We start from the raw sequence: 460046 nt of genomic DNA on the forward strand, positions 1-460046 counted from the left end.
CTGTCGTTCTGCCGCAAAGATAGACACTCAGACTGTCGATCGTCCACCCTTTGTCGTAGCCTTTTCGCATGTCACGTTCCGGCGCCGACCTCGCGCTGCTGCTCCTTGGCGGCTTCCGTACGCTCGTCGACTCCGCGATCGCAGAGCTCGCCGCGAGCGGTTACGAGGACGTCCGCCCGGTCCACGATTTCGCCATGCGAGCCATCGCGGCGGGGGCCGACACCGCCTCGGAACTGGGGCGGCGACTGTCGGTGACCAAGCAGTCGGCGGCCCGCACGATCGCGGTGCTGCAGGAGCGCGGCTGGGTGACCACCGCACCCGACCCGCGCGACGCCCGCCGCAAGCGCCTGGAGGTCACCCCGCTGGGCTTCGAGGTCATGCGCACCGGCGAGGCCGTCTTTGACCGGCTGCGCGAGGAGTGGGCAGCCAAGATCGGGGCGACCGAGCTGGCGACGCTGGAAAAGCACCTCACCACGCTGGTCGGCCCCCAGCCCGTACGTTTCGACTCACCCGGCTGGATGGCCCACGACCTCGGCGAGTGACGCCAGGGCAGGGGGTGGGGCGTGGAAGGGCAGGTGCGGGCGAACCAAGCAGGTGCTCGTGGGTGTTTAAGGTCGCTTTAAGGGTGCGCTTCCGAGGATGGGCCGGTCCGCTACTACGGAGGCCAGTGCCACGATGCGCCACAAACGAACGATGCGTCACAAGCGAAAGCTCATCCTCTCGACGGTCGTCGCAGCCGTCGTCGGGATTACCACCTGGATCGCGCTGCCTGCTTCGGCTGCCGCGCCCACTGTCACGGTGCGTACGGTCTCGGACTGGGGTTCGGGGTGGCAGGACGAGGTGACCATCAAGAACACCGGTGGCGGCATGACGTCGTGGAAGGTCGAGTTCGACCTGCCGGCCGGCGCGCGGATCGGCAGCTTCTGGGACGCCGACCTGGCCGTCAGCGGCAACCACCTGACGTTCACCAACCGGCCCTGGAACGGCGCGGTGCCGGCGGGGGCGAGCGTTACCTTCGGCTTCGTCGGCTCGGGTGGCCAGCCGAGCAACTGCAAGCTCAACGGCGCCGCCTGCGCGGGCGGAGATAGCTCCATAAATCCGGATAAAACGGGTGACGGGTTCGAGGTGCCGGGCAGCGGGCCGGGCAATGCGCCGGGCAGCGCGTCGGGCAATGCGCCGGGCAGCGGGCCGGGCAACACCTCGACGAACCCGCCGACACAAACCCCGACGACGGCGCCCGCCAAGCCGGAGGAGGCGACGAGCGTCCCACCCGCCGGCAGCATCCTCCCGGTGAAGGTCAGCAACGAGACCGGCCGCGGCGAGAACGTCTTCCTCTACCTGCTCGGCACGAATCTGACGACCGGCAAGCTCGGCTACGTCGACGCGAACGGCACGTTCACCGCCTGGACCGGTGGCGGCCCGGTGCCCGTACCGGCCCCGGACGTCTCGATTCCCGGCCCGGCCAACGGCTCCAGCGTCACGGTCAAGATGCCGAAGAACCTCTCCGGCCGCCTCTACATGTCGTTCGGGCAGAAGCTCGACTTCCGGCTGACCACCGACGGCCTGGTGCAGCCCGCGCCGTGGGCCGGCGGCGACCCCAACCGTGACATCCTGTTCGACTGGAGCGAGTTCACGCTCAACGACTCCGGGCTGTTCATCAACAGCTCGCAGGTGGACATGTTCGCGGTGCCGCACGCGATCAGCGTGACCGGCGGCGACGGCAAGACTCTCAAGACCGGCGAGGTCAAGCCGGACGGCCGTCAGCGGGTCATCGACGCCATCAAGGCCGCGCCCGACTTCGCCCGGAGCGTGGTGACCCGGGCCGACGGCACGGTGCTGCGGGTGCTGGCCCCGGGCAAGGCGGCCGACGCCGGTCTGATGAGCCCGACCTACCTCGACGCGTACATCACCAAGTCGTGGAACACGTACACCGGCAGGAACCTGACCGTGGCGCCGTTCAGCGACCGGCCGGACACGAAGTTCTTCGGCCGCACCTCGGGCAACGTCATGAACTTCACCGACACCAGCGGCAGGACGGTGGCCTCGTTCACCAAGCCGTCGACCGCGAACGTGTGGGGTTGCGACGGGGCTCTCGGCGCGCCGAACGACCTGGTCGTGGGCCCGATCGCCCGTACGCTGTGTGCCGCGCTGACCCGGAACACGCTGGACCGGTTCGATGTGCAGCCCAGCGGCACGGCGGCCGACTTCTACAAGGGCGAGACGCCCAACGTGTACGGCAAGGTCATCCACGACAACATGGTCGACGGCCGGGCGTACGCGTTCGCCTTCGACGACGTGCAGGCCCAGGAGTCGCTCGTGCACAGCGGCGACCCGCGCCTGGCGGGGATCACATTGACCCGCTTCTAGGGCGGCATCGACCGGCCTTCCAACCGAACTCGCCGGTAACAAACGCGTCCGCGATTGGATACAGTGCGCGGATGCCTGATACGGGAGCGCCGGCCGGGCCGCAGCGGGAGGGGACCGCGCGGTGGCCGGCGTTCCTCGTCCACGGCGTGCTCGCGACCGCCGTTCTGGCCTGTCTGGGCACGGCCGCCGTGCAGGTCTTCGGCGGCGACACGTCGTCCGGCCCGGTCGGGAGCTTCGTCCCGGTCCAGCCGAGCGCGTCGGCTCAGCCCGGCAAGACCCCCAAGGCAAGTTCCCTGCCCGTACGGGGTTCCGACGATCTCGGCCGAGTGTGTGAGGGCTGGTTCTATCCCGATTCGCCCCGCTACTCCGGCCGGGGCCCGCATCGGATCGCCATCGGCGTACGGGGTCAGGAGCCGTTCTATCGCGTTAAGGCGGCCGTCGACGTCCCCCACACCGTGAAGCGCGCGGTCCGCGAGGCCTGGATGCCCGATGACGCCACCGAGGCCGAGCTGGTCGCGTGCGTGACCTTGGCCCGTACGGGGGCTCAGGTCACGACGTGCGGCAAGGCCGCCCTCAAGCGTGGCGTCTACGTGCTCGCGCTCCACGAGGTCGCCACCGGCCGCAGACTGCTGCGGCGCGAGGTGAACGGCGATGTGCTCCGGTGCCCGAACGTGATCCCGCTGGGCGCCGGAGACACGATCCCCACGACAGTCTCCGACGGCTTCCTTTATTCGGTGCTGGACAGGTACGTCACCAGGAAGTTGACCGTCTCGCGCAGGTAGTCGGCCCGCGACGAGCGGTTGAGCAGCTCGTGCCCCTCGCCGGGGAACAGCAGGTAGCGGTGGGGGAGGCCACGCCCGGCCAGGGCGGCGACCACTTGTTCGGCCTCGATGACGGGCACGTTGCTGTCGTTCTCGCCGTGCACGATCATCAGCGGGGTCCGCAGGCGGTCGATCCGGGTGATCGGGGAGAGGTCGGCCAGCAGCTCGCTGTCGGTCACCGGGTCGCCGTACTTGCTGACCGCGGCGGCGGCGATCCACGGCTCGGTGTGCTCGTAGAACGTGGCGAAGTTGGACATCCCGCAGACGTCGATGCCGACCGCGAACATGTCCGGGAAGGTGGTCAGGGCGGCCAGCGTGAGGTAACCCCCGTACGACCGACCCATGATGCCCAATCGCGAAATATCGGAAATGTTCGAGCCGGTCAGGTGGCGAACGCACGAGCGCACGTCCTCGATCGCGGCATACCGCAGCGCCAGGTTGTCGGCGTTGACGAACGAGCGGCCGAACCCGGAGGACCCCCGTACGTTGGGCGCGAAAACGGCGATGCCCCGGTCCACCAGCGACTGGAAGAGCGGCCCGTGCCCCGGCCTCTCCTGCGCCTCCGGCCCGCCGTGGAACCACAGCACGGTCGGGAAAGGCCCCTCCCCGTCCGGGCGGAACAGCCAGCCGGTCAGCTCCAGCCCGTCGTGCGCCGGGAACGTCTCCAGCGTGGGCTGCACCGCGCCGGGCGCCGGCGGCTCGGCCGACACCGGCACCACCCCGGCCTCCGCCGACGACACCCACACCCCGTGCGGCTGCCCCGGCCCCTCGGCCGTGAAACCGAGCGTCGACCCGTCGAAGGACCAGGCCGGCCCGCTGATCACCAGGCCCGGCTGCGGGCTCAGCGGACGCCGGGCCCCCGTGTCGAGGTCGAGCAGCGAGACCGACGAGAGCCCGCCGCGCACGTTCCACAACACCGCCGCCGTACGCCCGTCCGCCGTGATCGTGAACGACTCGACCTCGTCGGTCCCGGAGGAGGCCAGCACCTCGACGCCGCCCTTGGCCACCCGGATCAGCACCGGCAGCTCGCCCGACTCGCTGCGGGCGTACACGGTCTCGCCGTCGGGCCCGAAGACCGCCTGCTCGCCCGCCGTGACGAACTCGTCGACGCCGGTCAGCAGGTCGCGCACCACGATGTGCCGGTCGCCGCGCGGGCCGATCCGCAGCAGAGCCCGGGTGCGGTCGGGCGAGACGTCGAGCAGCGAGATCAGCGTGCCCGTGGCCACGACCGACCGGGTGTTGCCGACCGGATCGATCAGCAGCGCCGTGGTCAGGTTCTCGGTCAGCGCGAGCAGCGACCGGCCGGGCAGCCAGCGCGGGTTGTCGGCCGTGTCGGCGCCGAAGCCGGCCACCTGGTGCAGTTCGGAGCCGTCCGGGCGGACCAGCCACATCTCGTGGCGCGGGGCGCCGCCCGGAGCGACCAGGCAGGCCAGCCAGCCGCCGCCGGTCGACCACTGCACGCTCGCGACCGGGGCCTCGCCGGTGTCGACGAGGAACGTCAGGTCGCTGCCGACCGGCTGAACCCACACCTGCGGCCTGCCGCTGCGGTCGGAGACGTACGCCATGTGCCGTCCGTCCGGTGACAGCGCCGGCGACCAGCTGCCCGAGACCTCGGAGGGAAAGGAGCCCGTCGCTATGTTCGTCCAGCCGATCGGCAGAACGGTGACGTCGACTCGGTTGAGCTGACCGGTCATACGGGTCCTCCCTCGGTTGTCTAGATTCCCTTGTCCTGCAACCACATCTCCAGCAGGGCGAGCTGCCACAGCTGATTGGCGCCGAGCGTGGTGCGCGGCGTGTTCGGGTCGGCCAGCAGGGCCTCGACGTACTCCTGCCGGAACAACCCGCGGTCTCGCGCGGCCTGAGCGCCGAGCGCGTCGCGGACCTTGTCGAGCATGGCCCCTTCCAGATGCCGGATACCCGGAACCGGGAAGTAACCCTTGGTGCGATCGATCACCTCATCGGGCACGACCCCGCGGGCCGCCTCCTTGAGAACCCCCTTGCCCCCGTGCGCCAGTTTCAGAGCCGGCGGGCAGGCCGCGGCCAGTTCCACCAACTCGTGATCGAGGAACGGTACGCGAGCCTCGAGGCCCCACGCCATAGTCATGTTGTCGACCCGCTTGACCGGATCGTCGACCAGCATGACCTGGGAGTCGAGCCGCAATGCCGCGTCCACAGCGGTCTCGGCGCCGGGCCGGCCGAAGCTCGCGGCGACGAATTCCCGGCTCACGTCCGCCTCGACCAGCCACTCGGGGTTGAGCTGCTGGGCCAGGCGGCTGTGCGGGCGGTCGAAGAACTCCTTCGCGTACGCGTCCACGGCCTCGGCAAGGGGCACGTGCTCGAGTGGCGGGTACCAGCTGTAGCCGGCCAGGATCTCGTCCGCGCCCTGCCCCGATTGTACGACCTTGACCGACTTGGACACGTCCTCGCTGAGAAGGTTGAACGCGATGCAGTCGTGCGACACCATCGGCTCGCTCATCGCCGCCACCGTACGGTCGACGGCCGGGAGGAACCTGTCCCGGCCGATCCGGATCTGGCGGTGCGTGGTGTCGAACTGTTTGGCCACGATGTCCGAATAGGCGAACTCGTCGCCCTGTTCCCCGCCGCCCGCTTCGAACCCGATGCTGAACGTGGTGAGCCCGCGCTGCCCCTGCTCGGCCAGCAACGCCACGATGTAGCTGGAGTCGATGCCGCCCGAGAGCAGCACGCCCACCGGCACGTCGGCCACCATGCGCCGCTCGACCGCGAGCGCGAGCTTCTCGTGGATCAGCGCGGGCCACTCGGCGTCCGGGATGTCGGGCCGGCGGGTGTGCGACGCCTCCCAGTACGTACGCTCGGTCGACGTGCCGTCGGTGCGGATGATCCGTACGGTCGCCGGCGGCAGTTTCCGGACGCCGGTCAGGATCGTCCGCGGGGCGGGCACGACGGAGTGGAACGTCATGTAGTGCTGCAGCGCGACCTTGTCGATCGACGTGTCGACGTCCCCGGCGTCCAGCAGCGCGGGCAGCGTCGAGGCGAAGCGCAGGCGGCCCGGCGTCTCGGCCAGATAGAGCGGCTTGATGCCGAGGCGGTCCCGGGCCAGCATGACCGTGCCGGTGCCGTGCTCGACGATCACGAACGCGAACATGCCGAGGAAGCGCTGCACGCAGTCGGCGCCCCAGCGGTGGTACGCCTTCAGGATGACCTCGGTGTCGGAGGTGGAGAAGAACGTGTAGCCGTGCCCCCGCAACTCCTCGCGCAGCTGCTTGTAGTTGTAGATGCAGCCGTTGAACACCAGGGAGAGGCCCAGCTGCTCGTCGGTCATCGGCTGCTGGCCGGCCTCCGACAAGTCGATGATCTTGAGGCGCCGGTGGCCGAGCGCAACCGGGCCCCGCGCCCAGAGGCCCTCACCGTCCGGACCGCGCGACTCGAGGCACGGCAACATCCGGCGCACGGCTTCGGAATCCGCCAGCTGTCCGTCGTACCGCAGTTCGCCCGCGATTCCGCACATAGTTGATGAACCTCCCTGTCGTCGGTTTCGAACGGGTGACGGCGTCGTAACGCCGCGATCACCCCAGCAACCAGGTGTCCTTCGAGCCACCGCCCCGCGACGAGTTGACGATCATCGAGCCGGCCGGGGCGACCCGGGTCAGCGCGGCCGGGGCCACCACCGACTCGGCGCCGGTGAAGACGAAGGCGCGCAGGTCGACGTGCCGGGGCGCGAGCTGGTGACCGTCGAAGACCGGGTGCGTCGAGAGCTGCACCACCTCCTGCGCGACCCACCGGTGCGGGGCGGTGCGGATCTGCCGGCGTACGGCGGAAAGGTCCTCCTCGGTCGCATGGGGGCCGATCACGATGCGGTCGCCCCCGTAGCCGTCGACCGGCTTGCACACCAGCTGGTCGAGCCGGTCGAGCACCTCGGCGCGCTGGTCGGGCAGGCCGCACAGGTACGTCGGCACATCGGCCAGCAGCGGCTTCTCGCCCAGGTAGTACTCGATCAGCTTGGGCACGTACGCGTACACGGCCTTGTCGTCGCCGATCCCGTTGCCCAGCGCGTTGGCCAGCACCACCGTGTCGGCGTGCAGCGCGTTGATCAGGCTGGGGCCGAGCGGCATACCGTCCGCGCCGGGGGAGTGCACCAGGCTGTCCTCGCCCATCCGCAAATAGATCACGTCGACCGGGTGGCGCTTGCCGTCGCGCAGCCGGAACACCCGGGCGTCGTCGACGAAGAGCTCGGTGCTGCGGACGACGGGCACCCCCATCTCCTCGGCCAGCATCCGGTGCTCGAACCAGGCCGAGTCGTCCGGGCCCTGGCTCAGCACCACGATCCGCGGGTCGTCGCCGGCCGACGGGCGCGCCGACTCGGTGAGCGCGCGCAGCAGCATCTCGGGCGTGCGCTCGACCGAGATCAGGTTGTCCGGCAGCGGCAGCTCGGGCAGCACCGCGTGGGTCAGGCGGCGGTTCTGCATGGCGTACGCGATCCCGGACGGCACCCGCAGGTTGTCCTCGAGCACACACCACTTGCCGTCGGCGTTGCGCACCAGGTCGACCCCGGCCACCTGTGCCCGCACACCCGCATGCTCGACCAGGGCGCCGCTGGGCCGCAGCTCGGGCGAGCCGTCGATCACCCACTCGGGCATGATCCCGTCCTGGACCACCTGCCGCTCGCCGTAGACGTCCTGGATGAACAGGTCGAGCGCACGCACCCGCTGCACCAGGCCGACCCGCAGGCCCGCCCAGTCCGAGGCCGGCACCAGACGCGGCACCAGGTCGAACGGGAACAGGCGGGTGGCGGCCTCGCCGGCCACGCTGAACGTGATGCCCCGCTGGCGCTGCTCGTCGTCCCGGGCGTCCTCGCGACGCCGCAGACCGGCCGAGCCCAGCGCCGTCAGGACATTCAAGATTCCCGCGTACGCCGCGTCGACGTCACCGCCGGGGAAAGCCTCGTCGCCCGTGCGTGCGTACGGGAAAAGCCCCGCCGGGACCGACTGGCCCTCGGGCCCGATCCCGGTCGCGCCGCCCCGCGTGTCCGCCACCAGCAGGTCGACCACATCGGAGATCCGCCCCCGGCGGGACAGGGCCCGGCGCTGCCGCATGGCCGAACTGCCCCGGCTGAGGGCCCGCACCGACAGGTCGAACACCTGTTCCCAGTCGCCCAGCTCCTCCAGCTGCGGGCGCAGATCGCCGACCAGCCGCTCGACAGCGACCGGAGCGGGTACCGGCCCGGGCTCGCGGCGCACCAGGTCGAGCAGCTCCCCCTCGAGCCCCGACCGCGCGGCCCGCCACATCGCGGCGCGGTGCAGCGGCGGCTTCGTCGGCGTGAAGGGGCGCCCGGCGCGGTAGTCCTGCTGGGCGCGGAGCACGAGACCCCGGAACAGACCGGCCAGCAGCACCACCGTGTCGACGTCCGCGCTGGAGTCGGTGACGCGCAGCTCCACCGTGGGCACATGAGCCGACGGGCGTACGTCGAAATAGACCATCTTCGGGTCGGTGATGGTGCCCGAGGCCAGCAGGTCGGCCACCAGCTCGTCGTAGTCGGCGGCGCTGTTCAGCACACCCGGGTCACCCGAGGTCGGCCATCGCATCCACACCAGCGAACGGACGCTGGCATACCCCGAGTCCTCACCCATCCAGTACGGGGAACTCGTGCTCAGCGCGAGCAGGGTGGGCAGCGCCGACGCGACCCGCTGCGTGACGGCGACCGCCTCGTCCCGGTCGGGGACGCCGACGTGCACCTGCGCGCCACAGATCAGCTGTTCGCGGGCGAGCAGCTGATAGTCGTCGAGCATCCGCCGGTAGCGCGAGGTGGGCGTCACAGGGAGTGACTCCAGGTCGACCAGCGGGACGGTGCCCGCGGCGACCAGGCCCAGGCCCAGCGACTCGGCGACGGTGATGGCCGTACGCCGCCGCTCGACGATCGCGTCGCGCAGCCCGTCCAGCGTGGTGGCGACCGGGGTGTTGGTCTCGACCACCGAGCGGTGCAGCTCGGCCGAGAAGTGCTCGGGGTTGAGCTGGTCCAGGACGTCCTGCGCGCGAGGGACAAGTTCCCTGGTCACGAGGTCGACGACGTGCAGCTCCTCCTCGACGCCGAGGTCCAGCGCCTGGCCCTCGACGTCGTTTTCAGGCGTGACGCTCAGGGACTCCGTCATGGGACCGCCTCTCCTATGGCCCGAACTGTTGCCTGGTCGGAGCCTTGCCATCACATGTGCCGATCCTGTTCCGTGCCCGTTTCCAGCTCGCGGCATGCATGACCGGGCCTTATTCACGATCGCCTCGGCCCGCCGCGCCGCTCGCCCGGGGCGTCCCGGCGGGCCGTCGCCCTCAGCTTCGCGCACACCCTGTAACCTCGGGCCGGACTCTCACCGGAGGTAGTTTGATGAGCAATGTCGTCGTGGTGACCGGATCCGCCGGCCTGATCGGCTCCGAGTCGGTGAGGCACTTCGCCGGCCTCGGCATGGACGTCGTCGGCATCGACAATGACATGCGCAGCTACTTCTTCGGCAAGGACGGCTCCACCCGGTGGAACCTGGACCGCCTCACCAAGGAGGTCGGCGACCGGTACACCCACCACGAGATCGACATCCGCGACCGGGACGGCCTGGCCGCCCTGTTCGCCAAGCTCGGCAAGAACATCGGCCTGGTCATCCATGCCGCGGCCCAGCCCTCGCACGACTGGGCGGCCAAGGAGCCGTTCACCGACTTCGACGTCAACGCGGTCGGCACGCTCAACATGCTCGAGGCGGCGCGCGCCCACTCGCCCAGCGCCCCGTTCATCTTCACGTCGACCAACAAGGTGTACGGCGACACCCCCAACCGGCTCCCGCTGATCGAGCACGAGACGCGGTACGAGCTGCCCGCCGACCACCAGTGGTACGCCGGGATCGACGAGGAGATGTCGATCGACCAGACCCTGCACTCGGTGTTCGGCGCCTCCAAGGTCGCCGCCGACGTGCTGGTGCAGGAGTACGGCCGCTACTTCGACATGCCCACGGCCGTGTTCCGCGGCGGCACGCTGACCGGCCCCGGCCACTCGGCCGCCGAACTGCACGGCTTCCTGGCGTACGTGATGCGCTGCGTCATGGAACAGCGGCTTTACCACATTTACGGCTACAAGGGCAAAATGGTGCGCGACGCCATTCACTCGCACGACCTGGTGTCGGCGTTCGAGGCCTTCTACCGCGCCCCCCGCATCGCCGAGGTCTACAACATGGGCGGCGGCCGCTTCTCCAACTGCAGCCACATCGAGGCCTTCCAGATCGCCTCCGAGATCACCGGCCTCGAAGCCCGCACCGACTACGTGGACCAGGCCCGCACCGGCGACCACCAGTGGTGGATCAGCAGCACGGCCCGTTTCGAGCAGCACTACCCGGACTGGAAACTGACCTACGACGTCCCCGCCATCCTGCGCGAGATGTACGAGGCCAACCAGGACGTCTGGAAGCCCTGATGACCCGGTCTGGCCCACTGCGGCTCATCGGCTGGCACTCTGGTCCTATGGCGGGAGTGGGTCAAGCCTCCGCACCCGCGGAGGCAGCTTCGACGGTCTGACGGCCGAACAACGAGCCTTGTGCCGCGACCACCCGCAAGGGATCCGCCGAGGGCGATGACGATCAACGCCCGGGCCCGGGCCCGGACCCGGATCGGTTGGGTGGTGTTTCAGCCTGCCCAACTTTCACGCGCCTTGGCCCTTGCCGGGTCGGCTGGGAGTGGGCGGTTAGTTGGCTGTGGCTTGGCTGAGGGCGGTGGCGTCGTAACAGCCGGTTAACCCACCCTCGGTAGATTTCCGGCATGTCCGTCTTTAAGGCTTTGAGGCATGACGTTCCGGCGTCGATCGTGGTGTTCTTGATCGCGATCCCGCTCTCGCTCGGCATCGCCGCGGCTTCGGGGGCGCCGCTGATGGCGGGGCTCATGGCGGCGGTCGTCGGGGGCGTGGTCGTGGGACTGCTGGGTGGCGCGCCGCTGCAGGTCAGCGGGCCGGCGGCGGGCCTCACGGTGATCGTGGCCGGCACCATCCACGCGTACGGGTTCGCCGCCACCGCCGCCATCGTGGCGCTCGCCGGGGGTGTGCAGATCCTGCTGGGGCTGGCCCGCCTCGGCCGCGCCGCGCTTGCCCTGTCGCCCGCGGTGGTGCACGGCATGCTCGCCGGCATCGGGCTTGTCATCGCGCTCAGCCAGGTGCACGTGCTGCTCGGCGGCGACGCCCAGAGCGAGGCCTGGAAGAACCTGCGTGACCTGCCCGCCCAGATGGCCGGCCAGCACAGCCACTCGACGCTGCTCGGGGTGCTGACCATCGGCGTACTGCTGCTCTGGCCCCGCCTGGTGAAGACCTCGCTGCTGCCCGCCGCCCTGGCCGCGGTCGTGATCGCCACCGCCACGGCCGCTGTGCTCGGGTCGGACGCGAAACGGGTCGACCTGCCCGAGGCGCCGCTGGCCGAGCTCACCTTCCCGCAGTGGCCGGACGCCGGACCGGGCCGGATCGCCCTCGCGGTGCTGGCCATCGCCCTGGTCGCCAGCATCGAGTCGCTGCTCTCCGCGGTGGCCGTCGACCGCCTGCACGACGGACCCCGCGCCGACCTCAACCGGGAACTGGTCGCCCAGGGCGCGGCGAACACGACCTCGGGCCTGCTCGGTGGCCTGCCGATCACCGGTGTCATCGTCCGCAGCTCGACCAACGTGGCCGCGGGAGCCCGTACGCGAATGTCGACGATCTTGCATGGCGTGTGGATCGCGCTGTTCGTGCTGGCGTGCGCGCCGCTGCTCGAGATGATCCCGATGGCGGCCCTCGCGGCGGTGCTGGTCGTGGTCGGGTTGCGGCTGATCAGCCTGGCTCAGATCCGCACGTACGCACGGCATCGCGAACTTCCCACGTACGTGATCACAGCCTTGGGGGTTGTGGCGACCGATCTGCTGACCGGGGTCGGGGTGGGGCTGGCCGCGGCCGTGCTGATGATGCTGTGGCGGCTGGTCCGGTGCGACATCCGGGTGGAGCGCGCGGAGGAGACCCGCGTGACGATCAGCGGCACGCTCGCCTTCGTGGGTTCGGGGCGGGTGGCGCGGGTGCTGGCGGCGCTCCCGGTGGGCGAGAGGGTGACCGTCGAGCTCAACCTCGACTACCTGGACCATGGGGCCTTCCAGGCGATCGAGGACTGGCGGGAGGCGTACGAGAAATCGGGTGGGACCGTCACCGTGCACGAGACACACGGCGGGTGGTTCCAGCGCGCGACGGACGGACGGCTGGGCGAGGGCAAGACCGCGCCGCCGCGCCGGTTCGGGTCGTGGACGCAGTGGCAGCACCTCGACCGCCAGCGGCGCGACGCCATGGAAGCGGGCATCCGGGAGTTCGAGCGCAGCGTGGCGCCCCTGGTGCGGCCGCATCTGGCCGGGCTGGCGCGCGACGGTCAGCAGCCCGAGCAGCTGTTCATCACGTGCGCCGACTCCCGGCTGGTGCCCAACCTGATCACCACCAGTGGGCCCGGGGACCTTTTCTGCGTACGCAACGTCGGCAACATCGTTCCCCCGTACGGCTCGGGCGACGACTCGGTCGGGGCGAGCATCGAGTTCGCGGTCAACGTGCTGAAGGTCCGCACGATCACGGTCTGCGGCCACTCCGGCTGCGGCGCGGTGCAGGCGTTGCGCAACGGCGCCGCCGGCGGTTCGCTGGGCGCGTGGCTCCGGCAGTCGGGCGCCGACTTCTCCGACTGCGCCGACGAGGAACACTGCGTCACCGCCAACGTCGCCCAGCAGCTGCTCAACCTGCGGACGTACCCCGTGGTACGCGACGCCGAGGCCGCCGGGCGGCTGACGCTGACCGGGCTCTACTTCGACCTGACCGAGGCCCGCATGTACGCCGTCTGCCCGGACCGCCGGGTGCGGGAGCCGGTGACCTAAGACCGCCTCGCCAGCAGGTCGGCCAGTGAGGTGGCCGGGTGGCCGGTCAGGTCTTCGACGGCGGTGCTGACGTGGGCCAGTTCCCCGGCGGCGATCGCGGTGTAGGTGCTGACCCACGCCTCGACCTGCCAGTCCGGAGCTCCGTAGGACGACCGGGACGCGTACGCCTCGGGGACGCTCTCGTTGTGGAAGCGCACCGGCCGCCCGGTGGACGTGCTGATCGTCTCGGCCACCTCGGCCAGGGTCAGCGCCGCCGGCCCGGTCAGGTCGTACGTGCGGCCCGCATGGGCCTCGGGTGCTTGGAGCACGGCCGTGATCGCGTCGGCGATGTCGTCCTGAGCCACTACGGCGGCGCGTCCGTCGCCGACCGGGCCGCGGATCACGCCGTCGTCCCCGACCAGGAACGGCAGAAAGTCGGCGTACAGGTTGTCGCGCAGGAAGGTGAACGCCGGCCCGCTGTCGCGAACGTGCTGCTCGGTCGCCCAGTGATCGCGGGCGAGGGTGAACGTGGCGTCGGGCGAGGCGCCCACGAACGACGTGTAGACGAGGTGCCCGACCCCCGCGGCCACCGCCGCGTCAACGAAGCCGCGATGCACGTCGACCCGGTCCGGGCTCTCGGACGCCGAAACCATGAGCACGGTGTCGGCCCCCTCCAGCGCCCGCGCGACAGCGTCGGTGTCCCGATAGTCCGCCACGGCAAGCTCGGCCCCTCCGATGTCGGGCGCCCGTCCCGCATCCCGCACCAGCAGGCGCATCGGCCCGGTCATTCGCCGCGCCACCCGTCCGCCGAGGTGCCCGGTCGCCCCCGAAATCACGATCAAACCCATTTCCCCTTTGTACGCCACCCCGCCCGCCCCCGATCCGGCGAGTGTCGTTCCTGGCCTGTCCGAGCCGCGCGTGTATCACCACCCCGCCCGTCCCCGGTCCCCACGAATGCCGTCACACCTCACCCCGAAGTCCGGCGAGTCTCGCGACCCTCCGTTTCGTCGTCGGGCTTGGCGGCCCTCACCCGGGAGATCGGCGAGTTTCGCAACCCCTGTCTTGTCGCCGGGCGTGCCACCCCGATCGCTGTCGTCCGATTGGCCGAACGTTCCCGGCAAGCAGCGGACGCGCGGGCATTGCCGACTCACCGCCCGTCGGGAAGCCACATACTCCATGTGTCGGATTTGTCGTCCAAAGTCGGTATGAGGGCCCCGATGCTGTCGGGGCAGGTTGAAGGGTGGAGATGAGCGTCTTTCGCCACTGTCTGTTCGTGGTCCTGTCGTTGACGGCCGTTGCCGCTGGGGTTTCTCCGCCCGCCGTCCACTCGGCGGCCGCAAAGCCGAAGGACACGATCCCCGGGTCGGGCACCTATCTCGTGGGCAAGGACTTCAACGCCGGTGTCTACCGGTCGGTCGGCAACAGCTCGTGTTACTGGGAACGGGCATCCGACGCCGGCGGCTCGTTGAACAGCATCATCGCCAACGACATCGGCAGCGGCCAGCGGCTGGTCTACGTGAAGCCGGCCGACAAGGTCTTCAAATCCAGCGGCTGCACCACCTGGAAGCGGGTCACCGCCGCGGCCATGAGCGCCACCTCGGCGAAGACCACGATCCCCGGCAGCGGCGTCTATTTCGTCGGCTCCGACTTCCGGCCGGGCACCTACCGTTCCACCGGCAACACCGACTACTGCTATTGGGAGCGGGCCCGCTCGGCCGACGGCCAGTCCGCCAGCACCATCAGCAACGAATTCGCCAAGGGCCAGCTGGTTGTCACCATTACGCCCGGCGGCATCTTCCAGAGCAGCGGCTGCCAACCCTGGAACCGCGTCAGCTGACCGGCGGCGAGCCCATCTCCGTGCGTACCGTGTAAAGCTCGGGAGACTCAGATGTTCGCGAGTGATCCGTCGGTGAGGATCGGCCCCCAGTACGCCCACCGCCCGTCATCGCGTACGAACCGGCTCCTTTCCACCAGGTCGCCGGGCTTGCCGTGATCGCGGTAGTGCGCGCGGAACTCGACGACGCCCTCGGTGTCGAACAAACCTCCACCTGTCGACTCGATGATCTCGAGCCCCACCCAGCGCAGCTGCGGGTCGGGTTCGATCCGCGCGGGCCTGGTCTTCGGATGCCAGCTGCTGAGCACGTACGCGTCGTCATCGAGCGCGAAGGCCGAATAGCGCGACCGCATCAACGCCTCAGCCGTCGCCGGCGGCTCCCCGTGGTGGGCCGGCCCGCAACATTCCTCGTACGCCAGCCCACGCCCACAGGGACAGTTCTTGGTCTTCTGCGCCATGCGTCCCATGGTGTCAGCCCGTCCCTAGCTCGTTGACGATCGCCTCCCACGATCGCACGTCCTCCCGCCCCGGTTGAGCCAGTTGCGGGTCGTCGTCATCGGCCGGCTGCCGCGCGGCCCGTGCCGCCTCGGCCCAGGCCTCGATGTGCGTGGGGCTTCGCATGGCCTCGACAACGTCGTTCGTAACGTGCCCGCTCGCGATTCGGCAGGCTCCCGAGACCGAGCGATCGTCACGTTCCTTCGTTCGGTGCTTCGGCTTCGGCGAGATGAAGCGCGATGCAAGCCGATGTTCGGCGGTTCTCAGCGCACAGCGACGGCTTACTCGGTTCAGTGCCGGCTTGACGTGTACGGGGCGCAACATTCTGGAAATGCGAGGCCGTCAGGATGACGTACGGGATGACAGAGGCTGCAAGCGTCAACGTGCCGGACGGGGCTGGGCTGCAAGTGGCGGTTCGAAATTTGCAAGATTCTGCTCTAGGATTGCTGGGTGACTAAGCGTCTGGCCGAGGTGGCCAAGAAAGCCGGCGTCAGCGAGGCGACCGTCAGCCGCGTGCTCAACGGGCGCAGCGGCGTCAGCGAGGCGACCCGCGCCTCGGTGCTGACCGCGCTCGATGTGCTGGGCTATGAACGGCCGACCAAGCTGCGCGGGGAACGCGGCCGGCTCGTCGGGCTCGTCCTGCCCGAGCTGCAAAATCCGATCTTCCCGGCGCTGGCCGAGGTGGTGACCGCCTCGCTCGCGCAGCGGGGGTTCACGCCTCTGCTCGCCGCGCGCACGATCGGCGGGGTGCCCGAGCGTGACTACATCGAGATGCTGCTCGACCATCAGGTCTCGGGGGTCGTGTTCGCCGGCGGGTCCTATGCGCTGGCCGACGCCGAGCACGGGCATTACCGGGCGCTGACCGATCGTCGCATGCCGGTTGTCATGGTCAATGCGGGCGTCGCTGACCTGGGGTTTCCGCACATCTCGACAGATGACGCGGTGGCTGTCGAGCAGGCGTACGGGCATCTGCGGTCGCTCGGGCACGAACGCGTCGGCATGGTCATGGGGCCGGAGGATCACGTGCCGTCGCGGCGCAAACTGGCCGCTCTGGAGGGCAAGGATTTCCTGGTCGAGCGCACGAACTTCTCGATGGAGAGCGCCCGGCTGGCCGCCGCGAAGCTGATCGAGCGCGGGGTGACCGGCATGATCTGCGCGTCCGATGTGCTCGCGCTGGGGTCGATCCGGGCCGCGCGCCGGCTGGGGCTCGACGTCCCGTCCGACATCTCGGTGGTCGGCTTCGACGACTCGGCGCTGATGACCTGCACCGACCCGCCGCTGACGACGGTGCGGCAGCCGATCGAGATGATGGGTCAGGCCGCCGTCGACCTTCTCGTCAACCAGATCGAGGGCGGTGGCGTCGAGCCGGACGAACTTCTTTTCGAGCCGGAGCTGGTGGTGCGCGGGTCGACCGCGCCGGCCCCGCAGCGGGGCTGACCAGGAAGTTTCTTTACTGAAGGGCGGGCCTGCGGGCCCGCCCTTTGCCGTGCTCGGGTCAAGAGCGGGAAGTCGAGTTTTTTCTTCCTTCAGTCGTCTTCTTGCGGAGAGTCGTTGGACTTTGTATCGTCACCTCCACGAAACATGACGAGAGACCCACGTCACAAAACACGCAATTCCAGCGATGGCCATGGATAGAACCGATCCCGAAGGGATGGACAGATGTCCGTACCGCAGTACCGCAGGGCGGCGGCGCTTGCGCTCGCGGCCGGCCTGGGGATCAGCCTGGCGGCGTGCTCCACCAAGAGCAGCGACGACTCCGGGACTGACGCCAGTGGCAAGGTCACCATCACCGTCGACTGCCAGCCGGTCGGCGCGCAGAAGGAACTGCTCGCGAACTGGAACGCCGATGTCGCGGAGTTCGAGAAGCAGAACCCCGACATCACCATCAAGAGCGTCAGCGTCGGCGAGCAGTGCAACAACCCGCCCGACTTCACCGCCCGGCTGGCCGGCGGCACGATGACCGACGTCTTCTACGGCTACATGACCGACCTGCAGCAGGTGCTCGACTCCGGTCAGGCGGCCGACATCACCGCGGCGGTCAGCAAGGACACCATCCCGACCTGGGACAGCGTAGACCCGGCGCTCAAGGAGGTCTTCACCGACGAGGGCAAGCTGTACGCCATCCCGGTCAAGAACTACTCGATGGGCCTGGTCTACAACAAGGCCCTGTTCTCCAAGGCGGGCCTGGACGCGGAGAACCCGCCCAAGACCTGGGCCGAGGTCCGTACGGCGGCCAAGAAGATCGCCGGGCTGGGCGGTGGCGTCGCCGGATTCTCCGAGTACAGCGCGGGCAACACCGGCGGCTGGCACTTCACCGCCGAGCTCTACTCGCAGGGCGGCCGGGTCCTCAGCGAGGACGGCAAGAAGGCCGCCTTCAACGACGCCGCCGGCAAGCAGGTGCTGCAGAACCTCAAGGACATGCGGTACGGCGACAACAGCATGGGCAGCCGCCAGCTGTTGCAGTGGGGCGACCTGCTGACCAACGCCGGTGCGGGCAAGGTCGGCATGTTCATCGGCGCGCCCGACGCCACCCAGGCGATCGTCAGCCAGTTCCAGGGCAAGTACTCCGACTGGGCGATGGGCCCGATGCCCGGTCAGGACGGCCCGGCCAAGGGCACGCTCGGCGGCGGCGAGGGCTACTTCTTCAAGAAGGGCCTGTCCGACGCCCAGATCAAGGCCGGCCTGAAGTGGATCGCCTACCAGAAGCTCACGCCGGGCAAGGGCCAGCTCGACTACGTACGGGCCAAGCCGCAGAACTACCCGGTCGGCCTGCCGCAGCCGCTGCTGTTCGCCAACGGCACCGAGGCGCAGAAGCAGGAGCTCGAGCTGCGCAAGGCCAACGCGAACGTGGACACGGCCAACTTCAAGGTGTTCGAGGACAACCCGGTGCAGATCGTCGGGGAGCCGCGCAACGCCCAGGCCATCTACGCGGTGCTCGACTCGGCGATGTCGGGGGTGCTGACCAACCCCGACGCGAACATCGACGCGCTGCTCAAGACGGCCGAGGAGAAGGTCAACCAGCTCCAGGCCGCCGGTAGCTGACCCGTAGGGCGCGGGAGCCGGACGTCCGGCTCCCGCGCTGTCAGAAGGAGTTCGTTTTGGCGATCATGACCGCCTCGGGTGTCACCAGGACGGCGCCGCCGGCCCCGGTGAAAGCCAGAGGCAAGGCCGCTCGTCGATGGAAGGACAACCTCACCGGGCACGCGTTCCTGATCGGGGCGGTCCTCTGCTTCGCCCTGTTCATGTGGTTCCCGATGATCCGCGGCATCGTGATGAGCTTCCAGCGCACGCGGCGCGGCGAGACCACCTGGGTCGGCTGGGACAACTACACCCGGATCGTCGCCGACCCCAGCTTCTGGATCGCCTGGAAGAACACGTTCCTCTTCACGATCCTGGCGCTCGTGCTGGGGTACGCGTTGCCGTTCTTCGTGGCGATCCTGCTCAACGAGTTCCGGCACGCCAAGGGCTACCTGCGGGTACTGGTCTACCTGCCGGTGATGCTGCCGCCGGCCTCGGCGCTGTTCCTCTTCAAGTACTACGCGTACGACCCCAGCGAGGCCGGCCTGTTCAACGCGATCCTCAAGGCGTTGCACCTGCCCACGTCGGAGTGGATGCAGTCGCCGACCATGACCATCCCGGCCATGGTGATCGCCTCGACCTGGATGAACATGGGCAGCGCGGTGCTGATCTATCTGGCGTCGCTGCAGAACATCCCGGGCGAGTTGTACGAGGCGGCCGAGCTGGACGGCGCGGGAGTGTGGCGCCGGATCTGGAACGTGACGATCCCGCAGACCCGGCTCATCCTCGCGTTGCTGGCCATGCTGCAGATCGTCGCGACCATGCAGCTGTTCATCGAGCCGCTCATCCTGGCCAACGGCGCCGGTACGCAGGACTCGGCAACCTCGGTGGCCTACCTCATCTATCAGCACGGCTTCTTCCAGAATGACCTGAACGGCGCCGCCGCGCTGGGCGTGATCATGCTCGTCGTGCTGGCCGCGTTCTCCGCCGTCTACGTGCGACTGACGACGAAACAGGACTGAGACGATGACCCGAACCCTGATCTCACAGGCGCAACTCCGCCGGGGCCGCAGCCGGTTCCTTTACTGGTCCCTGCTCGGCGTCGTGGTGGCCGGGTTCACGCTCGTGTTCCTCGGGCCGCTCTACTGGATGGTCACCGGGGCGCTCAAGAGCGGGCAGGAGATCGCGCAGACCCCGCCGACGCTGTGGCCGCACGACCCGCAGCTGCAGAACTACGCCGACGCCTGGAACAACCTGGACCTGGCCAAGCTGATGTTCAACACGTTCTACTACGCGGCCGGCGCGGTCTTCTTCCAGCTCGTGTTCGACACCGCGGCGGCGTACGCGCTCTCGAAGCTGCGGCCCGTGTTCGGCAACGTGATCCTCGGGCTGATGCTGGCCACCCTGATGATCCCGGCCATGGTGCTGATCGTGCCGCAGTACGTGACGGCCATCGACCTGCCGATCGTGCACGTCAATTTGCTCGACTCGCCGTGGGCGATCTGGCTGCCGCTGGTGGCCAACGCGTTCAACATCTTCCTGCTCAAGCGGTTCTTCGACTCGATCCCGGAGGACCTGATCGCGGCGGCCCAGGTGGACGGCGCCTCGCCGCTGCGCACCCTGTGGTCGATCATTCTGCCGATGTCCCGGCCGATCCTCGGCGTGGTCTCGATCTTTGCGGTGACCGCGGTCTGGAAGGACTTCCTCTGGCCGAAGCTGGTGATGCCGTCACCGGAGACGCGCACGCTCAGTGTCGGCATCTACGCGTTCTCGGGCGGCACCCCGCAGAACGTCGTCATCGCGGCCTCGGTCATCGCCGCGATCCCCACGGTGATCATCTTTCTGCTCTTCCAGCGCAACATCATGTCCGGCCTGACGACCGGCAGCCTCAAGGGCTGACCAACCACACCATCCGGGCGGCGTTTCCCAGCGTCGTCAGACCCACTGTGCACAGAAAGCGGGTTTCCAGTGTCCGAAAAAGACTCCCAGTGGTGGCGCGACGCGGTGATCTACCAGGTCTATCCGCGCAGCTACGCCGACGCGAACGGCGACGGCGTGGGCGACATCGCGGGCATCCGGGCCCGGCTGGGACACCTGCGGGACCTGGGCGTCGACGCGATCTGGATGAGCCCGTGGTATCCGTCGCCGATGGCCGACGCCGGGTACGACGTGGCCGACTTCCGCGACATCGACCCTGTGTTCGGCTCGCTGGCCGAGGCCGAGGCGCTGATCGAGGAGGCGCACGCGGCGGGCATCCGGATGATCGTCGACATCGTCCCCAACCACATCTCCAGCGAGCACCCGTGGTTCAAAGCGGCGCTGGCCGGTCCCGACGCGCCCGAACGGGACTACTTCTGGTTCCGGCCGGGGCGCGGCGAGAACGGCGACGAGATGCCGACGGACTGGCGAGGGGAGTTCGGCGGCACCACCTGGACCCGTACGGGGGACGGGTCTTGGTATTTGCATTTGTTCACGCCCGAGCAGCCCGACCTGAACTGGGAACACCCTGACGTGCGGGCCGAGTTCGAGAGCATTCTGCGGTTCTGGTTCGACCGGGGGGTCGACGGCATCCGGATCGACTCGGCCGCGCTGCTGCTCAAGGACCCCGCGCTGCCCGAGGTGACCGAGGGCGAGCCCCATCCGTTCCACGACCTCGACGGCGTGCACGAGGTCTATCGGTCGTGGCGGCGAGTGGCCGACTCGTACGGGGGTGACCGCGCCCTGATCGGCGAGGTGTGGATGCCCGAGGTGGAGCGGTTCGCCAACTACCTGCGCCCCGACGAGCTGCACGCGGCGTTCAACTTCGACTTCCTCGGCTGCGCGTGGGACCCGCGGCTGATGCGTGAGTGCGTCGACCGTACGTTGCACGCGCACGCGGCCGTGGGAGCGCCGGCCACCTGGGTGCTGTCCAACCACGACGTCACCCGGCACGTCACGCGTTACGGCCGCGCGGACACCACGTTCAGCTTCGACAACAACCTCGACGGCACCCCGGTCGACCTCGAACTGGGCACCCGCCGGGCCCGCGCGGCCGCCCTGCTCTCGTTGTCGCTGCCCGGCGCCACCTACATCTATCAGGGCGAGGAGCTGGGGCTGTGGGAGAACGAGAACATCCCGCCCGAGCAGTTCCAGGACCCGATGTGGGGCCGGCGTGGGCACAGTCGCGACGGCTGCCGGGTGCCGCTGCCGTGGACCGGTGACGAGGCGCCGTTCGGCTTCACCACCGCCACCCCCTGGCTGCCCCAGCCCGCCGAGTGGAAGGACCGCACCGCCCAGGCCCAGACCGGCGACCCCAACTCGATGCTCGAGCTCTATCGGTCGGCGATCGCTTTACGCCGTACGGAATCTCTGGCCGGCTTCTCGTGGCTCGAGCTCGGCCGGGACGTGCTCGGATTCTGCCGCGGCCAGAGTTTCGCCTGCGTCGTCAACATGTCGGGCGCCCCCATCGCCCTGCCCGCCCACCGATCCGTGCTGCTCGCCAGTGGCCCCCTCGACGGTGACCGCCTCCCCGCGGACACCGCCGTCTGGTTGCGCATGCCCTCCTGAACTCTCACCACCTTTGTGAGCTCCCCGCTCCGTCCCCGAAGAAAGGTGCGTCCCCCATGTCCAGATGGAGAAGATCGCTAGCGGTCGCCGTGGCCGCCGGTGTCGTCGCCGCCCTCGTGCACGCCCCGGCGGCCCAAGCAGCCGGTCCGAACCTGGCCGCCGGCAAGACCTTCAGCGCCAGCAGCCACACCGACGTCTACCCGGCCGGCAACGCGGGTGACGGCAACGCCAGCACGTACTGGGAGAGCAGCAACAACGCGTTCCCGCAGTGGATCCAGGTCGACCTCGGCACCGCCCAGCAGGTCAACCAGGTCGTCCTCAAGCTGCCGCCGGCCACCGCCTGGGCCACCCGCACCCAGACGCTCAGCATTCAGGGCAGCACCGACGGCGGCTCGTACGCGACGCTCAAGGCGAGCGCGGGCTACCAGTTCAACCCGGCGAGCGGGAACACCGTGACCGTGGACTTCACCGCGGCCGGCGCCCGGTTCGTCAGGGTGAACATCACCGGCAACACGGGCTGGCCGGCCGGGCAGCTCTCCGAGGTCGAGGTCTACGGCCCCGTCTCGGGCGGCGACACGCAGGCGCCCAGCGTGCCCGGCAACCTGGCCCTCACCCAGCCGGGCGCCGACCAGATCCGGCTCACCTGGTCGGCGTCGACCGACAACGTCGGGGTCACCGGTTACGACGTCTTCGCCGACGGCGTGCTGCGGACCAGCGTCGCCGGGAACGTGCTGACGTACACCGACACCCAGCCGGCCACCGCAACCGTCACGTACCAGGTGCGGGCCAAGGACGCCGCCGGCAACACCTCGGCGCTGAGCAACGCGGTCACCCGTACGGGCACCGGGCAGCCCGGCAGCAATCTGGCGCTGGGCAAGCCGATCGAGGCGTCCTCGGTGGTGCACACGTTCGTGGCCACCAACGCGAACGACAACAACACCGCCACGTACTGGGAAGGCAGTGCCTACCCGGCGACGCTGACGGTGAAGCTGGGCGCCAACGCGGCGGTCTCGTCGGTCGTGGTCAAGCTCAACCCGGACAGCGCGTGGGGCCCGCGGCAGCAGACGTTCGCGATCCTCGGCCGTGACCAGGGCGCCACCGCCTACACCACGATCACCGGCCCGGCCTCGTACAGCTTCAGCCCGGCCACCGGCAACACGGTGACCATCCCGGTCAGCGCGACCACCGCCGACGTACGGCTTTCCTTCACCGCGAACACCGGCGCGCCGAGCGGGCAGGTGGCCGAGCTGCAGGTGATCGGCACCCCGGCCCCCAACCCGGACCTGACAGTCACCGGCACGACCGTTTCGCCGGCCGCCCCGGTCGAGACCGACACGATCACCCTCTCGGCCACCGTCCGTAACGCCGGCGGTCTGGCCAGCCCCGCGTCCGACGTCAACTTCTATCTGGGTACGACGAAGGTGGGCACCGCGAACGTGGCGGCGCTCGCGGCGGGCGCGTCGGCGACCGTCTCGGCGGGCATCGGCGCTCGCGACGCGGGCTCGTACTCCGTAGTGGCCAAGGTCGACGAGGCCGGCACGGTCATCGAGTCCAACGAGGCCAACAACTCGTTCACGTCGTCCCTGACCGTGACGCCGGTCAGCAGCTCCGATCTGGTCGCCTCGGCGGTCAGCTGGTCGCCGGGGAACCCGACGGCGGGCAACACGGTCACGTTCTCGGTGACGCTCAAGAACCAGGGCTCGGCCGCCTCGGCCGGAGGCGGGCACGGCGTCACGCTCACTGTGCTCAACGGCTCGTCGGTCGTGCGTACGCTGACCGGGTCGTGGACCGGCACGCTGGCCGCGGGCGCGTCCTCGCCGGCGATCACACTGGGCACCTGGACGGCGGCCAACGGGCGTTACACCGTACGGACGGTCATTGCCGGCGACGCCAACGAGCTGTCCGTGAAGCAGGCCAACAACACCAGCGAGAGGCCCTTCTTCGTCGGCCGTGGCGCGAACATGCCGTACGACATGTACGAGGCCGAGGACGGCACGATCGGCGGCGGCGCGGCGGTCGTCGGGCCCAACCGCACGATCGGCGACCTCGCCGGCGAGGCCTCGGGGCGCCGCGCGGTGACGCTCGACCAGACCGGGGCGTACGTGCAATGGACCACCCGGGCGGCGACCAACACGGTGGTGGCGCGGTTCTCCATCCCCGACGGCACCACCAGCTCGATCAACGTGTACGTCAACGGCACCCTCAACAAGACGCTGCCGCTGACCTCGAAGTACGCCTGGCTCTACGGCAACGAGGCGGCGCCGCAGAACTCGGGCACCGGGCCGCGGCACATCTACGACGAGTCTCATACCCTTCTCACCGGCTCTTTCCCGGCCGGTAGTGTCGTCAAGTTGCAGAAGGATTCCGGTAATTCGGGCAATATAGCGATCGACTTCATCAACACCGAGCAGGTTGCTCCGAAGGCCAATCCGGATGTTTCACGTTATGTCGTACCTTCCGGGTTCGACCAGCAGGCCGTGCAGGCCGCGCTGGACAGCGCCCGCCAGGACACGTCGAAGCTCGGCGTGTACCTGCCCGCCGGTGACTACCAGACGTCGTCGAAGTTCCAGGTGTACGGCAAGTCGGTGCGCGTCGTCGGGGCCGGCCCCTGGTACACCCGGTTCTTCACGCCGACGACGCAGACCGAGACGGACGCCGGGTTCCGGGCCGACAGCACCGCCAACGGCTCGACGTTCGCCGACTTCGCCTTCTTCGGCAACTACACGATCCGCATCGACGGGCCCGGCAAGGTGTTCGACCTTGCCAACGTCTCCGGGATCACGATCGACAACATCTGGACCGAGCACGTCGTGTGCCTCTACTGGGGCGCCAACACCGACAACATGGTGATCAAGAACAGCCGGATCCGGAACACGTTCGCCGACGGGGTCAACATGACCAACGGCAGCACCGGCAACCTCGTCGACAACAACGACGCCCGAGCCACCGGCGACGACAGCTTCGCGCTGTTCTCGGCGATCGACGCGGGCGGGGCCGACGAGATCAACAACGTCTACTCCAACCTGACCTCCACGCTGACCTGGCGGGCCGCGGGCATCGCCGTCTACGGCGGGTACGCCAACACGTTCAAGAACATCTACATCGCCGACACCCTCGTCTACTCGGGCATCACGATCAGCTCGCTGGACTTCGGCTACCCGATGAACGGGTTCGGCGCCGACCCGCCGACGGTCTTCGACAACATCTCGATCGTGCGGGCCGGCGGCCACTTCTGGGGCGCGCAGACCTTCCCCGCGATCTGGATGTTCAGCGCGTCGAAGGTGTTCCAGGGAATCCGGGTCTCGAACGTCGACATCATCGACCCGACCTACTCCGGAATCATGTTCCAGACGCAGTACGACGCCGGCGGCCGGCCGGTGAACCCGATCACTGACAGCGTGTTCACCAACGTCACCATCAGCGGGGCCCGCAAGAGCGGCGACCAGTTCGACGCCAAGAGCGGCTTCGGCATCTGGGCCAACCCGATGCCCGAGGCCGGGCAGGGACCCGCGGTCGGGTCGGCGACCTTCACCAACCTGCAGTTCAGCAACAACTTCAGGGACATCGAGAACACGACGTCCACCTTCACGATCATCAGGAACTAGGTTTTCCGGGGCCCGCGTCACGTACGCGGGCCCCTTCCTGGTGGCGTTCGCGTAGATTCCCCCTGTGGAACGCATTGTCCTGCCCGACGGCCGCATCCTCGAATACCTGGTCGAGGGACCGCCCGGTGGCCTCCCGCTGGTGCTGCACCACGGCACCCCCTCCGGCGCGGTCCGGTTCGCGCCGATCGCCGAGTCGGCCCTGCGGCACGGTCTGCGCCTGGTGCTGGCCAGCCGCCCCGGTTACGGCGGGTCCTCGCCGCACCCCGGCCGACGGGTCTCCGACGTCGCCGCCGACACGGCCGCGCTGCTCGACGGGCTCGAAGCGGCCCACTTCGTGACGGTCGGCTGGTCGGGCGGCGGGCCACACGCGCTGGCCTGCGCCGCCCAGCTGCCCGGACGCTGCGTCGGGGCCGCCACCATCGCCGGCGTGGCGCCGTACAACCCGCCCGGGCTGGACTGGCTCGACGGCATGGGCGAGGAGAACGTCGCCGAGTTCGAGGCCGCGGCCAATGGCGTGCAGGCGCTGAACACCTTCCTGACCGGCATGGCCGACGACTTGGCCCGGGTCACCTCGGACGACGTGATCGAGGCCTTCGGCGACCTGCTGTCCGAGGTGGACAAGAAGGCCCTGACCGGAGGGTTCGCGGACTATCTGGCTGAGTCGACCCGGTATTCGGTGTCGGCCGGGATCGCGGGGTGGCGGGAGGACGACCTGGCCATCCTGTCCGACTGGGGGTTCCGGCTGGCCGACATCCGCGTGCCGGTCGCCGTCTGGCAGGGCGAACAGGACAGGATGGTGCCGCCCGCGCACGGACACTGGCTGGCCGCCCACCTGGCCGGGGCCGAGGTGCATCTGCTGCCGTCGGAGGGACATCTGTCGCTGATCGCCGGCATCGACGAGGTGATCGACAACCTGCTGGCTCACGTGACTGTGTAGCGATTTTCGCGTACGCACCGGGACCGCCTCTGCTCGCATGCGCCCCGGGGTAACGTCTTCCCCGCCCGACCCGCCTCACGCGCGGGCCCGCCTCACGCCCGGCCTGCCTGACGCCCGGTCTGGCCCGCGCCCGGCCTGCCTGACGCCCGGCCTGCCTCACGCCCGGTCTGGCCCGCGCCCGGCCCGTTTCAGGCCCGGCCCGTTTCAGGCCCGGTCTGTCCCGCGCCAGGCGTCTCACGCCCGGCCCGCCAGGTGTAGTTCGCGGGCGATGTCGGCGATGGCGCCGCCGTCGCGGGCGGCGCGCAGCACCCCCCGGCCCCTAGAGTCGGACCACCTGGCCGCTGCGGGCGCTCTCGCGGGCGGCGTCGAGCACTGTCATGTTGCGGACGATGTCGGAGGGCTCGACCGGCAGCGGGCCCTCCCCGCGTACGGCGGCCGCGAAAGCCGGGTAGTAGAGATCCCACCGGCCGCGTTCGCTGCGGACGCGGGCGCCCTCGTCGCCGCGGTAGATGCGGCCCCACGTCTCCTCCGGCTCGGCACCCCACTCGTCGCCCAGCTCGGCGGGGGAGCGGCCGGCCTTGAGCGCGGCCTCCTGCCCGTCGATGCCCGCGATCACGAATGTGCCGGTCGTGCCCGCCACCCGATAGCGCGGACCCGGGGCGCCCTGACGCCAGCTGCCCGACAGGTGCGACTCGACGCCGTTGACGTGGTGCAGCGCGAGGAAGAAATCGTCGTCGAGCTCGCCGCTGCCCCGCACTTCCGCGTACGCCCGGACGGCCGGGCCGTTGAGCAGCAGCGCCTGATCGACCAGGTGGGAGCCGAAGTCGAGCAGCGTGCCCCCGCCGGCCGCGCCCGGTTTGCGTTCCGGCGCCCAGCGCTCGAAGCGGGACTCGAAGCGCCGCACGGTGCCGAACTGGCCGTCGTCGATGAGGCGCCGCAGCGTCCGGAAGTCGGAGTCGTAGCGCCGGTTCTGATAGGCGCTGAGCAGCACACCCCGAGCCTTGGCGGCGGCCACGACCGCACGGGCGCGCTCGGCGTCGAGCGTGAACGGCTTGTCGACCACCACGTGCAGCCCGTACTCGATCGCCTCGAGCGCCAGCTCGGCGTGGGTGCTGACCGGCGTGGAGATCGAAACGGCCTCGGCGCCGGCTTGTTTGAGCGCCCCGATCGAGTCGAACGCGGCCTGCTTCGGCAGATTGGCCGCCAGCTCCTTGCGCCGTTCCTCGTTCGTGGTGACGACGCCGAGGAACTCGATGTTCGCCGCGGAGGCGATCAGTGGGGCATGGAAGATGCGCCCACCCGAGCCGTAGCCGGCCAGCCCGAACTTCACCGAGTCACTCATGCCGGAAAGCCTGCCACACCCCGACCACCGCGGACCCATCGGATCGCTCGCCCTGTGGACAACTCCCGGCCTGTGGACAACCGGCTGGTGCCCTGCCCGCTGCGGTAACGTCGGGCCGCACTCGCCGCCCCGGCAGCGAGCGGAGAGGGTGGAGGCCCCCTTGGTTGGGGTGGGTTGGGCAGGTTGGGCACTTTGGGCGCGAAGCGGAACCGGGCCTTGCAGGCGGGCGGCGACGCGAAATCCGGCCCGGTCGCCCGGCGCGTACGGTGATCTGGCGCTGTCGGATGGGTGACCGGCGCCGTGGGCCGGGGCTTCTGATGCGTCAACATTTGCCGCATGAAGCAGCACGCGCAGATGGAGCGCACCCCGTTCGCCGACCTTGATCGGCAGCCCCGTGAGATGACCGCGATGCTGCTGGCCGCGCTCGAGACGATGGGGCGGCACCCGGAGATCCGGCGGGTCCGGCGTACGGGCATGGATGCTTTCCGCCCCGCCCCGGGCTGGCGGGTTCTCGACGCGGGTTCGGGCGCCGGCGACGTGGCCCGGTGGATCGCCGGTGAGGTCGGCCCGGACGGCGAGGTGGTCGCCCTCGACTATTCGGCCGCCACCATCGCCGCCGCGATCGAGCGGCATGACGGCAGCAATGTGCGTTACACCACGGGTGACGTCTCGGCCATCGACCTGCCCGCGGACAGTGTCGACGGGGTCTGGTGCGAGCGGGTGCTGCAGCACGTCGACGACGCCGACCTGGCGATCGCCGAGCTGGTGCGGGTGACCCGGCCGGGCGGGCGGATCTGCCTGATCGACACCGACTGGAGTTCGCTGGCCTTCGACGGGGTGCCGCCGCGTCTGGCCCGCACGGTGGTGGCCGACATGCACGGCCGGCTCACCCCGCGGCAGGTCGACATGGGCCGTACGCTGCGGCGGCGGCTGGTCGGCAAGGGCCTGCGCGACGTCAGCGCGACCCCGGTGACCTGCCTGTTCGCCGACCCGGCGTCGGCCGCGGTGGTGCTGCCGATGGTGAATCCCCGGGTGCCTGAGGAAGCTTGGATGACGGCCCCGGGCGTACGGGGGAAATGGTTCTCCCACGTCGAGGAGGCGGGCGCTCGCGGCGACTTCCTGGCGGTGCTGACGATCTGGGCGGTGACCGGCACGGTCGGCTAGGAGCCCACCGGCCGCCAGTACTGCTTCTTCTTGTCGTCGCGCACCACGAACCCCAGTCGGCCCAGCTCTTCCCGGAGTTCCCGGACATCCTCGTCGTCGCCCGAGTTCAGGGCTTTCTGCCGGGCCGCGAACACGGCGTTGGCCGCGCCGGACACTTCGGGCAGGTTCGGAACCCAGCGCCGGTACGCCTCCAGGTACGGATCCTGTTCGGCCCAGGCCACGCCGCGCGACCCGAACGCCTGGCTGAGCCGCTTCTTCGGCAGGTGGGACGGCTCGCGGGCCAGTTCCTGCCCGGTGCGCCCGAGCAGCACGAGCTGGTCGCGGTCGGGGAAGGCCACCGCGATCTCGCCCTTGGGCACCGCGCGCCGGTGTCCGGGCCGGGTCAGCACGACCTCCGTCGGCGAGATCAGCACGGTCAGCGACTCGGCGTCGACCAGGCCCGCGAGGATCAGCCCGATGACGAACCCGACGCCGAGCCCGACCACCAGATCCCACGGCTCGGGCAGTTCCCGTACGAGGTTGAGCGGCCCGCCGAACGGCAACCAGTCGATCAACAGCAGCACACCCCACAGCAGCGCCGCACCGGCCAGGGGGAGGCAGAGCCACACGAGAACCCGGGACCACATCGGGGTGGGCACGGTTGTTTCCTGTTCCAGCACGGTGTCGAGTCTGTCCCGGCGGGGGGCCCGGCGATACCGACCCGGGTCGACCCGGCATAGACCAAAGTCGACTGCGCGCCCGCGTACGCCGCCGGTAGCGTCGAGCCCATGAGGAGATGGCTGCTGGACGGGGCAGTGGCCCTGGCGGCCGTGGCGGTCGGCGTCTTCTTCCTGACCAATTCGCTGTCGGACGAGGGCGGCGCGCCGCTCCCGCTCGAGGTGACGCTGGGCGTGCTGTCGGCGGCCGGTCTGGTCCTGTTCCGGCGCACCCGTCCGGTTCTGCTCGTCCTGCTCCTGTTGCCGCTGGCCGTCCTGTTCGCGATGCCGATGGGCGCCTTGCCGTTCGCGCTGTTCAGCCTGGCCGTGTATCGCCGCGCCTGGCTGCCCGTGACGCTGCTGGGGTTGCACGCGACGGTGATCGCCGTGGTCTACCGGGTCGCGCTCGGGGCAACCCAGCTCTACTACGAGAGCGTCGTCTTCGTCGTGCTGGTGCACGTCATCGCGGTCGCGCTCGGCATGCTGACCCGTTCGCACCGGCAGCTGGTCGCGTCGTGGGCGGCCCGGGCGCGGGAGGCCGAGGAGGGTCAGCGGTTGCGGGTCGAGCAGGCCCGCCTGGCCGAGCGGGAGCGGCTGGCCCGCGAGATGCACGACGTGCTGGCTCACCGCATCTCGCTGCTCGCCGTGCACGCGGGGGCTTTGGAGGTACGCCGGGAGGCCTCCCGCGAGGAACAGCGTGCGGCCGGCGTGATCCGCGAATGCGCGCACGACGCGCTGGAGGATCTGCGCTCGGTGATCCACGTGTTGCGGGCTCCCGCCGAGGACCAGCCGCAGCCGACCCTGGGTGACGTCCCAGCGCTGGTCGAGCAGTCCCGGGTCGCAGGGGCCGAGGTGGGGCTGGTGCTCGACGGCGAGCGGGACGTGCCCGAGAACGTGGGCCGGCACGCCTACCGCATCGTGCAGGAGGCCCTGACCAACGCGCGCAAACACGCACCGGGCGCCCCGGTCGAGGTGGCCATCACCAGCGGCGCCTCCAGCGGCACGGAGGTGGCCGTGCGCAACGCCCTGACGGCGCCGGGGCCGCTGTTGCCGGGCGCCGGGGCCGGGCTCACCGGACTGCGGGAACGTGTGGCGCTGGCCGGCGGGCGCATCGAGCACGGCCCGACCCCGAGCGGCGAGTTCCGTGTGAAAGCCTGGCTCCCGTGGTGAAAGTCCTGCTCGTCGACGACGACGCCCTCGTACGGGCCGGTCTTGCCATGATGCTCGGGGCGTTCGACGACCTCGAGGTGGTCGGCGCGGTCTCCGACGGCAGCGAGGTGGCCTCGGCCGTCAACTCGCACCGGCCCGACGTCGTGCTGATGGACATCCGGATGCCGGGGCTCGACGGGCTCACCGCGACCGAGACGCTGCGCGCGCGCAAGGACGCGCCCGAGGTCATCGTGCTGACGACGTTCGACACCGACGAGCACGTGCTGCGGGCGCTGCGGGCCGGTGCGGGCGGCTTCCTGCTCAAGCACACCCCGCCGCGCGAGATCGCCGACGCCGTACGCCGGGTCGCGGCGGGGGAGCCGATGATGTCGCCCGAGGTGCTGCGCAAGATGATCGGCCTGGTCTCCGGTGTCGGCGTCGACCCGGGCCGCGACCGGGCCCGTGCGGCCCTCGAACGGCTCAGCCCGAGCGAACAGGACGTCGCGCGGCTGATCGCCGAGGGCCGCACGAACTCCGAGATCGCGGCCGAGCTGCTGATGAGCGTCGCGACCGTGAAGGCGTACGTGTCGAGGATCTTTACGAAGCTGTCGCTGACGAACCGGGTGCAGATCGCCCTGCTGGTGCACGACGCCCGCTGACCTTGCGGCCGCGCGGCGCCATGCGGGCCAGCAGCGCGTCCAGCGGCATGCTGGCGAACCCGATCCGCACGTCGCTGGCCCCGTACGGGACCCAGAAGCGCCCGTCGTGCACGAGCCCGCCGCACGAGTAGAGCACGTTGGGCACGTACCCCTCACGCTCGATCTCGTCCGGGTCGATCAGGCCCTCGGGCAGGTCGGCGATCACCTTGGCCGGGTCTTCCAGGTCGAGCAGCATGGCGCCGATCGCGTACCGCCGCATCGGGCCGACGCCGTGGGTGAGCACCAGCCAACCGGCCTCGGTTTCGATCGGCGAGCCGCAGTTGCCGACCTGGATCAGGTCCCACCCGCGGTGCGGCGTCAGCAGCGGCACCGACGGCTGCCACCGGTGCTGGTCGTCGCGCACGGACAGGCCGAGGGTCTCGCCGTCGGAGCGGCAGAGCGCCATCTTCTGGCCGTTGATGTAGCGCGGGAACAACGCCATGCCCTTGTTGGCCGCGGCCGGCCCGCTGAGCCGGGTCACCTCGAAGTGCCGCAGGTCGCGCGAGAAGATCACCCGGCCGGAGATGTGCCGCCCGTCGTACGCGGTGTAGGTGGCCTGATAGACGTGGCGTCCGTCGGGGTCGGTCACCCGTACGAACCGGGCGTCCTCCATGCCGTTGCTCTCCGTCTGGGTGGCGGGCCACATGACCCGCTGGTGCAGCGGCACCGCGCAGGGGAACTGCAGCGCGTAGTCCTCGGACACGAAGTGCCGGATCCGGTCGATCGTGTGCTGCGCGAACGGCCGGCCCAGCAGCTCGCCCGGCACGTGCGCGATGACGTCCTCGAACTCGACGTCGATGAACCGTTCGGGCAGCGCCGACAGCACGTACGAGGACGCCTCGTTGTCGATCTCGGCGTCGATCAGCGCCGCGGCCAGCTGGTGCCGCCAGTGTGTGGCGCCGACCCGCTGGCCGATGGTGAGCGGCCCGTCGCGGTTCTCCAGGAGCAGCTGGTCGCCGGGACCGAGCACGGCCGAACAGAACCCGATCGACGAGATGTGCCCCTCGCCGATCTGCCGCAGACTGATCGCGACCCGCAGCTGACCCGGGTCGAGGCCGGTCTGGTCGGGGTGCTCGACCATCGACGGGTTGCACAGGGCGGCCGCCTCGACGGAGTACTCGTGGCTGAAGTACGCGCCGATCAGGCTCCGCGCGGCCGGCGACAGGTCGATCTCGGGCGGCACCCGGTGCTGCACCAGCTCGTAGTGGTGGGCGAAGGTGCCGAGCAGGTCGTGGTGCCGGCCGCCGAAGCGGGTCAGCACGTCGTCGAGCAGCCGGCCGATCTCCTCCTCGTCGAGCTGCAGGATGCGTTCGATCAAGCGGCCGGCCCGGTTCTTGACGGTCTGGCCGTCCTCGCCGGGCACGAACAGCTTGATCACGACGCGCCGGCCGTCGGGCTGCATGACGACGTCGTGCCGGGTGAGCATGTCTGAAGTATTCACGGTTGCGGTCACGCTAGGCCGCCTGACGGTCGGGTCGCGCTCCGGCTCGCCAGCGTGCGGGCATGCTGCAGCGTGGAGACGAGCGCGAGGGTGGATTCGGCTCCTTGATTCACATTAGGGCCATTAACCGTCAGTCCGTCATAACATCCACCGGTTAGGGGGTCGTACATCGGTTGTTTGCCGTCGTTGTCGCCGAGGAACCAGGCGACCGCACGGAACAACTGTTCGTCCCAGCGGTCGTCGCCGGTGACGGCGGCCGCGGTGGCGCAGGCGTCGGCGGTTGCGGCGGCCTCGATCGGCTGCTGGTCGAAGCGGTGCTTGGGCACCCCGGGCCGCCACCCGCCGACCGGCACGACCGACAGGTGCCCGTCCTGGTCCTGCTCGCGGCAGAGCCAGGCCAGCATCCGCAACCCGCCCCGCAGCAGCTGCTCGTCGCCGAGCAGATCGCCCGCCGCGATCAGCACCTCGGCCAGGGCCGGGTTGGAGTAGGTGAGCTCGGGCTCGGGCCAGACCCAGTCGGCCTGACCCGGGGGCAGGCCGATCACCGTCGCCGCGTCGGTCAGCAGCTGGGCGGCCTCGGCGGCGCGCGGGTCGGTACGCAGCACCTCGGCCGCGCCCAGCCCGGCGAACGCCATCGCGCGGGGCCAGGACGAGCGGGCCCGGCAGCCGATCAGGAAAGCGTTCAGCGCCTCGCGCCTGATCCACGGCACTGTCGAGCGCCCGGCGGCGGTGCCGAGTCCCCACAGCGCCCGGCCCCACCAGTCACCTGTCGACGGGTCGTCCTCCCACGTCCGCCCGTACGAGAAACGGTTGCGGAAGCCGCCGTCCGCGCTGCCCGCGTGGGTCAGAAACGCCAGGTAGCGCTCGGCCAGCCCGACGAGTTGCACGGTCGGGCGGGGTTCACGGCAGATCAGCAGCAGGCCGCGGGAGACGTCGTCGACGCAGTAGCCGTGCTCGCGGCGGACGGTCGCGTTGCGCGCGTGCTCGAGCAGGCCGGTGTCGTCGGAGAGCCGGATCACGTGCGACCAGTCGGGCTGCGGAGCGTCGGCGAGCTGGATGGGTGGCGGGACCAGGCGGAGCCCATTGGGGGCCTTGGACGTGGTCACGCCGGGACCGAGGCGGCCAGGGGCGTACGGGTGAGCAGGCGCGCGGCGAGCGACTGGTAGCGCGCGGCCACGGCCGGCCAGCGCAGGGTCGGCCCGCCGGTCAGCCCGGTGAGGCCGACCGACAGGCTGGGCTCGGCGAGCGCGTGCCGGATCGCCGAGGCCATCGCCTCCGGGTCCTGATGCGGCACCAGCAGGCCGGGGCCGTCGGCCAGCAACTCCACCGCGTGCGGGAACTCGGTCGCCACGACCGGGATCCCGGCGCCGACGGCCTCGATGAGCACCCCGGAGGTGACCTGCTCGGTGGAGTCGTACGGCAGCACCACCACGTCGGCCGAGCGGATCAGCCGGGACAGCTCGTCCTCCTCCAGGTACGCGTCCTCCCAGCGCACGGAGCCGGTCACCCCGAGCGAGGCGGCCAGCTCCTTGAGCGAGTCCCGGTACACGTCGCCGAACTGCTCGAGCACCTTGGGATGGGTGCGCCCGGCCACCGTGTAGACCGGCGCCGGATCCAGGTCGCCGAGCAGCGCCAGGGCCCGGATCGCCCACTCGATGCCCTTGCCCGGCCCGAGCAGCCCCCAGGTCAGCAGGGTGGGGCGGTCGTGGTCCTCGCGGGGGCCGGTGCCCCGGCTGGCCGCGCCGTGCGGGATGACGGAGATCTTGCGCGGGTCGACGTCGTAGCCGTCGGTGAGCCGCCGGCGCGCGGTGTCGGTCATCGTGACGACCGCGTCGGCCGCCTCGGCGATCTGTTCGAGCACCTGCCGCTGCAGCGGATCGGGCGAGCTGAGCACGGTGTGCAGCACGACGATCGACGGCACGGTCAGGGCGCGCAGCAGGGGCAGCACCTCGTTGCCGGCGTCGCCGGGATAGATCCCGTACTCGTGCTGGATGATCACGACGTCGTAGCGGTTGAGCATCTCGGCCGCGGTCCGCCACCCGCCCGGGGTGTCGGTGTGCCAGGTGTGCACGGTTCGCGGCGCGGCCCGGTCCAGCTCGATCCCGCCCGAGACGCTGTCCTTGGACAGCAGCCGGACAACTCCCGAGGAGCCGCCATTGCTCAGGTGGGAGGCGAGTGCCGCATTGAAGGTCGCCAAACCGCATTGGGTCGGCGGGTAGGTGCTCAGAAAACCGTACGTCGCGGGCATGACAAAGCCTTTCTCGTGCTGGGCTGCCTGTCCGCAAGCACGGCTCAGCGCGCGCGGGCAGGCCGTTGGCGGCCGCGCACAACGCCATTGCGGAGCTTCGGGAAATTGCCCGGTTCAACGCGCAATTCGCAATGTGACGTTAACAACCGAGTCTATTCAGCTGATGATTTTTCGGTAAATCTCCAGGTAGTTCTCCACCATCCGGTCACGGGAGAACCTTTCCCGGGCCCGTCGCGCGCAGCCCGCCCGGTCGATCCGGCGCACCTTTTCCAGGGCCGCGACCGCCTCGTCCACGTCCTCGACCAGATGCCCGGTTACGCCCTCGTCGACCACTTCCGGCATCGACCCTTTCCGGTACGCGACCACCGGTGTCCCGCAGGCCATCGACTCCACCACCGACAGCCCGAACGGTTCGGCGAACCGGATCGGGTGCAGCAGCGCGAGTCCGGAGCCGAGGATCGCGCCGCGCTGGTCCGGCCCGACCGAACCCAGATGGACGACCCGGTCCCCGTCGATCCGGGGCTCGATCAGCTCCTCGAAGTACGCCCGGTCCTGCACGATCCCGCACATCACCAGCCGCCGGCCGGCCCGCCGCGCGATCTCGATCGCCAGGTCGGTGCCCTTGTCGGGGTGGATGCGGCCGAACAGGATCAGGTCGTCGCCCGCGGTCTCCCGTACGGGCAACCCGCCCAGGTCGATGCCGTGGTGCACGGTTCCGAGGTATTCCAGGTCGGGGGAGCGGTCGCTGTCCGAGATCGACACGTACGCGGACCGGCCGCGGCGGTAGGCGGGCAGGATGTTCGAGCCCGAGAAGCCGTGGATCGTGGTCACCATCGGCGCCCGGCACAGCTGTGAGAAGGCCAGCGGCAGCCAGTCCAGGTGGTTGTGCACGAGATCGAACTCGCCCGAGCGGGCCAGCGCGTGCCCGACGTGCAGCGCCTCCCAGACCCGGCCGTCCAGCTCGTCGCTCTCCTCGTACCCGGTCGGCGCGACCCCGTCCAGGCCGGCCTTGGTGATCGAGTCGAGCGTGGCGAACAGCGTCACGTCGATGCCGCGTTCCACCAGTCCTTCGGTGATCAGGCTGGTCACGAGCTCCCAAGGGCCGTAGTGCAACGGCGGGGTGCGCCACGCGATCGGGCCGAGCATGGCCACCCTCACGACAAATGCCTCATTCTGGTAGTTACCACGTGGTTAGTATGCCCACCGGTTTGACCGGGCGTTCTCGTGTTAGAGAAGACCCATGACGGATCTCTGGTGGAAGAGCGCGGTCGTTTACCAGATCTACCCGCGGAGCTTCGCGGACGCCGACGGCGACGGCATGGGCGACCTGCGAGGAATCATCGCGCACCTCGACCACCTGGCCGAACTGGGTGTCGACGTCATCTGGCTGTCCCCGGTCTATCCGTCGCCGCAGGACGACAACGGCTACGACATCACCGACTACCAGGACATCGAGCCGGTCTTCGGCACCCTCGAGATCTTCGACGAGCTGCTGGCCGGGGTGCACGCCCGCGGCATGAAGCTGGTCATGGACCTGGTCGTCAACCACTCCTCCGACGAGCACCCCTGGTTCGTCGAGAGCCGGTCGAGCAAGGACAACCCGAAGCGCGACTGGTATTGGTGGGCGCCCGCCCGCGAGGGTTTCGAGCCGGGTACGCCCGGGGCCGAGCCGACCAACTGGGGCTCGGTGTTCGGCGGGCCGGCGTGGGAGCTCGACGAGAAGACCGGCGAGTACTACCTGCACCTGTTCTCGAAGAAGCAGCCCGACCTCAACTGGGAGAACCCGGAGGTCCGCGAGGCCGTCTACGACATGATGAACTGGTGGCTCGACCGGGGCATCGACGGCTTCCGGATGGACGTCATCAACATGATCTCGAAGGTGCTGCCGCTGCCCGACGGCCGCGTCACGGCGGGATCCCTGTACGGGGACGGCTCGGCCGGTTTCATCAACGGCCCCCGGCTGCACGAGTTCCTGCAGGAGATGCACGCCAAGGTCTTCGCCGGCCGCGACGCGATGCTGACCGTGGGCGAGATGCCCGGCGTGACGGTGGACGAGGCGATCCTGTTCACCGACCCCGAGCGGCACGAGGTCGACATGGTCTTCCAGTTCGACCACGTCTGGGCCGACCGCGGCGCCGACCCGTGGCTGCTGGTCCCGCTGAAGCTGACCAACCTCAAGGCCATCTTCAACCGCTGGCAGGTGGGGCTGGCCGGCGTCGGCTGGAACAGCCTCTACTGGAACAACCACGACCAGCCGCGCGCCGTGTCGCGGTACGGCGACGACTCGGACGCGTACCGGGTGGCCTCGGCCAAGATGCTCGGCACGGTGCTGCACCTGCATCGCGGCACGCCCTACATCTATCAGGGCGAAGAGCTGGGAATGACGAACTTTCCCTTCCGTACGATCGACGAGTTCCGCGACATCGAGGCGCTCGGCCAGTACGCGCAGGCGGTCGACCTGGAGGGCCGCTCACCCGAAGAGGTGCTGACCGTGCTGCGCGCCCGCGGCCGGGACAACGCCCGTACGCCCATGCAGTGGACCGCCGCCGAGCACGCCGGGTTCACCACCGGCACGCCGTGGCTGGCCGTCAACCCGAACTATCCCGAGGTCAACGCCGAGGCCGCGCGCAACGACCCGGACTCGGTCTTCCACTACTACCGCAAGCTGATCGAGCTGCGGCACACCGAGCCCGCGGTCGTCGACGGCGACTTCACCATGCTGCTGCCCGGCCACGAGCAGCTGTACGCGTTCACCCGCCGCCTCGGCAGCACCGAGCTGCTCGTGATCGGCAACTTCTCGGGCGACACGGTGACGGCGGACCTGGACGACGACTGGTCGGGCGCCGAGCTGCTGCTGACCAACCTGCCGACGGCCCCGAAAGACCTCACGCTGGAGCCGTGGCAGGCCGTCATCTACAGGCGAACGGTGTGATCACTCAGGCCGTCCGTCGGGGTCGAGGCCCCAGGTGCCGTCGTAGAAACCGAGTAAGAACGTGTCACCGGTGGGATACACCGTCACGGTGACCTTCTTGCTCACACTGCGCCGGTGCGGCACGCCGGCCTTCAGCATGCGCACGCTCGCGCTGTAGGTCAGGTTGATCTTCAGCCACTTGGTCTCGTCGTCGAGGTAGACAACCGGCTGGCCGATCCTCTCGTCGACCACGTAGGGGCCGGTCGGCGCGAAGGTGAAGCCGTGGTCGCCCAGGTTCCACAGGGCCACCATCTTCAGCTCGCCGGCCGCCTCCTTGTCGCCCTTGAGGGCCTTGGCGAGCTCTTGACGCCAGGCCTTACGGACGTGCGGGCTCATCGGCTTCTCGACCGAGGCGAAGTCGGCGCGGGTGTATTTCGCCTTGGGCCGGAGCCGGTCCAGCTTCCAGCTCTCGGCCCGCAGATAGGCGACCACCGCGTCGTACGTCCGGTTGGTTCGTTTCTCTCCGTACTTGGCTAGGACCGCCTTGCCGATCACCGGTCGCTCGATCACCGGCGTGGTCGAGTAGGCGGCGAGCTTTTGGTCGAGGTAGGAAGGCCGGAGCGCCGTAGGCGCCGGGCTGGGCGCGGACGGCGACGGGGCCGGGGATGCGGATGCGGCGGCCGACGGGCTCACTGGAGCCGCGGTCGTCCCCTGAGCGGCCGAGCACGCCGTGAGGCTCGCGACGAGCAGGGCGGCCAGAGCGGGTCCGAAGCGGACAGGTCTCATGGGTGGATCTTTCTCGCGATTGAGGGTGCTCAATGAGAGCACAACCTTCAACCGCGAGTCGGGACGGGTCAGGCCGTGGTCAGCTCCAGCGTGGAACCGGGCTTGATCGAGGTCTCGGCCGGCACGAGGCGGGTGGCCCAGCCGGGCGGCTCCCCCGTGCCGTAGTTGCGCAGGAAGCGCGGATGCGCGCCGCCGCTCACCTGGATCCGTACGCGATGACCGGGCCGGAAGACGTGAGCCGTGTGACCCAGGTCGACGGTGACGTGGCCGTCGGCTGTCATGCGGGTCAGGCCGTCGCAGACGTTGAGCGACAGGCCGGACGGGTCGACGTCGCAGAGCCGGACGAAGAGGTCGCCGCTGGCCGCCGTGGTCGACGCGTCAAGTTCCGCCCGTACGGGTCCCATCAGCGTCAACGGCGTCTCGAGCGGCTCGCCGGTGAACAACAGCACGTCGGCCCGGCGTTCCAGGGGCGCGTTGTCGACCTGGCCCTGGGTCGGTGACTGCAGCGCCCCGCCGATCGAGGGCGTCGGATCGGCCGGGTCGTAGCGGAACGACCACCCGCGCTCGGCCCGCAGCCGGTCGAGCGGCAGGGTCAGCGGGTGTGCCTCGGGCGGCGGCCACTCGGGCAGGTCGCGCCACTCGCCGATGCCGCCGACGTGCACGCGTACCCGGTAGGCCGGCGGCTCACCGCGAAGACGGCGCAGGGCCTGCGCGAACGCCTCGGGCCAGTCGCGCTCCAAGTAGTTCGTGTGTGTCCACGGGCCGATCAGCAGGTCGACGTCGCGGCCGGCCGCACGCATCCGGGTGTACTGCTCGATGACCTGCCCCGGCGACAGGTCCCACCAGCCGGTGAGCAGGCTGGTCGGCACCTCCATGGCCCCGGCCACCGCAGCCAGGTCGATCTCGCGCCAGAACTCGGGCTCGGGATGGGTCAGCCACTCCTCGAGCGCCGGCCGCCGGCCCCCGATCGCCGACGGATAGACGTCGAGGAGCGGCACGCCGTGGGTCGCCTTACGCAGCCGGAACTTCAGGCGCAGGGCGCCGCGCAGCATGTCCCACGACGTGACCCGGCCCTGCCGCAGGGCGAGGCCGCCGACCAGCGCGCGTTCCAGCCCGAACGCGCCGGTCGACCAGAAGAAGTCGTACGGGTCGGTGTGGCCCACCTGCATCACGGCGCCGCGCCACTCGGGCGGCGGGTCGACAGCCAGGGCCGCCTGCGTGAACGCCATGTAGCTGGCGCCCAGCGTGAACAGGTCGCCGGTGAACCAGTCCTGCTTGCGCAGCCACTCGACGGTGGCGCGACCGTCGGCGACCTCGTTGCTCCAGGCGTGGAACGTGCCGCCCGACCCGCCGGTGCCGCGGCTGCTCTGCAGCACGACGTGGAAGCCCTGCTCGGCGACGCGTACTCCGAAGAACAGATTCCAGGGGAAACCGCCCCGCACGTACGGGGCCCGGATGAGCACGGTCGGGCAGGGCTCGCCGGTGGCCGGGGCGTAGTGGTCGGTCAGCAGCGGGCTGCCGTCGGCCGCGGGAACGGGCAGCGCGGTCTCACGGCGTACGGCGTAGGGGGCTTTCGGGCCCCGGCGGGCAAGGAGTCGGAGGGACAGTGGCAGTCTTCGCATGGCTACCCCCGCATTTCTCGTACGTTGTACCGAAAATACTAGCAGGAGGTTTCGATGCCCCGCGGACGCCCGCCCGCGCACACCCGGGAACAGGTCGTCGACGCCGCGATCCGGATCGCCGACGTCGAGGGACTGGCCGCGGTCACCATGCGCCGGATCGCCCAGGAGCTCGGCGCGGGCGCGATGTCGCTCTACACGTACGTGCCCGACAAGGACAGGCTGATCGACCTGATGGTGGATCGGGTCAGCGAGCCGTCCGGGCTTCCCGGGGTCACGGGCGACTGGCGTACGGACCTGATCGCCCTGGCCAAGGCTCAGCGCACGCTCATGCTGGCGCACCCGTGGCTGCCCTCGGCCCTGCCGAACCGGCGGCTGACCGGGCGCAACATGCTGGCGTACCTGGAAAGGGGTTTGGCCTGTCTCGCGCCGACCGGGCTGGACGGGCCGGCGAAACTGGAGATCATCGCGTTGACGACCGCGTTCGTGGCGTCGTTCGTGACGGCCGAGCACGCCGGCGCGACCCCGCCCGAGGAGAACGTCGCGCTGATCGCCGAGGCCGTCGCCGGTGGCGAGTTCCCCGAGCTGGCCGCGGCGCTGGCCGACGGGGGCCGGGAGCACGACCCCCGGCCCGGCTTCGACCGCCTCGCCGACTGGATGATCACCGGTCTGGTGACGCAGGCGCTGGCGGCTACTTGAGGTAGACCAGTCCGTCCAGCGCGACTCCCGGGCGGCCCGGCGTTCCCTCGACCACCACCCGTACGGTGTGCTCGCCGCTGCCCGCCCACGAGCGTGACCACACCACCTGGCGCGGCGCCGGGCTCGCCGAGCGCAGGTCGACCATGCCCTGCGGCCGCCCGTCGACGAACACCCCGACCCGGCCCGCGTTCGGTCCCCGGCTGAGGACCAGCGCCGCCGAGGCGCCTGTGAACGTCCAGCTCGCGCTCGCTCCGCGCACGCTGCCGCCGGCCGCCGTGCCGCCGAGATAGGCCTTGTTGCGCAGCGCGCGCCAGGTTCCACGGCGCTCGGCGGACACTTCCGAGATCACCCACGGCGTACGGGTGATGGTGGCGCTCGTGGCGTTGCCGGCCCGGTCGACCGCCCGCACCGTGAACGGCGTGGCCCGGTTCGGCGGCGCCGCCACGTCCCGGCTGCGCGTGGTCGTGCCCAGGTTCACCGGCAGCGGACGGGTCAAGCCGACCGAGCCCAGCGCGACACCGTCGCCGACGTCCCAGCGCAGCCGCAACGGCACCGCCCCGGCGTTGACCGTGCCCGCCCGCAGCGCGAGGGCCGGTTTGGCCGCGAACACCGGCGCGTCCGCGTCGACGACGACCCGGCTGCTCACAGCGGTCGAGCGGCCCGACAGGTGCAGGGCCCGTACGGTCAAGGTGTGGCTGCCCGGCGTGAGGCTCAGCCGGGTCGTCCGGTGCCCGGCCGGCGCCGCGACGCGCAACACTCCGTCGACCCACACCTCGAACCGGTTGATCAGCCCGCTCGGGGTGCTGGTCGTCCAGACCGGCTGGATCAGGCCCTTGGTGAAGTAGCGCCGGGCCGACAACGCGGTGCCGCCGATGCGCAGCACGTGCACGTCGGCCGGGGCGGCCCCGGCGATCGCGCGGATCGCCGGCAGTTGCGCGTACAGGGCGTTGCCCGGGCAGGCGGTGAGGCCGGCGTCCCGGTGCCCGGCGATGCGCCACAGGGTGGCCCGCTGCCCCTTCGGGAAACGGGGGCCACCGCCGGAGGTGAGCGTGACCCGGCCGTTCGGCGCGTTCCCGTACGCCCCCAGCTTGTACGCGGCCACGGCGGCGATCACGGTGCGGACCCTCGGCGTGACCCCGCGCCCACGGTAGTCACCGATCACGGCGATCGAGCTGGCGTCGGCGTTGAAACCCGCGGTGTGCGCGCCCAGCACGGTGCGGCCGGCCCCGCCGCGGCGGCCCTCGAAAACCGTGCCGCACTTGTCGACCAGGAAGTTGTAGCCGACATCGTCCCAGCCGCGGCTACGGACCTGATACGTCTGAATGCCCCGGACGATGCCCGCCGACTGCGCGCAGGTGTAGCCGTTGCCGGTGGCCGTGTGATGCACGAAGAAGACCTGGGTGGGGCCGGTGTATTCCGCTTCGCCCTTGACGATGGTCTCGTCGGCCCGCCACCCCGCCCGGCTGACCATCCGCGGAACCGGGCGCGCCGGCAGCGGAACGGCCGATTTGCGCCGTCCCAGCTCCAGCCGGGGCGCTTCCTGGTTCCAAGCCGTGCTGTCGGCGGCTTGTTGGCGGGCCTTCTCGTGCTGTGCCGTCTGGTCTGCGGCCTGTTTGCCGGTCTTCTCCTGCCGTTTCCTATGGTTTTCGGCTTGTTCGCGCGCTGATTCCGGTCTCGCGGGGCTCTCCGGTGCGTCGGGGTTGACCAGGTCGAGGCGCAGGCCCCGGGGGAGGGCGCGACGGCCGCCGATGACCCGCGCTTCGACCGCGTTCGAGGGGCCCACCCACAGCGGGTCGGACGACCCCCGTACGTCGGCGGGAGCGCGACCATCGGTCTCGAGAGTCCGCCAGTGGCTCCACCGGGCCGAACCGATCGCCCGCGTGCGGACCTGCACGACCCCGTCGACGGTTGCGCGCGGATCCGCCCAGGTCACGCCGACCATGCTGAACGGCGTGACCACCGCCGCCGACCGCCCGCCGAAATCAACCGTCTGCAGGACCTCGGCGGCGACCCGGTCCGGCCGCTGCTGCGACTGCGGATGCCGCTGCCGCTCTACCGCTCGTGCCGGGACGCTGCCGGTGCTCGCGATCATCGCAAGCAGTCCCGAGGCAGCCAGAAGCTTCGTCCGATTCCGGTGCACGTGTCCCCCCGTGGTGCTGGTTCATCGGCCAAGTGACACCTTCGCCGCTACCAGCACCGCCCGTCCCGGAAATCCGAAACTATCCCGGGTATCCCCGACGAAATGCCCGAACGCCTGTGGACAAGCCCAAGAGCCTCCACACGGCCTGTGGACAACCCGAATCGATGATCGCCGAAAAGGCGTAGCGTCGTCTGTAGGGTGGCGGCCCCCTGGACGGGGTGGGTATGGCTGGGAGTAGTACCAGGAGGCGCGGTCAAATCCCCGGCGTGCTGCCCGTCGACGGGTCATGTGCCCCGGCATGCTGCCCGTTGACGCCTGAGACCCCGGCTCACTCGGCATGAGGTAGCTCAGCCGGCAGAAGGCGGCCGGCGAAAGCACCCCGCACGAAACCCGCCATCTCGTACGGCGTGCCGTACTTAGGCCGGCCCCCTCAGGGTTGAGTGATCAGCACGACTTTGCCGTGGCTGTGGCGGGATTCGACGGCCCGGTGCGCCTCAACCACCTCGGCGAGCGCAAACGCGTGCACCGGCATCCGCACGACACCCCGGGCGGCCAGTTCGGCCACGTGCGCGAGTCGTTTCGGGTCGCGGCCGGCGCGCACCACCCGGGTGCCGTGTGAGGCCGCCGCTTGATCGTCCACGATTGTGCCGATCCGGTCGAGCGGTATGCCAAGTTCCACGGATTGAGCGATCGCCTCCGCCCCGGCCCCGTCGAGCGCCACGGTCGGCTGCAGCCCCAGCGCCCGCACCGCACCGACGAGGCCGGGGCCGTACGGCACCGGAGCAGCCCCCTGACGCCGTACGCGGTCGTGGTTCTGCGGACTGGCCGAGCCGATCACCGTGGCCCCGGCGTGCCGCGCGAGCTGGGTCGCGACGGTGCCGACACTGCCCGCCGCCGCGTGCACGAGCAGGGTGTCCCCTTCGCCGACGCCCAGTTCGAGCAGCGCGCCGCTCGCCGTCTGGGCCGCGGCGACCAGGGCGGCGGCGGTCGGGAAGTCGAGCGCCGGCGGCTTGCGCACCACGGTTGCGGCCGCCACGACCACCAGTTCCGCGTTGCCGTTGAGCATGGTCGATCCGAGCACGGGGTCACCCACGGCCAGATCCTGTACGCCCTCACCCAGCGCGTCGATCACGCCGGCGTACTCCTGGCCGATCGTCTGGGGGAACGCCACCTCGGCCCACGGCATCTCCCCCTGCCGCACGGCGACGTCGAAGGGCTGGACCCCGGCGGCCAGCACCCGTACGCGCACCTCGCCGGGGCCGGGCTGCGGGTCGGGAATGTGCACCACGTGCAGCACGTCGGGCGGGCCGAAGCGGTCGAACACGGCAGCTCTCATGCCGCCGAGCGTGCAAGCTGAACCACGGTTGAGGTCAAGCCGCCGGACAGGTCGGCTTTGGTGGACGGGTGGTCACGATCGGAGCGGCCGCCGCCACCGCCGGGCGCGGCGTCGCTACCGTTAGCCCGTGTCTAACGTCCCGTGGTGGGGGCTCCCCCTCATCGCCGCGCTGTTCGCCCTTGCCGGAGCGGCGGCGGTGCAGCTCCTGTCGGCCCGTAACGATTACCTGCTCAGCCGCCGCCGGCGCACCAGGAGGTGGTACGAGGAACGCAAGGCGGCGTATGTGGCGCTGCTCTCCGTCTTCGAGCGTGACACCTTCCGTCTGCGCGCGGCGTTCGACGCGGGCGAGAAGCCGGTACCCGCGCTGGTCTACCTCGACGAGGTCGGCCCGGCCCTGATGAATGTGCGGCTGCTCGCCTCGGGCCCGGTGCGCAGCGCCGCTCTCGCCGTGCATCTGCTGTTGCAGAAGTTGCACGGCGAGATGAACCCGGCCTCGGTGATCGGGGTGCAACCCGAGATCCATTTCCGCGAGTTGCTGACGCAGGTGCCGCTGGTCATGCAGCAGTTCGAGGCGGCCATCCGCGACGAGCTGGGCATCGATGCCACCCCGCCCGCCCCGCCCGCGGCGCCGAACGGGCGGTCCCGGGGACTGCTGAGACGCCCCGCACGTGACGAGCCTCTGGAGGGTTTGGCCGAGATCGGGCAGGATCGCAAGGTGTGACCGATGACAGCGTTCCCCTCGACGCCGTGTCCGCCGCCGTGGTCGACAGCGGGATTGTCGCGATCCTGCGTGCCCCCACGGCCGACTATTTCGCCGCCGTCGCCGAGGTGCTGGCCGACAACGGCATCACCGCGATGGAGGTGACCCTCACGTCGCGCGGTGCCCTCGAGGCGCTGGCCGGTCTGCGCCGTCAGCTGCCCGCCTCGGTGGCGATCGGCGCCGGCACGGTGCTCACCGCCGACGACGCGAAGGCCTCGGCCGACGCGGGCGCCGAGTTCCTGGTGTCCCCGGTGCTCGACGTCGATCTCGTACGCGGCGCCGGGCTGCCGGTTTATCCGGGCACGTACACGCCGACCGAGCTGTACGCGGCCCATCGTGCCGGCGCCCCGCTGGTCAAGGTGTTCCCGGCGTCGAGCCTCGGCCCGCGCTGGCTGAGCGACGTGCGCGGCCCGTTGCCCCAGGTCAACGTCATGCCGACCGGCGGCGTCAAGATCGAGGACATCGCCGACTGGCTGTTCGCCGGGGCCAAGGCGGTCGGTCTCGGCGGCCCGCTGGTCGGCGACGCCGTCACCGGGGGCAGCCTGGCCGCCCTGGCCAACCGGGCCCGGCACGCGGTGAGCGCGGTCCAGTTCGCGCGGTCATGAGCGGGCTTTTCACCTTCGGCGAGACGATGGGCCTGGTCGCCGCCGACGGCATCGGCCCGCTCGGGCACGCCAAGAGTTTTTCGTTCGGCATCGGCGGCGCTGAGAGCAACGTCGCGATGGGCGTGGCCCGGCTGGGCGGCGAGGCGACGTGGCTGGGCCGGGTCGGGCCGGACGCGACGGGCGAGCTGATCGCCTCGCGGACAGCCGCGGCCGGCGTACGCACCCTGGCCGTCACCGACGAGGCTTTCACCGGCCTGATGGTGCGGCATCGGCGTTCCGGGGAGTTCGCCCAGGTCGACTATCACCGGGCGGGCAGCGCGGGCTCGCGACTCTCCCCGGCCGACGTCCCCGCTCACGAGCTGCGGGGCGCGTCGATCGTGCACGTCACCGGCATCACGCCGGCGCTGAGCGAGACGGCCCGGGCGGCCGTCTTCCAGTCGGTCGAGACGGCGAAGGCGGCCGGGGTCGCCGTGTCGCTCGACGTGAACTTCCGGGCCAAGCTGTGGAGCCGGTTCGACGCCGCGCCCGTGCTGCGTGACCTGGTCAAGCGGGCCGACATCGTCTTCGCCTCGCCCGGGGAGGCGGCGTTGTTCGTCGACACGGACGACGTGCCGGGAAATCTCGCCGCGCTCGGGCCGGCCGAGGTGATCGTGAAGGACGGCGGAAAGGGTTGCACGGCCCTGATCGACGGCGTGCGGCTGAGCCGGGCGGCGCTGCCGGTGACGGTGGTCGACCCGGTCGGCGCGGGGGACGCGTTCGTGGCGGGCTACCTGGCCGACAGGCTGGCCGGGGCCTCACCCGAGGAGCGGCTGGCCACGGCCATCGCCACCGGGGCGTTCGCGGTCACCGTGCCCGGCGACTGCGAGGGCGCACCCACGCGGGCCGAGTTGGCGGCGTTGCAGGGCGACGACGTACGGCGTTAGGAGGTCAGAGCCGGGCCTGACGCTTACGTTCGCGCTGCTCACGGGTGTAACGCTTGCGGTTTTCGAGGTCGCGCTTCCACTGCTCGCGGGCGCCCGCGTCGCAGCCCTGCACGGCGCCCTTGGTCTGGGCCGGGCCGATCAGCGACCGGAACCACCAGTCGTCGAACGTCTCGCGGAACCACTGGCGGAGCCTCATGTCAGTGCCCTCCATTCGATGCCGTGCCAATAATTTGTACCCCAACTATCGGCGCCGCATCAAACGGATGTGAGCGTTTCCACGGCCGCCGCGGCCTTGTCCGTCCGCGTACACCTGCGACTCGGCGTGCGCCTCGGAGAACGGCGGCTGGAACCCGACCCCCTCCCGGTCGTAGCCTCGACCCCACCAGGAGCGTGGAAAGGGGAACGGTGGACGCGGAGGTGGAGGCCGGGGTGCGCGAGCACCTGCAGGCGGGCGAGGCGGTGCGCTCCGCCGTGTGGGTGAGCCGCGCTGACGGGCGTACGGAGGCCGGGCTGAGCCGGGCCGAGCTGTCGCCGTTCCGGTTCCGCCGGATCCGGCCCGACCGCCCCGGCGACCGGCGTGGCCTGCACGGGGTTCCGGCCAGCCTGGCCGTCGGCCTCGACGAGCACATCCGCACCGTTAACGACCCGCGGGTGCTGGCCCTGACCGGCCAGCGCTTGCTCCTGCTGGCCAAGCGGGGCCTGTTCCGCCGGTCCGCCCGGGAGCTGCGCCTGCTCTGGCAATCCCCCCGTACGGCGTTGAGAACAGCCACCGATCAGGGCAACGGGCGCCTCCGGCTCGACTTCACCGACGGTTCCGCCGTCGTCCTGCTCACTCCGGTTGCGGGTCTGCCCGCCTTCCTCGACGCCTGATCGTCTCCGCCCGCGCGGCGAGAAAGTCACGCTCGGTCTCGTTGGCCGTCAGAACCAGGGCTTCCCCGTACGCGGTGATCGCCTCCCCGGTGCGGCCCAGGCGGCTGAGGAAGTCGGCCCGAGCCGCCGCCAGGTACGGATAGGTGGCCAGCGCGGGCTCGGCGGTCAGCGGCTCCAACGCCGCCAGTCCCGCCGCGGGCCCGTCGCGGAAGCCGATCGCCACCGCCCGGTTCAGGGCCACCACCGGCGAGTTGCCGGTGAGCCGCAGCAGGACCGTGTAGAGGCCGACGATCTCCGCCCAGTCGGTCTGCTCCCACGTCGGGGCCTCGGCGTGCACGGCGGCGATCGCGGCCTCGACCGAGAACCGGGACGGTGGGTGGTGGCGCAGCGAGTCGGTCAGCAGTGCCACACCCTCGGCTATCCGCTCGCGGTTCCAGAGCGTGCGGTCCTGGTCGGGCAGTAGCAACAGACGGCCGTCGGCGCCGACCCGGGCCGCCGAGCGGGCGTCGGTCACCAGCATCAGCGCCAGCAGAGCGGTCACCGGCGCCGAGCGGGGCATGAGCAGGTGCAGCGTGCGGGCCAGCTGCACGGCGCTCGCGGTCAGGTCGGCCCGGATCAGCGACGGGCCGGTCGGCGCCGTGTGGCCGGTGGTGAACAGCAGGTGCACGACCTCGAGCACAGGTTCGAGCCGCTCGGCCAAAGCCTCCGGCGGTGGGACCGCGTACGGGATCCGTGCCGTCGCGATCTTCTTCTTGGCCCTGGTCAGGCGGGCGGCCAGGGTCGGCTCGGAGACCAGGAAGGCGCGCGCCACGTCGGCCGTCGAGAGGCCGCAGACCAGGCGAGCCGTCAACGCCACCTGGTGTTCGCGCGACAGGGCCGGGTGACAGCACGTGAAGATGAGCCGGAGCCGGTCGTCACCCGGTGTCGTGCCGGGCGACACCAGCAGCGGCAGGCGACGCCGGAGCGCCTCCTCCCGCCGCAGCACGTCGAGCGCCCGGTTGCGGGCCACCCGGGTGAGCCAGGCGCCGGGCCGCTCCGGGATGCCGTCGCGCTCCCACGTCCGCAGGGCCTGGGCGTACGCGTCCTGGGTGCACTCCTCGGCCAGGTCCAGATCCCGCGTGACCTGCACGGTGGTGGCCAGCACCTGGGCCCAGTCGCGGCGGTGCGCCTGGGCCAGGGCGTCGGCGACCGAGGTCATCCGTGGTCGACGACGGGCCGGATCTCGACCCCGCTGTGCCCGGCCCGCACCTCGGGCAGCAGCTTGGCCAGCACCAGCACCTCGTCCAGGTCGTGCGCCTCGAGCAGGTAGAACCCGCCCAGCGCCTCCTTGGTCTCCAGGAACGGCCCGTCCGAGGTGGTGAACCCGCGCAGGGTCGTGGCCGTCGACGCCGACTCCAGTTCCTGCCCGCCGATGACCCGGTCGCCCGCCGCCGCGCGGAACTCCTCGTGCGCGACGTCGTGCGCGCGGCGCTGCTCGGGGGTCATCGCCTCCCACTGGGCCGGGTCGCCGTAGATGAGCAGCGTGTACTTCGCCATGATCAGTTCCTTCCGTCGTGGCCGGTTCTACCCTGCCGACGAACGGCGCGGCCCCGGAATCGACAGCTCTAGGAAACTGCCGGCTCGATCGTCAGCGTCCCGGCGTCGGCGTCCAGCATCGCCGGCGTGCCGACCGGAATTGCCCCTTGACCGATCGGCAGACCGCCGAGGATCGGCACGCCCAGTGGCGCCAGCCGGTCACGCAACACGTCGAGCACATTGCCCGGCCCGCACTCCAGGTAACGACCGACGGCCACCGCCCGTACGCCCTTGAGCCGCCCCGTGCGATGCAGCATGGTGAGCTGCCGGTCGATCTGGTCGGGCCGCAACCCGTACGCCTCCAGCAGCAGGATCGCCCCGTGCAGGCTGGGCAGGACCCACCCGGCGGCGGTGGCGATCTGCTCCTGGTCGCCGCCGAGCAGCACCCCCGTCGCCCGGCCGCTCGTGGTCAGCTCGGCCGTGTGCGAGTCGGGAACGCTGCGCACCACCACCGGCTCGGTGCCGAAGGCGGCCGCCACGAACGACTGGTCCGGCACGCCGTAGATGCCGGCCAGCCCCGCCCGTTCCCAGAAGGCCAGGTGCAGGATCGTGCACTCGCGGAACCCGACGAGCAGCGTCGGCAGGTGGGCCGCCGTGGCGAAGTCCAGGTCGTCGGCGATCCGGTGGGCCTCGGCGCCCGTGCCGACCGCGACGATCGCCTTGATCGTCAGGTCGCGCAGGGCGCGGTCGATGTCCTGGACCCGTTCCCCGTCGTCCACCGCGTCCAGCGCGTGCGTGCCCACCGAGACCTCGAGGCCCTGGTTCTTGAGCCACTGGGCGGTGCGCTCGACCTCGGCCCGGTCGGGGGTGCCCGTCGGCGCCACTACTCGGACGTGGTCGCCGGCCCGCAGCCGGGGCGGCCGGACCACATCGACATACTCGTATGCACTCTGCACTTCCGCATTATCGCGAGACTTTTCGCCCGCCGCCTCCGGCATGTGACCGGATCGTTCCGGCTCCGGACGCGATGGTGTCTTTCCCGGCCCCCGGCGCCAGGCGCAGGCTGGTCGGCATGACAACCGCGCTTCTCGTCATCGACGTCCAGGAATCGTTCCGGCAGCGCCCGCTCTGGCGCACCCTCCACAATCCCGCGTTGATCGCCAACGTGGGCCGCCTGGTCGAGGCCGCCCGGGCCGCCGGCGACCTCGTCGTGTGGGTGCTGCACGCCGAGCCCGGCACCGGGAACCTCTTCGACCCCGAGAGCGGGCACGTCCGGGTCGTCGACGAGCTCAAACCCGCCCCCGGCGAGCACGTCGTCGTCAAGACCTCGCACAACGCCTTCACCACGACCAACCTGCAGCAGCTCCTGACCGCGGCCGGGGTCACCGCCGTGACGACCTGCGGCCTGCGCACCGAGCAGTGCGTCGAGACCACCACCCGGGTCGCGTCCGATTTCGGGTACGCGGTCACCTTCGTCACCGACGCAACCGGCACGTTCCCGATCCCGCACCGGACGGCTCCGGCCGAGCAGACCGTCGAGGAGCTGCTGGCCGACCCGCGTACGCTGTCGGCCGCAGACGTGGTGTCCCGCACCGAATACGCGCTGGCCGGCCGCTTCGCCGGCGTGCGCACCGTGGACGACTACCTGGGGGAGTGACCGGATCGTGCGGCGTGTGGTGTTCGTCCTGACCCCGCGGCTGCACCTGCTCGACCTGGCCGGCCCGGCCCAGGTGTTCTCGACAGCGCCCGGCTACCGGCTCGACTACGTGGCCGAGACCCCATCCGTGCCGTCCTGGCAGGGGGTGACGCTGCAGGCCGCGGTCCGATGGCCTGCGCTGACCGCCGACGACCTGGTGCTGGTGCCCGGCTGGCGCGACGGCTACGAACCGGTCGGCCCGGCCATGCTGCGGCGGATAGCGGCCCACCACGCCGCCGGGGGTACGGTGGCCAGCGTCTGCTCGGGCGCCGAGGCGCTGGCGCGGGCCGGGCTGCTCGACGGGCGGCGCTGCACCACCCACCACGACCTGCAGGATCGGCTGGCCCGGCAGTTCCCGCGCGCCACCGTCGTACGGGATGTGTTGTTCGTCAGCGACGGCCGGGTGGTGACGTCGGCCGGGATCGCCAGCGGCATCGACCTCGCCCTGCACCTGGTCGCGCAGCGCCATGGCCCCGCGGTGGCCGCCCGGGTGGCCCGCGAGATGGTCGTCTACGCCCGCCGCAACGGCGACGAGCAGCAGGCGTCGGCCATGCTGCGCCATCGCGCCCACCTCAGCGACGTCGTGCACCGCGTCCAGGACAGGATCGACGCCCAGTTCACCGCCGCGCTGCCGCTGGGCGAGCTGGCCTCCGGCGCGGGCGTCAGCGAACGCACCCTGACCCGCCTGTTCGAGTCGGCCACGGGCCGCACCCCGCTGCGCTACCAGCAACAACTCCGCCTCGAACGGGCCGAGTACCTGATCGGCCACGGCGCCACCGTCGAGTCCGCGGCCCGAGCCGTCGGCTTCAGCGACGCCCGCATGCTCCGCCGCCTCCGCTCCCGCACCTGACCCCCCGCCCCTGTCTTGGCCCGCCCGCGCCTACGCTCGGAACGTGCTGCCGCCGCGCCGCTCGATCTCGACGACACGCTCATCGACCATCGTGAGGCGGTGAGCGCGCCGCTCGATCGGTGGCTGCCCGAGCTCGGCGTCGCGTCGGCCCCGGAGACCTTGGTGCCCTGGAACGAGGCTCAGGAGCGGCATCTGGTGGCCTGGCGCGAGCACCTCGACCGGCACGAGGCGGGGCCGCACGACGAGCCCGACCGCCTGACCACGTCGGCCGCCCTGCCCGCGGGGCCGGCCGGCTAGAGCGCGTTGATGCAGGCGACCTCGCGGTCCAGGGGGTCTTGGGCGCCGAGGTTGCGGCTCTTGATGACCAGTTCGCCGTCGTGTCCGGGGCCGCACAACGGCTTGGTCAGCCTCGCCACCTTGTGGGTCGGTTTGGTCTCGCCCTTGCCGTCGCAGCGCGCCTCCCCGGCGAACTGCTGATTCACGACCCGTACGCAGTCGCCGACCACCAGTCCCGGCCCGCCTCCGCCGCCGGGGTCGCCCGGGTGCGGCGGCTTGAGGTTGCGGACGCAGACGTGGGTGAACGCGGTCGTGCCCCGGTACTGACCGCTCATGTCGGATGTCTGGAACGCGTTGTCGGTGCCGTCGGGGCAGTCCACGTCGGCGGTGGCGCCGGCGACCGCGTTCCCGGCCCAATAGGCTGTGAGCACCTCGACCGTCGCGGCCGGGTCGTCGCAGGCGACCTTGTGCCAGCCCTCGGTCCGGGCCAGGCAGTCGCCCCGATCGAGGTCGTCGTCGAAAGTGGACGTGGCCGGGGCCGCGCCCGGCTCGGAGGAGGAGTCGCTGCAGCCGGTCAGGCCGATCAGCATGGCGCACACGATAAGCAGTCCCGGACGGCCGCGCATGGACGACACGCTATACGTCGCACGCCGGACCGCGTACGGGTTGCGATCTTCTTAGTAGGGTTCCGGGCCATGAAGGTGAGCGAGGAAGACGTTCGGATCCCGGGCGCGGGTCACGAGATCCGGGCCAAGGTGCTGGCGCCGGTCGGCGGCGGGAACTGGCCGGGACTGCTGCTCTACTCCGACATCTTCCAGCTGACCGAGTCGACGCTGCGGACGTGCCGGCGCCTGGCCGCGTACGGGCTGATCGTGTGTGTGCCCGAGATCTATCCGCGGGGTGAGCTGGCCGGGGTGGCGCTCGAGTTCGACGACGCCGGCAAGCGGGCCGGGCTGGCCGGTGCGGCCTCGATGACGACGGCCGAGTTCGACGAGGACAGGGTGAGCGTCCTCGACCACCTCGCGGGGCGTCCCGACGTCACCACCGTGCACGCCGCGGGCTACTGCTTGGGCGGGCACCTGGCTTTCCGGGCCGCGTTCGACGATCGGGTCGCCTCGACCGTCTGCTTCTATCCGACCGGCCTGCACAACGGCGCGCTCGGGGCCGACCAAGCCGACTCGCTGTCCCGCGCGGCCGGCATCACTGGCCAGCTGATGATCATCTTTGGGTCCCGTGACCCGCATGTGCCGGCCGCCGCGCGGGCCCAGATCGTCTCGGCGCTCTACGAGGCCGGCCACGAGGACCTGGAGCTGCACGTCTACGCCGGTGGCGAGCACGCGTTCATGCGCGACGCCGGCCCCCGCTACGACCCCGAGCTCACCGACCGCGGGCTCGACGAGGCCGTCTCGTTCCTGCGCGGCCGCTCGATCCCGTAGCCGGCCTCTCCACCCGGGCCGGATTTCCCCGTACGAGGTCGTCGTGCACCCGCCACCGCGCGACGGCAGCTTCCTTCTCCAGACGCCGTACGAGCTCAGCCGGCACCCAGTCGCACTCCCGGGGCCCGCGCCCGGCCGAGATCAGCAGGCGCACGCTCACGAACGGTCCCGCGTCTTGTAGGTGATCAGCGGGACGGTGACCGCGACCGGCGTGGCCAGCTCGTGCGCCACCAGGTCGCCGATCACCTGCTCGATGCGCTTGTAGGCCGTCGGCGCCTCCTCGAACAGCAGCTGCCGATCGCCGCACACGACCAAGGACCCCACCGCCGTACGCCGGAGCTCGGCCACCGTGTGTTTGGCCTTGTTGCGCCGCAGCGCGTCGGCGCGGGACATCTTGCGGCCGGCCCCGTGGGCGACCGAGAAGTTCGCCTCGGCGCCCGCATGCCCGGCGACCAGATAGGACGGGGTACCCCGGGTGCCCGCGATCAGCACGTCCCTGCCGTCGCCGGCGGCCGCGCCCTTGCGGTGCAGGTAGAGCCCGTCGCGGACCTCGACGAAGTTGTGGCACTCGTCGACGATCGGCTCGGCCGGTGCGGCCCCGAGCGCGTGCGCCACGCGAGCGGCCATGAGGCGGCGGTTCAGCGACCCCCACCGTACGGCGTCGTCGTGGGCCTGAAGATAGGCGGCGGGATCGGGGGCGGGGGCCGCGCCGTGCACCTCGGTGTGCGCCCGCAGGATGCTTTCGCCCAGCCCGCGCGAGCCGCTGTGCACGATGAGAACCAGGTCGCCCTTGCTCACCCGCCCCGCCTGCGGCACCGAGTCGACGCGGGCCAGCTCGACGAAGTGGTTGCCGCGGCCCACGGTGGCCAGGCCCTGGGTGTGACCGGCCGGGATGTCGTGCGGCCACTGTTCGTCGCCGGGGGTGAGCGCCCGGTCGAGGTCGGGGAAACGGGCGGCCAGCCGTTCGAGGTTGGGCCGCTTGAGCTTGATCGGGAAGACGGCGATGCCGCAGCCGATGTCCGAGCCCACCAGGAACGGGTGGAGCACCGACGACAGCATGGCGGCGCCGATGGGTGCGCCCTTGCCGGGGTGCAGGTCGGGCATGCCGGCGACGTGGCGCATGCCGTCGAGGGCGGCGACGCGGTGGCACTGGTCGACGGCGTCGGACTCGATCCAGCTGCCGGGAGAGCAGAATACCCGTACGGTGGCGGGTTTTTCGTTCATTTCGAACAAAACGGAAACTCCGGGTATGACGAAGTGGCGAAGGGCGCTCGGGCGGTTCGTCAGCACGTCATGAGCTGATCTTGTCGCGGCCCGTCCCGGGTGGCAATCGAATTACCGGGACGCCTCGATAGGCTGCCCGGATGCGTCGAGTAGTGGTGATCGGGGCGACCGGGCACACCGGCAGCTACCTCGTGCCCCGGCTGGTGCGGGCGGGCCACGAGGTCATCGCGGTGAGCCGCGGCGAGCGCACACCCCACCAGGACAGGCCCGAGTGGGAAGCCGTGCAACAGGTCGTCGCCGACCGTCGCGCCGAGGACGCCGAGGGCACGTTCGGCGAGCGGATCGCGGCCCTGCGCCCCGACGCCGTGATCGACATGATCTGCTTCACGCCCGACTCGGCCCGGCAGCTCGTCGAGGCCTTGCGCCCGACCCGGCCGCTGCTGGTGCACTGCGGCAGCATCTGGGTGCACGGCCCCGCCCAGCGCGTGCCGATCACCGAGGACGAGCCACGCACGCCGTACGGGGATTACGGCCTCGGAAAAGCAGCGATCGAGGAGCTGCTGCACCGCGAGACCCTGGCCGGCGGCGTCCCCAGCGTCGTGCTGCACCCCGGACACATCAGCGGCCCCGGCCGCCGCGCCATCACCCCGGCCGGCAACATGGACCCCGACGTGTGGCGCCGCCTGGCCGTGGGCGAGCCGGTGGCCCTGCCCGCGCTCGGCATGGGCATCCTCAACCACGTGCACGCCGACGACGTGGCCCAGGCCTTCGAACGGGCGCTGACCCGTCCCGCCGCCGCTGGCTCCAGCTTCCACGTCGTCGCCGAGCAGGCCATGACGTCCCGGGGACTGGCGACCGGGGTGGCCGCCTGGTTCGGCCGCACCCCCGTGCTGGAGTTCGTCGACTGGCCCGAGTTCGTCGACCGGGTGGGCGAGGAACACGCCGCCGTCACCCGCGAACACATCGAGCGTGGCATAGCGGCCGACATCACCCGGGCCCGCGACGTTCTCGGCTACGCCCCGCGTTACTCCTCGTTGGAGGCCATGCAGGGTTCGCTGCGCTGGATGGTCGCCCACAACCAGGCCGACGTGGGCGGTCAGTTCTTCTGAGCGCCACGACATCTTTTCCAGCGCCACGACGTTTTTCTCGAGCGCCCCGTCTTTACGAGCACCCTGTCTTTTACGAGCGCCCCGTCTTTACGAGCGCCACGACGTTCTTACTTGCGCCACGACGTTCTTACTTGCGCCGCGACTCTACGAGCGCCACGACGGCTTCTGAGCCCGTCACGACGTCGGACCCGCTTCGGCGTACGGGCGAAATGTCTTTTGCGCTTTCTTGTGGATCACGGTGGGGATCGTCGCGGCCGGCCGGACTAGTGTCGATCTATGGCGTGGGTGACGGCCGGGGTGGTGCTCGCCGCGGGGGCGGGCCGGCGCTACGGCATGCCCAAGGCCCTGATCCCGTACCCGGATCGGCTGCTGGTCGAACGCGCGGCGGACACCCTGCGTGAAGCCGGCGCCTCACCGGTCGTGGTGGTGCTCGGAGCCGACGCGCGGCGGGTGATCGAGGCCGCGCCCGGACTGCCGCAGACCGTGATCAACCCCGAGTGGGAGACCGGCATGGGCTCCTCGCTGCGGGCCGGGCTGCGGGCGCTGGACGGCTCACCGGCCGACGCGGCCGTGATCCTGCTGGTCGACATGCCGGGCATCACGGCCGGGGCGGTGCGGCGGGTGATCGCGTACTCGGGGCCGGACGCGCTGGTCATGGGCGGCTACGGCGGGCGGCGCGGGCATCCGGTGCTGCTCGGGCGCGAACACTGGGCCGGCGTCGTCGCGTCCGCGGTCGGCGATCAGGGCGCCAGGGGCTATCTCAAGGCCCACCCCGTACGGGTGGTGCCCGTCGACGATGTGGCCGACGACCTCGACCTCGACGTTCCGGAGCTGAACCCTCATGCGTGACGTGCTGGACAGGCTGCTGGGCTGGTGGGAGGCGGGCGAGCCGGTCGGGCTGGCCACGGTGACGGCGACCTGGTCGAGCGCGCCCCGCCAACCGGGCGCGGCCCTGGTCGTCGGCCCCGGCGGCGAGGTGGTGGGCAGTGTGTCCGGCGGGTGCGTCGAGGGCGCGGTCTACGAGCAGTGCCTCGAGGTGGTCGAGAGCGGCCAGGCCCGTACGCTGCGCTACGGCATCAGCGACGACGACGCGTACGAGGTCGGCCTGACCTGCGGCGGAATCATCGAGCTGCTGGTCGAACGGGTCGACCGGGAGTCGTTCCCGCAGTTGCCCGAGCTGGCCGCGGCGATCGGGCAGTCGCGACCGGTGGCGCTGGCGACCCGGCTCGACGACGCGCGCCACCTGCTGATAACGCCCGACGAGCGCACCGGCACGCTCGGCGCCGACCGTGTCGACGACGCCGTGACCGACGACGGTCGCGGGCAACTGGCCGCGGGACGTACGGGTGTACTCCACTACGGACCGTCCGGCGAGCGCCGCGGTGAAGGACTCTCCGTGCTGGTCGCCTCGTTCGCGCCCCCGGCCCGGATGCTCGTCTTCGGCGCCACCGACCACGCCGCCGCGACCGCCCGCATCGGGTCGTTCCTCGGCTATCACGTGACCGTCTGCGACGCGCGGCCCGTGTTCGCCACCGCCCGCCGTTTCCCCTCAGCCGGCCAGGTGGTGGTCGACTGGCCGCACCGCTATCTCAACGCCGAGGCCGAGGCGGGCCGGATCGACGAGCGGACCGTCCTGTGCGTGCTGACCCACGACCCCAAGTTCGACGTCCCGGTGCTCGAGGTAGCGCTGCGCCTGCCGGTCGCGTACGTGGGGGCGATGGGTTCCCGCCGCACCCACGACGACCGCACCAAACGCCTGCAGGAGGCCGGCCTGTCCGACGCCGACCTGTCCCGGCTTGCCTCCCCGGTCGGCCTCGACCTGGGCGCGCGCACCCCGGAGGAGACCGCGGTCAGCATCGCCGCCGAGATCGTGGCCCTGCGCTGGGGCGGCACCGGCGCCCGCCTGACCACGACCGACGGCCGCATCCACGCCGAGTAGGCGCCGTCCCCGGGTGACCGGTCACGAAGCGCGCAGGCGACGTTCGTTGATCTCCCACGTCATCACGTACAGCCGGATCATCTGGGCCAGGCTCTCGCCGGTGTCGAAGGTGAGCACGACGTGCCGGCCCGGGTCGCCGTGCGGGGCCTCGCGCACCGTGAGGATCGTCCCGGCCACCTCGACCTCGCCCGCGGCGCCGAGGGAGACGGCGGCGTTCAGCTCGTCGCCCGGGGCCAAGACGGCCGGTTCGTCGATCCAGCAGCGCAGGCCGCCCTCGCTGATGTCGAGCAGGGCGCCCACGAGGTGGGTCTCGGCGCCGGCGGCCGTGAGCCGGACGGGGACGCCGCCCCCGCCACGGACGTACTCACGGCGGTTGCTCTGACGCGGGGCCTCGACGGGAGCGAGCCGCCAGCGGAACGGCGGCTCGTCGGAAAGGTCGACCAGGCGGCTGGGGAGCACGATGCGCGTACGCGGTGTCGCCCAGAAGACGTCGAACTGCTGGCCGGGCCTGAACCCGGCCGGGCCGGCCGTCTCGAGCGGCGCGGCGACCGTGAAGGTCTCGCCGTCGACCGATTCGAGACGCGACCGGAAGTTCACTCCCTCGCCGAGCACGAGAAACATGGGCGAGCCGACGGCGGGAAGCTCGATGGCGGTGGCAGGGGAAACCACAACAGTCATGGGAAGGTGCACCTCGCGGCAGGGGATCCGGTCGAGGCTCCTGATCGGCCGCGGGCGCCGGGACGTGAGTGTTTCGCCGAGCGAAGAGGGCTCAGGTCACCGGGACGTGACCAGACCCCGCACGGCGGCCAGGCCCAGCGCCGTACGGGGGCGGTAGGCGGTGGTCCAGAGCCCGCCGTGGGCCGCCGACACTGCCTCGTCCTGCCACGCGGCAGGGGCGGCCGGGCGGGGCTTGCGGAGCTGGTGCACCAGCAGCAGGGCCATCAGGCGGTTCGCGGTGGCCGGCTCGAAGATCTCGACGTCGAAGAGGTGGGCGCCCGCGTACGCGGCGGCCAGCAGGCGGTTGCTGGTGACCGACCGGGTGCGGGTCGGCGGCGCCACGGCGAAGCTGACCACGCCCTCACGCCGGGTCACCGACGCCCGCCAGCGCTGGATGCGTTTGGCCAGCGCGTAGTTCGGGCCCTGCTGCGGCACCAGGCTGTCGTTGATCGCCTCGCCGGCGTAGTTGGGTTGCAGCAGCCGCCCGCCCGAGAGCGCGCCGGTCACCCGGGCCCGGCGCGAACGCGACTCGAAACGCGACCTCGACAGAGCAACCGCACCCGGCGGCACCGCGAAGACATCCGTCGGTGTGGCCAGAAAGGCGAGGGCCACATCGTCGCGGCGTTCGCGCAGGCGCACAGCTAGAGCGTCGACGGCCACCGAGAGCTTCGCGTACGCCGGCCCGGGCGCGTACACGTAGTTGCCCAGCACCAGCCGCCCCTCGATGCCTTCGAGCCAGTGCGCGACGGCGCCCAGCTCGGCCAGCAGGTCGGCGCCCGGCGCGCGACCGGGCCGCACGGGGGCGATCAGGCGGCCCGCGCCCGGCACGGCCGCGACCCGCTCCCACACCCGCGGCAGGTCAACCGCGACGACCGTGCCGCCCCACGCCAGCACGGCGGGCAGCGGGCCCATCTCGGCGCCCGCGCCCAGCATGACGAGCCGCTGGTCGGAAAGGTCAAGCCAGTCCGGGTTGGCGGCGACCTCCCGTACGGCGTCGGCGCACGACTGCTCGATCACACCCGCGGCCGTCCACGCCTCCAGCCGCCGCAGCAACTCCGCGCCGCGCAGCGCCTGCCCCCGATACGGCAGCACCACCTCGGTCTCGCGAGGCGCGTCACCGTCGACCGTGATCGTCTCGAACGGCTGCGACGGCGGTGCGATCTCGACCGGCATGCGCGAGCGCACCGACGCCAGGCCGGCCGCCGCGATGTCGTACCCGTCGGGCAGGCCCGCCGACATCAACGCCCGGAACGGCCCCAGGTAGCCGCGCCGCCAGTCCGTCACGGCGAGCGTGGCGTCGGCGGCGGCGGGATCGGCCACCCGCAGGGCGTCGGCGACCACGTGCCGGCCGAAGGAAGCGCTGCTGCGACGGCCGGACTCGTCCACGGGGAAGTCGATCACGGCGAGACAGTACCCGGGTTTCTGCCTCAGCCCTCCTGCCCCGGTCTCCTGCGTTGGGTCTCCTACCCAAGGAGGATGCGGCCTCCCACCGCCGGTCGCCGGTGGGGCCCGCGGGCGGGCGATCAGGCCCCCTGACCACGCGACGCTGCGGTCATGAGATGGCACCGACCGCTCCTGGTCCTCACCGCCGCCATGGCCGCGCTGACCCTGATCACCGTCGTCGGGATCGTCGCCGACGACCGCACCCTGCTCGGCGCCCCCGTCTGGCTCAAACCGTTCAAGTTCGCGATCTCGTTCGCCGTCTACGCCCTCACGCTGGCGTGGATGCTGGCCGTGCTGCCCCGCCGCAACCGCTTCGCCGACTGGTCAGCCACCGTCATCGTCGGCGTCTCGGTCATCGAGGTCGCCATCATCACCTTCCAGGCCGCGCGCGCCCACCGCAGCCACTTCAACGACTCCAACCCGTTCGACGAGCGTCTCTGGTCGATCATGGGCACTTCGATCCTGGTGCTGTTCCTCGCGCACCTCGCCATCGGAGTGGTAGCCCTGATCCAGCGCATCCCCAACCCCGTAGCCGCGTACGCGATCCGCCTCGGACTGCTGCTGTCGCTGCTCGGCATGCTGGCCGCGGTGCCGATGGTGACCCCGCTGCAGAACCCGGGAATCGAGGGCATCTCGGGCGCCCACGCTGTCGGGGTGCCCGACGGCGGCCCCGGCCTGCCCGTCACCGGCTGGAGCACCACCGGCGGCGACCTGCGCATCGGGCACTTCGTGGGCATGCACGGCCTGCAGTTCCTGCCCCTGCTGGCGATCCTGCTGACCCGGCGAACCCGCCTGCACGAACGGGCCCGCGCCCGCCTCATCCTGGTGGCCGGCGCCGCGTACGCGGGAATGGTGGTGCTCCTGACCTGGCAGGCGTTGCGCGGTCAGCCCCTGCTGCGCCCGGACGCCCTGACCCTGCTCGCGCTGGCCGCCCTGGTCCTGCTCACGGCCGCCGCCACCCTCACCGTCCTCAACACAAACCAATCGGCAAGCGCTCCCACCGTTCTCGGCTCGAGCCAATCCGTGGGTGCTCCTGCCGCGCCCCCGCGCGCCCCGCAACCGGTCGTTCTCGGCTCGTCTGTGGGTGCTCCCGCCGTTCTCGGCTCGTCCGTGGGCGCTCCCACCGTCCTCAGCTCGGACCGGTCCGCCGACGCCCAAACCGTGATCGGGTCGCCCCCAACCGCAGACGACGTCCGGTGGAGCCCAACCGCGGCCGACGCCCAGGCGGACCCGACCGCAGCCGGCGCTCAGACCATGGTCCAGCCGAACCGGACCGCCGTCGGCGACACAGTGATCGAGCCGAACCGGACCGCCGTCGGCGACACAGTGATCGAGTCGAACCGCAGCGCCGCCCCGGCACCCCACACCGCGACCGCCTCAGACCCTGCCACCGCCGCCCCGGCCACCCGCACCGTGATCAACTCAAACCGGAGTGAACAGAGTCCCACCCACCCGGGGGGCCACCTCCCCGCTGAGGATTCTGCCGGAGAACACCGATCTCTGCCGACCTCCGACGGCGACCTGTGGACAACTCCGCGCCTGTGGACAACGCGGAAGTGATCCTGGCCGAACCGCCTAGGCTCACCGTCATGGGCTGGCTCGGACGTCTCTTCGACAAGCGGGACACCTGGGCGCGCATGATCCTGCTCGACCTCACCGGGGTGAGCTACCTGCTCTTCAACCCGGACGAGCGTTATGCGCCCACGGTGACCCAATGGGTGCTCGCCGTGCTGGCGTTTGTCCTGCTCCCGCTGCTGGGGCGCCGGCCGTTCGCCAACCTGCTCGTGCAGACCGTTCTGCTCGTCATCGCGTACGTGCTGATCGACGACATCACGATCAACCAGGTCGGCAGCAGTTGGGCGCTGGGCGAGCTGGTGGTCTGGGCCGGCCGCACCCGCACCTTCGTGGCCGGCGCCGCGCTGCTCACCGTCGTGCACGTCGCTTTCGACGTGCTGCCCGGCGACGAACGGCTCAACGACGCCATCTTCAGCCTGGTCATCCCGATCGGGCTGCCGGTCCTGCTGGGCCTGGTGGTGCGCACCTCGCGTGAGCTCAGCCGCCAGGCCGAACACCGGGCCGCCATGGAGAGCCGCGCCGCCCGGGCGGACGAGCGCAGCGCGATCGCCCGCGAGCTGCACGACGTCGTCGCCCATCACGTGGCGTCGATGGTGCTGCGGGTCGGTGTGGCGCGGCACGTGATTCCCGACATCGATCCACGGGTCGGTGAGGTGCTCGACGACGTGCACGGCACCGGCACGACCGCGCTGGCCGACCTCCGGCGGCTGGTCGCGCTGCTGCGGGACGACGGCCAGGTGCAGGACGCGACGGCCACCGCGATCGAACCGGGTTCGTTGCCTGCCGCGCTGGGCTCGGCCGTGGACACCGCGCGGCGTGCCGGGATCACTGTCGAGGCCGATGTCGACGATGCGGTGGGGGCGATTGATTCCGTACGTGGTCTGGCAGTGCTCCGCCTCACCCAGGAAGCACTCACCAATGTGGCCAAACATGCCGGACCGTCCGCGCACGCGCGCCTGCGGGTCGCCGTCGATGCGGGTGACGTGATCTGGGAAGTGTCCGACGACGGTGGTCAGGGCCCCGGGCCGAAGCCTCCAGGGGGTGGCCACGGTCTGGTGGGGATGCGCGAGCGCGTCGAGGTGCTGGGCGGTGAGCTGACCGCGGGGGCGTCGGGGCCGGGCTGGCGGGTCGCGACCGTGCTGCCCGCCCACACGGAAGCGACGGCGTGACGTGGCGGGGGTTGTGCGCGGGGAGGACGGCGTGATGCGGCGGGGTGGTTGTGCGCGGGGAGGACGGCGTGATGCGGCGGGGTGGTTGTGCGCGGGGAGGACGGCGTGACGTGGTGGAGTGCTTGTGCGCGCCGAGGACGGCGTGACGCGGTGGGGCGGTTGCGCGCGGGCACATTTGGCGTAGGGCGGCGGCTTTGTTGCGGGAACACGGCGCGATGGAGCCTGAGCGGCGTGGGTTGTGGGGCTGAACACGGCGTGTGGGGTTGCGGCGTGGGTTGTGGGCTGAGCGCGCTGTGTGGGGTTGTGGGCTGAGTGCGGCGTGGGTTGTGGGCTGAGCGTTTGGTGTGGGGGTGTGGCGTGATCAGGGTGCTGCTGGTCGATGATCAGCAACTCATCCGGGCGGGGCTGCGGATGTTGTGCGACGCGGAGCCCGACATCGAGGTGGTGGGCGAGGCCGGCAACGGGCGGGAGGCGATCACCCTGGCCGGGCGGCTGGCGCCCGACGTCATCGTGATGGATCTGCGGATGCCGGGCGTCGACGGGATCAGCGCCACCAGCCGGGTGCTGGCCGAGCGTCCGGCTACCCGGGTTCTGGTGCTGACCACGTTCGGGGACGACGACCATCTCTATCCGGCGCTCAACGCGGGGGCCTGCGGGTTCCTGCTCAAGGACGCGCCGCCGGCCGAGCTGCTCAACGGGATCCGGCGGGCTGCGGCGGGGGACAGTCCGTTCAGCCGGGACGTGCTTCAGCGGCTGGTGCGGCGGGCCACCGACGCGGGGGCCGAGCGGCCGTCGCGGGTCGAGGGGTTGACCGCGCGGGAGCAGGACGTGCTCCGGCTGGTGGGGGAGGGGCTGTCGAACACGGAGATCGCCGAGCGGCTGCACATCGGGATCACCACCGTCAAGACGCACATCACCGCGCTGATGACCAAGACCGGCAGTCCCAACCGCGTACGGCTGGCTCTTGTCGCACACCGCGTGTAGGCGCCGGCGGCTCCGGGCGTGGAAAAGCCGGAGCCCCGTGGCGGCGGGACTCCGGCTTTGTCCTCGTTACATTATCGCGGCTCACCCACTGGCGTCCCGCGATCGGGCGTGTCAGCCTTGGCGGCCGTTCCAGCGCGGGTTCTTCCGGTTGATCACGACCTGGCGGCCGCGACGACGGGTCACCACACTGCCGGGCTTGGCCTTCAGCGAGCGCAGCGAGTTCCGGACCTTCATGACGGGTTCCTCTCTTGAAGCCGTACCGGTCAACGCTCGGGGCACGGCCGGTATTTCCGTGTGCGAGCCGGGTCTTTTCCTCACCTGACCAGGGCGAACGCCGATCAGGCGGCCATGCGAATGCGCACCCTTGCCGCCGCGGCCGCCGCAGCCGTCGTCATCGTCTCCGGCACCGCCCTGCCGGCGCAGGCCGCCGTGCCCGAGGGCAGCGTCGCCGGCGCGGGTCTGCCGGGTGCGATCCCGGGCCGCTACATCGTGACGCTGAACTCGCCGGCACCCGGCACGGCGTCGGCAATGTCGGCTCTGGGCGTGGCGTCGGCTTCAGGTGGGGCGTCGGCAATGTCGGCTCTGGACGTGGCGCCGGCACCCGGCACGGCGTCGGCAATGACGGCTCTGGGCGCGGCGTCGGCTTCAGCTGGGGCGTCGGCAGTGGCGGCTCTTGGTGCGGCGTCGGCGATGTCGGTCGACGGTGGCACGACCTTTGTCGCCGAGATGAACGCAACACAGGCCCGCCGCCTGGCCGCCGACCCGGGCGTGCGCTACGTCGAGCAGGATCGGATCCTCACCGTCCAGGGGACGCAGAAGAACCCGCCGTGGGGACTTGACCGCATCGACCAGCGGGCCGTGAAGGGCACGAAATCGTTCACGCCGACCGCGGACGGCAGCGCGGTGCACGCGTACGTGCTCGACACCGGCATCCGGATCACGCACGCCGACTTCGGTGGCCGGGCCTCATACGGCTACGACGCGATCACCGGCGCCTCGGCCGCGGGCGACTGCAACGGGCACGGGACCCATGTGGCCGGCACCATCGGGGGCCAGGTCTTCGGCGTGGCCAAGAAGGTGCGGCTGGTTTCGGTACGGGTGCTCAACTGCAAGGGCGAGGGCACGCTGTCACAGGTGATCAGCGGCGTGAACTGGGTGACCGCGCACGCCGTGAAGCCGGCCGTGGCCAACATGAGCGTGGGCGGCTCGTACAGCGCCTCGCTCAACGCGGCCGTGCAGCGCTCGATCAACTCCGGGGTCACGTACGTCGTGGCAGCCGGCAACGAGAACGTCAGCGCCGGCAAGATGAGTCCGGCCGGGTTGCGCGCGGCGATCACCGTTGGCGCCGGCGACGCGTCCGACCGCCGGGCCGTGTTCTCCAACTTCGGCCCGGTGCTCGACCTGTTCGCGCCCGGCGTCAACATTCGTTCCGACTTCTACGGCAGCAACACCATGACGGCCGTGGCCAGCGGCACCTCGATGGCCTCGCCGCATGTGGCCGGCGCCGCCGCCCTGGCCCTGGACGCGTCCCCGGCCATGACCCCGGCTCAGGTTTCCGCCTACCTGGTCAAGAACGCCACCCCCGGGAAGATCAAGGACGTCAAGGGCTCGCCCAACAAGCTCCTGTTCGTGGGGGCGCCGCCGGCCAAGCCTGTGATCACGAGTTCCGCGCTCACCGTGACCGCGGGGCAGGCGTACTCGGGCAAGCTCACGCTCAAGGCAGCCCGCAACGGCGCCTGGACTGTCACGGCGGGCCGCCTGCCTACGGGCCTGACGCTGTGGCCGAGCGGCAGAATCACCGGCAAGCCGGTCGCGCCGGGCACGGCCACTGTGACGGTTCGTTTCACCGACTACGTCCCGCAGTCGGTCAGCCGCACGCTCACCGTGTCGGTCCGCAGGACCGCGCCGGTGATCTCGACGGGGTGGCTGCCGGACGGTTCGCCCGGCGACCACTACTCGCAGATGCTGACCGTCGCGGACGGACGGCCGGGCACCTGGTCGGTCGTGGGCGGGCAGTTGCCGTCCGGGTTGTCGCTGGCCGCGAACGGCTTGATCTCGGGGTCGCCGGAGGGATCGTCGAGCTTCACGGTCGCCTTCACCGACGGCTGGGGCACGCGAGCAACCGCCACCCTGACGATCAACGTCGCGTGAACACCGGCCCTGGTGTATGAGTGCGGGCGTTCCTGACGGCGGCGGAACGGGTTCGGCCCGCTCGGTGGCCGGGGGCAGGGCGCCGCCGAGCGGGACGAGCCGTCTTGTGCGTTTGTTGCCGTCCGGGCCGGCCCGGGGCGGTAGGGCCAAGATCGGACAGGCGAAAGCTACGCACGGTGGCTGTCAGCGCGCTGTCACGACCCTGTGGGGGAGCTGAAAGTGGCGGCGTACTTCTCCGCGAGGGCCGCCGTCTCCGCCAGCTCGGCCTCCACGACCGGCAGGCCGGGGGCGACGTCGGCGCCGAGTTCGGTGAGCAGTTGCCGTAGCAGGGCCTCGGCCGCGGCGGCCTGCGGGGCGACACCGGCCGTGACCACCGGTACGGCCCGTTTGCCGGCCAGCGCCTGGGCGGGCAGTTGGTCGAGCAGCACCTTGAGCACACCGGTGTAGCTGCCCTTGTACGTCGGGGTCGCGACCACCAGCACGTCGGCCTCGCGGAGCGCGGTCACGGCCTCCGCGGTCGCTGCGTCGCCGGGGGTGAGCAGGCCGGGGCCCAGGTCGCCGACCTCGATGACGGTCGGTTGGGACGAGCCGGCCAGGGCGTTCCCGACGGCGACGGCCAGCGTGGAGGTTCGGGAGCCGGGACGGGGGTTGCCGGACACGACGACGTACTGAGTCATGACTCTCCTTAGGGCAAGCGCGAGAACAAAATCCTAGTTCACCTACGGGATATGGCAAGAAATAGTGCTGACGGGCGCGGGGTGGGGCAGGTGACGAGCGTGCGGATCGAGCGGTTCGGCGGGCCGGTTCCACCCGTTCGGGCGTACGACGCGCCGGTCGGGTCTTAACCTACCTTGCACATAGGAGATATATTATTCGGGCCGCTACCGGAGGGAGAACCCCATGTCCGCGCTCGCCGTTGCCCACCCAGCCGTTCCGCGCCGCCGTCTCCGCCCCGTGCCCGACCTCGTCCCCGAGGCCGCCACGGACTCGCCCGTCACCGTGACCATCAACATCTCCGGCGCCGGGGCCGGGCGTGACCGGGTCGTCGCCGCGCTGCGTGACCTCGTGGACGCCGTGGGCCAGGCGGCGCAGGTGACCCTCTCGGATCCCGGCGGGGCGGACGGGCTGAGACTCGATCCCGGCGCCCGTACCGCGATTCGGGACGGCAAGGCGCTCGACCTCAGCCGCCTGGAGTACGACCTGCTGCTGTTCCTCGCCCGGCACCCGCGGCAGGTGTTCAGCCGCAGTCAGTTGCTCGCGCAGGTGTGGGGGCACACGCACACCACCAACCGCACCGTCGACGTGCACGTCAGCCGGCTGCGCACCAAGCTCGCCGACCCCGAGGTGGTCACCACCGTCTACGGCCTGGGCTACCGGTTGGCCGACGACTGTGGCGTGACGGTGGTCGAGCCGTGACGACGGTCGCCGTCGTGGGGGGTGGTTGTGCCGGCGTGCTGGCCACCCGCGAGCTGCTGAGCAACACCGACAGCCGGGTGGTGCTGATCGAGCCGGACGAGCCGGGGGGTGGGCTGGCCTACGGGGCGGCTCGGCCCTGGCACCTGCTCAACTCGCGAGCGGGGGCGATGAGCGCTGACCCCCGCGATCCCGGCCATTTCGCCCGTTGGGCAGAATGCTCGGCCGACGACTTCCGGCCACGGCTGGAGTATGGCCGGTACCTCAGAGCCGTCTTTTCCGACATCTCCGGTAGATCGGGAACGCGGCTCACCGTGCGCCGGTCACGTGCGGCGGGGCTGTCGGCCACCGGCGTCGTGCTGGCGGACGGCAGGGAAGTCAGGGCCGATCACGTCGTCGCGGCAACCGGCAACCCCGCCCCGGCTCAGCCCGCGGCCTGCCCCGACCACCCCGACTACGTCGCCGACCCGTGGGCCAAGGGCGCGATCGAGGCGATCCCGTCGGACGTGCCGGTGCTGCTGATCGGGGCGGGGCTGACCGCGATCGACGTGGCGCTCACGCTCACCGAGGGCGACCGGGACGCGCCGATCACCGCGGTGAGCCGCCGGGGCCAGTTGCCGCTGACCCACACGGCGGTGGCCGCCCCGCCGGTCGGTCCGGTGCTCGACGACTGCATGACGCTGCGTGACGTCGTACGGGCGGTGCGGGCCGAGGCGGCGCGGGCCGGGGACTGGCGTGCCGTGGTGGACGGCCTGCGCCCGTACCTGGACGAACTGTGGACTGCCTTCACGCCCGACGAGCAGGACGCGTTCCTGCGGCATCTGGCCCGTCCCTGGGAATGTCACCGTCACCGGATGGCGCCCTCGGTCGGGGCGCGCGTGGCCACGCTGCGTGAGGAGGGGCGCCTCGAGGTTCGCGCCGGGGGCGTCCGCTCGATGAGCGCTCCGCCCGCCGGTGGCCTGCTGGTCGAGCTCGAGGCTGGGGTGCAGTGGTTCGGCGCGGTCGTCAACTGCGCCGGTCCCGGCCGGCTGCCCGGCGCGGCCGGGTCGTTCGTCGGCGGCCTGCTCGACGCCGGGCAGGCCCGGGTCGGCCCGCACGGGCTGGGACTCGACATCGACGCGTCCGGACGGCTCGTTGCGGCCGACGGGCGGGTGCAGGGTGATCGCTGGCTGATCGGGCCGCTGCGCCGCGGGGCCAAGTGGGAGACGACCGCGGTGCCCGAGATCCGGGCGCAGGCCCATAACCTCACCATCCCGGTTGGATAATACGATTCGTGCTATGTGGGGGTGTTTGAGCAGCTCAGGGCGGTTGTGAACGAGCTTGTGGCAACCATTGCCGACTCTTGAACGTGCATAGAGAAGTGTCAATACTCCGAGGGCAAGTGGTACGCCGGATCCGGTGTACCCCCACCCCCCCTGGGAGGAACCCCGTGCTCAACCGGAAGCTGCGCCGGCCGATCGTCGGCCTTGCTGCCTGCATGCTCGTCGGCACCGGACTTGCCGCGTCACCCGCCTCGGCGGCCCCTGCCGGAGACCCCTCGTTCGCCCCCTCGGCCCTCGCCGCCAAGATCGACGCCCAGTTCGGCGTCAACGTGGCCGGCTCGTTCATCGACGACGCCGGCAAGGTGGTTGTCAACGTCACCGACGCCGCCACCGCCAAGTCGGTGAAGGCCGCCGGCGCCACCCCGCGCTTCGTGACCCGTACGGGCGCCCAGCTGGCCGCCGCGGACAACGCCCTGAAGAGCTCGCTCAAGACCCCCGGCACGGCGTTCGCCGTCGACCCGGTCAGCAACCAGGTCGTCGTCGAGGTGGACAGCACGGTCACCGGCGCCTCCCTGGCCGCCGTCGAGGCCACCGTGGCCAAGCTCGGCGACAGCGCCCGCATCGTCCGGACCGAGGGCGCGCTGAGCACGAACATCAGCGGCGGCGACGCCATCTACGCCGGTGGCGGCCGGTGCTCCCTCGGCTTCAACGTGCGCTCCGGCAGCACGTACTACTTCCTGACCGCGGGCCACTGCACCAACATCGGCTCGACCTGGACGAACGGCTCGACGACCCTCGGCACCCGCGCGGGCAGCAGCTTCCCGGGCAACGACTACGGCATCGTCCGCTACACCAACACCTCGATCGCCAAGGACGGTACGGTCGCCTCGCAGGACATCACCTCGGCCGGCACCCCGGCCGTCGGAGCCACGGTCTACCGGCGCGGTTCCACCACCGGCACCCGCTCGGGCCGGGTCACCGCCCTCAACAGCACCGTGAACTACGCCGAGGGTTCCGTCTCGGGCCTGATCCGCACCACGGTCTGCGCCCAGCCCGGCGACAGCGGCGGCCCGCTCTACTCCGGCACCACGGCCCTGGGCCTGACCTCCGGCGGCAGCGGCAACTGCTCCACCGGCGGCACCACGTACTTCCAGCCGGTCGTCGAGGCCCTGAACGTCTACGGCGTCCAGGTCTACTGACCATCGCGTGAAAAGGGGCCCCACCGGGGCCCCTTTTTCGTGCCCACCGAATCTTCAGCTGGGCCGGTCTTCAGCCGATCTTGCGGGTTACCTGAGCGGCGTATGGTCGCTCCCACCCGCGAGGAGCTTTGGTGCTGCGTTCGAGCAAGCGAGCGGCGGCCGAGCAGGCCCATGTCGATCTGGCGGAGGCCCGAGCCGACGTCCAGGCGGTCACGGCGATCATGAGCGCGATGGAAAAGGCCACGACTCCGGAGCAAGCCGTCGGCGAAGCACTGAACCTGGTTCGCGGCTTGCTCGGCTGGGCCTACGGCTCCTACTGGCAGCTCGACGCGCCCGACAAGGTGCTGCGTTTCGCCCAGGAGAGCGGCCAGGTCAACGAGGATTTCCGCCGGGTCACGCTCGAGGCTTCCTTCGCCGAGGGCGTAGGGCTGTCGGGCCGCGCCTGGCGCAGCCGGGACCTGGTCTTCGTCACCAACATCGCCGACGTCACCGACTGCGTCCGTGCGCCGGTCGCCGCCCGTTCCGGGGTGCACAGTGGTGTCTGCTTCCCGCTGATCGAGGATGACAAGGTCGTCGGGACGATGGACTTCTTCGCCACGGAGGAGCTGCATCTCTCCGAGGCCCGGCTGTCGGTGCTGCGGGCCGTCGGGCAGCTCGTGTCGGGCGCCCTGGCTCGGCTGCACGAACAGGTCCGGCAGGAGAAGGCCGCCCAGGACGTCGAGGCTGTGTCCGAGGTGATCCGCGAGCTGACCGCGTCGACCAGCCGCGACGCCGCCCTGCGGTCCGCCCTCGAGATCATCCGCAGGGACTTCGACTGGCAGTACGGCTCGTTCTGGCAGCTCGACGAGGACGAGGGCGTGCTGCGATTCGCGCTGGAGTCGGGTGACGCCGGAGCCGAGTTCCGTCGTGTGACCATGTCCGCCTCCTTCGCCAAGGGCGTCGGCCTGTCCGGCCGGACCTGGGCCCGCGGCGACCTGGTCTTCGTGGAGGACCTGGGCGAGCTGACCGACTGCGTCCGCCGGCCCGCCGCCCAGGCTGCCGGCGTCAAGTCGGGCGTCTGTCTGCCGATCAGGGTGGGCGGAAAGATCATCGGCACCATGGACTTCTTCGCGACCCGGACACTGATCATGTATCCGGGCCGCGAGAGCGCGCTCCGCAACACCGCGTTCCTCGTCGGGCAGGCGCTGGAGCGTTTCACCTCGGCCGAGCAGCTGCAAGGCGCCGGCCGCGAGCTGCTCGACTCGATCGCGGAGGTCGAGCGCAACGTCACCTCCGCGGCGGCCGTGGCCGAGCAGGGGGAGAAGCTGACGGTCGAGGCCAACCAGCAGGTCGCCGCGCTCGGCGATGCCAGCGCCGAGATCAACGCCGTGGTGCGGAGCATCCAGTCGATCGCGGCCCAGACCAAGCTGCTCGCGCTCAACGCGACCATCGAGGCGGCCCGCGCGGGCGAGTCGGGCAAGGGCTTCGCGGTCGTCGCGGGCGAGGTCAAGGAGCTCTCGACCGAGACCGAGCGGGCCACTGACGAGGTCAGCGCGAAAGTCAACGCCATTCAAGCCCGCGTCGACGCGGTCACAGCGTCCCTGGCCGAGATCCACACCGCCGTCGGGGAGATCAACCAGACCCAGCGTCTCATCAGCAGTGTTCTCACCGAACAGGTCGCCACGACCGGTGCCATCCTCAACTGAACCCGGAGCCCCCACGATGTTCACTGACCAACGCCCCGCCTGGGACCGGCTGCTCGAAGGCAACCGACGGTGGATCGAGGACCGCAGCACGGCCGCCGGTGACCGCGGCGCCTCCCGCCGCGCCCAGCTCAGCCAGTCACAGGCGCCGTTCGCCCTCGTCGTCGGGTGCGCCGACTCGCGCGTACCGGCCGAAATCCTGTTCGACCAGGGCCTCGGCGATCTCTTCGTGGTCCGCACAGCCGGTCACGTCGTCGACTCGGCCACCCTCGGGTCGGTCGAATACGCCGTTGGCATGCTCGGCGTGTCCCTCATCGTCGTACTCGGCCACGAGGGATGCGGCGCCGTTGCCGCTGCCACCGGTGTCGTCGACAACGCGGCCGTTCCGGCCGGTTACGTCCGCGACATCGCCGAGCGCATCACCCCCGATGTGCTGCGGGCCCGGTACGACGGCGCCAAGACGGCGGGTGAGATCGGTGCGCTGCACTCGCTCTACACGCTCGACCTGCTACGCGAGCGTTCGACGGTCGTCGACCGGGCAATCGGCAGCGGCGCTCTCCAGGCCGTGGCTGCCCAGTACTGCCTGTCCACCGGCGCGGTCACCGAGGTCCGCAACTCGGCCCGGCTGCTCACCGCGGTCTGACCTCAACTGACCGGCCGTCCCGGTGCCCCGCCCGGGACGGCCGGTCAGCGTGTTTCCTCGATGCGTTCCTCCCCGCGGCGGCGCAGCATTTTGAGGCCGGGCAGGCCGGCGATGGCCAGGTGCAGGTCCTCGGTCACTTCGAGCAGCTTGTGCAGGTCGGGGCCGACCTGGTCGAGCTTGCCCAGCAGCGGCATGACGTCGTCGATCAGGTGGGCCCGCAGCGCCGGGAGTTGGTCGATCATCCGGATGGCCGCGGTGACCTCCTCGGGCGAGAGTTCGTCCACGAAACGCTGAGCGATCGGGGCGCCTTTCAGAAGCGTTCCCGCGTACGCCTCCAGCAGCGCACCGGCTTCGCGGGCCGCTGCCTCGGCCTGGTCGACGACGCCCTCGGCGCGCGTGCTGACCTCGGTGGCCCGGCCCACCACGCCCGCGGCCGCATCCGACACGCCGACCGCCCGCAGCACCACCGTGTCGGCCCGCTCGCTGATCTTCTCAGCGCTGTCCACGACGACCCCGGCCCGTGAGCTGATCTCTTCGGCGCTGCCCACGACGACCCCGGCCCGCTCGCTGACCTTCTCAGCGCTGCCGACGACGACCCCGGCCCGTGAGCTGATCTCTTCGGCGGTGGTCACGACACGATCGGCCCGTGAGCTGATGGCGACCGCCTGCCCCACCACGTCGGAGGCGGCCGCCGCGATCGTGCGGGCCTCGGTGACCGTCGACTCGGCCGCCTCGACGACCGCGGACACCCGCCGGATCAAGGTCTCGGCCTCGTCGGCGAGCATCGTCACCCGGCTCACCAGCAGCTCCGTCTGGCCGAGCAGGCCGACCACCCGTACGGGAACGGTGGCCACCGCGGCCGCGGTCTCGACCACCTGGCCCACGGCGTAACGGGTGATCTCGGCCAGGGCAGACGGTGACACCAACGGGAAGCGCATCCCTCCATCATGAGGCAGAACGTCACATCCGGCCGGTAGTCACCCGTGGTGAGCGCGCGTCACCCGTACGTCGATAGTCTTTGTCAATCTCGTATGTGACGCACGCTAGGACGCACATGGGTTGGCGCGACACGGCACTATGGCAGGCGTGCGACGTACGCGAAATTGGATCGTGGCCATCGCGGTGGCCGGGGTCCTCGGCGGTGCGGGGTTGGTCGGTTTGGGCATGATGCGCGACGACTCCGACGGCAGGCCTGTCGGGACCTTCAGCGACGCGGCCAATGCGACAAACCAGACACAAGTGCCGAGGGCGCGCGCTCAGGCGGCGCCGGTCCCCACTCAGGCCGCGGAACGCGCCAAGCGGGTGAAGGCCCTCGACGCCGCGCTCAAGAAGTACGCCGCCACGGCCCCCGAGTTCTCGGTCGCCGTACTCGACCGCCGCACCGGGCAGCGCTACTCCTACCGGGGCCGCGAAAAGTACGAGACCGCGAGCGTCGTGAAGGTGCAGGTGCTCGCGTGTCTGCTGCTCAAGGCGCAGGACGCCGGCCGCGACCTCACGGAGACCGAGTTGTCGCTGGCCAAGCGCATGATCCGGCTCAGCGACAACGACGCCACCACGTCGCTGTTCGCCAAGCTGGGCCGGGCGAGCGGCCTCAGCGCCTGCAACAAGCGGCTCGGGCTGACCGAAACGAAGGTCAACAGCGCCTGGGGCCTGACCCGGACGACCGTGAACGACCAGGTCAAGCTGCTGTCGGAGCTGGTCGACACGTCCGGCCCGCTGGACGCCGGCTCGCGCAAGCTGGCCTACACGCTGATGAGCACGGTCGACGACAGCCAGGACTGGGGCGTGCCGGCCGCCGCCCGCGGCACAGAGAAGTTCACCGTGAAGAACGGCTGGCTGGCCCGCTCGACAGAGAACTACCGCTGGATCATCAACTCGGTCGGCCGGATCACCGGTCCGGGCACCGACGTCTCGATCGCCGTGCTGTCCCACGACAACGCGACCATGTCCAGCGGCATCGCCTCGGTGCAGAAGGTCGCCAAGCTCACCCGCCAGCACCTGAAGTACTGACGCGGGCCTCGCGGCGCTTGCTGATCCACGAGACCGCCTGGTTGACGATGAGGATGAGCACGACGGCGGCGACCACACCCTCCCACGGCTCGGGAAAGATCGACCCGCCCGCGACCCCGATGCCGGCGTAGACGCTCGACCACAGGGCGCACGCCGGGATGTTGGCCACCACGAACGTGCGCCACGATATGCCGAGGAAGGCCGCCGCCAGCAGCACCGGCACCCGCCCGCCGGGAATCAGGCGCGAGACCAGCAGCACCGGGATCTGGCTCTTCTGCAGGCGCTCCTTGACCGATGCGAGGTGCTCCTCGTCGCGCAGCCAGCGCAGGCGCCGGGCCAGCTGCTCGCCGCCGAGCCGGCACATCGCGTACATGACCAGGTCGCCCACGTACGCCCCGGCGGCGCCGGCCGCGATCACGAAGACGATGGTCAGCGGGTGATGCTCGTGGAAGGCCAGCGCGGCCGCGCCGCTGACGGCCGCGCCGGTCGGCACGACGGGCAGGATGGCGCCGAACGCCACCACCGCGAACAACCAGGCCAGCGCGCCGAGGGTCGCGGTCACGCGGCGGGGCCGATCGTCAGGGTCTCGCCGGGCGTCAGCACGCGCACCCGCGAGTCGGGGGCGGCCCGCTCGGCCCGGCGGGCGAAGTTCTCACCGGGGTCGCGGAACATGTGCGAACGGACGCGGGCCAGACCCATCGGCCACAGCGTGCCGTAGTGCACCGGCACCGCCCAGGCCGCCTTCGCGCGGCGCAGGGCCTCGGCGCCCGCCTCCGCGTCGAGGTGCCCGTGCGAGCCGAGCGTGGGACCCCAGCCGCCGACCGGGATCAGGGCCAGGTCGAGCGGGGCGAGGTCGCTCATCTCGTCGAACAGGCCGGTGTCACCCGCATACCACGTACGGGAGGCGCCCTCGACGACGAAACCGATGGCGATCGCGCGCTCGCGTGACCAGGGACCGCGGCCGCCGTCGTGGCGGGCGGGCACGGCCCTGACCCGTACGGAATTGACGGTGGTTTCCTCGCCGGGGGCCAGCTCGACCGTACGGGAAACCGCCTCTGAACCCAGGCAGCGGGCCACGAACGCCGCGGCGCCGCGCGGGACGATCAGCAGCGGGCTGCCGCCGAGCTTGCGCAGCGAGGCGACGTGGAAATGGTCGGCGTGCAGGTGGGACAGGAGCACGGCGTCGGGCGCCCCGGTCAGCGCGGGCGTGGGACCGGTCATGCGTCTGAGGTGGGCGACCCGATCGGTGAGCACCGGATCGGTGAGCAGGGTGGTGCCGGAGTCCTCCAGCCACACCGTGCTGTGCCCCCACCAGGTGACCGCAGTCATGCTCACGAACCAACGGTACAGAGGCGTGGGGGAGTTTCAGCCGCCACCTCTGCCGGGCACACTGTCCGCGTGACGGGACCCCGCAGCGCAGTCGTCGTGAACCCCACCAAAGTGCCCGATATGGACGCCCTTCGCCGCCTGGTCGAGGAGGGTGTCGACCGCGTCGGATGGCCCAGGCCGTCCTGGTACGAGACGACGCCCGACGATCCGGGTCAGGGGCAGGCCCGGCAGGCGATCGAGGAGGGCGCCGAGCTGGTGTTCGCCTGCGGCGGCGACGGCACGGTGATGGCCGTGGTGAGCGCGCTGGCCGGCACCGACGTGACCATGGCCGTGCTCCCGGCCGGCACCGGCAACCTGCTGGCGGCCAACCTGGGCCTGGGCGCCGACGCCGCCACCGGTGTGGAGGTGGCGATCGAGGGCGGGCGGCGGCGCATCGACGTGGGCGTGTGTGACGGCAAGTGCTTCGTGGTGATGGCCGGCATGGGTTTCGACGCCCAGATGCTGGAGGGCACGAGCGAGCAGGCCAAGAAGCGGATCGGCTGGCTCGCGTACGTGGGCGGGGCGGTCAAGCACCTGCGGGACAGGCCGATGCGGGCCCGGATCGTCCTGGACGACCGGCCGCCGATGCCGCGCCGCCCCCGTACGGTGATCGTGGGCAACGTCGGCCGTCTGCAGGGCGGGGTGCGGCTGCTGACCGAGGCCGACCCGGCCGACGGGCAGCTCGACGTCGCGATCCTGAGCCCCAACAACCTGGCCCACTGGGCGTCGCTGGCCTGGGGTGTGATCCGCCGCTCCGAGCGGGTGCCGCTGATGGAGACGTACACGGCCTCCAAGGTCGAGATCCATTCCCGCGGTACGCAACCCCGGCAGCTCGACGGCGACCTGATCGAACCGGGCCGCCATCTCAAGATCTCCGTACGGCCCCGGGCCCTGCTGCTCAGTGTCCCGCAGCCCGACGGCGACCCCGACCTCGCGTACGACGTCAGCACCGCGGCCGAGGCGGCCGAGGAACTGCGTGAGGCGGCTCGTGAGTAGCACGCAGCCGGTCCCCGAGACGCGGGACATGCGGGGGGAGGAGCTGTCGGCCGACGACGCCGTGCACGCGCTCTGGCACTACGGGCGCTGGCCGCTGCTGCGCGACGCGTTCGTGCGGTTCCGCTACGGCGACGGGTTCAGCCATGCCCGCGCCTTCGCGTTCCAGCTCTGCCTGGCCATCGTGCCGTTCCTCATCGCGCTGGCGGGGCTCGCCGCCGACCTGGGGGCCGAGGACGGTGGCCGGGTGGTCGCCGAGACCATCCTGGAACTGACCCCGGGCGCCAGCGACCCCCTCGTGCAGGAGCTGCTCGAGGACAGCGAGAGCAGCAGCGACGCGGGCGAGGTGGCGCTGACCCTGGGTCTGATCACCGGCCTGGCCGCGCTGATGACCGCGATGGCCCAGATCGAGCGGGGCGCGAACCGCATCTACGGCGTCGAGCGGGACCGGCCGGCGCTGTTCAAGTACATCCGGGCCGGGCTGCTCGCCGTGTTCGCCGGGATTCCCGCGCTGGTCGGGTTCCTGCTGCTGGTGGGCGGCCGGCCGTTCGGCGACGCGGCGGCCCGCCACTACGAGTGGGCGGCGGACCTGCGGGTGGCCTGGGATTTCGTCCGCTGGCCGCTGAGCCTGCTGCTGATCGTGGTCGCGGTCGGCCTGCTGTTCAAGTATTCGCCGCGCCGGCACCAGCCCGGTTACTCCTGGCTGCTGTTCGGGGCCGTGGTCGCGACCGCGCTGTGGTGGCTGGCCAGCCTGGCGCTGGCGGGGTACGTGCGCTTCGGCAGCAACTTCGGCGCCACGTACGGGCCGCTGACCGCGATGATGGCGTTGCTGCTCTGGGCCAACCTCACCGGCATCGCGCTGTTCCTCGGCATCGCTTTCGCGGCCCAGCTCGAGGCGGCCCGCGTCGGGGTCCCCCGGCCCGCGCTCACCGACAGGTGGGAGCCCTCTGCCAAAGGGCCCAAGCCGGCGGGAAACGGACGCGGTGTACGCGCGAAGCGCTCCGGGTAAAGGCCTGTCCGTGACGGACGACAAGCATGTGGTGGAACGCGCCGGCTGGGCGCCGGTCAGGCATTTCGCCGAGCGCAGCATCGCCGGTCTGATCGCCGTGGTGCTGGCCGGTCTCGGCTTCGGGTTGCTGGCGTTGCTCGTGCGCGGCAACTGGAGTCCCCTGCGCCGGCTCGACCAGGGGATCGCCGATGGCATGAACAGCCTGGTGGCGCCGCACGAGGCGGCCGTAAAAGTGATCACCACGATCACCTCGCTGGGCGGCCGCGGGGTGCTGGTCCCGCTGGTCGCCATGGCGGTGCTGTGGCTGTTGATCCGCCGCCGCCCTCGCCTGGCGATCTATCTGGCGGTCACCGGGCTCGGCGCGGCGGTGCTCGACCCCTCGCTCAAGGCCCTGGTCGGGCGGGTCCGCCCGGTGGTTGCCGACCCGGTCGCGTTCGGCGGCGGCAACAGCTTCCCGAGCGGGCACACGCTGGGCGCGACGATCGTCTGGGGCTCGCTGGCCCTCGTGCTGCTCTCCGCCACGCGCGGGCGCCGGAAGGGCTGGATCCTGACCGTGGCCGCCCTGATCATCGTGGCCGTCGGGCTGAGCCGTATCGCCCTGAGCGTGCACTTCCTCTCCGACGTGCTGGCCGGCTGGCTGATCGGCCTGGCCTGGATCAGCGTCACGGCGTACGCGTTCCGGGTGTGGCGCCGCGAGGCCGGTCGTCGCGTCCCGTCCGTCACCGAAGGCCTGGAACCGGAGGCCGCGGGGGACCTGGCGCCCGCGCCGGCCGAGGAGAGGGTGCTGCCCCACCCGTGGGCCAAGGGGGCCGAGATCCTGGTCGGCTGGGTGTTCACCTTCGGCGTCCTTTACTTCGTCGGGTACGCCCTGACGAAGTGGACGCCCGGCACCGGGTTCGGCGCGTGGGACGAGGGAGTGAACCGGTGGCTGCAGACCTTCCGCACCGAACGGCTCGACCACCTGAGCTGGCTCGCCTCCAAGGCCGGCGACACCCACGCGATCCTGATGGTCTGCCTGGTCTTCTGCCCGCTGGCGCTGGCCCTGTGGCGGCAGTGGCGGCCGGTCGTGTTCATCGTGCTGACCATGGCGGGGGAGCTGACCCTGTTCCTGAGCAGCTCCGCCGCCGTCGGGCGCCCGCGTCCGCCGGTCGAGCAGCTGGACGGCCAGATGCCGACCTCGTCGTTCCCGTCGGGGCACATCGCGGCCACCATGTGCCTGTGGGTCGCCATCGCGGTCGTCGTGATGCCCCGCGTACGGCAGTGGTGGCGCTACGCCTTCCTGGCCCTCGCGGTGCTCATGCCGGCGATCGTGGCGCTGTCCCGGATGTATCGCGGCATGCACCACCCGACCGACGTGCTCGGGGCGACGCTGCTGACGGCCTGCTGGGTCGGAGCCCTGTATCTGATCCTGCGGCCCGCTGAACGGGCCGAGACCGTCAGCGAGGCCGCCGAACATGCGCAGGCCGTGCATCATGAGCAGCACCGGCCGGTCGCAGCCTGAACCCGGACGGTTTCCCCGCCATCGACCGGGAGCGAGTCATGACCCTGCGTTTCATGACGTGGAACATCAAGACCGGCGGGAAGGGACGCCTCGACGCGATCGCCACGGTGATCCGCCGGGAACGTCCCGACCTGCTCGCCCTGCAGGAACTGCGCGGCTTCGAGCGCGACGACGGCCGGGTGATGAGCGAGCTGGCCGACACCGTCGGCATGATGCCGCACCTGGCCCGCTCGTTCCTCGGGCAGCCGGTCGCCGTCCTCGTCCGGCCACCCCTGCGGATCACCGGCCGGGCGGTGGTGCGGTTCCGGCTGCATCACGCGGCGGCGGTGGCCACGGTCGCGACCCCGGACGGCCCGCTGCGCGTGGTCAGTGCTCACCTGAACCCGTTCTCGCCGTACCGCCGCATGCGTGAGGCGGTGTGGCTGGCCGCGCGTTACCGGCCCGACGAGATGCCCACGATCGTGGCCGGCGACCTGAACGGCCTCGACCCTGGCACCGACCACACCGCGACCCTCGCCCCGCAACCCGGCTTTCTGCGGGCGCGTCACCTGGCCGCGGACGGCACGGCCGACACCCGGGCGCTGGCCGCGTTCCTCGACGCCGGATACGCCGACCTGTGGAAAGTGGCCGGTTCGGGCTCGCCGCTGACCGTGCCGACCACCCGCGGCGGCGGTCGCGAGTTCTCCCGGATGCGCCTCGACTACGTGCTGGCCGGTCCCGGGATCGCCGCCGGGGCGACCGGCATGACCGTGATCCGCGGTGACGAGACCGAGTTCGCCTCAGATCATTACCCCGTACGCGTCGATTTGCCGTAGATGATCGATTTGATTGGGGCGCGCTGATCGCTATCATCAGCGACGGCCGCACTCGGAAGCATTTCAGTGAGGGAGTGCGCGAAACCGGAGGCGTTCGATGGCAGATCAGCGCTTCGCGGTGATTGTGGGGGTCAATGACACCCGCACCCGCCTGCGCTTCGCCGAACGAGACGCCGAGGCCGTCCACGAGCTGCTCGAGCTCGAGGGCTTCGACGCGCGGCTGTTCACAGGCCAGCATGTCACTGCGAGTGATGTCAAGGCTGCGCTGCGCCAGATCGCGACGCGCGCCGACAAAACGGATCTCCTTGTTGTCTATTTCGCCGGGCGCGCGATCACTCCTACGTGGAGTCGGGGCGCGGAAACCTATTTGGTCACTCCCGATCTGGACGAATCCGCCCTTTCCGTCAATCCCGATTCGGGGCTGCGGATGGCGTTTCTCGAGCGGGACGTGCTCGAGTTCTTCGCCGGCACGGCGATGCTCGTGGCCGACGCCGCCGGCCCCTCCGGGTTCCTGGGGCCGCAGAGCCACCGGTACGCCGCCCTGGTCTCCTGCGCGGAGGACGCCGCGGAACGGGAGACCCCCGTCGTCGGGCACGGCGTGCTCACCGCCCACCTGCTCGCCACGCTGCGCCGGCAGCCGCACATCACGTTCGGCGAGCTGACCCGAGCCGTACGGGCGCAGGGTCTGTCCCCGCTGGTCACGGGGCCGTCATGGGCCGAGGACGTGGTGCTGGTCGGCGCCGCCGGCGCCCCCGCCCCGGCTGTGCTGCCGCTGGCCAACCCGCTCGACGCCGCGACCGGCGAGATCGGGCAGCTGATCCGGCGGCTCTCGCAGCACGCCCGCATGCCCCGGCACGCCGCCCCGCGTTCGACCGGCACCCGTGCCGACGCCGGGGTCGCCGCGCCCTCCCGGGTCGAGTACGTGCGCGCGGCCACCAAGGCCCACTCGACGGCCCTGCTCGAATACACCTCCGGCGGGTTCCAGCCGATCGACTCGAGCAAACGGTTCGACCTCGAAGCGATCCGCCCGATGCTGCGGTTCCCGCCCGGCGCCGACTGGTTCGGGCACACCGCCCACGACGACCACCGCACGGTGCTGTGCGTGCCGCTGCGCCACGCCGAGGGCCGTTCGCTGCTGCTGGCCCTGGTCGACCCCGCGCCCGAGCTGCTGGGACTCGGCCAGCCCCTGGCCAAAATCCTCGAAACCGTCTGGCGTACGGACTTCGCGGCAGCCCCCGACGAGGCCGAGATCGAAGTGCTGACCGCGCTGCGCGCGGCGTTCGGCCGGCTGCCCCGCGCGCTGTTCGAGGACTGCTTCGAGCTGTACCGCCGGGTGCTGGAGTCGTACAGCGTGGTCTTCCAGCCGGTGATCACGCTCGGCAAGACCGCCCGGCGGATCGAGGTGCACAGCTACGAAGCGCTGGCCCGGCGCTCGGCCTCCGACTCCCGGGCCCCGGTCGCGATGCTGCGGCTGGCCGAGGTGTGGGGCGACCGGTTCGTGGTCGAACGCGACAAGGTGATCCTGCGGATGGCCCTGCACACGTACGCCCGCGCGCACGCCGAGGGCCCGTGGGCCCAGCCCAAACCCCTGTCGATCAACGTCGCCGTGCGCTCGCTGCTCAGCGACGCGTACGTCGAGGTGCTGCGCACGGCGATCGCCGAGCTGGGATTGGAACCGGCGGCGATCACCTTGGAGATCTCGGAGCAGGACCCGATCGAGCCCCGCCGCGGCGAGCAGTGGGCCGAGGCGCCGCACGCGTACTTCCACAAGCGACTGGCCGCGATCGCCCGCGACGTCGGGGTGGCGTTCGCCGTCGACGACTTCGGCGAGGGGTACGCGTCGCTGTCGCGGATGGCCGAACTGCCGCTCACCCAGATCAAGGTGGACCGGGCCATCCTGCACCACCCACTGGCCGCCAAGGAGCTGTCACTGGTGATGGACACCGCCCGGCACGCCAGCCACGCGCCGCGGGTCGTCATCGTCGAAGGCGTCGACGACGAGTCCCCGCTGACGCTGCGTGAGATCTACGAGCAGCGGATCCGGCACGTGCAGGGCTACATCACCCAGCAGCCGGCCCGGCCCGGCCTGAGCCGGCTCGAACCCGAGGTGTGCGAGCGCATCGCCGCCCTCGTACGCGGGGACGACGAGCATCGCGGCACCCTCATGACCAGGCCCCGGGCAGCCGGTGACCTACCGATGCAACGCGGCGCCTGACACCCCGGCGGCTTCCACCGCGCGGACCCGTCCCGGACGCGGCGTAGGCTGTAGGCCGTTCGCCGGGCACCCTCCGGTCCGTGACGTCGTCACCAGAGCCCGCGAACTACCGCGACAGCGGGGATGGGAACACGGGTGCGGATAACACCAGCCGACATACACAACCGGGTCTTCGGGAAGTCGCCGCTCGGCAAACGCGGCTACGACGAGGAAGAGGTCGACGGCCTCCTCGACGAGGTCACCCAAGAAATGATCCGTCTGCTGGAGGAGAACGAGCGGCTGCGGCAGCAGTCCGGCCGCGAGCCCGCCCCCCAGCCCGGACCAGACCTGCGTGGCGAACTCGCGGCGGCCGGCGAACGGCTCGACCGGGCCCGCCGGGCCTACGACGGGGCGGAACGCCGCGCCCGCGAGACGCAGCAGCAGCTCGCCGCGGCCCGGCGCGCCGCCGCCGAGGCACCCGCGCTCGCCGCCCCCAGCGGCTCCGACGTCCAACGCGTGCTGGCCATGGCCCAGCGCACCGCCGACGACCACATGCGCGACGCCGAGCGGGAGTCGGCGACACTGCTGGCCGAAAGCCGGGAACGCTCCGACCAGGTGATCCGCGAGTCGATCGCCAAGGCGGAAGCGCTCGAATCGGACGCGCGCCGCGACTACGACCGGTCGATCGCCGGCGTCGAAGCCGACCGCCGCCGGGCCCTGGCCGACATCGAAGGCCTGACCACCCTGGCCGGGCAGTACAGGGCCGGCCTGATCGAGCACATGGCCCGTCAGCGATCCTTCATCGACAGCGCCGGCCCGGACGCCTAACGGTTGAACCGTTCGCGGCGCACGGTGGGCTTCTTGCCGCGGATGGTGCTCTTCTGCAGCGACCGGATCACCCTGTCGGCCTCGGCCTCGGGCACCTCGACCAGCGCGAACCGGTCGGTGATCTGGATGGCGCCGACGTCGCGGGCGGGCAGCCCCGACTCGTTGGTGATGGCGCCGACCAGGTCCTGCGGCCGCAGACCGGCCCGGCGTCCCAGCCCGACGAACACCCGGGTCAGGTCGTCGCTCGACGACCGGGACCGGCGCTCGTTCGGGTAGCGGGCACCCGTGACCGGCTTGCCCCGGTCGCGTTCCCGGGGCGGCATCGCCGTCGGGATCTCGGGCTCGTCGACGTCACCGCCGTTCGCGTCGTGCAGCAGCTTCAACCCGGCCAGCGCCACCTGCTCGAGGTCGGCCTCGTCGGTGAGCAGATCCAGGATCGGGCGGAACCGCTCCAGATCCTCGTCCTCGTCGGCCAGGGTCTCGCGCACGGTCGTGCGAAGCAGCTCGAGGCGCCGGGCCCGCAGGTCGGTCACGGTGGGCAGTTTCTCGGGGGTGATCCGCTGCCCGGTGAGGCGTTCGATGGCCTTGAGCATCCGCTGCTCACGCGGCTCGGCCAGGGTGATCGCGGCGCCCTCGCGCCCGGCCCGGCCCACCCGGCCGATGCGGTGCACGTAGGCCTCGGGCGCGGCCGGGACGTTGTAGTTGATGACGTGCGTCAGCAGGTCCACGTCGAGGCCGCGGGCGGCGACGTCGGTGGCCACCAGCAGCTCGGTGCTGCCGCCTCGAAGCCGGCCCATGACCCGGTCACGCTGGTCCTGGCTCATGCCGCCGTGCAGCGCCTCGGCCCGGTAACCCCGGCCGTTGAGGCTCTGGGTGACCTCGTCGACCTCTTCCCTGGTGCGGCAGAAGACGATGGCCGCCTGCGGCGCCTCGACGTCGAGCACACGGCCCAGGGCGGCCGTCTTGTGCGCCCGCGCGATCAGGAACGCGCTCTGGCGCACGCGGGGCAGCGCGTCGGCCTGCGTGGTGTCGCGGCCCATCCGGATCCGCAACGGCTCCCGCAGGTGCCGGCGGGCGATGGCGTCGATCCGCGGCGGCATCGTGGCCGAGAACAAGACCGTCTGCCGGGTCTCGGGCGTCTCGGCCAGGATCGCCTCGATGTCCTCGGCGAAACCCATGTCGAGCATCTCGTCGGCCTCGTCGAGCACGACGGCCCGCACCTCACCGAGCTGCAGCGTGCCCCGCTCGATGTGGTCGAGCACCCGGCCCGGCGTGCCGACCACGATGTCGACGCCGCGCTTCAGCACCTGCAGCTGCCGGCTGATCGGCTGCCCGCCGTACACCGGGAGGACCCGGACACCCAGTTCGCGCCCGTAGCGGTGCACCGCCTGCGAGACCTGCTCGGCGAGCTCGCGGGTCGGCACCAGCACCAGCGAGGCCGGCCCGCTCCGCGCCCCCGGCTCGAGCGTCCGCGGTGCCGGTCCGCTCTGCGCTTCTGGTCCGCTCTGCGCTTCTGGTCCGCTCTGCGCTTCTGGTCCGCTCTGCGCTTCCGGCCCGAACCTCTGCAGCAGCGGCAGCGCGAAGGCGGCGGTCTTGCCCGTGCCGGTGGCGGCCTGCCCCACGAGGTCATGCCCCGCGATCAGCGGCCGGATCGCCTCGCGCTGGATCGGGGTGGGTTCCTCGTACCCCAGACCACTCAGCGCGCGAAGCAGTTCCGGCCGCAGTCCGAGCGCGGCGAAGTCCGCAACAGCATCCAACTGGTCCTCATCCATCCCCACAGGATACGAAGCCCGCCCCGCCGGGGTGACGATGACCTGCCTCGCCGCCGTCAGCCCGCCCCGAACACGTTCGATGCCCACCGCGATCGCCACGACGACAACCCCACTTCGCACCTCCGGGCGGGTGCCGTCCGAGGCTCAGCGCGACAGGAGAAACGGGGCCAGGACCTCACGGACCCGGACGTCGACGGCGCTGGTGTCAGCGCCCCCGGTCGAGTTGCTCCACGTCCACCACGCTGCGGGAGAAGGCCTAGTCGAGCTTGGTGCCCGCGTCGAAGGCGAAGGCGGTCACTGGCAGCCGCTGAAGCCCCGAGACACCGTCGTTGACCAGACCCGAGGACAGCCCCGACAGGATCACCACCAGAACCGCGACAAGGGCGACGACGCTCCCTATGAGCGTGAACCGTCGGCGCGCGAAGCGAAGCTCGCGCAATGCCAGGAACGTCGATCCTCCTCCCGGGTTATGACTCGATTGGCTGACCGCGACGGCCACTGCAATGCTGTTGTCGTAGCGCAGTCGGCGGCGGCATCGCGGCGAGCGATCACCCATGCCCCGCACCCCGACCGTCACTTGCCATCCGGCGAGGTGGCATTCGACCTCTTCGGAAGCACTCCGACGCTGAGCTCGCGTCTCACCGACTTCGGTGCAGTCAGTCGGCAAATTCATGCGCCGGCGCAAAGCAAGGGCGGACAAAAGCGCCCACGCAAAAGTCTGGTGGGCGCAGGCGCCCACCAGACTAGAATCGACGCGACACAAGTGAACAAAAACCAGGTTCTTGATCTCTAACCCCGCAGTTCAAGAAGCCTGCTCCCCGCGCACGCGGGGATGATCCCCATAATTCGCGCCTCAGGTACACATTTAAGGGCTGCTCCCCGCGCACGCGGGGATGATCCGGCCGAGCAGCGCGTCCGGGTCGCCAGGCTGGCCTGCTCCCCGCGCACGCGGGGATGATCCCGGCATCGTGTGGTACTACCGGGACAACGCAGCCTGCTCCCCGCGCACGCGGGGATGATCCCCATCGGGTGATCGCCCCGGTTGAGGCGATGGGCTGCTCCCCGCGCACGCGGGGATGATCCGACATCGGACCCGTCTGATGAGCTCCTGGGAAACTGCTCCCCGCGCACGCGGGGATGATCCCTCGGGGCTGGAGACAGGTTGGTTCACGGTGCGCTGCTCCCCGCGCACGCGGGGATGATCCGTGCTGCTCGACAGCAGCGTCGGGTCGATCGCCCTGCTCCCCGCGCACGCGGGGATGATCCGGAGTACCCCGACCTGCCGTGGATGGAGCCGCGCTGCTCCCCGCGCACGCGGGGATGATCCCGAGCGCGGCCAGCAGCCCCCGCGACTTGTTCACTGCTCCCCGCGCACGCGGGGATGATCCGTAGTGCGTCAGGAACTCGTCCAGGGGAATGGACTGCTCCCCGCGCACGCGGGGATGATCCGCCTTCATCTACCTACCCCCGACCAGCCCCATCCTGCTCCCCGCGCACGCGGGGATGATCCGTCGCCGCCCAGCGGACAACTCCGTCGGACTCCTGCTCCCCGCGCACGCGGGGATGATCCCTCGGCAACCGCGACGACGAGATGGCCCGCCACCCTGCTCCCCGCGCACGCGGGGATGATCCGACTGGGGCCTCTACCTGGGCGGCTGGGGCCTCCTGCTCCCCGCGCACGCGGGGATGATCCGTACGGGCCGTTGCCGGGGTGGGCATGGATGGCCTGCTCCCCGCGCACGCGGGGATGATCCGTGACCACCGCCCCCGCGACCCCCAGCCGGTTCCTGCTCCCCGCGCACGCGGGGATGATCCCGGCGGCGGCATCACGGCCGCGCAGTCGACGACCTGCTCCCCGCGCACGCGGGGATGATCCCTGCGGCTGCTCGATGACCCGATGTACGCGATGCTGCTCCCCGCGCACGCGGGGATGATCCTGACCATGGCCATGCAGGATTACGAGCTGGACGCTGCTCCCCGCGCACGCGGGGATGATCCCGTGACCTGCGCGAGCCTGCTCACCCTCACCGACTGCTCCCCGCGCACGCGGGGATGATCCCGTGCCGGCCATGAACGGCTCGCCGGACTCGGCCTGCTCCCCGCGCACGCGGGGATGATCCGTCTCGATCGCGCCTACGGTCCCGTACATCTGCCTGCTCCCCGCGCACGCGGGGATGATCCCGGGAACAACTACATGCAGGGCGCCCACCTGTGCTGCTCCCCGCGCACGCGGGGATGATCCCGTGCCGGACCGCGGGTACAACGACGTGCCGCACTGCTCCCCGCGCACGCGGGGATGATCCGGAAAAGGACCTTAAGGTTGCCCTTGCGATCAACTGCTCCCCGCGCACGCGGGGATGATCCGGCGTCGAGGGCGCCGGCGACGACGGTTTGGATCTGCTCCCCGCGCACGCGGGGACTTTGAACCCGAACCGCGTACGCCGGGGATTTCGTCCGCGCGGGCCGCTCATACCGGTCCGTTTTGTTTCGCTCGGGTGAGGGCGCAAGCTAGCCCTTGCTTTCCTGCCTGGAGGGCGGCGGACGTGACCGTTCCGGCACAGGCAGTCGTTGCGACACATGAGCAGGTTGAATGCCGGCGGTGATGGACCTGGCCGAACCCGACCACCATCCCGGCGCTTTCGTGCGTCCCCGCCGAACAACACGACGCCTGGCAAGTACGGCTATATGCCGCGGAGGTCGAGTTCGCCGCACGGGAGTACGGTCTTGAGCTGCAGGGCCGCGTGGGCGGCGGGAGGCGCGTACGACGTTCACCGTGGGTCTCAGGGCACGACGATGACCGTCCGTCCCGCGGCGTGGCCGGCGGCGTTGTGTTCCTGCGCGGCGGACGCGGCGGCCAGCGGGAACGTGTGCTGGACAGGGATTCGCAGGATGCCCTTGGTGTACAGGGCAGCGGCCTCGCGGAGCGCGCCCAGCATGTCGGTGGCCTGGTAGGACACTTGGGCCCCGTGTTGCCCAGCGGTGAAGTCCGCGATGGACAGCACCTTGGCCGGGTTGCCGGTGAGTTCGATGCAGGCGGGGATGACGCCGGCGCCCGAGATGTCCAGGGCGGCGTGGACACCGTCGGGCGCCAGCTCGCGGATCCGGGCGACAAGCCTTTCCCCGTACGTGGTGGGCACCGCCCCCAGGCCACGCAGGTACTCCTGGTTGGCCGTTCCGGCCGTGCCGATGACGGTGATGCCCCGGTTCGCCGCGATCTGGACGACGGCCGTGCCGACCCCGCCGGAGGCGCCGCTGACCAGCAACGTCTGGCCCGGTTGGACACCCACCTGGTCGAGGACGCGCAACGCCGTCTCGACGGGGATCGGGTAGCCGGCCGCCTCCTCGAACGACATGCCGTCCGGCATCGGCGCCCAGACGTCCAGCAAGGCGTGCTCGGCCAGCACTCCCTGACCGATCCCGAACACCGCGTCGCCGGGCCGGACGTCGGTCACTCCCGCGCCGACCTCGTCGACGATGCCGGACGCGTCGGTGCCGGTGCCGCTGGGCAACGCCACGTCGAACATCTGGCGCAGATGACCGGCGCGGATCTTGCTGTCGAGGCCGTTGACGCCGACCGCCCGTACGGCAATGCGAATTTGACCTTCCCCGGGGTGTGGCTCGTCGACGTCGTCGAGCGTGAGGACCTCCGGCGGGCCGTACCGGTGGAATCGGATCGCCTTCATGATGTGCCTTTCCGGGTGATGAGGAGGTCGTGGTCCGCGCCGGCGGCGGCCCACTGCTGGAGTACGGCGAGGTATCCGAGGGGTCCACGGCCGTACTGGCCGCTCATGACGGTCGGCCTCGGGGCGTCGAGTTTGCCCTCGTTGTTGTAGTAGCTCGGGGTGCATTCGGCCTCGTAGCGCGAGCGGTCGACGTGCACCCGGGCCAGCTCGCCGGCCCAACGCTGCTCTGCCTCGGGCGTGACCTCGGCGACCGTGACGCCGTCGCGCAACAGCCGGGCGATCAGAGCCGCGACGTGTTCGGCCTGGCGGGAGGTGACGTGCGGGATGTTGGTCGAGATGGCGGCCTGCTCGACCCCGCCGAGCAGGTAGAGGTTGGGGAAGCGGCTGGTCATCATGCCGTGCAGGCTGCGCATCCCGTGCTGCCAGTGCTCGGCCAGCGACACCCCGTCCCGCCCGGTCAGGTCGTAGCCGCCGGCCTCGTAGGTGTAGGCGTTGGTGTCGAACCCGGTGGAGTAGATGATCAGGTCGACCTCGTACTCGACGCCGCCGGCGACGACCCCGTCCTCGGTGAGGTGATCCACCCCGCGGCCGTCGGTGTCGACCAGCGTGACGTTGGCGTTGTTGAACGCCGGGTAGTAATCGTCGCTGAACAGCGGCCGCTTGCAGAAGTAGTCGTACCAGGGCTGCAGCGACGTGGCGGTGGCCGGGTCGTCGACGATGTCGGCCACCCGCTGCCGGATCTCTTCCATCTTCGCGAAGTCGACGGCCTGGATCGCGGCGAGGTCGGGGGCGGCCGCCGCCACCCGCCGGCCCATCCGGGTGGCCTCGTCGTCGATGAGGTCGGCCTCGACCGGCAGGCCGGACATGAGCTCGACGAAATGGTCCATGCGCTTGCGCTGCCAGCCGGGCTCGAGGCCGCGGAACCAGTCAGCGTCGGTCGGCCGGTTGTTGCGGGCGTTGACGATGGCCGGGGTGCGCTGGAAGACGTACACCTGCCGCGCGCTGCCGGCCAGGGCCGGCAGGATCTGGATGCTGCTGGCGCCGGTGCCGATCACCGCGACCCGCTTGCCGGCCAGCTTGTCCAGGTTGCCGCCCCACCCGCCGCCGGTGATCCGATAGTCCCACCGGCTGGAGTGGAAGGCCTGCCCCCGGAAATTCTCGATCCCCTTGATTCCCGGCAGTTTGGGCCGGTTCAGCGGGCCGGTCCCGATCGTCACGAACCGTGCGTGCAGCACATCCCCGCGATCGGTGGACACCACCCACCGGGACAGCTCGTCGTTCCAGGCGACCTGGGTGACCGTCGTCCCGAGCAGGGCCCGCGAATAGAGGTCGTAGTGCCGTCCGATCGCGCGGGCGTGTTCCAGCATCTCCGGGCCGCCGGCGTATTTCTCCGTCGGCATCGTTCCGACCTCTTCGAGCATCGGCATGTAGATGTACGACTCCATGTCGCAGCGCACGCCCGGATACCGGTTCCAGTACCAGACCCCGCCGAAGTCGCCGGCCTGGTCGACGATCAGGAAGTCGCGCACCCCGGCCTCGTCGAGCCGGGCCGCCATCGTCAGCCCGGCCCAGCCTCCACCGAGGACGAGCACGTCCACGTCGGCGAACCGGGCCTCGCGCGGCCGGCCGCCGGGACTGGACTCCAGGTAGGGATCGGCCGCGAAGTCCGCGTAGTCACCGCTCACGTCCAGGTATTGCGTGTTGCCGTCGGGTCGCAGGCGCTTGTCCCGCTCCTGCCGGTACTTCTGCCGCAGCCGTACGGGGTCGAACTCCATGACGCCCCTCCTGTGTTGTCTCGGCGTGACATCAAACTACACATGATGTCCCGACGCGACATCATGTTAGGCTGATGTCGCGACGTGACATACGACACCCGTACGAGGAAAGGCCGGTCAGCCCATGAGCAAGGCCCAGCGAGCGCAGGTCGACGCGATCCTGCGACAGCCCAGGCCCGCACCGCGGAATGTGGAAGAGATGCGTGCCGGGTTCGCCGCGGCGCAGGCCCGCAACCCGGTGCCGGACGGAATCCGTACGTCCGAGGCCACGCTCGGCGACCGCCGTGTCCTCGTGGTGGAGCCGATCGGCGAGCAGCGGCCGGGAACGATCCTGTACTTCCACGGGGGCGCCTGGATTCTTGGCGCACCGGAGACGGCGCTGCCGCTGACCGGCGCTCTCGTGGCGCGGACGGGTATGCGGGCGATGAGTGTGGACTATCGCCGGGCGCCGGAGAACCCGTACCCGGCGGCGGTGGACGACGGCGTGAACGCGTACCACGAACTGCTCCAGAGTCAGGATCCCGCGCGTATCGCCCTGGTCGGGGACTCGGCCGGGGGTTCGCTGGCCGTCACGACCGCGCTGCGGGCACAGGAGTCCGGGCTGCCCGCCCCCGCGGCCGTTGTCGCCTTCTCCGGCGCCTTCGACCTGACCCTCAGCGGCGAGAGCATGACCACCAAGGCGGGCCTCGACCCGACCTTCACGCGTGAGATGCTGACACCGCTGACCGGCATGTACTGTGGCGGCCAGGATCTGCGGGACCCGCACCTGAGCCCGGCCCTGTCGGCGGACCTCACCGGGTTCCCGTCGATGCTGCTGCAGGCGGGCACGAACGAGGTTCTGCTCGACGACTCGGTGCGCCTGGCCGCCCGGGCAATCGCCGCCGGCGTGGACACCGTCCTCGACGTCACCGCCGAGGTTCCGCACGTCTTCCAGGCCTTCGCGGGCATCCTCGACGAGGCCGCGCACGCCCTCGACCGCGCGGCCCTGTTCCTGGCCCAGCGTCTGCGCTGAGCCGCGCCCGGCGTTGTCACGACGAGTCATCAAGGCAGGTACCCTGACGCCATGCCCCGGTGGGAACACGGCAGTGAAGAGCGGATGAAGCAGGCCGCCATGGAGCTGTTCGAGGAACAGGGTTTCGAGGCCACCAGCGCGGTGCAGATCGCGCAGCGCGCCCGCGTCACGACCCGTACGTTCTTCCGCTACTTCCCCGACAAGGAAGAGATCCTTTTCGCCGACGCGAACGCCCTCAACGAGGCGCTCGTGCGGGAGCTGCTGCAGATTCCCGACCTCACGCAGCCGCTCGAGGCGGTGGCTCGGACCCTGGCCGGTTACGACTGGGAGAAGCTCGGCTCGCGAGAGGTGCTGCGCCGGCGGGCCGAGATGATCGCGTCGAACCCCCGGCTGCTGGAACGCGACCTGATCAAGCAGCATCAGATGGCCGACGGGTTCCGCCGGGTGCTGTGCGACCGCGGGGTCGAACCCGACGTCGCCGAGCTCGCCGCCGCCACGGGCAGCCAGATCTTCCGTACGGCCTATCGCAAGTGGCTGGAAGGCGCCGGCGACGCCGACCTGGCGACGGTCACCGAAACCGTGATGGCGCTGCTCGTCGCCATCGTGCCCCAGGCCCCGGCCACCCGGCGACGCTGATCCCCGCCGGCCCGCAGGCCGGCGCCCTTCACACCTTCGCGGGCCGGAGTCTGCCCGGATGACCTTCGCCTCACTGCGGGCGGGTTGACGTCGCGTCGTGACATCACTTAGTCTGATGTCACGACGCGACATCGGCGTCGTTCTCTCCTCGCCCCATTTTCCAGCAAGGGAGGAAACGGTGCCGGAACACAATCTCAGGAACTTCCCGTGGGGGAAGGTGCTCATTTCCCTCTCCGCGGCGGGAACGGGCATCGGTGTTTTCATCGCGGACTGGAACGAGTCACACATCTACAACCCGGCCTGGCCGCCGCACGCGAAATTCCACAACGCGCAAACCATGAGCATGGGTGTCGCGCTCGCGCTGGTGGTCCTCTATTACCTGTGGAAGCCGGCCCAGTCGCGGGCAACCCTGGCCACCGGCGCGGTGGTCGCGAGCATCTACGGCCTGACCCAGCTGTCCGTCGCTTTCTATCCGGGCGTCTCCAGCGTCGACCCGCCCGGCGAGAACACCTGGCCACAGCTGCTGACCACCCTGCCCAGTCTCGGATTCGTCCTCGGCGGCTATCTGCTGGAACGCCGCCGCCTCCACACCCTCCCGTACGCCCACTCCACCTCGCGCAAGGAGCAATGACCATGATCCTCGAAATCGCCCAGATATTCGTGCAGCCCGGTCGTGAGAAGGAATTCACCGAGGCGCACGTCACCGCCATTGAGGCCGTCGGGCCGCCCCCGGGAACGCTTTCCGTCCGCCTCACCCAGGGGGTCGAGACCCCGACGAACTTCATCCTCCTCGCCGAATGGACCGACCTCGCGGCGCACGAGCGTTACCGCGAGACCGAGCAGTTCGCGCAATGGCGGGCGGCGATCGCTCCGTACGTCGCCGGCCCCGCGGCCGTCCAGCACGTGCACGTCGTCGCCTGATTCCCTATCGAGGATTTGTTGTCAAGCGTGGGTTGGCTTGACGGTCCGTGACTGGGCCGTGGAGGATTCGTGTGGGGAAGGTCGCCTCGTTCGTACGCCTTGAGCGTCTTTTCGATCATGTCCCGTGAGGGCTTGTTGAGGGGCCTTCCCCGCCCTGCTGTTCTTGTTGCTGCGCCGCCGTCGGCGGATCTGTTCGGTCACGGTCCATTGCTCGGCGATGAGTTGTTTCGCCTGTTGTCCGGTGACCGGGGTGCCGTCGACGTCGCAGATGACGTAGGGCATCCGGCGGCGCATCACGGTCCAGAGCCGTTCGGCGAGCCTGCCGGCGACCACACAGCTGGCTTTGAGGTGTTCGGCGCCGCGTTCGACCATCTGCTGGTGGTAGACCTGCGCCAGCTGCGGATCCTGCTTGCGGGCCCAGTCCGCGGCCCGGATCAGCGTGGCCCGGGCCAGGCGGGAGCCGGCCTTGGACATCGGCTGGCCCTTGCGGTCGGTGTCGCCGGTCTCCGACGCCCGCGGCGCCAGCCCGAGGTAGGACTTGAAGTGCGCCGCGGTCGGGAACCGGGCGGCGTCACCGATCACCGCGGTCATCGCCGGGCCGCCGACCTCGGCCAGGCCGGGCAGGCTGCGGGCCAGCTGCATCGGGTCCACCCACCGGTAGCAGGACTCCCGCTCGGCAGCATGCGCGGCCAGTTCGGCGTCGATGGCACGCAGCAACCGGACCTCGGTGGCGATCTCGTCGGCCAGGTCGGTGAACGCCACGGCCGGATGATCGCCGTAGAGCTCGACCGCCGCCCGCGCCGCGGCCAGCCACTGCTCGGCCCGGGCCTGGCCTTGATGGTTCTTCGACTCGGTGACGATCAACGCGGTCAGCCCGTCACGGCCGAGCCGCAGCAGGGCACGCGGGTCGGCGTACTGTTCCAGCACCGCCAGATCCGTCTTGCCCAGGTCCCCGGTCAGCGGGGTGCACGGCATCACCTGCCGGACCAGGTCCTTGATCCGCACCTTGTGCTCCGAGGCGGCCATCGTCAGCCGGTCACACGCCCGTACCCGCCGGTCCAGCGCCGCCGCGGCCGCGTCCGGCAACTCCAGCGGCCGCAACCCGTCCGGATCGATCAACGGCAACCGCGCCAGGGTGTCAGCGTCGATACCGTTGGACTTGGCATGCCGCTTCAGGAACCGGCGCAGGTCCGCCGCTTTCGCGCTCGACACCCGGAACACCAGATGCCCACGGGCGGTGAAGAACACCGCGATCGGCAACCACGCCGGCCCGGTCGGCTCCATCACCACCTCCAACCGGGTGCCCGGCACCGCCCCGGCCAGAGCAGCCTGCTCAATGACGGTCAGGCTGTCCACCGTCGGCATACACCGCCGCCGGCACACCTCCCGCCCGGCCTCGTCACGCACCCGCACCGTGTGCGCCGACGCGATCCCCAGATCGATCCCGACCAGCCTGCGCTGCACCAACCGAACCTCCCCACACCACAGCCAGTAGTAACGGCTCCGGCCCGCCCGCGCAGGTCACACCGCACGACAGCCACGGTCCCAAGGAGGCAGAGCAATCTGACGACGGCTCCCACTCATGTGCTGCAACCGGGCCCGGCCTCTGACTGGACCGGCCCACTTCCCTCATCCGGGGCATCCGTGGCCAGACCAGCGGTGGCAATCAGTCGTACGAGGCTCTCCCTCAGACCCCAACTCGTCGCCTCCCCACCGGACCAACCGGGATGCTCATGCAACCCCAGGACACCGGACTGATCAAGTACCGGAGTTCCTTACATGACCCGAGTGGACCGGCCGCCCCGCGGAACCGGGCCTGTGAAGGAGCCGAACATGTCCGATCGATTCACCGACCGCGTCGCCGTCATCACCGGCGGCGCCTCCGGAATAGGCCTCGCCGTGGCAACGCAGATCGCGGCCGAGGGCGGCCGGGTCGCGCTGTGGGACCTCAACGCCGGCAACCTGGAGACCGCCCGCAGCAAAAGCGGCGCCACCTACACGCACACGGTCGACGTCACCGACCCGGCAGGTGTCGCCGAGGCCCACGCCGCCACCGTCGAGCGGATGGGACAGGTCGACATCCTGGTCACGTCCGCGGGCATCATCGGGCCCATGCGGCCGGTCAGCGAGCTGCCGTACGAGATCTGGCGGCACATCAGCGCCGTGAACCTGGACGGAACGTTCCTGTGCTGCCAGGCGGTCGTGCCGGCCATGCGCGACCGCGGCTACGGGCGCATCGCGACGGTGGCCTCGATCGCCGGAAAGGAAGGCGTTCCCGGCGGGGCGGCGTACGGGGCATCGAAAGCCGGCGTCATCAGCCTCACCAAGACACTCAGCAGAGAGCTGGCCCCGGCCGGCGTCATCGTCAACACGGTCACGCCCGGCCCGACGGAAACGCCCATGGCCAACGACGTGCCACCCGAGGCGGTGGCCATGATGAAGCGGCTGGTCCCCCTGGGCCGATTCGCGGCCGCGCAGGAGATCGCCGACGTCATCTGCTTCATGGTTAGCGAGTCGTGCAGTTTCACGACGGGTTCGGTGTTCGACGCCTCGGGCGGCCGCGCCGATTATTGACGAAGCCGTACATCGATACGTGGGTGCAGAGCATCCATGGTCACGTGGCGCTCGCCGAGGGAAGCCCGGGATGCGGAGGAGCGAATGGACACCCCGGCTTTACTGAGGTGGTGGCTGGAAACACCCGTTACTGCTCGCATGCGCGGGGAGCAGACCGTGGAGCCAACACTCCACAGGTCAGCGAAGACGTCCCCGCGGGGAACAGTCGAGCTTGTTTCCGTTCACCGGCTGCAATTCCGGAGCACCCCCGCATGCGCGGGGAAGAGGCCACCCCGTAGAACTTGCCGTTCGTCGCGTCCGGGGCACCCCGCGTGCGAGGGGAAACAGTGATGCAGGTCGGTCAGCGTGGTGTGCAGCCGCGGAGCATCCCCTCGTGCGCAGGGAGCAGGTAGCGAGGGCGACGGGGATGCTGACTGTCAAGGACGCCCGAAAACTGGTTCTGGCCCTCATCTCGTGATCGCAACTGACCCCAGGCCGTCTGATCAGCGGCTGAGCAGAACGCGCTTCCGGAGCAGAGCGAACCCGGCTCGCCCATACATCTGCCTTTTGAGCATCTTGATCCGATTCACGTTGCCCTCGACCGCGCCGGAGCTGTGTTCCAGGGTCAGGCCGTTGCGGACGGCGTCGTAGTCCTGCTGCAGGCCGGTGGCGAAGGAGTGCAGGTGGGGAAGGTCGTCGGCGCGGACCGCGGCGAGCCAGTCATCGAGGTTCTGGCCCTGGCGCCGGATCAGCATGGTCGCGAATGAGGTGACGTGGGTGGCGAGCCGGTCCAGGTGCGGGCAGTCGGCGCGGACCTGGGCGAACATGGCGTGCTCGTCGGCGGTGAGCGCGTCCGGGTGCCGCAGGATCCACGAGTTGACCTGCCGGTTCTTGAGCGGTTTCGGGGTATCCGGCGGCGGTGGCATGTGGTGCCGCCAGGAGTGCAGTTGGTCGCGGAGGGTGCTGTAGCCGCCGGTGTAGCCCAGTGCTCGGATCTCCTGGTGCAGGATGGTGATCGTGGTGCAGCCTTCGTTCCAGCGTTTGCGCAGGTGATCGACCCAGGGATCGATCTTGCTGGGGCGGGAGCCGGTGGATGACTGGGTGAGCAGGTCGTCTACCTGCGCGGCGCGTAGGTAGCGGCGGACGGTTTCGCGGGCCAGGCCGAGTTCCCGCACGATCGCTTTGATGCTCTTGCCGGCGGCGTGCAGGTCGTGGACCTGCTGGTGGCGCAGCCGGATTCGGGCGGCCAGGCGCCCGTCGGTCGGTGCCGGTGGTGGTGTGGCTGCCGGTTCCTCGGGTGTCGGTTCGGTTGTGGGCGTCGGGTCGGTGTGCCTGGTGGTGAGGCAGCGGAAGTGGTTGGCGACGGTCTTCTCGACGTAGCCGGCCAGGTTGTGCAGCAGGTGCCAGCGGTCCGCGACCTGGATGGCGGCGGGGGCGTGGGTGCGGGCTGCTTCGGCGTAGGCGCCGGCCCGGTCGCGGCAGACGATTTCGACACCGGGATGTTGCTGCAGCCAGGCGCCGACGGTGTCGGCGTCACGGGCGGGTAGCAGGTCGATCGGGCGGCGGGTGGCCATGTCGATCAGGACGGTGCCGTAGCGGTGCCCGCGGCGCAGCGCGAAGTCGTCGATGCCCAGGACGGTGACTGGCGTGCTCGCCGGGTCGGGGATGCGGCGGATGACGCGCAGCATCGTGGTCCGCCCGGCCCGCAGGCCGAGCCGGTCGGCGAGCCGGGCGCCGGCCCGGCCGGCCAGAGCGAGCCCGATGTCTTGCAGGGCCTGCGAGGCGTGCTGGCTGCGCCGGGCATACCGGCTGGTCAGTCCGGGAACCTGCTCGACGAACGTCACCGTCGGGCAGCCCGGGGCGAGGCAGAAGAAGCGGCGGACCAGCAGTTTCAGGACCATCCGGCGGGCGCCGACCACCGCATCGGCGACTCGGCGGGTGTACCGGCTGTGAATCCGGGCGCTGGGCTTACCGCAGGCCGGGCAGTCTGCGTCGGTGGTGCGAATGTGGGCTTCGAGCAGCACGGATGTGGGTTGAGCTTGGACCCGGTCGATCGCCAGGCGTGCCAGGTGAGGGAAGACCATTCCAAGATCAGAATCGACGCACCGTCGGAACTGTACACAGTGGATCTAGCTCATCAGGCAGCGGTGCGGCGCATCGCTCCGGCGCGGTCGAGGGCAACGTGAATCGGATCAAGATGCTCAAAAGGCAGATGTATGGGCGAGCCGGGTTCGCTCTGCTCCGGAAGCGCGTTCTGCTCAGCCGCTGATCAGACGGCCTGGGGTCAGTTGCGATCACGAGATGAGGGCCAGAACCAGAACCAGTTTTCAGCCGCCGTCGACACTGACTTCCGGCGGAGCACCCCCGCGTGTGCGGGGAGCAGACCTGGCAGGTGCAAGAGAACACGGCCCACCCGGGAGCACCCCCGCGTGCGCGGGAACAGAAGACGCTCCGGGGCATGAAGTGCCAGTTGTCAGGAGCACCCCCGCGTGCGCGGGGAACAGGAGCGGGTCGCAGCAGCGTTGGTGTTCGCCCAGGGAGCACCCCCGCGTGCGCGGGGAACAGCGCTCATGACCTCAGCCCTCCGCCTGTGATCGAGGGAGCACCCCCGCGTGCGCGGGGAACAGTGCACCCCGACGGAAGGCGGCCGCCGTGCCCGAGGAGCACCCCCGCGTGCGCGGGGAACAGGTTACCCTTCTTCCGCCGGTTGCTGGCGGACTGGGAGCACCCCCGCGTGCGCGGGGAACAGTCCCGCGACGGCGCCCTTCGGCGTCTCGCCGTCGGAGCACCCCCGCGTGCGCGGGGAACAGGGCCGGGTGTGGCCGGTTTGCTCATGGCTGACCGGAGCACCCCCGCGTGCGCGGGGAACAGATGACCGAGGCGCAGCGCGCCCCCGCCGCCCAGGGAGCACCCCCGCGTGCGCGGGGAACAGTTGATGCTGGCGGTGAGCGGCACGGTGGCCTCCGGAGCACCCCCGCGTGCGCGGGGAACAGTACGTGGACGTCGACCCGCAGCACGTCAAGCAGGGAGCACCCCCGCGTGCGCGGGGAACAGCTCGGGACCCGCGCCAGCAACCGCACCGGCGTGGGAGCACCCCCGCGTGCGCGGGGAACAGGCGAACGCGGACACCCTGGCGCAGACGGCGGCGGGAGCACCCCCGCGTGCGCGGGGAACAGGCGGCGCGGCCCCGACCGTGCACATCCTCAGCGGGAGCACCCCCGCGTGCGCGGGGAACAGGCCATCGCGTCGACCATGTCCCACTGCGACTGCGGAGCACCCCCGCGTGCGCGGGGAACAGGACCCGCGGGGGGTTGTGCAGATGGAGCAAAACGGAGCACCCCCGCGTGCGCGGGGAACAGCTCCGCAAGGGCTACAGCGGGTCGTTCGAGCAGGGAGCACCCCCGCGTGCGCGGGGAACAGGCTTGATGAACTGGGATCCTGAAGATCAACTGTCTGGTTTTTGTTCAGTCGGGTTGCTGGAGTGGGTTCTTGTCTCGGTGCCGCGGCGTCCGAATCTGCGACGTTTGGCCGCTTTGCTCCAGCCGGAAGGCAAGGCCGGGTTGAAAGGCGATTCCCCAGGCCGACGGATCAGCATCACGCCGTCCAAGTCGACTGGCTCCCAATGGTGGTCGTGCACGGCGAAAGAGAGCCTTTGCTCACTGTGCTTCTGATACACGAGAAGCGCCCGGCCAGGGCCGGCCATGTCGACTACCCGGGCCCATAGGCGGTCACGAATGCGGGTGTTGACGTGTCCGACGTACACGCCGGCGGAGATTTCGAGCAGCCACTGTGTCAGGTGGCCACGAAGGCCAGGCGGGCAAGACGTGAGGACGATGACGATCATCAGAAGTCCACGTCACCGGTGTCGGCGTAGTTGCGACCGGCGGCGACCTCAAGGCCTTCGTCGTCCCAGAGCCGGACGGCGTCCTCGTCTTCCTCGACGGGGCCGCCGAGCTCGGGCTTGAGCAGGAGCATGCGAATGTCCCTGACGCATCGTTCCAGCAAGGCCCCGTCGTGTACGCGATCACGCACTCGGCGACGTGTGTCGGCGCTGATGTCGGTGGAGCCTTCCGCAACCAGGTCGAAGGCGATCGGAATGGTGATCTCGGCTTTGTACAGGTCCGCGATGTCGTAGACGAACGCTCGCTCGTGACCGGTGTGGATGAAGCCGAGACCGGGTGCGGCTCCGAGCGTCACGATGACGGCGTGCACGATCCCGTACAAGCAGGTGTGCGCGGCTGACAGCGCCTGGTTGATCGGGTCGCCGCCGGCGAAGTCGGCCTTGTCGTATTCTCGTTGGTTCCACGTCACACCGGTTCGCTTGGCGTTCTCGCGGTAGATGCGCCGTACTCGAGCGCCCTCTTTGCCTCGTAGTTGTTGCATCGAGAGGTTTCCGGTGTCTTCGCCGGGAAAACGCATCGCGTACATGGTGCGGGCCACGGCCAGCCGCTTGTTGCGGTGGCTGACCGCGGCGGCCTGGGCGACCAGCAACCGGCTGGAGGCCGCCAGAGAACGTCCGTGGGCGTAGTAGCGCACGCCGCGTTCGCCTACCCACACGGCAGTCCCGCCGTGGTCGGCCAGCAACATGATCGCTTGGTGGGTGATGCTGGTGCCGGGCCCGAGCAGTAGCACACTGATGGTGGCGGCCGGGATGTGTATGACGCCGCGGTCATCGGTAGCGGTGATCGCGTTGCTGTCACGGTGGATGACGCTGCGTTCGAGGTAGAGGAAGCTGATGCGGTCCTCGGCTCGGGTGAGGTCGGCGAGTTCGGCCGGTGGCACGCCTGGCGGCTTCATCGTCCGGCCGTTGCGCCCTCAGCCGCCGCGAGGGTGAGCAAACCGCAGCCGTAGGCTTTGGCGTGCCCTATGCCGCCGGTCAGGGTCGCACGGAAGGCCTCGCCATCCGTCACCTCGAGGATGCCGTCGTACGTCACCGTGGTCAGCGTGACCGGGTATGCCCCGCGGCTGAAACTCAGGGTTCTCCGATGGTGCAGACGCAGGTTCGGCCGGCCGTCCCGCTGCGTTGCCACGGCGAACCCGAGCCGGGTAGCGCGACGAAGCAGCCATTGCTCTTGTTCGCTTTCCCGGACGTAGCCGAAGCGCTGAGTTTCTTTCGCCTCAGCCGTTTTTCGCCCGCTGTGGGCCGGGTTGGCCGTGAGCCGAAAAGCCCAGCGTTGGCCGGGCTGCAACGTGCCGAGCAGCGGGTCGTACTCACGGGTGTCCCAGGTTGCGGTCGTCGGCCAGCCGGCCTGTTCGACCAGGTGGGTAAGGTCCGGACGGCCGGGGCTGGTTATGTAGAGGTAAACCGTCGCGGTGGCCGGTGTGTCGAGGCGCCACAGGGTCCGGCTGCCCGGCCGCTCGTAGTCATCGGACGCGGGGAAGGCGGCCCGGACCGCCGCGTGCATTGCCTGCGGGGAGGACAGGAGTTTCCGGGCTCCGCGACGGGCCGGGTTGATCTGGAACCGGGTGAGGAACATGGTCAGCCTCCCAGCAGGCTCAGCGGATCGTGGTCGATGACGCCGGACGACTCCGCGAGGTCGTTCGTGACGGGGACGTGGCGGCGTAGCACCGAGCGCCACGTGTGCTGCCGGTGGGCGGGGTCGAAACTGACCGGCTCGTCGGGATGAGTCTCGGTATCCTGGTCGCCCGGCCTGGCATCGCGGATCACTTCAAGCTGGACGATGCGAGGAGCGCCGCGGCGGTATCGGTCTGTGGCCTGCCAGGGCCAAGTCTTCAAGGCGTCGTCGAGGCCAATGTCTTCTACACCCAGGCTGACCGGACCGGCCGGTGGGCAGGAACGCCGGCCGAGATAGAGCGGATAGCAGGGCCGTTTCAGAGCCCCGGCCAAGTCGTGGATCAGAGCTGCGTCACCCTGGACAGCGGCGAGGAAAATCGCATCGGAAAGGTAGAAGCGGTAGGTCAGCGGGGCGCTGTGCCGCCCGTCGAGGGAGCGGGCGGTCTGGAAGTCGCGAAGGATCTGGCCCGGCTGGTCAAGCCGGACCCCGAATTCCAGGCCGAGAAGGTCGGTGAGTGGCTCGGTACGCCGAATGCCTTTCGCTGCGGCGAGCATGCCGATGACACCGCTCTTGGTGGGCGCGATTTCGGTCCCGCGCCGGGCAAAACGGCTGGACGAGCCCCAGGCCTGCAGCGGGCCGGCGAGTTTGAGCAGCAGAACTGTCATGCCGGTTGTCCGAGCGTCAGGCTGATCCGCTCTCCTACCTCGTTGACCAGCTCGTCGAGAGTGACAGCCTTGCCGAGATCCGCCAGCGCTGAGGTCTGGTCACCGACCCGGGTGACCCAGCTTGCCACCGGCTGTTCGCCGTAAGCGTTCTCGACCGCCGCGGTGTGTTCGGCGAGGGCAGCTGCGGCCAGCTTTATCCGCCCGGATTCCTCGGTCTCACGGATGGGTGTCTCGAAGGCGCCGACCAGGTTGATCGGCTGTGTGTCGCGCATTCGCACGATGATCGCGTCAGGCAGCGTCCGGTGGGCGAAGGTGTTCTGTTTGCCGGTGGGCATGCTGCGGGCGAAGGCGGTCAGAAACGCCTTGACCGCGGCTTGGGTGGCTGCCGCTGAACCCAGAGTTTCGTGCAGGGCGTTCACGTCGACCGTTGCGTACCGGAAAAGGGTGGAGGAGTTGAACTCGATGGTGCCGATCATCCCCGCGCCGCTCTCGGCGACGTCTTGCTTCCGGTCGTCGACCGCGGTGAAGTAGTCGAACTCGTTGTCCACCCCGTGCACGCTGATGGCGTGAGCCACCTGACAGGCCGCGTCGACATTGATGTCGGTCATGTCGGCGACCATCCGGCCGAACATGGCGATGTCCACTGAGTGGTCGCTCTTCACGAGGGCCTTGAATTTGTTCTTGTCCAACGGGCTGCCGTTGCGTGCGGCTTCCAGCGCCGCGGCTGCCAGGTTGTCCAGTTGCCGGTGGCTGAGGAACAGCAGGTAGCCGGACTCGACGTTGGCCGCCTCGGGCTTTTTCTTGTCGGCCTTGACAAGGCCGCCGGCGACAAACACCTCTGTGGCCAGGCTGGAGGCCTGTTCCTGGGTGAGAGTCGGGTCGAGGGCTTTGATGCGTTCCGCCAGGGACTCGCCGACCCGCTTCGTCCGTTCGCCGAGCTGAGAGCGGTCGAGCAAATCCTTGAAAGCCAATCGCATGGCCCGCTTCCATGCCTGACTCGACACCCTGGCTCGCCGGACACCGCCGTAGACGGCAGTCTTGGGTGAGCCTGTGTCGTCGCGGTTGACGTTGCTCGGCGGAACGGTCTGCAGGGCGTAGACGTCAATGATGGCGCGGTTCATGCCGAGGTCCCCTCTGAGGTTTCGATCGAGTTGTCGGAGTCGGTCGTGGCGTGTGGTCGGCTGCGGAAGAACTCACGTCCCCAGACGGCTTGCACCCGTTGACGGCCGCCGGGAAGGCGCAGGGTGCGAAGGTCCTCGGCGAGCAGGCCGTAGTCGAGTGGGATCTGGTGGCCGCGCAGCATGGTGATCAGTCCGCGCAGGTGGTGGATGCTCTCCTGGTAGGTGCTGGCGGTGCCGAGTGCGGAGAAGCGGCGCCGTACGCCGTCCGGCCCGGACGATGCCCGGACGAGCTCCGCCATGGCCCGACCGAGGCCGCTGCCATCGACGTGCATCTTCTCCGCCCGTGACTGCTGATGCAGGGCATACAAGCTCACCGCGTCGTGAACGGCGTACTCCACGTCCGTGGCGGACTCAAGCTGTCGCGTATTGAGGAGTTCGTCAGGTACGTACAGGTAATCCTCGAGGGTGTAATCGAAGCCGGGATCACGACCGATCGCGCGGCGGAGGCGGGCCAAGGCGCTCACGGCCTGTGGCAGCGGGTTGTCCCGCAGATACAGGGCCTGCAGGCGGCCGACCGTACGCGCGACGTGGTCGCCGACCTCAGTGCGGCGCTTCCTCACCCACGTTCTGCGTGCTGGGGCATGCGCTTCAGCTGTCGTCATGCTGGCATCTCCTGCTTCTGATCGGTAGTGATCGTCATCGGTAGAGCCTTGGCCAGGTCGCGCCGGAACCATGTCTCCGCCTGGTAGCTGGAGTAGTGGATCTCCCGGCCGTTGCGGTCGAGCTTGGTCCGGCCGACCCAAGCCACCGGGCCGGCTGCCTCCACGAGTTCGCGACCGATGAGGTCTACGGCCCGCCACACTCGTTGCTGCCAATCGGCACGTTCGGCTGTCGGGTCGCTGTCGGGGCCGAGGCCGGCCAGCCAGTTGCGGAAAACCTGATCCAGTACGGCGTAAGCCCGCTCGGCAGCCCGGTCAGCGGCGCCGTTGTCGTCGGGGCCGCCTGCGGCACGGACGAGGTTGGTGGCGAGACCCCGCAAGGCACGGACCGCGGACTCGGCATCACCGGTCGCATCGATGGCTGTGGCGCGCAGTGCCGAGTCCTCAACCAGCAACAGCACGTTCATGGTCAGTGAGTCGGAGAAGACCTCGTCGATGACCGCTTGCTGGGTTCCGTAAGCGACGCTCACGGCGTGCGGCCGTACCTGGAAGTCCCGGCTCACCACGCCGTCGCGGGTGAGTCGCGCGAGCCATTGCAGCACCGTCGCCGACAGTCTCTGGGGCGGTTCGCTGGCGGCGGGCACGGGCGGGGGCAGCAGGGTCTGCAACCCCCGCCACAGTGCCCTGGTGTGGTCGTGTGGTCGCGGCAGATAGATCGGAACCCGTTTCTGTTCACGTTCCCGCGGAGCGCTTCGTCCCCAGACGCTCATCGGTTCGAGCAACTGGCGGTCTTGCCGGTCCAGCCGATCGCCGATGGCGATCATTGCACCGGTGATGCCGCCGGCATCGCCGAAGAGCCTGATGCGGCGGGACTGCCAGGTGTAGAGGCTGAGAAGCCCGTACGGACCGCGGGTAGCGCCGGGTTCCTCAGCGGCGCTTTGCGGCTCGCGTTCCCAGACGGGTACGTCACGCTCGTCGGCTGGTTGCCGGAGCGGGCCGATCGGCACGAGGTTGAGCAGAAGTGTCTCGAGCAGCGTGGCGCCGTCCAGATACACACCGCCGAGGTTGCCGAGAGCACCGACACCGATCGAGTAACCCTTGCCCTTTTTCACCCGCGGGTCACCGAGCGCCCCGGTCTTGATGCCGGCCGGGTCGTAGGCCTGGCAGTGCACCAGCCACCGTGCCGCCTCGGCAGGAGGAATCGATTCCATGCCGGGTCCGGCGCGGCTGGTCAGGAACGGCATGCCGTTGGGCACGTCAGCGATGAGCCGTTCCAGCCCGTACGCGTTGTCTTTCTCGGCCCGCAGGCCGGCCACCTGGTAGAACGGGTGCCGCGGATGCAGCAGATCGAACCGGTCACGGAACTCGTCGAGGTAGTCGGCCAGGTCGCTCAACGGCAACCGCCGACCTCGCCAGAGGGCCCGCCAGGACGCCTCGCTCGGGGGGCCGTCCGCGCTGCGATGCAGGACTGCCAGCGCCAGCCGCAGGATCGCGAACGTCTGCGTCGGCAACTCGCACGCGATCATCCGAATCTCATCGGCCTGTTCGAACAGCCCGCGTAGCGACACCTCCCGATGGCGGCCTTCAAGGTCCAATACCGGGATCCACGCATCATCGATCAAAGTGAAGCCTTGAGAATTACTCCGAGCAGCCAATCTGCTGCCTCCGTCCTGTTCTCCGGGTAGCCCGCATCAGCTGTCTCGCGTGGCCCGGAGGCCCTCGTGAGAGTCGTAATGGAGGTTGAAAGTGCCGACTCGCGCGTGGCCGTCCCTGTCGATGTCCAGGACCAGCTCGCCGGAGAGCCACGGGCTGTCCTGCCAGGCGCTGAGATCGACCCGGCCCTCCAGCTCATCGATGACGCCGTCGATGACGTCGGCGGCTGTCATTGACCGGGGGAGGGGCAAGGTGCAGCGGGCGACCTGCCGGGCCAGCCGTCGGTCGGGTTCACCGGCGGTGGGCACGAGTGCCCCACCCGCGTCGATCCATGGTGGAATCATCAGACCTTCGGGGGTGCGGACGAGCAAGAGGACCTCGAGCGTCTCCCCGTCGGTGTCACGAACGTGCCCTCTCGCCGTCTGTTCGTCCGCGTCGCCGACGCTCCCCGAAAGCCAGCCGATCAGCGGTGTTCCGGCGTCGGCGACGCCGGCCAGCCGGAAGCCGTCTGCCTTCAGTTCCTTTGCGGTGAAGGCCTCCCGCTGTCTCGCCTCGGCCTCGCCGAGCGCCGTCTGCCACGCCTCCGGTCCCACTTCGGTCGGGCCGTATGCGGCCTGGGTGAGGGTCGCGATGTCGGCCGGCAGCCGAAGTGGCACGCCGTCCAGGTGCGGCAGCAACACGGCGGCGCTGCGCAGCAGCATGGCGGGCTGGTAGACCCGTCGCGACCCGGTAACTGGCTCGGGCGGCTCCTGGGTCCAATCGGCGCCCGCGAGCCAACAGGTGGGTGTGCTCAGCCCTGCCGGTCGGTCGTTACGTGGGTGGCGATGCAACCGGCCGATCCGTTGCAGCACCAGGTCGACGGGTGCGAGGTCGGTGACGAGCAGGTCGAAGTCGATGTCGAGGGACTGCTCGGCGACCTGGCTGGCCACCACGACGTGCCGGTACGGCCGCCGCCCGTTGCCCGGTGGTCCGAAAGTGTCGCTGAGCCATCGGTCCTTCGCGGCGCGATCCACGGCCATGAAGCGCGAATGCGCGACCGATATGGGCGTGTCCGCGTCGAGCGCCGCGCGTAGGTGCTCCGCCGTCTCTTGGACCCGGGCGACGGTGTTGCGGATGACCAGGGCACATCCGCCGTGGCGCAACGTCTCGCGCAGGAGGGCAGCCAGTGTCTCCGGATCGTCGTCGAGACGGCAGAGCCGGACCTCGCTGCTGCGACCGGAGTCGGTGCAACTGGCCGTGACGCCGCCGCGACCCGCGGCCGACGTGGTGATCAACGGATAGCGCCTGTCGGCACGTACTGCCTCGTACGGATCGACCTTGGGCTTGTGGCGGTCGCGCCACGTGAGCGGCGGTGGCGAACCGAGCCGTCCGTTGTCGTAAGCCGCCAGCAGTTCCGCGCGCCTCTGCGCCGGCAGGGTCGCCGAGAGCACAACAACCGGCACGCCGTACGCGGCAAGCCACTCCAGGGCGCGGTCCAGGAATCGGCCCATGTAGACGTCGTAGGCGTGTGCTTCGTCGATGACGACGACTTTTCCGGCAAGGCCGAGATGACGGAGAACCAGGTGTTTGCCCCGCAGGGCGGCGAGAAGCAGTTGATCGATGGTGCCGACCACAAAGCTGGACAGCAGGGACCGTTTCGACCCGGCCAGCCAGGTATGAACCCCGATCTCGGCACCGCCGACGTCCTGCCCGACAGCGCTCGGCAGTGAGCTGAAACGCAGCCGGTCGTACTCGGCGTTGAGCGCCGCCTTGCCATGGGCGAGCCGCACGTCGCGTGCTCCTCGTCCGATCCGGGCGTCTGGTAGCCGACGGAGCCAGGACAGCATCCGGAGGAACATGGCGTCGCTGGTGGCCCGGGTCGGTAACGCGAGGAAACATCCTGAGGCCCCGGTGCGCCGGGCAAGGATCTCCACCGCCGCAAGAGCCGCCTCGGTCTTCCCCTCACCCATCGCTGCCTCGACGATGAGCATGCCGGGCACCGGCATTCTGGTGGCCAGTTCCACCACGGTTTGCTGCACCGGGCGCGGCACTGCACCGGAGGGCAGGGCGAAACGGGTGGCGAACAACTCGGCCGGGTCGGTCGGTAGGGGCTGGGCCGGCAGCCACGGGACGGGAAGGTCGACTTCCTCCCAGCCGAATCGGAGCCGATCTTCGTCGGAAGCGTCGAGCACGTACGGGAAGAACTTCTCGTTGCTGGCGATCCAGTCGGCGACGATGACCAGTCCGGTGAGGGCCGCCTGGGCAGGCTGCGACAGCGGGGTGCCTGCCCAGTCCGGCAGCCGTTCACGAGCGCCGGACCGGGCAGTCATCCAGGCGAGCAGCTCGCTCTGAACCTGTTGCCAGGCCTCGTCCCCGAGCAGGTATCTCCGAAGCAGGATGCCGTCCAGCTGCTCGTCGGTGGGTGGTGTGCCGTGGTGGCCGCCGACGACCACCGCGTACGTGTGCGGGTCGGCCCAGCCCTGCTGCCGCAGCCATTCGGCGAGCACGATATGCCCAGCAGCGTCGTGGCGAGCCCGTTTTCGCTCGGTGCAAACCTCCTCCCGGTCGTAGCCGAGCCCCTGGTCGCGCATCCGGTTCACCAATCCGGCGGTGTGGTCGCGGAAGGATGCCTGCACGGCGAACGCCGGTGTCGCTTTGCCGATGTCGTGCACGCCGGCGAGCCAGGCCGCGAGCGTACGGCCGTCGCTGTCGCCGCCTGGCAATTCGCCTGCGATGCGGCGCCTTACGGCGGGGCTGAGCCAGTGTTCCCATAAGCGACCGGCAACGTCGGCCGAGTCCGCGAGGTGCCGCCACAGCGGTAGCCAGCCGACCGCCGACAGGCCCGTACGGTCGGTCTTTCCCCACGCCGAGCGGGCAGCTGAGCTCAGTCCCGCTGCGCCTTGTCCCATGGTGCTCACGTCAGCGCCGGCAGCAGGTTGGTCGGCTTGCCGCTGTGCGACAGATAGAGCACGTCACGGGCCCTGGTGAGTGCCACGAACAGGAGGCAGCGTTCCCGCTGCAAGTCCTGCCGGTAGGCGAGTGGGTCGTCGGCCGCCGAGGTTACGGCGTTGGCCGCCGGAAGAGCCCCTGCGTCCAGCCCCACCACGGCGAGGCATCGAAACTCGAGCCCCTTCATTCCGTGCATGGTGGTGACCCGTACGCCGTCGGTGCCCTGGTTGTCGTCGGCAACCGGGATGTACGCGCCGGCGAGGGTTGTCCTGATGGCCTTGACAAGCTTTCCCGTACGGGCGGCGACGCCGATCGCATGCGGCTCGACGCCCTGATCCAACCATGTTCCGACTCGTTCGATGAGACTCTCGAGTTCGTCGTTCTGATCGCGGTGGGTGCTCAGCTCCGGCCTGCTGCCCCGGGTGATCGATCGGTAACCGGTCAGGGAGTCCGGAGCGTCGTCGAGGCCGACTACTGCATGGGGGTCCAGAACCTTCACCGACAGGTCGAGGATTTCGTGGGTGGTGCGGTAGTTCACCGTCAGCCGACGGGTTCGGCCGCGTACGGGAATTCCGAGGCGGGCAAGCGACACCTGGCTGTCATAGATGCGCTGGTGGGGGTCGGCGAGCAGGAACATGTCGTTGTTCCCGGCGGGCACGAGCGCACGCAACAGCCGCCACTGCGCAGGGTGAAGATCCTGTCCCTCATCCACGACGATGTGCCGGTAGGGGGCCGGTGCGCCTGCGGCGAGGGCAGCAGCCTCGTCAGCGAGTTGGGTGTGGGTTTGCATGCGCATCGAGGCCAGTTTGTCCACCACGCCGGAGATGGCGGCCCAAACCTGGTCACGTTGCGCCGCACGCAGACCTGCGCCTCGGCCCTTTCGTGGAGTGTCGCGGTAGGCCTCTGCCGTGGTCAGCTGCTGAGCCAGAATCACCTGCTCCCACTCGCGTTTGAGGAAGGCGGGGCTGACCCGGCTGACTACACCGGCACGATTCACCTGCGAGGGAGCGGTGCGGGCGGCCTCTTCCCAGAGCGGTTCCACGATCGAGTCGGTCGCGACGGTGATCCTCTTCCGGCGCTGCGCGACGATCTGGTGCGCGAGTTTGTCGACGCCGACGACCTCGATGCGCCGCAGGACCGCAGGATCGGAGCTCAGCAGACGCAGTTGCTTGCCCAGGGCGTCGGCAAGGGAACGCGTGTAGGTGGTCAGTAGCACCTTCGACTCGTCGTCGGGTAGCCGTCGGGCGAGGAACACGGCCCGGTGCAGGCCGGTGACGGTCTTGCCGGTGCCCGCGCTGCCAGTGATCAAGGCGGGCCCGGTGTAGGTCACGCGGTAGGCGACGTCGCGCTGGGCAGAGTGCAGGAAGGTACGCCACACGTCGAAGGGGTGGGCGAGAATGGCGGCCAGTTCGACCGGGCCGGAGACGAAGGCGATCCGGTCGGGAGTGCGCTGAGCGGCGGTGAGCAGGTCGTCGGGGTTCACGTCGTCAACGATCCGTTCGGCCATCTCTTCCCACACTTCCGGGACGGACATGCCGCTGGCCAAGCCGGTCAGGACGTCGTACTGGACCTGGGGGAGCAGGGTGCTCAGGCCCTCCAGCTCCTTGTCCGTGCTGATCCGCCGAAGCAGCGGCACAAGTTCCTTGTCGATGCCGAGCCGTTCGAAGTTGGCCGCCGAGACGTCGTCGAACAGTCCGGTCGTCGGCGACGGCTCGGTGGATGCAGTGAACTCGTCGAGGCCGGCCTGATCCCGTACCTCCAGGACGCCGAGCACCTGGTTGACGGTGAACCGCCGTCTCGTCGCGAACGTGTTGGCGTCGTCGTGCGGCAGCACGTTGAGCAACGCGTAACGCTCTGCGCCGAGGGCGAGGACGACGCCACGGTAGAACTGGTCGATGCGGATCGTGCGAACGTGGGGATCCCTTGCGCCGCTCAGTTTCTCGAGGTGAATACCGGCATGAGTGTGCGCGGAGAACTTGTCGATCGCGGTCAGGACCGCATGTTGCACCGGCCGCTGCAGTTTGGCGTACGCGGGTAGGAACCCGCGGTCGATGGCCAACTCGGCCATACTCACTCCCCTGTTCGGTCCACTCAGCCGACCAGCACGCCATAACAAGCGACCGCAAAGCCAGCCTGGTTCTCACAAACCGTTCGGCAAGCTGTCACCGTCGGCTGTGGACCTCACCCTGGCACGGTGGCCAACCCGTCCGCAAGTTGTGAACGGTATTTCCAAGAATTGGCACGGCTGTTCGCCCGTAGGCTGTTAAGGTCAGGCTCGTGGAGGCAGGCATTCGCCTAAAGGGCCGATACCGGCTAGACCGTTTTCCCCTGGCCCACCACGGAATGGCCGAGGTGTGGCCCGCGCATGACACCGTGCTCAACCGCCCGGTGATCGTTAAGGCTGTCCCGGCATCCACGATGGATGTCGACCTGGCGAAACGGTTCCAGCGTGAGGCGCTGCTGACCGCGCGGCTTGTCCACCCAGGTGTGCCCGCCGTTTACGACTTCGGCCAGCACGACGGCCGCTTCTATCTGGTCATGCAGCGAATCCGGGGGATAGCCCTGTCCGACCTGATCGCGGAGTACCACCCTCTGCCGATCGCCTGGGTGGCCGCCATCGGTGCACAGGTCAGCAGTGTCCTGATTGCGGCACGGCAGATCGGCCTGATTCACCGCGACATCAAACCGAGCAACGCCATGCTGGAGACCAGCGGAGCCGTGAAGGTGCTCGACTTCGGGTTGGCGGCGATATACGGAGACGACCGCTACTCCAGAATCACCCAGAGCGGTGACAGTCTCGGCACCCTCGGCTACATGGCCCCGGAACAGGTTGAGGGCAACCCCACCGATCATCGCACCGACCTCTACGGGCTCGGAGCCACCCTCTTCGACCTCCTCGCCGGGCGCGCGCCCTTCGACGGATCCACCACGACAAGCACCGTGCAGCGCCAATTGCGAGCCTCACCGCCCCGCCCGGCGACACTCCGTACGGACATCCCGGCCCCTATTGACGGCCTGGTTCACAGGCTGATGGCCCGCAACCCGGAGCACCGTCCCGCCAGTGCAGCCGAGGTGTACTCGGAGCTGATCCCCTTCATTGGGGATCTGCCGCCGATTCCCAGGGTCGTCAACAGTCAACCCGACGCCGTCAGGGCCTATGCGGCCGTCGTCGGCCAGGTGCATGTTCCTGCTGGAACTCGGGCCCAGGACAACACACCACAACTGGATATGGACCCAGGACTCTCCAGGAAGAGGGGCGAAGAGCAGGCCGAGTCGCTGGCTGCCGCCGGGAACCTTCGAGCCGCAGTCCAGCAGTGGCGGCGGCTCGCTGAGCATCAAGCCTTCGAGCATGGCGCCGACGCCCCGACAGCCGTCGAGTACCACCTTCGGGCCATTCGCCTGCTCAGCGAGCTCGGCGAGAACGGGCGAGCCCTGCGTCAGCTCCGGTCGTTGCTGAACGACCTGACATGCCTCGTCGACCCCGAGCATTCGTCCGTCTCGGCCGTGCAGCAGGAGATCGCACGGATCAGCGAGACCGGATCCGAATAGCCCGCTGGGCTTGCCGGCCGGATGGGCGGCCGGCAAGCCGCACCGTCCGGGGATCACTGAATACCGGCGGCAGCAGAACCGCCTTCTGCTCCGCGAACCGCCTGCCGTTCAGGTGGAAGATCATGGTGCAACTCTGCCCTCGTGTCTCCGTCGTCAGTGCGCGCCGAGCCAGCGGCGAATACATGCCGCTGTGCTTCAGCCAGGCCGCCTCCTCGCCATGACCGTCGAAGCCCCGGCCGATCGCGGCGTGACCGAAAGCGTCGTGGACCGCCCGGAACATGTCGTTCTCAGCGTCACTGAGGTACGGATGTGGGTTACCGGTGTCAGAAGTGGCGAAAACCTTGAGCTCGCGGTGCGCGATGTCCTCGACCATGGCGGCGGCATCGGCGTACGGGTCAATGCTCGTGATCCGGACCTTCACACCGAGCCCGCCGAATTCGCGGCGACCCACCAGGTACTCGTACTGCCTGATGGTCTCTCGCCGGAGGGCAGCGTAGGCGTCGTCGGCCCGTGGATCCCGTACCGGCGCCTTCACATACGCCGCTGCGATGGCTGCCCCGAGCGTCGGGTCGAGGCGCACACGGGCGTAGTGATCGGGGGAAACCCAGTCAAGGCAGCCCCATCGTCGCGCGCCGTTCGCCAGGTACGAGACCGCACGCAGTGATTGTTTCGTCGTGGTCGCAGAAGGTTGCGCTGCCGTCGATGCGGATGAAGGCAATCGTGTTCATGGTCCTCCTCAGGTCGTTGTTCCGAAGCAGGTAGTCAGGGGCGAGGAGTGTCCGATGAGGTGTTGGCTCCCGGCCTTTCTGCCGCTTCCTGCTGCGCCCGTAGCGCCAACCCCAGCCGGCGAATCTCCGAAACGCGACGATCATGGTGGATCTTGGCGAACTTCCCGATCGTCGTACTGTGTCCGCGCCTGCCCATCGCAACCTCCAAGTGGCGGCCTGTGAACCATTCGGTCAGCACTGTACTTGTGAACTCAACTCACAGTCTAGACGTTTATGCTAGCGTTCACGCGTGACAGAACTGCGAGGTCCGACCGCCGACGGCCCCACCCTGACCGCCAGCGGCATCGCGCGGCTGGCCGACGTCGGAAGGCCGGCGGTGAGCAACTGGCGCCGCCGCTACGCCGACTTCCCGTCGCCGGTGGGTGGAACGCCCGGTAACCCGCAGTTCGATGCGGAAGCGATCGAGCAATGGCTCCGCAGGCAGGGCAAGCTCCACCAGGCCAGCCCCGAACAGCTCGTCTGGCGGTACATCGAGAACTATCGACCAGCGGTCCAGCTCGAAGACGCCCTCGTCGCCTGCGGCGCCTACCTGCTCGTAAGCAGCAACCCGCCAGACGAGCGGCGGGACACCCTGCTGACCGCGAAGCAAGTGCTCGCCCGCCTCCGCGCCCTCGATCGCGATCTGGCCAAGCAAGTCGGGGTGGTCCTGCCTGAGCGTTGGACCTCGCAGCTTGCCACGCTGCTTCAGGCAGTCCACGAGCTCAGCCGGGAGCAGAAACCCGAGGACATCTTCGAATACCTGCACAACCAGTACGTCACTTCTGCCCAGTCGTTGTCAGGCCTCGCCAACACCCCCGACCGCGTCGCCGGGCTGATGCTGGCGCTTGCCGGCCCGGGTGCGGTCACCTTCGACTTCACGTGTGGCACCGGTTCGATCCTTCGGCTGGCTGCCGATCAGGCCATACGTGACGGTGTCTCAATCCGCTGCTGCGGTCAGGAGATCAAACCGCAGTACGCGCTGATCGCCTTGCTGCGTCTGTCCTTCGTCTATCAGCGCGCCCGGGACTCCGGGCAGTCGATGGATCCACCGGCCGTGCATATCGGGGACAGCCTGCTGGCCGACGGCTTCCCCCATTTGAAGGCCGACGTCGTTGTGGCGAACTTCCCGTTCGGTATCCACGACTGGGGCCATGACCAGCTTGCCTACGACCCGCGTTGGGTCCACGGCCTGCCACCCCGTACGGAACCGGAACTTGCTTGGGTGCAGCACGCTCTGGCGCACCTACGCATCGGCGGCACCGCAGCCGTGCTGATGCCGCCAGCAGCCGCGCTGCGGCCGGCAGGTCGGCGCATCCGTGCCGAACTCGTGCGCACCGGCACACTGCGGGCGGTCGTCGCCCTGCCTCCCGGCTCGATGCCCCCCGCCGGCATCAGTCTCCACATCTGGGTGCTCACGCAGCCGGATCCGCAGCAGGAGATCAGCGATCGCCTGCTGTTCGTCGACGCCACCGCGTCGTCGCCGAACGACCCCCTGACGGGACCAGTCATCGAGGCCTGGAACGACTACCTGTCCGGCCAAGACGCCAAAGAATCCGACGGCCATCGCATTGTTCCCGCACTGCAGGTTCTCGAAGGTCAGGTCGACCTGACACCTTGGAAATACGTGTCGCAGACCGGCCGGCCGGTCGGCGACCCAGCGCAGACACTCGCGAAGGTAAAGGCTTTCGAGAAGTTGCTCGAACAGACCCGGGGGCGCTTACCGGCCCTCCAAGCAGCGAAATCGACCACCCTGGCTCTCGCTCCCCAGGCCACCGTCGCTGACTTGATCCGATCGGGTGGGATCGTGGTGCAGCAACGAACCGGTACACGAAACCGGTCACTACGAGAGGCCGGACCTTCCAGCACGACACCGGTGTCCGGTCAAGCCGGCGCCGCGCCCATCATTCGTGGTGGAGACATTGTAGTCCCCACCACGGGTCACGTAGTCGTCGCTTCGGTAGCCACACCCGAACAGATCGGCCAGGAACTCGAACCGGGCCACCAACTCGTGCGCATCGACAGAGAACAATTTGACCCGTGGTTCATGGCTGGTGTGCTGTCCCGCACCGAAAATGCGGGATTCGCCGGGCGGTCGTCCAGTGCCGGCAGCGGTGCCCGTCGCATCGACGTCAAACGGTTCACCATCCCCGTCCTCCCCCTCGATCAACAGCGCGAATACGGCCGAACGTTCCGCCAACTCGCCGAGTTCCGGGCAGCACTTCGCGAAGTAGCCACAACCGGCGAAGCCCTCACCACCGAGATCAGCGACGGACTCGCACGCGGTTCACTAACCGGTAAACCCCAGCGCTGAACTCACGCCCTGGATCACCCCGCTTACACAGGGAGCAGTTCCTGTACGGCCAGGAAGCCAACGTCATCCCGGGATCACCCCCGCCTGCGCGGGGAACAGGGCGACATGCTCGCCGAAGCGCGCGGCTACCGCGGATCACCCCCGCCTGCGCGGGGAGCGGCTTCTTGAGCTGTGGGTTTGATGATCAGGAAGCCATTTCTTGTTCACTCGTGCTGGGCCTCGATTGTACTCCGGCCTGCCTCCCATGGGTCGTCGCGCCGCTTTCTCCGCACAGGAACGCAGGCCTGTGAGCTGCAGACCACCCGCTGTATCGGTGTTCGAGACCCGGGAAGGAACGTTGCTGGCGAGCCTCGCCCAGGGCTTTCGCAGGCATCGCTGCGGAGTGCCGAGGAGCGTCTCAGGCAGAACATGCGGGTCGCTCGACGTGATGCCACGGGCCGGCTCGCACCGCTGCCGTCAGGGCGTGCCTGTGACGGTCAGCCACTCGAACGGCGACAAGGCGCCGCCCGGGGAACGGGAGAGCTCAAGCAGTTCGGGGGAGGGGCTGAGCCCGAGGTCGTCGCGGAACAGGCAACGGCATCGCTCGTACTGCCGGGCCGCCGCCCATCGGTTGCCGGCGGCCAGATGGGCCCGGATCACCGCGCGGTGGGCGGACTCGCGTAGGGGCTCGGCGGCGACCGCTGTGAGTCCGGCGGCAACGGCTTCCCCCGTACGCCCGCAGGAGATCAAGCGGTCGACGAGCGCCTCCAACGCGTGCAGGCGGAGCTGGCGGAACTGCTCGCGCGGCACGACCAGCCACTCCTCGTCCTCCCAGTCCGGCAGCAGGTCCTCGGCCAGGACGTCGCGGACGTCGGCGTGCAGCAAGGCCGGATCGTCGGGGCAGAACTCGAGCAGCCGGTCGGCGAGCTGGTGCCCCGCGCGGACGTCGACCCGCACCTCGGCGGCGAGCCGCAGGTGCCGGCCGTCGGCGTCGATCAGCCCGGGTTGCAGGTGCTGGGTGCGGCAGATCGCCGTCCGCAGGTTCGCGCCGGACCGGGCCGGTGTGGCGTCCGGCCAGAGCAGGTCGGCGACGTGTGTGCGGTGGACGGGACGGCTCTGCAGGGCGAGGTAGGCGAGCAGGCGCTGGCCGGTCGGGAAGACCGGGACGACCCGGTCGCCGGCCGTCAGGGCGAACCCGCCCAGCAGCTCGAGAACCACAGCACCCACCGGGTCAGCCTTTCACCGCGCCCGGCCCGTGTCTGCGAGCCTGTCGGCAAATCGACGGTCCGCCGGTGACCCCGTACGGGGAAAATGGGCCGATGGAAGTCCTCGTGGTCGTGCAGGATCCGGCGGGTTATGACCAGGCGATCGAGGCGTGGCGGCGCTCGGCCACCGTGACGCAGGAGCTGTCGCCGTGGGTGGCGCTGGCGCGGCTCGACGGGGAAGCTCCGGACGTGCCGGGCACACGCTGGTACACGGGCGCTGTGCCGCCGGAAGTGCTGCTCGGGCTCGACCCGCCGGCGCGGCTCTTCGTCGCCGCGTGGCGGGACAGGCAGCATCCGAAACAGCGGATCGGTGACGGGCTCTCGTGGGACGCGCCCGGCTTTCGTCCACCCGACCCGCCGCGCGCCTCCGGCCCGCCCGGCGAGTCGTCCGGTCTCGAATCGCCCGGCGCGTCGCCTGGTTCCGGCTCGCCCGGCCCGCTGCCTGACAAAGACGTTTGACGATATAGCCACATCCCCGTCACGGCCCGCGTGGCTCACTGGCGATCGGGGCGAATCCGATCGGCCCCGCGTGCACTGAGGGGGAGCGCGATGGCAGGTGACCTGGAGTTCAACGAGCGGGCAGTCTGGAGCCGGACCGGTGCGGCCGAGGCACGGACCGCCGGCGATCAGGAACAACGCATCATTCACCGGTACGGGCGCCTGGGCATCCTGGCCGGCCGGAGCGGCACCCCGCTCGCCGTGGAGAGCGAGCCGCCGCCCGACGACCTCAACGAAGCCGAACGCCTCGGCCTGGCCGCCCTTGATCTGCGCGAGTCGCAGGAGTATCGCGACGAGAAGGCGAACCGGTCCCGTGCGGGCGAGGCCTGGGACATGCCGGACTGCACCACAGTGGTGCCCACCCCGCCGTTCGCGGCGAGCGCGCTCGCACCCGGCGCGCAGGCGCCGGCCCCGACGAGCTCGTTCCTCGAGGGCTCGGTGGCGGTCGGCATCATCATCGTGCAGGGCCCGACACCGGCGCTGAAGTTCAGCACCGCCGAAGCCACCAAGGTTGTGGCCGAGGTGCAGAACGGGCTGGGTTTCTACGCCGCCCAGAACCCGCTCGCGAACATCACTTTCTCGTACGACATCAGGAACGTGACACTGAACGTGGCGGCCGACCCCAACGCGGCCGACCTGGAGGCGCGTTTCCGCGACCCGGCAATGCGGGCCCTGGGCTTCCCGGGGAACTGGAGCGGTGTCGGCGCGTACGTGGAAAGCAATCGCACCCGGCTCAACACCCGGTGGACGTACTGCGCGTTCTTCACCAAATATCCGTTGAGCTGGTTCGCGTACGCGTCCATCGGCGGCCCGCGGCTGGTCATGGACTACAACAACGACGGCTGGGGCCCGGACAACATCGACCGCGTCTTCGCGCACGAGACCGGCCACATCTTCGGCTGCCCGGACGAGTACGCCAACAGCAACTGCACCTGCGGCGGCGCGTGGGGCCGGTTCGGTGTGGCCAACGGCAACTGCGAGACGTGCGCGGCCGGCGGCGGAGTGTCCTGCCTCATGAAGGGCAACGACTTCGCGCTCTGCGAATACACCCCGAGCCACCTGGGCTGGTCGCCGCAACTGGTGATCCGCAACTTCGGCTACTCGGCCGGCAACTGGCGGACCGAGAAGCACCCGCGCCTGATGGCCGACACCACCGGCGACAAACGGGCCGACATGGTCGGGTTCGGCGAAGCCGGGGTGTGGGTCTCGCGTGCGCTGGCCACCGGCGGGTTCGAGGCGCCGGTGCTGCGGGTCAACAACTTCGGTTACACGGCCGGTGGCTGGCGGGTCGAGAAGCACCCACGGTTCCTGGCCGACACGACCGGCGACGGCCGCGCCGACATCGTCGGGTTCGGCGACGGCGGCGTCTGGGTCTCCCGCGCGCAGCCCAACGGCACCTTCGACGCGTTGCGCAAGGTCGTCGACAACTTCGGTTACACGGCCGGTGGCTGGCGGGTCGAGAAGCACCCGCGCTTCCTGGCCGACACCACCGGCGACGGCCGCGCCGACATCGTCGGGTTCGGCGACGCCGGGGTGTGGATCTCCCGCGCTCAGGCCAACGGGTCCTACGACGCGTTGCGCATGGTCGTCGGCAACTTCGCTTACGACGCCGGTGGCTGGCGGGTCGAGAAACACCCGCGCTTCGTCGTGGACACCACCGGCGACGGGCGGGCCGACATCGTCGGGTTCGGCGACGCCGGCGTCTGGATCTCGCGTGCGCAGGCGGACGGCTCGTACACCGCCCCGCAGCTGGTCGTCAACAACTTCGGCTACACGGCCGGTGGCTGGCGGGTCGAGAAGCACCCGCGCTTCGTCGCCGACCTGACCGGGGACGGCCGAGCCGACATCCTGGGCTTCGGCGAGGCCGGGGTGTGGGTGTCGCTGGCCCAGCCGGACGGCTCCTACTCGCCGCCCGAACTGGTGGTCGCCAACTTCGGCTACACGGCCGGTGGCTGGCGGGTCGAGAAGCACCCGCGCTTCCTGGCCGACACCACCGGCGACGGCCGCCTCGACATCGTCGGCTTCGGCGAGGCCGGGGTGTGGGTCTCCCGTTCCCTGGGCGGCGGCAAGTTCGAGCCTCCCGGGCTCGTGGTGACGAACTTCGGCTACACAGCCGGCGGCTGGCGCGTCGAGAAACACCCGCGCTTCGTCGTCGACTGCACCGGCGACGGCAAGGCCGACATCGTGGGCTGCGGCGAGGCCGGCGTCTGGCTGGCCCGCTCCTGACCAGCACCACCACAGGGAGGCGGGCCGATCGGCGGCCCGCCTCCACCCAAGATCGCGAAGTCGTGTGTCAGCGGGAGTCGGCGGGGGCGAGCTCGTCGTCGCTCCGGTGATCGGTGCTTGTCCGCGCCGGGACGCGTTCCCGGCGGAACGGCACGAGGTAGGAGCGGTCGTGCAGCCAGCGCTCGGGGCAGATCCCGCGCTCGCGGAGCTTCTGCAGCGCCGCCTGAGTCAGATGGATCCCGAGTGCGGCGGCGAGTCCGGCCACCAGCGCTTCAGCCACGTCTGCCCAGCCCACGAACGTATCCGCCCTTCGTCGGAAGACCGGATCTTCCCGGCATGATGATAAATGCTGCCATTACGGATCCCGGGGCCAGCTGGCCTCCAGCCAACGGTGTAGCGCCTCGCCCGCGGCGCACCGGAACCGGACCCGGCCCGGGGTTGGCGAGGACCAGTCGCTGAGTGCGTAGGGTCAGTTCACGGTGGACACGCTCACCCGTCGGCAGCTGCGCGAGTCCTTCCGGGCTGTGCACGTCGTGCTGACCGCGATCGACCAGAACTGGATGGCCCGGCTCGAACGGATGCAGACGGCCTGACCACACCCGTGGGGGCGCAGAGAGCCCGACTGCACATCAGGTCAGAGCGCTGGACGTCACGGTTGAGGACAAAGGGGACAACCACGGGGGTCTTCCAACCGCCCGGTGGCGTCCGCTCAGCAGGCAGCGTGATCTTGTCCGGTGCGAGGAAAGGCACCGCCGCGAGGTCAGAATGGGCTGCCTCGCAGCGGTGTCTTTACTTCTTGTCAGACGTGGTAGACGGCGATGGTCCGGTTCATCTCGGCTGCCATGCGGGCCAGCTCCTGAGCGGTCGCCTGGGTCTCGGTCGCGCCGGCCGCTGTGGCGTCGGCCGCCTCGGCCACGCCGGCGATGTTGCCGGCGATGTCGTCGGCGCTCGCGGAGGCCTCGGCGACGCTGCGGACCATCTCGTTGGTGGTGGCCGTCTGCTCCTCGACGGCGGCGGCGATAGTGGCGGCGTGGTCGTTGATCCGCACGGTGACCCCGGCGATCTCGCCGATCGCGACGACGGCGTGCTCGGTCTCGCCCTGGATGGCGCCGATCCGGCGCGAGATGTCGTCGGTGGCTCGGGCGGTTTCCTGAGCGAGGTCCTTGACCTCGGAGGCGACCACGGCGAAGCCTTTGCCCATCTCGCCCGCACGGGCGGCCTCGATGGTGGCGTTGAGAGCGAGCAGGTTCGTCTGCTCGGCGATAGCCGTGATCAGCTTGATGACGTTGCCGATCTCGGCGGAGGACTGGCCGAGCTTCGCGACGACTTCGTTGGTGCGCTGCGCGGTTTGCGCGGCCTGGGAGGAGACGGTGGCGGCCTCAGTCGCGCTGGTGGCGATCTCGCGGATCGCTACGCCCATCTCGTCGGCGCCGGCGGCGACGGTCTGCACGTTCTGTGACACCATGCCGGCGGCGCTGGAGACGGTGCCGGCCTGCGCGGAGGTCTCCTCGGCGGCTGAGGACATCTGTACCGAGACCGCGGACAGCTCCTCGGAAGCGGCGGCGACCTGGTGGGCGTTGGCGGCCATCTGGCGCACCATGCCGGCCATCGCTTCGGTGGAGGTGTCCAGGGCTTGTGCCAGCGCGCCGACCTCGTCCTTGCCGGTCAGGCCGGTGCGGGCGGTCAGGTTGCCGTCACGGATCGACATGAGGACCCTGACGCAGCGGGCCAGCGGTTTGGTGATCAGCCGGGCGATGCCCAGCGCCGCCAGCACACCTACCACCAGACCCGAGATGATCAGCGTGATCACCAGCGTGCGGGCGGTGTCGAAGGCGGACTGGGCGGCGTCCTTGTCTTCCTGTGCCACGACGATCGTCTGGGCCGAAACGGTGTCCAGGGCCTTGCGGGCTTGCCCCACCAGAGGGTCGATCTCGCTCTTGCGGATCTCCGCGACCTGGTCGTCCTTGCCGGCGCGGCTGAGCGGGAGAAGCCTGCCGTTGAGCACCGAGACATACTGCGACCAAGCCGTGTCGAACTCGGCGATGGCGGCGTTGCGGATCGGGCCGAGCTCGAACTTCTTGTAGCGGGCTTCGGCGTCGGCGAGCGTTCGCAGGTCCGTGGCCAGCGCCTTCTCCGCCTCGGCCTGCACGTCGGCGTCGTCGGTGAGGAAGTGATTGAGCGAGTCGATGCGGACCCGGTTGAAGGTGTTGCGCACCTCGGCGATGGTCTGCAGCTGCAGGCTGCCGTTGTAGACGTCGTTGGTGCTCCGGTTGATAGCTGCCATCTCCAGGACGGCGAACGACGACACTCCGGTGCCTATCGTGGCGACGACAAGCACCGCCCCGAGAATTTTCGTGCTGACCCGGCGGTCTCCCAACCAACCGGCCAGTCCCCGGCGGCGCTGCGATGCCTCAAGCGGTGTCGACTCCATGCACACTCCCTGAAATGGCAGCTCCTGACCTTTCGAGCCGCTTCCAGAAGCTCTTTCGTCGCCGGCGTTCGAATGCGAAGCCATCCGGTACTGCGATTCGAAACGCAACCGTGCTAATCCCATGGCGCTCCCGCTGCTCCGCTTCATCGAGCAGCGCTTCGCCTGAGCGCAACGCACTGATTGGCGTCATCCGGGCGGCAAGCAGCTCGCTACGAGCACTGTTCAACCTGCGAAGTTCACCCGAGCGCCAATTCCCGCCGATCCCTCTGGAATACGCCGTGAACATTCCTGCCGCCGAGCAGCCGTCACCGGGCGTCGGCAAAGTCCGAAGCGGCCGTCAGCGTTTGGTGCAGACCGGGACCGAGCGGGCGACGTTGTTGGTGCCGTACGCGATCGCGACCGTGAAGCAGTAGTTCGAGGACTCGTTGAGGCCGTAGACGACGTAGTCCGTGCTGCCCGCGGGCAACTGCTGGAACGGCTTCCGCGGCTGCCCGGCACGTCCGCCCGAGATCAGGATCGGGCCTTCGGCATTGCGGGGGTAAGACCACTGCAGCAGGACGCTGTCGCGGTTGTCGCGCAGCTTCACGGCCGTGGGGGCGCCTGGGTCGGCCTTGGGCGGGCGGGTGGTGGCCGCGGGCGCTGAGGGGGTGGCGGCGGGCCCGGTCACCGCGGGCGGGGTGGTGGCGTTCGCGGTCGGGCCCTCGGCGCCGTTGGCGTTGGGGAGGGTCAGGGCCACCACGGCGACCACGGCTGCCACGCCGGCCACCAGGACAGCGGCCAGGACGAAGGGCTGCCGGCGGCGCGGGGGCGGGGGCTCGGTGCGTACGGGAAGACGCCTTTCGGTGTTCGGCGGCAACGTGTACGTCGAAGCGGGCGCGGAGCCGATCGGGACGGGACGGCCGTCGGGGCCGTAGTCGGGGGCGCGCCGGCCCGGCATCGGTGGTGGGGTGTCGGCGCGGGCGTGGCGGCCCTGCAGGTCACCGGGCTCCTGGTGCACGTCGGCCAGATAGAGCGGCTGCTGATAGACCGTGCCGTTGGGGTCGGTGGGGCGGTTGTCGGGCGGCGGCAGGCCCGGGTCGTCGGGCGGGAACTCCTCGGGGTCGGGCACCGTGGGACGCCGGGGGAAGGGCACGGGCCGCACGCCCGGGGCGCCGACGGTGGTGACGCCGGGAGCGGCGGGATCAGCCGAAGCGGTGGGAGCGCCGGAAGCGCGAGGAGCAGGCACGTCAGGGACGGCGGGGGCGCCGGAAAAACCTGGAATGCCAGGAGCGCCGACGCCGGGCACGCCCGGAACGCGAGGATTGCCGACCGTGGTCATCCCGGGGCCGTCGCTCTGCTCGACCCGGCCGCACACGTGCCGGCCCGAGGCCGACCCCTGCACGAGCGCGGCCACCTGCCGTACGAGGGGATGGTCCGAAGGCAGGTAGCGCGCGCACAGCTCCTGCGCCTTGGCCAGATGCTCGCGACTCTCGGCGTCGCGCCCGCACTCGCGTTCCATCGCGCCCAGGCGGGCCAGCATCTTGATCCCAGCGGGGGAGGCGTCGCCGTAACGCTGGCTGTGCCGGTGCCACGCCGCGGTGAGCCGGGAACGTGCGGCCCTGCAGTTGCCCGCCGCGTGCTCGGCCGTGGCCAGGTCGGCCTCGGCCGCCAGCACCCGCGGCGAGTCGGCGCCTTCCAGTTCGGTCAGGTCGGCGACCAGCTGGCGGTAGACCTGGGACGCGCGTCCGAAGTGGCCGACCCGCTGCAGCACCGCGGCATGAGTGGCGGCCGCGGCGATCGTGCGGTTGTCGTGGGGGCCGTGCAGGCGTTCCTCGGCGGCATGGGCGTAACCGGCCCAGAGCCGGGCATTGTGGGCGTCGCCCAGCGCGATCAGGATGCGCGCGTGCAGGGCCGCCGCCAGGGCGAGGTCGGCGCTGGCCTGCTGGGGGTCGGCGGCGTCGGCCGGGTTGAGGACGTTGGCCAGCACTCGCCGGGCGCCCGCGAGGTCGCCGGCAGACGACAACGTCTGGGCGCGTGCGGTGAGCTCGGCGAGCGGAGGAGGGGCCACGTGTCCCATAGTGCTCATGTGACCACTGTAGGTACAAGTGCAAGGTTGCGATCGGCTCGCGGGGCGGACACTGTAGAACTCGTACATGTCCTATGACGCGATCGCTCAGATCAAGCAGGAAGTCCTGGTCCGCTACCTCGAGGCCTGGGCTCCGGCCGCGCTGCACCGTGCCCGGCGTGTGATTTACGTCCACGGCTACGCCGACTCGGACGACGGGTCCACGGCCGAGGCCGCGATGCGGGTTCTGGCCGAGCAGTCCGATCTCGTACGGGGCCGGGAGCTCACGATGGTGGCCACCGGCGACGATCTTGGGGATGTCGGTCCGCGCTTGTCGGCAATCGGGGAGCAATCGGGTGCGGGCGCGGGTCTCGCCGTACACACAATCTCGGGCGGGACGGACAAAACACTGCCGGTTGGCCTCAAAGCGATCGGTGCTCAACGCGTACCGCTGCTGGGGTGTCTGGACGCGGCGAACGCGAGCGAGCCTCCGGCGCCCGCCACGGTGGCGGCTCTGACCGCGGGTAAGCCGGCCGAGGTGCTGCTGGTGCTGCCGCCGGGAGCCAAGGCCGATTCCTACCGTACGGGCTGGCCCCTGTTCACCCAGGTCGAGCTGGCCGTCTCGGACGAACCGGGCGAACTGCTCGTGTTCGGGGCGACGGCGGGGAAGAGTCTCGAAGGCTTCAAGGAGGCCTTGTGGTCGGTCGACGAGTTCGCGGGCGTACGGTATCGGGACCCCGGTGACCCCGACCGGCACCTGATCGACATCTCGCTGACGCCGCACCCGGGTCCGCTGCGGCGCGAGATCCTGGCCCGGCTCGAGCGCGGCGGCGAGGCGACAGTGACCGAGCTACGCACGTACGCGCTGACCGAGACGGTCTATCGGGCCGCCGACGCCACGCGGGTGCTGCACGCGCTGGTCGACGCGGGGACTGTCACCCGCCGGCCGGCACACGGGCGGCTCGGCGGGGACGTCGTCATCTCCCTCTAGGAGCGGCTCTTGTCCTGCTTCCACGAGAACGGGCCGGGCAGGTCGTAGCGGTGCGCCCGGCTGCGCGAGTTCCAGGACCAGCGGCCGATCTTGAGACTCCACGAGGAGTAGCCGTTCTCGGTGAAGTTCAGGATCAACGGGCCGAACTTCTTGCGCTTGCGGAAAACGAGGCCCATCGGTACGTCCCTCCAAGGTTCGTCGGATGGACGTTCGATTCCCGATGGTCGAAATCGGCAAACGTCAGCGTGGCTGCCACGCGTCGGGGCGGGTCGTCAGCTTGCGGACGTGGGCCGGCATCCGGCCGCTGAGCAGCTCGGCCAGGTTGACCTCGTCGACGACCTCGCGGACTGCTGCCCGGACGGCGACCCACAGGTTGGGCAGATTTTCCGCCGCGCCCGCGTACTGGGTTTCCTCGGGGCGCAGGCCACGCACTCCGGCCAGCGGCCCGTCGACCGCCCGCAGGATCTGGCCGATCGTCACATCGCGAGGGGGTTGTGACAGCGTGTAGCCACCCTCGGCGCCACGCTGCGCGCGTACGACCCCGGCACGGCGCAGATCGGCGAGCACCGCCTCGAGGAACTTGCGGGGCATTTCCTGATCCTGGGCGATGGCTTGGGCGGACATCAATGCCGGGTAGGCCCTAGCCAAGCTGAGGGCCGCCCGGACCGCGTAGTCGCCGCGCGCGGAGATCTGCACCCATTCATCATGCCCCCTCCGCACCACCGGCCCGCACATACCCCAGGGTTTTGTGGGAATTACGCTCAGTCAGATGATCGTCGCTGTGCGGGAATGATGCCGCGCGGTTCGCCCGAGGCCTCCGCGCGGAACTGGCCGGGGCTCATACCGACCTCGCGGTGGAAGAAACGGCCGAAGTTTGTGGGCTCGGGAAACCCCAGGTGGCGGCCCACCTCGGCCACCGACAGGGGCGTACAGGCGAGCAACCGGCGGGCCTCCAGCGCGACCCTGTCGTCGACCACCTGCTTCGCCGTGCGGCCCGTGACGGACAGGCAAGCCCGGGTGAGCGTACGCACGGAGCAGCCCAACTCCTCCGCATAGTCCTCGACACGGCGGCTGTGTGGGTGCCCGGCCTCCAGCAGCCCCCGGAACCGGGTGTAGGTGCGGCTCTCGGGGCCGGCCGGTGTGCCGGAACTCAGCAGGGCGAGACGTAGCAGCAGGACGTGCAACTGGCGGCGCAGCAACTCGGCCGCGATCGAGCCTTGCGTGTGGTTGGCGGCCGGGCTCGGCGCGTGCCGTTCGTGATCCACCGCGATCTGGGTGAACTCGCTGATCACCGCGTCCTCGTCCTCGCCGCGCAGCTGCCAGCGGTTCTGCAAGGGCAGTTCGTCGCCCTGCTCCTTGAGCAGGGCCGGCTCGAACGTGATCACCGAGGCGATCAGCCCGTTGCGCCCCACCCGCAGTGCCTGACCGGGCCGGATCCAGAGCAGGGTGCCGGGCCGGCAGGCGTGGGAGAAGAAGTCGACCTCGACGGTGCCGTGCCCGGCCGTGGCCAGCACCAGCACGTGATAGGGAAGGCGGACCGGCGGCTGGGCCGCGGTGGCGTCCAGGGCGCAGGTGCCGACTCCCGCCCAGCCGGGCGGGCCAAACGGGGTCGCGGTTTCGAACCGCGCTGCTGCAGTGGACATCGCGCCACGACGGTAACCGGCCTTGACCAGCGATGCACGAGGCGAGAGGCAGCTCGGGCCCGGCTGTCGCCTATACGCCTCACCGAACGACATTTCTGGGGCGAATGTCCAGTTATTTGCATATCGGGAGCTTTATACAAAAGGCGACCCGTCCGGACCGGCAGTGTCCGAACGGGTCGCCCCATCGCATTTCGTACGCTATCGGCCGGCCAGCAACCGATTCACGGCCGCGTCGACGTCGAGATGTTCGGATTCACGGCCACGAGGCACCACCACATAGGTGCGACGAAGGAAACGAACAAGGACGCTACGCGGCACTTCGAACAACGCGTTCCCGTCGGGTGACGACAACGCCAGGGCCACGAAGTCGCCCCGCGGAGTGGCCCACGGCCACACCCGGACGTCCCCGATACCCGCGGGCTCATCGAGCCCGGTGACGAGCAGTTCCCGCGCAAAGGACCAGCTCACGGCTTCCCCACCGGCTGATTCTGCGTGGAACAACACGTGCACCGCATAAGGGTCGGCTGGGTCGTACCGCAGGCTGGCGCGCACGGGCAGAGCCGTGGCGTCAGGCGCTACGAGCCGCAGCGAGGTCTCGACCTCGACGGTCGTTGGACGAATGGTACTCATGGACGAACTCCCCCCGGCACCGCTGCGAGGCTGGTGAACCCCGCGTTTCCCATACTCAGGTGATCCCTGTCGTTACGCTCCGCCATACGCTGATCTCACCCAGTAGTGGGAAGACGGTTCCGAAAACCCTTTCGCACAAGACTTAAAGCGATATCTTGTGCTGTTCTGCCCCAAGTACTCGGTTCCGCCCGGCGTCGGGTGGTCCAGCAGTTGACTTACTCCGGTAACGTCCATTTCTCCCGGGTGGTGACGGGGCTGCGGGACACTGGGGGATGAAATGACTACGAAACCGGACCAGGGCGTGGCTCCGTCGGGTGTGCTGGACAAGATCCGCGCCAACCCCACGGGCCGGCTGGCCCTGAAAATCTCCATCGCAGTCCTCGGCGCCATCGTCGTCGCCGTCGGCATCGTCGCCATCCCGCTGCCCGGCCCCGGCTGGGCCATCGTGATCGCCGGCCTGGCCATCTGGGCCATCGAATTCGCGTGGGCCAAACACCTGCTCGAGTTCACGAAGAAGCACGTGCTGTCCTGGACGCACTGGATCGGCCGGCAGTCCTGGCCCGTCAAGGCGCTGGTCGGCCTGGCCACGTTCCTCTTCGTGAGCGCGGTCGTCTATGTCTCGTTCCGCGTCAGCTTCGGCGTCGACCTGATCGACGTGGCGCTCGACCGGCTGACCTGACCCCTGTTCGCCCACCCGGCCCGGCATCTAGTACAGTCATGACGCGTTGAGGGCGATTAGCTCAGCGGGAGAGCGCTCCGTTCACACCGGAGAGGTCACTGGTTCGATCCCAGTATCGCCCACCAATAGCCCTGAACTGGGCAAACGTGATACCGCAGTTGGCAGTGCGTGAACCGCGCGGCTAACGGGCGGTGAGCTGGGGAAAACTCTTCTTTGCGAGTGAAGGCCCTCGTGTGCGGCCGCGTCGTTCGAAGTCGGTGCGGCCCAAGGCCGGCTCGCTGTCCCCACCATGCCGACCTTTTCCTTCGACCACGTCGGGCTGTCCGTCGCGGACCTCGACGCACAGCGGCGCTTCTACGGCGCCGCACTCGGGCTGACCGAGGTGGAGGAGCACTTCGAGGTGCCCGAGGCGCACATCCGTACGGCGATCCTGCGTGTGGACAATGGCCTGAAGATCGAGCTGATCGAGCGTGGCGGGCCGGCGCCGCAGGAGTTCGCCGACGCGTTCGACGGCGCCGGCACCCAGGGCTACTTCCACTGGGCGGTCTACGTGGACGACCTCGACGCCGCCTATCGGAAGGTTCTCGACGCGGGCGGGCGTGAGGTCTCTGCCCCGGCCCCTGCCGTGCGGCGGGGGATGCGCTTCGCCTATGCCAAGGACCCGGAGGGCAACTTGCTGGAACTGATCCAGCCGGCCCGCTGATCAAGGTGTCGCCGTATTGATCCGATGGCCGGGCACGGCGCGCCGCAGAGGATCGCGCCGGCGGCGAATACGGCGGTGGGCCGCGCCAATGCTGGGCCTTGAGGCGGCGAAGGCGTACTCCTATCGTTGCGGAGGGGTCTCCGATTTTGCGGGCCTCTCCGGACGGCAGGGAGAAAAATGGTTCGTGCAGACGCCCGCGAGAACCGCGCCCGCATCCTGGCGGCGGCGCGGGAAGCCTTCGCCGAGGATGACGACACCTCGATGAACCAGATTGCCCAGCGGGCCGGCGTCGGACCTGGCACCCTCTATCGCAACTACCCGTCCCGCGAGGCGCTCATCCTCGATATCTACCGGGACGAGGTCGCGAAGCTGATCGGCGCGGTGCCCGAGTTGCTCGCCGCGGAGCCACCCCTGGAGGCACTGCGCCGCTGGACGACCGAGCTGGTGATCGGCATGCGCACGAAGCACGCCCTCGGCGCCGCTCTCAGCCCGGACGCCCACAAGTCGATCAGCGAGCAGACGTACGACCCGGTCATCGGCGCTATCGCCCAACTGCTCGACGCCGGCAAGGCTGACGGCAGCATCCGCGAAGACGCCGAGCCCGGCGACTTCCTGCAGTTCACCGGCGCTCTCTGGCGAGCCGCGCCGGACCGCACGCAGCCCATGCTCGCGCTCATCCTCGACGGGCTCGACGCTCGGCGGAGTCGCTAGCGGAGAGTTCTCCACTTCTTGTTGACGAAGTGGAGAACTCTCCACTACCGTGGTTGTCACAGGCGTACGACACTGCGGGAGGCGTTGACATGGCGGAAGTTCTGGTAACCGGAGGCTCCGGTTACATCGGCGGCTGGTGCACGTTGGCACTGCTCAACGCCGGATACTCGGTTCGCACCACGGTGCGTGACCTGTCCCGCGAACATAAGGTGCGGGAAATGCTGCGCCGGGGAGGCGCCGATCCCGGCGACGCCCTGCAGGTGGTCCGCGCGGACCTGGCGGGTGACGACGGCTGGGCGGACGCCGCGGCCGGTTGCGACGGCGTTCTCCACGTCGCCTCGCCCACGCTCACCAAGGCGCCGAAGAACGACGACGAGATGGTCCGCCCGGCGGTCGACGGCACGCTGCGGGTGCTGCGCGCGGCCCGCGACGGCGGCGTACGGCGGGTGGTGCTGACCTCGGCGATCGGCGCGATCGCCTACGGCCACGAGCAGCGCGACACCCCGTTCACCGAACAGGACTGGACGAACGTCGACGCGGAGGGCATTCAGCCCTACCAGAAGTCCAAGACCCTCGCCGAACGCGCAGCCTGGGAGTTCGTCCGAGACGGCGCCCTCGAACTGGCCACTGTCAACCCGACCGGTGTTCTCGGCCCTGTCCTCGGCCTCGAATACTCCCCATCGCTCACCGGGATCGCGCGCATGCTCGACGGGTCGATGCCGGCTCTGCTGCCGTTCGCCACCGGCTACGTCGACGTACGCGACGTCGCCGCGCTGCACCTGCTCGCGCTGGTCGAACCAGCCGCCGCCGGCGAGCGTTTCATCGCCACCGCCGGACGCAGCCTTTGGCTGCGTGACGTCGCCGCGATCCTGCGCGACCGCCTGGGCGAACGTGCGGCGAAAGTACCGACCAGGGAAATGCCGCTGTGGGCCGCGCGCCAGCTCGCCAAGGTCAACCCGCAGGTACGTCAGCTTCGCGCGGCGCTCGGCCGTGACCTGGCGGCCACCTCGGTGAAGGCCGAGCGACTGCTCGGCTGGAAGCCCCGCCCGATCGAAGACACCATCGTCGAGACCGCCGAGAGCCTGCTCGCCCTCCATCACTGAGCGGCGGCCACCCGTACGCGTTCTTCCTGCGGCCGGGCCTGATCCGGCCGTCGCGGGGCGCGCGGCCGTCGATCCTGGCACGGCGCGTCGTCTGCGGAATCCTGAAGCCGTTCTTACCTCTGCCGGCCCGGCGGTGGCAGGCCGCGGTGACCTCGGCCAACGAGATGGCCTTCGCAACGCTGGAGATCCCGTACGCTCCGCAAACCGTGCCCCGGCAGCTCGGCGACTCCACGATCAACGACGTCGCCGGACCCGGCTACCGACGGGTCACCGCCGCAGTCGCACACCAGGTGCCCTCCCACCTGCGGCGCCGCCCGCGTCCGCCAGCGCGTTCGAGGTCCGTCCGGCTGGCTCACTGCTTCCCGGCAGTAGCGAACGTCAGGTCTGCCGGCGCGCTGCCAGGATCTCGGCGGCCACCCCGCGTGCCCATGCCCGGACCCGCGGCGGGTTGCGGAAGTCACCGGCGTGACCCTCCTTCGCCATCCGGCGGGACAGGAAGCCGAGCCAGCCGTGCGCCTCGGCGGTCATCCGGCCGCCGAACGTCACGTGCTCCCGCGCCTGGAGCAGCTCCATCGCGACCGTGGCCTGGTGGTTCGGTGGCAGATCGGTGTCGTCGGCGGTGTGGTCGAGCGGGCCGCTGTCGAACAGCCAGACCGGCCGTCCGGCGAACTGGCCGGCGAACCGTTTGGCGAACTTGCGGGCGTCGGCGTGCCAGCCGGCCGCGTACATGGCGGCGCCGAGGATCAGGGCCTCGTAGCCGGCCACGTCGTCGACCTCGCCGGCCGCCACCAGCCGCGTGTCCAGGCCGGCGGTGCGCAGCTCCTCGGCGATCCAGCCGGCGATCTCGGCGGTGGATCCGCCGCTCGTCGCGTATGCCACCAGTACCGTCATGCCAGTCCCTTCTCCGTTTCCAGCAGATAGGCCACCACGTCGGTGGCCCGGTACGTCTGCCGGCCGGCGGGCAGCCGGCGCAGCAACTCGCGTACGGCGGTGAAGTCGGTGCCGGCGGTGATCACCGGCGGCTCGGTGTAGCCGCCGGCCCGCTGCTGTGCGAAGCCGGCGGCCGCCATCAGCCCGTTGCACAGGCAGCGCCGCCCGGCCGTGTTGACCTCTCGGCCGCCGCCGTGGCTGCGGTACATCGCCACGGGCTCCGCGGGGCACCGGTAGCCGACCGAGCCATCCGGCTTGCGGTACGCGGTGCGCAGCACGCCGAGGTCGCACAGTCGCTCCCGATCGGCGTAGACGTCCTCGTCGGACAGGGTTCCCGGTAGCTGCACCACCTTGAACGGGAAACCCGTCGGGGAGGCGCGGCCGTCGGTGCGTACCGGCACGTCGCCGCGGGCGGCCAGTTCGACGACGCGGCGCTTCCACTCGGCGGCCATCCCGGACTCCTCGCAGTACGCGAACGCGGTGCCCACCTGCACACCGGTGGCTCCGGCAGCCACCGCCCGGGCGAGTCCGTCCGGGGTGCCGTACGAACCGGCCATCCAGAACGGCAGACCGAACCGGGTCATCGACCGGGGGTCGACCACGTCGCGGTCGTCATAGACGGGCTGACCGGTGTCGTCGACGCGGCGCGGGCCGCGCGGCGGGGCGTTGTGCCCACCGGCTGCGGCGCCTTCCACGATGAAGCCGTCGGGCCGGGTGCCGGGATCGGCGGCGAGCCCCTCGGCGAGGTCGACGGAGGCCACGATGGCGTCGAAGCGGGGGCGCTTCAGCGGGTGCTGCCCCGGCGGAGCGTACGCCCGGGGGTCGAACCGGATGGCGTGCTGGCCGTCGGCCGACGTGGCGCCCTGGACCCGGACCGGCAGCGCCACCGGCTGGTGGGCGGCCAGCCCGTCCAGCAGTCCGGGCAGGTGGGCGGGGTTTCCGGCGCCCACCAGCACGTGGTCGACACCGGCGAGCATGGCGCCGTAGCAGCCGAACGGGATCGGCAGTTCGATCTTGCGCAGGTAGTTGATGCCGATCAGGCCGTCGTGACCCTCCTTGGCGAGGTACACCTCGACGAAGTTCGCCGCGATGGTGAGCTCGGCGAGCACCCGGGACGGCTGCTGACTGAACCGCAGCACCGGCCGGAACGGTGCCGTCGCGGGTTTGCCGCCGGCCACGTAGTAGGTGCGCAGGATCCGTTCCGCCGCCCCCGGCACGGGGAAGTGTGCCAGTGCCCGGCGTATGTCACCGCCGAGGTCGCCCTGCTGCAGCCGCCGGGCGCAGACGATCTCCAGTGCGGTGCCCGACACCACCCCCATCTGGCCGGTCAGGGACACGGCGCGGGCGAGTCGCCAGCCGGAGACGGCGACGCCCATGCCGCCCTGGATGATCCGCGGACCGCGAGCCGATCGGGCCGTCATCGTGTCCTCCCCTCGCCGGTTCGACTGAGCGTCGCGTCACGGCGCCGCCCGCCACCAGTGCCGTTCGGCCCCCAATCGCCGGACCGGTTTCTGCTCGGAGGTCAATAGGTCCTTGGTCCCTTTTCTCAGGGGTATCGGCGCCTGCAGTTGATCGACAAATGTCCATACGCTGCGTAGTCAGGACCCTACTAGCTCGGGCGGTTTTGTCATGAAGATCGCAGTGCTGATCAAATATGTCCCGGAGGCGACGGCCACCTGGCGTTTCGCCGATGACCGCACGCTGGACCGGGCGAGCATCGACGGCCGGCTCTCCGAACTGGACGAATACGCCGTCGAACAGGCCGTCCGGCTCGCCGAGGCGGGCGTCGCCACCGAGATCACCTATCTGACGATGGGCCCGGCCCGGGCCGTCGAGGCGGTGCGCAAGGCCCTCGCGATGGGCGGTGACCGGGCGGTGCACATCCTCGACGACGCGCTGCACGGCACGGATGCCGCCGGCACCTCGCTCGTCCTCGCGGCCGCGCTGAAGCAGACGGATGCCGACCTGGTCATCTGCGGCATGGCGTCCACCGACGCGGAGATGTCAGTGGTGCCGGTGATGGTGGCCGACCGGCTCGGCATGCCGGCGCTGGTGGACGCCGCCGAGGTCCGGGTCGACGGTGACACCGTCACCGTCGAGCGCGACACCGACGACGCGACCGAGGAGGTCGCCGCGCCGCTGCCGGCCCTGGTGACGGTCACCGACCGGTCCGGTGAGGCCCGCTACCCCTCCTTCAAGGGGATCGTCGCGGCCAAGCGCAAGCCGGTCACCACCCGGTCGCTGGCCGACCTTGAGATCACCGCCGGACAGGTCGGCGCCGCCGGTGCGGCCACCGAGGTCCGCGCTGTCCGTCCCCGGCCGCCCCGCGAGGCGGGCACGGTCATCACCGACGAGGGCGACGCCGCCGTCCGGCTGGCCGACTTCCTCGCCGCCAACAAGCTGTTGTAGACCACAAGCCCTGGGAGGCTGCGGTGAGCACAGTCCTGGTCCTCATCCACCACGACGACGGAATCATTCGGAAGCCGAGCCTGGAACTGCTGACGCTGGCGCGCCGGCTCGGCGAACCCGCGGCCGTGGTGCACGGCGGCGCGGGCGAGGCGCTGATCGACGCGCTCGGCCGGTACGGCGTGACGACGGTGTACTCGATCACGCCGCCGGAGCCGCCGTCGTACCGGCCGATGGTCGAGGCGCTGGCGCTGGCCGACCTGGCCGCCAGCACCGCGCCGGCCGCCGTCCTGGTCAGCTCCGGTCCGGGCGGCACGGAGGTCGCCGCCCGCGTCGCGGTGCGCCTCGACGCCGGCATCATCACCGGCGCGGTCGACGTGACCACCGGCCCGGACGGCCCGGTGGTCACTCAGTCGGTGTTCGCCGGCGGCTGGTTCACGGAGAGCCGGGTCCGGCGCGGAACCCCGGTGATCACGGTGCGCCCGAACGCCGTCACCGCCGAGCCCGCGCCCGAGCCGGCCCACGCCGCCGTCCGGACAGTCACCGCCGAGCCGGTTTCCGCCGCGGTCCCCCGCGTGGTGGCGAGCCGGGCGAAGGCCGCCACCGGACGGCCCGGACTCGCCGACGCCACCGTCGTGGTCGCCGGTGGCCGTGGCGCCGGCTCCGCCGAGGGCTTCGCGGTGATCGAGCGCCTGGCCGACGCGCTGGGTGGCGCCGTCGGCGCTTCCCGGGCCGCCACCGACCTCACGTGGTGCCCGCACGACCTGCAGATCGGGCAGACCGGCAAGACCGTCGCCCCGCAGCTCTACCTGGCCGGCGGCATCTCCGGAGCGATCCAGCACCGGGCCGGCATGCAGGGGTCCCGGACCATCGTCGCGATCAACAAGGACCCGAAGGCGCCGATCTTCCAGATCGCCGACTTCGGCGTGGTGGGTGACCTGCACACCGTCGTACCGGCCCTGATCGACGAGATCCGGAAGCGCAGGGGCTGACGGCCATGGCTCTTCGACTCGGCATCGGACTGGTGATGACCGCGGTGGCGCTCTTCGTCGCCGGTCGGCGGATCGCCATGCTGCACCGGCTGGGCCGTGCCGCGCAGCCGGTGGAGCCGGGCCGGACCACCGGCGCGGCGGCCCGGCTACGCGCCGAGCTCATCGAGGTTCTCGGCCAGCGCAAGCTGCTGACCTGGACGGTTCCCGGGGTGGCGCACATGCTCGCGTTTTGGGGCTTCCTGGTGCTCGTGCTGACTGTCATTGAGGGGTACGGCGCGTTGCTCCAGCGGGACTTCCACCTGCCGCTGATCGGCACCCAGCCCTGGCTCGGCTTCCTGGAGGACGTGTTCATCCTCGCCACGCTGGTCTCGGTGGTGGTCTTCGCGGCGATCCGGATGCGGCACTCGCCGGCCCGTGAGGGCCGCCGCTCCCGGTTCTTCGGCTCCCATCTGGACGCCGCGTGGCTGGTCCTTTTCATGATCTTCAACGTGGTATGGAGCCTGCTGCTCTACCGCGGCGCCCAGATCAACACCGGTCACTTCCCGTTCCCGGGCGGTGCCTTCGCCTCCGAGGCGGCGGCCCGGCTGCTGGAGCCGCTCGGCGCCACCGGCAACGACGTCGCCGAGACCGCCGGCCTGCTGCTGGCGCTCGGCATACTGCTGCTGTTCCTGGTCATCGTGGTCCACTCCAAGCACCTGCACGTCTTCACCGCGGCCGGCAACATCGCGCTGAGCCGCCGGCCGCGCGCCCTGGGCGCCCTGCTGCCGGTGCACTCCGTCGGCAAGCCGGTCGACTTCGAGGACCCCGGCGAGGACGACGTGATCGGCCGCGGCTCGATCACCGACTTCACCTGGAAGGGCCTGCTCGACTTCGCCACCTGCACCGAGTGCGGGCGGTGCCAGTCGCAGTGCCCGGCCTGGAACACCGGCAAGCCGCTGTCACCGAAGTTGCTGGTGATGAGCCTGCGAGATCACGCGCTGACCGCGGCGCCGTACCTGCTCGCTACCGACCGGTCCCGGGTGGACGCGCTGGCGTCGGCCGCGGCGCTGACCCCGTTGGTCGGCGCCGAGGGTGTCGTCCACCCCGACGTGCTCTGGTCGTGCACCACCTGCGGCGCCTGCGTGGAACAGTGCCCGGTCGACATCGAACACGTCGACCATGTCGTCGACATGCGCCGCTACCAGGTGCTGATGGAGTCCAGCTTCCCGCCCGAGGCCGGGGTGCTGCTCCGCAACCTGGAGCACGCCGGTGACCCCTGGGGCCGTGGTTCGGGGGCCCGCACCGAATGGACCGCCGGGCTGGACTTCGAGGTGCGCACGCTGAACGGCGACCGCATCCCTGACGACCTGGAGTACCTGTTCTGGGTGGGCTGCGCCGGCGCCTTCGACGACCGGGCCCAGCGCACCAGCCGCGCGGTGGCTCAGCTGCTGCACACCGCCGGGGTCCGGTTCGCCGTCCTTGGCAGCGGCGAGACCTGCACCGGTGACCCGGCTCGGCGCATCGGCCACGAACTGCTCTTCCAGCAGCTCGCCGCGCAGAACGTCGAGACGCTCAACGGCGCGGGCGTACGCCGGATAGTGGCCACCTGCGCGCACTGCTTCAACACCCTGGCCAACGAATATCCGCAGTTGGGCGGCGACTACGAGGTCCTGCACCACACCCAGCTGCTGGCCCGGCTCGTCGCCGACGGCCGCCTCACCCCGGTGACGCCGGTCGACGCCACCGTCACCTATCACGACCCCTGCTATCTGGGCCGGCACAACCGGGTCTTCGTACCGCCGCGCGCGATCCTCGGTGACCTGCCCGGCGTCCGTCTCATGGAGCCCGAACACACCCGGGAGCGGTCCTTCTGCTGCGGCGCCGGCGGTGCCCGGATGTGGCTGGACGAGACGCTCGGCACCCGCATCAACGAGACCCGCACCGACGAACTGCTCGCCACCCGGCCGGACATCGTGGCGGCCGCCTGCCCGTACTGCGTCGACATGCTCGCCGACGGTGTGGCACTGCGCCAGGAACAGGACCGGGACGGCGGTCAGGTCGCGGTCATCGACGTGGCCGAGGTCCTGCTGCGATCGGTATCCGACCCCCTGCTCACGAACGAACCCGGAAGGGCGCAGCCATGACCACGACCACCGGCCTCGACCGGGACACCCTGCACCTGATGTTGTCCTCTCTCGACGACTTCCTCGCCCAGCAGTTGCCCGAGAGCCGGCGACTCGAACTGGACCGCGACGACGTGTGCCCCGAAGAGACCGTCCGCGGCATGTGCGGCGACGACCTCGGCGTCCACCTCGTGTTCGTCCCCGAGGAGTACGGCGGTCTGGGCGGCGGCGCGTTCGACTCGTACCGGATCTGCGAGCGGATGGCCCGCATCGACATCGGCGTCGCCACGTCGGTGTTCGCCACCTTCCTCGGCAGCGACCCGATCCTGGTCGGCGCCACCCCGGAGCAGCGCAAGGAGTGGCTCGGCCGGATCGCCGAACAGGGCATCCTGTTCGCCTACGGCGCCACCGAGCCGGAGGCGGGCAGCGACCTGGGCGCGCTGACCACAACCGCCACGCCGGTACAGAGCGGCGGACGGCTCACCGGGTACCGGCTGACCGGGCGCAAACAGTGGATCAGCAACGGGACCGTCGCGGACGTCTGCACGATCCTCGCGCTCGCGCCCGGTGGGCCGTCCTGGTTCATCGTCGAACGCGGCACCCCTGGCTTCACCGCCTCTGCGCCCGAGGACAAACACGGCATCCGGCTGTCCGACACCGCGGCGCTGTTCCTCGACGACGTGCTGGTGCCGGCGGAGAACCTGGTCGGCCGGGTCGAGGGCCGTGGGCTCGTCCAGGCGCAGCAGGTCTTCGGCTACACCCGGGTGATGGTCGCCGCGTTCGGGCTCGGCGGCGGCTGGGAGGCGCTCGACCGGGCCATCGCCTATTCCGCGAGCCGGGCCCAGGGCGGCGCGCCGCTCGCCGAGAAGCAGGGCTACACCCACAAGCTGATCGTCCCGCATGCGGTCCGGCTGGAGGCGGCACGCGCCTTCGTGGAGGAGACCGCCGCCCGCCTCGACGCCGGGGAGGGTACGGACGGGGCGCTGAACACCGCGGGCGCCATCGCGAAGTACCTGGCCACCGAGGCCGGCAACGCCGCTGCCGAGGCGGCGATCCAGGCGCACGGCGGGTACGGATACACCCGGCCCTACCTGGTCGAGAAGATCAAACGCGACGTCCGGATCACCACGATCTACGAGGGCACCTCGGAGATCCTCGAGATGACGATCGCCCGTGACCGGTGGCAGCAGCACCTCAAGAGCGCCGGCCGGTACCACCGCGACGACGCCCGAGACCTGGCCGCGCTGCCCGCAACCTCCGGCGGGCCGATCGCCGCCCTGGCACTGGACTGCCTGGCCGCGGTGCTGGACGCCTGCCGGACCGACAGGCTCACCCGCAACCAGCACGTCCTGTTGCGCCTGGGCGAGCTGATCGCCTGGGCGGAGTGCGCCGGCGTGCTCGCCCGCCGCGCCGCCGCGGCCGCTGCCGGGACCCTGCCGGAGAAGGCGGACCGGCGCTTCCCGACAGCCACTCTGGCGGCGATCAGCCGCGTCTTCGCCCGCGAGGCCGCGCTCAAGGTCGCCGACGAGGGGTTGCGGTTGGTCCTCGGGGCACAACCGGCGCCCACCGGCACGGACCCCGCCGCCGCGCTGCCGCTGGATCGGGTACGCGCCGCGCAGACCGGACTGCTCGCCGACCTCGACCACATCGCCGACGCACTGTACGACCGGATCGCACCTCTGGAGGCTGCGTCATGACCGCCGTAAGTCCCGTACCCATCGCCGTCATCGGGCTCGGCGCCGTCATGCCCGACGCGCCCGACGCCGCCACCTTCTGGACCAACATCAGAACCGGCCGCTACTCGATCAGCGACGTGCCGCCGGAGCGCTGGGACCCGGCTCTGCACTACGACCCCGACCCGCGCGCCCCCGACAAGACGTACTCCCGCATCGGCGGCTGGGTCCGCGACTTCACCTGGGACCCGCTGGCCTGGCAGCTGCCCGTGCCACCGGCGGTCTCGGCGCAGATGGAGGAGGGCCAGAAGTGGTCCGTCGCCACTGCCCGGGCGGCGCTGCTCGACGCCGGCTGGCCGGACTGGCCCGTCGACCCGGAACGGGTGGCCGTCATCATCGGCAACGCCATCGGCGGGGACAAGCACTACCGCACCGTGCTGCGGGTGCAGTTCGACGAGGTGGTGCAGCGGCTGCGGTCGGCACCGTCCTTCGCTCAGCTGCCCGAACCGGTCCGCGCCGCGGTGCTTGCCGAGACCCGCGACCCGTTCCTGGCCGGTCTTCCCGAGATCACCGAGGACACCATGCCCGGCGAACTGGCCAACGTGATCGCCGGCCGGATCGCCAACCTGTTCAACTTCCGCGGCCCGAACTTCACCACCGACGCGGCCTGCGCCTCCGGGCTCGCCGCCATGTCCGCGGCGGTGCGCGGACTGCAGGCCGGCGACTTCGACGTCGCGGTCACCGGCGGCGTGGACCGCAACATGAACGCGGCCGCGTTCGTCAAGTTCTGCAAAATCGGTGCCCTGTCCGCCACCGGCACACGCCCGTTCGACGCCGGCGCCGACGGGTTCGTCATGGGCGAGGGCGCGGCCCTGTTCGTGCTCAAGCGCCTTGCCGACGCCGAACGCGACGGCGACCGCGTCTACGCGGTCCTGCTCGGCCTCGGCGGCTCCAGCGACGGCCGCGGCAAGGGCATCACCGCCCCGAACCCGCTGGGACAGCGGCTCGCGGTGGAACGTGCCTGGCAGAACGCGGGACTCGACCCGGCGCTGGCCTCCTGCGTGGAGGCGCACGGCACCTCGACGCGGGTGGGCGACGCCACCGAGCTCGGCAGCCTCAGCGACGTGTTCGCCAAGGCCGGTGCGGCCACCGGCGCCATCGCGCTCGGGTCGGTCAAGTCCAACATCGGCCACCTCAAGGCCGCGGCGGGCGCGGCGGGACTCTTCAAGACGGTTCTCGGCCTGCACGAGAAGGTGCTCACCCCGAGCCTGCACTTCGAGCGGCCCAACCCGCACGTGGACTGGGACGCCATCCCGTTCCGGGTCAACACCGAGCTGCGCGAGTGGCCGGCGCCGCGGCACGGCGTGCGGTGCGCCGGGGTCAGCGCCTTCGGCTTCGGCGGCACCAACTTCCACGCTGTCCTCGAGGAGTACGTCCCCGGGCGGCACCGGCAGCCGCAGGAGAGCGCCCGCTCGTACGCCGGGGTCGACCTCGCCCGGCAGGCCTCCGCCTCGGCCGAGCCTCGGCCGCCGCTGCGGGGGGCGGCCGTCGTCGGCGGCCGCGACGAGGCCGACGTCGCCGGGCAGCTGGACCGGCTGGCCGCCGCTGCGGCGGCCGGACGGGCCCCCGCGCCGGCCGCGCCCGATCCCGAGATCGCCGGGGCCGCCGTCCGGGTCGCCATCGACTATGCCGACCCGGCCGACCTCGCGGCCAAAGCCGGCCGGGCGGTCTCGGCGCTGCGTGCCGGTGACCCGGCCCGCTGGCGGATGCTGCGGGCCCAGGGCGTGTACCTGGGGCGCGGCGCACCGGGCCGGGTGGCGTTCCTCTACACCGGGCAGGGCTCGCAGTACGTCAACATGCTGCGCGACCTGCGGGCGCGCGAACCCCTCGTGGCCGCCGCCTTCGCCGAGGCGGACCGGGTGATGACGCCCCTGCTGGGCCGGCCGCTGACCGGGTACATCTTCGCCGACGAGAGCGACCAGGCCACCCGGCGTCGCCTGGAAGAGCAGCTGATGCAGACCGAGATCACCCAGCCCGCGGTGCTCGCCACCGACCTGGCGCTGACCCGGCTGCTGGACGCCTACGGCGTGCGCCCGGACCTGGTGATGGGGCACAGCCTGGGCGAGTACGGCGCCCTGGTCGCCGCCGGTGCGCTGTCGTTCGACGCCGCGCTGGAGGCGGTGAGCGCCCGCGGCCGGGAGATGGCCGGGCTCACCATGGCCGACAACGGCGCGATGGCGGCGGTGTTCGGCCCGCTCGAGCAGATCGAGCGGATCGTCGCGGCGACCGAGGGATACGTCGTCGTCGCCAACGTCAACAGCGTCAGTCAGGCGGTCGTCGGCGGCGCCACCGAGGCGGTGCAGCGGGCGATCTCCGCCTTCGAACGGGCCGGCCTGACCGCCACTCGGATCCCGGTCAGCCACGCCTTCCACACCGAGATCGTGGCGCCGGCCAGCGAGCCGCTCAAGGTGGCCCTGCGCCGTCTGGACGTGCACGCGCCGGTGCGTCCCGTCGTCTCGAACGTGACCGGCGAGTTCTACCCGCCCGACGCCGACATGGAGGCCATGCTCGACCTGCTCGGCCGGCAGGTCGCCTCGCCGGTGCAGTTCGTCAAGGGACTGCACACGCTCTACGCGGCCGGTGCCCGGATCTTCGTGGAGGTCGGCCCCAAGAGGGCGCTGCACGGCTTCGTCGAGGACGTCCTCGGTGACGACGTGCTGGCGCTGTTCACCAACCACCCGAAGGCCGGCGACGTGGCCTCCTTCAACCAGGCCCTCTGCGGCCTTTACGCCGCCGGCCTCGGCTTCGCCGCGTCGGCGCAGACCGGCCGGGCCGCCGCAGCGGCCACCGCCGGAGCTGTCCCGACCACGCCGGAAAGGACCGCCATGACCACCGACCGGTACGCCGAACTCGGTCACCTCTTCGCCGACGTCCTCGAACGCGGCCTGCAGATCTACTCGGGCGGCCGCCCCGCCGGCCCGCCCACCGCCGGCCCCGAGCCGGTCGTGGTGACCGGCGCCGCGCTCGGGCTGCCCGGCGTGGAGCGGGTCTTCGACGACGAGAACCTCGCCCGGATCCTGGCCGGCCAGCAGTTCATCGACACCATCCCGCACCGGCTGCGCCGCGCCGTGGTGGACCGGCGCATCACCCGCCTGGTGAAGCGGGAGACCGGTGACCCCACCTTCGAGACCATCGACCACGAGGCCGACGTCGTCAAGCTCGCCGGCCGGGCCGCACCGGTCGACATGGTCGGCCAGTTCGGTGTGGACGCCACCCGCGACGCCGCGCTGGACAACGCCACCCGGCTGGCCATCGGCGCTGGGTTCGACGCGCTGCGTGACGCCGGTATCCCACTGGTGATGCACTACAAGGACACCACGCTCGGCACCCGTCTGCCGGACCGCTGGGGCCTGCCCGCGTCGATGCGCGACGACACCGGGGTCATCTTCGCCTCGGCCTTCCCCGGCTACGACAACTTCGCCCGGGACATCGAGCGCTACGTCACCGACCGGGGCCGCCGCGAGCAGCTGCTCGCCCTCGAGGCGGTCCGGGCCCGGCTGGGCGGCGGCGAGGCGGCCACCGCCGAGGTGGACCGGCGGATCGCCGAGCTGCGGCACGCGCTGGAGACCGACCCGTACCTTTTCGACCGGCGGTTCCTGTTCCGCTGCCTGTCGATGGGCCACTCCCAGTTCGCGGAGATCATCGGCGCCCGCGGGCCGAACACTCAGATCAACGCCGCCTGTGCGAGCACCACCCAGGCGACCGCGCTGGCCGAGGACTGGATCCGAGCCGGCCGCTGCCGCCGCGTCGTGGTGGTCTCCGCCGACGACGTCACCTCCGACGTCCTGCTGCCCTGGGTGGTCTCGGGCTTCCTGGCCTCCGGCGCCGCCGCCACCGACGACATCGTCGAGGAGGCCGCGACCCCGTTCGACCGGCGCCGGCACGGCATGATCGTCGGCATGGGCGCCGCGGCGTTCGTCGTCGAGTCCGCCGACGCCGCCCGCGAGCGCGGCCTGCAACCGATCTGCGAGGTGCTCGGCGCGGTCACCGCCAACAGCGCCTTCCACGGCACCCGGCTCGACGTCGAGCACATCAGCCAGGTCATGGAGCAGCTGTTCGACCGGGCCGAGGCGCGCGGCGTGCAGCGGCACACGATCGCGCCGGAGACCGTCTTCGTCTCGCACGAGACGTACACGCCGGCCCGTGGCGGCAGCGCGGCCGCCGAGATCAACGCGCTGCGCCGGGTCTTCGGCGCGGACGCCGACACCGTCGTCATCACCAACACCAAGGGCTTCACCGGGCATGCGATGGGCGCCGGCATCGAGGACGTGGTCGCCATCAAGACGCTGGAGACCGGGCTGGTGCCGCCGGTGCCCAACTTCAAGGAACCGGACCCCGAGCTGGGCCGGCTCAACCTCTCGACCGGCGGCGCCTATCCCGTGCGGTACGCGCTGCGGCTGGCGGCCGGCTTCGGCTCACAGATCGCCATGTCGCTGCTGCGCTGGACGCCGCTCGCGGACGGACGGCACCGGGCGCCGGCAGAGCTGGGGTACGCGTACCGGATCGTCGATCCCGCCGCCTGGCAGCGCTGGCTGACCGAGGCCGGTGGCGCCGAGGCCCGGCTGGAGGTCGTGCAACGCCGGCTGCGCATCGCCGACGTCGGCGTCCCCGGGGTGCCCCCGGCGGTGGCGGCGCCCGTGGCCGTCGCGCCGCCGGTCGTCACCGCGCAGCCGGTCGTCACCGCGCCGCCGGTCGTCACCGTGCCGCCCGTTGTTTCCGTGCCGCCCGTTGTTTCCGTGCCGCCCGTTGTTTCCGTGCCGCCGGCACCGCCCACTCCGGTCGCGGTGCCGGCTGAGCCGGCACCGGAGGGTGACGAGGTCGCCGATGCGGTGGTGGGGATCGTGTCGGAGCTGACCGGTTATCCGCCGGAACTGCTGGATGTGGATCTGGATCTCGAGGCGGATCTGGGGGTGGACACGGTCAAGCAGGCTGAGGTGTTCGCGGCGGTGCGGGAGCGGTTCGGGGTGGCCCGGGACGAGACTCTCCAGTTGCGGGACTTCCCGACCCTGACACACGTGGTCGGCTGGGTCCGCGACAAGACCGGCAGCCGGGACACCGCCACGGTGCGGATGGCCGCCGACGATCCGGTCCAGGCTGCGGCTCCTGTCGCGGGCGGACCCGCGGGTGACGAGGTCGCCGATGCGGTGGTGGGGATCGTGTCGGAGCTGACCGGTTATCCGCCGGAACTGCTGGATGTGGATCTGGATCTCGAGGCGGATCTGGGGGTGGACACGGTCAAGCAGGCTGAGGTGTTCGCGGCGGTGCGGGAGCGGTTCGGGGTGGCCCGGGACGAGACTCTCCAGTTGCGGGACTTCCCGACCCTGACACACGTCGTCGGCTGGGTCCGGGACCGCACCGCCGGACCGGCCACCGCGGCGGTACCGGAGCGCCGGGACGCCGCGGGCCCGCCGGTCACCACCGCGGTCGCCGGTGATCTCGCGGCCACCGACCGGATCACCCGCCGGGTTCCCGTACCGGCGCTGCGTCCCGAAACGGCTGCCTGTGTGCCGACCGGCGTCACTCTGGACGGTGACACCCGTGTCGTCCTGCTGCCGGACCAGGGCGGCGTCGGCGGGGCCCTGGCCACTCGGCTGACCCGGCTGGGCGTCCAGGTGCTGACGCTGGACCCCGACCACCCGGAGGTGGCGCTGGAGGACGCCCTGGCCGGCGGGCCGGTGCACGGCGTGTACTGGCTGGCCGCCCTGGACGACGAGGGAGACCTCGACGGTCTCGGCCTCGACGGCTGGCGCGCCGCACTGCACCGGCGTGTCCGCACGCTTTACGCCACGATGCGCCGGCTCTACGACGACAGCCCGTTCCTGGTCGCCGCGACCCGGCTCGGCGGCTACCACGGCTACGGCGACGACGGGGCGACCTGCCCGCTGGGTGGTGCGGTCACCGGCTTCGCCAAGGCATACCGCCGGGAGCGGCCCGGCGCGCTGGTCAAGGCGGTCGACTTCGCGGCCGGCCGGAAGACCGCCACGCCGGCGGACCGGTTGGTCGACGAGACCCTGCGCGATCCCGGCTGCGTCGAGGTCGGCTACGCCGACGGCCGGCGCTGGGGCGTGGGCCTGGCCGACCGTCCGTTCCCCGCCGCCTGCACCCCGCTCGGTTCGGACCAGGTCTTCCTGGTCACCGGCGCTGCCGGCAGCATCGTCTCGGCGATCATCGCGGACCTGGCGGACGCCGCACCCGGCACCTTCCACCTGTTCGACCTGACCCCCGCGCCGGACCCGGCCGACCCGGATCTGCGTCGCTACGCCGAGGACCGCGACGGCTTCAAGGCCGAGCTGGCGACCCGGCTCCGTGATCGTGGTGAACGGCCCACGCCGGTCCTGATCGACCGGGAACTGGCCCGCTTCGAGCGGTTGCAGGCCGCGCTGGCCGCCGTGCAGGCGGTGGAACGCGCCGGCGGGACCGCGCACTACCACAGCGTCGACCTGACCGATCCGGGCGCCGTCGAGAAGGCCATGGCTCATGTACGCGCCGTCAGCGGCCGGATCGACGTGCTGCTGCACGCCGCCGGGGTGGAGATCAGCCACACCCTGCCCGACAAGGAGCCCGCCGAGTTCGACCTCGTGCTGGCGGTGAAGGGCGACGGGCTGTTCAACGTCCTGCACACGGCGCGTGACTTGCCGCTCGGAACGGTCGTCGCGTTCAGTTCGGTCGCCGGCCGCTTCGGCAATGTGGGACAGACCGACTACAGCGCCGCGAACGACCTGCAGTGCAAGGTGCTGAGCAGTCTGCGGCGAAGCCGCCCCGGGATACACGCCCTCGCCGTCGACTGGACGGCGTGGGGTGGGATCGGGATGGCCACCCGCGGCTCGATCCCCCAGGTGATGGAGATGGCCGGGGTCGAGATGCTCCCCGCCGAGGCCGGCGTCGCCTGGATCCGGCGCGAGCTGACCTGCGGCACCGCCGACGGCGAGGTGGTCGTCGCCGGTGCGCTGGGCGCGATGGCCGCGGAGTACCACGAGACCGGCGGCCTGGACCTGGCGAGCCTGTCGCCGGGCGGACCGATGGCTGTCGCTCCGGCCGGTTTCAGCGTGCACGACGGGCTGGTCGTGCAGACCACGCTGGATCCGGCGGCCACAACGTTCCTCGACGACCACCGCATCGACGGCACCCCGGTGCTGCCCGGAGTGATGGGCATCGAGGCGTTCGCCGAGGTCGCGCGTCTCCTCGTGCCCGGCTGGCACGTGGTGGCCGTCGAGGACGTGGACTTCTCCGCGCCGGTGAAGTTCTACCGCGACGAACCGCGGACGCTGCGCGTCACCGCGCTGCTGCGCCCGGCCGGCGCGGACCTGCTCGCCGAGTGCCGGCTGTCCGCCGAACGCGTCCTGCCGGGCACCGGCGAGGTGCAGCGCACCACCCACTTCACCGGGTCGGTACGCCTGTCCGCGCCGCCGTACGACCCCGGGCGCGACGACGCCGAGGTGCACCCGCAACCGCCGGAGCTGAGCCCGGCGGAGGTGTACCGGCTGTACTTCCACGGCCCGGCCTACCAGGTCGTCGGCTCCGCCTGGCGGCACGGTGACGGCGCCGCCGCCCGCTTCGCCGCCGATCTGGCGGCACCGGCGGGTGAGCCCACCGTCGCCGGACCGCGGCTGGTCGAGCTCTGCTTCCAGACCGCCGGCCTGTGGGAGGCCGGCCGGCAGGGCCGGCTGGCGCTGCCGGCCCACGTCGGCGCCGTGCGCCTCGGCGGTGACCCGACCGAGCACGCCGGGCTGCTGGCCACGGTACGACCGAACGGCCGCGGCGGCTTCGACTGTGTGGTGCGCGACGACGACGGCGCGGTCGTCCTGCGCGTCGACGGATATCGCACGGTGGAGTTGCCCGATGCGCTGCCGGAGGACGTGTGTGCCCCGTTCCGATCCGTCATGCATGGCTGAGGGAGTGGACAGCATGCCCCGTACGATCCAGCGGTTGGCCATCGCCAACCGCGGCGAACCGGCGATCCGCGCGCTGACCGCCGTGCACGAGTTGAACCAGACCGGCGGCCGGCGGCCGATCACCACGGTGGTCCTGTACACCGAGCCGGACGCCGACGCCTGGTTCGTCCGGGAGGCCGACGAGGCGGTGTCGCTCGGTCCGCCGACCGTCGCCGACCCGGTCACCGGGGTCCGCCGGTCCCGGTACGTCGACGAGTCGGTGGTGCTCGGCGCGCTGCTGCGCGCCGGCGTGGACGCGGTGTGGGTCGGGTGGGGATTCCTGTCCGAGCGGGCGTCTTTCGCGCAGCGCTGCGAACAGGCCGGGATCGTCTTTGTCGGCCCGGACAGCGCCACCATCCGGCTGCTGGGCGACAAGGTGGCCGCCAAAGAGATGGCACAGCGGGCCGGGGTGCCCGTCGTGCCGTGGAGCGACGGGCCGGTGGACGACCTGTCCCGGGCCGGTGTGCACGCCGAGCGGATCGGCTACTCGCTGGTGCTGAAGGCGGCGGCCGGCGGCGGCGGGCGGGGTATCCGGATCGTGCACGCGGCCGGCGACCTCCCCGCCGCGTTCACGTCGGCGCGGGACGAGGCGCAGTCCGCCTTCGGCGACCCGACGCTCTTCCTGGAGAAGCTGATACCCAGCGCCCGGCACATCGAGGTGCAGGTGATCGCCGACGGCCAGGGCACCACCTGGGCGGTCGGGGTACGCGACTGCACCCTGCAACGCCGCCACCAGAAGGTGATCGAGGAGTCCACGTCGACGGTGCTGGACGCCGCGGCGGAGCACGCCATACGCGACGCGGCGGTCCGGGTCGCCGCGGCGGCCGGCTACCGCAATGCCGGAACGGTCGAGTTCCTCGTCGACCCGGACACCGGGCGGTTCCTGTTCCTTGAGGCGAACGCCCGGCTGCAGGTCGAGCACCCGGTGACCGAGATGACCACCGGGCTGGACCTGGTGAAACTCCAGCTGCATGTGGCAACCGGTGGCCGGCTGACCGGTGCGCCGCCGTCGGTGCGTGGCCACGCGGTCGAGGCCCGGCTGTGCGCGGAGGACCCGCAGAACGGCTTCGTGCCCGCGCCGGGCCGGTTGGCCGCTCTGGTCCTGCCCGGCGGCACCGGTGTCCGCGTCGACTCCGGGTTCCGCGAGGGCGACCGGATCCCGCCGGACTTCGACTCGATGATCGCGAAGATCGTGGCGTGGGGACAGAACCGCGAGGAGGCCCTGGCCCGGCTGCGGCGGGCGCTGGACGACACCACGGTGGTGATCGACGGCGGCACCACCAACCGGTCCTTCCTGATCGGTCTGCTGGGCAGGCCGGAGGTGGCCGCCGGCCGGTTCGACAACCAGTGGCTGGACCGGCTGACCGCTGCGGGTGAGCATCTGCCCGCCCCGGACCCGGTCGCCCTGCTGGTGGCCGCCGTGACGTCCTACGACCTCGACCAGGCCGCCGAGCAGGCCGCGTTCCACGCCCGGGCGCGGCGCGGCGGCGCGCAGTCAACCACCGAGGTGGGCCACCGCTGCCAGCTGGCCTACCGGCGTCAGCACTACGACCTGCGGGTGTACCGGACCGACCGGCACACGTACCGGATCACCTCAGCCGCAACCGGGGACGCCGATCTGACCGTGGAACGGCGCGACGGCGCGCAGGGCCGGGTACGCGTCGGTGACCGTTCGTACCGGACGGTGGCGGTCGTCGAGGGCGCCACGATCCGGGTGGACGTCGACGGCAGGTCTCACGAGTTCTCCCGGGACGACGGCGGCGTGGTCCGCAGTCCCGGACCGGCGTTCCTGGTGTCGGTGCTGGTCGCCCAGGATGACGCGGTGACAGCGGGGCAGCCGCTGGCGGTGCTCGAGAGCATGAAGATGGAGTCCACCGTCACCGCGCCGCTCGACGGCGTGGTCGCCTCCGTCGAGGCGGCCGAGAACGCGCAGGTGGAGGCGGGGGCAGCGATCATGCGGATCCGGCCGACCGGTACCCGGTCCACTCCGGTCGGCTCCCTGCTGACGTTCACCGGGCTGGTCGCCGCGCCACCGCCGGGCACCCCGCCGTGCGAGCGGGTGTACTCCGCGCTGCGCGGGTACCTGCTCGGCTTCGACCTCGACCCGGGCTCGGCGCGGGCGATGATGACCCGCCAGCGGCGTCTCGGTGAGACCGTGCCGCCGGCCGACCCGGGTCTGCGGCGCTGCGAGGACAGCCTGCTCGACCTGTTCGCCGACGTCGGCTCGCTGTACCGGCCGCGCGGCCCGGCCGACCCGGACGACGCCGGCGTGAACGGCAGCACCCAGGAGTACCTGCTGTCGTACCTGCAGTGGCTCGACGCCGATCGGGCGGGACTGCCGGACGCGTACCGCCGTCGCCTGGAACGGGCGTTGCGCCGCTACGGCATCTCCGGCCTCGACCGCACCGCGGAGCTGGAGGAGGCGGTGCTGTGGATGTTCCGCTCCTTCCGCCGGCTCGACGATTTGGCGCCGGTGGTCACGAACATCCTGGAACGGCGCCTGCGACACCACGCCGAACTCGCCCGCCTGGCCGACGCCGGCACCCGCGCCCGCCTCGACCGGTTCGCCGCCGCGGTACAGGGCTGCCAACCGGTCATCGCCGACCTGGCCCGCGACGTCCGCTACCACTACCTCGACGAACCCGTCCTGGACGCGGTCGTCGCCGAGGAGTACGCCAGGGTGGAGGCGGACCTCGACGCGTTCGGCACCGGACCGGCTCCGGAGCACGCTGCGCGCATCGAGCGGCTGGTGGCCTGCCGGCAGCCGCTGCGCGGCACGCTCCTGCGCCGCTGGCGCGGCACCACCAACCCCGCCGTCCGCCGGACGCTGATCGAGGTCTACACCCGGCGCTTCTACCGCATCCGTACGCTGACCGGCCTGCACGTCTCCGAGGTCGACGGCTGGCAGCTGTGCTCGGCCGTCTACCACCACGACGGGGCGGAGATCCGCGTCGTGACGGCGTACGCGCCGCTGGGCGAACTGCCCCGGTTGTCCCGGGCCGTCGCCGCACACCTGCGTACGCCCGGCACTGCCGGTGAGGTCGTGGTCGACTTGGCCACCTGGCGGCACGGTGAACCGGCCGACGTCGAGGACGTGCTGGTGGAACTCGGCAAAATGCTGCCGGCCTGCGACTTCGGCCGCCGGCTGCGGCGCCTGGACGTGACCGTCACCACCGTGGAGGGCTCGGCACCGGAACGGTTCCGCACTCACCACGTCACCTACCGCCAGCGCCGCGGCGAGTTCGTCGAGGACCGCGTCTACCGCAACCTGCACCCGATGCTCGCCAAGCGGCTGGACCTGTGGCGACTGCGGAACTTCCGGCTCGAACGGCTGCGCTCGGCCGAGGACGTGTACCTGTTCCACGGCATCGCCCACGACAATCCCAAGGATCACCGCCTGTTCGCCCTGGCCGAGGTGCGCGACCTGCAGCCCACCCGGGACGCGGACGACAACCTGCGTTACCCGAACCTGGAGCGGCTGGGGCTGCAGGCGCTGGCCGGCATCCGGGAGGCGCTCCCCGGATTCCCCGCCGACGACCCGCCCGCGGCCAACCGGATCGTGCTCTACGTCCGGCCACCCTGGGACCTGACGCCGGCCGCCTGGACGGAGCTGGTCGGCTCGCTGGCGCCGCTGGCCGCCGGCGCCGGCCTGGAGAAGGTGGTGCTGCGGGTGCGCAGGCCGGATGCCACGGACACGGTGCTGCACGTCGAGGGCTGGGAGACCGGGGTGACGGTACGCGAGCGGCCGCCGGGTGCGGAGCCGATCCGGCCACTGACCCCGTACCGGCAGAAGGTGCTGCGGGCCCGGCGGTTCGGGGCGCCCTACCCTTACGAGATCGTGCGGCTGCTCACCCCGCCGCCCGGCGCCGTCGCCCGGTTCCCGGTCGGCCGGTTCACCGAGTACGACTTGGACGAGCACGGCGACCTCGCCGAGGTGTCCCGTCCGTACGGGCGGAACACCGCGAACATCGTGGTCGGGGTGCTCAGCAACGACACCGAGACGGTGCCCGAAGGGATGGCACGGGTGGCGTTGCTCGGCGACCCGACCCGTGGGCTGGGCAACCTCGCCGAGCCGGAGTGCCGGCGGGTGATCGCCGCGCTGGACCTGGCCGAGCGGATGCACGTGCCGGTGGAGTGGTTCGCCCTCTCCTCGGGCGCGAAGATCGCCATGGACAGCGGCACCGAGAACATGGACTGGATCGCCGCCGTGCTGCGCCGGCTGATCGAGTTCACCCAGGCCGGCGGGGAGGTGAACGTCGTCGTCACCGGGATCAACGTGGGCGCGCAACCGTACTGGAACGCCGAGGCGACGATGCTCATGCACACCCGAGGCATCCTCGTGATGACGCCGGCGAGCGCCATGGTCCTGACCGGCAAACAGGCGCTGGACTTCTCCGGCGGGGTGTCGGCCGAGGACAACTTCGGTATCGGCGGCTTCGACCGGGTCATGGGTCTGAACGGGCAGGCGCAGTACTGGGCCGCTGACCTCGGTGGCGCCTGCGACATCCTGCTGCGCCACTACGAGCACACGTACGTGGTGCCCGGTGAGACCTTCCCGCGCCGGCACCGGACCACCGACCCGGCCGCCCGCGACGTCCGCACCGCGCCGCACGCCGCCGTGCCCGGCACCGACCTCGTCTCGGTCGGTGACGTGTTCTCCGCCACGCGCAACGCCGACCGCAAGAAACCGTTCGACATGCGCTCGGTGATGCGGGCCGTGGCCGACGCCGACGCCGTGCCGCTGGAACGCTGGGCCTACTGGCGGGGCGCGGAGATCGCGATCGTCTGGGACGCCCGGGTCGGCGGCATCCCGGTCTGCCTGCTCGGGGTGGAGTCACACACGGTGACCCGGCACGGGTTCGTGCCGGCGAACGGCCCGTCGGCCTGGACGTCCGGCACGCTGTTCCCGCAGTCGTCGCGCAAGCTGGCCCGGGCCGTGAACGCCGCCAGCGGCAACCGGCCGCTGGTGGTGCTGGCGAACCTGTCCGGCTTCGACGGCTCCCCGGAGTCGATGCGCCGATGGCAGCTGGAGTACGGCGCCGAGATCGGCCGGGCGATGACCAACTTCCGCGGCCCGATTGTCTTCGTGGTGGTCTCCCGCTACCACGGCGGCGCGTTCGTGGTCTTCTCCAAGGTGCTCAACGACCAGCTCGAGATGGTCGCCGTGGAGGGCTCGTTCGCGTCGGTGATCGGCGGAGCACCCGCCGCGGCCACCGTCTTCGCGCGCGAGGTGCGGGCCCGCACCGACCGTGACCCGCGCGTCCGGGAGGCGGCCGAGCGGCTGCTCCACGCTGCCGAACCCGCCGTGGGCACCTTGCGGGCCCGGCTGGCCGAGATCACCGCAACGGTACGGGCGGCGAAGCTGGGCGAGGTGGCCGAGGAGTTCGACCGGATCCACACGGTGCAACGGGCGATGGCGGTGGGCTCGGTCGACCGGATCATCAGTGCCGAACGACTACGACCGGACCTGATCGACGCGCTGGAGCGGGGGATGGCCGCTCACCGCGGCGCCGGGTGATCGAGCCAGGAGTGCAGGGGCGTCGCGGTCGCCAGCGGGCCCGGGCACTCCAACGCGATCGGCGGGAGGGTCGGCGCCCCGGTGGCCACCGTCAGCAGGTACGCGCCCTCCCGGCGCCACCATCCGGTGATCGGCGGGCCGGCTGCCTGGCGTACCGACAGCTGTCCCCAGCCGTCCGGACCGGCGGCCCGGACGTCCACCTGCACGCTGCGGGTGTCGCGGCGCAGCCCACTGCGGAGCACCTTGAGCGCGCTCTCCTTCGCTGACCAGATCAGGTTGGCGGCGGTGTCCCGGTCGCGGCCGGGGCGGCACCCGGCGACGAAGCGCTGTTCGGCGGCGGTCAGGAAGTCCCGGACGAACGCGGGGCTGCGGGGCTCCACCAGCTCCAGATCGCAGCCGACCCGCCGCCCGAGGACGCAAACCGCCCAGCCGGCCCGGTCGGTCACCGACGCGTCGAACGCCACCCGCACCCCGTCGACCAGCACGTACGGTGCTCCGTCCGGCGCGTTCGGCACCTCGATGGCGGCCAGTCCGGTCGGCTCGGCCGGGTGCCCGGTGACGGCGGCCACCGTGTGTTTGACGGCCAACCGGCGGAGCAGATATTCGGTCCGCCGCTTCGGGTAGGCCAGCGCGGCAGAGCGGCGGGCCTCGGCGCCGGACAGCCACCGCGTCCCGCCCGGCACGGCCGCCTCGCCCCGAGCCATCCACAGTGGCCGGTAGTCGCCGGTCACGGCGTTCGCGGCGGCCGCCCGGATCTCCGCGGCGCCGCCCGTCACCAGCCCTCCCCGTACACCTCGTGGCCGGGCGTGGCCCGCAGCAGCCCGCGGTAGGTCTTCTCGACCGGCTGCCGATGGTTGAGCACGGCGTCGACCTCACGGGCGATCGGCATGTCGATACCCCGCTCGGCAGCCAGCTTCATCACCGCGGCCGTGGTTCGTACACCCTCCGCGACCTGGTTCATCGAGGCGAGGATCTCCTCCAGCGGCCGGCCGCGCCCGAGTTCGAATCCCACGTACCGGTTGCGGCTGTGGGGGCTGATGCAGGTCACCAGGAGATCGCCCATCCCGGCCAGGCCGGCGAACGTCTCGGCCCGTCCGCCCAGCGCCACCCCGAGCCTGGTCAGCTCGTGCAGCGACCGGGTGATCACCATGGCCCGGGTGTTGTCACCGGCGCCCAGCCCGTCACCGAAGCCCACGGCGAGCGCGAACACGTTCTTGAGCGCGCCGGCGATCTCCACACCCACGACGTCCTCGCTGGTGTACACCCGGTAGCGGGAGGTGTTGACCACGCCCTGCAACATTTGCGCACTGTGGTGGTCGGGCATCGCCAGAGTGGCCGCCGCCGAGTAGCCCTGCACCACCTCCCGGGCGATGTTCGGCCCGGACAGCACGCCGGCCGGGTTCCCGGGCAGCACCTCGCCGATCACCTCGGTCATCCGCTTGCGCGAACCCTGCTCCAGACCTTTCACCAGGCTCACGATCGGGATGAACGGCCGGACGTGGTCCACCGACCGCTCCAGCACCGCCCGCAGGTACTGCGCCGGAACCCCGGCGATGAGGACGTCGGCCCGTTCGACGGCTCCGACCAGGTCGGTGGTGGCGCGCAGGCCCTGGGCGAGGTCGAAGCCGGCGAGGTAGCGCGGGTTCTGGTGCGTCCGGTTGACCGCCTCCGCGATCCGCGGGTCACGCGCCCAGAGCAGGGTGTCGGTCCGGCGGGCCGCGATGGACGCCACCGTCGTGCCCCACGTGCCCCCGCCGAGCACCGTGACCCTGGGTTTGCGCGCACTCATCAGGTGGCCACCTCCCGCGGCCAGCATTGGATACGCATCCAGTCTTCTTCGCCGCCTGCGGCCGGTCAACTGCCGAAGGTCCCTGATACGCGCGGCCGGCTCAGCCACGGCCTGCCGATCCGCCCTCCGGCCGCATCCTCGGATCAGCGGGTCCTGGTAACGAGTCCGCTCCCGAGGCGAGAGTGGACGTCACGCGTGAGCCGATCCCTTTCCAACAGTCAGGAGTCACGATGGCCGTGTCACCAGTCGGACGCGAGATCGACCGCGTTGACGGCCGCAAGAAGGTCACCGGACAGGCCACCTACGCGGCCGATCACAAGTTCGAGAATCTGGCGTACGCCTATGTCGTCACCAGCACCGTCCCGCGCGGCCGGATCAAGGAGATGGACATCTCCGCCGCGCTCGGCGCCCCCGGAGTGCTCGACGTCTACAACCCGGACAAGGCCAACAACCGGAACCTGGGGCTGACCATGCCGTCGATGACGCCCCCGCTGGGGCACGTCGAGAACTACCCCCCGTTGGAGGACTGGGAGATCCGCTATCGCGGGCAGGCGATCGCCGTGGTGGTGGCCGAGACCTTCGAGCAGGCCCGCGACGCCGCCGGGCTGATCACCACGACGTACGAGACGACGCCGGCGCGGCTGTCCATGGAGGACAACAGCCCGGGTGTTCCGGCCTCCATCCCCGGTTTCCCCCCGTTCAGCTTCACGAAGCTGGCTCCCGGTGTCGCCTCGATCGACGCGGCCCTGGCGGCCAGCGAGGTCGTCATCGAGTCCTCGTTCCACCAGCCGGTTCAGCACCACGTGGCGATGGAGCCGCACGCCGCCGTCGTCACGTGGGAGGGCAAGGAGCGGGTGACCATCTACACCGGATCTCAGTCGCCCGTCGCGGCGCAGCTGCTGCTCGCGGGACGACTCGGTCTGCCGCCGGCCAACACGCGGATCGTGTGCACCTACACGGGCGGTGGGTTCGGCAGCAGGGTGATGTCGTGGAACGACGCCATCCTCGCCGCGGGAGCGGCTCGGAAGCTGGGCCGGCCGGTCAAGCTTGTCATGGCCCGGGAGCAGGTGTTCACCATGGTGGGCCACCGGGGTCACGTCAACCAGACGGTGAAGCTGGGTGCGTCCCGCTCGGGTGTCCTGACGGTGGTGAGCCATGACTGCGACGCCGAGAGGCCCGCGGTGGGCGGGTGGCCGCTGCTCCCCGCCCGGGAGGTGTCGGACTCGTTGTACAAGACGCCGAATCTGCATGTCGCTCAGAGATTTGTCGAGCTCGACATGCCGCCCACCTGGGCGATGCGTGGACCCAACGAGGCCCCGGGGGCCTTCGCGATCGAGACCGCGATGGACGAGCTGGCGGTGGCCACCGGCGTGGATCCAGTCGAGTTGCGGCTGCGCAACTACGCCACCGTGGGGCCGGAGGACGGCCGGCCGTGGTCGAGCAAGCACCTCGACGAATGCTACCGCGTCGGCGCCCGTCGCTTCGGCTGGTCCGCGCGCCGGGCCAAGCCGCGCAGCCGCGTCGAGGGCGAGTGGCTGGTCGGCATGGGCATGGCCACGGCCATCTATCCGGTCGCCCGGCAGGCGGCCAGCGCCCGCGTCGAACTGCTCCGCGACGACACCGCCGCCGTAGCCAGCGGCACCAGCGACATGGGCACCGGCTCGCTGACCGTCCTCGCGATCGTCGGCGCCGACAGCCTCGGCATACCCGTACGCAAGGTGACACCCAGCGTCGGCGACTCGGCGCTGCCCCCGGGCGCGACCGCCGCGGCGTCCGGGGCCACGCAGAGCACGGTGCCGGCGATCCAGGATGCGGCGGCGGCCGTGATCGAGGAGCTCAAGAAGCTCGCTGTGAGCGAGTCGAAGTCGCCGTGGCACGGAGCCGACCCCAAGAGCCTGACCTACCGCGACGGCAAGCTGAGCGGGGGCGGTCGCTCGATGACCTTCGGACGCCTCCTGAGCACCGTCGGCCGCAGTAGTGTCCAAGCCACCGTGAATGTGCAGCACGACCCGGAGATCGTCGGCCGGTACTCGTGGCACAGCTTCGGCGCCCACTTCTGTGAGGTGCGGGTCAACCGCTTCACCGGCGAGCCGCGGGTCGCGCGCTGGACGACCGTCGTCGACGTCGGCCGGGTGGTCAACGCCCAGACCGCCCGCAGCCAGCTGATCGGCGGCGTCATCTGGGGCATCGGCCACGGCCTGCTGGAGGAGAACAGGCTCGAGGTGGCGACCGGGCGCCTGGCCGCCTCGAACATGGCCGATTACATGGTCCCGGTCAACGCCGACATCCCCGAGATCGACGTGCACTGGCTCGACCGCCCCGACCCGCAGATCGGTGGCCTGGGCGCCCGGGGCCTCGGCGAGCTGGGCACGGTCGGCGCGGCCGCCGCGATCGGCAACGCCGTCTTCAACGCCACCGGCATCCGGGTGCACGAAACCCCCATCACCCTCGACAAACTGCTGCAATAACGCGGAATCAAAGAGAAGTGCGCGGCGCCTTTCCGGCGCCGCGCACTTTCTGCTTCGCGCCGAAGGTGGATCGGCGGGTCGTCATCGGTGGCGTCGGCTCGCAGCGGCTGCCGCCGGCGGGATCACCAGTAAGCCTCCCCGTCAGTGCACGGGCTGCGTGCTGAGCTCGGCCAGCCGCTGCAGCTTCTCGTACGCGTGCGTCCCCGGGGAGGCCGTGTAGACGTGCAGGTAGTGGGACTGGCCCGGATCGATCAGGGTCTGACAGTGCAGTTCCATCCGGCCCAGCTCGGGGTGTACGAACGTCTTGCCGTCGTCGGGGCGAAGGCCGACCTCGTGCCGGTCCCACAGCACACGGAACTCCTCGCTTCTCTCGAGCAACATCTCGGCCAGCTTGGCCGCCCGGGAACTCGGTCCGCGCATCGTCGCGGCTTCCCGTGCGCCCGAGGCGAACAGGCGGGACAGGAATTCGTGGCACTCGGGGGCGTACCGGTCGCGGGCGGCCGGATCGGTGAACCACCGGTAGCCGATGCTGCGGGCCGGGCCCGTGTAGCTCATCAGGTCACCGGTCAGCGCTACGCCGAGGGTGTTCTGCCGGAGCGTCTCGCCGAGCTCGGTGACGATCTCCGCGGGGGTGTCGTCGAGGCGGTCGAGGACCCGCAGCAGGCCCGGGCTGATGTAGTCGCTGGTGGCGCCCCGCGGCGGGGGCTGGCGGCCGGCGAGCCGGAACAGGTGGTCCCGCTCGTCGAGCGAGAGGTGAAGTCCCTGAGCGATCGAGGCGATCATCTGCTCGGACGGGTGCGGTCCGCGCTCGCGCTCGAGCCGTGAGTAATAGTCGGCCGACATGTGACAGAGGGCGGCCGCCTCCTCGCGTCGAAGCCCGTCGGTCCGGCGGCGGGGGCCGCGCGGGAGACCGACGTCCTCCGGTTGCAGAGCCTGCCGCCTTCGGCGGAGGAACTCTGCCAAGCCGGTTCGATCAATCCCCATGTGCTGCCCTTTCTCGGTCTTCCACCCTTTTTACCGTCCAGGTCGCCGGTGATCCACGGATTGCCGAGCCCCCTTTAAACCGGTTCATAACGGATAGCGGCGGCCTCGGAGCCTTCAGCCTGGGATCGGCAGGTCCTGGCACGCATCGGCGCCGATCTTCAGAGTGGACCGAAATCGAGCCGGTCGACCGCCGTGACTGTCCCGGCGTTTTCCGGCCCACCGGGGAGAGCCATGAATCCAGCAGATGACCAGACCGAAGCCCCCTCGGGCGTGTCCCGCAGGACCGTGCTGGGCGGCACCGTCGCCGTCGCGGTGGCGGCGCCGTTGGCCGCCGGGGTGGCGCAGGCGACGAGTGCGCCCAGCGCGGCCGAGGCAGAAACGGTGACCGTGCGCGTCAAGGTGAACGGCGAGCTGAAGACGGTGGATGTCGATCCGCGGGTCACCCTGCTGGACACCCTTCGGGAGAGGCTGGGATTCACCGGCACCAAGAAAGGTTGCGACCACGGCCAGTGCGGAGCGTGCACCGTGCACGTCGACGGCCGGCGGGTGCTGTCCTGCCTGACGCTGGCCGCCACGACTGACGAACGCGAGGTCACCACGATCGAAGGGCTGGCCCGAGGCGACCGGCTGCACCCGATGCAGCAGGCTTTTGTCGAGCGCGACGCCACGCAGTGCGGGTTCTGCACACCCGGTCAGATCATGTCGGCGGTCGCCATGGTCGAGGAGGGCCACGCCCACTCCGACGACGAGATCCGCGAGCGCATGTCCGGCAACATCTGCCGTTGCAGCTGCTACCCGTCCATCGTCCAAGCGATCAAAGATGCCCAGAAGGTGATGCGCTGATGCGTGCCTATACGTTCAGCCGGCCGCAGTCGGTGCGTGACGCCCTCGCGAGCGCCGGCGAGGATACGGCGTACCTGGCCGGCGGCACCACGCTGGTCGACCTGATGAAGCTCAACGTGATGGCCCCTGCTCACGTCCTGGACATCAACCGGCTTCCGCTGCGCGGCATCCGGCGGGACCGCAACGGGGTGCACATCGGCGCGCTCGAGCCGATGAGCGACGTCGCCGCCCATCGCATTGTGCGCGAATCCTACCCGGTGATCGCCCAAGCGCTGGAACTGAGCGCCTCGGGGCAGCTGCGCAACATGGCCAGCATCGGCGGCAACCTCCTCCAGCGAACGCGGTGCGGGTACTTCCGCGACATCTCCACGCCCTGCAACAAGCGAGAGCCCGGCAGTGGTTGTCCGGCCCTGAACGGGGTGAACCGCGGCCACGCCGTCCTGGGTGCCAGCGACGCCTGCGTCGCCACCCATCCCAGCGATCTGGCCGTGGCCCTGGTGGCGCTCGGCACCCAGGTGCATCTGGCCTCGGCGCAGGCAGCCCGCACTCTGCCGCTGGACAACTTCTACGAGCTTCCCGGCACGACGCCGCACATCGAGAACGTGTTGCGTCCCGGCGAGCTCATCACCGGGATCACCGTGCCACCCGGGCCGTGGGCGAAGCGATCGCTCTACCTGAAGATCCGCGACCGGCAGTCGTACGAGTTCGCCCTGGCATCGGCGGCCGTGGCCCTCGAGCTCGACGGCCGGACCATCAAGCAGGCCCGGGTCGCCGTGGGCGGAGTGGCCACCAAGCCCTGGCGGCTGCCGGCCGTCGAGCGGGCGCTGGTGGGCCGGCGGGCGACCGAGGAGACGTTCGAGGCCGCCGCGCGCCATGCCACGGACGGTGCCCGCACCCTGGCGTACAACAAATTCAAGCCCGCTCTGCTGCGACGCACGCTGGTCCGGGCGCTCGTCGAGCTGTCGGAGAGGCGGTGAGCCTCCGTGCTTGAGCTCGCCGGCGAGCTGCTGCGCCGCTTCGACCAAGGGACGCCGTTCGTGGCCGCGACAGTGACGAAGGTGAGCGGCAGCGCTCCGCGGGAACCGGGCGCCTCCCTGGTCGTGGACGCCGACGGGGCGGTGCTGGGCAACGTGTCCGGCGGTTGCGTCGACTCCGTCGTCCACCAGGCCGGCCAGGAGATGATGGCGGGTGACGAACGGCCGCGGGTCGCCCGTTTCGGCTACGGCGACGACGAGGCTTTCGGCGTGGGCCTCACCTGCGGCGGCACGATCGAGCTGATCCTGCGCCACCACGACCCGCGCACCGAGCCGGAACTCGGGCCGGCGCTCGCCGACGCCGCTCAGGGCAAGCCGGTCGCAGTGGCCACGATCATCCGGGGCCCGGACGACCATGTGGGACGGTTCATCGTCGTGCGGCCCGGCCGGCCCAGCGCGGGAACCCTCGGCGACGAGCGGCTCGACGAGGCGGCGACGCTGCACACCGTCGCACTCCTGCACGCCGGCCGCACCGCCGAGGTCGACCTGGGAACGGCCGACGGCTACTGCCGGCAGCCGATGACCCTGCTGGTGGAGACGAACGTGCCGGCGCCCCGCATGCTCATCTTCGGGGCCATCGACCACGCCGCGGCGCTGGCCCGGGTCGGCGCGTTCCTCGACTACCGGGTGACAGTCTGCGACGCCCGGGCGACCTTCGCGACCGCCGCCCGATTCCCGCACGCCGACGAGGTCGTCGTCGACTGGCCGCACCGCTATCTCGAGTCGCAGGAGGTGGATGCGGGCACGGTCATCTGCGTGCTCACCCACGATCCGAAGTTCGACGTGCCGCTGCTCACCGCCGCGCTGCGCCTGCCGGTCGGCTACGTCGGCGCCATGGGATCGCGGCGCACCCACGAGGACCGTCTGGTGCGGCTGCGGCAGGCCGGTGTGACCGACGAGGAACTCAGCCGCCTGCATTCTCCGATCGGACTGGACCTGGGCGCCCGGACACCGCAGGAGACCGCGCTCTCCATCGCGGCGGAGATTGTCGCCGTACGGTACGGCGGCTCCGGGGTGCCGTTGCGCACCGGAGCGGCGATCCACCACGGCGACCCGTCATCCGCGGCACGCCGGCCCGGTCCGAACCTCGGCCACGATGCCGGCATCGTGGACGTCCTCGCGGGTCGGCCGACATGACGACGGTCGGCCCAGCCCATCCTCGAGGCACGTGCTGATCACGGCTGTGCTTCGCCGGACCGGAGGCTGGGCGCCGCCCCCTTCTGCTCCATCCCTGACCTTTTCCTCCAATGTGCACAGAATGTGGTCGAGCCACGTCTTCCTCGATGTGCAGACACCACGAAGAAGAACGATCGCCGCCACCGCCGCGCTCGCCCTGGCGATGTCGGCCGTGCCGGTGACCGGTGGCCCGGCCCACGCCGCCGGCCCGCCGACCGGCACGCCGAACGGCGCGCCGGTGCGGACCGTCACGCTGATCACTGGCGACCGGGTCACCCTCGCCGGTGACGCCGTCACCGTGACCCCCGGGCCCGGCCGGTCCGGCATCCCCATGGCGACCAGCACGGCCGGCGGCCGCACCCGGGTCGTCCCGGCCGACGCGCTGCCGCTGCTGCGGGCCGACAAGCTCGACGCCCGCCTGTTCGACGTCACCGGGCTCGTCGCGGCCGGCTACGACGACCGCCGCGCCGACCTTCCGCTGATCGCCGGTGGGGGTGCGACCGCGAGCGGCGCCCGTGTGCGCGCCCTGCCCGGACTGAGGGCGACGGCCGTACGTACGCCCAAGAAGAACCTCGCCCGCGACTGGAAGGCCCGCACCGGCGCGGGCAAGCTCTGGCTCGACGCCAAGGGGAAGTTCACCGCGGCTGTCGGCGTCCAGCAGATCGGCGCGCCGGTGGCCTGGGAGGAGGGCCTGACCGGTGAGGGGGTTACCGTCGGGGTCATCGACTCCGGCGTCGACGTCACCCACCCCGACCTCGCGCCGGTCGTGGCGGCGCAGGCCGACTTCTCCACCAGCGTCCCCGTTGCAGAAGTGCGCGACGTCGCCGGCCACGGCACCGCCGTCGCCTCCATCCTGGCCGGCCGGGGTGCGGCGTCGGACGGCCGCTACCGGGGTGTCGCTCCGGGCGTGCGGCTGGTCTCGGCGAAAGCGGGCGACTACGACGCCACCGAGTCCTCGGTCATCGCCGCCATGGAGTGGACTGCCGGCGTCCAGCACGCCAAGGTCGTCAACATGAGCCTCGGCTTCCCGAACACCCCGGGCAACGACCCGCTCGAGGCCGCGGTCGACGAGATGACCGAGAAGTACGGCACGCTGTTCGTGGTGGCCGCCGGCAACGACGGGAACAACGGCAACGACCCGGCCAACGGCGACGACTACGACATCGGTTCACCAGCCGACGCGGCGGCCGCGCTCAGCGTCGGGGCCGTCGACTCCGACGATCGGCTGGCCGAGTTCTCCAGCCGCGGGCCGGGCCTCGACGGCGAGAACATCAAACCGGAGATCACAGCGCCCGGCGTCGACATCACCCACGCGGTCAGCCGTGACGTGGGTCCCGGGCCGTACGACACGGGCTACGGCACCTCGTTCGCAGCGCCGCATGTCGCCGGCGCCGCCGCTGTCCTCAGCCAGAAGCATCCCGACTGGACGCCCGGCCAGCTCAAGGCCGCGCTCATGGGCTCCGCCCGGCCCAGCGCGGGTCTCGGCGCGTACGCCCAGGGCGCGGGCCGGGTCGACGTGGCCCGCGCGGTTCGCGCCGCCGTGGTGGCCGATCCGCCGAGCCTGAGCCTGGGCCTGCAGACCTCGGGCCGGGCGATCACCCGGAGCGTCAGCTACCGCAACTACGGGACCGCGCCCCTGACGCTCGCCCTGCGGGTGACCGCGCCGTTCACCGTGAACACCACCACCCTCACCGTGCCGGCCGGCGGCACCGCCTCCGCACGGGTCACTGCCCCGGCCACACTGACCGGCGGCCCCCACACCGGCCAGGTCACCGCCACCGCCGGCGACCAGGTGGTCACCACCCCGGTCGCCGTGGTTCGCGAGCGGGCCGTCGTCGACCTCGACCTGCACGTGGCCGGGCTCGACGGGCAGCCCACCGACGAGCACTACACGCAGGTGATCGGGCTGGACACGCCGTACCGCTACGACTCCCTGTACCACTATCCCTGGACGCCCGACGTGGCTCTGCGTGTGCCGAGCGGCCGCTACGCGATCATCACCCAGTACTTCACGGAGGCCGCGGACGGCACCTACATCAGCGCCACCGTCACGCAGCCCTCGGTGACGGTCACCGCCGCCACCGACATCACGGTGGACACTCGCCTCGCCAAGCCGGTGACGGCCACGGTGCCGGACGCCGGAGCGCGGTTCGACGCGGGATCGGTCGCCTTGGGCGTACGGACCTCGACGGGGTGGGACTCCTACGCGGTGAACAGTTACGGCGGCGTGCTGAGGAGTGCGCAGCTGGGCGGGAACGGCGACGCCCTCACCTCCGTGGTCCGGCTGGCGTACACCTCCGAAGCCGGTGTCTACCATCTGGCCTGGCCGTTCCAGGGTCGCGTGCCCACCGGCTTCACCGGGGCCGTCACCGCCCGGGACCTGGCCGTCGAGACCGGTGAGATGCGTCGCCAGACCACCGACGGCTGGCTCGGCCTGACCACGGGTGTCCACCTGCCGGGGATTCCGCTGACGCTCGCCCCGCTCACCACTGCCGTGTCCGCGACCCGCTCGTACAGCACCAACGGCGGCGTATCCTGGAGCACCGGCCTGCAGGAGTTTCGCGAGGAGGCCGGCTACGAGGACGTGGCGATCACCGGGAAGGCGCGGCGCTACGAGGCGGGCCGGAAGTACACCTCGGCCTACAACACACCGGTCATCGCGCCGTGCCTGGCCGGGGAGGGCCTCGACTGGACCGGTGACCGGCTGCGGATCCGGGTGGCGATGAACTGCGACAGCGCCGGGCACCCAGGCGCCACCGGCCTCGTGTCCGGCGGCACCACCTTGTTCCGCGACGGTGAGCAGGTGGGGTTCTCCGACGTCGCCGGTGAGGCCAACCTGCGCGTGCCGCAGGCCAAGGCGAGCTACCGACTGCACCTCGAACAGAGCCGCCCGGCTGCCGCGTTCCGCTCCTCCACGGCCACCACAGTGGACTGGACGTTCACCGACCCGGCCGTGGTGCCGTCCCTCGGCACCGTCCGGATGAGCTCGATCGCGGCCGGCGTTCACCTGACGCCGCCGGCCGGCACCCGGGCGGTGACCCTCGACGTGTCGTACGACGACGGGTCGACGTGGACGGCGGTCCCGGTCCGTCAGGACAGTGACGGCAGCTATCGAGCCGCCCTCTCGGGTGCGGGGTACGCCTCGCTGCGGGTGACGGCCAAGGGCTCGGCCACCACGGTCACCGAGACGGTGATCCGAGCGCTCCCGCCGGCCTGATCCGTCAGTGTCTCGGACCCGCGCCGACCGAGCGGAGCAACCTCTCGAGGGCTCGCTCGCCGGCGCGGGTCCGAGTCCCCACCTGCGGGTCAGGATGGTCAGCGCGCCGCGGAGACGGTCAGCAGCGGCGCACACATCTCGTCGGCCGTTCCCTCGCCCCAGACGACGTAGCGGGGCGGCAGGTCCCGCAGCTGAGGCAGCTGCGCGCGCAGGCCGGCGTCGTAGGTGCAGGTCGTTCGCAGGATGTCCCCCGGGCGCAGGGCCACCGGCGCCGGGAGGACGTGCAGCGCCTGGTCGTCGAAGTTGAACGCCGGCACGTCCAACAGGCTCCTCGCCCCGGCCGTCCCGGGGTTCAGCTCGACCTTGATGGACCGGCCCAGCAGATGCATGTGCCCGCGCGCGGCATGCACCGTTGAGGGGCTTCCGACTGTGTAGTCGCAGCTGTGCGTATTGCCGGGGCGTGGAGAATCGTAGCCGCACCTAGCCAGCAGCCAGTCTGCTCGCCCGCCGAGTGCGGGGCCGAAACGCCGGCTCACGTCAGCCACCGCGGCGTCCCGGTTGCACAGGGCCCCGGACTCGCCGGGTGCGCACGGCAGCTCGATCGGCGCCGACAGCGGCAGGGTGTCCAGCGAGATGGTGCGGGGGGTGCCGTCCGTGGTCCGGAGCCGGATGCTCGACCGGTCGGCGGAGGGCTCGCCGTCGACGCCGAGCAGACTGTAATGGATCTGGAGGACGAGCAGGCTGCCCGGTTCCAGCGGATAACCCAGGTCGTCGTCGAAGAGGGTTTCCCTGCCGCCGGGTGTCCAGGTGTCCACCCACGACGAGCCGATCACCCCCTCCATGCCGAAGCACGTCCATCCCGGCCCGGGTGACTGCGCATCGCGGGTCCGTACCGACGCGGCGGATTCCGGGGAGACGGCGTACGTGATGGCGTGGTGGGCTGTCGACGGGTTCTGCGGCTGGAACTGCACGCCGGTCAGGAACACCGGCATTGCCAGCTCGGGATCGATGACCAGGCAACGGTATTCGTCACTGGCGCCGGGGGCTACGGCCGGGGTGAACGGCTGGGCCGTGGAGAGCTGAACGAATCGCTCACCGGCGCGAAGCGGTGCGGTGGCCGCGTCGACCACCGCGTGGTCATGAGGCGGCGGCTCGTCCGGAGGGGAGCCGGTGCACGCGGCGGCCACGAACAGGGAAGCGACGACTGCAGTCACACGGATCAGGAGGCGTCTCATGGAACCCTAGACTGCGCGCGGCAAAGATGGCCTGCCAGGGCCTGCCGGTCCGAGGAAACATCAACCGACGCGAAGTTGACCCATCAGAACGTCGAGTATCACTGAGGGGTCAGCGTCTCGGTCACGGAGCCAGACGCGGGTGGCTGTATCGACGCACCCGAGCGCGGCGGCCAGGACCGCGCGTGCGCGGTCCTCAGCGGTGACGGTCGCGCCGCGCTGAGCCTTCGGCAGGCGCGCGACGATCTCCGGCACAAGGATGTTCTCCCAGTCCTCGCGCTTCTGAGCGTTCTTGGACTGAATCGCCATGCTTGTCATGACGATGTCCGCGATCGCCGCGGCGTCACCAGCCGGGGAACCCGGTACACCGATGAGCTGATGAAAGGCGAGCCGCAGCGAATCCCATACCGGCTCGCCCGTGGGGCGGGCGGCGAGAGCCTCGCGTACTCGCTCGCCGGCCTCGCGCAGGGAGGACAACACCACGTCCTCCTTTGTGGGGAAGTACCGAAAGAACGACCGCGGCGAAATTCCAGCGGCGGCCGCGATCTCCGTCGTCGTGACCGCGTCGAAACCGCGCTCGGCGAAAAGCCGTAAGGCGACCGCGACGACCTCCTGGCGCATCCGCTCCCGAGTGCGTTGACGGAGATCGGGTCCTTGTGCCACCCCCCTGTTATAGCAGCTATGCCTTTGTGGCAGTAGACTGCCACTTGTGCAGTCCACTGCCAAGAGGTGACCACAGGAGGAGAAGCCATGTCATCGCTGGATCACAGCCAGGAGACCGTGCTCGTCACTGGCGCCAGCTCGGGAATCGGCGCCGAATTCGCCCGTCAACTCGGTGCCCGCGGCTCGGACCTGGTTCTGGTCGCCCGTCGCGTCGATCGCCTCGAAACGCTTGCCGCCGAGATCCGAACCACCCGCCGCGTACGCGTGGAGGTGATCGCCGCCGACCTCGCCGTTGACGCCCCCGGCGAACGGTTGCTCGCCCGGACGGCGGAACGAGGAATCACCGTCACAAGCGTCGTGAACAACGCCGGCGCCGGGCTCTGGGCCCGCTTCGCCGACTCCGACCCCGCCCAGCTGCGTCAGATGGTGGCCCTGAACGCGACAGCGGTGCTGGACATCAGCCGCGCCTTCCTGCCCGCCATGCTGCAGCGCCAAGCCGGCTACCTGCTCAACGTCACGAGTCTCGCCGCCTACTCCTCGATCCCGATGCAGGGCGCGTACTCCGCCGCCAAGGCTTTTGTCCTGAGCTTCACCGAGGCACTCTGGGCCGAAACCCGAGGCAGCGGCGTCCGGGTCCTCGCCCTCGCCCCCGGCGTCACCACCAGCGAATTCTTCGACGTGATCAACACCGATGATCCGGCCGTCCACGCCGGTCGCGCACAGACACCCGCCCAGGTCGTCGACATCGGGTTGCGCACACTCGACCGCCGCGACCCACCGCCGAGCCGGATCTCCGGCCACCTCAACCACGCCATCGCCGTGGTGCCGCGTTACCTCACCCGTCGCCGGGCGGTGCTGCTCACCGCCGCGAACACGATGCGCAACGCTTCGGCCTCCGCGCCGGACGTGGCAGCGACATGATCACTGAGGCCGGAGGTGTCAGGACTTACCCGCTCCGCGCCGCGTCGCGGAACTGCTTGGGTGACAGTCCCGCGACGCGCCGGAACGCGGTGCTGAAGGCGCTCTCCGATTCGTAGCCGGTGGCGAAGGCGAGTTCGGTGATGGATCGGGTGTTGCGGCGCAGGGCGTCGCGGGCCAGGCTCATCCGCCATTGGACCAGGTAATCCAGCGGCGTGGTCCCGACCTGGCCTTTGAAGGCCTCGGCGAACGCCGAACGGGACATGCGGCTGATGCCGGCGAGTTCCCGAAGCGTCCAGCGGTGGGCCACGTCCGCGTGCATGGCGCGCAGGGCGGCCCCGATGCCGTCGTCGTTGAGCGCGCCGAGCCAGCCGGCGGGGCGGTCGGTCTGCTCGGCGTGAGCGCGCAGCACATGGACGAACAGGATCTGCACCAGGTGGTCGAGCACGAGCGGCCGGCCGACGGCGTCGTTCTGGACCTCGCTGTTGAGCAGATCGGTCAGATGGGTGAGCATCCGGATGCGCGGGTCGGTTGCCTTGACATGGACCAGCGGCGGCAGGATGTCGAGCAGCATCGGAGCGTTGGTCTCGTCGAACCAGAACGAACCGCTGCACAGGTAGGTGTCCTCGTCCGACTCGGGCCCGATGCGCGCGACGCCGCCGGTGGCGCTGTCCCACAACGCCTGCGCGGCTCGCGGCTCGGCGTCGAGTGAGCCGGCCAGTAGATAGCGTGGCGGCTTGTTCAACAGGTAGATGTCACCCGTACGCAGGCGCACCGGCTCGCTGCCCTCGAGGACCAGCCAGCACTCGCCTTGGACGACCCCGCCGAGCTTCAGGTACGGGAAGGCGTCCAGGCTGACCGCCCACGGTCCGGCCGTGTGCAGGCCGGGGTCGACCACGGTGCGGGGCCGCAGCAGAGTGATGGCGGCGGCGATGGGGTCACCAGGTCCGAGCGGTGACCTCCCGCTGGACGATCCGTAAGGAATCCCGGACTTCACATTATGGATCGTAGTCGAGCGCGGATGCAGGCTTACCTCATGACCAACACCGAACTGCGGGAGTTCTACGACCGCTACATCGCGATGCTCAACGCCCACGACCTGGAGCGGGTGGACGAGTTCATCGACGACAAGATCACCTACTACGGCGACCGTGCGACCCGCGACCAGGCGTTCGCCAGCTTGTCGGCCTTGATCGACGCGGTGCCCGACCTGCACTGGGAACTTCAGGAACTGGCCGTCGACGGCGAGCACCTCGCCGCCCGCCTGGTCAACACCGGGACGCCGGCGAAAGAGTGGCTCGGTGTGGCCCCGACCGGCGGTTCGTTCGAGATCGTCGAGTACGCCGTCTACCGCGTCCGCGACGGGCGCTTCGTCCACATGGCGAACGTGCACGACGCCGAAACTCTTGAACGGCAGCTGACGACGGCCCCGTCCACGCGGTCCGGCACCACCGGGCAGCCGGCCGGCGCCCTCTGATCAACGCGGCGAATCAGGCGTTGTGGAGACAGCCGGCCTGATTCCGCAGGGCTGTCACCATCGCCTGATCCTGGGCGGAAGGGCGCAGCCGGGTCACGGCGACGGTAGCGCGTCCGGGCCAGGAGCTGTCGGTGACGGCCACGGCTCGTACACCCTTCGGCAGGGCTGCCAGGGCGAGGTCGGGGATGACCGTGATGCCCAGGCCCGCCGCGACCAGGCCCAGGCGTGTCGACCAGCTGCGTACGGTGTGGGCGATGTGAGGGTTCGACAGGGTGGGCCAGGCTCCGAACTGCGGCTGGCCCGCCGTCCCGTCTCCGGCGATCCAGTGCTCCTGGGCGAGGTCCAGCACGGTGATGCCGTCGTGGCCCGCGAACCGGTGCGTGTCCGGAAAGGCCACCAGAAGGTCACCTTGCAGCACTGTGGTCTGGCTCAGTTCGCTCAGGTCGTGATCCGGCAGGCCGTGGCCGACCCCGATCACCGCCACGTCCAGCCGGCCCGTCCGGAGCCGCCGGAGCAGGGCGGGCGTCGAGGCCTCCTCCAGAACCACGGCGAGACCCGGATGGTCAGAGGTCACCTGTGCCATCGCTCGCGGGACCAACGCTATGGCCGCAGTGGGGTAGGCGCCGATCGTGAGGCGACCCGCGAGCCGGTCGCGCAAGCCGGCGAGTTCCAGCTCGGTCGCCGCCATGTCAGCGAGGATCCCCGCCGCGCGCCGGACGAGCACCTGGCCTGCCGGGGTGAGAGCCACACCTCGTCGTCTTCGGTCGAAGATCGGCGCTCCGGCTGCTGCCTCCATGGCGGCAACCTGGCGGGAGATCGCTGACTGGGTGTAGCCGAGCATTTCGGCGGCCCGAGTGAACGATCCCGCGGCGGCGACCTGGTGGACGACGCGGAGACCCGCAAGGGTGAACTCGGCCATGGCCGCGAGATTAACATGCGTGTTCGTCATGCAAAGGGTGCGGAATCATCGTTGGACTGCATGGCTGAACGAGGGCAGGCTGGCGACATGACACAGCGATTCACTCGGAATGAACTGATGGCGCGCCTGATCCGGGCGGGTGAACTGGAGGTGTCGGGCGAGGATCCGGTCGAGGCTGCGACGTACTTCGACACGGAGAAGTTCCGCTTCCACGGGCCGGACGGCTTCGAGTCCGATTTCGCCGGGCTCACCGCCTACTTCAGCTCCGTGCGCGAGGCTTTCGCCGACCGAACGATCCGGCGCGGCATCGTGATTGCCGAGGGTGACCACCTGGCCTGCCAGACATGGATCGAAGGCACCTTCACCCGCGAGTTCACGCTGTCGCCGGCCGGTCCGCTGCCGCCCAACGGCGAGCGCATCGTGTTCGACCTGATCAACATATTCCGCTTCGACGACCGAGGACGCCTCCTCGAGGAGTGGGTACGCGCCGACAACCGGAGTCTCTTGCGCCAGCTGGGCGCCGAAGGAAGGTAGCGGGGGCAGCCGGCGTGAAGGTCACCGCCCAAAGTGCGTAACTCCTCAGTGAGTCGACTCCACGGCCGATCGGAAGATAGTGCCGGGCTTCGCATCGGCGCGTCGACCGGCGCAGAGGGGATGACCGCAGATGAGCTCGTCCGGCGGGCCTATTCAGATCACGGTTCGGCGCAACGCGGCCGGGGGGTGGTTGGCCGACCGGCCCATTGCCATGAAGATCTTCTCGACGGTCCTGCTCGTCGCCCTGGTCGGCGTCCTGGTCGGCGTCCTCGGCATCACCCGGATGGCGAACCTGGGCGACGGCCTCCAGCAGATGAAAGCGCAGAATGTCGAGAACATGGGCCATCTCGCGACGCTGCGCGGCGGGATGGCGAAGATGTTCCGCGGAATGATGCAGTTCAGCTTGGCCTCCGCCACCCCAGCGGCCAAGGTGACCGCTGGTAACGCGATCAGGGCCGCCGACGCGGTCGTCAACGAGGCATTAGCCGACTACACCGCGGCGGTCGGTGATTCGGCGGCCCGGCAGGCGCCTCTGAACCAGTTCGTCGAGGGTTGGACGGCCTATCAGATATTGCGCAACGTGACGATCTTCAACGAGCCCGTTCCGGCGAGCTACACGGGGGCTACCGGCAACGAAGCCTACGCCGCCGCAGCAGCCAATATGAACAACGGTATTGACGCGCTGCAGGCGGCCGAGTCCAGCGAGGCGGACAAGGCCGCCGCTGCGGGTGCCGCGTCGTACCGGTCCGCCCGATTGGTGATGATCTTGTCGCTGGCGATCGGTCTGAGTATCGGGCTGTTGCTGGCCTTCCTCGTCGTTCGGACTGTCAAGCGGCAGGTCGCCTCGGTCGGCGGAGCCCTGAACGCGTTGGCCGACGGTGACCTGGCCAAACCCGCCGAAGTGCAGATCCGCGATGAGATCGGGGCGATGGCCGCGGCCGTCAACCGCGCCCGCATGGGCCTGGCCGACACTGTGCACGCCATCGTCGGCAACAGCCGCACTCTCGACCAGAGCAGCCAGCGGCTGGCCGGCGTCACCGCCCGGATCGCGGTCAGCGCGCAGGAGACCGCCGCCCAGGCCAACGTGGCCGCGGCCGCCGCCGACGAAGTCTCCTCCAACGTCTCCAACGTCTCCGCCGGCTCCGAGCAGATGGGCGCCTCTATCCGGGAGATCAGCCAGAACGCCAACGACGCCGCCCAAGTCGCCAGCGAGGCGGTCACCGTCGTGGAAACCACCAACGAGACCGTGCAGAAACTCGGCGACTCCTCCACCGAGATCGGCAACGTCGTCAAGGTCATCACCGCGATCGCGGAGCAGACCAACCTGCTCGCCCTCAACGCCACCATCGAAGCCGCCCGCGCCGGCGAGATGGGCAAAGGATTCGCCGTGGTCGCCAGCGAGGTCAAGGACCTCGCCCAGGAAACCGCCCGCGCCACCGGCGACATCTCCAACCGGGTCGCAGCCATCCAATCCGACACCGCCAACGCCGTCGAAGCCATCGCCCAGATCAACGACATCATCACGCGGATCAACGACTACCAGCTCACCATCGCCAGCGCCGTCGAGCAACAGACCGCCACCACAAGCGAGATGAGCCGCAGCGTCGCCGAAGCCGCCGGGGGTGTGGCCAACATCGCCACGAACGTCACCAACGTCGCGACATCCGCCCAGGCCACCAACGCGACCCTGGCCGAAGCCGACGCCACCGTCGCCGAACTCTCCGGACTCGCCAGCGAGCTGCTGACGGCCGTCAACCGGTTCCGGGTCTGAAGGCCACCGACACCACAGCCGGGTCCGCGCTGGACCCGGGCTGCCGGTTCAGTCGGCGGCCAGGGGGCTTGGGCCACTTAGTAGGCGGCGGGTGGCTCCGTCACCCGTTCCAGCCGAGTCCATCGGGCCCAGCCGCGCTCGCGCACCAGTTCCCGCAGCCGTGTCGCCCGTGCGTCGGACTCGACAGCGAGGGCGTCCAACAGGTCGAAGAGCATGTCGTCGTCGGACCCGACGTCGTCGTCGGCCGCGCCGGAGGCGTACGCCTGCTCGCACAGAGCGGCCATGACATCGGCGGCCTCCACCAGGCGCGGGTCGTCGTGGCCCGCGTCGTCGTCGAAGATCTCGGAGAGGAGGCGATAGAGCCGGACCATGAGCGGGTCCTCGAGCTCAGCCAGTTTCGCGGGCATCCACTCCTCGATCTGATCGGGCCAGCGCGCCGCCATGAGGATCCAGCCGTCTCGCTCGCCCGCCACCATCCGTGCCGACACGCCGATCTCCCGCAGGCGGTCGAGGTAGGCGACCACCGCCCGAGGCAGGACCAGGCTGTCCCCGGCGGCGAGTTGGGCGATCTGCTTGCGGCTGGTCTCGAGCCGTTCGATCTCGTCGCGCAGGTGCTCGTCGATCCGGTGGGCCGATTCGGCGAACGTCGCCGCGTCGGCGTCGAGCATCTCGCGTATGCGGGACAGCGGCACGCCGGCGTTCGCCAGAGTGCGGATCTTGATGAGCGACACGACGGCTGTGGCGCCGTACCGGCGGTATCCCGAGGGGTCCCGTTCCGGCTCCGCAAGGAGCCCGACCTGGTGGTAGTGCCGCACGGCCCGCACCGTGACGCCGGCGTACTGTGCCAGCTGGCCGATCGTCAGCATGCCGCTCACCTCACCCGATCAGGATATTTTGCGACGGTACGCGATGTTCGCGAGGACGTAGCCGACGGTCAGAATTCCGGCGCACCAGCCGAGGGCGGTCCAGATGTCGTTGCCGACCGGTTGCTCGGTGAAGAGGTTGCGGATCGCGTTGGTGATGGAAGTCACCGGTTGGTGTTCGGCGAAGGCGCGTACCGGGCCCGGCATGGTGTCGGTGGGCACGAACGCCGAGCTGATGAACGGCAGGAAGATGAGCGGATAGGCGAACGCGCTCGCGCCGTCCACGGTCTTCGCGGTGAGACCCGCGATGACAGCCAGCCAGGTCAGCGCCAGGGTGAACAGAAGGAGGATGCCGGCGACCGCGAGCCAGGCGGCCACCGAGGCGCCCGTGCGGAAGCCCATCAGCAGGGCGACGCCGACCACGACCACGAGTGAGATGACGTTGGCGAGCAGCGAGGTCAGGACGTGCGCCCAGAGCACGCCGGACCGGGCGATGGGCAGGGAGTGGAAACGCTCGAAGATGCCGCCCCGCATGTCCTCGAAGAGCCGATACGCGGTGTACGAGATGCCCGACGCGATGGTGATGAGCAGGATGCCGGGAAGTAGATAGTCCACGTACGCGACCGATCCGCTCTCGATGGCGCCGCCGAACACGTAGACGAACAGCAGCATGATGGCGATCGGTGTGACCGCTGTCGTGATGATGGTGTCGAAGCTGCGGGTGACGTGGCGCATGGTCCGCCCGGTGAGGACGGCGGTGTCGCCGAGCAAGTGTGTGGTCATCATCTACCTCAGTTCGCGGTGTCTTCGCCGGTGCGGCCGACGACCGCGAGGAAGACGTCTTCGAGGGAAGGCTGCTTCTCGACGTACTCGACCTTGGCGGCCGGCAGGAGCTGCTTGAGCTCGGTCAGGGTGCCGTCGACGATGATCCGGCCTTCGTGGAGGATCGCGATCCGGTCGGCGAGTTGCTCGGCCTCGTCCAGGTACTGGGTGGTGAGCAGCACCGTTGTGCCGCCCTCGGCGAGTTCCTTGACGGCCTGCCAGACCTCGATGCGTGCCTCCGGGTCGAGTCCGGTCGTCGGCTCGTCGAGGAACATGACCGGCGGCTTCCCGATGAGACTCATCGCGATGTCCAGACGGCGGCGCATGCCTCCGGAGTACGTCGCCACCCGCCGAGCGCCGGCCTCGGCCAGTGCGAAACGCTTCAGCAGGTCGTCCGCGATCACGCCCGGATTCTTGAGGTGCCTCAGCCGGGCGACCAGGATCAAGTTCTCCCGCCCGGTGAGGATCTCGTCGACGGCCGCGAACTGGCCGGTGAGGCTGATGGCCTCACGAACGTCGGTGGCCTGGGTTACGACGTCGAAGCCGTTCACCCTTGCGGTTCCCGCGTCCGCCTTGAGCAATGTGGAAAGGATCCGCACCACCGTGGTCTTGCCCGCCCCGTTCGAGCCGAGCAAGGCGAAGATGCTGCCCCGTGCCACCTCGAAGTCCACGCCGCGCAGGACACGCAGCTCCTTGTACGACTTGTCCAGGCCCCGCACATGGATCGCGGGCCCCGAAGCCTGCTGGATTGTCGCCGGGATACTCATGCGGTCAGTGTCGAAGGTTGACGGTGCGTCAGGGTCAAGCCCGCCGGCCAGGCCGAGCCCCCTGAAACCCGGCGGGACCACCAGACCAGGCGGCGGAACCGGCCGGCGGCGCCTCCTGGTGGGTTTGTCAGGAGCGGAACAGGCGTGGGGCGAAGTCGATCAGGTTTTTCTGCCAGGTGTCCCAGCCGTGGGGGCCCGGCGTCACCCCGGCGAATTCGTATTTGACGCCGACCCTGTCCAGGGCCGCCATCGAGCCCAGCGTGATGGGGTAGGTGAAGTCGGTCTGGTTGCCGGTGTAGATGCGTAGCAGCTTGGTGCCGTTGTTGATGGCCTCGGGGTCGTAACCCGTCGGGTCGGGGGTGGGGGAGAAGCCGATCCCGGCCGAGAAGGCGCCGATGTGGGCGAATTCGCCCGGGTGGTTCTTGAGCACGTCCAACGTCTGGAAGCCGCCCATCGACAGGCCGGCGAGCGCCTGCTGTCGCGGGTCGGCCGAGATGTTGTAGCCGGCGCGGGCCGCGGGCACGATGTTCTCGAGCAGTTCCCTTCGGAAATCGGGGACGTTGCCGTTGCCCATGACGACGACCATCGGCACGAGCGAGCCGTCCTGGAAGTGGTTGTCGAGGATCTGCTTGGCCCGTCCCATTTCGAGCCAGTCGGTGTAGCTCTGGCCACTGCCGTGCTGCAGATACAGGACCGGGTACGGCTTGCGCCGCGCGGGATCGTAGCGGGGCGGCGTCCACACGTACGCCGAACGCTCCTCGCCGACGACCGTGCTCTGATAGGTGAGCCGGTTCACCCGGCCGCCCTTTCCGGCGGGGACGTCAGCGAGCAGGCGCGACTCCTCACCCCGTACGAGGAAGGAACTCCACGTCGGCTCGGTGGTGATGCTCGCCGGGTTGCCGGTGTCCTTTTGGGAGGTCAGGTCGACGATGAATTTGTAGTAGTAGAACCAGGGTTTCAGCGGTCCCACCGTCACGCGCCACCGGTCACCGGAGCGGGTGAGCGGCACGTTGACCCAGCTTCCGCCGGGCGCCCAGTTGCCCCAGAGCGTCACGTGCTTCGCGCCGGCGAACTCGGGGCCGGTCTCGGCGGTGACGAAGGTGTCGCCGTTGGCCTCCCTGGTCAGCCACGGCGTCGGGGTGGCGCCGGGGGCGGGTGGCCGGAACTCGTGCCGTGGCACCACGTGGCCGGGGCTGGGGCGGTGGTCGGAAACCGTACGGAAAAGCCGTGGCGCGAAGTCGACGAGGTTCTCCTGCCACGCCGTCCAGTTGTGGCCGGCGTCCGGGTTCGCCCCGTCGAACTCGTGCCCGATGTTGGCCTTGCCGAGCCGCCGCAGCATCCGCTGGGTGGGGTTGTACGCGGGATCGGTCATGTTCCCGGTGTAGAGCCGCAGCAGCTTGAGGCTCGCGTTGACCACGGTGGCGTTCAGGCGCAGGTCCTCGTCGGGGAAGACGGCGCCGAAGGAGCCGGCATAGGCGAAGGCGCTGGAACGGGCCAGCGCTGTCCGCACCGCCCGCACACCGCCGTCCGAGGCGCCGGCGATGGCCTGATGCCGGGGATCGCCGGCGACGTTGTACTGCTCGTCGATCGCCCGCGGGAGCCGGGATCGGGTGACGTCCTCCTCGTCGCTCATCACGACGACCATCGGCTCGATCCGGCGCCGCACCGAGAGGTTGTCGAGGATCTGGCCGGCGCGTCCCAGCTCGGCCCAGTCGGCGTGACCCCCGCCCGCACCGGGCAGCAGATACAGAACCGGGTACGGGCGTTGGCGGCCGGCGTCGTATCCCGGCGGCGTCCACACCGTCGCCGTGCCACCCGCGTACGTGATGGTCTCGACCTTGCCGCCCTTGCCGGGTGGCACGTCGGCGAGGTGGCGCGCGGAGTCTCCCGGGACGAGGAAGGTGCTCCACGTCGGCTCCGAGCTGACCGAGGCCGGGTTGGTGGAGTCCTTGACGATCTTCGTGTCGTCGCCGCGGAGGCGGTAGTAGTACAGGCCGGCCGGAAGCGGGCCGATGATCGACGTCCAGGCGGAGCTTCCGCCGGAGCGGACGAGACCGAGTTCCGACAGGTTGAAGGACGGGCCGAAGTTTCCCTCGACGACGACGGAGGACACGTTCCCCATGGTGTTCTGGATGGCCTCCGCCGGGACGGAGAAGGCCGCGAAACCGTCGGAAACGGTCAACCACGGCGCCGTGGCCCCCGCTGCTGCCGGCTGGGCGCCGGCAGCAGCGGTTGCTGTGCCCATCGAGACGGTGACGAGCGCGGCCAGGATCCGCTGATTGCGGAATGGCGAGGACATGTGCTCCGCTCCTTGCTCAAGTCGACGACGGGCCGGCCGGGCTCAGCGGTGGGAGCGCTGCGGGGCGCCCGCGGCGAGGGTCAGGGCCTGCTGCAGCACGTCGTACGAGCCCTTGGGGTTGAGCTGCTCGTCGTAGATCAGGGCGGCCCCCTCCTGCGGGTTCGTGAACCAGCCGGGCACCCACGAGTAGGCGTCGCCGAAGCCCCACGGGGTGAACGAGATGCAGGCCTTGACGGCCAGGCAAGCCTGGAGCGTGCGCGACCAGTAGCTTTCCTGAGCGTACGGGGCGAGGGGGTTGACCGGCGTGTTGACGGCGTCCGGCTTGGTCTCCGTACGGACGTCCACCTCGGTGAGGGCCACCTTCAGCCCCAGGGCGGCGAAGCGCTCGAGGTTGTTCTGCAGGTCGGGGTAGCCGTACTGGGTGGAGAGGTGGCCCTGGAAACCGACGCCGTCGATCGGCACGCGCTGGGCCTTCAGCGAGCGCACCAGCGCGTACACGGCGTCGCTCTTCACCCCGGTGAACTCGAGGTTGTAGTCGTTGTAGAACAGCAGGGCCTTGGGGTCGGCCTCGCGCGCCCAGCGGAAGGCGTCGGCGATGTAGCCGGTGCCGCCCCACGCCTTGTACCAGATCGTCTGACGGGGCTGGCCGTTGTCGTCGAAGGCCTCGTTGACCACGTCCCACTGCCAGATGTCGCCCTTGAAGTGGCGCATCTGGTTGAAGATGTGCCGCTTGAGGACGGCCTTGACCTCGGCGTCCGACAACGTGGTGGTGTTGCCGTCGGAGGAGAGCCACGCGGGCAGCTGGTTGTGCCACAGCAGGGTGTGACCCCGTACGAGCTGCTTGTTCTTCTTGGCGAAAGCGACCAGCTGGTCGGCCTTCTCCCACGTGTAGGTGCCGCGGGTGGGCTCGACCTCCGACCACTTCATGACGTTCTCCGCGGTGACTGAGGAGAACTGCTCAGCGGTGATCTTCGTGTAGGCCTCGTTGACGCCGAGCTGGTCGGCGTTGACGGCCGTGCCGATGCGCAGGCCGATGGGAGCGGCGAGCGCACGCAGCGAGTCGGCCGGGTAGGCCTGGGGCGGGGACGGCTTGGAGGCGGCCGCCGGGGTGGAGCCGGCGAACGACAGTTGCCCGCCGAGCAGCGCCAGGGCGCTGAGGGCGGAGACGGAAATCCAGAGGCGACGCACGGGAACTCCTTGCGACGAGGACGAGGACACTGAGGACGGGAAGGTGCCCGAAACTTTCGGATACATTCCGGAAGTAGTGACCGGAATCTATTCGCCCTCTGTTCGCATGGTCAAGGGAGTCCGTGGTCAGTGTGGGTAGGCCCGGGGGATTCGGGTGGAAATTTCCTTCCGGAACTTGCCGATCCGGGTGATCACCTGACGGCGGCCCAGCGTGTCCTCGATTCGACCTCGGAGAACGACACATTGGCCAGGTGCGCGTCGACGCCGCTGTGTGGACCAGCGGAGCCGCCCCGTCAGCGGCTCCGCTGGTGTGAAACGGTCAGGAGTCCTGGCAGGTCCACTTGATGGAGCCGCTCACCGCGTCGTCTGGGAGGCCGCCCGGGCCGGTGGTGGCGAGCTTCTTGAACGTCCAGGCGCCGCCGCCGTCGCCGGAGGTGGTGACCTTGCTCGAGGTGGTGTCGGGCCACGTGCCGTAGATGACGTTGTCGATCGCGATGCTCGGGCGGGAGCCCGGGGCGACCAGCTGGTCCTTCGGATAGTCGCCGGGGCCGGCGTAGTCGTCGATCCACAGCTCCACGGTGACCTTGCGGTCCGAGACGTTGCCGTCGAGCAGGCCCGCCATCGCGAAGATGGTCTTGCCGTCGTCGCGCTTGGTGCCCTCCGCGTACTCGCCGCAGCTCTTGAGGAACGTGCCGTTGAGCGACGGGGCCAGGGCGGTCTGCTTGCCCTTGAGTGTCGTCGCGCCGTCGAGGTCGAACGTCATCGTGACCCTCGGCCCGAGCGAGAAGTCTCCGCCGTTGTCCGCCTCGGCCGTGATGGGTGATTCCTCCATCCCACAAGCGGTCAGTGTCGCCAACACGATCGTAGTCAGTATCGCCGCGGCGGTCCGCCGTCCCTTTAGCATGTTTCCACTCCCCTGTCCGACCTGTGCGGGAAGCCTGACCAGGCCCGCCAAAAAACCACCAAAGAGGCGCGGTGCGGTTCGAGGTTCTGGGGCCGGTTCGGGTGTGTGACGACGGCGGCGAGGTGGCGGTGCCGCCCAAACCACGGGCGTTGCTGGCCGTGCTGCTGGCGGCCGGCGGCAAGCCGGTGACGGTGGAGCGGCTGCTGACTGAGTTGTGGCCGGACGGCGCCCCCTCGACCGCCACGGCCACCCTGCAGATGCACGTCTCGGCGCTGCGCAAGGTGGTCGGCGACAGGGTGAGCACGGGCGCCGGCGGCTATCGGCTCGACCTGGCCGGGGCGGTGCTCGACGCGGCCGAGTTCGAACGGACGCGTGACTTGGAGCTCTGGCGCGGGGAGGCGTACGAGGGGGTGTCCGCCGGCCCCTCGGTCGCGGCCGCCGCGGCCCGGCTGGCCGAGCTGCGGCTGGTCGTCCGGCAGGAGTGGGCGCGGCAGGCTCTGGCGGAGGGCCGGCACGTCGAGGCGGCGACCGAGCTGGCCGGGTGGGTGGCCGCCCAGCCCACCGCCGAGGGCCTGGTCAAACAGCTGATGCTGGCGAGGTATCGCTCGGGCCGGGCCGGGGAGGCGCTTTCCGCGTACGACCGTGCCGCTGCGGCCCTGGCCGAGCTGGGCGCCCATCCCGGGCCTGAACTCGAAGCGCTCGCCGCCGCCGTACGCCGTCAGGACCCCACCCTGGATCGTCCCGCGAACGGCGTGCCCGCCCAGCGCAACCGGTTCATCGGCCGCCGCGCCGAACTGGACCGGGTCATCGAGCTGCTCGGCCTGTCCCGGCTGCTGACGATCGTCGGGCCGGGTGGGGCCGGCAAGACCAGGCTCAGCGTCGAGCTGGCCCGTGAGGTGGCCGCCGACCACGAGACGGTGCACGTCGTCGAGCTGGCCGAGCACCGGGACGGGCCGCTCGAGATCCGCCTGGCCGCGGCGGCCGGCATCCGCGAGGAGCCCGGCGCCCCGATCCTCGACACGGTGACCCGGCACCTGGGCGGGCGGGTGCTGCTGGTGCTCGACAACTGCGAGCACGTGCTGGCCGAGGCCGCGAAGCTGGCGTACACGCTGCTGGCCGCGTGCCCGGGTCTGCGGATCGTGGCCACCAGCCGGGAACAGCTCGGGCTCAGCGGCGAAGTGATCTTCACGTTGGGCGGGTTGTCGACGCCGGCGCCCGGTTCGGCCGATCCCCGTTCCGATGCCGTACGCCTGCTGGCCGATCGCGTGGCAGCAGCGCGCGGCGGCGTGGGGCTCGCCCCGGCGGAACAGGCGGTGGCGGCCGAGCTGTGCCGCCGGCTCGACGGGTTGCCGCTCGCCATCGAGCTGGCCGCCGCCCGGCTGCGCGCGGTGCCGCTGTCCGAGATCGTGTCGCGCCTCGACCGGCAGCTCGACCTGCTCACCGGCCGGTCCCCGGTGGCCCGTCACCGGACCATGCGCGCTGCCATCGACTGGGGCTACGACCTGCTCGACGTCCCCCAGCAGGAGCTGCTGCGCCGTCTGGGCGTGTTCGCGGGCGGCTTCGACCTGGCGGCCGCGGCCGAGGTGGCCGGCTCGGACCCGCTCGACCCGCTCACCCAGCTCGTCGACCGGTCCATGGTCGAGTGGCGGGACGGGCGCTACCGGCTGATCGAGACCATTCGCGAGTACGCCCGTGAGCGCCTCGGACCGGTCGAGCGCGCTTCGGCGTACGGGAATCTGGTGGGTTTCTGGCGGACGAAGCTGGCCACGCCGCCGCCGGTGGACGGGCCCGCGCACACCGCGTGGCTGGCCGAGATCGGGGCCGACCACGACACCATCGTGTCCGCAGCGGACTGGGCGCTGCGCGAGGGCGATCCGGCGCAGGGGCTGGAGATCACCGCGGCGATGTGGTGGTACTGGTGGGTCGCCGGGCGGATGGCCGAGGGGCTGAGCCGGCTCGAGCGGGCGCTGGCCGGTTCGCCGGAACCGTCGGCGTTGCGGGCGCGGGCGCTGCGGGCGGCGGCCGCGCTGGCCCGTAACTCCGGTGACCTCGTACGGGCTCGCAAGCTCGGTGAGGAGGGACTGGCCACGTTCCGCGCGCTGGGGGACCGGAACGGCATGATCGCGGCGCTGAACAATCTGCTGATCACCGCGCAGGCCCAGGAGGACTACCCGGCGTCGCTGGAGTTCGGGCAGGAGGCCCTGCGGCTGGCCGAGGAGGCGTCCGACGCCCGCATGGTGGCCGCCGCCTCGAACAACACCGCGGGCACGCTGCGCTGCATGGGTCGCCTGGACGAGGCCGAGGTGCTGTTCGCCCGTGCCCTGGAGGGGTTCCGGGCGCTCAACGACCGCCGGGGCGAGGCGGCCGCGCTCAGCAACCTGTCCACGACAGACCGGCGGCGGGGCCGGTACGCACCGGCCCGTACGGCCATGCGGGACGCGTTGGCGCTCTACACCGAGCTGGGCATCGCCGAGGGGCAGCTCGACGCGATCGAGGGCCTGGCCCAGCTCGACGTGCTCGAGTCGGCGGCCGAGAACGGGCTGCGGCTGCTCGTGCTGGCCGAACGGGAACGCACTGCCCTCGGCGCGCCCAGTTTCACCCCCGACGAGATCGCCGACCGCGACGCCGCCGAGGCCGCCGCCCGGTCCGCGCTGTCACCCGCCCAGGTGGCCCGCGCCTACCGCGCCGCCTCGGAAACCACCCTGGCCGAGGCGGTTGCCGAGCTTCTTTAGGGATTCTTTGGCGGCTTCTCGCATCGTTCTCCCATCAGAACTTCTTCCGAGGAGACTCCGTTGAAGCACCGCCTTGTCGCCCTGGCCGCCCTCGTCGCCGTCTCCCTCACCGGAGGCTGCGGCCTCATCGAATCCGCCGTGAACGGCACGCCCGCTCCGGCCGCGACCACCGCCACCGCCACCGCCAAGCCCGTTCCCGCCGGGACGAAGCCGACCGCCGACACCGGTTTCGGCTCGGTCAAGGACTCGGGTGACATCCCCGACGTGTGCAAGCTGCTCTCCGAGCAGGAGGTGACGTCGCTGACCGGCCGCGAGATCACCCAGATCGACGAGGACGGCGCCGAGCCCGGCGAGCCCAGCCGCTACTGCCAGTGGCAGCAGGAGGGCGGCCAGCTGGCGGTCTTCCTGAGCCGCACCACCGCCGAGGACTTCGACGTGATGATCGCCGAGGCGTCGCCGGTGGACGGCGTGGGCGAGGACGCGTTCCTGCTCGCCGGCCACCTGTACGTCCTGTACGGCACGGTGCAGCTCGACATCTACTCGCGCGGCGCCTCCGACGACCAGAACCTGGCCGACGCCAAGAAGGTGGCCAAGGTCCTCATCCCCCGCGTCTGACGCGCCTACGATGGTTCATGGGTAACGCTTTCCTGCGGTGGCGGGAGCCGGCCGTCCGGCTCCTGTCGCGTGCCGTTCCCGGTGACGTGCTGTGGTTTGTGGACACCCGGGAACCCGTGTTCGCGTTGACGTTCGATGACGGGCCGCATCCGGAGACGACGCCGGGGTTGCTCGATGTGTTGCGCGAGCACGGAGCGAAGGCCACCTTCTTTCTGATCGGCGAGCGTGTGCGGACGCATCCCGGGCTGGTCGAGCGGATCGCCGCCGAGGGGCATGAGCTGGGGAACCACCTGATGCGGGACGAGCGGTCGGTGCTGGCGCCCGATGAGCGGTTCGCGCGGGAGCTGGCCGAGACGAGCGCCTTGCTCAGCCCGTACGGGGAAATCAGGTGGTTTCGCCCGGGGGCCGGGTTCTTCACGCCGCGCATGCTGCGGACCGCGGGCGAGCAGGGGTTGCGGGCGGTGCTGGGGACTGTGGTGACGGCGGACAAGGACGAGATCCGGCCGGGGTCGATCGTGGTGCTGCACGAGGGCACGAGCGAACGCCGCGGAGTGGTGGCGGCCACCGACGAGTTGCTCACCGCGGTCGATCTGCGCGCCGTGACCGTGTCGGTCCTGGTCGACTGAGTGTGGCTTCCCCGGCCGGGCGGAGTTACCGTGGCCGCATAGATGCCTTGTTCCCGGCCGGCGAAGCGGTGGCTGAGGTCTACCGCGACCTCCGCCTGGCGTCCGAGCTGCGGAGAGTTTTGCGGCACACCGCGCGGCTGACCGGGTCGGCGGCGGGCAGCGTGTCGCTGGTCGACGCCGGGGCGGGGCGGTACACCAAGGCTGCCGAGTACGGGGCGTTGTGCCGGCTCGGCGACACGTTTCCGCTGGACGAGGGGGCGACCGGGTGGGCCTTCAGCCGGCGGCGGCCGGTGGTCATTGCCGAGTACGGGCGGTTGCGAGCGGGGCATCTGGCCGGGTCCGATCCGGTGCGGCGGGGGCCTGCCGCGGCGGTGCCGATCTGGTGGCGCGGGGATGTGATCGCGGTCAGCGTGACGTTCGCGCCGCGGGCCGGGCTGTTCACTGCGCGTGAGATCGACGACCTCGAGATCCTGACGCAGACGATGGCGGCGGCGATCGTGCGGCCCGACGGGCTTCCCGGCGGAGAGATCGAGCCGCTGATCGCCACCGAGCCGTCGTCGCCTGCGGGCCGGCGGTCGCCAGCGCGTCCACGCGGAGCACGCGTGCCGACCGGGGACGAGCCGAAGCTGCCGGCGATGAGCGAGGACCCGGCGTCGACGAGGCGCAGGGGCCTGCCGTTGACAGGGCGTGAGGGCCCGGCGCTGACCGTCCGTGAGGCTGATGTCCTGGGGCTCATGCGCACCGGGCTCACCTATCGTGAGATCGCGGTCCGGCTCGGGCTCTCACCCAAGACCGTCGAGAAACACGTCGGCGCGATCATGCGGAAGACCGGCACGTCGAACCGGACCGAGGCGGTCGTGACGGCCCTCGACCAGGGCTGGCTGGGCCTGGGGGAAACACCCCATACCGCGTACGGATGATCGCGGTTTCACTTGTCGCATGCCCGTCGTGTCCATGAAGGAGATCCTCGACCGTGCGCTCGCCGGCCGGTACGGGGTGGCCGCCTTCAACATCGTCAACGACCTGAGCATCGAGGCCGTCCTGGCGGCGGCCGTCGAGGAACGGGCCCCGGTCATCCTGCAAACTTCCGTCAAGACCGTGAAACAGTACGGAACTTCGCAGCTCAAGGGCATTTTCGACGCCCTCGTACGCGACGTCGACGTGCCGGTCACTTTGCACCTGGACCACTGCCCCGACCGTACGGTGATCTCGGACTGTCTTGCCGAAGGCTGGAACTCGGTGCTGTTCGACGCTCACGAGCTGGCCGTCGCCGACAACCTCGAGCAGACGACCGAGGTGGTGGCGGAGGCGCGGAAGCACGGCGCCCACGTCGAGGGCGAGATCGAGGGCATCCAAGGGGTCGAGGACGACCTGGGCTCGGACGAGGCCTCGAAGATCCAGTCGCTGGAGGTTGCCGTCGACTTCATCAAGCGTACGGGGGTGGATTGTTTCGCCCCGGCCATCGGCAACGCGCACGGGCAGTACAAGCAGGCGCCCACGCTGAACGCGCAGCGGGTGAGTGACCTGGTGGCGGCGACCGGCATCCCGATGGCCCTGCACGGCGGCACCGGCCTGGCCGACGAGCAGTTCACCGACCTCATCACCCGCGGCTGCGCCAAGGTCAACATCTCGACGGCGCTCAAGGAGAGCTACCTGCGGTCGAGCCTCGAGTCGCTGCGCGCGGCCGAGCAGAAGAGCAAGTGGGACCCGCCGACGCTGTTCCGGGAGCAGCGGACGGCCGTGGCCGACATGGCCAGGCGGCACATCCGGCTCTTCGGGGGATCGGGGAAGGCCTGGTGACCGCGCTGATCTTCGACTGCGACGGTGTGCTGGCCGACACCGAACGCCACGGCCACCTGCCCGCCTTCAACGCCACCTTCGAGCGCTTCGGGCTGCCGGTGCGCTGGACCGAGCAGGAGTACGGCGAAAAGCTGAAGATCGGCGGGGGCAAGGAACGGATGGCGAGCCTGTTCGCCGACCCGGCCTTCGCCGCGGCGGTGGGAGATGCCGACCGTACGGAACTGCTGCTCACCTGGCACAAGGCGAAGACGGCCGCGTTCAAGCAGCTCGTCGCGGACGGACGTGTCCCGCCGCGGCCGGGCATCGCGCGGATCGTCCACGCCGCCCTCGACGCCGGCTGGACGGTGGCCGTCGCGTCGACCTCGGCCGAGGAATCGGTGCGGGCGGTGCTGGAAACGGCGGTCGGCCCCACCACGATCCCGGTCTTCGCCGGCGACGTGGTCCCGGCCAAGAAACCCGACCCGGCCATCTATGCCCTGACCGTCGAGCGGCTCGGGCTGGACCGCGCGGACACGCTGGTGGTCGAGGACTCGCGCAACGGGCTGCTGGCCGCGACCGGCGCCGGGCTGCGCTGCCTGGTCACCGTCAACGACTACACCCGCGACGAGAACTTCGACGAGGCGGTGCTGGTCGTCTCCGAACTGGGCGACCCCGGCCGGCCGCCGATCGAGGTGCTGGCCAACCGCGGCGCCGCCCGGCCCGGCGACTATCTGACACTCGACGACCTGCGTGCCTGTCTGGAGGAGCCCCGATGAGCCTGGCGAGCACGGAACTGGTGGTCCGCACCATCGCCGAGACCGCGATCGAGAACGAGAAGTACTTCGGCGACCTGGACTCGGTCGTCGGCGACGGCGACTTCGGGTACTCGCTGGCCCGCGGGTTCGAGAAGCTGCTGGAGGGCTGGGACGAGCTGGACCGCAGCAACCCGGGGACCTTCCTCAAACGTACGGGGATGGTCATCGCCTCGCGGATCGGCGGCACCTCGGGACCGTTGTGGGGCACGGCGTTCATCCGGGCCGGCGGCGCCGCGGGAGACTCGGCCGAACTCACGAACGACCAGGTCGTCGCGATGCTGCGCGCCGCGATCGAGGGCATCAAGGCACGCGGGCAGTCCGACGTGGGCGACAAGACGCTGCTGGACGCGCTGGTGCCGTTCACCGACGCTCTGTCGGGAGGTTCTTTGGCGCAGGCCGCGGCGGTGGCGCGCAAGGCGGCCGACGCCACCGGCGAGATGGTCGCCAAGCGGGGACGTGCTGCGTACACCGGCGAACGCAGCAGGGGATCGGTCGACGCCGGAGCGATGGCCGTGGCGGTCATCGCCGAACGGATCAGCGAGACCTGGCCTGGAAAAGGAGCGGCGTCGTGAAAAAGTTCGTCAACGATCCCAAGAGTTTCGTACCGGAGATGCTCGAGGGGATCGCCCTCGCCAACCCGGACACCCTCAAATACGTCCCCGCCTACAACCTGATCATGCGGGCCGGCGCGCCCGACCAGAACAAGGTCTCGATCGTGCAGGGCTCCGGTTCCGGGCACGAACCCGCGCACGTGATGGTGGTGGGCAAGGGCATGCTCGACGCGGCCTGCCCCGGCGACGTGTTCGCGGCCCCGCCGATGGACTACGTCTACGAGACGGCGAAACTGCTCGCCTCCCCCAAGGGCGTCCTGCTGCTGGTCAACAACTACACCGGCGACCGGATGGCGTTCGACATGGGCAAGGAGATGGCCGACGCCGACGGGATCCGGTGCGAGATCCTGACCGTCAACGACGACGTCGCCGTGCAGGACTCGCTCTACACGGTCGGCCGGCGTGGCGTGGCCGGCAACTTCTTCGTCATCAAGGCGGTCGGGGCGGCCTCCGAGCAGGGCGCCGACCTCGACGAGCTGCTCCGCATCGGCCGCAAGGTCAACGACGTCACCCGTACGATGGGGGTCGCGCTCACCGCGTGCACGCCACCGGCCAAGGGGTCCCCGCTGTTCGAACTGGGCGCTGACGAGATGGAGTTCGGCGTCGGCATCCACGGCGAACCCGGCCGCGAGCGCCGCCCGCTGGCCTCGGCCGACCAGATCGTCGACGACCTGCTCGACGCCGTGGTGCCCGACCTGCCGTACGCCTCCGGCGACCGCGTCGCCCTGATGATCAACGGGCTGGGCGGCACGCCGATCAGCGAGCTCTACATCCTGTACCGGCGGGCCCACCAGCGCCTGGCCGCCCAGGGCATCACGGTCGGCCGCAGCTACGTCGGCGAGTACTGCACCTCCCTCGACATGGCGGGCGCGTCGCTGACCCTGGTCCGCCTCGACGACGAGATCGAGGGCCTTCTCACCGCACCGGCGGAGGCCGCCGTACGGGTGTTCTGACGGCAGTGCCAGCCGGCGGAGGGGTCTGCTGGGACAACATCACGGGGTAGTTCGTCCGGTGTCCGACCCGGGACTTCCGCCGTCCGGGCCGGTCCCGGCAGACTGAGCGGATCAGTCGGCCGTCCCGGGGGAGGCTCCGTGAGCTCGGAACCACGCGCGACAGAACGTCGGCGTGCGCAACGCATCGCTCGCTACGACGAACTGAGGGCCGAGCGACCCGACCTGTTCATCAACCCGCCGGGGGCACCCTTCGAGATCTTGTTCGACGCCGAGAGCCAGACCACGGTCGCCGACGAGTGCGCAGCCCGGCTGCGGGCGGAGGGCAAACCGGAGGAGTACGGCGACATCGGTGTGATCTACGAGGACTCGTACGTGATCGCCCTGCGCGACGCCGTGCGCAAACGCGACGGTCGGTTGGGTCCCTACATCCGGGTGCTACCGCTCGTCAACGCGGCGGGGGCGGCGATCCTGCCGCTGCTGCCGGACGGCCGGGCCGTTCTGACCCGGCATTTTCGCCACGGCTTGCGCGACTGGCAGTGGGAGATTCCGCGTGGCTTCGCCGACCCCGGGGAGGACGGAGCGGCGACGGCCGGACGGGAGCTGAGCGAGGAGCTCGGCGTCCTGGTCGGCGGGGTGGAACTGCTCGGGCGGATGACCCTCGACGACGGCTTCGACGAGATCTACCTGGCCCGGCTGGACAGCACGGAGATGCCCGTGGACAGCACGTCGGAGGCGTTCGTCGAGGGTATCGACGGTATTCAGCTGGTCACACGAGAGGAAGTGGAGAAGATGGTCGTCTCCGGTGAGCTGACCGACTCGTACACGCTGGCGGCCTTCGCCATGGCCGTGGCGCGAGGTGTCTGGTGACCCTCGAAGTGCCGTCCTCTCTGCCGCGCACCCGCCGGACCGCCGAGCACAAGGTATTCCAGAACGAATTCATCGCCGTCTACAACGACGACGTCTTGATCGCCGGGGCCTTCCCGGCCCAGTTTCTGAGGATCGTCGAACGTGAGGGCAAGCCCGGCGCCGCCGTGCTGGCCCGGTGCCGTGGCCAGTACGCACTCGTGCTCAACGACCGCTATCCGACGGGCGACTGGGAATGGGGCATTCCCCGGGGTTTCGCCCACTCCGGCGACCCCGAGCACACGGCGCGTGAAGAGCTGGCGGAGGAACTCGGTGGGCTGCCGCGCGAGTTGGTGCCGCTGGGCATCGTGACACCCAACTCCGGCCTGCTGGCGGCCCGGGTGCACCTGTACCTGGCCGAGTTCGACGCCGAGGTGGCCGCGCCGGTGGACTCGGCCGAGATCGCGATGGTGCGCTGGATCGGTCTGCCCGAGCTCTACGCGGAGATCGTCGACGGCCGGATCACCGACGCCTTCACCCTGTCCGCGCTTACTCAGGCCACGGCTCGCGGGCTGCTCGGCTGAGGCCCGGCAGTCGGATCCCCGACGCGTAGGTGCGCGTGATGCGTCCGGTCCACTACAGTGCGCGACTGTGGTGATCGTCGGCGGAGTCGCCTTCGGACTCGTGGCCGGCTGGTGGCTGCTCGCCGCGGGCCGGCCCTCGGCCGTGGTGGTGGCGATGGTCGCGCTGTTGATCACCGCCGTGCCGGCCTACGTGGCCGGGGTAGCGGTCGCGCCGCGTGTTGCGGCCGGACTGGTCGCCGGGATGGCGGCCCACGCGGTCTTCCGGTGGGCTGTCCGCCGGTCCGTCGAAAGGGAGACACCGGGATGAGCGCGGAATGGGGTGCCTTCTTCTTCGGGGCGGTGATCGGCTGGTTCACCTACTTCGTGAACCGCTACCGCACCGAGATCAAACTGGCCGACGTGGCGAGCATCCTGGGCGCGATCGGCGGCGCCGCGGTGCTGGAGTTGTTCCCGTCCGACACGGTGCTGTTCGGGGCGTACGGCATCGGCCTGGCCGTCGGCTTCTTCGCGTACTTCCTTCTCCTGCTGCTCTTTGTCATGATCAACAAGCGCTTCACGCTCGCCTGGTTCCTGGACGGACGGCGTCCGACATACGCCGATGGCGAGATGGGGCCGGACGATCAGCGTCCTTCCCGGGGCATGTCCGGCCGGGGAAATGACGACGAAAACCCGCGCAACCCGCGCTAGGCAACGCTTCGCATGGTCAGGTGGGGCGGGGCGTAGGCGGTGTAGATGAGGCCGAGCGGATTGCCGCGCGTCAGCAGGCGCAGGCGGGCCGTCCGCATCGCCTCGCCGATCGGGCGCCGGCGCTCGACGAACTCGGTGAGCACCTGCTCCGCGAAGTCCGCGGCCAGCCGCTCGTAGGTGATGATCTCGGTGCCGACCATGCCCGAGGCGCCGGCGCGCCGGATCAGCGCCTCGATGAAGCTGGACGCATGCTCGGGCTGGGTGGCGATCGACCGGCAGGCATTGAGGAAGACCAGCGGCTGGCTCTCCAGCCACCGCACCCGGCCGGCCACGTCGGTGGCGGCCAGCACGTCGTCGCCGGCCTCGTCGAACTGGAGCACCGGCATGCCGTCGGAGAAGTCGCCGTGGCAGTAGAAGTAGACCAGGTGCGGCTCGGGATCGCGGCGCAGGTCGTCGAGGAGGCTCGCGGCGTCGGTGCGAACGGGGAGCGATCCGTCACCCAGCCCGCTCACCCAGTGCGGGTGTTCGCGTCCGAAGTCGGCGGCCCGGCCCACGGCGCAGCGCGGGCGTCCGGAATGCGTGATGCTCGGCCCCCGGGCCGACACGTCACGGCTGGCGTCGGCCCCCGCGATCTGACCGACCGACTGCGGTGAGCCGAGCAGATGCCGGAAACCCCAGAACCCGCTGGGGCAGATCACTGTGTCGTCGTCCCAGTGGGGGCAGTTCCCGCGGAAACACTCCACCGCCGACAGCTCGGCCGGGCCGGCCTGGGCGTTCAGGAAGGTGTCGCAGATGCGGAACTTGGCCCGGAAGGCCAGCGGGCGGTCGTAGATCATGGTGGCCGGGATGAGGATGCGGAGGTCGGCGGTGTTGGCCATTTCGATGACCCGCGGCCGGCGGAGCCAGGCCGACAGCCGCCAGACCGCGACCTTTTCGTAGCCGGGCGGGCCGGGCTCCGAAAGCAGATGCGCCCGGCCGGTCTGCTCGAACGTCATGGCGATGTGGCCGCCCAACTCGACCCAGGCATCGGAGCCGCGAAGAGCCAGCAGTTCCAGGTCACGGCGAAAGGCCTCCGGGTCGGCCTTGGGTGCGCCGTCGTAGTCGTCGTAGCGGAACTGGCCGGGTTGGGGAAGCTTCACGTCGTTGTGGGAGACCCGGCGCAGCGCGTACCGGGCGCGCTCGACCTGCTGCTGCAGCGCGTCCACCGGCATCGAGACCGCGGCGACCTCGACCCCCTGGGCGACGACCAACCCGGTCAGGTCGCCGGGCGGCCTCCGATCGTCGACCAGGATCGAGAGGTCGATCGGCTCCATCGCGGCCAGGGCCTCGGCGCCGAGCGACTGGCCCGACAGGAAGTCCACAGTGGTCTCAACTGCCCACGCCCGCACCTGCTCGGCCTCGTCCACCATCGTGGTCACGACGCGGGACTGCAGGTTGCGGCCCTTGTGGAGCAGGCTGCAGCGCAGTTGGCGCCGCCCGGTCCCGGCCGGGGCACGGATCGGGAAGTACAGCCGTGATCCGCCGGAGGCCGAACCGTCGGGCTGCCGCGCCACCCGCACCCGCCCGTCGGCCCCGACGATCAACTCGCCGGTCTCCCGGCCGGTCTCGACCACGAGGTCGCCGGGCCCGCCGGTCAACGTGACCTGCAGGACCGCACCCGCGGTGACGTCGTCGGGCAGCTCCAACTCGGCGGGCTCGCGCTCGGCCGAGAGGGGGTCAGGCGCGTCGCCGATCTCGAACCAGAACAGATACGCGGTATCGGTGCTCAAACTCTGGTGAGGTGAGTGCGGCCGGCGGGTCAGCGGGTCGGCGATGCCGTTGTTCACCCAGAGCGCGGGCCCTTCCCTGGCGTCGAGCGGCTCGACCGGGGTGAAGCGTTCGAGCGAGCTGGACTTGGTCGCGCGCAACTCGCGTGCGACAGCCGTTCGGGAGTCGGGGTCGAGCAGGACGGCCAGCAGTTGCCGGCACAGCGGTTCGAGCTGGTCGGCGGGCAGGCCCTGGGCCAGACGGTCGAGGGCGGGGACGGCCGGGTGCGACCGGTCCACTTCGGCGGCCGCGGAATCGGCCGGCGTCTCCAGGGCGGCCAGCGCGATGAGGTAGGCCCGCCAGTAGTCGTTCCCGTGCCGAACTGCCAGGCTTCGGACCCGCTCGCGAAGAGAGCCCAGAACCGGGGCGAGATGGCTGATCAAAAGGGCGGCGTACCAGTCCCGGCCGGACAGCAAGGCTTGTTCGATCTCGCCCAGCGCGATGCGGGGGAGCCCGGCGACCTGCCCGGCCGGAATCTGCGGCAACAGCCAGGCGACCTCCTCCTCGAACAGGGTGGCGGGGTTGTGGAGCATCACGCCGGGCCGGGCCGGCAGCGCCGGCAACGTCGGCCGGGTCAGACCACGGGCGATCGCGATCTCGTCGACCGCCATGCCGATGGCCGGCCACGCCTCGCCCGGTTCGAGTCCGCCGAACCGGGCCGCCGCGAGCATCACCTGGGGCCAGTCGGACGTGGCGGCGTTGCGGGCCAGCCAGGGCAGAAGGGACGGCTCGAGCCCGCGGGAGACGATGGTGAACAAGTCGTACATCAGGCGGACCGGGCCAGGTCACGCAGGAAGTCCTTCGCGAGGTGTTCGCCCGAGGAGAAGGACCGGTCGATTTCGGCGGCGCTGAACTGCCCGAGCCGCACCTCCTGTGCGAACCCGTTGCCGTCGTACGTGGCGATGCACAGCTCCTCGTCATCGGCGTCGACGACGTCGGGCAGCATCTCGGTGAGTAGCCGCAGATGGTCGGCCCAGGCTGTGCGCAGGCGGTTGTCGTTGCGGGCCGGCGCGTTGAGGATCTCGTTCAGCTGCCGTGTGGACGCCTGCCAGGCCGGCAGCCGGTCCTCGTCGGCCTGCAGCTCCCAATAGGCACGGAAGAGCGCGGACAGCGATTGTCTGGGCACGTGCGGCAGCACGGAGGCGGCCGACAGCAGACCACTCATCCGGTCGCCTGCCCTTTGCGCTGACTCCGGGACTGCCTGGTCGCGGCGGATCCGGTCTCGGATGATGCCGACGGCGAGGGCGTTGACGTGCTTGAGTTCGTCACGGGCGTCGGTGCGGGGCGTCGACGACATGTAGTCGAACTGGGAAAAGGCCGAGTCGGCCATCACCGCGTTGTAGATGGTGTCCTGGAACTCCTGGAGCTGCTGCCATGCGAACAACGCGGGATCGTCCCTCTCGGTGGCGCCGACAACGTCGTGGATCCAGGCCCGCCGCACCCCGGCCGTCCCCGCCTCGGCCACCCGTTCCCGAATACTGCTCAGCACCGTGTCGGCGAGCGGGACCGGGCACTGATGTTCGGCCGCGATGGCGTGGAAGCGGGTCTCGTCGTCGGCCACCTCGAGCAGATGCTCGACGTAGCCTTGCTCCGAGATGCGCGGCACCCGGGCGTCACGATCGGACCCCGGCAACGCGAAGAAGGAATTCAACCGCAACAGCGCCTCCAGTCGGGGGCCGAGCGCCGGATGGGTTTCCACCAGCCAGTCGGGGATCGTGGACACGGCGCCGCGGTCGATGTGCAGAAGAAATTCGGCGAGCTGGTTGCGGGCGCGAGTGTCCTCGTTGATCTCGCTCCAGGCCGAGAGCCGGAACAGGCCCGAGCCGAACCGCTCCCGGGTCCGGTTGAGCTGATCGGCGCAAGCGGCCAGGAAGGTCGGCTGCCTGAACCGGTGAAGCACGAAGGGCCGGGCCGCGGTGAGCTCCTCGACGGCCGCCCCTCGCCGGGTCGCCGCGAGGACCTGCGCGCGGGTGCTGAGCACCACGTCGGCCAGTTCCAGAAAGGTGCGCGAGTCGAAGCCGTACGTGTTGTTCACCGATAGGGATCGGCCGAGCAGCAGGCTCACCACCGCTTCGATCTGGCCCTGCGTGAGGTTGGGGTGTGTCTCGTTGTCGTCGGCGGTGGCCCGGGTCGAGTCGAAGGACTCGTGAAACGTGAGATGTTCGTTCACTGTGGTTCTCCTCCGAAGATGACGCCGGATGAACCGGCCCGCAGATAGAGCACCGGGACGGCCGCGGCTCCTGGCTGCCCGGTCAGAACGTACTGCCGGAGGGCCGCGGCGAACGCCCGGTCGACGGGCTCCCCCCGTACGACGGCCGTGGTCAGACCCTCCACCAGGGGTACGACAGTCCGGTTGTATACCTTCGCGCGCATGCCGACCACCGCTTCCACCCCGCGGGTGACCAGCAGCCGGGCCAGGGCGGCGGACGAGCATCCGACCAGCACCACCAGCCGTGGGCCCTGAGCAGCCAAAGTGTCCGCGACCGCGTCGTTGCTGTGAAGCACACCGCCGATCCGTACGCCGTCGGGCCGGGCGTGGGCCCAGAGATGCACCAGGTCGGCCTGGGCGTCGTCGGGGTATCGCACCGGCGCGCCGTGGACGAGCCGGATGGTCGTCGAGCGGGTGCGCCGCCTGATGTCCTCGTACGCCCGGCCGACCGGGTCGAGGGCCCGGTCGCTGTCCCGCATCACCAGCAGCCTCGGCGTCGCGGGGGCGGGAATCGGCGCAGCCTCGTGCGGCACCACGCGGACCAGGGTCGCCGGGGGTTCGGCGAACCACATCAGCGGCGCGTACTGGCGGTGCAGCAGCTCCCACGGCAGGTCGGCCAGCCAGTCCGGGGCACCGTCGGCGAACTCCAGCTGGAGCCGGACCGGCCGCTCGGGATCGTCGCCACGGGCCCGGTCGAATTCGGCCGCGAGACCGGCCGACCACAGTGCATCACCGAGATCGCCGGCGAGGCCGACCGCCTCCGATTGAGCCTGTAGCGTGTCCTGACCGGCCCGCTCGCGCAGGGTACGGACGACCGCCGGGTCGAGCCGGACCGGCAAACCACCGGCTACCCGCACCACGGCGGCGTCGCCGTCGGTGGAGGCGGTGAGCAACACCCGGCCGTCACCGCTGTCGCGGCCGGGCCGGCGCAGCTCGTAGCCGGTACGCCGGATCCCGTCGGCGGCGACGAGGTGGTTGCCGTACGCCGCCACCTGCCGTGACGTGGACAGGGAGGCGGCGACGACGGTGACACCGTCAGGGCTGGCGTGGATCACGGCGGTGCCCCGCTCGTAGGCGCCCACGAACTCACCGGTTCCCCAGGGCACGAGCTGCTGCGGTTCGGCCGACAGGCGCGCCGGCCGGTGCGGAGCGGGCCAATGGACGATCTCCGTCTCGGGCTGCCGGCGAAGGGCCAGCGCGCCGCCGGGAACGGCGGCGATCAGCTCGTCGGCCCCGGCGGCCATGTCCCGTTCCCGGCCGTCCTCCGTAATGATCCGCAGATCGCCGGTGACGTCCTGGACGGCCAGGGTGCCGTCCGGGGCGGCGCGCAACCGCGCAATCGTGGCCGGCATCCGCGTCACCCGTGGGCCGTCGGCGTAGCGAACGTCCGGTCCTCTCGCGTACACCGGGCGTCCCAGCCGGGTGACGACGGCGTTGCACAGCCCGGCCGCGAACTGCCGTGGCGGTGTGCCGGGGTTCCACTCGTAGGCGCCTCGGCTCGTGGCCACCAGCCACCCCCGGCCGTACGGAGCGATTCCCTTGATCGTCGGCGGCACCCTCGTCTCGGTGGCCGTGGACGCGGTGCCGTCGCCCAGGTGAACGATCAACCGGCCGCTCTCGGTGCCGATGGCCGCGCCGCCCGGATCGGCCCCGCTCAGGCCTATCGCCGAGACCGGATCGTTGACCAGCGCCGGGTCTTCGCTGCCGGAGAGCGCGAGATCCCATTGCACCAGGTGATCGCGGTGTGCCGTGACCAGCGACGACCGGCCGACGAAGACCATGGCGTCGGTGCGTTCCTCAGTGCCCAGCCGTCCGAGCGGACCGTCCACCGGCCCGACCGCGATCCGGTGATTCGTCCCGCTCGAGGCCAGTCGGCCGTCCGCCGACCAGGCGAGCAGACGCGGCCCCGGCTGGCTGCGGATCGGCCTGCCGTCGACCCGGATCAGCCGCTCGCCGGTCCGGATGTACGCCAGCCGCTCACCGGCGTCGTCCCAAGCGGCAGCCGACACCGGTCCACCCAGCGAGGCTTCCGGAACCCATGCTCCCCGCTTCTCGTCGAGAGCCGCGACCGAGCCGTCCTCCCACACCGCGACGACGGCGCCGACCCGCAGGGTCACCGCGACCACCCGTCCGGCGCCGTGGCCCGCAATCGGCTTCGACCAGCCGGAACCGCCGTGCCACCGGCGGATCATCCCCTCCTCGTCTCCGCAGCCCACCACGCCGTCGGCCACGGCGACGGCGACCAGGTTGGCCCGGCGTTCCGGGGAGGACGGTCCAGCGGGCCAGCCAGCCGTCATCACGGCACAGTGCTCGCCGACTGCCACCACTCGATCGCCGTCCGAAGCCAGGGCCAGCACCTGGGCGCCGTCGGGCATGCAAGCCAGAGTGCGGATCTCACCGTCGGCCGACCACGACGCGATCACGCCCCGCGCGGTGCCGAACACGGCGCCCTCCCCGTAACGGCCCACCGCGGTGACGTCGCCGTCCCGGGTGCGCCTGTCGCGGCGCTCGCGGCCGTCGCGCGACCGCGAGGACCAGCGGGTACGCAGGTACGGGCGGCCGATCGCCTCCAGCCAGGCCACCGCCCAGCGCTCCACCGTGGGGATCCTCCACTCGATCGCGATGTCGAGCACGAGCTGAGCGCGGAGCAGATGCTCCGGCAACCGAGCGAAAAGGATCTTGGACTCGGCGTCGGCCAGCCGGCCTGCGGCGTACCGCAGAACCAGGGCCAAGTCGCGCCGGTCGCCAGTGGACCGGTCGGCGTCCAGCTGCCGGAGCAGGGCTTCGATGTCGAGGTCGGGCGTCCCGCCCAGCCAGGGGGCCGGCAATGCGCGCGGTGTGTCCATCGTTCTCCTGATCGCCGGGAATCCATTGTGTTGAGCGATCGCGACGAGGACCACCGGGTTTTCCGGCGTGCCGGGCGACCGGACGGACGACCCGTTCCGACTTGCCCGGTGCCGATGTCAGATCGGTCTGACATCCGCAGGCGCCGTGTCGCGGACCCCGACGCGGGTATCACCTCTCGGAGTGAGGAGGCGGTGACGGCACAACCGACAGGCACGTTGCAGCCGCTGAGTGAGACCGGTCAGACCGTTGCCGATCCCGGGCAGGACGTCCGGGGCCGCACGGTCGTCGACAGCGACGGCACCAGGGTGGGCACGGTGGCCGACCTGTTGGTGGACACCGACGAGAAAAAGGCCCGGTTCCTGAGCGTCGAGCACGGCGGCATCCTGGGATTCGGCGCGTCCTTCTACCCCGGTTTTCCCAGGTAGCGGCGTCCCGGCGAAAAGTGTCGGTGCCCGATGGCACAATCCGCGGCACGTTCGCCGATGGGGGATTCCAATGGGCTGGGTGCCGGCCGGTGCCGACTATGAGATCAGCGTCGACAGGGGCAAGGTTGTCGCGCGCAAGGGTGGGGGCAGGGCGCTCAAGAGCCTGCCCAAGGCGCTGAAGGACGACGAGGCGGTTCTCGGCCTGCGGCAGCTTGTCGAGTGGCTGCGCCGGCACGAGGCGTCCTGCCGCGGCGAGGTCGAGCGGTGGATGGTCCGGTCGTTGGCGGTGCCGGCCGGCGTGATCGCCCAGGTCTGGGCCGACGAGACGTGGCGTGCCGTCCTGCACGACGCCGTCGTGGTGCCCGTGACCGCCGACGGCGAGTGGGATGTGGCCGCCGCGGGCCTGTTACGTGACGCCGAGCCGGGCACGGGCCTGGGCGTGGTGGACCTCGACGGCGAGTCCGCCCGCATCACCGCCGCGACGGTTGCCCTTCCCCATCCCGTACGCCTTCCCGACCTCGACGACCTGCGTGAGTTCGCCGCCGACCTCGGCGTCGAGCAGGGTCTTCTCCAGCTCTTCCGTGAGATCTGGCGCAAACCCGCGGCCGAGGCCGAGCAGCGGGCCGAACTGCGGCGCTATTCCGGGGCCCGTTACAAAGAGCTGCGCCACGTGCAGTCGCGCGCCACCGCGGCGGGCTATCGCGTGCAGGGCGGCACGGCCGTCTGCCGGGTGTGGGAGGGCGGCGCGACCGTCGTCGCCTCGGTCTGGATCGGCGACGGTGATCCGAGTTACGAGACCGAGACGTCCGACCTGAGCTTCGCCGACCCGTCCGGCGAGCCGATCGCCCCGGGCGACGTGCCGCCGGTGGCCTGGTCCGAGGGTCTGCGCATGGCCGCCACCCTGCACGCCGGCCGCGTCGCCGACGAGGAGGGCGACCGATGAGCGAGACGCTGCTGGACGCCGGGGCCATCCTGCCCGGCGAGGCCACCGGGAACGGCCTCGACACCGTCACCGCCCGCGCGTACACCCATCCGGTTTTCGAGGGCCGCACGGTGGTGCGGCTGGTCGGCGCCACGGTCGGCCCGGCCGAGGACATCACGATGGAGTTCCTCGGCTTCGCCCCGGCGGCCGAGCCCGTGCCGGTCGGTCACACGCGGCGGCAGGCGCTCGGTTTTCCGGCCTGGGCGCTGGTGCACGACCCGGCCAACGGCCGGCACGCCCTGGCCCTGGTCAAAGAGATGGAACGACTGGCCCGGGTGGCCCGCGGCAAGCCCGGCAACGCCAAGGAGGGCTACGACGAGCTGGCCCAGCGGCTCGGCGCTGCCGCACCGCAGTTCCTGCCGACGTTCTGGGAACAGGCCGGCCGAGCCTTCGTGGCCGCCGGGAACGCCCGCATGGCCGGCACCTGTTTCACCGAGGCCCGCCGCGCCGAGCAGGTGCACGGGCTGGTCGTCGACGAGGACAGGGTGCGCGACGTGCACCTCGAGTTCGCGTTCGCCGGGGCGCTGACGGCCGCGATGCTGGCCGAGTACTCGCGCGGTGTCGTCGGGCGGCGCGAGCCCGCCGAGGCGTACGAGCTGGTCCGGGCCCTGGCCCTGCGGCGGGTCGCCGGTGGCCTGCCCCCGCACGCGTCGATGGCCACCGACCTGGCCCGCCTGGCCAAGGCGGCCGGGCTCGACGCCGAGCAGCAGGCCGACGAGGTGGTCACCCAGCTGCTCACCTATCCCGCCACGGCGCGCTCGCACCCGTCGGTGTGGAAGGCGTATCGCAAGAGCCTGATCCGGCTGGGCCGGCGTGACGCCGCCGTACGGGCCCGCCTGCTCGAGATTTTCCCCGAGCCGCCGGGCTGGGACACCGACATGACCGAGCAGTGGCTGGAGCTGCTGGAGGCGACCGGCGCGGCCGCCGAGCTGACCGGCCCGGCGGGCGGCTGGGACGGGGATCCCGCGCGCTGGCTTGAGCGGTTCCTGCGGGCCCGCATGGTCGGTTACCGCAGCCGGGAGCGCAACGCCCGGTTGCTCGGGCTGGTCGAGCGGATGATCCCGCGGCTGCTGACGGGCGGCGAGGTTCAGGTCGCGCCCCATCGCCACCGGGTCGACCTCGACATCCTCGACCTGTGCCTGGCAGGCGGGGTCGACGTCGCCGTCCCGGCGGGTCACTTCCCGGGCGGGTTCGACCTCGACGACTGGTCCCGCGATCAGAGCCCGGGCCGCCGCGACCTGTCCGCTGTGGCCGCCGACCCACGTCTGCGACCGCTGCTCAAGCTGGGCGTGCGCTCCGCGATGAGCCGGCTCCGCGACGGCCACGGGCTCACCGGCCCGGCGCTTCCCGTCCGTACGCTGGAACAGGTTCTGAGCGCGGCGGGCGTGCGCGAGGTGCTGGCCGAGGTCGTGCGTGAGCAGACCAGCCGCGCCGCCGCGAGCACGGTCACCGGGCTCGACACCTCACTGACCGAGCTGGCCGCGCTGTGGTCGCCGGCCGGCATGGCGCTGGCGCCCGACGGTTTCCGTGCGCTGCTCGAGGTCGACATGGCGGCGGTCGTGGGGCGCACCCTGCGGGCCGGCCTGCCGATCGAGCTGGCCTGGCCGGAGTACGAGGCCGCTGCCGACGCGAAGAAGAAGGTGCTGATCGGTGCGTCCTGGCCCGAGATCGTGGTCCACGACGACGAGTCGGCGCACGTGGTGTCCCCCGCCGGCCGGGTGACCGAGCACGTCTTCCGCGTCCCGCCCGCGGGTGACCGGCACGCCCGCGCCCGCTATTACCACCAGCACACGTCCTGCTTCCACGTCGACGGCGACCTGCTGGTGTCGTGGACGGGCGAGCACGGCCCGGTCGCGTACTGGGCGTCGCGCCCCGACGACCGGCACGAGCACGACTGGAGCCCGCACAGCGTCGGCTGGGGGTTGCCCGCTCAGCCGTTGCCGCTGACCGGGGGTGGCCTCACCACGGGCGTGCGCCCGGTGCACGCGGGTGATGTGCGCGGTCCGAGCCAGAACTATCAGCTGGCGAGCGACGGCCAGGCGTTCTGGCGCTGTGAGCCGGCCGACGACCAGTGGCGATGGCGCGAGCTCGATCCCCGTACGGGGGAACTGGGCCGGTACAGCGTTCCCGCGTTCTTCGCCGAGCTCGCGCCGGGCGAAGGGCTCGTGCCCGAGCGCTGCCAGCTGCGCCCGGCCACCGCCGGGTTCGAGGCGTCGCCGCTGGGCGTGCGCGACGGGCTGATCGGCTGGCGGTCGGTGGCCGCCGGATCGGTGCGGATCGGTGTCGGCATCGACGGCCGCCGCGTGACCCTGACCGAGGACACGCTGTACCGGGTCGGGCGCAGCGCGAACGAGCGGCTCGCGGCCGCCCTGCTCATGCCGGGTTCGTCCGAGCCCCTGCCGGTGACGCAGGTCGACGGCTATCCCAAGGCCCGCGTCCGGATCTGGACCGCCGACGGCGAGCACCTGCTGGCCGAGCAGTCCGAGGGCTCGCCTACCCTGCCGCCGCTGGCCTGGTGGCACGTGCTGCGCCCGCGCGACGAGGCCGGCTCGGCTGCCCTGCGCAAGCTCGACGACGGGACGGCGGCCCGGCTGCTTGACGTCGACCCCGCGGTGACCGGCACGACCGCGGTCAACGAGGCCGTCACGGCGAACATCGTCGTCCACCTGCCGGCGGTCACCGACCCGAAGCTGCGCTCCCGCCTCGCCGAGGTGGTCTCGCGCGCCGTGCGTCTGCGCCGCCGGCTGGCCGAGATCCCCGTGCATCTCGACGCCCGCCCCGAGCCCGTCCCCACCGCGCTCACGGTCACCGACGACGTCCTGGAAAAGGGGTGGGACGGCCTGTGCTCGGGCCACCGGGTCCACTACGGCAACGGCACGGCCCGCCATCAGATCCTCGAGCAGATCCGCCTGACCGGCGCGGTGCTGCGCGACGGGTCCGGCCACGGCGAGATCCCCGCGGTGACCTCCGCGTGGACGGTGCTGCTGGCGGGGCTTGGTGGGGTCGCGTTGCGGGCCGCCGCCGCGGTCACGCCTCCGGAAGACCGTGAGGCGCTTGCTGCCTTCCTCGGCGAGCTGACCGGCACCCCGCTGGGCGGCGACGGCCCGCCGATCCGGGTGCTGCAGCTGACCCAGCCGCACATGAGCGAGACCCGGGTGCAGGTCGAGCGCGACGGCGAACGCATCACCGTGCTGTTCCCACTGCAGCAGAACTACGACTACGGCCGTACGTTCTGGCGGCGCGACGCGATCCAGCTCTCGCCCGGCGGTGGGTTCGCGCTGCCCGAAGGCACGAACCTGAGCGAGGAGGTGCGGCCCAGCGACCGGCTGGCGGGCGATCGGCTGCGCACGTTCCTCACCCTGCTGGCCGAGCGCGGTCCCGCGCCGTGGCGCCCCGAAGCGGCCGAGGCGCTGGCCACGGCGACCGGCATGACCCGGGCCGAGGCCGTCCTGCTCCTGGCCGGGCTGCCCAACATCACGGCCTGGGAGACCAACTTCCTGACCACCGAGCAACGTACGGCGCTGGGACTGACCGCCGCGCACGCCAAGGTGGCCCGCGCGACGCTGCGCGACCTGACCGCACCGCAACGGCTGGCGCTGCTCGACGCCGCGATGCCGGCCGACCCGGCCGACCTGTGGGAGCACGGGCCGGACGTGGCGGCGGTGGCCGATCGGTGGATCGCGTTGCGGGGGCGGCAGATCGCCGTACCGGAGGACCTCGTGGCCGACCTCGCCCGCGTGGTCGACCCCGCGCTGGCGGCCGGTGTGCTGCAGGCGATCGCCGGTCCCCGCCCCGGCGACTGGCTCAGCACCGACGGGCGCAGCGACGCCGAGGCGTACTGGCAGGTGGTGACCCGCTCCGACGAGGGCACGCCGTTCGACGAGGAGTACCTCAAGGCGGCCGCGGCCGCGCTGCCCTGGCTGGCGTACAGGCTGCGCTGGGAGGACCCGCTGCGGGCGGCCCTGCCCGGGGCGCTGCGCCTGATCCGGGCTCGGCTGGCCAACCCCGAACTGATCGTCGGCAACGGCTGGTTCGACAACACCCGGGCGCCCCAGGCCGGGCCGGCGCTCGTCGTGCACAACGCGACGGGTGACTATGCCAGCTGCCACCTGGCGCCGGCCAAGCTGTCCGGGCTCGACGACCCCGCGCTCGGCTTCGTCGACCACGAGACCGCCACGGCGCTGCGGGTCCTGTTGTCCGACTGGATCGACGCGGTCGTGTCCACACCGGAGGGCGCGACCGGTGATCCGCGCGATCCGCGGGTGAGCGCGCCGCAGATCCTCGCCGAGGTGAGCGAGCAACACGGACTCGACGCCGACACCGCGGCCTACTACCTGCAGCTGCTGGCGCTGCCCGACCCGACCGACAAGGCCGTGCAGGGTTTCAACGGCTGGAAACTGGCCGCCGTCCGCAAGGCGCAACAGGCGCTCGTCGCGGCCGGCCTCGTCGTGCGGGCCAAACGCGAAAGAGCAGGGCGGCCGGTGTTCCTGCCCGGCGGCTGGCAACCGGCCCGCCCACCCCGGCTGCCGGTGGAGAGCTGGAAAGAGCAGTTCTATCTGACCGTCGGCAAGCCGCAGGTCGCCACGCTGGCGCCGCCCGAACTGTTCGCCGCGGCCTGGGCCCGGGTCGCCGCCGGTGACGTGCCCCGCTACCGCGACCTCGAGGAGAAGCCGTGACCGCCCGCCAGATCGACCCGCCCGAACTCCGGTACGCCGACGAGCTGGCCTTCCTCGCCGCGGCCGACGAGGGCCCGCGCCCCCCGGGCTGGCGTCTCACCCCGCGGGCCGTGGTCACGTTCGTGGCCGGTTCGGCCGGCGTCCCGGTGCGGGGCAGGGTGATCGAGCCCAAGTTCGTCGGCGAGCGGGCCCTGGTCGAGCGCTGCGTCGTCACGCTGGCCGGGGAACGCGGGCTGCTGCTGGTCGGCGAGCCCGGCACCGCCAAGTCGATGCTCTCCGAACTGCTCGCCGCGGCCATCTGCGGCACCAGCGCGCTGGCCGTGCAGGGCACCGCGGGCACCAGCGAGGACCAGCTCCGGTACGGCTGGAACTACGCGCTGCTGTTGGCCCAGGGGCCCTCGCCCGAATCGCTGGTGCCGTCGCCGATCCTCACCGCCATGCGGACCGGAGCCGTGGCCCGCGTCGAAGAGATCACCCGCTGCCTGCCCGAGGTGCAGGACGCCCTGGTCTCGATCATGTCGGAGCGCCGGATCAGCGTGCCCGAGCTGGCCGGTGACGAGGCAGCCACCAGCTACGCCGTACCCGGGTTCTGCCTGATCGCCACGGCGAACCTGCGCGACCGCGGGGTGTCCGAGATGTCGGCCGCGCTCAAACGGCGGTTCAACTTCGAGGTCGTGCCGCCGATCGCCGACCTGGACGACGAGGTCGCGCTGGTGACCCGCCAGGCGCGGGCCGCCGTGGAACGTGGCGGGGCGGCCTTCGACATCGACGAGGCGGTGCTCGAGACCCTGGTGACGGCGTTCCGTGACCTGCGTACGGGAAGCAGCGCCGAAGGGTGGGAGGTGGAGCGCCCGTCCTCGGTGATGAGCACGGCGGAGGCGGTCGCGGTGGCGGCCTCGATCGGATTGTCAGCGGCGTACCTGCCCGGGCCCGACCCGCTGTCGCTGCTGCCCGGTCATCTGCTCGGCGTGGTGCGAAAGGACGACCCGGCCGACGCCGAGCGCCTGCTGGCGTACTGGGACGGCGCCCTGCGCCGGCGGGCCGAGGCGGGCTCGCGCATGTGGCGGCAGCTGTGGGAACACCGGGACGTGCTGCGTGACTGATCCCCGCTCGCAGATCTCTTCCCTGGCCGACGACCCGCGCGTCCAGCTGATCGGCGTGCGCCATCACTCGCCGGTGCTGGCCGCCGCGGTGCCGGCCCTGCTCGACGCGTTCGACCCGGCGACGGTGCTGGTCGAGTTGCCGGCCGAGATGCAGCCGTGGCTGGGCGGGCTGGCCGACCCGGGCCTGTCGGCGCCGGTCGCCCTGGCCGCGGCCGACCCGGACGGGGCGGTCGCCTTCTATCCGTTCGCCGACTTCAGCCCGGAGCTGGCCGCGCTGCGCTGGGCCCACCGCCGGGGCGTGCCGGCGATCTGCTGCGATCTGCCTCTCGTCGACCGCGCGTGGCGGGCTCGTGCGGGTTCGGCCCCGGCGGCTTCTGAGCCGGGTCACGCGGGGCAAGCAAGTTCGGGCACCGCTGCTTCCGGGGCCGACCGGGAATCCGGGGCGGGCTCGGTGGCCGGCTCGAGCTGGGCCGAAGCTGTGCAGGCGACCCTGACCGGGCGGGCTGACGACGATCTGTGGGACCGCTGGGTCGAGGCGGGTGCGCCGGGCAGCCCGCCCGAATCGGTGCGCCGGGCCGCGCTGGCCGCGGGGTGGGCGCTGCGCCAAGATGCTTCCCGCTCCGGCTTCGACGCCATCGACCTGGCGCGCGAGGCCTGGATGAGGGGCCACCTCTCCCGTACGCGGGGCCGGGTGTCCGTGGTCGTCGGCGCGTTCCATGCCCCGGCGCTGCTGGACGGGCCTGTCCCGGACGAATTCCCGCTGGTTTCGGCCGCGGAGCTGCCCAGGTCTGAAGCCGAGCCCGTCATCTCGCTCGTGCCCTACACGTTCGACCTGCTTGATGCACGGTCGGGCTATCCGGCGGGCATCCGGGACCCGCGCTGGCAGCAAGCCGTTCACGAGTGTGCCGCCGACCCCGAGGGCATCCGGCGGGCGGCCGACCGGTTCGCCGTCGAGGTCACCCGCGAGCTGCGGGCACACGGGCAGCCGGCCGGGCCCGGGGAGGCGGCCGAGGTGGCGCGCCTGGCCGCCGACCTGGCATCGCTGCGGTCGCTGCCGGCGCCGGGCCGGGGTGAGCTGGTCGAGGCGCTGCAGACGGTGCTGGCCCAGGGCGCCCCGGCGGGCGTTGGCCGCGGCGTGGCCCGCGCGATGGACACCGTCCTGATCGGACAGCGGCGAGGCCGGCTGCCCAAGGGGACTCCCGTCACCGGTTTGCGGCCGGCGGTGGAGGCCGACCTCGTACGGCTCAAGCTGCCCGGCCCCGGCGAGAAGTGGAAGCAGGTCCGGCTCGACCCGATGCGCTCGCCCACCGACCGGGAACGCGATCTCATGATCCGGCGGCTCAACGCGTTCGGCGCGCTGTACGGCAGTGCGGGAACGAGCGGGCCGGTTCCGGGCGGCGAAACGCTCACGACGACTTGGCGGGTGGAGTGGACACCCTCGGCCGACGCGGCCCTCGCCGTCGCCGCGTTGCACGGGGTGACGACGGCCCAGGCGGCCGAGGGTGTGCTGGCGAGCCGTCGCCGCCGGGAACAGCAGGCGGGCGGGCCGACAGCCGAGCAGGCGCTGGCCGGGCTCGAGGAGGCGGCCGCGTGCGGGTTGCCCTCGCTGACCCGGGCGCGGCTGTCCGACGTACGGGGAATGGTTGGAGGTCTTGAGCAGATCGTGGCGGGGTTGCGCCTGCTCGGCCGGCTCGAACGGGGTCATCTCGGCGAGCCGCTCGTGGACGTGTCCGACGCGCGCGACACCTTGCAGGCGGCGGCCGTGGCGGCGGTGGCCGGGCTGACCGGTTCGCAACGGCTGGAGGACGCGCGGGCCCTGCTCGACCTGGTGCAATCGGCCGACGAGTCCGGGCGTCGGCTGCGCCTGGGCCACGCGATCAAGACGCTGGCCCGCGACGGATCCCCGCTGATGCGCGGCGCCGCGGCGGCGGTGGGAGTGCTGCTGGGACATGAGGAGCCACAAGCTTTCGGCGTACGCCTCGGCTCGTGGGCTGACCTGCCCGGCGCCGAGGCCACCGACCGCCTGCGTGGCGCCCTGAGCGTGGCCGGCGCGCTGCTGCAGTCGCCCGGCGAGGCGCTGACGCCGTTGCTCACGGTCATCGAGACCATGCCCGACGACACCTTCGTACGGCGATTGCCCGCCCTGCGCGGTGGTTTCGATGCCTTGTCCCCGGCCGACCGCGACCGCTTGCTGGAAACCGTCACCGACCGGCACGGCGACTTCTCGGCCGCGCTGCCCACCGACGCCATCACCCTGGCCGCGTGGATGGCCGCCGATCGCGCCGGGGCGGCCGCCATCCGCTTCGTGGGTCTTTCCGTGGACGCCGTCGCGCCCTCGGGTGCGTCCGGCGCCAAGCCGTCGGCGTCTGGCGCGATGTCTGCCGGGCCGTCGGGCGTGGGCGCCATCGAGCGTTCGCCGTTTGGGGCGATGTCTGCCGGGCCCTCGGGGTCGGCGTCCGGTGCGACGTTTGTCGGTGCGGGACCGCTCGATGTCGTGCCCCCGGGCCCGCCTGCCGCTGAGCCGTCGGGGACAGGCGCTGTGTCTGGCGGCGCCGGGCCGTCGGGCGTGAGTGCCACCGAGCGTTCGGGATCTGGTGCGACGTTTGCCGGTGCGGGACCGGTCGATGTCGTGTCCTCGGGCGCGCCTGCCACCGAGCCATCGCTGTCCAGCGTGACGTTTGCGGGCGTCGGGGCGGTCGGCGACTCCTCCCCGGGCGCCTCTGTTCTCGGGCGCTCCCTTGGAGCAGACGCTGCCGGGGAGCGCGCGGTTGAGATCGCGGCGGTGGAGCGGTGGCGGCTGCTGCTGGGGCGGGAGAGCGACCAACTGGCGCCGGGGCGACGGCGGCTGGCGACGGCACTTGACGAGCTTTACGGGGGTGGGCGCGGGGAAGGGGCGTACACGGTCGGCGGCGGGGGTGGGCAGGAGACCGCCTATCCCGAGGCACGTGACTGGCTGAAAGACGTGGAGGCGCTGTTCGGGGCGGATGTCCGCGACGAGGTCCTGGCCCGGGCGGCCGAGAAGGGGCGGCTCGACGCCTTGCTGGTGGCGGACCCTGACCGCGTACGGGCGTCGGTTGACCTTTTGCATGCGGTGTTGTCGCTGGCCGGAGGGCTTCCCGAGGCGCGGCTGGCCAAGTTGCGGCCGTTGGTGGCCCGCCTGACCGACGAGCTGACCGCTCGACTGGCGCGACGGATCCGGCCCGCGCTCACAGGGATCGGGACACCCCGGCCCACGCTTCGGCCGAGCGGACGGCTCGATCTGGCGGCGACCCTCCGGCGCAACCTGCACACCGCGCGGACCGACGGCGACGGGCGAGTGCGGATCGTGCCGGAAAGGCCGGTCTTCCGCAGCCGGGGGCGGCGCAGCGTCGACTGGCAGGTGATCCTGCTGGTGGACGTGTCCGGGTCGATGGAGGAGTCGACGATCTGGGCCGCGCTCACCGCGTCGGTGCTGGCCGGGGTGCCCGCCCTGCGGACGCACTTCGTCACGTTCTCGACCGAGGTGATCGACCTGACCGACCGGGTGACCGACCCGCTGTCGCTGCTGCTGGGGATCCGGGTGGGCGGCGGCACGCACATCGCGGCGGCGCTGCGGTACGCCCGACAGATGAGCGTCGTGCCCGCCCGCACGATGGTGATCACGATCAGCGACTTCGAGGAGGGGTTCCCGCTGGGTGACCTGCTCGGCGCCACCAGGGCCCTGGTCGACGACGGCGTGACGCTGCTCGGCTGCGCAAGCCTCGATGACCAGGGCCGTCCGCGCTACAGCACCGGGGTGGCCGGGCAGCTCGTCGCGGCCGGAATGCCGGTGGCCGCGTTGAGCCCGCTCGAGCTGGCGGGCTGGATCGGGGACCGGGTCCGATGAGCCCGCCGCAACGGGTTGCTTTGACGGGTTCGCCGGTCGGGGTCGGTTCGGGTCCGATGGGCGTGCCGCAACGGGTTGCTTTGACAGGCCCGCCGATCGTGGCCGGCTCGGGTCCGATGGGTCTGCTGCGGTGGATTGCCTTGACGCGTTCGCCGATCGTGGGTGGGCCCGAAACGGGGCGGGGCTCGACGAACCTGCCGGAATCGGCCGGCGGGATGGGGGAAAGGGTCCGATGAGCTTGCCGCCGGTTGATCCGTCCGTGACCGCTGACGCCGTGGCCGCGCTGCCCGCCCGCCTGAAAGGCCGCTTGGACGCCGCCGTCGAGCAGGCGCGTGCGTGGCCGGTTGCCGTTGACGGCAGCACCGTCACCGTGCGCCCCGACGAGAAGACCATTGTCACGCTGACGACGCCGGTCTTGGCCGTCGCCGATGCCGTGTGCGGTTGTCTTCTGTCGCCTCGCTGCCTGCACCGGGCGGCGGTGCTGAGTGCGGCTCCCATCGCAACCGCACTTGAGCCGGATCCCAGTGACTCGCTTGAGCCGGGTCTCGGCGTTGGCTCGCTTGAGCCGGGCCTCGACGTTGGCTCGCTTGAGCCGGACCTCGCCGGTGACCCATCCGCTCCCGGTCCGTCGGCGGACAAAGGCCCCTCGGCGGACCAGCGGAGCGAGCCGGGTTGCCGGGCCGCGCTGCCGGACACCGAGCCGCAGGTCAGTCGTGCTCAGCGGGTGGCGGCCGATGGGCTTCGGGTGGCGGCGGCTGAGATGCTGGCCGGGGGAGTGCCGGGTGGCGGGGCCGTCACGCAGGCCTCGCTGCTGCGCGCTGCCCATCAGGCCCGCGCTGCCGGGCTGCAGGCGGGGGCGGCGGTTGCTGTGCGGGTCGTGGAACATCTGCGGGCGGCACGGCGGGAAGATCCGGCGTTTCGGCGGGCCGACCTCGCTGCTGACGTGCGGGAACTGCTCCTCATCTGCCATCGGGTGGCAGCCGGGGACAACACGGCCGTCGGGGTGGCCCGGCGTGACTACCAACCGGTGGGTGATCTGCGGCTCTTCGGGCTCTTCTGCGAGCCCGTACGGGCGGCGACCGGGCACGCCGGCGCGGTGACCTACCTGGCCGACTCCTCGGGGCGGGTCTGGGTGGTGTCCGACGTCAAACCGGCCGAGCCGTCAGTGGCGGTGACTGCCACGCGGGCCTCGGTCGACCTGGGGGAGGCACGGCTGAGCCACCACCACCTGTCCCGGGCCGGTCTGCGCGCGATCAATGCCCACGCGTCGGCGGCCGGCCGGCTCAGCCACGGCCGCGCGCGGCAGGCGGTTGCGGCGCCCGGTGTCGGCTGGTTCGAGGAGCCGCTCGCCGCCCTCTGGCGAGTCAACGTCACCGAGCAGGTCGGCCGTTGGCTTGCCGCCGCCGCGCTCCCGGTTCTCGAACGACCCGCCGCGCACGATCTTGCTTATCTCGACGGGGTCGTAGTGGGCGCCGACCGCCGGGGCCTGCTGCTGGCTGTCGGCGGGCGGCAGGTTGTCGCTGTGGGGGCGCCGATCGAGGATCCGGCGCTGCCCTACGTCGGGAATCTGCGGTTGCTGGCGACCCATGCCCGCGGGTGGCCGGTCCGGGTTGCGGGGCGTTTCACCGGTCCGGGCACTGTCGACGCGCTGGCGTTGGGGGCGCCGTGGCTTCCGCCGTCGTACGGCGGCCATGTTGATCTCGGTGCTCAGCGACTGAACCGGGCCGACGTGCCGGCGGGCCCGCCGGGTCGCGCCGTGGGCGAAGCGGCGACAACAGCGCTGGAGCCGACCCCGGGGGTGAGCGCGGTGCCTGGGCCGACCCCGGGGGTGAGCGCGGTGCCTGGGCCGACCCCGGGGGTGGGTGCGGTGCCTGGGCCGACCCCGGGGGTGGGTGCGGTGCCTGGGCCGACCCCGGGGGTGGGTGCGGTGCCTGGGCCGACCCCGGGGGTGGGTGCGGTGCCTGGGCCGACCCCGGGGGTGAGCGCGGTGCCTGGGCCGACCCCGGGGGTGAGCGCAGTGCCGGGGCCGACCCCGGGGGTTGGCGCAGTCCGTGAGTCCAACCCGGGGGTGGGCGCGGCGCTGGAGTCTGGTTCGGGGGTGGGCGGGGCGCTGGAGCCCGGCCCGGCGGGGAACGCAGGGCTGGAGTCGAACCCGGGGGTGGGTGCGGTGCCGGGGCCGACCCCGGGGGTGGGCGCAGTTCGTGAGTTCAACCCGGGGGTGGGCGCGGCGCTGGAGTCTGGTTCGGGGGTGGGCGGGGCGCTGGAGCCCGGCCCGGCGGGGAACGCAGGGCCGGAGTCGAACCCGGGGGTGGGTGCGGTGCCGGGGCCGACCCCGGGGGTGGGCGCAGTTCGTGAGTTCAACCCGGGGGTGGGCGCGGCGCTGGAGTCTGGTTCGGGGGTGGGCGGGGCGCTGGAGCCCGGCCCGGCGGGGAACGCAGGGCCGGAGCGCAACCCGTCGGTGAACGCCGCGCCGCCGTTGCATCTTGTTCGGCATCAGTTGGAGCGGGTGGTGGCGACCGGCCGGGCGGCCCTGCTGTCCGGTGCCGAGGAGGACGCACGCCGGCTGTCCGCGGCTCACCTGGTGACGGCCGCCGCGGTGGTGCGGGCGCTCGGCGCGGCGGGCGTACGACGTACGCGGGATGTGTTCGGACGCCTCGATCCGCACGACGCTGAGCGCCTGGCCGACGCCTGGTTGACCGCTGCTGTTTACGAGCAGGCGGCCACGGCCGAGGCGACGAGGGTTGCGTGGGGGTGAGGCCGGGTACGATAGCCGTTTGCCTGCTTCCGGGTGAACCGACAGGAGCAGAAAGGTGAACGGAAGGTTAACGGGAGGACGTTTCGAATGGTGGATCCGGGTAAAGCGGGTCGCCATGCCGGACCTCGAGCGACACGGGTGTGCAGTGACTGAAGCATTGATGACCAGGGGTTTCTGGCGGCCGCCGCTGACCGGCCAGGTGCCGAAGGTCGAGCTCAAGGTGGCCGTCGCGCCGGACGACCTGCGCATGCTCGGCGCCGACCTGAGCGGCGGGGCGCTCCGCCGGGTCTACTTCCTCGACACCATCGACCTGGCCCTGCAGCGCCACGGCTTGATCGTCCGGATCCGGAGCACCGCGGGGCGCAGCGCCGACGCCGTGGTCAAGTTGCGTCCGGTGTTGCCCAAGGCGCTGCCGGGCTGGCTGCGCCGTGACGACGGGTTCGCAGTCGAGATCGACGCGCTGCCCGACAACTACGCCTGCTCGGGCACCCTCAAGCGGCGTCTCGGCCGGCGCGACGTCGAGCGTGCGGTCGAAGCCGGCAAGCCGCTGGCCCGGCTGCTCTCCAGCCGGCAGAAGCGCCTGCTCACGGCGTACGCGAATGTGCCGTTGAACGCCCTGCTCACGTTCGGCCCGGTCGAGGTGCGGCGCTGCCGGCTCACGCTCGCGGCGCTCGACCATCCGCTGGTCGCCGAGCGGTGGAAGTTCCCCGACGGCTCGGTCATCGCCGAGTTGTCGACGCGCTGTCCGACGCAGCGGGCTGCCGAGATCGCCGACGAGACGTCGAGCGCGCTCCGGGCGTACGGGATCATGCCCGACGTCGAGGCGCAGGTGACCAAGACCGAGGCGACGCTGCGCTATTTCAGCGCCTGACGCCCCTGAGGCCCTGCGGCTGCTGAGCCCCCTGCGGCTACTGAGCCTGCTGAGGTTGCTGAGGCGCGTGAAGGCCCAGAGCGCGCGCCCGTGCGACCACCTGACCCCGCTCCGAGCTCGGGAAACGGTCGAGCATGGCACGCAGCTCGGCCGCGGTGACGTTGGCGCCGAAGGCCTCGGTGCCGGGCTCGAGGCGTACGCCCTCAGCCAGCGTTCCCGCGATCACCGGGTCGAACCCGAGATCGTCGACCAGCGCCGCCACCGCCTCGACGTCGGCCGGGCCGTCACCGGCGACCGCGATCGCCTTACGCCCCGCAGTCCCCGCCGGCCGAGCACCCTCCTCGAGGTCGTGGTAGCCCATGTGGTTGAACGCCTTGACCACCCGCGACCCGGGCAGGAAGGCCTGCACGATCTCGCTGGACGAGGTGCGCGGGTCGGTCAGGTCGTCGCGGATGCCGTCGACCTCCCACCAGTAGTTCATGGCGTCGACGACGATCTTGCCGCGCAGCTGCTCGACCGGAACGCCGCGATACTTGCCCAGGGGCAGCGCGAGCACCACCACGTCGGCTCGGGCCGCCGCGTCGGCCGAGGTGGTGGGCTCGGCCCCGGGCGCCAGCACGCCGACGATCAGGCGGATCTTCGAGACGTCGCCGGAGCCGGAGATGAGCACCTTGTGCCCGGCGGCCAGCGCGAGCCGGGCCAGGACGGTGCCGACTTTTCCGGCGCCGAGGATGCCGATCGTGGTCATGGCTGAGTCACCTTTCAGTCGGCCAGCAGGTCGCGGGTCATCGGGATGACCTTGGACCCGAACAGCTCGACGGCACGCAGGCGGGCGGAGGCCGGGATCGAACCGGCGCTGTAGATCATGTCGAACCGGCCGACGCCGAGCACCTTGATGGCGCGGGCCATCTTGCGGGCCACGGTCTCGGGCGAGCCGATGTAGAGCGAGCCCTGCTCGACCTCGTAGTCGAACTCTTCCTTGCGCAGCGGGGGCCAGCCGCGCAGCGCGCCGATCCGGTCGCGCATGACCTTGAAGCGCGGGTAGAACACTTCCTTGGCCTCCTCGTCGGTGTCCGCGACGAACCCCGGCGAGTGCATCCCGACGGGGTGCGCCTTGGTGCCGAGCTGGTCGGCGGCCCGGCGATAGAGATCCACGTACGGGGCGAAGCGGTCGGGCATGCCGCCGATGATCGCCAGCATCAGGGGCAGACCGTACCGCGCTGTGCGGACGACCGACTGCGGGGAGCCGCCCACGCCGACCCACGTCGTCAACCGGCCCGAGTCGGTCTTGGGGAAGACGTCGGCGTCCACGAGCGGGGCCCGGGTGGTGCCGCTCCAGGTCACCGGCTTCTCGTCGAGCAACTGCACGAACAGCTCGATCTTCTCTTCGAAGAGCTTGTCGTAGTCGGCCAGGTCGTAGCCGAACAGCGGGAACGACTCGGTGAAGGATCCGCGGCCCAGGATGACCTCGGCGCGGCCGTTGGAGAGCGCGTCGACGGTGGCGAAGCGCTGGAAGACGCGTACGGGGTCGTCGGAGCTCAGCACCGTGACACCGGACGCCAGATGGATGCGCTCGGTCTTGCCGGCGATGCCCGCGAGCACCGTCTCGGGGCTGGAGATCGCGTACTCCGGGCGGTGGTGCTCGCCGAGCGCGATCACGTCGACGCCCAGCTGGTCGGCCAGCACCGCCTCGTCGACGACCTGGCGGATCGCGTCGCCGTGCGAGAGCAGGTTGCCGTGGTCGTCCTCGGGCAGGTCTCCGAACGTGTCGAGACCGAAGGTGAGTTCCGTCATCATGACCCCCTCAAGCTGATTGACGTGTCAATTATGCCCGCTACTATTGACACGTCAATCACAGGAGGTGGAGTTGTGAGCACCGGCACCCGGAGGTTCCCGACCCGCGACGAGCTCCGCGTCTGGCGCGACTTCCTCGAGACGGGTGAGCTGCTGAGAGGCGAGATGGCGGCCCGGCTGCAGCAGTCGTCCGGGCTCTCGCCGGGGGACTATGCGGTGCTGCTCGCGCTGAGCGAGGCCGCCGGTCACCGGCTGCGGTCGTCCGAGCTGGCGGCCACCATCGGCTGGGAGCGCAGCCGGCTGTCCCATCACCTGGGCCGCATGGAGAAACGCGGGCTGATCCGCCGCGAGGAGTGCGCCACCGACAACCGGGGCGCCGAGGTGGTGCTGACCCCCGACGGCCTGGCCGGCTTTCAGGAGGCGACCCGCCCCCACCTGCGCGACATCCGCGAGATCTTCGTCGACGCGCTGACCCCGCAGCAGCTCGAGGCGGCGGGTGAGATCGCGGCCGCGCTGCGCGCCCACCTCGTACGGGGGTAGAAAGGTCCTCATGGCTCGCATAGCGGTGACCGGTGGCAGCGGCAAACTCGGCCGCGCCGTGGTCAAGGATCTGCTCGATCACGGCAACGACGTCGTGAACCTCGACCTGACCCCCGGAAATGATCCGCGGGCCCGGTGGACGAAGACCGACTTGTCCGATTTCGGCCAGGCGGTGGGCGTGCTGACCGCGGTCGACGACCGCTACGACAAGATCGACGCCGTGGTGCACCTGGCCGCGATCCCCGCCCCGGGCCTGCTGCCGAACGCGGCGACCTTCCACAACAACATCACGGTCACCTACAACGTCTTCGCCGCCGCCCGCACGGCCGGGATCAAGACCATCGTGTGGGCGTCCAGCGAGACAGTGCTCGGCCTGCCGTTCGACACCACGCCACCGCCGTACCTGCCCGCCGACGAGGAATATCCCGCCCGCCCCAACTCGTCGTACTCGCTGGCCAAGCACCTCGAGGAGCAGATGGCGGCCCAGTTCTGCCGCTGGGACCCCACGTTGACCATGGTCGGCCTGCGCTTCTCGAACGTCATGGACCCCGACGACTACAAGACCTTCCCCTCGTACGACGCCGACCCGCACTCGCGCAGCTGGAACGCCTGGGGTTACATCGACGCCCGCGACGGAGCCCAGGCCGTGCGGCGCGCCCTCGCGTACGGGGAACCCGGTGTTGAGGTCTTCGTGATCGCCAACGCCGACACGGTCATGAGCCGGTCCAGCGCCGCCCTGGCCGCCGAGGTCTTCCCCGGCCTGCCGGTGAAGAAGGAACTCGGCGAACACGAGACCCTGCTCTCCATCGACAAGGCCCGCCGCCTCCTCGGCTACGAGCCCGAGTTCACCTGGCGCTCGTAGGGGTCCTCGGGTGATGTAGCCTCGGTGTCAGGTCATGAGCGCCAGCGTGAAGCCCCGGCTTGCTGGCCGGCAACCCTTGCGTTCGCGATGGGGTGCCCCGGGTGAGGACCAGGTCTGCGTCCGCCCGGGCGCGGGCAAGCGCGAGCCCGTGGAGGCATCCTCATGTCCGATCGTCTCGATGTCGTCGGCGCCGACCTGACCGTCACCCTCACGTCCGGCGAGCAGCGACGCTTCACCCACCTCGACTACGCGGCCTCGGCGCCCTGTGTGCGGGCCGCTGCCGACGCCGTACGTGATCTGCTCCCGCACTACGGCAGTGTGCACCGCGGCGCCGGGCTGCGTTCGCAACGGTCGACGCTGGAATACGAGCAGGCCCGGGACATCGTGGCCGAGTTCGCCGGCGCCCGGGACGGCGACACCGTGATCTTCACGCGCAACACCACCGACTCGCTCAACCTGCTGGCCCGCGCGCTGCCCGAGGGCACGACGACGATCGTCTTCGACGGCGAGCACCACGCCAACCTGCTGCCCTGGCCCACGCCCGTGCGCCTGCCGGCGCCGGCCGACCCCGAGGACGCGATCCAGTCGGCACGTTCCGCTTTTGCCTCCGTACGCGGTCCCGGGCTGCTCGCCGTGACCGGCGCGAGCAACGTGACGGGGGAGATCTGGCCGCTGCGCGAACTCATCGAGGTCGCTCACTCGTACGGGGGAAGGGTGTTGATCGATGCGGCCCAGCTCGCGCCGCACCGGCCGATCAGCCTGAGCGACACGGGGGCCGACTACGTCGCGTTCTCCGGGCACAAGCTGTACGCGCCGTTCGGGGCGGGTGTGCTGGCCGGGCGGGGCGACTGGCTGAACGCGGCCGAGCCCTACCTGCGCGGCGGCGGGGCCAGCACGTCCGTCGGCGACCAGGCGGGCGACGTCGTGTGGGCGACCGGCCCGGCACGGCACGAGGGCGGCACCCCCAACCTGATCGGCGCCGTCGCCCTGGCCGCCGTCTGTGACGCGCTGCTGCACGCCGACCGCGCGAGCCTCGACGAACACGAGCGGAGCCTGCTGGCCGCCCTGCCCGAGGGGGTCACCCTTTTCGGCGGGAAGCAGCCGCGCGTCGGCATCGTCTCGTACGCCGTGCCCGACCCGGCCGCCGTGGCCGACCGCCTGGCCCGCGAGCACGGCATCGGCGTACGGGCGGGAATGTTCTGTGCCCACCCGCTGGTGCGACGCCTCGGCGGTGGCGGCGACTGCGGAACCGGTGGTCTGCTGCGCGTGAGTTTCGGCCTCGGCAGCACTCACGACGACATCGACCGGTTGCTGCGCGCCTTTGACGAACTCGGGGTGCGCGGCATTCTTTGAGGCATGACTCAGCCGCGTGCCGTCGCTGTGGTGCTCTCCGAGGGCCGCGTCCTGGTGATGAAGCGATACCTCAAGCACCCCCGCACCTGCGCGATGTGCCCGCGCGGCACCCTGGCCTGCGCGGGCCACGACTACGCGGTGCTGCCCGGCGGGGGCGTCGAGCGCGGCGAGTCGTTCGAGGAAGCGGTCGTGCGCGAGCTGCACGAGGAAACCACGCTGACCGCCCGCATCGAACGGCAGCTCTGGTCGGGCCGGCACGTCAGGCGTCGCGCCGTCTACTTCCTCATGACCGATGTCGAGGGCACACCGACGCTCTCCGGCGAGGAGGCCGCCGAGAACAACCCCCTGAACAGTTACGAGCTGCGGTGGGCCACCCCCGACCAGTTCGACGAGCTGAACCTGTTCCCCCGCAGCATCCACGAACGCCTGACGGAGCTGATGTGACGGTTGCTGTTGCCGCACCACACCCGGATGCTGTTGAGGCCGCGCGGGCGGTGGTAGCGGACGGGGGGAACGCGTTCGACGCGGCGCTCGCGGCGGCCGCGGCGCTCACCGTGGCCTATCCGCACCAGTGCTCGGTCGGCGGTGACCTGGTCGCCATGGTGCGTCCGGCCCATTCCCCCGTACGGGCTGTCCTTTCCATCGGCGCCGCGGCGCGTGCTGTGGATGTGGCAGCGCTGGGCGATCGGATGCCGGTGCGCGGTCCGCAGACGGTCACCGTTCCCGGGGTGGTTGCGGGGTGGGCCGCCGTGCACGGGTTGGGGGCGCGGTTGCCGCTCGGCAAGCTGCTCGCGTTCTCAGTGCGGCTGGCCGCCGACGGTGTCGACGTCGCCCCCGGTCTGCGAGCCGCGATAGCCGCTGGGTCCGACGTGATCCGGGCCGATCCGGGCCTGTCCGCGGTGATGCTGCAGCCCCGCCTCGTGCAGCAGGCCCTGGCCGAAACCCTCGCAGCCATCGGCCGTGACTGGCGGTCGTTCTACACCGGACCGATCGTTGCCGGGGTGCGCGCCCTGGGCAGCCCGCTCGCCGAGGAGGATTTCGCGGCCCACGTCGCCGAGGTCGGAGACCCCTTGCGTACGGTCGTCGGCGGCGTCACCTGGCATGCCGCGCCGCCGCCGGTGCAGGGCGCCACTTTCCTCGCGGTCGCCGGTTCACGGTCGTTGCTCGCCGACAGCCGCCGGGCACAGTCCGCCCGCGACGCCTTCCTCGGCGACCCCCGCAGCGGCCCGATTCCCCTCAGCAACCTCCTTCTCCGTACGCCGGAACAAGCGTCCCCCGTCCCCGAGCCGCGGCCGCCGTCCGCGCCGGACCGGATGCGCCGGGCGAGCGGCGACACGGTGGCTGTGACCGCAGTCGACGACGAGGGCAACGCCATCGCGCTCATCCAGAGTGTCTTCGAGAGCTTCGGCGCCGGGTTGCTGGAGCCGTCGACCGGGGTGGTGCTGCACAACCGCGGCTCGTCGTTCCGCCTCGACCCCTCGCACCCCGGGCACATCGCTCCCGGCGTACGTCCTCCGCACACGCTCTGCCCGGCGATCGCCACCACTGCCGACAGCGTGATCGCCCTGGGTTGTCAGGGCGGCCGGGCCCAGCCGTGGATCCTGGCCCAGCTCGCCTCCGAGGTCCTGTCGGCCGACGACCCCGGCGAACTGGTGGCCCGCCCCCGCTGGATCCTCCGGGGCGACGACCTGATGCTCGAACCCGGCGTGCCTGTGCCGCCGGGAGCCGACGGGCTGACGGTCACCACCGTGCCGGGTCCGCACGACGACGCCGGGCACGTCCAAATGTCCCGCTCGCGCTCCGGCCGGCTCGACGCCGGAAGCGACCCCCGAGCCGACGGCCTGGCAGCGGTCCTGCCGTGACCGTCCGCCGACGGCTTCGCTCCCTGGCCGCGCTGGAGCTGCTCAACATCCCCCTGCAGGCGGTGGTGTGGTTCGGCGCGATCGGCCTGCCGCCCTCGTGGCCCAACATGGTGGGCTTCGCGCTCTTCGCCCTCCTCCTGCTGCAGGGCGCCGCGTACTGGCGTGCCAAACTCCGCGCCCTGTCGCCCCCTCAGCGCGCCTTGCCGTGGCGGCCCTTCTTCCTCGCGGCCCGCGCCACGAACCCGATCCTGCTGCTCGCCGGCATCGCGCTGACCGGATACGCCGCCGTCACCGACCCCGGCCGCTCGTCCTGGCCGGGCTTGGCTTTCGCTGTGTTCGCCGTCCTGGAATACATCAACTACTTCCACCTCCAACTGGCCAACGACACCCGAGCCGACCTGCGCCGCCTACGCCACCACGGCCTGCGCCGCTCCCACCTGGCCCGAGACCTGTCCCGTCCCCCGCCGGTGTGATGTGCTCAGTGGCCGCTGGAATGGTGCTGGGGTGTGCAGCAGGAGCCGCCGCTGGTGACAACGCTCGGCTGCGGCGTGCAGCAGGCCTTGCCCCGCCAGGCGTCGCGGCCCTCTTTGACCGCGACGGCCGCGATGACCAGCGCGGCGATCGGGTCGGCCCAGGGCCGGCCGAACAGGCTGTTGACGCCCAGCCCGATCAGCAGCACGGCCGACAAGTAGGTGCACAGCATGGTCTGCTGCGAGTCGGCGACCGCGGTGCGTGAGCCGAGTTCGCGACCGGCGCGGCGCTGAGCGAAGGACAATCCCGGCATGACGGCCAAGGACACGGCGGCGAGCGTGAGGCCGATGGTGGAGTGCCCGGCGTGGTCGTCGCCGAGCAAATTGCGTACGGATTCGGCTGTCACGTAGGCGGCGAGCGCGAAGAACGAGATCGCGATGATCCGCAGGGCGGCCCTTTCCCGGCGTTGGGGGTCGCGGCCGGCGAACTGCCAGGCCACCGCGGCGGCCGAGGACACTTCGATCACGGAGTCGAGGCCGAAGCCGATCAGCGCGGTCGAGTTCGCGGCAGCGCCGGCTCCGATGGCGATGACGGCTTCGACGACGTTGTAGCTGATGGTGGCGGCGACGAGCAGCCGGATCCGGCGGATCAGCATCGCGCGGCGCGCCGGGACGGGACCGGCGGGGAGCAGCGGCAGGTCCATCAGCAGCAGCCCTTGATCGCGGCGTCGGGGCAGGCGGCCGGGTCGACCGCCAGGACCAGGCCGAGCAGGCTGTCCAGCGCCTGCCGGATCTGAGGGCCGGCCAGTTCGTAGCGGGTGCGCCGGCCCTCGGGGACGGCCACGACCAGGCCGCAGCCGCGCAGGCAGGCCAGATGGTTGGACATGTTCTGCCGGGTGACGCCGAGCAGGTCGGCCAGTTCGGCGGGGTAGCCGGGGCTTTCGCGCAGCGCGAGCAGGAGCCGGGCCCGGGTGGCGTCGGACAGGGCGTGACCGAAGCGGGCGAGAACTTGACCGTGTGTCACCGTCTCCACCGGCTCACAGTACAGCGAAACATGTATTCAGCAAACGCTGTATTGATGAGGAGGTGAGCAGGTAGGCGAGGCGGACAGGTCGGCGTGGTGCGCTTCGAAGAATCGCTGGAAGGCGGCCTCGGGATCGGTCACGCGGTCCTTTCCGGGCAGTGGGCTGCTCACCTGTTGGTGGAGCACTGACGCGGAAAGGTTGCTCGTTCATCGCGGGAATTCCCGGGCGACTAGCATCGTCAAGGTTCCCGCGACTTTCATTGCCCGAAGGAGATCACCGTGTCCGCACCCCGTACCCCCGCTGTGGCCGACCCCCTAGTCGTCCCAGCCGGGACTACGGCCGCCGATGCGGTGGCCGCAGCCGGCCTGCCCACGACGGGTCCCAAGGCGGTCGTGGTCGTGCGCGACGCCGGCGGCCGCCTGCGTGACCTGGACTGGCGTCCCGAACTCGACACCGACGTGACCCCGGTCGCGATCGACGAGCCCGACGGCCTCGACGTGCTGCGCCACTCCACCGCGCACGTGCTGGCCCAGGCCGTGCAGGACACGTTCCCCGAGGCCAAGCTGGGCATCGGCCCGCCCATCCGGGACGGCTTCTACTACGACTTCGACGTGCCTAAGCCGTTCCAGCCCGAAGACCTGAGCAAGCTCGAGAAGCGGATGCAGGAGATCGTCAAGGCCGGGCAGAGCTTCCGCCGCCGGGAGTACAGCTCGCTCTCCGAGGCCAAGGTCGAGCTGGCCGACGAGCCGTACAAGCTGGAACTGGTCGACATCAAGGGTGACGTCGACGACGCCGAGCTGTCGACCGTGGGCGCCGGCGAGCTGACCCACTACGACAACCTCGACAAGGACGGCAAGCGCGTCTGGGGTGACCTGTGCCGCGGGCCGCACCTGCCGACGACCCGGCTCATCCCGGCGTTCAAGCTGATGCGCTCGGCAGCCGCGTACTGGCGTGGCTCGGAGAAGAACCCGCAGCTGCAGCGCATTTACGGTACGGCGTGGCCGTCGCGCGACGAGCTGAAGGCGTACCTGAACCGCCTGGCCGAGGCCGAGCGCCGCGACCATCGCAAGCTGGGCACCGAGCTCGACCTGTTCTCGTTCCCCGACGAGATCGGCTCCGGGCTGGTCGTGTTCCACCCCAAGGGCGGCATCATCAAGCGCGAGATGGAGGACTACGTTCGCGCCCGCCACATCGAGGAGGGTTTCCAGTACGTCAGTTCGCCGCACATCACCAAGGAGGGGCTGTTCCACACCTCCGGGCACCTGCCGTACTACAAGGACACCATGTTCCCGCCCATGCAGCTGGAGGGCGCGGACTACTACCTCAAGGCCATGAACTGCCCCATGCACAACCTGATCTTCAGGTCGCGGGGGCGGTCCTACCGTGAGCTGCCGCTGCGCTTCTTCGAGTTCGGCACGGTCTACCGGTACGAGAAGTCGGGTGTGGTGCACGGACTGACCCGCGTACGGGGTCTGACCCAGGACGATTCCCACTCGTACGTGACGGCCGAGCAGGCCCCGGGCGAGATCAAGCACCTGCTGAACTTCGTCCGCTCGCTGCTCGACGACTTCGGGCTCGACGACTACTACCTGGAACTGTCGACCCGCGACCCCAAGAGCGACAAGTTCATCGGCACCGACGAGCAGTGGGCCGTGGCGACCAAGGTGCTCGAGGACGTGGCCGCCGAGTCCGGTCTGGAACTGGTGCTCGACCCGGGCGGCGCGGCGTTCTACGGCCCGAAGATCAGCGTGCAGGCCAAGGACGCGATCGGCCGTACGTGGCAGATGTCGACCATCCAGTACGACTTCAACCAGCCGGCCCGCTTCGGCCTGGAGTTCCAGGCCGCCGACGGCACCCGCCAGGAACCGGTGATGATCCACTCGGCCAAGTTCGGGTCGATCGAGCGGTTCTTCGGCGTGCTGGTCGAGCACTACGCGGGCGCTTTCCCGGCCTGGCTGGCGCCGGTGCAGGTGGTGGGCATCCCGATCCGTGACGACCACGCCGACTACCTTTCGGCTTTCGTGGAGAAGCTGCGGGCGGCGGGGGTGCGGGCCGAGGTCGACTACTCCACCGACCGCATGCAGAAAAAGATCCGCACGGCGCAGCAGCAGAAGATCCCGTTCATGGCCATCGCCGGTGACGACGACGTCAACGGGGGCACGGTCAGCTTCCGCTACCGCGACGGCTCGCAGCGCAACAACGTCCCCGTCGACGAGGCGGTCGCCCACGTGGCCGAGATCGTCAAGTCCCGCACGAACGTGAGCCCCTCAGCCGCCTGACCCGGTGTTCTTGAGACGGGCCGACGTCTGCAGGTGAGGCGTCGGCCCTTCCGTACGCGGCGGCGCGGTCCCCGGCTGCGGGTCAGCGCGCGGTGATCCAGGCGGCGACCTGCGTCCGGCGGCTGAAGCCCAGTTTGGTGCGGATGTGCTCGACGTGGGCGGCTGCGGTCTTCGGGGCGATCGTCAGCGCGGCGGCGATCTCACGGTTGGTCAGTCCCCGGGCGACGAGACGGGCGACCTCGAGCTCTCTCGCCGACAGAACCGGATCCCCGGGAAGGTCTGATCCGGCGCGACGGCCGTTCGGCGCCGGAAGGCGGGTGCTGACCTGCGGGTCGCGACCGGGGCGGTTGCTGATTTGCGGGTCGCGACCGGGGCGGTTGCTGATCTGGGGGTCGCGACCGGGTGGTGTTGCCGCGGCCGAGGCGTACGCCGTGGTGGCTGCGGCTCGGAAGCGGGCGGCGTCGGCCGGGCGTCGGGAGCGGGTGGCGCAGCGGGCCTGGTCGAGCAAAACCGCGGTGCCCTCCCAGAAGCGGTGGCGGGCGGACCAGAACGCGGCCGCGGCGGCCAGCGTCTGACGGGCCTTGCCGGTTTGGCCCTCGTGCAGCTGGATCAGGCCCACCGCGTGGTCGAGGGCGCCCAAGGTGCCGGGAATGGACCGCAGCTCCAGCAACGTGGACGTGCGGTCGAGCCACCCGCGGGCCGCCGTGACGCCCGAGTGGGCCAGGTAGGCCCGGACGCCCGTGACGACGTACGGGAAAAGGTAGGCGGCATCGCGGACGGCGGCCGACGCCTCGTAGCCCTGTTCGCATCGGCTCACGGCGGTGCCGTGATCACCCTGGGCCAGCGCCGTCTCGGCCAGGCCCCACCAGGCGGGGGAGAGACGTTGCAGCTCGCGCATGCCCGCGGCCAGGCGCTCGGCGGTTTCCAGGTGACAGACCGCTTCCTCGTACGATTCCACGCCCATCGCCAGATAACCGAGGACGTGCCGGGCCGTGATCTCGGTCGTGATCCCGCCGCGGCCATCGGTCAGCGCCTGGCGGGCTGTCGTCGCGGCGGCCGCCCAGTCGCCGGTTGCCCACTGCACGTGGGCCAGGTGCGCCGCCATGTAGTGCCGGTCGTTGAACTGTTCCACCCGCTCCGCGTAGGCGATGCCCTCGGCCAGCGTCGTCGCGGCCGTGTCGTAGTCGACCAGCACCGACATCGACGTGCCGAGCATCCGGTAGGCCCGCGCCGCCTGGGCCTCGAGCCGCAGGCCGGACGCCCGGTCGATGGCGTCGCGCAACAGGGCCGTGCCCTCCGGGGTGCGGCCCGCGAACAGCAGCACCGAGCCGACCGTGGCGTCCAGGTGGCAGCGCACCCGATCGTCGACGACGAGGGCGCGGGCCCGTTCGCCGTCCGCGAGCGCCTCGTCGAGGCGGCGGTCCAGCATGTACGCCGCGGCCAGCTCGGCGTGGATCTCGCCAGGGTGCTCGGCCGGCGGCAGCGCCGCCCGCAGCGCCGCGGCCCGCTCGTCGAGGCCCGCGCCGAGCAGGTGCCGTACGGCCACCCAGTCGGGCACGAGAGCCGCCGCGCCCGCCTCGTCGCCCAGGGCCAGGCGCACCTCGTACGCCTCGGCGTAGCAGGCCGCGGCCTCAGCGTTCTCGTCGATCGAGGCCAGTTCGCAGGCCAGCGCCACCAGCAGAGCGGCCCACTCGGCGCGGGGCAGCCCGGCCGGCCAGGTGCGGCGGGCCCGGCGATACAGCTGGGCGGCCTCGCGGTGGGCCGACAGCGCGGACGCCTCGCTTGCCGCGGCGCGCGCGTGCCGGAAGGCCTCGTCGAACCTTCCCGCGCGCTCGTAGTGATCGCTGGCCAGGGCGTCCGGGAAACCCGCGGCGGCCGCTCCGGCGTGCAGGTCGCGGCGCCGGTGCGGGGTGATGTCGGCGTAGAGGGCGTCGCGGATCAACGCGTGCCGGAAGTCGTAGCCGGACCGGTCGGCGCCGGGCTTCACGAAGAAACTCTCGATCAGCTCGCGCAGCGCCTCGTCCACGGCGTCCGGCGGCTCACCGGTCAGCGCGGTGAGCAGGTCGAGGTCGAACGACCTGCCCAGCACCGCGGCCGCCTCGGCCAGCCGGCGGGTGCCGGGCCGGAGCAGGCTCGCGCGGGCCAGCACGGCGTCGGCCAGCGTCTCGGGCACCTCCTCGGAGAGGCCACCGTGGGAGGGCGGGCCGGGGTCGGGGGTGACAGCCAGGAACTCCTCGACGTGCAGGGGGATGCCGTCGCTGCGGTGGTGCAGGCTCTTGGCCGCGGCGGTGGCCAGCCCGGAACCGGTGATCGCGGCCGCCAGCACGGCGGTCTCGGCCGCGCCCAAGCGGGGAAGCCGCACCTCCTCGGCGAGCCGCTGGGTCAGCAGGCGGGTGCGCCACTGCCGCATCGGCACGCGCGGATAGAGCTCGTCGCTGCGATACGTGCCCACCACGAGCAGCCGGCTCGCGAGGGCATGCCGGGCCAGCCGGGCCACCACGTCGAGCGTGAGATCGTCGGCCCAGTGCAGGTCCTCCAGCGTGATCAGGAAGGGCGCCGGACGGGGGCCTGCGATCAGCTCGGCCAGGTCGGCCACCAGCAGGCGGCGCCGGTGGGCCGCGTCCCCCTCGGCCAGCTCGTACAGCCGCTCGCCGAGGCGTTGCCCGGCCGCCGCGGTCTCGGGGTCACGGCGCAGCTCGGCGCCGAGGTCGGCCAGCAGGCCCCCGGCCACCTCGACGTCGCCCGGCGCGGCGGCGGCGCCGGCCACCGCGTAACCCAGGGCACGGGCCCGGCGGACGATCTCGGCGAGCAGCCGGGTCTTGCCGATGCCGGCCTCACCGGCGAGGAACAGCAGCTCGCCGGTGGGCGCGGCCAGGCGCCGGTCGGCGAGGGCGAGCAGGTCCTCGCGGCCGATGAGCACGGGGCTGGCCACCACGCCCGAACTTTAGGTCGTCCGACCGGGCCTTCGTAGGTGCTCTGACCGATGTCCGACCGTCCCGCCGACACCAACCTGGGGGCATGGCGAAATTCATGGATGTACACAGCGGATTCCACGGGGTCACCCCGCAGCAGCTGGCCGACGCGCACGACGCCGACCTCAAGATCGAGGGGGAGGAGGGCGTCCACTTCGAGCGGGCCTGGCTGGACCCGGAGGCGGGCAAGGTCTTCTGCCTGAGTTCGGGGCCGAGCAAGGAGGCCGTCATGCGGATCCACGAGCGGGCCGGCCACCCGACGACCGAGATCTACGAGCTGTCCACCGAGGTCTGAGCCGGAACTACGCGGGCAGGGCCGCCTGCTTCCGGGCGGGCGGCCGTTCCGGCGTACGGGAAAGGCGGAGCCAGACCACGAAGCCCCAGATCACGAACGCGGCGTAGACGGCGTACAGGATTGCCGAGGGGTAGTAGCCGAAGTGCAGCAGCTCGGCCCGAAGGCGTTGCCGACGATCTCGCGGTAATAGATCGCCTGATCGGCGGTCACCTGCCACTTGGCGGTGTAGAACGCGGTCAGCAGTTGGTCGAGCCAGGTCACGGCTCAGCGTAGGCCGGGCGGGGGCATAGTGGGTACGTGACGTCCCCCTCGTGCCCGACCGCGACCCGCCTCTACGACCAGGGCAAAGTGATCGCGCAGGACTTCGGCTACGACCAGGTGGCCGGGATGCTCGAGAAGCACCCCGGCGCCGTGCTGTGGCTCGACCTGTTCGCGCCCGAACCCGCCGACCTGCAACGGGTGGCCGAGGAGTTCCAGCTGCACCCGCTGGCCGTCGAGGACGCGATGACCGATCACGAGCGGCCCAAACTCGACCGCTACCCCCACCACGTCTTCCTCAACGTGTACGCCGTCGACATCGCGACCAGGGAATCCGAGACGCGCTTCGGCAAGACGGAGATCAGCGCCTTCGTCACGCCCCGGGCCCTGATCACGGTGCGCAAGTCGCCCAGCGACACCTCGAAGTTCGTCGACCGCTGGGACACCGTGGCCGACCTGGGCGCCGCCGACGGGGTCGGTTTCCTGCTCTACGGCCTGCTCGACGTGGTCGTCGACGGGCAGTACGCGGCCACCCAGCGCCTCGACACGGCAATGGACCAGGTCGAGGACGCGCTGCTCGAAGAGGGCGGGGCCGCACGACCCGTACGCATGAAGGCCATCGACCAACGCAAGCTGCTGGCGGCGCTGCGCCGGGCCGTCGCGCCCATGCCCGAGCTGGTGGGCCAGGCCATGCGGGCCGATCTGGGCCTGGTCGACGCCGAGCTGCGGCCGTACTACCGCGACGTCGAGGACCACACCCAGCACACCCTGGACGAGGTCGAGCACCTGCGCGACCGGATCGACGCCCTGTTGCAGGCGGACACCGCCGAGCAGGGCAACGTTCTCAACGACACCACCCGCAAGCTGGCCGCCTGGGCCGCCATCATCGCCGTGCCGACCGCGATCACCGGCTATTTCGGGCAGAACCTGCCGTACCCCGGCTTCGAGAAGTTCTCGGGATTTCTGGTGAGCACGGCGTCCATCCTGGCCGTCTCGGTCCTGCTCTACCTCTATCTCAAACGCCGCGGCTGGCTCTGAGCCGCGGGCACCCGGAGGCCTCCCGGGTCGCGTAACCTCCCGGGTGATCCGGCCGGGGGAGGCACTCATGTTCACGCTCATCTGGGGCGCGGTGCGGACCCGCACGGCCCAGGTGCTGACCGTGCTGGTGCTCACCGCGCTGGCCGCTGCCGTCGCCGCTGCCGGACCGTGGTTCGCCTACGCCGGCATGAACCGCGCGGCCACGGCCGACGTGACCGCCGCCCCGGCCGAGCAGCGGCTGCTGTCGGTGCGGCAGATTGCCGACACCGAGGGCGACCCTCGGGCCGCGATCGACGACCTCACCTCGAGGGTGCAGGGCCAGTTGCCGCTGCCCCAGGCCGATCCGGTGACCGGGCTGGCCCTGCCGCTCACGGCCCGCCTCGGCGGTGGCAACCCGTCCATGAACCTCGCCTTCCGCGAGGATTTCTGCGCCCACGTGGAGCTCGAGGGCGCCTGTCCCGCCTCGCCCGGGGAGGCGGCGATCAGCGTGGCCGCCGCGCAGCGGCTGGGTCTGCGGATCGGTGATCCCTTGCCGCTGCGGGCGTCGCTCGCCTCGGCCCCGATCGTCCTGACTGTTGTGGCAACGTTCACCTACAACGACTCGGACGGCGCCTACTGGGGCAACTCGCTGTTCGAGGCGAACGGCGGCAGCCTCGACCCCGCCTTCACGCCGATCGCGACGTTCCAGCGGGAACAGCTCGGGGAGCCGACCGTCACCTTCGACCTCACCGTGCCGGACGAACTGCTGCGCGGCGAGGACGGGTTCCGGCTCGGCCCGGTGCTGCGCGAGGCCGAGGCGGGCCTTGCCGCCTCGGGACTGCGGCTGGTCAACGCGACCGGGCCGCTGCTCGAGGCGATCGAGCGCAACCGGCACGAGATCAAGGTCGGCGTCGTCGTCGCCATGGCGCAGACGCTGGTGCTCACCTGGTTCGCGATCGGCCTGGCCGGCCACTACACCGGGCGCGACCGGCGCGGCGACGCCGCCCTGCTCAAGCTGCGTGGCAGCACCCGGTCCGCGACGCTGCGGCTGGCCTGGGGGCAGCACCTGGTGCCGCTCGGCGCGGGCGCGCTGATCGGCCTGCCGTTCGGCTACCTGCTCGGACGGTGGCTGGCCGGTCCCGTCGCCACGGTCGCCGAGCAGCGGGCGGCGCTGCTGCTCTCGGTGGCCGCGGTGGCCGCGGTGCTGCTCGGCGGTCTCGTCGTGCTCGCCGTGGTCGAGGCCGTGGCGCTGCGCCGCCCGGTCGCCGACCTGCTGCGCGAGGTCGGCTCGGGCCGCGGCGACTGGCGTGGCGGGCTGGCCGACCTGCTCCTGCTCGTGATCGCGGTGGCCGCCGTCTATCAGGCCCGGTCGAGCGCGCCCGACAGCGGGCTGGCGCTCGCCGCGCCGGGCCTGGTCGCGCTGGCGGTGGCGTTGCTGGTGGCCCGGCTGCTCGGCCGCGTGGCCTCCCAGGGGGGCGGCCGGGCGATGCGCTCGGGTCATCTGCGGCTCGGCCTCACGTCGGTGCAGGTCTCGCGGCAGCCCGGCAGCGAACGGGTGTTCGCCTTCGTCGTGGTCGCGGTCGCCCTCTTCGCCACCACCCTGGGTCTCGCCCTCGGCGACAACCGTGCGCGGACTGAGCGCAGCGAGGCCGAGCTGGGTGCCGAGCGGGTGCTTACGGTACGGACGCCCACCCGCACCACGCTGCTGCACGCCGTGCGCCGAGCCGACCCTGAGGGCGATCAGGCCATGGCCGTGGTCGTCGACCGCGACAGCATTCCGCCCGTGCTTGCGGTCGACAGCTCCCGGTTGGCCCGGGTGGCGAACTGGCGACCGGTCTACGGCCCGCCCGGCCTGCTCGCCGCAGCCACCGCCGAAAACCCCGGCCCCGATCCCACGCCTGCCGTCACCGGCGAGCGACTCACCCTGCGGTTGCGCAACGACAGCCGGGAACCGGTCGCGCTGGGTCTGTCGCTGCAGCACGAGGGCACCGGCGAGGCCGTCCAGGTGCGGTTCGGCACGTTGCGCCGGGGCGAGCAGTCGCTCACCGCGCCGGTCACCGGGTGCCGGGCGGCGCCCGGCTGCCGCATCCTGCGCTGGCAGTTCAGCGCCCCGGTCGACGCGAACGGCAACGTCCCGCCTCCTCCGGCCGGCAGCGCTGTCACCCTGCGGGAACTGACCCAGCAGGGTCCGGCGGCCGAGATCCTCGGCCGCAGCCGGCTCGGTGACATCGCCCGGTGGCGGTCCGGCACGGACGTCGCGGCCCTGGACATCGCCACGGTGGACGAGGGGCTGCGCATCGCGAGCGACGAGAACGGGTTCGGCAGCCCCGATGCCGGCATTCACGTGTACGCCGTGGACAGTGTCATGCCGCCGCCGGTCGTGCTGGCCGGGCCGCCGCCCGGCGAGTGGCGGTTCCAGGAGCCGTCGATGTCGTCGCTCGGCGACCAGCCGGTTCCGGTCCGGGTCGAAGGCGCCGCTCGCGTGCTGCCCGCCCTGGGCCCCAGGGGTCTGCTCGTCGACCTCGAGACCAGCCGCCGCATCGCCGGCGACGCCGACGTGCCCGGTGAGTTCGAGGTCTGGCTCGCGCCCGGGGCCGGCCCGGGGGTGGTCGAGGCGCTCCGGGGGGCCGGACTCGTCGTCACCGGTGAGGACACGGTGGCTCGCCGGTCGAGCCGGCTGGCCGAGCAGGGACCGGCCGCGATCGCCCGGTTCGGGCTGCTCGGCGGGGCGGTCGGGCTGCTGCTGGCGGCCGCGACGCTGGGGGTGGCCGGCGCGGTCGACCGGCGCCGGCGGCTCGAGCATCTGCGGGTGTTGCGTCTGCAGGGGCTCCCGCTCTCAGCGGCGGTCGGCACGGCGTACGCGGGGGCATGGGTCCTGATCGTGGCGGGTGTGGTGGTGGGGCTGGTGGCGGCGGTGATCGCCGACCCGTTGGCGCGCGTGGCGGTGCGCGGCTTCACCGACGGGTGGGACGTGCTGCCGCTGCCGGGCGCTCTCGGGTGGCCGGCCGTGGGGCTGGCCGGGCTGATCGCCTTCGGGCTGCTCGGCCTGGTCGGGTGGCTCTCGGTGCTGCCGCTGGTGCGTGGGCTTCGCGGAGGGATGACGGGCCGATGATGTCGCTGGTGCTGGCCATGGTCTGGACCAGGCGGGGACAGGCCGTCACGCTGGCCCTGCTGTCCCTGTTCGCGGTCGCCTCCGCCGTCGCCTCGCCGGCCTACCTGACGGCGATCGACCGGGCGATCGCGGCCGGCCAGATCCAGACGTCCACGCCCGCCGAGCGCAGCCTGGTCATCACCGGCATGCAGGACGCCCGGCAAGACAGCGGCGCACCCGACTTCACCGACGTCGGTCCCGCCCTGATCGAGCTGCCCGGGTTCACCTACATCTTCGGCTCGTCCTACCCGGTCATCGGGCTCCGGCCGGACGACCGCAACGCCGACCGGATGGTGTTCCGGCAGGACGTCTGCGCCCACCTCCGCATCCTCACCGGCCGCTGCCTGGTCGGCGAGGACGACATCGTCGTCGGGACGGCGACGGCCCGGCGTCTCGGTCTGACCGCGGGCGACCAGGTCTCCCTGAGGTTCGCGGCGTACGTCGAGATGCCGCGGCCGCAGTGGGTGCCGGACGGTGAACCCCGGCGGCTCGTCGTCGCCGGCACCTACGAGGTCGACGACCCCGACGACGTGTACTGGGGCACCCACGGCTACTTCGCCACCCTTCCCGGCGTGGGCGCCGCGGAGCCCGTCTTCACCGGTGCGACGACGTTCAACACGACGGACCACGGCCTGACCGACCTGTCCGTCGACGGGCTGGCCGGCCCCGGCGCGCTCGACCCCGACCGGCTCGGTGAGTTGCGGGCCGGTTTGCAGGGGCTGATCGACAAGGCCCGCGAGATCGGCCCCAGCCTGCAGGTCAACACCGCCATCCCGGCCCTGCTCGACCGCATCGACTCGGGCCGGGCGACGGCCCACCTGCTGGTGCCGGTGCTGGCCGTCCCGCTCGTGCTGCTCGCCTGCTTCAGCATCTTCCTGGCGGTCGGCTACGGCACCGAGGGCCGCCGGCCCGAGCTGGCGGTCGTCGCGTTGCGCGGCGCGCGCTGGTGGACCCGGTGGTGGCTGGCGATCGGCGAGAGCCTGGCGGCGATCGTGGTCGGCGCCGTGGCCGGTTGCCTGGCCGGGCAGCTGCTGGTCAACGCGGTGGCCGCGGCCCGGTTCCCCGGCGTCGGCATCGAGGAGGGCTGGGCCTCCCTGCGGTACGCGCCCTACGCCGCCCTGGCCGCGCTGGCCGCGGCCGTGCTGGCCCAGCGGCGCCAGCTCGTCAGCCCGGTGGTCACGCTGCTGCAGCGCCCGGTGACCGCCGGCCGCCACCGCGCGATCACGCTGGACGCCGTGATCGTGTTGCTCGCCGTCGTCTCCGTCGGGCAACTCGTGATCACCGACGGGTCCCTCACCGGCATCGGCCTGCTTGCCCCCGCCCTGGTCATGCTGGCGCTCGCTCTACTCGCCGGGCGGGCCCTGCTGCCGCTGGTCACCCGGTACGCCGCCGGGGCGCTTGCCGCCGGCCGGCTCGCTCCCGCGCTGGCCGGCTTCCAGCTCTCCCGCCGTCCCGGCGCCCAGCGGCTTTTCGCGCTGCTGGTCGCGACCGTGGCCGTGGCCGGGTACGCGACCTGCGCGATCGACGTGGCGGCCCGGGGCCGGGTCGTCCAGGCCGAGCTCGGTGTCGGCGCGACCCGCGTGCTCGAGGTGGAACCGGTGTACCGCAGCCGGCTGCTGCACGCGGTACGGCAGGTCGACCCGGAGGGCCGGTTCGCCATGGCGGCGGCCCGGCTGCGCAACAGCGACGGCCGTGAGCCGCTGGGCCTGGCCGTCGACTCGACCCGGCTGACCACCGTGCCGACCTGGCCCGACGACGCGCCACCGAGCGATGAGGTGGCCCGCGCGCTGCGCCCGGAGGCGCCCGCCGCGCCCACGATCGGCGGGCCTGATCTCAGCGTCAAGGCAACCGCGGCCGGCATCGTGAAGGGCAAGGAGTTGCGGCTCAACGTGTCCGTCTCGTCGCTGACCGGGCTCGGCGAGACCAAGGTCGCGCTGGGCGACCTGCGCCTGGGCGAGTCGGTCTACCGGCAGCGGGTCGACGCGTGCGAACAGGGCTGCCGCGTCAACGGTTTCCAGCTCCAGGTCAACGGCAACGTGGTCGGCGTGACCGGCGAGGTGACCATCGAGAGCGTGAGCGGCGGCTCCTCCGGGCTGACGGACGCGGGCCGATGGCGGATGGAGCGGCACGGCCGGATCAGCGCCACCCCCGAGGGCCTGCGCATCGAGGTCGACGAGCCCGGCGCGATGCCCGAGGGCGCCTGGGCGCAGCCGGTCGACACGCCCTACCCGTTGCCCGTGGGATACGCGGGGGGCCGCCCGCCCGGGAACGTGCTGACCGGTCTCGACGGCCGGACGATCGCGGTCACCGGGGTCGTCGGCCTGCCCGCCGTGCCGCGCCTGGGCGAGCACGCCAGCCTGGTCGACCTCGAGTACGCCGACCGGCTGGCCACCGACGCCACCCCGGCCCTGCTGCCCGAGATCTGGCTCAACGCCCGCGCGCCGGCGGACGTGGTCGACAGGTTGACCGCCCAGGGCCTGAAGATCCGCTCCGACACCCGGTCGGCCACGGTCCTCAGTCAGCTCGCCGAGCAGGGCCCGGCCCTTTCGCTCTGGTTCCACCTGCTCGCGGGCGGCCTCGCCGTGCTGCTCGGCGCCTTCGTCCTCGTGCTGGCGGCCGCGGTCGACCGGGCCCGCCGGGTCGAGGATCTCTCGGCGCTGCGCGTGCAGGGCCTGCGCCGCCCGACCATGAGCCGGGCCACGCTGTGGACCTATCCGGCGCTGGTCGGCATCGCCGCGGTGACCGGCATGCTGATCGCGCTGGCCGGGTGGGCGGCGACGGCGTGGGCGCTGCCGCTGGCCGGGGTCGACCCGGTCCAGCTGCCGTTGCCGTCCTGGCCCCGGGTGCTGCTCCTGGTCGGCGTGACGGTGCTCGTGCTCGTCGTGCTCGCCGCCGTGGCCCTGGCCACGGGCCGCGATCTCCGCCGTCGAATAACGCCTTCCTGAGGGGACCACTGCGTGAAGACACTCAGCGTCGTCGGGGCCGACCTCGCCTGGGACAGCGACCGTACGGTGCTGCGGGGCCTGTCGGTCGAGGCCCGCCCGGGGCAGATCCTGGCCGTCACCGGCACGTCCGGGGCCGGCAAGTCGACTCTGCTCAGCGCGATGGCCGGTCTGCTGCCCCCGGTCGCCGGCGAGGTGCTCGTGGACGGCGAGCGGCTCACCGGCCGCGACCAGGCCGTGAAACTCGGCGTCGTGCTGATCCCGCAGGACAACGGCCTCGCGGCGATCCTGACGGCGGCCGAGAACATCTCGGTCGCTGTCATCGCCACCGGCGGCACCGCGGCCGAGGCGCGCCGGCGCACTGCCGAGGCGCTCGAGCCGCTGGGGCTCTCCGGTCAGGCCAACCAGCTCATCGAGGAACTGTCGGGTGGGCAGCAGCAGCGCACGGCGATCGCCCGTGGGCTGGCCCTGCGGGGCGACATCCTGCTGGCCGACGAGATCACCAGCGAGCTCGACGCGGCCAACCGCCAGCGGGTCATGGAGCTGCTGCGAGCCGAAGCCACCCGCGGCGCCGCCGTCGTCTTCGCCACCCACGACCCGGAAGCCGCCGCCGCCTGCGACCGCGAGCTGCACCTGGGCGACGGCGAAGCCGTCTGGGTGCGTGCCTAGACGACGGTTTCGGTGCCGCCCGGGACGAGGGTGACCTCGCCGTCGAGGTGCTGCACGGTGAACAGCGTGCCCGGCGGGTACGAGCCGAGCACCTCGGGCGGCAGCTGCACGGTGCCGTCCCCCGCGACCACGGCGAAGTCCTGGCCGTCGCGGCCCTCGGCGCCCACGCGGCCGTCGCGGATGGTTACTGCTCGGCCGAGGCGGGCGCCCACCTCGTTGTCGTGCGTGACCACCACGATGGTGGTCTGGCGTTCGGCGTTGACCGTCTCCATGGCGGCCAGCACCTCGTCGCGGCCGGCTGTGTCCAGGCGGCTGGTGGGCTCGTCGACCAGCAGGAGGCCGGGGCCGGTGGCTATGCCGACGGCGAGCGCGGCGCGTTGACGGCCGCCGGGGGTCAGGTCGGCGAGGCGCTGACGGCCCTGGCCAGGCAGCCCGACCAGGTCGAGGATGCGGTCGGGGTCGTCGAGCGTGATGCCGCGGGTGTGCGCCGCACGGCGTTGTGCCAGCCAGATGTTGCGATGCAGGGACGCGTACGGGAGAAGGTTGCGGGCCGCGCCCTGCAGGACCACGCCGATCTCGGTGCCGCGAAGCCGGGAGATCTCGCCGTCGGAGAGCTTGCCCATGTCGTACGTGCCGATGTTGATCCGCCCCGCCGACGGCCGCATCAGACCGGCCAGCAGCGCGATCAGCGTCGACTTTCCCGACCCGGACGGCCCGACCAGCGCGATCGTCTCACCCGGGGCGATCGACAGGTCGACCCCGGCCAGGGCCACCACGTCGCCCGCCTCGGCCCGATAGATGTGCACCACGCGCCGGCAGGCGACAGCGAGTCCGTTCATCGTGCCAACCTAGCGTTCCCCGGGGCCGCGTTTCGTCCCCTCGGGCCCGGCATTTTAGGGTGAGGCACGTGCGTGACATCGCCGTTTTCTCCGGATCCGCCCATCCAGACCTTGCCGCCGAGATCTGCGACCACCTCGGGGTGCCGCTGCTTCCCACCCGTACGTCCCGGTTCGCCAACGACTGCATCGAGGTGCAGCTGCAGGCCAACTGCCGGGAACGGGACGTCTTCCTGATCCAGCCGCTGGTTCCGCCCGTACAGGAAAATCTTGTCGAACTGCTCTTCATGCTCGACGCGGCCCGGGGCGCCTCGGCGGGGCGCATCACGGTCGTCCTGCCGCATTACGCGTACGCGCGCAGTGACAAGAAGGACGCCCCACGCATCTCGATCGGGGGCCGCCTGGTCGCCGACCTGCTGACCACCGCTGGCGCCGACCGAGTGCTCGCCATGACGTTGCACTCGCCGCAGGTGCACGGCTTCTTCAACATCCCCGTCGACCACCTGCACGCGCTGCAGGAACTGGCCCGGCATTTCCGCGGGTACGACCTGAGCAACACGGTCGTCGTCTCGCCCGACCTGGGCAACGCCAAGGAGGCGGCCGCTTTCGCCCGGCTGCTCGGGGTCGGCGTCGCGGCCGGCGCCAAGCAGCGGTTCGCGGACGACAAGGTCGTGATCAGCACGATCATCGGTGAGGTGGCCGACCGCGACGTCATCGTGCTCGACGACGAGATCGCCAAGGGCAGCACCGTGTTCGAGCTGCTCGACCGGCTGCGGGAGCGCAACGTCCGCAGCGTACGGGTGGCCTGCACACACGGGTTGTTCGCGGCGAACGCGGTGCAGCGGCTCTCGGAGGAGAAGGAGATCGAGGAGATCGTCTGCACGAACACGGTGCCGGTTCCGGCCGGTGGACGCACCGACAAGCTGACGATTCTGTCGGTGGCGCCCGCGCTGGCCGAGGCGATGCGCCGCATCCACAACGGCGAGTCCGTCAGCGCCCTGTTCGCATGAGGGTGCTCGACGCGCTCCTGGCCATGCAGCGGCAGAGCTGGGAACAGGGTGTCGCCTCCCAGGCCGCGCTGGATCTGGGGCGCGACGACCTGGCCCGGCTGATGGCCGAGTCGGCGGTGGCCCGGCAGGCCCCGGACGGTCGTCTGGGCGGCCCCGACGACAACCTGGTCAACGGGGCGGCGTGCGGGGAGGCGGTCGTACGGGCCGGTTTCGCCGGCGCCGCCCGGCGGCAGTTGACGTGGCTGCTGTCCGAGGCCCCGCGCGCCACGGACGGCACTCTTTTCCACGTACGGGCGGAGGTGTGGGCCGACAGCATCTACATGGTGCTGCCGTTCCTGGCGTGCTCGGGCGAGCTGAAGGAGGTCGTGCGCCAGGTCCGTGGGCATCGGCGGGTGCTGTGCCGGGACGGCGTCTACTCCGCTGCCGATCCGGGGCGGCCGCAGCGCTGGGGCGGCGGGAACGGCTGGGTGGTGGCGGGCATTGCCCGAGCCGTACGGCTGGCGCCCGAGCTGTTGGCGACCGAGCTGCCGGGGCATGCCCGGGAGGTGCTGGACGCGTGCCTGAGGTTTCGCCGCGACGACGGGTTGTTCCACGACGTGCTGGACGATCCGTCGACGTTCCGTGAGACCAACGCCGCGCAGATGTTCGCGTACGCGGCCCTGACCGGGGTTCACGACGGGTGGTTGCCGGCGTCGTACGAGGGTGTGGGTCGTTCGCTGCTGGCCGCGGCCGCGCGCGAGGTGGACGCGTACGGGCTGGTGCGGGGTGCTTGTGGTGCTCCCACGTTCGACCGGGCGGGAACCTCGGCCGAGGCGCAGGCCTTTCACCTGGTGGCGACCGTGGCCGCCGGGAAACTGTAGTGCGGGGCTTTTGATACGGGGGACGGGGAGGGCAGACACACCGTCCCCCGCAGCCCTGTTGTTTTGATCCGCCGGTCGTTGCCGTGCTCCTTTCGCCGGGTTCACCGTTCGGTTGGGAGCGCTCCCAAGCCGACTTTAACGGCTTGCCCGGCGTGGCGCCAGAGGCAGTTTCGTCAGGTGGTGGCGGTGCACGTAACGGTCGGCGTCGATGCCGTCCCCGAGCCGATGAAGCCGAAGCTCGTCGAACCGGACGCCGCCAGAGCGCCGTTGTACGTGGCGTTCGTGGCGACCAGCGACGAGCCGCTCGCGGTGACTGTCGAGTTCCACGACTGCTGCACCGTCTGCGAGCTGCCGTACGACAGCGTCACCCGCCAGCCCTTGATGGCGGCCGAACCCGCTGTCACCTTCACCTCGGCCTGGTAGCCGCCGGACCACTGGCTGCTCAGCGCGTACGACGCCGAGCACGCGCCGGTCGCGGGCGGGGTCGACGTCGGGGGAGTCGTGGGCGGGGTGGTCGGGGGCGTCGTCGGAGGCGTGGTCGGCGGGGTCGTGGGCGGCGTGGTCGGCGGGGTGGTCGTCGTGCCGCCGAAATTCACGTCGCTGCAGAAGTAGTACGACTGGTCGGCGTGGCTGGCCTGCCAGATCGTGTAGACGACGGCCCGCCCGCTGCGGCCCGACAACGACACCGGCACGTCGATCTCGACGCCGTCGGCGCGCTGGGTCCACTGCGCGGCCGGGGTGTTGCCGATCTCGGACACCCTGGTCAGGTCCGACCACTTCAGGGCCTGGGTGACCGGGTTGAACCCGGGCTTGGTCACGTACACCCAGATGTAGTCGGCGCCGTGCCGCGCCCCGTCGAACAGCTTGACGTTGAAGCTGTTGCCGACGTTGGTGGCCTTCCAGTCGCCGACGGTGTCCATGGCGTTGTAGCGGCCGTTCTCGGTGCGGCCGCCGCTGCACAGCTGGCCGTCCGGGATGGCGCCCTGGTGGTTGCCGGCCACCTGCTCGCGGAACAGGCCGTTCCAGTTCCACATGGCGTTCGGGTTGGCCTGCCAGGCCTGCCAGCACATCGGGTCCTCGGTGGCCATGGCGGGATCCTGGAACTTGCTGCCCCAGCGCTCGTAACAGCCGTAGTTGCGCGAAGCCGGGCCGGTGATGTTGCCGTGCGCATTGGCCGGCGAGGTGGGGGCGAAGAGAACGGTCAGGCCGGCGAGGAGGACGCCGGCGGCCGCGCTGAAGATGGCTCTGCGTTTCATGAGGGCATGTGCTCCGCATGGTTGGTGGCCCGGTGGACAGGCCAAAGGGGGACCGTCGGGAGCTGCCCTCAACTCCCGTAACAAGAACACCGGCGGGGTGCCGTAACACGGTCGCACAGAATCCATGAATGTCAATAACTCGTTTCGCGCCGGGGCGGCGCATCGGCCGAAAGGCGTAGGACGGCAGGGTGCCACTACTGCGAGGGGTGTAGGCAAGTTACTGCGCTGGGCCGATGCGTGCGGGCCGCCCGCGGAGAAGGCTGATCACCATGATTCCTGCCTGGTCCGTCGTCGTCGCGGTGGCGCTGTGTGTGGTGTCGGCCGTGGCCTACGCGGCCGGGGCCCTGCTGCAACAGCAGGCAGCCGCCGGGCCGGTGCTGCGCAACCCGCGCTGGTGGCTGGGCATGACCAGCAACGGCCTCGGGGCGCTGCTGCACGTCGTGGCCCTGCGCTACGGTTCGCTGACCCTCGTCCAGGCGCTCGGGGCGCTCACGCTGGTGGCCGCGGTTCCGCTGGCCGCCGCCGTGGCCCGCCGCTCCGTGACCCGGGCCGAGCTCACCGGCACGGCGCTCACCACGGGCGCGCTGGTTGCGCTCGTCGCCGTCAGCGGCTCTTCGAGCCAGGCCCTCTCGATGCGCGAAGGCTTCGCCGTGGCGCTCGCCGCCGGCGCGATCATGGCTTGGGCCGCGCTGAGTCCGCGGCTGCCCGGTCTGGGCGCGGCCGCCGTGGGTGGCATGGGCTTCGGCGTGGCGTCGGCTCTGACCCAGGCCATCACCCTGCGCCTCGATTCCGGCGCGGCGGCCGTCGGCGCGGGGATGGCCGCCGTGGTGGCCCTCAACGTCGCCGCCGTCTGGTTCACCCAGCGTTCCTACCGGACGGGCTTGGCTGCCCCGTTGGCCGTCGGCACCGTCGCCAACCCGGTGACAGCCGCCCTCATCGGCATAACCCTGCTCCAGCAACGCTTCTCCGGCGGCGCGGCCGGTGTCGTCGTCGTGCTGGCCTGCGCCGTGATCCTCACCCTCGGCGTCTTCAAGCTGGCCGGAGCCCAAGCCCAGCCGGTTGTGCAGCAGGCTCGCCCGTCCAGGCGACGACTGCGGGGCCGCGGGGCGGTGGGGCCGTGCTCGCAGCGGGCGCGATCGGCCGGGCAGCCGGCGTCGTCTTCCCAGCCGCTGCGGGATCACCCGGCCGGTTCGCTCGAGCATGCGCACACTTCACCGGCCCGTGCCGCGCCGTCGCTCCCGGCTCGTGGCCCGCTGGTATCGGTCGGCGCACGGGCGGCGTGACCGGCACACTCGTGCGATGGATTCCCTGCATCACGCGGCCGAGCTGATCGCCGGAGCCGAGCGGCTCGTGGTCTTCACCGGGGCCGGCATGTCGGCCGAGAGCGGCGTCCCCACGTTCCGCGACGCGCTGACCGGCCTGTGGTCCCGCTACGACGCCGAGGCGCTGGCCACGCCCGAGGCCTTCACCCGCGACCCGGCCCTGGTCTGGGGCTGGTACGAGTGGCGCCGCGAATTGGTCGAACGCGTCCATCCCCATGCCGGCCACTTCGCGGTCGCCCGTGTGAACTGCGCCGTGATCACGCAGAACGTCGACGACCTGCACGAGCGGGCCGGCTCACCCCACCCGATCCACCTGCACGGCAGCCTGTTCACCCCACGCTGCTCAGCCTGCGGCATGCCCTTCGGCGTCGCTGCCCAGGCCGCCCCCGTTCGCCCGGCCGAGATGCCCGTCACCCGCGCGACCACTGACCGCCCGCCTGTGCCTCTTTCCGAGCACCGGGAAAATGCCGAAAACTCGTGCAGTCGAGAGGAGTTGACCGGCGCGGGCGCTGCGGACTTCACCGCCGGCGCCACGCAGCTTGCCGCGGGTACCGCGGAGACTGCTACGGGCTCGCTGTTGCGGGAGGGGCCGCGGACGCCGCCTGCTTGTGGGGGCTGTGGGGAGCCCGTACGGCCGGGGGTTGTCTGGTTCGGTGAGGCACTGCCCCGGGACGCTCTTGAGCAAGCAGTTGAAGCCGCGGCCAACGCCGATGTGCTGATCACCGTGGGCACCGCGGGCGTGGTCCACCCGGCGGCCGAGATCCCGCAGGTGACGGCGAAGCTGGGCGGCACCGTGATTCAGGTCAATCCGCGGCCCACCCCGCTCGACGGTGTCTGTGCGCTCAACCTGCGGGGCACCGCCGCGGAGGTGCTCCCGAAGATCATCAGATGAATGGTTGCAAACCTGGCGAACCGGCACCACGCACCCCGTGAGACACGGATCATGTCGTCATGGGTGTCATGGCTTACCCCCTCCGGTACGCGCTTGCCGATCTCGCCCTGGCTCTCAGCCGGGTCTCCAACGATCCGGCCGCGGTGCAGTCCACGGCCGCCCGCGCCGCCGCCGACATGATCGGTGACGGCGCGGGCGTTCAGTTGCTGCGCGACGACGGCCGCTACGACTCGATCACCTACCACCACATCAACGACGAGCGGTCGGCGTCGATGTCGCGGGTGCTCGACCACGTCGACCAGCTCCCCGACGACGAATTCTCGACCGCGCTGGCGGCCAGCCGGCGGCCCATCGTGCTGGCCGGCGACGGGGTCGAACCGCTGGCGGGCGAGGAACACGAGATCCACTCGGCCGTTCTGTGCCCGGTGATCGTCGACAACACGTACGCGGGTTATCTGGTTCTGACCCGGGAGGCGCCCGGCTCGTTCTATTCGGCGGCCGAGGTCGAACTGGCCCGCGACATCGCCGGTGAGCTGGCCCTCGCCTGTTCCAGCGCCCGGGCCCTGGAACGCCTGCGCGCTGCCGAGGAGCGGTACCGCCGGGTCCTTGAGACGATCCCCGAGGGTGTTCTGCAGCTCGACGTGGACGGCGTGGTCACGTACGCGAACGAACCGATCGGCGTGGTGCTCGGGATGCCGCGTTCCCAGCTCGTCGGCGTCTCGCTGCGGGGTTTCCTCAACGACCAGGGCCAGAAGGAGCTGGACCGCCGCATCAGCGAGTGCCGCGAGGGCCGCTCCACCGTCGGCGGCACCCGGCTGATGCGCGCGGACGGCTCGCAGCGCACCGTCCGGATGAGCATGATGCCGCTGACCGACGACCACGGGGCGTTCAGCGGCGTGGTCTGCATGGTCACCGACACCACCGACCACATCGACGCCCGCGGGCTGAAGCGGCAGCTCGACCATCTGCGCCGGCTCGACAGCCTGGGCCAGCTGATCGGCGGCATCTCGCACGACTTCAACAACCTGCTGACAGTGGTGGGCGGCTCGGCCGAGATGATCTCGTCGTCGGCCGAGAAGGGCAGCCAGCACCACAAGCTGGCCACCGACATCCTCGACGCGGTCAGCACCGGCCGTTCGCTCACCCATCAGCTGCTCGCGTTCGGCCGCAGCGACGGCAACCGGCCCGAGATCATCCCGATTCCCGACCTGCTCACCGACGTGCAGAGCCTGTTCTCCCGTACGCTCGGCGAGCACATCGGCCTCGACCTGGCGTTCGGCCCCGACGTGTGGGCCGTGCGCGCCGAACGCGGCCCGCTGGAACAGGCGCTGGTCAACCTGGCCGCGAACGCCCGCGACGCGATGCTGCACGGCGGCATGCTGCGGGTGGCCGCGATGAACGAGGTCGTCGAGGCCGGCCGGGGCCCTGAGGGGGTGCCACCGGGCAAGCTGGTGCACATCGTCATCACCGACACCGGCGTGGGCATGAGCGCCGAGGTGCGGCAGCGCGCGCTGGAGCCGTTCTTCACCACCCGTCCGACGGCCGCGGGGCTGGGCCTGGCCACCACCGCGGGCATCGTGCAGGGGCTGGGCGGCCACATCGAGCTGGAATCGGAGCCTCGCATGGGCACGACGGTCCACCTCTATCTGCCCGCCGCCGAGGAGAGGACGGCCGCCGCCACCGGACGTCAGGGCGCGCCCGCGGTGATCGGCCGGGTCCTCATCGTCGAGGACCAGCCCGAGGTGGCCCAGCTCGTGCAGCGGCTGATCGAGCCGGCCGGGTACGCCATCACGGTCGCCACCGACGCGCTGCAGGCCGTGACCCAGGTGTCCGCGGGTCAGCACCCCGACCTGCTGATCACCGACGTGGTGATGCCGACGATGACCGGCCCCGAGCTGGCCAACGCGCTGCGCACCCACCGGCCCGACCTGCCCGTGCTGTTCATGTCGGGTTACACGGCGGCGTCGCTCGGCCCGCAGCTGCACCTGGACGACAACAGCATGCTGATCGAGAAGCCGTTCACCCGGTCGACGCTGCTGGGCGCGATCCGGACCCTGTGCGGCCCGCAACCGTCGCCGGCTTCGGCAGCGGCCGGAAACGCCTCAGCGGGAAGCGCGGCGGCGGGAAGTGCCTCTGCTGCTTCGAACGAGGGCGCCACCGCCAAGTAACGGGGATCTTGTGACTCCGGACCGAAGGTGCGAAACCGAGCGCGAGGGCTTGCCAATCGATCCGGACAAAAAGCAGTATTCCGGGGCACTGTCCGCTTCGGAAGGACCTTCGAGTGACCCAGGATCGCACGTCGGAACGGTCGAGCGTCGGAGTACGCGCCGAGACGTACGGCACGTCGACCATGGACTTGAGCGGGCGGTGCGTCGGCAGCTCGTACGTGCTCCAACGCCCCATCGGGCAGGGCGCGACGGGCACGGTGTGGGAGGCGCTGGATCGGACCTCGGGTCAGTCGGTGGCGGTGAAGCTGCTGCACGAGAGCCTGCTGCGGCAGCCCAAGCTGGTGACCCGGTTCGTGCAGGAGCGCACGATCCTGCGGATGCTGCGGCACCGCAACGTGGTGCGCGTGCGTGACCTGTTCAGCGTCGGCGAGACCATCGGCCTGGTGATGGACCTGGTCAGCGGCGGCAGCCTGCGTGACCTGCTGCGCGAGCAGCAGCCCGTGCCCGCGGGGGAGGCGGCCCGGCTCGCCGCCCAGGTGGCCGGCGCGCTGGCCGAGGCGCACGACCTGGGCGTGGTGCACCGTGACGTCAAACCCGACAACATCCTGCTGGCGATCACGGACGGCCGCCCCGACACCCGGCTCACCGACTTCGGCGTGGCCCGCATCCTCAACACGCCGAGCATGACCACGCCCAACGCCGTCGTCGGCACCCCGCACTACATGTCACCCGAGGCGTTCCACGGCGCCACGGCCAGTCCCGCGACCGACGTGTACGCGCTCGGCGTGCTCCTCTACGAGCTGGTCAGCGGCCACCCGCCGTACCTGAGCGACTCGATTCCCGACCTCATGCGCCGGCACCTCGAGGGCAGCCCCGTACGCCGTCCCGGCATCCCCGCCCCGATCTGGGACGTGATCATGGCGTGCATGGAGCAGAAGCCCCGCCTGCGCCCCACCGCCGCCGAACTCGTGGCTGACCTCTCGGACGCCGCCCGCCGTTTCGCCGACATCCCGGCCCTGCCCGCACCCTCGTACGAGTCACTGCTCGACCAGCCGTCCCGCCGCCCCGAGCCGATCCTGCAACCCGCGATCGAGCCCGTACGCTCCGGGCCCCTGCTGCCTCCCCCACCCGCCTCGATCGTCCCCGCCCCGCGTCGCCCGTCCCCGTCCCGCCGCAACGCCGCCCCCGCCTGGCGCTGGGCCCTGACCGCCACCGCGGGCGCGTTGGTCGCCGTCACCGCCTGGAACCTGGGCCGAGCCGACGACGGCCCCCGCGACCTGGCCGCCCCGCAGGTGGTGGCCGCCGGGCCCTCCACGGTCGCCCGCACCGAGCCCCCAGCCGCTCCCGGCCCGTCGGCCGCCCCACCCGGTCGTCCCGCCGCCCGTTCGCTCGCCGGCGGCCGTGCCCGCCCACTCGCCCCGCCCTCGCCCGTCGCGTCCGCCCGCGCAGAACCCGGCCCCCAACCGGGCAGCGCCGATGAACCCCGCAGCGCCGACGAACCCGGCAACACCAAGCCGAAACCCCGGCCGAGGCCGACCCGGTCGCAGCAGACCGAGGCCCGCCCGTACGGCCCGTGGGAGTGCAACCAGAGTTTCGCGGTCGACATGGCCAGCCGTACCGGCCTCATCGCCAAGCCCTGCCGCATGACCGGCCGTGACATCCGTTACCAGGCATCGCTGACCGGCGCCCCGGGCGCGCGGGGCCGCATGACGGTGGCCCTGCGCGACAACAGCACCGGCCGATCCGTGGGCCACCCGGAAACCTGCGACAACCTCGTCTTCGAGGGCGACCGCCTGGCCACCCGCAGCTGCGGCCCGGCCGCCGCCAAACCGGCACGGGGCCGCTCGTACGCCGTGGTCGTGTCCTTCACCTACGAACGCGAGGGCCGAACCATCCAGGGCGAGTCCAGGGGCGCCACCTTCACCTGGTGACGGCCCACCCGCACAGGCGGAAATACGGTGGAGGGGTTCTGCGTTCTGGCCTACCGTGATCACCATGTTCGCGCTCGGTCTGCAGCTGCCCCTCGGGGCGGCTCCCGTGTGCGTTCCCGCCGCCGGCGGCGTCGATACGCGAATCTGACCCTTCCCCGAGCAGCAGCAGAACCGTAGGGGGAGGGTGGTTCGACCCTGCGCGGTTCTGGCGCGTCCTGCCTGGCAACACGGCGCGCACCCTTCCATTGCCCTTGCATCCAGTGAGGACTGAGAAAAACCATGGCCAAGAGCCAGTTCATCCGCAGCAAGCCGCACGTCAACATCGGCACGATGGGGCACGTCGACCACGGGAAGACGACCCTGACCGCCGCCATCACGAAGGTTCTCGCCGACCGCGACCCGGCCTCCAACCGGTACGTGGCGTTCGAGGGCATCGACAAGGCCCCGGAGGAGGCGGCCCGCGGCATCACCATCACCATCGCGCACGTCGAGTACGAGACGCCGAACCGGCACTACGCGCACGTCGACATGCCGGGCCACGCCGACTACGTGAAGAACATGATCACGGGCGCGGCTCAGGTCGACGGGGCGATCCTGGTCGTGTCGGCGCAGGACGGCTCGATGCCGCAGACCCGCGAGCACGTGCTGCTCGCCCAGCGGGTCGGCGTGCCGCACCTGGTGGTGGCGCTCAACAAGAGCGACGCCGTCGACGACCCGGAGCTGCTCGACCTGGTCGAGCTCGAGGTCCGGGAGCTGCTGAGCGAGTACGGGTTCCCCGGCGACGAGGTTCCCGTCGTACGGGTCAGCGCGCTCAAGGCCCTCGAGGGCGACCCACGGTGGGTGCAGTCGATCGTCGACCTGCTCGACGCGGTCGACGAGTACGTGCCGATCCCGCCGCGCGAGCTGGGGGAGCCGTTCCTGATGCCGATCGAGAACGTGCTCACGATCAGCGGCCGCGGCACCGTGGTCACCGGCAAGGTCGAGCGGGGCACGCTGCGCGTCGGCGACCCGGTCGAGGTCGTCGGGCTCGGGCCGACAGTCGCCTCGGTGGCGACCGGGCTCGAGACCTTCGGCAAGTCGCTCGAGACGGCCGAGGCCGGCGACAACGCGGCGATCCTGCTGCGCGGCATCAAGCGTGAGCAGGTGCAGCGCGGTCAGGTCGTGGCGATCCCGGGTTCGGTGACGCCGCACCAGAAGTTCGAGGCGCGGATGTACGCGTTGACGAAGGAGGAGGGTGGCCGGCACACGCCGTTCGAGGCGAACTACCGGCCGCAGTTCTACTTCCACACCACCGACGTGTCCGGCGGGCTGGACCTCGGCGACCGTGACCTGGTGATGCCGGGTGACACGCTCGACAAGGTCACGGTGACGCTGGGCAAGCCGGTCGCGCTCGAGGTGGGCGCCGGTTTCGCCGTACGCGAGGGCAACCGCACGGTCGCCGCGGGCACGGTCACGGCGCTGCTCGACTGAGGTCCCCGGGGTGGCCGGCTCTCACGGCCGGTCACCCCGGTTGTCGTTGAAGAGCAACGGCCGGCGGCCTTGGTTGTCGTTGAAGAGCACCAGGGCAAGCAGCAGCAGCGGGATCACCGCGGTCATCGTGGCGGCCAGCCCGATCTGCCCGGCCGGTGCTGGGCTTCGACCGGATCTGTCCGCACCGCGTTCTCGCTGACCACGTCGAAGTGATCGACGACCAGCCGATCAGCACGCGGGGCCTCCCGGTCGAAGACGTGGCTCATGTCTCCGACGAACGGCGGACCCCCGATCCGGACAGAGGCGCGATCTACAGTTGCGGCGTGATGTTGCCGCTGCCCGAGGGCGAGTTCGACGCGTACCTGTTCGACTGCGACGGCACCATCGCCGACTCGATGCCGGTGCACCATCTGGCCTGGCGGCGCGCGCTGGCGGAATACGGCGCGGAGTTCGGCGAGGAGCTGTTCTATGCCTGGGGCGGCCGCACACCCGCCTCGGTGATCGCGGATCTGAACGCACAGCAGGGGCTGGCCATGCCGGTCGACGTCGTGGACGCGCGCCGCGAGCGGTTCTTCCAGGAGCTGCTGCCCTCGGTGCGCGCGGTTCCCGAAGTTCTGGAGCACATTCTTTCCGCGTACGGGGAAGTGCCTTTCGCCGTCGTGTCGGGCAGCAGCCGCGAATCGGTGACCGCCTCGCTGACCGCTCTGGGGCTTCTCGACCGGTTCGAGGTGATGGTGTGCGCGGGCGACTACACGAACGGCAAACCGGATCCGGAGTGTTTCCTGACCGCGGCTTCTTTGCTGCGGGTTGCGCCTTCGCGGTGTGTCGTCTTCGAGGACACCGATTACGGCATGCAGGCGGCGGCCGCGGCGGGGATGGCCGCGGTGCGGGTGCCGCCACCGTGGCAGCGGCACCCGTCCGGGGTCAGCTCGTCCGGAGGCGTCGGCTGAGCCATCGCGTGGCTCACACCCCACTTGGAGGTCAGCAGCACCGCCCGCGCCGCCTCCGGCTGATCGTCAGTTGAGCAGGACCGTCGGCGTTGCGGGTGGCGTCGGTTGAGTTGGGTTGTTGGTGTTGCGGGTGGCGTCAGTTGAGCTGGGCTGTTGTTGCGGGTGGCGTCGGTTGAGCTGGGCTGTTGGCGTTGCGGGTGGCGTCAGCTGAGCTGGGCCGTGAGCTGAGCTGGGCCGTCAGCGTGGCCGGCTGGGTCAGCTCAGCGTGAGGTAATCGAGGTTGAAGCCGCCGGTCTCGCAATACACCGTGAGCAGTTGGTCCCCGGCGGCGAGCGTCACCGGCACGTGCACCGACTGGTAGGTGGCCCAGCCACCCGTGTCCGGCACCGAGACGGTAGCCAGCTTTGTGCCGGCGGCGTCGCGGAAGGAGATCGCGTCGGTGACCGCCGCGCCGGTGCCGTTGGCGACGCGCAGTTCCAGGTCGTACGTCCCGGCCCGCGCGACGTCGACGCGGTAGCTGAGCCAGTTGCCGGCGGCGGTCCAGCCGATGTTCCTGCCCCCGCTGGCGCCCGCGTTGCTCTCGACGAAGTTCGCCCCGCCCTCGGTCCACCCGTGCTGCTCGGCATACGACTCGGCTTCCACCCGTACGCCGATGGGGGCGCCCTTGGGTCGGACGGTGACCTCGACCGTGACCGTGTCGCGCGACGCGCCGTCGGTGACGTGGAAGGTCAGCCGCTGGACACCCGCAGTTGCCGGGTTGAGCGTCACCACACCTGTGGACGCGTCCACGGACACGCCTGTGGACAACTCCGTCGCGTAGTAGGCGAGGTGGTCGCGGTCACGGTCGGTGGCCTGCAGCCGGAACTGGGTGGTGGCGTACTGGTCGACCGTCAGCGGCGGGACGCTGCGCAGGACGGGCGCGTGGTCTCGGCGAGGGACGTCGGCCTTCCACTGGTAGGTGGCGAAGGCATGGGCCGGCACGGTCACGATCTGCGTTCCCCCGCCCGGCCCCTGTGCGTTCCCGCCCAGAACAATTCGGATATTCCGGGTTTGGTCTGTCGAGTTGGCAAGGATCGCGGTGAACTTGCTGCCGTCGCGGTAGACGACGTTGCTCACCCCGGCGGCCGGCGCGCTCGACTCGACGCGTACGTCGTGCGGGGTCAGGTAGCGCGCGAACTGGCCGAGCGGGTAGAGCTCATCCCGTACGGAGAAGGTCTTGGTCTCGGTGTTGACCTTGACGAGGCGATCGGGCCACTTGGTGGTGCGGCCGACCTCCTCCCAGTCCACGTTGTTGTCGCGCTTGTCGGTCCAGTGCAGGGTGCCGCCGGTCTGGTCGGTGGCCTGCGCCCACAGCGTGTAACTGCCGGCGTTCAACCGGAAGTAGCTGAGCACCGTGGCCGGGTTGAGGTCGCTCGTCTCGGTCATGTGGACGGGCTTGCCGAACTGTTGATAAGCGTCCCGCATGACCGCCGGGTCACCCCAGTACGGGTGGAACGCGATCGCGTCGGCCGCCTTGCGCGTGGCCGGGTCGTTGAAGATCCGGTAGTAGTTCTTGGTGGTCGTGCTGTTCGGGTCGCGCCAGTCCCAGAAGTTGAAGTCGTGCACGTAGAGCTGGGTCTTCAGCCGGTTCTTGGCGAACTCCCGCTTGATCGCGACGCTCAGCTTCTGCTGCTGCTCGACGCTGATGTCCATGGCGGGATAGACGACGTCCATGCCCGGCTCGTTGAGCAAGGTGATCGCGTCAACGTTGATTCCATGTTGACGCATTGACTGGATGTACTTGACGTAATAGCGGGCCAGCACGTCAATGCAGTCATCGCGGAGCTTGCCGACCTGGTAGTGCTCGGTCGTGCTGCCCGGCTTGAGGGCGACCTCGCCGGTGAACCGGTTGTTGGTCTTCATCCAGGCCGGCGCGCTCCAGGCCGAGGCGAAGAAGGTGGCCTGCGGGTTGTGCTTCTGGATCAGCTTGATCGTGTCGACCATGTGCAGGTCGATGTCGCGCTGAATCGAGAAGTACTTGAGCTCGAAGTCCTCGGTGACGCCGGGCGGCAACTCGTCGTACGACCAGAACGGCAGGTGCTCGATCAGGTCGGGGCTGCCGATGGTGAGCCGGAACCGGTCGAACCCGGCGCCGTGGCGAGGGTCGACCAGCAGCTTGACCGCCTTCTCACGCTCGGCCGGCGTCAGTTTCCACAGGTTCGACACGCTGGTCTCATCGATCGAGAACCCGATGCCGCTGTACTGCTGCCGCTCCTGCGAAGGGTCCACCACCACGGTCGTGTCGACCTTCGCGCCCGGCGCCGTCTTGGGCAGCGGCACCCAGGCGTTCGCCGCACCCGTCGAGTACGAGCCGGTCACCCACGGTTTCGCCCCGCTGTTCCCGCGCGCTTGGCCGCCGCTGTTCTCGCCCGCTTGTTCCCCGCTGTTCCCACGTGCTTGTTCCCGGCTGGTTGCTCGCGGTTCCGCCTCGCCGGTCAACCGTGGCTGCGCTCCGGCGGGGGTGGGCGCGGCGGCCAGGAACATCATCGCCGTCGATGCGACGGCGAGCACCGCGGTCATGGATCGCTTCACCAAGGTCTCCCCAAGAGATAGATCATCTGCTATCTGCCAGGAGAGTTTATTAACCTCTTTAACTAACCCGCAACACCCGCGAAACGCCGGATTGAGGCCGCCTCGGGGCCATCCTGAGCCGCCCGTCCAACGCCGTCGCCAGCCGTTCGAGCACCGGCAGGGTAGGAACTGTTCCGCCGGCCTCGAACCGGGCAACCGCGGACCGCATCATCGATGCCCGTCAGAGGCAGTCGTCCATGGGGTGGTCCAGTTCGGCCATTACTTCGGTCAGCTGGGTTCGGGCTCTTGTGAGTTCGGCGATCTGAGCGTCGATGCGTTCGCGTTCGGCGGCCAGGCGGGATTGGGCCACCTGCGGGGTGATGCCGGCGCGAGGGCAGGGGAGCAGCTCGGCGATGGTGCGGCTGGACAGGTTGGCGGCGTACAGGCGCTGGATGAGTTTGACCCTGTCGATCGCCGGCTCCGTATAGCGGCGCTGGCCGGTGGAGGTGCGCTCGGCGGGGAGGAGGTTCTGCTGCTCGTAGTAGCGCAGCGAACGCGTGCTCACGCCCGCTCGGGCGGCCAGTTCACCGATACGCAAAGTGACCACCGCCACAGATCGTTGTTCTTGTCACTGGTGTCAAGTTCTAGCGTACCGGCATGCACATTTCAGGAGCGATTGCCCTGGTCACGGGGGCAAACCGCGGCCTCGGCCGCCAATTCGCCACGCAACTGCTCGAGCGCGGCGCCACCAAGGTCTACGCCACGGCGCGCCGGCCCGAACTCGTCGACACCCCCGGTGTCGAGGTCTTGCCGCTGGACATCACCGACCCCGCCTCCGTCGCTGCGGCCGTTGCGGCTGCCGGCGACGTCAACCTGCTCGTGAACAACGCCGGCGCGGCTCTCGGTGCCGGCCTGGTCACGGGTGACCTCGACCAACTCCATCGCGAGATGGACACCAACTACTGGGGAACCCTCTCGATGATCCGGGCGTTCGCGCCGCAACTGGCCGGGGGCGCGATCCTCAACGTGCTCTCCGTGCTGTCGTGGATCGGGTTCCAGGGATCCGGCGGGTACGCGGCGTCGAAGTCGGCGCAGTGGGCCCTGACCAACGGCGTACGTCTGGAGCTGGCCGACCAGGGGACGCAGGTCACCGGACTGCACCTGGGGGCCGCCGACACCGACATGACGGCGGGTTACGACGTGCCGAAGGCTCACCCCGCGGTGATCGTCAAGGCGGGGCTGGACGGGCTCGAGGCAGGCCACTGGGAGGTCCTCGCAGACGAGTGGTCCCGCGTCGCGAAGGCCGGTCTCTCGGGCGACCCCCGTGCGTACTACAGCGACCCGTACGACCTGCTGCGGTCCTGAGGAGGACGGACGGTGAGCAGGGCTTAGCCGTCCGTCGATCCGCGAAGCCTCGACACGCCCGCCGAGAAAATCTGGTTCCGAAAAACTAGACTTTCTCGGTGGGGGCGGGTAACGTTGCCTCCGTTGACAGCAGAAATCGGTAGAAACGCCGACAAGCTGGTCGAGGCGTCAAGCAGGGCCCGGATCACTCCGTGGCTCGCCCGGCCACCGCGGTGGAAAGGCATCACCGTGAGCAAGGTAAGAGGTAAGGCACCACAAGACCTTGACGTAATTCCAGGTCAGGGCAAAACGCAGGCGAGGCCGAGGCACGTTCGGGGCTTCGCCTGATGCAGGAAAGACCTGCCGCACGCGGTGGGGCCATGAAGTCGCGTGGGCTCCGGCGCCGGCGGGATGCAGTGACAGGAAACAAAAGCAGAGGAAAGGGAGGGCTGAACGCCGTTGGATCGCCCGCCGTCAGGATGCAATCCCGGTTCTGCGGTGGACACCGTAGTCTCACCGATTGTGAGGTGGTCTCCGGTCACGCTTATGCGATCCTCGCACCCGCTGAAACTGGCGCGGTGCGGAAAAGAGAACCCGACCATGGTGTCGGTAGATGGTGTATTCAACCTGTAATCCCGGGCCCCGGCGCTTCCGCGCCGGGGCCCTCGTCCCGTTCGCAGAGAGGTATTTATGGCCCCATCCGACGACATGCTTGATGACGACGATTATCCCGCCTACACGATGGGCCGCGCTGCCGAGATCGTGGGCGCGTCACAGGACTTCCTGCGCCGGCTCGACGAGGCGAAACTGATCGCCCCGTTCCGCTCCGCCGGTGGGCACCGCCGTTACTCCCGCTATCAGCTGCGCCTGGCCGTGCGGGCCCGCGAGATGGTCGATCAGGGCACCGCCCTCGACGCGGCGTGCCGGATAATCATCCTCGAAGACCAGCTCGAAGAAGCTCTCCGGCACAACCGGGAACTCCAGAAAGGCCAGGAGGCCGGCGCCGTCTGAAGCAACGATTTGTAGACCTTCCCCCAAAGCCTTACGGTCCTTCTCCACCACGAGAGGGGCCGTTTCGCGTATCCGAACCCATCGACGCCGATCAGCGGCCATGATTTCGCCGATGGGGGTGGCCGGTCCGGGGTGGGTGGTTCGACTTGAGGGATCAGCGGCGGGTGGTCAGGGGCTGAATCGCGCAGAGGCGGTGGCCCGGGACTTCGGCGTCAGCGGTCGGGGTCGTGGTCGCGGTCGCGCAGGGTGGCCGCCAGGGACTTCAGGAAGTCGGGATTGTCGTCGGGGGCGACGAAGGCCGGCCGCGGCCGTAGCGGGACGGGGGCGACCGGGCGGCCCTTGACGAACCAGGCAATCGCGCCGAACGGGCTGATCAGCAGGATCGCGAACATCCAGGCGGCCCACGGCGCGGTGCGGATGGCGCTCTCGTCGGCTCGGAGACAGTCGACCAAGGCGATCATCACCAGGGCGACATCGAGCATCAGCAGCAGAGCGATCACCTGGGCCATGGGCAAGACAATGCCGCTCGCCGGCTCGATCCAGCGGTCCCGGACGGGTGCGGTCAAGTCACATTCGTCCGGAACCCATGGCTGGCTTCTGCGGTCCCGGGTGGGGCGCGGACGACTCACGCCCGCCCGGGACCACCGGATCGATTCAGTGGTTCCAGGCGGGCGCGAGCGGGTCACCCCCGTACGGGGAAAGGGTTACAGCGCGCTGACGAGGGCGGGTAGGTAGCCGTTGGTGTAGCCGTTGAGGTTGGGGTGGAAGGAGTTCTGCGGGGGCACCACGGTGAGGCCGTGCAGGTAGGGGCTCGACGAGCAGATGCCGTGTCCGGCGAACTCGTCGCGCACATCGGAGAACGTGAAGCCGGCCGCGGCGACCCGGGCGGCGATCACCTGGTTGAGGACCTGGGCGCCCTCGTTGAGGACCCGCCGTTTGGCCAGGCTCATCCCGACGATGCCGCACGAGGACGACGACGTGTCGAACAGCGCGGGGTAGCCGAGGACGATCACTCGCGCGTCCGGGGCCTTGCGCTTGATGGCCGCGTACGTGGCGTCGAGCTTGGCCGGCAGCGAGGACGTGATGTCCGTACGGGCCGCGTTGACCTTGGCCGCGCAGGCCGCGTCCGTGCCGAGTTGGCAGCCCAGCACGGTGGAGGCGAAGCCCGCGTCGTTGCCGCCGATCGTGATGGTGATCAGGTCGGCCGAGCGGCTGAGGAACGGGATCTGCAGGTCGAGCACGTCGCCGGTCTCGGCCCCGCTGCAGCTCAGGTCGGTGAACGATTTCGGGTTGCTGCGCGCCGCCCACTGCCCGGGGTAGCCCTGGGAGCTGCGGAAACACAGGATGCTCTGGCCGGGCGCGCCGACTCCCGAGGAGTAGGAGTCGCCGAGCGCGACGTAGTCGGTCGACGCGTAGCTCGCGGCCGCGGTGGCGGGGCTCGCGACGCCGAACGTCAACAGGGTGGCAGTGACCAGACAGGCGAGAAGGGATAGGCGTCTGCCCATGGGGTGGCCTCCGGTCCGGGTGGGAGAGGAAGCCGGAGCGCTCCGGTTACTGAACGGTAATTCAGGGCACTGATAAAAGACAGACGGTGACTTTCCCGTTACAGAGTAGTAACGTACGTCGATGTGACCTGCATCGATGTCTGACGGCGGCCGCGTTTTCACACGAGGGGCACAGCCGATCTTCAGGGTGTCCTCAGGCCTCGCGACTACGTTCCTCACATGGAAGAAGAACGGGCACGGCGGATAGTCGACACGCTACGAGCACGCAACGTCTTCGCCCATGTCAAGCTGCCTCAGGCCGGCATCACGCAGTACGGCATCCGCGTCGTGCTCCCCGACGGCCGCGAGGCGATCTGGGACAACGACGGCACGGCCGGTCTCGAGGCCCAGATCATGCGCAACGGCATCCTGGTCGGCTTCGTTCCCTCGATCCCCGAGTCCGAGAACTTCGGCGACGGCCAGATCATCGAGGCGATCGCCACCGCCGACTACGACCGCCCGGTCGGCCGGTCCAGCCCGTCACCCGCATCGCGCCCGGCGCCGAGCCGGACACCTGCCCCGGTGTCCCTCGCCCAGCGCCTGAGGAGCGGGTTCCGCAACTAGGAATCCGGGCTGATCAGTTCGATCAGACGGTCCAGCGCCACCGGCCACAACTCCGGCGTGAGGTTCGCGAGCAGCGTCTCGGCCAGCGCGTGAGCCACCATGTCGATCTGTTCTTGCACGTGGGGATCGAGGGGAGCGGGCGGCGCCGGCGGTTCGGGGGAAGGGGGTTCCTCCACCGCCGGCGCCGCGACGGCGACGGGTTCCCCGGCCGGCAGGTCTTCGGGCGCGCCGACCAGGTGCAGGTGACCGGTCGCCCTGGTCAGCGCGATGTAGAGCAGCCGATGCCCGCGCGGGTCGTCGTCGACGATGAACCCCGGCTCGACCACGATCGCCGCGTCGAATTCCAGGCCCTTCGCCTCGTGCGGCCCCAGCAGGGTGATCGCCGGACTGCGTTCGTCGCCGGGAGACGTCCGCCAGGGCAGCTCCTCGGCCCGCAGCAGCTCCTCGACCTCGTCACGGCAGCGTGCCGGGCAGACGATCGCCACCGAACGCCCGTCCGCGGCATGATCCGCTGCTGCCGCCACCACGACAGCCGCCCGCCCGGCCGGGTCCACCGGCGCGATCACCGGGTCGGCAGGCCCCTCCCGTACGGTCGTCGGCGGTTGCACACTCGGCGCGGCGGTCGGCAGCAACTCGGCCGCCAGGTCGAAGATCTGACGTGGCACCCGATAGCCGAACCGCAGCTCCCGGTGCACGTGCGGCATCAGCTCGGGCAGGTGCGCGAGCACGTCGTGCCAGTCGTCGCGCGCCCACGGCCCCGTCGACTGCGCCATGTCGCCGACCACGGTCAGTGAGCCGTTGGCCGAACGGCGCGAGACCGCGCGCAGCTGCATGGGGGAGAGGTCCTGCGCCTCGTCGACCACCACATGGGCGTACGTCTGAGGCTCCTGCCCCGACAAGTGCTGGGCCTCGTCGAGAAGCGGCAGGTCGGCCTCGCTGAACGGCGGCTCGTCGTCGTCCACCCGGTACAACGCGGTGATCTCACGCTCGGTGAACTCGCCGCCCGCGGCCTCGGTCAGCAACGCCCGCGAGCCGAACAGCCCGGCCAGGAACGTCGCCGCGTCGAACTCCGGCCACAACCGCTCGGCCAGCAGGTCGGCCGCCTCCAAGATCAGTTTCGGGTCCTGGGTGCCTGCCACCAGGGCCGCGCGCAGCAGGCGCCGCCGATCACCCGGGCCCGCCTCGCTCGCCTTGGCCGTGGCGATCACCCGTTGAATCGTCGCCGGGTCGAGGGGCACTTCCTGACCCCGTACGGTGATCGTGGCCGGCACCTGGGCCCGTTGCCTGAGCGCCCGTTCGAGCAGCCCGGCCATCCGCGCCTCACCCTTGAGCCGGATGACGTGCGGCGCCTCGGGCCGGCCGGTCGACGCCTTGGGCAGCAGCCCGTCGATCGAGCTGTGCGCCACCCCGGCGCAGCCCCACAGGTCGAGCAGACCCCGCGTACGCTGGGCGAACGCGTGCGACGGCCCGACCACGAGCACCTGCTCGGCGGTCAGCCCAAGGTCGGGATCGCCGAGCAGCCAGGCGACCCGGCGCAGCGCCGTGTCCGTCTTGCCCGTCCCCGGCCCGCCCTGGATGATCAGCACGCTTTCCGGCGCGGTCTTGATCAGCTCGTCCTGGTCGGCGCGGATGGTCGCGACGAAATCCGGGCCCGCCTCGGCGGTGGCCCGAACCATTTCGGCCAGCAGGGGATCCTCCGGCGGCCCCTCCCCGGCGGTGGTCAAGGTCAGTTGCCTTCGAGCGGCACTTCGAGCCGTACGCTGCCCCGCAGGTCGAGGAAGACCCGGTCGGGCGCGCGGACGACCTTGATGACCACGTCCTCGCAGCTGGGGCAGCGCGCCACCAGGCCCGGCGACTGATGCCAGAGCAGCAGCGTGCCGACCGCGTCGGAGTGGGCGCAGCCCGCACACCTGTACCGGGCCGCGGTCACGTCCACGGCGAAGATCTCGCGCAGGTCGCCCGCCATCGCGTTGCCGTCGAGCGGCATTCCGTTTGTCACGACGTACCCCCGAAACGTTCGGTGCGGATCCGGCGCGGGTCGTGACCGAGCGCGACCAGGATGTCCGCGGCGGTCTCGACGAACGTGGTGGGACCGCAGACGTAGCAGTCCGGTTGGAAGTCCGGCGGCCAACCGTACGTGTTCAACGCGGCCACGTCGATCCTCTTCGGGGGCGAAGACCACCCCTCGGGAGTCTTCCGCGTGTAGACGAAGTGCACGTCGAGACCCGCGTCATCCCGTACGCGCCGGTGCAGCTCGTCGGCGTAGAGCACGTCCTCGGGCGTGCGCACCGAATAGATCAGCCGGAACGGCTGCTTGGCGCCCGCGGTGGCCCGGGCGCGCACCATCGCCATCAGCGGGACCACCCCGGAGCCGCCGCCGATCAGCAGCACCGGCGCCGGCTGCTTGTCGCGCCACACGAACCAGCCGCCCACCGGGCCGCGCAGCTCGACCTGCTCGCCCGGCTCGACCACGTCGGTCAGGTAGGGCGACACCTCGCCGTCGTCGAGCCGCTGGACGGTCAGCTCGACCTTGCCGTCGGGGTGCGGCCAGGCCGAGGCGATCGAGTAGCTGCGCTGCGCGCTGTACCCGTCCTCGGCTGTCAGCCGCACGTCGACGTGCTGGCCGGGCAGGTGACCCGGCCAGTCCGGAACGTCGAGCGCGAGCGTGCGCGCCGTCGAGGTCTCCCACCGGGCCTCGGACAGCGTCGCCACCCGCCACCTCAGTCGCCCTGATACCGCTGTTCGCGCCATGGGTCTCCGTACATGTGATAGCCCGCGGCCTCCCAGAAGCCGGGCTCATCCTCGTCCATCAGCTGCAGGCCGTTGACCCACTTCGCCGACTTCCAGAAATAGAGGTGCGGAACGACCAGCCGGGCCGGTCCGCCGTGCTCGGGGTCGAGATCCTCACCGTCGAACTTGTACGCCACCCACGCCTTGCCGTCGAGAAGATCTTCCATCGGTACGTTGGTGGTGTACCCGCCGAAGCTGTGCACCATCGAGTAGTCGGCGGCCGACTCGACGTTCTCCATCAGGGTGTCGAGCGAGACACCCCGCCAGGTCGTGCCGAGCTTCGACCACTTGGTGACGCAGTGGATGTCGACCGTGAAGTCCTCGGCGGGCAGCGCCTGGAACTCCGTCCAGTTCCAGCTCGTCTTCTCACCGGTCTCGGTGGTGATGGTGAACCGCCAGCGATCGAGCGGGATGCGCGGGGTCGGCCCGGCCGACAGCACCGGGAAGTCGTGAGTCAGATACTGACCGGGCGGCAGGCCAGGCACCGACTCACGCCGCCGGCCGCCGAATCCCCTGGAGATGATGCCCATGGTTGATGAGTAAACCGCATGATCAATTCTCGGGACAGCGCTCTCAGAGGCGGATTACGTCGCTTGTTGTGCCGGACACGACGACACGGTGGTCCAGACCTGGGACAAGTCCGTCGAAACGTGCCACCTTTGTCGCGGGATAGGTGAGGACGGTCGTCCACCCGTCAGCGTCGTGCCGCTGGATCTGGACGGGGACGTTTTCGACGCCGATGACGAACACCGACAGGCGGCCGGAGCCCGGACGGACGAGGCGGACAATCGGCGCGGCGGGTGCGGGTGTCGTGGACGGAGCCTCGCTCGGGGCCCGCGGGGCCGGGCTCGGTGCCGGCGGGGTCGGTGCGGCCTCGGGGGCGCGCGGGCCCGGGGTGGGCGTGGGGGTCCCGGGTGGCTGAGGCGTCTCGGCGCGCGGGGGCGTGTTGCCTGCCGACGGCGTGTTGCTCCCGGACGGCGGGTTGCCTGTGGATGGCGCGTTGCCTGTGGACGGCTGGCTGCCTGTGGGCGGCGTGTCGCTGTCGGACGGGGATGGCGTGTCGGCTGCGGGCGGCGTGGCGGATGCCGCCGGCAGCGTGATCGGCGGGGTGGGTGTGGCCGTGGACGGGCTCGGGTGCGCGGGGGCCAGGGTGGCCAGCGCGGCGGCGGCGTCGATGCGGCCCGCGCCGAAGTCGTCGTCGCGGCCCGGCACCCCGAGATCGGCCGCCGAACCGATGATCGCCTGCTCCACCCGGTCGGGCGAGAGGCCACGGTCGGCGCCCTTGAGCAGCGCGGCGAGGGCGCTCACATGCGGTGCGGCCATCGACGTGCCGTTCATGCGGACGTAACGGTTGCCCGGGTACGTGCTGGTGATGTCGCTGCCGGGAGCGGCCACGTCGATGTAGCCGCCGCGATTGGAGTAAGCGGTCACGGAGTCGTCCGAGGCGGTGGCGGCAACCGCGATCACGCCCGGGTCGGCGGCCGGGAAGGCGGTCGGGCTGCCTGATCGGCGTGCGTTCCCGCCCGCGGCCACGACCACAACACCCTTGCTGCGCGCGTACGCGACGGCGTTGGTGACCGCCCCGACCTGCGAGGTGGCGCTGACCGAGAGGTTGATGACGTCGGCGCCGTGGTCGGTCGCGTACGCGATGCCGTTGGCGACGTCCGACATGTAACCGTTGCCGTTGGCGTCGAGGACGCGTACGGGAAGGATCTGGGCGTCCGGGGCCATGCCCGCGATGCCTTCGCCGTTGCCGGTCAGCGCGGCGACCGTGCCGGCCACGTGGGTTCCGTGACCGTGCGGGTCGACGGCCGCGCCCTCGGTGCCGGTGATGAAGTCGCCGCCCGGGAGCACATGCCCGGCCAGATCGGGGTGCGACGAGTCCACACCGCTGTCGATCACGGCCACCGTCACCCCGGCGCCGGTCGAACGCGGCCAGGCCATGTCGGCCCGCACCCGAGCGAGGTCCCACTGCGCCGGCAGCAGCGGGTCGGCGGCGGCCACGGACACGGGCACGTCGGCCTCGACGCTGACCGCCCCTGGCGCGCGCTGCCCCGCGACGACCAGGGCCGAGGCGGTGTCGTGATCGGTGGCGGCGCCGACGGACACGACGGGGCGGCCGTTCCGGTCGATCGAGGTGCTCACCACCCGTACGGGATGGGTCTGGGACACGACGGCCGGGAGCAGGCGCTGGGGCTGGACATGAAGGCCGTGACGAACCGGCTGCCACGTCGGCTTGGGGTGCCGCCCCGGGTCGTGTTCCGGGAGGGTCAGAGCGATCCCGCTTGCCATCGCACCGAACACCAAGAGACCCGCACCGAGCTTCTTCATACCTGCCTGCCTTCCGTCGGCCTACGGTTTGGCAGTTCGGGCGGATCGGGTGCCGTCGCGGGAAGGAACCCGGTGCAGCTCGGTGTCGGACATTTTGCCGCTCGGTGCGGGGTTTCCGGCGCCCGGTGGGGACGTTCGCGGCTCGGTGCGGGGCGTTTTCGTGAGGTTTGTCCGTCCTGGGTGGCAGCATGGAACCGATGTCGGACGACCACGGAAACCTACGCGTGATGACTGTGCACGACGAGAACGGCGTGTACCGCTCCTCGCAGCGAGAGAAGCGCATCCAGCGCCGCAAGCAGTTCGGGGTGGCGGTGGCGGGTCTGGCTGTGTTCGGCGCGGCGGGTTTGTTCGCGGCGCAGGCCATTGATCTTGCCGAGAACACGGCCGCCCTGGAGGTGCCGGTGGTCACGCGGCCGGTCCCGTCGTTCTCGCCCTCACCCTCGCCCACCTCTGCGGCCGCGCCGGCTCCGGTTCCCGGGCGGGCGACGCGGGACGGAGTTCGGCAGGAGGCGAGCCCGACGCCTACGCCGACGCCCACTCCGACACCGTCGTCGTCACCGTCCGTGTCACCGTCGGCTCCTGGGGTGGCCGCCGCGGGGCTGGTGAACCGGCACGACGAGGAGGCGGCGGGCGGAACGATCCGGGTGACGTCGGCCGGCTTCGACCTGACCGGGCAACCGGAACTCGCCCTGGCCGGCGACGCGGGATGGCGGGTGGGGCGGGCGCGGTGCACCAGGACCGTACGGAATTCCCCCGGTGACCGACCGCGGGAAGTGCCGTCGACGCTGGTGTGCTGGCGCGTGTCACCGAAGCGCAGCGTGGTGGTGGTCGCCGTGACGCAGCGTGGGCGGCCGTCGTCGCGGGAGAGCGTGGCCGCACTCGAACGGGAGTGGGCCCGACTGCGCTGACGACGCCGGCCGGCCTGCGGGTGGCTCGCCCGGCCACGACGGCGGCCCCGGAACCGTTGTCAGGTCCCGGGGCCGGTTCACGTCGTACGAGTTCAGCCGATCTTGACGGTGGTGGTGGTCAGGCCGGCCACCTTGGTCGTCGCGGGGAAGACGACGCGGACCTTCGCGCCGGACGGCAGCCCGGTCACGGTGGTCGTGCCTGAAGAAGCGGTGAAGCTCTTCACGGCGACCCACTTGTTTCCCGCGTACCGCTGGACCTGGGCCTTTCGCACCGGGCCGCTCGACTTGACGGTCAGCTTGCGCGCGGCCGAGCTCTTCACGGTGGCCGTCGAGCGGACCGTGAACGACGTGACAGCCGACGTCGCGGCGTTGGACGTGTCGGTCGCGAGCGCGGTCAGGCGGACCTGGAAGTGCGCGGACCCCCTGATCTGTACGGTGATCTTGCCCTTGGCGTCGGTGGTGAACCGGGTCCAGCTGATCGCCGACGAGCCGGTGGAGTTGAGGCCGATCTGCACCGGCTTACCGGCCCAGGCAGCGTTGCCCGCGGTCACCGCGTACGTGATCGTGGCCGCGCTGCCGTAGACGACCGACGTCGACGGGGTCGTCCCCTTGACCACCGGAGTGACCTTGGGCGCGGTGGTGGTCTTGCTCGGGGTGGGCGTGGGGACGGCCGTGGTCTTGCTCGGCGTCGGCGTGGGGCTGGTGGTCGGGGCTGTCGTCGTCGGAGCTGTCGTCGTGGGAACGGTTGTCGTCGGAGCTGTCGTCGTGGGGACGGTCGTGGTCGGGGCCGTTGTGGGCGCGGTCGTGGCCGGGCTGGTCGGGCTTGTGGTCGCCGGGCTCACCGATGCCAGCGCGGCGGCGGCGTCGATCCGGCCGTTGCCGAAGTCGTTGTCGAAACCCTTGGCGCCCAGGTCGACGGCCGAGGTCTCGAGCGCGCTCTCCACCTGGTCCGGGGTGAGCGTCGACCGGGCCGCCTTGAGCAGCGCCGCAACGCCGGCCACGTGCGGGGACGCCATCGAGGTGCCGCTCATGCTGACGTACCCGGTTCTGGTGCCCAGCGCCGTCGGATACGTGCTGATGATGCTCGACCCCGGGGCGGCCACATCGACGTAGCTGCCCGCGTTCGAGTAACTGGCCACCCGGTCGGCCGAGTCGGTCGCCGCCACACCGATGACACCGGCGTCCGCCGCCGGGTAGTTGGTCGGGCTGCCGTTCGCGCGGTCGTTCCCCGCCGCCGCCACGACCACAACACCCTTGCTGCGGGCGTACGAGATGGCGTTGGTGACCGCCGTGACCTTGGAACTCGACCCCAACGACATGTTGATCACGGAGGCCCCGTGGTCGGCGGCCCAGATGATCCCCTCGGCGGCGTCCGACATGTAGCCGGAGCCGTTGGCCCCCAGCACCCGTACGGGCATGATCTTGGAGTGGGGAGCGATGGCGCTGATCCCGACACCGTTCCCCGTGACGGCCGCGATGGTCCCCGCCACGTGCGTGCCGTGCCCGTTCGGGTCGGTGGCGCCGCCGTTGCCGTTCGCGATGGCGTCGTAGCCGGCCACCATGTTGGCTGCCAGGTCCGGGTGCTTGCCGTCGACACCCGTGTCGAGGACGGCGACGGTCACACCCGCCCCGGTCGACTTCTGCCAGGCGTTCGCCACGGAAATCTTGCTGAAGTCCCACTGCTGGCTGCGATAGGTGTCGCTGCCACTCGGCACCTCTGACGCGGTGGCGACGGCGTCGACCTCGACCCCGACGGCGCCCTTGGCCGACTGCCCGGCCTTGATTGCGCCGGCGGCCTTGTCCTTGCTGGTAGCGGTAATGACCTTGATGACCGGTTTGCCGCTCGCGTCGACGCTGGTCGTGACAACCCGAACCGGCTGCTTCTCCGACACGGTCGCCGGCAGCAACGTCTCACTGTCGGCGCTCAGATTGAAGGTGGCGGGCTGCCACTCGGTAGCGGCAGTGGTCGTAGCCGGCAGGGCGACAGCGGCAACGCCGGCGACGGCCCCCACGGCAAGAGCCCCAACCGAGCAACGGCGCAGGTGCTTTCTCAAAGTCGTCCTCCCGAAGTAGTCGAGGAGACGAATCGGCAGCGCCTTTCGTATCGGCCAGACAATTGTCTGGTGCAGCTCAGTTGCGCCTGCCTCGCGGAACGGCCCCGGACCGCCCGAAGGCGATCCGGGGCCGGCTCGCGGTCTCCCTGCCGGAGGTCAGGAAATCTTCACGGGGGCGCTGGTCAGGCCCGCCACGGTGGGCGTGTTGGGCACCAGGATGCGGTGGCTGACGCCGGAGACCAGGCCCGAGACGGTGATTTCGGGGCTGCTCGCCACCACGGCGCCGATGACGATCCAGCGTTTCCGCTCGAAGCGCTGCACCTGCACCTTCTGGCCGACCGCGCCGGCCAGCTCGATCTGGAGGGTCTGTTCCGCCGGGCTGCTCACGGTCGCGGACGCCCTTACCGCGTAGGTGGTGACCGCCGAGGCCGTCGCCGTTGACGTCTCGGTGGCCGGCACCACCAGCTTGGCTTGGAAACGACCGATGGCGGGCTGGGTCAGGACCACCTTGCCGGCCGCGTCGGTGGTGGCATCGGTGTAGGTGAAGGCCGCTTTGCCCGGCGTGGTCGTGCCGAGCTGCACCGGTTTGCCGGCCCACGGGGCGCCGGCGGCGGTGACCGTGTAGGTGACGGTGACCGTTGTGCCGTAGACGACCGAGGTCGGCGACGCGGTCACCTTGACCGCCGGGCGCACCTTGACGACCGGCTTCGTGGTGGTCTTGCTCGGCGTCGGGGCGGCAGTCGTCTTCGACGGGGTGGGCGCCGGGGTGGCGCTGGTCGTCCTGGTGGCGGTCGGCGACGGCGCGGCGGTGCTGCCGGCGGCGGCCGCGAGAGCCGCGACCGCGTCGATCCGGCCGAAGCCGAAGTCGTTGTCGCGGCCCGTCACACCCAGGTCGACGGCCGAGCTCTGCAGCGCCGCCTGCACCTGGTCGGGGGAGAGGGCCGGTCGGTACGCCTTGATCAGGGCGGCAACCGCTGCGACGTGTGGCGCGGCCATCGAGGTGCCGCTCAAAATCTGGTACGGGTTGGCGGCCAGCGCGGTCGGATAGGTGCTCAGGATCGCGGTGCCCGGCGCGGCCACGTCGACGTAGCTGCCGGCGGTGGAGTAGGTGGCGATCCGATCGGCCGAGTCGGTCGCGGCCACGCCGATCACGCCCTCGTCGGCGGCCGGGTAGTTGGTCGGGCTGCCCTGGGCGCGGTCGTTGCCCGAGGACGCCACCACGACGACGCCCTTGCTGCGGGCGTACATGATGGCGTTGCTCACCGCGCTGAGCTTGGAGCTTCCACCCAGCGACATGTTGATCACACCGGCGCCGTTGTCGGCCGCCCAGATGATGCCCTCGGCCGTGTCCGACATGTAGCCGCTGCCGCTCGCGCCGAGCACCTTGATCGGCAGGATCTTGGTGTCCGGGGCGATCGCGCTGACCCCCGCGCCGTTGCCGGTGACCGCGGCGATGGTGCCCGCCACGTGCGTGCCGTGCCCGTTCGGGTCGGTGCTGACCCCCGCCTGGTTCGCGATCGCGTCGTACCCGCTGAGCACGTTGCCCGCCAGGTCCGGGTGCGCGGCGTCCACACCGGAGTCGATGACCGCCACGACGACGCCGGCGCCGGTCGACTGCGGCCAGGCGTCGGCCACTCGGATCTTGGTGAAGTCCCACTGCTGGGGTCGGTACGTGTCGCTGCCGCTCGGCACGCCGGTGGCGGTCACCACGGCATCCACCTCGACCCCGACGGCGTTCTTCGTGCTCTGGCCCTGCTTGACGGCCTTCGCGGCCGCCGTCCTGCTGGTGGTGGTGTCAACCTTGATGACCGGCTTGCCGGCCTCGTCGAGCGTGGTGGTGACCACCCGGACGGGCTGCTCGGTGGAGACCGTGGTCGGCAGGAGCTGCTCCGGCGTCTCGGTCAGGCCGTAAGTGGCCGGGTGCCACTCGGTGGAGGCGGTGACATTGGCGGGCAGGGCGATGGCGGCGCCGCCGGCGATGGCGCCGATCGCGACAGCGCCGGCGGCATAACGGCGGAGGTAATTCTTCACGGGTCGTCCTCTCCCGGTTGGGGGTCGAGCGGAACAGTCGGCAGCGGGGGACCACACCTGGTGATCCGGAAGGGTGCAGTCCGGTTGCAGGTCAGGCGAGGACGACCGGGCTGGTCACGCCGAGCACGCCGGCTTGCTCCGACACGACCGCGCGGTATCGCTGGCCCCGGACGAGCCCGGTCAGCACGCGCACCTCGTCGCCCTGGTAGGCGACGACCCGGACCCAGCCCTTCTTCTTGTCCTGCTGCTGGACCTGCACGAGTTGTCCGCGGGCACCGTCGAGACGCACGATGAGCGAGCCCGGCGCCGGACGGGTCACGGTCACCTTGGCGCGCACGCCGTAGCTCACGATCCGAGAGGTGGCGGCGTTGCTGGTGTCGGTCGCGTCCACTGCGACCATCACCTGGTAAGGACCGGTCGCGGGCCGGGTGACGGCCACCTTGCCGCGCCCGTCGGTGGTGGTGTCGGCGCAGACGAAGGCCGGCCCGGGGTCGGCGGTGCAGACCTTGACCGCCTGGTCGGCCCATGGCCGGCCCTTGAGGTTGACCGTGAAGGTCGCGGTCGTCGACCTGCCGTAGTCGACGTTGAACCGGCCGCCGCCGATGATGTTCACGCTCGCCTTGGCCACCGTGCGGGTCGGCGTCGGTGTGGGCGCCGGGGCCGGCGTCTCCTCCATGGCCAGCAGGCCGGCCGCCTCCACCGCCCGTGCGGCGTCGGCGATGCCCCAGCCGAAGTCCCGGTCCTTGCCGCGGGCTCCTCGGTCGACGGCGGCGTACTCGAGCGCGGCCTCGATCTCGTCCGGCCCGAACGTCGGCTCGGCGCTCTTGACCAGCGCCGCAACGGCGGAGACCTGCGCGGCGGCCATCGACGTTCCGTACATGGTGGCGTAGCCGCCGCCCGTCGTGGTGCTGACGATGTCGTTGCCGGGCGCCGCCACGTCCACATAGGTGCCCTGGGCCGAGTACCCGGCGACCTGGCTGCCCGCGTCCGTCGCCGCGACCGCGAGGACGTCCTTGTCTGCGGCGGGGTAGGTGACCGGGTTGCCGGCCAGGCGGCTGTTGCCCGCCGCGGCGACCACCAGGACACCCTCGTCCCGCGCGTACTGAAGGGCGCTGCTCACCGCGGCGGTGCGGGTGGCCGAGCCGAACGACAAGCTGATGATGTCGGCGCCGTTGTCTGTGGCCCACACGATGCCGGCGGCCGCGGTGGACATGAAGCCGTTGCCGTCGGCGTCCAGCACGCGCACCGGCAGGATCTTGGCATCCGGCGCGACGCCCGCGACGCCCGCGCCATTGCCGGTGAGCGCGGCAATTGTGCCAGCTACGTGGGTGCCGTGTCCGTGGGGATCGCTGCTGACGCCCTGGGTGCGGGCGACCAGGTCGATTCCGGGCAGCACCTGTCCCGCCAGATCGGGGTGGCCGGCGTCGACGCCCGTGTCGAGCACAGCGACGGTGACCCCGTTGCCCGTCGCCGTTTCCCAGGCGTCCGCGGCACCGATCCGGTCGAGGTTCCACTGCTTGCCGCGGTACGTGTCGGTGCCGGCCGGGACGGCGAGCGCGGACATCGGCGCATCCACCTCGACACCCACGGCGTTGGCGGCGCTGCGGCCCTGCCGCAGCAGGCGGGCGGCGGCCGGGCGGTCGGTGGCGGTGCGGACGGTCACCGACGGGCGGCCCTCATCGTCGACCGTCGTGCTGACCACGCGCACCGGCCGGGTGGGCGAGATCGTGGTGGGAAGCAGCGCTTCGGCGTGCGTGGACGGGGCCGAGCCGGGCAGTCCCACGGCGGCTCCGCCCGCGATCACGCCGGCGGCCATGGCGCCGAAGGCGGCGCGGCGCAGGGGTGTCCTCATTTGTCGTCCTACCTTTTCTCGAGGTCGACGAGAAGAGTCGGCACGAAGGACGCGCTACGCAGCCAGGCGACGGGTGCAGATCGGTTGCACCGGGCCTGCCGGCACCGCGTGCGCTTTGAGCGGTTTCGCCCTGAAGAGCCGGAAAGAGTGCAAGCATGGGGTGCGCCAACCGAGACTGAGGGGCTTCCAGACATGGGTGTCAGCCATCAAGAACGGAAACAGCGGACCCGAAGGGCCGTCGCGGGCGCGGGGGTGCTGGCGGTCGTGGCCGGTGGCGGGGCGTACTTGCTGACCGGCGGAGACGACAGTGCGGTGACACAGGAGACGGGGGCGATCGCGCCGGTGATCGTGCCCTCGTCGCTCGCCCCCTCGCCGGCGGCCGTGCCGTCCGTGCCGGTGTCGGCTCCGCCCGGGTCGCCAAGCTCCGCCTCGCCTGCGTCGCCGGCCTCCGCCTCCCCGGCGTCGAAGGCCGCGCAGAAACCGAAGCCCGCGCCTACGACTGCCGATCCCGAACGAGTACGTGCCGAGATCAACGCGGCCCGTGCGAAGGCTGCCCGCGAGGGTCATCCGTTGCAGCGGCCGCTCGCCACGCCGTCGCAGGCGCCGGTGCGCAACGCGCAGTCGCTCGCCGAGGAGACTCGCGAGCTGGACGGCGGTGGCACGATGCGAATCATCTCCGCGAAGTACGACCTGAGCGGTCATCGGGAGCGTCTCTGGGCGGCCGACGACGGCAAGCCGGTGGGCGGTGCTCGGTGCACGCAGAATTTCCGGTTCGCCGAGGGCGCCAAGGCGTCGGTGCGGCCGACCATGCTGCTGTGCTGGCGTACCTCCGAGAACCGCAGCGTCGTGGTGCTCACTGTCGTGAAGACCGGGAGCCCGCCGATGACGAGGAGCGTGAACGCTCTCAACACCCAGTGGGACAGGCTGGGCTGAGCCGCCCGACTTCGTCGAACCCCGGGAGCCACTGCGCCCCGGGGTTCCTTGTAGTTCCGATCCGACCCTTTTGTGTTGTTTCGGTGCGACGATGGGGCTTCGGGGGTGGCCCCGCTGTCCGTGCGAGGCCGCCCGTCAGCCGAAACTGCGAAGGACAGAGCACATGACCAACGCTGACAGTTCCGGCGGCCGGATCCGCCGGAACAAGCGCGTGGCGATCGGAGTGGCCGGGCTCGCGGCCGTGGTGGGCGGCGGTGCCTTCCTCCTGGCCAATCAGGGAAGCGACCAGGCGTCCGAGGAGCCGTCGAGCGCCTCGGCGCCCCAGCCCTCGACGTCAGCCCCGGTTTCTTCCGGGCCCGCGCCCGTGACAACCACCACGCCGACGGCGGAGATCCGGCAGGTGTTGCCGGCGCCCTCCGGCCCGTTGAGCCTCGACGAGCGGCTCGACGCGGCCAGGTCGGCCAACAAGCGGCTCGGTACGGAGGTGCGCCACCCAGCACCGATGCCGGCAGTCGCCGTCGACGAGTCCAAGGTCAAGGTGGTGCAGACCGGCTCGCCGAAGGAGCGGCGCACCTTCAAGGTCGCCTCGTCACGGCAGGACCTCACCGGATACCGGGAGCTGGCCTGGGTGCGCAACGGCAAGCCGGTCGGGGACGCCACCTGCACCAAGTCGGTGACGGTGAGCGAAAATGTGCCGGCGAGGGAGCGTCCGACGCTGCTGATCTGCTGGCGGACCAGCGCGACGAGGAGCGCCTACACGGTGGCCGTCGACTTCGACAAGCCGCCCGCTCAGGCGGTCAGCATCGCCGCGCTTGAGAAGGCGTGGGCGGCCCTGCGCTGAGGCGCCCGGCTCACGACAACAAGCAGCGGCCCGAAGTGAGGACTTCGGGCCGCTGCCTTTATGCGTTTGTTCGGGTGTTATCGGTCGATCAGTAGTCCGCGACGGTGAACGTCGAGCCACTCGAGATGATCGACACCTGCGGGCTGGCACCGATCGCGCCGTTGGAGACGACGGTGACGGTGTAAGTGCCGTTCGCCACCGGGGTCGACGGCGTGATGACGACGTCGTTGGCCAGGGGGCTGGCCGGCAGCGGGTTGCTGCCTGGCACGATCGCGGCGCTGAGCTTGGCGACCGAGCCGTCGGAGTTGACCGAAATGATGGTCGTGTTGGCCGGCAGCAGCGGGTCGGCCGCCATGGCGGTCGAGGTCACGACGCGTCCGACGTCGGCCTGCGAGAAGACGCCGGCGGTGGCGGTCAGCGTGCGTGCGTCGGTGACAGTCACGGTGGCCAGGGTCTTCGGGCCACCGATGTTGGCGGTCTCGATGGTGCCGGTGGTGAGGGCCGCGGCCGAGATGGTGGCGCTGGTCGGGCTCTGCACCGACACGATCCGGGTCGCCGCCGGGATGGCGGTGTCGCTGTTGGAATCGATGATCGGCAGGCCGACGTCCTGCTGGGTGAACACCGCCGGAGTGGTGGTGGTGGACGCCGAGGTCACCGTGGTCGAGCCGGTGGTGGTGGTGAGCGAGCGGGCTGTGCGCTGCGCGGGCCCGGCGGTGAACGACTGGTCGGCGGTCGAGAGGGTGTGGTTCAGCGGCAGGCTGCAGAGCAGTTCCTCGCCCGAGATGACCAGCACGTTGACGCACTCGGTCTCCTGGCCGGCGGCCTTGCCGGCGCGCACCGCGCCGGCCGTCGCGCTGTAGGTGCCCTTGACCAGATAGACGTGGGCGTTCGCCGAGTTGGAGGTGTTGCCGTTGGTGGCCTCGAACGAGTAGTTGTCGAAGCCGACGCCCATCACGTCCAGGTCCACGGAGCCCTTGGTGTTGGCGGCCGTGTTCGGCGAGACGACGATGCCGTTGGTGTAGCTGAACAGGTTGGCCTTCGTGGTGGTGGTACCGAGCACGTTGGTCGTGCCGCCGGGCGTCGTGACCTTCAGCATGAAGGGGCCGCCCGGGGCGTGCGGCGGCGTCTTGGCGCTGAAGCTCGTGCCACCACCACCGACGACGATGTCAGTCAGCGGCAAACCGTCCAGCGTGGCGACGGTGTTGTTCGGCGCCGCTGTGGTGTTGGCGACGAAGCCGGAGCCGGACACGGTGATGGTCGTGCCGCCCAGGGCCGGTCCGCTCACCGGGTTGACGCCGTTGACCGTGGCGATCTGCGGCGCGGTGCCGACGGTGTACTGGCCGCCGGCGATGAGCGCCGCACCGCTCGTATTGGCGGCGAAGGCGCACATCGCGTACTTGAAGATGGTGCCCGCCGACGCCGTGACGACACCGGTCGGCACCACGACGGCGATCTTGGACGGGGCGAGCAGCTTCACGGCCGGATCGCCGGTGGCAACGACGGTGCCCGCCGGCGCGACGCTCGGGTAGGTGGTCGGGCACGTCGGAGTTGCGGTGGCCGACGTGGCGACCACGAAGTACACCGCGGTCGAGGTGGTGAACGACGTCGGGTTCGGCGCGGTCGGCATATTGGCGAGCGTGGCCACGATCGTGTTGCCACCGCCGGTCGGGCCGCCGTTCGAGCTGAGGGAGAGCGTTCCCGGAGCCGCGTAAGCCGGCGACGCGATGAGCGCGGTCAGGAGCGAGCCAGTGGCCCCTGCCGCGAGCCCGGCGCGGACCCGCCGCCGGGTAGTGGTGTTGGACTTGCGCATGCGAGGTCCTCCTACGGTCCAACAGACCGCTGGTCGGGTGTGGTTGAGGCCCGCGCATGTCTTCCGGTCACGGGCCATCTCGCCGGAAGCGTAACTTCGTCATATGTAGTGATTCGCGCAGAATGACGAAGTTCTTTGTATTTGCAACTCTGGCCCGTTTTGCGCTTACCACAAAGCATGGTGGACGGTCGGCTCAAGCCGGGAATGCATCGTTGACGAGGGCGGCCGTGCGCGATAGGTTGTTCTCGTTTCGAGTAATACTCAATGAGAGAACAACAGGTGGTTCGAGATGCACGACGAGGCGGAGTTCCTGGCGGGGTACGACCCCGGCGCCTATCCAGCGGTCGCGGTCACGGTCGACGTCGTAGCGCTGACCATTCACGCCGGCCGGTTGTGCGTGCTGCTCGTGGAGCGTGGCGAGCAGCCGTTCGCCGGGCGCCGTGCTCTTCCCGGCGGTTTCGTCCGGGACGAAGCGCTCGACGTCGCCGCGATGCGTGAACTCGGCGAGGAGACCGGCGTTCACCTCGAGCGGGTCCACCTGGAACAGCTCAAGACGTACGGCGACCCCGGCCGTGACCCGCGCATGCGGGTGTTCTCGGTGGCCTACCTGGCGTTCGCCCCCAGCCTGCCCGAGCCGGAATCCGGCACCGACGCCGCCGGGGCCTACTGGGTGCCCGTTGAGGAAGCCACCGGCCTGGCCTTCGACCACGACGTGATCCTGGCCGACGGCCTCGAACGGGCCCGGGCCAAGCTCGAGTACACCCCGCTGGCCACGGCCTTTGCGGGGGATGAGTTCACCATCTCGGAGCTGCGGCAGATCTACACCGCGGTCTGGGGCGAGGAACTGCACGCCGGGAACTTTCACCGCAAGGTGCTGAGCGTGCCGGGGTTTGTCGAGAGCACGGGGGAGACCGCCCCGCGGGGAGGGGAGCGGGGCGGTCCCAAACCCAAGCTCTACCGGGCCGGCGACGCGAGACTGCTGCACCCGGCGCTGCTGCGGCCGACCCGTGAGGACGACGTCCGATGAGGTTTGCCGAGGCTGTGGAGCGAATCGAGCGGGCCACTTCCCTTGCCGATCTGGGCGGGGAGAGCGCGTACCGTGCGTACGCGAAGGCCGTGCACCCGGATGCCGTCAGCGCAAACGACAGCGCGACCGCCACCCGCGCCTTCGCCACGCTCTCGCGGCTCTATCGCGAGCGGCGCCGAGTGGCGATCACCGGTGACATCGCCGACCTTGTTGTGGACGGGGACAACCTCAACAAGGTTCCGCGCGACCCGGCCGACAGTGACCTGATGGAGGCCGAGGCCGCCGCCCTGACGAAGTTGCAGGAGCAGGGCGATCCGAAGTATCGGCCGTACGCCCCGAGGCTGCGCGACAGCTACCTGCACGAGGACCACGAGCGGAAACGTCGGCGCATCAACACCATCGAGCGACTTGTTGGATTCGTCGCACTCGACCAGGTCAAGAGCCAGCTGGACCCGAGAGACGTCGCCTGGATGTGGCGCCGCCTGCTGGTCGGGCTCGGCTGGGCCCATCGAGCCGGCGTGATCCACGGCGCCGTCCTCGAAGAGCACGTCCTCGTTCACCCGGAGCAGCACGGCCTGGCGCTCGTCGACTGGTGCTACTCGGGCGAACGGGTCAAGGCCATCGTCGCCCGGCGCAGAGGCGCGTACCCGCCCGAAGTTCTGAAAGAGAAAACCGCCGGTCCGGCCACCGACATCTACATGGCAACCGGCCTGATGACCCGGCTCATGAAGGACCCGCCGAAACCGCTGCAGAGGTTCGCCGACGGGTGCTCCTACGACAAGCCGCGCATGCGACCGCAGGACGCATGGCGGCTGCTCCACGAGTTCGACGAAGTCCTGCACAGCCTGTACGGGCCGCGGACCTTCCGGCCCTTCACGATCTGAGGAGACAGACATGGGAAGCGGACGCTGGTCGACCGACGTCTGGACCGCCGCCGACAACTACCGCCGGGCCTCCGGCAAGAGCGCCTTCGCGTACAGCGACAGCGGCGCCCGCAAGGCTCACCCGGCCCTCGACCCCAAGGGCGTGACCAAGCGCGAGAGCCGGGACAGCGACGAGCACCCGTTCAGCACGCCGATCGCGGTGCTGTTCGACGTCACCGGCTCGATGGGCGGGGTGCCGCGGGTGCTGCAGACGAAGCTGCCCCAGCTGCTGGGCCTGTTGACCCGCAAGGACTACGTCACGGATCCACACATCCTGTTCGGGGCGGTCGGCGACGCCACCTGCGACCGGGTCCCGCTGCAGATCGGACAGTTCGAGTCGGACAACCGGATGGACGAGGACCTGGCCCGCATCGTGCTCGAGGGCGGTGGCGGCGGGCAGATGACCGAGTCGTACGAGCTGGCCATGTACTTCATGGCCCGGCACACCGCGCTCGACTCGTTCTCCAAGCGCGGCAAGCGGGGTTACCTGTTCCTGATCGGCGACGAGATGCCGTACGCGAAAGTGCACCCGCGCGAGGTCGAGAAGTTCATCGGCGAGCGCACCGAGCCGATCAGCACCGAGGAGCTGGTCGTCGAGCTCCAGCGGACGTTCGACGTCTACTACCTGCTGCCCACCGCGGCCGGTCACGGCGGCAACCGTGACGTCCTGCAGCGGTGGCGTGGGCTGCTGGGACAGAACGTGCTGGAGCTCGACGACCTGGACGCGGTGTGCGAGACGATCGCGCTCACTGTGGGTCTCGGCGAGGGCACCATCGATCTGGACGCGGGGCTCGACGACCTGGTCGACGCGGGCTCGTCGCACCGCGGCACGGTCAGCAAGGCGCTGGCTCCGCTGCAGCGCAACGGGGTTGTGCGGCGGGGGACGCTGTCGGTCGGCACGGCGAAGTCAGGGAACGAACGGCTGTGAACGAGCACGTCGCGGTGGTCGACCTCGGCTACGGGGACGCAGGCAAGGGCACAGTGGTTGACGCGCTGTGTGATCGTGGCCGGATACGAGCGGTGCTGCGCTTCAACGGGGGAGCGCAGGCCGCCCACAACGTGGTCACCGAGGACGGCCGGCAGCACACGTTCGCGCAGTTCGGGTCGGGCACGCTGCGTGGCGTGCCGACCCACCTGACCCGCTTCGTGGTGGTCGATCCGCTGGCGCTGGCCGCCGAGGCAGCCGCCCTGGGGAACCCGTACGAGCTGCTCACGGTGGACGGCGACGCCCTTCTCGCCACTCCGTGGCATCGCGCGGCGAATCAGCGGCGGGAGCGGGCACGCGGCGGGTCCCGTCACGGTTCGTGCGGCATGGGCGTGGGCGAGACCATGGCGTACGCCTTGGGTCACCCGCACGCCCCGCGAGTGGCCGACACCCTTTCCCGTACGGGGTTACGCCGTCGCCTGGCCGCCGTGGAGTCCGACCTGGGGCCGGCCGGGGTGCCGCTCGACGACGTTGTCGACGCGTACCTCGCGTTCGGCCGCACGGTGGCGATCGTCGGGACCCCGTACGGGGAAAGGCTTCTGACCGAAGGCGCGTGTGTTTTCGAAGGTGCGCAGGGCGTGCTGCTCGACGAGTGGCGGGGCTGGCACCCGCACACCACGTGGTCGACGACGACGTTCGACAACGTGGCTGAGCTGTGCGGATCGTTCACCCGGCTCGGCGTGGTGCGCACCTACACGACGCGGCACGGCGCCGGCCCGTTCGTGACCGAGGACCCGGCGCTCAACCTGCCCGAGGGGCACAACGCGACGGGGGAGTGGCAGGGAGCCTTCCGGGTCGGGCACTTCGACGCGGTCGCCCACCGGTACGCGGTCGAGGTGGCCGGCGGGGTCGACGCGCTGGCCGTGACCCACCTCGACATCCCGGACAGCTGCCCCGAGCTGCGGATCTGCGAGTCGTACGCGGTCGACGGCGAGCCGTGGACGCGGATCGAGCCCGGCCCCGCGCGTGACCTGGGTCATCAGGAGGCGTTGACGGCCCGGCTGAACCGTGCAGAACCGCGAACCCTGAGCCGGCCGGCGGACTGGCCGGAAGCCATCGAGGGCCTTCTGTCGGCGCCGGTCGAGATCGAGTCGTACGGGCCCAGTTCCGCCGACAAGAAGTTCCGCAATCGCATTCATTAGGTGCGCCTTACCTAATAGAACAATCTTGTGGTGTTGTTTCCGTGGTTCCGGGTAAATGGTTTATCGTCGACGTGACCGGGTTGAGAAAGTGGAGGCGACGACGATGACGCAGATGTTGGAAATGCCCCGCGTGCAGTCCTGCACGGTGACGAGCTGTGGCTACAACCACGACGGCTGCACCGCCTTCGCGGTCACCATCGGCAGCGCGATCTCGGCCGAGTGCGACACCTACGTGACCGGCGACAAGGGTGGCATGGGCCAGGCGTTGGCGCAGGTGGGCGCGTGTAAGCGCTCCGACTGTACGCACAACGAGAACCTCGAGTGCAGGGCCCCCGCGATCGTGGTGGGCGAGTCCGGCGACAAGGCCGACTGCATGACCTACGAAAAGGCCTGACCGACTCTCGGTAATGCGCCCGCCGTTGCTGAATGCGACGGCGGGTGCATTTCTTTAGGTAAGCCTTTCCTATTACAGATACATGCCGGTGCTCGGTTCCGGCTTGGGGACCGTCACCGGCTCGCTGCCCGTCTTGAGCGCGAACAACTCGGCCAGCGTGGCCCCCTGCGCGCTGACCCCGCGCGCCGAACCCAGCCAGGCGACAGCTTCCGCGTACGGGAGCCGGCCCACCTCGATGCTGGCCAGGCACCGCCCCGGCCGCACGACGGCGGGGTGCAGCGACGCCAGGTCCTCGTTCGTGGTGATCGCGATCAGCGCGTTGCGGCCCTGCCCGAGCAGCCCGTCGGTCAGGTTGAGCAGCCGCGACAACGACTGCCCGGCGCTCGCCTTGGCCTCACCGCTGATCAGCTCGTCGCAGTCCTCCAGCATGAGCAGGCGCCAGCGCGGCTCGTCCTCGTCGTCGCTGCCCAACGCCACGCTCATCAGGTACGCCGGGTCGTTGAACAGCCGCTCCGGGTCGAGCACACAGTCGACCTGGCACCACGAACGCCACTGCTGAGCCAGCGCGCGCAGAGCCGTGGTCTTGCCCGTTCCGGGTTCACCGTGCAACAACAGGAGACGGCCGCTGATCGTCTTCGCGTCGAGCGCCATGAGCCGTTCCAGCGTGGACGCGACCGGGCTCGCGTAGTTGCGCCGGATCGCCTCCCACGGCGCGGCGTCGATCTCGCGGGCGGCGCGGCGCGGACCGTGCTGCCCGAAATGCCAGAACCCGATCGGCACGTTCTCGGGGGTGGGCTCGGGTGCCTGCACGGCGTCCTTGACGGCCGCTTCGAGGATGGTGTCGGCGAGTTCGGCGTTGACCGCTGTCACCGTGACCCGGGCGCGGCGGCTCTGCTTCCAGCGGTTGACGTGCAACGTCCAGCCGTCGCCGACAGCGAGGCGGCCCTGACCGTCCTCGTCGAGCGCATCCCGTACGGTCCGCGCGCCCTCGACACTCAGCGGCGCGTCGGCGCGGACGTTCTCGAGATACTTGCTGCGGCCGTACGGCTCCCGGCCGGTGACGAAAGCGTCGAGCGCGAGCAGGTCCACCACGTCGACCAGGCGGTCGCCGTCGTCCACCGCGCCGGCCAGCGGCAGGGTGGCCGACACGGGCGCGATCGGCGCCTGGTCGACGTGCCGGCTGCCGAGCCGGTCGACGGACTGGTGTGGGGCACGCATACACCGATGATCGTCCGTCGATGCCCGGAAGGCACCCGGTTTTTCCTCAGTTCACCCGGCTCCCCTACCGCCGCGTCAGGACAAAAACCGGGATGAGCCGCTCGGTCTTCTGCTGGTACGCGGCGTAGTTGGGGAACGCCGCGACCGCCCTCTCCCACCAGACCGCACGCTCGTCCCCACTGACCTCCCGGGCGACGTAGTCGTGCTCCTCGGTCTCGTCGCGCAGCTGAACGTGCGGGTTCTTGCGCAGGTTGTACACCCACACCGGGTTCTTGGGGGCGCCGCCGAGCGAGCCGACCACGGCGTACTCGCCCTCGTGCTCGACCTTCATCAGCGGCGTCTTGCGCAGCTTGCCGGTCTTGCTGCCCACAGAGGTCAGCAGCACCACCGGATAACCGTTCAGCTCGGTGCCGGCGGTGCCGCCGCTCTCCTCGATTTTCTCAGCCTGCTTGCGGGCCCAGTCGGACGTGCTGGGCGCATATTCTCCAGTCAAAGGCACGATCGGAGCCTATGCCCGCGGGGTGCCCGCTCAACCCGTTCCGCCATGTGCCGCTCAACTCAGAAGCACTCCGGCGTGTTGTGCTACCGGGCGTGGCGGGGCGGCCCTGCAGATTGGCACACCTGTTCGTGTGTCGGTGTCCGGAGGGCCTTGTTCGGGCTGGCAGGAAGCTGCGATGACTGAGATGGCCTACACCAGCGCAGGCAAGGTCAACTACCGGCGGGTGCCCTGCCCGGCGTGCGGAAAACGGCGGGAGCTGGGCTGGGCCAACGCGGGCTCCAGCGCCGACACGGACCGCTGGCTGCCGATCGAGAAGTGTCGCAACCGGGAGTGCGCGGAGTTCAAGGACCCGACCAGCCTGGCTGGCTGACCGTGCTCGGGGCCGCTCAGGAGCGCTTGCGGCGGCCCCGCCCACCGACACCGGGCGGGAGGCTCCGGCCACCTGGTAGCCGTCACCGGCCCGCTTGAGATGGTCGGTAAGGACCATCACCTCCAGCGCCTCCTGGGCGTCGGCGACCGCGCTGCCGGTCAACCGGGCCAGATCCTCCGCCACCACTGGCGCGCCAGGCGACAGGAAGCCCCGCTCGATCTAGTCCAAGATCCCCAGGTGGATCATCTCAGTGCTCATGGCGGCCCTCCTGGCACTCGGAAGCCATGACGCCGCCAATGGTGCCACCGCCGCACCGGGCTACTGGGCCTCCACCCCGGCCGCCCGAAGGATGCGCCGGACCTGCTCTCGGGAGTAGCCGGAGGCGGCCATCACGTCCACCTGACGCGCGCCGGCCAGGGTGGCCCGGACGATCTCCTTTGCCAGCCGGTCCCGCGCCACCGGCACGGCCTCGCGGGCCTGGGTCACCCGCTGCTGGGCTTCGGTGACGGCTTCCTGCGCCTGGTGGTAGGCGCGCGCCGCAGCCTCAAGGTCGTCCAGCACGCCAGCGAGTCAAGCACCCGGCGGGGTGAGGCCACGCCGGAACGGCACTAGGAGGCCACGTGATGGTTACCGGGTAGGCCACATGGCACTACGGTGTGAGGCGTAAGGCGGCCCCCGGCGGCGGTGCTAGCGCCTCCCGAGGGCCTTGATCCGACCCCTGGAGGTCGAACCCGCCATGACCGTACCTGTGACCCCCGCTGACTTGGCGGTCTCGTTCCGGGACCGCGATGTGCCCCGCCCGCTGGCTACCCGGCCGATCGCGGTCGCGCACCGGCACCAGCGCGGCTGGACCGTTCTGGTCACCGCCGATCGCTCGGAGATCTACGCCCTGACCTTCGATGCGGTGCCGTCGGCAGTGCGGGCCGTGACCGGCGTCCGGAACCTGTTGATCATTTGGCCGGGCGGGGCAGCCTCGTGACGGCCCGGCTCTGGCGCTGGCTGCCGTGGGTCCGCCGGTCCGCGAAGCGCCGCCAGGCTGATGCCCTTGTCGCCGCCAGGGAGTGGCAGGAGGCGGAGCGGGAAGCGGCCCGTCGGCGCGTCATCGAGCAGGCCGAGCGGGGGCGGCAGGACCGGCCTTGAGCTGGGCGGGAAAGGGTGAGATTGCATATCCCTAGCGAGGCAGGTCCCAGCTTTCCAGTCACACGCGAGGGCTGCTCAAGTAAGCACCCATACGGCTCACGCTAGTTACCGAGCCAGACCCTCACAACCCTCTTCCCGAGGCGCGAGCCAACCCCGCACCGCCGCTCTCCCGCACCGTTGACCGAGGGACGCGACCCGCCCGCTGCGCCAAAGCCCTTCACGCAACCGCCTCACAACCCGTGCCGAGACACGCGGCAGCCCCGCGCCGTGTGCGTGACGCGCAACCCGCCCGCTACACCGCAGCCCGTCGGGTGACCGCCTCCAGACCCGCGCCGACGCGCGCAGCCACCCCGCCCGTGATACGCAACCGCCGTGCGCCGCGACCGCTTGTCCATCCGATCTGCACTCCGTGCTGGTGCGCGCAGCCGCCCCGTCGGCGACAGGCAACCGCCGTGCGCCGCGACCGCTTGTCCGTCCGGCCCAGAACCGCTACAACGCCCCTCCCGTCTTGCGCTGGTCGGCGTACCGTTCCGCGAACGCCTTCAGGTCCCGGCGTTCGATCGCGGCCGCCATGAGGTCGGGGAAGGCGTCCGGCGTACAGGCGAAAGCGGGCACCCCCAGAGCCGCCAGCGCCGCCGCGTTCTCGTGGTCGTAGGCCGGCGCCCCCTCGTCGGAGAGCGCCAGCAGAACCACGACCTGCACCCCGGCCGCGGTCATCTCGGCCACCCGGCGCAGCATCTGGTCGCGCACGCCGCCCTCGTACAGGTCGCTGATCAGCACGAAGATGCTGTCCCGGGGCCGGGTGATCAACTGCTGGCTGTAGGCGATGGCACGGTTGATGTCGGTGCCCCCGCCCAGCTGTGTGCCGAACAGCACCTCCACCGGGTCTTCCAGCTGTTCGGTCAGGTCGACCACCGCGGTGTCGAAGACGACCAGCGACGTCCGCAACGATCTCATCGACGCGAGCACGGCCGCGAACACGCCGGAGAACACGACCGAGGCCGCCATCGACCCGGACTGGTCCACGCAGAGCACGACGTCGCGCTGCACCGCGGTGGTGCGCCGCCCGTAACCGATGAGCCGCTCGGGTATGACGGTGCGGTGCTCGGCCTGGTAGTGCTTGAGGTTCGCGCGGATCGTGCGGTCCCAGTCGATGTCGGCATGCCGCGGGCGGTTGATGCGGGCCGCCCGGTTGAGCGCCCCGGTCACCGCCGCCCGGGTTTTCTGCTCGATCCGCTTCTCCAACTGCTCGACCACCGTACGCACCACTTGCCGGGCGGCGTCCTTGGTCTGCTCGGGCATCACGCGGTTGAGCGAGAGCAGCGTGCCGACCAGGTGCACGTCCGGCTCGACGGCGCTCAGCATCTCGGGTTCGAGCAGCAGCCGGGTCAGGTCGAGCCGCTCAATAGCGTCCTGCTGCATGACCTGCACGACCGTGCTCGGGAAGTACTCGCGGATGTCGCCGAGCCAGCGCGCCACCTTCGGCGCCGACCCGCCCAGCCCCGCGGACCGGCGGCTGCCCTTCTCGCCGTCGCCGTCACCGCCCTGGTCGTAGAGCGCGGACAACGCCGAATCCATCGCGCCGTCGCGCCCCTCGGCCTTGCCCAGCGCCTCGTCGGCCGGCCCGCCGAGCACCATCCGCCATCGCCGTTGCCGTTCCCGGGCAGCCTCGTCATCCCTCACCACGCGCCTCCGACCCCGACCCCGCGGCTCAGCAAAACGGTCACCACGCCGCTCACCACGTGCCTCCGGCCCCGACCTGGCGGCTCAGCAAAACGCTCACCAGGTCGCTCACCACGCCGCTCACCACACGCCTCCCGTCCCGACAACGCGCCTCGGTCAAAGCCCTCACCGCACCTCCCCCGTAGCGATCTCGCGCCCCAGCAGGGCACTCAGCGTCGGCAGCACGAGATCGGCCCGCCCCGGATCAAAGCCGAGCCCTCCAGCAGGGTGCTCAGAACCGCCCGTACGCCCCCCGGCGACTCGCTCCCCGATGGCGCGCCGCTCGCCCGCCTCGAACGCCCCGAACGTCCGGCGCAGCAACGGCAACACGTCGTCGAATGCCTCAGCCGCGATGTCGGCCAACCAGTCGTCGAGGACTTCCAGCAAAGCGTCGTCGTGCACGAGCAGCAGCCCACCACCCGACAGGAAGCCCTCGACCCAGGCCGCCGCGTGCGCCGGTGGAGTGCCCACGGTCAATGGCAGCCGCAGCCGCCGGCGCACCTCGGCGCCGTCCAACCGCCCCGCGTCGAGCAGCATCCGGGTCAGCCGGCCCGCGATCAGCCCGTGCAGGTCGGCCCGCCCGGCCAAGGACTCCAGCGTGGACAGCCAGCGGTCCCGCAGCTCGTCGTCCTCGAGCAGCCCGACCGCGCTGTGCACCCCGTCGACACGGTCGCGCAGCACCTTCGCCGCCTCGTCCGACAGCGACCCGACCGCCGACGGCAGCGCGGCACAGACCCGGCTCAGCAGGCTGCTGGTCACGGTGGCGAGCCCGGCCACATCCGTACGCCGGACGTCGCCGTACCGCAGGGTGCGGGCCAGCGCCGGGATCGCCGCCATCAGGTGGTTGACGTCGGCGTCGAGCGCGGCCCGGGCATCGAGAGAGGCCAGGACCCGTGGGTACGCCTCCGCAAGATCCGCCAGCAGGCACGTCTCGACCAGCGCCGTCACATCGGCCAGCGTCTCCGCCTTGTCCGCGGCCCGTACGACCTTGGCCGTGGCCGCCGAGACCACGGTGGTGCCGTACATGCTGCCCTCGACCAGGCTGATCGCGAACTCGGGCTGCCACCGCAGCCGCCACTCCTCGCGGAACGTGCCCGTGCCCCGCCGGGTCGCGCTCGGCTCCCCCCACGGCACCCCGATCGTGCGCAGCCGGTGCAGCAGACGGCTGCGTTTGAGATCGGTGTCCTTGCGCAGGTCGAGGTCGAGCGCCCGCTCGAGGGCCTCGGGTTTGAGCCGTGCCGCGCGTTGCTGGGCGGCCAGGTCCTTGGCCAGCGGCACGGCGGGCATGTCGTCGGGCACCCCGCCCAGGCGCTCGCCGACCACCAGTTTCCGGGTGATCAGTTCGACCCGCAGCGGCTCGCCGTCACACATGACCGCTTCGGCCGCCTCGGTGACCTCGCTCAGCCCGGCCAGCGGACGCCCGCGCAGGGTGGCCAGCGCCTCGGCCAGGCGGGCCGCCTCGATCACGTGCGCCGACGACGTGGGCACGCCCTCGGAGCGCAGCACCCCGGCCGCGTCGACGAGCCAGCGCGGCACCACCTCGTCGGCCGAGGTGAACAGGTGGTGATACCAGCCCGGCGAGCTGACCCCGGCGCCGTAACCGGACCACGACGCCAGCCGCCCGTACGTCCACGGCACCCAGGTGAAGTCGACCTTCGCCTTCTTGCGCCCCTTGAGCAGCGCGTTGTCGTCCTTGACGGCGACCTTGCGCTGCAGCGCCGGCACATGCCACGCCCCGCAGACAACCGCGATTTCCCCGTACGACTTACGCACCTCGCGAAGCACGCTGCGCATGTACGCCTCCCGCACGAGATCGTCGGGGTCCTCGGGGGACTGGTCGCGGATAGCCGTCATGGCCTCGGCGATGGCCTCGAACGCCGGCATCCCCCGGTGCTCGACGACGTCCTCCCACCACCGCTCGGGGTCGTCGTACCCCGCCGCGGCCGCCAGCTCCCCGATCGGATCAACCGGCCGCCGCGGTCGTGCGCCCGGCCCGCCGCTGTCCCCACTCGTGCCCGGCCCGCCGCTGTCCCCACCCGTGCCCGGCCCGCCGCTGTCCGCGCCCGTGCCCGGCCCGGCGCTGTCCCCGCCGGCGTCAGCCCCGGCGCTGTCCCCGCCCGTGCCCGGCCCGGCGCTGTCACCACCCGTGTCCGTTCGAGGGCGGGCCGACGGATCGATCGGCGCCACAGAAACACCGGGGTCACCAGGCGCTTGTGCAGGAGGCCCGCCGCGGACCGGAGCGGGTGGATTCCCCGCTGCCGCAGTGTGATCCTCGCCCGGAGCGGCGTCCCGGGGACCGCCCGGGGCCGGAACTCCCGGACCGCCCGGGGCCGCCCCATCCGCCCGCTCGTCGGTCAGCCGATAGGCGAACGGCAGATCGAAGAACCGCACCGGAACCCCGCGCTCCACCGCCCACCGGATCGCCTGCCACTCCGGCGAGAACACGGCGAACGGCCAGAACGCCGCCCGCCGTGGATCGTCCGACGCGTACCCCAGCAACGCCACCGGCGGTTCCAGCCCCGAGTCGGCCACCCAGCGCACCAGCGCGTCGGCCTCCGGCGGCCCCTCGACCAGCAGCACGTCGGGCGGCTGCCGTTCGAGTTCCTGCACCACCGCCCGCGCCGACCCCGGCCCGTGGTGACGAATGCCGTAGAGACGTTCAGGCATCGCGGGCGGCCCGGTAGAAGTCTCGCCAGTCCGCCCGCTCGCGAACCACCGTCTCCAGGTATTCGCGCCACACCACGCCGTCGGAGACCGGGTCCTTGACGACCGCGCCGACGATGCCCGCCGCCACGTCGGCCGGGTGCAGCCGCCCGTCACCGAAGTGGGCCGCCAGCGCGATGCCGTTGGTGATCACCGAGATCGCCTCGGCCGTGGAGAGCGTGCCGGTCGGCGATTTCAGCTTGGTGCGGCCGTCCTCGGTGAGGCCGCCGCGCAGCTCGCGGAAGACCGTCACCACGCGCCGGATCTCGTCGATCGCGGCCGGCACCTCGGGCAGGTCGAGCGACCGGCCGAGCTGCGCCACCCGCCGCGCGACGATTTCGACCTCGTCGTCGGCCGAGGCCGGCACGGGCAGCACGACGGTGTTGAACCGGCGGCGCAGCGCGCTCGACAGCTCGTTGACACCGCGGTCGCGGTCGTTGGCCGTGGCGATCAGGTTGAAGCCGCGCTGCGCCTGCACCTCGGAGTTGAGCTCGGCGACCGGCAGCGTCTTCTCGGACAGGATCGTGATCAGCGCGTCCTGCACGTCGGACGGCACACGGGTCAGTTCCTCGAGCCGGGCGATCGTGCCGGTCTGCATGGCCCGCATGATCGGGCTGGGCACCAGCGCGGCGTCCGTCGGCCCCTCGGCGAGCAGGCGCGCGTAGTTCCACCCGTACCGGATCGCCTCTTCCGCCGTGCCCGCGGTGCCCTGCACGAGCAGCGTGGAGTCGCCCGAGATGGCCGCTGCGAGGTGCTCGGACACCCACGTCTTGGCCGTGCCGGGGACACCGAGCAGCAGCAGCGCCCGGTCGGTCACCAGCGTGGACACCGCGACCTCCATGAGCCGGCGGGGTCCCACGTACTTCGGGGTGATCTTGGCGCCGTCGCCGAGCAGGTAGGTGACGACGGCCTGCGGCGAGAGGCGCCAGCCGGGCGGGCGGGGCCTGTCGTCGGCTGCGGCGAGCAGGGCCAGTTCGTCGGCGTACTGGTCCTCGGCGTGCGGTCGCAGAGCGGTCACGTGCAACTCCAAAAGGCGGTCGTGGTCAGGAAGCCGGTTTGAGCTCGTCGAGCATTTCTTGGCGGAACGTCAGGGTGCGGGCCAGGTCGGCCACCGGGCGTACGCGGGAGGGGTCGGCCGGCTCCTGATCGAGCTGCAGCGCGAGGCGGCCCACCAGGTCGGCGTAGGCCGGGGGCATGGCCAGGCCGGCTTCCCGGCACAACTCGCCCAGCTGCCAGCTGTGGCGGTCGGTGCGGGCGCGGTGAGCGATCGTCTCGAGGACGGCGACCGACAGTTCCTCGGGCCACTGGCCGGGATGGATCGCGAGCAGCCGGTTGGCCAGCCCGTCGTCACGGCGCAGCGCGTCGGCGGCCAGGCGACCCAGTTCCTCGGGCGGCAGAACCAGATGCAGATCCCACCGTACGGATTCCCGCAGCGCCCCGGACACGTCGGTGAGCAGCGCCATGGCCCAGGCCGGGTCACGCTGGACCACGGCGGCCTTGGCCCAGCCGTGCAGCAGCGGCGTCTCCCAGTCGTTGCCACGTGCCAGCCGCAGCATCGTGGCCGGTTCAGACCACGTGTCGAGCGGGGCGCCCGCCACGATCTCTTCGAGCAGCCAGGCGCCCACGCCGATGCCCCGGGCCGGAGTGGACGCCACCCCGTCGCGGCGCAACGCTGCATCGAGTTCCTCGGGCGGCGTCACGACGAGCCGGTCGGCGCCGACCAGCCGGCGCTCGCGGCGCACCAGCGTCAGCGCGCGCTCGGCCATGCGGCCGCGCAACTGCGAACCGGGCAGCCGGCGTAGCAGGTCAAGTGCGGCCTCGCGCACCTCCTTGCGCCTGTCGTCGAGGGCCCGCTCGAGGAACGGGTCGTCGTCGAGGGACAGGCCGGTGGCCAGTGCGCCGAGGAAGCGGGCGCGGTCGTCGGAGGACTCCTCAGCCCACGTGCTCTCCAGCAGTTCGCGGCCCCGGGCCGGGTCGGTCTCGCGCAGGTGGGTCAGGTGGCCCACCCGCTCGCCGGAGCTGCCGGTGTGCCAGTCGGGCAGCGCCACGATCACCGTCGCCTCGTCGCGCAGCCACCGCCAGTCGCCCCGCATGCCGGCCAGCCAGGCGCCGCGGCGACCGGCCACCCGGGCCAGCGCCGGCCGGACGGTTGAGTTGCGCCGGCCCGCGTCGAGCAGCGCGGGCAGCGCGGCCGGGGGCACGTGGCCGCCCCGCTCGGCCGCGGCGGCGAGCCACTGGGTGAGAAGTTCCTGCGCGAGCTGGGCGCCGCCCGGCACGGCCCCGCCCAGGATGCGCAGCAGGCGAGTGCCCGCCGCGCTGGGCAGCGGCCCTTCCGTCTCGGCGGGGGTGGCCGGCACCGCCTCGTGGCCGCTGCCGGGCAGCACCCCGGCCCGGCGCCGCGTCAGGGCCACGGCGGCCGCGTCGAGCAGGGAGTCCTTACCCGTCCAGGGGCGGCGGTTGGTGCCGACCAGGGCCGAGGCCAGCAACTCGGGCGGCAGCTCGGGCCGGCGCTCGGGGGCCGGGCCGGGCATCGGGGGAGCGGCCGCCACGAACTCGCCCCCGGCCCAGGCCGCGAGCGGGCGCAGACCGGCCGGTGACCACTCGGCCGCCACCGTCGCGGGATGCCCGCCGGCCGCTGCCAGCAGCCACCACGGCTCACGATGCCCGGCTGCCAGCGGCACGGCGTCGCCGGACTCGTCGACCAGCCAGCCGTCGGTGCTGGGCACGACCCCGGCCAGCAGGACGGGCGCGTCCAACCGCCAGGGCTCGGCCGCGACGGTGGCGCTGTAACCGGCGAGCGCCTCGGCCAGCGGCAGCGCGCCGCTGGGCTCGCGGAACGGCTCGGCCGCGCTCGCCTTGCCGGCGACGAGCGCGCGCAGCGGGGCCGCGCCGGGATAGAAGGCCAGCTCGCCCCGGAACTCCGTGCCGGCGACGAGGTCGGAGGCCATCGGCTGACCGGCCGCGGCGAACGAGAGCACCAGAGCGAACCGGCCGGTGGCCTCGCCCCGCAACCACGTACGCCGGGTGGTGAGGGCGCCGTCGTCGGACTCGACCTGACCGAGCACCTGCCACCGGTCGGTGACGCGGGGACCGGCCAAAACGTCCTCGGTGGCGACCGGGAAGCCGATGCGGCTGCGTACGGTCGCGGCCAGCTCGGGCGGCAGCTCGGCCAGCCGGTCGTAACCCGAGACGAGCAGCCGGAGCAGCGCCAGCTCGCCGAGCAGGCGGTCGGCCCACTGCGGCCCGACGCCGGCGACCGAGCCGAGCCGCCGCACCGCGCCCGCCGCCGTGGGCGCCTGCGCGTCGACCAGGCGGGCGGCCATCGCCTCGAACGGCTGTGGCCCGCTGCGCTGGGCGCCGGCCAGACCCTGCCGGACCTGGTCGTCGAGCCAGCGGCGCAGCTCGGCCATGCCGCCCGCGACCCGCTCGGCCCGCTGCTCGACCCGCTTGGCCGCGGCGACCGGATCGGGGGTGGAGCCGCCCGACTTGGGCTTGGCGGCGGCCCGGGCCGCGCGCGCGGCCTGCCACTCCTGCGCGAAAGCGGCCGCCGGGGCATCGGCCACATCGGACTCGGCCCAGAGCATGAGCAGCGCCAGCGCGTGCTTGCACGGGATCTTGCGGCTGGGGCAGTTGCACTTGAACGCCGGGCCGGTCAGGTCGACGCAGACCTGATAGCTGCGCAACTGTCCCCAGAGGATGTCATCGAGCCGCCCGGTGGCCGACCACGACGCCGGGAAGGACAGGCCGCGGGCGGCCTTCACCGAGGAGGCATCGGGGGCAAGCGTCTCGACCTGTGCGGCCGACCATCGTTCAACGGGCACGGGCAAACCCTAGGCGGCGGGTACGACATTTTCGACGCGCCTGGTCACGACGGGTGAAGGCGTCGGCCGGGGCGTGCCGGCCCGTTGCCCCCAGACGACCGCGGCGAAGGCCACGACCATTCCTGCCACCTGCAGCGGCGTCAGGCTCTGACCGAGCGCGGCCCAGCCGACGACCGTGGCCACCAGCGGCGAGAGCAGCCCCAGCAGGGCGAGCCGAGCGGCCGGCAAACGCTCGAGGCCCCAGAACCACAGCGAATAGGCGAGCGCGGTGCCGATCAGCGTGAGATAGGCGTAACCGGCCAGGTTGGTCGGCGTCAGCCGCGGCGGCAGGCCCTCGACGGCCAACATCATCGGGATCAGCACCAGCCCACCGGCGGTCAGCTGCCAGCCGGTCGCGGTCAGCAGCGGCACGCCGGGGCGGCCCCAGCGCTTGGTCAGCACCAGGCCGAGCGCCATGGAGGCCGTGCCGGCCAGGCCCGCCGCCAGGCCCACGGCGTCCAGCCGGGCGGCGGCCGTGAGCACGGCCAGGGTGACGCCACCCGCGCCGGCGACGGCGGCGACGACCGTACGCAAGGCAACGCGCTCGGTCAGCAACAAGACGGTCAACCCGGCGACGACCAGGGGCTGGGCCGCGCCGAGCACCGCGGCCATGCCACCGGGCAGCCGGTAGGCGGCGAGGAAGAGCAGGGCGAAGAACAGGCCGATGTTGAGCGTGCCGAGCACCGCCGACCGCCACCACCACGAGCCGTGCGGGAGCCGCCGGGTGAACGCGAGCAGCAGCAACCCGGCCGGCAGGGCGCGCAGCACCCCGGCCAGCAGCGGCCGGTCGGGCGGCAAGAACTCGGTGGTCACGGCGTACGTAGTGCCCCAGACCGCCGGGGTGAGGGCGGTGAGCAGGAGGACCGGCGAGTTCATCACGACTCCCTCGACGCAAAGTATCTCGATGTAAAGATAAAACCGCGCGAGTCTCTTCTTGTCAAGAAGCTCGACATCGAGACAATGGAGGGGTGACGACGGAACCGGACGACGGCGTGGACCTGATCATTCGGCAGTGGGCGCGGGAACGACCCGACCTCGAGACGACGGCGATGTCGGTGTTCGGGCGCATCTTCCGCCTGTCGAAGCTCGCCGGTGATCGCATGGAACAGGCCTACGCCCCGTACGGGATCGGCCGCCCCGAATTCGATGTGCTGGCCACGCTGCGCAGGTCCGGCGACCCCTACCAGCTGTCTCCGGGGGAGCTCGCCGCGTCGATGATGCTCAGCACCGGTGGCACCACGGCCCGTCTCGACCGCCTCGAGAGGGCGGGGCTGATCGAGCGGCTGCCCTCGCCGAACGACCGCCGCAGCGTGCTGGTGCGCCTCACCGCCCGCGGTTTCGACATCATCGACCAGGCGGTCGGCGCCGGCCTGGCCCAGCAGCAGAGCATGCTGGCGCACCTCTCACCCGAGAAGCAGCGCCAGTTGGACGCCCTGCTGCGGGAGGCCTTCAACCAGTGACGCCGTGACCCTCCGGCACCCGCTCCTCCGGCTTGGGCGGCGGTGGGGGAGTGCCGTCGCCGAACGGACGGCCGCCCAGTTTCTCGCGGCCGTGTTCGGTCAGCCAGCCGGAAAGATCGGGGCCGGCGGGCACGATCCCCGTCGGATTGATGTCCTTGTGCACGATGTAGTAGTGCTGCTTGATGTGCACGAAGTCGGTCGTGTCGCCGAAACCGGGCGTCTGGAACAGATCGCGGGCGTACGCCCACAGCACCGGCATCTCGGTCAGCTTGCTGCGGTTGCACTTGAAGTGGCCGTGGTACGCGGCGTCGAAGCGGGCCAGCGTGGTGAAGAGCCGGACGTCGGCCTCGGTGATCGTGTCGCCGACCAGGTAACGCTGCCCGGCCAGCAACTCCGACAGCTTGTCGAGTCGATCGAAGAGCCGCCCGTACGCCTGTTCGTAGGCCTCCTGGGTGCCGGCGAACCCGGCCCGGTAGACGCCGTTGTTGACGTCCGCGAACACGTACCGGTTGATCTTGTCGATCTGGTCGCGGAGCTCCTCGGGATAGAGGTCGGGCGCCCCCGTACGGTGGAACTCCTTCCACTCCAGTGACAGGTCGAGCGTGATCTGCGCGAAGTCGTTCGTCACCACCTGGCCGGTCGGGATGTCGACGATCGCCGGCACGGTGATGCCCTTGTCGTAACCCGGCGCCCGCCTGAAGTACGCCTCCTGCAGCCGCTCGATGCCCAGCACCGGGTCACGTCCGCCCGGGTCCAGGTCGAACGTCCAGCTGCGCTCGTCGTGGGTGGGGCCGGCGATGCCCATCGACAGCACGTCCTCGAGGCCCAGCAACCGGCGCACGATGATCGCCCGGTTGGCCCAGGGGCAGGCGCGCGCGACCACCAGGCGATACCGGCCCGGCTCGACCGGGTAACCGTCGCTCCCGTCGGCCGTGATCCGGGTCGTGATGTACCGCTGGTCCCGGCTGAATTCGCCCTTGGGGTTCACATACGCCATGACCCCATCCTGCTTCCCGCGATCCGGATGCGCTCGGCGAACCCCCGGGCCGGGCTGCGATCGCCCGGCCGAGGGACGCCGGTCCCGGCCACTGAGTCGCCGGAATGATGCGACAGTGAACCTTGTGGCTGTCTCGATCCGGACTTGTCTCACCCGATGGACGGTTTCCGTCCCGCTTGTCGCCACGGCGGCTCTCGCCCTCACCTGGGGCCGCGAGTTGCCGTCGGCGGTGGTCGTGGTGGCCGCGCTCCTGCTCGGCGGCGCGGTGCTCGCCGCGGTCCACCACGCCGAGGTGGTCGCGCACAAGGTCGGCGAGCCGTACGGCTCCCTCGTGCTGGCCGTGGCGGTCACCATCATCGAGGTGGCCCTGATCGTCACCCTCATGATCAGCGGCGGCGAGAAGACCCAAGCCCTGGCCCGCGACACCGTCTTCGCCGCCGTGATGATCACCTGCAACGGCCTGCTCGGTATCTCGCTGCTGGTCGGGGCCTTGCGCCGGCACGTGTCCGTTTTCAACGCCGAGGGCACCGGCGGCGCCTTCGCAACCGTCGCGACCCTGGCCACGCTGAGCCTCGTGCTGCCGAGCTTCACCACCAGCCGCCCCGGCCCCCAATTCTCCCCGGCCCAACTGACCTTCGCCGCCGTCGCTTCGCTGTCCCTCTACGCCCTGTTCGTCACGGTCCAAACCCGCCGCCACCGCGACTACTTCCTCCCCATCACCAGCAGCGGCAAGGTCATCGACGTCGAAGAACACCTGGACCCGCCCACGACCCGCACCGCCCTGATCAGCCTGGGCGCCCTGATGGTCGCCCTGATCGCCGTCGTCGGCCTCGCCAAGGGCGTCTCCCCGGCCATCGAATCCGGCGTCGCCTCCATCGGCCTGCCCCAGGCGGTCGTCGGCGTAGTGATCGCCCTGCTGGTCCTGCTCCCCGAAACCATCGCCGCCGTCCGAGCCGCCGCCCGCGACCGCGTGCAGACCAGCCTCAACCTCGCCGTCGGTTCCGCCATGGCCAGCATCGGCCTCACCATCCCGGCCATCGCCATCGCCATGATCTGGCTTGAAGGCCCCCTGCTGCTCGGCCTCGGCGGCACCCAAATGATCCTGCTCGCCCTCACCGTGGCCGTCGGAACCCTGACCATCGTCCCCGGCCGGGCCAACGTCCTCCAGGGCGGTGTCCATCTGGCCCTGCTCGCGGCGTTCCTGTTCCTCGCCGCAAGCCCTTGACCCTTGATTCCGTACGCCACGTCGCCTCCCACAACCACACCACGCAGCTCTGCCGCAACCTCGCCGGCCAGGCGACCCTCAAGGCCGTAGCGCGGGCTCCGGCCGTGGTGCATGGCACTAGATCAAACGCCGCCGGACCCGCCACACGACCACGCCGATCAGGGCCGCCGCGACGGCGACGAACACGGCCGCCTCGATGAGCTGGAACGTCCAGAACCGGTCGGCCGGGTGATGGACCGTGAACTGCTGGATGCCCCGCGCGTGCAGGAACTGGTTGAGGTTGCTGCCGGCCCGGTCGGCGGCGGCCTCCAGCTCGGAGAACTCGGTTCCGCTCAGCCTGCGCCCGGCGGCGTTCACGTAGTGGCGTTCGATGACCCAGTCGGCGAAATTGGGCCCGGCCCGGTCCTTCGAGCCGCCGACGGGTTCGATGGTCGTGAGCGGGCCGGCGTACGCGGGGCGGGCCAGCAGCGCCACCGACATCCGGGCGGCGAGGAACGCACCCAGCGCGACGCCGAACGCGGGCAAGCTACGCCGCAGCACAGCCCCGGCGGCGGTGGCGACACCGAATGCGAACAGCGCGTACGCCACCGGAACAAGGCCCTCCAGGTCGAACGCGTCGTACTGGAACCGCCCCTCCCACGCGTCGAACGGCTGACGGAACCAGGTGAGCACCGCGGTGAACATCCCGGTGAGCGCGACGGTGACGCCGGCCAGCGCCGCGAGCTTGGCTGCCAGCCAGCGCATCCGCGGCACGGCCTGCGTCCAGGCGAGCTGCCAGGTGCCGTCCTCGAGCTCCCGCGCGAGCAGCGGCGCGCCGAGGAACGCGCCGATGACGACCGGGACCAGGTAGAAGGCCGCCAGGAGGTTCTCGACGAACCCGTACTCCTCGTCGAGCCGGCGGAAAGAGGCCGTGCAGGCGTCGGTGACGCCGGTGTCACCCGCGCACCGGGCGGGATCACCGGGGAACAGGTCGTGTGCCTGCGTCCCGAGCACGAGCAGGGCGACGCCGAACAGGCCGACCAGCAGGCCCAGGACGCAGACCTCGGTCCGGTGCTGGCGCCAGATCAACCACGTCATGCCGCCGCCCCCGACGTGACCGCGGCGCCCTGCTCGGACGGCCGGCGTAGGTACGCCAGCACCAGGTCCTCCAGCGCGACCGGCTGCGCCTGCCACCCGGGCGCGGCCGGGATCCCGCCGTCGCGCACCAGCAGGGTCGTGTGCCGGTCGCTGTGGACGGCCTCCACGACGGCGCTGCCGGCCCGGTCGAGGCCGGTGGCCGTACGCGGGCCGACGAGCAGCCTGTGTTCGGCGAGGAGCGTGTCGAGGTCGCCGGCGAGCGTGACCCGGCCCTGGTTGAGCACGACCAGGTGGTCACAGACACGCTCCAGCTCGTGCACGACGTGGGAGGAGAACAGGACGGTCACCCCGCCCTCGGCCACCGCACCCATCAGGACCTGCAGGAACTCGTGCCGGGCGAGCGGGTCGAGGCTGGCCACCGGCTCGTCGAGGACGAGCAGGTCGGGCCGTTTCGCCAGGGCCAGGGCCAACGCGACCTGGGCCTGCTGGCCGCCGGAGAGCGTGCCGGCCCTGCGGTCGAGCGGGATGCCCAGCTTCGCCAGCCGGCGCTCGGCCAGCTGCTGGTCGAACCGCAGGTTGCAGGCCCGCCCGAAGCGCAGCATCTCGGCGACGGTGAAGCGTTTGTACAACGGGTGGTCCTGGGCCAGGAACCCGATCCGGGCCAACGTCTGCGGGGTGCTGGCGGTGACGTCGCGGCCGAGGACCTCCACCGTGCCGGTGCTCGGCGCCAGCAACCCGACGGCCAGGCGCAGCAGCGTGGTCTTGCCCGCGCCGTTCGGCCCGACCAGCGCGATCACGCCGCCCGCCGGCAGGGCCAGGGTGCAGTCGCGCAGTGCCCAGCCCTTCCGGTACCGCTTGCTCACGCCGTCGGTGCGCAGCGCGAACTCGGCCGCCGTCACGCCACGTCCTCCTTCCTCGTCTGCTGGTGGACGGACGTGAAAAGCGCGTCGACCGCCTGCTCGTCGAGCCCGGCCGCGTAGGCCCGGCGCAGCCAGGTCGTGAGTCCCCGGCGCAGCGAGGTGTACGTCGATGCCGGCACCACGGCCGACTGCTGCTCGTTGACGAACGTGCCCTGGCCGGGCCGCCCGGTGACCAGGTTCTCCTGCTCCATCTGCCGGTACGCCTTGGCGACGGTGTTCGGGTTGATCGCCAGGTCCTCGACCACTTCGCGGATGAGCGGCAGGCGGTCGCCGGGTTGGAGAAACCCCAGCAGCACCGCCTGCCGAACCTGCTGAACCAGCTGCAAATACGGCGGCACCCCGGAGCGCCCGTCAAGCCGAAAGACAAACACGCCGGAACCTTACTGCTTTCCTAGGAACATAGTAAAGCAGCAAGACCCGGTTCGAGAACGCAGCCACACGTTGCCGGCCGCGTCCATGCCGCGGTGCCGTGCACGTGGTGGTGGGAAAGGTTATGCGGAGGCTCGTTTGATCAGGGCGGGCTCGTAGATGACTGAGGACACGCGCATGGTGGGGTCCTCGATGCGGGCCAGCAGCAAGCGGGCGGCCTCGGCGGCCATGTCTTCCAGCGGGTGCCTGATGGTGGTCAGGGCGGGGGAGGCGGCCACGGCGGCGCTGCTGTCGTCGAAGCCGACCACGGCCACGTCGTTCGGGACGTTGCGGCCGGCTTCGCGCAGGGCGGACAGGGCGCCCAGGGCCATCAAGTCGTTGGCGGCGAAGAGGCCGTCCACATCCGGGTTGTCGACGAGCAGGGCGCGCATGGCGGTTTCGCCGCTGTCCTGGGTGAAGTTTCCGGTGGCGGTGGGGACCCAGCCGTGGCCGTGGCGGGCCATGGAGCGGCGGAAGCCTGCTATGCGGTCGCTGCTGGCGGGGACGTCGGCCGGGCCGGTGATCATGGCGATGCGCTGGCATCCGCGGGCGAGCAGGTGGTCGGCGGCGAGGGCGGCGCCGGTGTCGTTGGCCAGGTCGACGTAGTCGATCGGGACCGGCTCGGCGGGGCGGCCGATCAGCACGGCGGGCACGTTGCCCTCGGTGAGCATGCGGGGCAGCGGGTCGACGGCCGGCAGGCTCAGCACCACAGCGCCGTCGGCCTGGCCGTTGCGGAGGTCGCCGACGAGGCGTTTGCGCTGGTCGTCGGTGCCGACGATCTGCAGGGCGAGCTGGACGCCCTGGTCGCGGAGCACGCTCATCAGGCCGCCGACGACGCGGCCGAAGTACGGGTCGGCGAAGAAGCGGCCCATGAACGGGTCGTCGTCGTGGGTTTCGGAGTCGGAGACGACCAGCGCGACCGTGCCGGTGCGGCGGGTGACCAGTGAGCGGGCCAAGCGGTTGGGCACGTAACCGGTGCGGCCCACGGCATCCCACACGACCTCGTGCAGCTGGGGGTCGACGTTCCGGATGCCGTTGATCACGCGGGAGACGGTGGCTCGGGACACCCCGGCGATGCGGGCGACGTCCTCGAGGGTCGGGAGCCGCTCGGTTCGCATAGACGTCTTTATAGCACAGGTGGAGAGCGCTCTCCGTAGGCGCGGCAAGAGCGGCCCGCCAAGTTCCGGAACCAGCGGAAACCCGCCTACGTATTGACGCCCTTGACATCGCGGCGTAACACTCGGAAAGCGCTCTCCAATCCCCGAAGGAGACCTGGTGAATCCCCAACTGTCCATCGCACCCCCGGCCGCGGTGAGGCCCCGGCCCGTCAGACGCATTGTGACTGTGAGCGCGGTAGCGGCCCTCGCCGTGACCGCCGCGCTCACCGGTGTCCGCACCGCCCAGGCGGCCGACACCCTGCTCTCCCAGGGCAAACCCGTCCTCGCCTCGTCGACCGAGAACGGTGGCGCCCCGGCCGCCGCGGCCGTCGACGGCAACCCCGCCACCCGGTGGGGCAGCGCGTGGAGCGACCCCCAATGGCTCCGCGTCGACCTCGGCAGCACGGCCGCCGTCACCCAGGTCAAGCTCGTCTGGGAGGCCGCGTACGCGAAGGCCTTCCAGGTCCAGACCTCGGCCGACGGCAACAACTGGGCCAACGTCTACAGCACGGCCAACGCCACGGGCGGCACGCAGACGCTCACCGTCAACGGCTCCGGTCGCTACGTTCGCGTGTACGGAACGCAACGGGGCACCGGCTACGGCTACTCCCTGTACGAGTTCCAGGTGTACGGCTCGTACACGTCCACACCGCCGACCAGCGGCCCCGGCTACATCCTCGCGAACCCGCCCGTCACCGGCGTGGTCCCGTCGACGGCCGTCCCGCCCGACACCAACCCGCCGACGACCCACCACGAGTTCCAGATGAACTGCTCGGTGAGCCGCGGCAACCTCAACGACGACCCGATCGTCTTCCCCGGCCTGCCCGGCGCCTCGCACTCGCACACGTTCATGGGCAACACCACGACGAACGCCAACACGACGCTGGCGAGCCTCAAGGGCGGCAACACCTCGTGCATCACGCCCGGTGACAAGACCGGCTACTGGATGCCGACCCTGCTCAACGGCGACACCGCGGTGCAGCCCGTCGGCCGGCAGACGATCTACTACAAGTCCGGGGTCATCGACTACCGCAGCGTGCGCCCGTTCCCCGAGGGCCTGCGCTACCTGGTCGGCAGCCCGGCCGCCACGCTCGAGGACTTCCGCAACCACCCCGGCGCGGTAGAGGGCTTCGAGTGCGGTGACCTGTCCTTCAACTGGGACATCCCGGCCAACTGCGTCGCCGGCACCCAGCTCAACGTCCGCTTCCAGGCCCCCAGCTGCTGGAACGGGCTGCACCTGGACACGCCCGACCACAAGAGCCACATGGCGTACCCGGTGCTGGGTGTCTGCCCGTCGTCGCACCCGGTCGCCGTCCCGATGATCGAGTTCAAGATGGCCTGGCCGGTCAGTGGCAACATGGCCAACGTCCACTTCTCCAGCGGGCGGGGCTTCTCGTTCCACTACGACGTCTTCAACGCCTTCGACCCGCCGACGCTGGCCGCCCTCACCCGCCACTGCATCAACGGCGGACTGCAGTGCGACCCGCGCGGTTTCGACCTCTACAAGCCGGAACGTGGCGCCGCGCTCAACGAGAACTACGAGTTGCCGTAAGCAGTCACAAAAACGGGCGCCGTCATGAGGACGGCGCCCGTTTTTCGCTTGTCCACAATCACGGAGAACTGCTCGGCATTGTGGACAACACCGCTTCCCTCGTACGCAGAATCTGCAGTGCCAAATCGCGCGTCTGTGTTTCGACTCCCGATTTTTCCTCACTGCGCGCCAGGCTCTGGCTCTGCTCCAGGTGCTCCCGGATGAGCTTGGTGACCGTCTGGTCGAAGGCCGCCCCGACGAGCTGGCTGGCGCCCGTGACGTCCGCGGGGGTGACCATGCCCGGCATCGGCATGCCCTTGTGCGGGTTCTCCGTGGGCAGCCCGGCCCGTGTCTGCAGCTGCCGCAGAACGTTCAGCTCGCCCTCGGTGAACGCCTTGACCTGCAAGGCGGTGGCGAGAGTTGCCGGGTCTTCGGTGTGTTTCGGGGTGAGCTCGAGCAGGGGGAGAAGTTCCTCGTTCATCGCGATGTTGATTTGGATCCAGGCAAGGTCGGTGCCGCCGAAACCCGCCACCGGGGCCTGCGCCGAGGCGTTCGCGGTGGGGGTGGGCGCGTCGCCGGACCCTGTCGCCGAGCAACCCGTCGCCGCGCACCCGGTGAAGCAGAGCGTTGCCACGATCAGGAGCCGGGGAAAGTGTTTCACAATGGCGAGTTTGGTCGTTTTGCAGCGCCATTGTCAATGATTCGATATTGCCCAGCGGCAACGGAAATGTAACGACGCTTTTGGCATTGGCGCGTGACGCGGTGGCGGTGGGGTGTGGCGGTGGCGCGTCGCTCGGTGGGGTGGCAACGGGGCAGCGTGGGGGCGCGTCAGGCGGCGGCGCAGTGGCACGGTGGAGAGCCGTGCGTGGTGGGGTGGTGACGCAGCAGGGCTGGCCGGTGGTGAGCGCGGCGGCGTGGGGCCGCCTGGGTGTGGTTGATTGTCAGGCGGTTTCCCAGAGGCCGATCAGGTTGCCTTCGGTGTCGTGGAAGTAGGCGCTGAAACCCATGGTGCCGACCGGCTGGCGGCCGATGGCGAGTTTGCCGCCGAGTTTTTCGATGGTGGCTGCGGCCTCGTCGATGCTGTCGACCTCGATGGTGAGCACCGGCGCCGTGATCGGGCCCTGGCGGGACAGCATGCCGCCGTTGATGCCGCCGGGCTCGGACGGGCGGCCCTGGTCGTCGGTCGCTGTTGTCGTGACCAACGTGTATTGGTAATTCGGCATCGAGTTGAGATGCCAGCCGAACGCCTCTCGGTAGAACGTCGTGGCGCGCTCGCCATCGTCGAACGGGATCTCGAAGTGGATCACTCTGTTCATCTCGCCACCTCCTTGACCCGACCCTAGAACTGCGGGCCGGGTGGCAGAAGAGCCGAAAGTACGGGTCCGCCGAAAGCCGGCGACGCACAAGACGCGGCGCGCACGACAGGGCGTACGGGAAAGACGACAGGGCGTACGGGAAAGCGAGAGGGCGGCGGGAAGCGAGAGGGCTGCGGGAAGCGAGAGGGCTGCGGGAAGCGAGAGGGCTGCGGGAACCGAGAGGGGTGCGGGAAGCGAGAGGCGTACGGGAGAGCGCGAGAGGGCGTACGGAAATAATGGGCGCCGCAGCCACGGCCACGGCGCCCCTGCATCGGCTCAGCGGCGATAGACGCCGAACTCGTAGAGCGAATAACCGAACCCGGTAGCCCGCGTCGTCCCGTTCATGCGGACGTACCGCCCGGAACCCGAGATCCCGAGCTCGTCGAACCCGCCGTCCCCGCTCGTGGTCGTGAAGATCGTCGTCCAGTTCGAGCCGTCGTTCGACGTCTGGATCTGATAACCCATGGCGTAGGCCGCCTCCCACGCCAGCCGTACGTGGTTGAACGACTGCACCGAGCCGAGGTCCACCTGCAGCCACGCCGAGCCGGTCCATTCGCTGGCCCACCGGGTGCCGTAATCGCCGTCAGTCGCGTACGAGGGCAGTTGTGGCCCGTTGGAACCGGTGGGCTGATGCGACGATGCGGTCGTCGTCCTGCCGCGCGACAGGTTGGTTCCGGTTTCGGGCGGCGCCACCACCCGGATCGATTTCTGCTCGATGCCGACGTTGCCGTGCCCGTCGAAGGCGTAGACGTAGACCTTCCACACCCCGAGCCGCTCGGGCGCCTTCGCCGTGAACGAGCCGTTGCCGTTGTCGGTGAAGGTCACGTTGCTCAGCCCGGTACCGCCGCCGGCGTACTTGTCGGAGTACATCAGGTTGTAACGGATCAGGTCGTTCTGCGGATCGGTGACGCTGACCGACACGTTCAAGGACCCGCCCGCCGGTACGGAGGTCTGGTTGCTCACGGTCATGCTGGTGATCTCGGGCGGCGTGTTGGCCGGCGTCTCCCCGGTCCAGGCCCGCTTCAGCGAGTAGTAGCCGTGCCGCCGCCACCCGCCGGTGAACGTGTTGAGCCACACCCCACCGAAGTCGTTCTCGAGTCCGTAGTGGAACTCGGTCGCGCCCAGCGCCACGGTCGGGTGCGCGTTGATCGCGGCCCAGCTGCTCGCGTACTGGTCCCGTTTCTTGAGGTCGCTCGGCTCGGTCGGCACGCCGTTGACGTCGTTGGGCACCTCCCATTCGCCCTCGGGGCCGGCCTCGGTGATGATGTACGGCTTCGTGTAACCGCCGGCCTGCCAGTCGGGGTAGATGTTGCCGATCGCCCCGTACGAGTTGACCGCGAGCAGGTCGAGTGCCGGAGCGTACTGCTTGTAGTAGGGCCACGCGCCGGTGTACGCGTCGGTCGACGTGACCGGGTGGTTCGGGTCGGCGGCGTGGATGGCGACCGCGACCTCGTTGACGAACTTCGCGTAGCCGACGCGTCGCGCCTCGACCTCGGCCGCCGAGAGCCCGTGGTCCTGCATGGTCAGGATGACCTCGTTGCCGACGTCCCAGAGCAGCACACCCGGGTGGTTCTTGAGCGTGTTGACCCGGGCCACGATCTCGGCCTTGACCGAGTTCATGTACGCGGTGTCGTTGACGTAGTCGGCGCCCTGGTTCAGCCAGTGCCCGACGATGACCTTGATGCCCTGCCGGGCGGCCCGGTCGAGCAGCGTCGGCGTGTTCGCGTCGTCAACACCCCACGTACGGATCGTGTTGACGCCCATGTTCCTCAGGTCGCGCATGTAACCGTCGGCGGCCGCCTGCGGGGGCCCGTACGTGAGGCCCTTGACCTGATAGGGCGATCCGTTGACCTGCAGCTGCCAGTTGCCCTGGCTGCCGGTCACCTTGACGACGCTGGAACCACCGGGCACGGCAGGGTCGGTCATCGCCGGTGGGACGGCCCCGGTCGCCGTGCGGGCCACGCTGACCGAGTCGACGCTGAGCACGCCGCCCGACGTCGTGTCAGGTGTGGGGGTCGTGCGGCCGGCCAGCGCGTTCGGCAGCGAGCCGCCGATGGCGAGGTCGAGCCGCAGGAAGAAGCCGTGGTGCACGGCCGCTCTCCAGGCTGTCACGCCGACCTGCGACTGCCGTACGATCCAGGTCTGCCGCCCGTCGAGGTAGAACCGGATCTCCTCGTCGGTCTTGGTGCGGTCGATGATCTGCGTGTACTCGTGGTAGCCGGTCCGGCAGCCGGCGCAGCTGGCGAAGCCGGACGAGCGTCCGTTGTACTCGGCGCACACCCCGTCGGGCGCGGTGCCGCAGTGCAGGGTCTGTGCCAGCTGGCTGCGGCCGTTGACGTCCGTCATGATGTCGGTCTCGCCCACGCCGGGCCAGTTGTTGAAGTTCCCGCGGTACGCCGCCCCGGTCGCCCGGAAACCCGGCCAGTAACCGAGCGCGTTGGCCACGTCCGGCTGCTTGAGCACGGCGGTGAACTTGGTCTGCTGCCCGGCCAATGGCTCGAAGTCGGCGCGCTGGGTCTCGAGGCGGCCCGACGTCCAGTTGCCGCTGCCGTCCCGGATGGCCTTGATGGTCAGCCTCCCGTTGCCGTCGAGCGAGACGTTGGCCGTGCTGTTGCTGGCCGTCTCGACCTCGCCCGTGCCCCAGTTCGCGGCTCCACCGGGATATTGCGTTCCCGTACGCATGAGCCAGTTCGCCGACGACGGCGAGGACCCAGCCGGCCCGTCGAACTTGTCCTCCCAGATCGTGGTGAAGTTCCCCGGCGGCTGGGTGGTCGGCGGCGGGTCGGTCGGCGTGGTGCCACCGGTCGAGCCGTAGACCTTGAACTCCCACAGCGAGTATCCGTAGCCGCCGTTACGGGCCGTGCCGTACAGGCGGACGTAGCGGCCGCTGCCGTTCACGGTGAGCGTCTCGGTGCCGCCCGTCCCGCCCGTCCTGGTGAAGATCGACGTCCAGTTGTTGCCGTCGGGGGAGGTCTGGATCTGGTAGCCCGTGCCGTACGCGTTCTCCCACTGCAGCACCACCGAGCTGATGGTCGCGGTGGCGCCGAGGTCGACGCGCAGCCACTGGGGATCGGAGAACTGGCTCGACCAGCGGGTGCCGTCGTTGCCGTCGGTGGCGTTGGCGGCCACGGTGTCGGCTGTCTCGTTCGACGAGGACGTGGTGGGTTTGCCCTGCGAGAGCAGGGTGTCGGCGGCGTAGGCGCTGCTGTGCGCCGTGACGGCCAGGCCGGCCGCGACGAGGGCCGTGGTCAGGGGGATGGCGAGGCGGCGCCACAGGCGTGGCGGGGAGGAAGCCGTGTTCACGGAAACTCCTGGGGATGTCGGGACGCTAGGGAAAGCGCTCTCCATGAATGGCCGAAGTGTTACGCCGGGCTTTCACGCGTGTCAATAGGGGGCCGCGAGTCCTGCCCGTCCTTGCGGTGCAAAACGTAATATTCACGGCATCCAACGACGGTGCAGTGGACGGCCTGGGAGAGCGGTTTCCGGGCGTGTCGGGGCCGGGTGCGGGCGCGCGGGCGCGCGGGCGCGCGGGCGTGTGTGTGTGTGGGCTTCGGCGAGGGCAGGGCAGGGCGAGGGCAAGGGCTGGCGTGACGGTGAGTCGCGAATGCTTCGGGGTCGCCGGCGAAGAGGTCGCGGAAAGTTGTGCGAGAAAATCTGGCGGGGGATGTCGAGGGGTGGCCGGCGGCTCCGACCACAGCGCAGAAACCGAGAGCTGAAGGAGTTCGACGATGAAGTACATGCTGATGATGTTCGGTGACGGCGGCGAGATGGCGGCCACGGCCGACCCGGCCTGGGTGCGCGACATGATGACGTTCATGGGCGACTTCAACGACGAGCTGACCAAGACCGGTGAGCTGGTCGCGGCGCACGGGCTGGCGTTCCCCTCCACGGCCAAGACGGTCAGCTACGCCGATGGGCAGGTCGCGGTCACCGACGGGCCGTACGCGGAGAGCAAGGAGTCGCTGGCCGGCTTCTGGATCCTCGACGTGGCCGGCGAGGAGCGGGCGATCGAGCTGGCGGGCCGGGTGGCGTACTGGTCGCGCAAGGCAGAGTTGCGGGAGGTGCCCGACGCGGCGCCGGAGTTCGACGCCTGAGCCACTTCGGACAGGGGCCTGGTCTGGTGCCGGGCCCCCGGAGGCGCGGCGCCGGGTGGGCGAGGGGAAGGGCGCGGGGCGATGGGTGGGGCGAGGGCGTTGGACGGGCTGCTGCGGGAGCTTGCGCCTCAGGTGCTGGGAGCGCTGGTCCGCCGGTACGGGCAGTTCGACGCGGCCGAGGACGCCACGCAGGAGGCACTGCTGGCGGCGGCGGTGCAGTGGCCGATCGAGGGGGTTCCGGAGAATCCGCGGGCCTGGCTGACCTCGGTGGCCACGCGACGGCTGGTGGACGAGTTCCGCAGTGACAGCGCACGCAGGCGGCGGGAAGAAACCATCGCCATGGCCGTGACGGGCGCCGGAACCCGCGCGGAGGATGGGCCGGAAGCAAGGGCCGAGAACGCGTCGCGGGATCGCGACGACACGCTGGACCTGCTGTTCCTGTGCGCGCATCCGTCGCTGTCGCCGCCGTCGCAGCTGGCGTTGACGTTGCGGGCGGTCGGCGGGCTGACCACGGCGGAGGTCGCGGCCGCCTTTCTCGTGCCCGAGACGACCATGGCGCAGCGGATCAGCCGGGCGAAGCAGGCCATCCGCAGGAGCGGGCCGGATTTCCCGCCACCCGCGCCCGGGGCCGAGCGAGCCGAGCGGCTGAGGGTCGTACGGCAGGTGTTGTATTTGATCTTCAATGAGGGTTACACCGCGAGCGGCGGGCCGGAGCTGCAACGGGCCGAGCTCACCGGTGAGGCGATCCGGCTGACGCGGATGCTGCACGGGCTGGTTCCCGGCGATCATGAGACGGCCGGGCTGCTGGCGTTGATGTTGCTCACCGACGCCCGGCGGGAGGCGCGCACCACCGACGCCGGCGAGCTGGTGCCGCTCGACCAGCAGGATCGGTCACGATGGGACAAGCGGAAGATCACCGAGGGGGTCGGGCTGGTCTCGTCGGCGCTCGGGCGCGGGCCGGTCGGTCCGTACCAGGTGCAGGCCGCGATCGCCGCCCTGCACGACGAGGCCGCCTCCGACGGCCAGACCGACTGGGCGCAGATTCTGGCGCTGTACGAGGTGCTCGAACGGATCTCGCCCGGCCCGATCGTCACGCTCAACCGGGCCGTCGCCGTCGCACGGACGCGGGGGCCGCTGGCGGGGTTGACCGTGCTGGGCGAGCTGGCGGGGGACGAGCGGATGGCGGGGCATCATCGCCTGCCCGCCGTTCGGGCTCACCTGCTCGAACAGGCCGGATTCACCGATGAGGCCCGCGCGGAGTATTTGGCCGCGGCCAAGCTGACCACCAGCACGCCCGAGCGGCGCTACCTCACGGCCCGAGCCGAGCGCGTGAGTGGGTGAGGCCGGCGGGGTGGAGCGGCCTTATTGGAGGAACGCGCCCAACGGTGAGAGCAGTAGTTTGTTGACGCCCGTTGCCGTCCTGTCCAGGGTGGCGCGTTCGCGGTCGGTGGCCGACATGTCGTGGCGCAGGCACCACAGTTTCTGGGCGTTACGCCAGGCCACGTTGCGGGTGTACTCGACGGCCTCGCCCTGCCACCAGTCGTCGAGGCGGCCGTTCATCATGTCGATCAGCAGTTGCCATTTCTCGAGGTAGCCACGGCGCAACCCGGGGATCGACTCGGCGAAGATCTCGTTGATCTCGAGGTAGTCGTGGTGCTGCTCGCTGTCGTCGATCGGGTCGGTGCCCAGGTGGTCGAACGTGGTCACCAGCGCGAACGGCAGGTCGAAGTTGATGTGCGCGTTGACGCCGGCGCAGGCCGAGGGCAGCGGACGGCAATCGGGACCGCCGATGCGCTGGAACAGGCTCGCCCACACCTGCGGGCAGCGCGGGCTCGCCTCGGGGCCGGCCCAGGCACGCAACGCGTCGAAGTAACGCGCCGCGAACTCCACGTCGAGCCGGGACAGGAAGGCCGGGTCCTCGAACTTGCCCGCGTAGAGCCGTTCGAGCACACCCTCGGTGATCGTCAGGTAGAGCCGGTTGAAGTCGCACAACGGGTTCTCGCCCAGCAGCGGGGGCACCCGGGTCAGGATCGCCTGCAGCTCCCGCAGTTGCTCGACCACGCCGGGAACGTCGTCGGGGTGGTTGCTCAGGAGATCCGTCATCCCCTGATGCGCCGGTCCCCAGACCGACTGGCTCATCGGCTCTCCTCCACAAACCTAGGCGGAGGGCCCCTAGCACCACCCGGCGGCGGTGGCCACCGGGTGGTGCTCCCCCGTCGCCACAGACTTCCGCACCCGGCCTACGTACGGATCGGTAGATCTACGTAGTCGGGTGCGCCGAGAAGATAACGAAATGGTCACGCCGCGGTGAGATAAACCCGGCTCGCCTGTACGCGGGTGCGCACCTGCAGCTTGTCGAAGATGTGCCCGACATGCACCCCGACCGTGCGTTCGCTGATGAACAGCCGCTCGCCGATCTCGCGGTTGGTCAGGCCCTCTGCCAGGGCGGCCAGCACCTCGCGTTCCCGGACTGTGAGCAGGCCGAGCTCGTCCGGCGGCGCGGCCGGGGGCGCCGCCATCGGCACCGTCGGCAGGTCGTCGGCGAGCGTCACCCGGTGCCGCTGGGCGACCGAGACGATCTCGTTGGCGAACGGCCGGGCGCCCATCGCTGTCGCCGTCGCATAGGCCTCGCGCAGCGCCGTCGTCGCCGCGGCCTTGCGCGACCGGCGTTGCAGCGCGGCCTCGGCCTGCCGCAACCGCGAATAGGCCGCCGGGTAGGGCTGACGACGCTTGTCCCAGGCCGCCACGGCCTTGGCCCACAACGACGGATCCGGCCGGCCCTCGGCCCGGCTCAGCTCGGCCGCGCACAGGTCGAGATAGCCGTCGATGGTGGCCCGGACCGGCGCCGCGGCGTTGCCGACCCCGGCCGCCATCCGCTCGACGGAGACCTTGAGCCGGCGCAGCGCACCCGGGTCGACCGGCTGCCCGGCCGCGTGCGCCTCGGCCTCGGCGCGCAGGCCGTGCCAGGCCAGCACCCCGATCAGCACCAGGTCGTCGGAGCGGGTCTCGGTGAGGCCGCGCTGCACGGCCGCCCGCGCCTCGGCGTGCCGGGCCTGCCACATCGCCAGGCCGGCGCGCAGCGTGAGCATCGGCAGCACATGCCGGGCGCCGCCACCGGCCAGCAGGGTGGCGACCGCGTCGAGGTCACGGTGGGCCGCGTCGACGTCGCCGAAACCCACCCACAGCTGGCACCGTGACAGCAGCAGCTCGACGGCGTCGGCGCCGGACGGCCGATGGCGCATCGCGTCGTCGAGCACCGCGTCGGCCTCGGACCACTGGCCGACCCGGAACAGCCCTTTGGCGGCGATGGCGAGCAGGCGGGTCTGGTAGGTGCGGCCGGCCCCGAGCGAGGCCAGCCGCTGCGCGCCACGGCGGGCGACCAGCACCCCCTCCTCGATGCTGTTGAGGGGGCCGGTGAGCAGCTCGGCCAGGTGCAGATAGGCCACGCCCAGCTCGTCGGGGTGGCCGCTGCGCTCGGCGATGTCGACAGCGTGCCGGATCACGGCGAGTCCGGCGTCCGGGTCCTCGCGGAACGCGGCGCTGAAGCCGAGGGCTGCCGACGCGCGTACGAGGTCGGCCGTGGACCCGTTGACCTCGGCCATCTCGAGCGCTTCCTGCGCGCGGGCGTTGGCGTCGGCGTACCGGCCCAGGTGCAGCAGCAACTCGGCCAGGAAGGCCGCGGCGGTCGCGCGCTGCCGCGGCGAGCAGTCGGCCGCGGACAGGGCCCGCTCGTATTCCTCCTCGGCCGTGGCCGTGCGCCCGGCCGCCGCCAGGTAACGCGCCCGGCGCAGGTGCAGGTCGCACTGGCCGGGGGCGTCGGGCCGCTCGGCCAGCGCGTCCAGCCCGGACAGCGCGCGCTGATGCTCCCCGCACAGGTGGGCCGCCTCGGCCGCGTGGGCCAGCAGCTCGGTGCGCTCGGGAGCGTCGTCACCGGCCAGCTCGAGCGCCGACGACCAGTGCCGATGTGCCTCGGTGAAGCCGTAGAGCTGCTCGGCGGAGCGGGCCGCGGCCACCACCGACGGCAGCGCCCGGGCCGGCTCACCCGCCCGCTGCCAGTGATGGGCCAGCCGAGCGTGGTCGGGCGCGGGGCACTCCTCGAGCGCCTCGGCGAAGCGGCGGTGCAGGGCGGCGGACTCGGCGGGCAGCACCTCGGCCGCCAGCACCTCGGCGACCAGGCGGTGGCGCAGCCGGTAACCGTCGCCGGCGGTGGCCACGAACCGGTGCGCCACCGCGGCGCGGACCGCCTCGATGAGCTCGGCCTCGCCCAGCGGCACCACCTTGGCCAGCACCGTGTGCTCGACCGGCTCGACACCGGCCGCGATCGCGTGCACCACGGCGTGCGCGTTCGGCGGCAGCTCGTCGACCCGGGACAGGAAGATCTCGCGCAGCGTGTCGGACAGCTCGACCCGGCCGTCGCGCAGGTCACGGGCCAGTTCCTCGGCCACGAACGGGTTGCCGCCGCTGCGCTTGTACACCCGGTCGGCGTCCTCGGGCTCGATGCTCCCGCCGGCGATCGCGGTCACCAGATCGACGGTCTGGTCACGGTCGAGGGGGGCGAGGTCGACCACGCGTACGGACCTCAAGCGGCGCAGCTCGGCCAGCACCTTGCGCAACGGGTGGGCGCCCTGCAGGGCCTCGGCACGCACCGCGGCCAGCACCGCGATCTTCACGTCGCTCAGGCCGGCGAGCAGATAGAGCAGCAGCTGACGGGTGCTGCGGTCGGCCCACTGCAGGTCGTCGAGCACCAGCAGCAGCCGCCGGTCACCGGCCACCGTCAGCAGGTCGCGGGAGACCCGGTCGAGCAGGTCACCGGCGTCGGAGGCCACCGCGCGGCCACTGTGGCCGGACTGGCGCAGCGCCTGCAGCACGGGGTGCAGCGGGGACGCGTCGCCGATGTCGAGACAGGTGCCGGACAGCACAGAGAAACCCGCGTCACGCATCGCCCGGGCGGTCTCGCGCAGCAGCCGGCTCTTGCCGACACCGCTCTCCCCGGTGACGAACACCGCGGAGGTTCCCCCAGGGCCCGCGTCGCGCAGGTCGGTTTGGACTTGGGTCAGCAGGCCGGCCCGCCCGACCAGTGGCCCGTCCTCCTCCTCGCTGGCCATGACGGTCACCCTAGTGCCCATCGACCTGGAACGTTCTCAGCGGTTCGGTCTGTTCTCTCACACCAGCGATGTGTCGGAGATACGTCGTTCTGCAGATCCGGTAGTGGACTGCGCCTGACACCGTTCTTCCGGGGCACAGAAACTGGGGGAGCGTGAAGACATGACCGCAATCGCTATGGCGGAGCAGGAGCGGCGTCAGACCGTCACCGTCCTTTTCATCGACATCGTGGGGTTCACCTCGCTCGTCGACGACCTGGACTGCGCGGAGGTCCGCGCACTGCAGCGTGACTACTTCGGCGCCGTTGCCGACGTGGTCCGGGCGGGCGGCGGAGTAGTGGAGAAGTACGTCGGGGACGCGGTGATGGCGGTGTTCGGCACCGGCGCTGCGGGCTTCGGTGCGGAAGCGGCCGCCTCGGCGGTGCGGGTGGGCCTGTCGGTGCAGGAGGCGTTGAGGGGGCAACTCCTGGCCGGCAGGTTCTCCGTCCGCACGAGGGTCGGGCTCGCGACCGGGGACGTCATCGTGGACCTGGAGGCGGCCCACGACGGCGGGCACGCGATGATCAGCGGCAGCGTGGTCAGCACGGCGGCGCGCCTGCAGGCCTACGCGCCGCACGACACGGTGGTGGTTTGCCCGCGGACCAGGGCGGCGGCCGGCGACCTGATCGCCTTCCAGGAGCTTCCACCCGTACGGGTTCCCGGCAAGCCCCGTGCGCTCGATCTGTATCGGGCACTCGAGCCGCACGGGATCCGCCCGGCCAAGCGTCACCTGTACGCCCTGCCGGCAGCGGCATAGGAGCTGACCGACACGGGTACGTCAGCCCCTCGTACCCGTGTCGTAGCTCACCGGCCGTAACTTTTGCCCGTATCATCCCGTTCGTGCGTCGCCCCTCCCGGCTCGGCGGACGAGAGTTGTCGGGGGGTCCCGGTAGGCTCGCCGCGTTCTGACCACCACCTGGGCCGATCGGGAGTGCCACCTCGTGACCGCGGAAATCCTGTACGGGGCCGATGACCTCACGCACCTGGAGGGGCTGGACGCCGTCCGGAAACGCCCGGGCATGTACATCGGCTCGACCGACAGCCGAGGCGTCAACCACCTCGCCAACGAGATCATCGACAACTGCACCGACGAGGGCGTCGGCGGCCACGCCACCAAGGTGTCGGTCATCCTGCACGCCGACGGCTCGGTGCAGGTCGACGACGACGGCCGGGGCATCCCCACCGCCGTCAACACCAAATCCGGCCTCAACGGCGTCGAACTCGTTCTCACCCGCCTGCACGCCGGCGGCAAGTTCGGCGGCTCCGGCTACAAGACCTCCGGCGGCCTGCACGGCGTCGGCGCCTCCGCGGTCAACGCGCTGGCCCTGCGCTTCGACGTCACCGTCAAACGCGACGGCAAGGTCCACGAGATCTCGTTCCAGCGCGGCGTCCCCGGCTCCTTCGACGGCCCCGGCCCGCAGGCCCGCTTCCACCCCGAGTCCGGGCTGCGCGTCGTCCGCAAGATGAAACGGGGCGAGCCCACCGGCACGTCCATCCGCTACTGGTACGACGCCCGCTACTTCGAGACCGGGGCCCGGCTCGACGTCGACGCCGTCCGCACCAAACTGCGCAACACGGCCTTCCTCGTCCCCGGCGTGCTCTACTCGCTGCGCGACGAGACCGCCGAGGAAACGACGAACGAGACGTTCCACTTCCCGCACGGGCTCACCGACATGGTCGAGTTCCTCACCCACGCGGGCGACAAACCCGTCTCCGGCATCCTCATGGTCACCGGCGAGGGCACCTACAAGGAGAACGCCGCCGACGAACACGGCGTCATGCAGTCCAACGTCGTCCGCCGCGCCGAGGTCGAGATCGCGTTCCGCTGGGGCACCGGTTACGAACGCACCATCGAGTGCTTCACCAACACCATCCGCAACATGCACGGCGGCACCCACCGCAAAGGATTCGAACGCGCCCTGGTCCGGGCGCTCACCGAGGCCATCCGCAACACCCGCGGCCTGCTCAAGCCCAAGGAAGACCCGCCCGTCCTCGACGACCTGCTCGAGGGCATGACCGCGGTCATCCACGTCCGCGTCCCCGAGCCGCAGTTCACCTCGCAGACCAAGGACGAGCTCTCCACCGCCGGCATCACCCGCGTGCTGCAGGGCCTGGTCGAGCAGCACCTCAAGGAATGGATCGACGGCCGCAGGACGAAGTCCGAGGCCCGCACGGTCCTGCAAAAGGTCGTCGACGCGGCCCGCGTCCGCCTGACCCAGAAACAGCAGAAGGACGCGGCCCGCCGCAAAACCGCCCTCGAGGGCGCCTCGATGCCGCCCAAGCTGGTCGACTGCCGCGCCACCGGCATCGCCCAGTCCGAGCTGTTCATCGTGGAGGGCGACTCCGCACTCGGTAGCGCGCGGATGGCGCGGTCGTCGGAGTATCAGGCGCTGCTGCCCATCCGCGGCAAGATCCTGAACGTGCAGAAGGCCACCCTGCAGCAGGTCCTCGACAATGCCGAGTGCTCGGCCATCGTGCAGGTGCTGGGGGCAGGCTCGGGCCGCACGTTCGACCTGTCGACCCTCCGCTACGGCCGCGTCATGATCATGGCGGACGCCGACGTCGACGGATCGCACATCCGCACGCTGCTGATCACGCTGTTCGCCAAGTACATGCGCCCGGTCATTGAGGCGGGCCGCCTGTATGCGGCGATGCCTCCGTTGCACAAGGTCGTGACCAGGGGCCGTAACCCGGAAACCATCTTCACGTACACCCAGCAGGAGATGGAAAGCACCGTCGCGCGGCTGGAACGGCAGGGGAAGACCGTCGTGAAGCCCGTCCCACGGTTCAAGGGTCTGGGCGAGATGGACGCCGAGGAGTTGTGGGACACGACCATGAACCCGGCCACCCGCACCGTACGGCGGATCACGCTGGACGACGTCGAGCGCGCCGAGGGCGTGCTGGAGTTGCTGATGGGCGAACGGGTCGAGCCCCGGCGGAACTGGCTCATCGAATCGTCCGGCCGCATCGACGAAGAGGCCATCGACGCCTGACCGGCGTACCGAAAGGAATTGGACCATGGCACGCCGGAAGAACGACATCAAACGGACCGACCTGTCGGCTTTCGACCAGGCCGGAGCGCGGGTACTGGACAACCCGTTGATCACCGAGGTCGAGGACTCGTACCTGGAGTACGCGTACTCGGTCATCCACTCCCGCGCACTGCCCGACGCGAGGGACGGCCTCAAGCCCGTGCACCGCCGCATCCTGTGGTCGATGTACGAGCAGAACCACCGGCCTGACCGGCCCTACGTGAAGTCCTCGCGCGTGGTCGGCGACTGTATGGGTCGCTACCACCCGCACGGTGACACGGCGATCTACGACGCGATGGTCCGGCTCGCACAGGACTTTTCGCTCAATGCCCCTCTTATCGACGGGCACGGCAATTTTGGATCTTTGGACGATGGACCGGCCGCGAGCCGCTACACCGAGGCCCGGATGTCGCGCGAGGCGATGCTGCTGGTCGGGGAGCTGGGCGAAGGCACTGTCGACTTCAAGGCCAACTACGACGGCTCCGAGGTGGAGCCCAAGGTGTTGCCGGCGGCGTTTCCGAACCTGCTGGTGAACGGGACGTCGGGCATCGCGGTCGGGATGGCGACGAACATGATTCCGCACAATCTCGGGGAGGTTGTGGCGGCGGCCCGGCATCTGATCATTGATCCGGAGGCGAGCCTGGACGATCTGATGCGGTTCGTGCCGGGGCCCGACCTGCCGACCGGTGGGCAGCTGCTGGGGCTCGACGAGGTGCGCCGGGCCTACGAGACGGGCCGGGGCGTGGTTCGCATGCGGGCGCGGGCTCAGACCGGGCCGCTCGAGGGCGGGCGCGGGCGGCAGGCGATCACCGTGACCGAGCTTCCGTACGGGGTGGGCACCGAGAAAATCATCGAGGCGATCACCGATGAGGTGAAGGGCAAGCTCATCGTGTCGGGGCCGAAGCGGGGGCAGCGTCAGGCGGCCCGGCTGCAGGGCATCGCCGACGTGAAGGACCTGACCGACCGCGAGCACGGCACGCGTCTCGTGATCGAGTGCAAGGTGGGCGTCAACCCGCAGGCGCTGCTGGCCGACCTCTACCGGCTGACCCCGCTGGAGACGTCGTTCGGCATCAACAACCTGGTGCTGGTCGACGGCCAGCCGCAGACGCTGGGGCTCAAGGCGCTGCTCGAGGTGTTCGTGCAGCACCGCTACGAGGTGGTGACCCGGCGCACCGAGTTCCGCCGCACCAAGCGGCAGGACCGTCTGCACCTGGTCGACGGCCTGCTCATCGCCCTGATCGACATCGATCGGGTGGTGGCGATCATCCGGGGCAGTGACGACGCGGCGGCGGCCAAGGCGGCGCTCATGCAGGAGTTCGGGCTCAGCGACATCCAGGCGACCTACATTCTGGACACGCCGTTGCGCCGGCTCACCCGCTTCGACCGCATCGAGCTAGAGACCGAGCAGGAACGGCTGCGGGGCGAGATCGCCGAGCTGAGCCGGATCCTGGACAACTTCGACGTGCTGCAGCAGCTGGTCAGTGAGGAACTGGCCGAGGTGGCGTCGGAGTTCGGCGGGCAGCGGCGCACCACGCTGATCGACGGTGACCTCAAAGAGGTGCTGGCCGCGTCGGCGCCGGCCGGGCCGCTCGAGGTGGCCGACGACCCGTGCCAGGTGATCCTGTCGGCGACCGGCCTGATCGCGCGCACGGCGGCCGAGAGCGAGGAGGCGACGGAGGCGCGGCGCCGTTCGGGCCGGGTCAAGCATGACGCCGTACGGGCGGTGGTGCACTCGACCGCACGCGGGCGCATCCTGCTGATCACCAACCGGGGTCGTGCGTTCAAGACCGATGTGCTGCCGTTGCCGGTGTTGCCCGAGCAGTCCGGCACGGTGTCGATCCGGGGCGGGATGTCGGCCTCCGAGCTGGTGCCGTTGGAGAAGGGGGAGCGGGTCGTCGGTCTGGCCCCGCTCACCGCGGCCGGTTCGCCCGGTCTGGCCATGGGCACCCGGCTGGGCGTGGTCAAGGTGTGTGCCCCCGAGTGGCCGGTGCGCTCCGACGAGTTCGAGGTGATCACGCTCAAGGACGGCGACGAGGTGCTGCAGGCCACGTGGCTTACCGACGGGGCCGAGTCGCTGGTGTTCGTCACGTCGGACGCGTCGCTGCTGCGGTTCCCGGCCAAGACTGTGCGGCCGCAGGGCCTCAAGGGTGGCGGCATGGCCGGGGTCAACCTGGCCGCCGACGCCGAGGTGGTGTCGTTCAACGCCGTGGTGACGGCCGACAACGACCACGGCGAGCCGATGGTCGTGACCTCGACGGGCACCCAGACCAAGGTGTCGCCGTTCGCGTCGTACCCGGCCAAGGGCAGGGCGACGGGTGGCGTACGGGCGCAGAGGTTCCTGAAGGGCGAAACGAGTCTGACGGTGGCCTGGGTGGGGCCGCGGCCGGTGGCGTCGAGCACCACAGGCGACCCGATCGAACTGCCCGAACCGGACGCGCGCCGGGACGGCTCGGGGGTGGCCGTGATGATGGCTCCCCAGCTGATCGGCCACCTGATCGAACGCGGCTGAGCCGCACGGGGATGCGCCGGGTCTGACGGTCGGCCCGGCGCGCCGCTTCGTGAGTCGCGCCGCTTCGTGAGCCGAGGTGATGTCGGGTCCGCCGCGGGCCGGGCGTCGTCGGTTCGGCGTGGGCGCGCCGCTGGTTCGGCGTGGGCGGGCTCGACATGCCCGGGTCAGGGCATCGGGCGGCGTCCGGCAAAGCCGAGGTCGGAGCGGTGATACCAGTTCAGTCCGTCTTCGCCCTCGAGCCAGCAGAGGTCGACGTCGACGCCGTCGATCTCGGACGGGAAGTCGACGAGCAGCGGCGCGAGGCTCTTGAGCACGGCCCCGGTCTGCTGCACCGCGGTCATCAGGTCGTCGAGCCGGGCGGTGGCGGCCTTCCACTCCGGCATCCCGCCCAGCGGCGTCGGCGGGCCGCCGGCCCCGATCACCGCCCCGAGTTCGGCCGCGTCGGCACGCAGCGCCACGATCTCTTCCAGCACAGGCCGTAGTCGTTGGAGTTCCTCGCGTGCCTCGCTCACCGTGAACAGCCCCATGTGCAGAGAGTGCCAGCTCCGCCGCCAAGATCCCACTCCTGCGGGATGGATTTTTCGGACTTGAACGAGGCCATGTCGACACGCCCGGCCACGGGTTCGTCGGGTAGGTCGACACGCCCGGCTACGGGGGCAGGACGCTGATCGACACGCCCGGTGACGGGTGCGTGGGGGCCCACGCCGAGGGCATCCGGTGCGTCCGTACGCGGTGCTCCGGGCGGGTTTCACTTCTTGAAAGACAGGGGGCGGCTCGGACTGCACGGATTGCTGGAGTTTGCGAAAGATGACCTGGGCGCCGGGGGACGAACTCAAATGTTTCCAGCCGGGCGGTGGAGGGGCTTGGTGTCAGCCGTGCCGGGGGTTGGCGGGTTCGATGATGCCGTGACGGGCCATCACGGCCGCGCGGCGTCGGTGGTTGACCGTCCGGACGCGGCGGCCGACGAAGAAGCCGTCGAGCAAGGTCCAGACCCCGAGGCCGCCGAGCGTGAACAGCATGGCGATCGAGCGGCCGGTGTCGCCCAGATAGAACCGGTGCCCGCCGATGATGCCGAGGACGGCCCAGAGGGCGTACGCGATTCGAGGGTCCTTGCTGATGGAGGCGAACTCGTCCTCGGCGCGCAGCACCCGGAGGCGCTCCCACTCGGGGAGCTGCGTGCGTCGGGGGTGCTGCGAAGTCTCGGGGAGCTGCGTGCGTCGGGGGTGCTGCGAAGACTCAGGACGCTGCGTGTGTTGGGGGAACTGCGAAGACTCGGGGAGCTGCGATGAGCGGCCTGGAGGCTCCGGCGGCGAGGTCACCGCTGCAACGATAGTCGGCGAGGGACTATAGGTAGGTGGATCTCCAGGTGGTGGAACAGGTCGCTCAGCTCACCGAGTGGGTCGGCGAGGGTGGTGTCGTCGTTCTCAGCGGCGCCGGACTGTCGACCGACTCGGGCATTCCGGACTATCGGGGTCCGAGCGGCTCGGCTCGGCGGAGCACGCCCATGACGTTTCAGGCGTTCACCCGGGATCCGGTCGCGCGGCGGCGGTATTGGGCCCGTTCTCACCTGGGCTGGCGCACGATCGGCGAGGCCCGTCCCAACGACGGTCACCGCGCGGTCGCCGAGCTGCAGCGCCGGGGTGTGATCGGCGGCATCGTCACGCAGAACGTCGACGGCCTGCATCAGGCGGCCGGCGCCGCCGAGGTGGTCGAGCTGCACGGCAACCTGGCCCGCATCACGTGCCTGGACTGCGGCGATCTGACCCCGCGCGAGCAGCTGGCGGCCCGCCTCGACGCGGCCAACCCGAGGTTCACGGCCGCGGCGGTGGCGATCAACGCCGACGGTGACGCCGAGCTCGACGACACCGACCTGGACGGGTTCACGGTCGTCGACTGCGAGGGTTGTGGCGGCATGCTCAAGCCGGACGTGGTCTATTTCGGCGAGACGGTGCCGCCGGCCCGGGTCGCGCGCAGCTTCGAGTTGGTCTGCGGGGCCCGTACGCTGCTGGTTCTCGGGTCGTCGCTGACGGTGATGTCGGGTCGGCGTTTTGTGTTGCGCGCGGTCAAGGAGGGCATCCGGGTCGCCATCGTCAATCGGGGTGTCACCCGCGGCGAACCGTACGCAGGGCTCACCGTCGATGCCCCATTGGGCATTGTTCTGCCGAACATCGTCGATGCCTTGGCGACCGTTTCGCCCGTAAACGCGGGCGTTTGAGGGCCCGTTAACGAGCCAGGCCCCCGCGAGTTATGGGACTGAAACCTAAATAATCAAATGGCCCCGTTGACGTGACGGGCCTCACTGGCGTTAACTGCCGAAACCGCTTCCGAAACCGGTTCCGAAATCCGGGCGCAACGCGGCGGTGACACGTCAGGAGGGTCCAGTGCCAATCACCATCGCCGATGTGGCGGCGCGGGCCAAGGTCAGCAAGACGACCGTGTCCCGGGTGCTCAACGGCAAGGGTGAGCTGGACGAATCGACCGCCGCCCGGGTCCGTGCCGTGATCGACGAGCTGGGTTACGTCCCGAGTTCGCGCGCCGTCGGGCTGGCCCGCGGGCGCACCCGGGTGGTCGGCATGCTGGTGCCCTCGCTCACCTGGCCGTGGATCGGCGAGGTGCTGCAGGGCGCGGTCGACGTGCTCGAGACCGAGCGCTACGGCCTGCTGCTGTTCACCTGCAACCGCGGCGAGGAGTCGATGCGCCAGTTCGGGGCGCAGGTGTCCGCCAAGTCGTTCGACGGCCTGCTGGTCATCGAGCCCGAGGGCACCCTCGACTACATCGCCACCCTGCACCGCCGTGGCCTGCCGGTGGTGCTGATCGACGACCGTGACCAGACCACCGGCGAGGTCCCGAGCGTCGGCACGACCAACCACGACGGCGCCGGCTCGGCCGCGCGGCATCTGCTCGAGATCGGGCGTACGAGGCCGCTGGTGATCGCCGGTCCGGATCAGTTCGGCTGCACGCGGCAGCGCCTGGCCGGGTTCGCCTCGGTGTTCGCCGAGGCGGGACATCCGATCACCGCCGACCGGGTGCGCCCGGGCTATTTCATGGTCACTCACGGGGCCGCCGCCGTGCAGGCAGCGCTGGAGTCGGGCGTGGAGTTCGACGCGGTGTTCGCCCACAACGACCTCTCCGCCATCGGCGCGATGCGGGCTCTGCTCGACGCCGGCCGCCGCATCCCGCAGGACGTGGCGGTGGTGGGGTTCGACGACATACCGACCGCGGCGCACACCCAGCCGCCGCTGACGACCGTGCATCAACCCCTGCGCGAGATGGGCGAGGCGGCGGCGCGCACGCTGCTCGCCCACTTCGAGGGCACACCCCTGCCCAACCGTCCCACCGTGATTCCCGCCTCCCTCACCGTCCGATCTTCCACAGTGGCCTGATTTCGCACCGTACGGGTGCCGGTGCTCCTGCCGGCGCCTCGATAGCGCACGCCCCCCTCACCCCGATTCCGTCGCATTCGAGGAGTTTGTGATGCAGAGAAGGAAACTGTTCGCGTACGCCCTGGCGGGTGTTCTCGCCACGGGCGGACTGGCCGCGTGCGGCGACTCGCCGAACGCCAACAACGCCAACAACGCGAACAAGTCGTCGGTCGACTTCCTCAAGATCGGCATGCCGAACGGCACGCAGACCGAGAACCACAACCCGTTCGCCGGCACCTCCTCGGCGAACGCGCTCGGGTACAAGTGGATGATCTACGAGCCCCTGACCCAGTGGAACCCGGTGCGCCCCGCCGAGCCGGCGATCCCGTGGCTGGCCAGCGGCGTCAAGTGGGCCGACGACTACAAGTCGGCCGAGGTCACGGTGCGCGACAACGCCTCCTGGTCGGACGGTCAGAAGCTGACCGCCGAGGACGTGGCGTACACGTTCAACCTGATCAAGAGCAACGAGGCGCTGAACCAGAACGCGATCCCGTTCGACCAGATCACGGTGGCCGGCAACGTCGTCAAGATGACGTTCAAGACCCCGCAGTTCGTCAACCAGAACAAGATCATGGCGAGCACCCCGATCGTGCCCAAGCACGTCTGGGAGAAGATCTCGGACCCGGCGACCGACGTCAACAAGAACCCGATCGGCAGCGGCCCGTACACGCTGAAGTCCTTCACCCAGGCCGGCGTCACGCTGTCGGTGCGCACCGATGGTTACTGGCAGGACCTGCCGCAGGTCAAGGAGCTGCGGTACGTCTCCTACGCCGACAACAACGCCCAGGGCACCGCGCTGGCCAACGGCGACTCGGAGTGGTCGTTCGTCTTCCTGCCCAACCCGAAGGCGACCTTCATCGACAAGGACCCGGAGCACCACAAGGTGTGGGCGCCCGGCGTGCTCGGCATCCACGGCCTCTACATCAACACCACGATCAAGCCGTTCGACGACGTCAAGCTGCGTCAGGCCATGAACATGGTGATCAACCGGACCGACATCTTCACCCAGGCCGAGGCCTCGTACTTCCACCCGGAGATCAAGAGCGTGACCGGCCTGCCGCCGGGCGCCGGTGACGCGTTCATCGCTCCGGAGTACAAGGGCAAGGAGTTCTCCAACGACGTCGAGGGCGCCAAGGCGCTGCTGGCGAGCGCGGGCTACAAGCTGAACGGCAAGGTGCTCAGCGACCCGTCCGGCAAGCCTGTGAAGATCAAGCTCAGCGACCCCGCGCCGTGGTCGGACTACCAGACCTCGCTCGAGATCATCAAGAGCAACTTCGCCGAGATCGGCATCGAGGCGACGGTCGAGAAGCCCAACCAGGACGTCTGGGACAAGAACGTGCAGACGGGCGCCTTCGAGGGCACGATGCGGTGGACCAACGGCGGTGCGACGCCGTACGACATCTACCAGACCGTCATGGACGGTGACCTGCTCAAGCCGATCGGCACCGCCGCTCAGCAGGGCAACTTCGGCCGCTTCAAGAGCCCGGAGGCGACCGCCGCGCTGACCGCGTACAAGAACGCGACCAGCGACGAGGCCCGCACCAAGGCGATGAACGCGATCCAGAAGGTCTTCGTCGAGCAGGCCCCGATGTTCCCGGTCGGCGCCGACAACGTGGGCGCGGCCTACAGCGACAAGAACTGGACCGGCTGGCCCACCGACGCCGACCCGTACTCGGGCGCGCAGCCGACCCAGCCGTACGTGTCGCTCATCATCAGCAAGCTCCGCCCCGCCGGCTCCTGATCGCCGACGCCGCTCCCCGTGCCGCGAGGTGCGGGGAGCGGCGTTCCACCACCCCCGCAAAGGAAGCAACGCCCATGACGTCTCTTCAGGACGCCAAGGCGCGGACCGGCGAGGTGGTGCTTGAGGCGATCGGCCTGACCAAGCACTTCCCCGTCCGCCGGCGACTGCGCCAGTTCTTCACCCGGGAGCAGAACGCGGTCCACGCCGTCGACGACGTGAACCTCACCCTGCGCCGCGGCCGGGTGGTCGCCCTGGTCGGCGAGTCCGGCTCGGGCAAGTCCACCGTGGCCCGCCTGCTGGCCCAGCTCTATCCGCGCACCGCCGGCGACATCCGCCTGCACGGCGAGACGACGAAGGTCAAGGGCGGCAGCGCCTTCCGGGCGTACGCGGCCCGGGTTCAGATGATCTTTCAGGATCCGTTCGCCTCGCTGAACCCGGTGCACACGATCCGCTATCACCTCACCCGGTCGCTGAAGATCCACCACAACGCGGGCAAGTCCGCCGAGGACCTCGAGAACGCGCTGCGCGACCTGCTCACCCGGGTCAGCCTGACGCCGCCCGAGCGGTACCTCGACAAGTTCCCGCACGAGCTCTCCGGCGGTCAGCGTCAGCGGGTCGCGATCGCCCGCGCGCTCGGCGCCAACCCGGAGGCGCTGCTCGCCGACGAGCCCGTCTCCATGCTCGACGTGTCGATCCGCCTCGGCGTGCTCAACCTGCTGCGCGACCTCAAGGAACGCTTCAACCTGGCGATCCTCTACATCACCCACGACATCGCGTCGGCGCGCTACTTCGCCGACGAGACAATGGTGATGTACGCGGGCCGGATGGTCGAGGGCGGCGACAGCGAGACCGTGACGCAGACGCCTGCCCACCCGTACACCCGGCTGCTGATCGACTCCGCGCCCGACCCGGACCGGCTGGCCGGCGACGTGAACCCGCTGGACGAGGACAGGGGCAACGGCGAGCCGCCGAGCCTGATCCGCCCGCCGTCCGGCTGCCGGTTCCACCCGCGCTGCCCGGCCGCGATGGCCCGCTGCGAGACCGACCTGCCCGTACGGATCGAGATCGGCGATGCCCCCGGCCACTGGGCCGCGTGCTGGCTGTACGACGAAGCGACCGTGAAAGAGGCCGCGCAATGAAGTACTTCCTGCAACGCATCGCGTTCTACCTGTTCACGGCGTGGGCCGCGATCACGCTGAACTTCTTCATCCCGCGGCTGGTGCCCGGCGACCCGGTGCAGTCGCTGATCGCGAAGTTCCGCGGGCAGCTGAGCACCGAGGCCATCAACTCGCTGTACGTGCTGTTCGGCCTGGACGACGACAAGGGCCTGTGGCAGCAGTACCTCGACTACTGGGGTCAGCTGTTCCGGGGCGACCTGGGCCTGTCCTTCACGTTCTTCCCGACGCCGGTGTCGGACATCATCCGCGACGCTCTCCCGTGGACGGTGCTGCTCGTCGGCATCACCACGGTGATCAGCTTCCTGATCGGCACCAGCCTGGGTGTGCTGGCCGGCTGGCGGCGTGGCTCGTGGACCGACGGCCTGCTGCCGGTCACCACGTTCTTCTCGTCGGTGCCCTACTTCTGGCTCGGCATCATCGCGATCTACCTGCTGACCGGCCCGGACAGCTTCTTCCCGTCGTCCGGCGGCTTCGACTCGTGGCTCGAGCCGGCCTGGGACCAGTACTTCATCCCGAGCGCCGTGCAGCACAGCCTGCTGCCCGCGCTGACCATCCTGATCTCGTCGGTCAGCGGCTGGATCCTGAGCATGCGCAACATGATGGTGACCGTCTCGTCCGAGGACTACATCACCGTCGCGCACGCCAAGGGCCTCTCCGAGCGCCGGGTCGCGGTGAGCTACGCCGCCCGCAACGCGTTGCTGCCCAACATCTCCGGCTTCGCGCTGTCGCTGGGCTTCATCGTCGGCGGCACCCTGCTGGTCGAGATCGTCTTCTCGTACCCGGGGGTCGGGTTCATCCTGCTGCAGGCGCTGGGGGCCAAGGACTACCCGCTGATGCAGGGCATCTTCCTGGTCATCACGATCTCGGTGCTGGTCGCCAACCTGCTGGCCGACCTGGCCTACCTGCTCCTCGACCCGCGTACCCGCAAGGAGGGCTGAGCGTTGTCGATCCCCACCTCGAGCACCGCGCAGGTCATCCCCGTACAGGGGGCGATGGCCGCGCCGGAGACCGCCAAGCCGGGCAAGGCCAAGCGGCAGCGGTTCCTCTTCCTCAAGAACAAGAAAGCCGCGTTCGGCCTGATCATCCTCGGTCTGTACGTGCTGTTCGCGATCATCGGGCCGTGGATCACCCCGTACGACCCGGACGCGCGCAGCAACGACCTGATCCAGCCGCCGTCGGCCGACCACTGGTTCGGCACCACCCACCTCGGCCAGGACGTGTTCAGTCAGGTGCTCGACGGCACCCGCCCGGTGGTGTTCGTCGGCTTCCTGGCCGGCGCCATCGCCACCGTCCTCAGCGTGATCATCGGCATCACGGCCGGCTATCTCGGCGGCAAGGCCGACGACACCCTGTCGGCGCTCTCCAACGTGTTCCTGGTGATCCCGGCCATCCCGCTGATGATCATCATCACCTCGATCCTGGAGAGCACCAGCAACCTGCTGATCGCGCTGATCATCGGGCTCACCTCGTGGTCGTGGAACGCCCGGGTGCTGCGCGCGCAGACGCTCTCGCTGCGCCGGCGCGACTACATCGAGGCGGCCCGTGCCACCGGCGAGAAGACCTGGCGCGTCATCGGCTTCGAGCTGCTGCCCAACCTCACCGCGGTGATCGCCTCCGGGTTCATCGGCACTGTCATCTTCGCCGTGCTCTCGCTGATCACGCTGGCCTTCATCGGCATCGTCTCGGCGGCCGGCTGGAACTGGGGCACGATCCTGTTCTGGGCGCAGGGCCAGCAGGCGCTCGCCCAGGGCGCGTGGTGGTGGTTCGTGCCGGCCGGCCTGGCCATCGCGTTCCTCGGCACGGCCCTGTCACTGATCAACTTCGCGATCGACGAGTTCGTCAGCCCGCGTCTGCGCAGCGCCGGCAAGACCAAGCTCAAGACGGCCTCCGGCGGCACCGTACGGATGCGGATCGGCTTCACGCCCGTGCTGTCGAACTCGCCCGAGCCGCACACCCGAGCACAGATACATCCCGAAGCCATGACCCCGGTGGCCCGAGAGGCGGCTGGGTCATGAGCGACTGCACCGGAGTGAGCGAAGCGGTCGTAGGGCCAGGAAGGCATGACATGGAGGCTCGGCATGGAACCCGTTCTTGAGATTCGCAACCTCAACGTCGAGTACGGCCTGGGCGACAAGGCCGTGCGCGCGGTCCGCGACGTCAACCTGACCCTGCACCGCGGCGAGGTGCTGGGACTGGCCGGCGAGAGCGGCTCCGGCAAGTCGACCCTGGCGTACGGGCTGACCCGGCTGCTGGCTCCGCCGGGTGTGATCACCGGGGGAGAGGTCATCTACCACCCCGAGAAGAGCGAGCCGTACGACGTCCTCGGGCTCTCCGACAAGGCGTTGCGCGCGTTCCGGTGGGCCGAGACGGCGATCGTGTTCCAGGGCGCGATGAACTCGCTCAACCCCGTGCACAAGATCTCGACCCAGCTGACCGACGTGCTCCAGGCACACGACCCCAAGATGAGCGAGCACAGCCGCAACGCCCGGGCCCGCGAGATGCTCAAGCTCGTCGGCATCTCGCCCGACCGGATGGACGCGTACCCGCACCAGCTCTCCGGCGGCATGCGGCAACGAGTCATGATCGGCATGGCGCTGATCCTGCAGCCGCAGGTCGTCATCATGGACGAGCCGACCACCGCGCTCGACGTGGTCATGCAGCGGCAGATCCTGGGCCAGCTGATCGAGCTGCGCGAACGCCTCGGCTTCTCGGTCATCTTCATCACGCACGACCTGTCGCTGCTGGTCGAGTTCTCCAACCGGATCGCGATCATGTACGGCGGCCGGATCGTCGAGGAGGCCCCAGCGGCCACGATCTACCGCGACGCCCTGCACCCGTACTCGAAAGGTCTGCTCGGCTCGTTCCCCGCCCTGCGCGGGCCCCGCCGCGAGCTGGCCGGCATCCCCGGGTCGCCGCCCGACCTGGCCGGCATGCCCACCGGCTGTTCGTTCCACCCCCGCTGTCCCAAGGCGTTCGAGCCGTGCTCCACGCACATCCCGGTGCTCGGCCGCCCGGACAGCCCGGACGGAGCCGCACGTTCCGTCGCGTGCTGGCTGCATCCCACGGAGCAACCCGTCGGATGAAGAACGGGGGCCGGTCCGCATCCTTCGCGCGGGCCGGCCCCTCCCTTATCGTCACTGGAGCAGCATGAACCCCACCACGACAACCGCCCGGACCCCGCTCGCCACCGGTCTGCCGCCCACCTTCCTGTGGGGCGTGGCGACGGCGTCGTACCAGATCGAGGGCGCGGTCGCCGAGGACGGGCGCACACCGTCCATCTGGGACACCTTCTCGCGGGTGCCCGGCGCCGTGGCCAACGCCGACAACGGCGACGTGGCCTGCGACCACTACCACCGCATGCCGCAGGACGTGGCGCTGATGAAAAGCCTCGGCGTCGACAGCTACCGGTTCTCGGTGGCCTGGCCGCGGGTGCAGCCGGGCGGCCGCGGGCCGGTCAACCCGGCCGGAATCGGCTTCTACGACCGGCTGGTCGACGAGCTCCTCGGCAACGGCATCGCCCCCTGGGTCACGCTCTATCACTGGGACCTGCCGCAGGAGCTCGAGGACGCCGGCGGCTGGCCGAACCGGGACACCGCGTACCGGTTCGCCGACTACGCCGAGCTCGTCCTCTCGGCTCTCGGCGACCGCGTCGACACGTTCACGACGCTCAACGAGCCGTGGTGCTCCGCCTGGCTGGGCTACAACACCGGCGTGCACGCCCCGGGCCGCCGCGACTTCGACGCCTCGCTGGCCGCGACCCACCACCTGCTGCTCGGCCACGGACTGGCCACGCAGCGGATGCGCGCCGCCGAGACCCGTCCGCACACCTACGGGATCACGCTCAACATGGGCACGGCCGACCCGGCGGCCGACACCGAGGCCGACCGGGACGCGGCTCGTCGCGCCGACGGCATGGGGCTGCGGCTCTACCTCGACCCCCTGCACCGCGGTGAGTACCCGGCCGACGTGGTCGCGGACCTGGCCGCCCGAGGCTCGGCGATGCCCGTCCAGGACGGTGACCTCGAGATCATCTCGACCCCGTTCGACGTGCTCGGCATCAACTTCTACTTCGGACAGAACTTCGCCGGCACCGACGAGCAGGGCAACCGCCACGGCTCCGACGGCGAGCCGGTGGTGCGCGCCGTTTTCCCGGACACCCCCCGTACGGCGATGGACTGGCCGATCACCCCCGAGCGCTTCACCCAGCTCCTGGTGCGCCTGCACCGCGACTACCCGGGGCTGCCGCTGGTGATCACCGAGAACGGCGCCGCGTTCGACGACCAGCCGGACGAGACGGGCTACGTCGCGGACGACGACCGTACGGAATATCTCGCCTCGCACATCGCCGCGGTGGTGGCCGCTCGCGAGCAGGGCGCGGACGTGCGTGGTTACTTCGCGTGGTCGCTGCTCGACAACTTCGAGTGGGCCTACGGATACGACAAGCGGTTCGGCATCGTGCACGTCGACTACCGGAGCCAGGTGCGTACGCCGAAGCAGAGCGCTCTCTGGTTCCGCGACTCGATCGCCGCGCTGCGTTCCTGAAGGGCGCCGTGACCGGGCCTGTCGTCGGCGGCGGGCCCGGTCAGGTTCTTTGCTACCGGCGGGCCGGACGGCGCTGCCGTGGGGTGAAGGCGAGCACCGGCTCGGTTGTGCCGGGCAGTCCACCCTCGGCAAGCAACTGCGCGATCGGCAGCGTGGCCGCACCCATAGCGACGGCGTCGGTGCCCAGTTCACACAGGGTGATGCTCGTTTGCGCGTACGGGCGGCGCAGCGCGTGCCGGGCGGCAGCCTCCCGGATCTCGGGCAGGAACCGCGCCCCGAACACCGATCCCGTGTCGCCGCCGAGCACGATCCGCTCCGGGCTGAACAGATTGATCAGGTCGGCCAGCCCCGCGCCCAGATACCCCGCCGTCTGCTCGAACACCCTTCGCACCGGCTCGGGCATCGCCTCCAGCTCCAGACAGCGGTGCACAAGCGTTTCCCCGTACGCCTCCCCGGTCGCGGCCGCCAGACGACGCCCGATCCGTTCGGCGCCGATGTACGCCTCCAGGCAGCCCCGTGCCCCGCACCGGCACTCGTCCCCGTCGTAGATCAGGGTCGTGTGCCCCCACTCGCCGGCGTTGCTGTTGGCCCCGCGGTAGTAGCTGCGCCCGTCCATCACCACGGCCGCGCCCACCCCCGTACCGATCATGACAATGACCGCGTGCCGGGCGCCGCGGCCCGCGCCGAACCACATCTCGGCCTGCCCGTGCGTCTTCGCGCCGTTCTCCACGAAGATCGGCACCTCGGTTCCGGCCCGCAGCATCTCGCGCAGCGGAACCGAGTCCCACCCCGTGGACTGCGAGTCGACCACGCCGTCCCGATCGACCACGCCGGGCACGCCGACGCCGAACCCCAGCACGTCGGCCGGGGCGACGCCGGCCTGCCCGATCACCTCGCGCAACCCGGTCAGCACCCGTCCCGCGACCTGCTCGGGCTGGTCGTCGTGCTCCAGGGTCACCGCCGCCAGGCGGGACATGTGCAGGTCGTACAGCTCGACGAGCACCCGCGTCTCACCCACGTCGGCGCCCACCACGTACCGGAAAGAGGGTCTGACCCGCAGCAGCACGCGCGGACGGCCCCCGTCGGAGCCGACCAGCCCGGCCTCCTCGACCAGCCCCTCCTCGATCATCTCGCCGATCAGATTGCTGACGCTGGCCTGGCTGAGCGCGGTGCTCGCGGCGAGCTGCTGCCGGCTCTGCAGGCCGCCGTGGAAGAGGTCGGTGAGCAGGCTGGACCGGTTCGCCCTGCGCACGTCACGCACCGTCGTACGCCTGGTCTCCAACCCCGCACCTCACTCCGCAGAAGTCCTTCGCTGTGCCATCCAACAGCAGCAGGCCGGAAAATCGTAAGCCGACGGTATTGGCGGCGGCATATCGTGCCCGAGTGACCGACTATCGCGACCTGAATCGCGCCAACTGGGACGACCGCGCGGCCGCCCACGCCGCGTCTGAAGGCTATGCCGTCGACCGTTTCGCCGCCGACCCGGAACACCTCAGCGACGTCGTCCGGTTCGACCGGCCGCTGCTCGGCGACATCAGCGGCCTGCGCGGCGTCCACCTGCAATGCCACATCGGCACCGACACGGTCTCGCTCGCCCGCCTCGGCGCGACGATGACCGGCCTCGATTTCTCGCCCAAGTCGCTGGAACAGGCCCGGCGCGTCGCGGAATTGGCCGGGGTCGATGTGAATTTCGTGCAGTCGGATGTCTACGACGCGGTGGCCGCGGTCGGCGGCGGCTACGACCTCGTCTACACCGGAATCGGCGCGCTCTGCTGGCTGCCCGACGTCAAGCGCTGGGCCGCCACGGTCGCAGCGCTGCTCAAACCGGGTGGGCGCCTGTTCATCCGCGAGGGGCACCCGGTGCTGTGGGCCCTCGACTACGACCGCGACGACGACGTGATCGCGCTGGCGTACCCGTACTTCGAGATGCCCGAGGGTCTGGTCTTCGAGGAGGGCGGCACCTACGTCGAGACCCAGGTCGAGTTCGAGCACAACAAGACCGTGGAATGGAACCACGGCATCGGCGAGATCGTCACCGCCGTGCTGGAAGCGGGCCTGGCCGTCACCGGTCTCGTCGAGCACACGAGCGTGCCGTGGGAGGCACTCGAGAACGGCCGGATGCGCGACATCGGAAACGGCGAATGGCAGCTGGCCGACCGTCCCGAACGGTTGCCGCACACGTACACGCTGCAGGCGGTGAAGCGTCCCGTTTAGAGATCACACCGAAACGGGTATCTCCGCGGCCAATCCCCACGGCATAGGAGGCCCCGATGCGCGCAGGCTCGATCGGCGGGCTGATTCTCATCATCTGGCTCGTGCTGGGCGGGGTGGCCGCCTACGAGCGTGGCTACTTCTCCGACACCAGCGAAACAAGTTGTGCCGAGTTCGGCACGATCGCCGTCACCACCTTGGCCGGCCCACTCAACTGGATGGGCGTGAACCCCAAGATCACGTGTGACGTCGACGTCCCCGAACCCAGCAAGTAACCCGCAGTGTCCCGGCGGCGCCGGCACCCGCCCGGCGCCGCCGCCCCGCACCCGCGCACCCCACCGGTCCTTGAGCTCGGGCGCCGCAGCGGCGTCGGTTGAGGTGCGGCCGGTCAGATGTGGGCCGGGAAGTTGGCCTTGGCGGCCCTGCCGACCAGGGCGGTGAGCGCGGCGTCGACGCCGGCCCCGACCAGGCCGCCCGCGATCGGGATGCCCTTGGCCAGGGTGAGGACCGAGCGGTGTGTTCCGTACTTGGCCAGCAGCATGAAACCCACCCGCGCGTTGATTTTGCGGATCACGGCTATCGGGATCGCCTTGATCGCCTGGGCGGTGAGCTTGGTTCCGATCTTGACGCCTACGCCGTGCAGGGCGCTGCCCAGTGTTCCGCCCGCTGTGGTGAGCGTGACGATGGTCTGCACGTGCGGGTCGGAGATGTCGTAGCCGCGCAGGTAGGCAACCGAACCGACGAGGCGGGCGTTGATCACCAGCGCGCCGGCGACGTTGGCCGGCACGGTGATCGGCATGGTCACGAAGCCGCCCAGGCCGGTGACGAAACCGTTGGTCGACGAGGCGGCCACCGACTCCTTGATCAGCCGGTCGATGACCCTTTCGATCGCCTCCTCGCTGACCTGGTGGCGCAGCGATTCGTCGTCGGCGTCGACGGCCGGGGCCCGCTCGTCGGGGCCGACTTTGCTCAGCCGGGCCTCGGCGTACGGGATCGAACCGGTGATCGGGCCGACGCCCTCCTCGGTGACCTTCACGACCAGGCCCTGGAAGAAGCGAACCATCGCGTTGGACGAGTCCCCGTCGTGCTCGACCACATCGGTGTCGTTGGCCATCGTTCCCCGTTCGCTCCTGCGGTTCCGTTGCGCCGACAGGCTTTCACCAGTGCCTGCCCGGGAACAACGGGACGAGGCCGCCCGGCGCCGAATTCTGGACGGTCGGGGGACCCGTACGAGGGAAATGTTCCGGAGATGCCGTAACTCGTATGAGCCGTGCGCGTTCCGGATGGAAACGGTAGGTTGGGTCGTGTGACGGCCGTGGCGCGAGTGCTCCCCAGGGACTGGGACGGGCCTCGCCTGCTGCGCTTCCTGACCGGGCTGGCCCTGCTCGCCCTGGCCTTCGCCGCGCACCTCGCTCCGGCCCAGCTCGAAACAGCCGGCCACACCTCACCGGCCGCCGCCACCGTAACCACGGCAGACCCAGCATCGGCCGCCGCTGCTGAGAGCGCCGCTGCTGAGAGCGCCGCCGTTGAGAGCGCCGCCGTTGAGAGCGCCGCCGTTGAGGCCTCCGTCGCTGAGAGCATCGCCGACCAGGCGCAGCCGGCCGGCTTCCCCCTGGAAGCGACCAGCGTCGTCGTGGTGCTGGTGACGATCGCGGTCCTGGTGGGTATTGCCGGGCGCGTCCGGGCCGTTCGCGGTCCCCCGCTCGCCTGACGCACCTCGAACAACAAGCACCGGCAGCCCAGCGCTGTCCCGTTTCGTGAGTGTCGTCGTCCGGGAGTACCGCGTCCGCATGTGAGGTTGCGATGGAAACCGTCCTGCAGAGCTTCTTCGCCTCCGTTCCCCAGGCCACCGCGCTGTGGCTGGCCATCCTGCTCGCCATCGCCGTGGCGGCCGTCTTCGTGGCTTTGCCGCGCAGCGCCCCGGCCGAGCCCCTGACCCCCGCCCAGCGCGACAGGTTGCGTTTCGCCGACGAGGTCGCTGTGGCGGCCGAACGCGCCGCGGCCACCGCCGCCCGTCTGCGGGCCGAGTGGGCCACAGCACAGGAAGAGGTCGATGCCGCCTGGCTGGCTTTCGACGAGGCCGACCGGCACGCCCGGCTGACCACCCGGGCCGCCGCCTTTCCGCTGATGAGCCGCCGCCGCAAGCCGGGCGAGAACGCCGACCGGCAGCGCTACCTGCACCACACCGCGATCGCCGCCTGCCGTAACCGGGAGATCTCGATCGCTCAGCTCAACGACGTGCTGGCGCACCGCGGCTGGAATCCGCGGCTGCACCCGGTGGTGCAGGAGGGGCTGCTGCGCAACGCCGTCCGCGAGCACCGGCTGGCGCAGTACGAGCAGGCGCAGAAGAGGGAGCAGGCCGCCTGGCACGAGTCGGAACTGGCCGCCGAGGCGCTGCGCAGCCTGCGGGCCGAGGCCGCCGCGGCGATCGTGCGGGCCGCCGCGGCCGAGCAACCGGCCGGTGACGAATGGTTCGCCGACCAGTGGGCGACGGGTGAAATGCCGGGCGCCACCAAGGCGTACGCGTGATGCTCCTCTGTGGTCCGGACCGTTCGCCCGCGACTGACAGGTTAGGCAGGTACCGTAACCGGGCAGAATGACCGCCGACACCTTATGGGCAGGGGGCCAGAGCGTGGCATCAACTCCGGCGGGCGGGCATCCGCCTGTAGTCCGGATGCACCGGGCCGCGCGGGTGGAGGACGCCCTCCACGAGATCGTCGAGCGCCGGCTGCGCAATCGGGGCTGGCGACCGGTGATCACGGCCTACACGGGTTACGGCGCGCCGGGCTGGGCGCGCGTGATGGCCCGTGTGGTGCTCACCCGCGGCACGCAGAATCGCAAGACGCTGGAGAAGGTCCGCGGCTGGCGCAGCTTCACCAGTTCGCCGGTGAACAACGCGGTCGTGCGGATCCAGATCGGCGACAGCATCACCGAGACGAGGACCGACCGCAGCGGTTACGTCGACACCCGGGTGAAGGGCGACCTGGAACCGGGCTGGCGCAGCGCGCGCCTGTTCACCGAGGGCGCGGCCCCGGTCGAGGCGCCGATCCGCGTGGTCGACCCGGAAACCCGCTTCGGACTGATCAGCGACATCGACGACACCGTCATGGTGACCGCGCTGCCGCGGCCGCTGCTGGCCGCGTGGAACACGTTCGTGCTCGACGAGCACGCGCGCATGGCGGTGCCGGGCATGGCCGTCCTCTACGAGCGGCTGATCACGGCGAACGCGGGCGCCCCGGTGTTCTACCTGTCGACCGGCGCGTGGAACGTGGCGCCCACGCTGACCCGTTTCCTGTCCCGGCATCTGTACCCGGCCGGCCCGCTGCTGCTCACCGACTGGGGGCCGACTCCCGACCGCTGGTTCCGCAGCGGCCAGGAGCACAAGCGCAACACGTTGCAGCGGCTGTCCCGGGAGTTCCCGAACATCCGCTGGCTGCTGATCGGCGACGACGGGCAGCACGACCAGGAGATCTATTCCGAGTTCGCGCACGCCCATCCGGACAACGTCGCCGCCGTCGCCATCCGCCGGTTGTCGCCCACCCAGTCGGTGCTGGCCGGCGCCATTCCCGGCCCCTCGGGCGAGGCGGAGGCGGTCGGCTCCGGCGGCAAGACGTGGTTCTCCGCTCCGGACGGGGCCGGTCTGTGGTCGCTACTCCGTGATACTGATGTCGTCTGAGTCCGCCTCGGCCGCCTCGGCGACCCGCTGGTGCAGCCGGTCACGAATCTCATCGGGGGTGTATTGCCGGCGTTTCCGCTCGGACCGCGCGACCACGACGCCCGTTGCCGCGACTCCCGCCAGACCGGCCAATCCCACTACCTTCCACCAACGCATCACTTGAGGATAGACACGTGGACGCCGCCATCAGCCTCGATGAGGCCATCGACCTGACCCGGACCGGGGACATCTGGCTCTTCCGTGGACGCACGGGCGCCGACCGGGCCATCCAGACGCTGACCAACAGCCCGGTCAACCACGTCGGCATGTCGATCGTCGTCGAGGACATGCCGCCGCTCATGTGGCACGCCGAGCTGGGCAAATCGCTGCCCGACCTGTGGTCCGGAACGTTCCAGCGCGGGGTCCAGCTGCACGATCTGCGCGACGCCGTGACCGTCTGGGCCCAGCGGTACGGGCAACGGGGCTGGCTGCGGCAGCTCGAGCCCGGCGTCGGCAAGGAGATGGAGGACAAGGCCCTCAAGACGGTGGCCCGGCTGGACGGCACGCCGTTCCCGTCGTCGGCCCAGCTGGCGTGGCGCTGGGTGCGTGGCCGGGTTCCGCAGGTGCGCCCCCGCTGGCGGCTCCGGGGCGGCAAGGGGCCGGCGTCCGAGGCGGCGCTCGAGACGGCCTACTGCGCCGAGGTGGTCGCGGTGACGTACGAGGACATGGGTCTGCTGCCCCGGGGCCGGCAGCCCAACTGGTACGACCCGGGCCGCTTCTGGAGCGGGGACGACCTCGACCTGTGCGACGGGTTCACCCTGTCCGACGAGATCGAAGTAGACCTTCCAGCGAGCTGAGCGAAAAGGGGGCCGGCGCTGAGCGGGCCCCCTTTCACATCAACGATCAGCGTCCGCTGCGACGACCGCCCACGCGGGTGCCGGCCGAGAAGGCCGCTGCCCCGCCGGTACGAGCCGGCGCGGCCCCACCGCGCGACTGGCTGGTGTGGACCGGCTTGGAACCCGAGCGTGCCTGACCGCCCTGGCCCGACGTTCGCGACTGCCCGGCGTGCCCCGCTGCCGAGGCGCCACCGGAGCCGCCACCCCGGCGTCCGCGCGGCGCCGCCTTCTGCTCGGGCACGACGGTGTCGCCGCGGCCACGACCGTCACCACGGCCACGACCGCCGCTACGTCCGCCGCCGGCGCCGCGGCCGCCGCCGGCCCGTCCCTGGCGTGTGCCGGAGCCGGCCTGCGCGGACGGCGCCGCGACGACCGCCGACGGCGCGACGAACGTGCGCTCACCGGGGGCCAGCTCGGCCAGCAGCGGGTCGCCGGGCCGGGTACGGCTCGTGGTCGGCTTCACCCCGGCCTTGCGGGTGAGGTCGCGCACCTCCGCCGTCTGGTCGTCGGTCATCAGCGTGATCACGGTGCCCTGGTTGCCGGCCCGGGCGGTGCGGCCCGAGCGGTGCAGGTACGCCTTGTGCTCGACCGGCGGGTCGGCGTGGATGACCAGCCCGACGTCGTCGACGTGGATGCCGCGGGCCGCGATGTCGGTCGCCACCAGCGTCCCGGCGCTGCCGTCGGAGAAGGCGGCCAGGTTGCGGTTGCGGGCGTTCTGGGCCAGGTTGCCGTGCAGTTCGACAGCGGGCACCCCGGCCGCGACCAGCTGCCGGGTCAGCACCTTGGCGCGGCGCTTGGTGCGGGTGAACACGACCGTACGGCCGGGCGCGGCGAGCAGGTCGACGAGCACCGGGAAACGGTCGTCACCGCGTACGTGCAGAACGTGGTGGGCCATCTCGATCGGCGCCTCGGTGGCCGAGTCGACCGAGTGGGTCACCGGCTTGTGCAGGAAGCGCTTGACCAGCACGTCGACGCCGTTGTCGAGGGTGGCCGAGAACAGCATGCGCTGGCCCTGGCGCGGCGTCTGCTCCATGAGCCGCCGCACGACCGGCAGGAAGCCCAGGTCGGCCATGTGGTCGGCCTCGTCGAGCACAGTGATCTCGACGGCGTCGAGCGAGGCGTGGCCGTTGCGCAGGTGGTCGTCGAGCCGGCCGGGGCAGGCCACGACCACGTCGACGCCCGCCTTCAGGCCCTTGATCTGCGGGTTGGCGCCGACCCCGCCGAACACGGTGATCGTGCGCAGGCCGAGCTTGGCGGCCAGGGGGGCCAGCGTCGCGTCGATCTGGGTGGCCAGTTCGCGGGTGGGCGCCAGGATCAGCGCGCGTGGGCGGCCGGGGCGGCGCGGCGTGCCGGAGGCGGCCAGGCGGGCCAGCACGGGCAGCACGAACGCGTACGTCTTGCCGGAGCCGGTGCGGCCCCGGCCGAGCACGTCACGACCGGCCAGCGAGTCGGGAAGCGTGGCGGCCTGGATGGGGAACGGGGTGGTGATGCCGAGCCCGGCGAGGGCCGTGGTGAGCACGGCGGGCACGCCGAAATCGGTGAACGTCGTCATGTAGCGGGAGCTCCTGAAGCCTAGAGAGGTCGTCCTGCCCGGCGCGATCTTTTGTCTCAGTCGCGGCGCGTGGGGGCCGATCCGAGGGACGGAAACATCGGGTCCGTCCGTGGCGGCCCGAGGCAAGACTGGGCGGGCCGCGTGATCAAGCATACCCGCGACCTCGAGCGAGGGCTGCCCGGCCGGGAAGCAACCGCTCTGCACCCGAACGGGACCCGTTTCGCACTTCAGCGGGATCACCTTTCTTCTCAGTGCCGGAAACCCCCCTTTCGGCCTGGTATGCAAGGAGACCCCCCACATGAGCGGTGCCACATTTGCTGCCGACCGCCGTCGCGTGGATCGCGGAGGCGAGGACCGCCGCCGCGAGAATCGTGTCGAGGACCACATGCCGCTCGTCGGGCATCTGGTCCGCGAGATGCTGGCGCGGGTCCCGGCTCACGTCAACCGGGACGATCTGCTGTCCGCCGGGTACGCCGCACTCGTGCACGCGGCCCGGGGCTACGACGAGAACCGTAATGTGCCGTTCGCCCGCTTCGCGGCGGCCCGCGTACGGGGTGCCCTGCTGGACGAGCTGCGCGGCCTCGACTGGGCCAGCCGGTCGGTGCGGCAGCGGGCCCGGCGCACCGACGGGGCCCGGCAGGAGCTGACCGCCGAGCTGGGCCGGGTGCCGACCGTCCGGGAGGTGGCCGAGCGGCTGGGGTGTTCGGTCGAGGACATCGAGCACGCGGACGACGACGTGCAGCGCGCGGTGGTGTTCAGCCTGCAGGGCTTCGCCACGGCGGGCGCCGACGACATGGTGACCGAACCCAGCGCCGGCCCCGAGGAGATGCTGATCATGCGGGAGCGGCTCGGCTACCTGCGGCACGCGATCGACGCGCTGCCCGAGCGGCTGCGCGCGGTCGTCCAGGGCTACTTTTTCGACGAGCGGCCGATGGCCCGCATCGCCGAGGACCTGGGCGTCACCGAGTCGCGGGTGTCACAGCTGCGGGCCGAGGCCCTGACCCTGCTCCGCGACGGCTTGAACGCCCACCTCGACCCCGCCCTCGCGGCGCAGAACCCGGTCAAGGAGGGCTGTGTGGCCCGGCGGCGCGCCGCCTACTACAGCCAGATCTCCGCCCGCGGAGACCTGCGGGCGCGGCTCGCCCTGACCGGCCCCGACGGCATGCCGATCGCAGCCTGACGAAACTTCACCAGTAGTGAAGGGCCCGCCGCGGTTCGCGGCGGGCCCTTGGTGCCTCGGACGGGGTTTACTGGTTGGCGCAGGTGCCGGCCTTCTTCTGGGCGGCGATCGCCTTGGCCGCGCCCTGCTTGTAGAGGGCCAGGCCCTCCTTGGCCGGTTCGAGCTTCCACGAGCCGTCCTCGTAGACCATGGTGTACGACTGCGCGGCCACGAGCTGCTTGGCGATGACGACGGCCCGGTCGGCGCCCTCCATGCGGGCGCTGGTGAGCTGGATCGCCAGGCCCTTGCGGGAGCAGGCCTGGTTCAGCTTCACGTAGTCGTCCTTGCTGATGGCCTGCTTGCCCGCGGCGGTGTACATGTCCCAGGCGCCGGCGAAGTCGCCCCCGGCGAAGCGGTCGAAGACCGTCTGGGCGGCCTGCTTGGCGCCCTCGATGTTCTTCACCTCGGGGCCGGCGGCGGCCGCCTGAGCCGCGCCGCCGGCCGGGGCCTCGTCGTCGCCCGAGCACGCGGAGGAGAAGGCGATGATGGCGGCCGCGGTGAGGGCGAGCGCGCCGAGGCGTCGGATCGGGTGGTTGTGGGTCATGCTCGGGTTAATGGGGATCGGCCGTCGTGGGTAACGGCGCGCCGTAAAGCATGACCGATAGACGACAATTTACCGGCGAGCCGTAACCCGTCATCGATGCGCTAGTCTGGGCGTTTGCCGAGCACGAAAAAAGGCGCCTCAATAAGGGCGCCGACGCCGAATGTTACCACTAAGGGGAGTGGCTTTGTCAAGCTTCGCCGCGGCGGATTTCCAAGCCGAACAGGCGTACCTCACCACCCTCTACAACCGGCTGGACAGCCTGCGCGCGCAGGCCGACGAGCGTCTCCGCGCGATTCTGCTCGAGGCCGGCGGCACCCCGCAGGGCCGCGCCCAGCGTGAGGCGACCCGGGCGCACTACTCCGAACAACTGGCCCAGATGAATGCGGTGGAGAACGCGCTCTGCTTCGGCCGGCTCGACTTCGTCGCCGGTCAGCCCCGCTACATCGGCCGGATCGGACTGTCCGCCGAGGAGCACGACCGGGATCCCCTTCTCGTCGACTGGCGCGCCCCCGCGTCGCGGCCGTTCTATCTCGCCACCGCGGTGTCGCCCGACGGGGTGAAACGCCGCCGGCATCTGCGCACCAAGGGCCGCACGCTGACCGGCATCGACGACGAGGTGCTCGACCTCGAGGCGGGCGAGAGCGGCGGCCGCGAGGACGTGACCGGGGAGGCGGCGCTGCTGTCGGCGCTGACCGCCAACCGCACGGGCCGGATGCGCGACATCGTCGAGACCATCCAGGCCGAGCAGGACGAGGTGATCCGGGCCGGGCTGCCGGGGATCATGGTGGTGCAGGGCGGCCCCGGCACCGGCAAGACCGCCGTCGCGCTGCACCGCGCGGCGTACCTGCTCTACACGTACCGCGGCCGGCTGACCAAGCAGGGCGTGCTGATCCTGGGGCCCAACCCGACCTTCCTGCGCTACATCTCGCAGGTGCTGCCGTCGCTCGCCGAGACCGGGGTGCTGCTGGCCACGCTGGGGGACATGTTTCCCGGCGTACGGGCGCGGGCCGTTGAACCCCCGGCCACGGCGGCGCTGAAGGGCAGCACCGCGATGCTCGACGTCCTGGCCCGCGCGGTGGCCGACTGGCAGACCGTGCCGGACACGTACGCCGAGGTCGACCACGACGGATATCCGCTGCGCATCGAACGGTCGGTGCTGGAGGACGCGCGTGCCGTGGCCCGCCGCTCCGGACGCCCGCACAACGTGGCCCGCTCGATCTTCGTGACCGAGGCGATCCACGCGCTGTCGCTCGAGATCGCCGAGCGGATCGGCGCCGACCCGCTGGGCGGGGAGAACCTGCTCTCCGAGGCCGACCTGGCCGAGACACGCCGCGAACTGCGCGAGGACGTCGACGTGCAGCAGGCGCTGTTCGACTTCTGGCCGGTGCTCACCCCCCGCCGGGTGCTGCGCGAGTTGCTCAGCGACCCCGACCGGCTGGCGTCGGCCGCCGCCGGGCTGACCGAGGCCGAGCAGGCCCTGCTGCTGCGCGATCACGACGCCCGGTGGACGCCGGCCGACGTGCCGCTGCTCGACGAGCTGGCCGAGCTGCTCGGCGTCGACGACACCCTCAAGGCGCGCCAGGCCGCGCAGGAGAGGCGCGAGGCCATCGAGTACGCCGAGGGTGTGCTCGAGATCGTCGAGGGTTCCCGGTCGCTCGACTTCGAGGACCAGGAGGAAGAGATTCTGTCCGCGATCGACGTCGTCGACGCGAGCGCGTTCGTCGAGCGGCACGAGGTGCTCGACACCCGCACCGCCGCCGAGCGGGCCGCCGTCGACCGTACGTGGGTGTTCGGGCACGTGATCGTCGACGAGGCGCAGGAGCTGTCCCCGATGGCGTGGCGGCTGCTCATGCGGCGCTGCCCGAGCCGCTCGATGACCGTTGTCGGCGACGTCGCCCAGACCTCGGAACTGGCCGGCACCACCACCTGGGAGCAGGTCTTCGAGCCGTACGTGGCGCAGCGCTGGAACCTGGTCGAGCTGACCGTGAACTACCGGACGCCGGCCGAGGTGATGGCGGTGGCGGCCGACGTGCTGGGCGCGCTCGACCCCGCGCTGGAACCGCCCCGCTCGGTGCGGACCGCCGGCGTGGATCCGTGGGCGCTGCGGGTGCCGGCGGTCGCGCTGGCGGCCGAGACCATTGCGGCCGTACGCGTGGAGGCCGCCGAAGCGGGTGAGGGGCGCGTCGGCGTACTGGCGCCGGAGGGTCTTGCGGCGGATCTCGGGCGCGCCCTCGTCGAGGCGGTGCCGGGCGCGGCCGTTGGCGAGCAGCCCGACCTGCTCAACCAGGTGGTGCTGATGACCGTACGGCAGGCCAAGGGTCTGGAGTTCGACTCGGTGATCGTGGTCGAGCCCGACCGGATCATCGCGGAGAGCCCGCGCGGCCTGTCCGACCTCTACGTGGCGGTCACCCGCGCCACCCGGCGGCTCGGTGTGCTGCACACGACCGACCTGCCCAAGGTGCTCAGCGCGCTGGCATGACGAAAGAGGGCTCGGCTTTTGCCGAGCCCTCTTTCCCTGGTCAGGCGGCCGTGAGTGGTCCGCGGCTGTACGCGGTGTGGCCGTGCGCGTTGCTCAGCGCCAGCCGGCTGTGCACCGAGGTGCTCTCGGCGATCGAGTTGTAGTACGAGGCCCGGCGGCGGGCCGTGATGCTCTCCGGGTTGTCCGGAACCGGCGCCAGCTCCGGGTTGAGGTGGGTGTTCAGGCCGTCCTTGAGCAGCGACAACGCCTCGGCGCGAAGCTGCGACACCCGCGACTCGGTGACGCCCAGGTCGGCCGCGATGTCGGCCATCGGCCGCTCCTGCAGGAAGTACTCGGTGACGACGACCTGCAGGCGCTCCGGAAGCGAGCCGATCGCGTGGTGCAGGTAGCCGATCTGCTCGCGGCGCAGCAGCATGTCCTCCGGGCCCGGCGTCTTCTCGGTCACCAGGTCGTCGGCGCTGCTGGTCGTGAAACCCTGCAACGACAGCACGGTCGCGCGCTGCACGTCGGTGTCGGTCTGCTTGAGGTCGCTGGTGGTGGTGCCCAGGGCCTGGGCCAGCTCGTCGGCGGTGGGCGTACGGCCCAGGGTCGTGGTCAGCGCCTGACGGGTCGTGTCGGTGGCGCGGGCCTTGGTGCGCACCGAGCGGGTCGCCCAGTCCAGCGAGCGCAGCTCGTCGAGGATGGCGCCGCGGATGCGGGTGCTGGCGAAGCGGTGGAACGGGATGCCCCGGTTCGGGTCCCAGCCGCGGGCCGCGGTGACCAGGGCGTGCAGCCCGGCGCTGGTCAGGTCGTCGCGGTGAATGTGGTTGGGGATGCGGCTGAGCATGTCGCGCACCAGGTGACCGACGAGCGGCATGTGGGTGCGGATGATCTCTTCCTGCTCGGCCGGGGACAGCACCGTCGTGGCGGCGGTGTCGGCAACGAGGTCGGCAGCGTTCGCGATGCTGGTCATGTGTGTTCTCCCCGTGGTCGGCGGCCCTTGCTTCGCAGGGGCTCGTCGGCGTTACACAGGGAGGTTCGTCAGCGGGTCGGTGCGGGCTGAGTACCACAAGGGTGCGCAAAGGTTGTTGTTCCCGAGGCCCCGCTATCTCTCTCACCATCGGGTGTGGCTGTGGGTTGGTTGAGAACTCGGGGCCGTGTCTTTGCTCCGTTGCCCCGGCCTGGCACCTTTGGCGCATGGACCTCACCGACAGCGCCTGGCTGATCAACCTGGTCGCCGGGGTGGCGATCGCCGTGGGCGTGGTCGGCGTGGTGATCCCAGTCGTGCCCGGCCTGCTGCTGAGCTGGGCCGGGGTGCTGCTGTGGGCGATCTTCGGCGAGGGCAGCGACGCGGTGCGCTGGCTGGTGCTGGTCGTGGCCACCGCCGTGGCCCTGCTCGGCGGCCTGATCAAATACCTCGTGCCGGGGCGCCGGCTCAAGACCGCGGGCGTGCCCAACTCGGCGCTGCTGGCGGGCGGTCTGCTCGGCGTGATCGGCTTCTTCGTGATCCCGGTGCTGGGGCTGCCGCTCGGGTTCGTCCTCGGCGTCTATCTGGTCGAGCGCGTACGCCTCGGGCCCGGCCAGGCGTGGTCCTCCACCAAGTACGCGCTGCACGCGGCGGGCATGGCCATGCTGATCGAGTTCACCGCCGCGCTGGCGGTGGCCGTCGTCTGGGTCTTCGGCCTGCTCTGGTCGGGCTGGGCCCTGCCCTGAGCCGCCGGGGTGAGCGGCTCGGCGGCGGCCCGGTCAGGCCCTGAGATCAACCCGGCTTGGCGGCTCGGCCTGGCGACCCGGGCCGGGGCAATGGCCTGGCTCAGGCGCGGCGGCCCGGCAGCGGTCCTGCTCCGGCTCGGGAGCGCGTACGGGGGCGCCTGCGGCGGCGCTGGGTGAGCAGCAGGAGCATCGGTGCGGCGGCCAGCAGCAGCGCCACCGACATCGCCGCGGCCACCGAGAGGATCTGCGGCGGGCGGGAACCGGCGGGCACCGCGGCGGCGGGCGCGGCCGGCTCGGCGGCCGGTGCGGCGGTCGCGGGCGCCACCTCCTGCGGCGAGACCAGCTTGCCGACCGACTCGTCCCGCGGCAGCGAGAAACCCCAGTCGAGCAGCGCCGCCCCCTGCTGCCAGCCCCGCAACGGACGCGCCTCGGCCCCGAGCAGCGTCACCACCAGGCGCCGGCCGTTGCGCTGGGCCGCTCCCACGTAGCTGTGCCGGGCCAGCGTCGTGAAGCCGGTCTTGCCGCCCAGCGCGCCCGGATAGTTGAAGATCAGCTTGTTCTCGTTCTGGAACTGGAACCCGCCCTTCTTCAGCTTCGGCTGGGCGGGCATCTGGGCCGTCCTCGTCAGCACGTACCGGCGGAAGTCGGCGTTCGCGAACGCGACCCGGGCGATCAGGGCCAGGTCGTACGCGCTGGTGAACTGCCCCGGGCCGTCCAGCCCCGACGGGGTCGCGGCGTGGGTCTGATAGGCGCCGATCCGCTTGGCCAGCGCGTTCATCTCGCCCACGGTCCTGCGTACGCCGTCGGGACCGCCTCCGCCGGCCAGCCGGGCCAGCGCGTTGGCGGCGTCGTTGCCCGAGTTGAGCATCAGGCCCAGCCACAGCGTCGAGATCGGATAGGTGCCGCCGACCACCAGCCCGACCGCCGAGCTGCCCGGCTCGATGTCGAGGTCGCCGCGGGTCACGGTGATCCGCTTGTCCGGGTCCAGCTTGTCGATCACGGTGGCGGCCAGCAGGGTCTTCTGCACGCTGGCCGGGGTGTGGAAGACGTGCGGGCCGCAGCCGCCGAGCACCTCGCCGGTGTCGAGGTCGGCCACCATCCAGGTGGTCGCGGTGACCGCCGGGGGCTGCTTCGCGCCGGCCGGGATGATCAGGCCGTGGGTGGCCAGCGCGTCGCCGCCGATCGCGCTGCCCACCGGGTCGTCGGGCGGGGGCTTCGGGGCGGGGGGACGGTTCGGCGGGGGCGCCACCTTGGGCTTGGGACAGGGAATCTCCGACGGAGCCTGCGCCGAGGCCGCGCGGGTCAGCGCGGCCGGGGCAGCGAACGCCGGGGCAGCGGGAGCCAGGGCGGCGGAGGCAGCGAACGCCGGGGCAGCGGCGGCCAGGGCGGCCGCGGAGGCGGCGGCCGGGGCAGCGGCGGCGGAGGTAGCGGCGGAGGCCGGGGCTGCGGCGGCGGACGCCGGGGCGGCCGGGACGAGGGCAGGTAGAAGGGCGGCGGCGCAGGACGCGGCCAGGGCACGATGGATCAAGGCCAGGAGACCCCCGCCTCGAGCCGCTGATCGAGAAGCTGCCGCAGGGGAACCGTCTCGCCGTCGCCGCCGCCCGCGCCGACGATCAGCCGGGGCATGCTCGGCGTCAGCTCGGCGCCGGTGAAGCGGGCGCGCAACGAGGCCGGCACGGTCAACACGTAGTACTCCCCGTCCTCGCCGACGGCGACCGAACGGTTCGATTTGAGGTACCACCCACGCACATGGGTTCGATACGTGGCCCGGCCGTCGAAGGTTCGAGCCTGCAGGGTATGAGCCGGCAGCCCGCGTTCGGCGGCGCGGCGGACGAAGTCGTCGAGCAGCGCCGCCGCCTCGCGCGCCTCCGCGGCCCGGCCGGCCTCGAGCGCGGCCGCGTGGCCGGCGATGGCCTGCCGTCGCTGTTCCTGCCAGTCGGCTTCCCGCTCCATGCCAGCGACCCTAGGTGATGTCCCGCCGCCCGGCCAAGCCGAGCTTTCCGCGCTGATTCCGGCGAATGCCCGTACGGTCATTTCAATACTTAGTCGGTGCGGGCCGGGGAAAGAATTGCGAATTCGCGTCGGACGGTTGCGCGAGATGGCCGTTTCGAGCAACACTTGGCGCGGTTGGTCGGGCGGACTCGGGAGTCGTCATGGCGCGGCAGGTAATCACCACTCTGATCGACGATCTGGACGGAAAGAAGGCCGACCGTACGGTCGAGTTCAGTCTGGACGGCATTAACTACACGATCGACCTTTCCGAGGCCAATGCGGGGAAGCTGCGTAAGGCCCTGGATCCGTACATCAACGCCGGCACCCGGCTCGGCCGCGCCGCCGGTCGTGTGCCGCCCCGGCGTGCCGGCGGCGGGCGCACCGCGGGGTCGCGCGACGAAAACCGTCAGATCCGCGAGTGGGCGACGGCCAACGGGCATCAGATTTCCGAGCGCGGGCGTATTCCACAGAGCGTGACGCAGGCTTACCGCGCGGCGAACGGGCGCTGACCGAGCCGCGCCCGCCGCGCGTGCGAAATGCGCGTCAGGAAAGGCGTAGCCGGGGCAGCCGGGACGCCACCGATTCCAGGGCCTTTTCGTCGCCCGCATACCAACCCGACTCGCGCGGCCAATGGGTGATCACGTCGGTGAACCCCAGCTCCCGGGCGCGGCCCACGGCGTCCTCGAACGTCTCGGCGCTGCTCGGCGAATAGACCGGTGACGAGTCGAGGTTGAGGTAGCGCGGCATGGCGTCGCGGGCCTGGCCGGCCGCGTCGGGGGCCGTTGGCGGCCACCACGAACGGCCGACGCTACCTCACGCCGTACGCAGGGATTTGTCCTCGGCCTCGCCCCCGGCGGCCGCCGCGAACGCCTGCAGCGCGCGCACCAGCTCGTCGCGCCGGCCGTCCGGCATCCGCCCGATCACCTCGGCCAATGCCCGGCGGCGGCGTTCGCGCAACTCGTCGAGCAGGCGGCGGGCGGCCGGGGTCAGCAGCAGCCGCACCTCGCGCCTGTCCCGCGGGTCGGGTTCCCGGCGCAGCAGGCCGGTCGCCTCGAGCCGGTCGCAGAGGCGGCTGGCCGACGACGGCACGACCTCGAGCGCCTCGGCGAGGCGGCTCATGTTGGTGTGCCGGTTGCCGGCCACGATCGTCAGCACGCGCAGCTGGGCGGGCGGCACACTCGGTTGCTGCCCGGCCCCGGCCGAATCGAGGACCGACACCAGCGCGTCCACCGTCGACTCGACGGTGGAGGCGACGTCGGAGACCCGGTCCATGGCGGATGTTCCCCTGTTCGTCAGGCGGAGCATGAGGATGCGCCTAGCCTCTACCCGCGCCGGGGAGGATTCATGCCGTCCCGCGGAGCCAATCCAGGCACACGATGACGGCGTCGTCCTCCTGCTCGGCGCCGGCGTGGTATTCGCGAAGCGCGCGGATCACCGTACCCACTGCCTCGCTCGGCGGTTGCAGGCGTGTGCGGCGCAGGGCGCTGAGCAGACCCGTTTCCCCGTACGGGGTCCGGCCGCCGGGCTGGGCCGAGTGCACGCCGTCGCTCACCACGAGCAGGCGGTCGCCCGGCTCCAGCTGCACCTTCTGGATCTCGTACCGGCTGTCGCCGAACATGCCGAGCGGCAGCTGCTGTTCCAGACTGACCGCGCGGATGTCGCCCTCGTGCGCGATCAGGGCCCGGGGCGAGCCGGCGTCGACCGCCTCGATCGTGCCGCCGACCAGGTCGATCTCGAGCAGCAGGGTCGCCAGGTGGGCGGCGCCGCCGTGCCGGGAGTAGAGCGCGTCGGAGGCGAGTTCGGCCTGCTCGACGATGTTGGCCCCGGACCGGCGGGCGTTGCGCATGGCGTTGACCACGACAGTGGTCAGCAGCGCGGCCTCGATGCCGTCGCCGTGCCCGTTGAGCACGGTGAGGGTGAGCCGGTCGTCGGTGACGGCCCAGTCGTAGTGGTCGCCGTACATCGCGTACGCCGGTTCCAGCTGACCGGCCAGGCGGAACCGTTCGCCGCTGAGCGAGCGGCCGGGCAGCAGCTCCCACTGCAGCTCGGCGGCCATGGTGAGGCGCTGCCGGCGCGAGACCTGGCGGTAGCGGTCGGTGTCCTTGGCGGCAGCGCGCAGGGCCAGGGCCAGCTCGTCGGCGATCGAGGTGATCTCGGTGCGGAGCTCGCCGGTCAGCGTCTCGGTGAGCTCGACGCGCAGCACGCCGATGCGGTCGCCCCACGTGCTCAGGGGGAGCAGCAGACGCCGGGAACCGTTGTCGGTCACCGGCTGCTGACTGCCGAAACACCGCTGCTCGAGGGGGCCGCCGGGCGGCGAACCGGGTTCGAGGACGGGCCACAGGGCGCCCATGGTCAGGTCGGTCAGCAGCACCTCGGTCGCGCTGACCGGGAACCAGGTGCGCAGGTGCTCGGCGACGACCTCGGGGAGCCGATCGGGCGGCGCAGCGCGCAGGAACGAGCCGACAGATGCCGGACGAACGGACACTCGATCTTCCCCTCTGTGTGTGCGTATGGAGGCAATAGTTGTTGGAGAGCAAGCATCATAGGTGCTCGCCCTCCGCCCGCCGACACGAGGTGCTACGCGAACGACTTCTCGAAATGGATCAAGCTGCCTCGCCTCGGCACGGAGGTCATGCGTACGTTCTCGCCCAGGGCTTTGATCAAGGCGAGCCCGCGGCCGCTCTCGCTGGACGAGTTCGCGGAGCCGACGGCCTCGGGGTCGAACCCGTCCCCGGCGTCGCGCACGTCGATCGAGCACCGGTTGTCGGCCACGTTCAGGCTGACCTCGAAGTTCTCGGTGCCGCCGGCATGGCGTACGACGTTCGAGCACGCCTCGGTGATCGCGATCTCCAGATCGTTCTGCGCATCCTGGTCCACCTGCAGGACGGCGAGGGCGGAACGCAGCATCCGCCGGACGGTGGGCACGCTGCCCGCCTCGCGAGGAAGGTCCAGCTGGACTGTCATACGCATGGTCCCCTGTTTCCCGCTCGGGCTGCGACCTAATCGTGACGGGCGCCCGGGCGGCTCATCCGATCGCCGCCGGGAAACGTGTTATCCATGGACGGCTTGGGCGTCTCCCTTCCCGTGGCCGGTCAGAGCCACGGCCTGGACGCCCGACGGAAGGTTGGACAATGGCGGAGCAACCCGACACCGCGGTCGTGATCGCCGCGCGCGACGGCGACCCGGTCGCGGTCGACCGGCTCGTCGCCGGATATCTGCCGTTGGTCTACACGATCGTCGGGCGGGCGCTGGAAGGTCACGCCGACGTCGACGACGTCGTGCAGGACGTGATGCTGCGGGTGCTGCGCAACCTGGGTGACCTGCGCGAGCCCGAGGCGTTCCGGTCGTGGCTGGTGGCCATCACGGTGCGCCAGGTGCGGGAACGGTTCCGGGCCCGGCGCGGCGCCCCCGAGGCGCTCCTGCACGAGGACCTCCGTGACCCCGGTGCCGACTTCACCGACCTCGCGATCACCCGGCTCGAGCTCAGCGGCCAGCGCCGCGAGACCGCCGAGGCGACCCGCTGGCTCGACGAGGACAACCGCGAACTGCTCTCGCTGTGGTGGCTGGAGGCCTCCGGCGAGCTCACCCGTGACGAGATCGTCGCCGCCACCGACGTCACCCGTCAGCACGCCGCCGTACGCATCCAGCGGATGAAGGGCCAGCTCGAGACGGCCCGGGTCGTGGTGCGCGCGCTCGCCGCCGCCCCGCCCTGCCCCGATCTGCAGTTGCTGACCACCGAGTGGGACGGGCGGCCCGGCCCGCTGTGGCGCAAACGCATCGCCCGGCACACCCGAGAGTGCCGGAACTGCTCACCCGCCTGGAACGGGCTGGTCGCGGCCGAGCGGCTGCTCGCCGGGATGGCCCTGGTGCCGCTGCCCGCCGGCCTGCTCAGCACCTCGGCGACCGCCGGTGGCTTGGCGGCGGCGAAAACCGCGGGCGGCGCGGCCGCCGCGAAGACGGCCGGTGGCTCTCACCTGGCGGCCAAGGTCGGCTTCAGCCTGTCCCGCAAGGTGCTCACGGCCGCGCTGTCGACGACCGCGGTCGCCGGTGGCGCCACGGCCGTCGTCGTCACCCAGCAGTCCGAGAGCCCGGCGGTGAGCACCGCGGCGGTCGCCGCACCGACGACCCGGCCCGCGCCCGCACCCGCCCCGACGACCGCCGCGCCCACCCCCACCCGTACGGGGAAAATCACCCCCACGGGCAAGCCCAGGCCCACGACCAAGGCGCCAGTGGTGGTCACCGCGAAGGCGAGCAAGAAGAAGGGCGTGGGCGTCTGGGAGTTCACCGGCACCCGCGCGGCCCTGGACGATGTCGGGGCGGGCTGGTACTACAACTGGTCGTCGAACAACAGGAGCATGCCGGGCCCGTCCGACGTCGAGTTCGTCCCGATGATCTGGGGCAAGGACAACGTCACCGCCGCCACCCTGGCCGAGGCGAAAAAGGAGGGCGACGTCCTGCTCGGGTTCAACGAGCCCGACATGGACGGCCAGGCGAACATGACAGTGGAGCAGGCGCTGGCGGACTGGCCCGAGCTGCAGGCGACCGGCATGCGGCTGGGCAGTCCCGCGGTCGCGTTCGGCGGCGACACCGCGGGCGGCTGGCTCGACCGGTTCATGACCGGCGCGAAGCAGAAGGGCTACCGGGTCGACTTCATCACGTTGCACTGGTACGGATCCGACTTCTCCAAGGCGGCGGTCGGTCAGTTCCTCGGGTACGTCGACGCGGTGCACAAGCGCTACGGCAAGCCGGTCTGGATCACCGAGTACGGCCTGATGAACTTCGCCGGATCCCCCAAGTACCCGACGCAGGCCCAGCTCGTGACGTTCATCAACGGCTCGACCAAGGGCCTGCAGAAACGGGCGTACGTCGAGCGGTACGCCTGGTTCGGGCTGCCGGCCGTGGGCGACAGCGCCGACTTCGGGCTCTATCGCGACGGCAACAGTCCGACGGAGGCGGGAAAGGCGTACAAGGCCGCGGGGTAACGTCGGCTCCATGATTCGGTTCGGGTACAAGGCTTCGGCGGAACAGTTCCCGCCGGCGGAACTTCTGAAATACGGCGTGCTGGCCGAGGAACTCGGCTTCGACTCCGTCTTCGTCAGCGACCACCTGCAGCCGTGGCGGCACGACGGCGGGCACGCCCCGGCCGCGCTGCCGTGGCTGGGAGCACTCGCCGCCCGGACGGAGCGGGTGCTGATCGGCACCAGCGTGCTCACGCCGACGTTCCGCTACCACCCCGCGGTGGTCGCCCAGGCGTTCGCCACACTCGGCTGCCTCGCGCCCGGCCGGGCCATCCTGGGCGTCGGCTCCGGCGAATCGCTCAACGAGGTGCCGCTCGGGCTCCAGTGGCCCGACGGCAAGGAGCGGTTCGCCCGCCTCAAGGAGGCGGTGCTGCTGATCCAGAAGCTGTGGACCGAAGACCGGGTGACCTACGAGGGGCAGTTCTACCGCACCGAGAACGCCACCATCTACGACAAGCCCGAGACGCCGGTCCCGATCTACATCGGCGCGTCCGGCCCCGCCGCGACCAGGCTCGCCGGCCGCATCTCCGACGGCTTCATCACCACCAGCGGCAAGGGCCACGCGCTCTACACCGACACGCTGCTGCCCGCCGTCCGCGAGGGCGCCGAGAAGGCCGGCCGCACGATCGACGACCTCGACCTGATGATCGAGGTCAAGGTGAGCTTCGACTCCGACGCCGACAAGGCCCGTAACGACACCCAGCACTGGGGCGCGCTGGCCCTCTCGCCCGACGAGAAAACCGGCGTCGAGGACCCGATCGAGATGCAGCGGCTCTCCGATGCCCTCCCGGTCGAGCGCACCGCGAGCCGCTGGATCTGCTCCTCCGACCCCGACGAGCACGTGAGCAAGGTCGTCGAATACCTCGACATGGGCTTCAAGCACCTGGTCTTCCACGCCCCGGGCCCCGACCAGGAACGCTTCCTGCGCCTCTACAGCTCCCAGATCCTCCCCGAACTCCGCAAGCGCTCCTGAAACCAGGACGAGCCGGGCTCTGGAGACGCGTTCCCAGAGCCCAGCTCAGCTGACGCCGCAAGAGCAGTCGATGACACCCTGATCCGAAACGAACCGCCAATCCGGCGAGGCAACGGATCCGGAGATCGACGACGACATGACTGACGCAGACGTCTCGACCGCAGGCACACGATGGCTCTACCACTTCACCCACATCGAGAACCTGGCTGCCATCCGGCAGGCTGGGAGTCTCAGCTGTGACCTTGTGGCGCGGACCGGAATGACGCACACCGAGGTGGGGGCACGAGACATCAAGGAGTCACGGCGCAGACGCAGGATTCCCATCCATCCGGGCGGACACGTCGGCGACTACGTGCCGTTCTACTTCGCGCCTCGCTCGCCCATGATGTACCGAATCTCCTGTGAGCATCGGGATCGGGTTCCTGACCGCTATCAGGGTGGAGACAAGCCCCTGGTCTACCTGGTCTCCACGGTACGGGCGGTGGTCGATGCCAGTTTGCTGTGGGTTGCCACCGACGGGAACGCTGCGACTGCAACCTCCGAGTTCACATCGAGCGTGGAGGACATGCTCCGCATGATCGACTGGCCATTGATGGAGGCGGAGCGTTGGAACAACACACCGGAGGACCCTGACCGGCAGCGCCGTCGTCAAGCCGAGTTCCTCGTCCACCGGACGGTTCCGCTGGACGTTGTCAGTTGGGTCGGAGTGCACGACGACCGGTTCAGGTCTCGAGCCGGTAACGTTCTGGCCGGTCACAGGCTCGGCCAGCGGATTATCGTCAGACCCGGCTGGTACTACGGGTTCGAACGGAGGTGATGTCATGATCGAAGAAGCTCACGGAAATCTCCTCACGGCCGACACGGACGCACTGGTGAATACGGTGAACACGGTCGGCGTGATGGGTAAGGGCATCGCTCTGCAGTTCAAGCGCGCGTTCCCGGCCAACTTCCGTGCCTACCGTGCGGCCTGCGCTCGTGGTGAGGTGCAGTTGGGCCGCGTGTGGGTATTCGACACCGGCGTGATGGGGCCCCGCCGCTACCTGCTCAACTTCCCGACAAAGCAGCACTGGCGCAGCCACTCGCGGCTGGCGGACATCGCCTCCGGCCTGGATTCGCTGGTAACTGTCATCAAGGAACGAGGGATCGAGTCAGTCGCTATCCCGGCGTTGGGTTGCGGTAACGGAGGGTTGGAGTGGAGTGACGTCCGACCGCTGATCGAAAAGGCCTGCGGCCGGATGCCTGACGTAAGGGTGGTGGTCTACCCACCCGAAGGCGCGCCGTCCGCTGACGCGATGCCGAACGCCACGCCGCGGCCGGCGCTTACTCCACCTCGCGCCCTGTTGATGTCGGCCGTCGACAGGTACCTCGTCCGGGCACGGTTGCAGGAGGTGCGCGAAGGGATCAGCGAACTCGAGATCCAGAAGCTCGCCTACTTTCTTCAGATTCTCGGTGCGCCTTTGCGTCTGAGCTTCGTCCGGGGGACGTACGGGCCCTACGCCGCTCAACTCAGTCATGCCCTCGACGCGCTTGAGGGCCACCACCTGACCGGTCTGGGGGATCGATCGGCTCGGGTCACCGAGTTCGCGCCGATCAACCCGGTCAGGGAGAGCGTTGACGAGGCCGAGCAGCAACTCGCCGGGCGTCCCGACGATCTGGAGCGGCTGGACGCCCTGCTGGAACTTGTCGAGGGGTTCGAGACTCCTTACAGCCTCGAGTTGCTCGCCACGGTGCACTTTGCGTCCGGTCATGAGCCGAGGACGGATGATCCGGCGGCCCTGGCCGATCGGGTGGCGTCGTGGAGCCTGCGGAAGGCGCGATTGTTCACCGGCAAACACGTGGCGCTGGCGGCCGGGCGGCTCGCTGAGCAGGGCCTCTTGCCAGCCGTTCCTAGCCGTCCGACTTCCTGACCGCCCGGAGCTGAGCGCGGCGGCCCGACTTGGCGCCTGTGCCTTCGCCGTTGATGACTTTCAGGTTGGGCTGGGTTTGCCGCAGGCCCTGGATACGGCGGCGGCGGGCGCCGACCTCGCGGCGTTCGGGCTGGGTGGCGCCGGGGGCGAGGCGCCACTGGGTCTGGGCCGAACGGGGTTGAGTGTCGGGGCCGCCGAGCCGGGCCGGGTGGCCGTCGGGCAGTGCCGGCGGGGTGCTGTTGCGGGGGTCGTGGCGGTGGAACGGTGGCTGCACGGGTGGAACCCTGCGGCTGGGGTGGCGCCGGTCCGCGTCGGACCAGCCTTTGGCGCCGGTGAACTGGCGTACGGTGGTTCGCTCGCGGGCCAGGCGCTCGTCGGTGCGGCGGCCCTCGGCCAGGGACTCCACGGCGCGGCGGTCCAGGGCACGGCGTCCGGCGCCGGTTTCGTCGTTGAGCGGGGCGCGGCGGCCGAGGCCGGGGTAGGAGAAGTTCCGCGTGGGGGCGGGCGGGGCCCACGTCGTACGGTCGGTTCGGCGCAGCTCGCGCAGGGTGGCGCGCAGCCAGTGGCGTAGGCGGGGACGGTCGGCCGGGCGGTGAGCCGGCGGCAGGGCGACGCTCGGCACCTCGGCCACCCGCAGGCCCCGTGCGGCGGGGCGCAGGGCGAGCAGCGCGCCGATCTCAGGACCGTCGCCCCAGACAGCCGCCGCGCGAGACGCGGAACCGGCCGCATGAGAGTGGGGGAAGGCGGGGTCGGCGAGGCCGAGCGATGGCACGGCGTCGCGCCAGAAGGCGGCGTACCCGAAACCGGGGTCGGTGCGGCGGATGCCCAGAACGGCGTTGCAGAACCAGATCAGCAGCAGGTCGGCCCAGCGGCGGAGCCGCCCGCCGGTCAGATCGCGCCCGCCCGCCGAGTAGCGGGAGCCCATCGCCACGTCGGCCCCGGCGGTCAGTGAGCGCACGAACCGGGGAATCTCGGCCGGGTCGGTGGAGCCGTCACCGTTGAGCGTCACCACGATGTCGCCGTGGGCCGCCCGGACGCCGCACGCGATCGCGTTGCCCGGGCCGGGCCGCGTGGGGGGCACCAGCACGGCGCCCGGGCGGGACGACAGGTCCAGGCCCGCGCCGACCACGATCACCTCGTCGACCGGGGGCAGTCCGCGCAACAGGAGCTCGAGCCCGGCGGAATCGCGGGCCGGGATCACAACGCTTACTGAGGGTGACGAAGTTCGGCGGTGGCTCGTCGCTGCGGAAAGCGGCGAAGGAGGCATGGCGGTGCTCCTCAGGCTTGTTCCTGATCAAGAAAACTACCGGTCGGCAACCGAACAGCAACTCACCGGAACGGTGGAGGACGACCATCTTCGTGGACCGTCCGGGACCCGCCCGACGGCTCTTCGGAGTCCGATAAAGCCGGTTCGTCACTACGCTGCGTACGGGAATGGGGGGTTGGGGGTAGGGTTTGATCCGTTGCGCCGAATGTCCTGGAGGAAGAGGAAAACCAGTGAAACTTGGCCTGCACATCTCGAACTTCACCTGGCCCGAGGGCGCTCCTCGGCTCGGTCCGGTCCTTGCCGACATCGCGTCCTCGGCCGACGAGGCCGGCTTCGAGCGAATCAGCGTGATGGACCACCTCTGGCAGATCGGAGTGATCGGCCCGCCGGAGTGGGACATGCTCGAGGCCTACACGGCGCTCGGCTTCGTGGCCGCTCATACCAAGAACGCCAAGCTGCTCACCCTGGTTACGGGCGTGGTCTATCGCGACCCGGGACTGCTGGCCAAGGCCGTCACCACGCTCGACGTGCTCAGCGGCGGCCGCGCGATCCTCGGCATCGGCGCGGCCTGGAACGAGGAGGAGTCGCGCGGGCTGGGCCTGCTGTTCCCGCCGACCAAGGAACGGTTCGAGCGGCTCGAGGAAGCGCTCAAGATCTGCAAGCAGATGTTCGCCGGTGACGAGACGGCCTTCCACGGCACGCATTACCAGCTCGACCGCCTGCTCAACCACCCGCTGCCGCTGGCCCGCCCGCACCTGCCGATCCTGGTCGGCGGTGGCGGTGAGAAGAAGACGCTGCGGCTGGTCGCCCAGTACGCCGACGCCTGCAACCTGTTCCCCGGCCCCGAGGTGCAGCACAAGCTCGACGTGCTCAAACGGCATTGCGACGAGGTGGGCCGCGACTACGACGAGATCCAGAAGACCGTGCTGTTCAACTTCGACCTGGGGGAGAAGGGCGAGCGGGTCGGCGAGATCGTCGAGGGCCTGCGCCGGCTGCACGCGATGGGTTTCGAGGTCGGGCACGGCGGCCTGCGCAACGCCTGGGACACCAAGCAGTTCGAGGTGTTCGCGAAAGAGATCGTCCCCGCGGCGGAGAGCTTCTGACGATGACGATCGAGGCAGTGGTTTTCGACCTGGACGGCGTCGTCATCGACACCGAGGAGGTGTGGGAGGAGGTCCGGCGCGGTTACGTGGCCGAGTTCGGCCGCGAGTTCCTGCCCGACACCCAGGACAGGATGATGGGCATGAGCACCCCGGAATGGTCCGGTCACCTGGCCCACGACGTCGGTGTTCCCCGTACGCCCGAGCAGGTGGCCGCCGACGTGCTGGGCCGGATGGCCGAGCGGTACAAGTCGTCGCTCCCGCTGATTCCCGGCTCGGTCGAGGCCGTACGGCGTCTCGGCGCCCGTTTCCCGCTGGCGCTGGCCAGCTCGTCGGCCCGGATCCTGATCGACCAGGTGCTCGAGACGGCCGGGCTGACCGACGCGTTCCGGGTCACCCTGTCGACCGAGGAGGTGCCGCGCGGCAAACCGGCCCCCGACGTCTACTTCACCGCCTGCGAGAAGCTCGGTTTCGCCCCGGCGGTCTGCGCCGCCGTCGAGGATTCCAGCAACGGCCTCCGCTCGGCGGCCGCGGCGGGCCTGGCCGTGATCGCCGTCCCGCACGGCGTCTATCCGCCGGCCGCCGACGCCCTGACCCTGGCCTCCCTGGTCGTCACCGACGTGTCCGAGTTGTCACCGGAGGTTGTCGGAGGTCTCCGTTGAGAAACGTGCAGGTGTGAAAGATCTTGGAGGCGGGTAGTTCGCGGCTGACTTTCCCCTCGGAGGTGGCCTGTGGTGCTAGCCGCGGAGAGCGGGCTGCGGCTCGATCTCAACCTTGTCGACTACCTGATCCTGATCCTCTATTTCGCCACCGTCCTGGGGGTGGGCTTCGCGGCCCGAAGAGCGATCAAGACCAGCGCCGACTTCTTCCTGTCGGGCCGGTCGCTGCCGGCCTGGGTGACTGGCCTGGCGTTCGTCTCGGCCAACCTGGGCGCCCTCGAGATCCTCGGGATGGCGGCCAACGGCGCCCAGTACGGCCTGCTGACGCTGCACTACTACTGGATCGGCGCGGTGCCGGCCATGGTGTTCCTCGGCATCGTGATGATGCCGTTCTACTACGGCTCCAAGGTGCGCAGCGTCCCCGAGTTCCTGAAACGGCGTTTCAACAAGCCGACGCACATCTTCAACGCGATCAGCTTCGCCGTCGCGCAGGTGCTGATCGCCGGCGTCAACCTGTTCGCGCTGGCGCTGATCCTCGACGCGCTGCTCGGCTGGGAGCTGTGGGTGTCGATCGTGGTCGGCGCGGCCATCGTGCTGACCTACATCACGATCGGCGGTCTCTCCTCGGCCATCTACAACGAGGTGCTGCAGTTCTTCGTCATCCTGGCCGGCCTGATCCCGCTCACGATCGTCGGCCTGGTCAAGGTCGGCGGCATCGACGGCCTGTTCGACGCCGTACGCAGCGGCCCGCTCGGTGACGCCGCCCTGCACACGTGGTCGAACACGGGCAGCAGCGCGGACAACCCGCTCGGCGCCACCTGGATCGGCATCCTGTTCGGCCTGGGCTTCGTGCTCTCGTTCGGTTACTGGACGACCAACTTCGCCGAGGTGCAGCGTGCGCTCTCGGCCAAGGACATGAACGCGGCCCGGCGTACGCCGATCATCGCGGCCTTCCCGAAGCTGCTGATCCCGGCCGTCACCGTCATCCCCGGCCTGATCGCCGTCGTGACGGTCAAGGGCCTGGGCGCCGACGAGGGCGACCTCACCTACAACAACGCGATCCCGTTGCTGATGCGCGACCTGCTGCCCAACGGTGTGCTCGGCGTCGCCGTCACCGGTCTGCTGGCGTCGTTCATGGCCGGCATGGCCGCCAACGTCAGCGGCTTCAACACCGTCTTCACGTACGACATCTGGCAGGCCTACATCAAGAAGGGCCGCAGCGACGAGTACTACCTGCGGGTCGGCCGGTACGCGACCGTCGGCGGTGTCGTCATCGGCATCGGCACGGCGTTCATCGCGAGCGGCTACGGCAACATCATGGAGTACATCCAGCAGCTGTTCTCGCTGTTCAACGCGCCCCTGTTCGCCACCTTCATCGTCGGCATGTTCTGGAAGCGGATGACCCCGTGGGCCGGCTTCTGGTCGCTGGTGCTCGGTTTCCTGGCCTCGCTGGCGCTCTACGTCGCCTACCTGACCGACGCGATCGCGTTCAACTCGGCGCTGGAGCAGAGCTTCTGGGGCGCCGGTGTGGCCTTCGTGACGGCCGTCATCATCGCTGTCGCGGTCACCTTCTTCACCCCCTCGAAGCCGGACGACGAGCTGCGCGGTCTCGTGTACGGCCTCGGCGGCACCTCGGACGGCACGGTGATCGTCTCGGGCGAGAAGGTCTGGTGGCGCAACCCCGTCCTGCTCGGCGCCATCGCTGTCGTGCTCGCCATCGCCCTGTACATCCCGGTCTGGTAAGGAGGTCTCACCATGGCGGAGAACAACGACCAGGTCGACGAGAAGAGGCTCTCGGCGGCGGCCCGGCTCTTCGACGTACGACGGGTCATCGGTGGCCTGTTCGTCGTCTACGGCGTGATCGTCACGTTGATCGGCCTGTTCGACAGCCAGGCCGAGATCGACAAGGCGGAGGGCGTCCGGATCAACCTGTGGATGGGCATCGGCATGCTCGTGCTGGGGCTGCTGTTCCTCCTGTGGCTGCGGCTCAACCCGCCCAAGCCGCCGGACCCGTCGGACATCACGCCCGAGGACGACCGGCCCGCCGCGCACTGATGGCCGAGGCGGTGTGACCCGGTTGCGTTCGGGTTGCACCGCCTCCGCATCCTTCGCGTCCGGGCGGGCGGCGGCCGATACACCGGGCATGGAAGCCATCGCCCCCATCAGCAACGCCCGGGCTGGCGGTTACCGCACCGCCGGCTGGCAACAGCAGATCCGTGTCGACTACGTCGTGAACAAGGTCATGCAGACCCACCGGGGTCATCAGGAGGATCAGGTCAAGCAGGCCATTCACGACCAGCTCCGCGCCGTCGGCGTGGTGCCCAACGGCCGGCAGATCGCCCAGTACGCGGCGGCGATCTCGGCCCTGCCCCAGCTCCCGCCCAACAACAGCTAGCCGGTCAGCCGGCCCGGAATCGCAGGATCTTGTCGTCGTCGTTGCGGGGATCGCCTCGGCCGTCCCGGTTCGAGGTGGTCACCCACAACGCGCCGTCCGGGGCCACGGCGACCGTACGCAACCGGCCCAGCTCGCCGACGAGTTCCGCCTTCGGCTTCCCGCCGTCAAGCGGGACCGTCCACAGCCGCTCGCCGCGCAGCCCGGCCACGTAGAGCGTGTTGCCGGCCACGGCCGCGCCCGACGGTGACGCCTCGTCGGTGCTCCACTGCACGATCGGGTCGACGTAGCCGGCCCTGCCCTCCTTGCCCTCGACCTCGGGCCAGCCGTAGTTCTTGCCGGGCTGGATGACGTTGACCTCGTCCCACGTGTTCTGGCCGAACTCGATGCCGTACATCTTCTTGTCCGGACCCCAGGCCAGCCCCTGCACGTTGCGGTGCCCCAGCGACCACACCGGCGAACCCGGGAACGGGTTGCCCGGCGCCGGTTTGCCGTCCCGGGTGATCCGCAGGATCTTGCCGTTGACGTTGTCGCGGTCCTGCGAGGCGCTGCCGTTGCCGGCGTCGCCTGTGCCCACGTACAGGAAATTGTCGGGGCCGAAGGCGAGCCGCCCGCCGTTGTGGATGCGAGCCTTGTCGATCCCCTTGAAGATCACCTGGGGCTTGCCGCCGGCGAGCGTGAACCGGATGATCCGGTTGTCGCCGCCCGCGGTGAAGTACGCGTAGACGAACTTGTTCCGCTCGTAGTCCGGGTCGACCGCGAGGCCGAGCAGCCCGCCTTCGCCGCCCGCGTCCACACCCTCGACGGTGTGCACCCGCTTCGGACTGCCGCCGCCGGCCGGGACCTGCCGGATGTCGCCGCGATCGCGCTCGCTGACCAGCGCCGACCCGTCGGGCAGGAAAGCGACGCCCCACGGCACCTCCAGTCCCGCCACGATGATCTGCCCCTTGCCGAGCCGCGGCGTTTTCGGACCGGCCTGGCTGGGGGTCGCAGGCCGGGCCGACGGCTCCGGGGGGAAGGTCGCGCCGCTGGGGGCCGAGGCCTCCCCGTCGGAGCAGGCGACCAGCACGAAGGCCAGGGCCGAGGCGAGGACGAGACGGATCCGGGCGGCGGAATTCATCGCTCCACCGTGCCACGGCCCGGCGAACTTTCCCCGGTTTGCCGCACCGATGATCTTGGTTCGTTCCAAGATGGGGCCGTGCGGCGCCTCGGCCGTGCAGGGCGGAGGAAAGCGCGTGCGAGTTCCGACGCGACCCGTCCGGGCCGCTGTCCTCACGGTGATCATCCTGCTGGCGTACGGGCTCATGCCGCCCGCGCGGGCGGCAGCGGCCGCGATCACATGGGCCGAGTGCCCGGAGGACGCCGAGGTGCAGTGCGGCGAGCTCACGGTGCCGGCCGACTGGGCCGAGCCGGCCGGCCCGCGGATCACCCTCACCATCGCCCGCCGCAAGGCGACCGAACCCGCCCGGCGGATCGGCGCGCTGCTGGTGAACCCGGGCGGGCCGGGCGGCTCGGCGGTCGACTTCACGTTCGGCGCGCCCGGCTTCTTCGGCGCGGAGCTGCGTAAACGGTTCGACATCGTGGGCGTGGACCCGCGCGGGGTGGGTCGCAGCTCGCCGGTGCTCTGCTCCCGCGACCTGGTCGACGCCAAGCCGTCCCCGCTCGTCGAGACCGAGCAGCAGTACGCCGCGATGGTCGCCTGGAACCGCAAACTCGCCGCCGACTGCGCGTCGCGGACGGGCGCCCACTTCGGGCACGTCGACACCGGCAGCGTGGTCCGCGACTTCGACGCCGTACGGACCGCCCTGGGCGAAAAGAAGATCAACTTCTACGGCGCCTCGTACGGCACCCTGATCGGGCTGCAGTACGCCCAGCGCTACCCCTCCCGGCTGCGCGGGCTGGTGCTCGACAGCGTGATGGACCACAGCGCCGACCTCGACACGTTCCTCACCCGCGAGACCGACGCCGCCCAGGACGCGTTCGACGAGTTCGTGAAGTGGTGCGCCCGCGACAAGCGCTGCGTGCTGCGGGGCCAGGACCTCCTGAAGCTCTGGGCCTCCGCAATGGCCAAGGCGCGCGCGGGTCAACTGCGCAACCCGTACGACCCGTCACTCAAGCTCGGCCTCTCCGACCTGCTGACGGCGGCGTTCACGGCCCTGTACGAGCCGCAGTGGTACTCGTTCGCCTACTACCTGCGTGACGCCGTCGCCTCCGCGGCAGCCCCGAAAGGACGCCGCGCCGCCGCGCCGGCGGTGGACCTGATCGACTACAGCTTCTCGCCGGTCATCTGCGAGGACTGGAACCTGCGGGTCAGCGGCTTCCCCGCCCTGCGCGCACGGATGCGGTCCCTCGCCGTACGCGCTCCGCAGATGCTGGTCTCCCCGCTCGCGCTCAGCGCCATGACCGGCTGCCTGGGCTGGCCGTCGGCGCCCAGCAATCCGCAGGCCCCGATCACCCCGCCGCCCGGCCTCGGCCCCGTCCTGCTCGTCAACTCGCGGTACGACCCGGCCACGGCGTACGCCTGGGCGCGCAACGTAGCGGTCCAGCTCGGCAGTCCGACGAGTCTGCTCACGTACGACGGCTGGGGTCACGTCGCCTACAACAAGAGCCCTTGCGTCTCAGGGGTGGTCGACCGCTACCTGTTGCGGCTGCGCCCGGCCGGCCCCGGCGCGCACTGCCCCCCGGTCGACCCCGAGCCGTTCGGCGTGGGCTGAGCGCGGTAACCGGTGTCCGCCGTCGTGCATGGGTGGCCCGCGTCACCATCATGTCTCCCGAACGGCGGAGTATCGTTAGCTAGGCTAACTAGATCGCCTGGTTCAGGAGGCGCCTTTGTCCCGCCGCGCACCCCGGGCGTCCATCGACCCCGACGTACGCCTGGGCTGGTTGCGCCGGGCGCTGCCGCTGGTCAAGGCCCACCGCGTCCTGCTGATCACGTCGCTCACGCTGTCGTTCGCCGGCCTGATCGTGCAGGTGCAGATCCCCAACCTCGTACGGATCGGCATCGACGAGGCCATCGTCGACAAGACCGCGCAGCTCGGCACGTACGTGTGGTGGATCGTCGGGCTCGCCCTGCTCCAGGGCCTGATCAACTTTCTGGCCCGGCTCTATCTGCTGCGGACGGCGTACGAGCTCGAGTACGACCTGCGCAACATCGTCTACTCCCACCTGGCCCGCCTGCCGTTCGGCTTCTACGACCGGGTGCAGACCGGCGAGCTGATGTCGCGCTCCGGCTCCGACATCCGGGCCGTGCAGATGTACCTGTCGTTCGGGCCGTCGATCCTCGTGCAGTGCCTGATCGCCGTGGTCGCGTTCGGGCTGATGCTCTCGATCAACGTGCCGCTGGCGATCGTCGCCATGATCACCATGCCGGTCATCGGGCTGCTCGGCGTCAGCATGCGCAAGGCGATCTTCCCGGTGTCGTGGATGATCCAGGCCCGGCTCGCCCACCTGGCCACCGTCGTCGACGAGAACATCCAGGGCGTACGCATCGTCAAGGCGTTCGCGGCCGAGGGGCGTCAGCTGCGGCAGCTGGCCGAGAGCGCCGACCGCATCCGCTGGGCGTACCTGCAGGACGCGCGGATCCGCAGCCGCTGGAACCCGCTGCTCGACAACCTGCCCCGCCTCGGGCTGGCGCTGGTGCTGATGGTCGGCGGCTACATGGTGATCGAGGGCAGCACCACCGTGGGCACGATCGTCGCCTTCAACTCGTACGTGCTCATGCTGCAGCCGCCGTTCCGCCTGCTCGGCATGATGATCATGATGGGGCAGCGGGCCTCGGCGTCCGCGCGCCGGATCTACGACATCCTCGACACCCCGAGCGACGTCGTCGACGGACCCGACCCGCTCGACGTGCCGCTGCGCGGCGACATCGCGTTCACCGACGTGCGGTTCGCGTACCCGAACGGCACTGTCGCGCTGGACGGGGTGACCCTGCGCGTCCGTCCGGGGGAGACGGTGGCGGTGGTCGGCGGCACCGGGTCCGGCAAGTCGACGCTGGGGCGGTTGCTGGCCCGCTTCTACGACGTCACCGGCGGGCGGGTCACCCTCGACGGGCACGACGTGCGCACACTGGCCCTGAGCTCGTTGCGGCAACAGGTGGGCATCGTGCCCGACGAGCCGTTCCTCTTCTCGATGTCCATTCACGACAACATCGCGTACGGGAAACCGGACGCCACCCGTGTGGAAGTCGCCGCCGCCGCGGTCGCCGCCGGGGCCGACGAGTTCATCCGCGAGCTGCCCGACGGCTACGACACCGTGGTGGGGGAGCGCGGCTACACGCTCAGCGGCGGTCAGCGGCAGCGGGTCGCGATCGCGCGGGCGCTGCTGGTCAACCCGCCGGTGCTGGTGCTCGACGACGCCACCAGCGCCATCGACGTCACCGTGGAGCAACGCATCCACACGTCGCTGCGTGAGCAGATGCGCGGCCGCACCACGCTGATCGTGGCCCACCGGCTGTCCACGATCGGGCTGGCCGACCGGGTCGTGCTGATGGAGGCGGGCCGGGTGATCGCCGACGGCACACACGCCTCGCTGCTCGAGTCGGAACCCCGGTACGCGCAGGTGCTCGCCGCGTCCACGTCTTTGGAGGCACCCGCATGAGCATGTACGGAGGCGGGTTCGGCGGCTTCAACGCCGGCGGCCGGCCCACGGTCGGCGCGGCTGGGCGCAAGGGCAACGGGCTGCCGTTCGCGGGCATCCCCGACGACCTGCGCGAGGGTGTCGCCGCACTGGAGGCCCGCGAGCCGTCGCACGGTGACCCGGGAGTCTCTTTCGACCCGGTCGCCGATTCCGGTACGCGGGTCTCCCTCGGGCGCCTCCTGATCGGCCGGCCGGGGTTGTTGCTCGCGGCCTCGCTGGCGATCCTCGTCGAGACGTCGCTGCTGCAGGCCGGCCCCTACCTCGTCCAGGTCGGCATCGACCACGGCATCGCGGCCGGCAACCTGCGCGTCCTCATGGTGATCACCGCCTGCTTCGTCGCCGCCGTGCTGCTGACCGGCGTCGCCACCGCCGTGCGCATGCGCCAGAGCGGCCGGCTCGCCGCGGCTGCCACCCGTGACCTGCGCGTCCGCATCTTCGCCCACCTGCAGCGGATGTCGCTCGACTACTACACGCGCGAGAAGGCCGGGGTCACCATGACCCGGATGACCTCCGACGTGGAGTCGTTGCAGAGCCTGCTGCAGGACGGTTTCGCCCAGTTCGGAATTCAGGCCCTGACCATGGTCGTCGTCACCGGGCTGCTGTTCCACTACAACGCCTACCTGGCGATGATCACGCTGCTGCTGGTCGTGCCGCCGCTGACGGTCGCGTCGCTGTGGTTCCGGCACGCGGCCGACCGTGGCTACAACCGTCAGCGCGACGCCATCGCGGCCATGTTCGCCGACCTGTCCGAGAGCCTCAACGGCGTACGGGTGGTCACCGCCCACAACCGGCAGGAGCGCAACGTGATCGCCCACCGTGAGGTGGTGGGCCGGTATCGCGACGCCAACGACTGGACCGGCAGGATCAACGCCATCTACGGCCCCGGCACGTCGGTGATCGGCCTGATCGCGATGGCGGTGCTGCTGCTCGTCGGCGGCCGGATGGTGCTGCGCGGCTCGCTGTCCATCGGCGAGCTGACCGCGTTCGTCCTCTACATCAACTCGTTCTTCCAGCCGGTGCAGCAGCTGGTGCAGCTCTACACCCAGTACCAGCAGGGCAAGGCGGCGATCGGCAAGATCCGGGGGCTGCTGTCGTCCTCGCCGTCCGTCCGGTCCTCTGCTTCCGCCGCGGTTCTTCCCCCCGTACGGGGTCACATCGTCTTCGAGAATGTGACATTCGGCTATTCGCCTGGTGTGCCCGTGTTGTCCGGCGTGGATCTGGACATCTCGCCGGGTGAGACGGTCGCGTGTGTCGGGCCGACCGGGGCCGGGAAGTCCACGCTGGCCAAGCTGGTGACCCGCTTCTACGACCCCACCGAGGGCCGCATCCTGATCGACGGGCACGACCTGCGCGACGTCACCCTGGAATCGCTGCGCACCCAGATCGGGGTCGTGCCGCAGGAACCTTTCCTGTTCGCCGGCACGCTGCGCGACAACATCGCCTTCGCCCGCCCGTCCGCCACCGACGACGAGGTGTGGGCCGCCGTCGACGCCGTCGGGTTGCGTTCACTGGTGGAACGCTCCCCGGAAGGCCTCGACACGCCCCTGCACGAGCGTGGCCAGTCGGTGTCGTCCGGGGAGCGGCAACTGCTGGCGCTGGCGCGGGCCTTCCTCGCCTCCCCGCGTGTGGTCGTGCTGGACGAGGCCACGTCGAGCCTTGATCTGCGCTCGGAACTGCGGGTCGAGGCCGCCTTGGACGCGCTGCTCGAAGGCCGTACGGCCATCCTGGTCGCACACCGCCTCTCGACAGCCATGCGAGCCGACCGCATCATCGTGGTCGACAACCACCACATCGTCGAATCCGGAACCCACGAAGAGCTCCTGGAAGCCGGCGGCCAATACGCCACCATGTTCGAAACGTGGGCAGCCCACTCCTGAGCCTGGCTTCGCCCAGCGCTGTCGCGAAGCGCGGCACCCGGCCCCGGGCGAACTCACTGCGGTGATGTTCGCCTCTGGGCGGCACAATCCCGACGGATCTGGTAGGCAGAGATAGACAAGCGACACTGCCCGTCATCCACAATGAACCCCGCCACGCCCGCGCCTGTGGACAAGCCGGTTGCCCGGCTTGACAACGGCGTAAGTTCAATCCCCAGCTCCCCGAGGCGGGTGGGGGGTTGGGATGGCCCTACCCGACAAGGTTTATTGTCGAGACTCTTCGGAGGATCAATGCGGATTCTGCCGGTCCTTGGCGTGACATCCCTGGCCGCGGCGCTGCTCGTAGCGCCCTCAGCGGCCCAGGCCAGCGCCCCCGCCGTAAACCGCGGCACCCACAGCGGGTCACCCGCGAAGCTCGGCCCCACCGCAACCGGCTACGGCGGAGCGGTCTCCACGGTCGACGCCACGGCCACCGCCGTCGGGCTCGACGTCCTGCGCCGGGGCGGCAACGCAGTCGATGCGGCTGTGGCCGCAGCCGCGACCCTCGGCGTCACCGAACCCTTCTCGGCCGGCATCGGTGGTGGCGGCTTCTTCGTCTACTACGACGCTCGCAAACGCAGCGTCTCCACCATCGACGGCCGCGAGAGCGGCCCGGCCACGATGAGGGAAACCCACTTCATCGACCCCGCCGACAACCAGCCGTACGACTTCGCCGAAGCTCGCGTCTCCGGCCTTTCCGTCGGCGCCCCGGGCACCCTCGCCACCTGGCAGTCGGCGGCGCGCAAGTGGGGCACCAAGCCGCTGGCCGCCCTGCTCGAACCGGCCGCCCGCGTGGCCGACAAGGGCTTCCCGGTCGACGCCACGTTCCGCCAGCAGGTCGCCGACAACGCCGCGGCGTTCGGCCAGTTCGACTCGACCAAGAACCTGTACCTGCCCGGCGGCGCGCCCCCGGCGGTCGGCTCGACCCAGCGCAACCCCGACCTCGCGGCCACCTATCGCCTGATCGGCAAGAAGGGCATCGACGTCCTCTACGAGGGTGCCGTGGCCCGCGACATCGTACGCACCGTCCAGAACCCGCCGGTGTCGGCGAACCCCGTCGGCACGTGGGCCTATCCGATCCGCCCCGGCACCCTCACGCTCGCGGATCTCAAGAACTACCGGCTGCGGCACCCGGCCCCGACCAGGTCCGAGTTCCGTGACCTCACCGTCTACGGCATGTCGACCCCGTCCAGCGGCGGCGTGGCGGTCAGCGAGGCCCTCAACATCCTCGAGACGGCCGGCCTGTCCGAGGCGGACGTCACCAAGGCGTTGCACTACTACCTCGAGGCGTCGGCGCTGAGCTTTGCCGACCGCAACCGGTACGTGGGGGCGTACACGCCGAACCCGGTCCTGCAGAAGCTGGTGTCGGACGGCTGGGCCAAGCAGCGCGCGTGCCAGATCAAGCCGGGCGCCGCGCTGACCAAGCCCGTCCCGCCCGGTGACATCAACGCGACCGGTTGCACCCCGGCAACCGTCGGGGGTCCGACCGAGCTGGGGCAGAGCACCACCAACCTGACGGTCGCCGACCGCTGGGGCAACATCGTCGAGTACACGTTCACGATCGAGCAGACCGGCGGCAACGCGATGGTCGTGCCCGGCCGTGGCTTCCTGCTCAACAACGAGCTGACCGACTTCAACTTCACCAACACGCAGGCCCCGGCGGCCGACCCGAACCTGCCCGGCCCCGGTAAGCGGCCGCGCAGCTCGATGTCCCCGACGATCGTCCTGAAGGACGGCAAACCGTTCCTCGCGCTCGGCTCGCCCGGCGGCGCGACAATCATCACGACGGTCCTGCAGATCCTGCTCAACCGGGTCGTGCTCGGCCAGTCGCTGCCGGAGGCGATGGCGGCGCCCCGGGCCTCACAGCGCAACTCCCCGGGCATTCAGGCAGAACCAGCCTTCCGTACGGCCTATGGCCCGGCCCTGACCGCGCTGGGTCACACGTTCGGGCCTGACGTGCCGGAGCTCGGCGCCGCGACGGCGATCGAGTTCACCCGGGGCGGCGGCTTCATCGCCTCGGCCGAGCCTGCCCGCCGTGGCGGCGGAGCGGCCGGGGTCGTCAACCCGCGCTGACACATCGCGAACCCCTCGTCTTGTCAGAATCTCGGACAGGACGAGGGGTTCGTTCACGTCGACTACAGCAGAGCGCGCAACCGCCCCGCGAACCCCTCAGGATCCGACAGGTGGCTGAACGCGGTCTCCGCCCCTGACGGCCCCGGCACACCCCCGGCGACAGCCAGCCGCCGGGTGGGTGGTTGCGCTTTCCATTCCCCGTACGCCCGGAGCAGCGCCGGATCGCGGCGAGGCTCGGCGAACGGCCGGTAGTGCTCCGGCACCGTCCCCAGCCCGGCCGACGCGACGAGCTTGTCAACCGTGGCCGGCATGCTGTCCTCCGGCTCGTCCAGGGTGAGCAGGCAGTGCGTCGCGTACGTGTCGGCGAAGGCGATCGCCAGCCAAGCCGACGTGCCGTGCCCGACAACGATCGGCGCCCGCTGCAACTGCAGGTCGTGGACCAGGGCGGCCAGGTCGGCGGCGATCCGCTCGATGCTGTAGTCGGTGCGGGCCGGGCTGTCCCCGTGGCCGGGCAGGTCGGGCGCGATCACCGTGCAGTCGCGGGCCAGTTCGGCGCCGACCGGCCACCACATCGTACGGTCGAAAAGCAGGCCGTGGAGCAGCACGACCGGCCGGCCGAACTCGCCCCAACGGTCGTAGACGAGACGGTTCAGCGGGCTGTTCGTGGCGTGCGTGGAACGGCGTGGTGGCTGCGGCTGCATACGGCGGGTCCTTCTGCAAAAGGGCGCGGGGGCGCCTTCGGTATACCCGAACGACCGGCTTTGAAGCTCCGTACCACGAATCGACGCCCGCAAACGCGCACAGCCTCGCCCCGGCAAGCCGCTCCCTGCTCACGTGGCCCGCCGGGTCGGCCGTCCCGCCGCCTACTGGACGAGATGGCGCTCCGCCAGGCCGCGGAGGTCGGCGACCAGTTCGTCGATCCATTCGCGGGACACCGGGACCGCGTGTACGCCGGTCTCCACGACCCAGCGCAGGGCGTTCATGGTCCAGCACAGACCGCCGGTCACCAGCTGGCCGGTCACGGTCCTCAGGTCGGTCCCGGCCTCGTACGCGAAGAGAGCCGGCAGGGCGTCCAGCCGAGCCCTGTCGATGCGGCTGTGTTTGCGGCCCTCGCGCAGCAGGAGGTAGAGGTCGCCGAGATTCTGATGCACGTACGCGTCCGACCAGTCGATGGTGACGATCCCGCCGCCGGGGGTGTGGAGCAGGTTCTTCGCCTGGAAGTCCCCGTGGACGACGGTTGCGGGTTCGCCGGCGAGCTGGTCCAGGCGGTGGGTCATCGCCCGGATCGGCTCGTCGAGCGCGCCGGCCAGGTCGGGACGCAGGGCTCCCATTGCCGCTTCGGCCCGCTCCGCGACGGCTTTGAAGTCGGCGGTGGAGCGGCGCAGCCCGGTCGCCAGGCCCATCGCCGGCTGGGACCGCATCCGAGCCAGGACCCGTACGGCCTCCTCGTATCCTTCGGCGGTCGGGCGGTCCTCGAGGTTGTCACCGCCCAGGTCCTCCAGGACGATCACCCCCGCGCCGTCCTCGGCGAGCAACCGCGGCGCGGGAATCCCCAGCGGAACGACCAGCTCGTGGTATCGCCGCGCCTCGCCCGCCAGCTCGCCGACGCCCCGCTTGGCGATCACCGATTTTCGGGTGGCGCCGTCCAGGTGGATCCGCCAGACTTCCGACAGCGCCCAGCCGCGCAGCAGTTCACCGCCGACGATCGTGCCGTCGAGGTCGGGAAGCCAGCCGGGCAGCGTTGTCTCGATCACCACGGCATTCTGCCCAGGGAGCATCGTCATGCGCCTGCTGATTCTCGGCGGCACCAAGCACCTCGGCCGTCACCTCGCCGAGCACGCCCTGCGGGCCGGCCACGACGTCACGTTGTTCAACCGCGGCCGTACGGGCCCGGATCTGTTCCCCGGCGTGCCCCGCCTGATCGGCGACCGGACGCCGGACGGTGACCCGGCGGGCCTGACCGCGCTCGCGGGCGGCCGCTGGGACAGGGTCTTCGACTTCAGCGGCTTCCACCCGCGCCAGGTCACCGCCACCGCCGAGCTGCTGGCCCCGCGCGTCGGGCAGTACGTCTTCATGTCCTCGATCGCGGTCTACCCCCCTTCCGCCGAGGCGGGCCGGACCGAGGATGCCGAGTTGCTGCCGCCGGAGCACGGCGACGGCGAGTACGGCAACCTGAAGGTCGTTTGTGAGCGGGCGGCCGAGGCAGCCCTGCCCGGCCGGGCCACGTCCGTGCGCGCGGGACTGATCACCGGCCCCGGCGACCCGTTCGGCGCGTTCACCAGCTGGGCGATCGCCATGGCCGGCGCCGGGACCGTCCCGTGCGCGGCTCGGCCCGAGCAGCCGGTGCAGGTGACCGACGTCCGTGACCTCGCCGCGTTTCTGCTGTGGATCGGGCCCGGCCCGTTCAACGTGATGCCGCCACCGATGACCTTCGCCGAGATGCTGGAGACCTGCCGCCGGGCCGGTGGCGGAACGGCAACGGTCACCTGGACGCAGGACGAGAACGTCGACGACCTCGGCGGCTTCATCGTGCAACCCCGCGACGGCAGCGAGGACGGTGCTTTCCAGCTCTCCGGCGAACGAGCACGGCAGGCTGGATACCACCCGAGGCCGTTCACGGAGACGGCCCGGGACACAATCGAGTGGGCGCTACGAACGAAGGCAACCTTCACCAACCCCCACTGACAACACCCGGGTGACGGCGGGTGTCAGTACAAGAGCTCGAGTGCCGGGTCGGATCTCAGGCGGACGCTCTCAGGGACGCGAGGGCGGCCAGGACGACGAGCCAACGCCCGCGTTCCAGCTCGTCTGGCTGCTCGCGACCGGCGTGCGCCTCGTCCGGCCGTGACCGGGACGAGGGCAGCGCCGAGGTCGCGCGCTGCCAACTCGGTCGTCCGCCCCGAGGCTGAGTCGCGCGCCCTCGTCGACTGGCTGGGATCGCAGCCCGCGGAGCGGGTCGTCATCGGTGGTGTGCCGTGTCGATGATGAGGTCGGCGCGGTCGCGGGTGCCGTCGGCGGCGAAGAACTCTTCTTCCTCGGCCATCCACTTCTGCCAAAGCTCCTCTGCGCCGGCGAAGGAACGGTCGCGGGCGAGGCCGCGCGCCAACCGCAACGGTGCGGGTGCGTCGACCCAGATGGCGTGGGCGAGCCGATTGATCGTCGCGCGCCGCGTGCAGGTGACGCCTTCGAGAATCATGGCGGGCGCCCAGGGCTGCGTCTTCCACTCGCCGAGGGTGTTGCCGTACCAATCCGTCCAGTCTCTCACCTGATAGTGGGCGTCCTCGCCGCGAAGCAGCGGCGTGAGTACCTGGGCGTCGAAGCGTGGCCACCATCCGGCGAAGTTGTCCCACGACACGAAGTCGTCAATCTCAATGATCGGCGCGTTGAGCGCCTTGGAGAGGTTGCGGGCGAGGTGGCTCTTCCCAGAGCCGCTCGGCCCATCGATGCCGACGATGCGTATGCCGTTGACCGGCTCGCGGGAGGTAACGGCGGCGGCGATTTGATCCACGACGTCGATGGCCATGGGCGCAGCCTAGAGAATGGCCAGCCGTGATTCGGAGCGTTGCCACGCGCGCTTGGGAATGTCGTACCCGTCGATTAGAATGTATGTACGAAAAGGGGCCGTGAGCTGCTGATCTTCGGCGTGTCGTGTGCGCTGTTGATCGTGCTGTCCCAGTGAGGAGATCGACGTGACCGCGCCCGTCCTGAGTGTTCCCTCGACCACCCCTGTGCCCGTCATCCCGCCCTACGCGACCATGCTCGGCTTCACCCGGTACGTGACTCGCACCGGCCCGGCCAAGGCCACGTTCGTCGGCGGGCTGCGCCGCGCGCGCGAGCGCCGTTCCGGCTTCAACCCGCACGGCCAGCTCGTCAAGGCGCTCAAGGCCGACATCGCTTTCCGCACCGGTGGCAGTTACCTGTCCGGCGTGGTCGACCTGGTGAAGGATCGGTGGAAGCCGCTCTACGAGTCGGTCAGCGCCGGCGCCAAGAGCTACCTGGCCTCCCTCGGCGACCCCGAGCAGGTCAGCCTGGCCCAGACCCGCGACGCGCTGGCCTCCGTGGGCCCGCTCGTCGTGAAGATCAACCCCCACTTCGGCCTCAAGTACGCCGACGGCCGTCGTGAGGCTGTCCGCCTGCACTTCGACGAGGCCCCGCCCACTCCCGAGCTGACCACGGCCATGCTCCACCTGATGGCCCGCCACATGGACCAGATCCTGCCCAACGCCGAACCGGTCCTGGTCGACCTCCGCCGCGGCGAGGTCCACCGCCTCGACCCCGCCACCAAGCCCACCGACATCGAAACCTGGCTGGCCGGCGAGGCGGCCGCCTTCACCGCCATGTGGAGCACCCCCGCCGCCTGACCCAGGGCCACCCGCGACCGCTCCGGCCGGCGCAATGCACGCGTCGGAGCGGTCGCACGTCTGACCCCGAAGCCCACCGGTGACCGCTCCGGCCGGCGCAATGCACGCGTTGCAGCGGTCGCACGTCTGACCCCGAAGCCCACCGGTGACCGCTCCGGCCGGCGCAATGCACGCGTTGCAGCGGTCGCACGTCTGACCCCAAAGCCCACCGGTGACCGCTCCGGCCGACCCGACTCGCGCGCCGGAGCGGTCGCACGAGGGATTGATCGCGTGCCGGTTGCGAGTTGTTTGCTGCTCCCGGCCGGCCGGGCGTCAGAGACCCGTCAAGCGGGCGACCGGCCCGCGCGGGCACGCGAGCGACTCGCACGGGAGGCGACCGACCGCGTACGAGCAGCTACAAGCGCTGTCTCTGCCCCGGCGTTCATCGGCAGGGCGAAGGACGACGAGTTCGACCTTCAACACGGTCGGCGCGGCGGCAGCTGGGTCGCGTCCGGTCAGGCGGTAGGGCCGTCAGGTGGTCGGGCGCGGCAGTAGCCGGGTCGCGTCCGGTCAGGCGGTCAGGGCGATCGTCAGAGCTCCCGCGCCCACCATCACGGCGGCCCACAAGCGGTCCATGTTGAACCAGGCCTTGCGCAGGATGGCGACTCCCACGAACTCGTAGACGAGCACCGCGCACAGGGCCATGGCGGCGAACATGGCGACCGTGTGCAGGCCGGCGGCCCCCAGCCCCGACAGGGCGGCCAACGGAGGGCCTGAGGCGGCGACATGTCCGGCGTGCGCGCCTGCAACCGGCGTCGCGGCCAGCACGGGCAGGAGCATGAGGCCGGCGCCGTGGGCTGAGGACATCAGAAAAGACCAGCCGGCCAACTGAGTCGACGACAACCGCATGCCGGCCCACCGGAAGTGACGCTCCGAGAGCAGCCGCCACAAGCCGAAGACCACCAGCACCGCCCCACCGGTGATGCCGACGATGTTCGCCGCCACCACCGACGAGGTGGCTGACACCACGGCGGCCACGATGGCGACCGAGGCGAGGTGGCCCAGGGCGATCGGCGGCAGCGACTTCAGCAGCACCGGCCGGGAGCGTTCCTGCATGGCCCGGGCCACGGCGAAAAGCCAGCCCATGGCCGGGTTGAGGCCGTGGAAGGCGCCCAATCCGGCCAGCGCGGCCAGCTGTCCCCAGGTCACGCGGACGGGAAGCAGTACGAGTCGGAACTGGCGTCGCCGCCCTGCAGGCGGGTCTGGTGGACGCGCAGTCCCCGGAACTCGTCGCCGTGCGGGAAGAACTTCGGGTCCAGCGTGAAATTGCCGGGGGTGACGTCGACCTTCGCGAGCCAGGCGCCCACGCCGTCGGGGTAGAACTGGTCGTCCCACGAGCCGTACAGGGAGTTGGTGACGTAGACGCGTTCGCCGTCGCGCGACACCTCGACCATCTGCGGGCCGCCGGCAAGCCGCTCGTCGGGGAACGACGGGTGGGGCGTACGGCGGACGATGCCGCCCAGGCGCACCGAGCCCACCTCGACCGGGTGGAACGGGTCGCTCACGTCGTACTGTTTGAGCTCCCCGGTGCCCCAGCAGGAGACGTACAGGAACTGGTCGTCCACCGACAGGTCGATGTCGGTGACCAGCGGCGGCACTGCCCCGAACGGTTGCAGCGCGGGCGGCAGGTCCTCGGTGTCGGCGGGCTCGGCGGGAATGTCGATCACCTTGGTGACCCCGAAGTCGCCGGTGGCGGAGCGGTGCCACACCCAGATCGACGCCGACAGGTCCTCCACGCTGACCACGACACCCACGAAGCCGTACTCGCGTGAAGGATCGTGAGCCGGCCGCAGCTCGAGGGTCATCTGGTACTGGTCGCCGAGGTCGACCGTCTGCGTCAGCGAGCGTTTGGCCAGGTCCCAGAAGTGCAGCCGGTGCCCGTACTCGCGGCCCAGCAGCAGCTCCGGCACGATCCCGTTCTCCACCATGTCGGGCGTGCCCCACTCGGACGTGACCAGCACGTCGCGGGTCAAATGCCACCAGAAGTCGTACGCGAGGAACTGGTCCCCGCGGTCCGCCTCCCATTTCCCCCGTACGTCGAAAGTGGTGTGATCAAGCACGGCGATGCCGCCCGGCCCTCCGCCGTCGGTCGCGTTGCCGAGGGCCGACACGTAGATGCCGTCGGGTCCGCAGTGGATCGTGTGCGGCCGGGAGTAGCCGGAGGCGCCGAACTCGTCGGGGGAGATCTCCTTGATGATCCGGGGCGCGCGCGGGTCGTCCTTGGTGTCGATCACGTAGATCCGCGACGACCGCAGGCCCGGCACGATCAGGTAGCGCCGTTCGACGTGCGGGTGCGGCGCTGCCGGGCAGAGCGCGCTGCTGCACGCGTTCCATCCGAAGTGGTGCAGCTCGTCGCCGGTGTGCGGCAGGTCGGTCCATCCCACCACCCGGCCGTACGTGTCCGAGGAGGGTTCGGTGTCGACGACAGCGATCGCGTCGGGCCGTTCGGCGGAACGGTCGAAGGCCGCCACGTACGCCAGCTGCTCGGCCGGGGCGCCCGCCGCGTCACGCGGGGTGGGATAGAACGTCGGGTCAGGGGTCCACCGGGTCATGCCGCTCATCCTCGCCCCGCCGACCCGCGCGTGACTAGGGTCACAGCTGTCAACAGGTTGTCAACGAGGCTCCAGCGGCAGCCGCACCAGCACGGTCGTGCCGGGGCCCTCGTGCTCCAGCAGCTCGATGCTGCCGTGATGCTTGCTGACCACCGCGCGGCTCAGCGTCATGCCCAGCCCGGTGCCCGGGATCGCGGAGTCCCGCGCCCGCGAGGTGCGGTAGAACCCGGTGAACAGTTTCTCCCGCTCGTCGGTGGACACACCCAGCCCGGTGTCGGAGACGGACAGCTCGGCGGCCCGGCCGGTGGCCCGCAGCGTCACGCCGATGCGCCCGCCGTCGGGGCTGTACTTGACCGCGTTGCCGAGCAGGTTGTCGACGACCTGACGCAGCCGCTTGCGGTCCCCCGGCAGCATCAGGCGTTCCGGCAACTCGTCGTCGATCACCAGGGGAGCGCCGACGACCGCCGCCCGCGCCTTCGCCAGCGAGTCGCGAACCACCTCGGCCAGGTCCATCGGCGCCAGCTGGACGTCGGCGTGACCGGTGTCCAGGGCCGACAGCTCCATCAGCTCGCTGATGATGTCGCGCAGCTGGTTGGTGTTGCGCTCGATCACCTCGAGCAGCCGGGGGCCGTCGGCGACCAGGCTCTTCTCGTCGGCCTCGCGCAGCAGCTCGGTGTACGCGCTGATCGACGTGAGCGGCGTACGCAGCTCGTGCCCGACCAGGGCCAGGTACTCGTTCTTGCTGCGGATCAACTGCCGCTGCAGGTCCTCGACCCGGTGCTTCTCGACGAACTGCCCGATGTGCGCGGCGATCCCGGACATCAAAGCCAGCAGCTCGTCCTCCGGGTCCTCGATCGAGTCGGCGAACACGGTCAGCACACCCAGGGTCTCAAAGCCTTCCCGTACGGGGACAGCCAGCGCTGTGTGCAGTTCACCCGCCTCGGCGGTCTCCGGTGAGATCAGGCTCTGCGGGCGTCCCACGTCCCGGATCCACAGCGGCTTGCCCACCTGCCACGCCCGTCCGGCCAGCCCCACCCCGTACGGCAGATCTGCGGGCACCTCGATGCCGGGCTGCGAGGCGGGCGCGCTCCACTGCGCCGCCGAACGCACCACACCCGCGGTCTCGTCCACCAGCCACAACTCGGCGTGCACCCACTCCAGGGTGCTGACCACGGCCTCGAGCACACGGGGTCCGGCCGCCTCGATGCTGGGCGCGTCGGCCAGCGCGGTGGTGACGGCCAGCTCGCAGGTGCGGAACCGCTCGACGCGCCGGCGGCGGGTCACGTCCTGCACCGCCTGCACCGCCCCCGCCATCCGTCCGCCGGGCCCGGTGATCGGGTGGGCGTCGACCAGGTAGTGTCGGCGCCGGTCGGGCCCGTTCAGCACCACCTCGCTGTCCACCAGGTGATCACCCCGCAGCGCCCGGAACAGGCCCAGGTCGTCGCGGCGCAGCGGGTTGCCCTCGGCGTCGGTCAGCCCTTCGAGCCAGCCCTCGCCGGGCAGCCCGGTCTCGCCCCAGAGCCGGCGCATCCGCTCGTTGACGAAGACGATCCGGCCCTGTTCGTCGCAGGCGGTCACCCCGTCGTGCAGGCTGTCGAGCACCGCGTCGAGGAAGCCGCGCTGCCGGGCCAGCTCGTAGCGGGCGAGTTGCTCGGTGAGCAGCAGACCGGCCACGTGCGCGGCCCTGGCCACCGACTCGACGGCTTCGGGCGTCCACTGCCGCGGCTCCAGGTCCGCGGCGCAGCACACGGCCAGGACAGCGCCGTTCTGATCGCGTACGGGATGACCCAGGTAGGCGCCCCGGTGGGGGCTCCGGGCCGAGAGGTCGTCGATGATCAGCGGGGCGTCGGACTCCAGCACGAGCGCGGCCAGCGTCCCCTTGACCGGCGCCTCGGGGCTGGCCCACTGCTCGGCCAGGCCGTAGCGGCCGTACAGCTGCAGGGTCTCGCCCCGCACGAGGTGGATCACGCCGACGGGCGCGTGCGCGGCCCGGGCCAGCAGGGCGGCCAGCTCGTCGGCGCCGGCGCCGTCCAGCGCGGCCGGATGCAACTCGGCCACCTCGTGCAACAGATTCTCGTCGAGGCCACCCGGCCATGCTTCGCGGTCGGGGTCATCGCGCCGCTTAGCCACCCGTCCAGACTATAAGGCGCGAAGTGCTTTAAAGCCCCAAATCAGCAGGTACGACGCCGGTAGCGCAGGTCGGTGATCGGCCGGCCGGCCCGTGTGCCGCGCAGCTCGAACTTCGTCTCCGGCCGCCCCGCGCGGTCCCGGTCGACCGGTTCGAGCCCGGGGTCGGCGTCCAGCGTCGCGGCCATCGCCTCGGCGTAATCGGGCCAGTCGGTCGCGCAGTGCAGAATCCCGCCCGCGCGCAGCCGCTCACGCAGCAGAGCCACGTTGCCCGGCTGGATCAGGCGGCGCTTGTGGTGACGCGCCTTCGGCCAGGGGTCCGGGAAGTAGACGTGGATCGCGTCCAGGCTGCCCGCCGCGAGCCGGTGCGCCAGCTGCATGGCGTCGCCGCGGGCCACCCGTACGTGGGAAAGGTCTTGATCTTGAATGAGGGCGAGCAGGTTGCCGATGCCGGGGGTGTGGACCTCGATGCCCAGGTAGTCGCGGCCCGGGTCGGCCCGCGCGGTCGCGGCCAGCGTGTCACCCATGCCGAAGCCGATCTCGAGCACCTTCGGGTTGTCCCGGCCGAACAGCTCGTCGAGATCGAGGGGCGAACGGTCGCCGTCCTCGATCAGCAGGCCGTGGGCCGGCCACAACGCGGTGTGGGCGTCGGCGTGCCGGGGGCCCATGCGGCCGCGGCGGGGATGGAACGTGCGGATCGGCGGATGGTTCACGCCCCCTTTCTAGCCTGCTCAGCGCCGCGGTTGCACACTGGGCTGCGACCCGTCACGGAACAGGGTGCGGGTGCCCTTGACCAGGTCGACGAGCACGAGCCACGAGCCGTTGCGGTGCTGACCGGTGACGACCGCGCTGGTGCTGGTGAGGTAGGCGAGCTCACGATCCTGGGCGCTGCCCACCGTTCGCTTGGCGCGGGTGCTCGTGTCGTACTCGACCACGTGCAGCGGCTGGTCGCCGGCCTTGGTCTCGCCCCGCTGATACGCGGTCCAGGCCAGCTTCGCCCCGTCGGCACGCCAGCTCGGCACCACGGCGAAACCACTGGTCTGCAGGCTGCCGCCACCGTACGCGGCCACGGTCTGCTCCCCGCCGGTCGCGATCGTCCCCACACTCAGGCAGGCGTCGTACACGGAGTCACAATCACCGCCCCGGAACGCGATCCGCGTGCCGTCGGGCGACCAGGCGACCGCGTCGTCGGTGCTGAGCCGTTCCCGCAACGACCCCGACCGCGCGGTGACCGGGGCCGGCTCGGCGGGCAGATCCTGCTCCCGGCAGTCACGGGGGAACAGGACCTCGGGCGTGGCCTTCCCCGCGACCGCGATCTTGTAGACGCCGGGGCCGCCCGTGCACGACAACGAGGCAAAGGCGATCCACTTCCCGTCCGGCGACCACGACGGGCCCGCCGCCGCGCGGGTGGTGAGGCGGCGCTGGCCGGTGCCGTCGGCCCTCATGACCCAGAGGTAGCCGGCTTTCAGAAACGCGATCGACTTACCGTCCGGCGACCAGCGGGGACGGGCGTGAGTGCCGCCGGTGGTGAGGCGTTTCTCGGTGGGACCGTTGCTGACATGGATGTCACCGTTGCGCACGTACGCGATGAGGCTGGGCGTCTTCGTCGTGGCGTTCGCGGCGGCCGGGTGCAGCATCGCCCCCACGATGACGGCCGCCAGAACCAAACCCCTGAACACCTTCATGACGTACGCCCCCCGACGCGCCGACCAGCATGTACATCGAGAGGATCGTCGCAACCGATCTGCACCTAAGCGATTCCCACGCGCAAAACCGGGAATTTCCCCCTTCCGATGAGCCGCCACCAGCCGAACGTCCAGTCAGCCGAGCCGGTACCCCCAGCCCACGCCGGTGCTTACCGGGTCACGGTTATCTACGCCGCGGCAGCTCCTTCGGCGGCGCCGAATCAACTCGGCGCCAGGACCTCGAGACCAACCCTCTCCGCCGCCTCTGCCAAACGCTTGTCGTAGGTCACGAATGCGCTGATCGGCTGGCCGCTGGCGACGAGAAACTCCGCGGTGGCCAGATGAATGGCATCCAGCGAACGGAGTCCGGGCTCGGCGTAGGCGCCGGCGGTCGCGCGGACCGCGGCATTGATCTCAACACGGTAGAGGCGAGCGAGCACTGCGGCGACGCCGCCAAGAACCCCGGGCGCGCTCCGGCGCAGGGCGCGTGGTAGCTCGACCTCGACCAACGCCGAGGCAACGACCCGTTCGGCGGGCCGGGATCCTAACCAGTCGATGAGGGCTTGCGACTCGGCTTCAGGCCGGACGAGCTTGACCAGCGCCGCGGTGTCCAAATAGATCACCAGCGTTCCTCATCACGCAGGGCAGAGATCAAATCGCCGGCCTCCTGGTCCGCCGGCTGTGCTCCGGTCGGCATGGCGAAAGGAAGTGTGACGGTCGGTGGCGTGAGCGCGCCGGTGCGGACGAGCTCCTCGAGGGGATCGACGTCGACCGGGACGATTCTGGCGATCGGGCGCCCACGATTGGTGATTTCCACAGTTTCGCCCTGCTCGACCCGCGCAAGCACGCCTGCGGTGTCTTGGTTGAGGCTGCGGATAGGAATGCGGTCCATGAATGAATTGTAGTACGGAATGTAGTACAGCGGGGCGGCGGTGGTTTGCCCGTACCCTCGCATGGCGGACAGAACGGAGATCGCATGGCGTTGACGAATCCCTGGCTGGCGGAGCCGATGCCGGGCGGGAAGCTGCCGCGGGAGCGGCTTGAGGAGCGGATTCTCAACCTGCTGTCGGCGCAGAACATGTGTGTGCTGGCCACTGCAGGGGAGGACGGGCCGCTGGCCACGCCGGTGCGGTACTACTCGCTGGGGTTTGCTGTCATGTTCACGGCGGCGCCCCGGTCGCCCAAGGTGCGGAACATCGAGGCCGACCCGAGGGTTTCGATCGGGGTGTTCGCGCCGCTCACGGGGCTGGCGAGCAGCCGTGGGGCGCAGATCTTCGGGGAGGCCCGGGTGCTGCCGCCGGAGCATCCCGAGCGGGAGCGCTACTGGGAGGCGTTCCGCTGGGAGAACGAGCATGCCGAGCGTGGACGTCCACTGACCGAGCCGCCCCGGGACACGCTGGTCGTCACCGAGGCCACGAGGATCGTTTACACCGAGCACTGGCTGCGCCGGGAGGGTTTCGCCGCGCGGCAGTTCTGGCGGAGGGGAACGTGACGATCCGTCCGCGTCGCGGAGTGGTCCACTCCGGACGGGCAGGCGGTCGAGCTGCGTCACTACGTCGGCGCCCGCGGCTTGGCGGGTGAATGCCGGATTGCCTGGCGGGGCGCTGGGCGAACCACGAGACTGGGGCGATGGCCCTGATCCGCGTTGACTTCTCGTCCGAGGCGCTTGAGCTCAGCACGTCGATGACCGTGGTGCTGCCGGACGAGGGTGACATGCCGCCGCCTGTGCTCTACCTGCTGCACGGGCTCACCGACGACCACACCGCGTGGACCAGGTACACCTCGGTCGAGCGCTACGCCTACGACCACAACATGGCCGTGGTCATGCCGCAGGTGCATCGCAGCTTCTACGCCGACGAGGCGTACGGGATGAGGTTCTGGACCTTCCTCTCCGACGAGCTTCCCCGGCTGGTGCACCGGTTCTTCCGCGTCAGCGACAGACCCGAGCAGACGTACGTGGCGGGGTTGTCGATGGGTGGCTACGGCGCTTTCAAATGGGCGTTGCGGCACCCCGAACGGTTCGCCGCAGCGGTCAGCCTCTCGGGGGCGCTGGACCTGTCGTGGCTGCAGAAGCACGACGATCGGCCGCACATCCGCGAGGTGATGGAACGCGTCTTCGGCGACCGGGACGTGACCGGCACCGACGACGACCTGTTCCACCTGATCGGGACCGCGGGCAAGACCCGGCTGCCGCGCCTCATGTTGCGCTGCGGCACCGGCGATCACCTGTTCGCGCAGAACGAACGCTTCGTACAGGCCTGTGCCCGCGCCGGCATCCCGCTGGACAGCGAGTTCGAGCCGGGCGGGCACGAGTGGTCGTTCTGGGACAGGCACATACCGCGTGCCCTGGACTTCATGGTGAAGAGCTAGAGCTATTCGTTCTCGCGGCGCTGCTGCTCCGCCAGGAACCGTTCGAGTTCGGCGCCCAGCTCGTCCGCAGTGGGCAGCGGCCGGTCGTTGTCGGCGAGCAGGTTGCCCTCGCGGCCGCGCAGGAAGGCGTCGTACTGCGCCTCGAGCGAGGACACCAGGCGACCGGCCTGCTCGTCGTCGGCGACCTGCTTGTCCACGTCCTCCCGGACGACCTTGGCCGCCTCACGCAGCTCACCGGTCGGCAGGGCCAGGCCCGTGGTGGCCGACACCGAGTCGAGCAGCAGCTCGGCCGCGGCCGGATAGGTCGTCTGGGCCAAATAGTGCGGCACGTGCGCGGCGAAGCCCATGGCGTCGTGGCCGTTCTCGCCCAGCCGGAACTCGAGCAGGTTGCCGACGCTCGCGGGCACCTGCACCTTCTGCAGCCAGGGCTCGCGATCGCCGAGCAGCGCCTTGTCGGTGGCGTGGGCGGTGACGCTGACCGGGCGGGTGTGCGGCACGGCCATCGGAATGGCGTTGAGGCCCACGGTCAGGCGGACGGCGAAGCGGTCGACCAGGCCCGTGACGGCGGCGATGAAACGCTCCCACTGCAGGTCGGGCTCGGGGCCGGCGAGCAGCAGGAACGGGGTGCCGAGCTGGTCGCGGACCAGGTGCAGGGCGAGGCTGGGCTGCTCGTAGCTGACCCAGTGATCCTCGTCGAAGATCATCGGAGGGCGGCGGGAGCGGTAGTCGAGCAGCTGGTCGAGGTCGAACGTCGCGACGACCTGGCTGTCGAGCCGGTCCAGCAGGTTCTCGCGTGCCAGCTGGATCGCCGAGCCCGCGTCGACAAAACCGGTGAGGGCCTGGACCAGCACCGGCTCGTCCAGCTCCGGCAGGTCGTCGGCCAGCTCGTAGAGCTCGTCGGGTTCGAGCACGTCGAGGACCTCCTGTGTTCCGTTGAGGGGCAAAACCTGCGAACAACCAGTCCCGGGGATTAATTCCGGGCACTCGTCGATCTTGCCAACTCGCCCTCGGAGAGTCGCGAGCGGACCTCTGCCGGCGGCAGAGGCCGGGAGAAGTGGTACCCCTGTGCCAAACGGTATCCCAGCGCGTAAAGAGTGCCGGCCTGCTCGGCGGTCTCGACGCCCTCAGCCTTCAGGCCCAGGGGTGACGATCTCGTGCAGGGTGGGGCCGGCTGTACGCACGCAGCCACCGTGACCAGCGGCAGGACGATGCCGGGGAGCGGCCCCAGCCAGGGTTGAACCGCTGATGAGGGGCGTTGACGGCGTGGAGCACGATGGCAGAGAGCAGCATGACGGCGCCCGCCACCAGCAGCGGGGTAGGGCGCGGCCGGGCCACCGGGCGTTCGCTCGTCACGCTCCGGGTAATCGGTAAGACAGATCTCAGCTTGGGCACTACGGGGGCGAAACCCTCGCGTGCACGTGCATGTGCACGGCACAATGGATCAGGAACGTTCCCTTCCCCCCTCGGAGCGATCTGGTGACCGACTCAGCACACTTGTCCGACACGATCACCGACAACGAGACAGCCGCGCCTCCCGGTTCCCTCTGGCAGCGGATGAAGGCCGACCCGCAGTACGCGCCGGAACACCTCGCGCTCGAAGCCGTACGGCGTCTCGGCCCCGAGGCCGCGGCCTGGGCCGAGCGGGCACGGGCCGAACACCCCGGACACACTCCCGAGCAGCTGGCCGACCTGGCGATCAAGCGTTTCACCAACCTGGCCCGCATCTCGGGCGCCGTCTCCGGGGCCACCGGCCTGCCCGGCGCGGTGCTCGACGTGGGCGTGCTGGCCTGGAACCAGGCCCGCATGGTGCTGCACATCGCGGCCGCCTACGGGCACGACCCGTCCGCTTCCGAGCGGGCGACCGACCTGCTGGTGCTCCAGCGCGTGCACAAAGCGGCCCAGACGGCCCGCCTCGCGCTCGGGGTCGCGGCCGGTCGCGAACGCGCCGAGCACCTGTTCGCCGGGGCGGAGAACCGTCCGCTGAGCGGCGTGATGGTCCGCCTCGGGGTCAAGCTCGCCCAGATGGCCGGCGTCCGAGCCGCCAGGCGCATGTTCGCCAAGGTGATCCCCGGCGCGTCGATAGTGCTGGGCACCTGGGCGAACTCGACCGCCACGAAGGAACTGGCCCGCCGCACCCGCGAGACGTTCAAGCGGTCGCCCGCCGAGCCCGAGAGGTCGCTGAGCCCTCGCCGGTGAGCGCTAAGGGATCCGCCGGCATGACCGAACGGATTCTGTGAAGCGCTGGACGGAAGGGGTTGTTCGTGGGTCGACGTTGGCTGGGACTTCTCGTGCTCGCGCCGTTCGTGCTGAGCGGATGCGGCAGCGACGGCGCCTCGACGAAGGAGGCCGAGGAAGCAGCCGGCAAGTCGTGGCTCGTCGTCGCGAACGGCAGCGCCACGCCGTCGGCCGTGCCGAGCCGGGCCGCGGGCACGCCGACGCCGTTCCCGAGCGGTTTCCTGCCGCTGCCGACGAACACCCCGGCCCCGAAGCCGACCGGCAGCTACTCCTGCCCGCCGGTGAAGAGCCAGATCATCAACGGCGCCGACGCCTCCGCGGGCGACACCAGCGGCACCGTCACCTGGTACGACCCGGCCACGGCGGACCTGGTCGAATACCGCATCACCGCGATCAGTCAGGACCCGCGGCTCGGCGAGCAGCGCGACGTCGGCTGGACTATCGTCACGCCCGGCGCCACCTGCGGGTACAGGACGGCCACGATCGTCGGGCTCGACCGCGACACCCGCTACGTGTTCTCGGTCGACGCGGTCACCAGCCGTGCCGACAGCGACGCGACCTACGCCAAGACCGTGGCCCGTTCCCGGGTGGTCAAGACGTCCTGAGCGCGGCCACCGGGCTCCAGCCCCGCGACAGCGCCTTGCCGATGTCGAGCACCAGCCCGTCGGTGACCTGATCGATCGCGTACGGGGTGAGGTTCGGGGAAACCACGGCGGCGACCCGGGCCAGCGCGATCGGCACGTGCCGTACCGGCACCCCCAGCACCGCCGTGATCGCGGCATCCCGTGAATAGGGCCGCGCGTCGGCGATGTTGTACGCCCCGGCCGGCCACGTCACAGCGGCGAGGCACGCCGAGGCCAGGTTCTCCACCGCCGTCAGGCTGAGGGGCACATCCGGCCCGGGCAGCCAGGCCCTGTTTCCCCGTACGGTCCGGCGGAGCCGTGGCAGCAGGTGCGGGTCGCCGTCGCCGTAAACCGCCCGGGGACGCAGCACGACCTTGTCCGCGCCCAGCGCCAGCTTCTCCCCGGCCGCTTTCGTCCACCCGTACGGGGTCCTCTGGTTGCCGGTCGGGTGATCCTCGCGGACCGGGCCGTCGTAGGGGCCCGGCCGATAGACGCTGGCACTGCTGACCCAGACGACCGGGCGCCCGCCGGCGGCCTCGAGCAGTCGCCGGGTGCCGTCGACGTTGACGGCCGCGAACGCCTCGGAGGGCCCGCTGTCGCCCACCGCCGCCGCCAGATGGATGACGACGTCGGCGCCGGCCAGATCCGGGGTGGCCGAGGTGGCGTCCCAGAAGACGTGCCGGCCGACCGGGCCGGGCCGCCGGCCGAGACAGACGACGTCGGCTTCTTGGGCCGCAAGCCTGGCCACCGCGCCGCCGCAGAATCCGCTCGCACCCGTGATCGCGACCCTCACGAAGTGCCCTTGATCCGTAGCGTTCGCCATCCCGGCAGGGCGGCCCGGCGGTCGGCGCGCGCCCGGGTGACCACCGGCCGACACGGCGCCAGGGCCTGCAGGAAGTCGGTCAGCTGGGCGCGGGCCAGAGCCGCCCCGGGGCAGGCGTGCGCTCCGGTGCCGAAGACCAATTGAGCCGTACGGGGTGAGGCCGGCTCGACCGGGTCGGGATCGCGCCGGTGCGACCCGGCGGCGTGCCGGGCGATCAGCAGCAGCCGATCGCCGGGGCGGATGGGGCAGCCCTCGACCTCGGCTTCGGCGGCCGCAACGCGGGGGAGCAGGGGCGTGGGGGCGGTGACACGCAGCAGCTCGTCGGTGAGGGCCGGGTTGCCCGCATGATCCCAGAGGCCGTCGTCACAGGCCCAGGCAGCGGCCCGGGGGAGCGCCGCCACGGTCGTATTGATCGCGGCGACGGCCAGCATCGACCGCAGGCCCGCCTCGTCGGAGCCGGTGGGCGCTACCAGGTCGACAAGCTGCGCGGCCGCGGTGGCCGCTGAGCGTTCGGCACGCCACCGGCCGGGCCCTGGAAGGTGGGCGCGGGCCGCGCGAGAGGCTGCGAGCCGGGCCGCAGAGGCCAGCTCGACCGGGTCCACGTCGAGGTGCAGCAGCTCGGCAGCCGTTGCTCCCGCGATCTCGGCCGCCAGCGGCACCAGGTCGACCTCGCCGCCGGTGGCCAGCGCCGGGAGGCGGTCGTCGAGCAGCTTCATCCAGACGGGACGCAGCCTCGCCACCCCTGCGGAGCCCAGCATGGCCGCTGTGTCGCGCCGGGCGCCGCGGTGGTCGTCGCCCTGCTGGTCGAAGAGCGCCCCCGATCCGGCCAGCTCTCCGGCTGCGCCTCCGGTCGTTCCCGCCGCAGTGCGGTCGAGCGGCACCCGGGCCAGCGTCGTGCGGAAAGCCTCCGTGCCGTGTACCAGGACCGTGCCGCCGAGCCGCAGCACGGGCCGGCCGCGGGTCGCCGCGAGCAGGGCGAACAGCAAAGGGTGGCTGCTCAGGTAGACCCGCCTGTCCCGCCGGCGCGCTCGACCGCTCACGGCCGGCCGATCCGCCGCCGCGCTCACGGCAGGTCCGTTTTGTCGGTGGTGGCGTGTGGAGCAGCCGCCGCCTCCCCCTCCCGGCCAGGGTGGGCCGTCACCCTACCGCGCTGCGGCGGTGGAAGCAGGCGCCCTGTGGACGGGTCCGTTTTGTCGGTCGTGGCGTGTGGAGCAGCCGCCACCTCCCCCTCCCGGCCAGGGTGGGCCGTCACCCTACCCCGTTGCCGAAGCGCGCCCAGGCCCCCTGTGGACAGCCGAGCGACCGGCCCCGACCCTGTGGACAGCCGAGCCACCCGCCCCGCTCCCGTGACCAAGCGGGCGGCCAACTCCGAAGCCGCCGCACGATCCGGCTTCCGCGACCGCCCCGCCACCGGCACCGGCCCGAACACCACGGAGTCCGGCCGAGCCGACCCCATTCGCTCAAGAGGCCCCCGCAACGCCGCCCGCACGTCGTCCTCCGACCGGCCCTCCGCGGTTTGCACGAGCGCCACCACCCGCTCGTCGCCGTCCTCGGCGGGCACCCCCACCAGCAGCGCCAACTCCACGCCCGGCACGTGCAGCGACGGCTCGTAGAGCCCCGGATAGATGTTCTCGGCCCGGCGCAGGATCATGTCCTTGGCCCGGCCGCCGAGCACCACCGTGCGCCCGGAGACCCGTCCGATGTCCCCGGTCGCCACCCACGAGAACGGTTCCGAACCCAGGTAGCGGTGCGCCGCCGTGGGCCCGGCCAGCAGCAGCTGCCCGTCGTCGTCGACCCGGCCGGAGACCCCGGGCAGCAGCTCACCCACCAGATCACCGGAGCCGGAGTAAGCAGTCTTGGCCGCCGACTCGACGGCAGCGGCGGGGAAGACCTCGGTCAGCGCGTACACACCCCACGCCTCGCGCGCCCCGGCCCGGCGTACGGCTGAAAGCAGTGACGCGCTCACGGGCGCGGAGCCGCTGTAGACGCGCGCGCCGTCGAAGCGACTCCCGGCGGCGAGGGCGGCTCGGACCTGGGGTGGCGTCAGGTAGACGGCCTGTGGCTGGAGGCGGCGCAGGTTGCGCCTCGTCGGCGGGGCCACCGGGGCGCCGCCGGCCAGGGACGGCAGCAGGACGAAGAACGTGCCGCCGAGGACCGGCGCTCCGGGGACGGGGCGTACGAGGTCGCGCACCGCGGTCATGCCGGCCGATATCGAGGCGCGGGTGTGCACAACAGCGCGCGGCCGGCTCGTGGTTCCCGAGGTGAACACGACCACGGCGTCGCCGTCACCCTCGTACGGGGTGGGAAACGCACCCGGGGCGGGGCGCAGGGACGGCGCGGCACGGGGAAGCCGGCGGCCGATCGTCCGCACGGGAGCGATCGTGTTCAGCGAGGGCAACGCGAGATGCGCCCGCCGGGCCAGGGGCGCCGCCCAGCCGGCCACCGCTTGCGCCGCGGAGTCGGCCAGCACCAGGCGCGGCTCGGCCAGGGCGAGGCGGGCGCGTACCACGTCGGGGCCGGCGGTCGGGTCGACCACGGCGACGCGCATGCCGAGGTGGTACGCGGCGAGCAGGGTGGCGAGCGAGCGGGCGCCGGGGCGGACGGCCAGCGCCACGGTGTCGCCGGCGCCGAGCCCTTCGGCGGCCAGGGCGACGGCATACCCCCGTACGAGCCGGGCCAGCTCGCCGCGACGGACGCCGGGCAGGGCGGGCCGGTCGTCGTCCTCGCGCAGCCCGGCGATGAACTCGGCCAGCATCAGCGGGGGTCCGCCGTACGCGTGCCGCTGCCCTTGTCGAGGTACCACTTGGCGGTGCCCAGAACCCCGTACGCCTTGATCCGGCGTGTCGAGTTGGCCACCACCATGTGCCGGCTGTGCACGATGGCCGGGCTGGTGCGGCGTACGCGGTTGAGGAACGTACGGTCGGTGGGGGAGGGTCGCCGGGGCATGCCGCCGCACGCTTCGTACAGCTCGGCCGTGATCGCCATGTTGTTGCCCGCGTGCATGCGGTAGGGCGCCTTGAACTCGGGGCCGCGGTGGGCGGGGCGGATCCGGCCGAAGCTCGCCGCCAGCACCACCAACGTACGGAAGAACGCTCTTCCGGCGAAACCGTGCTCGTCGTGCCGGGCGGTGATCCGTCCGCAGGCCAGGCCCCGGCTTTCGGTCAGGGCCGCGCGGGCGGCGGCGACCCACCCGGGGGCGGGCAGACAGTCGGCATCCGTACGGGCCAGGAACTGCGCGCCGGCGGCGATGGCGTGCCGGAACCCCGTGTCGACCGCGCACCCCACCCCCTTCTCACGCTCGATCACCACGTACGTGGGGAACGGGCCTCGGAAATCGCTGGCGATCTCGGCTGTCTCGTCGGTCGAGTTGTTGTCGACCACCAGCAGCGTGAAGTCGGTGTCGGTCTGGGCGGCGAGCGCGTCGAGGGTGGCGCCGATCCGGGCGGCCTCGTTGTAGGCGGGCACGATCACCCACAGCGGCGTGCTCACGAGACCTCCCAGACCATCGTCATCAGGCTCACGCCGCCGCCGAGGCCGATCATCAGCACCCTGTCGCCGGCGCGCAGTTCCCCCCGTACGCGTCCCAGCTGCACCCCGATCGAGGCCGAGGCCATGTTGCCCAGCTCGTCGACCGTGACCTCGAGCTTGTCGCGCGGGACGCCCGTGACCGCCACGAACCGTTCGAGGTAGGGCAGCGTCACCTGATGCACCAGCACCCTGGCGTAGTCGTCCCAACCCCAGCCCGTACGGTCGGCGACCCGCTCGATCAGGCCGGCGCCGATGCGTTCGAACACCGTACGCAGTTTGGCGCCGTCGCCGGTGAAGTACGTGTGCTCGACGCTGCGCGGGTGCCGGGAGCCGCCGCCGAAGATGCCGCCGGCCTCCCAGTGCTCGGAGTGCGTCTCGGTGTCGACGTCGAGGATGCCGCCGCTGCCGACCGGCTCGACCAGCACGGCCGCTCCCGCGTCGCCGAACGTGTAACCGGCGAACGCCGTACGGGCCTGGGAGAGCCCTTGCAGGCGGGGACGCATCGCCCTCGTCGGCGTCTCGCCGGTGACGACCAGGGCCTTGCGGGCACGGCCGGCCAGGATCATCGAGCGGGCCAGGTCGATGCCGTTGAGGAAGCTGTTGCAGGCGTTGGTGACGTCGAGCGCGTGCCCTCGGCTGCCCAGCGCCGCCTGCACGATGTGCGCGGTGGCAGGCTCGGTCATGTCGCGGGTGGCGCTGGCGAACAGCAGCAGGTCGACGTCGAGCGGGTCGGCGCCGGTCTCGGCCAGCACCTTGGTCGCGGCGTCCACGGCCAGGTCGGAGGCGTATTCGTGGTCGGCCGCGACGTGCCGGCGGACGATGCCGGTGGTGCGGCGGAACAGCCCGGCCGGCACGGGCAGGCCGTCCGCGACCCGTTGCTGCAGGTCGTCGGTCAGCTCCGTCCGGGCCGGCAGGGCGTACGCGACCCCGGTGATCCCTACGTTCATGCGTGTCAGCCTTCCGTGCCGGGCAGTGCGGACACGTGAGTAGGAGCGCTCAGATTTCAGTGAGTACGCGGTCAGGAACGGCTGGAGCCGGTTGGTTCGCGCACCAGGGACTGGTCCTCGTAGCAGTACTGCCAGCCGTCGCCCTCCTGCAGCGAACGGATCAGCGGGTGCCGGCTCTCCTCGTAGTGCGCCGTCGCGTGCTTGTTCTTCGAGTCGTCGCAGCAACCGACCGCGCCGCAGATCAGGCACATGCGCAGCTGCACCCAGGTGTCGCCCAGATCGACGCACTCGGCGCACTCGTCGATGTCGGTCTCGGTGATCTGGATGCGGTCGAGGTGCGTGCACGCGGTGCTGATCGTCTCCTCCCGCACGTAGCGCCAGCGGTCGTGCAGCACGCGGTCGGGGATGATCCGGGCCAGGTACTTCGAGTTCGCCGCGAAGATCGGCGCCAGAACCGCGAGGATGAGGACGTAGAGCGCGATGAACGGGCCGACCCGCTCGTCGAGCCCGGCGCCGAGCGCCAGCGTGGCCAGGATCAGCGAGAACTCGCCCCGGCCGAGCACGGTCAGGCCGACGTTGGCCGCGCCGCGTTGGTTGAGCCCGAACAACCGGGCCGTGATCAGGCCGGCGGTGACGTTGGTGACGATCGTGATGCCGACGGCGGCCAGCACCGGCCAGAGGACCGAGCCGATCGCGCCGACGTCGATGCTCAGGCCGAACGCGATGAAGAAGATCGCGGCGAACACGTCGCGCAGCGGCACGGTGATGCGTTCGGCCCTTTCCCGGACCGAGGTGCGCGCGATCACCAGGCCGATCATCAGCGCGCCGATCGCGTCCGAGACGCCGATCTCGGCGGACAGGCCGGCCACCAGCACGACCAGGCCGACCATGATGATCGCGACCAGTTCGTCCTCGCGGCTGTCGAGCACCCGGCCGATCCAGCGGGCGCCCCAGCGGGCCACCGCGAACAGCGCCACGAGGTAGGCGAAGCTGAGGCCGATGTTGAGGATCAGCTCGCCGGCCGAGCCCGCGCCCTCCAGGATCGGGCTGAGCAGGGCCAGATAGAACGCGAGGAACAGGTCCTCGATGACGATGATGCCCAGGATGACCGGGGTCTCGGCGTTGGCCAGCCGGCGCATCTCGATGAGCAGCTTGGTGGCGATCGCCGACGACGAGATGCCGACCGCGCCGGCGATCACGAACGCCTCGGACGTGCCCCAGCCCAGGGCGAAGCCCAGCCCGAGGCCGGCGCTGATGTTGAGGCCGATGTACGCACCGGCCGCCCAGAACAGCCGTTTGCCGCTGCCCAGCACCTGTTCGACCGGGAACTCCAGGCCCAGGTGGAACAGCAGGATGACCAGCCCGAACATGGCCAGCATGTCGAGGTCGGCGGGGTGCTCGAAGGCGACCGGGCCGGCCGTGCTGGGGCCGAGCAGGATGCCCGCCAGCATGAAGAAGGGCACGGTGGGCAGGCTCAGGCGCCGCCCGAAACGGGCGAGCAGGCCGGCCACCAGGATCAGGGCGCCCAGCCCGATGAGGTTCGCGTGCACGTGTTCCGTTCCGCTCAGTCCGTGAAGAAGGTGCCGGCCAGGACGGCGCCGATCTTGCGGGCCTGCTCCTCGGTCAGCTCGACCACCGCGGCCGGCTCGTCACTGCGCGACGTGAACACGTACAGGTGGCGCTTGCCGTCACGCGACACCACGATCGACACGCGCTCGCCGTCGGACGAGCGGAGGTCGACGTCGTAACGGGTGCCGAGCCCCGGAAGCTCCTGGATGTGAACGCCTTTGCCCATAACCGCAGATCCTAGGGGCACCCGAGGGCCGCTGACCAGGCGCGCACGGCCGCGGCGGCGCTCGGGGCCCGGAGGGTTGGTAGTCCCGTCGGCGGGTATCCCTCGGTGGCGCAGACGTGATCCACCCCATCGGCGAGAATGACCGGCAACACGTTCGCGCAGGGTTACGCGGCGCCAGGCGGGGCATGACGCTTCCGCCGTGGTGCCGGCAGCTGTGGGCGATCGCAGCGCACGACGGTCGAGGGGTGGGAGCACGACATGCAGGTTTGGCCTGGTCATCGGTACCCGTTGGGTGCCTCGTACGACGGCACGGGCACGAACTTCGCGATTTACTCCGAGGGGGCCGAGGCGGTCGAGCTGTGCCTGTTCGACCCGTCCGGTAACGAGCGCAAGGTCCAGCTGCACGAGCAGGACGCGTTCGTGTGGCACGCCTACCTCCCGGGGGTCGAGCCGGGTCAGCGCTACGGCTACCGCATGTACGGGCCGTACGACCCGTCGCGCGGCCTGCGCTACAACCCCCACAAGCTGCTGCTCGACCCGTACGCGAGGGCGGTCGACGCCGACATCGAGTGGCACCCGGCGATGTACGCGTACGACCTGGAGAACCCGGATCAGATGTCCGACCTCGACTCGGCGCCGTACATGGCCAAGGGCGTGGTCGTGAACCCGTACTTCGACTGGGGCAACGATCGCCGGCCGGACATCCCGTACCACCACTCGGTGATCTACGAGACCCATGTCAAGGGGCTCACCGAGCGTCACCCCGAGGTGCCCAAGGACATGCGCGGCAGCTACTCGGCGATCGGCCATCCCGCGATCATCGAGCACCTCAAGAGCCTGGGCGTGACAGCGGTCGAACTGATGCCGGTGCACCAGTTCGTGCACGACAACCGGCTGCACGACCTGGGCCTGCGCAACTACTGGGGTTACAACACGCTCGGCTTCTTCGCGCCCTACCACGGCTACTCGTCGACCGGCACCCTCGGCCAGCAGACCCAGGAGTTCCGGGGCATGGTCAAGGCGCTGCACAAGGCGGGGATGGAGGTCATCCTCGACGTGGTCTACAACCACACCGCGGAGGGCAACCACCTCGGCCCGACCATGAGCCTCAAGGGCATCGACAACCGGACGTACTACCGGCTCGTCGACGATCAGCCGCAGTTCTACATGGACTACACCGGCACCGGTAACAGCCTCAACGTGCGCAGCCCGCACAGCCTCCAGCTGATCATGGACTCGCTGCGGTACTGGGTCACCGAGATGCACGTCGACGGCTTCCGCTTCGACCTCGCCTCGACGCTGGCCCGCGAGTTCTACGACGTCGACCGGCTCTCCACGTTCTTCGAGGTGGTGCAGCAGGACCCGGTGGTCGGCCAGGTCAAGCTGATCGCCGAGCCGTGGGACGTCGGCCCCGGCGGTTACCAGGTGGGCAACTTCCCGCCCAACTGGACCGAGTGGAACGGCAAGTACCGCGACACCGTACGGGACTTCTGGCGCGGAGAGCCGGCCACGCTGGCCGAGTTCGCGTCGCGGATCACCGGCTCGGCCGACCTCTACCAGGACGACGGCCGCAAACCGTTCCACTCGATCAACTTCGTGACCGCGCACGACGGGTTCACGCTCAGCGACCTGGTCTCGTACAACGACAAGCACAACGAGGCCAACGGCGAGGAGAACCGGGACGGCGAGAGCCACAACCGGTCGTGGAACTGCGGCATCGAGGGCCCGACCGACGACGAGAAGGTGCTCGCGCTGCGGGCCAAGCAGCGGCGCAACTTCCTGGCCACGCTGATGCTGTCGCAGGGCGTGCCGATGATCTCGCACGGCGACGAGCTCGGCCGCACCCAGCAGGGCAACAACAACGCGTACTGCCAGGACAACGAGCTGGCCTGGATCGACTGGGGCGGAGCCGACGAGCAGCTGCTCGAGTTCACCCGCAGGCTCACTGCCTTCCGGCACCGCCACCAGGTGTTCCAGCGCCGGCGGTTCTTCACCGGCCTGCCGGTGACCGCCCGTGGCGGCGGCGACCCGCTGCCCGACCTGGAGTGGTTCACCCCCGACGGCCGGCAGATGGCCGGTGACGACTGGGGCAACGACTTCGGCCGGGCCGTCGCGCTGTTCGTCAACGGCGAGGGCATCCGCGAGCGCGGGCAGTACGGCCAGCGGCACGTGGACAGCTCGTTCCTGCTGTTCTTCAACGCCCACGACGCCCCGATCGAGTTCGCCACGCCACCGGCTGAATACGGCGAGAAGTGGGAAAGGGTCATCGAGACGGCGGAGCCGTCCCCGGATCGCCCGTCGATCGTCGAGGCAGGCAGCAAGATCTGGGTCCCCGACAGGTCGCTCATCGTGCTGGACAGGACGGTCTGAATGCCACCCACCGGAACCTACCGAGTCCAGGTCCGCCCGGACTTCGGGCTCAAGGCCACCGCCGAACTCGCCGACTACCTGGCCGACCTGGGGGTGAGTCACCTCTACACGGCGCCGTTGCTGACCTCGACTCCGGGTTCCGAGCACGGGTACGACGTGGTCGACCACTCGGCCGTCAATCCGGCGCTGGGCGGTGCTGCCGCTTTATCGGATTTGTCCACCGCGCTCAAGGACGCCGGGCTGGGTCTGGTGGTCGACATCGTGCCCAACCACGCGGGGGTTGCGGTGCCGCACGCGAACCCCACGTGGTGGGATGTGCTGCGCCGTGGCCGCCGGTCCGAATTCTCTGATTTTTACGACATCGACTGGTCGCGGGGGCGGATCCTGATCCCGGCACTGGCCGACGGCCCCTCCGCGCTCGACCACCTGCGCGTCGAGGACGGCGAGCTGCGCTACTTCGACAAGCGATACCCGATCGCCGACGGCACCGGCGAGGGCACGCCGCGCGAGGTGCACGACCGCCAGCACTACGAGCTGGTCAACTGGACGCGCGGCGACAGCGAGCTCAACTACCGGCGGTTCTTCTCGATCACCGACCTGGCCGGCCTGCGGGTCGAGGACCCGAAGGTGTTCGACGCCACCCACGCCGAGATCCTGCGCTGGGTCCGCGAGGGCATCGTCCAGGGCATCCGGGTCGACCACCCGGACGGCCTGCGTGACCCCGGCGCCTACTTCGAACGGCTGCGCCGGGCCGCCCCCGACGCCTGGCTCGTGATCGAGAAGATCCTCGAGCCGGGGGAGGAGATGCCGGACTGGCCGGTCGCCGGCACCACCGGCTACGACGCGCTGGCCGAGATCGGTGGCGTCTTCGTCGACCCCGGCACCGAGGCGTTCTTCGACACGCTGCAGCACCACCTGACCGGCAGCGACCTGTCGTGGCAGGACCTGGTGCACGACACCAAGCACACGGCGGCGACCAAGCTGCTGGCGGCCGAGCTGGCCCGGATGGCCCGCCTCGCCCCCGAGATCGAGGGTTCCGCGCAAGGCCTCGCCGAGCTGGCCGCCTGCTTCCCGGTCTACCGCTCCTACCTGCCGTTCGGCTCGCGGCACCTGGCCAAGGCCCGTTCCGAGGCGGGACGGCGCCGCCCGCAGCTGATCCCGGTGCTCGACCAGATCCTCGCGCGGCTGCGCAACCCCGGCGACGAGCTGGCCGCCCGTTTCCAGCAGTACACGGGCGCGGTGATGGCCAAGGGCGTCGAGGACACGGCGTTCTACCGCTGGACCAGGTTCACCGCGCGCAACGAGGTCGGCAACGACCCCACCGGCTTCGGCCTCGCCCCCGACGAGTTCCACGACGCCAACGAGGAACGCCGCCGGGCCTGGCCGGACGCGATGACGTCGCTCTCGACGCACGACACCAAGCGGAGTGAGGACGTACGGGCTCGTCTGGCGGTGCTCAGCGAGGTGCCAGGCGACTGGACCGAGGTGGTGCGCCGCTGGGTGCGGGTCGCGCCGCTGCCCGATCCGGCCCTCGCGCACCTGGTATGGCAGGCCGCGGTGGGCGCCTGGCCGCTGTCTCGTGAGCGACTGCAGGCGTACGCGCTCAAATCGGCGAAGGAAGCGGCCAGCTCGACCAGCTGGACCCAGCCCGACGAGCCCTTCGAAACCGCGCTGCGCGAGATGGTCGACCGGATATACGACGACCCGGCGCTGCACCGCGAGGTGTCCGACTTCGCCGCCTCGATCACGCCGCCCGGGTGGGTCAACTCGCTCGGCCAGAAGGTCGTGCAGCTGACCATGCCCGGCGTGCCCGACGTCTACCAGGGCAGCGAACTCTGGGACTTCTCGCTGGTCGACCCGGACAACCGCCGCCCGGTCGACTTCGCCGCCCGCAGGGAGCTGCTGACCCGCATCGACGACGGCTGGCTGCCGCCGGTGGACGAGAGCGGCGCGGCCAAGCTGCTGGTCACCAGCCGCGCCCTGCGCCTGCGCCGGCAGCGGCCCGAGCTGTTCGCCGGCTACCGCCCCGTCTACGCCGAGGGCCACGTCGGCGAGCACCTGCTCGGCTTCGACCGGGGTGGCGCGGTGACGATCGCGACGCGGCTGCCGGTCGGATTGTCACGTCACGGCGGCTGGGGCGACACCGAGGTGTCACTCGACGGCCAGAGCTGGACGGAAGTGTTCACGAATACCAGCTACGGCGGGAACCGCCTCCCGGTGGCCGAGCTTTTGCGTACCTATCCCGTCGCGCTCCTGGTGAAAGAGAAATGACGCTTTTTGAGGTGTGGGCCCCGGAGAAGACCGTACGGCTTTCCGTGGCCGGAGAGGTCCAGGACATGGAACGCGGTGCGGACGGGTGGTGGCGCCTCGACGTGCCGTCGGCCGGCCCGGGTGCCGACTACGCGTACGTGCTGGAAGGTGAGGAACGGCCCGACCCGCGCTCGCTCTGGCAACCGGAAGGCGTGCACGGGCCCAGCCGGGTCTACGACCACTCGGCGTTCGGCTGGACCGACCAGGCATGGACCGGCCGCCAGCTGCCCGGCTCGGTGCTCTACGAGATGCACGTCGGCACGTTCACGCCCGAGGGCACGTTCGACTCGGCCATCGACCGGCTCGACCACCTCGTCGAACTCGGCGTCGACCTGGTCGAGCTGCTGCCGGTCAACTCGTTCAACGGCCAGTACAACTGGGGGTACGACGGCGTCGCCTGGTTCGCGCCGCACGAGGCGTACGGGGGTCCCGACGGGCTGAAGCGCTTCGTCGACGCCGCCCACGGCCGCGGGCTGGGCGTGGTGCTCGACGTCGTCTACAACCACTTCGGGCCGTCCGGCGCGTACGCCCCGATGTTCGCCCCCTACCTCAGCTCGGCCGGCTCCAACCCGTGGGGCTCGTCGGTCAACCTGGACGGGCCGGGCGCCGACGAGGTCCGCCGCTACATCGTCGACAACGTGCTGATGTGGCTGCGCGACTACCATATGGACGGCCTGCGGCTCGACGCCGTGCACGCGCTGGCCGACCACTCCGCGATCCACCTGCTCGAGCAGATGGCTGTGGAGGTCGAATCGCTCTCGACCCACCTGCGCCGCCCGCTGTCGCTCATCGCCGAGTCCGACCTCAACGACCCGCGGCTCATCACGCCCCGCGAGGCCGGCGGGTACGGGCTCAACGCGCAATGGGACGACGACATCCACCACGTGCTGCACGCGTTGCTCACCGGCGAACGGCAGGGCTACTACGGCGACTTCGGCTCACTCGAATCGCTGCAGACCGTGCTGACCGGCGCGTTCTTCCACGCCGGCACGTTCTCCAGCTTCCGCAACCGCCGGCACGGGCGGCCGGTCAACCGCTCCACCACCCCCGGCCACCGATTCGTGGCGTTCCTGCAGGACCACGACCAGATCGGCAACCGGGCCATCGGCGACCGCATCTCGGCCACGCTCTCGCCCGGCCTGCTCAAGGTCGGCGCCACCCTGCTGCTGACCTCACCGTTCACGCCGATGCTGTTCATGGGCGAGGAGTGGGCGGCCAGCAGCCCCTGGCAGTTCTTCACCAGCCACCCCGAACCCGAGCTGGCCGCGGCGGTGCAGAACGGCCGGCGGCGAGAGTTCGCCGCGCACGGGTGGGCCGAGGCCGAGGTGCCCGACCCGCAGGACCCGGAGACGTTCCAGCGGTCCAAGCTCAACTGGGACGAGGTGGCCAAGCCCGGACACGCCGAGATCCTCGACCTGTACAAGCGGCTGATCGCACTGCGGCGGTCGCGGCCCGAGCTGACGGATCCGTGGCTCGACACGGTGGAGGTCTGGCACGGCGATCAGCACCTGGTGATGCGGCGGGGGAACACGGCGGTGGCGGTGAACCTGGCTTCCGGGTCGCAGACGGTGTCGCTGCGGGACGTGCCGTCGAAGGTGCTCCTGGCCACCACCGAGGGTGTGGCTTTGCAGCGGGATCGGGTGGAGCTGCCGGGGGAGAGCGCGGTGGTGGTCGCTTACCGCTGATTCTGCTGCGGTTGTGATTGGGGCCCGCTGACGGGGGCTCCGGCTGTGCCCGTGGTTGTGGTTGTGCCTGTTGGCGGGGAGCTCGGGCTGTGTCTGTGGTTGTGCCTGTTGGCGGGGAGCTCGGGCTGTGTCTGTGGTTGTGCCCGTTGGCGGGAAGATCGCGCTGTGTCTGTGGTTGTGCCCGTCGGCGGGAAGATCGCGCTGTGTCCGTGGTTGTGCTTGTCGGCGGGGAGCTCGTGGCTGCGTCGGCGTGGTTGTGGACGCGCCGTGCTGCCCCTGTGGACGAAGCCGACCGGGCCGTACGCCCCTGTGGACAACCGGACCCGTCTGGCTTGACAACCGGGTAATCTCTTCGGCTCATCCCCGAGGTGGGTGGGGGGTTGGGATGGCCGTACCGGGGATTTGTCGCTTTTGTTGCGAGCTAGCGGTTTAGGGCGGTTCGGGCTACTGCGCGTGGTTGGGTCCGAACAGGGCCGGCGCCGCGCCAGCGCTGGCTCAGTCGGTAGGCGAGGGCCCGGCTGCCGTGGATCGCGCCGGTCGGATGCAGGTCAGGGGCCGTGTTGCGGACCGGATCGAAGGCCAATTCCGCATCCGTACGGGCGGGAAGCGCGCCGCCGCCGAAGGTGACCCGGCCGAACGCGCGGTCGCCCGCCATCAACGTGATCTGCCCACTGGTGATCGCGTCGAGGTCGTCGCCCAGTGGCTCGTCGGGCCGGGCGGACAGGTAGATCTTGCGGTCGGCGCCCGTGCGGTAGGCCAGGATCGACCCGTACATGGTGTCGAACGAGTGCCGCGGCATCGGCACGTGCCGCGTGAACCGGCCCTGTCCGCATGTCGACAGCAGCAGGTCGAGGTCGCGCTCGTCGCCGTGCACGCGGACGGTCAGGCCCAGCACGTCGGCCCGGCCGGGCTTGGTGCCGGCGCCCTTCGAGATCCGTACGGTGACCGGGTGCCGACCCGGACGGTCGATCAGCGCGGCCCCCGTGTCCGAGCCCCAGACCTCCAGGTCCCCGCGGTACGAGCGGCCGTCGGGGTGCAGGAAACGGCGGTGGCGGGAGCGGACGACCCGGACGCCCAGCGCGGTCGCGAGCGCGGCGCCGGCGATGACGGACAGTCTCATGGCTGTGCGGTACCCCGGCGGGGCCGGGTGAATCAGTCAACCCGGGAATCCCGCCTGTGACATTCATGCGGCACTATTGGCCGCCATGAACGGGGATGGGACGGGTTCGGAGCGAAGCGGCGCGTCGGGGCGGTTCGCGTGGCCGCTGCGACGCCGTACGCCCCCGGGGCCGGAGGGCACGGCCGAGGACATCGCGGTCCAGGACGTAGCCGAGCGCGAGGCCGCCGACCGCCGGCTGCCCCCTCCCGATCCTGAGCCGCTGGTCGACCCGCCGCCCCGGTTCAACCTGGCCATGTTCCGGCTGGCCGCGCTCGGGCTGGCGCTGGTGCTGACGTTGGGGCTGGGCCTGGCGCGGGTCTTCGGCGGCGGACCGCCGTCAGTGGCCGATCTGCGCGCGCAGTCCGGCGTGGACACATGGACGGTGTTGCCGATCGGGGTCAAGGACGATCAACCCGGTACGGCGTTCCGCGACGAGACCGGGGTGTGGCGCGGCTTCGACGTCGACGTCGCGTACATGATCGCCGAGGATCTCGGGTTCCGGCGCGACGACGTGCGGTTCTACGGGATGGAGAGCGAGGACCGTCTGCGCATGCAGGCCGTCGACCTCGAGGGCAACCGGGTGCCGGTCAAGCTCGTCGTGGCCAGCTTCAGCATCACGCCCGAACGGGAAGCCGCGCCGGGGGTCACGTTCTCGGAGCCGTACCTGTTCACCGAGCAGTCCTTGATCACGTTGCACGGTAAGCACAAGCCCATCTCGACGTTGCGCGACCTCAGGGGCAAGACCGTTTGCTCCCTTTCCGCGGCGACCAGTGTGACCGCCCCGGAGAACGCCGGAGCAATCGTGACGAGCCGTAACCGGATCAGCGAGTGCTTCGCCGACCTCCGCAAGAGTGACGTCGACGCCGTCTCCACCGATGCCGCCATCCTGGCCGGGTACAAGGCGAAGTACCCGAAGGAGTTCGACCACTGGGACCTCGGTCTCGACGCCACCGAGGCGTACGGGGTCAATGTCGGGGACAACGAAGCGCTCAAGAAACTCGTCGATCTGACCCTTTACCGCTCGTATTACGACCCGGCCGACGACCGCTGGGAGAAGGCGTTCCAGGAGCATCTGCAGTCCGAGGCGAAGGCGAACGGCAAGGTCCCGATCGCGGTGGCGACGCAGCCGCGGCCCGAGCGCCCGGACATCCGCGAGCTGCCCTGGGAGGACGTGTTCAAGTGAGCGACGTCTTCGCCAAGGGCGGCTCGGTCATCCCGCGCCGGCGCCGGGCCCAGCTGAACTGGCTGCTCACCGTGCTGCCGGCGTTCCCGCTGGTGCTGCTGGTGCTGCGGTTGTGGTACCTGAGCCGCCAGGATCTGCCCACGATGCTGCTGCTGGTGCAGTACATCTCGCCGCTCGGCATGATCAGCGCGCTGTTCATCACGCTGATCTGGACCGTGCCCGCGGTGATCCTGGTGCTCCGGCTGCTCGGCGGCATCCTGCTGGTCAGCACGCCCGACGACGCCGGTCGCTCGCTGCTGGCCGTGACCGCGCTGCGGATGCCCGACTGGGTGGTGCTGCTGGCGGCGATGCTGGCCGGCTTCACCTGGCAGCTGCGGCTGCTGCCCACGCTGGCGATGCTGGTCGTGGCCATCCTCGGGCTGACGGCGGCGCAACGGTTCCGCGGCGAGCGCTGGCTGATGCGGTGGATCACGCTGGGCGTCCCGATCCTGGTCGGCGCGATCGTGCTGATCTTCGTGTGGCCGGGCCTCACCGAGGCGCTGCGCGGCGGCGAGACCTCCACAGCGCTGCTGCTGGGCGTGCCGCCGCTGCTCGGGCCGCTGCTCACCGGGCCGGTGCCGCCCTGGTCGGCGCGGCTCGTCACGCACTGGCCGGCGGTCGGGGCGGCTCTCGTGGCGCCGCTGGTGATCGGCGTGGTGTTCCTGCGGGCGCCCGTCCTGCCGGACAGCGCCGTCGAGTTCGGCCCGGAAGAAGGACCCCTTGACGTCGTACGGGGGCAGTTGATCAGCGTGGATGACACGTCGACCACTGTGTTGCGCAGCGGCGGGCAGGTAACGTTCCTTCCCAACGACCAAGTCCGTTCCAAGACCCTCTGCCCCGAGCCCGTACGCCCGCCGGAGAGCGCAGTCGAGGTCCGTGGCTGGCCCCTGTCGGACTCGGCGCTTTCGTGGATCGCGCCGACACGCCGTGTGACAGAGGTCGATCCCCGGTGCCTCGGCCGTCCCCTGAAGCCCAGGTGACAGTGTTTTCCGCCGACGCGCCGCCGAGCCCGTGCAGACAGGGTTGCGATGATCTGGGAAGCTGCACGCCATGACCTTGCACCTGCGGTGGGCCGCCGGCACCGATCAAGGACATGTCCGGAGCAACAACGAGGACTGTTACTTCGCCGGTGACCACCTCCTCGTGGTTGCTGACGGCATGGGCGGGATGGCCGCCGGTGACCTTGCCAGCCGCATCGCCATCGAGGCGATGACCCCGCTCGACACGCCCATCCCCAACGACGACCAGATGGACGCGCTGCACAAGGCGCTCGAGGTCGCCAACGGCCGGATCGCCGAGCAGGTCGAGGCCGACAACTCCCTGCAGGGCATGGGCACCACGCTCACCGCGGTCATCTTCTCGGGCACGCGCGCGGCCATGGCGCACGTCGGCGACTCCCGGGCGTACCTGCTGCGCGACGGGCGGCTCAACCAGCTGACCAAGGACGACACGTACGTGCAGATGCTTGTCGACCAGGGTCTGATCCGCCCCGACGAGGCCGCCGGGCACCCGCGCCGCTCGGTCGTCACGCGCGTGCTGCAGGGCGAGCCGGTCAGCCCGGCCTACGTGATCGTCGAGCCCGAGCCCGGCGACCGCTGGATGCTGTGCAGCGACGGCCTCACCGCCGTGGTCACCAACGAGACCATCGAGCAGGAGATGCTGGCCGCCGACGACCCGAAGGCGTGCTGCGAGCGGCTGATCGACCTGGCGCTGCGCGGCGGCGGCCCCGACAACGTGACGGTGATTGTCGCCGATCTGACACCGGGGGACTGAGCACTCTTCGTCACGCCCGGCGCTGCGGTAGGTTACAGCGGCCGCGAACCAGGGGGCCCGCGGCTCGTGACTGGGTGGTGATGATGACGGCGCGACTCCTCGTCACGCTGGCGATCGTCCTGGGACTGACCGGGCTCGGCGAGCTCGTCGGGGCCCAGGGGTGGCGCATCCATGCCGACGCCACGCAGCTGGTCGTGGGCGCGACCGCGGCGCTGATCTGCCTTGGCACGGCCCGCCGTCGCACCGGGCTGCACCGCCGCTGGCGGCTCATCGTCGGTGCCGGGCTGTCCAGCTGGGCGCTGAGCCGGCTCTGGTGGCTGATCGAGGACGTCGTGGCGCCCGGCCGCGCCCTCACCGCGGTGACCGACATCGGGTTCTTCGTGCTCCCCGCGACGCTGCTGGTCGGGCTGCTCCTGGCCCCGTACACCCGCCCCCGGTCGGTGCCAGCCTCACCCCGCCGCGACCAGATCGCCCTGATCCTCGACAGCGTGCTGATCTCCGGTTCGCTGCTCGCGCTGGTCTGGTCGGCGCTGCCGCGCGAGTGGCTGCACTGGGACGCCCAGCCCACCTCGCTGATCGTCGCGGCCGCCGTCTACCCGATCGCCGACCTGGTGCTCGCCACGATGGTGCTGCTCCTGCTGCTGACCCGGCCAGGCTCCCGCGCCGCCCGCAAACCGCTCGGGCTGGCCGGGGTGGCCCTCGTCGCGTTCGGCGTCACCGACACCCTCCGGCTGATGCACCTGGCCGACGGCCCGTTGCCGCCGTGGCAGTCGGCCGGGCACCTGCTCGGGCCCGCTCTGCTGGCAGTCGCGGCGCTCAGCTCACCCTCGCCCGGGGCCGCGGCGCAGACGGACACCGGCGAGCGGGAGTGGCTGCACCTCGTCCTCCCGTACGTCCCGGTGACAGCGACCGGCGTCATGATCGCGATCAACAGCGGGGCCGGCAAGCCGCTCTCGCCGTTCGAGGCGTACCTCGGCTGGCTCGGCCTGGGCCTGGTCGTGGCCCGGCAGATGTTCACCATCGTCGACAACACCGTCCTGCTCGACCGCGTGTCGGAAGGGCAGCAGCGCCTGCGCCACCAGGCGTACCACGACCCGCTGACCGGCCTGGCCAACCGTGCCCTGTTCCGCGAGCGGCTCATCGCGGCGCTCGGCGCCCGGCCGGTGGCCGTGCTCTTCGCCGACCTCGACGACTTCAAGCTCATCAACGACAGCTTCGGCCACGCCACCGGCGACCGCGTGCTGCGCGCCATCGCCGAACGCCTGCAGCGCTGCGCCACGCCCGACGACCTGGTGGCCCGCCTCGGCGGGGACGAGTTCGCGGTGCTGCTCGACCGGAACGCCGCCGACGCCGAGCCGACCGGCCACCGCATCCTGGGCGCGTTGCGCGAGCCGTTCGTGATCGACGGCCACACGATGGGCGTGGGCGCCAGCCTGGGCCTGGTGGTGACCGAGCCCGGCGAGCCGATGACGGCCGACGCGCTGCTGCGCCGGGCCGACGCCGCGATGTACTCGAGCAAACGCCGCGGCAAAGGCTCCATGGCCCGGTACGCCGGCACGCCCGACGGCGGCCCCAACGCCGACCTGCCCCACCTGCTGGCCGAGGCGCTCGGCTCGGGCCACCCGGCCGAGGCCGGCTTCGAGGTGTTCTACCAGCCCATCGTCCGCTTCACCGACGGCGCCACGGTCGCCGTGGAGGCCCTGGCCCGGTGGACATCGCCGGTCGCGGGCCAGGTGCACCCCGACGTGTTCGTGTCGGTCGCCGAACGTACCGGCCTGGTCGCCGCCATCGACGACTTCGTGCTCGACCAGGCGTGCGTCGACGCGGCCACGCTGGCCCACCTCAGCGGCCGCCCGATCGACATGCACGTCAACGTGTCAGCCGCCCGCCTGGGCCACCCCGGCCTGGAAGAATCGGTGGCCGGCGCCCTGACCCGCAGCGGCCTGCACCCGTCCCGCCTGGTCCTCGAAATCACCGAGACCCGCCGCATCCAGGACATGCCCGCCGCGGCCGCCATGGTGGAAAGGCTGCGCGCCGTCGGCGTCCGGATAGCCCTGGACGACTTCGGCAGCGGCTTCAACGCCCTGGCCCAGCTCCACTCCCTGCCGGTCGACATCGTCAAACTGGACGCCACCCTGACCGACGTCGACATAGCCCCCGACCGGGTCGAAGCCCTGTGCCGTTCCGTGCTGGCCATCTGCACGGACCTGAACATCGTGGTCGTCGCCGAGGGCATCGAAACCCCCGCCCGAGCCCACGCCCTGTCCGCGATCGGTTGCCCCTTGGGCCAGGGCTACCTGTTCGGCCAGCCGGTCCCGTTGCACCGCTGGCATTCCGGGCCGGCCCTTCCCGCCCAGTCGACCTCCCCACCGTCAGCCGCGCACCTCGCCTCCTGACCGCGTCTCCCTGCGGCCGCGGCAGCCCGCCCCTCCGCAGGCCCGCCCCTCCGCTGGTCCGCCTCTCCGCAGGCCACTTGCCTGGCTGCCCCTCCGCTGGTCCGCCTCTCCGCAGGCCACTTGCCTGGCTGCCCCTCCGCTGGTCCGCCTCTCCGCAGGCCACTTGCCTGGCTGCCCCTCCGCTGGTCCGCCCCTCCGCAGGCCACTTGCCTGGCTGCCCCTCCGCTGGTCCGCCCCTCCCAGGCACCCGACAGGTCACCCCTCCGTAGGCCGACCCCCACACATCCACCCCCAGGGTCCACCCCACCTACCCAGCCTCCTAGGAAGCCCGGGTGACCAAAGGCGGCGTGCGGTGATGGCACACGAACTGTTCGGCGCCGTGTGGGTGCCCGGCCTCCTGCATGAGCGGCCCTCGTCGTGTGGCATCGAGCGGGGAGAAGCCGCAGCGGAACGGTGTGCGTCGCCCGGCATGGGCGGGTGTCAGGTCGGGGGTGTGTATCTCGTGGTCACGCCGAAAGTGACGTCCCTGATCTCGGTGTAGGCGAGCTGGGGCACCCGCTCGGCCAGGCAGCTGTGCAGGTGGCGGGTGACCAGCTCGAATGTCGGGCGGAAGGCGAAGATGTCGGTCCACGGGCGGGCGGCCAGATCGGCGCAGCAAGCTTCGAGGTCGGCGGCGGCCGCATCGGTGTCGAAGAACCAGCCGCGGTCGGTCAGCTGGTCGTCGGCGAAGGTCACCCCGGCCCGTACGACGACCTCGACGCCCTCGCCGGGAGCCAGCAGTGACTGGCCGCGCTGGGCCCGGAGCGGGGAGGGCAGGCCCTGCACGGCCTGGAAACGGTGGTCGACTTCGACCAAGTAGCTCATCGGGACCTCGGATTCGTCCGGCGGGTGGGTTCGGCGGTGGTCGGGTCCTCGGGCCACGGGTGCCGGGGGTAACGGCCGCGCAGCTCGGCCCGGACCTGCGGGTATCCCTGCCGCCAGAAGGACGCCAGATCGCGGGTGACCGCAACCGGCCGGCCCGCCGGGGAGAGCAGATGCAACAGGACCGGCACGCGCCCCTCGGCCAGGCGGGGAGCGTCGCGCCACCCGAAGGCCTCCTGAACCTTGACGGCCAGAACCGGGGACTCGGCGTCGGCGTAGTCGATGCGGACCCGTGAACCGCTCGGCACCGGCAGGCGCTCGGGGGCAACCTCGTCGAGCCGGCCCGCAACCGACCAGGGCAGCAACCGGCGCAGACTCGAGGCGACATCGACCCGGGCCAGATCGCTGCGGCGGCGGCAGCGGTCCAGCTCCAGCCAGTCGCCGGCCCGGGCCAGCAGCGCCTCGTCGGACACATCGGGCCACGGTTCGCCCAGGGCCGCGTGTGCGAAAGCGAGCCGCTCCCGTAGCTCGGTCGCCCCTCGCGACCAGGTCAGCAGGCCAAGGCCCGCACGGTGCAGCCCGTCGAGCAACGCGGCGCGCACGAGACCGGGATCCGGGTCGGTGATCCCGCGCTCGACCAGCGTGATCGCGCCCAGCCGCCGTACCCTCCGCGCCACCACGTCGCCGTCCACCCAGCCGATCTCGGTGGTGTCGGTCAGCAGGGTCGCCGCCGCCTCGACAGCGGTCGCCTCGTCGAGCGGCACCGCCGCCCTGATCCGTGCCGTCCGCGCCCCTGCCGCCCGATCCGCCGAGGCGATGGCCAGCCACTCGACCCCGGCCAGCCCACTGCCCGTCCCGATGTCGGCGGCAGTGCCACCCGCCATCAGATAGGACCGGCCACCCGCTTCCCGTACGCGAGCCACCCGCTCCGGATACGCGAGCCCGACGACAAGCCCAGCCGCCAGATCGTCCGGCCACCCGCCTGCCCGCTCACCGCCCCGGTTGCCTCCATCCCGCGCGTCCGGCCGCTCACCGCCCCGGTTGCCTCCATCCCGCGGGTCCGGCCGGTCACCGGCGCGGTTGCCGCCATGCCGCGCGCCGGACCCCTCGCTCGTCCGGCCCGCCATACCCGGATCACTCCCGGCTTGTGCGTCGGAGGGTGTGCCTGTCCGGTCGGCCGCGGCTCTGTCCTCCCGCGCGCCGGAGCCCTCGCTCGTCCGGCCCGCCCTCCCGTGCTCATGCCCGGCTTGTGCCTCGGAGCCTGTGCCTGTGCGGCCGCCCGCGGCTCTGTCGCCGCGTCCGACGCCTGTGTCGGGGCTGGCTCCGCTGGAGTTCGCGGCGTCGGTCACGTCGGGGACCGATTCGTCGGACGGGTTTCTGTGCAGGGCCGCGGTCAGGCGGCCCACCTCTGTGCGCCAGGCGGGATCGCGGCTGCCGCGGACCCGGCGCCAAGCGGCGGTCAGGTCGTCAGCGGCGGCGCGATCGTCGTCGAGCAGGGCGACGACCTCGGCAGCGCGGCGGGCGCCGACCAGGGGAGCACCGTCGAGCAGGGCCCGGCCCAGCCGGGGGTGCAGGCCCGCGTCGGCCAGGGCCCGGCCTCGGGCGGTCACACGGCCGGTGTCGTCGACCGCTCCCAGGCCGCGCAGGGTTGCGACGGCCGACTGCAGGGCGCCGGGTGGCGGCTGGTCGGGCAGCGACAACCCGCTGCCGTCGGGGTGGCCCCACAGAGCCAGGTCGAGCGCGAAACCGGTCAGGTCGGCGGCGGCGATCTCGGGCTCGGGCTGCGCGGGGAGACGATCGTGCTGGGCGGGGGACCAGCAGCGATAGACCCGGCCGGGTGCCTCGCGCCCGGCCCGGCCGGCCCGCTGCACGGCGGCGGCCCGCGACACCGGGACCGTGGCCAGGGCGCCGAGGCCACGGGCGTGATCCATGCGCGGGACGCGGCTGAGACCGGCGTCGACCACGGCGCGGACGCCGGGGACCGTCAGGCTGCTCTCGGCGACCGCCGTCGCGAGCACGACCCGGCGGCGTGAGCCGGGACGAAGGGCCGCGTCCTGCACCGGGCCGGGCTGGCGGCCGTGCAGCGGGATCACCTCGGCGTCCACACCGCCGAGGCGGCCGGCCACCGCGTCGATCTCGCGGGCGCCGGGCAGGAAGACCAGCACGTCGCCCTCGCTCTCGGCCAGCGCGCGGCGGGTGGTGGCGGCCACGTGCTCGAGCAGGCGCGGATCGACCCGCAGGCCCAGCGGCGGGGTGACCGGGCCGGTCGGCGGCGCCCAGATCTCGTCGACCGGGAAGACCCGCGCCGACGCGGTGACCACGGGGGCCGCGCCCAGCACCTCGGAGAGCCGGCCCGCGTCGGCCGTGGCCGAGGTGGCGAGCAGCCCCAGATCGGGGCGGAGGGTGGCCCTCACCTCGATCAGGAACGCCAGGGCCAGGTCGGTGTCGAGGTGGCGCTCGTGGCACTCGTCGAGGATCACGACCGAGGTGCCGGCGAGCTCCGGGTCGCGTTGCAGACGCCGTACGAGAACGCCGGTTGTCACGACCTCGACCACTGTGGCCCGGGAGACCTGGCGATCGCCGCGAACCGTGTACCCGACCCGGCCGCCCGGTTTCTCACCGAGCAGCGAGGCCATGCGGCGGGCCGCGGCCCGGGCGGCCAGGCGGCGGGGCTCGGCCACCACGACCCGGCCCGGGAGCGCCAGTGGCACCAGCGTCGTCTTGCCCGTGCCGGGCGGGGCCACCAGCACGGCCGAGCCGTCGCCGGACAGCGCCTCGCGGACCCGCGGCAGCACCGGGCGGATCGGAAGGTCGGGCAGAGCGTCGTCGGCGATGAGCACGCGACCATCCTGGCCCATGGGTCCGACAAAACCCGCGTTGTCCACAGGCCCGTGGTTGTCCACAGGACGCAGAAAAGTGTCGGCCCGGCATGGCAAGGTGTGCGCAGTCGTCATGGACCGGATGCGCCGGGCCGTGAGGGCCTGATTGACTGATCGACACAGGAAGGGGTGCCGATGGACGCGGTCGAGGTGTTCAACTCGCTGCCCGCCGCCCGCCTCGAGGAAGATTTGCTCGCCTGCCTGGCCGCCCCCGCGTGGGGTTCCGCCGTCATCGCAGGCCGCCCCTACGCGCGCCGCGACGACATCCTGGCCGCCGCCGATGCCGCCGCCCGCGCCTTGAGCTTGGACGACGTGCTGACCGGCCTGTCCGCCCACCCGCGAATAGGCGAGCGTGCGGGCGGCGACACGCGCGAGGCCGCCTGGTCCCGTCGCGAGCAGTCGGCTGCGGCCCAGAGCGCGGACGAGGTCACCAAAGCCGCGTTGATCGAGGCCAATCGGGCGTACGAGGGGAAGTTCGGTCATGTGTTTTTGATCTTCGCCAGCGGACGCACGCAGGAGGACATCCTCGCTGCTGCCCGCGAGAGGCTGACCAACGACCCGGCCGCCGAACGCGAGATCGTCGCCGACGAACTGCGCAAGATCGGCCGGCTGCGACTCGAGCGGGTGCTCGATGCCCTCTGACGACGGCACGCCGGCCGAGTTCCACGCGAGGATCTCGACGCACATCCTCGACACGATCAGCGGCGAGCCGGCCCGCGATGTTTATGTGCGGTTGGAGCGACGCGACTCGGAGGGTTGGGGGACGATCGCCGAGGGGCGCACCGACGACGACGGCCGGCTGCGCTACCGGGTTCCGCTGCACGACTGGCAGGCGGGTGGCTATCGCCTGTCCTTCTACGTCGAGCCCTACCTGGGCGCCGACTGCTTCTTCCCGGAGATCACGGTCGCCTTCCACGTCCGCGACCCCGAGCGGCACTATCACGTGCCGCTGCTGCTCAGCCGTTACGGATACACGACTTATCGAGGGAGCTGAACGCTCGTGGCGATCGTGCTCGGAGAAAACCGCTACGGCAAGGCCGAGACGCGGCTGGTTCGCGTCACCCGCGACGGCGAGACACACACGCTGGCCGACTTCAACGTCAGCATCGCCCTCTCCGGCGACCTGGCCGCCACCCATCTGACCGGCGACAACTCGGGGGTGCTGCCCACCGACTCCATGAAGAACACGGTGTACGCGTTCGCCAAGGAACATGGCGTCGGCGAGCCGGAGGAGTTCGCCCTGCGCCTGGCCCGGCACTTCGTCGAGACCCAGACGCAGATCCGGGCGGCCCGCGTGGGCATCGAGGCGTTCGGCTGGGAAAGGCTCGGACCGCACTCGTTCAAGAGGCAGGGCGACCACACCCGTACGGCGGAGGTCACCGTCACGGTGGAGCAGAGCCAGGTGGTCAGCGGCATCTCGGGGATGGTGCTGCTGAACTCGACGAACTCGGAGTTCCACGGCTTCCCCCGCGACAAGTACACGACCCTGCCCGAGACCACGGATCGCATCCTGGCCACGGCGGTCGACGCCCGCTGGCGGCATCTGCACGACCCCGCCGACTGGGGCAAGTCCTACGCGGGCGTAGTCGAGGCCCTGACCAGGGCATTCGTCGAAACGCACAGCCTCTCGCTGCAGCAGACGCTGTTCGCGATGGGCAGCCGTGTGCTCAGTGAGCAGGCCGAAATCGCCGAGATCCGGCTGGCGCTGCCCAACAAGCACCACTATCTGGTCGACCTGTCGCCGTTCGAGCTCACCAACGACAACGAGGTCTTCATCGCCGGCGACCGGCCCTACGGGCTGATCGAGGGCACGGTGACCCGCGACGACGTGCCGCCGGCCATCACGGAGTGGTACCCGTGATCGTCATCGAGAACGTCGCCGTCGCCACGGTCGACCCCTCCGACACGTATCACGCAGACGGCCACGTGGTCGTCGGCGACGACGGCCGCATCGCCGCGGTCGGCGCGGGTCCGGCGCCCAGCCTGCCTCGGGTGCGGAACGGAGTCGTGCCGGCGGCGCCGGGTGACGTTCGCCGGGTCGACGGCGGGGGCTGCCTGGTCACGCCCGGCCTGATCAACACGCATCACCACCTCTATCAGTGGGCGACCCGCGGCCTGGCCGTCGACGAGACGCTGTTCGGCTGGCTCACCACGCTCTACCCGATCTGGGGCCGGCTCGACGCCGAGGTGGTCGGGGCGGCCGCGGGCGCCGGGCTGGGCTGGCTGGCGCTCTCCGGGTGCACCACGTCGATGGACCACCACTACGTCTTCCCGCGCGACGGCGGCGACGTGCTGGAGGCCGAGATCGAGGCGGCCCGGCGGATCGGTCTGCGCTTCCACCCGACGCGCGGCTCGATGGACCTCGGGCGCAAGGACGGCGGGTTGCCGCCCGACAACATCGTCGAGGCCACCGACGAGGCCCTGCTCGCGACCGAGAAGGCGATCGACCGCTGGCACGACCCGTCACCCGGGTCGATGCTGCGGATCGCGGTCGCGCCGTGTTCGCCGTTCTCGGTCACCGAACGGCTCATGAGCGAGGCCGCCGAGCTGGCCCGGCGCAAAGGTGTCCGGCTGCACACGCACCTGGCCGAGACCGACGACGAGGAGGACTTCTGCCGCGAGCGGTTCGGGTGCACGCCGGTCGAGTACGCCGAGCGGCTGGGCTGGCTCGGCGACGACGTGTGGCTGGCCCACGGGGTGCATCTCGACGACTCCGCGATCGCGAAGCTGGGCGCCACCGGCACGGGCGTGGCGCACTGCCCGAGCTCCAACGCCCGGCTGGGCGCGGGCGCGGCCCGGGTGCGCGAGCTGCTCGACCACCGGGTGCCGGTCGGCCTCGGCGTCGACGGGTCGGCCTCGCAGGAAGCGGCTCACCTGGGCGAGGAGTTGAGGCAGGCGCTCTACACGGCCCGGATCCGGGGCGGCCCTCGCGCCATGAACGCCCGGGAGGCGCTGCGGCTGGGCACGATGGGCGGCGCTCGCTGTCTGGGCCGGCAGGACGAGCTGGGCTCGCTCGAGACCGGCAAGCTGGCAGATCTCGTCGTGTGGCGGCTCGACGGCCTCGGGCACGCCGGCATCGACGACCGGCTGGCCGCGCTGGTGTTCGGGCCGGCCGCGCCGGTCGAGCTGGCCCTGGTCGGCGGGCGGCCGGTGGTCGAACGAGCCGAACTGGTGAACGCGGATGCGGACACCCTGGCCGGCGACGCCGTCCGCGCGCACCGACGACTGGTCGCCGGGGAGCGCTGAGCCGGGCGCGTGCCGCCGTACCGACGACTGGTCGCCGGGGAGCGCTGAGCCGGGCGCGTGCCGCCGTACCGACGACTGGTCGCCGGGGAGCGCTGAGCCGGGCGCGTGCCGCCGTACCGACGACTGGTCGCCGGGGAGCGCTGAGCCGGGCGCGTGCCGCCGCACCGACGACTGGTCGCCGGGGAGCGCTGAGCCGGGCGCGTGCCGCCGTACCGACGACCGGTCGCCGGGGAGCGCTGAGCCGGGCGCGTGCCGCCGCACCGACGACTGGTCGCCGGGAGCGCTGAGCGGGTCGGGGCTGCCGCACCGGCGTACGGGGAACGGCTGTTACGCCTGGTGACGGCTCGAATGCCCGCCGAATTTAAGGAATATTTAAGTCGCCGGGTGGGGAAAAACGTTATCGGGAATCGGGATCGCGGCGACCTGGGAGGCTTCGGAGGGCAATTCCTAATTCTTTCTTCACGCGTTGAAACAGCATCCTGACCTCTGCATACTCGCTCTCGAAATGCCCCCGGCACGACCAAGACGAGAGAGCCCGAGAATGCGGACTGACCCACAGCATGTCGCCCCGCCCGACCCCCGCCGTCGTCGTCGTTCGACCCGCGTCGCCCTCGGTGCGGCAGTGGCTGTGGCACTCGGGGGCAGCGGCGTCTACATCGCCACCGCCAACGCCGCCGAGACCGTGGTCCCCGGCCGGCTGCAGGCCGAGGCGTTCTCGGCCCAGTCCGGCGTGCGGATCGAGAACACCAGCGACCGGGACGGCGGCAGGAACGTCGGCTGGCTCGCGAACGGCGACTGGCTCCGCTACGACAACGTGACCGTCGGCAGCACGGTCACCGCCCGGATCGCGTCCGACAACACGGCCGGTGGCTCGATCGAACTGCGGCTCGGCTCGCCGACCGGCACACTGCTCACCACGATCCCGGTGGCGAGGACAGGCGGCTGGCAGAAGTGGGTGACGAGGACCGCCACCGTCAAGGCGCCGGCCGGCAAGCAGAAGCTCGTCGCCATCATGACGAGCTCGCAGAAGTCCGACTTCGTGAACATCAACTGGTTCACCGTGGGCGGAGCGGCAGCCCCGGCAAAGCCTGTCGCAACGCCGTCGTCGAAGCCCACCGCGAAGCCCACGACCGCCCCGGCGACGGCCGCGCCGACGACCACCGCGCCCGCCGGGAACACCGGCGCCGGATGGATCCCGGTGGACCAGGCCAAGTGGCAGGCCCAGCTGACCCAGTTCAACGCGATGAAGCCCAAGGCGATCACCGGCAACCCCGTACGGGTGGCGGAATTCAACGCCTCCTGCACCGTCAGCCACTCCCGAGCCGACGACCCGATCGTCCTGCCGGGTCTGCCGGGTGGCTCACACATGCACTCCTTCCTCGGCAACGACGCGACCGACGCCTTCACCACGACCGACACCCTGCTCAACAACGCCGGTTCCAGCTGCAAGCCGCTCCAGGATCGGTCGGCGTACTGGATCCCGACGCTCTACGAGAACGGCAAGGCGATCGAGCCGCACGGCGTCACCGTCTACTACGGCTCCCGGCTGCCCGACCCGACCAGAACCGTGCCGTTCCCGCAGGGCTTCCGCATGATCGTGGGCGATGCGAAGAGGCAGGTAGCGACCCCGAAGGGCGCTCACAGCCAGTTCTGGTGCGCCGGAATCGGCGGCGAGCAGGGCCGCAGCGCCGACGGCAACTGGCCGGTGTGCGCCAAGACCGCCGAACTCACCTTCCAGCTGACCTTCCCCGACTGCTGGGACGGTGTGCACCTGGACAGCCCCGACCACAAGTCGCACGTCGGCCCGGCCGACGGGCAGGGCAAATGCAGCGGCAAGTTCCCGGTGGCGATCCCGTCGGTCTCCTTCGTGATCGGCTACAAGACCTCGGGTTCCAGCGCCGGCTTCAAGCTGAGCTCTGGCAACGCCAGCTCGATGCACGGCGACGCGTTCTTGGCCTGGGACAACGCCGCCCTCGGCCACCGGGTCAAGGACTGCATCGTCCAGAAAGCCAAGTGCGACACGTTCGGTAACCACTAAATTGCCGGTGCGGGCGCGCGCTCACCGTCCCCAGCCGCGCCCGCACCCCGAAGGCGCGCCCACCTCCGGAGGGACCACGGAGGTGGGCGCGCCTGTTGTCCACAGGCACGGCGCGCGGTTTGTCCACAGCCGGTTGCGAGGCACCCCGGCTCCACTACGGTTTGAGGGGAGCAAGCCGCATCGAGGGGAGCCGTCGACGATGACCGAGATCCTGTCCGACGAGGCCGTGGCGTTCGTCGCCGAGCTGAACAGGCGTTTCCGCCCGCGACGCGACGAACTTCTGCGGGCCCGGGGCGAGCGCCGGGCCGCGATGGCCGCGGGGGCGTCGCTCGGCTTCCTGCCCGAGACGGCCGACATCCGCGCCGCCGAGTGGAGCGCGCCGCCCGCCCCGGCCGACCTGCGGGACCGCCGGGTCGAGATCACCGGCCCGACCGAGCGCAAGATGACCATCAACGCGCTGAACTCGGGGGCCAAGGTGTGGCTGGCCGACCTGGAGGACGCGAACACCCCGCACTGGTCGAACGTCGTGGACGGCCAGCAGAACCTCTACGACGCGATCCGGCGCACCATCACGCTGGAGACCCCGCAGAAGACGTACGAGCTCAAGGGTGGCCCCTACCCGACGATCGTGATGCGGCCCCGCGGCTGGCACCTCGACGAACGCCACCTGCCGGTCGACGGTGAGCCGGCCGTGGGCGCGCTGGTCGATTTCGGGCTCTACTTCTTCCACAACGCCAAAGAGCTGCTCGAACGCGGCAGCGGGCCGTATTTCTACCTGCCCAAGATGGAGTCCCACAAAGAGGCCGAACTGTGGAACGACGTCTTCACCCATGCGCAGGAGGCGCTGGGCATCCCGGTCGGCACGATCCGCGCCACCGTGCTCATCGAGACGATCCCGGCCGCCTTCGAGATGGAGGAAATCCTGTACGCGCTGCGCCCGCACATCTCCGGGCTCAACGCCGGCCGTTGGGACTACCTGTTCAGCATCATCAAGTACTTCCGGGACAACCCGTCGATGGTGCTGCCCGACCGTGCCGCGGTGACGATGACCGCGCCGTTCATGCGGGCGTACACGGAATTGCTCGTCTCCACCTGCCACCGCCGCGGCGCGTTCGCGATGGGCGGCATGGCGGCCTTCATTCCCAGCCGTCGCGACCCCGCCGTCAACGAGGTCGCGCTGGCCAAGGTCCGCGAGGACAAGGAACGTGAGGCCGGCGACGGCTTCGACGGCTCGTGGGTCGCCCACCCCGACCTGGTGCCGGTCTGCCGCGAGATCTTCGACCGGGTGCTCGGCGACAAACCCAACCAGCTCGACCGGCTGCGGCCCGAGGTGAAAGTCACCGCCGAACAGCTGCTCGACGTCTCGGCAACCCCGGGCGCGGTCACCGAGGAGGGTCTGCGCAACGACGTCTCGGTCGGCCTGCAGTACCTGGAGGCGTGGCTGCGCGGCAACGGCGCCGTGGCGATCAACAACCTGATGGAGGACGCGGCCACCGCCGAGATCTCGCGTTCGCAGGTGTGGCAATGGATCCACAACGGCGTACGGCTGCCCGACGGCACCGAGATCACCGCCGGCCTCGTCGGCCGGATCGAGGACGAGGAGCTCGTCAAGATCCGCGAGGGGATCGGGGACGAGGCGTGGGCGCAGAGCCGCTTCGACGACGCGCGCAAACTGTTCGAACGGGTCGCGCTGGCCGACGACTTCGCCGACTTCCTGACCACCGCCGCCTACGACTCGATCGACTGATGCGGCTCACCGGCGCCGACTACGACGAGTTCGACGGCCGGCTCGCCGCGCACGACGCGTTCCTCGCGGCGCGCTACCCGGGCGAGCGGGCCGACCGGCAACCCGTGCACACCGTCTACATCCCCGCCGACCGGCTCGACGGCTTCCGCGAGTGGGGCGCCGAGGCGTTGCGGGCGATGGACGAACACGATTTCCCGTGGTCGGTGCCGGGTGTCCGCGAGAAACTGGCGAGCGAGCCGATCGAGGATCTTCGGGTCGACTTCGAGGACGGGTACGGCGTTCGCGACGACGATCAGGAGGACGCGGCCGTACGCAAGGCTGCGGCGATCCTGCGTGCCGGCGAACGCCCACCGTTCCTCGGGCTGCGCGTCAAATCGCTCGAACCCACCACCCGGCGCCGGTCGTTGCGCACCCTCGACCTGTTCCTCGAGTCCTATCAGGACGACAAGTTTCTGCTCACGCTGCCCAAGGTGAGCGGGGCCGAGCAGGTCGCGGTTTTCGTCTCCGTGCTCGAGAAACTGGAGAACGCGTACGGTCTGGCCGGCGGCGCCCTGCGCTTCGAGATCCAGATCGAGCTGCCGTCGGCCGTGCTCGCCGCCGACGGCACAGCCACCGTCGCCCGCCTGATCACCGCCGCCGAGGGCCGATGCACAGGCCTGCACTACGGCACTTACGACTACAGCGCCGCCGCCGGCATAGCCGCCGCCTACCAGGCGATGGATCACCCGGTCGCCGATCACGCCAAGGCCGTCATGCAGGCGGCCGCCGCCCAGACCGGCATCCGACTCTCCGACGGCTCCACCAACATCCTGCCCGTCGGTTCCCGCAGCGAGGTGCACGACGCCTGGGCCCTGCACCACCGGCTGGTCGGCCGCTCCCTCGAACGCGGCTTCTACCAGGGCTGGGACCTGCACCCGGCCCAGTTGCCGACCCGCTACGCCGCCACCTACACCTTCTTCCGCGCCGGCCGCGACGTCGCCGTGGCCCGCCTGCGGCGCTACCTGTCCCGCGCCGACAGCGGCATCGCCGACGAACCCGCCACCGCCCGGGCCCTGGCCGCCTACCTGCTACGCGGCCTCAACTGCGGCGCCCTCGACGACGCTGCCTTCACAAGAGAGGAGCTGCTGAGCTTCCTGTAACCGAGTGCCGCGAGCCTGTCCCCGGAACGTTCGATGCCGTGGGCGGAAGCGCAGGCCCAGAAACCGGTTTCCGTTGGCCGGTCGCCGCGAGGGTGTCCGGGGAGTGGTTCGATGCGGTGGGCGGAAGCGCAGGCCCAGAAACCGGTTTCCGTTGGCCGGTCGCCGCGAGGGTGTCCGGGGAGTGGTTCGATGCGGTGGGCGGAAGCGCAGGCCCAGAAACCGGTTTCCGTTAGCCGGCGGCCGCGAGCCTGTCCGCGGAACGGTTCCATGCGATGGGTGGAAGAGCAGGCCCAGAAACCGGATTCCGTACGCCTCGTCGGCCGGGACAACCGCACGGTCGCGAACCCGCGGTTCCTCGCGACCCAGTCGGTGCGAACGGCCGTAGCGCGTGCTCCGGCCGTGGCGGTGGGTCGCGGCCGGGGTGGAACGGTCAGGAATCGAGAAGCTTTGCGGCGGCCGCCGGACCTAGCGTGAGCTGCGTTGACAGCGCAAACGGGAGGTTCGGGATGAAGACTTGGGTTCGGCAGATGCATCGGTGGATGGCTGTTTTGTTCACGGTGACCGTGGTGGGGACGACGGTGGCTCTGACGGTGGGTGGCGAGTCACTGGTGTGGGTGTCGTACACGCCTTTGCTGCCGCTGGCGGTGCTGTTCTTCTCGGGGATCTACCTTTACGTGCTGCCGTATCGGGCCAAGCGGCGTCACTTGGCAAGCAACCCGGTTACCTGACCGAGTGAGCGCGGGAACAGCAGGGCCGGGGGAGAATCCGCGGATGGGATCCGGCCGGCCCCGCGCCGTCGTCATCCGGCGGGCAACCCGGTTACCCGACCTAGTGAGGGCCGAGCCGCCGCCGTTACTTGGCGGGTAGCTCGGTGGCGTGATCCAGCGCGGCCGTGAGCCAGGAGTCGAGCGTGGCGTCGTCGAGGTGGTCGGCGGCTACGAGAATCCAGTTCTTCATCGAGCGGCCGCCCACCTCGAACTGGCGCACGCCGGGTCGGGTCAGGGCCGCGGTGATGTCGGCGGGGTCCAGGCGCACGATCAGCTCGTCGCCGGAGACGCCCACGGTCATGTTGCCGTTGGTGAAGAAGGCCAGCCCGCCGAACATCTTGCGTTCGGTGATCGCCGGGTCGGTCAGACGTTCGCGAAGGCGTTGGGCCAGAACCTCGTCGTAGGCCATGCCCAGCAACCTACCGGGCATGGCGGCGATCCGGGCTCCCCGGAGTGGTGTGGCGGTGGTGTGGGCTGCCGGGAGTGGTGTGGCGGTGGTGTGGGCTGCCGGGAGTGGTGTGGCGGTGGTGTGGGCTGCCGGGAGTGGTGTGGCGGTGGTGTGGGCTGCCCGGAGTGGTGTGGCGGTGGTCTGGGCTGCCCGGAGTGGTGTGGCGGTGGTCTGGGCTGCCGGGAACGGCGTGGTGGCGCGACTGGGCCCCGGAGCGGTTCGGCCGCGGAACTGCGCTCGAAACGGTGTGACCGCGGGTGTGGCACCCGGATCGGGTGTGGTCGCGTTGCTGGCTGGCTGGCTGGCCGGTCCGGGGAGGGGGTGGTCGCGTTGCTGGCTGCCCGGACCAGAAACGGTGTGGTCGCGTTACAGGCTGCCCGGACCGGAGTGGCGGTGGAACTGGTCTTCGACGTATCCGTCGGACGGGCGGCCGTGCAGGCGGAGGCGGGCCATGCCGCCGTCGGGGTAGATGTCGAGGCGGGCCGTGGTGGCGACTCGCTCGGGGTGTACGGGGAAACGGTGGGGGGTGTCGGGGCGCAGGGCCGTGCGGGGCAGGATGTCGAACCAGTCGACGCCGTCGTCGGTGCCGCGGACGGTGGCCCAGCCGGGGGCGTTGCCCTTGAAGTGGGTGGTGTCGAGGTCGACGAGGGTGATCTCGGCCGGGGCGGCCAGCCGGACGGTGACCCAGTCGTTGTTGTCGTCGCGGCGGCGGGACGTCTCCCAGCCGTCACCCATGTGCTGGGCCAGACCGGGCATCAGCATGTTTTCCGGGTGGCCGTAGAACATGTTGCTGCAGTCGGTGACGCGAGCGCCGTGGGCGAGCGCTGCCACGTCGAAGACCTCAGGCAGCAACCGCGGGTCGGGGACGGCCAGGCCGTGCACGCGCAGGCGGGCGACACCGCCGTCCGGGAAGATCGTCAGCCGGACGTGGGTGAAACGCCTGTCGTCGGTGACGGCGAACAGGTTGCGGCTGTCGCCCTCCAACGGCGATTTCGGCACCAGCGGGGTCCACTCGGCCGGCAACAGCTCGGCGGGCGCCGGATAGCCCTCGACCGCCAGGCCGTCGATCGCCGCGTACGGCGGGTAGTTGCCGGTGAAGAACGCGGTGTCGACGTCGACACCCCGGATCACGCCGGGCGCGCCGAGCCGGATGATCGCCACGTCGTGACCGGGTTCGCGGCGGCGGCGGGTCTCCCACCCGTCGTACACCTGGCCCTTGTGGTCGAAGGTGCGCGGCGTGAAGACCGGTTCGGTGGGCAGCACGAGGTGGTCGGCCGTCGCGAAGAATTCGTCGTCGGCGTGGACGACACCGCCGCCGAGCGCGCGTGAGGCCAGATCGGGCAGGGTGGCGAAGTCCTCCATCAGGCGTCCTTCCGCGTCAGGAACCGTCCGCGTGCCGTGTCGCCGGTGACGGCGTGCCCCCGCAGCCAGGTGGTGCGCACGACCCCGGCGAGCTTCTTGCCCGCGTACGGCGTCACGGGGTTCTTGTGGTGCAGCCGGACCGGCTCGACGACGAACGTCTCCTCCGGGTCGAACGCGACCAGGTCGGCCTGCGCGCCCACCTCGATGCGGCCCCGATCGCGCAATCCCACCAGGTCGGCCGGGCGGCGTGCCATCCACTCGGCCACATCGGCCAGGGAATGGCCCCGGGCCCGCGCCGCCGTCCAGATCACCGGCAGTCCCAGCTGCACCGACGCGATGCCGCCCCAGGCCGCCGCGAAGTCGCCGGTGTCGCGGCGCTTGAGCTCGGGCGTGCAGGGGGAGTGGTCGCTGACCACGCAGGTGATCAGCCCGTCGGCCAGGGCCTGCCACAGCAGGTCGGCATTGGCGGCGTCACGGATGGGCGGGCAGCACTTGAACTCGGTCGCGCCGTCGGGGATGTGGCCGGCGTCGAGCGCGAGGTAATGCGGGCAGGTCTCGGCAGTGACCGGCAGCCCCTCGGCTCGGGCGGCCGCGATCAGCGGAAGGGCGGTGGCCGCCGAAAGGTGCAGGATGTGGACGCGGCCGCCGGTGGCCCGAGCGGCGTCGACGGCGGTGGCGACCGCGGCGTGCTCGGCCTCGACCGGGCGGGAGGCCAGGAACTCGGCGTAGGTCGCCGCGCTCGACAAATCGCCCAAATGACGCGGGTCCTCGGCATGCACGACGAATTGCGCTCGCCGCAGTGACGACAACGCGGCACGCAGCTCATCGGAGGACAAAGGCGGAAATTCCGGCACGCCCGAATCGGCCAGAAAAGCCTTGAAGCCGAACACGCCTGCGTCATGCAGCCCCGGCAACTCGGAGAGATTCCCCGGAACGGCCCCGCCCCAGAAGCCGACGTCGACAAACGTCTTCCCCCGGGCAGCCTCCTGTTTGACCCGCAAGGAAGGCACGTCGACGGTCGGCGGCAGGCTGTTGAGCGGCATGTCGACGATGACCGTGACGCCCCCGGCCGCCGCAGCGCGAGTGGCCGACGCGAACCCCTCCCACTCCGTACGCCCCGGCTCGTTCACATGCACGTGGGTGTCGACCAGGCCCGGCAGCAGCGCGGTCTCACCCAGGTCGGTGTCGACCTCGGTGTCGAACACGTCGTCGTAGCCCCCGACGGCCACGATCGTGCCGCCCTCGATCGCCACGGCCGCCGCGCACTCGCCGCCACCCGTGATCGCCCGCCGTGACCGCAACACCAGCTCGACCATGAACCGACACTACCGGCCCTCTGTGACAAGAAAATAGGATCAGGCGTGGCCTGGCGGACAACCACCGACATCCGTGAGTTCCTCGACGCTGCCGGCGGCTTCCTGCGGGCCCGGCCGGTCGACAACACGATGCTGCTCACCGAAGCCGCCTACCTCGAGGCTTTCCCGGACGCCCGCGACCAGCTCCACGGCTGGTGGACCGGCGGTGGCGCCTTCCTCCAGGCCCCGGGCCACGCCCCGATCGTCTCGCTGCTGCCCGACGAGGCCTGGGAACCCTTGGCCGAGTTGCTCCCCGGCATCCCGCAACTCGGCGTCGACGCGCGTTCGGTCCCGCGGGCGAGGTCCGCCTGGCCCGGACTCACCGAACGGCTGAGGATCGCGGTCTGCCGTGCGCGACCGCAGAAGCCGGTGGTGGGAGGACGGGCGCGCACCGCCACAACCGACGACCGTGACCTGTTGGTGAGCTGGTATCACGAGCTGATGGCGGCCAACCCCGGCGACCCGAGCGACCTGGCCTACGTCGTCGACTTCCCGTTGACGTACGGGGGTCTGACGCTCTGGGAGGTCGATGGCGTCCCCACGGCGATGGCCGGTCGCACCCCGGTGATCGGCGGCGTGACCCGGGTCGGCGCGTCGCACGGCGTTCACTCCGAGGCCGCGTTCGCCGCCGCCTGCGCCGAGGCGGCCACCCACGCCGACGAGGTGCTCGTCCTCACGACGGACGAGGATTGCGAGCCGTTGTTCGAACGGGTCAGGCTGGGCCCATGGACAAACCAGTGAACCTCCAGGCCGCCCTGGCCAGTTTCGCCGAGGTGTACAGCCCGCGCATCGTGACCCGGATGAACGACTACGACGTACGCATCGCCCACGTCAAGGGGGAGCACGTCTGGCACGTCCACGAGCACACCGACGAGTTCTTCCTGGTGCTCGACGGCCGCTTCGACATCGAGCTGCGCGACCGCGAGACCGTCACGCTCGGCCCCGGTGACGTGTTCGTGGTGCCCGCGGGGGTGGAGCACAAGCCGTCCTCGCCGGGCGGGTCGATCCTGATGTTCGAGCCGTCGGGCACCGCGACCACCGGCGACCGGCACGAGGGCGAGATCCCGGCCCACGTCCACAGCACCACCGGCCAGGAGCTATGACGCCGGGGCGACCCGGGCCGCCCACTCGAAGGCCTCGCTCGCCGGGAGCGTGCGGTTGAGGGTGACCTCGGGTCTCATCAGCGGATAGGTGCGGCCGATGTTCCAGCTGCGCTCGTACGGCGGCGGGTCCAGCACCACCACCCGGTGATCGCCGAGCAGCGGGATGTCGGCCGGCCGGCCCTCGTGCCAGATCGTCTCGCCGGTCGCGTCGGCCAGGTAGAACTGCCCGTGGATGGGGTCGGGCGGGGACAGCTCGCCCTCCGTCGCCGCGGCCACCCACGCCGGGTCGGGCGGGGTGCCCGGCAGCAACCCGCGGGCCGGCGCGCCGATCAGGGTGGCGGCCAGCAGCGTGTGCAGCTGGAAGTTGTCGCCCACTCCGCTGATCGTCAGGTCGTACGCCTGTTTGGTCGGGCGGTGCAGCACCAGCAGCGGCTCGTCGTCGAGCACCTCGAGCAACCCGTACAGCCAGGCCGCGTCCTCGGCGTGCGGCGTCATGCCGGACGTGGCGGCGGTCAGGCGTTCACGCTGCGGCAGCGCCTGGCGGGCCCGCTTCTGCTGCAACGGGAGCAGCAGGCTGGGGATCCACTCCTTGACCGTGAACCACGCCTGCGTGATCTCGCCGGCCTCCTGCACGGTCAGCCCGGCCGAGGCCCGTACGACCCGTTCGCGCAGCTCAGTGTATTCGTCGGCCGACGTCGGGGCGGCCACGCCGTCGCCCAGCTTGTCGGCCAGCACGCCGAACTGCGCGGCCAGCTCGAGCCCGGTGGCCAGCCGCTCGACCAGCACGGGCAGCACCGGCAGCGGGTCGGCGCCCTGCTCGATCAGCCCGGCCACCAGCGTGGCCAGCAGCGCGCCGTTGCCCAGGGCCACCTGTTCCAGGGCCGGGGCCAGCGGCACCAGGGCGGCGCTCAGCTCTTCCTGGTCGGCGTGGGGCAGGCGGTCCACAATGGCCCGGTAGCTCTTGGTCGAGGCCCGCGAGTCGAGCCGGATCACGGCGTCGGCCAGGCCGGTGCAGAGCTCGGGCAGGGCGTTGCCGGGTCGTCCGAACATCCGCGCATAGTAAGGGCCACCCGGCGGCGGCACCAGCGCGACGGCCGGGCCGAAGGTGACCCGGACATGGCCGGCGCGACGGAAAATGGCGTGAGCGTACCGGCGGGTCCGGCTACGGTTCTGGGTCGTGACGCGAACCGTGACGCTGGTGGTGACCGGCCCCGACGGCGCCGTGCTGGGGCAGGCCGAGCCGTTCGAGTCGGCCGTTCCCTGGTGGCAGGAGGTCGGCGACTTCGGACGCGGCGTCCAGGTGCTGCGCCTGCTGCACGCCGACCGGCCGGCGCCGCCCGGGGGGCACGTCACCTACCTGGCCCAGGTCACCGAGTCGTTCGAGGGCGCCCTCCACCCGTACGGGGAAAGCCTGCGAACCCACCCGAAAAGGGCGCCCTATGCCGAGGTCGGTGGCCCGGCCGCCTCGATCGCGTGGGCCACGGCCGTCGTGCCCGGCACCACCGCCCACCAGCAGCGCACCTGGAATCTGTCGGCGATCTGGCGGCTCGACGACGCCGACGGCCACCCCGTCGCCTGGCTCAAACAGGTGCCCTCGTTCTTCCGCCACGAGCCGTACGCGCTGCGGATGGTCGCCGCTGTCGCCCCGCACCTGGTGCCCGAGCTGATCGCCGACGGTGAGCACGGGCGCATGCTGCTGGCCCACGCCCCCGGCGAGGACCGCTACGGCGCCGGCCCCGAGTTGTGCGCGCGGATAGCCGAGGCCTTCCACCCGCTGCAGGCCCACTTCGCGGCCGACCCCACTCCGCTCGCGGGCATTCCCGACGCGCGTCTGGCCGTCGAGCCGTTCGCGCGGGTGGCCGAGCCGCACTTCGCGACCGTCCCCGGTCTGGCCGATCTCGTCGAGGCGTTGCCCGAACGCCTGAAGGCGATCGCGGAGTGCGGCCTGCCCGACACACTCGTGCACGGTGACCTGCATCCGGGCAACGTCCGCACCGACGACACGGGCCGGTTGACCATCATGGACTGGGGCGACTGCACGTACGGCAATCCCGCGCTCGACATCTTGCGGCTCACCGACGGCCGTACGGGTGGATCGGCGCCGCACGACGAAACCCTCGCTGCCTGGGCCGATCGCTGGAAACAGACCGTTCCCGGCTGCGACCCGCTGCGGGCGGCCGAGCTCATGCGACCCGTCGCCCCGCTGCGGTCCGCGCTGATCTACGCCACGTTCCTCGACAACATCGAACCGTCCGAGTGGCCCTACCACGCGGCCGACGTCCCCGAGCGGCTGGCCGCGGCGGTCCGTTCCATAAGGGGCCTATCGGGGGAGTAACGGTATGCACACCGAACCGCCCCGATTGATCTACCCTGCTCCGCATGGTGCTGATCGAGCGGTTCGCGGAGCTTGTCGTACGGGGTGGCATCAACGTCCAGCCCGGACAGGGGGTGGTGCTCTACACCGACACGGCCCACCTCGAGATCGCCCGCGCCGTCACCGAGGCGGCCTACGCGGCGGGCGCGGCCTGGGTCGAACCGATCTGGAGCGACGGCCCGATGCGTCGCTCGGCCGTCCGGCACGCCTCCATTCAAAACCTTTCCGCCGTACGCCCGTGGGCCCTCGCGCGCGTGCGGGAGTGGACCGACGCCGGGGCCGCGTGGATCCGCCTGCTCGGTGAGGCCGACCCGCACCTGCTCGACGGGCTCGACCCGGCCAAGGTCGCCGCCCACCCGGCCGAGGAGATGCAGGCCATGCGCCGGGCCGTGTTCGACGGCATGCGCTGGACAGTGGTCGGCGCGCCCAACCCGGGCTGGGCGCGCGAGGTCTTCGGCGAGCCCGACATCGAACGGCTGTGGGAGGCGGTCGGCACGGCCATGCGCCTCGACCTCGACGACCCGGTCGCCGCGTGGCAGAGCCGTGCCGAGATGCTGGCCGAACGCGGCCGCCGGCTGGACGAACTCGAACTGACCGAGCTGCGCTACCACGGCGAGGGCACCGACCTGACCGTCGGGCTGCTGCCGGACAGCCGGTGGAAGGGCGGCGGGCTGGTCGACGACGCCGGCATCCCGTACCTGCCGAACATCCCGACCGAGGAGGTCTTCACCAGCCCCGACCGGCGGCGCGCCGATGGCGTGATCCGGGTGACCCGGCCCGTCGTCATCGCCGGGCAGGTGATCACCGGGCTGCGGGTGACGTTCGCGGGCGGGCGGATCACCGAGGTGTCCGCGGACGACAACGCCGACGTCGTACGGGCTCACCTCGACACCGATGAGGGCGCGCGCCGGCTGGGCGAGGTCGCCCTGGTCGACCGGGACAGCCGGATCGCCCGTACGGGGGTGGTCTTCCACAACATGCTCTTCGACGAGAACGCGGCCTGCCACGTCGCGTGGGGTCAGAGCTTCCCGTTCGCGGTCGCCGGCGGTGGCGCGATGACCGAGCAGCAGCGCGCCGACCTGGGGCTGAACATGTCGAGCGTGCACACCGACGTCGTGATCGGCGGGGAGGGGATCTCGGTCACCGGTCGCGGACCCCGCGGTACGGTCGACATCATCAAGGCCGACGAATGGGTGCTGTGATGCGGGTCCTGGTGCTGGGCGGCACCGGTTTCGTCGGGCGTGCCGTCACCGAGCTGCTCGACGAGCCGACGCTGTTCAACCGGGGCACCGACACGACGCTGTTCCCCGGGGTCGAGCGGCGGCGCGGCGACCGCGAGACCGGTGACTACGCGTCGCTGGCCACCGGCGAGTGGGACGCGGTGGTGGACGCGACGGCCTACTTCCCGTGGCAGGTCCGGCAGACGATGGACGCGCTGGGTGACCGCGTACGGCGTTATCTGCTCGTCTCGAGTCACGCGGTCTTCGCCGGAGCGGGTTCCGAGCTGCGCCCCGCCGCGTGGGACGCCACGCCGCCGCTGACCAACGACACGTACGGCCCGTCCAAAGTGGCTTGCGAACAAGAGGTCCTCGGCCGCTTCGGCTCCCGGGCGACGATCGTACGGCCGGTGAAGGTGGCCGGACCGCACGACAACCAGAGCGGCCTCACCGACTGGGTTCGCGCCGCCGTGAAAGGTGGCCGGTTCGAGCTGCCGGGCGACCCGGCCCAGCCCGTCCAGCTGGTCGACTCCCGCGACCTGGCCCGCCTGATCGTGACCCTGCTGACCGAGGACCGCGGCGGCGCCCACACGGCGGCCGGCCCCAGCACCACCCTGGCCGGGCTGATGGCGGTGTGCGCCGCGGCCGCCGGCACCTCGGTCGAGATCGTGCCGGTTCCGCCCGGTCCGCGCTTCCCCCTGGTCAAGCCGCGCGACCTCTGGAACACGCAACACCGCGCACCGGCCGAGGGTCAGACCGTGACCCCGCTGGAGACAACCGTCACCGACGTCCTGACCTGGGCCGTGACCGAAGGCGCGTTCGACCCGGTGTAAGCGGGCCTTGGAGTTCTTGTGGACCACGGCGAGGACTGCGAGGCGCGGGTTCGCGGGCAGCGAACACTTCGGGGCGGTGGCGGGCGGCTCCCGCGGGCACGATGGCGGTATGACTTCGGTGGCGGCGTACGACGAAATCGCGGACTGGTACGAGAACGATTTCCTGGCGCGGTCGCGGCCGGGGGATCCGCTCGGGGTGCAGCGGCAGCTGAGTGAGCTGCTCGGGCCGGGCGACGGGGTCTGTCTCGAGGTGGGCTGCGGCACGGGCGTGCACGCGGCGCAGGTTCGGGAGCTGGGCTGGACGGCGCTCGGCGTGGATCTGTCGGCGGGCATGCTCGAGTACGGGAAACGACGGCTGCCCGTGGCGAGGGCCGACGCCACCCGTCTGCCGGTGCGGGACGGCTCAGTGCCCGCCGTGATCGCGATGATGGCGCACACCGACATGCCGGACTATCCGGGCGTGCTACGTGAGGTCGGGCGGGTGCTGCGGCCGGGCGGGGTGTTCGTGCACGTGGGGGTGCATCCCGCCTTCTGCGGCGGGTTCGCCGATCGCAGCGATCCCGAGGCCGTGGTGATAAGGCGGGGCTATCTCGACGGGCACTGGACGAAGCAGTCGTGGACGACCGAGGGGGTACGCAACCGGGTCGGCGCGACGCACTACCCGCTGCCGGTGCTGCTGCGGGCCGTACTGGATGCGGGTTTGACCCTGACGGGGTTCACCGAGGGTGGCGAACCGGTGCCCACCACGTGGGCGTTGCGGGCGATCAAACCATGAACATCATCGCGCTGACGCCCATGAGGACGAGCAGCAACATCGCGATGAGCAGGCCCTTCTCGGCGGAAGCGGCAGCGTCGGGGCTGACGGTGTCGGTCGTGGTGGCGATCGGCTCACTGCTCATGACGGTTCCTTCCGGGGCATCTCGGGGTGCGCGCGCTGGGCCGGCGACCTAGATTCGAGGGCGTGCCAATTCCGGACTGGTTTCTCAGCACGGAGGAGCGTGGCAACCCGGACTCCTCCATACCCAGCTGGTGCGCGGGAAACGCGGCCGAACCACTGATTCATGGCAAAACATATTTTGACCGTCTGGTCAGCGAGGTGGAAAGCCTCCGCGAGGGTGACCACCTGTTCTTCACCGACTGGCGGGGCGACCCCGACGAGCGGATGCGCGACGACGGCCCGACGATCGCCGAGCTGTTCAGCGCGGCGGCCCGGCGCGGGGTGGTCGTCAAGGGGCTGCTCTGGCGCTCCCACCTGGACAAACTCGCCTACAGCGAGGAAGAGAACCGCGACCTGAGCGAGGCGATTCGCGCGGCCGGGGGCGAGGTCCTGCTTGATCAGCGCGTACGCCGTGGGGGTTCGCACCACCAGAAGCTCGTGGTGCTGCGCCACCCCGGCCGCCCCGAGCTCGACGTCGCCTTCGCGGGCGGCATCGACCTGTGCCACAGCCGTCGCGACGACGAAAGGCACCTCGGCGATCCGCAGGCGGTGCCCATGGCCAAGGCGTACGGGCCGAACCCGCCCTGGCACGACGTGCAGCTCGCCCTGCGCGGGCCGGTCGTGGGGGTGCTCGACCTCACGTTCCGTGAGCGGTGGAACGAGCCGGACGACCTCGACCAGCACGGCCCGATCTCGACGATCACCGACAAGCTGCAGCGCGCCGACATGAGCGCCGACAAGCTGCCGCCGCAGCCGCCCGACCCACCCGAGTGCGGGCCGCTGGCGATCCAGACTTTGCGGACCTATCCGGCGATGCGCCCGAAGTACGACTTCGCGCCGAACGGGGAGCAGAGCATCGCCCGCGGATACACCAAGGCGATCAAGCGGGCCCGGCGGCTCATCTACCTCGAGGACCAGTACCTGTGGTCGACCGAGGTGGCGCAACTGTTCGCCGACGCGCTGCGCGACAACCCCGAGCTGCACCTGATCGCCGTCGTGCCGCGGCACCCCGACGTGGACGGCGCGTTCGCGCTGCCACCCAACCAGATCGGCCGCGAGAAGGCGATCGAACTCTGCACCAGGGCCGCACCCGGCCGCGTGCACGTCTTCGACCTCGAGAACGAGGCCGGCACCCCGATCTACGTGCACTCCAAGGTCTGCGTGGTCGACGACGTGTGGTGCAGCGTGGGCAGCGACAACTTCAACCGTCGATCGTGGACACACGACAGCGAGCTGTCCAACGCGATCCTCGACGAGACCCGTGACGAACGGCAGCCCCTCGACCCGGCCGGTCTGGGCGACCAGGCGCGGCGGTTCCCGCGGGAACTGCGGCTGGCGCTGACCCGCGAACACCTGTGCCGTACCGACGACGCCGGCCTGATCGACCCGGCGGACGTCGTGGGCGAGATGACGGCGGCGGCGGACGCGCTGCGGAAATGGATCGACGGCGGGCGTACGGGACCACGACCGCCGGGACGCCTCACCCCGCACTCGCCCGAGCGGCTGCCCTGGCATCAGCGCTGGTGGGCGAGCCCGGCCTACCGCCTCGCGTACGACCCGGACGGGCGGCGCTGGCGGGACCGGCTGGCTAACCGGTGGTGAGGACCCGTCGGCAGTCCTCCATCACCGACGCTGACACGAGCGGAGCCCACGTCGGGAACACCGACCGGAAGTAGTCGCCGGCCCGCGCCGCGATCTCGTCCGAGCGCTCGAAGACATCCAGCCCGTTGACGATGCTCAGGTCGGCGAAGGCGCGCACCTCGGGCTCCCACCTTGCGGCTCTCGTCACAGCTCCCAGGTGTGCGGCAGCAGGACGGGGGAGTCCGGGTCGCCGCCCGGGGCCAGGACGATGCGCCACGCGGTCATCGGTGGCCGGCCCAGATCCAGCCAGCGGTCGATCACCGCGGTCGCCTCGGCGGCGTACTCGTCGGCCCACCGACCCGCGGCGCCGATGCTTCCGTCCGGCAACACGACCGCGCCGCCGGTGCGGTCCTCGTCCAGCAGCATCAGGGAACTCTGCTCACGACCGGGCACCGCGCCCTGCGTCGCGCGGCGGTTCCAGACCCCGGCCGCGTACCAGAGATCCCGGTAGGCGAGCGGATCCAACGGGGGATCAAAACGCGTTTCCCCGTACGGGCGAAGGCCCTTGATCGTCCCCGGCGGCGCCGGCCCGGGGAACGGGTGAGCGGCGGTCAGCGGCCCGGCGGCGACCATGAACCCGGCCGGGGTGACAACGCGAGCGGTGTGATCGGAGCCGACCCTGAGGACGGGGTGGGTTCCGGCGTGCTCGACGGGGGCAACGATCGGTGTCTGCCAGCGCGGCGAGACACCCGCGATCCCGACGGTGACGATCACACGGTCGACGTGCTCGTCCGGGCGGCCCACGTAGCCGTCACCCAGCTCGACCCGAACATCACGGACACCGGCGCGGGCCAGGGCTGCTCTCGCGCGTTCGACCACGTCGTCCTGCACGTCGATGCTGATCACCCGCGCGCCGAGCGCGGCCAGCAGCGCCGCGTTGTAGCCCGTGCCGGCCCCGACCTCCAGCACCGTCATGCCGGGCCGCACATCCAGCGTCTCGATCATGAGCGCCATCAGCGACGGCTGGCTCGACGAACTCACCGGCCGGCCGCCCTCGACCTTGGTCACCAGCACGTCGTCGCTGTAGACGACATCGAGGAAGTCGGGATCGGCGGGCTTGGCCCAGGTGCCGTCGCGGCGCTGGAACCCGTCCGGCACGAAAACTTCCCGCGGCACCTCGGCAAAGGCAGCAGCCAGCGACGGCGAGAGGTGCACGCCCCCTTGCCGGATCCGATCGACGAAGCCCTCCCGCGGCCCGACCACCCCCTCACCATAGAGGCGGCGGCGCGCGGGGCAACCCGTCTGCGCTCCGCGAAGGCTCCGAGGTCTGCGCGGCTGCGGTCCGTAGGCCGGGCTCGACGGTGGCAACGCGCCGGCACCCCTTGCGCACTCAGCGGGGTTCCGCGCGCACCGATCGGGATCTCGTGCGCCTCTCCGCTCTGCTTGCCGTCGCCGTCGCCACCCTGGGCGGCTGCGCGGGCACTTCGGCGCCGCCCCGCCCGTCACTCAGCTCACCGGCCCCGGCCGCCGCGCCCGCCCCGGTGGTCGAGAACACCGGCACGGCCTGGCCTGCGATCGTCGGCTCGTTGATCTCGTACGGGCAATGGCTGCTGGGCGACCCCACGCCGGCGCTCGCCGACGTCATCACCGAGCCGGGATGCGCCGGCCACGACGCGCTGACCGACGAACTGCGCTCACTGGTGTCCACCGACGCCATGGTGCGCACCAGCCCCGCCACGGTGACCTCGGTCAGCGGATCCGCGGTGTCGCGCGACCGGGCCGTCGTCGAGGCAACCGTGTCCCGAGCCGCGGAACCAGTGGTGGTCAAGGGTCACAGCAGCCTCAGCCCGTCGGCGAAGACCATCTGGCTCGAGGACCGCGCGGAGCTGCCCGCCACGGTCCTGACCATGACCCTGGTGCGCTCGAACGACAGGTGGCGCTTCTGCGAGATCGTCGACAAGGCCGGCGACCCGGACGGCGAGGCCATCACCCGAGCACTCTGACCCCCGGACGCCGCTTCCTCTGTCAGTCGGTGTGGGGCATGCGCTCGGCGGGGATTACTCCCAGGCGGCCCTTTTGGAAGTCTTCGAAGGCCTGCTTGAGTTCGGCCTGGGTGTTCATGACGAAGGGGCCGTAGTGGGCCACCGGCTCGCGGATGGGGCGGCCGCCCATGATGAACAGTTCCAGGGCGGGGATGTTGGAGTCCTGGGTGGCGTCGGCGGTTACGCGGAGGGCGTCGCCCTTGCCGTGGGATGCCAGCTGGCCGATGTGGATGGGCCGGGCCTCGGCGCCGACCGTGCCCCGGCCGGCCAGGACGTAGATCAGGGCGTTGTAGTCGGGCTGCCAGGGCAGGTCGAGGCGGGCGCCGGGTTGCAGGGTGACGTGGGCCAGGTTGATGGGGGTGAACGTCGAGCCGGGGCCGGCGTGGCCGGCGATCTCGCCGGCGATGACGCGGATCAGGCTGCCGCCGTCGGGGGTGGTCAGCAGGCCGGCCTCGCGGCCGCGGATGTCCTGGTACTTCGGGGTGATCATCTTGGCGGCGCGGGGGAGGTTGACCCACAGTTGCAGGCCGTGGAACAGGCCGCCGCTGGTGACCAGGTGTTCCGGCGGGGCCTCGATGTGCAGGATGCCCTGGCCGGCGGTCATCCACTGGGTGTCGCCGTTGGCGATCGTGCCGCCGCTGCCGAGGGAGTCCTGGTGGTCCATGATGCCGTCGATCATGTAGGTGACCGTCTCGAAACCGCGGTGCGGGTGCCACGGCGTGCCCTTCGGCTCGCCCGGCGCGTAGTCGACCTCGCCCATCTGGTCCAGGTGGATGAACGGGTCGAGCTCGTTGAGCGGAACCCCGGCGAACGCCCGGCGCACCGGGAAGCCCTCGCCCTCGTAACCGCTCGGGGCGGTGGTCAGGCGACGAACGGGGCGGAAGCTGGTGGCGGCGGGGTCGAGCTGCGGCAGCCGCGGCAGGACCAGAACGTCGTCGACGGTGATGGCGGGCATGGCATGCCTTCCTGACTGGTCGAGGAACCGTACCGGCACTCTAACTCTTTCAAAACTGAAAGACCACCGGGGCCGGTCAGACTTTGCGCACCTTGTTGAACACCCGGGTGATCACGGCCAGCTCGTCGGGGTCGAGGCGGTCGATGAAGCTGTCGCGGACGGTGATCAGGTGCAGCGGGGCGGCCGATTCCAGGGCCGCCATGCCCTCGTCGGTCAGCACGGCCTCCTGGCCGCGGCCGTCGTCGGGGCAGGGCTGCTTGCGCACCAGGCCCCGCTTGACCATCGAGCTGATCTGATAGGTGATGCGGCTCGGCGAGAACACCAGGCGGCCGGCGAGCTCACCCATGCGCAGTCGGTGCTCGGGCGCCTCGGAGAGCACGACCAGCACGTGGTAGTCGTTCATGCTGAGGCCGGTTTGCGCGCGCAGCTCATCCTCGAGGTGGGTGTGCAGCGCCCAGGAGCTCTCGATGAAGGTGCGCCAAGCAATCTGCTGCTCGTCGCTCAGCGGGTCGGCCATGCGGAAACTCTAACTGCTTCAAATCTGTAACACCAAGTGCGCCTGCTCACAGGCGGTCGCGATCTGAAACTTACTCGCGACATCGCCTATCATTCGTGCCCTGGGTTCGGCCGGGCCGGTGGGGGCAGCGGATGGCGTACCGCGTGGAGTACAGCGGCGAATTGATGGAGTTCGCATCGTTGGACGCGGCGCTCGACTGTGCCCGCAACGCGATCGTCAACGATCTCGGCCGCATCGACGGCTGGTCGGTCGAGCACGACGAGGAACTCAACGACTGGTACGTCCGCGGCGTGCGTAACGGGCGGCGGATCGGGCCCACCGCGATCGTCACCGGCCCCCGGGGGCGGCAGGCCGTGTTCGAGGAATGGGAACGCCGGGTCGTCTTCATCGGCGAGACACCGGCGGACGCGTTCGCGATGGCGGCCGCCTGGCTGGAGAAGCGGCCGGACATCACGACCCTCGGCGACGTCGGCTGGCATCACACCGCCGACGGCCACCAGCTGCGAGTCTACTTCCAGCCTTAGGCAGCCGGCGCGCTCAGCGAGCGCTCCATGTCACCCCGTACGCGGTCGAAATCGATGCCGTGATCGGCCATGATCAGCGCGGCCAGCCCGTTGCCCTCGCGCAGCAGTCCCAGCATGATGTGCTCGGGCGCGATGAACTTCTGCTTGAGCCGGATCGCCTCCCGCAGCGACAGCTCCAGCACCTTCTTGTTGCGGTTGGTGAACGGGATGTGCCCGTTCGAGGGGACGAGCCGGCCGAACAAGCCCCTCTTCTTCACCGGGCGGGGCAACCGCAGCGCTCCCTCCCCGAAATTGGCCTCAATGGCTTCCCGTACGGCGGCCAGGTCGATCCCGATCGCCTTGAGCGCGGCGGCGTCCTCAGCGTCGGCGTCACTGAGCACCGGGCCGTCCGGCGAGTGCCCGCCGATGCGGCGCAGAACCTCAGCCCGTACGGAATCGGCATCCAGCCCGGTCGACCGGGCAACCGGCCCACGGGGGTCGGCCAGCAGCGTGAGCAGGATGTGCTCGGTGCCGATGTGGTCGTGGTGCAGGGAACGGGCCTCGTCCTGCGCGTTGACCACGACGGCGCGTGCATCCGCGGTGAATCGCTCGAACATGTCAGTCCTCCCGTGGGTCCGGCGCCGGCAGCGTGCGCGCATGCTTCTTGTGTACGCCCTGACGAGTCACCTCAAGCGCGTCGGCGATCTCCTGCCAGGACCAGCCCTTGCCGCGCGCGTTGGCCACCTGCAGGTGCTCGAGCCCCTCCAGCAGGCGGCGCAGGGCCACCACCGCGCGCAGGCCGACCCGCGGATCGGCGCTGCTCGCCGCCGCGGCGAGGTCGGTTGCTTCGGTCATGCTGTCAACTTAGGTTGACTTTGCACGCATGTCAACTCTGGTTGACGATGATGGCAGAAAAATGGGCCGCCCCTCGGGCGACCCATTTCTCAGCGGCCTCGGCCGGTCTTTTCCTGCAGCTCGTCGATCTTTTCGGAGGCCTCGGCCTTGGTCAGGCCGTCCGGCACCTCCTCCTGAGCCTCAGTGGCCAGCGTCTGCAGGTATGACTGCTGCGCACCGGTCGCCGGTTCGTCACCGGTTGTCCAGTCCGACGGGTCCTTGACGGCGTTCGTGTCGACGTTCGCGTCGCTCATGGCGAGATCCTTTCGTTCGAACGCCTGTTCCCTTACCCGCCGTAGGTCAGCTCCATGCCGATGATGTCGTTGTAGGCGACGTTCAACTCGACCGGGCGATGCACCGGCGCGGTCACGGCGAACGGCGCGCCCAGCGGGTCGATCATCTCGACGTAGCTGCCCAGGCCCATCTCGATCGGTCCGGTCACGATCCGGCCGCCCAGCCCGGCGCAGCGGTCGATGGTCTCGGTCGTGTCGGCCACCTGGAACGACGGCTGCCAGCGGACGTCGTAGCGCCCGGTGATCAGGCCGGCCACCGAGTCGTGGGCCGGGGACAGCCATTCGCCGCTGCCGAACTCGTGGCTCAGCGTCCAGCCGAAGGCGGCGCCGTAGAAGGACGTCGCCGCGTTCACGTCCTCGGTGAGCAGGTCGGCCCACTCCATCGTGCCCGGCTCGCCGCGGACCTGGGCGCCGGCGAACCCGGCGGCCTGCCAGAGCCCGAACATCGCGCCGGACGGGTCGGCCATGATCGCGCTGCACGCGCCCTGGCGTTCCTCGGGCCAGGTCAGCTGCCGCCCGGACGCGCGGGTCACCCGCTCGATCGTCGCCGCGAGGTCGGGTGCGGCAAGGTACGTCAGCCAGCCCTCGGGTCTGTCCGGGCGGGCGCGGCTGATGCCGGCCACCGCTTGCCCGTTCCGCAGGAATCGATCACCCTCGACCTGCCAACCGAAGAGCCCGGCGTAGAAACCCGCCGCGTCGTCCGGATCGGAAGTCGTCAGCTCGACCCAGCAGGGGGTCGACGGCGCAAAGCCTCTAATCCGCATATACCGCTCCATCGTGGACGTCCCCGAATGCATAAGACTCTACGGCAATCTATACGCGCCGTCACTACCCTGGGGTTCAATGTCCGCTTTGGAGTGCCTTTTGGCTACCTAAAGTGACTGCCGGTAAGGTCGATGTATCACGAGCGTTAGCGCACCGGTTTCTTGCCAATTCTGCAAGATACGAATGCACGTGCATCTGCTCCGATCAATCAGTTGTCGTCCGTGGAAGAAGCATTTCGAACCACACAGTCGTTCCCCGTACGGTCGGATCGGTGCCCCACGAATCGCTCAACTCCTCGATCAGGCCGAGACCCCGGCCGCGGCTGCTCATCGTGTCGGCATGCGCCCGGATGACGCTGCCCCGGGTTCCCGTGTCGGCCACCGAGACCAGCAGCCGCTCGGCGTTCAGGTCGATGTGCACCTGGGCCGGGGTGCCGGCGTGCAGCAGCGCGTTGGTGGTCAGCTCGCTCGTGCACAGGATCGCGGCCCCGACGACCGGTTCGGGCACCGACCACTCCCGCAGACGCGTGGTCATCCACTGCCGTACGCGACTCGGGCCCGTCGGCTCGGCCGGCACCAGCATCGTCGCCGACCGGCTCATCGCCACCGCGTGCTCGACCGCGAGCACGGCCACGTCGTCGTCGGTCGAACCCTCCACGGCCGACGTGGCCAGCGAGCACAGGTTGCGCGGGTCGCCGCTCGACGCGGCCGCGGTCGCCGCCACCAGCGCGTCCAGCCCGTCGTTGAGCGGGTGGCCACGACGCTCGACCACGCCGTCGCTGAACATCAGGATCGAGTCGCCCGGCTCCAGCCGCACCTGGCCGGTCTGCCACCGCCCGCCCAGTCCCAGCGGCGCGCCCGGCGGCACCTTGACCAGCTCTGCCGTGGGCGGCTCGCCACCCCGGCCGGCCCGGCGCAGCACCGGCGGCGGGTGCCCGGCGCTGGACATCGTGATCGTGCCGTCGGCCGGATCGAGCACGCCGTAGACCACCGTCACGAAGATCTCTTCGTTGCGCGACTCGGCCCCCAGCGAACCCACCAGCCGGTCGAGCCCGGCGAGCACACTCGGCGGCGCCGGGTCGGTCAGAGCCATCGCCCGCAGTGCCGCCCGCACCTGGCCCATCACCGCGGCCGCGCGTACGTCGTGACCCGCCACGTCGCCCAGCACCATCGCCAGGCGCCCGTCGACCAGGCGGAACGCGTCGTAGAAGTCGCCACCGGCCGCGTTGCCGTCGACCCCCACGTCGTAGCGGGCCGCGATGCGGAACGTCTCCAGCTCGGGCAGGTGTTCCGGCAGCATGCTGCGCTGCAGGAGCTGGGCCGTGCCGTGCTGGGCCTCGAACCGGCGTGCCCGCTCGGCAGCCTGGGCGACCAGCTGGGCCGCCGCGCTGAGCAGGGCCCGCTCGGCCGGCAGCCACGCGTGCGCCGACCGGTAGCCGATCGTCAAGGCCCCGCTCAGCAACGGTGTGCGCAGCGGGAGCGCGGCCAGGGCCCGGATCCGCCGCTCGTGGCGGGAGGACGCGACGGCCGCCAGCGGCTCCCCGTCCGGCACGAACGACGGCTGCCCGCTCTGTGCGGCGGCCACGATCGGCGCGCGGGGATCGTTCGCCAGCCTCTTCCACACCGGGGGCAGCCGCTCGTCGGCCTCGTCCAGCATCTCGCCCCGGATGCGGCGGACATAACGGAACGCCCCGCCGTCGTCCACCGCGAACGTGCAGTGGTCGAGGTCGAACGAGGTCATCGTGTAGCCCAGCACGACCCGGGCCACGTCGTCGATGGTGAGCGCGCCGGCCAGCTTGGCGGTCAGCTCGCCCAGGTTCTGCAGGCGACGGGTCACCTGAGTGGTCTCGGCCGCCACGGTCAGCACGCCGGTGACGTGACCCCGCCGGTCGCGCACGACCGAGTGGCCGCGGGTGAAGAAGGCCTGCTCGGGGCGGCCGTGCGCGCCCCGGGCCACGGTCAGCGGTGTCTCGGCCTCGAGCGAGGGCCGGCCGCCGCGATAAACGTCCTCGACCGCTCCGCCGAAGCCGCGCGAATGCCAGAGGTCGCCCAGCGCCTCGGCCGCGGGCCGGCCCAGCGCGCCGGGGTGCCGGGTGCCGATCAGATCCGCGTACGCGTCGTTGTAGATGAGCAGGAAGCCGTCGCCGTGGGTGTAGGCCATCGGCATGGGGGAGGCGAGCACCAGCTCGACGGTGGCCGTGACGGCCGGGTCCCAGTGCTCACGCGGGCCGAGCGCGGTAGCGCCCCAGTCGTGGCCCTGCACCAGTTCGGCACACCCGGGCCGCCCCGGCGAAGGTGTCTGGGCGGGCAGCGCGGGTATCACCGAAGGGCTCACCCCGCCACCCGTCCCTGCCATGCCGAAAAGAGTATCCCTACTCCGCCATTCGGACGATGCCGCACCGGCCAACCGTCCGATTCTTGACGGTACGACCCCTCGATCCCTCTCGGGTGTTCTGTGCCAACCTCACGTTGAGTAGCCGATCAATGGAGTGCTGGGCTGGTCGTTGGGCTTGAATGTCACTTAGGGTGTTGATCGTGCCTCGTCTACGCCGTCCTGCCGCCCCATTGATCCCCGCGCAGCGAATGCCGGCGGACGGCGAACCGCTGATCGACCTGTCGGCGCCCGTCCGGCCGGGTGATCGTCGCTCGCCAGGTGTGATCGTGGCCGGCGCGGTGGCGGTCTTCATCGCGGGCGGGGTCGGGTTCGCTGCTCTGCGGCCGTCACCGCCTGAGGTGGCGCCGGCCCGGCCGGGGGTGACGGCTGAGGTGTCGGCGCCGCCGGCGCCGCTGGTCGGTCGGGCAGGCATTCCGGAGGGGGCGGGGGACCCGGGACGGCGCAGCCCGGCCACCCGCTGACCGCTGGGTCGCCTGCATCCGTGCTCACCGGTACGCCACAAGCCGGTCCGGCTGCACGACGGCAGCACGGGTTTGCGGAGTTTGTCCGGTGTGACATACGTGGCTCGGTGATGGACCAAGTGGCGGGTAAGTCGTTGCGTTCTGTGGTCGCAACGGGCCGGCAGCTCGCCGGACGGCCGCACACAGGGAGCGTTCGATGATCGGGGACGGGCTGGGCCGTGCACTCATTCCGGCGGCGTTCGGGGTTCTGCTGGTCGCCTGGCTGCTGCGGAAGCTGGCGACCCGTGCGCTGCGGGCGGCCGTGCGGCGTGGGACGGCAGACCCGGTGCTCGCGCGGGCCGGCGTCGGTGAACTGGCCGGCGCGCTGGTTTTCTACGGCGTCCTGCTGGTGGCGGTCGCGTTCCTCCGGGTCGGCCTGAGCGAGTGGCTGCTGCGGTTGTGCGTGGCGTTCGCCCTGGTCGCCGTCGCCGTGGCGGGTGCCCGGGCGGTGCGGGAGCTGATCGGCGGCACGGTGCGGATCCCGTACGGGGGTGTGATGGTGACCCTGGGCGTGGCGGCCGCCCTCGACGTCGTGGCGTTCGCCCCGTCGATCACCCGGCCGGTGCTGATCGCGGGGCTGGCCACGGTCGCCGGGGTGGTGATCGTGGGGGTGGGCGGTGGCCTGATCCGGCCCATGCGGAGCCGCTGGGAGGCCTGGCTGGAGCCGGCCAGGGTCCCTGGCCGCCCGGCAACGGACGAGACGCAGGTGATCCCGCAGCAGACCGACCGACAGGAGGCCGGCCCCGACGAGACCGTCGTGATCCACACCGGCGGGCACGGCGCCGGCGGGCCGGAGATCGGTGGGCCGGGGAACGGTGGGCCGGGGAACGGCGCGCAAGAGGCCGGTGGGCCCGGGATCGGCGGGCAAGAGGCCGGCGGGCAGGAGGCTGAGCAGACGCAGGTCATCGCGACCGCCGACCGCCGGACCTGACCCGGGAGATGGGGAGGGCCGGCGCCAGGGGACGATCCCGGCGCCGGCCCTCGATGAAGGTTGGTCCTGTTACGGCGTTTCCGAACGGATGATCAGGGCAGGGTGCGGGCCACGGCGCAGACCGCGAGCAAGCGGTGCACGACCCAGTCGCCGGCGGCCCAGTTGATCTCGCCGACCGGCGGGCGCCAGCCGTGGGTGAAGGCGGCGTCCCGTACACCCTCGGCGTACGCGGCCAGCAGCACCGCCGTGAGCGGGCGGGTGTCGGCCGACAGGCTGTCGCGGACGGCCGCGCTGTGCTGGTCGACGACGGCCATCAGGCCGGGGTTGGCCTCGGCGACGGCGAGGCCTTCGCCGACGGTGTCGTGCAGATCGGCCAGGCTGGCGTGGGCGGAGCGGAGGGCAGCACGGGCGGCAGCGCCGGAGAACAAACCATTCATGGGGAGAAACGTTAGGGAGCCTCGGGTAGCCAACGGTTCCCCTGATCGGTGCAGCTCGGTTGAAGCTCTCCGGGCGGGGCAATCAGGCCGGCATGGACGACACCACCGTCGAGGCGCTCGGGAAACTGAGCTCGGCCCTCGAGACGACCGATCGTGCCCGCGGGCACCTGTACTCGTTCCACCAGCTCACCGGAAAGGCCGATTTCGAGCTGGACGAGGCGGTCGCGCTGTTCCGCCGGGCCGGGCACCACGCGATCGCCGACCGGATCCAGCAGGACCTGATCGGCCGCAACGTCACGCCCGGGCACTGGACGTTCCAGCTGGTCGAGGAGTACGACGACGGTTACTGGAGCGAGTTCCGCACGGTGGAGCGGGCCGCCCGCGACGAGTTGGCCGGGGGCGAACGCCACCTGTACGAGGCGGCGCTGAAGGAACGGCGGCGTACCCACGGGAAACCGGGCCACGAGGCCCGGTGACACCTGAAAGCTACTCGGCCTCGACCTGCGCGGGACGGCGGCGCTGCGCGTCGTCGGCGAGGATGACGGTGGCGACGACCATGGCCACGACCACGGCGAACAGCCAGGACGCGTCGTCGATCAGGTTCGCGGCCAGCGGAGCCTGGAAGGCGGCCAGCAGGAAGCCGACCCAGGCAAGACGGCGCTGACTCTCGGAGAGGAAACCGGCAGAACGCATTCGGAAAGTGTGGCCCGTATCGGACGGATCGCCGTCACCCGTTCGTACGATTCTCCGTTGTCCGATCGTGCCCTCAGCCTTGCGTCGCTGCCGCTCAACCGTAGCGTTTCTGCTGGTCAGCGCGGTGCTGGTCGCGGGCTGTGAGAGCGCAGCAACTCAGCCGCCCGAGGTTGCCGAACGGGTCGTGGCCGGGCCGCTGCAGGGGCGTACGGGTGCGATTCTCGTCGTCTCGAAGGCCGCTTCCCGCGTACGGGTCGTGCTGGCGAACATCCCCGGATTGCTCTACCGCGTCACCACTCCGCCCGGGGCCGGACTGATCCCGGAGGTGACCCACCGTGACGGCCCGGTCCGGGTTTCCCTGCTGCCCTCGGGCGCTGCCGGGCCGGACGAGGTGACCGTGGTGCTCAACCGCGGGGTGCGCTGGGATCTGCGCCTGCCCGCGGGGGCCGGTGAACTGCGCCTCGACCTGAGCCGGGGACGCCTCTCACGCCTCACGGCGGGCGCCTCCGGTCTGATCGAGGTGCGCCTGCCCCGCCCGTACGGGAATGTGCCGTTGATCTTCACTGGCGGGGTGGGAACACTGACCGTCACCGCGCCGCGCGACGTGCCTCTGCGGTTGAGCCTGGCCCAGGGCGCGCGCTCGGCGCTGACCCCGTGGACGGCCGACGAGGAGATCCCGCCGGCCACCACGTACGCGCCGGCCGTCTGGCCCACGGCGCGGGACCGCTACGCGCTGCGAACACGCTCGACGGTCGGGATCCTGGCGGTCCGTCGCAACTGAACCGGCCGCCAGGAAAGACCTGCTCACACGCCGGGACGGTCGACCTCGCCGCGCCAGGCGCCGCTCTCGATGCCACCGCGGCCCTCGATGAACTCCTTGAACCGCTTGAGGTCGCCCTTGACCCGGCGGTCGACGATGCCCAGCTTGTCACCGGCGTTCTCGACCAGGCCCTGCGGCTCGAAATCCATCTGCACGGTGACCCGCGTACGGGTGTCGTCGAGGCGGTGGAAGGTGACCACACCGGCCTGCTTCTCGCCCTCGGTCGCCTTCCAGGCCACCCGCTCGTCGGGAAGCTGCTCGGTGATCTCGGCGTCGAACTCGCGCTTCACGCCGGCGATCTCGGTCTTCCAGTGCGTGTGCGCGGGATCCAGCTGCCGGATTTCCTGCACGCCCTCCATGAAGCGCGGGAACTCCTCGAACTGGGTCCACTGGTTGTAGACAGCGCGGATCGGAACGTCAACGTCAACGGACTCAGTCACAGTACTCATGTGCTGAGTCGTGCCCGGCTCGGACGGCGCTAAACGGGGAGCCAGCGGAGTTTTCGGGTCCGCGTCCCCGGCCTGCCGCAGCCGCGCCCGCTGCACCTCGGCGTTCACCTGCACGCCGAGCAGCACGGCGATGTTCGACAGGTAGATCCAGACCAGGAACGCCATGAGCGCGCCGAGGCTGCCGTAGGTGCGGTTGTAGGAGCCGAAGTTCGCCACGTACAGGCCGAACCCGAACGACGCGACCGCCCACAGGAACAACGCCACCGCGCCGCCGACGGTCAGCCACCGGAACCGCGGCTGCTTGACGTTCGGCGCGATCCAGAACAGCAGCGACAGCACCAGCGTGGCCGCGGCGACCAGCACCGGCCAGCGGCCCGCGGACCAGAACTGCCGAGCCGTCTCACCGGCGTTCAGCGCGTTGCCGACGGCGTCGACCAGCGGCCCGCTGATGATCAGCCCGGCGCCGATCGCGGCCATCAGCACGAGCGCCACGGCGGCCAGGGCGATCTCCAGGAGCACCAGTTTCCACCAGGCCCTTCCTTCCCGTACGCCGTAGATCCGGTTGGACGCCCGGGTGAAGGTCGAGACGTACCCGGACGACGACCAGAGCGCGAGCAGCAGCCCGAACCCGAAGAGCACCTTGGCCGAGTCCTGCTCGACGATCAGCGCCTGCACGACCTGCACGAGGTTCTCGTTGTCGACCACCGACGCGAGCCCGAGGTCGCCCAGGATGCCGATCGTCGCCGACAGCAACGTGGAACCGTCGGTCACCAGGTTGACCAGCGCGACGATCACCACAAGCGAAGGAACAAGGGCCGTGAAGGTTTGATAAGTCATCGCGGCGGCGAAGTCAGAACAGTCGTCCTCGACATAACCCACGACACTGCGCCACAGCACCGACCGCCAATAACGCCAGCGCAGCTGACGGAGGCGGCGAGGCAGCGGGCGGGGCGTAGCGTCGTCGGCACTGGCCTCGGACTCGCGGTCGACGGTGTGCTCGGTCATGCCGACTCCTCGAGGTTCTTCCCGGCGCAGCTACCCGAGCACGCTCAGCGACAAACACAGGGGGCTTCGATGGAGAGCGCAGATGTGATCGTGGTCGGCGCCGGGCACAACGGCCTGGTCGCGGCGAACCTGCTCGCCGACGCCGGCTGGTCGGTCGTCGTGCTCGAGGCGACGCCCCACCCGGGCGGGGCGGTGCGGTCGGGCTACGTGACAGCGCCCGGCTACCTCAGTGATCTTTTCAGTTCGTTCTATCCGCTCGGGTACGCCTCGCCGGTGCTCAAGGAGCTGAACCTCGGTGAGCACGGCCTGCGGTGGACGCACGCGCCGGAGGTGCTGACCCACCTGCTGCCGGACGGCCGGGCGGCCACGCTGAGCCGGGACCTGTCGCGCACGATGGAGTCGCTCGACCGGTTCGCCGCCGGGGACGGGGAGCGCTGGCGGACCACGTACACCGAATGGCGTTCGGTCTCGCAGACGATGCTGGACACGATCCTGCGGCCGTTCCCGCCCGTGCGCGACGGGCTCGGCGTGGCCCGCCGGCTCGGCGCTCCCGGATCGCTGCGCCTGGCTCGCCGCCTGCTGCTGTCGATGCGCGAGATGGGCGCCGAGATGTTCCGCGGCGAGGGCGCGACGATCTTGATGGCGGGCTGCGCGCTGCACACCGACCTGTCGCCCGAGGAGGCCGGCGGCGGCGTGTACGGGTGGCTGCTGGCCATGCTGGGGCAGCAGTACGGCTGGCCCGTGCCGGTCGGCGGGGCCCAGAAGATCACCGACGCGCTCGTCTCGCGGCTCGAGCAGCGCGGTGGCCGGATCGTGTACTCGTCGCCGGTCACGCAGGTGCTGATCGCCCGAGGCAAGGCGATGGGTGTACGGGTTGCCGGCGGCCAGGCATATCGGGCGTATCGCGCCGTGGTCGCCGACGTGCCCGCGCCCACGATGTATCTCGACCTGGTGGGGGAGCGCTGGCTCCCGCCCCGCCTGGTGGCGGACCTGGCCCACTTCCGCTGGGACGGTGCCACGGTCAAGGTCGACTGGGCCGTGCGTACCAAGATGCCCTGGAAGAACCCGGCCGCGGCGGGTGCGGGCACCGTGCACCTGGGCGCCGACCTCAACGGCCTGACCCGTTACTCGGCCGCCCTCGCCACCGACGAGATCCCGCGCGACCCGTTCCTGCTGCTCGGCCAGATGACCACGGCCGACCCGTCACACTCGCCCGAGGGTACGGAGTCGCTCTGGGCCTACACCCACCTGCCGCAGCGCGAGCACTGGAACCCCGACGACATCGCGGCCCACGTCGAGCGCATGGAGTCGGTGATCGAGGAGCAGGCCCCCGGTTTCCGGCAGGAGGTCGTCGGCCGCAACGTCTTCTCCCCGGCCGACATGGAACGCGAGAACCCCTCCCTGGTCGGCGGCGCTCTGGGTGGCGGCACGGCGGCCGCCTTCCAGCAGCTCTTCCTGCGCCCGATCCCGGGCCTGGGCCGCCCCGACACGCCCGTCGACCGCCTCTATCTCGCCAGTTCGTCGGCCCACCCGGGCGGCGGCGTGCACGGCGCTCCCGGCGCCAACGCGGCCCGCGCGGCCCTGCTGCGCGACCGCACCCTGCTGGGCTCCGCCTACCGCTCCGTCATCAACACCGGCCACCGGGTCGTCTACGGCTGACCCGCGCGGCCACTGCGTCTACGGCTGCCTTGCGGGGCCGCCGCGTCTACGGCTGACCCGCCGCGCGGCGACTGCGGCGCGCAGGGCCGGCCACAGGCGCAGCCGGCGCGAGCTGTCGGTGGCGGCGAGGAGGTCGGCCAGCGTGTGCCGCTCCTCCGGCGGCACGAACGCGATCACGACGATCACGGGAATCACCGCGGCCAGCAATTCACAGATGACGACCAGGCCCACCACGGCGGCCACGATGGCGAACGCGGTGTAGGTCATCTCAGCGTCCGCTCACCAGGGCCGCGACGAGCAGGACCAGGGCGGCGCCGACGCAGAAGACGATCGTGGCCGCCGCGGTGACGGCACGGATCAACGGCGCTACCGGCGCGATGAAGTGTTTTGCCTGCTGGAGGGCCACGAGAAGGCACATCCCGGCCAGGGCGAGATAGATGATGCCGTTAGCGGCGAGTGAGCCGCTGGTGAGCTGTGTCGACGGATGCACGACGGCCTCCTGAATTCCGGGGGTCGGGTGAGGCACATCACGGGTTACCTCTAACATGAGGCTGACGTTGGACCGCTTGCCGCACCAGTGCATATGCATGCAGCGCGAATAAAGGACACTGCCGCATGAATCGGCTACCTGGCAGACTGCTAGGTGACGGAGCGCTCCGTGGCGGCGAGACTCTTCGTCCTCTTCATGCAGCCCGCGCTGATGCGGCACATCGCATGAATAGACGAGGATGTGTCAAGGATATGAGTGCAACCGAGGAAGTCTTCCAGGGCGAGTCGCTGACGATGGTGGCGCTGGCGGCGTCCTGCACCAACGGCAGCTGCCCTACTGTGTACCGGACCGACCGGGGAACGATCGTGGTGCAGGGTTACGCCGTTGAGGGAAGCGCCGCCGGTGTGGACCTGCCCGCGGGCGAGCTCCTGGTCGAGGTGCCCGCCGATCTGCTGGCCGCGGCGGTGCGGGCCCAGGAGTGAACGCCCCGCTTGGGGGGTCGCACCGGAAGGAGGGACGACTTGGCCGACGATCCGTTCCGCGGAAACGGCGACCCGTCATCGGCGCCGGTCGGTGTGGCCCTCCAGCGGATGCGGGTCGAGAAGGGCATCACGGGCAAGGAGCTCGGGGCGCTCGTCCGCATGAGCCAGTCCAAGATCAGCAGGATCGAGAACAGCCACGGCCCCGTCTCGCCGAGTGATGTCGGCCGGCTCGCCCGGGCGCTGGACGCCCCGCCCGCCGTGGTGGCCCAGCTTGTCGAGCGGGCCGAACTGGCGCGTAACCGGGTCACCGACATGCGGACCTCGGCGGGTTCGGTCTCCACCATGCAGCGCACGGTCGAGCGTACGGAGGCCGATGTCTCTGAGTTCCGGGTCTTCCAGCCCGACGTCGTCATGGGACTTGCCCAGACCGACGACTACGCGCGAGCCATCCTCGAGGCGGCTCATGAGATTCGCAAGGCGGTCTTTCCGGACGCCGCGAGGGTTGCCATCCCGGAAGCGGTCTCGGCCAGGGTGCGTCGGCAGATCGTGCTCGAGGACCCGGATCGGCGCTTCTACTTCCTCCTGACCGAATCCGTGCTCGGCAAACAGGTCGTCCCACCTGACCTCATGCTCGCCCAGATCGCGCGTCTGCGGCGGCTGGCGGCCCGGCCCAACGTGACCCTCAAGGTGATACCGGCCGACGCGAAGTGGACGCTGCCACACGTGCACGGCTTCGAGCTGCTGGACGACAAGGATGTCGTCATCGACATCTACAACACCTCGATCGACGCCACCGGCCGGGAGGACGTCGCCCTCTACCGGTACGTGTTCGATCGGCTCGACGAGAGCGCCACCTCCGAGGTCGGACCGATCCTCGAACGCTACCGGCGGCACTACCTCGACCTGATCGACTGAGCGGTTCAGCGGGCGCGTTCGGCGTAGTAGCGGTCGGAGTTCTCGGCGATGTCGGCCAGCCGGCGCAGGGCCTCGACGTTGCGCTGGTGCAGGAGCAGGTCGTTGATCTTGTTGCGGGCGGCCAGCAGGGGGCCGTGTTCGAACTGCTCGTGGATGGTCACGCGGGTGGCGTCGACGCCGAAGGGCTCGAGCTGGATGTCGACCACGGCCTCGCCCAGCGGCCACAGGCCGGCCCGCAGGCGCAGGCGGCGACCCGGCTCCATGAGAAGCACGGTGGAGGAGTCGTGCAGCGAGAACGGCCACGGCCCGGCCTTGTGGTGCAGCTCGGAGCCGACCTGCGGCCAGTTCGCGTCGACGTTGCGGATGTGAACGGTTCCGACCACCCAGTCGCTGTAGGTCCAGCCGTCGGAGAGCACGGCGAAGACGCTGTCCGGGGGAGCTTGAACGGTACGCTGCACAGTAGCCACGACCAGGACATACCCTGCGGAGTGCCCGGCGTAACGGGCCGGCGCAGGTTTACGGATTCGGCGGTAGGGCATCAGCCACCGCGAACGCAGCCAGCTGGAGGGGTCCTCGTGCGCATTGCCATGATTTCCGAGCACGCCAGCCCCCTGGGCGACGGCGGGCAGCAGTCACACGTCGCCGGGTTGTCGGCAGCCCTGGCCGAGCTGGGCCACGAGGTCTGCGTCTACACCCGGCGCGACGACCCCGCGGTGGCCGAGGTGGTCACCACCCCGGGCGGCATCCGGGTCGTGCATGTTCCGGCGGGTCCGCCCCACATCCTCCCGCCCGACCTCCTCCTGCCGCACATGGGGGAGTTCGCGAAATGGCTGGAGCAGCACTGGCGTACGGGGGCCTGGGTTCCCGACGTGGCCCACGCCCACTTCTGGACGAGCGGGCTCGCCGCGGTGACCGCCGCCCGCCAGTTCGGCATCCCCGTCGTGCAGTCGTTCCACGAGCTGGGCGAGATCGAGGCGGGCAGCAGCAAACCTTCCCGTACGGGTTACGAACGTGCCCTCGGCCGAGCGGTCGACCGGGTCGTCGCCCAGACGCAGGACGAGATGCTGGGCCTGGTCCGCATCGGTGTGCCCCGTTCCCGCCTGACCGTCGTGCCCGCCGGCGTCGACAGCATCCGGTTCAGCCCCGAGGGCCCGGCCGTCGAGCGTGACCCCGAGCGTCCGCGCATCCTTTCCGTGGGCCGGCTGGTCGAGCGCAAGGGTTTCGGCGACGTGCTGCAGGCCATGCGGTACGTCCCGAACGCCGAGGTGGTCGTCGTCGGCGGCCCGCCGGCCGATCAGCTGCCGGCCGACCCGGGCGCCCGTAAACTCCGCGCGCTGGCCGAGAAGCTGCAGGTCGCCGACCGGTTCCGGATGGTCGGGGCGGTCAGCGGCAAGGACATGCCGAGCTGGTACCGCTCCGCCGACGTGCTGGTGGCGGCCGACTGGCAGGAGCAGTTCGACCCGTCCGCCCTCGAGGCGATGGCCTGCGGCGTCCCGGTGATCGGCACGTCCGTCGGCGGGCTCACCGAGACCGTTGTCGACGGCCTGACCGGTGACCTCGTGCCGGCCCGCGACCCCCGCGCGCTCGGCGGGGCCCTGCGCCGGCTGGTCAACGACAAGGTCCGGCGTTTCGCGTACGCCACCGCCGCGCTCGACCGGGCCCGGCAGGCGTACTCCTGGAAGCGGGTCGCGGCGCAGGTGGGTTCGGTCTATCAGACGGTGACCGGCCGGCGCGCCGGCTCCAGCACCGAGGAAGCGATGGCGGGCTGACCCCCACGGTGTAATCCGGCATCCACCGGTTGGTGGATGCCGGGACGAGCGAGCTGTTCGATTTCCGGCGGCCCGGCTGATGTGACGCTCGGTGCATGACAGTCATCGAGGTCCAGAACCTGCGCAAGACGTACGGGGACACGGTCGCGGTGCGGGACGTCTCGTTCACTGTGGAGCGGGGCGAGATCTTCGGCATCCTCGGCCCTAACGGCGCCGGGAAGACCACCACGGTCGAGAGCATCACGGGGCTCCGGGCACCCGACTCGGGCACGATCCGGGTGCTCGGCCGCGACCCCGGCGACAAGTCCCTGCGTCGCGACGTCGGCGTCCAGCTTCAGGAGAGCCAGCTCCCGGACAAGCTCACGGTCCGCGAGGCGCTCGACCTGTACGCGTCGTTCTATCCCGAGCCGGCCGACTGGCGCGCGCTGACCCGCGAGCTCGGCCTGACCGAGAAGCTCGGCACCGCGTACGGGAAGCTCTCGGGGGTCAGAAACAGCGGCTCTCCATCGCGCTCGCGCTCATCGGGGGCCCGCAGATCGCGATTCTCGACGAGCTCACGACCGGGCTCGACCCGCGGGCCCGCCGCGACACGTGGGACCTGATCGAGTCGGTGCGCGACAGCGGCGTCACGATCGTGCTGGTCACGCACTTCATGGAGGAGGCCGAGCGGCTCTGCGACCGGCTCGCCGTGATCGACGACGGTCGCGTCGTCGCGCTCAACACCCCGGCCGGGCTGGTGTCCGGGCTCGCCACCGAGCAGCGGATCCGGTTCCGCCCATCGGCGCCGGTCGCCGACGAGCTGCTGACCGGGCTGCCCGAGGTGCACGAGGTACGCCGCCACGGGGAGCAGATCGAGGTCGTCGGCGCCGGCAACCTGCTGCACGCCGTCACCTCGGTGCTCGCCGTCAACCAGATCATCGCCGCCGACCTGCGCATCGAGCAGGCCGGCCTGGACGACGCGTTCGTGCAGCTGACCGGCCGATCGATCGAGGAGTGAACCCGATGCGCGTGTTTGCCAAACTGACTGTCACCGAGCTGCGGCTGCTTCTGCGCGAGCCGGTCGCGGCGTTCTTCGTGCTGCTGTTCCCGACCGTGCTCGTGATCATTCTCGGCAGCATTCCCTCGTTCCGCCGGACCAACGAGGATTACGGCGCCCGCCCGATCGACCTGTACGTGGGGATCGCGGTGATCCTGACCCTGGCAATGGCCGCCATCCAGGTCACCCCGGCCGTGCTGGCCCTGTACCGGGAACGCGGCGTGCTGCGACGGCTCGCCACCACCCCGGTGTCGCCGCTGAAGATGCTGGCCGCGCAGCTGGCCTCGAACGGGCTCGCCGCGATCGCCGCGACCGCGCTGGTGCTCGCGGTCGGCCGGATCGTCTTCGACGTCCCGCTGGCCGGCAACGTCGCCGGTTTCGTCCTCGCGTTCCTGCTCACCGCAGCCGGGACGCTCGCGATCGGCCTGTTCGTGGCGGCGGTCGCCCCGAGCGGCAAGGCCGGCAGCGCGATCGGCACGCTGCTGTTCTTCCCGCTGATGTTCTTCGCCGGGCTGTGGCTGCCGCGCGAGGCCATGCCGGGCGTCCTGCAACGCGTCGCCGACTTCACGCCGCTGGGTGCGGGCGAACGGGCCCTCAACGACGCGATGACGGGCAGCTGGCCCAACCTGCTGTCGGCTACGGTTCTGGTGGGATACCTGGCCGTTTTCGGGTCCGCGGCGGTCCGCATGTTCCGCTGGCAGTGACGGGGTAGGAAGCAATGGAACGCACCGATCGGATCGTGGCGCGGCTGCCGTACATCGCTCTCGGCGCCTCGGTGGTCCTGGTGGCCGCCGCCGTCACGGTCGGCATCCCGCACGCGCCGTGGCCGATCGTGGGTTCCGCCGTCGTCGTCACCGCGGCCTGGCTTGCCTTCTGGATTCAGATGCACCCGGAGTGGGAGCACGACGAACCCAAGATGATCGTGTTCTTCGCCGGACTGATCGGGCGGATCTATCTGCTCATCTGGTCCAGCCCCCTGTTCGGGTTCTTCGTCTGGAGCGCCTACCTGCTGGTTACCCGGCTGGGGAGCTGGCGCCGGGTGCTGGCGGCCACCCTCGTCGCGACGGCCTTGGCCGTCTCGCATATCGGCGGCTTCGCCAGCCTCGGCGAGCCCGGCGTCCTCCCGATCCTGCTCGTCGTGCTGCTGATCAACGCCGGCGTCGCCCACGTGATGATCTGGGTGAGCATGTGGACCCACGAGCAGGGCCTCAAACGCAACCGTATGGTCGAGGAACTGGCCCTGGCGAACACCAAGCTCGCCGCCGCCCTCAAGGAGAACGCCGGCCTGCACGCCCAGCTGCTGGCCCAGGCCCGTGAGGCCGGTGTGCTCGACGAGCGGCAGCGGATGGCCGGCGAGATCCACGACGTGCTGGCCCAGGGCCTCACCGGCATCGTCACCCAGCTCGAGGCGACCGGCGCCGCCGCCGACCGGCCCGACGACTGGCGGCGGCACCTCGACAACGCCAAACGCCTGGCCCGCGACAGCCTGACCGAGGCGCGCCGGTCGGTGCAGGCGCTGCGCCCGCAGACCCTGGACGGTGCCATGCTGCCCGACGCGATCGGCGACCTGGTGACCGACTGGTCGCGGGTGCACGAGGTGGCGGCGGAACTGGTCACCACCGGAACGCCCCGGCCGCTGGTGCCTGAGATCGAGGCGACCCTCCTGCGTACGGCTCAGGAAGCCCTGGCCAATGTCGGGCGGCACGCCGACGCGGGCCGGGTCGGGCTCACGCTGTCCTACATGGAGGACGTGGTGACGCTGGACGTTCGTGACGACGGGCACGGGTTCGACCCCGGCGAGCCCCGGGCGGTCTCCGAGGACGGCGGCTACGGGCTGGCGGCCATGCGGGAACGGCTGGCCCGGATCGCCGGAAGCCTCGAGGTCGAGTCGGCACCGGGTTCGGGCACCGCGCTGTCGGCCTGCGTGCCGGCCATCCCGGTCGAGGCCGCCGCGTGATCGGGCTGCTCATCGTCGACGACCACCCCGTCGTACGGGACGGGCTGCGCGGCATGTTCATCGGCGACGACCGCTTCGAGGTGCTGGGCGAGGCCGGCGACGGCAACGAGGCGCTGGCCCTGGTGCCCGCGGTCGACCCCGACGTGGTGCTGATGGACCTGCGCATGCCCGGCATGGACGGCGTGACCGCGATCAAGGAGCTGCGCCGGCGTGGCTCGCGGGCCCGGGTGCTGGTGCTGACCACGTACGACACGGACGCCGACGTTCTCCCCGCGATCAAGGCGGGTGCCACCGGCTACCTGCTCAAGGACGCCTCACGGCAGGAGCTGTTCCGGGCCGTCGAGGCGGCGCACCGGGGCGAGTCGATGCTCTCCCCGGCGGTGGCCGGCCGGCTGATGGGCAACCTGCGCTCGCCCGCGAAGGAGCCCCTCAGCCAGCGCGAACTCGAGGTGCTGACGCTGATCGCCCGCGGCAACTCGAACAAGGAAGCGGCCAGCCGGCTGTTCATCAGCGAGGCCACCGTGAAAACTCACCTGCTGCACGCGTACGCGAAATTGGGTGTTCGCGACCGCGCGGCGGCTGTTGCCGTGGCCTTCGAGCGCGGGCTGCTCTGACTACGGCTGCGGTTCGCCCCGGTATGTTCCGAAACTCCACAGGTTGCCCTCGGGGTCGCGGGCGATGAACTCGCGGGAGCCGTAGTCGGTGTCCGACAGCGGCTTGACGACCTCGGCGCCCGCCCGGCTGGCCCGCTCGTGCAGCGCGTCCACGTCGTCGGCCACCACGTAGCAGCCGAACGTGCCCGGTTTCAGCGCCCACGGGTCGTCCTGGCCGCGGCCGCTCGCCGAGCCCAGCATGATGCCGCCGCCCAGCGGCCAGGACAGCTGGGCGTGGTCGACCCGGTCGGCGTCGCCGTACGAGACGACCTCCTCGAAACCGAACGCGTCGACCAGGAACCGGATCAGGGCGCGGGCGTCGGCGGCCCGCAGCGTCGGCCACACCTGGGGTGGCGGTGTCTTCGCATCAGTCGTGTTCGCATCAGTCATGAGAGTCATCGTGCGCGGGTTGGAGCTGCAGCGCTTGGACAAAAGCGAACTCGTCGGCCAGCCACTCGGACGGGGTGCAGCCGGCCAGGGCGCGGAACTCGCGCACCAGGTGAGACTGATCGGCGTATCCGTGGGCGGCGGCCACCTCGGCTATGCGGCGGTGGGGGCTCAGGGATCGTCTTGCCCGGTCGAAGCGGGCTACCCTGGCTGCTTCTTTGGGGTTGAGCCCGGTTTCGGCGCGGAACCTGGTGGTCAGGTGACGGTTGCTCCAGCCGACCTCCTCGGCCACTCGGCCCACGGGAACATTCCGGACAATCCGCTCCCAAGCGTGGGTGATCTCGGGCCTTGCCTTGTCCGGATTTATCCGCTTGTTCAGCCATGTGTCGAGTTGAGCGAGCCGGCTCGGCCAGTCGGCGGCGTGGGCGAGACGCTCCCGGATCTCGGCGACGGCCCTGTCACCCAGCAGCGCGGCGGCGTCGACATCGAGGCCGCCCAACTCGCCCGCGGGCAGCCCGAGAAGCGCCCGGCACCCCGACGGCGAAAGGGCGACCTGAAGGCCCGCCTGCCGCCCATCGTGCGTGATCACCGCCGGCGTGAGGTGCAGCCCGCCGATCAGGGCGTCGTAGCGGCCCGCGCCCTGTCGGGGGTCGGGGTGCGACTCCACGACCAGCGGATCGTCAAGGGTCAGGATCATCGTCAACGACGGCGACGGCAGACCCAGATGCCGCATCGGTGGCACACCCCGCTGGCGATAACCGGAGTAGGACACAACGTACGGCCGCAGGGCCTGCGACGGGCGGCCCCGCACGTACTCGTCGACGACCACCGGCTCCCCACCCTCCGCCGAGATCAGCTCGTAGTACAACTCCTACCTCGGCCCACCCTTCCGGGGGCCACCACCCTCGTCGAGGCTCCACCCTCGCGAAGACGGCTTCACCGTACGCCGAAAAGCGAGGGCCCGGCCGGTTATCCACATTGGCGGGTTATCCACAGGGGGCGCGACGGCCGAGCCCGGAAAGTGCGAGCATCGGCTCCATGGCGAACGCGGTAGTGATCGGCGCAGGCATCGGAGGGCTCGCCGCTGCCCTGGCGCTCCAGCGCCGCGGGTGGTCGGTGACCGTGCTCGAGCGGGCCCCCGCCCTCGAAAACGTCGGAGCCGGCCTGGCCGTCGCGCCGAACGCGCTGCGGGCCCTCGACCAGCTCGGCGTGGGCGGATCGGTGCGGGAGCTGTCCGCGTTGCAGGGCACAGCCGGGATCCAGCGGCCCGACGGCGGCTGGATCACGCGGACGGACACTTCGGCGGCGGAGGCACGGTTCGGCGAGCCGACCATCGTGGTGCACCGGGCGGCCCTGATCAGCGTGCTGGCCGACGCGCTGCAGCCTGGCACCCTGCGACTCGGCGTGACGGCCGGTGACGTCTCGCCGGAGGGCACGGTGGTCACTCCGGGCGGCACGCTGACGGCCGAGCTGGTGGTTGCGGCCGATGGACTGCATTCCCGCGTACGGGGGAGCCTCCTGCCCGACGTCGGCGAGCCGGTCCATGCGGGGGTGACGAGCTGGCGGTTCGTCCTTCCGCGGCCGCCGGGCGAGCTGGTGCTCTCCGAGACCTGGGGCGACGGGAAAGTGTTCGGTGTCGTGGGGCTGGGGGACGGGCGCGTGTATTGCTACGCCACGGCGCCCGCCCCGCCGCAGCAGTCCGCCGGGTCTGCCTCGTCCTCGCAGCAGCGTGGTGCGCCGGGCCCGTCGCCGGAGCGGCAGTCCACTGCGCCCGGCCCTTCGCAACAGCCCACTGCGCCCGGCACGTTCCGGGAGCGGCAGCCCACCGCCTCCGGTCAGCCGGCGGAGCGAGAGGCCAGTGCCTCGGCGGCGGAGAAGGCTGAGCTCGTGCGGTTGTTCGGTGGGTGGCATGCGCCGTTGCCCGACCTGATCGCAGCGGCCGACGACGTCATCCGGACGGACATCCGGTGCCTCGACCCGACGCCGTCGACGTTCCACGCAGGCCGGGTGGTGCTGCTGGGGGATGCCGCGCATGCGATGACGCCGAACCTCGGGCAGGGCGCGTGTCAGGCGATCGAGGACGCGGTGGTGCTGGCCGCCCACGCCGGTGAGCCCGACGGGCCGGCTCGTTACTCGGCGGAACGGGTGCCGCGGGCGACGGCGGTGGCGGCCGCGTCGCGCCGGATCGGGCGGGTGGCCGGGCTGAGCGGGGTGGCGGCCGTTCTTCGTGACACGGGCATGGCGCTCGCCGGGAAGCTCGGGCCCAACCTGGTGCTGCGCCAGATGGACCGGATCTTCACGTGGCGCCCGCCGCCGTGATCACTCGCCGTGGTCCGCGCTCGGCGGCTGTGGGCGGTGGTTTCCGGCGGCAGCTGGGCTTGGCGGGTGCCGCCGTGATCTTCGGCCGCGGTCATGGCTGCGTGATCGCGTGCATGAGCCGGCCGTCCGGGGTGCGCTCGCGGCCGCAGCCGCCCCGGGGTGCGCTCGCGGCCGCAGCCGCCCCGGGATGCGCTCGCGCCCGCCGCCGGCCGGGGATCAGTCGGCGAGGGCGTTGGCGAGGTCGTCGCGGAAGGCGCGTTCGGTGTCCGTGACAGTTTCGCCGCCGATGCCGAGCATGCCGCCGGTGGAGGCGGCGCCGACGACGCTTTCGGCGATCTCCACGAGCCAGTGCTTGTAGGTCTCCGCGTCGGCCTGGGCTGCCTTGACGGTCAGCAGGGCGTTGGCCTCGGCGGCGCGGCCGAGCACGTCCTCGGCGTACGCGATGGGGTCGCTCGGCTCGATCACCGGCGGCTCCTCACCCAGGTCGGGGTCGCCGACGCGGGACACGATCGCCCCGGCGACCGCCGCGACCAGGGGACTGGCCGACACCCGGGCGTCCGAGATGACGTCGAGCCCGGCGGCCGACTCCGCGCGGGTCTTGCGTGCGCTGTCGGGGCTGGCGGCGCTCGCCGCGGTGAGGACCGACTGGGGCAGGCCGACGAGCAGCCCCCACTCCGAGTCGGTGAAGCCCAGGGCCGAGTACAGCGGATCGTCGCTCACGGTGAATCCTTACGTTCGGTGAAACCTCGTCCGGCTCTTATACCCCACGAGCTACCTCATCGATCACGCTCCGGCGGCCGAGAAACCGCGTGTCGGTCGAGGTCCGGGGATTTGAGCGGCTTGAGGTCGCGGCCAGGAATCAAGGGCGGAGGTCGCAATGAGCCAGGGGAAGGGGGCGGCGAGGGGAAGAGGGGCGAGGGGGACCTCAAATTTGAGGGCTGGGCGTAGCCGAGTGCGGGAGGCGACTTGATCCGGGACCCGGGCGGGGTTGGTCCGGGCGTGGGGCGAGCTCAGTCGGGCTCGAATGCTGTTGCGCTGTCGGGGTAAGCGGCCAGTGTCGCGCCGTTGACCTGGCGGACGGTGAGCTGTTCGGCGGCCGGCCTGACGATCATTGTTCCGCCGCCGGGCAGGCAGATGCCGAGCCGGCTGGGGGAGCCGAGAGCCGCCAACACCTGGCGTTCGGGCCTTCCGGGGCCGCAGGCGAGCTCGTCGGTCGCGGCCAGGAGCTGCACATCGAGGCGGGCGCCGCCCGGTGTTGTCAGCGTCTGGGCCACGCTCCAGCGCCCGGCCCACACGGCGGCCAGCCGATAACCGGGCACCTCCGGCACGTACAGGGGGACGCCGACCGCCTCGAACTTCTGCGCCCGCCACCGGTCCTGGCATCCCCATGTGGCCAAGCCCGCGACGACGACGGTGACGGCGATCCCTGCGACGGCGAGCCGCCGTCCGAGCGACAGGTGGACGGCGAATGCGGCCGCGCCGAACAGAAGGCCCGCCTCGAGCCGGTTGCGTTCGAGACCCAGCACGAGCGGGGCGATAACCAGCGGCAGCAGAATCAGCGGGACAACCACATGCGTACGGGGCCAGGAGCCGCGGACCCGCACCACCGCAATGACAGCGGCCGCCCCGATCGCTGCCGCCATCGACCCGCCCAACCCGATCACCGGGTCCATGTCGGCGAAGTCGGGCACCTGGTAGCCGGCCAGCGCGCTCAGCACCGCGCCGAGCGCCGCCGACGTGATCGCCCCGCACACCAGCCCATCGACGACCATCACCCGATGGTGCCCGCCCCAGGCAAGCCGCTCACCGACAGCGCACGCACCAAGCGCGCGCCCGGGCAAGCGGCTCACCGACGGCGAACGCACCGGCCAAGCACCAGGCACGCGCCGGCCAAGCACCGGGCACCCGCCGGACAGACCGCTATGCAGCGGTGAGCAGCTGGTTCTCCTTGACCACCGGCACCGACAACGTCTTGTAGCCGACCTCGTCGAAAAGCACCGTCATCCGGTCCTCCTCGTACCCCATCACCGTCCCCGGTCCCCACTCGCCGTGGCGGACCTTGGCGTGGATGGGGAACGGCTCGTCGGCGGTGGCCGTCTCGACCTCGACGGCGGTGCCCTCGGCGCAGTTGTCGCAGTGGCCGCACGGCTTTTTCAACTCCTCGCCGAAGTAGGCGAGCAGCGTCTGCGTCCGGCAGGCCCGGGTCTCGGCGAAGCCGCGCATCATGTCGGTCCGCGAACGCGACACCACCTGTTGCCGTTCGTGCTCCTTGACCGCCGCCGTCGCGGCCGCCGCGGGTAACGGCGCGAAGACCGGGACCGTCAGCTTGTTGCCCCGCCCGGTGACCGCCGCGCCGACGTGTTCCAGCAGGCCGAGGTACGACCCCAGCTTGCGTGGCCCGAGCCCGGTGGCCTCCTTGAGCTGGGTCTTGGTCTGCGGCCCCTGGCGCAGCGCCGCCGCCAGTTCGCGCAGTTCGACCTCGTCGGGGGAGCCGCCGTTGAAGAACCGCTGGATCGCTTCGTCCTCGGCCCGCCACAGCAGCAGGGCCTGCGCCGGTTCGTCGTCGCGGCCGGCGCGCCCGATCTCCTGGAAGTAGCTGTCCGGCGAGTCGGGCAGGGCGACGTGCGCGACCCAGCGGATGTTCGGCTTGTCGATGCCCATGCCGAACGCCGACGTGGCCACCATGATGTCGATCTTGTCGGCGGTGAAGTCCTCGTGTTTCTGCTCGCGTTCCCGCGCCGCCATCCCGCCGTGGTAGAACTCGGCCGGATGTCCCGCGTCGGTGAGACGGGCCGCCAGTTCCTCGGCCGTACGCCGGGTCGCGACATAGATGATGCCGGGGCCCGCCGCGGAGTCGAGCAACGCGGTCAGTTTGCGCCAGCGGTAGTCCTCGTCGGGGCAGTACGCCACCTCGAGGAACAGGTTGCGCCGGTCCAGCCCGGAGACGTGGATCTCGGGTTTGTCCAGGTGCAGCCGCTCGATGATGTCGTCGCGCACCGGCGGGGAGGCCGTCGCGGTCAGGGCCAGCACGGGCGGCCGGCCGATCCCCTTGATCAGGTCGCCCAGGGCCAGGAATTCGGGCCGGAAGTCGTGCCCCCAGGCCGAGATGCAGTGCGCCTCGTCCACGGCCACCAGGCCGGGTTTCAGCGCCTTGACCTCGGCCATCCGCTCGGGGTCGCTGAGTTGCTCGGGGGTGATGAACAGGAATTCGGCGCGGCCCTCCCGCAGTTCGCGGATCGCCTCGCGCTGCTGTGCGGGTGTCTCGGCCGAGCTCACCCGTACGGCTCGGATCTTGGGGTTGTCCCGTTCGTTGAGCGCGGCGATCTGGTCCTGCTGCAGGGCGAGCAGGGGCGAGATCACCACCGTGGGGCCGGGCAGCAGCACGGCCGGGATCTGGTAGATCGCCGACTTGCCGGCCCCGGTGGGCAGCACGACAAGGGCGTCGCGGCGGCGCAGCACGGCACGCATCGGCTTGAACTGACCAGGGCGCAGGGAAGGCCACCCGAAGTGTTGCCGGGCGACCTTGCGCAGGCGGGGTCCGTAGACGGGAAGCTTCATCGAGCGGCCATTGTGCCCCACGGGTTCGTCAGGCAAACGCTTACGCGATCTTGGGGAGGATCTCGTTGGCGTACAGCTCGAACAGCCCCGCGTAATCGGGCCCGGTGTTGGCCACATAGACCTCGTCGAAGCCGGCCTGGCGGTACTGGTCGATCATCTCGAGGTGGGCCGCCGCGTCGTTGCCGCAGACGAACGCCTCGCGCACCATGTCCTGGGTGACCAGCTGAGCCGCCTGCTCGAAGTGCTTCGGCGAGGGCAGCACCTGGGAGAGCTCACCGGGCACCCCGGCGTTCGGCCATTTCTCGTACGCGATCCGTGCGCCCTCGTCCTCGGTGGCGGCGAAAGCGGCCTTGAACCCGGCTTGCGCGATCTTGGAGCCGCCGCCGTTCTCGCGGAACCGGGACACCAGCTCGCCGTCGGGCATCGTGCTGACGTAGCCGTCGCCGATCCGCGCGGCCACGTCGACCGCCTTGGGGCCGAACCCGGAAATGTAGATCTCGACCGGCTTCTCGGGCAGCGTGTAGATGCGCGCGTTCTCCACGGTGTAGTGCTTGCCGTGGTGCGAGAACATGCCGCCCTGCCACAGACCCCGCATCACCTCGACGGCCTCTTCGAGCATTTCCAGCCGTACGTCCAGCTCCGGCCACGCGTCGCCGAAGATGTGCTCGTTGAGCGCCTCGCCCGTGCCGATGCCGAGCCGGAACCGGCCCCCGGTGAGCACGGCGCTGGTCGCCGCGGCCTGGGCGATCACGGCCGGGTGGATCCGTACGGTCGGGCAGGTCACCGCCGTGGTGATCGGCAGCGACGTCGCCTGGCTGAGCGCCCCGATCATCGACCACACGAACGGGCTGTTGCCCTGCGCGTCGACCCACGGGTGGTAGTGGTCGGAGATCCAGAGGGCGGAGAAGCCGGCCTTCTCGGCGGCGCGGGCCTGGGCCAGGAGGTCGGCGGGACCGTACTCCTCGCAGGAAAGGAAGTATCCGATACGCATATGCGCCGGTGTACCCCTATTTCTTGCCCCCGAACATGCGACGGATCGCCCACAGCAGCAGCAGGAACGCCAGGGCCACGCCGAGCAGGCGGACGGCGTGCACTTCGGACCAGTCGACACCGGACGCGGCGAGCGGGGAGGGGGTCACCAGCGCATGGTATCGGGCGCTTTTACCCAGAGCTAATAGAAAGGTTTGTTGACTGAAACAGGTTCGGGGTGTGAACATGGGTCGGCACAACGGGGGTGCGCTCCGACGAGCGTGCCGATCGTCACCGGAGGTACGGGGGCTTATGCCGAACCATGGCGAATTGCCGGAACTGGCCGCGACGGTGCTGCAGCCGGGATTCGCCGGCACCACCGCGCCCGACTGGGTCCGGCGGTGGCTCGGCGAAGGACTCGGCGGCGTCGCCCTGTTCGCCCGCAACGTCGAGTCGCCCGCGCAGGTCGCGGCTCTGACCGCCCAGCTGCGCGCCGAGCGTCCGGACGTGCTGGTCGCGATCGACGAGGAAGCCGGTGACGTCACCCGGTTCGAGTCGCGGCACGGCAGCTCCCGGCCGGGCAACCTGGCCCTGGGGGCGATCGACGACGTGCTGCTGACCGAGGAGGTCGCCCGCGACCTGGGCGCCGACCTGGCCGACGCGGGCATCACCCTCGACTACGCGCCCGACGCCGACGTCAACAGCAACGCGGCCAACCCCGTGATCGGCGTACGGGCGTTCGGGGCCGAGCCGCAGCTGGTGGCCCGCCACTCCGCCGCCTTCGTCCGCGGCCTGCAGTCGGCCGGCGTCGCCGCCTGTGCCAAGCACTTCCCGGGCCACGGCGACACCAGCGTCGACTCGCACCACGACGTTCCGCTGATCGATCGCGACCGGGCCCAACTGGCCGACTGCGAGCTGGTGCCGTTCCGGGCCGCGATCGAGACCGGCGTCCGGGTGGTGATGACCGGGCACCTGCTCGTCCCGGCGTACGACACCGAGCTGCCGGCCACCCTCAGCCACAAGATCATGACCGGGTTGCTGCGCGAGGAGCTCGGTTTCGACGGGCTGATCGTCACCGACGGCATCGAGATGCAGGCCGTACGCCGGAGGTACGGGCTCGCCGGCGCAACCGTGAAGGCGCTCGCGGCCGGGGTCGACGCGATCTGCGTGGGCGGCGACCACGCCGACGAGCAGACCGCGGTCCTGCTGCGCGACGCCATCGTGGCCGCCGTCCGCTCGGGCGAGCTGCCCGAGGAACGGTTGCGCGCGGCCGCCTCCCGGGTGAACGAGCTGGGCGCCTGGACCACGGCCGCGCAAACCGCCACCGGCGCCCGAGCGACGGCCGACAAAGCCCGCGCGACCACCGATGCAACCCGCGCGACGGCCGACAAAGCCCGCGTGACCGCCGATGCAGCCCGCGCGACCGTTGGTGCAGCCCACTCCGCGGCCGACGCGGTCGGTTCTGCCGCCGATGCAGCCCGCTCGGCCGTCGACGCCGCTGGCGCGACCGCCGATGCCGCCGGCTCGGCCCGCGAGGTAGCGGTTCTGACCCGTACGGACGGGGTGGGGTTCGCCGCCGCACGCCGGGCCGCTCGGGTCACGGCGACCGGCGACGCCCCAGTGCTGCCGGTCAGCGAGCCACCGCACGTGGTCGAGTTCGCCCCGCCGCGCAACATCGCGATCGGTGCCGAGACGCCGTGGGGTGTGGGGGCGCCGCTCGACGTCCTGCTGCCCGGCACGACGTCGGTGCGGCTGGGCGAGGAGGACCTCGGGGCCGAGCCCGCCGCGACGGTGCTCGACGGCGCCGCCGGACGCCCGCTCGTGCTGGTGGTGCGGGATGTGCACCGGCACGCCTGGCTGGCCGACACGCTGACCGCCGTGCTGGCTCGGCGGCCGGACGCGATCGTGGTCGAGATGGGCGTGCCCGAGACCGTCACCGGGGCGGTGCACATCGCCACCTACGGCGCGACCCGCGCCTGTGGCGTGGCCGCGGCCGAGCTGATCGCCGGCAGGAGCGTGCCCGCCCCGGCCCCGCAGCCCCTGGCTGCCTGAGGACTCCGGTTGCCGGCGGTCGTAGCGGGGGCGTCGACCGCCGGCAACCGGTCGCGGCAGGCGCGGGGCGGGGTCACGGCAACCGGTCGCGGCAGGCGCGGGGCGGGGTCGCGCAGGCGCGGGGCGGGGTCACGGCAACCGGTCGCGGCAGGCGCGGGGCAGGGTCGCGCAGGCGCGGGGCGGGGCGGGGCCGCGGCAGGCGGTCGCGGCAAGCGGTCTCGGCAGGGTCGCCGCAGGCACGGGGCAGGTTTGCCGCAGGTGCGGGGCGGGGTCGCGGCAGCCGGCCGCGACAACGCGGGGCGGGCCCGAGGCGGCCGGTCAGCTTTCGATGATGTCGTTGTATTCCGGGTGCTCGGCGACGTACTTGGCGAAGAACGGGCACGCCGGATAGACCCGCGCTCCCCGCGCCCGCAGCTCGTCGAGGGTGCGCTGGGCCAGCACGCTGCCCAGGCCCTGGCCGCGGAACCGCCGGTCGACCTCGCTGTGGGTCACGACAACGACGCCGTCGCGGACCCGGTATGCGGCCATGCCGCCCACTTCACCGTCGACGGTCAGCTCGAAGCGCTGCTCGGCCGGGTTGTCGCGCACATCGACGTCGCTCATCGTCAAAGTTTAGGCTCGCGCGGCCCCCGTACGCTGGAAGGGTGTTGAAACCCACGCGGCGCATCGCCCTCGTCCTCAGCTCGGCCACCCTCCTCGGCGCGCTCCTCGCCGGGTGCAGCAGCGACAACGTGAGCTGCGGCCTCGACCAGTGCACCGTCTCGCTCGAGCGGGAGACCAACGCCAGCGCGAGCTTCCTGGGGGTGGAGGCCAAGTTCATCAGCGCCGACGCCAACACCGTGACCCTCGAGGTCGCCGGCGAGCAGATCAGCCTGACCAAGGGCCAGCAGGCGGTTGAGGTCGCCGGGCTGCAGGTGTCCCTCGACAGTGTCACTCAGGACAGGATCGGCCTGCAGGTCTCGCGCTAGCACATTCCGGCGTTCCCGTCCCGGGTTTGGAAAAACTCGGGACGGGTGAATGTGGTCGGCATGACATCAGCCGCCTCGAACGTCAAAGGCACCGCCTCGCGTGCCGCCAACAGCAAGCCGCTCGAATACCTGGCTCGGGGCGGCTTCGTCGGATACGGCATCATCCACCTGATCTTCGCGTGGATCGCCCTGCAGGTGGCGTTCCAGGGCTCGAAGCAGGAGAGCGACCAGTCCGGTGCGCTGCAGACCCTGGCCGGCAACAGCGTGGGCAAGACGCTGCTCGTCATCATCGCCGTCGGCATGATCGCGATGGCGATCTGGCAGGCCTTCGAGGCCGCCATCGGCGAGAGCGGCCCGCAGGACAACTCGGCCAAGGCCGAGCGCGTGCTCAACGTCGCCCGCGCCCTGCTTTACCTGTACCTCGGCTGGATCGCCATCAAGGTGCTGCAGGGCTCGAACGCCTCGATGGGCGACAACTCGCAGAGCAAGACCTCCACCATGATGGACAGCACCGGTGGCCGCTGGCTGATCGGGTTCGTGGGTCTCGTCGTGATCGGCGTGGGCGTCGGCATGGCGATCTACGGCTACAAGGAGAAGTTCACCAAGCACCTCAACACCGGGCAGATGCCGGCGGGCTCGCGCCGCACGATCGTGCGGCTCGGCAAGTCGGGTTACCTGGCCAAGGGCACCGCGTACGCCATCGCCGGCGTGCTGGTCGTGGTGGCCGCGGTGAACTACGACCCGGAGAAGGCGCGCGGCCTCGACGCGGCCCTCAAGACCCTGGCTGGTTACTCGTGGGGCACCTGGCTGCTGGCGTTGATCGCGCTGGGCATCGCCTGCTTCGGCGTCTACTGCTTCGCGCAGGCCAAGTACCGGAAAGTGTGAGCCACCTCCGATCCTGCCGCGGGAAGGTTGCGGGTACCGGCGATCTGGGAATGCCAGGTCGCTGGTGCCCGCACTTTGCTGCGAAGGAGATTTGAGTGCCCAGCACTGTGAACGCCGTACTCGTTGTCGTTGCCGTGACCGGGCTGGCCATCGCGCTGGTCGTCGTCCTGCACCGGATCGTCGGACGGCTCGGCCGCCGGTCGAAGCTCGCCTCCGACCTGGCCCGCACGACCCACAAGCCGTTCCTGGCCACCACGATCCTGTTCGCCGTCCAGCAGGCGCTGCGGGTGGTGACCACCGACTTCCCCGGACGCGCGGGCTTGCTGCACGCGCTGGTGGTGCTCTTCATCGCCGCGTTCGCCTGGCTGGTCGCCGCCTGCCTGCTCGTGCTGGAGGACGTGGCGCTGTCCCGCTGGCGTACGGACGTGCCGGACAATCTGCGCCGCCGCCGCTTCAAGACCCAGCTCGTGATGATTCGCCGGATCACCGTGGCCACCATTGTGGTCCTCGCCCTGGGCGTCGTGCTGATGACCTTCCCGGGTATCCGGGCGCTCGGCGCCAGCGTGCTCGCCTCGGCCGGGATCGTCAGCGTGATCGCCGCCCTGGCCGCGCAGAGCACGCTGGGCAACGTGTTCGCCGGGCTGCAGCTCGCGTTCAGCGACGCCGTCCGGGTCGACGACGTGGTGGTCGTCGAGGGGGAATGGGGCCGCATCGAGGAGATGACGCTGACCTATGTCGCGGTGCAGATCTGGGACGACCGGCGGCTGGTGATGCCCACCTCGTACTTCACCACCAAGCCGTTCCAGAACTGGACCCGCTCGTCCTCGGCTGTGCTCGGCACGGCCGACGTGGACGTCGACTGGTCGACCGAGATCGAGCCGCTGCGCACCGAGCTGCGCACCACCTGCGAGGGCTCGGAGCTGTGGGACGGCCGGGTCTGCGTGCTGCAGGTGACCCAGGCGACCGGCGGCATGGTGCGGTTGCGGGCCCTGGTCAGCGCGGCCGACGCGCCGTCGCTGTGGGATCTGCGCTGCCTCGTGCGCGAGCGGCTGGTGAGGTTCGTCTGGGAGCACCAGCGCACGGCGCTGCCGCGCTTCCGGGCCGACATGGCCACGGTGACCCGGCCCCGGCCCGAATCCCCGCGCCCGGTGTCGCCCGCCGAGCCCGAGGAGAGCCGGTTCTACACGGGTGAGGACGGCGACGAGCGGGCCGCGACGTTCTCCGGACCGGAGGAGCCCATACCGGTTTCCGCGAACCGATGACGCGTTCTGGCAGGTTCTTCGCAAGAGGATTGACTCGCCGGTGATCAGGGCATACACCGGGACACGGAAGGGAGAACACCATGGCCGATGTCCTGAACGGTCGCACCGCTGCGCCCTCTGATCAGTCCACCGCCGAGCTGATTCAGCGCGCCAGCGAGCAAGTCAGCCGGCTCGTTCGTGACGAGATCGCATTGGCCAAGGCCGAGCTCGCGGAGAAGGGCAAGCATGCCGGCATCGGCATCGGGCTCTTCGGCACCGGCGGCGTGCTGGCCATGTACGGGGTCGGCACGCTCATCGCCACCCTGATCATCGTTTTCGACCTGTTCCTGCCGCTGTGGCTGGCGGCGTTGATCATTACGGTGGCGCTCTTCCTGGTCGCCGGCATTCTCGCCCTGGTCGGCAAGAAGCAGGTGACCAAGGCCGTTCCCCCGGAGCCCCAGGCCGCGATCGAGAGCGTCAAGGCCGATGTCGAAGAGGTCAAGCACGCGGTCAAGGAGCGGAGTCGCGGATGAGCGAGAACAACGGATCGGCGGCGCCCAAGCCGACGGTCGAGGAGCTGCGTGCCGAGATCAAGCAGACGCGCGCGGAGCTCGGCGAGACGGTGCAGGCGCTCGCCGCCAAGGCGGACGTGAAGGCTCGGGCCCGCGAGCAGGTCGAGCAGACCAAGCTCAAGGTCAAGGCCCAGGCCGCCGAGGCGACCGAGCGCGTACGCGGGGTGGCCGCGGCCGCCGCCGGCGCGGTCTCGGGAAAGGTTCACGAGGTGACCGACCAGGCCACCGAGAAGGTCAACCAGAACGGTACGAGCGACCTTGCCGGGCAAGCGCGGGAACAGATACGGAACAGTCCGGTTCCGATTTCCCTTGTTTTCGCGGGCGCGGTCGCGATCGTGGGCATCATTCTGATCGTGCGAGGGAGACGACGGTGAGCGGCAAGGTTTCGAAGCTGGCCTACAAGCCGGTCGGGTTGCTGCTCGGCATCGGCGCGGGCGCGCTGGCCGGACTCGTATTCAAGGAAGTCTGGAAACTTACCGCAGGTGACGACGACGCCCCGAACGCGACCGACGAGGATCGGGGCTGGGGCGAGATTCTCGCGGCGGCCGCGCTACAGGGCGCGATCTTCTCACTCGTGAAGGCGGCCGTCGATCGAGGCGGGGCCGTTGGCGTGCGGAAAATGACTGGTCAATGGCCTTCGTGAAGTTAGGTTAACAGTCGTTGGTCTCCCACTCCGTGAGAGCGAAGTGGGGGGCCATTTCCATATCAGCGGTTGCTTATTCGAATCTCTCCAGGGGCAGCTTTGCGACCCGTTTTTCGGGTACAGTGTGCCCAGTTTTTGCGTACGTGGTTCGCTGCTTCCGCCCGATCGCGGGAAGCCGGTCACCCACCGGGGACTCGAAGCCGGGCGGATGGGACGTCCTCTGAAAGGCCGCCTCACGGCGCCGCTGCTCGAAAACGGTCATCGGCCCGGGGCATCGCGGGGCCGGCATTTTCAGAAGGAGAGTTCAGCATGGCGCAAGGAACCGTGAAGTGGTTCAACGCAGACAAGGGCTTCGGCTTCATCACCGTCGACGGCGGGGGTGCTGACGTGTTCGTCCACTTCTCGGCCATCCAGACGAGCGGCTACCGCACTCTGGAAGAGAACCAGCGGGTCGAGTTCGAGATCGCCCAGGGCCAGAAGGGCCCGCAGGCGGAGCAGGTTCGCCCGCTCTGAGAACCCCATGCCGGTTGCGAGACCGGCTGCCGATCGCCTGGCGGAGGTCGGCTCTAGCGCAGAAACCCCCGCATCCTCGCTGAGGATGCGGGGGTTTTGTTATCGGCCCGCGGCCGTCTCGGCCCGTTTCGCGCGAGCCCTCGTGCGCTCGCCCAGGATGATCAGAATCAGTCCGCCGACCGCCACGACAGGACCGACGACCGCCCAGATCCGGATTCCGCTCATCCGGCTGTCGGTGAGGACGTCGAAACCCTGCAGCGTCCACAGGGCGCCGACCACCACGGCCAGCACGCCGAGGGCCATGGGGAGCCAGCCGTGGAGCGTGCGCGGTGCCGGTTCGTTCACCATTTGTCATGCACCTGCGGGCGGATCAGCTCGTCGTAGACCTCGCGGACGCCGGCCTTGGCCTCGTCGCTCAACGACGGGAGCTCGGCCACGGCGGCGTTGGCGCGGGCCTGCTCCGGGTTACGGGCGCCGGGGATGACGACCGTGAGACCGGCCTGGTCAAGCACCCAGCGCAGCGCGAACTGGGCCATCGTGAAGCCCTCGGGCACCAGCGGCCGCAGCCGCCGGACGGCCTCGAGGCCGGTCGCGAAGTCCACACCGGAGAACGTCTCGCCGACGTCGAAGGCCTCGCCCCGCCGGTTGTAGTTGCGGTGGTCGTCGGCGGCGAAGGCGGTGTTCTCGTCGTAGCGGCCGGAGAGCAGCCCGCTGGCCAGCGGCACCCGCGCGATGATGCCCACGCCGGCCTCGGCCGCGGCCGGCAGCACCCGCTCGAGAGGCTTGAGCCGGAAAGCGTTGAGGATGATCTGCACGCTGGCGGTGCCCGGGCGGGCGATCGCGGCGAGCGCCTCCTCGACCTTCTCGACGCTCACCCCGTACGAGCGAATGCGCTTTTCCTGCACCAGGGTGTCGAGCGCGTCGTAGACGGCGCCGGACGAGAAGACCGGAGTGGGCGGGCAGTGCAGCTGCACCAGGTCGAGCGTGTCGACGCCCAGGTTGGCCCGGGAGCGGTCGGTCCACGCGCGGAAGTTGTCGAGCGTGTAGTTGCCGGGCTCCTGCGCCATCCGGCGGCCCATCTTGGTGGCCACCGTCAACTGCGGCTCCGATTCAGAAAGCTGAGCCTTGATGAAAGAGCCGATGATCTGTTCGCTGCGGCCGTCGCCGTAGACGTCGGCGGTGTCGATGAAGGTGACACCGGCGTCCACCGCGGCCTGCAGGGTCGCGTGCGCGTCGGCCTCGCTCACGTCACCCCAGTCGGCGCCGAGCTGCCAGGCTCCCAGTCCCACCACGCCGACCGAGCGGCCCATCCTGCCGAATTTGCGATTCTCCACAGGCCGACCTTACTCGCGTGAAATCCGCTGACGGCGGTGGATGCTGTTATGGTGCCTGCAAGACGTACGTACGGTTTGGGAGGGCGATCATGTGGGATCCCGCTGTGTACCGCCGTTTCGGCGCCGAGCGTTCGCGCCCGTTCTTCGACCTGGCCGCCCGCGTCGGCGCCGAGCGGCCGCGCGCCGTCACCGACCTCGGCTGCGGTCCCGGCGAGCTGACCCTGACGCTGGCCGAGCGCTGGCCCGGCTGCCGACTGACCGGCGTCGACTCCTCACCCGAGATGATCGGTAAGGCGCTCGCGCACGGCGGCCCCGCCCGGTTCGAGGTCGGCGACGTCCGCGACTGGCTGCCCGGGCCGGACATCGACGTGCTGATCACCAACGCGACACTGCAGTGGGTGCCCGAGCATCGCGAACTGCTCGCCCGCTGGGCCCGCGAACTGCCCGCCGGCGCGTGGCTGGCCATGCAGGTGCCGGGCAATTTCGGCGCGCCCTCCCACGTACTGCTCCGCGAGGCCGGCCGCCGTCACGGTGTGAGCGACGTGCTGCGTGAGGCGCCGGTCGACGACCCGGCCGGGTACGCCGCCCTGCTCACGAGCGCCGGCGCCGAGGTCGACGCGTGGGAGACCACCTATCTGCACCTGCTGGACGCCTCCGGGCCCGAGCATCCGGTGCTGCGCTGGATGGAAGGCACGGCGTTGCGTCCCGTCAAGGCCGCCCTGGACGAGAATGCTTGGCAGTCGTTCCGAGCCGACCTGGCCCGGGAGCTCTCCGGCGCTTACCCGGCGACCGGCGCGTACGTCGCGTTCCCGTTCCGCCGTGTCTTCGTGGTGGCGCGGACCGCCCGTTAGAAGGGACCTGAGGTGACCGAGCTGACCTCGTTCATCGCCGGCCTGCCCAAGGCCGAGCTGCACGTCCACCACGTGGGCTCGGCCTCGCCGCGGATCGTGGCCGAGCTGGCCGCCCGGCACGAGGGCGCCTCCCCGGTGCCGGCCGACCCGGTCGCGCTGGCCGACTACTTCGCGTTCCGCGACTTCGCCCACTTCATCGAGGTCTATCTGAGCGTGGTCGACCTGATCCGCGACGACGAGGATGTGCGCGTGCTGACCTTCGAGGTGGCTCGCGAGCTGGCCCGGCAGCAGGTCCGGTACGCCGAGCTGACCATCACGCCGTACTCCAGCGTCAAGCGGGGCATTCCGGCCAAGGCGTTCTGCGAGGCGATCGAGGACGCCCGCCGCGGCGCCGCCGCCGAGTTCGGCGTCGACCTGCGCTGGTGCTTCGACATCCCGGGCGAGGCGGGCCTGGCCGCGGCCGAGGAGACGTTGCGGATCGCTCTCGACGAGCGCCCCGACGGCCTGATCAGTTTCGGGCTGGGTGGGCCAGAGGTCGGCGTGCCGCGGCCGCAGTTCAAGCCGTTCTTCGACCAGGCCCGCGCCGCCGGGCTGCGCAGCGTCCCGCACGCCGGCGAGACCACCGGCCCGCAGACCGTCTGGGACGCCCTGCGCGAACTCGGCGCCGAGCGGATCGGGCACGGCATCAGCGCCGCGCAGGACCCGGAGCTGCTGGCCTACCTGGCCGAGCACCGGATCCCGCTCGAGATCAGCCCGACCTCGAACGTACGCACCCGCGCGGTCGGCTCGATCGAGGAGCACCCGCTGGTCACGCTGGTCGGCGCCGGCGTGCCGGTGAGCATCAACTCCGACGACCCGCCGATGTTCGGCACCACCCTGGAGGCGGAGTACGCCGTGGCCGCGCGACTGCTCGACCTCGACGAGCGGGGCGTCGCCGAGCTGGCCAAGGCGGGCGTCGAGCAGAGCTTCCTCGACCCGGCCGGCAAGTCCGCCCTGCTCGCCGAGATCGACGCCTACTCCGGCCGGAGCGCGTAGAGCGGCTCCTGCCAGATCGCGAGCACGACGACGATGCCGATCGTCAGCACCGCTATCCAGCGCACCAGCCGCCGCTTGTTGAACCTGGCCGGGCCCTCCTCGGGCTCGGTCATCGGCCTTTCCAGGGTGTCGCGCACAGCCTTGCCTCCCGCCTAGTCGGGTACCGCCGTCCAGCTCTGGTACCGCTGGTCGTTGCCGGCCTGCAGCACGAGCACCCGGTGGGCGCCGTACCGCTGGTCGCCGACGCCGGCCACCAGGCCGCCGTCCGTGGTGCGCAGCTTGAACCCGTAGGGTGAGGCCTGCAGGGTCCACCGCGCCGCGCTGTTGTCGCACTCGGTCTGCACGAGCGGTTCGCCCGCGACCGTTTCCCGGCCCAGCGGGCCGACACACTGGCCGGTCGCCCGCGAGACCAGCCGGTACGTCTTGTCGCCGGCCGGCACGAGCTGCCACTGCTGCTGGGCGTCGTCGTCGGCCGCGCTCAGGGTGATCGGCGTGCCCGGCGTGGTGCGGGCCGCGTAGAGGTTGGCCGCGCCGCCGGTGAGCGCGTTGGTCAGCGTGAACCAGGAGTTCTCGGCCGGGCGGGCCGCGGGGGCCGTCTCGGCGGTGACCCGTGCCGTGTACTTCGGGCCTGACTTCACCGTCACCTGGTATTTCGCGTCGGGCTTGAGGCCGATGAGCCGGGCCCGGGTCGCCTTGGTGGTCGCCACCGGCTGGTTGTCGACCCACACCTGGTAGGTCGCCTCGGCGGACGCCGCGCTCCAGTTCAGCCGCACCGAGCCGCTGGTGGCGTCGCGCACCTCGACGACCGCCTGCAGCGGCCCGCCCTGCACGCCGTTGGCCGGTTCGGTCGGCGGGCCGGTGGTCGCCGCGACCGGCACCGACGGCACGTCGCCGCCCGCGCCGGGGGTCTCGGGCGGGGCGGACGGCGCTGTCCCGGGCTCACCGCCGGGGACCGGCGCGCTCGGCGTCGCGCTCGGCGACGGCGGGGCGTCACCACCGCCGTCGGCCTCGCCCGGCTGAGGCGTCCCGGGCGTGGGCCCGGTGGTCCTGCCGGGCGCCGGCTCGGCCGGGGCGGAGGCGGGAGTCTCGGCAGGCAGCGGCGCGCCGATCGTGTCAGGGATGTCGTCGCCGCCGTCGCTGCGCAGCAGGAACTCGCTGCGCGCGATGTTCCAGTTCTCGTCGAGGTAGCTGCCCGGCTTCGGGTTGGTGTTGAAGTAGTCGTCCTTGCCGCAGTCGAGCCGGATCTCGCTCTTCTTGGGGCAGACCGTACGCACCGGCTTGCCCGAGCGGTCGGGGCCGCAGAGCAGGTCGTGGTCGTCGAGGCAACCGCCGGCGCCGCTGGAGTTGGGCGAGTCGATCAGCGTCGCGCCCAGCGTGTGGGTCAGCTCATGGGCGGCCATGGCCGAGCTCCAGCAGCCGGAGTCGACCCGCCCGTACGAGGGTCCGCCGTTGTTGCGGTTGCCCAGGCCGGGCCGCCGGTCGGCGATGTAGGTCGCGATGCCGCAGTAGACAGTGGCGTCGGCGAACATCAGGTACTTCCGGTCGGTGCGGTTGTAACCAAGCTTGGCCAGCGCGGCGATGTTGCTGGTGAACGACGCCAGCGCGCCGGTCGGCAGCTGCACCTCGGACACGTCGACCCGGCACTGCGGGGTGGTCACGAAGCGGACGTGCCGGGAGCCGCCGGTCTCGGCCGCGCTCTCGTCGAAGATCTGGTCGACGCCGGCCGCCCAGTTGCGGATCGAGCCGAGGAAGTCGGTGTAGCGGCTGGGCGTGCCGTACTCGTGCAGGTAGAGCACCTGTACCCGCTTGCCGCTGCGCCCGTCGCCCTCGCAGGCCACGTCGTGCACGCCCATGATGAAGTCGGCGTCGCCGGGGGTCACGTCGGGCACCAGCGCCGGCGCGTCGGCCGTCAGGGCGCTGCCGCCCTCGTCCCGGGCGATCTCGGCGTCCGTCGGGGTGGCCGCGGCGGACTCGCGTACGGGGTCCTTGGGCTCGGGGGCCTTGGCGGTCACCGGGGTGACGCCTCGGCGAACCTTGAGCCCGGCCGGCGCCTCCTCGGGGCCGTGCGTGCAGGTCTGCTTGTCCAGCTCGTACGAGCCGGCGCAGAGCGATCCCGCCTTGGCCGGCTTGAGCCCCTCGTAGACCAGGCCCTCATCGGGCTTGTCGGCCGGCAGGGCGGTCAGGGCGAAGTGGCGTGATCCGTTGCTGCCCGCGACGTTGTCGACCACGCTCGGCCCGACGACCCCGCCGACGCCGAGCAACGCCAGTCCCAGCACCACCGGGACCAGCCGGTGGGGCCGCCGGGAAACGGCCCGGCGGTGACCACGCCGGACCGGTTCGCGGTGCGTGGGCAAAAGCTCTCCTAGCCGTGCGGGGGCGCGGTGGGAGGTGGTCATGGGGTTACCACCCCTCACCGCGCGGCGGCCTCGCCGGCTCGCGGGTGCGGGCGTCGAACCGGAAGACCGGATGGGATCGGGGGGAACACTGCCAGCCCGGCCCGGCGAGCGGAACGCCTTTAATACAGATCTAAGCAAGAATCTGGTCCGCTTCACTCGGATCGGGCAGGTCGGCTGCCCCGTTCCCGGGCCAGGCGTCCGACCAGGCCGAAACGGCTCGCCTGCTTGGGCGTGGCCTCGGCGTCGGAGAACAGCATGACCACGCTCGCGCCGCCCATGGCCGCGCGGTCGAGGCTGACCGAGCCGCCAGTGGACTGGGCCGCGCGGCGGGCGATGTCGAGCCCGAGCCCGGTCGAGCCCTGATTGCTCTGGCCACGTTGCATTGCCTTCTCCGGATCGGGAATGCCGGGCCCGGCGTCGTCGACACGCACCGCGACCCAGCCGTCGCGCCGTGAGATGCCCACCTCGAACGCCGTGCCCTGGGGGGTGTAGCGGAACACATTACCCAGAACGGCGTCCAACGCGGCAGCCAGTTCGGCCCGCGCAACCGGCACGGGAATGCGAACACTTGCGCCCACCACGCGGTAGCTGCGGTTCTGGTCGCCGGCCAGCGCCGACCAGAACGTCATCCGTTCGCGTACGACCTCGCTGGCGTCACACACCCCCGTCTCGGGCGCCGCCGCGACCTGAGCCGCGACCGCCTGCCGGGTCGTGTTGATCAGCTCGTTGACCTCACCCTCCAGCGTCACGATGGCCTGCCGGATGCGCCGGATGCCGCGCCGCCGGTCGACCTCGTCGGGGCTCAGGCTGATGATCTGGGTGTCGTCGGGGTCGAGGGCCTCGGCGTCCAGGCGCAGCGCCGTCAGCGGGGTGCGCAGCCGGTGCGACAGGTCGGCCACCATCTCGCGCTCGCTGGTGCGCGAGGTCACCAGGCGGTCGGCCATGCGGTTGAACGCGTAACCGGCCTCGGCCAGCTCGCGGGGCCCGGACGGCTGGATGCGCACGCCCAGGTCGCCGCCGCCCACGGCCATGGCCGCGTGCACCAGGCTGCGAGCGGAGTTGACCGCCCCCGGGCCAGCCGGTCGACCACCACGACACTGCCCGCCACCAGCACCAGCGCGATGCCGAGCAACAGCCACCAGTCGCCCGCGGCGCCGTCGGTGAGCTCGCTGCCGGGCACGAAGACCTCGACCACGAACGTACGGGCCCCGGCCGTGACCGGCTCGAGCCGCGCGACGCCGCCGTCGACGTCCTGCGTCACGGTCGACCCGCTGGTCGCCGCGTGCCGGACCTCGTCACCGGTGGCCCGGCCGCCCGACGTCACGCCCGGCGCGTACACCTTGACCCGGCCCTCGCTGCCGGCGGTCACCGCGCCCAGGCCCTTGCCGTTCGCGCCGGCCGTGATCGCGCCGGCCACCCGGGCGCTCTGCTGCGCGGCCGAGCTCATCGCCTGTTCGCGACGGTCCTCGCGCATCTCCCAGCCGAGCGGGACGAGGAACACGAGAGCGGCGACGGCGGTGGTCGCGGCGGTGATGTAGGCCAGGCGGCCCCTCAGTCCGGCGCCACCAACCGGAATCCGACTCCCCGCACGGTGCGCAGGTAACGAGGCTTCGCCGCGGACTCGCCCAGTTTCCGACGCAGCCAGTACAGATGAACGTCGATCGTCTGATCCTCGCCGACCGATGGCTGTCGCCATACCTCCTCCAACAGCTCACGACGGGACACCACCCGGCCCGGGCGGGCAGCCAGGTAGGCCAGCAGGTCGAACTCCTTACGCGTCAGCGCGAGCGGCTGCTCGGCCAGGGTCGCGCTGCGCTCGCCGATGTCCACCCGCAGCTCGCCGACCTCGTGCACGGCGGGCTGGGCGGTGCGGCTGGCCCGGCCCACGCGCCGCAGCACCGTGGCGATGCGCGCGTCGAGGTGGGCGCCGGTGAACGGCTTGACCATGTAGTCGTCGGCGCCGGCTCGCAGGAGCCGCACGACGGTCTGTTCGTCGTCGCGCGCGGTGGCGATGATGATCGGCACGTCCGTGATGCCGCGCAGCATGCGCAGCGCGTCGGAACCGTCCAGGTCGGGCAGACCGAGGTCGAGCACGACGAGGTCGGGCGTCTCGGCGGCGACCCGCCGCAGAGCGTCCAGCGCCGTGCCGACGGCGTGCACGGCATGCCCCCGGTCGGCGAGCGATCGGAGCATGGCGCCGCGCACGACGTGATCGTCTTCGACGAGCAACACCGTGGCCATGCGAAGAAGGTACTGCCCCGGGCAACCAGGTCCTAACCGGTGATGCAGGGACACTCTTCGATTACTGAGCGTGGTGGAATACCATCCGTTGTGCCGATGTCATTCACTCTTTTTCCCGATACGCGCCGCGCGCTGGCCCTCGACAGCCTGGCCGGCCTGAGCGTCGGCGACGCGCTGGGCGCCCAGCATTTCGTCGCGCCCGTCGACCCGGCCGACCCGCCGGCCGCGCCCTGGCCGTGGACGGACGACACCGAGGAGGCCTGCTGCCTCGTCGCGGTGCTCGCCGAGGGTGACTTCGACCGGGACGGCTTCGCCGAGCTGCTGGGCCGGCGTCACGACCCCTACCGCGGTTACGGTCCCGGCGCGGTCGTCATGCTCCGCGAGATCCGCGAGGGGCTGCCCTGGCCCATCGCGGCCGCCGCGGCCTTCGACGGGCAGGGCTCGGCCGGCAACGGCGCTGCCATGCGGGCCGCCCCGCTCGGCGCCTGGCACGCCGACTCGCCGGCCCACGCTGCCGCGCAGGGGGCCCGGGCCGCCGAGGTCACCCATGCGCACGCCGAGGGCATCGCCGGGGGAGTGGCGGTGACGGTGGCCGCGGCGCTGGCGGCGGCCGGCCGGCTCGACGGGGTGCGTCCCGCCCTGCTGAGCGCCGTGGCGGCCTACACGCCCGACGGGCTCGTGCGTGACGGTCTGGTGGCGGCCACCCGCCTGAACTCTGCCGGCGAGGTGGCGTACGAGCTGGGAAACGGCGCCCGGGCCATGGCGCGCGACACCGTGCCGTTCGCGCTCTGGGTGG

The 460046-nt window shown here is 70.8% G+C and carries 398 protein-coding genes, 1 tRNA gene, 5 pseudogenes, 2 CRISPR repeat arrays and 1 riboswitch (1 of these 407 only partly in view); of the genes and pseudogenes, 221 read left to right on the forward strand and 183 right to left on the reverse strand.

Features of this window, described 5'->3' with window-relative positions:
• Positions 1-68 precede the first annotated feature (68 nt).
• From C8E87_RS24200 to C8E87_RS24210, 3 genes are all read left to right on the forward strand, one after another.
• Positions 69-542 carry a MarR family winged helix-turn-helix transcriptional regulator gene (locus C8E87_RS24200; RefSeq protein ID WP_133875205.1) on the forward strand — a complete coding sequence of 158 codons (474 nt, stop codon included), beginning with the start codon at positions 69-71 and terminating at the stop codon, positions 540-542.
• 151 nt (positions 543-693) lie between these two features.
• Positions 694-2367: a beta-1,3-glucanase family protein gene (locus C8E87_RS24205; RefSeq protein ID WP_239079909.1), complete on the forward strand. Its 1674-nt coding sequence runs from the start codon at positions 694-696 to the stop codon at positions 2365-2367.
• Between the two features lie 71 nt (positions 2368-2438).
• The gene (locus tag C8E87_RS24210; RefSeq protein ID WP_133875207.1) at positions 2439-3149 is read left to right on the forward strand and encodes a hypothetical protein; all 711 of its coding nucleotides are present in this window, start codon (positions 2439-2441) and stop codon (positions 3147-3149) included.
• On the opposite strand, the gene C8E87_RS24215 is transcribed toward C8E87_RS24210, so the two are convergent.
• The 3 genes from C8E87_RS24215 to C8E87_RS24225 are packed head-to-tail and all read right to left on the reverse strand — an operon-like array spanning position 3095 to position 9313.
• Positions 3095-4882, reverse strand: a complete 1788-nt coding sequence (locus tag C8E87_RS24215) for a S9 family peptidase (RefSeq protein WP_133875208.1) — start codon at positions 4880-4882, stop codon at positions 3095-3097. The two genes, C8E87_RS24210 and C8E87_RS24215, sit on opposite strands and share 55 nt — an antisense overlap.
• 20 nt (positions 4883-4902) lie before the next feature.
• Positions 4903-6675: an N-acetylglutaminylglutamine amidotransferase gene (locus C8E87_RS24220; protein ID WP_133875209.1), complete on the reverse strand. Its 1773-nt coding sequence runs from the start codon at positions 6673-6675 to the stop codon at positions 4903-4905.
• Between the two features lie 58 nt (positions 6676-6733).
• Positions 6734-9313, reverse strand: a complete 2580-nt coding sequence (locus C8E87_RS24225; RefSeq protein WP_133875210.1) for a carboxylate--amine ligase/circularly permuted type 2 ATP-grasp protein — start codon at positions 9311-9313, stop codon at positions 6734-6736.
• A gap of 227 nt (positions 9314-9540) precedes the next feature.
• Between C8E87_RS24225 and C8E87_RS24230 the strand changes: the two genes are divergently transcribed.
• Positions 9541-10611, forward strand: coding sequence for an NAD-dependent epimerase/dehydratase family protein (locus C8E87_RS24230; RefSeq protein WP_133875211.1), 1071 nt, complete (start codon positions 9541-9543; stop codon positions 10609-10611).
• Between the two features lie 341 nt (positions 10612-10952).
• A complete protein-coding gene (locus C8E87_RS24235; protein ID WP_133875212.1) occupies positions 10953-13052 on the forward strand; it encodes a SulP family inorganic anion transporter in 2100 nt (699 codons plus the stop codon).
• Here C8E87_RS24235 and C8E87_RS24240 read toward each other — a convergent pair.
• Entirely contained in the window at positions 13049-13879 is an 831-nt protein-coding gene (locus C8E87_RS24240; protein WP_133875213.1) for an SDR family oxidoreductase, read from the reverse strand. The two genes, C8E87_RS24235 and C8E87_RS24240, sit on opposite strands and share 4 nt — an antisense overlap.
• 398 nt (positions 13880-14277) lie before the next feature.
• On the opposite strand from C8E87_RS24240, the gene C8E87_RS24245 reads away from it, so the two are divergent.
• Entirely contained in the window at positions 14278-14868 is a 591-nt protein-coding gene (locus tag C8E87_RS24245) for an Rv1352/Rv1906c domain-containing protein (RefSeq protein ID WP_133875214.1), read from the forward strand.
• 47 nt (positions 14869-14915) lie between these two features.
• Here C8E87_RS24245 and C8E87_RS24250 read toward each other — a convergent pair whose 3' ends face one another.
• Both C8E87_RS24250 and C8E87_RS43800 read right to left on the reverse strand, forming a co-directional pair.
• The gene (locus C8E87_RS24250; RefSeq protein ID WP_438866109.1) at positions 14916-15323 is read right to left on the reverse strand and encodes a YchJ family protein; all 408 of its coding nucleotides are present in this window, start codon (positions 15321-15323) and stop codon (positions 14916-14918) included.
• 13 nt (positions 15324-15336) lie between these two features.
• Positions 15337-15486 (reverse strand): hypothetical protein, encoded by a 150-nt coding sequence (locus C8E87_RS43800; RefSeq protein WP_166661225.1) that lies wholly within the window; start codon positions 15484-15486, stop codon positions 15337-15339.
• A 324-nt stretch (positions 15487-15810) separates the two neighbouring features.
• Here C8E87_RS43800 and C8E87_RS24255 point away from each other — a divergent pair, with 324 nt between their 5' ends.
• The 7 genes from C8E87_RS24255 (at position 15811) to C8E87_RS24285 (ending at position 26466) form a co-directional block, all read left to right on the forward strand.
• Positions 15811-16797, forward strand: coding sequence for a LacI family DNA-binding transcriptional regulator (locus C8E87_RS24255; protein WP_133875216.1), 987 nt, complete (start codon positions 15811-15813; stop codon positions 16795-16797).
• 222 nt (positions 16798-17019) lie between these two features.
• A complete protein-coding gene (locus tag C8E87_RS24260; protein ID WP_133875217.1) occupies positions 17020-18402 on the forward strand; it encodes an ABC transporter substrate-binding protein in 1383 nt (460 codons plus the stop codon).
• A 56-nt stretch (positions 18403-18458) separates the two neighbouring features.
• A complete protein-coding gene (locus tag C8E87_RS24265; protein ID WP_438866110.1) occupies positions 18459-19400 on the forward strand; it encodes a carbohydrate ABC transporter permease in 942 nt (313 codons plus the stop codon).
• A 4-nt stretch (positions 19401-19404) separates the two neighbouring features.
• Entirely contained in the window at positions 19405-20277 is an 873-nt protein-coding gene (locus C8E87_RS24270; RefSeq protein ID WP_133875218.1) for a carbohydrate ABC transporter permease, read from the forward strand.
• Positions 20278-20346: 69 nt separating this feature from the next.
• Positions 20347-21924, forward strand: a complete 1578-nt coding sequence (locus C8E87_RS24275; RefSeq protein ID WP_133875219.1) for a glycoside hydrolase family 13 protein — start codon at positions 20347-20349, stop codon at positions 21922-21924.
• 56 nt (positions 21925-21980) lie between these two features.
• On the forward strand, positions 21981-25529 hold the full coding sequence (locus C8E87_RS24280) for a galactose-binding domain-containing protein (RefSeq protein ID WP_133875220.1): 3549 nt from the start codon (positions 21981-21983) through the stop codon (positions 25527-25529).
• A gap of 64 nt (positions 25530-25593) precedes the next feature.
• Positions 25594-26466 (forward strand): alpha/beta fold hydrolase, encoded by an 873-nt coding sequence (locus C8E87_RS24285; protein ID WP_133875221.1) that lies wholly within the window; start codon positions 25594-25596, stop codon positions 26464-26466.
• Positions 26467-26785: 319 nt separating this feature from the next.
• Here C8E87_RS24285 and C8E87_RS24290 read toward each other — a convergent pair whose 3' ends face one another.
• The gene (locus C8E87_RS24290; protein WP_133875222.1) at positions 26786-27808 is read right to left on the reverse strand and encodes a Gfo/Idh/MocA family protein; all 1023 of its coding nucleotides are present in this window, start codon (positions 27806-27808) and stop codon (positions 26786-26788) included.
• Positions 27809-28144: 336 nt separating this feature from the next.
• Here C8E87_RS24290 and C8E87_RS24295 point away from each other — a divergent pair, with 336 nt between their 5' ends.
• Positions 28145-28972, forward strand: a complete 828-nt coding sequence (locus C8E87_RS24295) for a methyltransferase domain-containing protein (protein WP_133875223.1) — start codon at positions 28145-28147, stop codon at positions 28970-28972.
• Here C8E87_RS24295 and C8E87_RS24300 read toward each other — a convergent pair.
• Positions 28969-29631, reverse strand: coding sequence for a YqeB family protein (locus C8E87_RS24300; protein WP_133875224.1), 663 nt, complete (start codon positions 29629-29631; stop codon positions 28969-28971). The genes C8E87_RS24295 and C8E87_RS24300 overlap by 4 nt on opposite strands.
• A gap of 108 nt (positions 29632-29739) precedes the next feature.
• Between C8E87_RS24300 and C8E87_RS24305 the strand changes: the two genes are divergently transcribed.
• Positions 29740-30837 (forward strand): sensor histidine kinase, encoded by a 1098-nt coding sequence (locus C8E87_RS24305; RefSeq protein WP_133875225.1) that lies wholly within the window; start codon positions 29740-29742, stop codon positions 30835-30837.
• Positions 30822-31475, forward strand: coding sequence for a response regulator transcription factor (locus C8E87_RS24310; protein ID WP_133875226.1), 654 nt, complete (start codon positions 30822-30824; stop codon positions 31473-31475). The genes C8E87_RS24305 and C8E87_RS24310 overlap by 16 nt, the downstream gene beginning before the upstream one ends.
• On the opposite strand, the gene C8E87_RS24315 is transcribed toward C8E87_RS24310, so the two are convergent.
• From C8E87_RS24315 to C8E87_RS24330, 4 genes are all read right to left on the reverse strand, one after another.
• A complete protein-coding gene (locus C8E87_RS24315; RefSeq protein WP_307870529.1) occupies positions 31414-32955 on the reverse strand; it encodes a glycoside hydrolase family 130 protein in 1542 nt (513 codons plus the stop codon). The two genes, C8E87_RS24310 and C8E87_RS24315, sit on opposite strands and share 62 nt — an antisense overlap.
• A gap of 8 nt (positions 32956-32963) precedes the next feature.
• Positions 32964-34061: a glycosyltransferase gene (locus C8E87_RS24320; RefSeq protein ID WP_133875227.1), complete on the reverse strand. Its 1098-nt coding sequence runs from the start codon at positions 34059-34061 to the stop codon at positions 32964-32966.
• Positions 34058-35203, reverse strand: a complete 1146-nt coding sequence (locus tag C8E87_RS24325; RefSeq protein ID WP_133875228.1) for a glycosyltransferase — start codon at positions 35201-35203, stop codon at positions 34058-34060. Before C8E87_RS24325 ends, C8E87_RS24320 begins: the two co-directional genes overlap by 4 nt.
• A 156-nt stretch (positions 35204-35359) precedes the next feature.
• Positions 35360-36361: a glycosyltransferase family 4 protein gene (locus C8E87_RS24330; RefSeq protein ID WP_203720467.1), complete on the reverse strand. Its 1002-nt coding sequence runs from the start codon at positions 36359-36361 to the stop codon at positions 35360-35362.
• An 82-nt stretch (positions 36362-36443) separates the two neighbouring features.
• On the opposite strand from C8E87_RS24330, the gene C8E87_RS24335 reads away from it, so the two are divergent.
• Positions 36444-38135, forward strand: a complete 1692-nt coding sequence (locus C8E87_RS24335; protein ID WP_133875229.1) for a glycoside hydrolase family 13 protein — start codon at positions 36444-36446, stop codon at positions 38133-38135.
• On the opposite strand, the gene C8E87_RS24340 is transcribed toward C8E87_RS24335, so the two are convergent.
• A complete protein-coding gene (locus C8E87_RS24340; RefSeq protein ID WP_133875230.1) occupies positions 38136-38900 on the reverse strand; it encodes a hypothetical protein in 765 nt (254 codons plus the stop codon).
• 68 nt (positions 38901-38968) lie between these two features.
• On the reverse strand, positions 38969-40522 hold the full coding sequence (locus C8E87_RS24345; RefSeq protein ID WP_133875231.1) for a CocE/NonD family hydrolase: 1554 nt from the start codon (positions 40520-40522) through the stop codon (positions 38969-38971).
• A 54-nt stretch (positions 40523-40576) separates the two neighbouring features.
• Here C8E87_RS24345 and C8E87_RS24350 point away from each other — a divergent pair, with 54 nt between their 5' ends.
• On the forward strand, positions 40577-41218 hold the full coding sequence (locus C8E87_RS24350; protein ID WP_133875232.1) for a TetR/AcrR family transcriptional regulator: 642 nt from the start codon (positions 40577-40579) through the stop codon (positions 41216-41218).
• Here C8E87_RS24350 and C8E87_RS24355 read toward each other — a convergent pair.
• Positions 41211-43310, reverse strand: coding sequence for an N-acetylmuramoyl-L-alanine amidase (locus tag C8E87_RS24355; protein WP_239079910.1), 2100 nt, complete (start codon positions 43308-43310; stop codon positions 41211-41213). The genes C8E87_RS24350 and C8E87_RS24355 overlap by 8 nt on opposite strands.
• A gap of 478 nt (positions 43311-43788) precedes the next feature.
• Entirely contained in the window at positions 43789-44694 is a 906-nt protein-coding gene (locus C8E87_RS24360) for an NADP-dependent oxidoreductase (RefSeq protein ID WP_133875233.1), read from the reverse strand.
• A gap of 127 nt (positions 44695-44821) precedes the next feature.
• On the opposite strand from C8E87_RS24360, the gene C8E87_RS24365 reads away from it, so the two are divergent.
• The 3 genes from C8E87_RS24365 to C8E87_RS24375 are packed head-to-tail and all read left to right on the forward strand — an operon-like array spanning position 44822 to position 46982.
• Positions 44822-45415, forward strand: a complete 594-nt coding sequence (locus C8E87_RS24365) for a hypothetical protein (protein ID WP_133875234.1) — start codon at positions 44822-44824, stop codon at positions 45413-45415.
• Positions 45412-46059, forward strand: a complete 648-nt coding sequence (locus C8E87_RS24370) for a bifunctional 4-hydroxy-2-oxoglutarate aldolase/2-dehydro-3-deoxy-phosphogluconate aldolase (RefSeq protein WP_133875235.1) — start codon at positions 45412-45414, stop codon at positions 46057-46059. Before C8E87_RS24365 ends, C8E87_RS24370 begins: the two co-directional genes overlap by 4 nt.
• Complete coding sequence (locus tag C8E87_RS24375; RefSeq protein WP_133875236.1) at positions 46056-46982, forward strand: sugar kinase; 927 nt, start codon at positions 46056-46058, stop codon at positions 46980-46982. Before C8E87_RS24370 ends, C8E87_RS24375 begins: the two co-directional genes overlap by 4 nt.
• Positions 46983-46986: 4 nt before the next feature.
• Here C8E87_RS24375 and C8E87_RS24380 read toward each other — a convergent pair whose 3' ends face one another.
• The gene (locus tag C8E87_RS24380; protein WP_203720468.1) at positions 46987-47178 is read right to left on the reverse strand and encodes a hypothetical protein; all 192 of its coding nucleotides are present in this window, start codon (positions 47176-47178) and stop codon (positions 46987-46989) included.
• Between the two features lie 209 nt (positions 47179-47387).
• Here C8E87_RS24380 and C8E87_RS43805 point away from each other — a divergent pair, with 209 nt between their 5' ends.
• Positions 47388-47852, forward strand: a complete 465-nt coding sequence (locus C8E87_RS43805) for a hypothetical protein (protein ID WP_166661226.1) — start codon at positions 47388-47390, stop codon at positions 47850-47852.
• Here the strand turns inward: C8E87_RS43805 and C8E87_RS24390 are convergent.
• From C8E87_RS24390 to C8E87_RS24400, 3 genes are all read right to left on the reverse strand, one after another.
• Complete coding sequence (locus C8E87_RS24390; protein ID WP_133875238.1) at positions 47812-49050, reverse strand: RNA polymerase sigma factor; 1239 nt, start codon at positions 49048-49050, stop codon at positions 47812-47814. The two genes, C8E87_RS43805 and C8E87_RS24390, sit on opposite strands and share 41 nt — an antisense overlap.
• Positions 49047-49388 carry a YciI family protein gene (locus C8E87_RS24395; RefSeq protein ID WP_133875239.1) on the reverse strand — a complete coding sequence of 114 codons (342 nt, stop codon included), beginning with the start codon at positions 49386-49388 and terminating at the stop codon, positions 49047-49049. The genes C8E87_RS24390 and C8E87_RS24395 overlap by 4 nt, the downstream gene beginning before the upstream one ends.
• 68 nt (positions 49389-49456) lie before the next feature.
• Complete coding sequence (locus tag C8E87_RS24400) at positions 49457-50323, reverse strand: S66 peptidase family protein (RefSeq protein WP_166661227.1); 867 nt, start codon at positions 50321-50323, stop codon at positions 49457-49459.
• Positions 50324-50439: 116 nt separating this feature from the next.
• Between C8E87_RS24400 and C8E87_RS24405 the strand changes: the two genes are divergently transcribed.
• The 3 genes from C8E87_RS24405 (at position 50440) to C8E87_RS24415 (ending at position 52210) form a co-directional block, all read left to right on the forward strand.
• Entirely contained in the window at positions 50440-51024 is a 585-nt protein-coding gene (locus C8E87_RS24405) for a cysteine hydrolase family protein (protein ID WP_133875241.1), read from the forward strand.
• A 7-nt stretch (positions 51025-51031) separates the two neighbouring features.
• Positions 51032-51913: a GlxA family transcriptional regulator gene (locus C8E87_RS24410; protein ID WP_133875242.1), complete on the forward strand. Its 882-nt coding sequence runs from the start codon at positions 51032-51034 to the stop codon at positions 51911-51913.
• Positions 51914-52012: 99 nt separating this feature from the next.
• Positions 52013-52210 carry a hypothetical protein gene (locus C8E87_RS24415; protein WP_133875243.1) on the forward strand — a complete coding sequence of 66 codons (198 nt, stop codon included), beginning with the start codon at positions 52013-52015 and terminating at the stop codon, positions 52208-52210.
• On the opposite strand, the gene C8E87_RS24420 is transcribed toward C8E87_RS24415, so the two are convergent.
• Complete coding sequence (locus tag C8E87_RS24420; protein WP_133875244.1) at positions 52207-52779, reverse strand: hypothetical protein; 573 nt, start codon at positions 52777-52779, stop codon at positions 52207-52209. The genes C8E87_RS24415 and C8E87_RS24420 overlap by 4 nt on opposite strands.
• A gap of 105 nt (positions 52780-52884) precedes the next feature.
• Between C8E87_RS24420 and C8E87_RS24425 the strand changes: the two genes are divergently transcribed.
• Positions 52885-53625, forward strand: coding sequence for a dienelactone hydrolase family protein (locus tag C8E87_RS24425; protein WP_133875245.1), 741 nt, complete (start codon positions 52885-52887; stop codon positions 53623-53625).
• A 156-nt stretch (positions 53626-53781) separates the two neighbouring features.
• Here the strand turns inward: C8E87_RS24425 and C8E87_RS24430 are convergent, their stop codons facing one another.
• On the reverse strand, positions 53782-54849 hold the full coding sequence (locus C8E87_RS24430; protein ID WP_133875246.1) for an RNA ligase RtcB family protein: 1068 nt from the start codon (positions 54847-54849) through the stop codon (positions 53782-53784).
• 140 nt (positions 54850-54989) lie between these two features.
• Between C8E87_RS24430 and C8E87_RS24435 the strand changes: the two genes are divergently transcribed.
• From C8E87_RS24435 to C8E87_RS24445, 3 genes are all read left to right on the forward strand, one after another.
• Positions 54990-55958, forward strand: a complete 969-nt coding sequence (locus C8E87_RS24435; protein WP_133875247.1) for an NAD-dependent epimerase/dehydratase family protein — start codon at positions 54990-54992, stop codon at positions 55956-55958.
• Positions 55959-56234: 276 nt separating this feature from the next.
• Positions 56235-56807: a nucleotidyltransferase family protein gene (locus C8E87_RS24440; RefSeq protein WP_133875248.1), complete on the forward strand. Its 573-nt coding sequence runs from the start codon at positions 56235-56237 to the stop codon at positions 56805-56807.
• Complete coding sequence (locus C8E87_RS24445) at positions 56800-57897, forward strand: XdhC family protein (RefSeq protein WP_133875249.1); 1098 nt, start codon at positions 56800-56802, stop codon at positions 57895-57897. Before C8E87_RS24440 ends, C8E87_RS24445 begins: the two co-directional genes overlap by 8 nt.
• A 21-nt stretch (positions 57898-57918) precedes the next feature.
• Here the strand turns inward: C8E87_RS24445 and C8E87_RS24450 are convergent, their stop codons facing one another.
• Together C8E87_RS24450 and C8E87_RS24455 are read right to left on the reverse strand one after the other, a co-directional pair.
• On the reverse strand, positions 57919-58575 hold the full coding sequence (locus C8E87_RS24450) for a flagellar brake protein (RefSeq protein ID WP_133875250.1): 657 nt from the start codon (positions 58573-58575) through the stop codon (positions 57919-57921).
• A 96-nt stretch (positions 58576-58671) separates the two neighbouring features.
• A complete protein-coding gene (locus tag C8E87_RS24455; protein WP_203720469.1) occupies positions 58672-60015 on the reverse strand; it encodes a hypothetical protein in 1344 nt (447 codons plus the stop codon).
• Positions 60016-60168: 153 nt separating this feature from the next.
• On the opposite strand from C8E87_RS24455, the gene C8E87_RS46675 reads away from it, so the two are divergent.
• The 3 genes from C8E87_RS46675 to C8E87_RS24470 all read left to right on the forward strand — a co-directional run bounded on the left by C8E87_RS46675 (position 60169) and on the right by C8E87_RS24470 (position 63785).
• Positions 60169-61617 carry a hypothetical protein gene (locus tag C8E87_RS46675; RefSeq protein ID WP_307870533.1) on the forward strand — a complete coding sequence of 483 codons (1449 nt, stop codon included), beginning with the start codon at positions 60169-60171 and terminating at the stop codon, positions 61615-61617.
• Between the two features lie 29 nt (positions 61618-61646).
• A complete protein-coding gene (locus C8E87_RS24465; RefSeq protein WP_133875251.1) occupies positions 61647-62801 on the forward strand; it encodes a sensor histidine kinase in 1155 nt (384 codons plus the stop codon).
• Positions 62802-63158: 357 nt separating this feature from the next.
• Positions 63159-63785, forward strand: a complete 627-nt coding sequence (locus C8E87_RS24470; protein WP_133875252.1) for a response regulator transcription factor — start codon at positions 63159-63161, stop codon at positions 63783-63785.
• A gap of 111 nt (positions 63786-63896) precedes the next feature.
• Here C8E87_RS24470 and C8E87_RS24475 read toward each other — a convergent pair whose 3' ends face one another.
• Positions 63897-64019, reverse strand: coding sequence for a ribosomal protein bL36 (locus C8E87_RS24475; protein WP_133875253.1), 123 nt, complete (start codon positions 64017-64019; stop codon positions 63897-63899).
• A 114-nt stretch (positions 64020-64133) separates the two neighbouring features.
• Between C8E87_RS24475 and C8E87_RS24480 the strand changes: the two genes are divergently transcribed.
• Positions 64134-65936 carry a S8 family serine peptidase gene (locus C8E87_RS24480; RefSeq protein WP_239079911.1) on the forward strand — a complete coding sequence of 601 codons (1803 nt, stop codon included), beginning with the start codon at positions 64134-64136 and terminating at the stop codon, positions 65934-65936.
• A 194-nt stretch (positions 65937-66130) separates the two neighbouring features.
• On the opposite strand, the gene C8E87_RS24485 is transcribed toward C8E87_RS24480, so the two are convergent.
• The gene (locus tag C8E87_RS24485; RefSeq protein WP_133875254.1) at positions 66131-66613 is read right to left on the reverse strand and encodes an NADPH-dependent FMN reductase; all 483 of its coding nucleotides are present in this window, start codon (positions 66611-66613) and stop codon (positions 66131-66133) included.
• A 223-nt stretch (positions 66614-66836) separates the two neighbouring features.
• Between C8E87_RS24485 and C8E87_RS24490 the strand changes: the two genes are divergently transcribed.
• From C8E87_RS24490 to C8E87_RS24510, 6 genes and pseudogenes are all read left to right on the forward strand, one after another.
• Positions 66837-67352: a winged helix-turn-helix domain-containing protein gene (locus tag C8E87_RS24490; protein ID WP_133875255.1), complete on the forward strand. Its 516-nt coding sequence runs from the start codon at positions 66837-66839 to the stop codon at positions 67350-67352.
• Positions 67349-68614, forward strand: coding sequence for an FAD/NAD(P)-binding protein (locus C8E87_RS24495; protein ID WP_133875256.1), 1266 nt, complete (start codon positions 67349-67351; stop codon positions 68612-68614). Before C8E87_RS24490 ends, C8E87_RS24495 begins: the two co-directional genes overlap by 4 nt.
• Before the next feature lie 164 nt (positions 68615-68778).
• Positions 68779-69810, forward strand: coding sequence for a S1 family peptidase (locus tag C8E87_RS24500; RefSeq protein ID WP_239079912.1), 1032 nt, complete (start codon positions 68779-68781; stop codon positions 69808-69810).
• 230 nt (positions 69811-70040) lie between these two features.
• Positions 70041-70988: pseudogene (locus C8E87_RS46975) on the forward strand (GAF domain-containing protein); the annotation flags it as partial.
• 105 nt (positions 70989-71093) lie between these two features.
• Positions 71094-71495 carry a methyl-accepting chemotaxis protein gene (locus tag C8E87_RS46980; RefSeq protein WP_438866191.1) on the forward strand — a complete coding sequence of 134 codons (402 nt, stop codon included), beginning with the start codon at positions 71094-71096 and terminating at the stop codon, positions 71493-71495.
• 16 nt (positions 71496-71511) lie between these two features.
• The gene (locus tag C8E87_RS24510; RefSeq protein WP_133875257.1) at positions 71512-72135 is read left to right on the forward strand and encodes a carbonic anhydrase; all 624 of its coding nucleotides are present in this window, start codon (positions 71512-71514) and stop codon (positions 72133-72135) included.
• Between the two features lie 44 nt (positions 72136-72179).
• Here C8E87_RS24510 and C8E87_RS24515 read toward each other — a convergent pair whose 3' ends face one another.
• On the reverse strand, positions 72180-73073 hold the full coding sequence (locus C8E87_RS24515) for a hypothetical protein (protein ID WP_133875258.1): 894 nt from the start codon (positions 73071-73073) through the stop codon (positions 72180-72182).
• 139 nt (positions 73074-73212) lie between these two features.
• Between C8E87_RS24515 and C8E87_RS24520 the strand changes: the two genes are divergently transcribed.
• Entirely contained in the window at positions 73213-74145 is a 933-nt protein-coding gene (locus C8E87_RS24520; RefSeq protein ID WP_438866111.1) for a serine hydrolase, read from the forward strand.
• Here the strand turns inward: C8E87_RS24520 and C8E87_RS24525 are convergent.
• Positions 74120-74707 carry a DedA family protein gene (locus C8E87_RS24525; RefSeq protein ID WP_133875259.1) on the reverse strand — a complete coding sequence of 196 codons (588 nt, stop codon included), beginning with the start codon at positions 74705-74707 and terminating at the stop codon, positions 74120-74122. The two genes, C8E87_RS24520 and C8E87_RS24525, sit on opposite strands and share 26 nt — an antisense overlap.
• Positions 74704-75474 carry an MBL fold metallo-hydrolase gene (locus C8E87_RS24530; RefSeq protein ID WP_133877061.1) on the reverse strand — a complete coding sequence of 257 codons (771 nt, stop codon included), beginning with the start codon at positions 75472-75474 and terminating at the stop codon, positions 74704-74706. The genes C8E87_RS24525 and C8E87_RS24530 overlap by 4 nt, the downstream gene beginning before the upstream one ends.
• 120 nt (positions 75475-75594) lie before the next feature.
• Between C8E87_RS24530 and C8E87_RS24535 the strand changes: the two genes are divergently transcribed.
• From C8E87_RS24535 to C8E87_RS24560, 6 genes are all read left to right on the forward strand, one after another.
• Positions 75595-76509 (forward strand): diacylglycerol/lipid kinase family protein, encoded by a 915-nt coding sequence (locus C8E87_RS24535; protein WP_133875260.1) that lies wholly within the window; start codon positions 75595-75597, stop codon positions 76507-76509.
• Positions 76502-77515 (forward strand): YihY/virulence factor BrkB family protein, encoded by a 1014-nt coding sequence (locus tag C8E87_RS24540; RefSeq protein ID WP_133875261.1) that lies wholly within the window; start codon positions 76502-76504, stop codon positions 77513-77515. The genes C8E87_RS24535 and C8E87_RS24540 overlap by 8 nt, the downstream gene beginning before the upstream one ends.
• Positions 77516-77525: 10 nt before the next feature.
• Positions 77526-79016, forward strand: coding sequence for a phosphatase PAP2 family protein (locus C8E87_RS24545; protein ID WP_203720471.1), 1491 nt, complete (start codon positions 77526-77528; stop codon positions 79014-79016).
• A gap of 38 nt (positions 79017-79054) precedes the next feature.
• Positions 79055-79831: an endonuclease/exonuclease/phosphatase family protein gene (locus C8E87_RS24550; protein WP_133875262.1), complete on the forward strand. Its 777-nt coding sequence runs from the start codon at positions 79055-79057 to the stop codon at positions 79829-79831.
• A 97-nt stretch (positions 79832-79928) separates the two neighbouring features.
• Positions 79929-82046: an EAL domain-containing protein gene (locus C8E87_RS24555; protein ID WP_239079914.1), complete on the forward strand. Its 2118-nt coding sequence runs from the start codon at positions 79929-79931 to the stop codon at positions 82044-82046.
• 135 nt (positions 82047-82181) lie between these two features.
• On the forward strand, positions 82182-82853 hold the full coding sequence (locus tag C8E87_RS24560) for a DivIVA domain-containing protein (protein ID WP_166661228.1): 672 nt from the start codon (positions 82182-82184) through the stop codon (positions 82851-82853).
• Here C8E87_RS24560 and C8E87_RS24565 read toward each other — a convergent pair.
• The 4 genes from C8E87_RS24565 to C8E87_RS24580 form a co-directional block, all read right to left on the reverse strand.
• Complete coding sequence (locus tag C8E87_RS24565) at positions 82850-84625, reverse strand: DEAD/DEAH box helicase (protein WP_133875264.1); 1776 nt, start codon at positions 84623-84625, stop codon at positions 82850-82852. The genes C8E87_RS24560 and C8E87_RS24565 overlap by 4 nt on opposite strands.
• 256 nt (positions 84626-84881) lie before the next feature.
• Positions 84882-85181 (reverse strand): hypothetical protein, encoded by a 300-nt coding sequence (locus tag C8E87_RS24570; RefSeq protein WP_239079915.1) that lies wholly within the window; start codon positions 85179-85181, stop codon positions 84882-84884.
• A gap of 255 nt (positions 85182-85436) precedes the next feature.
• A CRISPR array of direct repeats spans positions 85437-87050; the repeat unit is 28 nt; unit sequence CTGCTCCCCGCGCACGCGGGGATGATCC.
• 355 nt (positions 87051-87405) lie between these two features.
• On the reverse strand, positions 87406-88308 hold the full coding sequence (locus C8E87_RS24575; protein ID WP_133875265.1) for an NADP-dependent oxidoreductase: 903 nt from the start codon (positions 88306-88308) through the stop codon (positions 87406-87408).
• Positions 88305-90083: a flavin-containing monooxygenase gene (locus C8E87_RS24580; RefSeq protein ID WP_133875266.1), complete on the reverse strand. Its 1779-nt coding sequence runs from the start codon at positions 90081-90083 to the stop codon at positions 88305-88307. Before C8E87_RS24580 ends, C8E87_RS24575 begins: the two co-directional genes overlap by 4 nt.
• 124 nt (positions 90084-90207) lie before the next feature.
• On the opposite strand from C8E87_RS24580, the gene C8E87_RS24585 reads away from it, so the two are divergent.
• The 4 genes from C8E87_RS24585 to C8E87_RS24600 all read left to right on the forward strand — a co-directional run bounded on the left by C8E87_RS24585 (position 90208) and on the right by C8E87_RS24600 (position 92652).
• The gene (locus C8E87_RS24585) at positions 90208-91095 is read left to right on the forward strand and encodes an alpha/beta hydrolase (protein WP_133875267.1); all 888 of its coding nucleotides are present in this window, start codon (positions 90208-90210) and stop codon (positions 91093-91095) included.
• 51 nt (positions 91096-91146) lie between these two features.
• Positions 91147-91731, forward strand: coding sequence for a TetR family transcriptional regulator (locus tag C8E87_RS24590; protein ID WP_133875268.1), 585 nt, complete (start codon positions 91147-91149; stop codon positions 91729-91731).
• 178 nt (positions 91732-91909) lie between these two features.
• Entirely contained in the window at positions 91910-92362 is a 453-nt protein-coding gene (locus tag C8E87_RS24595; RefSeq protein ID WP_133875269.1) for a DUF6640 family protein, read from the forward strand.
• 2 nt (positions 92363-92364) lie between these two features.
• A complete protein-coding gene (locus C8E87_RS24600) occupies positions 92365-92652 on the forward strand; it encodes a putative quinol monooxygenase (protein WP_243755158.1) in 288 nt (95 codons plus the stop codon).
• A 21-nt stretch (positions 92653-92673) separates the two neighbouring features.
• On the opposite strand, the gene C8E87_RS24605 is transcribed toward C8E87_RS24600, so the two are convergent.
• On the reverse strand, positions 92674-94116 hold the full coding sequence (locus tag C8E87_RS24605) for an IS110 family RNA-guided transposase (RefSeq protein WP_239080767.1): 1443 nt from the start codon (positions 94114-94116) through the stop codon (positions 92674-92676).
• A gap of 369 nt (positions 94117-94485) precedes the next feature.
• Here C8E87_RS24605 and C8E87_RS24610 point away from each other — a divergent pair, with 369 nt between their 5' ends.
• Positions 94486-95226 carry an SDR family NAD(P)-dependent oxidoreductase gene (locus C8E87_RS24610; RefSeq protein WP_133875272.1) on the forward strand — a complete coding sequence of 247 codons (741 nt, stop codon included), beginning with the start codon at positions 94486-94488 and terminating at the stop codon, positions 95224-95226.
• Between the two features lie 482 nt (positions 95227-95708).
• Here the strand turns inward: C8E87_RS24610 and C8E87_RS24615 are convergent, their stop codons facing one another.
• The 10 genes from C8E87_RS24615 to C8E87_RS24665 form a co-directional block, all read right to left on the reverse strand.
• Positions 95709-97289 (reverse strand): ISL3 family transposase, encoded by a 1581-nt coding sequence (locus C8E87_RS24615; RefSeq protein WP_239080043.1) that lies wholly within the window; start codon positions 97287-97289, stop codon positions 95709-95711.
• 271 nt (positions 97290-97560) lie between these two features.
• A CRISPR array of direct repeats spans positions 97561-98625; the repeat unit is 28 nt; unit sequence GGAGCACCCCCGCGTGCGCGGGGAACAG.
• 25 nt (positions 98626-98650) lie between these two features.
• Entirely contained in the window at positions 98651-99049 is a 399-nt protein-coding gene (gene cas2e / locus C8E87_RS24625; RefSeq protein WP_133875273.1) for a type I-E CRISPR-associated endoribonuclease Cas2e, read from the reverse strand.
• The gene (gene cas1e, locus C8E87_RS24630; protein ID WP_133875274.1) at positions 99049-100002 is read right to left on the reverse strand and encodes a type I-E CRISPR-associated endonuclease Cas1e; all 954 of its coding nucleotides are present in this window, start codon (positions 100000-100002) and stop codon (positions 99049-99051) included. Before cas1e ends, cas2e begins: the two co-directional genes overlap by 1 nt.
• The gene (cas6e, locus tag C8E87_RS24635) at positions 99999-100682 is read right to left on the reverse strand and encodes a type I-E CRISPR-associated protein Cas6/Cse3/CasE (protein ID WP_133875275.1); all 684 of its coding nucleotides are present in this window, start codon (positions 100680-100682) and stop codon (positions 99999-100001) included. The genes cas1e and cas6e overlap by 4 nt, the downstream gene beginning before the upstream one ends.
• A 2-nt stretch (positions 100683-100684) precedes the next feature.
• The gene (gene cas5e, locus C8E87_RS24640) at positions 100685-101386 is read right to left on the reverse strand and encodes a type I-E CRISPR-associated protein Cas5/CasD (RefSeq protein ID WP_133875276.1); all 702 of its coding nucleotides are present in this window, start codon (positions 101384-101386) and stop codon (positions 100685-100687) included.
• A complete protein-coding gene (cas7e, locus tag C8E87_RS24645) occupies positions 101383-102507 on the reverse strand; it encodes a type I-E CRISPR-associated protein Cas7/Cse4/CasC (protein WP_133875277.1) in 1125 nt (374 codons plus the stop codon). The genes cas5e and cas7e overlap by 4 nt, the downstream gene beginning before the upstream one ends.
• Positions 102504-103169 (reverse strand): type I-E CRISPR-associated protein Cse2/CasB, encoded by a 666-nt coding sequence (gene casB, locus C8E87_RS24650; protein ID WP_203720532.1) that lies wholly within the window; start codon positions 103167-103169, stop codon positions 102504-102506. Before casB ends, cas7e begins: the two co-directional genes overlap by 4 nt.
• A complete protein-coding gene (gene casA / locus C8E87_RS24655; protein WP_133875279.1) occupies positions 103166-104821 on the reverse strand; it encodes a type I-E CRISPR-associated protein Cse1/CasA in 1656 nt (551 codons plus the stop codon). Before casA ends, casB begins: the two co-directional genes overlap by 4 nt.
• A gap of 36 nt (positions 104822-104857) precedes the next feature.
• Complete coding sequence (gene cas3, locus C8E87_RS24660) at positions 104858-107707, reverse strand: CRISPR-associated helicase Cas3' (protein WP_133875280.1); 2850 nt, start codon at positions 107705-107707, stop codon at positions 104858-104860.
• Between the two features lie 5 nt (positions 107708-107712).
• Complete coding sequence (locus tag C8E87_RS24665) at positions 107713-109815, reverse strand: UvrD-helicase domain-containing protein (RefSeq protein ID WP_133875281.1); 2103 nt, start codon at positions 109813-109815, stop codon at positions 107713-107715.
• 209 nt (positions 109816-110024) lie between these two features.
• Here C8E87_RS24665 and C8E87_RS24670 point away from each other — a divergent pair, with 209 nt between their 5' ends.
• Positions 110025-111296, forward strand: a complete 1272-nt coding sequence (locus C8E87_RS24670; RefSeq protein ID WP_239080040.1) for a serine/threonine-protein kinase — start codon at positions 110025-110027, stop codon at positions 111294-111296.
• On the opposite strand, the gene C8E87_RS24675 is transcribed toward C8E87_RS24670, so the two are convergent.
• Positions 111274-111876: a hypothetical protein gene (locus tag C8E87_RS24675; RefSeq protein ID WP_133875282.1), complete on the reverse strand. Its 603-nt coding sequence runs from the start codon at positions 111874-111876 to the stop codon at positions 111274-111276. The two genes, C8E87_RS24670 and C8E87_RS24675, sit on opposite strands and share 23 nt — an antisense overlap.
• A gap of 437 nt (positions 111877-112313) precedes the next feature.
• On the opposite strand from C8E87_RS24675, the gene C8E87_RS24680 reads away from it, so the two are divergent.
• Positions 112314-114374, forward strand: a complete 2061-nt coding sequence (locus C8E87_RS24680) for an HsdM family class I SAM-dependent methyltransferase (protein WP_133875283.1) — start codon at positions 112314-112316, stop codon at positions 114372-114374.
• Between the two features lie 456 nt (positions 114375-114830).
• Here the strand turns inward: C8E87_RS24680 and C8E87_RS24685 are convergent, their stop codons facing one another.
• Positions 114831-115580: an AfsR/SARP family transcriptional regulator gene (locus tag C8E87_RS24685; RefSeq protein WP_203720531.1), complete on the reverse strand. Its 750-nt coding sequence runs from the start codon at positions 115578-115580 to the stop codon at positions 114831-114833.
• Positions 115581-115672: 92 nt separating this feature from the next.
• Here C8E87_RS24685 and C8E87_RS24690 point away from each other — a divergent pair, with 92 nt between their 5' ends.
• Both C8E87_RS24690 and C8E87_RS24695 read left to right on the forward strand, forming a co-directional pair.
• Complete coding sequence (locus C8E87_RS24690; protein ID WP_133875284.1) at positions 115673-116077, forward strand: hypothetical protein; 405 nt, start codon at positions 115673-115675, stop codon at positions 116075-116077.
• Positions 116078-116167: 90 nt separating this feature from the next.
• Positions 116168-118342 carry an FG-GAP repeat domain-containing protein gene (locus C8E87_RS24695; RefSeq protein WP_133875285.1) on the forward strand — a complete coding sequence of 725 codons (2175 nt, stop codon included), beginning with the start codon at positions 116168-116170 and terminating at the stop codon, positions 118340-118342.
• A gap of 67 nt (positions 118343-118409) precedes the next feature.
• Here C8E87_RS24695 and C8E87_RS24700 read toward each other — a convergent pair whose 3' ends face one another.
• The 3 genes from C8E87_RS24700 to C8E87_RS24710 form a co-directional block, all read right to left on the reverse strand.
• Complete coding sequence (locus C8E87_RS24700; protein ID WP_133875286.1) at positions 118410-118622, reverse strand: hypothetical protein; 213 nt, start codon at positions 118620-118622, stop codon at positions 118410-118412.
• Positions 118623-119141: 519 nt separating this feature from the next.
• Complete coding sequence (locus C8E87_RS24705) at positions 119142-120773, reverse strand: methyl-accepting chemotaxis protein (protein WP_166661231.1); 1632 nt, start codon at positions 120771-120773, stop codon at positions 119142-119144.
• 337 nt (positions 120774-121110) lie between these two features.
• Positions 121111-122838 carry a fibronectin type III domain-containing protein gene (locus tag C8E87_RS24710; RefSeq protein WP_239080044.1) on the reverse strand — a complete coding sequence of 576 codons (1728 nt, stop codon included), beginning with the start codon at positions 122836-122838 and terminating at the stop codon, positions 121111-121113.
• A 67-nt stretch (positions 122839-122905) separates the two neighbouring features.
• Between C8E87_RS24710 and C8E87_RS24715 the strand changes: the two genes are divergently transcribed.
• Positions 122906-123808, forward strand: a complete 903-nt coding sequence (locus C8E87_RS24715; protein WP_133875288.1) for a hypothetical protein — start codon at positions 122906-122908, stop codon at positions 123806-123808.
• Here the strand turns inward: C8E87_RS24715 and C8E87_RS24720 are convergent.
• The 4 genes from C8E87_RS24720 to C8E87_RS24735 all read right to left on the reverse strand — a co-directional run bounded on the left by C8E87_RS24720 (position 123805) and on the right by C8E87_RS24735 (position 126081).
• Positions 123805-123984 (reverse strand): DUF4236 domain-containing protein, encoded by a 180-nt coding sequence (locus tag C8E87_RS24720; RefSeq protein WP_133875289.1) that lies wholly within the window; start codon positions 123982-123984, stop codon positions 123805-123807. The two genes, C8E87_RS24715 and C8E87_RS24720, sit on opposite strands and share 4 nt — an antisense overlap.
• Before the next feature lie 64 nt (positions 123985-124048).
• On the reverse strand, positions 124049-124504 hold the full coding sequence (locus C8E87_RS24725) for an RrF2 family transcriptional regulator (RefSeq protein WP_133875290.1): 456 nt from the start codon (positions 124502-124504) through the stop codon (positions 124049-124051).
• 65 nt (positions 124505-124569) lie between these two features.
• Positions 124570-125451: a helix-turn-helix transcriptional regulator gene (locus C8E87_RS24730; protein ID WP_133875291.1), complete on the reverse strand. Its 882-nt coding sequence runs from the start codon at positions 125449-125451 to the stop codon at positions 124570-124572.
• Positions 125452-125649: 198 nt separating this feature from the next.
• Complete coding sequence (locus tag C8E87_RS24735; protein WP_020514863.1) at positions 125650-126081, reverse strand: SsgA family sporulation/cell division regulator; 432 nt, start codon at positions 126079-126081, stop codon at positions 125650-125652.
• 277 nt (positions 126082-126358) lie between these two features.
• Here C8E87_RS24735 and C8E87_RS24740 point away from each other — a divergent pair, with 277 nt between their 5' ends.
• From C8E87_RS24740 to C8E87_RS24760, 5 genes are all read left to right on the forward strand, one after another.
• Entirely contained in the window at positions 126359-126760 is a 402-nt protein-coding gene (locus tag C8E87_RS24740; RefSeq protein ID WP_133875292.1) for a TIGR02611 family protein, read from the forward strand.
• Positions 126761-126810: 50 nt separating this feature from the next.
• Positions 126811-126885: transfer RNA gene (locus C8E87_RS24745), tRNA-Val, on the forward strand.
• A gap of 164 nt (positions 126886-127049) precedes the next feature.
• Positions 127050-127463, forward strand: coding sequence for a VOC family protein (locus tag C8E87_RS24750; protein WP_133875293.1), 414 nt, complete (start codon positions 127050-127052; stop codon positions 127461-127463).
• Positions 127464-127640: 177 nt separating this feature from the next.
• Entirely contained in the window at positions 127641-128174 is a 534-nt protein-coding gene (locus C8E87_RS24755; protein WP_133875294.1) for a TetR/AcrR family transcriptional regulator, read from the forward strand.
• 89 nt (positions 128175-128263) lie between these two features.
• Positions 128264-129277 carry an SDR family oxidoreductase gene (locus tag C8E87_RS24760; protein WP_133875295.1) on the forward strand — a complete coding sequence of 338 codons (1014 nt, stop codon included), beginning with the start codon at positions 128264-128266 and terminating at the stop codon, positions 129275-129277.
• 378 nt (positions 129278-129655) lie between these two features.
• On the opposite strand, the gene C8E87_RS24765 is transcribed toward C8E87_RS24760, so the two are convergent.
• Together C8E87_RS24765 and C8E87_RS24770 are read right to left on the reverse strand one after the other, a co-directional pair.
• Positions 129656-130168, reverse strand: a complete 513-nt coding sequence (locus tag C8E87_RS24765; RefSeq protein WP_133875296.1) for a flavodoxin domain-containing protein — start codon at positions 130166-130168, stop codon at positions 129656-129658.
• Complete coding sequence (locus C8E87_RS24770) at positions 130165-131628, reverse strand: nitronate monooxygenase (RefSeq protein ID WP_133875297.1); 1464 nt, start codon at positions 131626-131628, stop codon at positions 130165-130167. Before C8E87_RS24770 ends, C8E87_RS24765 begins: the two co-directional genes overlap by 4 nt.
• A 208-nt stretch (positions 131629-131836) precedes the next feature.
• Between C8E87_RS24770 and C8E87_RS24775 the strand changes: the two genes are divergently transcribed.
• The 6 genes from C8E87_RS24775 to C8E87_RS24800 are packed head-to-tail and all read left to right on the forward strand — an operon-like array spanning position 131837 to position 150889.
• Complete coding sequence (locus tag C8E87_RS24775; RefSeq protein ID WP_133875298.1) at positions 131837-132616, forward strand: electron transfer flavoprotein subunit beta/FixA family protein; 780 nt, start codon at positions 131837-131839, stop codon at positions 132614-132616.
• A gap of 23 nt (positions 132617-132639) precedes the next feature.
• Positions 132640-133605: an electron transfer flavoprotein subunit alpha/FixB family protein gene (locus tag C8E87_RS24780; RefSeq protein ID WP_133875299.1), complete on the forward strand. Its 966-nt coding sequence runs from the start codon at positions 132640-132642 to the stop codon at positions 133603-133605.
• A 5-nt stretch (positions 133606-133610) separates the two neighbouring features.
• Positions 133611-135728, forward strand: a complete 2118-nt coding sequence (locus tag C8E87_RS24785; RefSeq protein WP_133875300.1) for a (Fe-S)-binding protein — start codon at positions 133611-133613, stop codon at positions 135726-135728.
• Positions 135725-137404, forward strand: a complete 1680-nt coding sequence (locus C8E87_RS24790) for an acyl-CoA dehydrogenase family protein (protein ID WP_133875301.1) — start codon at positions 135725-135727, stop codon at positions 137402-137404. The genes C8E87_RS24785 and C8E87_RS24790 overlap by 4 nt, the downstream gene beginning before the upstream one ends.
• Positions 137401-145332: a type I polyketide synthase gene (locus C8E87_RS24795; RefSeq protein WP_133875302.1), complete on the forward strand. Its 7932-nt coding sequence runs from the start codon at positions 137401-137403 to the stop codon at positions 145330-145332. Before C8E87_RS24790 ends, C8E87_RS24795 begins: the two co-directional genes overlap by 4 nt.
• Positions 145333-145345: 13 nt before the next feature.
• Complete coding sequence (locus tag C8E87_RS24800; RefSeq protein ID WP_133875303.1) at positions 145346-150889, forward strand: ATP-binding protein; 5544 nt, start codon at positions 145346-145348, stop codon at positions 150887-150889.
• On the opposite strand, the gene C8E87_RS24805 is transcribed toward C8E87_RS24800, so the two are convergent.
• Together C8E87_RS24805 and C8E87_RS24810 are read right to left on the reverse strand one after the other, a co-directional pair.
• Positions 150871-151665 carry a 4'-phosphopantetheinyl transferase family protein gene (locus tag C8E87_RS24805; RefSeq protein WP_133875304.1) on the reverse strand — a complete coding sequence of 265 codons (795 nt, stop codon included), beginning with the start codon at positions 151663-151665 and terminating at the stop codon, positions 150871-150873. The two genes, C8E87_RS24800 and C8E87_RS24805, sit on opposite strands and share 19 nt — an antisense overlap.
• Positions 151662-152678: an NAD(P)H-dependent glycerol-3-phosphate dehydrogenase gene (locus C8E87_RS24810; RefSeq protein WP_133875305.1), complete on the reverse strand. Its 1017-nt coding sequence runs from the start codon at positions 152676-152678 to the stop codon at positions 151662-151664. Before C8E87_RS24810 ends, C8E87_RS24805 begins: the two co-directional genes overlap by 4 nt.
• 230 nt (positions 152679-152908) lie before the next feature.
• Here C8E87_RS24810 and C8E87_RS24815 point away from each other — a divergent pair, with 230 nt between their 5' ends.
• Complete coding sequence (locus C8E87_RS24815; RefSeq protein ID WP_133875306.1) at positions 152909-155146, forward strand: xanthine dehydrogenase family protein molybdopterin-binding subunit; 2238 nt, start codon at positions 152909-152911, stop codon at positions 155144-155146.
• A gap of 141 nt (positions 155147-155287) precedes the next feature.
• Here the strand turns inward: C8E87_RS24815 and C8E87_RS24820 are convergent, their stop codons facing one another.
• Positions 155288-156130: a helix-turn-helix transcriptional regulator gene (locus C8E87_RS24820; RefSeq protein WP_133875307.1), complete on the reverse strand. Its 843-nt coding sequence runs from the start codon at positions 156128-156130 to the stop codon at positions 155288-155290.
• Between the two features lie 387 nt (positions 156131-156517).
• Between C8E87_RS24820 and C8E87_RS24825 the strand changes: the two genes are divergently transcribed.
• From C8E87_RS24825 to C8E87_RS24840, 4 genes are all read left to right on the forward strand, one after another.
• On the forward strand, positions 156518-156973 hold the full coding sequence (locus C8E87_RS24825) for a (2Fe-2S)-binding protein (protein WP_239080039.1): 456 nt from the start codon (positions 156518-156520) through the stop codon (positions 156971-156973).
• Entirely contained in the window at positions 156973-157950 is a 978-nt protein-coding gene (locus C8E87_RS24830) for an FAD binding domain-containing protein (RefSeq protein WP_133875309.1), read from the forward strand. The genes C8E87_RS24825 and C8E87_RS24830 overlap by 1 nt, the downstream gene beginning before the upstream one ends.
• 6 nt (positions 157951-157956) lie before the next feature.
• Positions 157957-159144: an XdhC family protein gene (locus tag C8E87_RS24835; RefSeq protein WP_133875310.1), complete on the forward strand. Its 1188-nt coding sequence runs from the start codon at positions 157957-157959 to the stop codon at positions 159142-159144.
• A 121-nt stretch (positions 159145-159265) separates the two neighbouring features.
• Positions 159266-162400 carry a S8 family serine peptidase gene (locus C8E87_RS24840; RefSeq protein WP_166661232.1) on the forward strand — a complete coding sequence of 1045 codons (3135 nt, stop codon included), beginning with the start codon at positions 159266-159268 and terminating at the stop codon, positions 162398-162400.
• Positions 162401-162498: 98 nt separating this feature from the next.
• Here the strand turns inward: C8E87_RS24840 and C8E87_RS24845 are convergent, their stop codons facing one another.
• A complete protein-coding gene (locus tag C8E87_RS24845; RefSeq protein WP_166661233.1) occupies positions 162499-163614 on the reverse strand; it encodes a monooxygenase in 1116 nt (371 codons plus the stop codon).
• An 81-nt stretch (positions 163615-163695) separates the two neighbouring features.
• Positions 163696-164253: a TetR family transcriptional regulator gene (locus C8E87_RS24850; protein WP_133875313.1), complete on the reverse strand. Its 558-nt coding sequence runs from the start codon at positions 164251-164253 to the stop codon at positions 163696-163698.
• Between the two features lie 129 nt (positions 164254-164382).
• On the opposite strand from C8E87_RS24850, the gene C8E87_RS24855 reads away from it, so the two are divergent.
• Positions 164383-165216 (forward strand): SDR family NAD(P)-dependent oxidoreductase, encoded by an 834-nt coding sequence (locus C8E87_RS24855; protein WP_133875314.1) that lies wholly within the window; start codon positions 164383-164385, stop codon positions 165214-165216.
• Positions 165217-165241: 25 nt separating this feature from the next.
• On the opposite strand, the gene C8E87_RS24860 is transcribed toward C8E87_RS24855, so the two are convergent.
• Complete coding sequence (locus C8E87_RS24860; RefSeq protein ID WP_203720527.1) at positions 165242-166210, reverse strand: AraC family transcriptional regulator; 969 nt, start codon at positions 166208-166210, stop codon at positions 165242-165244.
• A gap of 39 nt (positions 166211-166249) precedes the next feature.
• Here C8E87_RS24860 and C8E87_RS24865 point away from each other — a divergent pair, with 39 nt between their 5' ends.
• Positions 166250-166690, forward strand: a complete 441-nt coding sequence (locus tag C8E87_RS24865; RefSeq protein ID WP_133875315.1) for an ester cyclase — start codon at positions 166250-166252, stop codon at positions 166688-166690.
• A gap of 13 nt (positions 166691-166703) precedes the next feature.
• Here the strand turns inward: C8E87_RS24865 and C8E87_RS24870 are convergent, their stop codons facing one another.
• Positions 166704-167609 carry a LysR family transcriptional regulator gene (locus C8E87_RS24870; protein ID WP_133875316.1) on the reverse strand — a complete coding sequence of 302 codons (906 nt, stop codon included), beginning with the start codon at positions 167607-167609 and terminating at the stop codon, positions 166704-166706.
• 87 nt (positions 167610-167696) lie between these two features.
• On the opposite strand from C8E87_RS24870, the gene C8E87_RS24875 reads away from it, so the two are divergent.
• Both C8E87_RS24875 and C8E87_RS24880 read left to right on the forward strand, forming a co-directional pair.
• Positions 167697-168143, forward strand: coding sequence for an ester cyclase (locus C8E87_RS24875; protein ID WP_208116363.1), 447 nt, complete (start codon positions 167697-167699; stop codon positions 168141-168143).
• A 190-nt stretch (positions 168144-168333) separates the two neighbouring features.
• Positions 168334-169914: a methyl-accepting chemotaxis protein gene (locus tag C8E87_RS24880; protein ID WP_243755159.1), complete on the forward strand. Its 1581-nt coding sequence runs from the start codon at positions 168334-168336 to the stop codon at positions 169912-169914.
• 77 nt (positions 169915-169991) lie between these two features.
• Here C8E87_RS24880 and C8E87_RS24885 read toward each other — a convergent pair whose 3' ends face one another.
• The 6 genes from C8E87_RS24885 to C8E87_RS24910 form a co-directional block, all read right to left on the reverse strand.
• Positions 169992-170780, reverse strand: coding sequence for a MerR family transcriptional regulator (locus C8E87_RS24885; RefSeq protein WP_133875319.1), 789 nt, complete (start codon positions 170778-170780; stop codon positions 169992-169994).
• Positions 170781-170798: 18 nt separating this feature from the next.
• Positions 170799-171560, reverse strand: a complete 762-nt coding sequence (locus C8E87_RS24890) for an ABC transporter permease (RefSeq protein WP_133875320.1) — start codon at positions 171558-171560, stop codon at positions 170799-170801.
• 8 nt (positions 171561-171568) lie between these two features.
• A complete protein-coding gene (locus C8E87_RS24895; protein WP_133875321.1) occupies positions 171569-172366 on the reverse strand; it encodes an ABC transporter ATP-binding protein in 798 nt (265 codons plus the stop codon).
• 127 nt (positions 172367-172493) lie between these two features.
• A complete protein-coding gene (locus C8E87_RS24900) occupies positions 172494-174665 on the reverse strand; it encodes an alpha/beta hydrolase (protein ID WP_133875322.1) in 2172 nt (723 codons plus the stop codon).
• Between the two features lie 42 nt (positions 174666-174707).
• The gene (locus C8E87_RS24905) at positions 174708-175853 is read right to left on the reverse strand and encodes an endo-1,4-beta-xylanase (RefSeq protein ID WP_239080038.1); all 1146 of its coding nucleotides are present in this window, start codon (positions 175851-175853) and stop codon (positions 174708-174710) included.
• Positions 175854-176172: 319 nt separating this feature from the next.
• The gene (locus C8E87_RS24910) at positions 176173-176685 is read right to left on the reverse strand and encodes a hypothetical protein (protein ID WP_133875324.1); all 513 of its coding nucleotides are present in this window, start codon (positions 176683-176685) and stop codon (positions 176173-176175) included.
• A 143-nt stretch (positions 176686-176828) separates the two neighbouring features.
• Between C8E87_RS24910 and C8E87_RS24915 the strand changes: the two genes are divergently transcribed.
• The 12 genes from C8E87_RS24915 (at position 176829) to C8E87_RS24970 (ending at position 187002) form a co-directional block, all read left to right on the forward strand.
• A complete protein-coding gene (locus C8E87_RS24915) occupies positions 176829-179489 on the forward strand; it encodes an ATP-binding protein (RefSeq protein ID WP_133875325.1) in 2661 nt (886 codons plus the stop codon).
• A gap of 60 nt (positions 179490-179549) precedes the next feature.
• Positions 179550-180104, forward strand: a complete 555-nt coding sequence (locus C8E87_RS24920) for a DUF3558 family protein (protein ID WP_133875326.1) — start codon at positions 179550-179552, stop codon at positions 180102-180104.
• Positions 180105-180121: 17 nt separating this feature from the next.
• On the forward strand, positions 180122-180730 hold the full coding sequence (locus C8E87_RS24925; RefSeq protein WP_133875327.1) for a polysaccharide deacetylase family protein: 609 nt from the start codon (positions 180122-180124) through the stop codon (positions 180728-180730).
• Between the two features lie 68 nt (positions 180731-180798).
• Positions 180799-181650 (forward strand): LuxR C-terminal-related transcriptional regulator, encoded by an 852-nt coding sequence (locus C8E87_RS24930; RefSeq protein WP_166661234.1) that lies wholly within the window; start codon positions 180799-180801, stop codon positions 181648-181650.
• A gap of 19 nt (positions 181651-181669) precedes the next feature.
• Positions 181670-182530: a class II fructose-bisphosphate aldolase gene (locus tag C8E87_RS24935; RefSeq protein WP_133875329.1), complete on the forward strand. Its 861-nt coding sequence runs from the start codon at positions 181670-181672 to the stop codon at positions 182528-182530.
• Positions 182527-183285 (forward strand): HAD-IA family hydrolase, encoded by a 759-nt coding sequence (locus tag C8E87_RS24940; RefSeq protein ID WP_133875330.1) that lies wholly within the window; start codon positions 182527-182529, stop codon positions 183283-183285. Before C8E87_RS24935 ends, C8E87_RS24940 begins: the two co-directional genes overlap by 4 nt.
• A complete protein-coding gene (gene dhaL / locus C8E87_RS24945) occupies positions 183282-183896 on the forward strand; it encodes a dihydroxyacetone kinase subunit DhaL (RefSeq protein ID WP_133875331.1) in 615 nt (204 codons plus the stop codon). Before C8E87_RS24940 ends, dhaL begins: the two co-directional genes overlap by 4 nt.
• The gene (gene dhaK / locus C8E87_RS24950) at positions 183893-184888 is read left to right on the forward strand and encodes a dihydroxyacetone kinase subunit DhaK (RefSeq protein ID WP_133875332.1); all 996 of its coding nucleotides are present in this window, start codon (positions 183893-183895) and stop codon (positions 184886-184888) included. Before dhaL ends, dhaK begins: the two co-directional genes overlap by 4 nt.
• 138 nt (positions 184889-185026) lie before the next feature.
• Complete coding sequence (locus tag C8E87_RS24955) at positions 185027-185755, forward strand: NUDIX hydrolase (RefSeq protein WP_133875333.1); 729 nt, start codon at positions 185027-185029, stop codon at positions 185753-185755.
• Entirely contained in the window at positions 185752-186315 is a 564-nt protein-coding gene (locus tag C8E87_RS24960) for an NUDIX hydrolase (RefSeq protein WP_166661235.1), read from the forward strand. Before C8E87_RS24955 ends, C8E87_RS24960 begins: the two co-directional genes overlap by 4 nt.
• Before the next feature lie 67 nt (positions 186316-186382).
• A complete protein-coding gene (locus C8E87_RS24965; RefSeq protein WP_133875335.1) occupies positions 186383-186622 on the forward strand; it encodes a hypothetical protein in 240 nt (79 codons plus the stop codon).
• The gene (locus C8E87_RS24970; protein ID WP_133875336.1) at positions 186619-187002 is read left to right on the forward strand and encodes a hypothetical protein; all 384 of its coding nucleotides are present in this window, start codon (positions 186619-186621) and stop codon (positions 187000-187002) included. Before C8E87_RS24965 ends, C8E87_RS24970 begins: the two co-directional genes overlap by 4 nt.
• Here C8E87_RS24970 and C8E87_RS24975 read toward each other — a convergent pair.
• The 3 genes from C8E87_RS24975 to C8E87_RS24985 are packed head-to-tail and all read right to left on the reverse strand — an operon-like array spanning position 186999 to position 193863.
• On the reverse strand, positions 186999-189575 hold the full coding sequence (locus C8E87_RS24975) for a CHAT domain-containing protein (RefSeq protein WP_133875337.1): 2577 nt from the start codon (positions 189573-189575) through the stop codon (positions 186999-187001). The genes C8E87_RS24970 and C8E87_RS24975 overlap by 4 nt on opposite strands.
• On the reverse strand, positions 189575-190978 hold the full coding sequence (locus C8E87_RS24980) for a hypothetical protein (RefSeq protein WP_133875338.1): 1404 nt from the start codon (positions 190976-190978) through the stop codon (positions 189575-189577). Before C8E87_RS24980 ends, C8E87_RS24975 begins: the two co-directional genes overlap by 1 nt.
• Positions 190975-193863 (reverse strand): CHAT domain-containing protein, encoded by a 2889-nt coding sequence (locus C8E87_RS24985; RefSeq protein ID WP_133875339.1) that lies wholly within the window; start codon positions 193861-193863, stop codon positions 190975-190977. The genes C8E87_RS24980 and C8E87_RS24985 overlap by 4 nt, the downstream gene beginning before the upstream one ends.
• A 192-nt stretch (positions 193864-194055) precedes the next feature.
• On the opposite strand from C8E87_RS24985, the gene C8E87_RS24990 reads away from it, so the two are divergent.
• The 7 genes from C8E87_RS24990 (at position 194056) to C8E87_RS25020 (ending at position 208541) form a co-directional block, all read left to right on the forward strand.
• A complete protein-coding gene (locus tag C8E87_RS24990; RefSeq protein WP_239080037.1) occupies positions 194056-194289 on the forward strand; it encodes a PRC-barrel domain-containing protein in 234 nt (77 codons plus the stop codon).
• 70 nt (positions 194290-194359) lie between these two features.
• Positions 194360-195232 carry a DUF4132 domain-containing protein gene (locus C8E87_RS24995; RefSeq protein WP_133875341.1) on the forward strand — a complete coding sequence of 291 codons (873 nt, stop codon included), beginning with the start codon at positions 194360-194362 and terminating at the stop codon, positions 195230-195232.
• On the forward strand, positions 195229-199947 hold the full coding sequence (locus C8E87_RS25000) for a hypothetical protein (protein ID WP_133875342.1): 4719 nt from the start codon (positions 195229-195231) through the stop codon (positions 199945-199947). Before C8E87_RS24995 ends, C8E87_RS25000 begins: the two co-directional genes overlap by 4 nt.
• A complete protein-coding gene (locus C8E87_RS25005; protein WP_133875343.1) occupies positions 199944-201050 on the forward strand; it encodes an ATP-binding protein in 1107 nt (368 codons plus the stop codon). Before C8E87_RS25000 ends, C8E87_RS25005 begins: the two co-directional genes overlap by 4 nt.
• Positions 201043-204915: a DUF5682 family protein gene (locus C8E87_RS45685; RefSeq protein WP_239080036.1), complete on the forward strand. Its 3873-nt coding sequence runs from the start codon at positions 201043-201045 to the stop codon at positions 204913-204915. The genes C8E87_RS25005 and C8E87_RS45685 overlap by 8 nt, the downstream gene beginning before the upstream one ends.
• 259 nt (positions 204916-205174) lie before the next feature.
• Positions 205175-207670, forward strand: coding sequence for a hypothetical protein (locus C8E87_RS46410; RefSeq protein WP_133875344.1), 2496 nt, complete (start codon positions 205175-205177; stop codon positions 207668-207670).
• 160 nt (positions 207671-207830) lie between these two features.
• Positions 207831-208541: a CYTH domain-containing protein gene (locus C8E87_RS25020; protein WP_133875345.1), complete on the forward strand. Its 711-nt coding sequence runs from the start codon at positions 207831-207833 to the stop codon at positions 208539-208541.
• A 37-nt stretch (positions 208542-208578) separates the two neighbouring features.
• Here the strand turns inward: C8E87_RS25020 and C8E87_RS25025 are convergent, their stop codons facing one another.
• Positions 208579-209289, reverse strand: a complete 711-nt coding sequence (locus tag C8E87_RS25025; RefSeq protein ID WP_133875346.1) for an NADPH-dependent F420 reductase — start codon at positions 209287-209289, stop codon at positions 208579-208581.
• A gap of 14 nt (positions 209290-209303) precedes the next feature.
• Positions 209304-210335 (reverse strand): LLM class flavin-dependent oxidoreductase, encoded by a 1032-nt coding sequence (locus tag C8E87_RS25030; RefSeq protein ID WP_133875347.1) that lies wholly within the window; start codon positions 210333-210335, stop codon positions 209304-209306.
• A gap of 75 nt (positions 210336-210410) precedes the next feature.
• Here C8E87_RS25030 and C8E87_RS25035 point away from each other — a divergent pair, with 75 nt between their 5' ends.
• The 6 genes from C8E87_RS25035 (at position 210411) to C8E87_RS25060 (ending at position 215425) form a co-directional block, all read left to right on the forward strand.
• Positions 210411-210875, forward strand: coding sequence for a MarR family winged helix-turn-helix transcriptional regulator (locus tag C8E87_RS25035; RefSeq protein ID WP_239080032.1), 465 nt, complete (start codon positions 210411-210413; stop codon positions 210873-210875).
• Positions 210876-210885: 10 nt separating this feature from the next.
• Entirely contained in the window at positions 210886-211737 is an 852-nt protein-coding gene (locus C8E87_RS25040) for an NAD-dependent epimerase/dehydratase family protein (protein WP_133875349.1), read from the forward strand.
• 30 nt (positions 211738-211767) lie between these two features.
• Positions 211768-211884, forward strand: a riboswitch (SAM riboswitch).
• 15 nt (positions 211885-211899) lie between these two features.
• Positions 211900-213090 (forward strand): aminotransferase class V-fold PLP-dependent enzyme, encoded by a 1191-nt coding sequence (locus C8E87_RS25045; protein WP_133875350.1) that lies wholly within the window; start codon positions 211900-211902, stop codon positions 213088-213090.
• A gap of 3 nt (positions 213091-213093) precedes the next feature.
• The gene (locus tag C8E87_RS25050; RefSeq protein WP_133875351.1) at positions 213094-213534 is read left to right on the forward strand and encodes an NUDIX hydrolase; all 441 of its coding nucleotides are present in this window, start codon (positions 213094-213096) and stop codon (positions 213532-213534) included.
• A complete protein-coding gene (locus C8E87_RS25055) occupies positions 213531-214952 on the forward strand; it encodes a gamma-glutamyltransferase (protein WP_133875352.1) in 1422 nt (473 codons plus the stop codon). The genes C8E87_RS25050 and C8E87_RS25055 overlap by 4 nt, the downstream gene beginning before the upstream one ends.
• Positions 214949-215425 carry a hypothetical protein gene (locus C8E87_RS25060; RefSeq protein ID WP_133875353.1) on the forward strand — a complete coding sequence of 159 codons (477 nt, stop codon included), beginning with the start codon at positions 214949-214951 and terminating at the stop codon, positions 215423-215425. The genes C8E87_RS25055 and C8E87_RS25060 overlap by 4 nt, the downstream gene beginning before the upstream one ends.
• Before the next feature lie 5 nt (positions 215426-215430).
• Here the strand turns inward: C8E87_RS25060 and C8E87_RS25065 are convergent, their stop codons facing one another.
• Positions 215431-216126, reverse strand: coding sequence for a cation efflux transmembrane domain-containing protein (locus tag C8E87_RS25065; RefSeq protein ID WP_133875354.1), 696 nt, complete (start codon positions 216124-216126; stop codon positions 215431-215433).
• The gene (locus tag C8E87_RS25070) at positions 216126-216455 is read right to left on the reverse strand and encodes an ArsR/SmtB family transcription factor (protein WP_133875355.1); all 330 of its coding nucleotides are present in this window, start codon (positions 216453-216455) and stop codon (positions 216126-216128) included. The genes C8E87_RS25065 and C8E87_RS25070 overlap by 1 nt, the downstream gene beginning before the upstream one ends.
• Before the next feature lie 270 nt (positions 216456-216725).
• Between C8E87_RS25070 and thrS the strand changes: the two genes are divergently transcribed.
• Positions 216726-218726 (forward strand): threonine--tRNA ligase, encoded by a 2001-nt coding sequence (gene thrS, locus C8E87_RS25075; RefSeq protein ID WP_203720524.1) that lies wholly within the window; start codon positions 216726-216728, stop codon positions 218724-218726.
• Between the two features lie 82 nt (positions 218727-218808).
• Here the strand turns inward: thrS and C8E87_RS25080 are convergent, their stop codons facing one another.
• Positions 218809-221661, reverse strand: coding sequence for an ATP-binding protein (locus C8E87_RS25080; RefSeq protein WP_133875356.1), 2853 nt, complete (start codon positions 221659-221661; stop codon positions 218809-218811).
• An 83-nt stretch (positions 221662-221744) separates the two neighbouring features.
• Here C8E87_RS25080 and C8E87_RS25085 point away from each other — a divergent pair, with 83 nt between their 5' ends.
• The gene (locus tag C8E87_RS25085) at positions 221745-221993 is read left to right on the forward strand and encodes an SCO4226 family nickel-binding protein (RefSeq protein WP_133875357.1); all 249 of its coding nucleotides are present in this window, start codon (positions 221745-221747) and stop codon (positions 221991-221993) included.
• Positions 221994-222083: 90 nt separating this feature from the next.
• Here the strand turns inward: C8E87_RS25085 and C8E87_RS45695 are convergent, their stop codons facing one another.
• On the reverse strand, positions 222084-222254 hold the full coding sequence (locus C8E87_RS45695) for a hypothetical protein (protein WP_239080031.1): 171 nt from the start codon (positions 222252-222254) through the stop codon (positions 222084-222086).
• Between the two features lie 36 nt (positions 222255-222290).
• Here C8E87_RS45695 and C8E87_RS25100 point away from each other — a divergent pair, with 36 nt between their 5' ends.
• The 4 genes from C8E87_RS25100 (at position 222291) to C8E87_RS25115 (ending at position 230030) form a co-directional block, all read left to right on the forward strand.
• Complete coding sequence (locus C8E87_RS25100; RefSeq protein ID WP_239080030.1) at positions 222291-223289, forward strand: magnesium transporter CorA family protein; 999 nt, start codon at positions 222291-222293, stop codon at positions 223287-223289.
• Positions 223290-223356: 67 nt separating this feature from the next.
• Positions 223357-226380 carry an FtsX-like permease family protein gene (locus C8E87_RS25105; protein WP_133875358.1) on the forward strand — a complete coding sequence of 1008 codons (3024 nt, stop codon included), beginning with the start codon at positions 223357-223359 and terminating at the stop codon, positions 226378-226380.
• A complete protein-coding gene (locus tag C8E87_RS25110; RefSeq protein ID WP_133875359.1) occupies positions 226377-229364 on the forward strand; it encodes an FtsX-like permease family protein in 2988 nt (995 codons plus the stop codon). Before C8E87_RS25105 ends, C8E87_RS25110 begins: the two co-directional genes overlap by 4 nt.
• 12 nt (positions 229365-229376) lie before the next feature.
• Entirely contained in the window at positions 229377-230030 is a 654-nt protein-coding gene (locus tag C8E87_RS25115) for an ABC transporter ATP-binding protein (protein ID WP_133875360.1), read from the forward strand.
• Here C8E87_RS25115 and C8E87_RS25120 read toward each other — a convergent pair.
• Positions 230027-230869: an ABC transporter ATP-binding protein gene (locus C8E87_RS25120; RefSeq protein WP_133875361.1), complete on the reverse strand. Its 843-nt coding sequence runs from the start codon at positions 230867-230869 to the stop codon at positions 230027-230029. The two genes, C8E87_RS25115 and C8E87_RS25120, sit on opposite strands and share 4 nt — an antisense overlap.
• A 68-nt stretch (positions 230870-230937) precedes the next feature.
• Here C8E87_RS25120 and C8E87_RS25125 point away from each other — a divergent pair, with 68 nt between their 5' ends.
• Both C8E87_RS25125 and C8E87_RS25130 read left to right on the forward strand, forming a co-directional pair.
• Positions 230938-231876 carry a ribose-phosphate diphosphokinase gene (locus C8E87_RS25125; protein WP_133875362.1) on the forward strand — a complete coding sequence of 313 codons (939 nt, stop codon included), beginning with the start codon at positions 230938-230940 and terminating at the stop codon, positions 231874-231876.
• Entirely contained in the window at positions 231873-232736 is an 864-nt protein-coding gene (locus tag C8E87_RS25130) for a glycoside hydrolase family 88 protein (RefSeq protein WP_133875363.1), read from the forward strand. Before C8E87_RS25125 ends, C8E87_RS25130 begins: the two co-directional genes overlap by 4 nt.
• Before the next feature lie 173 nt (positions 232737-232909).
• On the opposite strand, the gene C8E87_RS25135 is transcribed toward C8E87_RS25130, so the two are convergent.
• Positions 232910-233992, reverse strand: a complete 1083-nt coding sequence (locus C8E87_RS25135) for a lytic polysaccharide monooxygenase auxiliary activity family 9 protein (RefSeq protein ID WP_133875364.1) — start codon at positions 233990-233992, stop codon at positions 232910-232912.
• A gap of 269 nt (positions 233993-234261) precedes the next feature.
• On the opposite strand from C8E87_RS25135, the gene C8E87_RS25140 reads away from it, so the two are divergent.
• The 5 genes from C8E87_RS25140 (at position 234262) to tuf (ending at position 241775) form a co-directional block, all read left to right on the forward strand.
• Positions 234262-235275 carry a DMT family transporter gene (locus C8E87_RS25140; RefSeq protein ID WP_133875365.1) on the forward strand — a complete coding sequence of 338 codons (1014 nt, stop codon included), beginning with the start codon at positions 234262-234264 and terminating at the stop codon, positions 235273-235275.
• 16 nt (positions 235276-235291) lie between these two features.
• Positions 235292-236206, forward strand: a complete 915-nt coding sequence (locus tag C8E87_RS25145) for an SIR2 family NAD-dependent protein deacylase (protein ID WP_133875366.1) — start codon at positions 235292-235294, stop codon at positions 236204-236206.
• Positions 236207-236274: 68 nt separating this feature from the next.
• A complete protein-coding gene (locus C8E87_RS25150) occupies positions 236275-238374 on the forward strand; it encodes a hybrid sensor histidine kinase/response regulator (RefSeq protein ID WP_239080029.1) in 2100 nt (699 codons plus the stop codon).
• A 113-nt stretch (positions 238375-238487) separates the two neighbouring features.
• A complete protein-coding gene (locus C8E87_RS25155) occupies positions 238488-240305 on the forward strand; it encodes a serine/threonine-protein kinase (RefSeq protein WP_239080028.1) in 1818 nt (605 codons plus the stop codon).
• A gap of 279 nt (positions 240306-240584) precedes the next feature.
• On the forward strand, positions 240585-241775 hold the full coding sequence (tuf, locus tag C8E87_RS25160) for an elongation factor Tu (RefSeq protein ID WP_133875368.1): 1191 nt from the start codon (positions 240585-240587) through the stop codon (positions 241773-241775).
• Positions 241776-241897: 122 nt separating this feature from the next.
• Here tuf and C8E87_RS43810 read toward each other — a convergent pair whose 3' ends face one another.
• Positions 241898-242041 carry a hypothetical protein gene (locus tag C8E87_RS43810; protein WP_166661236.1) on the reverse strand — a complete coding sequence of 48 codons (144 nt, stop codon included), beginning with the start codon at positions 242039-242041 and terminating at the stop codon, positions 241898-241900.
• Between the two features lie 60 nt (positions 242042-242101).
• Between C8E87_RS43810 and C8E87_RS25165 the strand changes: the two genes are divergently transcribed.
• Positions 242102-242725, forward strand: a complete 624-nt coding sequence (locus tag C8E87_RS25165; protein ID WP_307870615.1) for an HAD family hydrolase — start codon at positions 242102-242104, stop codon at positions 242723-242725.
• A gap of 255 nt (positions 242726-242980) precedes the next feature.
• On the opposite strand, the gene C8E87_RS25170 is transcribed toward C8E87_RS25165, so the two are convergent.
• Both C8E87_RS25170 and C8E87_RS25175 read right to left on the reverse strand, forming a co-directional pair.
• The gene (locus C8E87_RS25170) at positions 242981-245296 is read right to left on the reverse strand and encodes a carbohydrate-binding protein (protein ID WP_239080027.1); all 2316 of its coding nucleotides are present in this window, start codon (positions 245294-245296) and stop codon (positions 242981-242983) included.
• A 220-nt stretch (positions 245297-245516) separates the two neighbouring features.
• On the reverse strand, positions 245517-245873 hold the full coding sequence (locus tag C8E87_RS25175; RefSeq protein ID WP_133877074.1) for a MerR family transcriptional regulator: 357 nt from the start codon (positions 245871-245873) through the stop codon (positions 245517-245519).
• Positions 245874-245932: 59 nt separating this feature from the next.
• Here C8E87_RS25175 and C8E87_RS25180 point away from each other — a divergent pair, with 59 nt between their 5' ends.
• A complete protein-coding gene (locus C8E87_RS25180) occupies positions 245933-246640 on the forward strand; it encodes an SDR family oxidoreductase (RefSeq protein WP_133875370.1) in 708 nt (235 codons plus the stop codon).
• A 669-nt stretch (positions 246641-247309) separates the two neighbouring features.
• The gene (locus tag C8E87_RS25185) at positions 247310-247630 is read left to right on the forward strand and encodes a MerR family transcriptional regulator (protein WP_133875371.1); all 321 of its coding nucleotides are present in this window, start codon (positions 247310-247312) and stop codon (positions 247628-247630) included.
• A gap of 212 nt (positions 247631-247842) precedes the next feature.
• Here the strand turns inward: C8E87_RS25185 and C8E87_RS25190 are convergent, their stop codons facing one another.
• On the reverse strand, positions 247843-248139 hold the full coding sequence (locus C8E87_RS25190) for a PLD nuclease N-terminal domain-containing protein (protein ID WP_133875372.1): 297 nt from the start codon (positions 248137-248139) through the stop codon (positions 247843-247845).
• A gap of 195 nt (positions 248140-248334) precedes the next feature.
• Positions 248335-249135 (reverse strand): SGNH/GDSL hydrolase family protein, encoded by an 801-nt coding sequence (locus tag C8E87_RS25195; RefSeq protein ID WP_133875373.1) that lies wholly within the window; start codon positions 249133-249135, stop codon positions 248335-248337.
• A gap of 219 nt (positions 249136-249354) precedes the next feature.
• Between C8E87_RS25195 and C8E87_RS25200 the strand changes: the two genes are divergently transcribed.
• Positions 249355-249738, forward strand: a complete 384-nt coding sequence (locus C8E87_RS25200) for a hypothetical protein (RefSeq protein WP_133875374.1) — start codon at positions 249355-249357, stop codon at positions 249736-249738.
• Here C8E87_RS25200 and C8E87_RS25205 read toward each other — a convergent pair.
• From C8E87_RS25205 to C8E87_RS25225, 5 genes are read right to left on the reverse strand one after another with little or no spacing between them, the layout of a single operon-like run.
• Positions 249735-251462: a HelD family protein gene (locus C8E87_RS25205; protein ID WP_133875375.1), complete on the reverse strand. Its 1728-nt coding sequence runs from the start codon at positions 251460-251462 to the stop codon at positions 249735-249737. The two genes, C8E87_RS25200 and C8E87_RS25205, sit on opposite strands and share 4 nt — an antisense overlap.
• Positions 251463-251464: 2 nt before the next feature.
• Entirely contained in the window at positions 251465-251725 is a 261-nt protein-coding gene (locus C8E87_RS25210) for a DUF6510 family protein (protein WP_133877075.1), read from the reverse strand.
• 8 nt (positions 251726-251733) lie between these two features.
• The gene (locus C8E87_RS25215) at positions 251734-252489 is read right to left on the reverse strand and encodes a ferredoxin reductase (RefSeq protein ID WP_133875376.1); all 756 of its coding nucleotides are present in this window, start codon (positions 252487-252489) and stop codon (positions 251734-251736) included.
• On the reverse strand, positions 252459-253058 hold the full coding sequence (locus C8E87_RS25220) for a sulfite oxidase-like oxidoreductase (protein ID WP_133875377.1): 600 nt from the start codon (positions 253056-253058) through the stop codon (positions 252459-252461). The genes C8E87_RS25215 and C8E87_RS25220 overlap by 31 nt, the downstream gene beginning before the upstream one ends.
• A 43-nt stretch (positions 253059-253101) precedes the next feature.
• Entirely contained in the window at positions 253102-254859 is a 1758-nt protein-coding gene (locus C8E87_RS25225) for a S8 family peptidase (RefSeq protein WP_239080026.1), read from the reverse strand.
• A gap of 188 nt (positions 254860-255047) precedes the next feature.
• Between C8E87_RS25225 and C8E87_RS46415 the strand changes: the two genes are divergently transcribed.
• Positions 255048-255767 carry a hypothetical protein gene (locus C8E87_RS46415; RefSeq protein ID WP_133875378.1) on the forward strand — a complete coding sequence of 240 codons (720 nt, stop codon included), beginning with the start codon at positions 255048-255050 and terminating at the stop codon, positions 255765-255767.
• Between the two features lie 92 nt (positions 255768-255859).
• Here the strand turns inward: C8E87_RS46415 and C8E87_RS25235 are convergent, their stop codons facing one another.
• The 3 genes from C8E87_RS25235 to C8E87_RS25245 form a co-directional block, all read right to left on the reverse strand.
• Positions 255860-257779, reverse strand: a complete 1920-nt coding sequence (locus C8E87_RS25235; RefSeq protein ID WP_239080025.1) for a S8 family peptidase — start codon at positions 257777-257779, stop codon at positions 255860-255862.
• A 198-nt stretch (positions 257780-257977) separates the two neighbouring features.
• Positions 257978-259852 (reverse strand): S8 family serine peptidase, encoded by a 1875-nt coding sequence (locus tag C8E87_RS25240; protein WP_133875380.1) that lies wholly within the window; start codon positions 259850-259852, stop codon positions 257978-257980.
• A gap of 91 nt (positions 259853-259943) precedes the next feature.
• A complete protein-coding gene (locus C8E87_RS25245) occupies positions 259944-261704 on the reverse strand; it encodes a S8 family serine peptidase (protein WP_239080024.1) in 1761 nt (586 codons plus the stop codon).
• A gap of 192 nt (positions 261705-261896) precedes the next feature.
• Between C8E87_RS25245 and C8E87_RS25250 the strand changes: the two genes are divergently transcribed.
• On the forward strand, positions 261897-262637 hold the full coding sequence (locus tag C8E87_RS25250; protein ID WP_133875381.1) for a hypothetical protein: 741 nt from the start codon (positions 261897-261899) through the stop codon (positions 262635-262637).
• A 163-nt stretch (positions 262638-262800) separates the two neighbouring features.
• Positions 262801-263478, forward strand: coding sequence for a hypothetical protein (locus C8E87_RS25255; protein ID WP_133875382.1), 678 nt, complete (start codon positions 262801-262803; stop codon positions 263476-263478).
• An 88-nt stretch (positions 263479-263566) separates the two neighbouring features.
• On the opposite strand, the gene C8E87_RS25260 is transcribed toward C8E87_RS25255, so the two are convergent.
• Positions 263567-265288, reverse strand: a complete 1722-nt coding sequence (locus C8E87_RS25260) for an IPT/TIG domain-containing protein (RefSeq protein ID WP_133875383.1) — start codon at positions 265286-265288, stop codon at positions 263567-263569.
• Between the two features lie 289 nt (positions 265289-265577).
• Between C8E87_RS25260 and C8E87_RS25265 the strand changes: the two genes are divergently transcribed.
• From C8E87_RS25265 to C8E87_RS25285, 5 genes are all read left to right on the forward strand, one after another.
• The gene (locus C8E87_RS25265; protein WP_133875384.1) at positions 265578-266315 is read left to right on the forward strand and encodes an NUDIX hydrolase; all 738 of its coding nucleotides are present in this window, start codon (positions 265578-265580) and stop codon (positions 266313-266315) included.
• Positions 266312-267199 (forward strand): protein kinase family protein, encoded by an 888-nt coding sequence (locus tag C8E87_RS25270; RefSeq protein WP_133875385.1) that lies wholly within the window; start codon positions 266312-266314, stop codon positions 267197-267199. The genes C8E87_RS25265 and C8E87_RS25270 overlap by 4 nt, the downstream gene beginning before the upstream one ends.
• Before the next feature lie 10 nt (positions 267200-267209).
• On the forward strand, positions 267210-268166 hold the full coding sequence (locus C8E87_RS25275; protein WP_133875386.1) for a hypothetical protein: 957 nt from the start codon (positions 267210-267212) through the stop codon (positions 268164-268166).
• Positions 268163-269365, forward strand: coding sequence for an adenylosuccinate synthetase (locus C8E87_RS25280; RefSeq protein WP_133875387.1), 1203 nt, complete (start codon positions 268163-268165; stop codon positions 269363-269365). The genes C8E87_RS25275 and C8E87_RS25280 overlap by 4 nt, the downstream gene beginning before the upstream one ends.
• A gap of 103 nt (positions 269366-269468) precedes the next feature.
• Positions 269469-269759: a DUF1540 domain-containing protein gene (locus C8E87_RS25285; RefSeq protein WP_133875388.1), complete on the forward strand. Its 291-nt coding sequence runs from the start codon at positions 269469-269471 to the stop codon at positions 269757-269759.
• 72 nt (positions 269760-269831) lie between these two features.
• Here the strand turns inward: C8E87_RS25285 and C8E87_RS25290 are convergent, their stop codons facing one another.
• On the reverse strand, positions 269832-270977 hold the full coding sequence (locus tag C8E87_RS25290; RefSeq protein WP_133875389.1) for a DUF5925 domain-containing protein: 1146 nt from the start codon (positions 270975-270977) through the stop codon (positions 269832-269834).
• A 64-nt stretch (positions 270978-271041) separates the two neighbouring features.
• Positions 271042-271476, reverse strand: a complete 435-nt coding sequence (locus C8E87_RS25295) for a nitroreductase family deazaflavin-dependent oxidoreductase (RefSeq protein ID WP_133875390.1) — start codon at positions 271474-271476, stop codon at positions 271042-271044.
• Between the two features lie 175 nt (positions 271477-271651).
• On the opposite strand from C8E87_RS25295, the gene C8E87_RS25300 reads away from it, so the two are divergent.
• Positions 271652-271846 (forward strand): hypothetical protein, encoded by a 195-nt coding sequence (locus C8E87_RS25300; RefSeq protein WP_133875391.1) that lies wholly within the window; start codon positions 271652-271654, stop codon positions 271844-271846.
• A 318-nt stretch (positions 271847-272164) separates the two neighbouring features.
• Here C8E87_RS25300 and C8E87_RS25305 read toward each other — a convergent pair whose 3' ends face one another.
• Positions 272165-272407 carry a hypothetical protein gene (locus C8E87_RS25305; RefSeq protein ID WP_133875392.1) on the reverse strand — a complete coding sequence of 81 codons (243 nt, stop codon included), beginning with the start codon at positions 272405-272407 and terminating at the stop codon, positions 272165-272167.
• Positions 272408-272582: 175 nt separating this feature from the next.
• Between C8E87_RS25305 and C8E87_RS25310 the strand changes: the two genes are divergently transcribed.
• The gene (locus C8E87_RS25310) at positions 272583-272825 is read left to right on the forward strand and encodes a hypothetical protein (RefSeq protein WP_133875393.1); all 243 of its coding nucleotides are present in this window, start codon (positions 272583-272585) and stop codon (positions 272823-272825) included.
• 650 nt (positions 272826-273475) lie between these two features.
• Here C8E87_RS25310 and C8E87_RS25315 read toward each other — a convergent pair.
• From C8E87_RS25315 to C8E87_RS25340, 5 genes are all read right to left on the reverse strand, one after another.
• Complete coding sequence (locus C8E87_RS25315) at positions 273476-274669, reverse strand: VWA domain-containing protein (RefSeq protein WP_239080023.1); 1194 nt, start codon at positions 274667-274669, stop codon at positions 273476-273478.
• Between the two features lie 165 nt (positions 274670-274834).
• Complete coding sequence (locus tag C8E87_RS25320; protein ID WP_239080022.1) at positions 274835-277375, reverse strand: DUF5682 family protein; 2541 nt, start codon at positions 277373-277375, stop codon at positions 274835-274837.
• Positions 277368-278429, reverse strand: coding sequence for an ATP-binding protein (locus C8E87_RS25330; RefSeq protein ID WP_133875394.1), 1062 nt, complete (start codon positions 278427-278429; stop codon positions 277368-277370). The genes C8E87_RS25320 and C8E87_RS25330 overlap by 8 nt, the downstream gene beginning before the upstream one ends.
• Before the next feature lie 25 nt (positions 278430-278454).
• Positions 278455-281232, reverse strand: a complete 2778-nt coding sequence (locus C8E87_RS25335; RefSeq protein WP_133875395.1) for an SWIM zinc finger family protein — start codon at positions 281230-281232, stop codon at positions 278455-278457.
• A gap of 9 nt (positions 281233-281241) precedes the next feature.
• The gene (locus tag C8E87_RS25340; protein WP_133875396.1) at positions 281242-282147 is read right to left on the reverse strand and encodes an EamA family transporter; all 906 of its coding nucleotides are present in this window, start codon (positions 282145-282147) and stop codon (positions 281242-281244) included.
• A gap of 92 nt (positions 282148-282239) precedes the next feature.
• Between C8E87_RS25340 and C8E87_RS25345 the strand changes: the two genes are divergently transcribed.
• Positions 282240-282731, forward strand: coding sequence for a MarR family winged helix-turn-helix transcriptional regulator (locus tag C8E87_RS25345; protein WP_166661237.1), 492 nt, complete (start codon positions 282240-282242; stop codon positions 282729-282731).
• On the opposite strand, the gene C8E87_RS25350 is transcribed toward C8E87_RS25345, so the two are convergent.
• Entirely contained in the window at positions 282721-283728 is a 1008-nt protein-coding gene (locus C8E87_RS25350; protein WP_133875397.1) for a glutathione S-transferase family protein, read from the reverse strand. The two genes, C8E87_RS25345 and C8E87_RS25350, sit on opposite strands and share 11 nt — an antisense overlap.
• Before the next feature lie 124 nt (positions 283729-283852).
• Between C8E87_RS25350 and C8E87_RS25355 the strand changes: the two genes are divergently transcribed.
• Positions 283853-284953, forward strand: coding sequence for a calcium:cation antiporter (locus C8E87_RS25355; protein WP_239080035.1), 1101 nt, complete (start codon positions 283853-283855; stop codon positions 284951-284953).
• A 117-nt stretch (positions 284954-285070) separates the two neighbouring features.
• Here C8E87_RS25355 and C8E87_RS25360 read toward each other — a convergent pair whose 3' ends face one another.
• The 4 genes from C8E87_RS25360 to C8E87_RS25375 all read right to left on the reverse strand — a co-directional run bounded on the left by C8E87_RS25360 (position 285071) and on the right by C8E87_RS25375 (position 288476).
• The gene (locus tag C8E87_RS25360; RefSeq protein WP_133875399.1) at positions 285071-286030 is read right to left on the reverse strand and encodes an ABC-2 membrane transporter-related protein; all 960 of its coding nucleotides are present in this window, start codon (positions 286028-286030) and stop codon (positions 285071-285073) included.
• A complete protein-coding gene (locus C8E87_RS25365) occupies positions 286027-286929 on the reverse strand; it encodes an ABC transporter ATP-binding protein (RefSeq protein WP_133875400.1) in 903 nt (300 codons plus the stop codon). The genes C8E87_RS25360 and C8E87_RS25365 overlap by 4 nt, the downstream gene beginning before the upstream one ends.
• Positions 286926-287321, reverse strand: coding sequence for a GntR family transcriptional regulator (locus tag C8E87_RS25370; RefSeq protein ID WP_133875401.1), 396 nt, complete (start codon positions 287319-287321; stop codon positions 286926-286928). The genes C8E87_RS25365 and C8E87_RS25370 overlap by 4 nt, the downstream gene beginning before the upstream one ends.
• 120 nt (positions 287322-287441) lie before the next feature.
• Positions 287442-288476, reverse strand: a complete 1035-nt coding sequence (locus tag C8E87_RS25375; RefSeq protein WP_133875402.1) for a LacI family DNA-binding transcriptional regulator — start codon at positions 288474-288476, stop codon at positions 287442-287444.
• 226 nt (positions 288477-288702) lie between these two features.
• On the opposite strand from C8E87_RS25375, the gene C8E87_RS25380 reads away from it, so the two are divergent.
• Positions 288703-290067, forward strand: a complete 1365-nt coding sequence (locus C8E87_RS25380) for a DUF1996 domain-containing protein (protein WP_239080021.1) — start codon at positions 288703-288705, stop codon at positions 290065-290067.
• Positions 290068-290125: 58 nt separating this feature from the next.
• Here the strand turns inward: C8E87_RS25380 and C8E87_RS25385 are convergent, their stop codons facing one another.
• The 3 genes from C8E87_RS25385 to C8E87_RS25400 all read right to left on the reverse strand — a co-directional run bounded on the left by C8E87_RS25385 (position 290126) and on the right by C8E87_RS25400 (position 294704).
• Positions 290126-290707, reverse strand: coding sequence for a DUF305 domain-containing protein (locus C8E87_RS25385; RefSeq protein ID WP_133875403.1), 582 nt, complete (start codon positions 290705-290707; stop codon positions 290126-290128).
• Positions 290708-290987: 280 nt separating this feature from the next.
• Positions 290988-291362 carry a VOC family protein gene (locus C8E87_RS25390; RefSeq protein ID WP_133875404.1) on the reverse strand — a complete coding sequence of 125 codons (375 nt, stop codon included), beginning with the start codon at positions 291360-291362 and terminating at the stop codon, positions 290988-290990.
• Positions 291363-291677: 315 nt separating this feature from the next.
• On the reverse strand, positions 291678-294704 hold the full coding sequence (locus C8E87_RS25400; protein ID WP_239080020.1) for a discoidin domain-containing protein: 3027 nt from the start codon (positions 294702-294704) through the stop codon (positions 291678-291680).
• Between the two features lie 425 nt (positions 294705-295129).
• Here C8E87_RS25400 and C8E87_RS25405 point away from each other — a divergent pair, with 425 nt between their 5' ends.
• Positions 295130-295495 (forward strand): YciI family protein, encoded by a 366-nt coding sequence (locus C8E87_RS25405; RefSeq protein ID WP_133875407.1) that lies wholly within the window; start codon positions 295130-295132, stop codon positions 295493-295495.
• An 81-nt stretch (positions 295496-295576) separates the two neighbouring features.
• Positions 295577-296836 (forward strand): RNA polymerase sigma factor, encoded by a 1260-nt coding sequence (locus tag C8E87_RS25410; RefSeq protein WP_133875408.1) that lies wholly within the window; start codon positions 295577-295579, stop codon positions 296834-296836.
• 21 nt (positions 296837-296857) lie between these two features.
• Here the strand turns inward: C8E87_RS25410 and C8E87_RS25415 are convergent, their stop codons facing one another.
• Both C8E87_RS25415 and C8E87_RS25420 read right to left on the reverse strand, forming a co-directional pair.
• Positions 296858-297634, reverse strand: a complete 777-nt coding sequence (locus C8E87_RS25415) for a DUF5995 family protein (RefSeq protein ID WP_133875409.1) — start codon at positions 297632-297634, stop codon at positions 296858-296860.
• A 158-nt stretch (positions 297635-297792) separates the two neighbouring features.
• Positions 297793-300600: a helix-turn-helix transcriptional regulator gene (locus tag C8E87_RS25420; RefSeq protein WP_133875410.1), complete on the reverse strand. Its 2808-nt coding sequence runs from the start codon at positions 300598-300600 to the stop codon at positions 297793-297795.
• A 160-nt stretch (positions 300601-300760) separates the two neighbouring features.
• On the opposite strand from C8E87_RS25420, the gene C8E87_RS25425 reads away from it, so the two are divergent.
• The 3 genes from C8E87_RS25425 to C8E87_RS25435 all read left to right on the forward strand — a co-directional run bounded on the left by C8E87_RS25425 (position 300761) and on the right by C8E87_RS25435 (position 306177).
• Positions 300761-301393 (forward strand): adenylate/guanylate cyclase domain-containing protein, encoded by a 633-nt coding sequence (locus tag C8E87_RS25425; protein WP_133875411.1) that lies wholly within the window; start codon positions 300761-300763, stop codon positions 301391-301393.
• 184 nt (positions 301394-301577) lie between these two features.
• A complete protein-coding gene (locus C8E87_RS25430; RefSeq protein WP_133875412.1) occupies positions 301578-303629 on the forward strand; it encodes a DNA gyrase/topoisomerase IV subunit B in 2052 nt (683 codons plus the stop codon).
• Between the two features lie 25 nt (positions 303630-303654).
• Positions 303655-306177 (forward strand): DNA gyrase/topoisomerase IV subunit A, encoded by a 2523-nt coding sequence (locus C8E87_RS25435; protein WP_133875413.1) that lies wholly within the window; start codon positions 303655-303657, stop codon positions 306175-306177.
• A 164-nt stretch (positions 306178-306341) separates the two neighbouring features.
• On the opposite strand, the gene C8E87_RS25440 is transcribed toward C8E87_RS25435, so the two are convergent.
• Entirely contained in the window at positions 306342-306704 is a 363-nt protein-coding gene (locus C8E87_RS25440; RefSeq protein WP_133875414.1) for a DUF2203 domain-containing protein, read from the reverse strand.
• Between the two features lie 342 nt (positions 306705-307046).
• Positions 307047-307325, reverse strand: a complete 279-nt coding sequence (locus C8E87_RS25445) for a TM2 domain-containing protein (RefSeq protein WP_133875415.1) — start codon at positions 307323-307325, stop codon at positions 307047-307049.
• A 206-nt stretch (positions 307326-307531) separates the two neighbouring features.
• Here C8E87_RS25445 and C8E87_RS25450 point away from each other — a divergent pair, with 206 nt between their 5' ends.
• The 8 genes from C8E87_RS25450 (at position 307532) to C8E87_RS25485 (ending at position 317060) form a co-directional block, all read left to right on the forward strand.
• Positions 307532-308392 carry an NAD-dependent protein deacetylase gene (locus C8E87_RS25450; protein ID WP_203720522.1) on the forward strand — a complete coding sequence of 287 codons (861 nt, stop codon included), beginning with the start codon at positions 307532-307534 and terminating at the stop codon, positions 308390-308392.
• 166 nt (positions 308393-308558) lie between these two features.
• Positions 308559-309560 carry a LacI family DNA-binding transcriptional regulator gene (locus C8E87_RS25455; protein WP_133875416.1) on the forward strand — a complete coding sequence of 334 codons (1002 nt, stop codon included), beginning with the start codon at positions 308559-308561 and terminating at the stop codon, positions 309558-309560.
• Positions 309561-309651: 91 nt separating this feature from the next.
• A complete protein-coding gene (locus tag C8E87_RS25460) occupies positions 309652-311340 on the forward strand; it encodes an ABC transporter substrate-binding protein (RefSeq protein WP_133875417.1) in 1689 nt (562 codons plus the stop codon).
• A 74-nt stretch (positions 311341-311414) separates the two neighbouring features.
• On the forward strand, positions 311415-312479 hold the full coding sequence (locus tag C8E87_RS25465) for an ABC transporter ATP-binding protein (protein WP_133875418.1): 1065 nt from the start codon (positions 311415-311417) through the stop codon (positions 312477-312479).
• A complete protein-coding gene (locus C8E87_RS25470; protein WP_133875419.1) occupies positions 312476-313456 on the forward strand; it encodes an ABC transporter permease in 981 nt (326 codons plus the stop codon). The genes C8E87_RS25465 and C8E87_RS25470 overlap by 4 nt, the downstream gene beginning before the upstream one ends.
• Positions 313457-313459: 3 nt before the next feature.
• Positions 313460-314533 (forward strand): ABC transporter permease, encoded by a 1074-nt coding sequence (locus tag C8E87_RS25475; protein WP_203720521.1) that lies wholly within the window; start codon positions 313460-313462, stop codon positions 314531-314533.
• Between the two features lie 63 nt (positions 314534-314596).
• A complete protein-coding gene (locus tag C8E87_RS25480; RefSeq protein WP_133875420.1) occupies positions 314597-315601 on the forward strand; it encodes an ABC transporter ATP-binding protein in 1005 nt (334 codons plus the stop codon).
• Between the two features lie 64 nt (positions 315602-315665).
• Positions 315666-317060: a GH1 family beta-glucosidase gene (locus tag C8E87_RS25485; protein WP_133875421.1), complete on the forward strand. Its 1395-nt coding sequence runs from the start codon at positions 315666-315668 to the stop codon at positions 317058-317060.
• Between the two features lie 52 nt (positions 317061-317112).
• On the opposite strand, the gene C8E87_RS25490 is transcribed toward C8E87_RS25485, so the two are convergent.
• On the reverse strand, positions 317113-318312 hold the full coding sequence (locus C8E87_RS25490; protein WP_239080019.1) for an ROK family protein: 1200 nt from the start codon (positions 318310-318312) through the stop codon (positions 317113-317115).
• Between the two features lie 131 nt (positions 318313-318443).
• Between C8E87_RS25490 and C8E87_RS25495 the strand changes: the two genes are divergently transcribed.
• Positions 318444-319274 carry a class I SAM-dependent methyltransferase gene (locus C8E87_RS25495; protein WP_133875423.1) on the forward strand — a complete coding sequence of 277 codons (831 nt, stop codon included), beginning with the start codon at positions 318444-318446 and terminating at the stop codon, positions 319272-319274.
• 56 nt (positions 319275-319330) lie between these two features.
• Positions 319331-319546 (forward strand): hypothetical protein, encoded by a 216-nt coding sequence (locus C8E87_RS25500; protein WP_133875424.1) that lies wholly within the window; start codon positions 319331-319333, stop codon positions 319544-319546.
• Positions 319547-319659: 113 nt separating this feature from the next.
• Here C8E87_RS25500 and C8E87_RS25505 read toward each other — a convergent pair whose 3' ends face one another.
• Positions 319660-320385, reverse strand: coding sequence for an EcsC family protein (locus tag C8E87_RS25505; protein WP_133875425.1), 726 nt, complete (start codon positions 320383-320385; stop codon positions 319660-319662).
• A 201-nt stretch (positions 320386-320586) separates the two neighbouring features.
• Here C8E87_RS25505 and C8E87_RS25510 point away from each other — a divergent pair, with 201 nt between their 5' ends.
• The 4 genes from C8E87_RS25510 (at position 320587) to C8E87_RS25530 (ending at position 323783) form a co-directional block, all read left to right on the forward strand.
• Positions 320587-320982, forward strand: coding sequence for a hypothetical protein (locus C8E87_RS25510; RefSeq protein WP_133875426.1), 396 nt, complete (start codon positions 320587-320589; stop codon positions 320980-320982).
• 92 nt (positions 320983-321074) lie between these two features.
• Entirely contained in the window at positions 321075-321800 is a 726-nt protein-coding gene (locus C8E87_RS25515; RefSeq protein ID WP_133875427.1) for a hypothetical protein, read from the forward strand.
• Between the two features lie 67 nt (positions 321801-321867).
• Positions 321868-322947, forward strand: a complete 1080-nt coding sequence (locus C8E87_RS25520; RefSeq protein ID WP_133875428.1) for an App1 family protein phosphatidate phosphatase — start codon at positions 321868-321870, stop codon at positions 322945-322947.
• A 173-nt stretch (positions 322948-323120) separates the two neighbouring features.
• Positions 323121-323783, forward strand: a complete 663-nt coding sequence (locus C8E87_RS25530; protein ID WP_133875430.1) for a hypothetical protein — start codon at positions 323121-323123, stop codon at positions 323781-323783.
• A gap of 46 nt (positions 323784-323829) precedes the next feature.
• On the opposite strand, the gene C8E87_RS25535 is transcribed toward C8E87_RS25530, so the two are convergent.
• A complete protein-coding gene (locus tag C8E87_RS25535) occupies positions 323830-325374 on the reverse strand; it encodes a DEAD/DEAH box helicase (RefSeq protein ID WP_133875431.1) in 1545 nt (514 codons plus the stop codon).
• Between the two features lie 298 nt (positions 325375-325672).
• Between C8E87_RS25535 and C8E87_RS25540 the strand changes: the two genes are divergently transcribed.
• A complete protein-coding gene (locus C8E87_RS25540; RefSeq protein ID WP_133875432.1) occupies positions 325673-326554 on the forward strand; it encodes a sigma-70 family RNA polymerase sigma factor in 882 nt (293 codons plus the stop codon).
• A gap of 67 nt (positions 326555-326621) precedes the next feature.
• On the opposite strand, the gene C8E87_RS25545 is transcribed toward C8E87_RS25540, so the two are convergent.
• A complete protein-coding gene (locus tag C8E87_RS25545; protein WP_133875433.1) occupies positions 326622-327137 on the reverse strand; it encodes a hypothetical protein in 516 nt (171 codons plus the stop codon).
• 160 nt (positions 327138-327297) lie between these two features.
• On the opposite strand from C8E87_RS25545, the gene C8E87_RS25550 reads away from it, so the two are divergent.
• Positions 327298-329616 (forward strand): HelD family protein, encoded by a 2319-nt coding sequence (locus C8E87_RS25550; RefSeq protein ID WP_133875434.1) that lies wholly within the window; start codon positions 327298-327300, stop codon positions 329614-329616.
• Positions 329617-329656: 40 nt separating this feature from the next.
• Here the strand turns inward: C8E87_RS25550 and C8E87_RS25555 are convergent, their stop codons facing one another.
• Positions 329657-330568, reverse strand: a complete 912-nt coding sequence (locus C8E87_RS25555) for a sigma-70 family RNA polymerase sigma factor (RefSeq protein WP_133875435.1) — start codon at positions 330566-330568, stop codon at positions 329657-329659.
• A 224-nt stretch (positions 330569-330792) separates the two neighbouring features.
• Here C8E87_RS25555 and C8E87_RS25560 point away from each other — a divergent pair, with 224 nt between their 5' ends.
• Entirely contained in the window at positions 330793-331308 is a 516-nt protein-coding gene (locus C8E87_RS25560) for a DUF456 domain-containing protein (protein WP_133875436.1), read from the forward strand.
• 100 nt (positions 331309-331408) lie between these two features.
• Here the strand turns inward: C8E87_RS25560 and C8E87_RS25565 are convergent, their stop codons facing one another.
• Entirely contained in the window at positions 331409-332692 is a 1284-nt protein-coding gene (locus C8E87_RS25565) for a D-alanyl-D-alanine carboxypeptidase family protein (protein ID WP_438866192.1), read from the reverse strand.
• 140 nt (positions 332693-332832) lie between these two features.
• The gene (locus tag C8E87_RS25575) at positions 332833-333261 is read right to left on the reverse strand and encodes a hypothetical protein (RefSeq protein WP_133875437.1); all 429 of its coding nucleotides are present in this window, start codon (positions 333259-333261) and stop codon (positions 332833-332835) included.
• A 200-nt stretch (positions 333262-333461) separates the two neighbouring features.
• Here C8E87_RS25575 and C8E87_RS25580 point away from each other — a divergent pair, with 200 nt between their 5' ends.
• Positions 333462-333809, forward strand: coding sequence for a histone-like nucleoid-structuring protein Lsr2 (locus C8E87_RS25580; RefSeq protein ID WP_133875438.1), 348 nt, complete (start codon positions 333462-333464; stop codon positions 333807-333809).
• Positions 333810-333843: 34 nt separating this feature from the next.
• On the opposite strand, the gene C8E87_RS25585 is transcribed toward C8E87_RS25580, so the two are convergent.
• The 4 genes from C8E87_RS25585 to C8E87_RS25600 form a co-directional block, all read right to left on the reverse strand.
• Positions 333844-334047 carry a hypothetical protein gene (locus C8E87_RS25585; protein ID WP_438866112.1) on the reverse strand — a complete coding sequence of 68 codons (204 nt, stop codon included), beginning with the start codon at positions 334045-334047 and terminating at the stop codon, positions 333844-333846.
• A 66-nt stretch (positions 334048-334113) separates the two neighbouring features.
• On the reverse strand, positions 334114-334572 hold the full coding sequence (locus tag C8E87_RS25590) for a MarR family transcriptional regulator (RefSeq protein WP_133875439.1): 459 nt from the start codon (positions 334570-334572) through the stop codon (positions 334114-334116).
• Between the two features lie 70 nt (positions 334573-334642).
• Positions 334643-335785: a PP2C family protein-serine/threonine phosphatase gene (locus C8E87_RS25595; protein WP_133875440.1), complete on the reverse strand. Its 1143-nt coding sequence runs from the start codon at positions 335783-335785 to the stop codon at positions 334643-334645.
• 92 nt (positions 335786-335877) lie between these two features.
• A complete protein-coding gene (locus tag C8E87_RS25600) occupies positions 335878-336264 on the reverse strand; it encodes an ATP-binding protein (protein WP_239080018.1) in 387 nt (128 codons plus the stop codon).
• Positions 336265-336431: 167 nt separating this feature from the next.
• On the opposite strand from C8E87_RS25600, the gene C8E87_RS25605 reads away from it, so the two are divergent.
• The 4 genes from C8E87_RS25605 (at position 336432) to darG (ending at position 341198) form a co-directional block, all read left to right on the forward strand.
• The gene (locus C8E87_RS25605; protein ID WP_133875442.1) at positions 336432-338282 is read left to right on the forward strand and encodes a sigma-70 family RNA polymerase sigma factor; all 1851 of its coding nucleotides are present in this window, start codon (positions 336432-336434) and stop codon (positions 338280-338282) included.
• A gap of 10 nt (positions 338283-338292) precedes the next feature.
• Positions 338293-339291, forward strand: coding sequence for a glucose-6-phosphate dehydrogenase (coenzyme-F420) (gene fgd, locus C8E87_RS25610; protein WP_133875443.1), 999 nt, complete (start codon positions 338293-338295; stop codon positions 339289-339291).
• Between the two features lie 136 nt (positions 339292-339427).
• Positions 339428-340108 carry a type II toxin-antitoxin system toxin DNA ADP-ribosyl transferase DarT gene (darT, locus tag C8E87_RS25615; protein WP_133875444.1) on the forward strand — a complete coding sequence of 227 codons (681 nt, stop codon included), beginning with the start codon at positions 339428-339430 and terminating at the stop codon, positions 340106-340108.
• A gap of 4 nt (positions 340109-340112) precedes the next feature.
• Positions 340113-341198 (forward strand): type II toxin-antitoxin system antitoxin DNA ADP-ribosyl glycohydrolase DarG, encoded by a 1086-nt coding sequence (darG, locus tag C8E87_RS25620; protein ID WP_133875445.1) that lies wholly within the window; start codon positions 340113-340115, stop codon positions 341196-341198.
• On the opposite strand, the gene C8E87_RS25625 is transcribed toward darG, so the two are convergent.
• Positions 341179-342399, reverse strand: coding sequence for a glycosyltransferase family 2 protein (locus C8E87_RS25625; RefSeq protein ID WP_166661238.1), 1221 nt, complete (start codon positions 342397-342399; stop codon positions 341179-341181). The genes darG and C8E87_RS25625 overlap by 20 nt on opposite strands.
• A gap of 296 nt (positions 342400-342695) precedes the next feature.
• Between C8E87_RS25625 and C8E87_RS25630 the strand changes: the two genes are divergently transcribed.
• The 5 genes from C8E87_RS25630 (at position 342696) to C8E87_RS25650 (ending at position 346619) form a co-directional block, all read left to right on the forward strand.
• Entirely contained in the window at positions 342696-343568 is an 873-nt protein-coding gene (locus tag C8E87_RS25630) for an LLM class F420-dependent oxidoreductase (protein WP_133875447.1), read from the forward strand.
• Positions 343569-343570: 2 nt separating this feature from the next.
• Complete coding sequence (locus tag C8E87_RS25635; RefSeq protein WP_133875448.1) at positions 343571-344227, forward strand: HAD family hydrolase; 657 nt, start codon at positions 343571-343573, stop codon at positions 344225-344227.
• A gap of 69 nt (positions 344228-344296) precedes the next feature.
• Positions 344297-345967: a sodium:solute symporter family protein gene (locus C8E87_RS25640; RefSeq protein ID WP_133875449.1), complete on the forward strand. Its 1671-nt coding sequence runs from the start codon at positions 344297-344299 to the stop codon at positions 345965-345967.
• Positions 345968-345979: 12 nt separating this feature from the next.
• On the forward strand, positions 345980-346279 hold the full coding sequence (locus C8E87_RS25645; RefSeq protein ID WP_133875450.1) for a hypothetical protein: 300 nt from the start codon (positions 345980-345982) through the stop codon (positions 346277-346279).
• An 88-nt stretch (positions 346280-346367) separates the two neighbouring features.
• Positions 346368-346619 (forward strand): hypothetical protein, encoded by a 252-nt coding sequence (locus C8E87_RS25650; RefSeq protein ID WP_166661239.1) that lies wholly within the window; start codon positions 346368-346370, stop codon positions 346617-346619.
• A 4-nt stretch (positions 346620-346623) separates the two neighbouring features.
• Here C8E87_RS25650 and C8E87_RS25655 read toward each other — a convergent pair whose 3' ends face one another.
• On the reverse strand, positions 346624-347736 hold the full coding sequence (locus C8E87_RS25655) for a PQQ-dependent sugar dehydrogenase (protein WP_133875451.1): 1113 nt from the start codon (positions 347734-347736) through the stop codon (positions 346624-346626).
• A 115-nt stretch (positions 347737-347851) separates the two neighbouring features.
• Here C8E87_RS25655 and C8E87_RS25660 point away from each other — a divergent pair, with 115 nt between their 5' ends.
• The 4 genes from C8E87_RS25660 to ggt all read left to right on the forward strand — a co-directional run bounded on the left by C8E87_RS25660 (position 347852) and on the right by ggt (position 355240).
• A complete protein-coding gene (locus tag C8E87_RS25660; protein WP_239080017.1) occupies positions 347852-349330 on the forward strand; it encodes an alpha/beta hydrolase in 1479 nt (492 codons plus the stop codon).
• Positions 349331-349445: 115 nt separating this feature from the next.
• Positions 349446-351215, forward strand: coding sequence for an ABC transporter ATP-binding protein (locus tag C8E87_RS25665; protein WP_133875452.1), 1770 nt, complete (start codon positions 349446-349448; stop codon positions 351213-351215).
• Positions 351212-353131: an ABC transporter ATP-binding protein gene (locus tag C8E87_RS25670; RefSeq protein ID WP_133875453.1), complete on the forward strand. Its 1920-nt coding sequence runs from the start codon at positions 351212-351214 to the stop codon at positions 353129-353131. The genes C8E87_RS25665 and C8E87_RS25670 overlap by 4 nt, the downstream gene beginning before the upstream one ends.
• Positions 353132-353419: 288 nt before the next feature.
• On the forward strand, positions 353420-355240 hold the full coding sequence (gene ggt / locus C8E87_RS25675; RefSeq protein WP_133875454.1) for a gamma-glutamyltransferase: 1821 nt from the start codon (positions 353420-353422) through the stop codon (positions 355238-355240).
• A 62-nt stretch (positions 355241-355302) separates the two neighbouring features.
• Here ggt and C8E87_RS25680 read toward each other — a convergent pair whose 3' ends face one another.
• Entirely contained in the window at positions 355303-355941 is a 639-nt protein-coding gene (locus tag C8E87_RS25680) for an alpha/beta fold hydrolase (RefSeq protein ID WP_133875455.1), read from the reverse strand.
• 162 nt (positions 355942-356103) lie between these two features.
• Positions 356104-357024 (reverse strand): aminoglycoside phosphotransferase family protein, encoded by a 921-nt coding sequence (locus tag C8E87_RS25685; protein ID WP_133875456.1) that lies wholly within the window; start codon positions 357022-357024, stop codon positions 356104-356106.
• Here C8E87_RS25685 and C8E87_RS25690 point away from each other — a divergent pair.
• The gene (locus C8E87_RS25690) at positions 357023-357925 is read left to right on the forward strand and encodes a Rossmann-fold NAD(P)-binding domain-containing protein (RefSeq protein ID WP_133875457.1); all 903 of its coding nucleotides are present in this window, start codon (positions 357023-357025) and stop codon (positions 357923-357925) included. The genes C8E87_RS25685 and C8E87_RS25690 overlap by 2 nt on opposite strands.
• 274 nt (positions 357926-358199) lie before the next feature.
• On the opposite strand, the gene C8E87_RS25695 is transcribed toward C8E87_RS25690, so the two are convergent.
• Complete coding sequence (locus C8E87_RS25695) at positions 358200-358763, reverse strand: uridine kinase family protein (RefSeq protein ID WP_133875458.1); 564 nt, start codon at positions 358761-358763, stop codon at positions 358200-358202.
• A 232-nt stretch (positions 358764-358995) separates the two neighbouring features.
• Between C8E87_RS25695 and C8E87_RS25700 the strand changes: the two genes are divergently transcribed.
• On the forward strand, positions 358996-359601 hold the full coding sequence (locus C8E87_RS25700) for a hypothetical protein (protein ID WP_133877086.1): 606 nt from the start codon (positions 358996-358998) through the stop codon (positions 359599-359601).
• A gap of 549 nt (positions 359602-360150) precedes the next feature.
• Here the strand turns inward: C8E87_RS25700 and C8E87_RS25705 are convergent.
• The 7 genes from C8E87_RS25705 to C8E87_RS25735 form a co-directional block, all read right to left on the reverse strand.
• Complete coding sequence (locus C8E87_RS25705) at positions 360151-360789, reverse strand: hypothetical protein (protein ID WP_133875459.1); 639 nt, start codon at positions 360787-360789, stop codon at positions 360151-360153.
• Complete coding sequence (locus C8E87_RS25710; RefSeq protein ID WP_133875460.1) at positions 360786-362192, reverse strand: selenium-binding protein SBP56-related protein; 1407 nt, start codon at positions 362190-362192, stop codon at positions 360786-360788. The genes C8E87_RS25705 and C8E87_RS25710 overlap by 4 nt, the downstream gene beginning before the upstream one ends.
• Before the next feature lie 60 nt (positions 362193-362252).
• Positions 362253-364322 carry a sensor histidine kinase gene (locus tag C8E87_RS25715; protein ID WP_133875461.1) on the reverse strand — a complete coding sequence of 690 codons (2070 nt, stop codon included), beginning with the start codon at positions 364320-364322 and terminating at the stop codon, positions 362253-362255.
• 41 nt (positions 364323-364363) lie between these two features.
• On the reverse strand, positions 364364-364987 hold the full coding sequence (gene trmB, locus C8E87_RS25720) for a tRNA (guanosine(46)-N7)-methyltransferase TrmB (protein ID WP_133877087.1): 624 nt from the start codon (positions 364985-364987) through the stop codon (positions 364364-364366).
• 63 nt (positions 364988-365050) lie between these two features.
• Entirely contained in the window at positions 365051-366004 is a 954-nt protein-coding gene (locus tag C8E87_RS25725; protein WP_133875462.1) for a TolB family protein, read from the reverse strand.
• 221 nt (positions 366005-366225) lie between these two features.
• Positions 366226-366627 carry a type II toxin-antitoxin system VapC family toxin gene (locus C8E87_RS25730; protein WP_133875463.1) on the reverse strand — a complete coding sequence of 134 codons (402 nt, stop codon included), beginning with the start codon at positions 366625-366627 and terminating at the stop codon, positions 366226-366228.
• The gene (locus C8E87_RS25735; protein ID WP_133875464.1) at positions 366624-366896 is read right to left on the reverse strand and encodes a type II toxin-antitoxin system Phd/YefM family antitoxin; all 273 of its coding nucleotides are present in this window, start codon (positions 366894-366896) and stop codon (positions 366624-366626) included. The genes C8E87_RS25730 and C8E87_RS25735 overlap by 4 nt, the downstream gene beginning before the upstream one ends.
• A gap of 84 nt (positions 366897-366980) precedes the next feature.
• On the opposite strand from C8E87_RS25735, the gene C8E87_RS25740 reads away from it, so the two are divergent.
• Together C8E87_RS25740 and C8E87_RS25745 are read left to right on the forward strand one after the other, a co-directional pair.
• Positions 366981-367496, forward strand: a complete 516-nt coding sequence (locus C8E87_RS25740) for a pyridoxamine 5'-phosphate oxidase family protein (protein WP_133875465.1) — start codon at positions 366981-366983, stop codon at positions 367494-367496.
• A gap of 137 nt (positions 367497-367633) precedes the next feature.
• On the forward strand, positions 367634-368374 hold the full coding sequence (locus tag C8E87_RS25745; RefSeq protein ID WP_133875466.1) for an alpha/beta hydrolase: 741 nt from the start codon (positions 367634-367636) through the stop codon (positions 368372-368374).
• A 2-nt stretch (positions 368375-368376) separates the two neighbouring features.
• On the opposite strand, the gene C8E87_RS25750 is transcribed toward C8E87_RS25745, so the two are convergent.
• Positions 368377-369285 (reverse strand): proteasome assembly chaperone family protein, encoded by a 909-nt coding sequence (locus tag C8E87_RS25750; RefSeq protein WP_133875467.1) that lies wholly within the window; start codon positions 369283-369285, stop codon positions 368377-368379.
• Between the two features lie 565 nt (positions 369286-369850).
• Here C8E87_RS25750 and C8E87_RS25760 point away from each other — a divergent pair.
• The gene (locus C8E87_RS25760; protein WP_239080016.1) at positions 369851-370570 is read left to right on the forward strand and encodes an EcsC family protein; all 720 of its coding nucleotides are present in this window, start codon (positions 369851-369853) and stop codon (positions 370568-370570) included.
• A 65-nt stretch (positions 370571-370635) separates the two neighbouring features.
• Entirely contained in the window at positions 370636-371214 is a 579-nt protein-coding gene (locus C8E87_RS25765; protein WP_166661240.1) for a fibronectin type III domain-containing protein, read from the forward strand.
• Here the strand turns inward: C8E87_RS25765 and C8E87_RS25770 are convergent.
• From C8E87_RS25770 to C8E87_RS25800, 7 genes are all read right to left on the reverse strand, one after another.
• Positions 371201-372025: an NAD-dependent epimerase/dehydratase family protein gene (locus C8E87_RS25770; protein ID WP_239080015.1), complete on the reverse strand. Its 825-nt coding sequence runs from the start codon at positions 372023-372025 to the stop codon at positions 371201-371203. The genes C8E87_RS25765 and C8E87_RS25770 overlap by 14 nt on opposite strands.
• Positions 372022-373095: a cytochrome P450 family protein gene (locus tag C8E87_RS25775; RefSeq protein ID WP_133875471.1), complete on the reverse strand. Its 1074-nt coding sequence runs from the start codon at positions 373093-373095 to the stop codon at positions 372022-372024. The genes C8E87_RS25770 and C8E87_RS25775 overlap by 4 nt, the downstream gene beginning before the upstream one ends.
• Positions 373096-373118: 23 nt before the next feature.
• On the reverse strand, positions 373119-374858 hold the full coding sequence (locus tag C8E87_RS25780; RefSeq protein WP_243755160.1) for a class I adenylate-forming enzyme family protein: 1740 nt from the start codon (positions 374856-374858) through the stop codon (positions 373119-373121).
• Positions 374810-375544, reverse strand: coding sequence for a glycosyltransferase family A protein (locus C8E87_RS25785; protein ID WP_133875472.1), 735 nt, complete (start codon positions 375542-375544; stop codon positions 374810-374812). The genes C8E87_RS25780 and C8E87_RS25785 overlap by 49 nt, the downstream gene beginning before the upstream one ends.
• On the reverse strand, positions 375541-376530 hold the full coding sequence (locus C8E87_RS25790) for a 3-oxoacyl-ACP synthase III family protein (RefSeq protein ID WP_133875473.1): 990 nt from the start codon (positions 376528-376530) through the stop codon (positions 375541-375543). The genes C8E87_RS25785 and C8E87_RS25790 overlap by 4 nt, the downstream gene beginning before the upstream one ends.
• Positions 376531-376601: 71 nt before the next feature.
• Positions 376602-378080: a cation:proton antiporter domain-containing protein gene (locus C8E87_RS25795; protein WP_239080014.1), complete on the reverse strand. Its 1479-nt coding sequence runs from the start codon at positions 378078-378080 to the stop codon at positions 376602-376604.
• A gap of 14 nt (positions 378081-378094) precedes the next feature.
• Positions 378095-378325 carry a cation:proton antiporter regulatory subunit gene (locus tag C8E87_RS25800; protein ID WP_133875474.1) on the reverse strand — a complete coding sequence of 77 codons (231 nt, stop codon included), beginning with the start codon at positions 378323-378325 and terminating at the stop codon, positions 378095-378097.
• Positions 378326-378583: 258 nt separating this feature from the next.
• On the opposite strand from C8E87_RS25800, the gene glgX reads away from it, so the two are divergent.
• From glgX to treZ, 3 genes are read left to right on the forward strand one after another with little or no spacing between them, the layout of a single operon-like run.
• Positions 378584-380695 carry a glycogen debranching protein GlgX gene (gene glgX / locus C8E87_RS25805; RefSeq protein ID WP_133875475.1) on the forward strand — a complete coding sequence of 704 codons (2112 nt, stop codon included), beginning with the start codon at positions 378584-378586 and terminating at the stop codon, positions 380693-380695.
• Entirely contained in the window at positions 380696-382966 is a 2271-nt protein-coding gene (treY, locus tag C8E87_RS25810; protein WP_133875476.1) for a malto-oligosyltrehalose synthase, read from the forward strand.
• Positions 382963-384690, forward strand: a complete 1728-nt coding sequence (treZ, locus tag C8E87_RS25815; protein ID WP_133875477.1) for a malto-oligosyltrehalose trehalohydrolase — start codon at positions 382963-382965, stop codon at positions 384688-384690. Before treY ends, treZ begins: the two co-directional genes overlap by 4 nt.
• A gap of 421 nt (positions 384691-385111) precedes the next feature.
• Here the strand turns inward: treZ and C8E87_RS25820 are convergent, their stop codons facing one another.
• Positions 385112-385810, reverse strand: coding sequence for a hypothetical protein (locus C8E87_RS25820; RefSeq protein WP_133875478.1), 699 nt, complete (start codon positions 385808-385810; stop codon positions 385112-385114).
• Between the two features lie 85 nt (positions 385811-385895).
• Here C8E87_RS25820 and C8E87_RS25825 point away from each other — a divergent pair, with 85 nt between their 5' ends.
• The 4 genes from C8E87_RS25825 (at position 385896) to C8E87_RS25840 (ending at position 391240) form a co-directional block, all read left to right on the forward strand.
• Entirely contained in the window at positions 385896-387032 is a 1137-nt protein-coding gene (locus C8E87_RS25825) for a transporter substrate-binding domain-containing protein (protein WP_133875479.1), read from the forward strand.
• Positions 387029-388051, forward strand: a complete 1023-nt coding sequence (locus C8E87_RS25830; protein ID WP_133875480.1) for a hypothetical protein — start codon at positions 387029-387031, stop codon at positions 388049-388051. Before C8E87_RS25825 ends, C8E87_RS25830 begins: the two co-directional genes overlap by 4 nt.
• Positions 388052-388121: 70 nt before the next feature.
• On the forward strand, positions 388122-388844 hold the full coding sequence (locus tag C8E87_RS25835; protein ID WP_133875481.1) for a PP2C family protein-serine/threonine phosphatase: 723 nt from the start codon (positions 388122-388124) through the stop codon (positions 388842-388844).
• An 83-nt stretch (positions 388845-388927) separates the two neighbouring features.
• Positions 388928-391240 carry a putative bifunctional diguanylate cyclase/phosphodiesterase gene (locus tag C8E87_RS25840; RefSeq protein WP_133875482.1) on the forward strand — a complete coding sequence of 771 codons (2313 nt, stop codon included), beginning with the start codon at positions 388928-388930 and terminating at the stop codon, positions 391238-391240.
• A 480-nt stretch (positions 391241-391720) separates the two neighbouring features.
• Here C8E87_RS25840 and C8E87_RS25845 read toward each other — a convergent pair whose 3' ends face one another.
• Together C8E87_RS25845 and C8E87_RS25850 are read right to left on the reverse strand one after the other, a co-directional pair.
• Entirely contained in the window at positions 391721-392104 is a 384-nt protein-coding gene (locus C8E87_RS25845) for a hypothetical protein (protein WP_133875483.1), read from the reverse strand.
• Positions 392101-394935 (reverse strand): ATP-dependent RNA helicase, encoded by a 2835-nt coding sequence (locus C8E87_RS25850; protein WP_239080013.1) that lies wholly within the window; start codon positions 394933-394935, stop codon positions 392101-392103. Before C8E87_RS25850 ends, C8E87_RS25845 begins: the two co-directional genes overlap by 4 nt.
• 180 nt (positions 394936-395115) lie before the next feature.
• On the opposite strand from C8E87_RS25850, the gene uraD reads away from it, so the two are divergent.
• The 8 genes from uraD to C8E87_RS25890 all read left to right on the forward strand — a co-directional run bounded on the left by uraD (position 395116) and on the right by C8E87_RS25890 (position 403878).
• A complete protein-coding gene (gene uraD / locus C8E87_RS25855) occupies positions 395116-395622 on the forward strand; it encodes a 2-oxo-4-hydroxy-4-carboxy-5-ureidoimidazoline decarboxylase (RefSeq protein ID WP_133875485.1) in 507 nt (168 codons plus the stop codon).
• Positions 395612-395974: a hydroxyisourate hydrolase gene (gene uraH / locus C8E87_RS25860; RefSeq protein ID WP_133875486.1), complete on the forward strand. Its 363-nt coding sequence runs from the start codon at positions 395612-395614 to the stop codon at positions 395972-395974. Before uraD ends, uraH begins: the two co-directional genes overlap by 11 nt.
• 6 nt (positions 395975-395980) lie before the next feature.
• Entirely contained in the window at positions 395981-396841 is an 861-nt protein-coding gene (gene pucL, locus C8E87_RS25865; RefSeq protein ID WP_133875487.1) for a factor-independent urate hydroxylase, read from the forward strand.
• Positions 396838-398226, forward strand: a complete 1389-nt coding sequence (locus tag C8E87_RS25870) for an 8-oxoguanine deaminase (protein WP_133875488.1) — start codon at positions 396838-396840, stop codon at positions 398224-398226. Before pucL ends, C8E87_RS25870 begins: the two co-directional genes overlap by 4 nt.
• Before the next feature lie 622 nt (positions 398227-398848).
• On the forward strand, positions 398849-400264 hold the full coding sequence (locus tag C8E87_RS25875; protein ID WP_239080007.1) for a DUF1996 domain-containing protein: 1416 nt from the start codon (positions 398849-398851) through the stop codon (positions 400262-400264).
• Between the two features lie 199 nt (positions 400265-400463).
• Positions 400464-402011, forward strand: a complete 1548-nt coding sequence (gene aceB / locus C8E87_RS25880; RefSeq protein ID WP_133875490.1) for a malate synthase A — start codon at positions 400464-400466, stop codon at positions 402009-402011.
• Positions 402011-403150, forward strand: coding sequence for a DUF6986 family protein (locus tag C8E87_RS25885; RefSeq protein WP_133875491.1), 1140 nt, complete (start codon positions 402011-402013; stop codon positions 403148-403150). Before aceB ends, C8E87_RS25885 begins: the two co-directional genes overlap by 1 nt.
• Positions 403151-403689: 539 nt before the next feature.
• On the forward strand, positions 403690-403878 hold the full coding sequence (locus C8E87_RS25890; protein WP_239080006.1) for a hypothetical protein: 189 nt from the start codon (positions 403690-403692) through the stop codon (positions 403876-403878).
• A 124-nt stretch (positions 403879-404002) separates the two neighbouring features.
• Here C8E87_RS25890 and C8E87_RS25895 read toward each other — a convergent pair whose 3' ends face one another.
• From C8E87_RS25895 to allB, 3 genes are all read right to left on the reverse strand, one after another.
• A complete protein-coding gene (locus C8E87_RS25895) occupies positions 404003-404326 on the reverse strand; it encodes a TfoX/Sxy family protein (protein WP_133875493.1) in 324 nt (107 codons plus the stop codon).
• 405 nt (positions 404327-404731) lie between these two features.
• On the reverse strand, positions 404732-405727 hold the full coding sequence (alc, locus tag C8E87_RS25900) for an allantoicase (protein WP_133875494.1): 996 nt from the start codon (positions 405725-405727) through the stop codon (positions 404732-404734).
• A complete protein-coding gene (gene allB, locus C8E87_RS25905; RefSeq protein ID WP_133875495.1) occupies positions 405727-407043 on the reverse strand; it encodes an allantoinase AllB in 1317 nt (438 codons plus the stop codon). Before allB ends, alc begins: the two co-directional genes overlap by 1 nt.
• Before the next feature lie 45 nt (positions 407044-407088).
• On the opposite strand from allB, the gene C8E87_RS25910 reads away from it, so the two are divergent.
• Together C8E87_RS25910 and C8E87_RS25915 are read left to right on the forward strand one after the other, a co-directional pair.
• A complete protein-coding gene (locus C8E87_RS25910) occupies positions 407089-407823 on the forward strand; it encodes a hypothetical protein (protein ID WP_133875496.1) in 735 nt (244 codons plus the stop codon).
• Positions 407808-408185, forward strand: coding sequence for a cupin domain-containing protein (locus C8E87_RS25915; protein ID WP_133875497.1), 378 nt, complete (start codon positions 407808-407810; stop codon positions 408183-408185). The genes C8E87_RS25910 and C8E87_RS25915 overlap by 16 nt, the downstream gene beginning before the upstream one ends.
• Here the strand turns inward: C8E87_RS25915 and C8E87_RS25920 are convergent.
• Complete coding sequence (locus tag C8E87_RS25920; protein WP_133875498.1) at positions 408180-409235, reverse strand: hypothetical protein; 1056 nt, start codon at positions 409233-409235, stop codon at positions 408180-408182. The genes C8E87_RS25915 and C8E87_RS25920 overlap by 6 nt on opposite strands.
• A gap of 127 nt (positions 409236-409362) precedes the next feature.
• On the opposite strand from C8E87_RS25920, the gene C8E87_RS25925 reads away from it, so the two are divergent.
• The 4 genes from C8E87_RS25925 to C8E87_RS25940 all read left to right on the forward strand — a co-directional run bounded on the left by C8E87_RS25925 (position 409363) and on the right by C8E87_RS25940 (position 413384).
• Positions 409363-410520, forward strand: coding sequence for a phosphotransferase family protein (locus C8E87_RS25925; protein WP_133875499.1), 1158 nt, complete (start codon positions 409363-409365; stop codon positions 410518-410520).
• Between the two features lie 44 nt (positions 410521-410564).
• Positions 410565-411761: an aminopeptidase gene (locus C8E87_RS25930; protein ID WP_133875500.1), complete on the forward strand. Its 1197-nt coding sequence runs from the start codon at positions 410565-410567 to the stop codon at positions 411759-411761.
• Positions 411761-412609, forward strand: coding sequence for an NAD-dependent epimerase/dehydratase family protein (locus C8E87_RS25935; RefSeq protein WP_133875501.1), 849 nt, complete (start codon positions 411761-411763; stop codon positions 412607-412609). Before C8E87_RS25930 ends, C8E87_RS25935 begins: the two co-directional genes overlap by 1 nt.
• 109 nt (positions 412610-412718) lie before the next feature.
• Complete coding sequence (locus tag C8E87_RS25940) at positions 412719-413384, forward strand: class I SAM-dependent methyltransferase (protein ID WP_166661242.1); 666 nt, start codon at positions 412719-412721, stop codon at positions 413382-413384.
• Here C8E87_RS25940 and C8E87_RS46420 read toward each other — a convergent pair.
• Entirely contained in the window at positions 413374-413508 is a 135-nt protein-coding gene (locus C8E87_RS46420) for a hypothetical protein (protein ID WP_275408995.1), read from the reverse strand. The two genes, C8E87_RS25940 and C8E87_RS46420, sit on opposite strands and share 11 nt — an antisense overlap.
• A gap of 62 nt (positions 413509-413570) precedes the next feature.
• Between C8E87_RS46420 and C8E87_RS25945 the strand changes: the two genes are divergently transcribed.
• Positions 413571-415148: a phospholipase D family protein gene (locus C8E87_RS25945; protein ID WP_133875502.1), complete on the forward strand. Its 1578-nt coding sequence runs from the start codon at positions 413571-413573 to the stop codon at positions 415146-415148.
• Here the strand turns inward: C8E87_RS25945 and C8E87_RS25950 are convergent.
• Positions 415135-415305, reverse strand: a complete 171-nt coding sequence (locus C8E87_RS25950) for a hypothetical protein (protein WP_166660997.1) — start codon at positions 415303-415305, stop codon at positions 415135-415137. The genes C8E87_RS25945 and C8E87_RS25950 overlap by 14 nt on opposite strands.
• A 26-nt stretch (positions 415306-415331) precedes the next feature.
• Positions 415332-416390 carry a protein-L-isoaspartate O-methyltransferase family protein gene (locus tag C8E87_RS25955; RefSeq protein WP_133875504.1) on the reverse strand — a complete coding sequence of 353 codons (1059 nt, stop codon included), beginning with the start codon at positions 416388-416390 and terminating at the stop codon, positions 415332-415334.
• 161 nt (positions 416391-416551) lie between these two features.
• Between C8E87_RS25955 and C8E87_RS25960 the strand changes: the two genes are divergently transcribed.
• The gene (locus C8E87_RS25960) at positions 416552-417130 is read left to right on the forward strand and encodes a hypothetical protein (RefSeq protein ID WP_133875505.1); all 579 of its coding nucleotides are present in this window, start codon (positions 416552-416554) and stop codon (positions 417128-417130) included.
• 22 nt (positions 417131-417152) lie between these two features.
• Here the strand turns inward: C8E87_RS25960 and C8E87_RS25965 are convergent, their stop codons facing one another.
• Positions 417153-418124 carry a pirin family protein gene (locus C8E87_RS25965; RefSeq protein ID WP_133875506.1) on the reverse strand — a complete coding sequence of 324 codons (972 nt, stop codon included), beginning with the start codon at positions 418122-418124 and terminating at the stop codon, positions 417153-417155.
• Positions 418125-418200: 76 nt separating this feature from the next.
• The gene (locus C8E87_RS25970; protein WP_133875507.1) at positions 418201-418641 is read right to left on the reverse strand and encodes a MarR family winged helix-turn-helix transcriptional regulator; all 441 of its coding nucleotides are present in this window, start codon (positions 418639-418641) and stop codon (positions 418201-418203) included.
• Between the two features lie 95 nt (positions 418642-418736).
• Here C8E87_RS25970 and C8E87_RS25975 point away from each other — a divergent pair, with 95 nt between their 5' ends.
• Positions 418737-419165 carry a hypothetical protein gene (locus C8E87_RS25975; protein ID WP_239080005.1) on the forward strand — a complete coding sequence of 143 codons (429 nt, stop codon included), beginning with the start codon at positions 418737-418739 and terminating at the stop codon, positions 419163-419165.
• Here the strand turns inward: C8E87_RS25975 and C8E87_RS46985 are convergent.
• The 6 genes and pseudogenes from C8E87_RS46985 to C8E87_RS26000 all read right to left on the reverse strand — a co-directional run bounded on the left by C8E87_RS46985 (position 419162) and on the right by C8E87_RS26000 (position 423451).
• Entirely contained in the window at positions 419162-419545 is a 384-nt protein-coding gene (locus tag C8E87_RS46985) for a Clp protease N-terminal domain-containing protein (protein ID WP_438866193.1), read from the reverse strand. The two genes, C8E87_RS25975 and C8E87_RS46985, sit on opposite strands and share 4 nt — an antisense overlap.
• A 39-nt stretch (positions 419546-419584) precedes the next feature.
• Positions 419585-419761: pseudogene (locus C8E87_RS46990) on the reverse strand (Clp protease N-terminal domain-containing protein); the annotation flags it as partial.
• Between the two features lies 1 nt (position 419762).
• A complete protein-coding gene (locus C8E87_RS25985; protein WP_133875509.1) occupies positions 419763-419999 on the reverse strand; it encodes a helix-turn-helix domain-containing protein in 237 nt (78 codons plus the stop codon).
• A gap of 89 nt (positions 420000-420088) precedes the next feature.
• Positions 420089-420292, reverse strand: a complete 204-nt coding sequence (locus C8E87_RS25990; RefSeq protein WP_133875510.1) for a DUF3072 domain-containing protein — start codon at positions 420290-420292, stop codon at positions 420089-420091.
• A 32-nt stretch (positions 420293-420324) separates the two neighbouring features.
• A complete protein-coding gene (locus C8E87_RS25995) occupies positions 420325-421095 on the reverse strand; it encodes a VOC family protein (protein WP_239080004.1) in 771 nt (256 codons plus the stop codon).
• Between the two features lie 205 nt (positions 421096-421300).
• Positions 421301-423451 carry an ATP-binding SpoIIE family protein phosphatase gene (locus C8E87_RS26000; RefSeq protein WP_133875512.1) on the reverse strand — a complete coding sequence of 717 codons (2151 nt, stop codon included), beginning with the start codon at positions 423449-423451 and terminating at the stop codon, positions 421301-421303.
• A gap of 179 nt (positions 423452-423630) precedes the next feature.
• On the opposite strand from C8E87_RS26000, the gene C8E87_RS26005 reads away from it, so the two are divergent.
• The gene (locus C8E87_RS26005; RefSeq protein ID WP_133875513.1) at positions 423631-423951 is read left to right on the forward strand and encodes a hypothetical protein; all 321 of its coding nucleotides are present in this window, start codon (positions 423631-423633) and stop codon (positions 423949-423951) included.
• A gap of 196 nt (positions 423952-424147) precedes the next feature.
• Positions 424148-424921 (forward strand): hypothetical protein, encoded by a 774-nt coding sequence (locus tag C8E87_RS26010; protein ID WP_133875514.1) that lies wholly within the window; start codon positions 424148-424150, stop codon positions 424919-424921.
• Between the two features lie 92 nt (positions 424922-425013).
• Here the strand turns inward: C8E87_RS26010 and C8E87_RS26015 are convergent, their stop codons facing one another.
• Positions 425014-425358: a DUF6401 family natural product biosynthesis protein gene (locus C8E87_RS26015; RefSeq protein WP_133875515.1), complete on the reverse strand. Its 345-nt coding sequence runs from the start codon at positions 425356-425358 to the stop codon at positions 425014-425016.
• Positions 425359-425450: 92 nt separating this feature from the next.
• On the opposite strand from C8E87_RS26015, the gene C8E87_RS26020 reads away from it, so the two are divergent.
• Positions 425451-425834: a hypothetical protein gene (locus tag C8E87_RS26020; protein WP_239080003.1), complete on the forward strand. Its 384-nt coding sequence runs from the start codon at positions 425451-425453 to the stop codon at positions 425832-425834.
• Positions 425835-425844: 10 nt separating this feature from the next.
• Here C8E87_RS26020 and C8E87_RS26025 read toward each other — a convergent pair whose 3' ends face one another.
• On the reverse strand, positions 425845-426051 hold the full coding sequence (locus tag C8E87_RS26025; RefSeq protein WP_133875517.1) for a hypothetical protein: 207 nt from the start codon (positions 426049-426051) through the stop codon (positions 425845-425847).
• Positions 426052-426118: 67 nt separating this feature from the next.
• Between C8E87_RS26025 and C8E87_RS26030 the strand changes: the two genes are divergently transcribed.
• Positions 426119-426832 (forward strand): hypothetical protein, encoded by a 714-nt coding sequence (locus C8E87_RS26030; RefSeq protein ID WP_239080002.1) that lies wholly within the window; start codon positions 426119-426121, stop codon positions 426830-426832.
• A 23-nt stretch (positions 426833-426855) separates the two neighbouring features.
• On the opposite strand, the gene C8E87_RS26035 is transcribed toward C8E87_RS26030, so the two are convergent.
• On the reverse strand, positions 426856-427320 hold the full coding sequence (locus C8E87_RS26035; protein WP_133877092.1) for an SRPBCC family protein: 465 nt from the start codon (positions 427318-427320) through the stop codon (positions 426856-426858).
• 75 nt (positions 427321-427395) lie between these two features.
• Positions 427396-428325 (reverse strand): annotated as a pseudogene (locus tag C8E87_RS26040) (YihY/virulence factor BrkB family protein); the annotation flags it as partial.
• A 69-nt stretch (positions 428326-428394) separates the two neighbouring features.
• Here C8E87_RS26040 and C8E87_RS26045 point away from each other — a divergent pair.
• The gene (locus C8E87_RS26045) at positions 428395-429984 is read left to right on the forward strand and encodes a phytoene desaturase family protein (RefSeq protein WP_133875518.1); all 1590 of its coding nucleotides are present in this window, start codon (positions 428395-428397) and stop codon (positions 429982-429984) included.
• 18 nt (positions 429985-430002) lie between these two features.
• On the opposite strand, the gene C8E87_RS26050 is transcribed toward C8E87_RS26045, so the two are convergent.
• Together C8E87_RS26050 and C8E87_RS26055 are read right to left on the reverse strand one after the other, a co-directional pair.
• Complete coding sequence (locus C8E87_RS26050; protein WP_133875519.1) at positions 430003-430251, reverse strand: hypothetical protein; 249 nt, start codon at positions 430249-430251, stop codon at positions 430003-430005.
• 1 nt (position 430252) lies between these two features.
• Positions 430253-430474: a hypothetical protein gene (locus C8E87_RS26055; protein ID WP_133875520.1), complete on the reverse strand. Its 222-nt coding sequence runs from the start codon at positions 430472-430474 to the stop codon at positions 430253-430255.
• 251 nt (positions 430475-430725) lie between these two features.
• Here C8E87_RS26055 and C8E87_RS26060 point away from each other — a divergent pair, with 251 nt between their 5' ends.
• Positions 430726-430956, forward strand: coding sequence for a hypothetical protein (locus C8E87_RS26060; RefSeq protein WP_239080001.1), 231 nt, complete (start codon positions 430726-430728; stop codon positions 430954-430956).
• A gap of 39 nt (positions 430957-430995) precedes the next feature.
• Positions 430996-431871 (forward strand): helix-turn-helix domain-containing protein, encoded by an 876-nt coding sequence (locus C8E87_RS26065; RefSeq protein ID WP_133875521.1) that lies wholly within the window; start codon positions 430996-430998, stop codon positions 431869-431871.
• 5 nt (positions 431872-431876) lie between these two features.
• On the opposite strand, the gene C8E87_RS26070 is transcribed toward C8E87_RS26065, so the two are convergent.
• A complete protein-coding gene (locus tag C8E87_RS26070; RefSeq protein ID WP_133875522.1) occupies positions 431877-432338 on the reverse strand; it encodes an SRPBCC family protein in 462 nt (153 codons plus the stop codon).
• 108 nt (positions 432339-432446) lie between these two features.
• Here C8E87_RS26070 and C8E87_RS26075 point away from each other — a divergent pair, with 108 nt between their 5' ends.
• From C8E87_RS26075 to C8E87_RS26095, 5 genes and pseudogenes are all read left to right on the forward strand, one after another.
• Complete coding sequence (locus C8E87_RS26075) at positions 432447-433640, forward strand: glycosyltransferase (protein WP_133875523.1); 1194 nt, start codon at positions 432447-432449, stop codon at positions 433638-433640.
• A gap of 95 nt (positions 433641-433735) precedes the next feature.
• Positions 433736-434637, forward strand: a pseudogene (locus C8E87_RS26080) (ABC transporter ATP-binding protein).
• A 5-nt stretch (positions 434638-434642) separates the two neighbouring features.
• Positions 434643-435380 (forward strand): ABC transporter permease, encoded by a 738-nt coding sequence (locus C8E87_RS26085; protein ID WP_133875524.1) that lies wholly within the window; start codon positions 434643-434645, stop codon positions 435378-435380.
• 14 nt (positions 435381-435394) lie between these two features.
• The gene (locus tag C8E87_RS26090) at positions 435395-436633 is read left to right on the forward strand and encodes a sensor histidine kinase (protein WP_133875525.1); all 1239 of its coding nucleotides are present in this window, start codon (positions 435395-435397) and stop codon (positions 436631-436633) included.
• Positions 436630-437247 carry a response regulator gene (locus C8E87_RS26095; protein ID WP_133875526.1) on the forward strand — a complete coding sequence of 206 codons (618 nt, stop codon included), beginning with the start codon at positions 436630-436632 and terminating at the stop codon, positions 437245-437247. The genes C8E87_RS26090 and C8E87_RS26095 overlap by 4 nt, the downstream gene beginning before the upstream one ends.
• On the opposite strand, the gene C8E87_RS26100 is transcribed toward C8E87_RS26095, so the two are convergent.
• Both C8E87_RS26100 and C8E87_RS26105 read right to left on the reverse strand, forming a co-directional pair.
• Complete coding sequence (locus C8E87_RS26100) at positions 437248-437676, reverse strand: VOC family protein (protein WP_133875527.1); 429 nt, start codon at positions 437674-437676, stop codon at positions 437248-437250.
• On the reverse strand, positions 437669-438541 hold the full coding sequence (locus C8E87_RS26105; RefSeq protein ID WP_239080000.1) for a helix-turn-helix transcriptional regulator: 873 nt from the start codon (positions 438539-438541) through the stop codon (positions 437669-437671). Before C8E87_RS26105 ends, C8E87_RS26100 begins: the two co-directional genes overlap by 8 nt.
• Positions 438542-438711: 170 nt before the next feature.
• On the opposite strand from C8E87_RS26105, the gene C8E87_RS45705 reads away from it, so the two are divergent.
• Positions 438712-439992 carry an FAD-dependent oxidoreductase gene (locus tag C8E87_RS45705; RefSeq protein WP_239079999.1) on the forward strand — a complete coding sequence of 427 codons (1281 nt, stop codon included), beginning with the start codon at positions 438712-438714 and terminating at the stop codon, positions 439990-439992.
• Between the two features lie 216 nt (positions 439993-440208).
• On the opposite strand, the gene C8E87_RS26115 is transcribed toward C8E87_RS45705, so the two are convergent.
• The 5 genes from C8E87_RS26115 to C8E87_RS46425 all read right to left on the reverse strand — a co-directional run bounded on the left by C8E87_RS26115 (position 440209) and on the right by C8E87_RS46425 (position 444689).
• Complete coding sequence (locus C8E87_RS26115) at positions 440209-440712, reverse strand: hypothetical protein (protein ID WP_133875528.1); 504 nt, start codon at positions 440710-440712, stop codon at positions 440209-440211.
• A gap of 290 nt (positions 440713-441002) precedes the next feature.
• Entirely contained in the window at positions 441003-441764 is a 762-nt protein-coding gene (locus tag C8E87_RS26120) for a hypothetical protein (protein ID WP_133875529.1), read from the reverse strand.
• Between the two features lie 148 nt (positions 441765-441912).
• Positions 441913-443550, reverse strand: coding sequence for a RecQ family ATP-dependent DNA helicase (locus C8E87_RS26125; protein ID WP_133875530.1), 1638 nt, complete (start codon positions 443548-443550; stop codon positions 441913-441915).
• Between the two features lie 40 nt (positions 443551-443590).
• Positions 443591-444541, reverse strand: a complete 951-nt coding sequence (locus tag C8E87_RS26130) for a TIGR03557 family F420-dependent LLM class oxidoreductase (protein WP_133875531.1) — start codon at positions 444539-444541, stop codon at positions 443591-443593.
• Between the two features lie 16 nt (positions 444542-444557).
• Complete coding sequence (locus C8E87_RS46425) at positions 444558-444689, reverse strand: hypothetical protein (protein WP_275408993.1); 132 nt, start codon at positions 444687-444689, stop codon at positions 444558-444560.
• Positions 444690-444831: 142 nt separating this feature from the next.
• Between C8E87_RS46425 and C8E87_RS46680 the strand changes: the two genes are divergently transcribed.
• Complete coding sequence (locus tag C8E87_RS46680) at positions 444832-446571, forward strand: glycoside hydrolase family 3 protein (protein WP_133875532.1); 1740 nt, start codon at positions 444832-444834, stop codon at positions 446569-446571.
• Between the two features lie 318 nt (positions 446572-446889).
• Here the strand turns inward: C8E87_RS46680 and C8E87_RS26140 are convergent, their stop codons facing one another.
• Positions 446890-447174, reverse strand: a complete 285-nt coding sequence (locus C8E87_RS26140; RefSeq protein ID WP_133875533.1) for a GNAT family N-acetyltransferase — start codon at positions 447172-447174, stop codon at positions 446890-446892.
• A 41-nt stretch (positions 447175-447215) separates the two neighbouring features.
• Between C8E87_RS26140 and C8E87_RS26145 the strand changes: the two genes are divergently transcribed.
• From C8E87_RS26145 to C8E87_RS26175, 7 genes are all read left to right on the forward strand, one after another.
• The gene (locus tag C8E87_RS26145) at positions 447216-447539 is read left to right on the forward strand and encodes a hypothetical protein (RefSeq protein WP_133875534.1); all 324 of its coding nucleotides are present in this window, start codon (positions 447216-447218) and stop codon (positions 447537-447539) included.
• Between the two features lie 60 nt (positions 447540-447599).
• Positions 447600-448424, forward strand: a complete 825-nt coding sequence (locus tag C8E87_RS26150) for a DUF1206 domain-containing protein (protein WP_133875535.1) — start codon at positions 447600-447602, stop codon at positions 448422-448424.
• Positions 448425-448519: 95 nt separating this feature from the next.
• Positions 448520-449686 carry a mechanosensitive ion channel family protein gene (locus C8E87_RS26155; RefSeq protein ID WP_239079998.1) on the forward strand — a complete coding sequence of 389 codons (1167 nt, stop codon included), beginning with the start codon at positions 448520-448522 and terminating at the stop codon, positions 449684-449686.
• Positions 449687-449766: 80 nt separating this feature from the next.
• Entirely contained in the window at positions 449767-450198 is a 432-nt protein-coding gene (locus tag C8E87_RS26160; RefSeq protein WP_133875536.1) for a phage holin family protein, read from the forward strand.
• Positions 450195-450611, forward strand: coding sequence for a DUF3618 domain-containing protein (locus C8E87_RS26165; protein WP_133875537.1), 417 nt, complete (start codon positions 450195-450197; stop codon positions 450609-450611). The genes C8E87_RS26160 and C8E87_RS26165 overlap by 4 nt, the downstream gene beginning before the upstream one ends.
• Positions 450608-450880, forward strand: coding sequence for a DUF4235 domain-containing protein (locus C8E87_RS26170; RefSeq protein WP_133875538.1), 273 nt, complete (start codon positions 450608-450610; stop codon positions 450878-450880). The genes C8E87_RS26165 and C8E87_RS26170 overlap by 4 nt, the downstream gene beginning before the upstream one ends.
• 309 nt (positions 450881-451189) lie before the next feature.
• A complete protein-coding gene (locus tag C8E87_RS26175) occupies positions 451190-451393 on the forward strand; it encodes a cold-shock protein (protein WP_011905669.1) in 204 nt (67 codons plus the stop codon).
• Positions 451394-451492: 99 nt separating this feature from the next.
• On the opposite strand, the gene C8E87_RS26180 is transcribed toward C8E87_RS26175, so the two are convergent.
• Together C8E87_RS26180 and C8E87_RS26185 are read right to left on the reverse strand one after the other, a co-directional pair.
• A complete protein-coding gene (locus C8E87_RS26180) occupies positions 451493-451741 on the reverse strand; it encodes a hypothetical protein (protein ID WP_133875539.1) in 249 nt (82 codons plus the stop codon).
• Entirely contained in the window at positions 451735-452727 is a 993-nt protein-coding gene (locus tag C8E87_RS26185) for an aldo/keto reductase (protein WP_133875540.1), read from the reverse strand. Before C8E87_RS26185 ends, C8E87_RS26180 begins: the two co-directional genes overlap by 7 nt.
• Before the next feature lie 89 nt (positions 452728-452816).
• On the opposite strand from C8E87_RS26185, the gene C8E87_RS26190 reads away from it, so the two are divergent.
• Together C8E87_RS26190 and C8E87_RS26195 are read left to right on the forward strand one after the other, a co-directional pair.
• The gene (locus C8E87_RS26190) at positions 452817-453578 is read left to right on the forward strand and encodes a trans-aconitate 2-methyltransferase (RefSeq protein WP_133875541.1); all 762 of its coding nucleotides are present in this window, start codon (positions 452817-452819) and stop codon (positions 453576-453578) included.
• A gap of 12 nt (positions 453579-453590) precedes the next feature.
• Positions 453591-454613: an adenosine deaminase gene (locus C8E87_RS26195; RefSeq protein WP_133875542.1), complete on the forward strand. Its 1023-nt coding sequence runs from the start codon at positions 453591-453593 to the stop codon at positions 454611-454613.
• Here C8E87_RS26195 and C8E87_RS43815 read toward each other — a convergent pair.
• The 4 genes and pseudogenes from C8E87_RS43815 to C8E87_RS26210 all read right to left on the reverse strand — a co-directional run bounded on the left by C8E87_RS43815 (position 454592) and on the right by C8E87_RS26210 (position 459250).
• Entirely contained in the window at positions 454592-454750 is a 159-nt protein-coding gene (locus C8E87_RS43815; protein ID WP_166660998.1) for a hypothetical protein, read from the reverse strand. The genes C8E87_RS26195 and C8E87_RS43815 overlap by 22 nt on opposite strands.
• A gap of 15 nt (positions 454751-454765) precedes the next feature.
• Positions 454766-457009: an RICIN domain-containing protein gene (locus C8E87_RS26200; protein WP_133875543.1), complete on the reverse strand. Its 2244-nt coding sequence runs from the start codon at positions 457007-457009 to the stop codon at positions 454766-454768.
• A 152-nt stretch (positions 457010-457161) separates the two neighbouring features.
• Positions 457162-458483 (reverse strand): annotated as a pseudogene (locus C8E87_RS26205) (HAMP domain-containing sensor histidine kinase).
• A 77-nt stretch (positions 458484-458560) separates the two neighbouring features.
• Positions 458561-459250, reverse strand: coding sequence for a response regulator transcription factor (locus C8E87_RS26210; RefSeq protein ID WP_133875544.1), 690 nt, complete (start codon positions 459248-459250; stop codon positions 458561-458563).
• A 96-nt stretch (positions 459251-459346) separates the two neighbouring features.
• Between C8E87_RS26210 and C8E87_RS26215 the strand changes: the two genes are divergently transcribed.
• A protein-coding gene (locus tag C8E87_RS26215) for an ADP-ribosylglycohydrolase family protein (RefSeq protein ID WP_133875545.1) crosses the window boundary here: on the forward strand, positions 459347-460046 show its 5' portion. The gene runs 185 nt beyond the window's last position; only the first 700 of its 885 coding nucleotides appear in the window; its start codon is at positions 459347-459349; the stop codon falls past the right edge of the window.

The sequence above is a fragment of the Paractinoplanes brasiliensis genome (genome assembly GCF_004362215.1).
Classification (GTDB): domain Bacteria; phylum Actinomycetota; class Actinomycetes; order Mycobacteriales; family Micromonosporaceae; genus Actinoplanes; species Actinoplanes brasiliensis.

What these genes read in the sequence shown, in the direction of transcription:
- C8E87_RS24200 (WP_133875205.1), top strand. Translation starts at nt 69, where the DNA reads ATGTCACGTTCCGGCGCCGACCTCGCGCTGCTGCTCCTTGGCGGCTTC.
- C8E87_RS24205 (WP_239079909.1), top strand. Translation starts at nt 694, where the DNA reads ATGCGTCACAAGCGAAAGCTCATCCTCTCGACGGTCGTCGCAGCCGTC.
- C8E87_RS24210 (WP_133875207.1), top strand. Translation starts at nt 2,439, where the DNA reads ATGCCTGATACGGGAGCGCCGGCCGGGCCGCAGCGGGAGGGGACCGCG.
- C8E87_RS24215 (WP_133875208.1), bottom strand. Translation starts at nt 4,882, where the DNA reads ATGACCGGTCAGCTCAACCGAGTCGACGTCACCGTTCTGCCGATCGGC.
- C8E87_RS24220 (WP_133875209.1), bottom strand. Translation starts at nt 6,675, where the DNA reads ATGTGCGGAATCGCGGGCGAACTGCGGTACGACGGACAGCTGGCGGAT.
- C8E87_RS24225 (WP_133875210.1), bottom strand. Translation starts at nt 9,313, where the DNA reads ATGACGGAGTCCCTGAGCGTCACGCCTGAAAACGACGTCGAGGGCCAG.
- C8E87_RS24230 (WP_133875211.1), top strand. Translation starts at nt 9,541, where the DNA reads ATGAGCAATGTCGTCGTGGTGACCGGATCCGCCGGCCTGATCGGCTCC.
- C8E87_RS24235 (WP_133875212.1), top strand. Translation starts at nt 10,953, where the DNA reads ATGTCCGTCTTTAAGGCTTTGAGGCATGACGTTCCGGCGTCGATCGTG.
- C8E87_RS24240 (WP_133875213.1), bottom strand. Translation starts at nt 13,879, where the DNA reads ATGGGTTTGATCGTGATTTCGGGGGCGACCGGGCACCTCGGCGGACGG.
- C8E87_RS24245 (WP_133875214.1), top strand. Translation starts at nt 14,278, where the DNA reads ATGAGCGTCTTTCGCCACTGTCTGTTCGTGGTCCTGTCGTTGACGGCC.
- C8E87_RS24250 (WP_438866109.1), bottom strand. Translation starts at nt 15,323, where the DNA reads ATGGCGCAGAAGACCAAGAACTGTCCCTGTGGGCGTGGGCTGGCGTAC.
- C8E87_RS43800 (WP_166661225.1), bottom strand. Translation starts at nt 15,486, where the DNA reads ATGCGAAGCCCCACGCACATCGAGGCCTGGGCCGAGGCGGCACGGGCC.
- C8E87_RS24260 (WP_133875217.1), top strand. Translation starts at nt 17,020, where the DNA reads ATGTCCGTACCGCAGTACCGCAGGGCGGCGGCGCTTGCGCTCGCGGCC.
- C8E87_RS24270 (WP_133875218.1), top strand. Translation starts at nt 19,405, where the DNA reads ATGACCCGAACCCTGATCTCACAGGCGCAACTCCGCCGGGGCCGCAGC.
- C8E87_RS24280 (WP_133875220.1), top strand. Translation starts at nt 21,981, where the DNA reads ATGTCCAGATGGAGAAGATCGCTAGCGGTCGCCGTGGCCGCCGGTGTC.
- C8E87_RS24290 (WP_133875222.1), bottom strand. Translation starts at nt 27,808, where the DNA reads ATGAGTGACTCGGTGAAGTTCGGGCTGGCCGGCTACGGCTCGGGTGGG.
- C8E87_RS24295 (WP_133875223.1), top strand. Translation starts at nt 28,145, where the DNA reads ATGAAGCAGCACGCGCAGATGGAGCGCACCCCGTTCGCCGACCTTGAT.
- C8E87_RS24305 (WP_133875225.1), top strand. Translation starts at nt 29,740, where the DNA reads ATGAGGAGATGGCTGCTGGACGGGGCAGTGGCCCTGGCGGCCGTGGCG.
- C8E87_RS24325 (WP_133875228.1), bottom strand. Translation starts at nt 35,203, where the DNA reads ATGCCCGCGACGTACGGTTTTCTGAGCACCTACCCGCCGACCCAATGC.
- C8E87_RS24335 (WP_133875229.1), top strand. Translation starts at nt 36,444, where the DNA reads ATGACGGATCTCTGGTGGAAGAGCGCGGTCGTTTACCAGATCTACCCG.
- C8E87_RS24340 (WP_133875230.1), bottom strand. Translation starts at nt 38,900, where the DNA reads ATGAGACCTGTCCGCTTCGGACCCGCTCTGGCCGCCCTGCTCGTCGCG.
- C8E87_RS24345 (WP_133875231.1), bottom strand. Translation starts at nt 40,522, where the DNA reads ATGCGAAGACTGCCACTGTCCCTCCGACTCCTTGCCCGCCGGGGCCCG.
- C8E87_RS24350 (WP_133875232.1), top strand. Translation starts at nt 40,577, where the DNA reads ATGCCCCGCGGACGCCCGCCCGCGCACACCCGGGAACAGGTCGTCGAC.
- C8E87_RS24355 (WP_239079910.1), bottom strand. Translation starts at nt 43,310, where the DNA reads ATGATCGCGAGCACCGGCAGCGTCCCGGCACGAGCGGTAGAGCGGCAG.
- C8E87_RS24360 (WP_133875233.1), bottom strand. Translation starts at nt 44,694, where the DNA reads ATGAGAGCTGCCGTGTTCGACCGCTTCGGCCCGCCCGACGTGCTGCAC.
- C8E87_RS24375 (WP_133875236.1), top strand. Translation starts at nt 46,056, where the DNA reads ATGAGCGGGCTTTTCACCTTCGGCGAGACGATGGGCCTGGTCGCCGCC.
- C8E87_RS24380 (WP_203720468.1), bottom strand. Translation starts at nt 47,178, where the DNA reads ATGAGGCTCCGCCAGTGGTTCCGCGAGACGTTCGACGACTGGTGGTTC.
- C8E87_RS24390 (WP_133875238.1), bottom strand. Translation starts at nt 49,050, where the DNA reads ATGACCTCGGTCGCCGACGCCCTGGCCCAGGCGCACCGCCGCGACTGG.
- C8E87_RS24395 (WP_133875239.1), bottom strand. Translation starts at nt 49,388, where the DNA reads ATGGCGAAGTACACGCTGCTCATCTACGGCGACCCGGCCCAGTGGGAG.
- C8E87_RS24405 (WP_133875241.1), top strand. Translation starts at nt 50,440, where the DNA reads ATGACAACCGCGCTTCTCGTCATCGACGTCCAGGAATCGTTCCGGCAG.
- C8E87_RS24420 (WP_133875244.1), bottom strand. Translation starts at nt 52,779, where the DNA reads ATGCTGATCGGCCTGACCGGCTGCAGCGACTCCTCCTCCGAGCCGGGC.
- C8E87_RS24425 (WP_133875245.1), top strand. Translation starts at nt 52,885, where the DNA reads ATGAAGGTGAGCGAGGAAGACGTTCGGATCCCGGGCGCGGGTCACGAG.
- C8E87_RS24430 (WP_133875246.1), bottom strand. Translation starts at nt 54,849, where the DNA reads ATGAACGAAAAACCCGCCACCGTACGGGTATTCTGCTCTCCCGGCAGC.
- C8E87_RS24435 (WP_133875247.1), top strand. Translation starts at nt 54,990, where the DNA reads ATGCGTCGAGTAGTGGTGATCGGGGCGACCGGGCACACCGGCAGCTAC.
- C8E87_RS24440 (WP_133875248.1), top strand. Translation starts at nt 56,235, where the DNA reads ATGGCGTGGGTGACGGCCGGGGTGGTGCTCGCCGCGGGGGCGGGCCGG.
- C8E87_RS24445 (WP_133875249.1), top strand. Translation starts at nt 56,800, where the DNA reads ATGCGTGACGTGCTGGACAGGCTGCTGGGCTGGTGGGAGGCGGGCGAG.
- C8E87_RS24450 (WP_133875250.1), bottom strand. Translation starts at nt 58,575, where the DNA reads ATGACTGTTGTGGTTTCCCCTGCCACCGCCATCGAGCTTCCCGCCGTC.
- C8E87_RS46675 (WP_307870533.1), top strand. Translation starts at nt 60,169, where the DNA reads ATGAGATGGCACCGACCGCTCCTGGTCCTCACCGCCGCCATGGCCGCG.
- C8E87_RS24465 (WP_133875251.1), top strand. Translation starts at nt 61,647, where the DNA reads ATGGGCTGGCTCGGACGTCTCTTCGACAAGCGGGACACCTGGGCGCGC.
- C8E87_RS24475 (WP_133875253.1), bottom strand. Translation starts at nt 64,019, where the DNA reads ATGAAGGTCCGGAACTCGCTGCGCTCGCTGAAGGCCAAGCCCGGCAGT.
- C8E87_RS24480 (WP_239079911.1), top strand. Translation starts at nt 64,134, where the DNA reads ATGCGAATGCGCACCCTTGCCGCCGCGGCCGCCGCAGCCGTCGTCATC.
- C8E87_RS24485 (WP_133875254.1), bottom strand. Translation starts at nt 66,613, where the DNA reads ATGACTCAGTACGTCGTCGTGTCCGGCAACCCCCGTCCCGGCTCCCGA.
- C8E87_RS24490 (WP_133875255.1), top strand. Translation starts at nt 66,837, where the DNA reads ATGTCCGCGCTCGCCGTTGCCCACCCAGCCGTTCCGCGCCGCCGTCTC.
- C8E87_RS24510 (WP_133875257.1), top strand. Translation starts at nt 71,512, where the DNA reads ATGTTCACTGACCAACGCCCCGCCTGGGACCGGCTGCTCGAAGGCAAC.
- C8E87_RS24515 (WP_133875258.1), bottom strand. Translation starts at nt 73,073, where the DNA reads ATGCGCTTCCCGTTGGTGTCACCGTCTGCCCTGGCCGAGATCACCCGT.
- C8E87_RS24520 (WP_438866111.1), top strand. Translation starts at nt 73,213, where the DNA reads ATGGCAGGCGTGCGACGTACGCGAAATTGGATCGTGGCCATCGCGGTG.
- C8E87_RS24530 (WP_133877061.1), bottom strand. Translation starts at nt 75,474, where the DNA reads ATGACTGCGGTCACCTGGTGGGGGCACAGCACGGTGTGGCTGGAGGAC.
- C8E87_RS24535 (WP_133875260.1), top strand. Translation starts at nt 75,595, where the DNA reads ATGGACGCCCTTCGCCGCCTGGTCGAGGAGGGTGTCGACCGCGTCGGA.
- C8E87_RS24550 (WP_133875262.1), top strand. Translation starts at nt 79,055, where the DNA reads ATGACCCTGCGTTTCATGACGTGGAACATCAAGACCGGCGGGAAGGGA.
- C8E87_RS24555 (WP_239079914.1), top strand. Translation starts at nt 79,929, where the DNA reads ATGGCAGATCAGCGCTTCGCGGTGATTGTGGGGGTCAATGACACCCGC.
- C8E87_RS24565 (WP_133875264.1), bottom strand. Translation starts at nt 84,625, where the DNA reads ATGGATGAGGACCAGTTGGATGCTGTTGCGGACTTCGCCGCGCTCGGA.
- C8E87_RS24570 (WP_239079915.1), bottom strand. Translation starts at nt 85,181, where the DNA reads ATGGGTGATCGCTCGCCGCGATGCCGCCGCCGACTGCGCTACGACAAC.
- C8E87_RS24575 (WP_133875265.1), bottom strand. Translation starts at nt 88,308, where the DNA reads ATGAAGGCGATCCGATTCCACCGGTACGGCCCGCCGGAGGTCCTCACG.
- C8E87_RS24580 (WP_133875266.1), bottom strand. Translation starts at nt 90,083, where the DNA reads ATGGAGTTCGACCCCGTACGGCTGCGGCAGAAGTACCGGCAGGAGCGG.
- C8E87_RS24585 (WP_133875267.1), top strand. Translation starts at nt 90,208, where the DNA reads ATGAGCAAGGCCCAGCGAGCGCAGGTCGACGCGATCCTGCGACAGCCC.
- C8E87_RS24590 (WP_133875268.1), top strand. Translation starts at nt 91,147, where the DNA reads ATGCCCCGGTGGGAACACGGCAGTGAAGAGCGGATGAAGCAGGCCGCC.
- C8E87_RS24600 (WP_243755158.1), top strand. Translation starts at nt 92,365, where the DNA reads ATGATCCTCGAAATCGCCCAGATATTCGTGCAGCCCGGTCGTGAGAAG.
- C8E87_RS24610 (WP_133875272.1), top strand. Translation starts at nt 94,486, where the DNA reads ATGTCCGATCGATTCACCGACCGCGTCGCCGTCATCACCGGCGGCGCC.
- C8E87_RS24615 (WP_239080043.1), bottom strand. Translation starts at nt 97,289, where the DNA reads ATGGTCTTCCCTCACCTGGCACGCCTGGCGATCGACCGGGTCCAAGCT.
- cas2e (WP_133875273.1), bottom strand. Translation starts at nt 99,049, where the DNA reads ATGATCGTCATCGTCCTCACGTCTTGCCCGCCTGGCCTTCGTGGCCAC.
- cas1e (WP_133875274.1), bottom strand. Translation starts at nt 100,002, where the DNA reads ATGAAGCCGCCAGGCGTGCCACCGGCCGAACTCGCCGACCTCACCCGA.
- cas6e (WP_133875275.1), bottom strand. Translation starts at nt 100,682, where the DNA reads ATGTTCCTCACCCGGTTCCAGATCAACCCGGCCCGTCGCGGAGCCCGG.
- cas5e (WP_133875276.1), bottom strand. Translation starts at nt 101,386, where the DNA reads ATGACAGTTCTGCTGCTCAAACTCGCCGGCCCGCTGCAGGCCTGGGGC.
- cas7e (WP_133875277.1), bottom strand. Translation starts at nt 102,507, where the DNA reads ATGAACCGCGCCATCATTGACGTCTACGCCCTGCAGACCGTTCCGCCG.
- casB (WP_203720532.1), bottom strand. Translation starts at nt 103,169, where the DNA reads ATGACGACAGCTGAAGCGCATGCCCCAGCACGCAGAACGTGGGTGAGG.
- cas3 (WP_133875280.1), bottom strand. Translation starts at nt 107,707, where the DNA reads ATGGGACAAGGCGCAGCGGGACTGAGCTCAGCTGCCCGCTCGGCGTGG.
- C8E87_RS24665 (WP_133875281.1), bottom strand. Translation starts at nt 109,815, where the DNA reads ATGGCCGAGTTGGCCATCGACCGCGGGTTCCTACCCGCGTACGCCAAA.
- C8E87_RS24690 (WP_133875284.1), top strand. Translation starts at nt 115,673, where the DNA reads ATGGAAGTCCTCGTGGTCGTGCAGGATCCGGCGGGTTATGACCAGGCG.
- C8E87_RS24695 (WP_133875285.1), top strand. Translation starts at nt 116,168, where the DNA reads ATGGCAGGTGACCTGGAGTTCAACGAGCGGGCAGTCTGGAGCCGGACC.
- C8E87_RS24705 (WP_166661231.1), bottom strand. Translation starts at nt 120,773, where the DNA reads ATGGAGTCGACACCGCTTGAGGCATCGCAGCGCCGCCGGGGACTGGCC.
- C8E87_RS24710 (WP_239080044.1), bottom strand. Translation starts at nt 122,838, where the DNA reads ATGAGCACTATGGGACACGTGGCCCCTCCTCCGCTCGCCGAGCTCACC.
- C8E87_RS24715 (WP_133875288.1), top strand. Translation starts at nt 122,906, where the DNA reads ATGTCCTATGACGCGATCGCTCAGATCAAGCAGGAAGTCCTGGTCCGC.
- C8E87_RS24720 (WP_133875289.1), bottom strand. Translation starts at nt 123,984, where the DNA reads ATGGGCCTCGTTTTCCGCAAGCGCAAGAAGTTCGGCCCGTTGATCCTG.
- C8E87_RS24730 (WP_133875291.1), bottom strand. Translation starts at nt 125,451, where the DNA reads ATGTCCACTGCAGCAGCGCGGTTCGAAACCGCGACCCCGTTTGGCCCG.
- C8E87_RS24735 (WP_020514863.1), bottom strand. Translation starts at nt 126,081, where the DNA reads ATGAGTACCATTCGTCCAACGACCGTCGAGGTCGAGACCTCGCTGCGG.
- C8E87_RS24740 (WP_133875292.1), top strand. Translation starts at nt 126,359, where the DNA reads ATGACTACGAAACCGGACCAGGGCGTGGCTCCGTCGGGTGTGCTGGAC.
- C8E87_RS24750 (WP_133875293.1), top strand. Translation starts at nt 127,050, where the DNA reads ATGCCGACCTTTTCCTTCGACCACGTCGGGCTGTCCGTCGCGGACCTC.
- C8E87_RS24755 (WP_133875294.1), top strand. Translation starts at nt 127,641, where the DNA reads ATGGTTCGTGCAGACGCCCGCGAGAACCGCGCCCGCATCCTGGCGGCG.
- C8E87_RS24760 (WP_133875295.1), top strand. Translation starts at nt 128,264, where the DNA reads ATGGCGGAAGTTCTGGTAACCGGAGGCTCCGGTTACATCGGCGGCTGG.
- C8E87_RS24765 (WP_133875296.1), bottom strand. Translation starts at nt 130,168, where the DNA reads ATGACGGTACTGGTGGCATACGCGACGAGCGGCGGATCCACCGCCGAG.
- C8E87_RS24770 (WP_133875297.1), bottom strand. Translation starts at nt 131,628, where the DNA reads ATGACGGCCCGATCGGCTCGCGGTCCGCGGATCATCCAGGGCGGCATG.
- C8E87_RS24775 (WP_133875298.1), top strand. Translation starts at nt 131,837, where the DNA reads ATGAAGATCGCAGTGCTGATCAAATATGTCCCGGAGGCGACGGCCACC.
- C8E87_RS24785 (WP_133875300.1), top strand. Translation starts at nt 133,611, where the DNA reads ATGGCTCTTCGACTCGGCATCGGACTGGTGATGACCGCGGTGGCGCTC.
- C8E87_RS24790 (WP_133875301.1), top strand. Translation starts at nt 135,725, where the DNA reads ATGACCACGACCACCGGCCTCGACCGGGACACCCTGCACCTGATGTTG.
- C8E87_RS24795 (WP_133875302.1), top strand. Translation starts at nt 137,401, where the DNA reads ATGACCGCCGTAAGTCCCGTACCCATCGCCGTCATCGGGCTCGGCGCC.
- C8E87_RS24800 (WP_133875303.1), top strand. Translation starts at nt 145,346, where the DNA reads ATGCCCCGTACGATCCAGCGGTTGGCCATCGCCAACCGCGGCGAACCG.
- C8E87_RS24810 (WP_133875305.1), bottom strand. Translation starts at nt 152,678, where the DNA reads ATGAGTGCGCGCAAACCCAGGGTCACGGTGCTCGGCGGGGGCACGTGG.
- C8E87_RS24815 (WP_133875306.1), top strand. Translation starts at nt 152,909, where the DNA reads ATGGCCGTGTCACCAGTCGGACGCGAGATCGACCGCGTTGACGGCCGC.
- C8E87_RS24820 (WP_133875307.1), bottom strand. Translation starts at nt 156,130, where the DNA reads ATGGGGATTGATCGAACCGGCTTGGCAGAGTTCCTCCGCCGAAGGCGG.
- C8E87_RS24830 (WP_133875309.1), top strand. Translation starts at nt 156,973, where the DNA reads ATGCGTGCCTATACGTTCAGCCGGCCGCAGTCGGTGCGTGACGCCCTC.
- C8E87_RS24840 (WP_166661232.1), top strand. Translation starts at nt 159,266, where the DNA reads ATGTGGTCGAGCCACGTCTTCCTCGATGTGCAGACACCACGAAGAAGA.
- C8E87_RS24850 (WP_133875313.1), bottom strand. Translation starts at nt 164,253, where the DNA reads ATGCGCCAGGAGGTCGTCGCGGTCGCCTTACGGCTTTTCGCCGAGCGC.
- C8E87_RS24855 (WP_133875314.1), top strand. Translation starts at nt 164,383, where the DNA reads ATGTCATCGCTGGATCACAGCCAGGAGACCGTGCTCGTCACTGGCGCC.
- C8E87_RS24865 (WP_133875315.1), top strand. Translation starts at nt 166,250, where the DNA reads ATGACCAACACCGAACTGCGGGAGTTCTACGACCGCTACATCGCGATG.
- C8E87_RS24870 (WP_133875316.1), bottom strand. Translation starts at nt 167,609, where the DNA reads ATGGCCGAGTTCACCCTTGCGGGTCTCCGCGTCGTCCACCAGGTCGCC.
- C8E87_RS24875 (WP_208116363.1), top strand. Translation starts at nt 167,697, where the DNA reads ATGACACAGCGATTCACTCGGAATGAACTGATGGCGCGCCTGATCCGG.
- C8E87_RS24885 (WP_133875319.1), bottom strand. Translation starts at nt 170,780, where the DNA reads ATGCTGACGATCGGCCAGCTGGCACAGTACGCCGGCGTCACGGTGCGG.
- C8E87_RS24890 (WP_133875320.1), bottom strand. Translation starts at nt 171,560, where the DNA reads ATGACCACACACTTGCTCGGCGACACCGCCGTCCTCACCGGGCGGACC.
- C8E87_RS24895 (WP_133875321.1), bottom strand. Translation starts at nt 172,366, where the DNA reads ATGAGTATCCCGGCGACAATCCAGCAGGCTTCGGGGCCCGCGATCCAT.
- C8E87_RS24900 (WP_133875322.1), bottom strand. Translation starts at nt 174,665, where the DNA reads ATGTCCTCGCCATTCCGCAATCAGCGGATCCTGGCCGCGCTCGTCACC.
- C8E87_RS24910 (WP_133875324.1), bottom strand. Translation starts at nt 176,685, where the DNA reads ATGGAGGAATCACCCATCACGGCCGAGGCGGACAACGGCGGAGACTTC.
- C8E87_RS24925 (WP_133875327.1), top strand. Translation starts at nt 180,122, where the DNA reads ATGGGTAACGCTTTCCTGCGGTGGCGGGAGCCGGCCGTCCGGCTCCTG.
- C8E87_RS24935 (WP_133875329.1), top strand. Translation starts at nt 181,670, where the DNA reads ATGCCCGTCGTGTCCATGAAGGAGATCCTCGACCGTGCGCTCGCCGGC.
- dhaL (WP_133875331.1), top strand. Translation starts at nt 183,282, where the DNA reads ATGAGCCTGGCGAGCACGGAACTGGTGGTCCGCACCATCGCCGAGACC.
- C8E87_RS24970 (WP_133875336.1), top strand. Translation starts at nt 186,619, where the DNA reads ATGAGCGCGGAATGGGGTGCCTTCTTCTTCGGGGCGGTGATCGGCTGG.
- C8E87_RS24975 (WP_133875337.1), bottom strand. Translation starts at nt 189,575, where the DNA reads ATGTACGACTTGTTCACCATCGTCTCCCGCGGGCTCGAGCCGTCCCTT.
- C8E87_RS24985 (WP_133875339.1), bottom strand. Translation starts at nt 193,863, where the DNA reads ATGGACACACCGCGCGCATTGCCGGCCCCCTGGCTGGGCGGGACGCCC.
- C8E87_RS24995 (WP_133875341.1), top strand. Translation starts at nt 194,360, where the DNA reads ATGGGCTGGGTGCCGGCCGGTGCCGACTATGAGATCAGCGTCGACAGG.
- C8E87_RS25000 (WP_133875342.1), top strand. Translation starts at nt 195,229, where the DNA reads ATGAGCGAGACGCTGCTGGACGCCGGGGCCATCCTGCCCGGCGAGGCC.
- C8E87_RS25020 (WP_133875345.1), top strand. Translation starts at nt 207,831, where the DNA reads ATGACCAGGGGTTTCTGGCGGCCGCCGCTGACCGGCCAGGTGCCGAAG.
- C8E87_RS25025 (WP_133875346.1), bottom strand. Translation starts at nt 209,289, where the DNA reads ATGACCACGATCGGCATCCTCGGCGCCGGAAAAGTCGGCACCGTCCTG.
- C8E87_RS25030 (WP_133875347.1), bottom strand. Translation starts at nt 210,335, where the DNA reads ATGACGGAACTCACCTTCGGTCTCGACACGTTCGGAGACCTGCCCGAG.
- C8E87_RS25040 (WP_133875349.1), top strand. Translation starts at nt 210,886, where the DNA reads ATGGCTCGCATAGCGGTGACCGGTGGCAGCGGCAAACTCGGCCGCGCC.
- C8E87_RS25045 (WP_133875350.1), top strand. Translation starts at nt 211,900, where the DNA reads ATGTCCGATCGTCTCGATGTCGTCGGCGCCGACCTGACCGTCACCCTC.
- C8E87_RS25050 (WP_133875351.1), top strand. Translation starts at nt 213,094, where the DNA reads ATGACTCAGCCGCGTGCCGTCGCTGTGGTGCTCTCCGAGGGCCGCGTC.
- C8E87_RS25065 (WP_133875354.1), bottom strand. Translation starts at nt 216,126, where the DNA reads ATGGACCTGCCGCTGCTCCCCGCCGGTCCCGTCCCGGCGCGCCGCGCG.
- C8E87_RS25085 (WP_133875357.1), top strand. Translation starts at nt 221,745, where the DNA reads ATGGCGAAATTCATGGATGTACACAGCGGATTCCACGGGGTCACCCCG.
- C8E87_RS25105 (WP_133875358.1), top strand. Translation starts at nt 223,357, where the DNA reads ATGTTCACGCTCATCTGGGGCGCGGTGCGGACCCGCACGGCCCAGGTG.
- C8E87_RS25110 (WP_133875359.1), top strand. Translation starts at nt 226,377, where the DNA reads ATGATGTCGCTGGTGCTGGCCATGGTCTGGACCAGGCGGGGACAGGCC.
- C8E87_RS25120 (WP_133875361.1), bottom strand. Translation starts at nt 230,869, where the DNA reads ATGAACGGACTCGCTGTCGCCTGCCGGCGCGTGGTGCACATCTATCGG.
- C8E87_RS25130 (WP_133875363.1), top strand. Translation starts at nt 231,873, where the DNA reads ATGAGGGTGCTCGACGCGCTCCTGGCCATGCAGCGGCAGAGCTGGGAA.
- C8E87_RS25135 (WP_133875364.1), bottom strand. Translation starts at nt 233,992, where the DNA reads ATGAAACGCAGAGCCATCTTCAGCGCGGCCGCCGGCGTCCTCCTCGCC.
- C8E87_RS25140 (WP_133875365.1), top strand. Translation starts at nt 234,262, where the DNA reads ATGATTCCTGCCTGGTCCGTCGTCGTCGCGGTGGCGCTGTGTGTGGTG.
- C8E87_RS25145 (WP_133875366.1), top strand. Translation starts at nt 235,292, where the DNA reads ATGGATTCCCTGCATCACGCGGCCGAGCTGATCGCCGGAGCCGAGCGG.
- C8E87_RS25150 (WP_239080029.1), top strand. Translation starts at nt 236,275, where the DNA reads ATGGCTTACCCCCTCCGGTACGCGCTTGCCGATCTCGCCCTGGCTCTC.
- tuf (WP_133875368.1), top strand. Translation starts at nt 240,585, where the DNA reads ATGGCCAAGAGCCAGTTCATCCGCAGCAAGCCGCACGTCAACATCGGC.
- C8E87_RS43810 (WP_166661236.1), bottom strand. Translation starts at nt 242,041, where the DNA reads ATGAGCCACGTCTTCGACCGGGAGGCCCCGCGTGCTGATCGGCTGGTC.
- C8E87_RS25165 (WP_307870615.1), top strand. Translation starts at nt 242,102, where the DNA reads ATGTTGCCGCTGCCCGAGGGCGAGTTCGACGCGTACCTGTTCGACTGC.
- C8E87_RS25180 (WP_133875370.1), top strand. Translation starts at nt 245,933, where the DNA reads ATGCACATTTCAGGAGCGATTGCCCTGGTCACGGGGGCAAACCGCGGC.
- C8E87_RS25185 (WP_133875371.1), top strand. Translation starts at nt 247,310, where the DNA reads ATGGCCCCATCCGACGACATGCTTGATGACGACGATTATCCCGCCTAC.
- C8E87_RS25190 (WP_133875372.1), bottom strand. Translation starts at nt 248,139, where the DNA reads ATGGCCCAGGTGATCGCTCTGCTGCTGATGCTCGATGTCGCCCTGGTG.
- C8E87_RS25195 (WP_133875373.1), bottom strand. Translation starts at nt 249,135, where the DNA reads ATGGGCAGACGCCTATCCCTTCTCGCCTGTCTGGTCACTGCCACCCTG.
- C8E87_RS25200 (WP_133875374.1), top strand. Translation starts at nt 249,355, where the DNA reads ATGGAAGAAGAACGGGCACGGCGGATAGTCGACACGCTACGAGCACGC.
- C8E87_RS25210 (WP_133877075.1), bottom strand. Translation starts at nt 251,725, where the DNA reads ATGCCGCTCGACGGCAACGCGATGGCGGGCGACCTGCGCGAGATCTTC.
- C8E87_RS25215 (WP_133875376.1), bottom strand. Translation starts at nt 252,489, where the DNA reads ATGGCGCGAACAGCGGTATCAGGGCGACTGAGGTGGCGGGTGGCGACG.
- C8E87_RS25220 (WP_133875377.1), bottom strand. Translation starts at nt 253,058, where the DNA reads ATGGGCATCATCTCCAGGGGATTCGGCGGCCGGCGGCGTGAGTCGGTG.
- C8E87_RS25225 (WP_239080026.1), bottom strand. Translation starts at nt 254,859, where the DNA reads ATGAAGAAGCTCGGTGCGGGTCTCTTGGTGTTCGGTGCGATGGCAAGC.
- C8E87_RS46415 (WP_133875378.1), top strand. Translation starts at nt 255,048, where the DNA reads ATGGAACCGATGTCGGACGACCACGGAAACCTACGCGTGATGACTGTG.
- C8E87_RS25245 (WP_239080024.1), bottom strand. Translation starts at nt 261,704, where the DNA reads ATGAGGACACCCCTGCGCCGCGCCGCCTTCGGCGCCATGGCCGCCGGC.
- C8E87_RS25250 (WP_133875381.1), top strand. Translation starts at nt 261,897, where the DNA reads ATGGGTGTCAGCCATCAAGAACGGAAACAGCGGACCCGAAGGGCCGTC.
- C8E87_RS25255 (WP_133875382.1), top strand. Translation starts at nt 262,801, where the DNA reads ATGACCAACGCTGACAGTTCCGGCGGCCGGATCCGCCGGAACAAGCGC.
- C8E87_RS25260 (WP_133875383.1), bottom strand. Translation starts at nt 265,288, where the DNA reads ATGCGCAAGTCCAACACCACTACCCGGCGGCGGGTCCGCGCCGGGCTC.
- C8E87_RS25265 (WP_133875384.1), top strand. Translation starts at nt 265,578, where the DNA reads ATGCACGACGAGGCGGAGTTCCTGGCGGGGTACGACCCCGGCGCCTAT.
- C8E87_RS25270 (WP_133875385.1), top strand. Translation starts at nt 266,312, where the DNA reads ATGAGGTTTGCCGAGGCTGTGGAGCGAATCGAGCGGGCCACTTCCCTT.
- C8E87_RS25275 (WP_133875386.1), top strand. Translation starts at nt 267,210, where the DNA reads ATGGGAAGCGGACGCTGGTCGACCGACGTCTGGACCGCCGCCGACAAC.
- C8E87_RS25285 (WP_133875388.1), top strand. Translation starts at nt 269,469, where the DNA reads ATGACGCAGATGTTGGAAATGCCCCGCGTGCAGTCCTGCACGGTGACG.
- C8E87_RS25290 (WP_133875389.1), bottom strand. Translation starts at nt 270,977, where the DNA reads ATGCGTGCCCCACACCAGTCCGTCGACCGGCTCGGCAGCCGGCACGTC.
- C8E87_RS25300 (WP_133875391.1), top strand. Translation starts at nt 271,652, where the DNA reads ATGACTGAGATGGCCTACACCAGCGCAGGCAAGGTCAACTACCGGCGG.
- C8E87_RS25310 (WP_133875393.1), top strand. Translation starts at nt 272,583, where the DNA reads ATGACCGTACCTGTGACCCCCGCTGACTTGGCGGTCTCGTTCCGGGAC.
- C8E87_RS25320 (WP_239080022.1), bottom strand. Translation starts at nt 277,375, where the DNA reads ATGCCTGAACGTCTCTACGGCATTCGTCACCACGGGCCGGGGTCGGCG.
- C8E87_RS25340 (WP_133875396.1), bottom strand. Translation starts at nt 282,147, where the DNA reads ATGAACTCGCCGGTCCTCCTGCTCACCGCCCTCACCCCGGCGGTCTGG.
- C8E87_RS25350 (WP_133875397.1), bottom strand. Translation starts at nt 283,728, where the DNA reads ATGGCGTATGTGAACCCCAAGGGCGAATTCAGCCGGGACCAGCGGTAC.
- C8E87_RS25360 (WP_133875399.1), bottom strand. Translation starts at nt 286,030, where the DNA reads ATGACGTGGTTGATCTGGCGCCAGCACCGGACCGAGGTCTGCGTCCTG.
- C8E87_RS25375 (WP_133875402.1), bottom strand. Translation starts at nt 288,476, where the DNA reads ATGCGAACCGAGCGGCTCCCGACCCTCGAGGACGTCGCCCGCATCGCC.
- C8E87_RS25390 (WP_133875404.1), bottom strand. Translation starts at nt 291,362, where the DNA reads ATGAACAGAGTGATCCACTTCGAGATCCCGTTCGACGATGGCGAGCGC.
- C8E87_RS25405 (WP_133875407.1), top strand. Translation starts at nt 295,130, where the DNA reads ATGAAGTACATGCTGATGATGTTCGGTGACGGCGGCGAGATGGCGGCC.
- C8E87_RS25410 (WP_133875408.1), top strand. Translation starts at nt 295,577, where the DNA reads ATGGGTGGGGCGAGGGCGTTGGACGGGCTGCTGCGGGAGCTTGCGCCT.
- C8E87_RS25415 (WP_133875409.1), bottom strand. Translation starts at nt 297,634, where the DNA reads ATGAGCCAGTCGGTCTGGGGACCGGCGCATCAGGGGATGACGGATCTC.
- C8E87_RS25420 (WP_133875410.1), bottom strand. Translation starts at nt 300,600, where the DNA reads ATGGCCAGCGAGGAGGAGGACGGGCCACTGGTCGGGCGGGCCGGCCTG.
- C8E87_RS25425 (WP_133875411.1), top strand. Translation starts at nt 300,761, where the DNA reads ATGACCGCAATCGCTATGGCGGAGCAGGAGCGGCGTCAGACCGTCACC.
- C8E87_RS25435 (WP_133875413.1), top strand. Translation starts at nt 303,655, where the DNA reads ATGGCACGCCGGAAGAACGACATCAAACGGACCGACCTGTCGGCTTTC.
- C8E87_RS25440 (WP_133875414.1), bottom strand. Translation starts at nt 306,704, where the DNA reads ATGGGGCTGTTCACGGTGAGCGAGGCACGCGAGGAACTCCAACGACTA.
- C8E87_RS25460 (WP_133875417.1), top strand. Translation starts at nt 309,652, where the DNA reads ATGCAGAGAAGGAAACTGTTCGCGTACGCCCTGGCGGGTGTTCTCGCC.
- C8E87_RS25465 (WP_133875418.1), top strand. Translation starts at nt 311,415, where the DNA reads ATGACGTCTCTTCAGGACGCCAAGGCGCGGACCGGCGAGGTGGTGCTT.
- C8E87_RS25470 (WP_133875419.1), top strand. Translation starts at nt 312,476, where the DNA reads ATGAAGTACTTCCTGCAACGCATCGCGTTCTACCTGTTCACGGCGTGG.
- C8E87_RS25480 (WP_133875420.1), top strand. Translation starts at nt 314,597, where the DNA reads ATGGAACCCGTTCTTGAGATTCGCAACCTCAACGTCGAGTACGGCCTG.
- C8E87_RS25485 (WP_133875421.1), top strand. Translation starts at nt 315,666, where the DNA reads ATGAACCCCACCACGACAACCGCCCGGACCCCGCTCGCCACCGGTCTG.
- C8E87_RS25500 (WP_133875424.1), top strand. Translation starts at nt 319,331, where the DNA reads ATGCGCGCAGGCTCGATCGGCGGGCTGATTCTCATCATCTGGCTCGTG.
- C8E87_RS25505 (WP_133875425.1), bottom strand. Translation starts at nt 320,385, where the DNA reads ATGGCCAACGACACCGATGTGGTCGAGCACGACGGGGACTCGTCCAAC.
- C8E87_RS25515 (WP_133875427.1), top strand. Translation starts at nt 321,075, where the DNA reads ATGGAAACCGTCCTGCAGAGCTTCTTCGCCTCCGTTCCCCAGGCCACC.
- C8E87_RS25520 (WP_133875428.1), top strand. Translation starts at nt 321,868, where the DNA reads ATGACCGCCGACACCTTATGGGCAGGGGGCCAGAGCGTGGCATCAACT.
- C8E87_RS25535 (WP_133875431.1), bottom strand. Translation starts at nt 325,374, where the DNA reads ATGACGACGTTCACCGATTTCGGCGTGCCCGCCGTGCTCACCACGGCC.
- C8E87_RS25540 (WP_133875432.1), top strand. Translation starts at nt 325,673, where the DNA reads ATGAGCGGTGCCACATTTGCTGCCGACCGCCGTCGCGTGGATCGCGGA.
- C8E87_RS25545 (WP_133875433.1), bottom strand. Translation starts at nt 327,137, where the DNA reads ATGACCCACAACCACCCGATCCGACGCCTCGGCGCGCTCGCCCTCACC.
- C8E87_RS25550 (WP_133875434.1), top strand. Translation starts at nt 327,298, where the DNA reads ATGTTACCACTAAGGGGAGTGGCTTTGTCAAGCTTCGCCGCGGCGGAT.
- C8E87_RS25555 (WP_133875435.1), bottom strand. Translation starts at nt 330,568, where the DNA reads ATGACCAGCATCGCGAACGCTGCCGACCTCGTTGCCGACACCGCCGCC.
- C8E87_RS25560 (WP_133875436.1), top strand. Translation starts at nt 330,793, where the DNA reads ATGGACCTCACCGACAGCGCCTGGCTGATCAACCTGGTCGCCGGGGTG.
- C8E87_RS25575 (WP_133875437.1), bottom strand. Translation starts at nt 333,261, where the DNA reads ATGGAGCGGGAAGCCGACTGGCAGGAACAGCGACGGCAGGCCATCGCC.
- C8E87_RS25580 (WP_133875438.1), top strand. Translation starts at nt 333,462, where the DNA reads ATGGCGCGGCAGGTAATCACCACTCTGATCGACGATCTGGACGGAAAG.
- C8E87_RS25585 (WP_438866112.1), bottom strand. Translation starts at nt 334,047, where the DNA reads ATGCCGCGCTACCTCAACCTCGACTCGTCACCGGTCTATTCGCCGAGC.
- C8E87_RS25590 (WP_133875439.1), bottom strand. Translation starts at nt 334,572, where the DNA reads ATGGACCGGGTCTCCGACGTCGCCTCCACCGTCGAGTCGACGGTGGAC.
- C8E87_RS25600 (WP_239080018.1), bottom strand. Translation starts at nt 336,264, where the DNA reads ATGACAGTCCAGCTGGACCTTCCTCGCGAGGCGGGCAGCGTGCCCACC.
- C8E87_RS25605 (WP_133875442.1), top strand. Translation starts at nt 336,432, where the DNA reads ATGGCGGAGCAACCCGACACCGCGGTCGTGATCGCCGCGCGCGACGGC.
- fgd (WP_133875443.1), top strand. Translation starts at nt 338,293, where the DNA reads ATGATTCGGTTCGGGTACAAGGCTTCGGCGGAACAGTTCCCGCCGGCG.
- darT (WP_133875444.1), top strand. Translation starts at nt 339,428, where the DNA reads ATGACTGACGCAGACGTCTCGACCGCAGGCACACGATGGCTCTACCAC.
- darG (WP_133875445.1), top strand. Translation starts at nt 340,113, where the DNA reads ATGATCGAAGAAGCTCACGGAAATCTCCTCACGGCCGACACGGACGCA.
- C8E87_RS25635 (WP_133875448.1), top strand. Translation starts at nt 343,571, where the DNA reads ATGACGATCGAGGCAGTGGTTTTCGACCTGGACGGCGTCGTCATCGAC.
- C8E87_RS25645 (WP_133875450.1), top strand. Translation starts at nt 345,980, where the DNA reads ATGGCGGAGAACAACGACCAGGTCGACGAGAAGAGGCTCTCGGCGGCG.
- C8E87_RS25650 (WP_166661239.1), top strand. Translation starts at nt 346,368, where the DNA reads ATGGAAGCCATCGCCCCCATCAGCAACGCCCGGGCTGGCGGTTACCGC.
- C8E87_RS25655 (WP_133875451.1), bottom strand. Translation starts at nt 347,736, where the DNA reads ATGAATTCCGCCGCCCGGATCCGTCTCGTCCTCGCCTCGGCCCTGGCC.
- C8E87_RS25670 (WP_133875453.1), top strand. Translation starts at nt 351,212, where the DNA reads ATGAGCATGTACGGAGGCGGGTTCGGCGGCTTCAACGCCGGCGGCCGG.
- ggt (WP_133875454.1), top strand. Translation starts at nt 353,420, where the DNA reads ATGCGGATTCTGCCGGTCCTTGGCGTGACATCCCTGGCCGCGGCGCTG.
- C8E87_RS25680 (WP_133875455.1), bottom strand. Translation starts at nt 355,941, where the DNA reads ATGCAGCCGCAGCCACCACGCCGTTCCACGCACGCCACGAACAGCCCG.
- C8E87_RS25690 (WP_133875457.1), top strand. Translation starts at nt 357,023, where the DNA reads ATGCGCCTGCTGATTCTCGGCGGCACCAAGCACCTCGGCCGTCACCTC.
- C8E87_RS25685 (WP_133875456.1), bottom strand. Translation starts at nt 357,024, where the DNA reads ATGACGATGCTCCCTGGGCAGAATGCCGTGGTGATCGAGACAACGCTG.
- C8E87_RS25695 (WP_133875458.1), bottom strand. Translation starts at nt 358,763, where the DNA reads ATGGCCATCGACGTCGTGGATCAAATCGCCGCCGCCGTTACCTCCCGC.
- C8E87_RS25700 (WP_133877086.1), top strand. Translation starts at nt 358,996, where the DNA reads ATGCTCGGCTTCACCCGGTACGTGACTCGCACCGGCCCGGCCAAGGCC.
- C8E87_RS25710 (WP_133875460.1), bottom strand. Translation starts at nt 362,192, where the DNA reads ATGACCCGGTGGACCCCTGACCCGACGTTCTATCCCACCCCGCGTGAC.
- trmB (WP_133877087.1), bottom strand. Translation starts at nt 364,987, where the DNA reads ATGGGCCCCCGGCACGCCGACGCCCACACCGCGTTGTGGCCGGCCCAC.
- C8E87_RS25725 (WP_133875462.1), bottom strand. Translation starts at nt 366,004, where the DNA reads ATGAAGGTGTTCAGGGGTTTGGTTCTGGCGGCCGTCATCGTGGGGGCG.
- C8E87_RS25735 (WP_133875464.1), bottom strand. Translation starts at nt 366,896, where the DNA reads ATGGACCGCATTCCTATCCGCAGCCTCAACCAAGACACCGCAGGCGTG.
- C8E87_RS25740 (WP_133875465.1), top strand. Translation starts at nt 366,981, where the DNA reads ATGGCGTTGACGAATCCCTGGCTGGCGGAGCCGATGCCGGGCGGGAAG.
- C8E87_RS25745 (WP_133875466.1), top strand. Translation starts at nt 367,634, where the DNA reads ATGGCCCTGATCCGCGTTGACTTCTCGTCCGAGGCGCTTGAGCTCAGC.
- C8E87_RS25790 (WP_133875473.1), bottom strand. Translation starts at nt 376,530, where the DNA reads ATGAACGTAGGGATCACCGGGGTCGCGTACGCCCTGCCGGCCCGGACG.
- C8E87_RS25800 (WP_133875474.1), bottom strand. Translation starts at nt 378,325, where the DNA reads ATGGGCAAAGGCGTTCACATCCAGGAGCTTCCGGGGCTCGGCACCCGT.
- glgX (WP_133875475.1), top strand. Translation starts at nt 378,584, where the DNA reads ATGCAGGTTTGGCCTGGTCATCGGTACCCGTTGGGTGCCTCGTACGAC.
- treY (WP_133875476.1), top strand. Translation starts at nt 380,696, where the DNA reads ATGCCACCCACCGGAACCTACCGAGTCCAGGTCCGCCCGGACTTCGGG.
- treZ (WP_133875477.1), top strand. Translation starts at nt 382,963, where the DNA reads ATGACGCTTTTTGAGGTGTGGGCCCCGGAGAAGACCGTACGGCTTTCC.
- C8E87_RS25820 (WP_133875478.1), bottom strand. Translation starts at nt 385,810, where the DNA reads ATGAGACTGTCCGTCATCGCCGGCGCCGCGCTCGCGACCGCGCTGGGC.
- C8E87_RS25825 (WP_133875479.1), top strand. Translation starts at nt 385,896, where the DNA reads ATGAACGGGGATGGGACGGGTTCGGAGCGAAGCGGCGCGTCGGGGCGG.
- C8E87_RS25835 (WP_133875481.1), top strand. Translation starts at nt 388,122, where the DNA reads ATGACCTTGCACCTGCGGTGGGCCGCCGGCACCGATCAAGGACATGTC.
- C8E87_RS25840 (WP_133875482.1), top strand. Translation starts at nt 388,928, where the DNA reads ATGACGGCGCGACTCCTCGTCACGCTGGCGATCGTCCTGGGACTGACC.
- C8E87_RS25845 (WP_133875483.1), bottom strand. Translation starts at nt 392,104, where the DNA reads ATGAGCTACTTGGTCGAAGTCGACCACCGTTTCCAGGCCGTGCAGGGC.
- uraD (WP_133875485.1), top strand. Translation starts at nt 395,116, where the DNA reads ATGGACGCGGTCGAGGTGTTCAACTCGCTGCCCGCCGCCCGCCTCGAG.
- uraH (WP_133875486.1), top strand. Translation starts at nt 395,612, where the DNA reads ATGCCCTCTGACGACGGCACGCCGGCCGAGTTCCACGCGAGGATCTCG.
- aceB (WP_133875490.1), top strand. Translation starts at nt 400,464, where the DNA reads ATGACCGAGATCCTGTCCGACGAGGCCGTGGCGTTCGTCGCCGAGCTG.
- C8E87_RS25885 (WP_133875491.1), top strand. Translation starts at nt 402,011, where the DNA reads ATGCGGCTCACCGGCGCCGACTACGACGAGTTCGACGGCCGGCTCGCC.
- C8E87_RS25890 (WP_239080006.1), top strand. Translation starts at nt 403,690, where the DNA reads ATGGCTGTTTTGTTCACGGTGACCGTGGTGGGGACGACGGTGGCTCTG.
- C8E87_RS25895 (WP_133875493.1), bottom strand. Translation starts at nt 404,326, where the DNA reads ATGGCCTACGACGAGGTTCTGGCCCAACGCCTTCGCGAACGTCTGACC.
- alc (WP_133875494.1), bottom strand. Translation starts at nt 405,727, where the DNA reads ATGGAGGACTTCGCCACCCTGCCCGATCTGGCCTCACGCGCGCTCGGC.
- allB (WP_133875495.1), bottom strand. Translation starts at nt 407,043, where the DNA reads ATGGTCGAGCTGGTGTTGCGGTCACGGCGGGCGATCACGGGTGGCGGC.
- C8E87_RS25915 (WP_133875497.1), top strand. Translation starts at nt 407,808, where the DNA reads ATGGACAAACCAGTGAACCTCCAGGCCGCCCTGGCCAGTTTCGCCGAG.
- C8E87_RS25920 (WP_133875498.1), bottom strand. Translation starts at nt 409,235, where the DNA reads ATGTTCGGACGACCCGGCAACGCCCTGCCCGAGCTCTGCACCGGCCTG.
- C8E87_RS25930 (WP_133875500.1), top strand. Translation starts at nt 410,565, where the DNA reads ATGGTGCTGATCGAGCGGTTCGCGGAGCTTGTCGTACGGGGTGGCATC.
- C8E87_RS25935 (WP_133875501.1), top strand. Translation starts at nt 411,761, where the DNA reads ATGCGGGTCCTGGTGCTGGGCGGCACCGGTTTCGTCGGGCGTGCCGTC.
- C8E87_RS25940 (WP_166661242.1), top strand. Translation starts at nt 412,719, where the DNA reads ATGACTTCGGTGGCGGCGTACGACGAAATCGCGGACTGGTACGAGAAC.
- C8E87_RS46420 (WP_275408995.1), bottom strand. Translation starts at nt 413,508, where the DNA reads ATGAGCAGTGAGCCGATCGCCACCACGACCGACACCGTCAGCCCCGAC.
- C8E87_RS25965 (WP_133875506.1), bottom strand. Translation starts at nt 418,124, where the DNA reads ATGCCCGCCATCACCGTCGACGACGTTCTGGTCCTGCCGCGGCTGCCG.
- C8E87_RS25970 (WP_133875507.1), bottom strand. Translation starts at nt 418,641, where the DNA reads ATGGCCGACCCGCTGAGCGACGAGCAGCAGATTGCTTGGCGCACCTTC.
- C8E87_RS25985 (WP_133875509.1), bottom strand. Translation starts at nt 419,999, where the DNA reads ATGACCGAAGCAACCGACCTCGCCGCGGCGGCGAGCAGCGCCGATCCG.
- C8E87_RS25990 (WP_133875510.1), bottom strand. Translation starts at nt 420,292, where the DNA reads ATGAGCGACGCGAACGTCGACACGAACGCCGTCAAGGACCCGTCGGAC.
- C8E87_RS25995 (WP_239080004.1), bottom strand. Translation starts at nt 421,095, where the DNA reads ATGCGGATTAGAGGCTTTGCGCCGTCGACCCCCTGCTGGGTCGAGCTG.
- C8E87_RS26000 (WP_133875512.1), bottom strand. Translation starts at nt 423,451, where the DNA reads ATGGCAGGGACGGGTGGCGGGGTGAGCCCTTCGGTGATACCCGCGCTG.
- C8E87_RS26010 (WP_133875514.1), top strand. Translation starts at nt 424,148, where the DNA reads ATGATCGGGGACGGGCTGGGCCGTGCACTCATTCCGGCGGCGTTCGGG.
- C8E87_RS26015 (WP_133875515.1), bottom strand. Translation starts at nt 425,358, where the DNA reads ATGAATGGTTTGTTCTCCGGCGCTGCCGCCCGTGCTGCCCTCCGCTCC.
- C8E87_RS26020 (WP_239080003.1), top strand. Translation starts at nt 425,451, where the DNA reads ATGGACGACACCACCGTCGAGGCGCTCGGGAAACTGAGCTCGGCCCTC.
- C8E87_RS26025 (WP_133875517.1), bottom strand. Translation starts at nt 426,051, where the DNA reads ATGCGTTCTGCCGGTTTCCTCTCCGAGAGTCAGCGCCGTCTTGCCTGG.
- C8E87_RS26035 (WP_133877092.1), bottom strand. Translation starts at nt 427,320, where the DNA reads ATGAGTACTGTGACTGAGTCCGTTGACGTTGACGTTCCGATCCGCGCT.
- C8E87_RS26045 (WP_133875518.1), top strand. Translation starts at nt 428,395, where the DNA reads ATGGAGAGCGCAGATGTGATCGTGGTCGGCGCCGGGCACAACGGCCTG.
- C8E87_RS26050 (WP_133875519.1), bottom strand. Translation starts at nt 430,251, where the DNA reads ATGACCTACACCGCGTTCGCCATCGTGGCCGCCGTGGTGGGCCTGGTC.
- C8E87_RS26060 (WP_239080001.1), top strand. Translation starts at nt 430,726, where the DNA reads ATGAGTGCAACCGAGGAAGTCTTCCAGGGCGAGTCGCTGACGATGGTG.
- C8E87_RS26085 (WP_133875524.1), top strand. Translation starts at nt 434,643, where the DNA reads ATGCGCGTGTTTGCCAAACTGACTGTCACCGAGCTGCGGCTGCTTCTG.
- C8E87_RS26090 (WP_133875525.1), top strand. Translation starts at nt 435,395, where the DNA reads ATGGAACGCACCGATCGGATCGTGGCGCGGCTGCCGTACATCGCTCTC.
- C8E87_RS26100 (WP_133875527.1), bottom strand. Translation starts at nt 437,676, where the DNA reads ATGACTGATGCGAACACGACTGATGCGAAGACACCGCCACCCCAGGTG.
- C8E87_RS45705 (WP_239079999.1), top strand. Translation starts at nt 438,712, where the DNA reads ATGGCGAACGCGGTAGTGATCGGCGCAGGCATCGGAGGGCTCGCCGCT.
- C8E87_RS26120 (WP_133875529.1), bottom strand. Translation starts at nt 441,764, where the DNA reads ATGGTCGTCGATGGGCTGGTGTGCGGGGCGATCACGTCGGCGGCGCTC.
- C8E87_RS26125 (WP_133875530.1), bottom strand. Translation starts at nt 443,550, where the DNA reads ATGAAGCTTCCCGTCTACGGACCCCGCCTGCGCAAGGTCGCCCGGCAA.
- C8E87_RS26130 (WP_133875531.1), bottom strand. Translation starts at nt 444,541, where the DNA reads ATGCGTATCGGATACTTCCTTTCCTGCGAGGAGTACGGTCCCGCCGAC.
- C8E87_RS46680 (WP_133875532.1), top strand. Translation starts at nt 444,832, where the DNA reads ATGCCGAACCATGGCGAATTGCCGGAACTGGCCGCGACGGTGCTGCAG.
- C8E87_RS26140 (WP_133875533.1), bottom strand. Translation starts at nt 447,174, where the DNA reads ATGAGCGACGTCGATGTGCGCGACAACCCGGCCGAGCAGCGCTTCGAG.
- C8E87_RS26150 (WP_133875535.1), top strand. Translation starts at nt 447,600, where the DNA reads ATGACATCAGCCGCCTCGAACGTCAAAGGCACCGCCTCGCGTGCCGCC.
- C8E87_RS26160 (WP_133875536.1), top strand. Translation starts at nt 449,767, where the DNA reads ATGGCCGATGTCCTGAACGGTCGCACCGCTGCGCCCTCTGATCAGTCC.
- C8E87_RS26165 (WP_133875537.1), top strand. Translation starts at nt 450,195, where the DNA reads ATGAGCGAGAACAACGGATCGGCGGCGCCCAAGCCGACGGTCGAGGAG.
- C8E87_RS26175 (WP_011905669.1), top strand. Translation starts at nt 451,190, where the DNA reads ATGGCGCAAGGAACCGTGAAGTGGTTCAACGCAGACAAGGGCTTCGGC.
- C8E87_RS26180 (WP_133875539.1), bottom strand. Translation starts at nt 451,741, where the DNA reads ATGGTGAACGAACCGGCACCGCGCACGCTCCACGGCTGGCTCCCCATG.
- C8E87_RS26190 (WP_133875541.1), top strand. Translation starts at nt 452,817, where the DNA reads ATGTGGGATCCCGCTGTGTACCGCCGTTTCGGCGCCGAGCGTTCGCGC.
- C8E87_RS26200 (WP_133875543.1), bottom strand. Translation starts at nt 457,009, where the DNA reads ATGACCACCTCCCACCGCGCCCCCGCACGGCTAGGAGAGCTTTTGCCC.
- C8E87_RS26210 (WP_133875544.1), bottom strand. Translation starts at nt 459,250, where the DNA reads ATGGCCACGGTGTTGCTCGTCGAAGACGATCACGTCGTGCGCGGCGCC.